Genomic DNA, 383,011 nt, shown 5'->3' on the forward strand with positions numbered 1-383,011 from the left:
CCCGGCCTGTGGAAAGGGGAAACTGTTTTCAGGTCAGTTTGACGTTTTGCCTGTCTGTGCAGAATGTTCATATGATCTAAAATCGTTAGACAGTGGAGATGTCTCCGCTGTCTTTATCGTTTTTATAACGTCCATAACTTTAATAGCTGCGTGTTTTTGGGTTCAGTTTGTGTTTTGGCCACCTGTATGGCTGCAGTTGATTATCTGGATCCCGATGTTGATTGCGTTGCCTGTTCTGCTCCTGAAACCCTTAAAGGGAGTTTTGCTGGCAATAGAATACAGCCGTAAACATACCGCAGAGGAAAAGACTTCAAAGTCATGAAAAACTTCAAGCCCGGGATAACTCCGACACTGATTACACTTCCATTGATCATCGTTTTGCTGGGGTTGAGTTTTTGGCAACTCAATAGATATCAGTGGAAAGTCGGATTGCTGGATAATATTCAGCAGCAACTTTCTGAAGACGCGACGGCGTTACCGTCGGTTAATATCGATCCTGAAAATTGGCAATATCGCCGCGTGTTTCTGACAGGGCGTTTTTTGCATGACAAGGAAATCCACCTGTTTGCCCATGCGGAAAAAGGGCAAAAGGGATTTCATATAATCACCCCTTTTGAACGAGCAGATGGAGCGGGGATCGTTCTTGTGAACCGTGGCTGGGTTCCGGAGCGTTTAAAAGACGCGGCAACTCGTCCCCAAGGAAATATTGAAGGGGATACGGAAATTTCAGGCATTGTCCGTAAAGCGTGGACGAAGAGTTATTCTTTTCTGCCCGATAGCGATCCTGAAAAAAATGTTTGGCTTTTTGGCGAGCTTGACCAAATGGCTGCACATTTAAATCTGGAGGTGGCTCCTGTTTTTGTTGAACTGGACGATTTGCCGGTGCCTGGTGGTTTTCCAAAAGGCGGACAAACCCGGGTTACTGTCCCGAACAACCACATAGAATATGCGATTACCTGGTTTGGATTATCAGGAGCATTGCTGGTAATATATTATCTTTATGGTCGCCGCAGGGCGATGAAAGATGTTCAGTGATGGCGGAAATTTTATCGGCATATAAACAGCTGGAAGAAAAGTTCCATAAAATTTCAACTCTTTCCGGAGCTGCCGCTATTTTAGGGTGGGACAACGCGGTCATGATGCCAGCTGGCGGCGCGGATGCGCGTGCGGAGCAGTTGGCAACTCTTGGCGTAATTAGTCATGAGATGTTGTGTGATTTGCAGGTGTCCGACCTTTTGGATGAAGCCGAAGATCAGCCGCAGAATTTATCCGCTTGGCAGTTGGCTAATTTGCGTGAAATGCGCCGGGATTGGAAACATGCTACCGCCGTGAGTTCCGATTTGGTGGAAGCGTTATCCAAAGCGACGTCAAAATGCGAGATGATCTGGCGGCAGGCAAGAGAAGATAATGATTTTGAAAGCCTTCGAAATAGCCTTGAAGAGGTTGTTCGCCTTACGAAAATACAGGCTGACGTGAAATCTGAGGCCTTTCAATTATCACCTTACGATGCGTTGCTTGACCAGTACGAGCCCGGCTGTTCTGAAGCGCAAATAGACATTCTGTTCGATGATCTGGAAGAGTTTCTGCCACCAATATTGCAACAGGTACTGGACCGTCAGGAGGGCGCTACAGCAGCAGTAGCCCCAAAGGGTCCATTTGATATAGAAAAGCAGAGGAAGCTGGGCTTGCATTTTATGGAAAAGCTTGGCTTTGATTTCAATCGTGGGCGTCTGGATATCAGTCATCATCCCTTAACGGAGGAATCCCCGATGATGTCAGATTGACCACCCGATATGACGAGGCTGATTTTACACAAAGTCTTATGGGCACTCTGCACGAAACCGGACATGCACTTTACGAGCAGAATTTACCTCTCAAGTGGCGGGGGCAGCCGGTTGGGTTGGCTCGCGGGATGGCGTTGCATGAGAGCCAGTCTCTATTGGTCGAAATGCAATTGTCCCGCAGTGAAGCCTTTCTTGAATACGCATATCCTTTGTTAGAGGATGTTTTTGGTGACAAATCTGAAGCGTGGTCATTTGAAAATATCAAAAAACTATATCATCGTGTTGAACGAGGATTGATCCGGGTCGATGCCGATGAAGTTACCTATCCACTTCATGTTATCCTGCGCTATCGACTTGAAAAACAGCTTTTAAGTGGTGATTTACCGGTAGCCCAATTACCGCAAGCCTGGAATGACGGGATGCAGCAGCTTTTGGGAGTTCGTCCCCAGACAGATAGTATGGGATGTCTGCAGGATATTCATTGGCCCAGTGGAGCAATCGGTTATTTTCCAACCTATACGTTGGGAGCATTATCCGCCGCGCAGTTTTTCACTGCTGCCAATGAGAAACTTCCCGAATTGACGCAGGATGTTAAAACTGGACGATTTGAGAAATTGACAAACTGGATGGCAGATAACATTCATCAAAGTGCCAGTTTCGAGACAACCGACGAAGTCTTGAAACGGGTAACAGGTCGCCCGCTGTCAACAGAAGCTTTTAAAAAGCATCTCATACAACGCTATTTGAAAGACTAGGGCTTATTAAATCAACAAAATAGGGTATAGAAGCAGTACGAAATATGATCGGGCGGTTAGAAAGCTTGAGCAAATTTGAAATCTGTTTCGCAAAGGAGAAATTAAGTGCGATACATCAGCACGCGTGGTGAAGCACCGGCATTGAATTTCGATGAAGTGGTTTTAACCGGACTTGCTCGCGATGGAGGGCTATATGTGCCCGAAACGTGGCCGCAATTTTCTGCATCGGAAATCAGATCACTGGCGGGTAAAAGCTACGCCGAAGTTGCTGCGCAGGTGTTGTATCCTTTTGTCGAAGGGTCCATTCCGCTGGAAACTTTTCAGGGTATGACTGAAAAGGCATATGGAACTTTCGCTCACAAAGCTGTCGTTCCCATATCGCAACTTGATGAAAATGCGTTCCTGATGGAATTGTACCATGGGCCAACATTGGCGTTTAAAGATGTGGCCTTGCAACTACTTGGATTGCTTTATGATTATCTGCTTGGGAAGCAGGGTAAACGGGTGACAATTGTCGGCGCGACATCAGGTGATACTGGTTCTGCGGCCATTGAAGCCTGCCGCGGCCGTGATGCTGTAGATATTTTTATTTTACATCCCAAGGGCCGTGTATCTGAAGTCCAGAGACGCCAAATGACAACCGTGCTGGACGATAATGTGCATAATCTGGCGATTGATGGAGATTTTGACGACTGCCAGGCTCTGGTAAAAGCCATGTTCAACGATCATGAATTTAGAGATACGTTGGGCGTATCTGCTGTAAATTCCATCAACTGGGCACGGGTGATGGCCCAGATTGTATATTACTTTACGACTGCAGTGTCTTTGGGCGGGCCAGACCGGGCGATTTCTTTTTCTGTGCCAAGTGGCAATTTCGGCGACGTTTATGCGGGGTATTGCGCTCACAAAATGGGGCTTCCCATTGAGCAGCTGATAGTCGCAACCAATCGCAATGATATTTTGTCGCGTTTCTTTAACGAGGGGCGCTATCGTAAAGAAGGTGTGAACCCCACGATTAGTCCCAGCATGGATATACAGGTATCCAGCAATTTCGAGCGCTTTTTGTTTGATCTATGTGCAAGAGATGCAGGTCAAATCCGTAACTTTATGGCACAGCTGGATGACGACGGTGGATTTGATGTGGACCCGCAGCAATTAAACTCTTCTATCTTCTCAGCAGGCTCGTGCAGTGAAGAGGAAACACTTGAAACAATTCGCCATACGCTTGCCACTAGTGCCAAGCTTGTTGATCCACATACTGCGGTGGGCTTGAAAGTTGCAGGCCAAAGACGCACATCAGTTACAGTACCTATGGTAACACTTTCAACAGCGCATCCAGCAAAATTTCCTGCTGCTGTTGAGAAAGCATGCGGACATTATCCACAGTTGCCAGAGCATATGAAGGATTTATTCGACGTGAAGAGCGGTTGGATGAACTTCCCAATGAACTGGTCACCATACAAAATTACATCCGGCAAAAATCCCGGATACTGAATTGATAGAGTAGAAAGTAAAATCTTGATGACACAGCAGATTACCACGCTGAGCAATGGTTTAAGGGTTGTCACTGACCCAATGCCACATCTTGAGACAGCCGCGGTAGGAGTTTGGGTTGATACAGGTGCCCGCCACGAAAGCAAGGATGTAAACGGGATTTCACATGTGCTCGAGCATATGGCCTTCAAAGGCACGAAAACGCGATCTGCGCTGGAAATCGCTGAAACAATTGAAGCAGTTGGCGGTCATTTAAATGCTTATACCAGCAGGGACCAAACTGCGTATTTCGCCCGTGTGTTGGAAAAAGATTTGGCGCTGGGTGTGGATATACTTGCAGATATTTTGCAAAACTCCACATTCGATGAGCAGGAATTGACTCGCGAAAAAGAGGTTATAGTTCAGGAAATTGGGCAGACTAATGATACGCCTGATGACATTATATTTGATCATCTGCAGGAAACTGCATTTCCCGAACAGGCGCTTGGCAGATCGATATTGGGGCCAGCGGAGAATGTAAGGTCTTTTAGCCGTGAGTTGATCTCCAACTATATGACGGAGCGCTACAAAGCTTCCAAAATGGTGTTGAGTGCTTCTGGCGCTGTCTCTCACGATGAATTGGTCGCTCTGGCGGAGGAAAAGTTTAGTAATCTGTCCAACGGAACAGAGCGGGAGTTTGAGCCTGGAAAATTCGTTGGCGGTGACTATCGTGAGCAACGGGAATTGGAGCAAGTGCATTTCACAATGAGTGTTCCTGGTGTTTCTTACGAGGATGAAGATTTTTACGCGAGCCAAATCCTGTCCGGGCTATTGGGCGGCGGTATGTCATCAAGGCTGTTTCAGGAGGTGAGGGAACGCCGGGGGCTGTGTTATTCCATTTTCTCCTTCGCGTCTTCTTTTTCCGATTGTGGTCTGTTCACTGTTTATGCAGGAACCGGAGAGGGACAGATATCCGAGTTAAGCACAGTCGTTGCCGATGAATTATTAAAGGTGAGCAAAACGGTTACCGAGGCGGAGCTTGAACGCGCAAAAGCCCAGCACAAAGCCGGTCTTTTGATGGGAATGGAAAGCCCAGCGTCACGGTGCGAAGCCCATGCACGTCAGATGTTGATATACGGGCGGGTTATTTCTCCTACGGAAATTGCTGGGCTGATCGACGAAATTTCGATTGAACGATTGCAGCGGTTGGCTGAACGATTGTTTGTCGGAGCCAAGCCTGCAGTTGCTTCTCTCGGACCGATTAAAAATCTTGAAACTTATGAGCGGTTTGCGGCAAGATTTAGCTGAGGGTTTGACTGAACTGACCCTTGTTGACGCAGGAATGAACAGGGATCATGCTACTCGAGAGTATTTGGAACAGAGACCGGAAGGATCAAATCGCCAGCGAGCGAATTTATCTGCGATCTCCTGTTTTGGAAGACTGGGAACAATGGTCAAGCTTAAGAAGTATCAGTCGTCAGCATTTAATTCCATGGGAGCCAAAATGGACTGCGGACAGTTTGACCAAGCGCAGTTTTAAAAACCGTTTGAGGCGTTATGCTGCGGATGCACGTGCAGATTCCGGTTATGCTTTTTTCATTTTCCGCAATCAGGACCACCAGCTGATCGGTAGCATTACTCTTAGCAATATCCGCCGCGGAGTAGCGCAGACAGGCACGATAGGATACTGGACTGGCCTTCCCTTCGCCCGAAAAGGGTATATGCATGAAGGGCTGACTGCGCTGATACCCGTCTTATTTGACCATTATTCCTTGCGCCGGCTGGAGGCTGCTTGTCTTCCGGAGAACATTCCAAGCGCTACTTTGCTTGAAAAGGTTGGGTTCACAAAGGAAGGATATGCAAGGGAGTATCTTTGCATAAACGGAAAATGGCACGACCATTTGCTTTTTGCGATGATTAAAGGTGATGCGGTTTTGAAGCGGATACAACCGAGTAATAACAGCTGATTGCTTCAGGCGTGACCGATATCCCCTGACAATGCCCCTGGGTCAACTCCAAGCTTTCTGATGGCTGTTTGCCACTTGATACTGCTGCGATTACCAAAAACCAGATCACTGTCAGCATCGACAACCAGCCAGCCATTTTCCTGAATTTCTTTTTCCAACTGCCCGGGCCCCCAACCAGCGTAGCCAAGTGCTAGCAACGTGTTTTCAGGGCCGCTACCGCTAGCCAATGATTTGAGCATGTCGACAGTTGCGGTCAGGGCAATTTCCTTATCGATCAGGATTGACGTTTCATGAATGATGTCGGTTGAGTGTAATAAAAAACCTCTTTCTGACTCAACAGGCCCACCAAAATGTATTTTTTTATCAGTAAAGTCGGCGGTTAAAGGTATCTCAAGCTGTGCAAACAGGTCTTCAAAGGATATAGCGTCCAGATCCTTGTTCAGCACAATTCCCATGGCACCATCCTCACCATGGGCACAGAGCAAAATTATAGCTTTTTGAAAGCGAGGATCTGGCATGGTTGGCATGGCAATAAGGATTTGTCCTTCCAGATACCCGTTATTCACATCGTTATTATTGTTCCCCATGATATAACTCATCGCTTAACAGATTAACTCGACTTAACTCAATTGTGATCAAAGTTCCTCATAGAAGAGGTTATACTTCCACAAAGCGGAGCTCATTGACATTATCTGGTGAGAATTATTCAAAAATGAAGTCAAAGATCTTATTTTTTTCGATCGCAAAGGTAATTTGCTCAGTCTTTCTGACCGTTTGGGGGCATATTGCCCTCGCCAACACCGGAAGTGGCTGGGTTGAAACAGATGTCAGCAGATCGCGCCTCGTCTTTGCTGGACCTGAAAAAGCCGGCAGTGAAAAATTACTGATTGGTTTGCAGGTGCAGTTGAAAGAGGGGTGGAAGACCTATTGGAGAAACCCCGGCGATTCTGGTATACCGCCCAAATTCAATTGGCAGGGGTCCGAAAATATTGCACGGGTGAAGGTAAACTGGCCCATACCGGAAAACTTTGAGAGTTTTGGATTTCGGACATGGGGATACGATAGGGAAGTAATATTTCCTGTAATTATTACACCCAAAAAACCGTCAGAAGCTGTCAATGTCCAACTTCAGTTTGCTTTTGGCGTTTGTGCCGATGTTTGCATTCCCTTTGAACAGACGTTTTCATTGGCAATACCTCATCAGGCAAAAGCAAACAATGATGACAGAGACCAAGTGTTAAACTACCTGAAAATCAGTCCAACTCCTTTGAAAAACTCAAACAAAGTTGATGCGATTACGGCACGTGCAATCGATAGCGAACAGTTCGAGCTAAAGCTTCAGAGCAGCACAACATTGTCTGATCCGATCGTCATACTGGAGGGGGAGGATGGTGATGTTTTCACCGTGAGGGAGGTGAGCATAGGAGCCAGTCATCAGCAGGCACGCTTTATCATTGCTGCGGATACTGATCGAAAGTCACCTAGCCTTTCCGGCAGAGTATTGTTCGCAACTGTTTTTGATAAAGACTGGGCAGTTGAGACAGTTGTCAGCATTGATTAAACTTATATGTATCGTAACTTGATTTTACCGTTTGCATGATCAAGTATGGATTATTCAAACTCCTCCAAATACTGAAACAGGGAATATAAAATGACTATCTCAATCGGCGACCAAATTCCAGCAGTGGACTTGATGGAAATGACAGAGAGCGGCCCTGCAAAGGTGTCAACGTCCGACATTTTTTCCGGAAAGAAAGTTGCCATGTTTGCTGTGCCAGGAGCTTATACACCAACATGTTCAGCCAAGCATTTGCCTGGCTTCGTTGAAAATCTGGATGCTTTGAAGGCAAAAGGTGTCGATGAAGTCATCTGCCTATCTGTCAACGATCCGTTCGTTATGGCTGCTTGGGGTAAAGCACAGGATGCATCTGGTGTTCGTATGATGGCTGATCCGGATGCTGCACTGACTAAAGCGATGAACGTTGAATTTGACGCGTCAGGCGCTGGTTTGGGCGTTCGCTCTCGCCGTTACTCCATGCTTGTTGAAGATGGTAAAGTTACTCAACTTAATCTTGAAGAAACTGGTGGTTTTGAAGTTTCGGATGCGCAGACCTTGCTGGGTCAACTTTAAAAAAACTGATGAAGGAGGGGGATATCCTCCTCCTTCACTTGTATTTTTCCATACCCTGATTGGCAAGTTCATCTGCCTTTTCATTACCGGGATTGCCGGCGTGACCTTTCACCCAATGCCAGCGAACATCGTGACGTCGGATTGCTGCGTCCAGCTCCATCCATAAATCCTGATTTTTAACCGGTTTTTTGGCAGCAGTTTTCCAGCCGTTTTTTTTCCAATTTACCATCCATTTGGTAATGCCATCGCGTACATAAGTACTGTCTGTATGTAAATCGACGCTACTTTTGCGTTGAAGGGCGTTTAAAGCATTTATCGCGGCACTTAATTCCATTCGATTATTTGTAGTTTCGGCGGCTCCGCCATAAATCTCTTTTTGCTTGCCTTTATACTCCAGAAGGGCACCCCAACCGCCCGGCCCCGGATTCCCTGAACATGCGCCGTCTGTATAAATTGTTACCGCTGTATCGGTCAAAATCTCACCTGAATCGTGTGCTTACATTCAATGTTGAAACGCAGCATAGCTATCCTTGCAAAACAGTCAGTAAAATATTTGCATTTTAACTGAATTTTAGGTGCTTGCAGGCAGGATGAGAAATCTGTGATGTATTAAGGATACCAGGAGCGCGCGTTTTATCATGTCAAAAAAGATGTTTTCTGCTGAGATCAAGCAACTCAAAAACGGGATTTCTGGTAATTCGGATGGTGAAAATCAGGGCGGGGGTATAAGTCAGGAGCAATATGAAGAATTGCTGGAGGCCATTAACTCTGTAAAAGCCGATATCGCGGAAAATGCTTCGAAGGTTGAAGAAACACCTCAGTCCATGAGCGAAAAAATGCTCGAGGACTTCAAAAAAGAATTTGCAGACTCACTAGAGCTTAAGTCGGAACTTGAAGAATTGTCTCGAGTTATCATGGATACGCGCCGGGAGATAACTTCAATCAATTCTAATGATAAAGGCGCGAAAATTCACGCGATGACAGATCAGCTTGATGCTGTTGTTGCCGATACAGAGACAGCAACTAATGAGATTCTTGCCGCTGTAGAGACGATTGAGGATAAGAATGAAAGTCTTGAGTTGAATGCAACGGACCCCGATGAGCTGGAAATTACAGAGACGATCAGCAAGGCCGTGATGAAAATATATGAAGCTTGTAACTTTCAGGACATTACAGGACAGAGAATTTCCAAAGTTGTAGGAACGCTTAAATTTGTCGAAGATCGTATTCAGGCCATGATTGAAATTCTTGGCGGCGAAGATCAGCTCAGTGCACTTGAAGGTATCGAGCAGGAAATTCAGAAAGATGGCGACATTGAACTGAGCGGTCCGCGTGCGGAAGGTCAGGAAATTTCACAGGATGAAATTGACGCATTGTTTGACTAAGATGTTAAACCGTAAGCGCTAACAGATGTTACGTCCTGATGGAATCTGATTTTTTTAAGATATTCTGACGGATCTTTCGGTTTAACCAAGGCGCCATCAACCTGATTCAGCCAATCAAATAATCTGGTGAGGTAAAATCTCATGGCAGCCCCTCTGCAAAGGAGTGGCAAGGCACCTAATTCCTGAACAGAGATTTCCCTTCTTTTTTGGTAAGCGTTTAATAACTTGCGCGCTTTTGTAATATTGAAGCTGCTATCTGTTTCGAAACACCAGGCATTCATACAGATCGCCAAGTCATATGCCAGAAAATCGGTGCAGGCGAAATAGTAGTCAATTACACCGCTTACTGCGTTATTGAGGAAAAAGATGTTGTCCGGAAATAGATCAGCATGAATAACTCCGGTGGGCAAATCCTGAGGCCAGTGCAATTCCAAAAACTCCAGCTCAGATTCAATTTCTTTTAGTTCAGCTGTTGAAAACTGGCCCTCGGCATTTGACGCTTTGCATCTATTGAACAGATTGCGCCAACTTGTGACATCAAGAGCATTATTACGTGTCAGCTTGAAATCTTGTGCCGCAAGGTGAAGGTCTGCAAGTGTATCGCCCAAAAGCGCACAATGGTCAGGCGTGATCCGGCGAATGGAACGCCCTTCCAGAAATTGAATAATGGCAGCAGGACGCCCTGCCACTCTCGTAAGTGACTGTCCTGATTTGGTCGCAATTGGTGTGGGGGAGACAAAGTTTTTTGCCGCCAGATGTTCCATCAAGCCCAGAAAAAACGGTAAATCATTTTCTTCCACACGTTTTTCGTAAAGCGTTAAAATGTAGAAACCAGCTTCCATGTGAAGTAAAAAATTTGAGTTTTCTACACCTTCGGCAATGCCCTTGCAGGACAGAACTTCGCCCAGATCATACTGAAGCAATAAGTCGTCGAGCTCTTCGTCCGAAATATCGGTATATACCGCCATGTTGCTGCCTGCTGGTGTTTAATTAGTTTTCTAGGACGCGAGGGAGCTTGAACGTGACATGTTCTTCGCTGGTGACGACTTCCTCGACCGAAACAGTGTAATGCGCTGAAAAGGCATCCACAACTTCTTCAACAAGAGTTTCCGGAGCAGAAGCGCCGGCTGTAATGCCGATGTTCTTACAGTTTTGCAACTTCTCCCAAGGTATGTCTGATGCGCGCTGAACAAGGCTTACATTTTGGCATCCACTCTTTTTCGCCACTTCAACCAAACGCATGGAGTTGGAAGAATTGGGGGCGCCTATAACAAGCATACCGTCACAGTGGCTTGCAAGCTGTTTCACAGCAGCCTGCCGATTTGTCGTAGCGTAGCAGATATCTTCTTTTTTGGGGGAGGCAATATCAGGGAAACGGGATCGCAATGTTTCCACGATATCGCGCGTTTCATCGACGGATAAAGTTGTCTGCGTAAGGTAAGCGAGTTTGGCCGTGGGGTTTTGGGGCTGAAATTCTTTTGCGTCTTCCACCGTCTCGACCAAAGAAATCCGTCCATCTTCAAGCTGCCCCATTGTCCCAATGACTTCAGGATGCCCGCGGTGCCCAATCAAGACAATTTCCATGCCATCCTTTTCATGCCTTTCGGCTTCGCGGTGGACCTTGCTGACAAGAGGGCAGGTTGCATCAATGTAAAACATATTCCGCCGTTCAGCTTCTTGCGGAACGGCTTTTGCAACGCCGTGGGCAGAAAATATCACGGGGACGTCTTTGGGAACATCGGAGAGTTCGTCGACGAAAACGGCTCCCTTTTTCTCAAGATTTTCAACTACGTAGCGGTTATGAACGATTTCATGGCGCACATAGACAGGAGCACCATATTTTTCCAGCGTTCTTTCAACTATTTGAATCGCTCGGTCGACGCCGGCACAAAACCCGCGAGGGGCTGCCAGTAACAGTTTTAAGTCCGGTGCGCTCATTACATGAAACCTATTTTCAATTTTGCCTAAATATCGCAGTTGCTTGCTAAATTTGTTAAAGCAAAAGCCTTGGGTTGCTAAAAAAAACTGGGCATCCTAAATTCGGCGGATTAGTACATCAAAATTCTACTGATTACCAGTGCAGACGCAATAGATGCTTGGATCCTGCATTGAAAAGAAATGGAAAATCGTAATGAAGTCGGTCTTAAAATTGATTGCTGCACTTTCGATACCGCTGCTTGCTGGCGCCTGCAGTACGGATTTTGGTACAGATATTTTCAGCATGGAAGAGCGGGTGCTGCCCTGTCCGACAGTTTCAATTTTACCTGGAGCCGAGACTATAACGGTTTTCAGGGAAGGGCCAGGCCGTGATCTTGTCGATGTGACCTTTGAAGGTTCAATTGAACCACTGAAAGGCGAATGCCTTTATGAAGATGATGATAGCCTGATTGTGGCTGAGCTATTTCTGCAGCTCAATGTGGTGAAAGGACCTGCGTCCAATTCCAACAGCGTAAAATTGCCCTTTTTTATTTCAATTGTTGATCGCGATAAGAAGATTCTTAGCAAGCGAGTCTTTGATAGTCCGATTGAAATTCCAGAAGGTAAACGTCGCGGTGCTGCACTTGAGGAAATGATTCATAGAATTCCTGTGTTAAGCGGACGTGACGGGCGTGACTATACGATTGTTCTGGGTTTCCAGCTAACTGCGGAGCAGCTTGAATATAATCGCCAGAACAACTAGAGAAAGCCTGCTGTGAAGCGGGCTTTCTCCAATTAGAGACTTTTATACGACTTTTCTGACTTCCTCGAGGAAATGCCCAACATTGGTCTCCAGTGCGCTGGATTTTTCCTGAAGCTGGTTTGCCTGTTCAAGTAAGTCGTTGCTGGTTCCGGATGTACTGGCAGAAGTGGTTTCCACAGATGAGATATTTTCAGACACTGTCTGGGTGTTTTGCGACGCGCTTTGAACACTTTGTGAAATTTTATGCGTAGCTGAACCTTGTTCTTCGACAGCGCTTGCGATCATTGCAACGGCATTGCTGATGTCTTCGATAGAACTGTTAATAGTGTCCATTGAATTTACGGCATCACCGGTCGCCTGCTGAATATCGATAATCTGCTTGCTGATATCCTCTGTGGCTTTTGCTGTTTGGTTCGCCAGATTTTTAACTTCATTGGCAACAACTGCAAAACCTTTACCTGCATCACCAGCTCGTGCAGCCTCAATGGTCGCATTGAGCGCCAGAAGATTGGTCTGCCCTGCAATATCTTCGATCAGCTTTACGACTTCACCAATTGATTGTGCTGCTTCTGCCAAGCCTTTAATCCGTTCGTTTCCGCTATTGGCCGTTTCTTTAGCGGTAGCGGTATTGGAAAGAGAGCTTTTGATCTGGCGACTGATTTCCTGAATGGACACTGACATTTCTTCAGCAGCGCTAGCGACGGTTTGAACACTTTGTGATGCATTCTGCGCTGCGGTGCTGACGGTTTTTGCCTGGGTGGCAGTGCCAGCAGCGCTGGTAGATAATGTATTGGCTGAATTCTGCAGGCTTTGAGATGCGCTTGCAATGCCACTTGAGACGTCACCGATCTGTGCTTCGAACTCCTTAATGATGTCGCTGAACATTTGAGTTCGGGTTTCAAAAGCTTGGGTGCAGGCGTTTATTGACTGAGCCGTTTGCTGGAATGAACCTGACATATCCGTATCGATAATTCTGCGATGATATTTCTGGTCCGCGACATGTTGCATGGAAGCTGCGGCTTCGCGAAGGAACGCATCCACTCGATCAGCAAGCTCGTTTATAGATAACTGCAGTGGTGCGAGTGGGCTTGCATCATCAATGTGAAGCACACGTTTATCAAAATCCCCTTCAGAGAGTTTTTTGCATATAAATGCAGTTCCCTGAATTTCTTCCATGAGTTCAGAGGACAGGCTGCTTCCTTCAGCACCTGCGAATTCTGCAGCACGTGATTCCAGCATTAACCGAATATTGTCTCGCTCCTGACTGGCTTTTTTGCCTTTTGTGTAAAGGGCTACAACTAATATTGCAGCAAACCCAATACCTGTCGCGAATAGCGCCAGAGAATACGTCAAGTCGTCATTGGTGTAACTGAAACCCATGTATATGGCTGCCGTTATCACAACAGCGACAATAGTGGGAAGTAGGTTTTTAAAGAGAGAAAATCCAGCGCCCATAGTCGCCTCCTTCGTCTGTTATGAATTTTGTAAGCATATCCATACTCGCGTTAAGTCCGTCTTTGGGCGAGCTGGCAGCTTTTTCCGCATTGCGGAGTTTTTGGTAAAGTGGGGTGATGACATCCTGAATGATTTGCTTGTTTGGAGCGCGGCGGTTGGAGTGATAGCCGCTTATGCTTCCAGTGCTGTCAAAGGATGGTGTCACATGGGCCAGTACCCAATAATGATCTCCGTTTTTACAGAAATTAATAACATAAGCGAAAATTTCGTTCCCGGACCCGATCTGGTCCCACATGAATTGAAAAACAGCTCGTGGCATGTCGGGGTGACGAATCACGTTATGCTGTTTGCCTAAAACTTCTGCTTCTTCGTAATCAGATATATCAAGAAATTTTCTGTTCGTGTAAGTGAGCTTTCCGCTGAGGTCGGTTTTACTGACAATAATTTCTTTTTCATTGAGAAAGCGCTCAACGCCTGTTGGGGGGGATGCGTTTTTCATTAACTTGTTACCATTATATGTGAAATGCGGAATGCGCATACGATGCTTCCATTCATTTTGTTATGGCCCTGAATGGTTAACACAGGGTAACCAAATCCATTTTATTGATCGGAAATTCGTTAATTTCCCACCATAAACTTCAATTAGCGGGCCTTGGTGTTTGACAGAACAAAATGCTTGGCTATGATCGGCCCCTCATACAGAAGATCCCTGCGGGAGAGTCAGTTCATTCTGACGCCGAAGGAGCAACCACCCCGGAAACTCTCAGGCACCCGGACCGCAGGAGGATGAAGCTCTGGAAAGAAAATCGAGTAATCGATTTCACCGAAGGGGTAAGCAAAGACAGCTTATATCTGTTTTTGTCAAATCTCTCAGGTCCATAAGACAGAGGGGGTGTCTCCTGAAACAGTTCGGGAGGCTGAACCGTATTGTGGATTGAGAGACATATGAACGAATCCTCACAGACAAAGCGCACGGCGCTTTACGATTTGCATTTGGAATTGGGCGGGAAAATTGTGCCCTTTGCGGGCTATGATATGCCGGTTCAATATCCGGACGGTATCATGAAAGAGCATTTACATACTCGCGAAAATGCGGGTTTGTTTGATGTATCCCACATGGGGCAGGTGGTTATTAGTGGCGCCAACCCAGCAACCTCTATCGAAAAGCTCGTTCCGGGTGACATTCAGTCCTTAAAAGCTGGCGAAATGCGCTACAGTTTCCTCACAAACGAAGCTGGCGGGATCCTTGACGATTTAATTATCACGCAACGAGGCAATGATCTGTTTGTTGTGGTTAATGCAGGTTGTAAAGATCAGGATATTGCACTGTTTAAGGAAAAGCTGGCTGGAGAAGCGGAAGTCATCGTTCTCGATGACAGAGCGCTAGTGGCTATTCAAGGACCAAAGGCGGCGTCGGTTCTGGCAAGATATAATCCAGATGTGGCGACGATGCCATTTATGACTTACAGAGAGCTGGAAATAGCAGGTGTGCCCTGCTTTGTAACACGTTCAGGCTATACTGGAGAGGATGGGTATGAAATATCGATCCCCAATGATCAGGCAGTGTCGCTGTGCAAGCAGTTGTTGGCTGGGAGTGAGGTTGCTCCGATTGGCCTGGGTGCGAGAGACTCTCTTCGCCTGGAGGCTGGCTTATGTTTGTACGGATATGACTTGAACGAGAACACAACTCCTGTATCCGCTGGCCTCCTGTGGGCAATTAGTAAGCGTCGCAGGGAGGAGGGGGGATTTCCGGGGGAGAAAGTCATTCTCGAGGAGATTGCCAACAAACCAAAAATGAAGCGCGTCGGTATTTTGCCCGAAGGGCGTGCGCCAGCTCGCGAACATACAGAAATTGCGGATATGGATGGTAATATTGTCGGTGAAGTGACCTCTGGTGGTTTCGCGCCAACATTGCAGGCCCCTGTCGCAATGGGTTATGTGCCGCTTGAGCTGTCAAAACCAGATACACCACTTCAGCTGATGGTTCGCGGAAAAGCGCGTGCCGCCAAAGTGGTGAAAATGCCATTTGTTGAACAACGCTATTACCGGGGCTGAAAGCCCCTTTTATGATTGGGAAAATTGTTATGAGCATCAAATATACGAAAGATCATGAATGGGTCACTGTTGAAGATGACATTGCGACTGTCGGCGTTAGCGTTTATGCGCAGGAGCAATTGGGAGATGTGGTTTTTGTCGAAGTTCCGGAAGTGGGCCGCACATTGGACAAAGGCGATGAGCTGGCTGTTGTCGAAAGTGTGAAAGCCGCTTCAGAAGTATATGCGCCGATTGGCGGCGAAGTGTTGGAAGTCAATAATGATCTGGAAGACAATCCATCACAGGTCAATGAAGATGCACAAGGTTCTGGCTGGTTCGCAAAAGTTAAAATATCCGATGCGTCCGAACTTGACGATTTGATGGATGAAGCTGCTTATAAAGAATATACAGAAGGTCTTGCCTAATGAGATACATGCCGCATACCGCCGAAGAGCGTGCGGAAATGCTGAAAAAAATAGGGGTTTCTTCTGTAGACGAGCTGTTTGTTGACATCCCTGAAGAAGCCCGTCTGAACGACCTGTTGGATCTGCCGACACATGCGCCAGAAATGGTTGTTGAGAAAAAAATGCAGGCTTATGGGCTTAAGAACCTGTCGCCTGCCGAGGTTCCCTCATTCTTGGGAGCAGGGGCTTACCGTCACCATGTCCCAACAGTCGTGGATCATCTGGTTCAGCGTTCCGAATTTTTGACAGCTTATACACCCTATCAGCCTGAAATCAGTCAGGGAACCTTGCAGGCCCTGTTTGAATTCCAAACACAGGTTGCCATGATTACCGGGATGGATGTGGCAAATGCGTCCATGTATGACGGTGCAACAGCCTGCGCTGAAGCGGTATTGATGTCGTGCCGGGCTACCCGACGTAAAAAGGCCATTTTATCAGGAAACCTGCATCCGCATTACCGCGAAGTCACAGAAACGACTGTGCAGTACACCGAGTTCAAGGTGAACTCCAAGTCTCCTGTTGTTGAGGGTCCTGAAGATTTTAGTGAAGAGCTGGATCAGGAAATAGCCTGTGTCGTTGTCCAAAATCCAGACTTTTTTGGCCGATTGCAGGATCTGGCTGAGCTGGCAGAAAAATGCCATGAAGTAGGTGCATTGCTTGTCGTTGTCGTGACTGAAGTTGTCTCACTTGGGGCAATTAAATCACCTGGCGAAATGGGCGCCGATATCGTCGTCGGTGAGGGGCAATCAATTGGTGTGCCTCTGTCATATGGCGGACCGTATGTTGGTCTGTTCGCGACAAAGCAGAAATATGTTCGGCAAATGCCCGGCCGGCTTTGCGGTGAAACAGTAGATCAGGAAGGCAAACGTGGGTATGTCCTCACCTTGTCAACTCGGGAACAGCATATTCGCCGGGAAAAAGCCACGAGCAACATCTGCACAAATGCCGGTTTATGTTCTCTTGCCTTTAGTATTCACATGAGCCTCTTGGGGGAGACCGGCTTTAAAAAGCTGGCCATGCTCAATCATGGGGAAGCTGTGGCGGCTTCTGAGAAAATTGACGCGATTGAAGGTGTTCGGGTTGTGAACGAGACCTTCTTCAATGAGTTCACCGTGGAGTTGCCGGTTAAGGCCGAACAGGCTGTTGAAAGACTGGCGGAGCGGAATATTTTGGGCGGCATCCCGGTTTCAAGGTTGCTTCCTGAGCATGCAGAATTTGATAATTTACTTCTTGTGACCGTGACGGAAACAAATACGGAAGAAGAAGTAGATCAGCTCGTTGACGCCTTAAAGGAGATTGCCAATGCTTAATAATGTTGGACGTCCTACCCGACCAGATGCGGCAAATCATGATGACCTGTTGATGGAAGAAACATTTACGGGGAATAAGGCTCTCAATCTTGAAACACCGCTGATTTTTGAACAGGGTGTTAAAGGGCGAATTGGCGTTGATATGGCTGAGCCGCGGGCAATTAAAAACCGCCTGGGTGGCTTGGAGAAAAGTGAAGATATAGGCTTGCCTGACTTATCCGAACCACAAGTGCTACGCCACTATGTGCGTTTGAGCCGCCAGAATTACTCAATTGATGCAGGTTTTTATCCTCTTGGTTCCTGTACCATGAAGCACAATCCGCGCATTAATGAGAAATCGGCACGGATGAAAGGTCTTGGTGATATTCACCCTTTGCAACCCGTTAGTACGGTTCAGGGTGCGCTGGAACTTATTGATGATCTGGCCCATTGGCTAAAAACCATAACCGGAATGCCCGCCGTGGCTATGTCACCGGCTGCAGGTGCGCATGGTGAGCTTTGCGGCGTAATGGCTATTAAAGCCGCTCATGATGCCAAGGGAGAGAATAGAAGCATTATTCTGGTGCCTGAATCAGCTCATGGTACCAACCCCGCCACTGCGGCTCTTTGTGGGTATAAGGTTCAATCCGTTCCTGCACGAAAAGATGGACGCATGGATATTGAGGCGTTTGAAGCTGCACTAAGCCCTGAAGTGGCTGGCGTTATGCTGACAAATCCGAATACCTGCGGTCTTTTTGAAAATGAAATTAAAAAAATCGCAGAGCTCATTCATAGGGTTGGTGGATACTTCTATTGTGATGGTGCAAATCTGAACGCAATTCTGGGTCGTACCCGTCCGGGTGATCTGGGTGTGGATGCGATGCATATCAATCTGCACAAGACATTTTCCACGCCGCATGGGGGAGGTGGCCCCGGATCAGGGCCGGTCGTGCTCTCCGAAGCTTTAGCGCCATTTGCGCCTGTTCCATACGTTGTGAAAAGCGATGAGGGATATAGCTTGCAGGAAAATGTTACCGGATCTGCAGGCAAAAGCTTTGGCCGTATGAAAACCTTCCATGGTCAGATGGGAATGTTCATCCGGGCAATGGCTTACATGTTAAGCCACGGCTCTGACGGGCTTCGCCAAATTGCCGAAGATGCGGTCCTTAATGCAAATTATGTAAGGGTCGGGTTGAACGATTTGCTTCACTCTCCATTTGATGGAATTTGTATGCATGAAGCTCTGTTTGACGATAGCACATTGAAGAATACCGGTGTGACCACGCTGGATATTGCTAAAGCAATGATCGACGAGGGTTATCATCCAATGACCATGTATTTCCCGCTCGTGGTTCACGGAGCCATGTTGATTGAGCCGACAGAGAGTGAGACAAAGGAAACACTGGATCTGTTTATTGGCAGTATGCGTCACCTGATTGAGAAGGCGCAAAAAGGTAATGATCCAGACTTCTTCACTCAGGCTCCTAAATATTCCCCTAGACGTCGTCTGGATGAAACTGCAGCGGCACGCAAGCCGGTGCTGCGTTGGAGTAAAGAAAATGCGGCCTGATTAACTCACCGCCTGAAAACACCTGAAATGAGCCCCGCATATGTGCGGGGCTTTTTTTATGAGGAGCGGAATAGTTTTCACGAGTGACATGACAAGGCATAAAAAAACCCCGCTAGGTTTCATACCTCAGCGGGGTTGATTTTTTGACGGGAACACCGAATTTAGTTCAATTGGGAACCCAGATCCTTGATAGATTGGTCAATGAGCGCACCAGCTTCTTTTGCCTTGAGGTTATCTTTCATCAGCTTTTCAGCAGCTGCGATTGAAACCTCTACGGCGATGCTCTGAACTTCTGCCAGAGCTTTCTCTTCAGCTTGGCGGATTTTAGCTTCGGCCAGTTCCTGACGGCGTTTCAGGGTAGCCTGAAGCTCCGCTTCACTTTCCTTGCGGATGATCTCAGCATCTTCCTTTGCCTTGGCGACGATTTCTTCGGCGGTTGCCAAAGCATCTCGTTGACGGCGCTGGTAATCAGCAAACATAGCCTGCGCATCTTCGCGCAGTTTTTGTGCTTCATCCAGTTCGCTCTTGATGCGATCTGCCCGTTCATCCAGCATTTTCGCCAGCATGGCCGGTACTTTGAAGTAAAGGACAACAGCGATGAAAGCGATGAATGCGACTGCTACCCAAAATGTTGCGTCAAATTGCATCACGCCCGTCCTTTCGCTGCGGCTTCAACAGCGGCTTCAACCTCTTTATCCGCCACATCGGCAGAAATCAGTTTGGCTACTGTTGCTTGGCAGCATCGCCAGCAATAGAGCGTACATTTGCCAGTGCTGCTTCTTTAGCTGAGGCAATACTGGCTTCTGCTGCTTTTGCTTTTTCGGCAAGTTTGGCTTCAAGATCGGCCTGGCTGGCAGCCTGCTCTTTGGCGAGTTCTGATTTAAGTTCAGTCACCATACCATGAGCTTTTGAGCGAGCTTCTTCCAGTGCAGCTTCATATTCCGCTTTTGCCTTGTCGGATTCTTCACTCAAGCGTTTGGCTTCATCCAAATCCCGGGCAATTCGGTCTTGTCGGCTTTCCAGAACCTCAGAGATGCGTGGCACAGCAACCTTAGCCATCATGATATAAAGTATCACGAAGCTGATCGCGAGCCACACAAGCTGTGGCGGAAAGTCTGCAATATTTAATTGCGGCATAACCGTTCCTAAATCCTAGTGTTCAAGTCGTCTTTAACTTTAAGGAGTTAAAGAGATTAAACGAAGAGGATGATCAGAGCGATAACCAGTGCGAACAGAGCCACAGCTTCAGTCAGAGCAAAGCCAAGCAGAACGTTACCAAATACTTTTGGTGCTGCAGCTGGATTGCGAAGTGAGCCTGAGATGTAAGAACCGAAAATGTTACCAAGACCAAGGCCAACACCAGCAAGGGCGATAGTTGCAAGGCCGGCACCAATCATTCTAGCGGCTTCTAATTCCATGATATTCTTCCTTCTTTAAACAAGAACAACGTAATCGTTTGAAAAATTAGTGATGCAGATGAATTGCATCGTTCAGGTAAAGGCAAGACAGGATTGCGAATACATAGGCCTGCAGGAATGCAACCAGGAATTCGAGGCCTGTCAGGCCTACGATAAAGGTGAGTGGCAACCAGCCGCCCAACCAACCAAGTCCAACCACGAACGCGCCAAACACTTTCAGTAGCGCATGGCCGGCAAGCATATTTGCAAACAGACGAACTGAAAGGCTGATGGGGCGGACAAAGTAGGAAATCACTTCAATTGGAACCAGTATCGGCATCAGAAATACCGGTACTCCGCTGGGTGCGAACAATGTAAGGAACTTAACACCGTGGCGCAGGATACCAACAATTGTGACGAGAATGAATACAGTTAGCGCCAACGCAAAAGTAACCACGATATGGCTGGTGACTGTAAAGCTGTAGGGAATCATCCCGATCAGGTTCGCAAACAGAACGAACATGAAAACGGAAAAAATGAAAGGGAAGAACTTGCGTCCCTCAGACCCGACATTTTCCTTAAGCATGTTGGCAATAAATTCGTAGGAAAGTTCAGCAATCGACTGCATGCGACCCGGTACCATGGCACGGCCACGCATACTGAATGTCAAAAAGAGTGTAATTGCTGCGATTACGATGAGCATAAACAGCGAGGAGTTGGTGAAGGAAACATCGACTCCGCCAATATTCATTTCAACCAAACGCTTGATTTGGAATTGCCCCATCGGTCGATTACGAGTCCCTGACCTTCTGCCACGATACTTAATCCCGCTTGACTAGTTTCACACAAAAGGAAGCGTATACGCTTCCTTCAATCTTCAAAATCTTCTGGGTTCATTGCCCTGGCCACTTTATAAACGTTGTATACGCCAACGATCATGCCCAAAACAGCAAACACCAACAAAAATATCGGTTTTGTGTCCAAAAAACCATCCAGCCACCAACCGAAACCACCACATACCAGAAAAGCTGCTATTATCTCAACAGACAATCGCCAGGCTCTTCCTGCTGCGCCAGCTTTCTCGACCTTAAGGCGTCCATCCCATGAAGAATCGTCATGTTTCTGGCGTGCCTTTTCAAGCCGAGCTTTAAATTCTTTCTTTGAGTCCGGGTCGGAATTAGTCATTTTCGTTCCGTTCACGGAAAATTAAGAACATCCAATTCCCCCTACTCAAAGCGCGGGAAACATACGGTCTGCCTACAGCAGTGTCAAGTTACAAACGACAGCTTTTGCTGCTCATTTCCAGAATAGCTGAATCAGTGTCAAAATCTTACTTCTGAGGTCATTAAACCGTCTCGTCAGTCATGAGCTGCGCACGTGTTAAATCAACGGATACAAGCTGCGAGATTCCGCGCTCCGCCATTGTGACGCCAAACAGACGATCCATACGTGCCATTGTTATCGGGTGATGGGTAACAACCAGAAAACGGGTGTCAGAATCTTTTGAAAGCCGGTCAAGAAGATTACATAGACGTTCAACATTTACGTCATCTAGCGGTGCATCAACCTCATCCAGCACACAAATCGGAGCTGGATTCGTTAAAAACACAGCAAACAGAAGGGCAACTGCCGTGAGAGCCTGTTCTCCACCTGATAAAAGTGACATGAGCTGTAAACGTTTGCCCGGTGGGCTCGCCATAATTTCAAGTCCGGCGGCTAACGGATCTTCTGACTCCGTAAGCTTGAGATGTGCGTACCCGCCACCAAATACTTGTTTGAACAATTCCTGGAAATGACTGTCCACTTTTTTAAACGCCTCGAGCAAGCGCTCTCGCCCTTCTTTGTTCAGGCTCGCAATGCCTTGTCTTAAGCGTGCAATGGCGGCTTCCAGATCGGCTCTTTCTTCCAAAAGTGTGCTGAGTTGTTCATCAACTTCCTGCGCTTCTATTTCAGCGCGTAAATTAACAGGGCCCATGCCGTCCCGTTCTTTTTTTAATCTTTCAACTTTTCTTTCACTGACATCAATGGGCGGAATTTCCTCTGTCTCTTCAATTCCGCCAGCCACTTTGATGTTTTCCGGCTGACATTCAAGTTTTTCGAATATCTGGCCGGCGAGTGATTTTAGAACATCAGCGGTATGTTCTACATCTGCTTGATGGCGGACGCGTTCTTCACGGCATGTTGCCAGGGCTTCTTGCGCTTGCCGTAATGCTGCATCACATTGCGCAAGAACTGATTCTGCTTCGCTGACCTGATCACGAATGGATTTTCTGGCGGATTCCGCTCGGGCGATTTCGTCCATCAGCTCCCCGCGCAGGCGTTGCAGTTCGCTGGGCTTGTTTTCAAGTTCTTTCAGCTCTTCTTCGGTTGTAGAGAATCGGATTTCCAATTGAGCGAAGTGATCTGCCATTCCGCTACTGCGTCTGATCCAGTTTTCTCTCTCTTGTGTTGCCGATTTAATTCGATCGTTCCGAATTGCCGAAGTCCGTATGATTTGATCATGCTCTGCGCGCTTCGCTGCCAAATCTTCACGCCGATGACGCAATTCACTTCGCAATTTTTCGATATCCGCCTGTTCCGAGCCAAGATCGCTCAGGCTTGTTCGCTTTTGCTTCAATTCTTCGAGCTTTGCGCAAGTGCTGTTAATGTCATCTTTAAGAGATGCAGCTTGTTCTTCGAGAACCTGAAGGCGGGATGTTTTAGCGGCGTTTTCTCTTTGCTGCTCTGCTTGTTTTGCACGGAGTCTGGTTAATTCTGTCTCTTGTGCACGTCGTTTAAGGCGCAAGTCCTTTTCTTCATTTCGAAGTTTTTGAATTAATTTTTCGCACTCTGCCAAAGCCAGCTTGCGCACATTCGCGGCAATTTCAAGTTCGCTTAATTTTGTTTCGAGCTCGGACAGTTTGTTTTTTTGCTCCAGCCTTACGGTCGCAGCAGATTTTATGTCTGCTTTTTGACAGTATCCATCCCATCGAAACAGCGCTCCCTCTTTGGTTACGGCTCTTTGGCCCTGCTTTAGCTGTTTTATGATGTTTTCAGCATCTGAGGCGTCGATAATAGCGACTTGTGAAAGACGGAGTTCCAGTGCTTTCACACCTGAAACAAACTGGTTTAATGTTTCGGTTGTGCCTTCAAATGCGGACGCACCCTGTTCGGTTGTTATATTACTCCAATATGTGGGGGCATCAGGATCGCAGGGAGCGTTTAATTCATCACCAAGTGCAGCTCCTAACGCGGCTTCATATCCCTTTTGAACCTTCAGTTCCTCGATCACATTGGTCCATTCTCCAACCTCATCATTTTGTAGAATGGCTCTAATCGCGCGAATCTCGGCGTTAAGAGTCGTTACCTCTTTCTCGACGGACTGCAATTGAACTCTGGCGTCTCGTTCAGCTAATTCAGCATTATTTTTCTGTTGTTCAACACGCTCAAGTTCATCCGTCACTGCCTGATGCTCGGCTAACGCTGTTTGTAACTCATTGGCTACCGAATCCTGTTTCGTCAACTGATCCAGACTGTTCTGAACGACCAGTAATTCTTTGCGGTTCCCTTCTTCCTTGCTACGTAGCCTTTGTAAATCCTGCTCTGTGGAGGCCAATTGCTGCGCAAGGCTGCCATGTTCTGCACGGCTGGCCGCCAGCTCTTCTGTTTTTGTGTCAAGCTGACCTTGTAACTCGCGAATGGCTGTTTGCTTTTCCTCAATATCCTTGGAAAGGATGGCCAGTTTTGGGGCGTCATCCTCTGCGCTGATTGTTAATTTCTCTATTTCCGCGCCTAATTGTTCGATGGCCTCAGCAGCTTCCTGCTCGAGGCTTTTTTCACGTTTCATATCACTGGAAATCTGATTTTTTCGATCTTCCAGCTGTTTCTGTGCCCTAGCAAGTCGATCCTCTTCAGCGCTGAGCTGTTCTTTTTGCAAGACAAGTTTGTTCAGTTTGGCTGCAGCAGCGGCATCTGCATCGCGAAGAGGCGTTAAAGCTTCTGAAGCCTTGAGGCTGGCGTTTTGCGCAAGTGCGACCTGGCGCGTGAGTTCCGCAACAGCATCCGATGCTTCTTTTAGTTTGTCTTTGGCAGCCTGTTCATTGGCTGCCGCGACTTCATATTTGCGGTATAAAAGCATCGCTTCAGCTTTTCGAATATGGCTGGATATATTTCGGTACCGTGTTGCCTGCCGTGCTTGGCGTTTAAGACTGGCGAGTTGTACTTCAAGCTGGCCAGATACATCATCTACTCTTTCCAGATTGGTTTCAGCAGCTTTAAGGCGGAGTTCCGCTTCATGGCGCCTAGAGTGCAAGCCAGATATACCAGCTGCCTCTTCTAGTAAATGCCGACGATCTTTTGGTTTTGCATTGATAAGTGAGCCAACGCGCCCTTGACTGACAATTGCTGTTGAATGAGCGCCGGTTGCCATATCGGCAAAAAGTAATTGGACATCGCGGGCCCGCATGACCTTACCATTGATGCGGTAGTCCGAGCCGGCTTCACGTCGTATGCGACGGGTAATATCCAGCTCGGTGCTATCATTATAGGCAGGTGGAGCAGCTCGGTCACTATTGTCCAGTCCGAGGGTGACTTCCGCCATATTTCGCGGTGGTCGGCTTGTGGTGCCCGCGAAGATGACGTCATCCATTGCACCGCCGCGCATGTTTTTAGCCGATGTTTCACCCATAACCCAACGGAGTGCTTCCACCAGATTGGATTTACCACACCCGTTGGGGCCAACGATGCCTGTGAGGCCGTCTTTAATCAATAATTCTGTCGGCTCAACAAATGATTTGAAACCAGACAGGCGTAATTGAGAAAATTTCACGGCCCCTCCATCGTCATTACATCAGGCCTTTGAGATATTCGTCGAACGCTTCATAGGACGCGCTGTCACCGTCGAAGCGTTCTCCATTTATGAAGATTGTCGGTGTTGCTGTGACGTCATATTCGTTGGCCGCAACCATACGGTCCATCAATATCCGCTCCCCAAGTTTCTCATCCTGAAGTGCAGCTTCAAACTTCGCAGCAGGAACACCAACAAGTTTGGCGATGTCTTTAAGCGCCGCAATCACATCCGGAGCAGAGGCCCATTGATTGAGGCGTGAATACAGAATTTTTAGCGTTGGGAAAAATCGTTTTTCGCCAGCAGTATGGGCCAAAACAGCCGCATGATAGGCGTTCTGATCCCACGGAAAATCACGATAGACAAGGTATGCTTTGCCAGTATCGATATAGTTTTCCTGTAACTGAGGCATCACTTCATTATGAAAATTAGCGCAATGCGGACAGGTCAATGAAGCGTATTCGATGATTGCAATAGGAGCGTTTCTATCGCCAAGAACATTGTCATCTTCGCGGATAGCCATGACATCAGCGCGCGCAGATTTGGCTGCAAACAATGAGGATGTCGCGAAGGCAAGTGGTGAGAGACCTGCTGCAGATACAAAATGTCGACGAGATATGTTCAATTTTCTGTCTTTCATACTAGATGTTGTGTGATTATATAATTTCATTTGTGATTCCTCAAATATTTCTGATCAATCAAATTGTGTTGACCTAATATATTGATTTTTCATGATTTTAAGCGCTGGCTATGGCTTGCACGAGTAATGATTTTACTGCCCAGAGCAAATAATTTTTCCTTCAGCTCTTCGTCGGTTACGTCATTCAAAGTCTCTTTCAGCCATGCTTCCTGCTCTGAACTTAGAGGCAGATTTAAAGGTTTTCTGCTGTTTTCTGCGGTTTTGACAGGTGCCTGTATCAATTGCAGACGGGCGACCGCTCGATATCCGAAGAAACTATTGATTCGCTCAATAATCAAAGGTTCAAATTGTTGGAACTCGGGCGCAAACCCAGGGGATACGCGCACTTTTAAAGTTGCTTCGTGGTTTTTGCTACGCCCGTAGTTAAGTCTCTCAGGGCTGGAAACATTTGCAAGAGTTGGGCCTACAATATTTTTCCACTTTGACAATATATCAGCTTGGGCAAAACCACGCTTTATAAGCGCTGCCTTAGTGGATTTGGCGACAAACTTGCCAATTGCCTGCGGTCCGGTTTTTTTTGCAAATTTCCTCAAGGTTCAAGATTTCTCTTTAATAGATTGATTGATCCATGTGATATAAAAACAGCAATCTTCAAAAGCATGTTCTATTTACGGTTAGATGACCAGTCACAATTTCGAGTATTCACGTTTTCCTGAACAGATTCTTCAGTGGTATGATCAGAACGGTCGAGAGCTCCCGTGGCGCCAAAAAGGCGGGCAATATGCCGATCCTTACCATGTTTGGCTAAGCGAAATCATGCTCCAACAGACAACTGTTGCAACTGTGACATCCTACTTTGAAAAGTTCCTCCATAATTGGCCAACCGTGAGAGATCTTGCGTTGGCCCCGTTAGATGATGTTCTGACAGCTTGGGCTGGGTTGGGGTATTATGCCCGTGCCCGCAATCTTCATAAATGTGCTGGGGTAGTTTGGCATAAATATGGCGGCGAATTTCCAAATACAGAAGAAGCATTGCTTGATTTGCCAGGAATAGGCCCCTACACCGCTGCCGCGATCGCCGCGATCGCTTTTGATAAACCTTGCGTTGTGATTGATGGAAATATCGAACGGATTATTTGCAGGGTTTTTCAGTTGGAAGAGACGCTGCCCGCTGGTCGACCTGCTATCAAAAACCATGCGGCCAAAGTTACCCCCATAGAGCGATCCGGAGATTATGCGCAGGCCCTGATGGATATCGGATCTTCGATCTGCCGACCAAAGCGTCCTGATTGCGCGAGTTGCCCGGTCGGAGATCTTTGTTCCGTAAAAGACAGCGGATTGGCGGAACATTACCCAAAGAAAGCCCCCAAAAAAGCCAAGCCAACAAAGGGCGCTGTTGTTGTCTGGATAGAAGATGCTGATGGTCGCGTCCTTATGCGTAGAAGGGAGGAAAAAGGATTGTTGGGAGGCATGATGGAGTTCCCTTCAACCGAATGGACTGAAAAAGCACATGCAAGCCCCGCCGAATTAGGTGATTTGCTAAATTCCCTGGGGGGCGAGGATCAATTGAATGATTGCGGTTCAGCCCCGGAAGTCAAACACACATTCACGCATTTTCATCTAAAGCTATTGCCTCGTATTTATCGTTTATACGAGCGAGATAGCATTCAATCTAACCATCTAAGCTGGATTGAGAAAGACAAGCTTGATCAATTTGCTCTTCCAACATTAATGAAAAAAGTTGCCCGCTCAGTGCTAAGCGGGCAAAACGAATTGAAGTTGTAGGTCCTTAGAGGCCAGGGGCGACAAATTCCTTTTGGGATACAAATCCATCCTTGTTCACGTCCAGTTGGTTAAAACGTTTCTCACCAACTGTGAAGAACTCTTCAGGCGTTAATTTTGTATCCCCATTTTTGTCTGCTTCAGCATATTCATCTGTTACTTTGACTTTCGCACCGGGATTTGCCACTGCGCTGCGAAGGTTTTTTGCCTGAACATACTCTTCAAATTCCACCAGGCCATCGCTGTTGCCATCGAGCGAATAGAAATAGCGCTGGCGATAATCATGAGCTTCTTCACGGGACACCATATTGTCGGCGTTGCGATCGATGCCGATAAATTGCGAGGGCATAAAACCCCAAGCAGCGCTGGTAGCACTCACCGACAAAATCGTCGCAACAGCAATAGAATATATTTTCATTGGAACCCCCTTTGATCTTGTGGAAAGGGGTGTTCCCTTTCCTAGTTCATTTCAGATCTGACTTGTTGGCGAAGAACATCAATTGAAACTGATTGTCCTTCGGCGTCAAAATGCCAGAATGTCCATCCGTTACATGTACTTGAACCTTGAAGCTGCGCGCCAACCTTGTGGATTGAACCTGTGATATCGGAAGCTACGAGGCTGCCATCAGCACGAACCCTCGCCTTATAACGTTTGCGACTGTCATGCAAAACCTGACCTGCTGATAGCAATCCGCGTTCGACAACCGAACCAAATGGTACACGCGGTTCCTGTCTTTTTCCCTTTGTGTACTCCAGATCTTCTTTGGCCAGCTTTTGAACCTTGCTGATCCGTTTGGTTGCAACTTCGATATATTTACTTTCGCGTTCGATACCTATGTAGTTACGACCAAGTCGTTTTGCAACCGCACCAGTTGTACCAGAACCAAAAAAAGGATCTAAAATCACATCACCGGGCTTGGAGGCAGCCGTTAGGACTCGATAAAGAAGTGCTTCGGGTTTTTGCGTCGTGTGTGCTTTTTCACCATCAATTTTTAGGCGTTCTCCACCGCTGCAGATCGGAAGATGCCAATCCGAGCGCATTTGCACATCATCGTTCATGACTTTGAGGGCGTCATAATTAAAGGTAATGTTTTTCGCGTTCTGATCTTTTGAGCACCAGATCAGTGTTTCGTGCGCGTTTGTGAAACGTGTCCCGCGAAAGTTGGGCATTGGATTTGATTTGCGCCAAATTACGTCATTCAACACCCAATATCCCAAATCCTGCAATGTTGTTCCTACGCGAAAAATATTGTGATAGGAGCCAATAACCCAGATTGTTCCGTTGTCTTTAAGCACACGCTTTGCCGCTTTCAGCCAATCATGCGTAAAACGGTCATATGCGCGGAAGCTTTCAAACTGATCCCAGTCATCATCCACTGCGTCAACGCGGCTATCGTCGGGCCGGCGAAGTTCGCCAGATAGCTGCATGTTGTACGGAGGATCAGCGAAGATCATATCAACAGAGTTTTCAGGAAGACTGTTCATTAACTCTACGCAGTCGCCTTGAAGAATTTTGTTCAGTGGCAGTTTTTTCATGTCAATCAATGCAATTGTTATATCGGTTGCTTTGGGGACAATTTTGATTCTGCCGATTCCCTGCGTCAATAATTTTGTGGAATCAGTGAGTTATGGCGTACTGTTAATTTTGAGACTCATGAACTTTCCAGCATTTTACGAATGGGCGCGAAGCTTCGCCTATGTAGTGGTGTGACACCGTGTTCTAACAAGCCCTTGCGATGTTCGGCAGTGCCGTAACCGGAATTTCGCTCCCAACCGTAGTGCGGATAGCGTTCTGCATAGACTGACATTTTCCGATCGCGTGTCACTTTTGCAACAATGGATGCTGCTGAAATCGAGAAAGACTTTGAGTCTCCCTTAACTATAAGTTGTGTTGAGGAGTGAATTTGGGGATCTCTGTTGCCATCTATGAGTAAATGATCTGGTTTTTTGGGCAAGTTTTCGACAGCTCTTTGCATAGCCAGAAAAGTTGCCTGCAGGATGTTAAGTTCATCAATTTCAGCGGGGCTTGCCTCTCCAAGCCCCACCTGAGCTGTGTTCCTGATCTGGTCAAATAGGCTTTCCCGCTTCTTTTTTGACAGCGTTTTACTGTCAGCAAGGCCTTCTGGAATGTTATCCCGGTCAAGTATAACTGCAGCTGCGATGACGGGGCCCGCAAATGGTCCCCGTCCAACTTCATCTACGCCAGCAACTGTTCCTATCAGATTTTCTTCATAGGTAAAGTCGGGCGTCATTTTCATCGAGGGGCTCGTCCCATGCTGAAGAATTCATCGTTGGGGCGCATGGAGGTGAGGTTTGCCATTCTGTTGCTAAGACCAAAAAAAGCAGTAATTGCGCCGATATCCCAAATGTCTTCGTCGTTAAAGCCATGGGCATACATCATTTCAAAGTCGTCTTCATTAATGGTATGAGCTGCATTTGAGACGAGTAGTGCGAAGTCAAGCATGGCTTTCTGTCGATCAGTTATATCTGCCTTATGATAATTACCTGCAATCTGATCCGCGATTAATGGCTCTTTCGCATAAATACGCAGCAATGCTCCATGCGCGACAACGCAGTACAGGCAATTATTATCAGCGGAAGTTGCGACAATAATCATCTCCTTCTCAGCCTTTGTCAGGTTTGAGCCGTCACGCATCATAATTGCATCATGATAATTGAAGAACGCTCTCAGCTCTTCGGGGCGATGAGCCAAGGTGAGAAACACATTGGGAATGAAGCCTGCTTTTTCTTGAACACCCAAGATCATTTCTTTGAGGTCTTCTGGGAGGTCAAGAACGTCTGGAATTGGATAGCGGCTTATTTTTTTATCTGTCATCTGTTTTTCCTCAGGCATTTACGTTTACGATAACGCGCCCTTTAACGGACCCGTCCAATAAGGATTTGGCTGTTGCGATTGCGTCGCCTAAGGGGATTTCAGAGGCCATCATTTCAAGATGCGAAATGTCCAAATCCTTGGCCAGTCTATTCCAGGCTTCGATACGTTTTTCACGTGGGCACATTACGCTATCGACACCGTTCAATATGACGCCACGTAAAATAAACGGCATAACTGTGGCTGGAAGATCAAATCCTTGCGCCAAACCGCAAGCTGCAACCGTACCACCGTATTTGGTGCTTGCGCATACATTGGCGAGGGTGTGGCTTCCGACTGTATCAATTGCGCCTGCCCAACGTTCTTTTCCTAAGGGGCGTCCTTTTTCAGAAAGTTCTGAGCGGTCGATGATTTCTTTCGCGCCAAGTGATTTGAGATACTCGGCCTCTTCGCGGCGGCCTGTGGACGCAATTACTGAGTATCCCAGCTTTGCCAGCAATGAAACGGCAACGCTACCTACACCACCGACCGCACCGGTTACCAGTATGTCGCCATCATTGGGGGTAACTCCTTGGTTTTCTAATGCCATCACGCAAAGCATTGAAGTATAGCCGGCTGTTCCGATTGCCATTGCTTGGCGACTGTCAAAACGATCTGGCAAGGGGACAAGCCAATCACCTTTAAGCCGCGCCTTTTGGGCAAGCCCACCCCAATGGACTTCGCCCACACCCCAGCCATTGAGGACGACTTTGTCTCCCGGTTTGTAATCTGGATGAGCACTTTGCTCTACGGTGCCTGCAAAATCGACACCTGGCACCATTGGGAATTTACGAACAACCGGTGATTTGCCAGTTATGGCTAAACCATCCTTGTAGTTTAATGTGGAATAATCGATGGATACTGTTACGTCACCTTCAGGCAATTGGTCTTCTGCGACTTCTGTCAACTGGGCATTATAGGTATCGTTATCATTGGTGATCAGTATTGCTTTCATTTGACCTTTCCTTTGTCAGTGATTTTTATTTTGAGTTATTTGCGAGAAAAAGACTTCTCTGAAAAGAAGTAGTGGGGCACGTGATTTAACAAGTTTTGATCTTAGGATCGCGCCTTCCCAGCCAATCCAGAAAAAGGCAGCCATTTGCTCTGATTGTATGTCTGGAGATAATTGATTCTGCTCTTTTGCTTGTTCCAGACAAGTTGCTATTCGCGCCTGCCAGGACTGAAAAATATTTTCCAGTCTCTCGCAAAAATCCTTATTCAGGCCAGATGCCTCCTGACCCAAATTTCCAACAAGACAACCACGGGTAAATCGGTGCTTTTCGATCCAATCAGTTGCCCCTTTTATAAAATTGTCAATTCTGGCGAGGGGCAACTCTGCCTCGTCAGTTAAATATTTATCCAGCAGATTTTCGAAATATTGGCCATATCTTTTAAGAACCTCATGGCCGAATTCTTCCTTGCTCTCAAAATAATGATAGAAAGAGCCTTTTGGGATACCCGTATCTGAAAGTAACTCGGTCAAACCAGTGCTAATAAACCCTTTTTCTGTCAAAAGGGACATACCCGATCTTATCAGCCGTTCACGTGTCTCCAGCCTGTTTTCGGCGAGCTTTGGTGGGCGGCCTCTTTTCCGCTTAATGGTTTGATTTGTTGTCATGACTGTATTTATAGACCGATCGTCTAAAAAATAACAAGTGACAATTGCTTTATGTTTGTAACTTCAACTTACTGCAACGAGACGGAACTATTTTTATGAAGGGTGATTGCCAAACAGAGCCAATTGATTTGCATCACCTTCAGGTGGGACAAACAGGTCAGTTGCCAGTTCATATTTACGGCCTTTAAATCCTAAATTTTTAGATGTTTTGTTAAATCTGGCTCGGGCGATTTCTGCGTATGGGCCTTTCGCACTCATTCGACTATGAAAGTTTGGATCATTTGCTTTGCCATCTCTCATTTCGCGAACAAACTTCATGATCTTGTTTGCTCGGTCAGGAAAGTGCACACCGACCCATTCTTCAAATAATCCAGCAACTTCATATGGCAGGCGAAGGGGAAGCATTGTCGCCTGACTGGCTCCGTGCTCTTTCGCTGCATGCAACAGATCTTCAATTTCCTGATCATTGATTGCGGGAATGATGGGGGCCAGTTGGACAATGACCCTTACCCCCGCGTTTGATAGTTTTTTGATAGCATTCAGGCGTTTATGGGGAGCGCTTGCTCTAGGTTCCATAATTCGGGACAGGCGGTTGTCTAAACTTGTCAGAGATATGCTTACACAATTTAGATTTCTGCCAGCCAAGGGTTGCAGAATGTCCAGATCTCTTAACACCAGATCTGATTTGGTTGTAATTGTAAAGGGATGATTGCAATCTGCCAACAGCTCAATAACCTGCCGTGTAATCTTATGGTGTCTTTCAATTGGTTGATAAGGGTCGGTGTTGGTTCCCAGCGCTATGGGTCTGCAAACATAATTTCTCTGTCTGAGTTCCTTGCGAAGTAGGTTGGCAGCATTTGGTTTGGCAAATAGCTGACTTTCAAAATCGACGCCTGCTGAAAGATCCATATAGGCGTGTGTCGGCCTCGCAAAACAGTAAATGCAACCGTGTTCACAGCCGCGATAGGGTTGATGGATCGGTCAAAGGGAAGATCAGGTGAGTGATTGCGAGTAATTATCGATTTTGGGTGTTCGATTGTGACGTGAGTTTTAAGTTTACTCTCTTCTGAAATTTCAGTCTGCCACCCATCGTAAAATACTTCACGTTCCTCTTGTAAAAAACGCGCCGAAGGATTTTGCGTAGTACCGCGACCTTTTACACGCCGGGTGTTAGCTTTATCTGCCAGAAAAAACGCCATATCCATATTATAGCGTAAAAAAAGAACAAATGAAGAACAAATTTAGGCGTTGCTGGATAAAATAGACAGACGATGAATGCTGGCTGCTTCAAGGAAACTAAACGCCGCTTCATCCAGTTCTTTGAAAGAAAAGGCAACCTGATTTTTGCCAAGAATTATCCGTGTTACCGTAGCTTTGCAGTTAACTGCTTGTCGGTGGCTAGGGTCATAGGATAGCTCTGTTACTTTTAGGACTTCTCCAACAGGGGGGCGACCAGTAAAGTCGCGAACTCTAAATCCTCCCAGGCTCCAGTCGTAGGTCTGAAAGGACTTGCCAGCCATCACAAGCGATAACCTTGGAAGTTCAAATCTACGGTCTTTACGATTATGTGACCGGTATTTACCCACAGTGAAAAATTTGACCATTGCCGTGCGAAAGTGTCCCCCAATAGATGATAGGGGCATTTTAGCCGTATATTTATTAACATTCCGTGATCAGCTTGATGAAAATTATCTAAACTTTCTCATACGGAAAATACGCTGACGGGCTTTGACTTTCAGTTAGCTTTTGCTTCTTTTTTGATGTTCGTTGAGGCGATCAAACAATTCAACGAAATTGCAGGGCAGGAAACGGTAGTCAAGTTGATGGACAAGGATATCATCCCAAGCATCTTTCACTGCTCCGGTGGAGCCGGGAAGCGCAAATAGATATGTACCATCCGTAACACCGGCCGTTGCGCGGGATTGAATTGTTGAAGTGCCGATTTTTTGGTAGCTCAGCATTCGAAATAATTCGCCAAATCCTGGGATATGTTTTTCATAAAGGGCTTCAAAGGCCTCAGGTGTAACATCCCTGCCAGTAACACCCGTGCCGCCTGTGGAAATAACAACATCAACAGCGTCGGATGCAATCCAGTCCTTTAGGCAGGATTGGATTTCCAAAATCTCATCCTTGATGATCTTTCGATCTGCAAGAAGGTGTCCTGCCTTTTCAATCCTGTCAACCAAGGTTTGACCTGAGCGATCTTCTTGTAAACCGCGAGTGTCGGACACAGTTAATACGGCAATTTTTACAGGAATAAAGGGACGGCTTTCATCAATTCCCGGCATTGTCAGCTACCTTTTCATCTAAAATGTCCAGTGGATGATATTCAGGCCAGTGCCCTTGTGCAATATCATCAAGAGCTGGAAGTTCTTGTCCAAGGCGATGCCTGTAAATCCAGAAGTTGGTCAGGACACGTTTGATAAACCCACGTGTTTCACGGCTTTGCATGGCTTCGATAAAGAATAATGGATCTTCGCTACCTTTTGCGCGCTTCTTCCATTTTATCAAATTTCCAGGTCCACCGTTATATGCAATAGCGAGGTAAAAAGATTATTTTCTACCGTATTGTCGCGCATCAAATACAAAAGATATTGCTGCCCGAGCTCTAGATTGTAGGAAGGATCAAATAATCGATTGTTTTTTCTGTTTCGCAAAGACTTGTCGCCCGCGATATAGCTGGCTGTTCTTGGCATGAGTTGCATCAGGCCTTTGGCGCCAGCAGGGCTTTGTGCTCTGCTGTAGAAACCAGATTCTTGCCGCATGAAAGCATAGAGAAGCGCACGATCAACTTTAAACCTATTTTTTGGTGCCCATTGTGGCAGTGGGTAAATTGCTGCATCCCATGGCTGATCTTTCCATTCCCACAAATATAATCCCATTCTCATAGCAACTGACGGAACTCCAATTCGCTCCGCAAACGAGAGAAGCATGGCAGCGTTATCAGTTCCAGTTGAGGCAAATTCGGTTCTAATTTCACGTTCAGAAAGATGATACTGCCCAGCCTCGCTAAGTGCCAGTGATCGGCGGATAGCCGGGCGCTTCAGGAGTTTACGAAGCGTTGCTTCCTTAAGCGGAGGTAATTCCCAGTTAAATGGTTTTTTGACCCCAAGCTGCCGCAGGGCTAACAAACCATAAAAAGTTCGTGGGTATTTGGCTGCTTTCAACAGATGAGCGTGTGTTTTTACAGGGTCTCCCAATTTAAGGAATGCACGCGATGCCCACCAGTTGGCGCGGGATGCGGTCCAATCAGTTTTCCGTTTGGTATTCGCCAGTGCGACAAAATGCTTAGCTGCTTTTGTGATCTGGTTCTGACGCCAGGCGGCAAGTCCGGCGGTCCAGTTTGCATGTGGCGTGAAGGAGGGCGCCTTTTTAAGGGCTCGATCAGCATACTCTATTGCCAGCTTGTCCTTGCCATAAAGAAAGAAGCTTTGCGCGATTTTTTCCTCAAGTTGAGCTGTTTCGACCCCATCCAGCAATTTCAGGATTTTTTTCTGATTTAGATATTCCGAAGCTGGGGTTGGTTGGCCGCGATACAGATATCGTCTGACAACACGTTTGGCATGAGCAACTTCGTTATTGGTCTGAGCTGAACGTTTCCGTTTGCTTTTATAGGCGCGAGAGACGAAAAAAGGTTGCCCCGGACCGGTACCACCAAGGTAGCCTTTGCGTTTGGGGCGTGGTGTTGGTTTCCAATCGGATAGATGACGGCTCACGGCAAGACGATAAAGATCGTCTGCAAATGGATGATCAGCATAGGATTTCATCCACATATGTAGCTCAGGATAGCTGGAGCGATATTTGGTTGGGTGCATGTAGCGTTGATATTGGACGTGACCAAGCAGGATTTTGTCGTCCAGTTTTTTGATAAGCCTGTCAGCTTTTTTCCAATCGCCGTTTGTTTGAAGATTGAAAATTTCTGCATAAAGAGCCGCGTCGGATTCGCTCAATATGCGTGGAAGTTCCTGAGCCTGACTTTGAGAAATTACTACCGTTAACGCAAACAGTGTGGCTAATATTCTTGCTGAGTTTTTCAAAGATGAGAGCAGCAAGGGAAATCTACAGGTTAAATAGTTAAACAAAACAACACCAACTTAAGACAGGTTCAGATGGCTCACTAGCTATCATGATGGCTCCAAAAGTGCAGCTTTTAGTTTGAGAAAATCCGCCCAAGCATGTTTTTTTGCAGCGGGATGTTCGATCAGGAAGGCAGGATGGAAAAGTGATAGCGTGCGGTAATCCTTTCCATTTATATGTGCCATTTCCCACTTTCCCCGTAATTTATTAATGCCTTCTTTTTTATCCAGCGTGAGTGCTGCCGCCTCCCCAAAGAGAAGAATGAATTTGGGTGCTTTTAGCTCGATATGGCGTTCAAGAAATGGACGGCATATGGTAATTTCTTCGCGTGTAGGCATCCGCCCCCCCGGTGGGCGCCAAGGAAGGCAGGCCATTAAATACTGTTCTTCAATATTAAGACCAATGGCCCCAAGCATTTTTGTCAGCAATTCCCCTGCAGCTCCAGAAAAAGGCTCGCCGCTACGGTCTTCATCCGCTGATGGTGGGCGGTCGATAATCATTAATTCAGACTGCGCATTTCCTTTTGAAAACACAGAACTGGTTGCCAGTGCCTTTAAGGAGCAACCTTCAAAAGATTTGATGGCTTGTCTTAATTCTTCCAGGCTGGATGCTTCCATCGCTGCTTTTTTCGCGCTCTCAATTGCGGCCGTGAAATTAATTGTCGGAGCAGGTTTAGGCCGGTTTTGTAGCGTGGATTGCAGCTTGGCACTGATGCTGATGGAAGGTTTGGGGGCTTTCGCGGGGGATTGAACAGGGCGAGTGGTGGAGCGTTCAAACCAGTTCACAGGTTCGTCCGTGATGGTTTCATCCACACCTGCTGAAAGGTAGAAGTCCAGTATTTCTTTAACGCTCAGTTCTGATTTCATGATCATAGCATAGCAGCCCTTTTCAAAAAACAGAACTGGCACAGGATGAATTTTCTGACTATTGGACGTAAATTACTAGAAATTTCAGCCGTATCTTGTCTTTCCGTTCCAAGTCACAGTTGCATTTTGCTCAATTCCCCAACGGAAGGGCAGAAAACTGCCGATATATTTGTAAAACGGGATTGACGCACCGCAAAAAAAATATAGTGTCGGTGAAAAAAAACATACTCAGGTGCGCATGGGAAAATTGTAATCTTCGAAAAACAGTGCCTGAATATTGAGTCCAATGTAGATGCTAGAAGAGGCTGGTTATGGAACGGGAATCTATGGAATTTGATGTTGTAATTGTCGGTGGCGGTCCAGCAGGATTGTCAGCAGCGATTAAATTACGACAGTTAAGCGCAGAAGCCGGGCTTGATCTAAGTGTCTGCGTTTTGGAAAAAGGCTCTGAAATCGGCGCTCATATTCTTTCTGGCAACGTGTTCGAAACGCGCGCGCTGGATGAACTGATTCCTGACTGGAAAGAAAAGGGTGCGCCGCTTAATACCCCGGTAAAAGCAGAGAAATTTTATTTCATGACGGAACATAGTGAAATGCGGTTCCCGAATATGCTGTTGCCAAAAGACCTGCACAATAAAGGCAATTATATCATCAGCCTCGGAAACCTGTGCCGTTGGCTTGCAGAGCAGGCTGAAGAAATGGGGGTAGAGGTCTATCCTGGATTCGCGGCTGCCGAAGTTCTCTATCATGAAGATGGTAGCGTAAAAGGTGTGGCAACCGGTGATATGGGTGTCGGTCGTGACGGGGAGAAGAAACCTACCTATGAGCCCGGCATGGAACTGCATGCAAAATATACCCTGTTTGCAGAAGGGGTGCGTGGCTCCCTGACCAAGGTGCTTTTTGATAAGTTTGATCTGCGGAAAGATTGTGATCCACAGGCATTTGGCATTGGTATTAAGGAAATTTGGGACCTCGATCCTGAAAAGCATCAGGAAGGCACTATTTTCCACACCTTTGGTTGGCCTCTCAAGTCAGATACCTATGGTGGTTCCTTCGTATATCATCTGGAAAACAATCAGGCGTATGTCGGATTTGTGGTGGCGCTTGATTACAGCAATCCATATCTGTCGCCATATGATGAGTTTCAGCGTTTCAAGACCCATCCAATGATGAAAGAGATGCTCGCGGGTGGCAAGCGAGTGGCCTACGGCGCGCGAGCAATTAACGAAGGTGGTTTCCAGTCTGTTCCGGAACTGGTGTTTCCGGGCGGTGCCGTCATCGGATGTTCAGCTGGTTTCCTGAATGTGCCCAAAATCAAAGGCACACATACAGCAATGAAAAGTGGCATGATGGCAGCCGAGGCTGCATTCAATGCGCTGAAAGAGGGCGGTGACAACCCTGTTAAGACATTGGAGGAATATCCGGAACTTTACAAACAGTCCTGGGTTTACAAAGAGCTATATAAGGTCCGTAACGCGAAACCTGCATTCCGTTGGGGGCTGCTGGCGGGTACACTGTATACCGGTATCTCTCTTAAATTGTTCCAGGGTAAAGAGCCATGGACTTTCGAAGTTCATGATGATCATTCGCAACTTAAAAAGGCCAGCGAATGTGAAAAAATTGAATATCCGAAATATGATGGTGTTTATAGTTTCGACAAACCATCTTCAGTATTCCTTTCCGCGACAAATCACGAAGAAGATCAGCCAATTCATTTGACGCTGAAGGATGACAGTGTCCCGGTTAATGTGAATTACAAGGAATATGCAGGCCCTGAACAGCGGTTCTGCCCTGCAGGTGTTTATGAGTTCCTGACTGACGACGATGGATCAAATCCAAGGTTGCAGATCAATGCTCAGAACTGTGTTCACTGTAAAACATGCGACATCAAGGATCCGACACAGAATATTAACTGGGTTGTTCCTGAAGGTGCAGGTGGCCCAAATTATCCAAACATGTAGGATAAAACCGGTTGTTTATGACTGGTTATCACTGAAAATGTAATTATCTCTGTTATCAAGCGGTGGGATATACTTTAATGTCTATTGCATGAAGTTGAAGATCGTCTTGATAACAGGGGCAGTTGATAAATGTCGCAGCAAATTGGCCGCAAACTAATCAGATTGGCAGCAGGAGTTGGGCTGTTAATTGGCGGAGGATGTTCGGCTGTCGGGCCCGGCACCGGGCGTGATTATGCTCCTGAAGTCTTTATGGATGAAGGTGGCGTCTCCAAGGACATTCCCGAAACTCTGGCGGGACAATATCTTGCCGGACGGCACGCTCTTCGTGAGGAAGATACCGAGCAGGCTTATCGGTTTTTCTACAAAGCCTATTCGGGAAATGATCAGGATGCACTCCTTCGTGATTACACATTCCGATCCGCTCTCGCCAACGGAAATATGCAAACTGCTTTGACGTTGGCTCAGAAAATCCTTCAGGAAGATAATCGGGATAATGAAATGGCGCGCTTGGTCGTGATCCTGAACGCGATCAAGGAAGGGCGAACTGAAGAAGCATATGGTGAGCTGCAAAAAGTCGATCCACGTGGCATTAATATCCTTTTGAAACCCGTTTTGAGTGCTTGGGTCTTGCTAGCAAGTTCCGAGCAGGCTGCGGCGATCGAAAGTCTGGATCAACTTGATCGATATGATGGTTTCAAGTTGCTTAAATCCTATCATCTGGCGTTGTTGGCGCATCAGGCCGGGATGGTTGATCTGGCCGCAGAGCAGTATGAGGCCGCTTTGAAAGGGCCGTCCGGCCAATCGGTCAGACTGGTGCAATCTTATGGCACGTTTTTGATTGAAACAGGCCGCGCTGATGACGCCAGAAAACTGTTCGAAGACTACAAAAAACGCTTTCCACAAAGCCCCACAATCAACAAGCTGTTGGAACTGGTGGGGGATGGCAAAAGCATTAATCCGCTGATTTCCAACCCACTAGAGGGAGCGGCAGAGGCGCTTTATAGTTCTGCTGCGATAATCGGGCAGGAGCAGGCAAGCTCGACTGCAATTACAATGGCGTATTTTGCTTGATGTTGCGGCCGGACCTGACGGTTGCGAATGTGTTGTTGGCGGAGTTGTTTGAAGATCGCGATCAGGATGAAAAAGCGCTGGAGTATTATGAGCGGGTTCCAGAAAAATCCCCCTATTTTCTGAATGCACAGATTCGTGTCGCCTGGTTGAAATACAAACTTGGCCAGGAAGATAACGCGCTCGCCAGTGTAAAGAAGCTCGCAAAAGAAAACCCTGCTGAAATTGAGCCATTAATTGTCCTCGCCGATATGAGTCGTGACCGTAAAGATTGGGGCGGCGCTGCGCGTGCTTACAGCAAGGCAATTGATAATATTGGCGATGCTAAAGGGCGGTTATGGTCTCTTCTATATGCGCGCGGTATTGCCTATGAGCGGATGAAGGTCTGGGAGAAGGCAGAGGCAGATTTATTGGCCGCGCTGGAGTTACGCCCGGATCATCCGCAAATATTGAATTATCTGGGGTACTCTTGGGCGGACCGCGGTGAGAAGCTTGATGAGGCAAAAAAACTCTTGATCAAAGCTGTCTCTCTTCGGCCGCAAGATGGGTATATTGTTGACAGTCTCGGCTGGCTTTACTATCGCGTGGAAGATTTCAGAAACGCGACTTTGCAACTGGAAAAGGCCGTATCGCTACAACCCGAAGATCCGACAATTAATGACCATTTGGGCGACGCTTACTGGCGTGTCGGGCGAAAAGATGAGGCACGTTACCAATGGCAACGGGCTTTGTGGCTGGAGCCCGAACCAGATCAGATCCCTTTAATTCAAAACAAGTTAAAAAACGGGCTGCCACCGATTGATCAGAAAACCAAATGACCCATTCGGTAACAGCACGGGCGAAAATCAACCTGACCCTTGAAGTGACAGGGCGCCGGGTGGACGGGTACCATACCCTGCAGAGCGTAGTTGTTTTCACCCAATACGGTGACCAACTGTCAGTCTCAAAAAGCGATCACTTGGAGCTTGAATGCAGAGGACCCTTCTCCGAAGGGCTGGGTACTGGTGCAGATAACCTTGTTTTGCGCGCTGCAAAAGCAGTTCAGGACTATGCTGGCGTTGGGCTGGGCGCGAAAATTACCCTGACTAAAAATTTGCCTGTCGCTTCCGGGATTGGAGGTGGGTCTGCTGATGCCGCTAGCACTCTACTTCTTCTAAATCGGTTGTGGGATCTGAACATTTCACAGGGTGAGTTATTGAAACTGGCTGCTACTCTTGGGGCGGACGTGCCGGCTTGTGTCACGGGGAAGCCTCTGTTGATGGAGGGTATTGGCGATAAAATAACGCCCCTTCAACAATTTCCAGGTCTGCCAATTCTGTTGGTTAACCCCGCTCATGCGGTCGAAACACCAACTGTATTCAGGCAGTTGAATTTTCTGGAAAAGAAGGCGAGACCGGTTCCATCGTTATCGCTAAGTTCGGTAACTTTGGATGACATTATCTGTGGGCGAAATGATCTGCAGGCTCCGGCGATTGAATTGTTACCCGTGATTGAGGATGTTTTGGCCGTCCTAAGTCAGCAAAGCGGTGTACTCCTTACGAGAATGAGTGGAAGCGGGGCAACCTGCTTTGCCCTGTTTGACAGCGCAGATGATTGTATCAAGGCAGGGGATCAAATTCGGAAACTTCAACCTGCGTGGTGGGTGCAGGATACATTTATCGAAGGTGGGTAGGAATTTATGAGGCGATTGGGGGGGATATACTGCAATCTGATTCTGATTGCCCTGTCGCTGATTGCCTGCAGTACCCCTTCACGCAATTTTCAGCCACCGGTCCGTTTCAACAGCCCGGTAATCTCAGATGAAGCGTTGGTTTGGCAGGGGGGACGTATTGCTGTTCCGGTGCGGGGATCTGCAGGATCCCTGATTACAACCAATCCCTCAGGCCCCGATTTGCATGAGCTTGCGGGCGCAAAACCAAATACACGCTGGCCCGTCATTTTAATTCTGGAAGCTTGTTCTGAAGACAGTCCACCCCGGCTCTTGCATGCGCTCGCAGAGCAGGGGTTTGTTGCCATTTCGCTTTCCAGTCATCAACGCAGGCATGTGCTGTCCCCCTGTCAAAGGGGCACACAAACAGACGAGGCGGATGCTGAGTTTCAAAGATTAAAGCAGGCCGAGTTGGTCTATGCAATGCGGCTGCTGAAAACGGCGTCTTGGGTGGATGAAAACAATATTTTTTTGCTCGGACAAAAAGAAAGCGCCAATTTGGTCGCGCGCATCAATGATAGCAGTCTTCGGGGCCGTATACTGGTAAACTGGCCCTGTATTGAGGATAACACCGGGGCCTCGATAGTTTCTGGGGACAGCCCGGTATTCACGGTTTTCACCGCCGCAAAGCCTGAGCAGACGGGTGCTATCAAACATTGCGAAGGGTTGCTGTCTGTAAATACAAACAATCAGTCTGTAACGCTGCATCAGTCCTACGCGCTGAATGTTTTACTGGAACCAATTGCCTTTACACAACTGCTGCAATTCATGGACCGACAGCTTTTTCGATAAAAATCCGAATAAAGTCATTTTAAGGCTTGAGCTTGCCGAACAGTTTATATAGAAAGAGGGCCGCATTGGGGTGTCGCCAAGTGGTAAGGCAACGGGTTTTGATCCCGTCATGCGCAGGTTCGAATCCTGCCACCCCAGCCACTCCTTCTTCATATCCTTGTAATACCTGAATAAGAGCGCTTTTCGTAACGCTTGAGCTATGGGTAATTACGGTATGAAGGTCACACAAAGGTACCACAAAGGTACCACAAAGCGCCCCCCTCACTTGTACCAGAAAGGTGCACTGTACTATTACAGGAGAAGACTTCCTTCCTTTCTTGGTCGTAGTGAAATTCGATTATCACTGAAGACCAGAGATTTCTATGAAGCTGCGTTTCTTTGTAGGATGTTGGAAGGTAAGTTCGTCGAGTTTCTGAGTGCGAATAGCAAGAGTGCCGATCTGAAAATGAGTAATGATGAATTTGAGAGAGTTGACCTCAAGCCAATTCTCAAAAAGTGCCTAGAAGAGTTCCTTGAAGTTGATGCAGATCATCATCGTGAAGCGCCCCCAAGAAAGCCCCTGTACGGCGGAAGGCGCCATAACATCGATCAGACGGTTCAAGACGTAGACATCGAAACACTCTCCCTTCTGCGAGGTGATTATAGAGATGCTTTACGTGACCGAAACACGAGGCTCGTTGAAAAACAAGCTCTCGCGCTTATGGAACGCCACAACATCCCAATTGAACAGCAGACTGAATTTTCACTTGGATTACTGAAAGTGCTTCTCGAATATAGTTCAATCGCCGTGCAAAGGGTTGAGAGTTTTGGAGATGTCCCATGGTTACCCAAAAACTCCCTTGAAATGGAAACAGGTGGAGAACCAGAAAGTAGCGAGGGAAATGGCCCTCTACTGTCAACACTGTTACCGGACTACTTCGACCACCAGTTGACGGAAACTGGCTGGAGTCAGCAAACTTTGAAACAGAATACGGCTACGATTGAGCGGTTCATTGAATTGGTAGGCGACAAACCCATTCAGTCTTATCAGCGTGAGCATCTTGGTGAATTCTATACCGTCGCCCTGAAAGTTCCCGCAAAATGGGGACAGGTTCCTGCATGGAGAGAGATGAAATGGAAAGACTTAGTCGAAGCGACAAAGGGTGATGACACCATTCCACGGCTCACAAAGAGGACGTTGGAGCGACATTTTCATGCTTTAGGAGGGCTGTTCAAGCACTTCAAACAACTTGGAAAGTACGTGGGAGAGAACCCAGCGAGTGGCTTTACTTTTCCTAGTGGAAAGAACAAATCAGTGACATTGGGGTTTGATCGGCAAGAGTGGAAAGGTGAAAAGATCGTGAAACTTTTTGGTTCTCCTCTTTGGCAGGGCTGCAAAACTGAAAATAAGCGATACTTGAAGGGGGAACTGGTCATCAAGGACGAGAAATTCTGGTTGCCTCTGCTTGGTCTGTACCATGGCAACCGATTGGAAGAGTTTGCTCAGCTGACCCGAAATGATCTAAAGCTGGAGAATGATATCCCTTATTTTGATATTCAGGATGTACTGGAGGGCAACCACTTGAAGAACAAGCAATCTGCAAGGCGAGTTCCAGTGCACCCGACTTTGATCGATTGGGGGATTATTCAATATATCGAAAACGTCGCCCCTAACCCTGCTGATCGGATTTTTCCTAATCTTAGACGCGCAGGACCTGACCAAAAGTTTGGAGTAAACTTTTCAAAATGGTTCACGCGGTATCGGCAGAAGATCGGAGCCTATGAAAGAGGTGTTGATTATCAGTCATTCCGTCATGGCGTAGTAACGAAACTTCATGATGCTGGAGTGGCATCAGTGGTGGTGAACCAACTTGTTGGTCATGAAGGGCAGGGAACAGGCGAAAAGGTTTATCTGAAAGGGCTTTCCATTGAGAAGCTCCATGAAGGTATTTCACGGGTGAGTTGGCCTGAGGTTGAGAAGCTGTTTGTAAAGGTTCAAAAGTGCTAGGAGTCGTTTGTTGCTATTTCCTAATCAGTAGACAGTTTTACCGCGCGTTAAAAACCCATTGAAGTTGTTTTGATTGGATGCTAGGCAATTAAGGGTAATTTCTGACTCCCTAAAAGTGCGAGGCTCCACATGACAGGTAGGAAGCCAAAACCACCTTCGATCTGGTCATTTTCAGAGTTCGTCAAATCTATTAAGCTACATCGAGAAGAACTGAAGCGAGATAGGGTTGACGGACATAAAGCTAAAGTGCTGCGACTATCTCGAGAAATTAAAGAATATGAAAATCCGGAGCTCAAGGTCGCACGTGAAAAGGAAGAAGCCAGACGTTACGGTCTTGAATATAGAAAGTACGGAATTTCTCCAGGGCTTCATATGTTCATGATCGAACTATGGAAGCATTTCATAATCCCAAGTGTTATTGTTTTGGTTCTCGGTGGTATACCAATGCTCTTCGTTGCGTGGCTAATTCAGTAGGTAGACAGGATCATCGGGATTGCCTCGAAGGCCTATGAGTTGAGCAGCCCGACTTCATTTGCACGTCACTAATCACTACTATGCTAAGAAGGTCTCTTCCGTCCTTTTCTACGTTGGCTAGCTTTGCCGAAATCTTCTTTCCAAGCTGGTAGACTATACAGCGTTTCTAGGAGATGTGTTATGATTTTTAGTGCGTTGCGTAGTTCAGATTTGTCTGGAAGGCCCACGACAGTAAATGAAAGTACTTTTTACCCTGATTTTATTTTTGAGAGATTGCTCAATGATATCATTCATCTTATAATTGCAGAAACGAGAATGCACTGCTACACTCCTTCAATCAATTTTAAGCAATTCAAACGCGACTGCAGATCCATCACGCCATGAAGAATTTCCTAATACGAGTTATGATTCCTCTCATTTTGCTCGGTACCCTTGCGTACAAGTTTTCCCCGGTATCGGAACGAGTTTCTTATATGGTGGGAGCCCCGCAATATGTCCTGTCAGGTACCCTAGAACGAAAAGGCTTGAACACATTTGACATTGACGGAAAGCGCATACTTATAGTCGGGGTGGGGTTCCCTAGAGCCGACCAAACATGCATTCAAGACACGGAACATCCCATGTTCTCCTGCTTAGAACGCTCTACAGAAATGACAACGGAGTATTTACCAGAGACACCAGTGCGTTGCGACGTTCTGTTTGAGCTTGGCAGCGACAAAGTTGGAATTGCCAATTGCTTTGATGGTGACATCAACATAGGCGCTGAACTCATCAAAAGAGGTATCGCATATGCTGAACGTAGATTTGCAGGGGGGATATACCTCCCAGAAGAATATTTGGCAAGAGTCAAAGAGGTTGGCCTGTGGTCGAACTACCATATGCACCCTGAGGACCATCGAGTACAAAGACAAGAAGCAGAAATGCGATACCGAGCAACCAGACACCTTGGATCAAATGGCCCAAAAATCATTGAACACTTTAGAAAAAAATATGAAACAGACGGAGGGCTAATCAAGCCTCAAGATGAATAAGAGTGGCATCAAATGAAAGATGAAGGGGGAAGGTAATGGGTAAAGACATTAGCGTTCTTTTTGATGGCTTCAAGGGGTTCAAAGATCTTTCAGAGTGGATCAAAGTAGATGATAGCTTCAAGTGTGCCAACGTCGAAACATAGGTAGCCATAAAACGAAAATGGAAGCTGACCATGGATTTGAAAGAAGCGGAAGCGATCAAAATAATTTCTGATGAGCACTGCTGAATACAAGTATAGAAAGAAAAAGGAAAATAAGGCATATGAAATTTTTAGCTATATTTGGAATTGCGAGTTTGTTGATAGGTTGCGCATCAACGAATACTGGATCATCAGTAAACTCTCTTACAGAGTCATTGGTAAACTCGTATTTGACCGAAACAAACGGAAGATTTCCAAGAGTGGAAAGGGCCCTCGTATTTGTTAAAGCCACACAAGAGGACAAAGAACTGATCACCCACGTACTTCACGCTGTCCCCGGAAAATCAAAAGAAATGCGAATGCCTCAAAACGAGTACACTGATAAATTGCGTGAGGAGTACCTTTGGACATGCACGAACAAAAATTTTTACGCTCTAATCAATTCAGGTTACAGCTTCCACCTGAAGATCATTGACTACAGAGGCAGCACTTCAGCTCTAAGTCATTCAGAACTCAGTACAATCGACATCACGCAGCAATTTTGTGATTTTACGCATATGAAGCATCAAACAAAACGTAGTTGAGCAGCTATTCTGGTAAAAAAATCTGAGGGGGTAATAATCTCCTTCTCGCCAGCAATCTCCCCCGTAGCCCCCTAAAGCTCTCCTATAGGCCTCTAATTGGGTGCCCCCGGTTACACATAAAAGCTTGCCCCTTTGGCTAGCTCAAGCCGTCACCTTTTGAAGGTTTGGCTTCAACAAGTACCAAGCGAAAGTCACCATACATCCTTCCCAGCAGAAACTTGATGGCAACGATGGATGTCTATATTCCTATCGCCGCTCCAATTGCTTCATATACTTATTCGTTTGCAGGATGCCTAAGTCCAAGAGCCCCCACCACAAAGCCGATTACAAAAGTGACCGCCGCTCTAAGCGCACCGCCAACTATCATTGCAACCAGATTACGCCACACGATGGCCCACCATACACGCGCTACTCTTCGCCAATTAATTTCAACTTCTTTGTAATCCCCCGAAATTGAAGCTCAACCAACCTTAACAATCAGAAGGTGTTTTTTCAACAACCCAGAACTCCCTCAGGTGTGTTACTCTTAACCAAGATCATACGGAACACTCTCAGACACTCAAAAAATCGTTACAATAAGATTGCTCTTGATTTTTGTAACAATAAACGTTACGTATCCTTAGATTCAAGCGTAACACAATTCCATAACCTGAAGGGTGACACATGAAGATCGGATATGCACGAACAAGCACCTTGGACCAACTTGCTGGGTTCGAAGCACAGGTGAAAGAATTGGAAGCCTTAGGGATCGACAAGGTATTCAAGGAACAAGTCAGCGCTACAAGTAAACGTCCTGAATTAGAACGTGCACTGGATTATCTGCGTGATGGGGACACCTTGGTTGTCACTAAATTAGATCGGCTTGCCCGAAGTGTGAAACATCTCGGGGAAATCGTAGAACTCATTGAAAGCAAGGAAGCTCACCTTCGCATTCTCAATCTTGGCATCGACACTAGCGAACCTACGGGAAAACTCGTGCTGAACCTGCTTGGCTCTGTTGCTCAGTTTGAACGGGAGATGATGCTAGAGCGCCAACGAGAGGGTATCGCCAAGGCGCAAGCAGAGGGAAAATACAAGGGACGTCCTGCCAAGATCGACAAGGAAATGATCATCCAGCGCCATGCAAACGGTGAAAGTCCAACTGCGATTGCAAAGGAGATGGGGGTGAGTCGAACGGCAGTCTACAGGGCACTTGGTCGGGTCACAGATAAGCGCCCCGAGAGAAATCTGAAAGCCATACAGGGAGCTGAAACAGGCTCCTGAAGCCGGTGGATCCGTCACTGAGAAGGGCAACCCATGGTACCCTGCCAGTTTCTCAAAAATGCTAGATCGACTTTAAAATCAAATTAGTTTGCCTAAACTTCATTTAATTCATCCGGTCCTTGCTGAATTGACCAAGTGGATACAAAGTCTGGGTCCACAACGATCTCATCACTGTCCTTCATTTGATACTCTCCCGGCTCCGCTGGATGGATGGCTTCTTCATCGAAAGGAATGGAGAACTCTTCTCCATTATCTTCTCTCATAAACCACACAGTCTCTTCACCCACAGCAGTAATTTTGCCGTGCAGTTGGAGCCTTTCTGTGATTTCCCCTTCTCGGTCAAAATACGTAAGCCCTACCAAAAGATGCTTTCCAATGAGCTCTTTTTTCATATTCATCCCCGAAGTCTTTCACCAATAACAATACGCTACCTTTGAGTGCGTAAATAAGCAGTTAACACACCAAATTTTCCATTCTTTAATAAGTATCCCCCTTAGGGGAGGACACTTAATGCCCTGCTTCTCCCACCTTGTCTCGCCACCATTGTTTCCAGTCTTTTCTCATCATTCCGAATAAACCCCCACCTTAGTAGAACCGCTTACCACTCCCGAAAAGATTCTCGTTCTACGTAAAGACATTCACAACTCAAACCTACACTAGGAGAACCCATGAAACCTCCTCAAAGGGCATTCAATCCATGGCGAAGAGCCAAATCTGAGAGCGCCAAGACCCTCGTGCAACTGATCACTAAAACCATAGAAGAACACGAGAAAGCTCAAAAACTCAGAACCCGAAAGCGAAGAGCAGCAGATCAATTGACATTTGAGAATATCGTAGAGGCCATCATCATGGACATTACTCACTGTCACTTGATCGGCATCCATCAAGGGATCCACATGAGCTTCTCCAACAGTCGCCTTGGGGTGAAAAGCAGGTATCGTCCTGAGGTTCTGTCGCAAACTCTCCCAACAGTCGTCCAGCGCCTCTCGATGCCTGAACTCAATTACGTCATCTTTCAAGTTGGTGAGAACGGCAAAGGAAAAAGCCGTCAACAGACCTCCGTTAGTATCGGGCCTCAACTGAAGCATCTGATCCATGAGATGGGTCTCACGTTGCAGGATATCGATGAGAGCCTTGATCGAGAAAGCATCGAGTTGAGAGAACCTAAAGACCGATCAGCCTCTTCCCGAGGGCAACCCATCGAGTACACCGACAGTGAAATGACAGAAGCATTGCGAGAGGAAATGCGTTCTATCAATGAGTGGCTTCAAGAAGCGGACTTGCAACTTACCTCCAACTCATGCAGTCAATCAGCAAACAACTGGATCAATGACGAAGAAAGGTTCCTTAAGCGTATCTTCACACATGGTTCATTTGAATCTGGAGGGCGTCTTTATGGGGGATTTTGGCAACAACTTAGAAAGACAGAAAGATTTGAGGGCTTGACGATACAGGGAGAAAGGATTGCTGAAGTCGACTATGGACAAGTTGGTTTACGGATCGCGTACAGTTTCGCAGATCATCATCCCCCTTCAGATGACTTGTACGAAATACCCGGGCTTGAGAATTACCGACAGGGAATAAAGAAATTGTTGAATGCCATGCTATTCAATTACGGGCCTCTAAGAAGGAAACCTTACGGGACCAAGAAGATGTTACCTGTCAATCAGTCCGTTTCCTCTTTGCAGGAAGCCATTATCCAAAAACATCAGCCCATTGAAGACCTCTTTGGAACGGGCATCGGTCATCATATTCAACGGATTGAAAGTGACATCTTGGTAAAGGTCCTTTTGAAGCTCAGAGAGGAAGGCATCGTATCTCTACCCATTCATGATGCTGTGCTGGTGCCTCGTTCAACTGTAGACATCACTTCAAGGATTATGCTTGAAGAATTTAAGGGCCTGACAGGCATCCAAGGTTCGGTATCTGTCAGTGTAGGGGATGATTGAGAGGGATAAAAAGGAATACCCTTCCGTCTTATGGTTTTCCATTGGATTAATTGTCTGACGACAATGAATTCATAAGTTACTTCAGCAAAGTGTACATGGCCTTTAAAAGACTCTTAAAAGACATCCTTTATATATTTCTGTAAGAGCATAAAGAGGGATACTCCTCCTTATGATATTATTATAATAATAATAATAAATTTCAGGGTCCCTTCAAGACACCCTATATAAATCTATAGGGCACCCCTCATTAGGGGGAGTGGTAAGAATTGGCAGCTATCTCTCTCGATCATTTTACCTAGAAAAAACAGATGAATCCTAAAACCGCCCCAGAGACTCCGTGAGTCCATCTGGCAGCTCTGAGCACCCCCTACCTCGAAATCACCTCAATGCCCCCTCAGCGACTCTCTCTGGGACTCTGAGGGCGTGTCCATGTCTCTTGCATACGGAAAACCTTCAACTAACTTCAAGAAAGTCCCAACTGGAAGAAGAAGGGCTGGAAGAACTCCAGTGGTGACCCCGTCAAGAACCAAGACCTGTGGCAACGGCTGGAGGCAGCGAAGGAGAACTATCAGGTGTCCTTCAGGTGGGTAAAGGGGCACTCGGGGGTGCCCGGAAATGAGAGAGCTGATGCATTGGCTGCGTCAGGATGTTCGACTGACAGCAGCAAGTTTACTCTCTAACTCTTCGACCATTTGCTCAACTTGAGTGATTACATTCTCAGGGGAAATGAATTCTCGCGGGGGTTCAAACCACAAGCCATTATCTGCCGTGAAAGGATAGTTTCCCCTAAAAGCTCTCGCTAATATATCGCTGCAGAATTCTAAAATATGGCTGCCGGAATAACCTATTGATCCCACTTCTGGACGCAATCCAAATCTTATCCTATTTTCTTTCGAAATGTCCCAATAAGCAGAATGACAATTATCTAGCCGATCATGAAGTTCTCTCATTCGCATAGCGAAAATGTCGTTTTTTGCACTAGATTCGAGGCCTTTCAGAGAACTAAGTTGTATGTTTGTTAAGTTTGCTGCTTCAAGAGCACCACTCTGAAAACCAGACTCAGATAGCAATATGCCTCGGTCCGCACCCAAATCTGAAACAATGGTTCGCAATCCAAGTACATGAAGTTTGGAAATTGGTGCGCTCCATAACTTGCATTCCACGATCCAAGTAACTTCAAAACCTAAATGCTCCGATCTGACAAGCACATCAACGTCGTGCTTTGTCCTAGCGCCCTTCATTGTAACATCGGTGGCTGCTTCCAAACCAAGCGACTGAAAGAACCCTGCAGTGTCTTCTTGATACTGCTTCCATTCAGGTGATGGCATTCATCCACTCACTTGCATATCGTAATAAGGGAACCCAATGCGAATAAGAAAGAAACGATTTCATTTCTCTACAATCATAGTTTCTGCAATATTTATCATTTCTTCAGCATAATTAATCGCTAGGCTTGCCACTGAAATTGGATCATTTTGATATAGCTCTGTATCTAAATGAGAAGTTGGTACCGGAAATCTTTTTTTTGAACGTTGGCAAGTCACATCCACAAGGTAGATTCCTGGAGCGTGAATCCTAAAAAGCTCTTCACCAGCTTTAGCATTCGCGGGAGCTATCACTTCTAATCGATTGTCTTTATGGCCTGACCTGACTACTTTGGCACCTTTTCCTACCGCTTCAATTCTGAATCCGGTCTTATCAGTTGTACCGATCAACGTATGCTCTTCGGAGTTACGTGCTTGTTGAACATATGAGAGAAGTGGATCAGTTCTCCTTTCATGTTTGATCTTGTCATACCAAGCCTTACTTTTGCTATCTGCTTTGGCGCCTTGCTCTAGTTTTGAAAAAATAGTGTTCAATAAATTTAGAAAATCTTCCCAAGAAGCTTCAAATTCTTCGAAAGAGAATGAGCGATCTTTAATCATTTGCTCAAGTTTTTCTTTGGAACGGTTCAAGCGCCCCTTTGCATCCTTCACTGCTTTTGCTTCCATTCTCTAATTGTACACTAATTAGGAGATATGCGAAAAGCTTAAATCACTGTTTCCGATTTCGTTTGCTGACGCTATGATTTTTTCTGGATAAGACAATTCAGCGTTGAATTTATTGACAACGATCAAAAATTGGTCACACAATGGTACCACATCTGGCGCTCAATGGTGTTGCCATTGGACTTGAACAGGTAAGTTTTTCTGAGGTTTTAGGCCGCTTCGCGTTTTTTACTGCGGATCCTGCCACCCCAGCCAACCTTCCAAATCGCACTATTCAGCCATTCAAGGTCTCTCGATAACCAAGTTTTAGGCTTGTTCACTGCCAATTGCGGGAACATTGTGGGAGCATGTCAAACTCAAGATGGCCCTAAAGTTTCTCCTGATTAGAGGGATCATCTTCTGACGCTGTCAATTTGAAGCCAAAATCACCAAGAACTAACGTGACTGAAATTGAGGTGTAAACAGCATAGAAGAAGAATGAGATAGTTTGTCTAACTGGTTGGAAATAAAAATAGACTGTGTCATATCCAATTTTGCTTGTTAAGTTAAATGCACGAGCGAGTTCCACAGCTCCAATGGCAAACAAAAATTCAATACTAACCAGCATAACTAAGCCAACGAATATCGCTACGAAAGTCATCAAGAACGGGATTGGAAGTGTTTCATTCAAGCCAATTGATTTGGGGAGATTGCTAGGCTTCACATTCTTAATGACGAATATCAATGAAGTGAGCGTCACGGTAATCGGAATGGTATGCAAGTGACCTTGGTTGCTCAATAGATTGAGGTAGTAGGTGAGGTCATCACGAACGGGTAAATTTGAAAAGATACTTTTATATGCTAGGCAGAACGCTACAGAGATCGCAACAATTAGAGGTATTAAAGTAAGCGAAAATAAGGGGTATTGAGTGCGAAGGCCATGTTTTGCCGCTAAGTTTTGCTTCAATAAAAAAAGGCACCACACTAACAAACTGAAAGAAAATGCAATTGCATGACCATAGATGACAAAGCTTATTTGTCCAAACAAGCCGAGTATCTTGTGGTCTGGATATATCGAGTTTAGTGAAATACTGCTTATTATCGTAAAGGGTAGCCACGTGAGTAAGCACATCCACGCATTTTGGTTTACGATGCGAATAGATGGTTTTATTGAAGCAAGTAATTTGTCTTTGTAAGGATGGTTAGACATCGTTGCCTTTAAGCATAAGAGCAAACTCCCCTTTTCCAATAAAGAGAAATTATAGGGTAGCTAAGGGTTAACGTTGTCGTGCACAGTAGTCACGAAATACAGGTGATAACCTTCCATCCTTTTCGTTGGGGTCTCGAGTTACAGTTCTGGTGTAGAAGTTAATGCCCTCTTTAAGCAATGCTAGATACATTGGGTTCAGGCATATCTTGCGGAGTTCGTAAGTGTAGAAAACCCTATCACTGGCAATCGCAGACTTATAGTTGTCGTACACAAAAGTTGTGACGATATCATTACCCACCAAGTCAACGCTTTGAATAGTCAGAACATCAACAGTTTTTGGAAGGTTGCTGTTTGCATCCTTGAGATACTTTGCCACAAGCGGACTCAAACGTTCATTTGTTTCAGCTGTTGCCGTTTTAGAAACTGCATGAGATTTATGGGTACCATTCGTGTCGCTCGAAGTAGTACAGCTTGTCAACAATAACAGCATGACGAAGGGATAAAGCAGCTTCAATGTAATTCTCCAACTCAAAAGGGGCAGTACGAAGAGGTCATAAAATCAACTTCTCTTGTTAACTACAGTAATTTTTCCAAGCTTGTCATATCGAGTAGGTGTTGTGCAATTAAGAATTGAGTATTCTGTATACTGATGCTCTTCCAATTCTAAGTTCTTTGGCTATCTTCGTTGCCCTTTGAGGTCTCTACAATGTCTCCTGAGTACCTAATAGAGCGTACTAGGTGGTCTAATTGGTTCGCGACTTTGGTATACTAGCGCCAACTAAGAGGTAATTTTATGCTTGAGGCAGTTCCTGCCACTGTTCTTAACTATTAGTTATAGGTAAGCTTCCATTCAGAGTTCGCTCCTGTAGTAAATTCAAAGCGCAATGTACTGTAATTGCCTTCTCCGCAATGGAATGTGTTCGGCCTTTTCATCTGGGGGGCAAGGCGTTAGACTGCGGGACTTTTCTACTTATTGATATTGTGAGGGCGGGTTGTGTTGACGTTTTTTATTGTCGCGGGTGTTGTTCTGGGGCTGGTATATGGCTGGTATGCAACGATTATTTCGCGTCGCAACAAGGCTCTTGAGGCGTTGTCAGGGATTGATGTGCAATTGCAGAAGCGATCCGATTTGATCCCAAGTATCCTGAAAATTGCCAAGAAATTCATGGAGCATGAAAAAGAGCTGATCACAGAGGTGACAGAGCTTCGTACCCGAATGGAGGCTGGATATGACGCGCGCGACCCAAACGCGGTCGGGGAGCATTTGCAGGCCGCTGAAAAATTGGGCGGTGCTATGGGGAAGCTGATGGTCGCTGTGGAAGCTTACCCGGATTTGAAATCCAGTGACAACATGGTGCAGGCGCAGCGGACCTATAATGAGGTTGAGGCGCAAATTTCGGCCGCACGTCGGTTTTATAACGCGTCTGTCTCTCAGCTAAATACATCAATTCAAATATTTCCGGGCACGTTTATCGCGCAGATGGCGGGTGTTGAGCCAATGCCATTCTACGAGGCGGATGATGGGGCAAAAGCGCCTGTAGATGCGAGCGATTATCTGTAATCCATGGGGCATTTTAATAATATTCTGAGCCTGTTGACGGGGAAATATCGCACGTTCAGCGGTTTGCCAGTCGACTTCACCGAAGCCAGGGATTATGAGGCGGGTTTTGCCGCTCATTATGACGCCTATGTACGGCCTCATGTGGATCAGTATGAAGCCAACCGTCTAAAGGCGTTAAAGGCAGCAACGACCCGTTGCCGGGCAAGTGTCATGCTGTTTCTGACAGTCATTCCGCTGTTGCTTGTGTTTGTTGCGCCCCACATGTCGGACCCGGAAGATCTTATTCTGTTTATTGTGGTGCCGATGGGGTTTGCTGCCGTTGTCGTATATTATCCAATCCGTTGCTATAAGAGAAATGTCAAGACTGGCGTGTTTCCGGACATCATCTCATTTTTAGGGGATTTTTCTTATTCACCCAGTTGCCCTGGCCGAGTAAAGGGTCTAGAGGCAACCGGCCTTGTTCCCAGCCATGATCGGGAGACGAGCGAAGATGAAATTCGTGGAGTTTACAAAGGGGTCGCGATTGATTTTTTCGAAACGCTCTTAAAGAGACGCACTCAGGATAGTAAAGGGCGAACAAAATATACGACGGTTTTCGACGGCATTTTTATTTCCCTGTCCTTTCAAAAACCTTTCCGGGGGCGAACACTTGTTCAAAAAGACAAGGGGCGTGTTGGAAACTGGTTTAAGAATACTTTTGGCTCACTGGAGCGGGTCGCGCTGGAGGACCCTCATTTTGAAAAAATTTTTGAGGTTTACAGTGATGACCAGATTGAAGCCCGGTATTTATTGACCCCTTCCTTTATGGAGCGGCTGAAAGCGCTTAGTGAGAATTTTGGCGGGCGCGATTTGGAATGTTGTTTTTACCGCGAGCAATTGGTGATCAAACTCTCCATGAGGGAAGATTTGTTTGAGCCCGGATCCATTTTTATGCCTGAGGATTTTATGGATGACGCGAGGCGGATACTGGCTGACATGCAGCATATTTTCGCTGTCGTTGATGTTTTGCAACTGGACGAAAATACCGGTCTGTAAGAATTCTTTTTATGACAGTTTGGAGTGAGTGCCGTCGCAATAAGGGGGCGTTTTCGTTTGTTTGCAAAGGCACAGGGCTACTGGTTTTTCACGCTTGCAAGTGAACTCAACAGGTTCGAAAGGAGTGTCTTTGTGGGATCCATCGCAAAAAGGTTGTTTTGCTGATTTCCCGCACTGGCACCACCAGTATGTTTTCCCCATATCCAGTTTGAGAATTTTAGGTTTCCTGTCCGCGATCTGAGGTTTTGTCATATGTTTGCTGCCCGTTTGTTCAATTGGGTTGATCATACGGCACTATAACAGATTTTTCTTAAATTGTGTTTCGAATTAGCCAAGAAAAAAGCGGGCATTTCTACCCGCTTTTTTGTGGAAAGTTATGCGCTAATTGGCATCCCTGAGTTCCCGGCGCAGAATTTTACCAACCGCTGATTTGGGAATCTCGTTCGTAAACACGATATGCTTAGGAACTTTGTAGGCGGTAAGGTTTTTGCGGCAGTAGTCTTCAATTGCTTCCGCGGTTACTTCTGTTCCCGGTTTTTTAACAACAAAAAGTTTGACCGCTTCACCGGTGCGTTCATCCGGAACGCCAATGCAGGCGCATTCAGCGATCTCTTCAATTTCGGCGGCTACCGCTTCAATCTCATTTGGGAAAACATTGAAGCCTGATACCAAGATCATGTCTTTCTTGCGATCAACAATGTGGAAATACCCATCTTCCGACATATAGGCGACATCACCGGTCTTAAAGAAGCCATCTTCTGTCATAACCTCTGCTGTCGCATCATCACGCTTCCAATACCCCTTCATGACCTGAGGTCCGCGCGCGCAGATTTCGCCCGTTTCACCCTGAGGGACATCATTTCCCTGATCGTCGCGTATGGCGATGTCTGTCATGGGCAGAGGGATGCCGATCGAGCTTCTGAATTCAGTGGCGTTCGGCGGATTGAAAGTCAAAATGGGCGAAGTCTCCGAAAGGCCGTAACCTTCGCGAATATGAGAGCCGGTCAAGGCTTTCCAGCGATCAGAAATTGCTTTTTGAACAGCCGTCCCACCGCCAGCAGCGTTGCGCAGGTTAGAAAAGTCACATTCTTCTATGCCAGGGGTCATCAACAATCCCGCGTACAGCGTGTTCACGCCAGTAAAGACACTGAACTTGTGCTTCTTAAGTTCTTCAACAAACGCCGGCATATCCCGTGGGTTGGTGATAAGCACGTTTTTCGCACCCGCAAGGAAGTAAGTGATGAAATTCACCATTAAAGCAAATATGTGATAGAGGGGTAGGGCGGTGATAACGATTTCGTTGCCTTCCTGCACGAGACTCCCTGCAAAAGATCGATATTGCATGACATTGGCGACCAGATTGCCGTGGGTAAGCATGGCGCCCTTTGAAAGGCCAGTAGTCCCGCCAGTATATTGCAAAAATATCAGGTCATCCTGATTAATGTCGACTGGGTTAAAGGGTAGGTTTTCACCTTCATTCAGAGCCTTTTGAAAGTCGATTGCATTTGTAATGCGCGCGTCAACAGGGGGGCTTGGCAGGTTCGGATTGCAAAGATCGCCGAGCGCGACAGTAATTATGTTTTTAACAGGTGTTTCCTCTAATATTTCCGCCAGGACAGGTGTGGAGCCGCTGAAGATAATGATGGTTTCAACATCTGCATCGATCAGCTGATGTCTAAGTTCTCTGGGTGTATAGAGCGGATTAACATTGACCTGAACCAGACCCGCACGCAAAATTCCCAGCATTGATGTGGGAAAGCCCATGATGTTCGGCATCATAACGGCTACACGGTCACCTTTTTTGTGACCGAGCGCAGATTGCAGATACGCGGCTATTTTACGGGAAGCGACATCAAGGTCAGAATAGGTGAGGTCAAATCCGAAATTTTGGAATGCGATTTGCGGTCCGAATTTCGCGATCGCCTCATCAAACATTGCGACTACATTCGGATAGGCTTTGACGTCAACCTCTTTGGGAATTTCAGATCCGTAATGCTGATACCATACTTTTTCTGACATGATGTTGTTTCTTCCTTAGATGTTTATTTGTTATTTGGGTGTGTCGCCCTCTCCCTGTTGAGGGTATCTATTTATAAAACCTGTCTCTCACAGGCTCAATTAATATTCGCAATTCTTGCGTATTTGTGATCGGAACTAGTGTTGAGCGCAGTATTTGGACAGCTCGGATTTGAAAATTTCCATTAGAATCTCAATGTTCGACAATCCTACAAAATTCGGCCTTGTAATGAAGGCGAGAGTTCTGTGGGGACCCGGATCTTTTAAATGCAGGGCGCGCAGTTCCGAGTTTTCATGCAGCAACTGGTCCAACGCCATCTGCGGAACTAATGTTGTTCCCATATGTCCTGCGACCATTTGCACAAGTGTATTGAGGCTGGTTCCTGCCAGCGAGTTGTCAACATCTGTTGGGGGAAGCTTGCACGCAGATAGCGCATGATCTTTCAGGCAATGACCATCTTTGAGAAGAAGGAGTTCTGACGCTTTGATTTCCGATCCGGATATTTCACTCTGTCCGGGTTTCGTGTCGTCTTCATGGGCAATGATATAAAAATCTTCTTGCCAGAATTCAAAAGCATGTAGCCCTAAATGTGCATATGGCAGAGCTAGTATTGCAGTGTCGATTTCGCCATTTCGAACTTTTTCAACCAGAATATGTGATTGTTCTTCGATAATGGAAAGTTTGAAGGAAGGGTATTGCCGTCGCAACTCAGGCAGGACTTTTGGTAACAGATAAGGGCCGATGGTTGGGATCGTTCCAATGGTCATTGGGTAGCTCAGAGGAGCTTTCTCGGATTTGGCAAGTAAATATAGATCATCAACTTCCAGCTTTATGCTGCGGGCTTTCTCCAGCACTTTCGCACCCAACGGTGTGATGAGGACTTTTTTGTTATCCCGCTCAAAAATCTGAATGCCTAATTGGCCTTCCAATTCTGTAAGGGCGGTGCTGAGTGCTGACTGTGAAACACCACACTCGATCGCGGCCTGTTTGAAATGGCGAGTTTTTGCGATTGCGAGCGCATAAGTCAATTGTTTGAGTGTGATCATTTTACATTCTAAAAAATTGATCAATGTTATCAATATTATTCAATTTACTTTATCGATGCAACTTCTTAAATTCCTCCCCGACACCAATGGTGGTGTCACGAAATTTAGCTTTAACGTTCATCACAGGATTTAGAAAATGGCTATTATTAACAAGACTATTCCAGAATTCACAACTGACGCTTTCCATAACGGTGAGCTTAAAACAATCTCCTCAGAAGATGTGAAAGGTAAATGGTCAATCTTCCTGTTCTATCCTGCAGACTTTACATTTGTTTGCCCAACTGAGCTTGAAGATATGGCCAACCACTATGAGGAACTGCAAAAGCTTGGTGTTGAAGTATATTCAGTGTCTACTGACACACATTTTGCACACGCTGCATGGCACGGATCATCAGAAGCAATTGGCAAGATCAAATTCCCAATGCTCGGCGATCCAACAGGTAAAATTTCACGTGGATTTGACGTCATGATTGAAGAAGCTGGGCAGGCTCTGCGTGGTACATTCCTGGCTGACCCAGACGGTGTTATCAAAGTTGCTGAAATTCATGATCTGGGCATTGGCCGTTCAGCGAAAGACATGGTTCGTAAAGTCAAGGCTGCACAGTATGTTGCTGCTAACGACGGTGAGGTATGTCCGGCTGCATGGGAAGAAGGTCAGAAAACACTGACACCAAGCCTTGATCTTGTTGGTAAAATCTAAAACAGCCTTATGGCGCTGGCAGCGGACATGTTCCGCTGCCTCTTATACCCCCATATACCCCCACAATTTGTAGAGTAGAAAGCTGAAATCATGTTAACACCAGATATTTTGAATGCCCTGAAAGGCTACACCGCAAATATGTCGAACTCTGTGACATTGGTCGTTCAAACCGGTGAGCATGAGAAAAGGGCAGAACTCCTATCGTTTCTAAATGATTTTGCGTCTGTTTCCGAGAGCATTTCTGTCGAAGAGCGTGACACAATGGGCAAGCTTCGCAGCCCGGTTAGCTTTATGCTTGAAGTAGATGGCAATCCAAATGGGATCATTTTCTCAGGCATTCCAGGTGGTCACGAGTTTAACTCTTTGGTGCTCGCTGTACTGCAGTCATCAGGCACGCCCCTGAAACTTGATAGTGGAATTCAGAATATTATCAAGGGTGTTGCGACCGAGTTGAAATTTGAGGTTTTCGTGAGTTTGAGTTGCCACAACTGCCCTGATGTGGTGCAGGCTCTAAATCAGTTTGCTGTTTTGAACGAGAATATTTCGACAGAAACAATTGATGGCGGGCTATACAAGGACTTGATTGAAGAGAGAAACATTCAAGGAGTACCTACAGTTTTTCTTAATGGTGAAGTCTTTGCAAATGGCAAGATTGACACCGCGCAACTTCTTGAAAAGCTAATGGATAAATATCCATCCATAACCGAGAACATGACTGCAGAGGCAGAAAAGCTTCCCTTGCAAGATGTTACGGTCATTGGAGGCGGTCCAGCGGGTATTTCTGCTGCCATCTACTCAGCACGTAAGGGCTTGAACGTAACTGTCGTTGCCGATCGTGTTGGAGGGCAGGTTAAAGATACTATGGGCATTGAGAATTTGATTTCTGTTCCCAAAACAACAGGGCCCGAGCTCACCAATGCGCTTCTTACTCATTTGAATGATTATGAGGTGACGTTAAAAGAACATCTTCGAGTTGATAGAATTGAAGATGGAGATACCAAGAAAATTTACCTGTCATCTGGCGAGGTCATCGAAACCAAAACAGTGATTTTGGCGACGGGTGCGAAATGGCGTGAGCTTGGTATTCCTGGAGAGAAAGAAAATATTGGAAATGGTGTTGCCTATTGTCCGCACTGTGATGGACCGTTCTTTAAAGGTAGGGACGTTGCGGTTGTCGGTGGCGGAAACTCCGGGATCGAAGCAGCACTGGATCTGGCGGGAATTGTCAAATCCGTGACAGTGCTTGAATTCCTGCCACAGTTAAAAGCTGACAAAGTCTTGGTTGATCAGGCCGAAAAGAGGGACAATATTCAAATTCTGAGAAATGTCGCGAGCCGTGAGGTCATGGCTGCAAACGGCAAAGTACAAGGCTTGGAATATATGGACCGTGAAACTGAAGAGGTTAAGGTTCTCGATGTTGACGGAATTTTTGTTCAGATCGGCTTGCTGCCAAACAGTCAATTCGTAAAAGGGCTTGTAGAGTTATCTGCTTACGGCGAGATTATCGTCAATGAGAAGTGCGAAACGAATGTTGAAGGAATTTTTGCCTGCGGTGACGTGACGACCGTTCCCTATAAACAGATTGTGATTTCAATGGGCGAAGGATCGAAGGCAGCTTTGACTGCATTTGAATATTTGCTCAAAAAGTAATTGCCGTAAATTACGTATAAGCAGGAGCCGGCAGGTTTGTCGGCTCCTGTATTATTAGAAAAAAATGATTCTTTTGATGGTGACTTGTTAACCATTTCGATCACCTCATTAACCATAATTGTTAACAAAAATAAGAAAAAAATGCCGTGTTCTTGGCTGAAAATGCAGAATTACCGTAGTATTCACTAACAATGATTGACTTTGTACGGATCTAATTTTAAACAAATAGTTAACAAATTCTTAATTATTGTAGCCTGTACCCCCGCGACCGAACAATCACATGCAGGTTGTCTGGTTTGACTGAACGCTATATAGAAGGAACGCAACAATGGCTGTTAAAAATTGGCTTGCAGCAGTAGCAATGTCAGCCTGCGTATTTGGTGCATCATCAGCATCCGCAGCAATCGTAACAAATGGTGGATTTGAAGACCCTGTTCGTGCAAGTGGAACATGGGAGGTTTATGACAGCATTCCAGGATGGACAAAGTTTGATGATACCGCTGGTATTGAAATTCAAACTGGCAATGTTGGTGGTTCTACTGCCTATGAAGGGCAAAACAAGGTGGAACTAGACAGCCACGGTGGTACTGACACGAATTCCGGTATGTACCAACAGTTAGTTTTGGGTGTCGGTTCTCACGAGTTTTCATTCCAGTATCTTGGTCGTACGAATAACAGTGGTACGAATGGAATTCATTATGCGCTTGAGGATGGTGGTGTAACTAACGGTACAACCTATACCTCCGGATTATTTGTTGATGATGTGACAGGTGTAAAATCAGATGGTTGGCAAACTGTGACAGTTCTTTTCAATGTCCTTACTGCAGGTACTTATACGCTTGAATTCTGGGCTGGCGGCGCTGACGACACGTTGGGCGGTTACATTGATGATGTCCAGATTTCCGCTGTACCTCTGCCACCTGCTGTGCTTCTGTTCGGAGCAGCGATGTTAGGACTAGGTTGGGTAAGCCGGCGCCGCAAAGCGTAATTAGTTCTTCATTGATGTTTTAGAAGCGGCGCTTTTGGCGCCGCTTTTTTATGCGTCTTCAAAATTTTCCACTGATTCGCTTTTTTGAAATAAAAAAAATTACAAATATTGATATAATTTAAATATTATTGTTACATAAACAACAATAATATTCACTTAAGTAATGAACAGATTGGACTGAAATATAACTATCATTGTTAATATCTGTTTGTTCTCGTTAAAGTATTAAATTTTATTTTTACTTGAATAACCTCGCGATTAACCTGATACTCCACTCATTGATCGGGAGCACACACGGTCAGCAGAATATCATCCCCCCCTCGATATTCGAACTTAGTACCAAGTAGTAGCATGTATCTTGTGTGTAACTGTACCATGTACCCTAGTACCCCGCTGATAGGGTTACCCTTATCAGTAGATGTTATGATCCCGGCACATACCCCTCGTGCCGGGTCATTTCGTTTGGGCGTTTTTTATGGATTTAATTTTTTGCGCAACGTGTGCAGGTATCGATCCTGAACCTGAATGTCATCCAGGTGCTCGATCGTGTTTTCAAAGTAATCCCGGCAACTTCCCAGATAACCATTGCCTTGATTGATGCGTTTTACGGTTTCTTCGATAGAGAGATTGGGGATATACCGACTATGCTGGCGATTAACGACAAAAGCGAGCCCTTTAACGCGTTTGCCATTTTCAAATTGAAGACTTCCCCAATGGGGAAGGTATGCTCCGGACAGCATTTCTCTCATCCAAAGGATTCTGGTTTCGCTTTCAATTTTGTCTGGCTCTATTAATAATGCTCTGCCATTGCAGGAGCCGCCGTTATTCAAGGCCAGCATTACGCCGGGTTTATCTGGGCTCCCCCGGCCCATAGTGAGATGGAGGCAAAAGTGGCGGCGATATCCAAATAGTTTTGCTTTCTTAGAGGCTACATAATCAAACGCTGGATTCCAGAGAAGTGACCCATACCCAAACACCCATAAACCTTCATCTGCAGTCGTAATATTTGACAAAAAGTCTCGCCGACTTCGTTCGCGCTCTTCATGGGTGAGGGCTTCAAACGGGCCATGTTTGCGTGCCTCTGCGATCAACATTTCAATTCGTTCTTCGGTGAAATCCTCACGCTTAAGCATTGGTGTTCCTATGTACTGGAGGGGACGAGTTTCTTTTTTCTCAGAAGCTCGTAAATTGGCTGCAGTTCACCTGCAAGCTGTTCCTGTTCTCGCGTAAGAATTACGGATTTCTTTTCATAGGTTTGGAAGCCAGTGGAGTTTTCCACTGCGCTATACCAGTGGGAGCCCCAAACGCCATCTTCTTTGCGAGGCCCTTTTTCCCATGCCAGCATGGATGGATCAAAATCAATTCCTATAGTTGTACACAGGTGAGATAACATTGTTTCGGGTGCCTTGAGTATATCTTCACCTTCGATCACAACCGGGGAGTATTTACCATGCTCGCTAAAATACTCAAATAATTCCATTTGTTGAGGAAAGCCTGTTGTTGATGCTTCTATCTGATCCCATTTCTGTGCAAATGACGCAATCACAAGCCTAGGATCGCGAATTAAAAAACAATTTACATGTTCTAGAAAGCAGTCTTTGTTGATCGGGGGTAACATATGCTGCGCCATATGCTTGATGTAAAGAAGGCTTTTGTTGCCTTCTACCGGGCCATTTAACGCCTCCGCGACAGTTTCCCAATCGTTTGGCTGGCTTTGTATGACTTCTTCCCGCATGGGGTGTGCAAGGCCAGTTTCATTCAGGTAGTAGGCATAAAAAGGCTCGTCGATGGCTTGGCAATCGTTGCGATTTCCAAAGGATCGCATGAGGGCAGTTGATATATTACGTGGGCCGGACCACATGGAAAGGCGTATGGGAGAGATGGGAGTCACCGGCATATTCCTCCTAAAAATTCGGAGAGGCGTTGTCGGCCTCTCCTACACTTTAATTACAGACCCAAAATCAGCTTTGCCATAATATTGCGCTGGATTTCATTTGAGCCGCCATAAATCGATACTTTGCGGGCATTAAAGTATCTGGCGCCGCGCCATTTGCATAATCAGGTCCAACGCCATCATTTTGACCATGTGCAAGTGGAATAAAGGGAATGCCATACGTTCCAACTGCTTCGAGTGCCAGCTCTACCACTTCTTGGTAAAGATCTGTCCCGCGGCATTTCATGAGAGAGCTTTCCGGCCCCATATTCTGACCCGAAGCAAGCTTACTTAAGATCCTCAATTCAGTCATTTCGAGCGCCTGAATTGCTACTTCCAGCTTCGCGAGTTTAGCGCGGAAAGAAGGGTCGTTAATGACGGGCTCGCCATTTGCAATTTCCGCACTTGCGATAGTTCTAATTTTCTGTGCACCGCGTTTTAGTCTACCAGCGTAGGCGTTCCCTCTTTCAAATTCGAGAAGGTATTTGGCGCATGTCCAGCCTTTGTTGATTTCACCAACCAGATTTTCCTTTGGAACTACAACATCTTCAAAAAAGACTTCGTTGATTTCCTGAGCACCTTCAGCAGGCAGATCCAAGGTTTGAATAGGTTTTACGGTGATGCCAGGGGATTTCATATCGATCAGCAGGAAAGAGATGCCTTCCTGTTTCTTACCTTCGTTGCTCGTGCGTACTAGGCAGAAAATCCAATCCGCATATTGGGCGAGAGTGGTCCAGATTTTTGATCCGTTACACAGAAAATGATCGCCTTTGTCTTCAGCCTTCATTTTAAGGGACGCCAGATCGGAGCCTGAACCAGGCTCTGAATAGCCTTGGCACCACCAGTCCTCGTTAGAAAGCATCCGCGGAAGGAAACGCTTCTTTTGCTCTTCGGTGCCGAATTTCATGATTACAGGAGCACACATACGAACACCAAACGGCATTACACCGGGTGCATTATGATTGGCCATTTCTGTATCGAAAATGTATTTCTGGGTCGTTGTCCAACCGGGGCCACCGTATTCAGTTGGCCAGTCCGGCACCAGCCAGCCTTTGTCGTTCAGCGCCTTTTGCCAACGAACATGATCTTCTTTAGGTAGATAGCTATTCCTGTTTTCAGCCATCTTTTGTTTTAGATCATCCGTTAAATTATTTTTTATGAAGTCAACAACTTCTTCACGAAATGCGTTGTCTTGGGGTGTGAACGAGAGATCCATGCTTTCCTCTTATTTTTATTACTTATCTTCCAACTGGCGCTGTCCTAGCGTAAATTGTAGCATAATGATAATTTGTCATTAATGGGATGACGAAGCATACAACCAGTTTCACGGAGAAGAAATGAAAAAAACAGTAAAAGAAATGGTTGCAGAGGCGAATAGCAAAATTACAACGCTTACTATTGAACAGGCGCTTGAGCTTTATGGTCAGGAAAATGTCAGGTTCGTCGATATACGTGACGTAAGGGAACTCTACAAGGAAGGAGCTATTCCCGGAGCAATGCATGCACCTAGGGGGATGCTGGAATTTTGGGTGGATCCGGAAAGTCCCTATCATCGAGCCGAGTTTTCCGAAGAAAAAAAGTTTGTGTTTTTTTGTGCAGCCGGATGGCGATCCGCACTTGCGACCGCCACAGTTCAGTCCATGGGGCTCGAAAATGTGTGTCATATCGACGGGGGATTCGGCGCCTGGCGCGAAGCGGGGGGAAAAGTTGAAGAAAAGAAACCCAAATAGACTATTTTAATAACTACTGGAGAGTGGCATGAAATACGGGATCATCAGTGTTGTATTGTTAGCGATTTGTTGGACCGGATTTTCTTCGGCGGAAGAATTGCCACTCGTAGATACTCATATCCACTACAGTCATGACGCTTGGGAAATGTTGCCGCCCGAGAAAGCCGTTGGACTGCTCCGTAAAGCGGGATTGAAATATGCATTTGTCTCAAGTTCCAGTGACGACGGAACACAGATGCTTTATGACGCGGCACCTAATCTTGTTATTCCCGTATTGCGCCCCTATCGAAAAAGAGGGGAATTAAGCAGCTGGTTATATGACGAGAGTGTTCCGCAAATGCTAGAGAGACGGCTGGAAAAGTATAAGTACGCTGGCATTGGGGAGTTTCATGTCTTTGGTGACGATACGAATTTGCCAGTTATGCGCAAAGTAATCCAGTTGGCTCATGACTATGGTATTTTTCTGCACGCTCATTCGGATTCTAAAGCGGTGGAAAATATTTTTAAAATTCAGCCCCAAGCGCGCGTTTTATGGGCTCATTCCGGATTTGAACAGCCAACGGAAATTCGGAGAATGTTGTCAACATACGAGAATTTAATGGCTGATCTTGCTTTTCGTAATGAGCATGCCGTTAATGGAGAGATTGACCCGCAGTGGCAGGCTCTGTTTATGGAGTTTCCAGATCGAATTACTGTGGGTACCGATACATACACCCCAGAAAGATGGTTTTACGTTGAAGACCATGCCAACTGGAGCCGTGAATGGTTAATGACTTTGCCCGATCAAGTGCGTGAAAATATCGCGTATAGAAATGCAGAAAGATTAAAGGACTGGGGGCTGTCTAAATGAATGGTTGGTCTGCCCTGATCTTACTTTTGGCTTTTCTGATGGTTCCGGTGCCATATGTGGCGGCCTGTCCGATACAAAAGCAGGCGGCGACTATATCAGCTCATAATGACATTTACACAGTTACCCTCTCCACAGAGCCAGAAAAGGTTCAAGTCGCCAAACCGTTTTCGGCGAAAATAGTTGTGTGTAGAAAGGATAACGAAAAATTTGATGGACGGTTGAGGCTGGATGCGAAGATGCCAGAACATGGCCATGGAATGAATTACCTGCCAGTTGTTAGAAAGTTGGAAGATGCCATTTATCATGCCGTGGGGCTGATCTTTCATATGCCAGGAAAATGGCAATTTATTATAGAACTGGAAGAGCGAGACAATTTTGAAAAACTGAAATTGGATTATGTGCTCAAATGAAATTTGTGCGCCAATGCTTGTTGTTTTTTCTAGTCATGGTTTGCGGTGCTCAGGATGTATCTGCAGACGTTACATTTAATAAAGCTGAAAAAATAGTGATCAGTCGTTTTGGCCCTTGGCCTCCTGTAAGCCAGGCAGATGTCAGCAACAAAGCCTCGGGAAATCCTGAAGCGATAGAGCTTGGCGAGCAACTTTTTGGGGATCGACGTTTTTCCAAGGGTAACAAACTCTCTTGCAAAGATTGTCACCAGCCTGAATTTAGCTTTGCAGACAGTGTTTCTTTGAATAGAGGGTTTGCACCATTAAAGCGAAACACGCTTAGCCTTTATAATTTACGTTGGAGCAATTGGTTCGGTTGGTCGGGGGCATCGGATAGTTTATGGATGCAAAGCCTTCGCCCTATAATTTCGCCGGATGAAATGAATATGACGGTGGCGAAGGTTGGGGAAATTATTAAAAATGATCGTAGTTTAAATGAGGAATTTGAACGTATTTTTGGAGATGCAGGCAACTTAAATGGTGAACTTCTGTATGTACAATTTGGAAAAATTTTAGCTGCCTATCAGGAAACTCTTATTTCGCCCAGATCGCGCTTTGATCAGTTCAGGGATGCATTGCTTGCTGGAGATAAGCGAGCAATCGACCTGTATCCCGAGGACGCCAAGCGTGGCTTGAAGATTTTCTTGGGTAAGGGGAGGTGCCATTTCTGTCATTTCGGGCCCTTATTTACCACTGGCGAGTTTGCGGATATTGGCATGAGTCAGTTTAATGCAGACGGATCGGTGGACAAAGGGCGGTATACCGGAATTCAGACACTTCTTGCCAGTCCCTATAATCTTCTTGGAAAATATAACGATGACCTGACAGGAACGGTGGGAGTCCGAACACGCCATATTCGGTTGCTTCATCGTAACTTTGGGGAATTTAAAATACCTTCTTTGAGAAATGTATCAAACACATCACCCTATATGCATAATGGATCTTTAAAGACACTTGAGGACGTTGTCGCTCATTATTCGGAACTGGATATAGAAAGAATACATCAGGATACAGAAGCTTTATTGAGGCCGTTGGGGCTTAGTGATGAAGAAAAGCAGGATTTAGTTAGTTTCCTCAAAACTCTATAAAAAAACGCCAGTGTTACCACTGGCGTTTTTGAAGCAAAGATAATGAGTAACTTAGTTTTTCTTGCCCCCCAACATGCCGCCAAGGCCTTTGAGACCTCCTTCAAGGCCTTCTTTAAGTCCGCCTTTCAGGTTTTCTTGAAGCTTTTCCTTTCCTGCCTCTTCAATCTTTTCCTTCAGGGCATTTGGGTCGGCAACATTTGAGATTACGCCTGCTAGATCCGGTGCAAATTTGGGGTCATTCCAAGTGCCAGTAATTTTTAACGGAACAACAATACCCGCAGCTTCAGAACCTCCTTGTCCTTGTGCAGAAGCCGTCAGTTTTGGCTCCAACCGATAATTTTGTGTTTTAGGAGGTATGTTGACCTGACCACTCCCTGATACCTGAATGAACGGGTTGAGAAGTTTTAGGTCTTTGTTTTCAAGAAGGCCGTTTTTAATTGTATATGTTCCTGAAAGTTCAGCGAAATCTGTCTTCTGGACTTCGCCACTTCCAGTGAAAGCGCTAGTAACATTTCTAGCCATTGCGGCAAGGTTAATCCCGTTGATTGCGCCATCTGAAAAGAGAATGGAGCCGTTTCCATTCAGGGCCCCCACAAATGTTTTCTGCGAAATGCCTGTTGTGGATATATCCAGTTCGAAGTTGCCTGTTCCTTCGAGTTTATCAAAATCTGCAGCGTCAGTCAGAAAAGGCTGCAGTTGAAGCCCTGTCAGAGAAAATACTTTCGTGATGCGGGCCTGTTCACGTCTGGCGTCAACAGATACCGTGCCCTTGCCTTTACCATCGTAAAGCGCAAGTTCGCTGAGATTCAGTGTAAGAAGACCGTCATTCAGTTGTGCAAGTAAACTGGTTTTGCCGATTTTCATTTTCTGAACAAGGAATTCCCCAACGGACAGCCTAAAGTCTAGATTTGCAAGTTTAAGCCCGCTAAAATCGATGGGAGTGTCATCCCAGCCTTGGTCAGTTGAGGTTGAGGCAGTTTCTTTGGATGATTGCGTCCCGTCTGCCTGTTCGGTAGGTAAGGCTTTATATTCAAGACGGGTACATCCAGATCTCCTTTGAGAGAAGGAATGGCGCCGCCGATATCTACGACAAAGTTTCCGTTAGCCGAAATTTTGTCAAATGTGAGTTCTGCTTCTGTAAAAGAAAATGTGTTACCTTTGGCGCCTACCTTGCCTTTAATATTCACATTTTCCATTGTTCCGTCGGCAGCTTCCAAGGGATCGCCGATCCAGCTAACAAGGTTTTTAAGTGACGGAACGTCGAGTTCAGTCTTTCCGCTAACATTCAGCGGGGTCAGAGTTGTCACATTTCCGTTGAACTGAAGTGCTGCCTTGGGAGCTTGAACAGACAGATCCGCTGTCGTTGCTTTGTTTTCAAGAATGGCTCGAAGTGCACCAACCTCTGTGTTAAGCTCAATCTTGTCCCCTTTCCAAAGGGCGGATCCGCTGGTTTTAAATGGTTCATCCAACCCAAGCAGTTCTAATGATACATTGGCTTCGGTAATCTCATGAGTGACGCCGGCTTTCTCATCCCGATATGTAATGGAGCCGTTTTTAATTTGGACGTCACCTAAATTCAGATCCCGTATTCCCAGGTCGGACGCACCTGATGTCTCGCTAGGTTTCGTATCTTTTTCGGGTGCAGTATCCGTTGTTGCAGTTTCAAATTCCCAATTTTTTTTACCGTTTTTGTCTACCTCCAAAACGATAACCGGTTTATCAAGAATGAACTTATCGACAGAAACATTCCCTGAAAGCAGCGGAATTAAGTTAAGTTCAACAGTCAGATTCTCAATTGTTGCCATATTGGCAATTTTGCTTGTTGGCGCATTGGAAAAAGATACTTTACTGGCGTTCAAACCCAAAACAGGAAAAACACTGACGCCAAAATCTCCGTCGATGCTAAGCGTGCGTCCAGTCGCATCATTCGCGGCGATCATCAGTTCGGTTTTTATACGTTCCGCTGGAATTAAAAAGGGAACTGCAATAACTGCGACTATGAGAATTAATACGATAGCGCCTATCGCATAGGCCAGTTTTTTCATCATGCGCCTCTCGGAAATTGGTTAATTCTGTTTCTTACTTACCAAGTATAACCCTGCAAATATCAAAACTATGCTTGGTATCATGTACCATTTAATGCTTTCGCCGAATAATAAAACACCAAATATTAATGTGGTAATTGTAATGAAGTAGGATATCTGGCTGAAATATACAGGGGCTGCAATCCTCTGTAACTCGAAATAAAAGATAAAGCCGACATAGGATATTACAATATTACCAAGGAATACGGTGATCGCTATATTGTTGTTAAAATCGGGCCAAACTTGGGCATCGCTAAATAAAAGTACTGGCAGAAGTAATAAACTTGTAGCGATTAGCATTCCAGATGCCAAAGGGATCGGTTTGGTGCCCGTGGGCCAATCCATACTTCTGTAGATGTTCCCAAGACCTAGAAAAATCGGCACTAGAAACGCAAGGCCCAGCCAAATGGCTGAAATGTTTTGGGTGCCATCACTTGTGCTATCAAGGGCGGGAGGCAGCACAATCAAAAATGCACCGACGAGACCAGATATCATTCCTGTAATTTTGAGGGGGCTGGCCTTGTCAATTCCGATCAACAGGGAAAAGGCAAAGGTAAAAACCGGAGACAACGGATAAACAAGTCCGGTTAGTGCAGCGCCTATATTCACGGATGCCATGAAAGCAAGGGTGGTTGGTACGGCATTTCCCAGCAAACCGGCGATCAGATAGTAGCGGGTATGTCGAATGTCCGTTCGCACCGGTTGTGAGAGTACTTTGGCTGTAAGCCATAACAAAATGCCACCGATCAACATTTGCCAGAACACTAGAGTTAGCGGATCAAGGCCGTTGAGCGCTCCCAATTTCGCGAAGCTGATGGTGGCACCGAACAGAGAGCCAAACACCATAACATAGAGGGGAGCCTTGTTTTTAAACATTGATTTCAGTTGAAGTTTGAATTGCGGCAATAAAATTCAGAAGATGTTTATTTTTAACACCTTAGTTAAGCTCACCAGCAATGCAAAACAGAAAATCATATTTTTCTCAAACTTCAACATGGTTTTGAAAGTTGATTTAGGGTAAATGTAGAGAAACACGGAATGCCATTGGCAAAGTACCGAAAACAGAACGTTCGGACAAACGGGCGCAAAATCAACAAAACAGAGGAGAGAAACGAATGCGTTTATTGACAGCAGCAGCAACTGCTATTGGTTTAATGCTTGGAGCAACTGCAGCCCAAGCCGATGCTATCAAGATCAAATTTGCCCATGTGGTGGCTGAAAATACCCCAAAAGGGCAAATGGCTCTTAAATTTAAGGAACTAGCTGAATCTCGCTTGCCTGGTAAGGTTGAAGTAGAAGTTTACCCAAACTCTCAGCTTTTTAACGACAACAACGTTCTGGAAGCCATGTTGCTGGGGGATGTGCACTTGGCTGCACCATCTTTGTCGAAATTCAACAAATATACCAAAAAGCTTCAGGTTTTTGATCTGCCGTTTTTGTTCAAAGACATGAACGCTGTGGCTAAGTTCCAGGATGGACCCGCAGGCCAAAAACTTCTGAATTCCATGAATAGCAAGGGGTTGCTTGGTCTTGGGTATTTGCACAATGGCCTGAAACAGTTGTCAGCAACTCGCGAGTTGCGCAATCCTGAAGATGCAAACGGCCTGAAATTCCGTATTCAGTCTTCAGACGTGATTGCAGCGCAATTTGAGGCTGTTGGTGCGACACCTTTGAAAAAGCCCTTCTCTGAAGTGTTTCTACTGCTGCAAACAAAAGCAATTGATGGACAGGAAAATACCTGGTCCAACATCTATTCCAAAAAGTTCTTTGAAGTTCAGGAACATATTACTGCCTCCAACCACGGTCTTATTGACTATTTGGTCGTGACTTCAGCAGAGTTTTGGAATGGTCTTCCTGACGATATTCGTCCGGTTCTTGATGCATCTATGAAAGAAGCAATCGCGCACGGCAATAAAATTGCAGAAGACAAGGCAACAAGCGATCGTAAACGTATTGCTGAATCTGGTCGGTCAACCATTCTGGAATTATCAGATGGAGAGCGTGCCAAATGGGTAAAAGCAATGAAGCCGGTTTGGGATAAGTTTGCTGGTGAAATCGGACAGGATCTGATTGACGCAGCTGTTGCTTCAAACAACTAATTTCAATCCCGAAAATTCGGGTGACGACATAGGAGATTAACTGTGCGTCATATTATTGGAAAGCTGGAGGAGGGAGTAATTTCCCTCCTTCTCGTTATCATGACCGGGCTCGTGTTTGTAGAAGTCGTGATGCGGTTTGGGTTTAGTTCCGGTGTGTTGTGGATACAGGAACTGACATTGTTGGTTTCGGCCTGGTTTGTGCTGATAGGAGCATCATATGGGGTCCGAGTAGGGGCGCATATCGGTGTAGATGCCTTTGTAAAGCTGTTTCCTGACAACATCCGACGATCCATTTCAATCGTCGCGGTGTTGCTATGCCTGTTTTACTGCGGATTATTGTTTGTAGGATCCTGGGAATATCTTGAGAAGATGCATAAAATCGGTCTTGAGATGCAGGATATGACTATCAAAAAATGGATGGCCCATTCAATCCTGGTTATCGGTTTTGGGTTATTGTTTTTTCGTTTTCTTCAGCTTCTTTGGAAGATGGTCAAGGGCGAAGAGATCGGCTTTCATCTGGCTGATGAAGCCGAAGAAGTACTAAAAGACTTGGGGGCTGATATAAAGTCTGATGGTAAGGGGGATGCCAGATGACCGCTGCAGCACTATTTATTATATTGTTCCTGTGCATGTTTATGGGGATGCCCATTGCAATCGCTTTGGGATTTTCAAGTGTGGTTACAATTTATTTTTTCTCCGGAGACAGCATTGCCTCCATGGGGCTTAAATTTATTGATAATTTGACTGAGCACTACACGCTTTTAGCGATCCCATTTTTTGTACTTTCAAGTTCATTTTTATCGACTGGCGGTGTAGCCAAGAGGTTAATCCGATTTGCGGTTGCCTGCGTGGGGCATATTCGTGGCGGTCTTGCTATGGCTTCGGTTTTGGCATGTATGCTCTTCGCAGCTGTTTCAGGATCCTCGCCTGCGACAGTTGCAGCGATCGGATCCATCGTAATTATTGGAATGGTTAAAACCGGGTATCCTGAAAAATTTGCAGCGGGCGTGATCTCCAATGCAGGTACTTTGGGTATTTTGATTCCTCCCTCAATTGTGATGCTGGTATATGCATCCGCAACTGAGGTTTCCGCTGCGCGAATGTTTATGGCCGGTTTTATACCCGGTATCATGATGGGCCTTCTGTTGATGCTGGCGATTTATGTTTATGCGCGCATTAAAGGCTTGCCAGCGCAGGAACGTGCAACGCTGAAGGAGTTTTTATCTTCTGGTTTTAGTGCATCTGGGGGCATATTGCTGATTGTGATAATTCTTGGTGCCATCTATGGCGGTATCGCAAGTCCAACTGAGGCAGCAGCAGTGTCTGCAGTCTATGCTTTCTTAATAGCGGTTGTTGGATACAGGGATATGGGGCCATTAAAAGGGGTTCCGTGGAAAATTGCTGGTGAGAGTGTTGTTGGGAGTATTGCTCGGAATTTGCGAATTTCCATAATATCCATACCCAAAGCAGTATTTTCGAGTGATGTTCAGAAGGTCGTACTCGATGGTGCAAAGGTCAGTTTTGTGCTGCTTTTCATTATCGCCAATGCGATGTTGTTTGCCCATGTGCTGACCACCGAACGTATTCCTCATATGTTGAGTGAAGCGATTACAGGCATGGGGCTGCCAGCGTGGGGATTCTTGATTGTCATGAATTTGCTGTTGTTGGCGGCTGGTAACTTTATGGAACCTTCGGCCATTTTGTTAATCATGGCACCTATTCTGTTCCCCATCGCCATGCAATATGGAATTGATCCCATTCACCTTGGGATTATCATGGTTGTAAACATGGAAATTGGTATGATCACGCCACCTGTTGGGCTGAATTTATTTGTCACAGCCGGGATAACGGGGCGCGACATATTATGGGTTGTTAGGGCAGCCGTTCCCTGGCTCGGCATATTGCTGTTCTTCCTAATATTAATCACCTATATTCCGCAAATATCCTTGTTCCTGCCGGAATATATAGATCATCTAAGAGGATATCGATAACCATGGAGGGGCGCTCTGGAGCGCCCCTTTTTTTAGCCTAACTTCGGTCACTTTCGACACTATAATCATCCCTTGGATTTTGGATGTGAAGGTCTTTGGATGAAAGTTTTATGGGCTATATGTTGTATACTAACTCCATTGATATTGAGTTTGCGTCCGGCGCTTGCAAGTAATGCGACCATAGATTTGCAGCTTGTATTGGCAGTCGATGTGTCTTCAAGTGTGAATTATGATGAATTTGACCTGCAGATGCGCGGTTATGTTTCAGCCTTCAGAAGTCGTGAAGTGAAAGAGGCGATATCATCTGGGTTATTCGGTCATATCAGAGTGTGCTTGATTCAATGGGCGGGTAGTCAACAACAGGAAGTTAGCATTGGGTGGACAGATATAAAATCCGCATCTGACGCTGATGAATTTGCAAAGAAAATAGAGTATCTGCCAAGGGCTTTCGATTATGGGGGCACTGCCATTGCACCAGCACTTCGCTTGGCATTGAAACAACTTCAGTCTGATCCCGTACTAGCGACCCGTCAAGTCATCGATATTTCCGGGGATGGCCGTGTTTCAATGGGAGCGGAACCTTCTCAGGTCAGAGGAGATATATTGGATTTTGGTATTATTATAAATGGCCTCCCCATATCGAATGAAGAGCCGGATCTGAGCGTTTATTACAAGAATTTCGTAATTGGAGGAATAGGTTCTTTTACCGAGGAGGCGCGAGATTATTCAGATTTTTCCCGCGCTATCCAAAAGAAGCTAGCACGGGAAATTCGTGGTGAGTTTATCGGAATGTAGGGTTACTTGTGGATTTTGTCCTGTGCTTCCTGATCAGGGCGAGCCAAGCTGAATACGTCTTTGACAGCGGTATAGTCACGGTATCCCAGTCTTGCCAGCGGATGATATTTTTTCATGTCAATCATTCCGTCTTTTATGATGTCGTCGCTAATGTGAATGCCGACGACCTGACCCACAACCATTGTATTGGGATGTTCGGGGTTATTGGATGGAAGGTTTATAATATCGATGAGCGTGCACTCCAAATTAACGGGGCTTTCAGCAACCCGGGGGGCTGAAACGACGTTACTTTTGGCTGCGGTCAGTTTTGCGAGTTCAAATTCATTAACAGCCCTTTCCACCATTTCTGATGTCGCATTCATCGCATCCCGAATTTCATAAGTAACCATGTTGACTACATATTCACCAGTTTCACGGATGTTTTCGAGAGTATCTTTATAACCGCCTTCGCTATGGCTTCCGTTCACACCCATGACTACCGTTGGCGGTCCATCTGACATGGCATTAAAAAAACTGAATGGCGCCAGATTTAGTTCACCAGCCTTGTTTTGGCTGCTGACCCAACCTATTGGACGCGGTGCAATTAGTGCCTTAAAAGGGTTGTGTTTCAGTCCGTGGTGATCTGATGTGTTGTAATACAAAATCGGCCTCTTTGGGTTACTTTTGGTGCGCGCCCTGCGTTAGGTTGAAAATACAGTTCAATCCGCGCAAGTGGCAAGTAGCTTTTTAAATTGCTTTATTTCATGGAACGAGTGTGATAGATCAATTCCTATGACACAGGTATTGATTATACGACGACGACGATAAAGACAGCGCATTAATGCGCTGGTGTTTCCGCCTGCCTGTTCTTTTTCCATAAAAATTTTGCTGACCGGTTGGTGGGTGTTTCCCTATTTTGTCAGGATGTCGTTATGTATGAGATTACCCCAGAACAGCCGCAAGACCATGCGGCTATTGAAAAATTGCTGGATAAAAGTTTCGGTGAAGACCGGTTTAAGAAAACAGCTTATGCCCTTCGGCAAAATTCAAATTCTATTCCTGAACTGTGTCTGGTTGCGCGAGAGGCGGGAAATCTATTGGCGTCAATTCAATATTGGCACTTAAAGATTGCAGGTGAAGTGCCAGCGCTGCTTCTCGGACCTATTGCCGTACAACCAGAGCGTCAGGGAGAGGGAATTGGTGTTGGTCTCATTCGAGATACATTGCAGCTTGCAAAATCTTTAGGGCACAAGATCGTCATTCTAGTTGGTGATCCCGCCTATTACGGGCGTTTCGGGTTTAGCTCAGCGTTTGAAAAAGGGCTTGAGTTACCGGGGCCAGTAGAAGCTCATCGCTTTTTGGTATGTGAACTTGAAGATGGTGCACTTGATAATGTGAAAGGTTTAGTGACTGGGCATAAGGCCCTTTCAGATTTGGCTCTGAACTAATTCGCGTTACCGGGATTCTCGCCACCACATAAGTGACAACAGTCCAAGCAGGATAACAATCGCAAGAAGTTCTGGGAGCAAAGTACGTTTGGAATAACCAGTTATTTCATAACGTTTGTTGGCAACCAGCCCCCACCACAAATCTGTTGATTGATTGCCAGTGAAGGTTGTTCGTTTGAAATCAGGCAAGGGCGCCTGATTTATCCAGTGAATTCCGCCTCCGCTACGTTCAGCAACAGGTCTGATTTTCTCTTCAGTAGCTCTTACGTCACGCTCTTCCAGAGGGTTGAGCTCCCCAACTGCAACGACACTGGATACTCCGGTGGTGCGTAGCCTGTATAGTCCCTTTCCATTTAGTGGGATTGAGGCTGTGTAACGGCCATCCTCTGTAGGTGAAAGCGTGGTGTTTACGATTTGACCGTCAGGCATTGTTATCTCTAGGTTGTCATCAGGAAGGTCAACCGTTTGCCGAGTTATTTCCAGTGTACCAGCCTTAACCGTTGCGATCAGATTTTCTTCTTCCAACTCAGGTTCTTTCATTAACCAGTGAGCAGTACGCCGAAACAGTTCACTTTGCGGCCCACCACCATCAAAACCTCTCCCCCAAAGCCAGGCATGATCCGACATGAGTTGCGCGACACGGCCTTTACCTTGCCTGTGAAGCACCAATAGTGGCTTATTTACCGGTCCAGTCATAAGAATATTTCCTTGGACCACGTGCGTGTCAATTAGCCGAAACCAACGCCCCCAATTTTTACCGGGTCCGTTTTGAGCCAAGCTTGCAGTTACGGGATGCTTGTTCCCAAGCTCGCTAACGGCAGGAATATAAGGCTCCTCGTAAATTTCGCCTGTTGGTTTGCCCGGTAACACAACAGAGAGTGGTGTCCGATACAAGCTCAATGGTGTTGCGAAGGAGGGGCCTGCGGCTTCGAGCAATGCTCCCCCGTTTTCAACATATTTGACGATATTGGCAAGGTAATGCGAAGATAGGACGCCACGGCGTCTATATCGGTCAAAAATAATCAGATCAAACTCTTCAAGCTTCTGTTCAAACAGCTCCACAATAGGAAAAGGGATCAATGAAAGCTCTTTTAAAGGGGTACCATCCTGTTTCTCAGGAGGACGCAAGATCGTAAAATGAACCAGTTCAACTGAAGGGTCAGACTTTAATATATTGCGCCAGCTTCGCTCTCCCATATGTGGTTCACCTGACACCAGCAACACTTTAAGTCTGTCGCGAACACCGTTCACAGAGAAGATGGCAACATTATTTTTCAGACTTAACTCATTTTGAAGTGCTTCCACTTCAAGAACAATGTGGTTTAACCCGCCATGAGGAATATCCAGAACTGCCGTCTGTGTCTTTCCTATTCGAGCTGCTTGACGTTTAACAATTTCACCGTCCATTTCTATGGATACAACCACAGTCTTGTTTTCGTTCGGTACACCATAGTCTGACACCTTGTATTTAAAACTGACGCTTTTTCCGACAATTCCATATCCCGGTGTTTTCTCGATGGTTAAAACTCTGTCAGTTTCATGTTTCGCACCGGATAGCAACGTATGAACGGGGGAGCTATTCTCGAAACGGGACATGTCAGAGGGAATGTCATGAACTTGACCATCTGTAATCAAGATTGTTGCTGCCAGCCGATTTACTGGAAATGTGGATAGAAATTCGTCGCGGACCCTAAATAGCTGGGTACCCTGGCTTTGCTCACCCAGCTGATTATTTTCACCGCCAACTTTCAGCACATGAACTTCCACATTCTCAAAATGTGCAAGCTTTTGCTGAATTTTTTCACTTGTCGCGAGGGTCTGTTTCAAGCGATCGTTTGTGTTTTGACTGTCTGAGACGTCTTCAAGTATTAATACGGTGTCTTTGAGATAGTTACGCTGCTCTTCAACAAGTTGCGGGTTTAACAGGAGAAGCAGAACGAACGCGAAAAAAGCGCCCCTGAAATATATCGGTCTAACCTCTTGCCAAACTGCAAAACCAAGCGAGGCAATCGTCAGTGCAGCAATTACAAAAATCCATTCTCCTGCGATGAGGGGAGAAAAGGTAATATCCGCGTAATATTGCGACGCGGTCATTGGCTTAACCTGTTCAAAATGGTTGGTATATGCACCTGATCCGCTTTGTAACTTCCTGTAAGTGTGTACATCGCCAGATTGACGCCAAATCGGCGTGCTTGTTCGCGCTGTCTTTCGTTCCCGGGAATGACGCTGACCATCGCTCGTCCCTGTTCATCAATTGCCCAAGCGGCGGCCCAATCGTTTGATCCGATAATTACTGAAGAAACGCCATCATTTCCATCGCCTTCACTTGTGAGAGAAACCCATACATTGCCAGACTCATATCTGCCGGGAAAGCTCTGCATAAGGTAAAATGAACGAGTTAGCACATGGTCAACCGGTACTATTTGCAGCAAAGGTATTTGCAATTTTGAAACTATCTTTTGTAGTCGGATATTCTCAGGACTGTTTGAGATATTTCCGCCATAGCGGCCAACTTTATGCTGATTGCGTGTGTCGAAGACAATCGTGCCACCTTCTTTTAGATAGCGATTAATTCGCGAAATGGCACGAGAGCTCAATTCCGGAAAATCGGCAGTCACTGGCCAGTAGACGAAGGGGTAAAACAGCAGTTCGTGCTTTTCTGGGTCAACCTGCATCGGAGGCGCTGTCTCCACGGATGTTCGCCGTAACAGTGTCTGACTTAGACCTGCAAGACCTGCCGCTGTTATTTTGTCCACCTCCGGATCACCTGTGAGAACAAACGCCAGTCTTGTATCCAGCGTTGCATCCAACAGGCGTTCCACGTTTTCTTCTGCCAAGCTTGCTGAAGTGAAGAAAAACAGGAATATAGAAATTACCAAAAAGCTTGCTGACAAGCTAGTATTTGGACGTCTGAACGGCTCGAAAACACCTTTAAAATAGAGAAGCACACATAGGTCAAATACTGCAAGCAAGAGAATAATTAAAAGTAAGTTGCGCCTCAGGTCGATTTCCTTGCCAACAGTAATACTGCTAACGGTGGCGTTTACAGAATCCAGATTGATGACTTCATAGGGAAAAGCTGAGTCCCCTATATTCAGCGCTACATGTAAAGTTGCGTCACCATAGTAACCTGCCGGTGTGTTTTGCGACACTGCGGTTGATGTGGCCGCAGGTTCTATCGGAGAAGCCTCTGACATCGCGGAATTGAAATATCCGAAACCATCCATCAGTTGGTAGGGAGGAAGCATGCGGGTATTCATGGTTTCCGCGTTTTTAGCGTAGTGCCCCAATTGACCGATTTCTCGCAACATTTCTACGAAAAGACCGGAAATAGCCAAGTTTGACCAACTCGGAGTGGCAGTTGTATGAAAAAGAACGATATGCCCATCAGTAAAACGTTTTCCTGTAACAAGCGGTGTTCCATCTGATAGGGAGGCCCATGTGCTGTTGGCCAAATCAGGTGATGGTATTGCCAATATTTGTTTGTTTACAGTTATCTCAGATGTGGGTGCGAGCCCTGAGAAAGGGCTTTCTTTGCTAAAATCACCAAGTTTTGCAGGTGTGGTCCATGAAATGCTGCCATCAAGATTGCGGCTGCCTTGTCTTAATGGAACTGGTGTTAAACTCGTTTTTGCGTTGGCTAGCTTCACTCCCGCGAATCTGACAAGGACACCACCGCTCTCAACCCATTGGAAAATTTTTAGTTCGGTTTCTTCCAGAAGGTTTCCGGTATCACCCATAAAAATAAGAGCCGTATCCTTGGTCAGTAAATCGTCAATTTCGCCGGTTTTTACGTTATAAAAAGGCGCAAGCGCTTTAGATAGATAATGCTGTTCTGATAGCAGGGCCTGTGTCGGGTCGAACTGATCCGAGGACACCAGCCCCACATTTTTACGCTGATTTCGGGTGTCCATTAGGTAAAGGGACCCCGCGGAGTTTTTACCTGCAATTTGAAGGCTTTTTATTTTGTTCAGTACACTGCCTGGCAGTTTCAGGGAGACTTGAGTTTCTCTCTCGCCCGCTGAAAAGAAAGGTTCCTGTTGCGTAAGGATATGCCCTTCTATTGACTTGATCAGTAAACTCTCACTCTGGGCCTGATCTGCGTTCACCCTTGTAAGGGGGATTAGCAATCCACCATTTTCATATCGCGGCGGGCCTATAAGCGGAATATTTTCAATCGTTTCCGGTTTGTAAACTGAGAGGCTCCCCCTCAACTCGACATCATGAAGGAATTTTCTGAACCGTTCAGGATCAATACCAGTTAAAGTTCCGTCTGTTAGCAAATGGAAACTTCCATTTCTGTTATCCGAAATATTTTGAAAAATATCTTCAAGTCTGGTTTCGGACAGGTTCCAGGCAACTGGTTGGATCAAACCCAGACTTTCAAGCAATTCCTTTGGAGGTTCCGGGTTAGATTTTGCAGGCTTTTTAGTCGGCCATCCAGCAAGTGGTATCAGGTTTACCAGTCTACCATCAGCGTCTGCTTTGGTAACAATTTCTTTCGTTTTTTGCTCAATGGCGGTCCAGTGAGGAGCGCTCGCCCAGTCATTGTCCAAAAGGATGGTAATGGGGCCACTTCCATCCAAGGGCGTGTTGGGATAAAGGCGTGGTTGCGCTATTGCAAGGATAACGAGCCCAGCAATCAAAAGACGCAGAATTAACAGCCACCATGGCGTGCTGATGGTGGTTTCTTGTCGATCAGATAACCCAAGTAAAAATTGAACTGCAGAAAAAGTAATGATTTTTGGTTTGGGTGGTGTAACTCGGATCAACCAATAGAAAAGTGGCAATGTTATTAGCAGGAAAAGAACCCAGGGATAAGCGAAGGTCAAAGAGGAAAGCGCAGAAATCATCTAGCGGCCCTCATGAATTAAATTGTAGAGTTCTATAACTGTTTCAGCGATTTTTCGATCAGTCCGCACGAATACATATTGCCAGCCAAACCTGACAGCCAGGTTCTTCAGGTTGTTTTGATGCTTTGAGTATGCTGAGTGGTAATCATTCCTGATATTCTCTACCTGCTTAAACTCTGCGGCAGGCCTGCCTTGCATATCCTGAAAATACACTCTGCCCGAATAGGGTAGATCAACTTCTGCAGGGTCAGCGAGATGTATGATAATACCGTCAGATTTTTCGCTTGAGATTGCACTGATTTCTTTTTGAAGCTTTGCTATATCCAAAAGAAAATCGCTGATTAGTAAGAATTTCGATTTTGCTTTCGCATGGGTGCTTTCACCTGCTTGTGATGGGGCTTTATCTCTTGCAGATGGAAGGGTGTGGGCCACTTTTTCCAAATGCGATAAGCCATGCCCAGCGGTCTCCATCTCTCCCAATATACCGAAATTTTCATCCGCTCTATTGAGCAAGATACAAAGAACGAGAGTTAGCAGATTGGCGTATTCAATTTTGTTGTACGCAGCTAATGAAGATTGAAAATGCATGGTGTCGTCCTGATTGATCCAGAACCATGCCGTTTCAGAGCTTTCCTGTTCCTTTTGCCGGATAAAGATTTCACCACGTTTTGCTGATTGCCTCCAATCGATTTCAGAGGTTTCATCACCCGTTGAATAAGGTTTGAATTGCCAGAAATCTTCACCTGTACCAGCCCGTTTTCGGCCATGCTGCCCCACATCAATAGTTGCCGCAATCTGTTCAGCCTTTATCAGTAGTGCTGGGAAACTGCCCGCTAGTTCTTCGGCATTTGCGCGAAGCTTGATTTTTGAAAATAGCGAGCTGTCAGATAATGACATTTTATTTAAGTTCTTCGAGCAATGAGTTAATAATTGTTGTTACTGTTACACCCTCCGCTCTGGCCGAGTAGCTTACAGACATTCTATGCTGCAGAACAGCGGGGGCCAATGCAATGACATCGTCAACGGATGGGCTGAAACGCCCTTGTAAAAAGGCTCGAGCGCGTGCCGCCAGTATAAGCGCCTGACTGGCGCGTGGCCCAGGGCCCCATGCAACGTGAGATCTAACAAGGTTATTGTCTGTGCTTTCCGGACGCGCCTGCCGAACAAGGCTTAAAATTGCATCAATTGTCTGGTCTGTTACCGGAATATCGCGCACCAGTTTTTGAACTTCGATTAATTCTTGCGGGCTTAAAACAGTCTCAACCTTATGTGAACGATTGTCAGTGGTTTCTAACAGAATTCTGCGCTCAGTTGCTTCGTCGGGGTAGTCTACATTGATTTGGAGCAGAAACCGGTCTAGCTGAGCCTCTGGAAGGGGGTAAGTCCCTTCCTGTTCAATCGGGTTTTGAGTGGCTAGGACGTGAAATGGCTCTGGCAGTTCATAAGTGGCACCAGCAATTGTCACACGCTTTTCCTGCATGGCTTGTAACAGTGCAGATTGAGTTCTCGGGCTGGCTCGATTGATTTCATCCGCCATAAGAAGTTGGCTAAAAACCGGGCCTTTCAAAAATTGAAAATGCTGCTGTCCAGATGCGTCTTTTTCCAGAATTTCAGATCCGAGGATATCCGCAGGCATCAGATCAGGTGTAAATTGAACCCGTTTTTCATCAAGTCCGAAGACGCCGCCCAATGTCTCTGCCAGTTTTGTCTTCGCAAGTCCGGGTACGCCAATCAAGAGCGCATGCCCACCAGCCATAAGAGTTATAATCGATAGCTCGATCACTTGTTGCTGACCAAAAATCTGTCTGCTTATTTCCTCTGTAAGAGATGCGAATTTCTTCGAGAGGTTTTTGATTTCTTCGCGTATATTTTCATCTGTTGCTTCTAGATTTTCCATCAGATCTCCAACTTATTTTTTGAAATTCAGTGACGCGAGTGTACATAATGATCCATAATACAGAATAAGCTAGGATAAGGCTAAAATATGACAAGTACTGTGTCGAGCGATGCGCTTAATGACATTATTAAGCAAATAAAAGATAAAAAGCATCCACCAGTGCATATGTGGAATCCGGATTATTGTGGTGAATTGGATATTCGGATTGCGCGTGATGGAACGTGGTATTATCTAGGTTCGCCCATTGGTCGTAAGGCGTTGGTGAAACTCTTCTCTAGTGTCTTGAGATATGATGAAGATGGCAAATACTATCTTGTGACGCCAGTAGAGAAAATTGGAATTACTGTTGATGATGTGCCATTTGTCGCGGTTCAGATGTATGTAGAGGGCCAAGGGCGTAATCAGGTCATAAGTTTTCGCACTCATGTAGATGAATATGTGATTGTAGATAAAGAACACCCATTGCGAATGGATTTTGAAGAGCAAACGAGAGAGCCTTCTCCGTATGTGCTTGTAAGAAGTAATCTGGAAGCGTTGGTCGTACGGTCTGTATTTTATGATCTGGTGGAACTGGCAGTAGAGGAGACCATTGAAGGGGAGCCTCGTTTCGGTGTCTGGAGTAGCGGTGAATTTTATGAGTTTGGGTCAGTAGATGAACTTTTTGGTGAACAATAGAAAAATCTTGAGAGAGAGTTTTGGGGCTTTTTTAGACCCCGCGCCAACGAGTGAAGCTCATGAAGAAGTCCTTCGGCGCAGCTTCAAGGGTGACCATGATCTTAACCCTGCGAGTTTTCCGGGTAAAATTGGGACCTTTAAACCTGCTGCCGTTTTGGTACCTATCGTTGTACGGGATGACGAGTTATCAGTTATTTTGACGCGAAGGTCTTCTCATATGAAGAAACACGCGGGGCAAATCAGTTTTCCGGGTGGTCGCGCAGAAGACGAGGATGACACACCAGTATGCACAGCCCTTCGTGAAAGCAGGGAGGAAATTGGCCTCGACCCTGATTTGGTGGAAGTGATCGGAAGTTTGAGTCCCTATGTTACCGTTACTCAATATTCGGTAATCCCCGTGGTAGGCTTAGTTGAGCCGGCTTTTGATCTGGTGCCAGAAGAAAGCGAGGTTGCCGAAATTTTTGAAGTGCCACTTGATTTTCTGATGGATGAGAGAAATCACCAAAAACACAGTGGCTTTCATAACGGGATTGAGAGGTTCTGGTACGCCATGCCTTACAACGATTATTATATCTGGGGGGCAACTGCCGGAATGCTCAAGGATTTGTCTGAAAGGGCCAAGACCATATGTTGAGAGGGTTTTTATTTCATCTGATCCCATTGTTAATTCCTTTCGTCGTTTATGGGATTTATCTGTATTTTCTGAAGCGCGCAGGCGGGGAGGGAACCTGGAAAGGTAAATCTACGGCAATTGTGACAATCATCGGCCTGACATTAATGGCTGCAAGCTTTGTTGTGTTATGGGCGGTTCAGGATCCTCCAAAAGATGGAAAATACATTCCACCACGCTTTGAAAACGGTCGCTTGATTGATCCCCAAATAATACCCGACGAGAAGGACTGAGACGCCATTTGCACAAGCAACTTCTGAGCACGTATCTAAATACGACGCCCGCATGGTTGGTTGATGAGAGAAGCCAGCGTATTCTGAGCCTTATCAGAAAAGCGGGTGGAGAAGCGCGTTTCGTGGGAGGGTGCGTGCGGGACGCCTTGCTTGGGGCAACAAGTGAAGATCTTGATATCTGCACGGAAGTAAAACCGGCAACAGTTATCAAGCTACTCGAAAACAGGGGCATTAAGGTTATTCCGACCGGGCTTGCACATGGAACTGTGACGGCGGTGATTGATGGACAGCATTTTGAAATTACGACGCTTCGAGAGGATGTCAAAACTGATGGCCGTCACGCAACGGTGCGTTACACAGATGACTGGCAAAAAGACGCGGCGCGCCGGGATTTTACATTTAATGCACTTTCGGTCGATGCATCCGGGTATCTTTACGATTATTTTACAGGGATTGAAGATCTAAAATCCGGCTTGGTTCGCTTTATAGGAGAGCCGGAAAGCCGGATTAAGGAAGATTACTTACGAATTCTGAGATACTTTAGATTCCTGGCGCGATATTCCAGTTCAGACCTTCATCAAGCTTCTCTACAGGCTTGCGGAGCTCTTAAAACTGGGCTTGAAAGCCTCTCAAGAGAGAGAGTTACAAAAGAGATTATTGGGTTGTTGTGTGCAGAAAGCCCGATGTTAGCATTGAGGTTGATGAATGAAACACAGGTTTGGGAGTTTCTATTTGATAAACCGCCTGCTTTGTCAAACTTGCAACGATTATTGGAACTGCAGCTTGAAAAACCGGATCCGATTTTGAGGCTGGGCTGCCTGATTGCTGATGAGCAAAGGTCCCCACAAGAAGTCCTCTCTACCTTGAGGTTGTCAAAGGCACAAATAAATAGGCTGGCAGATCTGTGGGATTTTAAAAAGCTTAGTTCCGCTCAACGCGAAACAACGGAGTTGATCTATCGGTTGGGCAGGGGGCGCTATCTGGATCAGGTTACGTTATTGCTGGCTTCTCAGGAAGAGCCGGATGTGAAACTACTGTCCAGTATAGAATTCGCTCAAAACTGGGAAATCCCTGAATTTCCTGTAACAGGGCAGGATCTACTGGATAAAGAAATGGTTGCAGGACCGGAAATACGAATAAAACTGCAGGAGCTTGAACAGTATTGGATTGATGAAGGGTTTAGACCAACCAAGGAAATGCTGCTTCAGAGACACTAATATTATTGCTGAATATTATGTGGACCTTGAAAATGACAAAATCCGCGAGCATCCTTATTAAAGTGTTTATACGGGGAGTAACTAGATGCGAAGAACCTTGTTTGCGGCAATTGCTGGGGCATTTTTTTTGATGCAGCAGCCTCTGGATGCCTCAGCTGATGAAAAATCTGTTGATGAGTTAGCTATAGAAGGGATCAGCAAACTTATGGATGCACTTAGTCTGTTCGTGAGTACTATCCCTCAATACTCGGCGCCGGAAATACTCGAAAATGGTGATATTATTATTCGCCGTAAAAATAAGTCAGATTCTGAAGGTGATGAACCTGATCAGAATAAACCTGAAGAAACAGCGGCCTGAGCTCATCCGAATTACGTGTCGGAAACCGGATGGATTGTACTGTAAAATTTCGATAGTAACATTCCTGTAGATGCAAGGGGATGTTTGAATGTTGACGCAAATTGAAATGCTGGATGCTGTTCGGGACCGAAATGGAAGTTTTGACGGTGAGTTTGTCTATGCCGTTCGCACGACAGGAATTTACTGCCAACCCTCCTGTTCTTCCCGGCAGGCTAATGTAGAAAATATCCTGTTCTTTCAAACCTCAGAAGAAGCAAAATTGAAGGGGTTTCGAGCATGCAAAAGATGTCGACCCGACGAACTGGGCCCCTCGGATCCCAAAGCTGAATTGGCAAGACGGATTTGTTTAATCCTGAAAAATTATTTAGCCGCGCCAGAGAAAGGTAAGCCGACACTGAAGATGTTGGCAAAAGAGTTGAAGCTCAGCGAGGATCACTTGTCGCGCAGTTTTCGTAAAGTGATGGGTATGGGCCCTCTTGATTACTTTGATGAGCTTAGAAGCCAAAACTTCAAGAAACAGCTAAAGGAAAGCCGGACCATCACGGAGGCAGCTTATGGAGCTGGCTATGGTTCATCCAGTCGGGTTTATGAACGCGCTATTAAACATTTGGGGATGTCGCCAGCGTCATATGCAAAAGGAGGCAGGGGGGCAGAAATCGCCTACACAATCGTCAACTGTTTTTTGGGGCGAATGTTGGTTGGTGGTACACGACAAGGCGTTTGTGCTGTTTATTTTGGCAATAATGACGGGGAACTGGTTCGCGAGCTTGAGCAGGAATTTCCCAAGGCTGAAATAGGTGTGGAGTTGGGCGAACTAAACCATTGGGCTCAGGTAATTGCGACATATCTTGAAAAGGAAGGCAAGGTCACACTGGATATCCCGCTTGATATGTACGGGACCGCATTTCAGCGACTGGTCTGGCAGGAGCTTTTAAAAATCGCACCGGGGGATGTAAAGACATATCAGCAGATCGCCCGTCAATTGGGACGTGAAAAATCTTCCCGCGCGGTTGGTCGGGCCTGTGCCACAAATCCTGTCTCACTAGTTGTTCCCTGTCACAGGGTAATGGGAAGCGATGGAAAGTTGCATGGTTATCGGTGGGGACTCGAACGCAAAGCAGCTCTCATGAAGTGGGAAGAAAAAATATCGGCTAACTCTCCTTCAACTGTTTGAAGAAGCCGGTTGGCTCACAATCCGCTCGCGTTTTTGCGCTTCCATTTTGAGACGGATGGCTTCGCGTCTTTTGCGATATTCTTCGCGTGCTTTGGCCATGCGGGCATTTGTATCTTTTCGACGCTCTTTTTGCCAAAGGGCTAGAACTTTCTTTCGATAAGGGACGTAGTATTTTTTTGTCTGGGAGTGATAGTAGGCGACCGCCAACGTCCAGGAACGAGTGCTATTGCGTAGCTTTTTCAACAGGCTCGCTGCGTAAGCTGCATTCGTGACGGGATCAAAGGCTTCCTCAAGTGTGTCAAATGCGTTTGGATGCCAATACAAATTTACCTGCATACATCCAACGTCTATGTTTTTAACTCCTTTGGCCTGAAGTGCTTTTACTTCGGCGATTGCGGCCTCTTTCGTCGGCAAATATCTTCCTCGCCCCTCGGAATAAACTGTCCACGGCCAGGCAATTATTTCCTTTCTTTTGGAGTGCCAACGACCAGTCTCAGCTAATGATATTGCGTTTAAAAGGCGCTTAGGTAAGCGGTAGGATTTTTCGTTACTTTCTGTCGCTTTTTTACATGTTTTCAAATGCTTGGTGTCATTTGCCGGAAAGGTCGCTGCAGCGGCATTTGTTGCTGCTAACCATAATGTTGCTAAACATAAAGATAATATAAATCTGGGCATTTGGGTTCTCCTGCTACCGCTTCTGGTATAGGATATGCAAACGCTGTGCCGAAACTGGGCCTCAAAACGTAGAGGTGAAATAAACTTCAAGCCGCATTAACAGTTTTCGTATTCTAGACATCAGTTCAGTATGTCCATCATGTAATCGCAGAGGGTCGGATTCCATATACAGGTCTCTGTTCAACTCAATCTGCAATGTATGGGTTTTAAGAGACGGATCTGCATAGTTTTGAGTTATATACCCTCCGGCATATGGCGCATTGAAACTGATGGTGTAGCCTGTCTGGTCCAAAATTCCCGCAATAAATTCAGAAAATTCCGAGGGGCAGGTTCGGCCAAAGCGATTGCCCAAGACAATATCAGCAAGTTCTAGGTCGGACGATTGAGCTTCAGAATTACCGGGCATTGAGTGACAATCAATTACAAATGCTCGTCCAAATTTTTTTCGGCATAGTGCGATCAGACGCTGCAGAGCAGTATGATAGGGATAGTAACAACTATTCAGGCGGTATTCTGCCTCACTATAGGGAAGTAAACGATCATAAATAGGAGTGTCTGCGGACACTAGTTTTGGAATAGTGCCCAGCCCTGCAAGGACGCGAGGCGAGGAGTGGCAGGATTGGTCAGTTGGAGCTGATACAAACATTTCCAGATCAATTTCATTGGCTGCACGATTGACATCACAATAAGCGCGAGGGAAATTTGCATGGATAAGAGGAGCACCGAATGCTGGCACATCTTTGAAGAGATAGTGGACGTTAAAATCTTCTGAAAGGCGTAGTTGTTCTGGATTAAGGCAGGTCTGGTGGAGGAACTTTTCTGAATAGTGATTCCCACTATGCGGAGACGAAAAAATCAGAGGTAACGTCCATTGATCCGGTAGTTGGATACAATAAGGGCTCTGTTCAGGGTTTTTCACTGAATTCTCCGTCGTGACACCGGATGCAGGTGGTGTTTGTCACAAATATAAGATTTTTGTGGTTGGGCTTTTGCCTTAACCAGCACAATAGTATAGGCTAGGGTAAAGATTACAATGCTTGATAAAGATTGGCGTAAAATTTTGACATGGCCCGTATACTGCTCGCAGAAGATGATAATTCGGTAAGGCATTTTTTGGCACGCAGTCTTGAGCTTGCTGGTCATGAGGTGTTGGCTTTCGCTGATGGTGAAGACGCCCTTCCTGCTTTGAAGGCGGGACCGTTTGATATTCTGGTGACTGATATCGTCATGCCACGCATGGGCGGGTTGGAACTTGCCATGAAAGCACAGGAAGCAAATCCTGGTGTTCCTATCATTTACATCACCGGTTTTTCAGCCGTGTCAGTTGAGGAGCCTGAAGCACAAAGTGGTATCAGTCAGTTGCTCTCAAAGCCATTTCATCTGAGTTCTCTGGTGGAAGCTGTTCATAAAGCACTTAAAGCCAAGGAAGCGTCCTGAATTTCATGCTGCCTAAAAAAGAGGGTTGCCAAGTTTCTACTCGCAGATTATAAGACGCGCACTTCACGTGCTTGCACGATGTGGGTGTATAGCTCAGTTGGTTAGAGCGTTGCCTTGACATGGCAGAGGTCACAAGTTCGAATCTTGTTACACCCACCATTCCCTATTCAATTAAGTTTACTGATTTTTTCGCTTTACAGCGTTATTTTTGCTCGCTAACATCCGCGGCATGAAACACGCACGTACACATAACACTATTGTGGCCGTCATTCTTGGACATAGAATGGCGGAGTTTTAAGAAGATTAAGATGTCCGCCCTTGAGGGGTCGGATCGTCGTGCAAGTTTTCTTCCCCTCGGGGCACCGAGAGGAGAAGAAAATGACTTTAAGATCAACAAAACCAAAATTGCATTTTTTCTGCGGTAAGCTTGCGTCCGGAAAAACCACTCTTGCGCGTCAACTGGCCGAAAAGGAAGAGGCTATACTGATCAGTGAGGACCTTTGGTTGTCACGCCTGTTTCCAGAGGAAATTCAAACTTTCGAGCAATATTTGACCATGTCTTCGCGCTTGAAAAGGATCTTGCAGGATCATGTCAAGGATCTGCTTAAATCCGGTGCAAATGTCGTCATGGATTTTCCAGGTAACACACGAGCTCAGCGGGCGTGGTTTAAAAACCTACTAAAAGAAGTAGGGGCAGAGCATGAGTTGCATTTTATTGATCGAACTAATGCCGACTGTCTAGTGCAGCTAAAAAAACGTAACCGTGAAAAGCCTGAAGGGTCAAAGTTCACGACACCTGAGGAATTTATGATGGTAACCGGATATTTCGAAGCCCCTCGTGAGGATGAGGGGTTCCGAATGGTCCGCCATTAAGTTGACGTCCCGTCAGCACCCGCGCCAGATCCCATATGAACAGACGGGGCTTTGCCGGGTGCTGGCATCGCAATGGCCAAGCCTGAAGGGGTGAGAAGTTCGACACCGGTCTTGTCCAAGAGCTGTTGAATTTTGTGGTTGATATCATATCGAACTTGAAAATATTTTTGACCCGGTACCCATGACCTTAGACCAATTACATAACCACCATACGTAAAATCATGTATGCCTACTTGAGGTTCTGGTTCATTGGGGATATCGGGATGATCCGCAAGAATCTCAAGAATGCCTTGTATTAAGGCCTGAGTATCTGTCTCTGCTGAGACACTAAAACTCGTCTCAAGAATTCGAGTGTCATGTGAATTGACAATGACTTGTCCCACAATTTCTTTGTTGGGAATTGATATTTCCTCCCCATCCTCGCCGGTTAGAAAGGTAATGCCGAGCGTAATTTTGTTTACAACCCCGCTGACACCTAGAACAGTGATCACATTGCCGACAACAAAAGGCCGGGTCAGTATGATTGCGACTCCAGCACCGAAGTTGGAGATCGGACCTTGCAGGGCAAGGGTTGCTCCCAGAGAAACGGCACCTGCGAGCGCGATTAATGGCGCAATGCTGATGCCGAAATTACCTAGCGTAATGATGATAAGTAGGATTAGAAGAACAAATTTGATGGTGCTGCCAATGAACTGTGACAGGGTTTGGTCTATACCGCGGGCGATTGCCAATTTGGTCAGTCGCGTTCCAATCCAGTTGGAAACCATCATGCCGACCAGTAAAAACGCTAACGCACCAAGAATTTGAAAGCCGTATTTGATAGCAAACTCAACCAATAGGTCGAGCCACTTGTTTACGGTTTCCAAATTTTCTTCTAATCCATCCATCATTAGGCCCGCCGTATCTTACTTAAATAAACCTTTGACAGTTCCTGCAGCTCCTTCAAGCGCTTTTCCTGCCCCTTCAGCGGCCCCACTTTCAGTAATGCTTTTGGTAACAGAACCTGCTGCATTGCCAAGCACACCAGAAAGCGATTCAAGTGTTTTCCCAACCCCCAGATTGGTCACTACACCCATGGCGCTATTGGCGATAGTATCAACAACTTTTGCCGCTACCTCACCCGGACTGGCGCCGCCTTCATCCTTGCCAATATCCTTTAGGTGAAGTTTTGGCAGGCTGCCTTCAATGCGCTTGTTCATGGTAATCGGAGCCTTTACAACGACTTGCCCGTTTTGAATAATGATTGAATCAATGATGAGTTTAGGGCCATCACCACTTTCCTCATTGGAGGAAGAGTCGCTTGCGCCTCCATTCGCTGCGATAAACTCATCTACATTCTTCTTAATTGTGTCCAGATTGTTGGTAACATTATTTAACTCATAAGTTACCTTGGGAGCATCTACTATGATGGATGTAATGTGGATAACATCTCCAGTGGTTTTTTCAACATTGAGTGCAAGGGAAATTTGACCAAGCTCAAAAGCCGATGGCTCTTCAAACCCAGCCGGATTACCGACTTTCAGGCCTTTCAACCCTCCTTTCCCCGAAGTCATGTCAATATCGACTTCAGCAAGTGTAACTTCTGATTTCGTTACATCAGAGCCATAACCTTCAACAGCAGCGATGATGATTTTATCGAGATTGAAATAAACCACTCCGACAAAAACTGCTACGACGATCACTAGTACGGCAATTGCGCCACCAATAATTTTACCCATCTGGACCCCTCTAGAATAAAGTAATTGCGTTTTGGATACTGCCCGCGACCTGCATTTTAAGCAATTGTAAAATCGACTGAATATCCATACGAATTTATAGAAATGTTTCTACTGCGTACAGTTTTCAATTGGTGACAGGCGTTAGAGGAGTGTTTAGACTGCAGGAGTTTAAAACTCCTCATCAGAAAGGAAAAATAAAAATGGGACCACTGGCGGGAATAAAAATTGTAGAAATGGGTGGCATAGGGCCGGGCCCGATGTGTGCGCTACTCCTTGCAGATATGGGGGCGGAGATTATTCGCATCGACCGATTGCAGGAAACAGGGCTGGGCGTTCACACAGATCCAAAGTTCAATTTGTTAATGCGGGGACGCCGTTCAATCGCAGTAGACAGTAAATCTGAAGCCGGTCGAGAGGTTATCTTAAAATTGATTGAGCAGGCGGATGCACTCATAGAGGGCTTTCGACCCGGCGTGATGGAACGATTGGGGCTGGGGCCTGATGTCGTTTTTGAACGCAATGAAAGAATTGCGTATGGCCGTATGACCGGTTGGGGACAAGATGGTCCTTTGGCGAGGGCTGCAGGGCATGACCTGAACTATATTGCACTTTCCGGTGCGTTGCATGCCATTGGCCGTAAAGATGGCCCGCCTACACCACCGCTTAATCTGGTCGGCGATTTTGGTGGCGGTGCACTTTATTTGGCGATGGGACTGTTGGCGGCTATCTTAGAAGCCAAAACGTCAGGTAAGGGGCAGGTGGTTGATGCTTCCATGGTTGAAGGTGCGGCCAATTTGATGACAACTTTCTTTGGGTTGAAAGCCGCCGGACGTTGGACTGACGAGAGGGGAACAAATATCCTCGATAGCGGGGCCCATTTTTATGATGTCTACGAAACAGCAGATGGCAAATATGTGTCTATCGGTTCAATTGAGGGTAAGTTTTACAAACTGCTTCTTGAAAAGACATGTCTGGATAAAGAAGAGTTGCCAGATCAAATGGATGTGAGCCAATGGCCACTGCTAAAGGAAAAACTGGCGAAGGTAATCAAACAGAAAACGCGGGATCAGTGGTGCGATATCATGGAAGGAAGTGATGTCTGTTTTGCACCCGTGCTGTCTATTACCGAAGTTGCCGATCACCCCCACAACAAGGCGAGAGGAAGCTTTGTTGAGGTTGATGGAGTTCTGCAGCCGGGACCTGCACCCAAATTCTCCAGAACGCCAAGTGAAATTCAGCGACCTCCTTGTGCGCCAGGTCAACATACTGATGAGGCACTTGCCGATTGGGGATTTGAAGTTGCAGAAATCGCCAGTCTAAAAGATAAATCTGTCATCAGATAGGGTGTCTTAATCGGTCAGGCTCCAATCTGTGCCTGACCGATAAAACTACACTATTTCAAAAACTTGACGTTTGGTCGGATTTGCGAGACCCTTAACCATGGTTGTAAAGGGGACAGGCAATGCTGCTTAAACATCCAAATGCAGATGACAGGGAAGAAGCTCCACTGGTTCTGGGGGGGCACGAACAGGTAAAAGCGGTAAGGAAGTCGGGGCTCGCCTCCAAATTATTCTTTGGTCTTCTTTTTCTGGTTTCAATTCTTTGGCTTGCAAGCGTAGCTGTTTATGCCGACCGGCATATAGGCTACACCAATATTCTGCATATGCTACCCCATGAAATTGGTGCATTTTTTGCCGGTGCATTTGCGCCTTTGGCATTTTTGTGGTTGTTGGGCGCATTTTTGCGGCGTGGGATAGATAATCGTCTTCAAGCAGGTGCACTTGACGCGTTAATGCGCGAGCTCTCCTACCCAAGTCCCGAGGCAGAAGCGAGGGTTGCCAGTCTTACTTCGACGTTACGCAGGCATGCACGCGAAGTCCAAAGTGAAACGGAAAACGCTGCGACACGATTGCAGGCAGTCAATGCAGAATTAGATAGCCAGCAACTGGTCGCGAGCGAAGCTGTGGGCAAATTAATAGCGAACGCTGATGATTTGCAAGAGCAGATGCAAGTGCGCCTGGATAAGATCTCTCAACTTCTTCAAGATGCACAGAGGCAACGTGATGAACTTGACACTGTCGCATTTGAACAGGAAGAGCGGTTAAAAGAAGCATATGGATTTGCCGAGAGGAAAAGTGCCGAGATTAGTGAGCGGCTTAAAGATCAGATAGAAAATTTACAAAAAGCAGTTAAAGCGGCTGAAGAAAAAGCCTCTGTTATGGTCGAGTTGTTGGACAATACAAGTCACTCCATTGAAAGTATCGCCAACCAGACACTTGAGAAAGCAAACAGCAGTAGTGAGGCTTTGAGCAGTCAAATTAGAAGTCTCGATAATGCTGCGGACAATGCGAGAGAAAAGCTGGATCGTGGTAGTGATCAATTCAAAGTTCGAATTGAAGAAATTGAGGCTGCAGCAGGTCAATCGAAGTCGGCCCTCACTCTTGCCAGCGATGAAGTGGCGGACAAGGTGTCCGAACTCTCACAGCGCAGTTCGGTAACATTGGAGCGTTTGTCAGATCTGCGCAATCAATTTGGTGAAGGCATAGGACAACTTGATCGTGCTATTGAAAGTTTGCAGCAAAAGCAGGTTGAATTCCGCTCCACCGCCCATGAGATAGGTCAGGATGTTAGCCATTCCAGCGAAGTGCTGGGTACTGACGCTGCCCGCCTTGCAACGTTATCTGGTGAGCTCTCTGAAGACATAATTCTGGCATCTGAGAAACTCAGGACAGAAGTGAATGAACTTCAAAAATCTTTTAAAGTGGCTGAAGCTGATCTTGATCAGGTGGAGGATATCTTGATGCGGGGACAGGAGTTGCTTGCTAAAGCAGGTGAAACGTCCTTGGAGAATGCTGAGACCCTGAAAACGCGTTTGGACGATTACACGAGCGAACTTGATTCAAGTAGTGAACGTACTGCAAACAGAACAGCACAGATACAAGAGAAGTTTCGCAAACAGCTCAATGCTCTACAAAATGCTGCGGAACGAATTGATGAAATGTCGCAGGATATTTCGTCGAGACTTGATGAGAATATTGATAACCTTTCTGCGGCCAGTCTGGAAGCCAACAACCAATTAACGCGCATTGGAAACGGGTTTCAGCGTCAGGCAGAAGCATTGAATACAGCGACTACACGTATGTCTGAAGAAATTCGGGATGCTGGTGAAGGGTTAAAGCGAGAAACGCAGGATATTGAGCAATCTGGTGCCCGCACCAGTCGTTCCATTAAAGATGCTGTATCTGAATTGGAACAGAAGCAAAAAGATCTGGCCGCCAGTGCGGATATATCGGGGTCGAAACTATCAATGGCTGTCGAAGAAGCTGTCCGTCAGCATCAGGATCTAATGGCCAGTGCGGAGCGAGCGACGTTGCAGGCCCGTCAATCAGGTGAAAGCGCGCATTCGCAAAGTGCAGAGCTTGCTAGAATAGCGGAAAAAGCTTCCGCTGAGTTAAGGGCGATGGGTGATCAAGCCCGCGAATATGTGGACCAGTTAACATCTGCCGCTGAAAAAGCGAACCGCGAAGGTGAGCATCTTTCCAAGAATGCCAAGGAAAATGTGGAGCAGCTAGGCGAGGCAAGTCAGTCTGCAAGAGATCAGTTTAAGGAGTTGGCTTCTTTGTCGGAACAGGCACGCACAAACGCCGAAACTATGGAAAAAATGTTGAAAGAAGAAACGGCGGCCCTTACCGACGTGGCACGTGAACTGGCTGATAAATCGGAATATATCGAAAATTCGTTGAGCGAGCGTGCAAGGTTACTGCAAAAAACAACAGGCTTATCCAACGTTGCTGGTGACGCCTATCGACGTAAAACACTTGAACTTGCCAAGGCAAGCGAATTGATGTTGAGCGGCTTGCAGTCTGCAGATGAAGCCCTGAACAGGCATCGCAAGCAAATTGATAACACACGGGCGCGTTTCCAAGTGGACCTGGATAGTTTGACCCGACAGATGGCGGAAGCCGGCGAACATGCGAATGCGCGAACGGATCAGGTCACAAGATCTTTCCGGGAAAAAGCAAAAGAGTTGATACAATTTGTTGAACAGGCTCAAGCGGGATCGCAAGAGTTAATCAAGCAGTTTGAAGAACAGAAAAAACGCCTGGAAGTGACATCAAAGCAGGTTGAGAACTCTTTGACTGAAACATCAGGTATATTGAGTGAGGAGAGCAAGAATTTAAGAAATGCTTCCAACAGTGCTGCAGAAGAAGCACTTGTAGCCAGCTTGAAATTCCAGCAGCAGGCCGATCGCCTAAAAGAGGCATCAGCGAGGGTAAAACGGCAGACTGAGGAAATAGAAGAACGCCAAAAGGCTTACAGTGGTGAAGCATTCCGCAAAGCATCTGCGCTGATCATTGACGGTTTGCATTCAATTTCCATTGATTTGGCAAGGTCTTTGGATAATACACTGCCCGAAGAATTGTGGAATCGTTATCGTCGGGGTGAAAAGAGCATATTCACTAAAAAATTACTCAAAAATAAGGATCAGGAGCTCATTCGCAAACTCTACAGGGAGAGTGGTGATTTTAGGCGTTATGTGGATCAATACAGATCATCATTCAACCAACTGCTTGATGAGACAGAACATTCTGAATTTTCTCAGTTGTTATTTGATACCTATTCAAGTTCGGATATTGGTAAGGTATATTTAATGCTGACAGACGCTCTAGGTACAGATTAGGCGTTTGCCAGTAGCACTTAATTATAGGGGCGGACATAGCATGAGCGAAGAGCCGAGCAATGAGATAGTAGAAGCAGCGCAGAATAAAAGCGCAGGGAAGATGACACAGATTGTGTATTTTCTTTATTTGGCAGCAATAGTGATACCGTTTGCAAGTGTTGTCGGTGTAATCATGGCTTATGTTAGCAAAGGGGACGGGCCGGAATGGATGCAGAGCCATTACCAGTTTCAAATCCGTACCTTTTGGATATCCCTCCTGCTTGGCTTCATAGGAGCAGCGCTTACGGCTGTTGTGATCGGCTTTATCGTTCTGCTTGCACTTTTGGTCTGGTACATACTGCGCTGTGTAAAAGGATTAAAATATCTTGACCAGCAGGTTCCTGTTCCTGATCCTAAAACATGGACATGGTGATCTATATATAATTAAAAAACCCGCCATTTGGCGGGTTTTGAATTTAAACTTCCAGTCGGGCGACAACTTGCCCTTCATTGACCGGATCGCCTTCCTTTACCAGAATCTCAATCAGCGTACCATCTTCTGGTGCATCGACCGGTATTTCCATTTTCATGCTTTCCAGAATCAGAATGCTATCATCCTCCTCAAGCTTTTGACCAATTTCAGTCTCGATCTTCCAGACTTTGCCCGCAATTTCACTTTCAATATCGATGACTGCCATGTTGACCTCTTTTTCTGATTGTTATTGGCTGACATAATGTTTTCATATGTCAGCCAATTTTCCAAACAGAAATTCGTCACTTAGTTTAGGAAGCTTCAGCGGCGCGAGAGGCTTTTTTTCTTTCATGCGGGTCGAGGTAGCGTTTGCGCAATCGAATGTGATTGGGCGTGACTTCAACCAGTTCGTCATCATCAATATAAGCAATTGCTTGTTCCAATGACATCTTGCGTGGCGTGGTCAGACGAACGGCTTCATCCGATCCTGCGGCACGAATGTTGGTAAGCTGCTTGGCTTTTAGCGGATTTACCTCAAGATCGTTGGGTCTGTTATGCTCACCAAGGATCATACCTTCATATACATCCACACCGCTACCGATGAAGAAGGCGCCTCGGGCTTCGAGGTTCCAGATTGCGTAGGCAACAGCTTTACCTGTAGCGTTTGAAATAAGTACACCATTTCTGCGACCGGGTATCTCACCTTTGTGAGGTGCGTAGGAGTGAAAGAGTCGGTTCATGATGCCGGTGCCACGAGTATCTGTCAGAAACTCCCCGTGATAGCCAATTAACCCGCGTGTAGGACAAAGGAACGTCACTCTGGTTTTGCCTCCGCCGGAGGGACGCATGTCCGTCATGGTTCCTTTGCGAAGTGCAATTTTTTCAACAACGACACCAGAAAATTCGTCATCTACGTCTACGACAACTTCCTCAATAGGTTCAAGTGTTGCGCCACTTTCCTCGTCTTTTCTAAAAAGCACTCGTGGGCGACTGATGGAGAGCTCAAAGCCCTCTCTGCGCATGGTTTCAATCAAAACACCAAGCTGCAGTTCTCCGCGACCAGAAACAATATAACTATCGGCCTCTGGACTGTCTTCCACACGGATGGACACGTTGCCTTCTATTTCCTTCATGAGGCGATCACGAATAACCCGGCTTTGCACCTTATCGCCGTCTCTTCCTGCCAGCGGTGAAGAATTTATGGCAAATGTCATAGATATGGTCGGCGGGTCAATTGGCTGAGCGTCGAGGGGCTCTGTTCCTTCCGGTGTTAGAATAGTATCAGCCACCGTAGTTTTCATTAATCCTGCAACGGATACAATGTCACCAGCTCGAGCTTCCTCAATTGCTTCTCGTTCCAATCCCCGAAACGCCATAATCTTCGACGCACGTGCGTCTTCGACCTTCTTGCCGCCTCGGTTTAAGCCCTTGATCGGATCGTTGGTTTTAAGCACGCCTGATTCTACCCGGCCTGTGAGCAAACGGCCCAGATAAGGGTTGCTTTCAATCGTTGTAACGAGCATTCGAAATGGCGCGTTCTCGTCGACTTTCGGCGCGGGAACATGCTCAACGATCAAATCAAACAACGGGTTGAGGTTTGCTTTCTCTTCGCTGAGATCAGTGACTGCCCAGCCTTCTTTTGCAGAAGCATACAAAACCGGAAAATCCAGCTGGTCTTCCGTTGCATCCAGTGCAACCAGCAAATCAAAGCACTCGTCCAGAACTTCTTCGGGGCGCCCGTCGGGCCGATCAGCCTTGTTTATAACAACAATTGGGCGAAGTCCCAATCCCAGTGCTTTTTGGGTTACAAACTTGGTTTGTGGCATGGGGCCTTCAGCAGCGTCCACGAGAACCACAACACCATCCACCATACTCAGGATCCGCTCAACTTCGCCGCCGAAATCAGCATGGCCCGGTGTATCAACAATGTTAAGGCGATAATTATTCCACTCAACAGAAGTACATTTTGCCAGAATGGTAATGCCGCGCTCTCGCTCCAGATCATTCGAATCCATTGCCCGCTCAGCAACCTGCTGGTTTTCTCTAAATGTTCCACTCTGTTTTAAAAGGCCGTCAACAAGAGTGGTTTTCCCATGGTCAACATGGGCGATGATGGCAACGTTACGAATTTCCATGATATTTAACGCAATCACTAATTTAAAAATGCGCGCGCAGTATAGCGGCGAAGCTATATATAGCAAGCTCTGATGAAAGAATGATGAACCTGAACGCTTTTTAGTGCTTTAAAGGGTCAAAAGATTTCTGCGCTGGTCTTGAATGTTGTGTCGTCAATGGACTTGATCAGGTCAGACCATGGTTTAATTCGCGGCATTTCGTATCTGTAAAAATACTGACAGGCCACCAACTTCCCATGATAAAAATCAGGATTTTTAGCATCATTGTCAGATAACTTTTCAGTCGCGACAATTGCCATTCTCAACCAATGCCACCCAATTACCATATGGCCAAACATATCTAGGTATAGAGTTGCATTCGCAAGCGCCAGATTGACGTGGCCCTTTTCTAGTTCCTTGCCGACTTTCAGTGTGGTTTCGATAATGGTGTCGAGGCTGTTTTTCAGGGTCGCTGCAAATTCTGATAACTTGTCGTATTTGTTAGCCTGTTCAATTGTTTCAGTGATTTTTTGGGCGACCAGTTTAAGGCCTGCTCCGTTATTCATCATGACTTTACGACCCAACAGATCAAGTCCCTGTATCCCGTGAGTACCTTCATGAATAGTTCAATCGATTGTCTCTGTAATACTGCTCAACAGGGTAATCGCGCGTATATCCATATCCACCAAGGATTTGAATGGCGTGTTTGTTAGCTTCAAGACAAAACTCACTTGGCCAAGACTTTACCACTGGCGTTAATGTATCCAGTAACAGGGACGCTTCTGCGCGATCCTTTTCGTTGGGTGACGTGTTTTCATCATCCACAAGATCTGCTGCATAGAGACAAAGAGCCAACCCACCCTCTACTGCAGCTTTCTGAGCTAACAGAAGGCGTTTTATATCGGCATGTTCGATCAGCATCAGTTGATCTGAGGTCGGGTCTTTTCCATCAGGGTGTCGCCCTTGAGGTCGATTCTTTGCGTACTCAAGACTGTAGAGATAGCCAGCGTAACCAAGGCTTACCGCACCGAGGCCAACTCCGATACGGGCTTCGTTCATCATATGGAACATATAGAATAACCCTTTATGTTCCTCACCAATCAGATATCCGACGGCCCCCTCATTTTCTCCGAAATTTAGAAGTGTATTAGTGGTTCCACGATACCCCATTTTATGATTGAGGCCAGCAAGGCTGACATCATTCCGCTCTCCAATGCTTCCATCATCATTGACAAGAAATTTGGGGACAATGAAAAGGGATATCCCTTTTACTCCGGCTGGGCCACCGGGGACTTTCGCCAAGACCAAATGGATAATGTTTTCAGACAGCTCATGTTCACCTGCTGATATCCACATTTTATTTCCTGTGATGCGGTATGTCCCATCATCCTGTGGAACCGCCTGTGTTTTGATATCCGACAAAGAGGATCCAGCCTGTGGTTCAGATAGGCACATGGTTCCAAAGAAGCGACCTTCAATCATAGGTTCCATGAAGCGGTGTTTTTGTTCATCACTTCCGTAGGTTCGCAAGACATTCGATGCGCCGATGGTCAAAAATGGATAGCCTGCGGTTCCAACATTTGCACTATTGAAAATGGCGCTACAGCTCATCGCTACTGAAGCCGGTAACTGCATTCCACCAACATCATAATCATGCTGAATACCCATAAAACCAGCATCAATATAAGCTGCCAATGCATCCTTAACTTCGGGAATTATGTGAACTTTTTCCCCGTCAAATGTTGGTTCATTTTGGTCAGCTTTCTGATTATGGGGGGCAAACAAGTCCCCTGCGATCTGTTCAGCAGTTTTTAAAACCGCGTCAAAAACGGCCTCATCATGTTCCGAGAAACGGTCCCGAGAGCAAAGTCGTTTGACATCGAGCATTTCTGTTAAATGAAAGGAAATATCTTCAAGGCTGATTGTTTCCAGAGGCATCGGTCATACTCTTTTTTATTGATTAGTGATACTCGCTGATTTTGTTTAGCATAGTTTTGCGCCCCCTGTTCAACGCTTTTATTGCAAATTTGATGTGAAGCCTCTTGTTCGGTGAACAGCACTTGCAATCAATTCTAATTCTGCCTAACAATGTGACATGCGTCACATTGTGATCGCGGTCACAAAGAAGGTATTAATGCTGACCGGTCATGCTGAGACGATTTTTGGGAGGTAGAGTATGATCGTCATTCCATCAGCACCAATGCGGAATAATTCGGTTGCGTCCATCTATGTGAATAAGGTGTTCACAGAAGAAGAATGTAACCAGATTCTAGCATCGCTGGATGAAGATAAATGGGAAGAAGCAATGGTGGGCGGTGTCGTGGAACGCGGCGTTTTCACTGTTGAGAAAGATTATCGCAGTAATTATCAGCAAAAAATACCGGTGAATGAGGACGGTTTTCCGTTAAATCGCATTGCGCAGGAGATCAGTCATGCAAACTCCCAACTATGGCGATTTGATCTTGGGGGATTTGCTGAAGATGATTTGCCTTGGGTAATGAACTATTTTCGGCAAGGGGATCATAACAACTGGCATGTTGATTTGGGGCAGCGAGAAACAGCGTCGAGAAAGCTGGGCTTTTCACTGCAATTGACGGAAGGTACCGAATATGAAGGTGGCGATTTTGGGTTTCACCGTATCGAAAAGAGCGAGAGCAATTGACAGGCAAGGGAACCTTGATCGTGTTTCCCGCATTTTGGCTTCACCGTATCGCTCCTATGACGAAGGGGGCGAGAAAAGTGGTCGTCGGTTGGATCCATGGTCCCAGCTTCAGGTAGAAAATAATGAACAAGATATCAATGTTACCGCTTCGTAATTCCAATGTTTCCCTGTCAATGCACTGGCAGGTTTTAGCTCCCAAGGAATGTGCGCAGATTGTGGCACAGGCCAACATGTCTGCATGGAATTGCAAATTGCCTTTAGGGCCGGGAAACGTGCCGGTTTTCCCTGATACTAAAGAGGTCAAAGCGATTGAACGGCAACGTCTACCTTTGGGAAAAAATGGTTACCCGCTGGATCAGATTAATTTCGGAGTTTGCCAGGTGAACTCGGATGCGTGGCGTTTTGAACTGACGGGCGTTCCAGCAGATGATATGCCGTGGCTTTCGCGGCAAAAAAAAGGCAACTATTCTGAGGACGACTGGCAAGTTGATATTGGCCCCGGTTTCACTTCCTCGCGAAAGCTAAGCTTTATTTTACAGCTCTCCGACCCATCCAGTTATGACGGAGGGGATGTAATTTTGCATAACATGAACACGGATACGCAAGGATTTCGCCAGCAGGGAACTCTGATCGTTTTCCCTTCTTACTGGCTGCACCGCATTACTCCTGTAACCAGAGGAACCCGCCATTTCATATCAGGTTGGTTGCACGGTCATAGTTTTCGCTAAGGATATCAACCCCATAATTGGGGTTTACTGGGGTGCATAACGCTCTCGTCAAATTCAATTCCGTTGTTTCGGTCTTTATCCAGCAGTAGCGGACCATCGAGATCCACGAAACGCGCGAAATTACCAAGCAGCATAGCTGGTGCCATCGCTAGGCTGGTTCCAAGCATGCAACCCACCATAATTCCTAGGCCAAACTCGCGGGCAGCCTCAGCCATTTGTAGGGCTTCAGTCAATCCGCCGGTTTTGTCGAGTTTGATATTTACAAAGTCATAGTTACTGGCCACCCTGTCAAGGGTAGCTGTGTCGTGGCAACTTTCATCTGCACAAATCGGAACAGCGCGTGCAACTTCAGAAAGATTTTCATCATCTGATGAGGGGAGGGGTTGCTCTATTAACTCCACGCCCAGATCCGCCATGGCCTGAATATAATCTTCAAGCATATCGTGCGACCAAGCTTCATTGGCATCGACTATCAGGCGACTCTTGGGAGCGGCTTTTCTCACTGCCGTAACCCGATCAATATCACCTTCACCACCCAGTTTTAATTTCATCAGCGGTCGGTGAGCATTTACCTGTGCCGCACTCGCCATTTTCTCCGGTGTGTCAAGTGATAGTGTATAGGCAGTAATCAAGGGCCCCGGTTTTGCTATTCCCGCAAGTTCTGCAACAGTTTGGCCTGATTGTTTGGCTTCCAAATCCCAAAGTGCGCAATCAATGGCATTTCTCGCAGCACCACTTGGGAGCAGGCTGAGTAAATCAATGCGGCCCGCTCCATGATTAATAGCATCACGTACAGTGGAAATTTGATCGAGAACGGTTGAAAGGCTCTCTCCATAACGGGCATAGGGAACGCACTCTCCCATACCCTTATGTTTGCCATCTGAAATTTCCACCACGACAACTTCTGCCGTTGTTTTAGCGCCGCGGCTGATCCTGAAGCTGCCTCTAATCGGCCAACTTTCCTGATATGCAACAAGTGATCTTGTGGGCATTACAGATTGTCTACAATGGGAGCAACGCCTGTCCTGAAGGCATCCACGGTTGGCAGGCCATATTCATCTTCTATTTTTTTGAGCAGAGCATCCCCTTCTTCGATAGAGAGGCCAGATGTATTTATGCTAATGCCGACAAATTTTGCATTTTTATTTGTCAGTTGCGCCGCCTGCAAATTCATGTCCATGCATTCTTTGAAACCGGGTAATGGTTGATGGGGTAAGCCTCTCATATGCGTGCGGGTTGGTTCATGGCACAAGACTAGCGCATCAGCCTGTGCTCCATGTAGCAGGCCCATGCTCACACCCGCAAAAGAAGGGTGAAATAATGACCCTTGCCCTTCAATAATGTCCCAGTGATCTTCTTCATTTTCAGGAGAGAGAATTTCAACGGCACCTGAAATAAAGTCAGCTACAACAGCATCAATGGAAATACCGCTCCCGGCAATGAAAATGCCCGTCTGACCTGTTGCTCTGAAGTCCGCCTTCATGCCGCGTTTCAGCATTTCTTTCTCAATGGCGAGAGTTGTATACATTTTGCCTACGGAGCAGTCCGTTCCGACGGCAAGAAGACGCTTTCCTGAACGCGGAGTTCCTTTACCAGTTGGCAAGTCTTGAGTTGGATGTCGAACATCAAAAAGGCTGCGCCCGTATTTTTCTGCGGCTTCTTTTACTTCGGGAATGGAAGAGAGCCGAATATGTAAACCGCTGGCGACATCAAGGCCTGATTTCATAGCTTCAATGATATCTGCAATCCAGTGTTTGGGCAGGAAACCGCCTGAGTTAACAATACCAATAACCATCGTTTTGGCACCTTTTTGTGCAGCCTCTGCAATGGTAATGTTGTCTATTCCAAGATCTGCCTTGCAACCCTCGAGTTTAAGCTGCCCCAGACACCATTCAGGGCGCCAGTCAACAATACCTTTCGCCGTCTTTGCGCCGAGCTGATCAGGGACATCTCCTAAATACATCAAATATGGTTGTTGCATCTAATACCTCAATTGGCCATCTAACTGGCGTTTTCTTCTGACTGTTGAATTTTGGAAAATTCCTCGTGCAGGGTTTCCAGCTCGCTGTTCATGGCTTGCAGGCATTCTTCACTGGCCCATTCCCGATGCGAACCCTTACCATAAGCAAGTGCATTGCGATAGTACATAAAGGCATTCATTCTGCACTTCACGTAATTATTCTGAGTTCGGACTACCTTGCCTGGCGTGCCCATAACAATTGAATTATCAGGTATAACAGTGCCTTCTTTCAGAAAGCTGTGACCAGCAATGATGCAGTTATTCCCGATGACGCAGCCGTCCATAATTGTCGAGTTAATGCCGATCAGGCAGTGGTCTCCAATTGTGCAGCCATGAATAGTGCAGTGGTGAGTGATCGAGCAGTGTGACCCAATATGTGTGCCAGTAGTATCGCCAATATGGATCATTACAAAATCCTGAATATTGGTGAACTCACCGATCGTGACGTCACGGGTTTCAGCACGAATGACTGAATAGGGCCAAAGTGATGCGCCTTTAGCTATTTTCACTTTGCCATAAACAAGTGCCGTTGGATGGATAAAGGCTGCATTATCAATCGTGACGTCTGGCCCCATATTTGTCATGGTAATCCTTCTCGTTAATCTGGCGGAATTACTTAAATGTTGATACGCAGTTTAACAGGTGACTTCATCGCGTCAAACAGATGTTACACGTTAAGAAATGACTGGTGAGTGGGGCTAATTTCTATTTATCTGGAGGTGGACCAGGGAGAGTCCAAAAGCCAGTTTTCGAAAGTTTCTTTCTCAATAGGACGGCTCATGTAATAGCCTTGGGCCACATGGCATCCCAATCCCGCGAGCATGTACCAGGTTTCTCGATCCTCGACACCTTCAGCAACCACTGACAGGTCAAGGTTTCTGGCAAGTTCAAGCAGCGTCCTGACGATAACAGCGTCGTCAGAAACGGTGTTCATATTTAGAACAAAACTCTTATCGATTTTGATTTCATCTACGGGCAATTTACGGATATAGGCGAGAGACGTATAGCCGGTGCCAAAATCATCAATGGCAACTTTTACCCCTAAATCATGTAATCTGGTTACAACATCTGTCGCCCGAACAACATCCGAAATAATCGCGCTCTCTGTTATTTCCAGTTTTAATAGTTCAGCTGGAAACGCAAACTGTTCAAGTAAGCGATTAACGATATCAGGGAAAATTGGATTATGCAGGATCAGCGCAGAGATGTTCACTGACACCGTCAGTTTTCGCCCAGATTTTAGCCATTCTGCGCCCTGACGGATTGAAGCGTCCAGCACCCATCTTGTGAGTGCTTCGATTGAACCTGAGCCTTCCGCCAGATGAATGAAGCTGTCAGGGAACAGAAGGCCCTTGCTGGGATGTTGCCAGCGAACCAGAGCTTCCACACCAACAACCGTGCTGTCATGCATTCTTATCATGGGTTGATAGTGAAGGCGCAGCTGATTTTTCTCAATCGCATCAGGTAGTTCCTGCGCAAGTTTTAGTTGCTGCCGGCGTTCTGCATCCTCCTGCTTCGTGTACACCATAAACCGGTTTTTATCGCGTTTCGCCGTGTATAGGGCGGATAATGCCTTATGGAGCAAGCTGTCAGGAGTGTCTTCTCTGTCCAGTTTTGCAATGCCCATCGTCGCGCTGAGGCTTGTTGTCTGCCCGTCAATAAAATAGGGCTGACGAAGCTCGTGCGATAGACGGGCTGCTATTGTTGTATCCGAAATTTTGGACAGGCCTTCGTGATTTAACAGCATTGCAAATTCATCATCACCAATACGCCCCAGAACAGAGCCGGTGGGCGCGAATTGACGGAGCCTTTCTGCGACAGTACTCAAAATCAAATCGCCAAATTCATGACCTTTACTCTCGTTCACGCCCTTGAAACTGTCGATATCAAGAACGATGAGAGAAAGCTCTTCATTTTTTTCGAGCGCAGTTTTGGACAGCGAAACAAGCTGGTTTTTAAAGTCAGATCGGCTTATCAACGAAGTAAGCTTATCTATCTCCTTGTGGCCTTCACCAGTAATCGACGGGTCAGGTAAAAGAGAGACAAGCTTTTGAAATCGCCCTGCATGTCCTAGTGCAACTTCAAGCCTCTCTCTGCTCAATTCTTCAAAAGCAATGCAATCTGTTGCACCCTGATTCAATAGTTTGGCCGGACCATCTACAATAATTGTCGAGATATGAGGGAGGTTGCAAACATACCGATCTAAAAATTCTTGGATGTCTTCAAGCCCGATCTGGTAGTCAATGAGTGCAAATTGAGTTTTGCCCTCTGACAAAAAGAGATCCACGCCGCTTTGCAGTGAATTTGTAACCATGCCGGGCAGTATGTTGAGTGTCTTAAGCTTTTCCGACAAACGTTCTGAATTTTCAAGCACAATGGGAAAGAAGTTTGAAAGGTCAGGTAACACAGGTGTGTTACTACCTTCAAACAAACTGGCATCCATTCGAGACCCAATTTTCGAAACCAGAGATGATGTTTGCAGAGATACCAAAATGAAGCTCAACTAGCAAAATTACTGACAAGAGATTAAACGAGTACTGATCAGCTAAAAATAAACCGGAGTGTGTAAACAACGTCTTAATCAGCCAGACAATTATCAAAATAATAGCAAAAATGTCATAGAGATACATTTGTATCTAATTTTACAATTATGATTCATTTGTTGCTTTTGTGCATGGATCCATTTACGGTGATCCGCGAGACAGTCAAATCTGAGCAGCGGTATGGCGATGAACGATGTGCTTGACTTGGTAGAGCGTAATTACAATGAGCTAAGCCCCCAGCTTCAGCTTGCCGCTCGTTACATGTTAAGTAGCCCTGATGAAGTGGCTTTATATTCGATGCGCCATGTTGCAGAAAGAGCGTCGGTCAAACCGGCAACCATGCTCCGCCTTGCAAATCGCCTTGGATTTGAAACTTACAATGATTTTCGTCAGGGGTTTCGGGAAAGAATAAGCGAGCCGTCTTCTGGCTATGCGGCGCGTGCCCGAAAATTGCAGATGCGACAGTCGGATGCTTCTCGCTCTTCTTTGGTGAAGGAGTTGGCGGACGCTGAGCTCGATAATGTGCAAAGAACATTTAGCGAGATTTCTGATGCAGACATTTTTTCCTCTGCCGACAGTTTTATAAGGGCTAACAATGTCCATGTCATCGGACTTAGAAAATGTGCGTCTGTCGCTGGCTTTTTTAAGTATGCAACGCGGGTGTTTTTCCCGCAGGCTCAGTTAATTTCTGGTAATGCGGGTCTGTTTTCTGAAGAAATTCACCGCATAAATTCTGGCGATATTCTGTTGGCCATTGCTTTCGATCCTTACACCAGTGAAACTGTAGCTGCGGCAAGACATGCATCCAAGGTCGGAGCAACGCTTGTTGTTATTACCGATAGCAGTGTCTCCCCATTAAATGTGGCGGCAGATCATTTATTTGTGGTCGCAAACAGAAGTCCCTCTTTTTATCGCTCATTGTTAGGGGCTATGGCAATTGCTCAGGCATTAGTAGCCGCAATCGTAACTCATCTGGGTGATGAGGGGGTTGCTGCTCTTGAAAAATCCGATCAAACCCTTCGAAATACTCAAACTTACTGGCAAGGCTAAACCCAATGACACATGTCTTTCATCGATCTCTTAACGCCAGTTATCCAACGGCCATTAAAGGTGACGGTGTTTATGTCGTGGATACTGATGGAAAGCGGTATCTGGACGCAAGCGGTGGTGCAGCAGTATCCTGTTTGGGCCATAGTAACACGGTGGTCAACGACGCAATTCGCGAACAATTGGATAAGATCGCATTCGCCCATTCCGGCTTTTTCACCAATGATGCAATGGAAAAACTTGCGGATTTTCTGATTGAACGTGCTCCAGGAAATCTTCAAAAAGTGTATTTTGTCTCTGGCGGGTCCGAAGCCGTTGAAGCGGCCTTGAAGCTTGCACGTCAGTATTTTCTTGAGAAAGGTGAAAGCACGCGAAAACAGTTTATTTCGCGCCGTCAGAGTTATCATGGCAATACGTTGGGTGCGCTTGCTGCTGGGGGCAATGAGTGGCGCCGCGAACCCTACTCACCAATGCTAATGCCTGTCGATCTTATTAGCCCTTGCTATCAGTATCGTGAAAAAAGAGACGAAGAAAGTGAAGCAGAATTTGGTCAACGTGTAGCGGGTGAGCTCGAGGAAGCCCTATTAAAAGCGGGGCCAGAAAATGTCTGTGCTTTCATATGTGAGCCGGTTGTTGGAGCGACCCTTGGTGCAGTGCCCGCAGTGGATGGATATTTTAAGCGAATTCGGGAAATCTGCGATCAATATGGAATATTATTGATTTTGGATGAAGTGATGTGCGGAATGGGACGCACTGGATCCTTGTTTGCAGTTGATCAGGAAGGGGTTTCCCCAGATATTCTGGTCACGGCCAAAGGGCTGGGGGCAGGATATCAGCCAATCGGTGCGATGCTTGTATCTCGTGAGATTTGCGAAGTGATCGCGTCCGGTAGTGGCTTTTTTCAGCATGGACATACATATATGGGGCACCCCATCGCATGTGCGGCTTCTTTGGCGGTCCAGCAGTATATCGAGCGAAATAAGCTACTTGAAAATGTGAAGTCACGAGGGCAGGAACTGAACGAAGCATTGAGTGCGGAGTTTGCTCAGCATCCACATATTGGTGATATTCGAGGTCGAGGCCTGTTTTTAGGCTTGGAAATTGTGGAGGATCGCGTCTCAAAAGAGCCTTTCGCACCAGAATTAAAACTGAATGCACGTATTAAATCAAAAGCGATGGAGCTTGGCCTCATGTGCTATCCAATGGGGGGAACAATTGATGGTCGTCGAGGAGATCATGTGTTGTTCGCTCCTCCGTTTATAATTGAGTCCAATCATGTGTCTGAAATTGTGGAAAAATTCAGCAAAGCCTTTTCCTCCTGCTTGTCCGAGGTGGGGTAATGATAACACCAATGCTTGATCCACTTTCTATTATGGTGGCTCCCAATGGTGCGCGAAAGATGAAGAAAGATCATCCGGCGCTACCGATGACGCCAGATGAACTTGCGAACGAGGCCTATAATTGTATGCAAGCCGGAGCGAGCGCAATTCATTTACATGTTCGTGATGCCGAAGGAAAACATTCTCTGGATGTAGGTCTTTATCAGGATGCTATTGCAGCGGTTCAGGAGAAGTGCGGCGCTGGCATGTTAGTGCAAGCGACGTCGGAGGCGGTTGGTATTTATTCAGCTAATGAGCAAATGGATATGGTGCTCAAATTAAAGCCTCCGTCTGTTTCTTTAGCAATCCGGGAGCTTGTTCCAATCGGCGGTGAAAGTGCAGCTGCTGAATTTTTCACTCAGTTGCACTCATTGTCGGTAATTCCGCAGTTTATCCTCTATGATTCAGAGGATGTGAAGAGATTCAACCGCTTAAGAGAAGAAGGGGTGCTTCCTGATCAAGCTGCTTTTCTACTTTTTGTGTTGGGTCGGTATGCAGAAGGTCAGGTTTCCAAACCTGCGGATCTGCTGCCGTTTCTGGCCGTACGGGACCCTAGGGACCATTGGTCAGTATGTGCTTTTGGCCCTTTGGAGAATGTTGCTGCAAGCGCAGCTATTGCATTGGGTGGGCACGTCAGAGTAGGCTTTGAAAATAATCTGCTTCTTAAAGGTGGTGAGGTCGCGTCATCGAATGCTGATCTTGTCCAGCAGGTATCGGAAGTCTCAAGAGTTATCGGGCGTCCACTAGCGACTGCCGAGCAACTCGAAAATTTAGTATCAGGTAACATGTAACAGTGAAGCATCGTGTATTTTGCGATGTCAATCTTGCATTAGCATCGCTTGGGTTTGATAAGATATAGTCAATCCATGATGTGAGCTTATTTATTGAAGAAATTGACAGGTTGAGGAGTTTAATATGAGACGTATTTTTTCTGTAGCGGCGACAGCCGTGATTGCCTATGCGGGGGTTCTCGCATCAACAGCACCAGTTCAGGCTGAAAAGTTTATTACAATCGGAACAGGTGGACAAACAGGTGTGTACTATCAGGTTGGCGGTGCGATCTGTAAACTCGTTAATCGGGGCGCAAAAGACCACAATATCAAATGCACGCACACCACTGGCGGGTCTACGAAAAATATTAACGGTATTCGCGCAGGTGATCTGGATTTGGGTGTAGCTCAGTCTGACTGGCAGTATCACGCCTATCATGGGACTGCGCCAAAGCAATTCCCAGATGGTGCGTTTAAGGAATTACGGGCTGTCTTTTCCGTACATCCTGAACCCTTTACCGTTGTTGCCCGTGCGGACGCAGGAATTGAAAAATTCGAAGACCTTAAAGGCAAGCGTGTGAATGTTGGAAATCCTGGCTCAGGTCAGCGCGGCACAATGGAAGTCGTGATGGAAAAAATGGGTTGGACAATGGATGATTTTGCGCTCGCATCCGAGCTGAAATCCTCAGAGCATTCTGCCGCCCTTTGTGACAATAAAATTGACGCTTTCGTCTTCACCGTGGGTCATCCAACAGGTAATATCAAGGAAGCAGCTACAACTTGTGATGTGAAACTTGTACCGGTAACCGGTCCTGCGATTGATAAACTGGTTGAAGAAAACGCCTATTATGCAAAAGCAGATGTTAAAGGCGGCACATACAAAGGCAATGATGCTGATGTTCCTGTCTTTGGTGTGGGTGCAACCTTTGTGTCCTCTACCAAAACAGATGAAGAAACTGTCTACCAGATTGTAAAAGCGGTATTCGAAAATTTTGATCGCTTCAGAAAAATGCATCCTGCATTCGCCAACCTGGATAAAAAGGCAATGATTTCAAATAATCTGTCTGCACCATTGCACCCAGGCGCAGTGCGTTACTATAAAGAAGCAGGCTTGATGTAAGCCAGTTTAATAGGGTGAGCAGAAATGCTCACCCTTTATTATTTGGCGAAACAATATCGCCAACTGCAGAAATTTCCGAAAATTCGATGCTGGGGGGATTATGACGGATACTTCATCAAATACAGGCGGGCTAAGCGAAAGCGAGCTTGAGGACCTGGTTGCTTCCACAGATACTGGCGGGCGGTCACCAGATAATCGCTCCATCGCATTTTTTATGGCGGCAGTAGCGCTGGTTTGGTCTGTATGGCAAATCTGGATTGCATCACCGCTACCTTACCTGATTGAAACAGGTGTTTTCTCGGGACGTGAAGCCCGTCCTATTCATTTGGGATTTGCAATCTTTCTGGCCTTTTTGGCCTATCCTGCATTTAAAAATTCTCCCCGGCACCGAATCCCTGTTGCTGATTGGGTTCTTGCAATAGTTGGTTCCCTTTGCGCGCTGTATATTTTCATTGCGGACAGTGCCCTTGTTGATGGGTTGTTGGGTACGCGGTTAAGTGATCGTCCGGGTAACCCAAACAATTTTGATATCGTCGTGGCCAGTGTCGGTATCGTCATGCTGCTCGAAGCCACTCGTCGGGCGTTGGGGCCGCCTTTGATGGTCGTTGCGATTGTGTTTTTGGGATATACATTCCTTGGACCTTACGCGCCGGGCTTTTTGGCCTGGAAAGGGGCGAGCTTTGGGGCGGTTGCTGATCACCAATGGCTTTCGTCAGAAGGTGTGTTTGGCATTGCACTCGGGGTTTCAACGGGTCTTGTCTTTTTGTTTGTTCTGTTCGGTGCGTTGCTCGATAAGGCAGGTGCCGGGAACTATTTCATTAAAGTCGCCTTTTCTCTTATGGGGCATATGCGCGGCGGACCAGCCAAAGCTGCTGTTGTCGCCTCAGGTATGACCGGCCTTATTTCGGGCTCATCCATTGCCAATGTGGTTACTACTGGAACCTTTACGATCCCCATGATGAAGCGGGTTGGTTTCTCATCTGAAAAAAGTGGCGCTGTCGAGGTTGCTTCTTCCGTGAACGGACAGATTATGCCTCCAGTTATGGGCGCTGCTGCCTTCTTGATGGTGGAATATGTGGACATCAGCTATTTCGAAGTTGTGAAACACGCATTTATTCCCGCCATTATTTCCTATATTGCGCTGGTGTATATTGTTCACTTGGAAGCCTTGAAGAAGAATATGCAAGGTTTACCGCGCGCGGTTGAGGCAAAACCAGCCAAACTCGCTTTGCTCTCCATGGGGATTACGCTGTCATCAATTCTTATTCTGGGCGGCGGTGTTTATTATCTCTTTGAATTGTTCAAGGCTCTCGAAACCAACTTTATGCAGCTGCTTGCAGTGCTTGTTTTGATTGCTCTTGAACTGGGTTTGTATTTTGGTGTTAAAAGAAACATTACCGACGAGCAAAGACTGTTAGGTATCATATCCACGGGCGCGATAGTTTTGTGTAACGCGGTAATCGTCGCCTTTGGAGTGTTCTTCTTGATTGGGTTTATTACCCAAATGGCAGGTCCAACTTTGGCGCCATGGATTATTGGTGCGTTAATCATTACAACCTACGTAGTTTTGGTTTCAATCTGCGCAAAAGTTCCAGATCTGGTAATGGATGATCCTAATGCTCCGATCGAGGCATTACCTGAACCCAAACCAACGATTTTGGCGGGGCTGCATTTCCTTCTGCCAGTTGCTGTTTTGATCTGGTGTTTGATGATTGAACGATTGTCACCGGAGTTGTCAGCGTTCTGGGCTGTAGCACTTATGATATTCATCTTGCTGACGCAAAGACCGTTATTTGCATTTTTCCGGCAGGAAAGCCAACAGGGCCGCATTAGGCAGGGGGCACTTGAACTGATTGAAGGGTTGATTGCCGGCGCTCGAAACATGATCGGTATCGGCATTGCAACAGCCGCTGCGGGCATCATTGTAGGGACGGTTTCACAAACTGGTGTTGGACTGGTTCTTGCGGAGCTGGTTGAGTTCCTTAGTCAGGGGCAAATCCTTCTGATGCTCATTTTCACAGCTATCCTGAGTTTGATTTTGGGGATGGGGTTGCCCACTACGGCCAATTATATCGTTGTATCCTCACTATTGGCGCCGGTGATTGTCAGTTTGGGGCAGCAAAATGGCCTGATTGTTCCATTAATTGCGGTACATCTGTTTGTCTTTTATTTCGGCATTATGGCTGATGTAACTCCGCCGGTTGGACTTGCATCTTTCGCAGCGGCGGCCGTATCGGGTGGCGACCCCATTCGAACAGGTTTTGTGGCGTTTTTCTATTCACTGCGAACCGCCATCCTGCCTTTCCTGTTTATTTTCAATACGGAACTCTTGTTAATTGACGTTACACCGCTGGAGGGTGTTCTTGTCTTCATTGTCGCGACCGCAGCGATGCTGCTCTTTACGGCGGGAACGCAAGGTTTCTTTGTATCCAAATCGAAAGTTTGGGAATCTGTTTTGCTTATTCTGATCGCTTTCACTCTGTTCCGTCCCGGTTTCTGGATGGACATGCTGGTGCCGCCTTACGAAATTAAGGAACCGGCACAGTTTGAAGAGGCGCTGGGCAACGTAAAAACCGGATCTGAAATTCGTCTGATCGTGTTGGGTGAAGATGATATTGGGGATCCGATTTCGATCACAGCCATACTACCTGTTGAAAGTGATGGAACCGGTGCAGAGAGACTGGAAGCTTTGGGGCTGGAACTGTTGGTTGATGGAGATGAGGTCATAATTGACAACGCAGCTTTTGACAGCGTGTCTCAAAATGCGGGTCTCGATTTTGATCAGAAGATCAAGCAGGTTCTGATACCAGCTGATCAACCGGCCAAAGAGTTGCTTTATATACCGGCTCTGCTGCTACTTGGTTTTGTTATTGTTATGCAGCGCCGGCGAAACGGAGCAGCTTTGTCTCAAGTGATGGCATCCTAACACAGATCGGAGATGTAAAGATGTTTAGTCATATTCTTGTAGCTATCGATCTTGATCACAAAGAGACATGGCAAAAAATGTTCACCGAAGCAATTGCTTACGCATCACAGGAAGGCTCTGTCCTTCATGTGATGACGGTTGTACCTGATTTTGGAACCTCACTGGTCGGATCGTTTTTTCCAAAAGATCATAAGGAAAAAATGATTTCGCAAACCAATGAGAAACTTCACAAAATAGTAAGCGACAATATTCCTTCGGGCATTAAGGTTCAGCATATTGTTGGCTACGGAAATGCTTATGAAGAAATTCTGCGGATGCAGAAAAAGCTGAGCTGTGATTTGATTATTATTGGTTCACACAGGCCTCATATGAAAGACTATCTTCTGGGGCCAAACGCCGCACGTGTTGTGCGGCATGCAAACTGTTCTGTATTGGTTATTCGGGATTAAAAAAGGCGGCTCTCGGAGCCGCCTTTTTTTGATTATTTCAGAGTTTCAAGATAAGCAATTACGTTCTGCCTATCCTTTTCTTTTTTCAGGCCCGGAAAGCTCATCTTTGTTTTTTTCATGAACGCTTTTGGCTTTTTCAGGAAAGCGTCTAAAGTTTCGGCATCCCAAGTGATGCCAGAATTTGCCATGGCTTTGGAATATTTATAGCCTTCTTTCTGGCCAGCAGCGGCACCGACAATATTATGAAGGTTAGGGCCGATTTTGTTTTTACCGCCTTCTTCGACTGTATGGCACGCTTTGCACTTCTTGAATACCTTCTCGCCTTTCGCAGCATCACCTGCGGCGCTGGCAATAGAAGCCGAAGTACTTAGCGCGATGGCGGCGCATAGCGTAATCCAGTGGTTGGTTTTCATAAATACTCTCCATCCCGATGTTCTAGCTCGAATTCCTGAACAGGATATAAGGAGTTGGCGGTTAATTTTAAGTTATTTACTGGTTGTGAGGCAATATGTCGCAATGATCGTGAATAAGGCTTTCAAGTGCTTTAGCGGTTAACAGTATCTTAATATAAATGATTTTAGATGATGGCAGGATAAATCTAGTTGTATGGAGCCAATGTGTCTGAAAACGGTTCTCTAAGTCCAGCCGATGTTGAGCGTTTGCTCACGGATCGTTCAGCGGTAGCGCGAGCGGAAACGGTTGAAAAAATAGCAGGCGGCCTTACAGGTCATTCATTCACCGATAAAGAACGCCAGGAAGCAGAACAGATTTTCAGGTTATTGGTGTCAGACGCAGAAGTGCTGGTTCGTCAGACACTTGCGGAAACACTGAAGTCCTTACCTGAACTTCCTCATGACATCGCATATTCATTGGCGAATGACATTTCAGATGTTGCAACGCCTATGTTGAGCTTTTCTGAAGCGTTGAGTGACGATGATCTTGCTGAAATTATTAGCTCGAAGTCATCAGAGCATCAGGCGGCCATTGCCGGACGAGCAAATGTTTCAGAAGCCATATCTGATAAGCTGGCTGACACTGGTAACGAGGATGTCGTTGCTACGCTTATGCAGAATGATACTGCGAAAATTTCAGAGAAAACCTTTGAAAAAGTGCTCGACAAATTCGGTGAGAGCGAAAAAGTCAACGCTCCCATGGCGCAGCGCAGTTCTCTACCAATTACAGTGACAGAGCGTCTGGTCAGTCTGGTCTCAGACAAACTGCGTGAACATCTTGTCAGCCATCATGACATGTCGCCAGAAACAGCGACTGATCTCATTCTTGCAAGTCGCGAGAAAACCATGATTGGTTTGCTCAAAGAGGGAACTAGCGAAGGCGAATTGGTTCGTTTGATAGACCAGCTATATGAAAATGGCCGATTAACCCCAACCATTATTCTTCGCGCGTTATGTGTGGGAGATATTGATTTCTTTGAACATGCATTGTCCAAGGGCGCTGATATTTCAGTTTCAAACGTTCATATGCTGGTTCATGATGCGGGCGGTGAGGGGCTGAAACAACTTTGCAAAAAGCTCAAAATACCGGCTGGGCTGGTGGAAATGATCCGTGTTGCCATTGATGTGGTGAGCGAGCTTGAGTACGACGGAGACCCCGGAGACCGTAAGCGCTTCCGTGATCACGTAATCCAGAGAATTCTGACTCATTTTGAGGATCGATTTGATGCTGAAAATGTGGATTATCTGATATCTAAAATCAGTAGCAGTGATTCCGGCAAAACAGAAGCCGCTTAGCCATAGCTACGAGTTTTTAAGATGCCGGCATTCTGCCGGCATTTTTTGTGCTTGAGCCAGATATGATTGACAGCGTCAGCAAAATCTGTGCGGCAATATATGTGATCCAGATCAGCGACCCAGCCATTTGAAAAGGGATAAGGAACTTGTTAATGGCAATGGTCGCATCCGAAATCAGAAAACTGATAGCGCCTAAACTGACCATTACAGTTGGAAAAGCGGATAGCACGGCCATTATGGCCATGGCCGAAATGACAATGATATATAGGAAGACTGGAGCTTTTAAAGGACCCAGTTCTGGCCACAGCAGAACCATCATTAATCCAGCAAATAGGACCACCATTGCACAGATAATGGACAGAGCTGGCTTTCGTGGCCTGTCGCTAAGCTGCCGCGCAAAAATGGAAATATAGACCAGATGGGCAATCAAAAAAGCGCCCAGTCCATGTGTAAAATAGTCATCGTGACGTATTGCAAGGAAAATATCTCCTAATGCGGACAGAAGCAAAGCCAGCGTCAGCCGCTTTTTTACGTGCGTATCCTCTAAGGTTCGAAAAGCAAGCAATGCAAGTAGGATAGAAGCACTGGCTTTTTGTACGATGTTACCGATACTTCCTTCAGCTAACGGAAATAACAAATAGGACACTGCTAACAATACAGAGCTGCCAAGTAGGAGCATGTCAGACCTGGCGAAGTGAAGTTGCATTGCAGTTTTATTTCCGTCTGATACCAATTTGAGAGCCTAATTTTTCCGGGCGCGGCAGATGTGCCTGCTCCGCCTTTAATGTTTCGAGATTTTGTCGAATATGATCTGGCATTGGATGAGCTTTCGGCCCGGATGCGTCAATATGAAAAATCATTTGCTCTGAAGTCGCAGCCAGAAAGCCTTCATCCGCATGATGCATTTCCAAATACAGATGTATGCGCTTTTCATCGCAATCAATCACTCGGCAAGAGATATTTACACGATCTCCTTCTTTGACCTCCTGCAAATAGCAGACATGTGTTTCCAGCACATAAACCGTATTGCCGGAGCGAGCTCGGTAGTCACGTGTTAGTTCTACATTGTCCAGAAGAACATCAAGAGATTGGTCAAAGACGAGCACATAATAGGCCACATTCATGTGACCGTTATGGTCAATCCAGTCTGGTAATATCGTGAAAGATTTTAGAACATTATTATTTTTTTTCATCATGCATATACAGTAACGAAAAAAAGAACGCTGTAAATGCTTTAGATATACATCAACCCGATCTATAAAGAGACCTTAGGGAAAAAATAAATTTTGGTCAGTGGTCGCAGGATGTGAGGGTCTGATGTCGGTGTCACAAGAAATATTGAATATTGCAGAAAATGAACTCAAAGCTTTTCTTGGGGAGAGATGTTCAACAGCTCAGGCCGTGCGGGATCAGCATGGTAAGGATGAGAGCTGGCACGAAACCTGTTCTCCTGACATGGTGTGTTTTGCAAAAAGTACCGAAGAAGTCTCCCAGATTATAAAGATCTGCGCTCGACATAAAATCCCAGTGGTTCCATTTGGTGCTGGCACGTCACTTGAGGGTCATATTAACGCGGTCGAAGGCGGTGTTTCTATCGATTTGGGACAGATGAACGAAATTCTTTCCGTTCATGAAGAGGATCTGGATTGTGTTGTGCAACCGGGGGTAAGACGCAAACAGCTCAACGAATTTTTGCGCGATACTGGCCTGTTTTTTCCTATTGATCCGGGTGCCGATGCAACAATTGGCGGCATGGCATCAACAAGGGCATCTGGAACCAATGCAGTTCGCTACGGAACTATGAAGGATAACATTCTTAACCTGACAGTTGTGCTGCCTGATGGGCGAATTATTAAAACCGGAGGCCGGGCTAAAAAAAGTTCTGCTGGCTATGATTTGACTCGCCTGTATATCGGATCAGAAGGAACTCTCGGTGTTATTACCGAGATTACGCTACGCCTTTATGGAATACCGGAAGCAATATCTGCTGCCACAGTCTCTTTTCCAGATATAGAAAGCGCAGTGCAGTCAGTAATTTTGACCATCCAAAGCGGGATTCCGATAGCGCGCATAGAGTTGCTGGATGAAGTGCAGGTAGATGCCATTAACAAATATTCCGGTTTGGATCTTCCTGTGCAAGCCTCTTTATTTTTGGAGTTTCATGGTACGGAACAGGGCGTAAAAGAACAGTCACAAACTGTAGGTGAAATCTGCAAAGAGTTTGGCGCAGATGATTTTAAATGGACAACGAAGCCTGAAGACCGCTCAAAATTATGGGAAGCACGTCATAACGCAGCTTATTCAGCACGGGCGTTGCGGCCTAACGCATCTATTTGGGCGACAGATGTGTGCGTTCCAATATCAAAGCTGGCAGATTGTATCATGCAAACCAAAGCGGATTTGGATAAGAGTGATTTGGTCGCACCGATTGTCGGTCATGTCGGGGATGGGAATTTTCATCTGTCGTTCGTACTGGATATGGATAACCCTGACGAACTTAAAGAAGCAGAAGAGCTAAACGCTAAATTGATAGCACGGGCACTGTCGATGGATGGGACTTGTACCGGCGAGCATGGCGTCGGACTTGGCAAAAAGAAATACCTTCAAAGTGAACTGGGAGAGGGAGCGTTATCAGTGATGGCAGCCCTCAAATCCGCATTGGACCCAGACAACATCATGAATCCGGGTAAAATTCTTTAGTCAATTATTCCGCGCATTCAGGAACTTTTAGCTTGCGGGGAAGGCGTGTTTTCGAATTCCCGCAGGCACCGGTGAGTTGTTCGGCGTCAAGTCCATTGGCCTGTGATAAATCAGCACCTGACAGGTTTGCATTCCAGAAAGTTGCATTGTCAAGATTGGCGTCTTCAAATGTGGTATTGGTAAGGTCTGCGCGGTAAAAATTTGCAAAAGTCAGATTGGCGTCTTCGAAATTTGTCCCCGTCAGATCGGCTCGGGTCAGGCGGACGTTCTTCATGATCGCATTTTTAAAGTTGGCTTTGCGAACAATTGAGCGTTTCAGGTTTGCTTCTGTTAGTTGAGCATCTTCGAAATTTCCGTGAATAAAACTACCTCTTTTCAGATTGGCCTTGCGAAGATCTGCGTCTTTGAAGCTGGCTTTATTGGCGACGGCGTTTTCAAGATCTGCATCCCTTAAGTCCGCTTTTTCAAAATTGGCATCGTTAAGTATCGATTTTTCAAGGTCCGTATCGCGCAAAATTGCTGCCCTTAAGTCAGCTCCTCGTAAAGACGCCTTTTCCAGGTCAGTTCTACGCAAGTCAACTTGTTCAAGATTTGCGTTGTCCAGTTTGGTGTTTTTAAACAGACTGTCTCGAAGATTGGATTTGGACAAATTGGCGTTTGTCATGTCCGCACCCTGCATTTTGCTGTTGCGTAAATCACAATCTATACAGGTGTTTGTTCGTTTGAATTTATCCATATCATCGGAAGCTGCTGCTAATGAAATAGCGCAAGCATTTGAAAGCACAAGAATGGATAGGATTAGCTTGTTCATGTTCTTTTCCCGCCTTTATCCAACTTTTCCAAATCTACAGATAAGAACTAAAACCCTAACAGTCTAGGTTTGACATCTTTTTTTCATACTGCCACTATCAGTCGAAATAATGAAGAATAAAGGCAATTGTCGGGTTACTATCCGGATAATCTAAAAAAGGTGTGTAATGATTTCTGCTGTTTTGTGGGATTTCGGTGGCGTATTAACGACCAGTCCGTTTGAAAATTTTTTGCGGTACGAAGAAAAAAACGGTCTTCCTAAAAACTTTCTGCGCTCCGTTAATGCAACTAATCCTGATCAGAATGCATGGGCATTGTTTGAGCGGAGTGAAATTGATGCCAATGAATTTAATGACCGATTTCTTGCAGAAAGTACGGCATTAGGACACCCGGTTCCCGGGGAAGATGTCATTAAATTGCTGTCCGGCGATCTGCGTCCCAAGATGGTAAGCGCCCTAAAAAGAATATCACAGGACTATCAGTGTGTTTGCCTCACTAATAATGTATCTGCCGGCAAAGGACCGGGCATGAGCCGCTCAGAAGAGCAGCAACGAGCAGTGAAAGAGGTCATGTCTTTGTTTGAGCAAGTAATTGAATCAAGCAAAATTGGAATGCGTAAGCCAGATCCGCGAATTTATACTTACACTTGTGAACAAATGAAGGTTCAGCCTCAGGAAATTTTGTACCTTGATGATCTGGGTATCAACCTTAAACCGGCCGCAGCCATGGGAATGACAACTGTAAAAGTTGTGTCTGAGGATCAGGCCCTTGATGACCTTGGGCGTCATCTGAACCAAGATTTCAAATAAGCATTCAAAACTGGAAAGAAATATGAACCGATTTCTTGCGCATACTGGAGCAAAGTATCCGATTGTTCAGGCACCTATGGTTGGATCGCACGCTCTCAACTGGCCTCGGCGGTCTGTAATGCCGGTGGGTTTGGTATCATTGAAACGTCCTCTGGGGAGACAGAAAATTGTATCGCCGAGATCAATAAAATGAAAGAGCTGACGGATGCACCTTTTGGGATAAATCTGCCGTTACTTTTCCTGAGGGACGAAAATATGATCAGGTTTGTCGCGGAATCCGGCGTCAAGTTCGTAACAACTTCAGCAGGAAATCCACAAAAGCTGATCCATATTTTGAAAGAACATGACATAATCGTATACCATGCAGTTCCCACAGTGAAGGCTGCCTTAAAAGCGGTTGAGGCCGGCGTCGATGGTCTTGTTGTGGAAGGCGGTGAAGGTGGTGGGTTTAAAAATCCCGAAGAAGTATCGCTGCTTGTCTTACTGCAAGCCATACGGGAAAAGGTCGATGTACCAATGATTGCAGCGGGTGGCATTGTTGATGGACGTGGTATGGCTGCCGCTTTTGCTGCTGGGGCGGAAGCGGTTCAGATGGGAACCCGATTTGTATCTTCCAAGGAGAGTCCCGTGCACGATAATTACAAGAATGCAATTATCGGGGCTGAAGATGTGGGAACAGTTGTGCTCAATAAAAAATCCACGCCTTGTATTCGGGCACTCAAAACGAACAAGACTTTGGAAATTTTTGAAGAAGGTGTCATGCCCAAAGACATGTTTGCAAAAATTAGGGACCTCTATTTCGGGGGTGATATGGAAGCGAGCGCGGGTCTTGCGGGGCAATCTGCTGCGTTAATTCACGGGCAAAAATCAGTCGCGGAAATTATTGAAGAAACAGTGACGGGTTTTCATAATATTTGCGATCGTATGGGAAGGTTTGCGAAGGAAAAAGGCTTTTAGGTACAAGCTTATTTGTGCCTGCGGTTTTTGATTTTATCAAGTTTCCGCTCTTCCCAGTCGCTGGAGAAATGTCTATCGCCATACAGTTTAAAAGCGCTGATCACCAGTGGAATTGTCATGCCAGCAGCAGGCCAAAGAGACCACAGATAGGACGGTGATGTGACAAGGTTGAGGACTAGAAGAAACAGGAATATGGCTCCAAAAGTCATGCATCGCTTGTAAAATTTTGCCTGCTCCTTGACTTGACGTCGAATGAACGCTTCGTCTGCTGACATTTCATCAGAGTTGATCTCGGATTTATGGGTGTTCAAATCGGTAGTTTGGATCGGTGACGTGCTTAGCGTGTAAACAGAAACAGGTTCTTTGATATTTTTAACCTGCTTATTACCTATAAAGTTGAAATCGAAAGAGAGTTTTCCTTTCACGTGATCATACACGGTGCCCGAAATGCAAATTCCACCGGGTGACGCTAATCCTTCCAGGCGTGCTGCGATATTGACGCCATCGCCAAAAATGTCTTTGCCATCAACCATGACGTCGCCAAGGTTCAGTCCAATGCGAAAGGACAGGGGAACCTCTAACATCCCACTTTTTACAACTTCAGACAGGTTTTCCTGTACGTTGATTGCACAAGTTGTTGCGTTCACCACGCTTGAGAATTCAGCTATGATGGCGTCGCCCGCCATGTTTATAAGCCGCCCACCATGGTCCTCTATATGTGATTTGAAAATCTCCCGCGCCTTTTTAAGGCTTTCAAATGTAGCGACCTCATCCTCTTCCATCAGACGGCTGTAACCTGCTACATCTGCACAAAGTACTGTAGTCAGTTTTCTTTCCATTGTTGCAGATGTTTTCTGTTCCGTCATTTAGTGGTCCGATACACTCATGAATTTATCCTCGAGGCCGGTTGAGTGGGCAAGCCCAATTGCTGTGATAATGATTTCTTGTGGGTAAGTATCCCGAACGAGCCCTTTGCGTGCCAAAGCCACCCACACGGAGGGATTTTCTAGGCCGCTGGCATCTTTGCTATGAACCACAAATTCCCCAACGTGCATATGATTTCCATGGGCGTGAGGCATTTTTGTGATACGAATATCGTCACTATCTGGTACCGGCATCGAACTGTCAGGATCCTTCGCAAGAACCTGCAGTAAAGCAAGTGTTTTACTTTGAAGTGGATTGAGTTTGACTTTAGGTTTTTTGGCCATGACTTGCTTTCAGGAAACAGAGTTTAAAAAGCTATCTATAGCTTGCCCGATTTCAGTTGGGGAGTCCTCCTGAATAAAATGTAATCCTTTGACGGAAATTTCTTGCTGGTTTGGCCAGGTTCGGCAGAATTCACGTTGCTCACCGATTAAAATGGAGCCCGGTTCAGCGTTTATGAACAATTTTGGCAAATTGCAGCTGCTAAGCCAGTTAGCATAGGCTTGAACAATGTCGACAACTTCTTTTGGTTCGCCTGCAATTGGTATCTGCCTTGGCCAGGTCAACGTCGGTCGCCGGTCCTCGCCAGCGTGACGAAATGGCCGGATATATTCTCTAAGTTCTTCTTCTTCAAGTTCACGGATGATGGATGACGGCAGCACCCGTTCAACGAAGATGTTTTTCTCCAATACCAGTTCTTCGCCTGCTTCACTACGAAAGGCTTGGAAAATATTCCTCGCGTTCTCAGGCCATGCATCCCAATTTGGTATTGGCTGGACGATCCCTTCCATATAGGCAATAGCTTTAACAGCATCGCGGTTATTATTTGCCCAATCAAAGCCAAGGGCGGACCCCCAATCGTGGAGTACCAGCGTGACGTTTTTCTTCACATTTAGGTAATCAAGGAGGTCGGCCAAAAAACTCTTATGTTCTGCAAATGTGTAGCTGCCAGGGCCGCTTTGGGGTAACTTTTCGGAATCACCCATCCCGATTAAGTCGGGCGCGATCAGGCGGCCTTTACCTTCCAAATGTGGCATAATATTTCGCCACAAATAACTGCTCGTTGGGTTTCCGTGAAGGAAGACAATTGGATCACCTTCACCCTCTTCAATATACGACATTTTCAAACCACGAATTGTGGCGAACTCTTTTTTGTATTTTTGTTGAGCTGTCATTGCTGCCTCTGGGCTGTGGTGTCGATAAAATCAAAGGTGAGTATAAGCGCTGATGGCCCGGATGCAAAATTTCTTGTCGTGGAGATTGGTCTCTAATTGATTGAGACAGGCTGTTGCTCTTGTTTCTCTCTGTATTGGGCAACGATTGTGCGCAGCTCGTCCACACTTACCCCATCCCGGTCAAGCAATAGCAGCAAAACCGGATCTGCCAATAGATCTTCGATGTCGGGTTCAGTTGTTTCTACTTTAACTTCTTGCATTGTTTACTCCTTGGTTCTTGAAATTACGCAATGGAGATAAATTTCAATTGCTGCAGAAGTATGACGCAACTGTTGTATTTCAATGGCATCAATTGGTTAGCTGTTACCGTTGTTACAAAATTAGTAAATAACGGTTAGGTCTCCGTTGGGCTTTCATCCAGTTTTTTGCCATCAAGTTCCTTAATAGCATTAGAATTCTGTTTTGACTCTGTTACTTTTTCGGCTTTGCTTCGGCCGTATTTGACTCTGTTTTCAGATGCCTGTTTCTCTTTGGCATCCTTCTTTTTCGCTTTGCGAAATTTGTTCAAATTGACCACATTGCTCATGATTTCAAGCCTCCTCGGTCAAAATTAATTGTAGAGAATTTGGTAAATACTACGGCCAAATTCAAGGTGATGGACGTAATTTTCCAGTAAGAACTTCTTCGAGTACAAACAGCCGAATAGCGCTGGAGAGGTTTCCTTGCCGGCGCTCATCAATATCAGAGATCAAAGCATTTATACTGACATTACGTTCTTTGGCCGCTGTGCAAAACAGATCCCAAAATGGTTTTTCCAAGGATATGCTTGTGCGGTGCCCCGAAATGCTAACTGAATGTTTGATAATTTCAGTCGTCATGCCGGGGCAACAATATTATTTACGGGCGAAGAAATCGTTGCCTTTGTCGTCAGTGACAATAAAGGCGGGGAAGTCTTCAATTTCAATTCGCCAGATAGCTTCCATTCCGAGCTCTTCAAATTCCTGAACTTCAATTTTCTTGATGTTGTTCTGAGCGAGAATTGCTGCAGGACCACCGATAGAGCCAAGATAGAAGCCACCGTGTTTTTTACAGGCGTCTACAACTGCCTTGCTTCTGTTCCCTTTGGCCAACATGATCATGCTGCCGCCCTTCGCCATAAATTCATCGACATATCCATCCATGCGCCCGGCAGTTGTTGGACCAAAAGATCCGGAAGCATAGCCCTCGGGTGTTTTTGCGGGGCCAGCATAATAGATTATATGATCTTTGAAATATTGCGGTAGATCCTCTCCGGCATCCAAGCGTTCACGCAATTTACGATGCGCAAGATCACGGGCGACGATAATGGTGCCAGTCAAGCTTAACCTTGTGCGGATCGGGTATTGGCTAAGTGTCGCCAGAATTTCTTTCATTGGCCTGTTGAGGTCCACTTTGACCACATTGTCATCCAAGTGTTCTTCTGTTACCTCAGGCAAATATTTTGCCGGGTCTCTTTCCAGTTGCTCTAGGAAAACACCGTCTTTGGTAATTTTTCCTTTGATCTGGCGATCCGCAGAGCAGGAAACCCCGATACCAATCGGGACACTTGCGCCATGTCGTGGCATTCTGATGACCCTGACATCATGGCAGAAATATTTGCCGCCAAACTGGGCACCAATTCCGATGCTCTGGCTCAGTTTCAGGACTTCTTTTTCCATCTCCATATCACGGAACGCGCGGCCATATTCGTTTCCGGTTGTTGGTAGATTGTCATAATATTTTGTGGATGCCAGCTTAACTGTTTTCATTGTGTCTTCAGCAGACGTGCCACCTATGACGATTGCCAGATGATAGGGGGGGCAGGCTGCGGTTCCCAGTTCCGCTATTTTTTCCTCAATGAAGGGAAGAAGACGATCTGGTGACAAGACGCTTGGAACAGCTTGATGCAAGAAAGATTTATTGGCAGACCCACCGCCTTTGGCGATGAAGAGGAATTCATAAGCGTTGCCATCCGTTGCATAGAGATCAATTTGCGCCGGCAAGTTTGTTCCCGTGTTTTTCTCATCGAACATGCTGAGCGGCGCCAGTTGGGAGTATCTGAGGTTGGTTTCGGTGTATGTTTTAAATACACCTTTGGACAGAGCAGCCTTATCCTGTCCGTCTGTCCAGACATACTGACCTTTTTTGCCCATGATGATCGCCGTTCCAGTATCCTGACAGCCAGGCAGTACCATCCCGGCAGCGATATTGGCATTTTTGAGAAGCTCTGTAGCAACGAACTTGTCATTCTCTGACGCTTCATCATCTTTGAGAATGTTAGCAAGTTGCTGCAGGTGAGCCGGGCGTAACAGATGGGCGACATCGCGCATTGCTTCTGCTGATAGTAATTCGAGCGCTTCAGGCTCGATTTTCAATATTTCTTTTCCGTCTACCTCAATTGTTGAGACATGGTTGTCCGTAACCTTCCGGTAAGGAGTATCGTCTTCACCGATTGAAATAATATCCTGATAATGAAATTCCGGCATTTGAAGTGCTCTTTCAGACCTAGAGTAATGCAAGAGAACACATCACTTCCACGCTCCCCGCCAGTTTCAGGAAATGATGGCCTCGAACCTATTTTAAGAGTTGGGAGCCGTTTTGTCAGTTTTTGCGAAAGGCGTCCAGCGTAATGACTTCGCCAGCTTTATTCTCTGATGGTTTTTCTTCGTCTGACTTCGCATCTGAAGAGCTTTCAGAGGCAGTTGCCGATTTGGCATTGCCGCCAGCCGTCAGATTGAACTGAAGTCCGAATTGTACAGACGGGTCTGCAAATGCAGTTACAGCGTCAAACGGAATTTCAAGGGTTTCCCGCTGATGGTTAAAACTCAGGCCGAGGCTGAACTTTGTCTCGTCGACTACCAAGTCCCAGAACTGGTGCTGCAGGACGATCGTCATTTCTTCCTTGTAGCGTTCTTTGAGGTGAGCAGGAATATCTACGCCGTCAAAGTGAGTCTTAAAGGTAATATAAAAATGTTGTTGTCCGCTGAGGCCATGTTCCGCTGCGTGACGAAGCGAATCCCTTACTACATTAATCAGGGCACGCTCTACGAGTAAATTGTAATTTATTTCGCCAGACATGTTTCTAATATCACTCCCGCATGATGTCGGTTTAGATCGTGCCGCTAAGCGGTCGCAAAATCCTGTGGTCGAAGAGCCTGTTCTCTTCATCGAAAGTGAAGGGGCTTCTGTTGCCAGGTGCCCCTCCGAACCCCGTGTAGTGCAATTAAGCAGCTACGGCAAATGCTTCGTTATCGTTTGCATTTGTAAAGTTTGAACCGATAACGGTGGTATCTCACCGAGCGAAAATTACGTCTTTACTGCGCGCGTCGAACCTATTTCGCCCCCATATGAAATTATGGTGGAGGCGCCGGGTACCGCCCCCGGGTCCGCAACGTTTATTCCACGAAACGTTTATCGCCATAGTTGGTTGCCCAACAGTATTAATATAAACATTCGTTGGTCATTTTGAAAGGCCCCAATTGTAAAGATATTTTAAGGGGCGCTATTTCGCTCCAGTATTCTGAATGTATGGGGGTAATCGTTTCTTTCCGACGCTGTATGTGCCTCTTCAAATATTACTTTCCACGCCTCGCCCGGTAGAGGGTCAAAATACGTATCTCCAACCATTTCTGTATGAACGAAGGTTATGTAGTATCGTTCGATATCACCGCAAAATAATTTATAAATTTCACCGCCTCCGATGATCATAATTTCTTCGGCAGATCTTTGTGCGGCATCTTCTCGCGCCAGTTTGAGTGCACTTTCTTTACTGTCCGCCACTAGCGCTCCGCTCGCGGTAAAAGAAGCGTCCCGGCTCAGAATAATGCTGGTTCTGCTTCAAAGTGCCGGGAAGCGATGCGAAAGTCTTGCGCCCCATTATCATCGGTTTATTGAGTGTGTGTTTCTTGAACCATTGCAGATCATTGGATAAACGCCAGGGTAGCGAGTTGTCGGACCCTATGACCCCATTCTCAGACACAGCCAAAATCGCGCTTACTTTCATTTTTGCCACCTTTACACAGCAACTGGTGCAGCAATATGCGGATCGGCCACATAATCGAGAAGTTTGAAATCCTCATATTTGAAAGCGAACAGATCTTTTATGTCTGGGTTTATTTGCATTGTTGGTAAGGAACCGGGAGTGCGTGTCAGTTGCAGGTCGGCTTGCTCAATGTGATTGGCATACAAATGGGTGTCACCAAAACTGTGAACAAAGTCACCGGGTTCCAGATCGCAAACCTGAGCGATCATCATGGTAAGTAACGCGTAGGAGGCAATATTGAAAGGGACGCCCAGAAATACATCTGCGCTGCGCTGGTATAACTGGCAGGAGAGTTTGCCGTCAGCGACATAAAACTGAAAAAGGCAATGACAGGGAGGGAGCGCCATGTTGTCGACGTCAGCCGGGTTCCAAGCTGTGACAATATGGCGGCGAGAATCAGGGTTGTCTTTGATTTGGTCTATGAGCTTCTTGATCTGATCGATTTTGTCGCCATTTGGTGCGGGCCAAGATCGCCACTGATATCCGTAAACAGGACCAAGGTCACCATTTTCGTCCGCCCATTCATCCCAAATTCGTACACCATTTTCCTGCAGGTATTTGATATTCGTATCACCTGCGAGAAACCATAAAAGTTCATGAATAATGGACTTAAGATGCAGTTTCTTGGTTGTCAGAACTGGAAAACCCTGAGACAGATCAAACCGCATCTGGTGGCCAAAAATACTATAGGTGCCAGTGCCAGTTCGATCAGATTTATAAGCGCCTTCCTGCCTGATCTTTTTTAAAAGGTCCAGATACTGCTGCATAAAGTGATACTCTTTTCAATGAAACTATTATTTGGGTTTCGTTCCGGGGCAGCATAAAGTGTTTGAACAGGAATTGCCACGATCCGCTTTGCAATTTTTAAGAAAATTAACGGGTCTGGCAAGAAGGAGTTTAACTGTGCAATCGAAGCTTAATGAAATATCAAAAGCGACACTCGCGTTAATCCCCCGTGCAGTAAAAACCGCTGCTCTGGTAGGGCAAAATGCTGCGCAGATCGGGATGGAGTATTCCCACCTTTCACCTAATTGCCAGCAAACAAGATTTCCAAACACTCGCCGGTTCTTGCAGTTTACTGAGGATAAAACAAAAACAAGCTGGGATGCGATCATTGTGACTGGCCAGATTGCGCAATTCACCGAAACTTCCCAACTGCTTGCGAAATTCATTAAGGTCCTTGATACGGCCGGAGTACTCATATTTGAATGTCGAAATCCTTATCATTTCAAACAATTGGAGCAAAAGCTGAACCTGTCTTCAAATCCCGACCCGAACTTGATACAGGCAATACTCGCCAAAGCGGAGAATTACTCGAAGAAAATAACCGCAGCTTTCAAGGCTAGCGGATATGAAATTGATCGTCTGGTTCGCGTCAAGGATAACCGTTCACAGGAATGGATTAATTCCTCAGGATTAAGGGAGGCTTTGCCAGATAAAATCTACCAACGGCTAACAAAGGTCTGTAGTTCATTGGCCTTCCTGTTTCGATTGACACCGATCAAACATCCTCAGTTCAGGATACAGGCTAAAATTCTCCAGCCGGTTGGAGGGGTCAATGACGTTCGAGTAAATTTTCCTCTCGCTGCGTTACAAACAATTCCGGGCGTGCAAATTCATATTTCGCAAAACCAGTCAATAAAAGCTGTTAAACAGCAGGGAATTGAGAAGGTATTTTTGTGGCAGCGGCCAGTAATGACCTTTGAACATTCTGTGCCAGTTATTCAACAGCTAAGGGCTGCGGGATATCTGATCATTGTTGAATTTGACGATCACACATCTCCCTGGCCAGCCATAGAAGAGAATAATTATCTTACTTTCGCTGGCGCCCATGCAGTGCAAACCACCAATCAGTCAATGGCAAATTTCATCAGAAACCACAATCCGGAAGTTGGTATTTTCCCAAATCAGCTACACCACTTTCCAAGCAGAGATTTGACCGTACCAGCAGAGGCCGCAGGGATATTTTTTGGAGCACTGAACAGGAAGGAAGATTATAAGACGTTACTCCCTTGTATAAATGGTGCGCTTAACGAGCTTAAAGAACGGTTTCATTTCCATGTCGTCGGAGATGAGTATTTCTTTGAAAATCTGAGAACAGATCACAAAAGTTTTCATCCCAGAGGGAGCTATCAGGAATATCTCAATGTCCTTATTAAGGCAGATATTGCTCTTATGCCTTTGGCTGATACTGAATTCAATAGGTTGAAATCTGATTTGAAAATGGTTGAAGCCGCTGGCTGCGGTGCCGTACCTATTGCAAGTGCTGTGGTTTATGAACAAACAGACCTGCAAAGAGATTTTAGCGAAATTTGTTCTGAAGATAACGAATTTGTATCAGCGCTTATAAAATTGGTTAATAATCCGGATATCAGATTGGAAAAGCAGAAAAAGGGGAGGGAGTATGTCCAAAGTAACCGCATGCTTAGTGACCACTGCCAATCCAGGTATCAATGGCTAAGCAATCTAATCACCCGGCGCAATGAGTTGGATCAGGCTTTGGCCAGCCGTCTGCAAAAGATATTGCCAAATGACTGCATCAATCGATAACTTCATCCTGCAGTAGGTGTCGTCCTTCAGGATCTTCAATTTCCAAAACCCATAGATCACTATCAAATTTTATCTGCTTTTCGATGTAGCTGTCTGCAAGCTCCTCAGACACCCACTCTGGACCCGTTCCTTTGAGCCATTGTCTTTTGCCCGTTTGAAAATCAGTGGTTGGCGTTAATACCATACAATTATCATTTAACCGGTTAATTTTTATCAATACTATTCCGGCGGTGTTGTCTCCTCGGCGGACAACAAAGGCGGGGATATTCATAAAATTACAGGTACGTAAATGGGCCTTGACCCAGATTTCTGCTTTTAATCTGGTTGTCATGGTCGGTGTTATTGCTCCTGTTGCAGTTCATTTCCGAATTCCATGAGGATCGTATCTCGGATGCGTAAAAATCTGTTTCGTTGGTGAAGTTTGCCCTGCGTTTCACATATGCCGGCGTCGCATTCAAGTTTACGGATTACGTCAGCGCCATATTTTTCCATATAATACCTGGCCATGAATAGGCTATCTGTGTGCATCAACTCGGATCCTGCATATTTTTCACCTGATCGTGCCGAAAACAGCCAATCGGGTGGTCATTTACCATGCCGACAGCCTGCATAAAAGCATAGACGATTGTCGGTCCAACAAATTTAAATCCACGCGATTTAAGATCTTTTGAAATTTGTTTGCTAATTTCTGTTTCCGCCGGTACCTGCTCGAGAGATTTCCAATTGTTCTGTATGGGGTGGCCTCCTAGATAATTCCATAAAAATTGAGAGAAACCACTTTCTTTGTTTTCAATCTCCAGATACAAGCGGGCGTTTATAACGGTTCCCTCAATTTTAGCCCTGTTTCGGACAATCCCTTTGTCATTCATAAGGGCATCAATTTTATCAGGTCCGTATTCTGCAATAACTTCTGGCTCAAATCCGTCAAATGCAGCGATGAAATTCTCTCTTTTCTTGAGGATTGTGATCCAGGAAAGACCTGCTTGAAATCCGTCCAGAATCAATTTTTCGAAAAGGGCTCGACTATCATAAATGGGAACCCCCCATTCAGTATCATGATAGTTTTGATACTGTGTGTCATGCCCGCACCAAGCGCATCTTGTTTTTCCATCCTCCCCGATAATCAACCCGTTAGACATAAAAATTTCCGTTCCTATTTTGTTCTGGGTAGGCTAGCGGGATGCTGTGAGAGTTGCAAGAAAGATTCTCAGTCTACAGTTTCGGGAAGTGTTACGTATTCGGGTTTGAACAGTTGAATACCTGAGGGTTCAAGATCGGTAGATGCGATGCCCAGCTCTTTCCATTCAGCCAAACGGGTTAAGGCCAGTCCGTGCGGTTTCGCAAAAGACGTAACGGTAGCAATTTCTTTGCCGTTGAGCGTAATCGAGCTGCCAGGATTTATCTCTCCGTCAAAAGTGAAGGCAAACAATTTCTTTTTGATTTTGGCGCGGAATTTAGTTCTCGCCGTTAGCTCCTGTCCAACGTAACACCCCTTGGAAAAGCTGACGCCATTCAATTCTTCAAAATTGACTTCCAGAAGGAAATTTTTTTCAGGTAGGATATCAATACCGCCTTCAGGGACCCCTAAAGCCATGCGCCAATGGACATATTCATCCAGAGAAGGCAGTCTCAGCTTTTATCGGAGGGGTCTGGTTGCTTGCGCAAATTGATCGAGCGCCTAACCCGAAAAGTCTTGGATCCCGATAGGTAACAGAAGTTTCAGTGGTTTTTGCCTCCCCGTTGGATTGGGGGAGTTTATCACTCACTCCATCAAATAGGGCGAAAACAGAATACTCAGCACTAATGTCTTCTATCGATACATTTGCGCGTAGCTTGTACATAGTCAGTCGACGTAGCAGGTCAGGCATTCTGTCGCTCAGGCAGTCCAGAATGACAGCGTCATTCCATTTCACGACAAAAAAATCATGCAGAAATTTACCTTGTGGTGTAAGCAGCGCCGAATAAATGACCTTGTTTGATGACAGATCTTCTAAATCGTTGCTAACAAGGTTTTGTAAAAAATCCTGTGTATCGGCACCGGTAAGCTTTAACAGAGAACGGTTCGTCAGTTGCGCTGATTTCATTTGGTTGCTTCTGAAACGGAAAAATAAAAAAGACTAACTTGGTCGAGTATCCTAACAGGTATGTTTAGTCTTTCAAGTGGTCAAGTCTTGGCAAGACGCTAAATGAAGTCTAGAAAGACCCCATCTAACAAGGAGCCAAAATATGCAAGCAGACCTTATTGTTCGAAACGGCACGGTTGTCTCTCACAGGGGTATTGATACGTTTGATATTGCTATCAAAGATGAAAAAATAGTGGCTCTTGGGTCTCTATCAAATATTGCGGCGGCTGAAGAAATTGATGCAACGGGTCTGCATGTATTGCCGGGTGTAATTGACAGCCAGGTTCATTTTCGTGAGCCGGGGCTTGAACATAAAGAAGATCTGGCTACAGGTACCGCCGCGGCAGCACTCGGAGGTGTTACAGCTATCTTCGAAATGCCAAATACGAATCCACTTACCTTGACCGCCGCCGACATGGCCGACAAGGTGCGTCGAGGACGTGAAAAAGCATGGACCGATTTCGCATTTTTCATTGGTGCCGCCGCGGAAAACGTTGATCAGCTACCGATGCTGGAACGTCAGGAAGGGGTTAGCGGAGTGAAGCTCTTTATGGGTTCCTCGACTGGCAGCCTGCTTGTTGACAATGATGAAGATATTCGGCGGGTGTTAAAGTCCGGTTTCCGTCGGGTAGCCATTCACGCTGAAGATGAACCTCGTTTGTTGGAACGGCGGCATCTGGCGGTAGATAGTGTCCATAATCATCCAGTGTGGCGTGACGAAGTTGTCGCATATAAAGCGACAGAGCGTGTTCTGAAAATCGCCAGAGAGACTGGAAGGCGGATCCATGTGCTGCATATCACGACCAAAGATGAAATGGCTCTTCTCGCACAGTACAAGGATATTGCGACCGTTGAGACGACCCCTCAGCATTTAACGCTTTCCGCTCCGGAATGTTACGATGAACTGGGGTCTTATGCGCAGATGAACCCTCCCATTCGGACGGAAGATCATCGTCTCGGAATATGGCAAGGTGTACGAGATGGGGTTGTCGATGTAATCGGGTCTGATCACGCGCCACACACGAAAGAGGAAAAAGCAAATCCGTATCCGGCCAGTCCATCCGGAATGCCGGGTGTGCAAACGTTGCTTCCATTACTCTTAGATCATCACAGCAAAGGGGCGTTGTCACTAACCCATCTTATGGATCTGACATCAGCTGGACCTGCACGTATCTACAATGTGGCGGGCAAAGGTCGAATTGCACTCGGTTTTGATGGTGATTTGACGCTCGTCGATCTGGGGCGCAGGCAGGAAATTACAAGTGATTGGTTAGCGTCAAAATGTGGTTGGTCTCCCTTTGAAGGGAAAGTCGTACAAGGATGGCCCGTTGGTACTATAATTCGGGGCCGACAGGTTATGCGCGATGGTGAACTGATTGGCACATCGGCCGGACAACCTGTCAAGTTTCAGGAGTGCTTTAAGTAACGTTAAAGGTTGGGGAATGTCTCAGACATTCCCTTTTGCAACAAAATACGGATTGTCGTGTCCGTCCTTGCCATAGCCGAGGGGTGTTCCGTCAAGTGTTTCAACGCGGCCACCTGCAGCTTCCAAAATAGCTTGCCCGGCACCAATGTCCCATTCCATTGTGCGTCCTAGACGAGGGTATAAATCAGCTTTGCCTTCAGCAACCAGGCATAGCTTTAAGGATGAGCCCGCGGAGATCAGGTCCGCGACATCAAATTTTGAAATATAATCGTCTGTTTCAGGTGTTCTGTGAGAGCGGCTGGCGACAACCGTCAAGCCACTTTCAGGGGCTTCACGAACTGATATCCTGATTTTATTGCCACCTTGTTCAACCTTATAGGCCTGTCCCTTTGAATAGGCAAAATAGGTTTCATCCTTCGCAGGAACATGAATAACACCCATTGTAGGTCTGTTATTTTCCACTAAAGCAATATTGACTGTAAATTCACCACGTTTGTGAATGAACTCTTTTGTTCCATCAAGGGGATCAACCAGCCAGAAAGTACCGCCTGACAGATCAGGGATCCTGCCTGCATCTACGCTTTCTTCAGCCAATACTGGAATGTCCGGTGTGAGTTCCTTAAGTCGGTCAAGAATTACTTTTTCAGCAGCAACATCTGCCGCAGTTACTGGTGAGTCATCACCTTTCGAGTTGACGTCGAAATCCTGATTGTAGATTTCAAGTATAACCTTACCTGCGTCAATCGCGGTTAGCGTAATCTGTTCGCACAGGGCTTCTCTGTTCTCAATCATGCTGCATCCTTGTGGACTGTATAATTTGTCGCAACAATACCCAAATTGCTGAACCTGTCACCCATTTAATTCCGTCTCTTTACAAGTGGAATATGTGAGAGGATAGTGAAGAGATGAAAGATTTTACCGTCACTCCAAATACTCAAGACACAAGACTTTTTGAGAATATTCAGGGCATTGACCAGCATGGACGTCCTGTTGACACACCGGTGATTGAGGAGAAACCGCTCACGCTTTATCTAAATTCCAGGGAGATCGTTACGATGATGACAATCTGCGATTATCCGGAGTATCTAGCGATCGGGTATCTGTTAAACCAGAACATGCTATCTGCATCGGACGAGGTCAGCTCGGTTGAATATGATGAAGATTTGGGTGTTGTGGTGGTCCGGACGCCAAATGCCACTGATTTCGAAGATAAGCTTCGAAAAAAAATCCAGACTTCGGGATGTGCTCAAGGTACAGTATTTGGCGATGTGATGGAAAAGTTCGAAAAGATAATTCTGGATCGCGAGGCAGTGTTGCGAACCTCATGGATTTATGAACTCTCCCGTAAGATAAACCAGCAACCTTCTTTGTATCTGAAAGTCGGCGCGATACACGGATGCGTTCTATGTGAGGAGGATCGACCGCTCATTTACATGGAGGATGTCGGCCGTCACAACGCAATCGACAAGATTGCGGGCTATATGCATGCCCACAATGTCTCGCCTAAGGGCAAAATATTTTATACGACTGGCCGGCTGACGTCTGAGATGGTCATTAAAACTGTACAGATGGAAATTCCCGTACTGATTTCGCGGAGTGGTTTCACGGCATGGGGGGTGCAACTCGCCCGTGATGCGAACCTGACCCTGATTGGCAGGGCGAAGGGGAAGCGTTTCTTATGTCTGGCGGGAGAGGAAAGACTTGAATTTGACGCGGATCTTTCAACTATTCGCGACGAAGATGCAAAATATCAGCGAAAAGGCAGTCATGAGTAATCACGCAAAACCACCTTGTGTTATTTTAGCAGGCGGTCTGTCACGTCGAATGGGGGGCGAGCACAAGTTTCTAAAGCCTCTTGGCCGAAAGTCCCTCTTGGAGCACGTGATTGATGCGGTGAAACCGCAGGTGAGTGATATTCTCATCAATAGCAATACGAATATTGACGAAACTCGATATCCTGTAAGAGCGGATAGTTTTGCTGGCAACTTAGGGCCGCTATGCGGAATATTAACAGGCTTGGAATATTTTTCTGAAATTGGGACAGAAGCTACTCACATGCTATGTGTCCCGTCAGATGCCCCATTTATACCACTGGATCTAGTTGATCGCCTGAGCGATGTACTTAGTGGCAGTAGCTATTCGATTGCGATGGCTTATTCAAATCATCGAATTCACCCGGTGGTTTCACTTTGGCCTTTTTCATTGCTTGATGATCTGAGAAATGCGCTTGAACAAGAAGATTTGAGGAAGATCCTAGTGTTTGCGGAACGCTACAGTTTGCGCAGCGCAGAATGGGAGGCAGGCGATCTGGACCCGTTTTTTAACATTAATAGGCCAGAGGATCTGGTCGCGGCGGATGCTTTGCAAAGGTCGGAGAAAAAATAAAAGAACGCTGATAAAATAAATACAATTCAATTAAAGATTGATATTTGTTCGCGTATTTAGTATAATCTAATTTATCAGCTATGTTTGGGGGGCGTCATGGCGAAGAATATCATCATATGCTTTGACGGAACCCGTAATGATCCCGAAGATGCCGATCAGGAAATTTTGGATGAAGGTGGCGTTGAAGATGACGGCATTAGCAACGTCCTGAAATTGTATTTTCTGCTTGGTGGCCGTATTGAAAATCTGAATCAGATTAAATCAGATGCGGATGATCCCCTTTTGCAAAGTGCCTTTGACGGCCAGCCCGTTTTCTATTTTCAGGGTGTGGGTACCTATGGCGGGCCAGTCGGTAAATTACTCAACGCGGCACTCGCGCCAAGGCTTCTTGATGTAAGTAAAATAATTCGCAGTGGTATTGAGGTTCTGCGGAACCATTATGCGGCTGGGGATAAAATATTTGTTTTTGGGTTTAGTCGCGGTGCAGCCATAGCGCGGCGGTTTTCCAAAGTGATCACGGATTCGGAACATGATCTGGAATTGGATGAAAAACCAGTTCATTTTTTAGGTGTCTTTGACACGGTGGCTTCATTTGGTCTTCCAAATCTCAAAGACAGTGAGCTTCCCGAAAAGACAGTTATTTTTAAAGACAAAAACAGAGTCGCTGACAATGTGAGGGAAGCGCTGCATCTGGTTTCACTGGATGATCGGCGAAACGCTTTTCGTCCAACTTTGATGGCAGATGAGGCTCGTGTGACGGAAATCTGGTTTCCCGGCGTGCATTCAGATGTCGGTGGCGGTTATTATTATGATGGGCTTTCCAATATTGCCTTGAAACATATGATTGATGAGGTGAAGAGCCGATTTGCTGAAATACAGTTCAGAACGCCGCAGGAAGTAGCAAATGCGGAGTTTAGCGAGCGGGAATTCGGATTGGATTTTAACGATATCAAAATTCATCCTGATCATCTGGCGACTATCCATTGGCACACGCGACTTGGTGATATTTTTCTCAGCGATCGGGACCCGCGTATCTGCGCAAGTAAGAATAACGCAGCAGTAAATCCTGTTCCGCTGGTTCACGAATCTGTATTTGATCGAATTGCCGATGATCGAAGTTATCGCACCGCGGCGCTATTTGATGGTATCGTGCATCGCTCTATCGACGGGACCTTTCTATCTCTTCTGAGCAAGAGTTTAATGTAGAAGACTATCAACAGAACTGGCCAAGAGATCTTTGCACGTTGGATATAGGGGCGGCTATTACTGTTCAGTCGCATGCAACCCAAAAGCATTGTCCAACGCGTATTTCAGTTGTCGCGGGACAGAAATACAAATTTCAGGTTCAGGATACTGTTCAATGGGTGGATAAGACCATCAAATGTGGTGCAAGCGGTTGGAAAGCTGCGGATGTCATCAGCTTTTTCAAGCGCCCGTTTTTTGCAATGAAAGAAGGAGACAGGAGACATCCAGAGGCCAACTGGTTTGAGCTACTTGGAAATATAGACAGGAATGATGCAACAATTTTTAGAGTTTGTGATTGTATAGACGAGCCGTTTATGGTTTCGCAGAGCGGGGAGTTGTTTTTGTTCCCCAACGATTTAGCCGACTATTACGACAATAATAGAGGTTTTTTGGAGGTGACGGTCACGCGCATTGCCTAAGATTTAACGAATACCGGTTTCAAATTCTTCGGAAGAAAAACCAAGTTCAGCTAGTCCTTCTTCCAGATAATCACCAAGCTGAGACATATTCACCAGATAATCAGCAATATGCTCTGGATCCAGATTTTCCGTCTCCTCCAACGCGTCGGTCCATTCATCAGCAGAAAAAGTTCCGCGGCCAACCCACGCCAGAGCAACAAGATGTTGGCGTTCTTCAATATTGAATTTGTTGATGACGCGTTTCAGTTCTTCGAAACGACCATCACTCGCAGAATTGTATTCCAGATCCTCATCAATATCAGGAAGCTCAGAAAAATCATCACCACCTTCTTCCAGACTGGCATTCAGTGCCAGGGAATTTATGATCACATCACAGACTTTTTCGACCGCTATTTCCAACATCTGATAATTCCTGAACCGATTTTAAATTTAATTCAGAAAAATCTAAAATAAAAGGTTAAAGAAATACTAAATATGATCCCAATCAGTTATTTTATCCCGAGCAGTTCATTTTTGCGCGCGGCAACCCGTTCGGTGAGGAATTGGCTGACCGCTTTTATCCGAGCCAGATCGTGAATTTCCTCAGGGGTATTCAGCCAGTATTCCCGGTCAACACGAATGTCTTCAGGCAGTATTTGCACAAGCTCTTCATACTGATCGGCGACAAAACAATGCATAATGTTGAGACCGGCCCCGGCCAAAGCAGCCTGAAACTGAAACACAATGCTGGAACTTTTCAAGGTCACGTTGGGGTTACTGACAAACTCGCTTAGATAAAGCATTTGCGGGTCGGGGACGAGTTCATCGATGTAGGAGACAAAATTATGGTCTTTCAAATCTGCAACGGAATGAATGGGTGGATGCTTGTCGATATAACTGCGGCTGGCATAGAGGCGCAGGGTATAGTCCGTTAGTTTTTTTGAAACTAGCCGGCCGGAACGAGGACGCTCCAACGTAATGGAAAGGTCCGCTTCTCTTTTGGAAAGGCTTACAAAGCGATCGTTGGCAACAAATTCAAGCTCAATTTCCGGATGTAGCTCCTGAAATAACGGCATGTCTCGAGATAAAAACTGACTACCGAACCCTTCGGGTACCCCCAAGCGCACGACCCCGGTAAGGTTTCTGTTTTCTCCGCCAATCATATCTTGCATCGTCGCAGAGGCACTCTCCATGACTTCGGCTTGTGTCAGCAGGCGTTCTCCAGCTTGGGTCAATACATAGCCCCGAGTGGTGTTTTCAAACAATTTTGCATCCAGATTTTTCTCAAGAGTAGAAATCCGGCGGCTTACCGTTGTGTGGTCAACTTTTAGCGCTTTTGCTACTTCCGTTAGCCGACCTTTACGGCTAAGCTCAAGAAAAAAGCGGATATCGTTCCAATCAAACATTCTCTGTAATTTCTGTGTATTTTTGCACAATGTATCTGCAATCTTACCTGATTACTTTGCATTTATACCCATGTAAAGTGTCTGGCATCAAATGACTATATTGGGAGAGACACAAATGACGACCCAGATTAAGCACTTTATTGGTGGTAAACACGTAGAAGGTAAATCAGGGCGCTTCAGTCCTGTTTTCAACCCAAGCACAGGTGAGCAGACAAAAGACTGCCCATTGGCGACAGAAGCTGAAGTGGGTGACGCAATTGCCAACTCCCTTGCAGCATTCCCTGAATGGGCAAACACATCGCCAATTACACGTGCCCGTGTCATGTTCAAGTTCAAGCAACTTGTTGAAGAAAATATCGAAGAACTGGCTGCGCTATTGTCGAGCGAACATGGCAAGGTTCATTCCGATGCCAAGGGTTCCATTATCCGTGGCCTGGAAGTCGTAGAGTTCGCCTGTGGCATTCCACATCTTCTTAAAGGTGAATTTTCAGACAATGTGTCATCCGGCATTGACATGTACAGCATGCGCAAGCCCTTGGGTGTGGTTGCTGGTATTACGCCTTTCAATTTCCCAGCCATGGTTCCAATGTGGATGTTTGCGGTTGCCATTGCATGCGGCAATACCTTTGTCCTGAAACCTTCTGAAAAAGATCCATCCTACCGGTTCGTCTGGGTGAGTTGATGCTTGAGGCTGGTGCCCCTGCAGGTGTACTGAATGTGGTCCATGGTGACAAAGTGGCCGTGGATACATTGCTTGATGATGAGCGCGTTAAAGCCATTAGTTTTGTCGGCTCCACCCCAATTGCAAAATACGTTTACGCTCGTGCTGCAGCAGCAGGTAAACGTGTCCAGGCCATGGGCGGCGCTAAAAACCATATGGTAATTATGCCAGATGCAGATATGGATAAGGCTGCAGATGCGTTGATCGGTGCCGGTTATGGCTCAGCTGGTGAGCGCTGCATGGCTATTTCTGTTGCAGTCGCCGTAGGGGACGCTGGCGATAAGTTGGTGGAACGTTTGGCGCCACGTGTTCAGGAGTTGAAAGTTGGTCCATCTGCTGATGATGGAGACATGGGACCACTGGTAACCAAAGAGCATTTGGAGAAGGTGAAGGGATATGTCGATCTTGGTGTGAAAGAAGGTGCGGACCTTGTTGTAGATGGTCGTAATTTCTCGCTTCAGGGTTACGAGGATGGCTTCTATATGGGAGGTTGCCTGTTTGACAACGTGAAAACAGACATGCGCATCTACAAAGAAGAAATTTTTGGCCCCGTACTTTCTGTAGTTCGGGCACCAGATTTCAACGAAGCCATCGAAATGGTTGATAAGCATGAATTTGGTAATGGTACGTCTATCTTCACTCGTAATGGTGATGTCGCTCGTGCTTTCTCAAACAATGTTGAAGTTGGTATGGTTGGTGTGAACGTTCCGATCCCTGTGCCGCTTGCATTCCACAGCTTCGGTGGCTGGAAAGCATCTGCATTTGGTGACCATAACCAACATGGCCCAGAAGGCGTTCGCTTCTACACTAAAGTTAAAACAGTGACTTCACGTTGGCCTGACTCAATTAAGGCAGGTGCTGAATTTGTGATGCCAACACATAAATAAAATAAGGAAAAGCGTCTTCAAGTTGTTGAGGACGCTTTTTTACAGGAGGAAGAAATGGCAAAAATCGGATTTATCGGTGTTGGGAATATGGGTGGGCCAATGGCGCTCAACCTTCTTAAAGCCGGACATAATGTAAAGGTTTTTGATCTGTCCGAAGCTGCTGTCAAGATCTGTGTGGACGCTGGCGGTGAGGCTGCAAAAAGTGCCAGCGATGCTGCCAAGGGCGTTAATATCGTTGTTAGCATGCTTCCTAAAGGTGATCACGTTCGTGGTGTTTATCTGGGGGACGAGGGCGCGATAGCTGCTGCTGATGAAGGTACGCTTTTCATTGACTGTTCGACAATTGATGTAGATACAGCGCGCGAAGTTGCGGCTGCCGCAGCTAGCAAGGGTATGATGATGGTTGATGCCCCAGTTAGTGGCGGCGTTGGCGGTGCAGCCGCAGGTACACTGACCTTTATGGTTGGCGGTCCAGCAGGTGCATTTGAAGCGGCAAAACCAATACTGGAAGTCATGGGACAAAACATTGTTCATACCGGCGGGTCAGGCAACGGTCAGGCTGCCAAAATATGCAATAACATGATTTTGGGCATTTCCATGATAGCGGTGTCTGAGGCATTCGTATTGGGTGAAAAGCTTGGATTGGATCATCAGACTTTGTTTGATATTGCGTCTACTGCGTCAGGTCAGTGCTGGTCATTGACAACTTATTGTCCAGTACCTGGTCCGGTTCCAACGTCACCGGCCAATAATGATTACAAACCGGGTTTCACAGGGCAGAATATGCTTAAAGACCTGAACCTTGCGCAGGAAGCTGCGAATAGCATCAATGCTGATACCGCGCTTGGTAAGGCTGCGAAGGAGCTATATGAAAAATATGCTTCAGGAGACGGTGCGCAGATGGATTTCTCTGGCATCATAAATATGATTAGAAACAGTTAATCAACACAGGCCATGATGAAAATCATGGCCTTTTTTTGAGGTGAGCTGAATGGTGAAACATATTTCTTCCGGATCAATATTCGAAGAACAGATCGGTTATTCCCGGGCTGTTGTAGATGATCATTATGTGCATGTGGCCGGTACGACCGGATATGATTATTCTACCATGCAATTAGCGAAATCTGCTTATGATCAGGCTGTACAATGTTTGAAGAATATTGAACACGCTTTGCAGGAAGCGGGCTCGTCGCTCGATAAGGTGGTGCGAGCAACGTATATCCTGCCTGATGGCAAGGATTTTGAGTCTTGCTGGCCTGCGCTTAAAGCTGCCTTTGCGAAGGCAAAACCCGCAGCAACAATGATTCAGGTGCAATTGATGAACCCAGAAATGAAAATCGAAATTGAGGTAACTGCACTTAAGTAGTTAGCTGTTTAACCAGCGCAGGAATTTCTTGCAGAGAAGTAAGCTCATAAAAACGTTCGTGAGATTGAGGTTTTTCAGCTGCTTCCAATGCCCATTCGACTTCGGATGGTATATAGACACCTGTCGCGCCAGCGTTGATGGCAGGTGTGACATCTGATTTGAGTGAATTACCCACCATCATGCTGCGTGATGGTCCGTCGCCAAACTGGTCAAAAATTCGCCTATATGTGTGCTCTGTTTTTTCTGACACAATTTCAATTGCATCAAAATAATCTCCCAGCCCAGACTGCGCGAGTTTACGCTCCTGATCGAACAGGTCACCCTTTGTAATCAGAACGATGCGATAATCTTCGGAAAGTGATGCCAGAACATCCTGCGCACCCTCGAAAGGTTCAGCAGGGTGATCATGCATTGCCCGGCCTGCATTCAGGATTTCCTGTATTTCAAATGCTGGAATGCTGCCGCCGGTTATCTTGATGGCGGTTTCCACCATGGATAAGGTGAAGCCTTTGATCCCGTAGCCGTAATATGAAAGGTTTTTTCGTTCTGTTTCAAGAAGATGGTCGTATAGCTCGTCTTTATCACAATAGGGAGAGAGCAGGGACCTGAAGCGTTCTTCTGTTAGTTTGAAGATTTTCTCGTTTTCCCAGAGCGTGTCATCTGCATCAAAGGCAATTGTGGAAAGGGGCATGTGTTGCACTCCGGCTTTTTGATGCGGTTATTCATATATTGCATGGCTGACCGTCGCAAATTTTATTTGCGTGCCGATGAGTTTTACTTCTTAGTAAATTTATGAAAACAAAACTATCTGACAATATGCAAGGGGCCATTTTGATGGCGGCCTGTATGGCTTCGTTCGCTATCAATGATGCATTGATAAAGTCCTCATCTGCTTTTTTTCCTCTGTTTCAGGCAATCTTTTTGCGGTCCCTGTTCACGACCGGTTTTTTGGGTCTAATGGCGCTCCGTAAAAAAGTACGATTGCAGGGAATATCCAAAGCTGACTGGAAATTGATCCTGTTGCGAAGTGCAGGTGAAATTATAGGTGCGTTTTTCTTTTTATATGCCGTATTTAATATGCCGCTTGCCAACGCTACAGCAATCCTTCAGTCGATGCCACTTGCAGTCACCGTGGGCGCTGCCATATTCCTGAAAGAGCCTGTCGGATGGCGGCGCTATATCGCGGTTATAATCGGCTTTATTGGGGTAATGATCATTGTTCGGCCTGGAACTGAAGGGTTTACCCATTATTCCTTTTATGCCCTGGCAGCCGTTGTATTTATTGTGACGCGGGATCTCGCGACACGCCGAATATCGAAAGCCGTCCCGTCATTTCTGGTATCTTTTATAACTTCAGTAGGGATTACGATCAGCTCGGCTGTCATGTTATTGTTTGTGGATTGGCAGCCAGTCACATTGGAAAATATTTCAATTCTTTTTGCTGCCTCAATTTTTGTAATTGCAGGTTATGTGCTGAGTGTCAGCTCCATGCGTGTGGGCGAAATCGGGTTTGTCTCTCCCTTCAGATACACGATCCTGATCTGGTCTATGTTGCTTGGCGTTATTGTGTTTGGTGACATTCCGGATGTCTGGATGTTGGTTGGTAGCGCCATTGTCGTTTCAATGGGAATTTACACTTTCTATCGTGAACGTAAGGTTATGGCTAAATTGCAGAATTCAGGAAAAATGACTTAAGCCTGTTTATGACCAGTGCATGGGAGTTTTGTGTTTCCAAAGAGCTGAGCGCGACATCTGCAACAGGCTCGGGGATCGCATCACCCTTTCGAAGCTTTAGAAGGTTTCTGGTGAAGCCGATTGTATGTTCGGGGTGGGGTTGCAATGATATGCAGTTATTTGAGTAACGCAGACCCGCATATTTACAGAAGTCGGATCTAAGTGTGACTTCTGTGCCGGGGGGCGGCGTTACAATCTGATCCTGATGAAAGGCGAGTAATCTGTTCGTCTCCCCAGTTTCCAAGTTTAGATATTCATGGATGCCGACACCCCAGCCTTTGTCGGATTTTTCGACTTTCCCGCCTAAAGCCTGTGCCATAATCTGATGCCCGAAACAGATACCAAGGGTAGGCTTGCCTGATTTAACGAGACGTCTAATGAAGTTTTCCAAGGGTGTAATCCAGCTATGATCTTCATATACACCATGTTTGGAGCCCGTAATAATCCAACCATCGCACTCATCGGCGGATTCAGGAAGCACATTTTCTGTCACTGAATACACTGTGTAGGAGAAATCATCGGTACCTAGCATGTTCATAAACATTTGAGGGTATTCGCCAAAGCTCGCCGCAAGGTCACCTCCGATAATGCCGGTCTGTAGAATGCCAATTTTTCTCAATTCATAGGTTCCTATATACCGATCAGGTCGTACTCAGTTGCGGGTTCGACAGCTTTACCGCACAAAATTTAACTTCTGCAATTTTACCAAATGGATCAAGCGCATCATTGGTCAAGAGGTTGGCGGCAGCTTCGGCGTAACAAAATGGGATGAAAACCATTCCTTGTTGAACTGCTGCATCTGACCGGGCCTTGAGCCTTAGGTGCCCACGCCGGGATGAAACGTCAACATAATCACCAGACGACAGTTGCAGCTCTTCCATCATTGCCGGCGGCATCTGTACAGTAGGCTCCGGTTCAACAGCATCAAGAACTGTTGCGCGTCTTGTCATCGACCTGTATGCCAGTGTTCCAGCAATCTGCCCGTAGTCAGAACGATTGGATATTCCCTGTCCGGAATCTCATCAGGTGCAATAAGATCGGCCGGCACAAATTTGCCGCGCCCTGATGACGTTGGGAAACCGTTTTGGAAAATAAGGGGCTGGCCGGGATCATTTCTATCGGTGCATGGGTAAGTTACAGAGTCCTCAGCTTGTAAGCGCTCCCAACTCAGACCTTTTATGCTGTCCATAACTTCAGTCATTTCACCAAATACGTCCGCAGGATGATTGTAATTCCATTTCAAGCCCATGCGTTTCGCGATTTCCTGAATGATCCATAGGTCCTGTTTAGCATCGCCGGGGGGTGTAATGGCCGCCCTTCCCATTTGAACCTGCCGATTGGTGTTGGTTACAGTCCCATCTTTTTCCGGCCAGGCAGAGGCGGGGAGAATAACATCCGCATAGGCTGCTGTTTCTGTAAGGAAAAGGTCTTGAACCACAAGCATGTCGAGCAGGGTAAGCGCTTCTCTGGCATGGGTGACATTCGGGTCTGACATGGCCGGATTTTCACCCATGATATACATTCCGCGAATTTGATCGTTGTGGATTGCTTCCGTGATTTCCACCACGGTCAATCCTTTTTCTGGATCCAGTTCAGCATTCCAGAAGGTTTCAAATTTTGAACGAACTGCTGGATCTTCTACCGATTGATAATCGGGTAAAAACATGGGGATCAAAGCGACATCGGATGCCCCTTGAACATTGTTTTGTCCGCGCAAGGGATGAAGCCCTGTTCCCGGCCTGCCAATCTGACCGGTCATCAACGCAAGAGAAATCAGACAGCGGGAGTTGTCGGTTCCATGGACATGCTGGCTGATGCCCATCCCCCAAAAAATTATTCCGGCTTTTGCTTCGCAAATAATTGGGCAACGGCGCGGATGTCTTTTGGGGCCACGCCAGTGTGAGTTTCCATCTTTTCAGGTGTGTAGTCGGCAAGGTGAGCTTTCAGGGTTTCAAAGTCTTCAGTATGATTTGAAATGTAATCCTGATCTGCAAGCCCTTCTTCGACGATAACATTCATTATTGCATTAAGGAGCGCTACATCGGAGCCCGGCTTTTCCTGCAGATGATATGCAGCGTATCGGCTAAGTGCCTGTTTCCTCGGGTCAATAATGATAAGTTTAGCCCCGTTTTTAGCAGCATTTTTAAAAAATGTTGCAGCGACAGGGTGATTGATCGCGGGGTTGGCCCCGATGATGATCATAACATCTGAATTTTCGGCTTCGTTGAATGGTGCGGATACGGCGCCGGATCCTACCGTCTCGAGCAGGGCTGCTACAGAGGAAGCGTGACATAGTCGGGTGCAGTGATCCACATTGTTACTTCCAAATCCGGTACGGACCAGTTTTTGAAACAGGTAGGCTTCTTCGTTTGATCCTTTGGCGGAACCAAAGCCAGCAAGCCCCCTTGGACCTTTTTCTTCTTTAACTTTCAAGAGCCCTTTGGCTGCAGTATCAAGAGCCTCTTCCCAGCTTGCCTCCCGAAAGTGGGTATAGGGATTGGCTGGGTCGAGAGTTTCAATATCTGATTTGGAAATACCTTCTTTTCTGATCAACGGCTTCGTCAGGCGCTCCGGGTTGTGAACGTAATCAAATCCAAACCGGCCTTTGACACACAAGCGTTCTTCGTTGGCTGGGCCGTTGCGGCCATCAACCGAGACAATTTTTTCGTTGGAAATATTATAGGTTAGCTGACAGCCAACACCACAAAACGGGCAAACGCTGTTGACTTGGCGGTCAATCTTGGACGGGGCAACCCAGGATTTTTCCAGCAATGCTCCGGTTGGGCATGCTTGAACACATTCACCGCAGGCAACGCAGGTGCTATCGCCCATCAGATCATCAAAATCGAAGACGATTTTGGCATTTGCACCTCGTGACGCCATTCCAATGACGTCATTGGATTGAACTTCCCGGCAGGCGCGGACGCAAAGGTCGCAATTGATGCAAGCCTCCAGATTTACTGTCATTGCAGGATGTGATGCATCCTTAGCATGGTGACGCTCCTCGGGGGGAAGCCGGCTATCTTTGATATTTAGCTGATCTGCAATAGTCCAAAAGTGACTTTCCGGATCTGGACTGTCGTCTCTTGGTGGCTGATCGCTAACCAGCATTTCCAGTACCATTGTCTGCGCTTTTGTCGCCCTCTCGGATTTTGTGTGGACGACCATGCCTTCGCTTGGTTTGCGCATACAGCTAGGGGCTAGAACCCGCTCCCCTTCAATTTCCACCATGCAGGCGCGGCAATTCCCATCGGCCCTGAAACCGGGACGGTCGGCATAGCAAAGATGCGGAATAGTCTCTCCTTCGTCTTTGGCAATTTGCCAAATGGATTTCTGACCATCAGTTTCGATTTTGGCTCCGTTAAGTGTGAAGGAAAAAGTCTCGCTCATGACAGCTCCTCCGGGAAAAATTTCATCAGACTGACCAAAACATTTGGGGCAGCTTGCCCCAAGCCACAAATAGATGCATCACGCATTACATCACTCAAATCCGTCAGCAAGTCCTGGTCCCAGTGTTCTGCTTGCATCAGTTTGAGTGCTTTGGTCGTTCCCATTCGGCATGGAGTACATTGGCCACAGCTTTCATCTTCGAAGAAATGCATGATATTTCGGCACACATCTTTCAGGTTATCCTGATCGGACAGAACGATGACAGCGGCTGAGCCGATAAAACATCCATATTTCTCAAGTGTCCCAAAATCCAGAGGTATATCAGCCATATGCGCCGGTAGCATTCCGCCTGAGGCTCCGCCGGGCAGATATGCTTTAAACTGATGTCCCTCCAGCATTCCGCCGCCATATTTGTCGATGAGTTCCTGTGCAGTTATTCCGGCAGGTACCCGATAAACACCTGGCTTCTTCACTTGCCCCGAAAGAGAGAAAGTTCTCATGCCTTGGCTGTCGCTTCTACCCCCCTCCCTATACCAATCGGCACCTTTTTCAAGGATCTGAGGAAGCCAGTACAGGGTTTCAACATTATTGATGAGAGTAGGTCGATTAAATAGTCCAACATGAGCAGGGAAGGGGGGTTTTTGCCGGGGGTAGGCGCGTTTGCCTTCAATACTTTCCAGCATGGCGCTTTCTTCTCCGCAGATATAAGCGCCTGCACCACGCCTCAAATGTACACGCCTGCCATTATTGAGGCCAGCTATCTCTGCATCTGAAAGCGCGGATTTCAGAATTTGGGCTGTATCTGGATATTCATCTCGAAGAAAGATGTAAATCTCCTCAGCTTCCACCAATTCAGCACCAATGAACATTCCCTCAAGAAATTGATGAGGGTTCGTATTCATATAGTATCTGTCCTTGAAGGTTCCCGGCTCACTTTCATCGGCGTTGACTGCCATCAGCCGGGGGCCGTCGATTGACAGAACTGAATTAATTTTCATCGCGTGGGGAAAGCCTGCTCCTCCAAGCCCGCGATGACCACTTTCCTTCAACTCTTCAATAATCTTGGCCGGTGTTGTTCGTCTCGCATACAGGTCTTTTAATATGCGGTAGCCGCCTTTTTCCAGATAGTCGGTTAAGGACAAACTGTCATGCTCGGGACCTGTATGTTCGTGGCCAGACAAGCGTTTTTTTATGGCATTCGCCGAAGCATCGATGGTGGCTTGCGAAATATACTGATTTTCAATTCGAACAATTGGAGCAAGATTGCATCGGCCCATGCAAGCGCCATGCGTGACTTTAACCTGTCCGTCGAATGCATTTGAAAGCTCGTGTTGCAATTGTGCTGAACCACGGAGAGCACAGCTTAGACTATCACAGACCTTTACCGTAAGCCTTGGAGCTTCCTGTGTAGATTCATGGACCGTGAAATTGTGGTAAAAAGTGGCGACTTCGTAAATTTCAGAAAGTGGGAGACGCATAAGCTCAGCAAGCGCAGCCAAATGATCGGTATCAAGATATCCAAACTCATCCTGTAAAATATGAAGGTTTTCGATCAGCAGGTCCCGCTGCAAAGATTTGCCTTCAAAAAGCTGATTGATTTCAGCAGTGGCCCGAGTGCTCGCCTGCCTGCCACGAGGTTTGTAGCGACTTTTTCGTTTGTGTTTCGCTTTACCGGGCGCAACGGTTGTTTTCTCGAACACTGATGAATTGCTCACTTGCTCATACCCTTACCTGTTTGCCGATGGCTTGATAGTGTGGAGTAAACCTGCATTTTCCCCTTGATCAAGATCGACTTTCTCTAGCTTTTTTGCGGCCTCTTTCTTGAAAGGCCTGAATATTTTATCAGTTGTTTTTGCCCCTGGAGAGCTCCTGAGCCTGTTCAGCGCTCAGGCTTTCCAATTCAACTATACTCGCAATAATCATCTGTTTTCCAGCATGCTGGAAATTTACCGTAACGCGATCAGCGACCGAGGACTGCACCTGACCGATACCCCAATCGGGGCGATCCGGATGCCTCACATACTGTCCTGGAGAAAAAAATGCCATCATATTGAATCACTTGGTTGATTGTTGGGGTCAGAGTGTAGCAAACTGTTCGTCGGGGGCCAAAGCTTCCTTGTGTATAACTTGTATTAAAGGCTGAGGAAATGATAGATCTCAAACTGACTGCGTTAATGAGTTCCAAATTGTGTCACGACGTGATCGGTCCGGTTGGCGCGGTTAATAACGGGATTGAGCTTCTTCAGGATGAAAACAACGCTGATATGCGTGAGCAGGCGGTTGCTCTTGTCAGTCAGAGTGCTGGCGAAGCAGCGGCCAGACTGCAGTTCTATCGGTTGGCCTTTGGACTTGCCAGTGGAATGGGACAAGAAGTTTCGATCCGCGATGCACGTGATTTATGTCGAGCCTATATGGCGTACAGCAAAGTCGAACTCGACTGGCCGGATGCTGCGGGCGGTGCTGAAAATCTGTCAAAAGATGCAATCAAGGTCCTTTGTAACCTTGCCTCAATTGCAGCAGGTGCGTTGACTCGCGGAGGGAAGCTGGTTGTTTCAGGGAATATCGAAAATGGAAGCTGGCAGTTCGAATTTACAGCTAGTGGTCCAAGGGCAGGTCTACGAGAGGATGTAACCAAGGCGCTGATTGAGGGTTACAACGAAGAAGAGCTAACAGCACAGAATGTGGGCGCCCAGTATATGATGGCGATCGCCAGCAATAACGGATACAATATTACCATTTCCAAAATGGAAGAGGATATAGTTGTTTTGAGCGCCTCCAATTCCTGAAACTTTTTACTAATGCAAATTAACAAACCGGAGTGATTTATCTGGCGCTCCGGTGAAATAATATTATTTTTAAAGCCTGATTTTTCGTTATATGCGTTTTCTTGCATAAAATTTTCCAAAACTTTTCAATTTTCTTCCCACAAGCTTGTTAACCGTAACTGCTTGTTAACCTCTTTCGCTCATTCTGGCGCAAGTTAGGTGGCATGAGTTCATAATTAGTGAGCCTGCAAAGTGCGGGGAGAAAACGACACCATGGATGATCTGTTAAGCGAATTTTTGACCGAAACCAACGAGAATATTGGTATTGTAGATGCGGCTTTGGTAGCGCTTGAGCAAAATCCGGACGATGGAAGCCAAATTGATAATATCTTCCGTCTTGTTCATACGATCAAAGGGACATGCGGCTTTTTGGGACTACCCCGGCTGGAGGCAGTCGCCCATGCCGGTGAGAATGTTCTAGGTAAAATACGCGACAAAGAGCTTAGCGTGAATCCGGATGTGGTGACCATCATTCTGGAAGCTATGGATGTAATCAAGGACCTGCTGGAAACTTTGGAGCAGACCGAAGAAGAGCCAGAAGGAAATGACGCGGATCTGATAGCCCGCTTGAATGCTGTGGCTTATGGCGGAGGAGCCGCCCCCGCAGATGCTCCTGCTGCTCCAGCGCCTGCTGCTGAACCATCCAATGTCATCGAACTTTCTGAGGAAGTTAGTGAAGCTGAGCTTGAAGCGGCATTCCAGGCTGCAGAAGGGCCAGACGATGCCGCACCTGAGCCGGAAGCCAGTTCCGACGAAGGGTTAAAGCCTGGCGAAGTATCGCTGGATGAGCTTGAAGCGGCATTCCAGGCTGCACCGGTCCGGAAGAAACGGAAACTCCTGAAGCAGAGCCTGAACTCGTCGCGGAACCAGTCGCACCAAGCGATGAAGTCTTACCTGCTAAAGCAGATAAGAAAGCGCCTAAAGAAGGTGCCCAAAAAGAAACTACACTCGCAAACCAGAGTATTCGGGTAAATGTCGAACTGCTCGAAGATTTGATGACGATGGTCAGTGAGCTTGTTCTGACACGTAATCAGCTATTGCAGATGGTTCGCGGCATGGACGATAACGAATTTACCGTTCCCTTGCAGCGCTTGAGCCATGTAACAACTGAACTGCAAGAAGGTCTGATGAAGACCCGAATGCAGCCAATTGGTAATGCTTGGTCCAAACTGCCACGTATTATTCGCGACCTCAGCCATGATCTTGGTAAGAAAATTGATCTGGTCATGCATGGTGCTGAGACTGAACTGGATCGTCAGGTTCTTGAAATGATCAAGGATCCGCTCACTCACATGGTTCGCAACTCTGCGGATCATGGATTGGAAACTCCTGATGAGCGGCTAAAAGCGGGCAAGAAGGAAACCGGTCGGGTTGTACTCGACGCTTATCACGAAGGTGGACATATCATCATCACTATTTCAGATGACGGTCGTGGTCTGAATAGTGACAAGATCAAGAAAAAAGTTATTGAAAATGGTCTGGCGACTGAGTCCGAGCTTGAGGGTATGAGTACTCAGCAGATCCAGAGCTTTATCATGCGACCTGGCTTCTCTACCGCTGAGAAAGTAACGAACGTTTCTGGCCGTGGCGTTGGCATGGATGTTGTTCGGTCCAATATTGAAAAAATCGGTGGTACTATTGAGCTTAAGTCTGAAGAAGGAAAAGGGTCCGTCTTCACTATTAAAATCCCGCTGACACTGGCGATTGTTTCTGCGCTTATTGTTGAATGCGCTGGTGAACGATTTGCTGTCCCGCAGATCAGTGTGGTGGAACTGGTGCGTGCCTCTACCGATAAACGCAGCGATAACACTATTGAAATGATTAATGAAGCGCCAGTCTTGCGCTTGCGCGATCGCTTGCTACCTCTTGTTCACCTCAATGATATTCTACGACTGGAAACAGCCGCGGATGAGGTTGCAGAACAGAGCGATGTTAAAGGGGAAGAAGAATTTATCATCGTCACGCAAGTTGGTGCCTATACCTTTGGTATTGTGGTCGACCGCGTTTTTGACACCGAAGAGATCGTGGTGAAACCCGTCGCTCCGATCCTGCGCCATCTGGCGATCTTCTCAGGAAATACCATTCTTGGTGACGGTAGCGTTATCATGATCCTTGATCCGAATGGTATCGCTTCGCAAACAGGTGAAAATGTGATCGGTGATCATACTCATGAAGAGGAAGCAACTCGGAACGCAGCTGAAACGGATAAGGTTGCCATGTTGATTTGCCGTGCAGGCGGTGAAGAACCTAAAGCCGTTCCGCTTTCACTGGTTGCCCGTCTGGAAGAAATTGAAGTTGATACCATCGAACATACCAATGGGCAGATGGTGGTTCAGTACCGTGGCAAGATCATGCCTCTGGTGACAATGAGCGAAGACTCGAAAATTGTCGAAACCGGACGCCAGCCAATACTGGTGTTCTCTGATAACGAACGTACCATGGGGCTTGTCGTTGAAGAAATCGTCGACATTGTCGAAGACACGCTCAACGTAGAAATGGCTTCCAATGTCGAAGGTATGATCGGCAGCGCTGTTATTCGCGGTAAAGCAACCGATATTATCGATGTTGGATACTATCTGCAAAAATGTTTCGGTGACTGGTTCGGTAGCAGTGAGTCAACTGCATACGGGTCCTCTCACAGTTCGCAGCGTATTTTGTTGGTGGATGACAGCCCATTTTTCAGAAATATGCTGGTACCATTGCTCTCAGTCGCTGGCTACGATGTCAGTACTGCAGAAAACCCGATGGAAGCTCTTGCAATGAGAGATGCAGGCCGTGAGTTTGATATCATTGTGAGTGATATTGAAATGCCTGAGATGGATGGTTTCCAATTTGCCGAAGAAGTTTTGAATGATGATCGTTGGGCAGATACGCCGATCATCGCTTTATCCTCACACACGACACCGCAGGACTTTGATCGGGGTCGCCAAGTGGGATTCTCGGACTATGTTGCGAAATTTGATCGCGACGCCTTAATGAATACTTTGTCTCAAACTTTGCGTGCAGGTGGAGGTGCTAGATGAGTAACAGCGACGTACAGGAATACGTAACCGTTACAATTGCTGGGCAATTATTTGGAATACCGGTTCTTCAGGTTCATGATGTATTGGGAAGCATCCAGTTGACGAACATTCCATTGGCACCCAATGAAGTTGCCGGAGCTCTAAATCTCAGGGGGCGGATCGTGACTTGTATTGATGTCCGCAAACGTCTTGGACTTCCCTCTTCAGAGGAAGAAAGTCAACGTATGAGCGTTGTCGTTGAACATCACGGTGAACCTTATGCGTTACTCATTGATAATGTGGGCGAAGTTTTAAGCCTTAAGACCGACCAGTTGGAAATGAATCCAGCAACGCTCGACCATCGCTGGCGCGAAGTTTCATCAGGTATCTACCGGATGGAAGGAAAGTTGCTGGTTATTTTGCAAATAGATCGTCTACTGGATTTTGCCGGTAGTTCGGTTGCTGCATAATTTATAAGAGGTAAAAATAACATGACCTCGTGTTTAATAGTTGATGACTCCAAAGTTGTGAGAATGGTGGCACGCCGTATTTTGCAAGATTTGAACTTTTCATGCCGTGAGGCTGAAGATGGGCAGGTTGCGCTGGATACATGCCTTGAAGAAATGCCCGATGTGGTTCTGCTCGACTGGAATATGCCGGTAATGAGTGGAATTGATTTTCTTAGGGAACTTCGAAAAACAGCTGGTGGCGAAAAGCCGGTAGTTGTGTTTTGTACCACCGAAAATGATATGGCCCACATTCGCGAAGCTATCTCAGCTGGTGCGAATGAATACATCATGAAGCCTTTTGATAGGGCAATTATTGAAGCCAAATTTTCTCAGGTAGGAGTGCTTTAGTGGCACTCGCTGGCGCGTCACAAGTTAAGGAAGACAGATCTAGTATGCAAAGTCCATATCGGGTAATGGTTGTTGATGACTCTGCCGTAATTCGCGGGTTTCTGACCAGATGGCTGAAAGAAGAAGATGACATTGAAGTCGTAGCCTCCGCGGGCAATGGAGCGATTGCGCTTAAGGAGTTTGAAAAGCACCATCCGGAAATTGTGGTGCTGGACATTGAAATGCCGGAAATGGACGGCATGACTGCTTTACCGAAATTGATAGAACTTGATCGGAATGTAAAAGTAATTATGGCGTCTACATTGACGCTGAGAAACGCAGATATCAGTATGCGGGCTCTTGCAAAAGGAGCCGCTGACTATGTTCCAAAACCGGAAAGTACACGTGAGGCTGGAGAGAAGGAAGTCTTTCACCGTGACTTGATTGCAAAGGTTCGCGCGCTTGGCGCGACTCGGCGTCGTAAACTGGGGGAAGACCTCCCTTCCGTAGGCGGCGGAGCAGCTGTTGTGCCTTCACTAGCAGCACAAGCTTCAAGCGCTCCGACAATATACAAGGGCGCAGAAATCAAACTGCGCTCTCACAATGCGGGGCTGTTTCCCAAAGTTCTTGCAATAGGCTCCTCCACTGGTGGCCCGCAAGCATTGTTCTCAGTATTTGAGAAACTAAAAGGAAAACTATCCCTGCCTGTTTTCATTACTCAGCATATGCCAGCGACTTTTACAGCAATCCTGGCTGAACATTTAACAAAGATAGCCGGAATGAAATGTGCAGAAGCAGTTGACGGTGAAAAAATTGAGGGTGGACGGATTTATCTGGCACCAGGTGATTGGCATATGACAGTTGTTAAAGGGGCTGATGGTGAAAAGATCAGCCTCAATCAAAATCCGCCAGAGAATTTTTGTCGTCCGGCAGTTGACCCAATGCTTCGCAGTTTAGTCGAAGTTTATGGCAGTCGAATTTTAACCGTCATCCTTACGGGTATGGGGCAAGATGGAAAACTTGGTTGTGAGCAACTTGCGAATTTAGGGGGATACGTGATTGCTCAAGATGAAGAAACTAGTGTTGTATGGGGGATGCCAGGTGCAGTCGCAACTGCGGGGTTATCCAACGCAGTTGTTTCACTTAATGACATTCCAGCAGCAGTAGAAAATGCATTATCAGGGAGGCCTTCATGAATAGTCAGGACTTCCAGCTTTTTAGCACTTTAGTACGCGATCGGTCCGGTTTGATATTAACCGAAGACAAGGTTTATCTTCTGGAAAGCCGTTTGGTCCCCTTGGCTCGCCAGCGAGGATTAAATACGCTTGAAGATCTCGCCAATGAACTTCGCAGAACTAATGATGAAAAGCTGAAAGAAGATATCACTGAAGCAATGACGACTAATGAGACGTTTTTCTTCAGAGACAATAAGCCTTTCGATATTTTCAAAGATACCATTTTGCCGCATTTGCTGGAAACAAGGGCAACTCAGAAATCCTTGCGTATCTGGAATGCCGCCTGCTCAACCGGACAGGAGCCGTATTCTGTTGCGATGCTCTTGAAAGAGGAGGCTGCCAAAATGGCTGGTTGGCGTGTTGAAATACTCGCAACCGACATTTCCAATGAAGTACTGGAGAAAGCAAAGTCTGGGCTTTATTCCCAGTTTGAAGTTCAGCGTGGCTTGCCAATTCAATTGTTGATTAAATATTTCCAACAGATGGGTGAAATGTGGCAGATCGACAGTTCTATTCGGGCGATGGTTAAGTTCCAAAAAGTCAATTTGCTTGAAAATTTCACGACACTTGGTGGATTTGATGTCATTTTCTGTCGCAATGTCTTGATCTATTTTGATCATGAAACAAAAGCGAAAGTGTTGAAACAAATGCACAACATTATGGCTAAGGATGGTGCTCTGTTCCTTGGCGGTGCGGAGACTGTTTTAGGGATTTGCGATGATTTGAACCCGATTTCCGGCTTGAAAGGTGTCTATACACCTGCCACAGGTGGTGTGCTGGCAGCGGCAGGCTAGTCATTTAGTCCTTAAGTTTAACAAAAAAAGCCGCCCAAACCCGGGCGGCTTTTTTATTGAGTTGAGAAAATTCGTATTAGCTGGCTTTCGCGCGTTTTGCTTCGTCAGGATCACGCAGCACATATCCACGCCCCCAAACTGTTTCGATGTAATTGTCACCGTTGGTTGCCGACGCCAGTTTTTTGCGCAGTTTGCAGACAAAAACATCAATGATTTTCAGTTCAGGTTCATCCATGCCACCATACAGATGGTTGAGGAACATTTCTTTGGTCAGAGTTGTTCCCTTGCGCAGGCTGAGAAGTTCCAGCATGCCATATTCCTTACCAGTCAGGTGCAGGCGTTGGCCATCTACTTCAACTGATTTTGAATCCAGATTAACTGTCAATTTGCCTGTTGTGATAGTTGACTGTGCATGCCCTTTGGACCGGCGAACTATCGCGTGAATACGTGCAATAAGCTCATCTTTGTTGAAGGGCTTTGTCAGATAGTCATCAGCACCAAACCCAAGGCCTTTCACCTTGTCATCTGGTTCAGACATGCCGGACAGGATCAGTATGGGTGTGGAAACCTTGGCTGTCCGAAGTTTTTTGAGAACATCATATCCTGACATGTCAGGTAGACCCAGATCCAGGATGATGATGTCATAATCATAAAGTTTTCCAAGATCCACGCCTTCTTCGCCTAAATCGGTTGTATAAACATTTAGACCTTCAGCGTTCAGCATCAATTCGATGCCACGTGCCATTGAACTATCGTCTTCGATTAATAATACCCGCATTGAGTCAACCTCCTAATTAGGCGATATTGTTAATATTCTACCCTAACAAATGGTTAACACCAAAGATAAAAAGTTAACTAATTTTGATATAGTTGATGTACCAGCCCCATTTTTTGCTCTTTTTCCGTAAATTTCTCGAGAATAATGCTCGCGCAGCCTCGGATGCCGTTAACGAAGCTTAACGTGCGCAGGTATCATTGAATCGTTAAACCTGTCCCTGCATTTTTATTTTTTATTAACTGTAGTTCTTTCTTTTACGAAACTTTAAAGTCTCTCGGTCAAATTGGTATCAGGTACCAATACTCAATAATCTTCAGTCGAACGCGGAGCGTCCAATTGTTAAGTGTAATTTCTGAAATTGGCAGGGTTAACTCCCAACAGTTTTATGGCCGTGTTGCTGCTATTCAGGGCTTGCTGGTTGAGGTTGGCGGTATCCAACGCCATTTGAGTATCGGCAGTCGCGTAGATTTGCTTGCCCGTGGTGATCGTAAAGTTGCCTGTGAAGTTGTTGGATTTCGAAATGAACGTGCTTTGTTAATGCCGTTTGGTTCGCTGGAAGGGGTTGGTATGGGGTGCAAAGCCCTGATTGCCGAGCCTGATCCCGTTGTATTTCCGGACAAGAGTTGGCTTGGTCGGGTTGTCAATGCAATGGGTGAACCGATTGATGGCGGGCCACCGCTCGTAACAGGGAATATCGCTGTTCCTCTTAAAAACATGGCGCCGCCGGCGCATTCTCGCCAACGGGTCGGCGGTAAAATCGATTTGGGGTTCGTGCACTCAATTCTTTTGCAACCTGTTGTCGTGGGCAGCGGATGGGCATCTTCGCGGGTTCTGGCGTTGGTAAATCCGTGCTCCTCTCCATGTTGGCTCGCTACACAGAAGCTGATGTAAATATCATTGGTCTGATCGGCGAGCGAGGCAGGGAGGTTCAGGAATTTCTTGAGGATGATTTGGGGCCTGAGGGACTGGCACGTAGTATTGTCGTGGTGGCAACATCAGATGAACCGGCTTTAATGCGCCGGCAAGCGGCATATTTAACGTTAGCACTCGCAGAATATTTCAGAGATCTTGAAAAAGACGTCTTGTGCCTGATGGATAGCGTAACGCGTTTTGCAATGGCCCAGCGTGATGTTGGTCTCTCCGGTGGGGAGCCCCCAACGAGTAAGGGGTACACGCCGACAGTCTTTAGTGAATTACCCAAATTGCTTGAGAGGGCGGGACCGGGGCCTGGGAAAGGCACCATTACCGGCCTGTTTACTGTTCTGGTCGAAGGTGACGATCATAATGAGCCGGTAGCAGATGCTGTTCGAGGGATTCTGGACGGGCATATCGTGATGGAGCGCAAGATTGCTGAACGCGGTCGATATCCAGCGATTAATGTTCTTAAGTCTGTTTCACGAACCATGCCAGGCTGTAATTCAGATGAAGAAAATCAGATTATTTCTGTCGCCAAACAACTGCTCTCAACCTATGAGGATATGTCAGAGCTGATCCGCCTTGGAGCCTATCGCAAAGGGACAGATCAAAATGTGGATGCGGCAATTTATTATTATCCTTTGTTGGAGCAGTTCATGAGCCAACAGAAGGAAGAATGCACCAGTCTTGACGAATGTTACGCACAGCTTGCGCAAATTCTGAACGCCGGGGCCGACGCATCGGACCAGACTGAGCAGCCTGTTGAGTAATCGTAAGTTAGAGGGGTTATAACATATGGCAGGGATGCAAAATCTCATACGTGTCCATAAATGGAAACTGGATGAAAAGCGCCGGGAAGTAACGGATTTGGAAAATCTGCTTGAAAACTTCAATGCGCAACTTACGAAGCTCAATCAGGAACAGGTGAAAGAACAGGAACTTGCCAGCAATGATCCCGAGGCAGCTTTGCTTTATGCCAATTATGCAAAGGCTGCGACCCTCAGGCGAGAAAATCTGATGAATAGTATTCAGGATATGGAAGCAAAAATTGAAGTTGCCCGATCTGAAATGGCTGAGGCGTTTCAGGAGCTGAAGAAATATGAAATCTCTGAAGAAAATCGGATACGTCTGCTCAAAGAACAGCAAATGAAAAAACAGCAGGCAGAAATGGACGCGTTTTCAATCGAGGCTTATCGTCGTAAAAGCAGATAACGGTCAGGCATCTTCTCGGCGGTGCTGATGCGTTTCCCACTCTTCGGTGGGGTGGATCGGAAAGGGTGTCATCTTGCGAAATGAAAGCCCGCCTTTGAGGCCCGTAATTTCCAGATTTTGTGTGAAAATGTGACCGATGTTGGTGCGAAGTTCGTCGGATAGATCCAATTGATGGCGAAGAACCAGGTCAAAATGTTTGGGCCTGAATAGTCCGTCGAGCTGCACAGGACCACTACGGCTTAACTCTAATTCAATAACAAAGCGCGTTTCATCTTCTTCCCCGTTTTCAGTATTTCTGCCGTGTTTGCGATAGAACATGCGCAGCTGATGTAATCTGTCTTCAGCGAAAAAGGGGAATATGAGGGCTTTCCAGTCATTGCCTCCTGGATCCGAATGCAAGCGCGCCAATGTGTTGAAATCATCGGTAAGCGCACGGAGTAGGTCAGCGTTTCCGCTCCGTTCAAGTGCTTGGTTAAAATCAGTTCCAAACCATTTCGCAAGGCCGCCTCCATTTAAGGCTGATAGGAAAAAAAGCAGGCTTGCGCCAAGCGCTGAGTTGGCCGAAGGAATTCGGCTAACCAATAAAGAATTAGCCAGTTCCGGCTCTTGCGAGGCAATAATATTGAGCGCCAGCCGCAAATTTTCCCAATCGGAAAGCAGAGGTATGTGTGGTGTTTTAAAGGCACCGCTTTCAGGGATAAAGGGGAGCAAGGGAAACGGCTGTAATTTGTCCGTGAAGAAGAGACTAACCTGTGACCCGATAGGGGGTGGATTTGTTGTACTGTAGCGGATCGAGCCAAGTTCCGGTGATTGCAGGTGGACTTGCGTAACTCTGCCAGCACCAGCGGCTCCTTTTTGGCCCGAATGGCTGATAACAGTTCCTGTTGCAATATGCTGTGTCAAGTCACTCGAAAGTGTGGCGGGAGATTGAGCTGTAGAGATCACTGCGGAAAGTCGGGACCCGGCGTTCAGCCGACTTATACCGGCCTCACTGATCAGTCGTTGGTTGAGGGAGGGGGTGTCAATAGTAAGGCGCGCCAATTCATTGCTTGTTGGGTTTGACAAACCTGGTTGACTGGAAGTTGGGGTGGTTGGTGCCAAAGGAGCTGTGCTGGGTTTAGGCCCGGGATGAGCCGTGTGTGAATAAGCTGCAGCGGATGATGAAGCTGCACGTGCACCGGTGCGATGTTCTCCCGCGCTCAGTGACGCTGTAAGCAGTGAGTTATTGGTCGCGGAAGCATTCGCATGTGCAGGTGATTGATGAACAGTATTCGCTGAAGAGGGTGACGTTGGAGAGGTAGTCACCTGTTGCGGTGTAGTTGGACTTTGTGAGGTTGGCGACTTAGCCGAAGGCCCAAGTGCTGCGGTGACGTTTTGAGCTGGAACTTCGGTTCGCTCTGGGCGGGCATGTTTAGCTGCCAATGCATAAAGATCGGGTTTGCTGGAGTTTGCCTGCACCACTGGCAATAATGTAACAGCAGGCGGAGATGCCAGCTTTTCACCGTTGATAGCAAGCACCCGCGCAGTGATCAAATCGTCAACCGCTTCAACCTCGAGTACCACATGGCTGCCCACTGGAATAGGGGAGCGTGATGTCATTCGAAAATTGCCAACTTCTGTATGTAAAATCGTATCACCGCCGGTTGCTCGTGCGGTTACAACTGCAGCCAGCATGGAGCCTTCATTGAGTGAGGATACACTACTGGCATGAGGTACGGGCGGATTAGATTGACCGCCTGTCGGGTTTGAGGGTGATACCGGAGTGACTTGAGGAGTTGACGAAGTCGCCCCACGACCGGAATCAACCGGGATTGGGGGCGTTGAGCCGGATGTGGACTTTATTCCGCTCATCCATTATTTCTGCTACCTTTAAGCAGACCCTCTGATCAAATAGCGGGCCAATGCTTCGATTTCTGATGCGGCTTCACTGGCAGGGTATTTGCTCAGTAAGGCTGCTTGTGAACGGATCGCATAAGCCACTCTGTCATCTTGCGGAATGATACCTGCGAGTGGGGGCTCAAGCTGGAGAAAATTCCGGCAGGCGGTCACAAGTTTTTCATAAACCTTCTGACCGTCATTACGTGACTTTACCATATTTACCAGAATTCTGGTATCAGCATTTTCCTGCGCCTGAGTTACCACTTTGATAAAGGCATATGCATCGGTCAAAGATGTGGGCTCACCGTTGGTGACAACAAGCTTGGGGCCCTTAGCAGAGGCAAGTGTGCGAACAGCATCATCAATACCCGCTCCCAAGTCGAGAATGATGAAATCATATTCTTTGCCCAGCTCGATCAATTCCTCATGAACGGCCCTTAAGTGAGTAGAATCCAGTGTTCCAAGTGATCCAGAACCAGAGCGTCCCGCAATAATATGGTACCCGCCTGTTTCGTATTCAAAGGCCACGTCTTTGAGCTTTCTTTCGCCGGAAATAACTGTAGCCAGATCATGCTCGGGCAGGATACCCAATTGAATATCTACGTTTGCCAATCCAACATCACCGTCAAACAAGAGGACTTTCTTTCCCTCGTTTGCAAGCGCATGTGCCAGTGTTGTTGCCAAAATGGTCTTGCCAACGCCCCCTTTGCCAGAGGCGATGGTAATCAGGTTCCGGCCAGCATCGGGGGTTGCTGGATGTGCACTTGGCCTGTCTGTTAAAGGGCTGTGTGTGTCTGTCATTTTTGAACCTTGTCGAATTCGTTGCTTACACCCTGAAGGGTAGGGTCTCTTAATATTAGCCGAGCGAGATTAACAGGAGTTAAAACATGCAGGCCATTGGCCACTGCAGGTGAAACACTTGCATATGAAAAACTGAGGTTAGCCTTGTCAGCGGCTGTCAATACACCACCATAGCGCCTCGTTGTGTCCAAACGTGTAACCAGCATGCGTTTGGCCCCGATGGCGGCAAATTTTTCTGCGGTGTCACTCATTTCAGATGGGTCATTACCCGCGGGAAGTACCACCATGGTTTCTGCGGAACCAGCTATGATCAATTCCGCCAGGTTTTCAAGCTCATTGGTCTCGTAACAGTTGATTCCACCTGTATCGATAAGAACGTGAGCGCCATCAGAGAGTTCTTTTTCATTCAGGATATGGGGTAAATCGTCAGCCCCGTTGGAAACCCATAATTTGAGTTTGAGGATGTCGGTAAAGGCTTTCAACTGATCAACAGCACCTGCACGACTTTTGTCCGTAGTGATCACGTGTACCTTACGGTCTGACATTGTCGCTGAAGCCGCCATTTTAGCAATTGTCATGGTTTTTCCCACACCCGGTGGTCCAACCAGCATCAAAGGTTTATGTCTGTTATTGAACTTGGGAGAGAAAGAAAAATGCATATCGAGGGCAGCTGCCAATGCAAGCGTCGTATCTTCGGTTTGTGCAGCTAGTGCTGACCTGCAAATTCGTTCTGCAAGTAACGTCGGAATTCCATGATACGCCATTGCCTGTACCAGAACTTGAACCTGTGGGGTCACTTTAATTGGTTTTTCGGGCTCTGAATTTGCAGTTGATGAATCAACTGACGTGGCTTGGGCTGTTTTGGGTTCTTTCTTGGGTACCTGATCTTCGTCAGGGATTGGCGCGTTCAATGCCGCTTTCAGCTTTTCTGTAGGTTTCTGGGCTGCTTTGGAGTTGTTTTTTTTCTTGTTTCTGAGCTGCTTTTTTTCATGTGGTTGTTCTGCTTCCAATCGCCAGTCGGTGTCCCAGTCCAGTGCCCATTTGCGGTTTTTTCCGTTTGCCTGAGAAGATGTTATCGGGCTTGGATCCGGGTCACTCCTTTCAATAGCGGCCGTAATCTGAACGTCGCCTTCAGAGGTTTGCTGCGTAGATAATATTATCGCATCGTCGCCCAGCTCTTGACGCACTTTATTCATCGCATCAGCCATATTTTGTCCGTTAAAGGATTTTATCCGCATCTAGCCAAGCCCTATATCTGCGCCAAAGTCTTTAACTTCGCTTTTGGGTGAATTTCGTTTTGAGACATGACCACAGTGCTTGGTCTGAAACGTTCAACTATTGACCTAACATACGGGCGGATTGCGGGACTGGTTAAAAGTACCGGATTATGTCCTTGTTGTGCCAGTCGGTCAAAATTGTCCCGAATGAGTGATATGAACTCCTGTAGAAGCTAGGGGCCATGGAAAGTTGTTTTTCTTCACCTTGTCCAATAATTGCGTCCGCGAAATTCTGTTCCCATTGAGGAGAGAGCGTCACCAGCGGAATAAAACCATCGGGTGCTGTATTGGTCGCTGAGATTTGCCGCGCTAGGCGTGCTCGCACGTGTTCGGTTATCATGCTGATGTTATGAGTGTAACCAGTCGCTTCGGAAATTCCTTCCAAAATGGACGCCAAATCACGGATTGAAATTCGCTCCGTCAGCAGGTTTTGCAAAACTCTTTGAATGCCACTTACGGTGATCTGGTTAGGGATCACATCAGCAACCAGTTTTTGATGGGCTGCAGGTAATTCATCAAGCAGTTTTTGCGTTTCAGCGTAAGACAACAGATCCGCCATATGATCTTTCAGGATTTCTGTCAGATGTGTTGTCACAACGGTAGCAGGATCTACGACAGTATATCCTCTAAAGGAAGCTTCTTCACGCTGACCTTCATCTACCCACACAGCAGGCAGACCAAATGTCGGCTCGGTTGTCTCTTCACCCGGCAGGTCGATAGGTAATCCTTGAGGGTCCATCACCAACAGTTGATTGGGGCGGACATCTCCTTCACCAGCTTCCAATTCTTTCACGCGCACGACATAATTGTTGGCAGGTAATTGCATGTTGTCGAGGATTCGAACGCTGGGCATTACAAAGCCCATGTCTCCCGCTATCTGGCGACGCAATGCCTTAATCTGATCTGTGAGGCGATACCCTTCATTGTCATTGATTAATGTCAGAAGGCCATACCCAAGCTCGAGGCGCAAATCGTCAATTGCCAATGCGGTTGATATGGGCTCTTCAGCAGGAATTGCTTCTTTTTGTTCTTCTACAATTTGTTGCTGCGCTACCAGTTTCGCCTGCCGCTGCTGACGATTGAGATAAAATGCTGCATATCCGGTACCTGCCGCAAGGATCAGGAACGGGATCATGGGAATTCCCGGAAGTAGCGATAGGGAGAGCAATAGAAACGAACTTACTGCAAGCGCCCGTGGATAACCACCTAACTGGGCGATCAGGGCTTTGTCAGTAGTACCGGTAACACCACCACGTGATACAAGCATACCCGCCGCCACGGATACGATCAGGCAGGGATCTGGCTCACCAGTCCATCGCCAACTGTCAGAATAGTGTAGCTTTCAGCAGCTTGTGAAAAGGTCAGATCATTTTGGGCGACGCCAACAATAATACCTCCAATGATATTGATGAATGTTATGAGCAGCCCGGCTATAGCATCGCCGCGTACAAACTTGGACGCACCATCCATTGAGCCAAAGAAGCTGCTTTCATCCTCCAGCTCCTTACGTCGTGTGCGAGCTGTTTCCTCATCAATCATGCCTGCAGATAAATCGGCATCAATTGCCATTTGCTTTCCTGGCATTGCATCCAGTGAAAATCGTGCGGCCACTTCGGCGATACGTCCGGAACCTTTGGTAATCACGACGAAATTCACGATCACCAGTATGGCAAATACGATAATTCCGATCACGAAATTACCGCCCATTACAAAATTTCCAAATGCTTCAATTACGCTGCCAGCGGCATTCGGGCCCGTATGACCTTCTGAGAGAATAAGCCTTGTAGATGCCAGATTAAGTGATAATCGCAGCATCGTTGCGATTAGCAAGACCGTCGGAAAAGAACTGAAATCCAAGGGTTTCGCTATGAACAGGCAGGTCATCAGAATGATAACCGAGAACGTGATGGAAAGAGCCAGGCTAAAATCCAGCAACCAGCTTGGCATTGGCAAGACCAAGACCACCAGTATACAAACAACGCCTAGTGCCAGCCCGATGTCGCCTTGTGCAATCGCTTTGGCTATATTTCCAAACTGGAACCCCTGTGGGACGGCAGCCTGTTGTTGTTCTTGGCTATCACTCATAATTCGTGACTATTTCCCTTTAAATATACCGATCAGATCGCTGGTCTGCTTGTGCCCGCTGAGGGTATTTCCACACCTTCACCTGAATATTGCTTAAGCTTGTTGCGCAATGTTCGAATTGAAATACCTAAAATGTTGGCCGCATGGGTTCGATTGCCTAGGCAATGTTCCAACGTATTGAGAATGAGATCTTTCTCAACATCTGCCACTGTACGTCCGACCATTACTGCGCTGTCACCCTGAACCTCCGCTGCGGCGCCGGCTGTTTGCATTTGCTGGGGCGGAGCAGACTGTGTTTGCGGCGTATCTGGAACGGCACTACCATCCGGCATTAGTATTGCTTCAGGGCCAATATCGTCTCCCTGTGCGAGCAATACTGCGCGGTGCATTGTGTTTTCAAGTTCACGTACGTTTCCTTGCCACACATTTCGCTTTAGTTTTTCCATTGCTGCGTCGCTGATCTGACGCAACGGTATAGCGTTCATTTCAGAGTATTTTTTGGCAAAATGATGTGAAAGGGTGACAATATCCGAAGGCCGTTCCCGAAGCGGTGGAATTTTAAGGGTCACTACATTGAGACGAAACAGCAAGTCTTCGCGGAACGTTTTTTCGCGGACAGCTTCTGCCAGATCCCGGTTGGACGTCGCGAGAATACGAATATCCACAGGAACCGGTTTAGTGCCGCCAACCCGGTCAATGACCCGTTCCTGAATGGCGCGTAACAGCTTGGCTTGCAGTGTAATGTCCATTTCACTGATTTCGTCCAGCAATAAAGTGCCGCCATTTGCTTCTTCGAACTTTCCGATCCGACGGGCGATGGCGCCTGTAAAGGCTCCTTTTTCATGACCAAAAAGCTCTGACTCCAGAAGATTTTCAGGAATTGCCGCACAGTTGACACATACAAAAGGCTTGTCGGATCGGTTGCTTTTCTTGTGGAGGTAACTCGCCATCACCTCTTTACCGGTACCAGTTTCGCCGTTGATCAGCACTGATGCAGATGATGGCGCAATTTGGTCCGCTAATTTGACTACTTCCTGCATAGCAGGGTCACTGAAAATCAGTTGAGTGTTTTCTTCTGCGACTGCTTCCAAAACAGCGGCAATAAGTTCAGGATCCGGTGGTAATGGCAAAAATTCCTTTGCACCTGCCCGTATGGCATTTGCAGCTGCGGTTGCATCCGTGTTTACACCACAGGCAATAATGGGAAGATTAATTCGCTCGTTGGCGAGGCTCTCAACCAGTTGGCTGATAGGCTGACCAACGTCAATCATCGCCATATCGGCACCTCGGCCTGAGCGCAGGGAAATCAACGCTGCTTCGATATCATCAACCTGACTGACTTTTGCTCCACGCGACATGGCAATCTGGCTTGCTGCACCAATTTGTCCGTCCAAAGCTCCAATTATAAGCAAACGCATCTGCTTATCTCCTACGACTAATTATAAAACTGCACGCGCTCTGTGGGCGGCAACAAGGTATTGAGAACCATCTCAAGGCGACGTGGATTTTCCTGTCGGCCAATTGATGTAGCACTCGCGATGTATATTCTGTTGATCAGCACTTCTTCCGCTGAATTACGCTCAAGCTTGGTCGCAAGCGGACTGAAGAACATATTGGCTAGGACTGCACCATAAAAGGTTGTCAGTAGTGCGACAGCCATTGCAGGACCAATTGTAGACGGGTCGTTGAGGTTGCTGAGCATCTGTACAAGCCCAACAAGCGTACCAATCAGGCCCATTGCGGGGGCAACTTCTGCTGCCCGGTGAAGGATGCCCGCCGATGACGAGTGACGCGAAGCCATGGCTTTTAACTCGTTGGACAGGATCCGATTGACATCGTCCGCGGGCAATCCATCTACCACCATCTGCAGGGCTTTGTTCTGGAAACTGTCCGGGTTGCTGTTACCAATATAGTCCTGTAGTTTCAGGATACCTTTCCCGCGGCATCTTTCAGCAAGTTCAATCATGTCAAAGGCGATATCTACAGGGCGGTCGCGATTGACGAACAGAGTCCTCATTATCAATTTTTGTGAACGTAATACTTCCCAAAGGGAATAGCTCATACTTGTGACCAGGAAAGTGCCCCCCAGCACAATAAGAACCGACGGCAGATTATAGAATGCAGTAACCGAGCCACCCACCAAAACAGCGGCGGTGATTACTGCAAAACTGCCAAACAGCCCTATTATTGTCGCAAAATCCAGCTTCATTTTTTACGGGTTCCGTTATCTGCGGTCTGATTTGATAATCTCTGTCATGGTGACACCTAAGCGATCCTCAACCACCACTACCTCACCGCGCGCGACAAGTCGGTTGTTGACATATATATCGATGGCTTCGCCAACTTTACGATCCAGTTCAACGACGGCACCACGCCCTAATTTCAAAAGCTGGCTTACTTGCATACGTGACTTGCCAAGTACGGCTGATACATGCACAGGGATGTCAAATACGGCTTCCAGATCAGCAGCAGTACGTGCGATGTCGGAGTCATCTTCCATCTGCATGCTGGAGCTATCATTGTTTTCAGACGTATCCTCAGCACCTTCAGCAGCTCCACCTTCGGCCTCTTCGGCTGGAGGATTGCTCAGATCATCGAGCTCTAAATCTTCATTTTCTGCCACTTTAACTCTCCATTATTGTCCGCATCAGCAGGACTGTGTCCAAAGGTTAATCTGCTGAACCGGTGCTGATAAATCGATTGACGATTTCTTCCAGTTTCTGTTCGGTGTCGGTAAGTTCTCGCTCCACGCCACCATCTGCCCATTCAATGCGGCAGTTGCTTTGTGTTTTGGTGTCATCAGAGAGCAGAATAACTTTTCCCTGAAAACCACTTGCCTGCGTTAGTTCGTTTATTTTGTCGGCCAATGCGTCACATACAGGCTCACTTGCCCTTAAAACAATTCTTGGCTCGTCATGTAGATCCTCAAGGCAGCTTTCCACCATTTTCAGGACTTCTTCCTCGGGTTGACGAGAGATCAACGCATTCGCCAGTTTTTTTGCAACTGCAAACGCGAGGCTCGCGGCCTCACATCTGATATTTTCAATTTGACTGCTATGGTGTTGTCCCAAAACCTGCAACTGACTAGCCATGGAATTCAGGACATCTGCGGTAGAGGCTTCAATGTCTTGCAATGCCTCCGCTTTTCCGGCGGTCGCACCTGATTGATAGGCTTCCTCACACAGTCGGTTTTTATCCTCTTCCGTGTAGATGGCTGGCGGCGCTTCCGGCTCCTGCTCAGCTTTTTTACGGATATTGGACTGGCTGCCAAATTCTGTATCAAACAGGAATTTTGAACTTACACTCATTACACGCTACCCTAATAAACCAACTCGTCATCGCCGCCACTATCGGCCAGCATAATTTCACCCTTATCCGCAAGATCCTTTGCGATATTCACGATTTCCATCTGAGCTTCGTCAACATCACGGAGGCGAACTGGTCCGAGGGCCTCCATATCTTCGCGAAGAATTTTGGCAGCCCGTTCAGACATATTGCTGAAAAACAGATCGCGCACCGCATCGGAAGCGCCCTTCATACAAATTCCCAACCGGTCTTTATCGACACTGCGAAGGAGGGTTTGAACGCCTGCAGGATCCAGTTTGAGAAGATCCTCGAAGGTAAACATCAGGGCTTTGATTTTTTCAGCGCTATCACGGTTGCGTTCTTCAAGGGCGGCGATAAACCGGCTTTCGGTATTGCGATCGAAATTGTTGAAGATCTCTGCCATCATTTCGTGGCTGTCACGTTTGTTTGTTTTGGCAAGGTTGCTCATAAATTCGCTGCGCAACGTGTCTTCAATTTTGTCGAGAACTTCTTTTTGCACGCTTTCCATTTGAAGCATCCTGTTGACCACCTCGAGGGAGAAATCTTCGGGCAGAGTTCCCAATACCTTTGCAGCGTGGTCCGGATTGATTTTACTCATCACCACAGCTACCGTTTGCGGATATTCGTTTTTCAGATAGTTGGCGAGCACAGCTTCGTTCACATTGGCCAGTTTGTCCCACATGGTGCGACCGGCAGGGCCGCGGATCTCTTCCATGATTCCATCGACCTTGTCCGATGGCAGTGCACGTAAAAGAAGCCGTTCAGTGGCCTCATAGGTTCCGATCAGGTTACCGGTTGAGGAAATGCTGCCAGCAAATTCTACGAACAATGCTTCCATAACATCCGCCGCCACGGTACCCAGATTGGACATGGCTTGCGAAATTTCCTTGATTTCTTCTTCATCAAGGCGTGTCCATAAAGGTGCTGCATGTTCCTCGCCCAGTGCGAGCATCATGATGGCAGCTTTATCGGTTCCGGAAAGTTGTTTGATATCTGTTATTGACATTTTTCAGCCCCGATTATTTTTCGTGATAGAGCCAGTTGCGCAAGATGGCAACCGCTTCATCAGGGTGTTTTTCAACGATTTCACCAACTTTGGCGAGGGCGGATGTTTTAACCTGGCCGTCTACTTTGGCGATATCGATCATCTCATCAAGTTCAGTGAGAGTTTCTGATTGCAGTGCCAATGCTTCAGGGCTGCCCTCTGGCGGAGCACCATCTTCACCCGACGCGCCTGGAAGCGCAGCTGTGGTGCCGCCGCCGGCATAACCTGGACCTGCACCTGCGATTGCGCCAATGGCACCGCCGCCTGCACCAGCTAAAGCATTTCCGGTTTCATCTGCACTCAGTGCCCGGGTGAGCAGAGGGCGTACGACCAACAGAAGTGCGAGGACTGCGACGATAGCAAGGACCGCCATTTCACCCATTTTGAACAGATCCTGCTTGTTAAAGCCGAGGAAAATGTCCATCTCGTTGGGATCTTCCTCAAACTCAACAGGGGCAATTTCAACAAATGGCATGTTGACAACCTCGACTATATCGCCTCGATCCTCATTAAAACCAATGGCGGATTTGACTAGTCTGGCAACCTGTTCAAGGGCTGTGTCATCAAGTGGCTCGTAGTTTCGATTTCCATCAGCATCTGTCGTTGCTCGCCCATTTACCAAAACCGCTACGGTCAGGCGTTGCACCAGTCCGGCTTCCTGAATTTCTGTTGTGACTGTTTTGGAGATTTCGTAGTTGACGGTTTCTTCAATGCGATTGGATTCATTTTGTGACCCGGCACCGCCCGCATTTGCGGCTTGCGCTTCGGGCAGGTTATTGGCAACCGTTACACCTTCTGCATCCCCGCTGCTTTCGCTTGCTGAGCTGTTTTCTTCAACAACTTGTGTGGAGCGAACAACTTGCCCGTCAGGATCATATGTTTCAGATTTAACAGTGCGTTGGTCGAAATTCATTTCGGCGCTGACTTGCGCACGTACATTTCCTTTTCCAAGGGATTGTTCAAGCAAAGTCTCAATCTGTTCGCGCAAACGGTTTTCGTGTGTTGCGCGCATGAATTCAGTCTGGCTGCCATAGCCTTTTCCGTGGTTTTCTTTACCATCTCCGCGGGCCAGCAGATTGCCGCGACTATCGACAATTGATATCCGGTTAATGGCGAGCGTGGGGACTGCAGCCGCAACCATATGCTGGATTGAGGCGATTTGATCTTCCTGAAGCTGACCTTTGAGTTTCAGGACAATAGAGGCTGAGGCGTCGCGTTTTTCACGGCTGAAAACCTGGCGCTTAGGAAGAACAATATGCACACGGGCGGAGCTAACATTGTTTAATGCCCGAATGGTGCGGGCAAGCTCTCCCTCCAGTGCTCTGACGAGATTAACATTCTGAACGAATGCAGTTGTGCCAAATGCGTCGGAGCTGTCAAAAATTTCATAGCCGACGGATCCTCCGTTTGGAAGGCCCTCCTGTGCCATGCTCAGGCGAAGCTTCGCAACCTGATCTTTCGGAACCATAATGTCGCGGCCATTATTCGCGATCTTGAATGGAATATTCTGGGCTTCGAGTTTGCTGACCACTGAACCTGAATCTTCAGGTTCCATATTTCCGTATAGCAAGGCGTAATCAGCAGAACCCAATCTGGTTGCCATAAACATTATTAACGCCAACAAACCAACGGCCACCGAACCAAGAATGGCTAGTCGGACAGTTCCGAGGTTTTGAAGAAGCTGACTGAGACCGTTCACAACAGGCACCTTTTAAGCAAAAAATACATTAGACCAACGTCCTTTGAGACGTAATCTACCGACTTGTTATAAACAGAAGGTTAACGCTGGGCAATATTTGCCGACTTATACGGAAAAAATTGCCTATTTGTCGTAAGTTGCTGAATTAGAAAAACAAAATAAAAAGCAATTCTGCCGATTGGAGCAAAATTGCTTTTGAATTTGAATCAGATTTTTCAGAAAAAAATGTTAGTTACTTATATCCGTTGGAGGCGGTGGGCGGTATTGTTGGAGCCGCGTTGTTCGCAGACCAGCAAGCCCGTGTTTGTCAATTGCCTTTTGCCAGGAAAGAAACTCTTCAACAGATAGTTTATACATGTTGCAAGCGTCGTCGAGGCTAATAAGCCCTCCACGCACTGCTGCCACAACCTCAGCTTTGCGGCGGATAACCCACCGTTTCGTATCTTTGGGCGGCAGATCGTCAATTGTCATCGGCTTTCCGTCAAGCCCGATGATTTGACTGATTTTATGTTCAGATAAGGACTGCATCTATACGATACCTTGCTCTAACTAATTCCTTGCTATGAGGAGGATCGTATCCGCGGGAATTTAACAAACCGCTAAAGATGATGGTTAATTTTCTATTTCACGGTCAAAAGCAGCATTTTGACCGTGAAATTAGGAGTAATATCAAATGCTTGGATTATCGTTTGATCCGAATTAATTCTTCCAGCATCTCATCTGCAGTGGTGATGATCTTACTCGCTGCAGAGTAGGTTCTTTGAGTAACAATCATTTTTGTGAACTCATTTGCTATATCTACGGTGGATGCTTCAGTTGCGGAAGAAATAACCCGACCAGCTCCACCTATTGTGGCTTCACGTAACGTGAATGTACCGGATTCCGGTGTTTCATCATAAGCGTTACCATCCTTGTTTGCCATTTCATTTGGATTGGGGAAGGTGGCAACTGGGATCTTGTAGATATATCTCGAGGTTCCGTTGTCGAATTTGGCAATTACGTTGCCTTCTTCGTCAATGAACACTGAGTTGAATGCGCCGAACAATGCGCCATTGATGTCGGAGGAGACCAATTCGGAATTACCGGCAAAATGGGTGAAGCCATCTGACTGGTCATCTGTACCAAAATCAAGGGTCACAACTTGCGGAGTATCAATTCCCAATGTTGCCGCCCATGGAATAGTGATTGTGTTGGTCTGTGTTGTGGCACCAGAAGACAGATCAATTGTACCATCGGAATTAAAGGCCACAACCTCAGTGGAAAGTACATCTTCTGTGCCGTCATCATCAAGGTCGGCTGTGATTTCAAGCGTCCATTCGTTAGGTGTGACACCTGTACCGGTCTTCAGAAAGTTGAAGGTTACGGAATGCGCGGCACCGACACTGTCATAAATCTGGAAAGATCTGACAAAATGGGGTGTTGTCGTGCCGTTTGCCATATTACCTGCAACATAACCCGCACCAAAAGTGGCTTGAGATTTAGCCAGGTTTGCTTTTAGCTCAATGGTTGTTGTTGGTTCTGCGTTACCAGTCAGACCGGATACGTTGACCGGTTGCAGAGCAGAAAGATCGGATTGGTTTGTCGGGATGGCGCCATTTGCGTCAATTTGCCAACCTTGCAAGTAATAGCCTTGCGCGTTACGAAGTCGACCTTCGCTATCTGGCTCAAATGTTCCCGCCCTTGTAAATAGGTAGTTTCCACCAGATGCGGTAGGGTCGCTCAGTGTATGAACAACAAAGAAACCCTGGCCAGCGATGGCCATATGTGTATCTGTCGTTGAAGCTGTGATCAATCCTTGTTTGTCAACCTGTTGGGTTGGATGAACAATAACACCGCCTGGTGAATAACTCGTATTCGTTGTCGTTTCGGTTACGAGAGTTGAGAATACTGCTCTGGTATCCTTGTAACCCACTGTACTGCTGTTTGAAATGTTGTCCGAGATCATGCCCATAGACATGGATTGGGCCGCCAGACCCGATACCCCTGAAAACATTGCTGCTGTAAGACTCATGATAATACTCCTTTAATAATGCCATCACATGAGCGGCGACGGCGAATTCTTTAACTGGCGTTACACGCCTTCAGTTTCTGATCCTGTTACCTGTACGGTTGTAATATTCGCAAGCCCAAGTGGGACGCCATCAACCATAAGAACTGGCTGACCATTTACTGTTTCAACTTTCGAGGCATATCCTTCGAAATAGTAGTCAACATTTACTTCGCTGCCGCCATCAGTGGTTGCGTTGGCGACAAGATAATAGTTGCCTTCAGGTGCCTGACCACCATTTGCGATGGAGCCGTCCCAGTTATAAACATGCTCGCCTTTGGAGGTGACAGTAGATACAGTTTCAGAGTGAACTTTGGTGCCGTTGGAATCGTATATATCGTACGTCACTTCATCTGCGTTTGAGGCAAAGTCCAAATTCCAGCTTGCACCGGTCCCGTCCAGTTTTGAAATGTTCAGGTTGGAGCCAACGGTTTTGCCCAGATACCCAATCAATACAGTTGCCTCATTGTTTTGCTGACTTATGGATTGAAGTTGAATGAGGGCTTCCAGATTCTGATTTGTTGAAATGGATTGTTCAACTTCAGTGAAGGAAACAAGTTGGTTTGTAAATTCGTTGGAATCTGTCGGGTTGAGCGGATCCTGATTTTGCAATTGTGTCGTTAGCATGGTCAGGAAGTCATCAAAGTTGTCTGCCAGATTAACCGCTGACTGGGCAGCTTTTGAATCTGCTTTGTAATAAGTCGCATTTGCTTCATCGATATTCATCTTGCGATCTCCTCAACCTTAAACCTGAATGTCCAGACCGGACGTGTCTGTATTAAGGTCAGACAAAAATGCCGGGTCAGTTATCATGTTGTCTTCCATTTCCTCAGGGCTACCCGAAGCGTTTTGAGAGTGCTCGTTATTTTGACCTTCTTGTTCCTGGCCTTGGTTCAGGCTAAAGCTGAGGCTGTCTGATCCAGTGTCGAAACCGGCATCCTGTAGCGCTTTTTCAAGCTGTTTGGAGTCCTGTTGCAGTAGATCGAGGCTGTCCGCATTGTCAGCTGAAATAACTGCCAGTATGCGCCCATCATGGCCTAGCTCCAGTTTGATATCCACCCGACCAAGTTCAGCGGGGTTTAGCTGAACCTTGATTTGATCCACGCCATCTTTGACGGCGGTAGTGATTTGTGTCGCAACCTGTTCTGCGGGGCTGCCAGCTTGTGCCATTGCACGACTTGCCATGCTAGCCTGACTGATGGAGTTGGTTGATGTCTGCTCAATACCAGTGATTGCACCCCCGGCAACTGGTGTTGTAGTTACTGAAGGATCAGCGGGTTGTTGCGGCATTATTAGGGAGCCGCCTAAATCGCCATTGGGAATGATGATCGGCATTTCTGCTTGTTGTGCAGATTGGGTTACCATTGCAATTGCCGTGTCCGCTTTAGGGGTCATCTCCGGCGTTGCAGTCTGTCCCGCAGCGATCATGGCGTTGGCATTACTCACAAGACTGCCTTGATTTGCATTCGCGGTTTTGTTTGCTGCAACCGTTGAGATTTTCCCTTTGCCTTTTGCCAGAAGTTCTGAAATTTGAGAGGAAAGGGCATCTTTCTCGGACATTTTAGCTATTTCATCACTGCGCATCTTTTCAATTGCGCTGAAACCGTTTTCAGTTTTTACCTGAGCCGCCTGATCGTGCGAACTTTGAGATGCGATCGTTGAAGATCCCGTGTTCAGGTTACCTTGCCGTTCAGTTGATGCTTTTGCGCCTGCTGCTGTTTTATTAGTTGAAGCGCTGGCATTCGCTGCTTGATTGGCTGAAGCCGCAGATGCGATGGCAGCGGGATTAACTGAAGCTTTTTGGGCTGCAGTTTTTGGATCGTTCGAACTTAACGCCTGTTTTTCAGCATTTTGAGATACAGCAGCGATTGCGTTCGGGTTGGCATTTTGTTGCAACTGGCTTTGTGCTCTTTCAAGGCCAGTAATTTTTGAGCCGTCATTTACAATCTCAGACGCTGTTGGATTTACCTTAGATGCATCCGCAGTGTTTCCGGTTTTCGTACCAGCGACAGTTTGCGATGAGGATGCTTCTGTATTGGCGTTGCCACTTGATTTGGATGAAGTTGCTGAAACTAATTGCGCGTTGGCGGGATTATTGGTCGCCGCAACCGCAGAAGTATCTTTTTGGCTATCGGCTGTCCGCTCTTCATAAAGGCCAGTGTCTTCTTCAACCTGTTCTTTGCGATCGTCAGGTCTGTCTATGTCGTCCCGCTCTTTGGGTCTGACTTTTTCTTTGGGTTCATAATGTTCCACTTCTTTTTCAGACTTGAGGTGACGGGCAAAATCGTCGCCTTTCTCGCCAGAATATGTGGGCCCCCAACTAAAAGGGCTTTCTGTGTCATGTTTGACCTGTGATACATCCATTGAACTTCTCACTTTTCATATTTTAGCACCCGAAGGTGATCACTCGCCAATCAATAAGCAAAAGTCGGGCCAGTTTTTTGTGGTAAGAAAAATTCTTTTATTTCAATGTGTTGTGGAATTATTGGTTTCGTAAATAGGGAGGTGTCTTTTTCCGCTGAGGCAATAAATACCGGAAGTAAGGAGGAAATTTCCGCCTTTCCTAATTCGACTGTGGGCAACTGAATAGGAAGCTGAGAATTGGCGATATACTTTATAATAGGAAGTGGGATTTCGCATTTGGCATTGTAATTGCATATTCAAGGTCGAGTTTAGTTTTGGTTTTAAAGAATAGTCCTAGTCAAATGGGTCTTTTGGCGGATAAAAATTAATTAATTCAAATGCTTACGATCATATGGGTGAGCTTGCGATTAGGGTAATTTTTACCAGGAACCAAACAGGAAACGCACCGAACCCGGTCAAAACTTCCTACAGGATCAGACCGGTTATGTGGAGATAGAAGATGAGTTTAAATGCGATAATGAATTCCGGAGTTACCGGTATGCTCGCCCATCAACAGGCGTTGAACGTTACATCGAGCAATATCGCAAATGTGCAGACTGAAGGGTATGCTCGAAAGGTTGTCGATTATAGTACAATTGTTCTTGGTGGGCAGGGCGCCGGCGTCGATGTTGAAGATGTCCGACGAGTAACGGATGAGTTTATTCTGCGCGAGCTGCGCCTCTCCACAGCCAGCTCAGAACAGTATGCCGCCATGTCCGACATATACGGTAAGCTGCAGGCTTTGTTGGGTGATCCCGCAGCAAACACCTCGTTGACGGGTAAGATGGACAGTATCCACACATCACTTGCGTCACTGTCTGTTGACCCAACACTTTCTGTAGCGCGCTCCACAGCTTTGACAGAAATCCAGAATTTCGGGATTGAAGCCGACCGCTTGCAAACTCAAATTCAGGCGCTGCGCAAAGAGGCTGACAATCACATTGCCAGTGAAATCGAAACAGTAAATTCTGCAATTTTGCGTATTCATGAGCTGAACAAGGAGATTTCCTCTGCAACCATCAGCGGCAAACCTACAGGCGAGCTTGAAGATAAGCGTGATCAGGCAATGGCTGAGATCTCCGAGATTATGGATATCAAAACCTATCCGCAGGGAAATAATTCAGTTGCAGTAATTACGAATGCGGGGCAGCAGCTTCTTGACTTTACACCGCGGCAGCTTGTGTACACACCAGCCGCGTCTGTGACCTCGGAAACGATTTTTGATCAGATTTCCATCAACGTATATGATGAGGTAACACAAACAACAGCAACAACTGGTTTGCCACTGGATCCGGAACTGACTGGTGGATCGCTTCGCGGTTGGTTGGATATGAGGAATGTTGAACTTCCCGGTCTTGCAAGTCAGATTGGAGCGCTCGCTGGTGCAACCGCGGAACATCTGAATGCCGTTCATAATGCCAACATTGCAGTGCCGCCACCTTCGAGCCTTTCCGGGCACAACACTGGCGTCGTAGCGGGTGATGATCACGGGTTTACGGGAGAGGCAACCTTTTACAGCTTTGATGCCAATAATGATATCGTCGCTTCTTATACTGTAGATTTTGATGCTGTTGGTACGGTTTCAATGACCGATGTTATTAATGAGGTAAATGGCGCTCTTGGTGCCGGTACCTTGCGCTTGCAAACGGGGCGCTTACGATGACAGCGCAAGGCGGTGCAAGCGGTGTGGGGATAGAGCAATCCTCAACTGATCCGGCTTTACGGGCGGGTAAAGGGTTCTCTCATTTTTTTGGGATGAATGACCTTGTTGAGGCGTCTGTTCAGACAAACTTTGATACTGGTCTTGCTCCCGCAGATAACCACAGCTTCACAGGTACCGTTCAGATACAGAATAGAGGACCGGACGGTGAAATCCAGTCTGATTTTACAATCGATTTTGGTGTGATTGGTGGCACTGTTCAGGATATCGTGGATGAACTCAATGCCAATCTTGGGGCTACCGCAACAGCGAGTATCACAAGTAACGGTGCAATCGAAATATCCAATGCGGCCGGCTATGAAAATTACAATCTGAACGTATCGTCTGACACCAGTGATCGTGGCGGTACGGGGCTAACATTTTCCTCAATGTTCGGAATGGGGCTTCGCTATCCGATTGATCAGAGTGCGGATTTCACAGTTCGTGAGGATATTCTTGCATCCCCGATGACTATGGCCCTTGCGCAGGTAAATGCAGCAGGTAGTCCCGCGCTTAATCTTTCTGATAACCGCGGTGCGCTGGATTTTCAGGATCTGGCAAGTGCGACTAATTCTTTTGGTACTCTTGGGGGGCTTCCTGGATCAAATGTGACTTTGACAGAGTATGCTTCACAAATTCTGGCCAAGTCTGGATTGGATGCGGCCCGCTCTGAAAGTTTGCAGGCGGATCGATCCGCTCTTGCCGGGGTTCTCAAGGATAAGTTGTTGGAAAGTTCCGGTGTGAATATGGATGAGGAACTGGCCAATTTGATTGTATATCAAAACGCATATAACGCCGCTGCACGCGTAATTACAACCGCGCGGGACATGTATGATGTTCTGCTGAATATCGCCTAGAGCAAAAGATTAGGAGATAGATTATGACACGGGTTTCAACATTCCAGCAAAGTCAGACGCTTCTGATGGAAATGCTCAATAGCCAGGCCAAGGTTGAAAAAGCACAGAAGCAGGTTACGACCGGCCACGTGGCTGAGTTTTATAAGGATATTTATCAGGATACCGCTGGTTTGACCGGGGCCAAATCCTTGCTGTCCCGGCTGGAGCAGCACAAGGAAAATGACGCCATTGTTCAAGCGGAACTCTCTGCCTATGATCAGGCGCTCGCGGGAATGGAAAGTGCTGCAACAGATTTGAAAGAAGCGGTGATGGGAGCCATAAACGCATCGTCTGCTTTGGGCTTTGAGGCCGCAGTGGAAGGTGTGTTTGAGGCTGTTCTCGGGTTTATGAATAGTCAGAACACCGAAGGATACCTGTTTGCAGGCAGCAAAAAAGATACCGCGCCCATTAACATCACGCAGTTTTCTGATCTGCTGACCGCGCTGGAGCCACCGACAGATATCTATACAAATGATACCCTCAAACGATCTGTCAAAATCGACGAGAACAGGACGATTGAAACGGGTATGCTGGCGGATGAGCTGTCATTTGACATTATGACCGCTTTGCAGCGGATTGCGCTTTGGCAAAATGGTACTATCCCGACTACGGCTCCGGTTCCTGCAGGGCCTGCCGGGCCTATCACAACGCCGCTTCGCACAGAGGATCAGGATTTTCTCATCGCGGAAATCAGCAATCTGGAAACCCTGGTTCGCGATTTGAATGAAGCGCGCGGTCAAAATGGTCTTAATCAGCGCCTTGTCACCCAAACGGTAGAGTCTATTGATGTGCAGATAACCCAGACCAAGATCTATATCAGCAATATTGAAGACGTCGACAGTGCAGAAGCCATCGTGAATCTCAATCAGGCAAATTTTGCACTCGAAGCCTCCTACAACGTATTAAGCCAGATCAACCGGACATCTTTGCTCAATTTTCTGGGTTAGAGCTGTAAAAATGTGATTGCATGCGCATTTGGGGCACTAAAGCTTGCATCCCGTAAAAACAGGCCTATATTGCGCACCATGAATTCATTAGGTTTTGATACTGCACCCGAAGATACCCGTGTTGTCGTTGCCATGTCAGGTGGCGTGGACAGTTCGGTGACGGCTGCGCTTTTAAAAGATCAGGGCTATGACGTGGTCGGGATCACGTTGCAGCTTTATGATCATGGTGTTGCCGTGCAGCGCAAAGGTGCCTGCTGCGCCGGGCAGGATATTCACGACGCCCGCCGCGTGGCGGATGCGATTGGAATTCCGCATTATGTGCTGGACTATGAAAGCCGTTTTCAGGATAGCGTCATGGAAGAATTTGCTGACAGCTACCTGCGCGGGGAAACACCGGTGCCATGCGTGCGCTGTAATCAGACCGTAAAATTTCGCGATCTTTTGGAAACGTCGCAAGACCTTGGCGCTGTTGCCCTTGCCACAGGGCATTATATCCGCCGCGAAGGAGGCGTGAGCGGCGCGCGGCTGTATCGCGGCGCCAACGCCATCAAGGATCAAAGTTACTTCCTGTTTGCCACTACACAGGAACAGGCTGATTATCTGCGTTTTCCGCTCGGTGGTCTGACAAAGGATGAAACCCGCGCACTGGCAGATAAATATAATCTGGCGGTTGCGGCGAAGCCAGAAAGTCAGGATATCTGTTTCGTGCCCAACGGCAACTATGCCAGCGTTATCGAACGTATTCGGCCCGGTGCAGGGCGCAAAGGGGATATCGTTGATCTGTCAGGTAAAGTGCTGGGCGAGCATAATGGCATTATCAATTATACAATTGGCCAACGCCGCGGCTTGGGGATCGCGGTTGGGGATCCGCTCTATGTTGTTCGTCTTGATCCGGAAGGAAACCGGGTTGTCGTAGGTCCGCGCGAAGCGTTGCTTGTCTCAAAGCTTTCATTAAGGGAAATGAACTGGATTGGCGATAGTCCCCTTGATGACGCAGGAACAGATGTGATGATCAAGGTTCGCTCGACCCAGGATCCGTTCCCGGCCACGGTATATGGAGCTGCAAATGGCTGGGCAGAGGTGCACCTGCCAGAGCCGGAGGCGGGCGTGTCGGCCGGTCAGGCTTGTGTTATGTATGATGGGGACAGGTTGCTCGGTGGTGGCTGGATTGCCGGCACCGAGGCTCCTCTCACCCTTTAAATCGGATCAGATGTCAGAGCGGCAAGTTGTCGTTTCATCCCGGTGGCAGCAAAGGCAAAGCCTCCGTCGCCACCATCGACAAAATGCACATGCGCTCCCTCTGCCATGTTAAAGACCAGACATGTCATGAGAGCATTATCGGAAGACTGCAGCCCATAGGCGATTTTTTTCTGTTCATGGAACGCGTTCAGGCATTCTTCAATGGCGGTAATCTGGTCGGGGCGACAGTCAAGGACAAGCCGGATCATATCATCAAAGCGTTGAAAGTCGGTATTTGCAATCAGCTCATCGCGGTAAATGGCTCCATCATAGCTGCCCGCTTTCTTGCCTGACTTTTCAAGATACATCTGTACAGCCGTCTGCCAGCCAATCCGGTACAGCGCGCCCAACAAACCGCGTCCGGCGGCTGTCAGTTTCGCTTCGATCCAGGCGGCTCTCGGTGGCCAGCGTAGTCGCAGATTTTGCCGGCTGGTGGGGCGGTAATCCTCAGCTTTTGATCCTAAAATTGTGGTCAGCTTTTTCAGGACCTCATCATAAATTTGTGTCTTTTCATCCTTACTGCCAAATGGCGCGGTAACCAGCAGACTGATGATCTTACCATTTCGACTGCTTAAAGGCTCCCAGCGGCAGGACAATCCCTCCAGATCGGGTTGACCCTCCAGTTTCGCATCCATGGGGATGAGATAATCGCCTCCCTCGGTCTCCGATTTGAGCAATCGATCCGCTTCCGACAGGCCGCCCCCGGAAAACATGGCAAGGGACAGCCCGGCGCTCATCCGGTATTTCAGCAACGTAACATCCAGTCCGCGGGCTCGTAAATCCTTCACGGGAATTAACCCGATCCGCAGGTCGAGCGACATCTGCTCTCGGGCCACATGGCGCACCTTGATCAGTGCCGCCCGCGCGGCATCGGCCAGTTGTGGCGGAATGGCAAGTGTCGCGCCGTCCCCGCCAAATACGTAAGGCACATCAATTTCATCCGCGATATTCAATATCCCCATGATGCAGGCAGCGCCCACCATATTGACGGTTTTGTAGCGGCCCTGTTCAATTGCACGGGTGGATCCCTGGATATCGCTCAGCACCAGCAGCCAGTCATCGGGCAGGGGGGTGTAAAGTGAACTGTCGGTCACTTTGGTAAAATCACGAACCGAGCAAGGGCCGTAAAAAAATCTGTGCTGCTGTCGGTCATGGCAGGCTCGAGAGTTTGGCGCAAGGGCATTTGAAGCATGGTGATCGAACATTTCAAAAAAGACAATTAATAAGCTTATACGCAAGAATTTCGCGATTGGATGAACGCAGACCTTTTTTTCTCAATAACCTGCTTGACAGTCTCTTCAAAAGCTCCTAAATAGCGACCTCCAGACGGCCTGATCCACGGCCGTTTTTCGTGTGGCGGAGTAGCTCAGCTGGTTAGAGCAGCGGAATCATAATCCGCGTGTCGGGGGTTCAAGTCCCTCCTCCGCTACCAACTATCTTCTTGATATAATCATGTGTTTTTACGTGGCAAACGCGCAACACCTATTAAGATTTGTTGTGCCCATCTATCTGAGTTTTTCAGTTGCAGATTTCCGTGAGCTTTGTTGCGGTTTTTTTCGGAATACTGGTCTATCAACAAATCTGTATATACATGCTTTTTCCTGCTGCCAATACATAAACTACAGTTAAATTATGTAAATCTTAATTGTGGTTGATTTTCATTTTTATTTCGATTAATGTTCAATTAATACAAAATGAAAATCTAAATTATAATAATAATGTGCGTATACTGGGGTAGGGGAAATAAAATGAAAAAAATCCTAACTTTGCTTAATGTTGCTGCGATCTCTGCGGTGTTGACCTTGAACGGGACTGGGCAAGTTTCATTCGCGAAAGACTTGTTGGAAAAGGGCCTGTTGGATCCCACTACAACAGAGATGACCAAGGCTGGTGCTCATAAAAAATCTGGACCTTGGACCATTGGGATGTCATTTCCCGGTCTTGGAAATACATGGATTGTGCAAATGGTGCATGAAACTAAATACACAGCAGCACTAAATCCCAAAATAAAGGATTTTATTTTCACTGAGGCTGGTTGGCAGCCAGCAAAGCAAGTGGCTGATATTGAAGATTTGATCGCTCGGAAAGTCGATGCGCTCATCGTAACGCCTATGGCACCGCCTACCGTGAAAAAACAGGTTGAGGCAGCCGTCGCTGCAGGCATTCCTGTAATTACCTATGGTTCAACTGACGGACTACTTCCGTCCACAGTAGAAATTAATCTCGGTGGTAAGAAGTTTGGCAAAGCCGGAGGGTTGTGGCTGAAAGAAAAGCTGAATGGCAAAGGGACTATATGGGTGTTTCGTGGTATTGCGGGCGTAACTGAAGAAACGCTTCGTTATGAAGGGCTGCTCGAAGGGTTGGAAGGCTCAGATATTGTTATCGGTGCTGAAGTTTTTGGTGATTGGAATTATACTAAAGGAAAACAGCTTTGTGAAAACCTGGTGCTTTCGGGGCAACCTGTGGACGCAATCTGGTTCTCCGGTGCTGACATGACTAGGGCTTGTATCGATGTTTTTAACGATACTGGTAAACCGCTCGTGCCTATGACAGGAGAAGGAAATAACGGGTTCTTGCGGATCTGGACTGAAAACCAGTTGGACAGTGTTGCACCAATTTATACACCTGGAATCGGTCCTGCTCTGGTTCGGGCAACGGTTGCTTTGCTGGAAGGGGAGCAGCTTTATAAATCCTACTATTCTGACCCAGCTGCTATTTCCAACGCGACACGCGACAAATTCTACCGCAAAGATCTGAATGATGCCTTTTGGGTAACCTCCACGCTTCCGGAAGACGAAATCCAAAAAATGTTCAAGAAATAAGATCAACTGGAGAATTCATATGTTGGTCTTGGAAACGGGAGCCGATCCTTCAATGGAAGGGCCGGTTCCTGCCGTTGAATTTGTGGAAATTACGAAGCGATTTGGCTCCACAATGGCTCTTGATACTGTTTCGATCAAAGGCTGGGCCGGTAGCGTTCACGCCATAACAGGAGAGAACGGAGCGGGAAAGTCGACTTTGATGAACCTGCTCGCAGGAGTGCATCAGCCAGATGCGGGATGCATTTCGATAAACGGTACCCCGTTGAAACTGGAAAATCCGAAAGCTGCAAGAATAGCTGGCATATCCACTATTTTTCAGGAGCTGACCTTGCTGCCCAACCTCACAGTTGCAGAGAATATGTTTCTGGGACGAGAGCCGCTGAAAACGGCTGTCGTTGACCGGGTAAAAATGCGAGAACTCGCTGAAGAAGCTCTAGCGCGTCTGGGCAGTCAAATATCGGTTGATGCTTTTTGTGGTGATCTCTCCGTAGGAGAGCAGCAAATGGTAGAAATCGCTAAAGGAATTACAGCCGATGCGCAGATTTTCATCTTGGATGAGCCCACTGCGGCTCTTAATACGCCTGAAGTGGAAAAGCTGGCTGAACTTATCTCAAGAATGAAGTCCGAGGGTAAACTAATTTTTTATATTAGTCATCGCCTCGATGAAATCTTTAGGTTCTGCGACGAAGTTTCCGTATTGAAAGATGGCAAGTATGTCGCGACTTCACGAGTGTCTGAAATTGATCGCGATCAGCTTGTCTCGCTAATGGTAGGACGCGAACTGGGAGAGCTCTTCCCTGTTCGATCCACATCTCGGGATCAAGCCAAGGCTTTGCTGAATATTTCTGCTATAGCTATTTCCGATAACACACCTGAAGTTTCTTTTAGTCTTTCCAGAGGTGAAATTCTGGGGCTTGGTGGGCTTGAAGGACAAGGCCAGCGATCAATAATTCGTTCCATTGCCGGTATTGAGGCCTTTTCAAAAGGTGAGATAAGGAAAACAAGCCGCGAGACAGATATTGCTGTCCCTATAACTCCAACGATAGTTGAGGTTGCTAAGGCAGGCATCGGTTTCGTACCAGAGGATAGAAAAACCGAGGGGCTGTATCTAACGCTTAGTATTGCCAAGAATATGGCGTTGGGCATGTTGCGGGAGCTTTCCGTTTGGCGACGTGCACGTGTTCGGTCTGATCATATTGAAACCCTTCTCCATAAGATGAGGGTTGTTGCTGCCAGTGCAAACCAGGAAGTAGGGGCGCTGTCGGGTGGTAATCAGCAAAAAATAATGATTGGGCGCTGGCTGGCGTCAAATGTAGATGTTTTACTTATTGAAGAACCGACGCGCGGCGTTGATGTGGGTGCAAAAGTAGAAATTTATAATCTATTGAGAGAATTTGCAGATGCTGGTGGCGCTGTACTGATTACCTCAAGTGAGTTGACCGAGCTTCTGGGTCTTTGTGACCGTATTCTTGTGGTTAGGGGCGGGGCCTTAGTCGCTGAATTTGAGGGTACAGAAGCCACCGAGGAAGAAATTTTGCATGCTGCTCTGTCCAGCACAGCAGAAAACTATAATAAAAAAGAGGAAGTGGCGTGAGTTCGATTGGTTTATTACATAGTCCCGGGCGAAGTGGATTAAGTCTAGTAGCCCTGGGGCTTCCTGTTTTGCTGTTTGTGATTATTAGTCTGATCTCACCTTCTTTTCTGAGCGTTCAGAACCTTTCCAATGTTAACGCGCAGATCACGGCATTATTGATTATTGCTTTGGGACAGATGATTGTCGCTATCTCTGGCGGTATAGATCTATCCGTCGGATCTGTACTTAGTCTGACAAGCACACTTCTGGTCTCTGTGGATCCCACACTGTCAATACCGACCGTATTACTGGTTGGCGTTTGCGTTGGTCTTGTGAATGGGGTTGGTGTTGCGATATTTACAGTCCATCCGCTGGTTATGACCCTCGCCAGTATGACGTTCTTGCAGGGGCTTGCGCTCCTTATTCTTCCTGTTCCCGGAGGATCTATCCCCGGTTTTCTTGAGGCCCTTGTAGATTTTTCTTTTCTGGGGCTTCCCGCCGCCTTCTATTGGTGCTTGACGTTTGTTCTGCTAGCGGCATTTTTGTTACGGGCAACGAAGTTTGGAATGCGGCTTTTTGCTGTTGGTGCAAATGCACAAAACGCGGCCCGAAATGGTGTTAATGTTACCTTTTACAAGATCTTAAGCTATGTTTTGTGTTCTACGTCGGCGGTAATGGCAGGTATGTATCTCTCGGCCCGGGTGGCTTCTGCGGATGCGACAATGGGGGCTTCTTTTGCCCTTGAATCTGTTACGGCAGTGGCTTTGGGGGGCGTACAACTGGCAGGGGGAGTTGGCAGCGTTCCCGGAGTTATCGCAGGAACCATAACGTTGGGTTTGATGACAAATGGAATGAACCTGATTGGTGTCTCTCCTTTCGTTCGAGCATCGGCAACGGGTGTGCTATTACTGATTGCAATCAGTCTACAGCCTAGAAAGGCGATTGGAGCATGAGCCTTTCCCTTTCCCAGAAAAAAGGTCTAAGCCTTCCAAAGCCAAGAGATCTCGCACGGTATATATTTAGTTTGCCGTTTGCCTATGTGGGAACAGTGCTCCTGCTTCTTTTTGCATATTACACCCGGCCGGCTTTGCTCTCTCCTTTGCTACTTCTTCTGATCATTCGACAGGCAGCGCCTCTCGGTATTGTCGTGTTGGGACAGTCCCTTTGTATGCGTGTCTTGTCGCTTGACCTTTCTATTGGAGGAGTGATCGTTGCCGTTAGCTATATTCTGACAAGTGGTGTCCTGCCCTTCTCGGAACCTGTTCTAGTACTTATTTGCGTTGGCTTTGGATTGATGATTGGATCGATCAATGCACTTTTGATAACGCGGCTCAGGGCATCTTCAGTGATTGTGACCCTCGCGATGGCGATGATTTTATCCGGTATTGTGATTTCGCTTAGCCAATATCATGCGCCAAGTGATGCGCCAGAGATCCTTCGATATATCGGGCAAAAACGTATTGGGGTCTTCCCCATTGCGCTTTTCGTTTGGCTGGCAGTACTCATTCCATCAGTAATTTTCCTCCGGATCTCGGTGTTTGGTCGATATGTCGACGCTATTGGGGCTAATCCAAACGCAGCGTGGACTTCTGGCATTCCCTATATCTGGGTTGTTACGATCGTTCATATCATGTCTAGCCTGTTTGCAGTGTTTAGCGGTCTTCTGTTGGTTGGGTTTGTCGGGGTTGGCAGTATTGATATTGGACAGGATCTGGCCTTGAACTCTTTGGCAGCAGTCATTTTGGGGGGAGTGACTTTTGGTTCTGGTAAAGGTGGTGTGATTGGGCCTACAGTTGCTGCTTTTATGCTAACATTCAGTTTTAATTTGTTGACGAGTCTTGGGCTGGGGGAACCTGGAAAGCTGATGATACAAGGAGGTATCATTGCAGTTGCTGCAATTGTGTACGCCACACGTCAGGCGAAATAAGGGTATGAAAGTTTTTAACTTGATTTGAGAAGGTGACTTAATGACAAAAATAATGCCGGGCGCAGAACCGTTTCGATTTGAGGGTAAGGATTGCAATATTCTGGTTATCCACGGTTTTACAGGTTCCACTCAAAGCATGCGGTACTTGGGTGAGGAGTTGAACAATCAGTTTGGCTTTGGAACTCTTGGGCCGTGCCTTGCAGGGCACGGTACATCACCGGACGACATGGAAACAACAGGGTATTTGGACTGGCTATCTTCGGCTGAAACGGCCTTGCAGGAATTGGCCTCATTAGGAAAGCCAGTTTTCGTAACCGGTCTTTCGATGGGCGGCATGTTAACTCTCCACCTTGCGCAGAAATATCCAGATATTATTAGTGGTATCGCACCTATCAATGCTGTCGCTGGAGAGCATGATGGGTCGCTGGCAGAATTGATTGTTGACGTTGATGCTCCTTCTCGAATTCCTGGAATAGGATCAGACATTAAGGCTCCGGATGTGACTGAATTGGCTTATCCAGAAGTGCCCGTCAAATGCCTGCGGGATGTGTATCTGGCGCAGGCTGCGATCGGTGACCTGCTTCATAAAATTACGTGTCCTGTGTTAGTAATTCAGTCGAGGGATGACCATGTAGTTCATCCAACTAATGCACAACGTATCGTTCGCAAGGTGTCGTCATCTGATGTGCGATTGCTGTGGCTCGACAATTCTTACCATGTGGCAACCCTGGATAATGATAAAGATCTAATTGTCGAAAGCATCGGGAAATTTTTCTCTGAGCAGCTTGCGACATAAAAGATCCCGGCTCATAGTTGAAGTGCGAAGGGAGTAAATGGGATATGTGCCAATTATACATGCGCCTTGAGTTTACCGGTTAACAGAACGCCCCAACCTTTACGCTCTTTGATCCCACCGTCACGAAAAGAAAATCAAATACCGAAGAGTTCGATGACCTCGTTCTCTTCGTTATCATTAAAGCGGTTCTTAAGGTACTTTAAGTAAAGAAATTTTTCTGGAGCTGGAGTGAAACTTTGCTGTTCCGCCACGCAGCTAATAAGATCCAGTAATCCGCGTGTCGGGGGTTCAAGTTAGCTCTTCACCCAGTATAAAAACTCCTTGAGTGCTGACCTGCATTTAACTCATTTCCACATTTCTTTTGATATTTGCCAGGGCGATTTTTGCTTCTTCGTCCATGGCAGCGATCATTTTATCTGTGGCGGCTTTGGGGCGGGATGGGTTGATAACGGTGCGCGTAAATCGGGTTTGTCCGTCTGTGTCTGTCACGTCATAGCGGACAATGATGGTTCCCAGAAAATCTGTATAGGTCTCCCCAATCCAGTATTTGCCGGGCTCGCAATCCGTGACTGACCAGTTCAGGATCGCCTCTCCGGTTTTTGTGTGCCATTTTTCAACAAAGTGATCCCCTTTGCGCAGGGGGCGATCTTCGCTGTCAATATGGTGGGAGGCCGCCAACCATTCTGGCCATGAGTTGGGGTTGCACACATAGTCCAGTACCGCTGATGGTGTTGCGTTAATCAGAATGTCATGGCTACGCTCAAAGTGGATGGGGGTGTTTGTATCGTTCATGGGTTGTCTCCGATCCTCCGGCAGGTTGTTCGTTATTGTTTGGGCCGGAAAAGATCGCTTTATTATTAGGAAAATCTGTCATACCGGTCAAGCAGCGGAGTCGGCTGGGCTTTGTTTTTCCATATGCTGAAAATATTCGAAGGTAAGGCGGTGCACCTGCCGTCCTTGCAGCTAAAAAGAGAATTTATTTGTCAATGAATGCTATATATTGTATTTTTATAATATTGATTTTGTCGTGGAACTTGTGCGCTCACATACTTCCTTCGATGCGCCGGAAAGGGGGTTGTCGGGTATCCCATAATATGACTTCCGGGCGTGCAGGAGGAGGCGACATGAAACGCATCGTAATTTTTTCAGATGGAACGTGGAATTCACCAGAGCAGGGGGGCTCCACAAATGTTCTAATGCTGGCAAGAGGGGTAAAGCCCATTGCCGGTGATGGCCATGAGCAGGTCGCATTTTATGACTGGGGCGTGGGCACTGACCGTAAAAAACTGATGGGCGGTGTTACGGGCGAAGGCATCGACAAGAATATACAGGATTGCTATCGCTTTTTGGTGCATAATTACAATCCCGGTGACAGGTTGTTCCTGTTTGGGTTTAGTCGCGGGGCTTATACGGTTCGCTCACTGACCGGTTTTATTCGCAACTGCGGTCTTCTCAAACGGCAGTTTTCCGAAAAAATACCCGAAGCCTATGCGCTCTATCGAAAGCGGACCAAAGACAGTCATCCTGATGAAGCGCGTGCAAAAAACTTCAGGCAGCAATATGCTGTGGCAGATAAAATTCCGGTAGAATTTGTAGGTGCCTGGGATACGGTTGGTGCACTTGGTGTGCCGGTTCCGTTCTGGGGCACACTGGGAAAGAAAGAGTTTCTGTTTCACGACACGTCCCCAAGTGGGATCATCAAACATCTGCGGCATGCAATTTCCATTGATGAGGACCGTGAGGACTTTCAAGTGACACCCTTCAAGCTGAAAAGCGGCTCAACGGTGGATTTGAAAGAGGTCTGGTTTCCCGGTGTGCATTCCGATGTTGGTGGCAGTTATGACGTCCATGGGCTCAGCGATGCGGCCTGCAAGTGGATGATGGATGAGGCGCAGGGTTTCGGTTTGGAGTTTGAGCCCCATGTTCAGACCTGGCTGTCTCCTGATTTTGCCTCAAAAATGCATGAAGAGCGCAAAGGCATCTACCGGGTTCGTGACAAGGTTGCCAGAAAGATCACCGGGGCCGTTCATCGCTCAGCCAAGGAAAGATGGGACGCTGATATCAGCGGGTATAAAAAACGCAGCGCTGCCTTGAATGAACTGCTGGCAGCTCACGGCAATAATTGGGACGCCATTGAAATCGCCCATTAGGGGCGGAAGAGTTTGAGCTTGTACTAAGTGGCTCTTAAACCATCGATGCGTCCTGATTACATCAGGGCATCACATTTTGTTCTGTCGAGGGAGGCTGTGGGTTGGGTGTATTTTTCAATTAGGGCTTCGAGGCAGTTTTTCGCGTGAAGACGGTTGATGGTTTCCTCAAGTTCTTTGGCAAAAGCAGTCTGGCGTTTATCCACTGCCAGGAACAGGGCGAGTTGGGTGCTAATGATGTCGGTTTTGAATACCGTGTCCGTAGCACCTTGCTTGAAGATCAGATAGTCCATCACAAGCTCACTCGCGACAAGCATGTCGCATCTGCCCAGGTTGAGCATTTGCAGCATTGTACTTTCAGATTGCGAGTCAATTCGTTGAATGGATTGTGGTTCCCAGCGACCATTTAGTCCGCGATAAATATATCCACTATGGGTGCATAAGGAAATATTGCCAAGCTCAGATATGTCGCTTGCCTGTGTTTTATATCTGCTATAGATGCGATTGGTTTGATTGATTTGCAAAGGCACGAAGTGCAGGGTTTCACCGACCTTAGTCCAGGCAGGATGGAGGATTGAAACATGTAACTGACCTTGAGTGAATAAACTGTCCACACGTTTTCTGGGTATCGCGACATATTTGACAAACTTGTAATTTGGCATTTGCGCAATGATGTCGGGGATGACACCTGTCAGTTGTCCTTCACTTCTGATGAATAGAGGAGGGAATTCCACTTCATGCGAATTAATCAGTATTGGAAATTCTTCGCTTAATCCATAGGAGCTATTTGCTTGCGCAGAGGAAGGAGTGCAAATCGCAATTAGCAAAACCCAGATATAAAGCTGCAAAAAGCACTTAAATTTATTGCAGGTTGGCATCATGAAGTGTTCGCAACTTTTGTTAGTTTAACTGGAATTAACGTAATCAGTTCACTATTAAAGCCAAGTTAGTGCTGTCAGCCCATATGTCAACTATAGCACTGTTTTAGCAGTCTTGTAATTTCATTCGTAATTTCTGAACGCATTGCTTATGATGTGCGCCGAACAACAGGTTCAATAATAAAAAGGAAGAACGAATGTTTAGTCATATAATGCTTGGGGCAGATGACATTGAAAAATCAAAGAAATTCTACGATGCGATTTTGGGAGCGTTAGGCCACAAGCCAGGCGTCATTGACCCCAAAGGGCGCGTCTTTTATTTCACGAAAGAAGGTATCTTTTCGATCACTAAACCAATTAATGGTGAGCCTGCCAGTCATGGTAATGGAAGCACAATAGGCTTTGCGGCAGCGTCGCCAGCCGAGGCGGATGCCTGGCATGCAGCCGGTCTTGAGAATGGCGGCACAACCTGTGAGGATCCTCCAGGGGTGCGTGAAGGTGGTAACGGCGATCTGTATCTGGCGTATCTTCGCGATCCGTCCGGAAACAAAATCTGTGCACTTCACCGCATGGGTTAATTCTTAACAATCACCTCCGGCGAGGGGAGCCTTGTCGGAGGATGATCGTGTTTGAAGGCGAATTCGAAGCATTTCGAAGATAAAACGCGCTTTAACGAAAATTTCATTCCTTTATCGCGTTAACATCCCCTATGATGTCCTCACCAGATAACAAAAATATAATTTGGGAGGAAAACATGAAGAAGCTTTTAGCGGGAATAATTGTGGGTTCGCTTGTAAGTAGTGTGTCGATGGCTGCCGATAACAGAATAGACAATATACGCCCTGATGCACCTGAGCTAGCAAAGCCCGGTGATGTTACCATCGGTGTGCGGACACTCAAACTTGTGGATGAAGGTCGAATTGACGTTGTTAATGTCAAGGCCGGAGAACCACACCCCACTTACGACCGTCCTTTTGTGCTGGAAGTGTGGTACCCATCTGGCGAAGATCGACGCGGCGGCAGCTATGAGAATGTCTTCATTCGTGATGGGCATACGAAAGTAACCCTGCATGGACAGGCGGTTAGAGATGCAAAGCCCGCACAGCTTGTAACACCAGCACCACTGGTAATTATCTCCCACGGCTATCCAGGTAATCGGTTCCTGATGAGCCACTTGGGTGAAAATCTTGCGTCCAAAGGTTATGTAGTCGTATCGATTGACCATAAAGACAGTACTTATGATGATAAGGCCATGTTCGGCAGCACACTTGCAAACAGGGCTCTGGATCAGAATTTTGTTCTGAACGCTATTGATCGTCTGAGCAAAACGGACGGACATTTTCTGAATGGTCTTGTTGATGCTTCCAACACCGGACTGGTTGGATATTCCATGGGCGGTTATGGAGCTGTTATCACAGCCGGCGGCGGTGTTACCGAAGCCAGCACCAATTATAGCTGGGGCGCACCGGATGGCACATTGAAGCCAATGCTTGCGGGCTCCGATACACATGAAGCGTTGATGGATGACCGTTTTAAAGCGGTTGTTGCGGTCGCACCGTGGGGAATGAATACAGGTTTTTGGGATGCAAAAGGTCTGGCCGGAGTGCGCCTTCCCATGTTTTTTATCTCAGGCAGTGACGATGATGTGTCGGGTTATGAAAATGGAACAAAGGCCATTTTCGAAAAGACCGTCAATGTGGATCGCTATCTGCTGACTTATAAATATGCCAACCATAATGCCGCTGCGCCAATTCCAGCACCTGCAGAGGCTTGGAAGCCAAGTGAGCATCTGGACTTCGTGCCGTTTGCGCATTACGCCGATGCGGTTTGGGACAATGTGCGTATGAATAATATCATGCAACATTTCGTGACAGCCTATTTTGGCAAGCATCTACAGAAAAATGCTGAAATGAATGCCTATCTGGATCTGGTGCCTGACTCAGCCGATGCTGTTTACGCTGTTGAAAAAGATGGAACCCGGAAGCCCGAGCATAATTACTGGAAAGGATTTCAGAAAAACTCCGCTAAGGGGCTAAAGCTGGAATTCCTGGCAAAGCAGTAAGAGGACCTAATGTTTCCCGGCAGTTCATACCTTTTGGTACTGCCGGGGAGTGACGCCAGTGGCTTTTTTAAAGCTGGTTGTAAAGTGAGCCTGCGAAGAATAACCGCAGCTCAATGCAATGTCGGCAAGCGAGAGTTTGCCGGCTTTTATCATGTCTTTTGCCTTTTGAATTCGGAGCCTGCCGAGATACTGATGAGGGGGCAGCGCGAAGCTTTCCTTGAACATTCGGGCAAAATGAAAGCTGCTATATCCGGCGATATTTGCAAGCTCTTCAATGGTGATACCTTCTGCAAAGTGCGTGTTCATATAGTCCTCTACACGCTTGCAAATATAAGGTGGTAAACCGCCTTTGACCGCGGGCAGGTTGTGAGGAGATTGACTGTATTTTTGCAGAACATGGATCAAAAACAGATCCGCCGCACTGGACAGTGCGAGTTTGTTGGACTTCCTTGACCAATCGAGCGGTAATATAATGGATTTGAGTAGATTTTCTGCGTAAGGATCGGCTTCAAAGGTCAGATCTTTGAGCTCAATCTGGCGGGGGTCCCGATCCAATACTTCAAGCGCCATCAACTTCAGTTTAGATGAGCTGAAATACAGGTGAAACATTTCAAGATGTTTTGGAATTTTCCAGCGAGAGCGATGATCTTCGGGTAGCAGACATATTTTGCCCGGTGCGCCACCGAGACGGACGCCAGATTGGCTAACACGCTGAACAGCTTCACCACCGTTTAGATAAATACTGAAGGTGTGATGGCCTGGCTGGTCATATTCGGCTTCACCATATTCGTTATACCATTGTGCCATGACAACGCCCTCTGCAATCGTCGAAGATCGCAGGCTATGGGCGCCTGTATTATTCAGGACATCAAATACATGGGCTTGTGAAGCGGAATAACTCATCTGATATTACGTATAATGTTGTTACCGATCGAAAATACTGCGGGAGATAGTCAGGTGCAATTCGATTGTAGGCGGCGGTTGTCACAATATAGCAAGAATTTATAAAAGACGCAGCCTCCTGAAAGAAATGTTCATGGCTTCGGGCTAGAAAACATTTTTAAGGAGAAGCCGCATGTCGCTCTTTTTGTATATTTTGACAGTTCTGATCTGGGGGACAACCTGGTATGCCATTTCGCTTCAGCTAGGGAGCGTGCCTGTTGAACAATCCATTGCTTATCGCTTCTTTCTGGCATCGGTTACATTATTTTTGGTCTTAATTATTCTTCGCAAGGATCTGAGGCTTTCTAGGAAAGTTCATGCAAGACTAGCAGGGCAGGGCATATGTCTGTTTTCGCTCAATTTTATCTTTTTCTATTACGCGACCAACTACATTCCCAGTGGTTTGGTGTCTGTAGTGTTTTCTTTGGCGACGATTTTGAATGTCATAAATAATCGTCTGTTTTTTTCAGAGGCGATTTCACTCAAAGCTATTTTGGGTGGAATGTTGGGGCTTTTTGGGCTTGCCCTTCTTATTGTACCGACGCTGGAGGGCGATCAGGATATTCAGAAAATACTGTTCGGCCTGATACTCGCTTTTTGCGGTACATACTGCTTTTCACTTGGGAATATGATCGGAAAGTGGAATGCAGGGAACAAGACGGATGTTGCGACGGGAAATGCATACGCCATGCTGTATGGCACACTGATACTGATCTCTTTTTCTTTGTTCATGCAACGACCATTCAGCATTGAAATGACGCCCACATATTTGGGCGCTTTGGTCTATCTGGCAATTCCGGGATCTGTTATTGGTTTTACCGCTTATTTGTCTCTGGTGGGGCGTATAGGGCCTGAAAAAGCGGCCTATTCTACAGTTTTGTTTCCCGTCATTGCACTGCTGCTTTCAGCTCTTTTTGAAGGATATGACTGGAATATTGCAGCCAGTACAGGCCTTGTGATCGTGTTGATTGGCAACGTGATTGTTTTCACGCCATTGCACCGGATCAAAACGGTCTTTTTGCAAAAACACCAGCCTTCTTAATCGTCTATCGAGTTCTTAAACGAAAAAGACCCGACCAATCTGGCCGGGTCTTAAAACTGAGTTGTTAAGTCAACCTATCCTGTTTTGACACTCTGCAAAAATTCAGAAACCTGATTTCTAAGCTCATCAGATTGTCTGGTCAGGTCTTGCGCTGCGTTTAAAACGTTTTCAGCCGATCCGCCAGTGTCACTGGCAGATTGTTTAACCGTGTCAATATTTCGTGTCACTTCTTCGCTCGAGCGGGACGCTTCCTGCGCATTTCTGCTAATCTCAGAGGTGGCAGAGCCTTGTTCCTCAACGGCCGAAGCAATTGTGGTGCTGATTTCGTTGATCTCACTGATCGTTTCAAAAATCTCACTAATGGACGCCAGCATTGAATTGGTTTCACTTTGCAGTGAGCTTATTTGTCCGGAAATCTCTTCGGTGGCTTTCGCCGTCTGATTGGCAAGTGACTTCACTTCAGATGCCACAACTGCGAAGCCTTTCCCGGCGTCACCGGCTCGCGCGGCTTCAATTGTGGCATTCAGTGCAAGGAGGTTGGTTTGTTCGGCAATATCGTTGATCAGGCTCACGACTTCTGAAATTTTTCCTGTGGAATCCTGTAATGATTGCATCACGCTATTGGTGCCATCAGCCTGACTGACGGCTTTGCTGGCGATACTTGAGGAGCGGTTTACCTGATTGGAAATTTCAGAAATGGAGGCTGATAATTCTTCAGTCGCAGCGGCAACAGCTTGCACGCTTCCAAACGCACCTTGGGCCGCACTGGCAACCACGTTCGAGCGCGAGCTGGCATTCCCGGCACTTTTGGTCATTTCCTCTGCGGTGGATTTCATTTGGCTTGAAGAGGAAGCGACAGAGTCAACGATGCCCTGAACACTGCTTTCGAACCTTTGTGCCAGATCGAGAAGAGCTTGCTTGCGTTTTTCTTCAGCCTGCCTTTCGGCTTCTTTCTGCTGTTCCAATTCCCGAAGCTTGGTTTCCTCTCGCTCCTGTATTGCTTTTTGCTCTTCTTCAAGTTGGCGTTTGCGCATTTCCTCCTGCTCTGCTGCCATGGCATCCATTCGAATGGCGCTTTCGCGGAAATTGGCAATTGCGTTAGATAGGAGTCCTAATTCGTCTTTTCGGTCTGTATCGCTTGGTTCAAAATCCTTGTCACCAGACGTCAATTTTTTGACATTGGCAGTCATCCGATGAACAGGCCCGGCAATATTCCGGGAGATCATCAGGGAAATACCAATGATAAAGACCACAACTACAGCAGCGGTAATCACCATGCGCATCGCATAACTGTTTCTGCTGGCGACCAGATCGTCAATATAAACACCACTGCCAATTATCCAGCCCCAAGGAGCAAACCCCTGCACATATGAGAGCTTTTCGACAGGATTTTCTGAACCTGGTTTTGGCCAGAGATATTCAACAAATCCGCTGCCACTGGCTTTCACTTTTGCGATCATTTCCTGAAACAGAAATTTGCCATTTTTGTCTTTGAGATCAATCACGGATGTGTTGACCAGTTTTTTGGCAACGGGATGCATGACCATAATACCCTGCATGTCGTTGATCCACATATAATCTGTTTCATTATAGCGGACTGCTTCGATGGCGGTGAGGGCGAGTTTCTTGGCTTCGTCTTCTGTCAGATTACCATCCTGAGCTTGCTGGTGGTAATAGGCGGCGATATTGATATTGCTTTCGATCAGATTGCGAAGTGTGTCCTTTCGATCGTTGGTCAAAACCGTGTCGATTGAAAGTACGCCAACTATTCCGGTAACCAGAATTGCAATCAGAGCAGCGCCAACCAACCCTGCCAGTTTTGCTGAAATACTTACCTTGCTCAATAGACCTAACATGAAGAGCTCCCTAAATTTGCATATAAATTCAGATAACCCTAATTAAGTATATAATAAGTTAACTGTGATTAAGTTTATTTATAATTTTAAAGAAAAACGGCCTTCAAATTGAAGGCCGTTTCAAACAGACTACCACTACTTGTAATACTACAGGTTACTTACTCAAAAAATCGACTACATCCACCGCGAAATTGATGTCATCCTGAAACAGAAATCCGTGACCGGCATTGGGATAAATTTTAAGTTCGCTGCCCGGCAATGCTTTTGCTGCAACGCGCGAGTCTTCTGCGGGGATCATTACATCATCTTCACCATTTGCGATCAAAAAGGGTGTTTTGACAGAATTCAGCGTTGGATAGGCACCGGTTTGTGTACGCCAAACGATGACGGCCTTTGCCTGCGTCATAAAGGTTTCCGCGCTAACCGGTGGTGACGTGGGCTCGCTCCGCTTATTCAAGCGTGTCAAATGGGTAAGTCCCAGTTTACGTCCCTCCTCGGTATCGGGGAAAAACAGGTACAGAAAATCATCTGTGTCATTGACGGGTTTTCTTACGATTGTTCCAACCTTTTCCGACATAGGCGATGATGTCGCAATCAAACCCGGTGTTGAACCTGCGCTAATCGCTTTTCTCACCAGATTTTCGTGTTGCATTGCCAAAGCATATGTGACCATGCCGCCCATTGACCAGCCAAGTACGTCAACCTTTGAAAGATCAAGGGCGCGAATAATTTGGGCTGCGTCATTGGCCATGCCTTGAATTGTGTCAGATGAATTTCCTTCAGAACGCCCCACACCAAAATTGTCAAACAGAACAACAGAGCGTGTCTGAGCTATATAATCCAGAAAATTTGGATCCCAATCATCCATTGTTGCCCGGAAACGAGGGAGTAGCACTAACGGAATACCAGCCCCCTCATTCAAAATGCGATACGCAATTTTGGTATCACTGACTTCAATGTAGCGGGTTGGGGCTGTGTTGGCTGTTACCGTTTTCTCGCCAGCTTGCGCTGTTGCTTCTGAAATGGGGGACATTGTTTTCACCATATCGTTAAATTAATCATCCATTCCTCTCTTGAGGTGATGTTTATATTATGATCGTAATTTTAAATTACAAGTATAATTTTATATTATGGTCATTCACTCTTGGTGAAGTCGAAAATCCGTGGCACAATCAGGTTCCGTAAAAACGAGGTGTTTTGAGAGATGAGATACGACAAGGGTCACAAGGATCAGACACGAGAGCATATTCTGAAAATCTCGACTGAACAGTTTCTGGAGCAAGGTTATAACGCTGTTGGAATTGCAAAGCTGATGGCGAGTGCGGGTCTGACAAACGGGGCTTTTTACAATCATTTTAAATCCAAAGAGGATTTGTTCGAGTGGTGTGTCGTCCGCTCGCTTCAAAATATTCGTAAATTAATGGAAAAAAATGCGACCAAGGAAGGTGGAGGCCTGAGAGCGATAATTCTGGATTATCTGGGAGATGGTCATTTTTCAAATCCGGCTCGCGGATGTGCAGCGGCAACCCTTACGCCTGAAATCAGCCGCCTTGGAATTTCAGTGAAGACAGCTTTTACGCGCGAACAGGATGCGATCGTGGAGGTACTTGTTTCGCAGTTGCCTCATACGTTTTCGGGCGCAAAAAGGCGTGAGGTTGCACAAGCCTTGTTTGCTATGATGACAGGGACTTTACAGCTCGCACGGGCAATGCCGACTAAAGAAGCCGCTAATGCTGTTTTAGTCAGTGGTCAAAAATCGGCGTTTGATTTATGTCAGATCAAGTATGATCCATAATATCCGGTTGTTGCGGATTGTTTATTCACTCTGAAAACGTTCTTTGGGTATGTGAATGGTAATTGTTGTACCGCGACCTTTCTGACTGTCGACAATAAGCTCACCATCATGAATTTCGATTAGATGTCTGGATAACGGCAGACCAAGACCTGTTCCTTCATGGGAAATCTGGAAGCCATCAATCACCTGGCCAAAAGGGGCCATTGACTTGATAATGTCGTCTTCGCTCATCCCGATGCCGGCATCCGAAATTATAAGCCTGTATGACCCATCCTGAGTAACCTGATCTGACAAGGTTGTTGTGCTGAATTCAGGAGAGAATTTAACCGCGTTACTGAGAAGATTAATCAAAACCTGCTTTAATCGTCTGGAATCAACATACAATTGAGAGTGAACACGCTTCAGTTCACATTTGATCGTTACGGATTTTTTATGGGCGCGACCTTTAACAAGATCAATGCTCGCCTTGATCAAATCATCAATTTCACACCAAGTTTCAGAAATTTCCAGCTTCTCTGCTTCAATTGCAGATACATCGAGGATGTCATTAACTATCTGCAGCAGATGTTGCCCTGCATTTTCAATATCCTCAATATACTCGAGATATTTCTGATTTCCCACGGGCCCAAAGATCTGCTGTTTGACCGAGCTGGAAAAACCGATAATGGCATTTAAGGGGGTGCGCAATTCATGGCTCATATTCGCCATGAAGTCGGTTTTTACACGGTTGCTGCGCTTTAGTTCTGCATTGAGATGTCTAATGGTTCTGTGCTGTCTCAGGATAAGGTTATTGATAGCGTTTTGCATGCTGGAGGCGACGCTCATTTCCCAGTCGCTCCAAAATACGGAATGCCGACGTTTGATTTCGGTCCAACGGTCGAAAGACAAGCGGGGTAATACTGGTTGCCCGTCTTCGTGTTCTTTCAGATGCGCCGGGTTTCCTCCCCAATCCGTTTTTTGAATGACTTCTGGCCTGAACCAGATCATGAAGTTGTCTTTTTTTTCTCCAACGGCACATATCAAGGCGCCGCTGGCAATTTTCGCGTGGCAGCGGAACCCGGTTAAAATGTCTGACAGGCAATCTGATGCATATAAGGTGTTCCCTTTATCAATCTGAGATTCCTGAAACCATTTCGCCAGATCCAATATGGTTTTTTCTGGTGGTGCGTTGCCGATGCTGATTGATTCAAGGCTTTTATCTTCTGATGGAAAAACGATCGCTGCACTTTCACAATCATCAAAAAGATCCCGTAAGGTGATTTCACCGGCAAAAATTGATTCCAGCATATTATCGGCTCCCGATAACTGCTCCAGCAGGAGGGCATGCCTGTGAATGTGATCCAGCTGCTTTTCATACTCTTTCACATGCAGTTCACGTATATAGCGCGTAAAATAGACCTCCGTCAGATTTACAGCGAGAGACAGAGACAATGCTGATAAGTGATGACTGCTTTTCTTGTGGCCCACAATCAGCCCCCACAGCCGTTTTCCATCCATTATGGAAATAGAAAGCGCCCCATCAACGCCGAGGTTCTTCTGATAAGCCAAATGAATGGGAGACTGGCTTCTGGCCCAGGCAAGCCCAATATCGAAGGGAGCGTTTGTCGCTTCGTCAATAGCGGGATAGAGCGGGGCAGGGTCATATTCTCTGTTTGGGTGATAGCGCAGGACACTTTTTTGGTACAGTGCGCGGGCTTGCGCAGGGATATCAGATTCCGGGAAAAAGAAACCCTTGAAAGACTGCTCCCATTTTTCAGACACATTCTCAGCTATAACCTGTCCGTGACCGTCTTTGTCGAATTTATAAATGAGGACACGATCATAACCAGTCAGCGTTCTTAACTCCTCCGCCGCAAGTTGCGGTATATTGATGAAATCATCAAGTAGCGAAAGTCGCCGTGTTGCCTGCGTAAAATTATTTAGCTGTGTCGATGTTTGCAGGATTTCCGATTTTTTGCCAGGTTTGCTTTGTGGAAAAAGTTCCACTAACAGGTTAAAATCCTGCCGGTGGAGTACGACGTCATGCAGTTGGTTCTTCAGTCGTAATATGCCAATTGTGTAGGAAGAGAATTCATTGACCTTTAATGTCTCAAATATTTCCTGAATCTCGGGAAATATTTCCGTAACCGGCTTGCCGATGATTTTTTCACTGAAATTATAGTCTTTCAGAAGGTTTTGACTACAAGCTCTAATTTCGTGATTGTTTGGATTTACAATAACAAGATATACGTCAGGGTGAATGCCTGCCGCCTGATGGATGGGTTCTTCCTCACAAGCGGATCTGGGTGATTTCAAGATATCTTCCAGATTTAGTTCATTCATAAAATGTAATGTTGGTGTAAGATGTCAGGAAAGTCAAAATAAACCAGCGAAATAGAAACTAAGAGTTTAACCATGTTAGAGGCATCAAAATTGCTACGAGAAAAAACTCGTGTGCTGCATGAGAAAGCCGAGCAACTGACGCTTTTGAAACAGCTCGCAGAGGGGCGAATTACTCTGGCCGAATATTGTCGGGCTGTTGAACTTTTTTTCGGGTTCTGGCTATTAATGGAGGAAAAACTAAAATTCTACCCTAAACCAACGGAAGCCAGTTTGGGGCTGGAGAAATTGAGGTTGGATCTGTCGCATCTTGGGTACAGTCCAAAGCAGATCCTGCAATTACCTGTTTGCGAGGATGACTTTAAAGTTGAAACAGCAGCTAATGGATTGGGAGTTCTTTACGTTGCTTTAGGTTCACAACTTGGCAGGTCAATTATTTACAAAAACCTCCAGTCGCGCTTAGATCTCCCCGAAAATTCCACGTCTTATTTTAAACCAAACGATCAGTTGTGGGCGAATTGGCGAAATTTTCAAATGTTTTTGAACGCTTCTATTCAGAATGTATCGCAGATGGAAGAAACCTTGTGGGCAGCGAAAATGACTTTTCAAAGTTTTATCAGGTGGTTTCATATTAATGAGAAAAACGGCCCCGTATTAACGGAGCCGTTTCTTGGTACATTATGATTTTTGCAGATATTCCTCTTTTTTCTTGGGCGTCATATTTTCAACCGCGAAATTGGGAACTTTGAAATAGTAATCGTTGTTTGATACCTGCAAATAGTGCTGATCCTGTCCTTTTACCTTTTTCAAATGGTAGGTGAGTTCGCTACCGTCGGTCTTTACGATAGTGAACGTCTGTGAACTGTTTTCAAACTCTTCTGCTACTTCCTTTGCTACTTCATTGTAACGGGGCTGTAGCAGACGGTTCGCCAACCGCTCCGTTTCGTTTAGATCCACCTGAGCAGCCTCGTCTATCTGATCGAGCAGCCATTTGCCGTCTTTCCGGATCAGTGTGAAGCCCTCGAAACGGATCTCGGTGACATTTTCTGCAGCGATATTAAGTGCATCCTTGTCAGCCCAATCCTGAGGGTCTTCATCCAGTTGATAGGTGTTGAATGTCAGGTCATGAACAGCATTTTGACCATCAACCCGGCCGAATACCCGCTTATAGCCGGGTGAAGTGCCAAGGGTAAGTTTTGCGACAATCTGATCACCGTTATAGAGCGTAGCCCGCTTTTCAAAGCTGTCATCCAGTGTCTTGAAGCGTTTGGCTGTATTCTCATCACGGGCTACGATCCAGCTACTTTCCAGCTTTTCGAGATCTTCGATCAAGCTGGAAACTTTTTCGCTGTCAGCCTGGAAACCACCAAGTTCTGGCAGTTTCCAGTCACTGTCCTGTTTAATCAATTCAACAATTTTTTCTCCGCTTTCAGCTTCAATTACAAGTCTGTCAACAGACTCTCCGCTGAATGACAACAGCTGCTGTGGTGTTTGTTTTGCAGAAAGAGGATCATTGTCAATTAACAGAACACCCACCAGAACAAGCTGTGCAACCAGAACCAGAGAGAGGGTTTTAATATATTTTACCATCGATCCCTCCTTAAGCTTCAAGAAATTGACGATAGCGGGCTATCTGTCTGCCTTTAACCACCCTGCGAATTCCATACAGAATTGTCAGAGCGATCACCGCCAGTAGATAGTTTCCATATTCCCAGACAAGCTGATTTTCTGGGGCGATAGGTGCCAATGTTCGTGAAAACTGACCCCGCGAGCGAATTTCCATCAAGGTACGGTCACCCAAGGAGTAATCCACGACATTTTCCACCAGCTCTATCGGTTTAAAATAACCGCTGCGCAATGAATTACCCATCAATTCCAGTACTTCGTCACTCAGGAAACTGTCCGAACCAATCAGGAAAATTCGGGCAGCGTCAGTTGAACGCTCTATGATGGTGCTATCGACAAAATTGGTTTCATCGGTAGACTTACTGTCGTCGTCCGCAGCCGGTTTTTCCTGTTCTTTTTCAGAAAAAACCAATGGGTGTTCCTTTCCTGCAAAGAAAGAAGTGAATTCACCCTCGACCAATATTCCCAAATCATGAACAGAAGCCTCGCCGATCTGTTCGAAGCCAAAGTCATCATGTAGATTATAATCGGGTTGAACTTTGGGATCCTCCATCAGCCAAGCCTGATCAGAACTTCGCAGGAGAGTTTTAAAAGAGCGTTCGCTGTTTTTGTCGGTATCGACGGAAACCGGTGACGCCCAACTCAATGTGACTTGAGACAGTCCGGAAGTGATCAAGCTGTCCTTGTTCAGGCCTTCCGCCCGAACGTCAACGAAGGGGGGATAAGCTACCAGGTTGATTTGTTGGACTGGGATGCCACCAAGGCTCCGTTCAACAGGCACCGGGAAGGGAGAGCTGCGACTATCGACGATCATTCCTTTGTCTAAAGAAAGACCATGATGTTCTAACCAGTCCTCAAGCCCGGTATTTACCTCATCGACGCTCAACGCTCCTTTAGTATTGACTTCATATGGCGAGGCGGCGATTGCAACACTTCCGCCTTTCATCAGGAACTGGTCGATGGCAAATAGCTCTTTGTCTGTCAGATCCTTAGGTGATGCAATCAATAGAAAGTCCGCATCATCGGGAACCTTTCCAGATGAAAGATTTGCATCTATGACCTTTACATTTTCATCCAGACCAGCGCGCAAGCTATAGAAAGTCTGGCCGCCCATACCATATCGCGCCATTTGCGGATTAACTTTAGGCGCATGCAAGGCGACAGTTTTCAGGTACCCACTGGCGTAACGCTGCAGCCCCGTTTTGATGGCAGATTCAAGTCCTTCCTTGTCCAGTGACTGAGGTAGCGGAACCCGATACAGCATGTCATCAGTGCCTCTCAGCACCAATGTGAACCAGAAACTGTTATCGTCAAACAATCCAGCCTGCAATGGACGTAAACCCAATTCCTCACGAAGACGCTTGGCGAGTTTGCCTTCATTCGCGTCAGGGTCCTGTCTGTTGAACAGGAAAAGCCCTTCAGATGCAGTTTTGAACTCGGCACTAACTTCTTCGACAACAGAAACGAACTCGGCCAATGAAGTTGGAAGTTTGGAGTTGTCTGAAATATAGGCTTGCAGTGTTACCGGCCTATCCAGTTTTGCAAGTACATCTCCACCACCTTCATACTGTTGTATGACCTTTTTAATGGCTTGAGTGATGTCAAATTCTGGATTTCTAAGATCAACAGTCAGATCTGTTTCCGAGCGTGCTTTGACATCAATCAGGTCTCGAAAACCAAGCGTTTCATGTTGGTCACCATATTGTATGACTATGTTGAAGTATGAATTTACAACTGATGCTTCATACTTGTTTGATGACTGAAAGGTAACAGGTTTGATGTCAAACTTGTTGGATGCCTCGGCTTCAAGCTTAGGATCTTCAAGCGGGTCGATGAATTCAACACGAACGTTATCAGAAGCCGCAATTTCATATTCTCTTAAGAGGTCGCGCAGTCTGGGAACCAATGGTGATAGTAGAGGATGGGTCTGAGCTGTAAAATACCCTCGGATCAACAACGGTTGCCGCGCTTGATCCAGAACAGTTTTGGACGCATCAGATAGAGAATAGATATTGCCTTCGGTCATATCCACGCGAAGACTTGTGACCTGGTGAAGCCAGATATTGCCAACAAATAGATTGGCTACAAGTAGAGCTGTACCTCCTTTCCAGATCAGATGGTGTCGTTTTTTGGCGCCTTGATCCCAGCGAAGTTTTTCGAGCACAAACAGGTTTAGTAACAGGAACAGGCCCATTATACTTACGTAATAATAGATATCCCGGATATCCAGAACACCGCGCGTGATTGAGTCAAAGCGGGAGCCGGATCCAATCAAACGCAGAAATTCACCTGTATAATTCCCAAATAGGGACGTAAGTGCTGGTGACCCCAGAACATAGAAAAATCCGCAAACCAAGGCGGTTGTAATAAGACTGACAACCTGATTATCTGTTCTTGAGCTCATAAAAAGGCCGATGGCTACGTATGCCCCACTTAGAAAGAGCGAAGCGATATAAGCGCCGACAACTGGCCCCCAATCCAAATCTCCCAGAAAGGACACTGTAATGGGAAGTGGCAGGGTGCACAAAAGTGCGAGGCTCACTAATCCCATCGCACCGATAAATTTTCCCGCCACAATTTGCCAGGTTGCAGTAGGAGCAGTCATAAGGAACTCCAGTGTGCCCATACGCCGCTCTTCGCTCCAGCTTTTCATTGTTAATGCGGAGACCAGAAATACCAGCAATAGAGGCATCCATTCAAACAATGGACGGACATCCGCGATGTTGCGTGAAAAGAATGTTTCCACCCAGAAGAAAACAAACAAGGATACGGCCATAAAAACACCGATAAAAATATAGGCCGCGGGTGACGCAAAGAAACTACTGAATTCTTTGCGGGCGAAATTGGAAATTGCGCTAAACATCAGGCTGCCTCCTCTGATTTAAGAGAATTCAACGACTGGTCTGCTTCAGTGTTGGCAATTTGTTCAAAAATGCCTTCTATGGTTTGTACCTGTGGTTGAATGCTGTAGAGGTTCCAGCCGGCTTCAACACAGGTTCGTGATATTTTAGGGAGGGTTTCCGTCATTTTACCCTGCGCTACAGTCAGGCGGAATTGGCGTTGACCATCCTTTAGTCCAACCTCTTCGATCTGGGAAATATCCGCTTGACCCCAAAGCTTTTCTTTCAGTTTTTTGAGGCCTGTATCAACGGTCACCAGGATACTGTCGGACATTTCCAGCTCGCTCAGACGGCGATCCAGCGCCAGTTTGCCTTGCCTGATAATCAATACTCGATCACAAACGGCTTGCACCTCCTGCAGAATATGTGTGGAGAGAATAACCGTTGCTGATTTCGCCAGTTCACGAATGAGGTTGCGCATCTGCTGAACCTGAGTTGGGTCAAGCCCATTGGTTGGTTCATCAAGAATAATGATGGACGGATCATTTATTAATGCCTGCGCAACGCCAACGCGTTGTTTATACCCGCGTGAAAGGCTTGAAATAGGGTCCAGCGCCTTGCTGTCAGGTCCGTTCGTTTAATGACTGACTTGATCTGAGAAAGTCGCTTGGCTTTTTCCACACCTTTTAGTTCAGCCACGAACTCCAGATATTCCGCAACTGACATTTCAGGGTATGTTGGACTGTTTTCAGGTAAGTAACCGATGCGTTTGCGCACAAAATCCAGATTTTCTTCCAGACTGACATCCAGTATCTCGATTGAACCTTTACTTGGCTCAAGATACCCTGTCAGCATTTTCATAATTGTAGTTTTACCTGCCCCATTGTGACCCAGCAGGCCGACAACTTCCCCTTTATTAATTTGAAAAGACACGTTATCGACAGCTTTAAAATCACCATAATGCCGAGACAGGTTTTTGACTGTAATCATCATAACCTCCTCTTTCACTGCCGAGCGGGCCACCTGATTTCCCATTTCATCGAAGGGCGACTTGTCGGCAAGTACTGTCAAAAAAGGCGGGGCGGAAACCCGCACCCGCCCGTTAAGGCCTTTAATATCCCATTGCGCCCATGTCAGGCATAGCTGGGGATTTTGATGGTGGTTCAGGAATTTCAGCCACCATGGCTTCTGTTGTGATCAGCAGGCCAGAAACAGAGGCCGCATCTTCCAAAGCGGTACGGACCACTTTTGTCGGATCGATCACGCCGGCTTTTACCAGATCTTCATATTCACCAGTCTGGGCGTTGAAGCCAAAGTTGGTGTTATCCTGATCAAGCAGTTTGCCAGCCACGACGGCTCCGTCATAACCCGCATTCTCAGCAATCTGGCGAACCGGTGATTGCAGAGCGCGCTTAATGATTTCCATACCAACTTTCTGGTCATTATTTTCACTGTTGATGCCATCGAGAACGCGTGAGGCATACAGCAAGGCAACGCCACCGCCGGGAACAACGCCTTCTTCAACCGCTGCACGGGTCGCGTGAAGAGCGTCATCAACACGATCTTTTTTCTCTTTCACTTCTACTTCAGTTGCACCGCCAACATGGATTACGGCGACACCACCAGCAAGTTTTGCCAACCGTTCCTGTAATTTTTCACGGTCATAGTCTGAAGTGGTTGTTTCAATCTGGGATTTGATCTGGGCAACACGGGCTTCAATGTCCGCTTTGTCTCCAGCACCGTCGACAATTGTTGTTTCTTCTTTCGAGATAACAACTTTTTTGGCGGTGCCCAGAACTTCCATACCGGCTTTTTCGAGGCTGAGCCCAAGTTCTTCAGAGATGACCTGAGCTTTTGTCAGGATGGAAATGTCTTCAAGCATTGCTTTACGACGATCACCAAATCCAGGAGCCTTGACAGCAGCCACTTTCAGACCTGCGCGGATTTTGTTGACCACCAATGTCGCCAAAGCTTCGCCTTCAATGTCTTCTGCAATTATCAACAGAGGTTTGTTTGCCTGAACAACTTTCTCCAGCAGTGGCAGCATTGGTTGCAGGCTGGTCAGTTTTTTCTCGTGAACCAGAATGAGCGGATCTTCGAGTTCGCAGACCATTTTTTCTGAATCTGTGACGAAATATGGTGAAACATATCCGCGGTCAAACTGCATTCCTTCAACAACAGTTAGTTCTGTATGCAGTCCTTTTGCTTCTTCAACAGTGATGACACCTTCGTTGCCAACTTTTTCCATTGCTTCTGCAATGATCGCACCAATTTCTTTGTCGCCATTTGCAGAGATTGTTGCGATTTGAGCGATTTCTTCGTTTTCACTGATTTTTTTAGAACGTGACTGGACATCTTCAACTACCTTTCCGACAGCTACATCAATACCCCGTTTAAGGTCCATCGGGTTCATGCCAGCAGCAACTGAGCGGGCACCTTCACGGACGATTGACTGAGCCAGAACAGTTGCTGTTGTTGTTCCGTCACCCGAACGGTCATTCTGTTTGGATGCCACTTCCTTGATCATCTGGGCACCCATATTTTCAAACTTGTCGCTGAGTTCAATTTCTTTGGCAACGCTTACGCCGTCTTTGGTCACGCGAGGTGCGCCAAAAGATTTATCAAGCACTACGTTGCGGCCTTTTGGGCCCAATGTAACTTTGACGGCATTAGACAGAACGTCTACACCTTTGAGCATGCGTTCACGGGCATCGCCATTAAAGACAATTTCTTTAGCAGTCATTTTGTAATTCGCTCCTTTCTAGGCAGCAAAAAGTTTAAGACTCTAGATAAATTTTAAAGTGGTGTTAGGCAGCTTTAGCTTTGGCTTCCGTTTTTTCAAGAATGCCGAGAATATCGCTTTCTTTCATGATCAGCAGTTCTTCTCCGTCGATCTTGACTTCGTTGCCGGACCATTTGCCAAACAGGATATGGTCGCCTTCTTTAACTGTGAGCTCAATCAGGTCACCCTTGTCGTTGCGAGCGCCAGTGCCTACGGCAACAACTTCTCCCTGCATTGGTTTTTCCTTGGCAGAATCTGGAATGATAATTCCTCCAGAAGTTTTTTCGTCAACTTCGATGCGACGAACCAATACGCGATCATGCAATGGTCGAAACATAATTTTTCCTCCTAATATTCGACAAACGATGCACTTTACTAAAGCAGAGGTTCCTTGGTTTTTTGGATCTCTGCGCTTAACTCGACAGACCCTGTCGGCGTCGAATTAATTCTTTAAATTCCTAAGTTTTTTCGTGTTAATTTGCTGGATACCGGCGCATATTCCGTCGCCGGTATCCAAGTGTTGTTTTACGCAGCTTTCGATTTTGACCCTTCAATCATTTTCTTTGCCTTGCTCAGCAATTTCTGAGGTTCTCCCGGGTTAATTTCAATTGTGCGTGGTCTCATTTCTTCCGGGATTTCACGAACCAGATCAATTACGAGCAGGCCATCTTTCAGATGAGCCCCTTTTACATGTACGTAGTCATCGAGCTGGAACTTGCGTTCGAAATTCCTGTTTCCAATGCCATGATGCAGGAATTGGCGAGTTTCTTTTGGTTTTGGTACGGTGCCTGTTACGGTCAGCATGTTTTCATGCAACTCAATATTGAGCATGTCCAGTGTAAATCCGGCAACCGCCATGGTAATTCGGTAATGGTCTTCTTCGAGAGTTTCGATATCGTAGGGTGGGTACGTACTCATTGATTCACCCGGATCCGGCATCTGATCCAGCAAACGGGCAAGTCGGTCAAATCCAACTGTGGACCGAAACAATGGAGACAAATCGTATCTAGTCATAACAACATCCTCCTAACAAGCAATGCAATCACAACCAAAATTCCAAAATATAGAGAGATGTCGGTGCATTAGTGCCCCCGACGTGCAAAATATGTGAACGGTTTTCTTTCATTCAAGAGCTGCGAGAAATTTTTTTTGCATTTTTTTAAAAATCGGCTCGCATTTTTTTTGGCGACCCCAAAGTTATTTCTGTAGGTGCAGTGTCAAACAAAAATGAGTGCTGAATGGTCAGAGTAACTTGACTGATGATCGGTGAGCGGTTGATAGTCACAAAATCCAGTCTTTTATATTCATTTTTGAGAATTAAATCTAACCTTTTAAAGTATATGACAGTTTTCGGATCGAAGAGAGAAGCATGAAGCAATTGAAAGCTCATCTTTGGAGTAGCGCGGGCGGATCAGAAGAAGGACCCTTGATAGTTTTTATCCATGGTCTTGGGGCAAATGCGACCGTCTGGAACAGGGTGCTGCCTATCCTTGAAAGCGACTGGCGAGGAGGCTGGATGACCATCGATCTGGCGGGGCATGGCAGATCATCCCATCAAGAGCATTATTCTATCGGAGATTACGCGTCGGGTATCGCAGCTATATTACCGCATGAGCGAGAAATCATAGTAATTGGTCATTCACTTGGAGGGGTAGTCGCCCTTGCACTAAATAGCGGTCTATATGGTTTAAATGTAAAAGACTGTTTTGCTGTTGGTATTAAAACGGAGTGGCGTGAAGAAGATTACGAGCGAGGCAAGCAATTCGCGAGCTCTCCGGTCAAGTGGTTTGCCAACCGATCTGCCGCGATAGAGCGGTATCTGAAAGTTTCAGGATTGATCGGTTTAATAGATCTGGGTTCTAGTGAAGCCGCCGTCGGTATTCTTCAGGAGGGCGGCTCGTTTCGGTTGGCATCTGATCCAAAGGTTAATGATATCAATCCAATTAACTTTGAAGCGCTGGCTAAAATGGGAGATGCTCCGATACATTTATCCTGTGGGGATCAGGATCCGGTAGCATCCCCAAAAGGTATGGAGACTCTTGGCGGACCTGTTCACGTCTTGAAACGGCGGGGACATTATCCGTTTGTTGAAGACCCAAGAGGCTTTTGGGATTACGTGCGCGTTGCCGTTCAGTAACCTCAGTTAAGAAAATTCAAGTTCGATACGGCTAGTTGATGAACTTCGAATAGATTATCAAGCTGCTTTCATTTGCTCCTGATATAGAGAAAGTTCAATTTCCATAGCTTGCTGTACTGATGGGCGAGCTTTAGCGCGCTTATAATAATCCTTTATGTTTTGTGACAGTTCAAAACCGCTTAATTTCAGCAAATATATCGCCCAGATTAGATAACAGTCCGCGACACTGAAATCAGCACCCAGTATCCAGTCGCGGTCATTTAGCATCCCATCCAGTTGATCAAGTATGCGGGGTGCTTTTAAACGGACATGAGCTTTCGTTTGTTCTGGTGTGTCCTGCTGGAAGAGAGGGTATAGTATACCTTTATGTAACTCGCTGCCCACAAAGCTGAGTGCTTCTTGCAAGCGATAGCGCAATTCAGAATCTGGTGCGGGTGCCAAATTCCTTTGCAGCGATGCATCCGCTAGATACTGCAATATGGCTGCATTTTCAGTTAGCAATACCCCATTTTCAAGTTGTAGTGTCGCGACTTTTCCTTTGTCGGATATTTCTAGAAAAGATTGATCCGAATTGGCAAGCTTTGTGCCAAACAGTTCAACTTCAACAAAATCCAGATCCAGTTTTCCTTCGATAGCCGCAATTCTGCAAGCGAGAGAGCATGCGAGTGGACGAAAAAATAATTTCATAACAAACCTCCTCAGTTTATTTTTATACCAAATAGTACAATATTGGAGGTGAGGCAAATAAAATTTTACTGTTCAGTAAAAAAATGATAAAATTGAGCTGTCAATTAGTTGAAAGAAATAGGTTTTTAGGGAATTGGAAAATCAGTCTCGAAAAATGTCAGCCAGGGGGAGGCCCCGAAAATTTGATGAAGAGGCAGCGCTTGCCTCTTTGCTGGAGGTGTTTCGTCTGAAAGGATTTCACGGCGCTTCGTTGGATGACCTGACCCACGCTACCAACATGAACCGACCGAGTTTATATGGAGCTTTTGGTAATAAGCAGGACCTTTTTGTTGCATCAGTGGAGTATTATTGGGCTGATGCGGGCAAGAGATTTCGTGATGCGCTTTTTGGTATGAAGGGGCTTGATGCGGATTTGCACAACTTGTTTGAGACGCAGATTGACATCATCACGAAAAGTGAGGTTGGAGGATGTATCGTCGCGTGCTCTCTTCCCGAGGCAGTGGATGAAAGCCCAGCGTTCAAGACCCTGTATGATCGAATATTTACCGAGTCCGACAAGGTGGTGGCCTCTCGCCTCTTTAAGGCCATTGAGGGAGGTGAGATTGCCAAAGGCACGGATGTTCGGCGTCTAAGTGGACTTATCGTAAATGAAGTGTTCGGAATTAGTCTGCGTGCGCGTGCCGGGTTCAGTAAACAGGAGCTGACCCGGCAAGCGTTTTACGTGGTTGACTTGATCACCAAAGAATTTGCTACAAAATCTTTCTCATGATCCGCCGGGATTGGCGCGTTGCCAGGCTCCGAGCAACAGGGCTAATGCGGGAATTATTCCAAACAGGCACAGGCTTCCTGATACAAAATATAAGAGCTCTGTGTATCCCAGCTCGTAGGTGGATATAATGTATCCGCCTATGCCCACGGCCACAAAAAGCCGGACGAGGCTTGCACACATTGGCCAGAAAACCGCGTGTGCTCCCTGGGAGGCGAAGTATAGGGATAAGCCAAGTCCGAAGAAAATGTAGGCGGGACCTACATATACCAGATATTCTGTCGCAGCGAAGGTAACGTCGGGGTGGTCTGTGAAAATACCTACCCACAGGCTGGGAAAAAGCGCAATGATAATGCCGATTAACCCGCAAACACCTGCCGCTACAAAGGCACCTGTCCAGCCGATCGTGACAGCGCGGCTGACTTTGCCCGCGCCAATATTGGTGCCGACCATCGAAATCAACGCTGCACCAAGGCCGAATACAATTGGGATCATTATGAATTCCAGCCGCGCACCGATGCCATAACCCGCTATCGCATCCTGCCCAAAACGGCTGACCAGTGTTGTCAGGAGCACGACCGATGATACGGAAATGAACGGGTTAATTGCGGCAGTACCGCCAACGCGGATCAGATTACCAAGGAGTACTGCATCAAAGGTTAGATCGCTTGTGGAAAATCGGATGCCGTTATTTCCTGATGCCAGTTTCGCAAAGGTGAGAACGCACCCAACCAACATGGACAGAACCAGTCCCCAACCAATACCGGCAATCCCAAGTGCAGGAAGTCCAAACCAGCCCAGAGATAGTGCGCCACTGATGAATATTTGTAAAATTGCAGAAAACACCATTGCAATGGCAGGCGTTTTCATATCACCAGTCCCTCGTAAGAGGCTGCTGAAAATATTAAGGAACCATACTGACGCCATACCGCCAAAGGCTACACTTGAGTAGGAGAGGGCTTCGGTCAAGCTGTCGCCTTCAGCGCCGATGAAGCTAGCAATTTCAGCGCCCCAAATATGTTCGATAACGCCGAAAAGAATGGTGAACAACAGAGCGATAGCCATGGAATGCCAGACAATTCGATTGGCAAGTCGAGTATCACCCGCACCCAGCGCACGCGCGGTTGCGGCTGCGATTACACCGCCAATAGAGCCAGCACTTAACATCGTCATGAGCATGACTAAGGGAAATACCACAGCAAATCCGGCGAGTGCGGCAGTTCCCAATTGACCCACATACCACATTTCGGCGATGGCAACCGCGGACATAACGATGAAGGCGACCACATTTGGGGCAGCCAGTTTCAAAAGCGTGGGAAGAATTGGGCCGTTTATGAAATTTGCAAAAGGGGAGGCCTCAGCGGGTTTGGCCGCTGCCGAGGAGGAGGGCGATTGATCCAGAGCTGTCATTATTATTCTTTCAGGTTCATATTTTGAACTTAAAAATAAGGTTCATTTTTTGAACTTGTCAATATATAATTATGAGATAACTGTAATATCCGTCACGGGTGACATTATGAAATGGCAACAACTGAACGCAGAACCTTGCTCGATCGCACGAACGCTTGCTGTCATTGGAGAACGTTGGACTGTCCTCATTCTGCGGGAATGTTTTCGGGATGTGTCCAGATTTGACCAATTTGAAAAACGTCTGGGTATTCCTCGGGCAGTATTGTCTGATCGACTAAAGCAGTTGGTTGAAGAGGGGATTCTGGAAAAGCGATCCGATCCGGAACATGCGCGACGTTTTGATTATATCCTAACAGCGAAAGGGTATGATCTGCGGCCGGTTTTGCTGACGATGCTGGAGTGGGGTGATAAGTATAAACAGGATGGATTGCCCCCCAAATATATTTACCACCATAAATGCGCACATGAGGTCAGTCCTAAAATTACCTGTTCTCATTGTGATGAGGAACTTCGTCGCGGTGAGTATGAAATTCGAACTCGCATCTAACTGATGCAGGACTCCAATTGCTTTGTTGTTTACATTTAAAAGTAGAATTTATGTAATTGTTATGCTATAATATGATATTATTACACTAAAATTGTTCCGATACTCATAGCGTTCTGTGTGCCTATAAAGGGAGCCCTCAATGACCGACTGTGACGTATTGGAAAAACCTCCGCCAACTTTTGCGCCAGCTATCATACAATCCGATGATACAAATTTGCGCACCTTATTGGTGACGCCGCGGGGCGATGCCCGTCTTTATAAGGGTAAAGTGCATTTGACCCTTTCGTTTGCAGAAGCCGCATCACAGGCGGAAGCAGGTGATCGCATCAAATTATTACCCGGTAAGTATTACAGGGCGGTCGAGTTTGTAAATAAGAGAGGAAGTGCTGATAAACCCATTGTTATCGAGGGATCGTTGGGTGCTGAGGGAGAAAAGCTTACGCATATATGCGGAACGAATGCAGCGGGCTCCATTTATCCGCAATTACCGGACTGGAGCGACTATGCGTTTATTAAGCTCAAGAATTGCGCCCATATATGTGTCTCTCATGTGAAAGTGGAGAGTTGTTGGCCTTCGTTTCTTTATGCTGAAAACAGCTCTCACGTCTCGATGAAGGAAGTGTCGGGACAGGATGGGTCATATCTGATGTTTATTCGAGGGCCCGATGCATCTGATATTTTGGTTGAAGGTTGCCATTGGGTTCAGGATCCGACCGCCACATTATGGTCTGCCATCGATTGGGAGGAAAGTCACCATGGCCGCTATGCCTATTATAATGGGGCACTTGTCGGCGGAGTAGATGTTCGCGGTAATTTACTGGTGCACGGTAATGTCATCCGCAATGCCTATAATGGCATTCGCTTTTCCACCAGCTCCAAAGAGAAAAGCAAGGTTTACGGGCGCTTTAACGTAAATGCACGTATCTACAACAATCAGTTTGAAAATATTCGAGATAACGCGGTTGAGCCCGAAACAACCCTCTTGAATTGGCACATACATGACAATGTGATCAAGAATGCCCATGCGGCTTTTTCCATCCACGATTTCTATGGAGGGTATTTGTATATTTATGGAAATCGATTGTGGTTTGATGAGCGTGGAGGTGCAGACTATCAGGATAATCGGGGTGGCAAAATTTACAAACTGCGCCGCAAAGGGCCAATGCCGGATTTACCAGTTCATATCTTTCACAACAGCATTTATTCCAGAACTTATCTGATAAAACGCGCCCGATCTAAAAACCTGTATCATCGGGGAAACGCTGTCCAGTTTTGTAGTCCATCTGATCATGAGCGGTGTACATGCCGACCGGGGCGAGAGTTTTTACGGGCATTTCCAGTGGATGCAGATGAAAATCCACTTCCGTGGGATGAAACAGTGCTTTTTGATGGCGATGCAAGCAATAAGGACTTTGGAGAAATTCTTAGTGCTGCCGGGCAGGAGCAAAATGGAAAGGTGTTAGGTGATTTAGGTTTTGAAAAGCCGGTTGCGGGGGATTTGAGCCTTTGTAATGAAAGTAAGCTTCGAAATCAGGTGCCTGTTTTTACTCTGGTCAAAAAAACTGACTTACCACCGGGGCAGGAGAGTTGGAAAAGCTGGCAGTTCGAAGGGGCTGCGCACATTGGGGCGTATCAGGAACAGGGGCGTGCCATCGCGCTTCCATTTTATCAGATGACGGAAGAAGAGGTGTTGGAAGTCGTTGATGTCGATTAACATACGGGAGGGGGCGTTATGAAAGTTACAACTTGGAATGCTGAATGGCTGGAAATTTATTGGGGGGTTGTATCCGGTAAATATACTTCAGGACAGAATGTAGGACTAAAAAAGGCCCCTTCGCTCGCCGTTGGTAAAAAACGCCTTGATGCAGCCAAGCTGCTGGTTACCAAAATGAACCCCGATATCCTGTTTCTCTGTGAGGGGCCAAAGGGCAATTTGCATATGCAAAAGCTCGTTGATCAGCATTTTCCTAGCTATGAACTGATCAGGCATGATGCAGATCATCAATATGCAGTAAACGGAATTCAGTGGTTGTGGTTTCTGGTTAAGAAGAACCTAGCAGATAAGATCTCCCCTCGATTGTTGAGCGTTAATGTTTGGCAGAATTTTGCTGCGCGGTCTTCTGAGACTATCAAAGATGATGGTCGGTGGAATATTTCCATTCCCAGGTTAAAGGATTTTGGGGACGTAAAAGATGTTCCGGTTTCCACACGTGATGAGCATTCCTATTACCGGCACCCTCAAACTCTTGTTTTCGAAGTAGCAGGGGCGCGGCATGAAATTATTGGTGCGCATCTTAAGAGTAAGTTTACTGGCTCCAGTCCCAGAAAGCGTAAAGCAGAAGAAGATTTCGAAGACTATTCGAAGGTTAAATCTGTGCAGAAATATTTAGCGAAAGCGCATGCTGCGAGAGTGAAGCTAAGTTCTGAGGCGAGCAATATTCGTGCATATATTGACCAGAGGTTTCAGCAGGAAAGTGACCCTTCCATAATTGTTCTGGGGGATTTAAATGATGGGCCGGGAAAAGAGTTGCTGGAGCGAGAATATCTACTTCATGATTTGATTTCCAATTTGCAAGGGGATGTGTTTCTTGCTCGCCAATTTCTAAATCATGCGCTTTTTGATTATCCGCAGCATTTACGGTGGACCTGTGTTTTTGAGGATAAGATTGATCCGGCGAGAAGTCCTCATATTCTGTTGGATCACATCCTTTTTACGCAGGCATTTACACACGGTGGTACAGGATCACTTGCAGCAAAATCCGGAGCAGGCAAAGTTGAACATTTAGCCTTCGAAGAAGTGGAAAGTGCATTCGGCAAGGGAGCCGCAGGAGATCACAGGCCTGTTTCGTTGAATTTATCGCCGCGTGATCATTTTTAAGAGCTAAACAGGCTGGGTGATTTTTCAGTCTACAGGAATTTTGGATTGAAAGTTATTATTGCCCTTGCTTGACAAAGCAGTCACAAGGCCAACGATCACGACAATCAGGCCACTGACGAAGCTAAGCGTTACCGGTTCCGCCAAAAAGGCAGCGCCAAGGATTGCAGCGGTCACGGGGCCTAGACACAGAAACATTGTTACAGTCGTTGCGGAAATATGTTTGAGGCTCCATAACCAAGTGAAATACCCAATCGCACTTGAAATACCCACTGCAATTATTGCGAGCCAAATATCGTCGGAATAATTGGCAATTTGCCAGAATACATCGCTTGGGAGCGTATAGAAAAACAGAAACACGACGGAAGCAAACATCGCAAATGTGCTGACTGAGGTCGTCGGGTAACGATTAACATATGGTTTGTAATAAATGCTGCACAAAGCCCCGCATAATGCGCTCGAGGCGGCAAGTAAAACTCCGATCCAATGGTCCTGCCCTGCCAAGCTGCCGGTCAGGTTGGGCCATTCTGCAATGGTTAAGCCCATAAATGTCATGCCTATGCCGATTATCTTCTGAGGACGAAGTCTTTCTTTGCCGAGTAAAAAGGCAATGATCATGGTTTGAAGGGGCAAGGTTGAAAAAATTAATGCAGCGCGTGCGGCACTAATGAAATTGAGGGAGTGATTTAACAGCAGGATAAGGATAGCGAACTGAAAGGTTCCAAGAATAGCGATGGGCAGGATATCTTTAAGCTGAAAGCGCATCCTGTATGAGAAAATTGCAATGGGCAACATGCAGAGGACACCGATAGCATATCTTAAAAGTGCCAGTGTCTCTGGAGTTCCTTCAGTTAGGATAAAACGGGAAAGTACGACTGCAATGCCTACAATTATACCTGAAGTCATAGCAGAAAGGACTGCGAGGATCTGAAGGAGGGAGGTCACAGGGGACGGCTCCAATGCTGACCAACTAAATCCTTACCAAAACTGTGGTGTTTTTCCTCTGACTGAAGTTTAAATCCAAGTTTTTTGTATATGGCAATCGCGGCGTGAAGATTACTGTTTGTCCAAAGGCTCATTTGCGAATAGCCAGCTTGGCGCGCAAAATTCAGGCATTGTTCTACAAGATTTTTACCGACCCCTCTTCCGCGAGCGATGGGGTCTAAAATGACCAAACGTAGTTTCGCTGTTTGTGCGTTTTCTTCGACAACCATTGCGGAGCCAATACGTTGTCCAGCCAGTTCAGCAATCCAACAGATTTCACGCTCTGGATTAAAATTTTTAAGGAAGTCGGCTGCTATTTGCGCGACGAGCTGTTCAAATTCCAAAGACCAACCGTATTCTTTTGAATAAATTTCACCGTGAGCCTGGATAATCCAGCCCATATCACCGGCGCCATGCGGTCTGAGGATGACAGGGGCAGTCGATTGTCCTGACTGGTTAAGCAGCTTTTCGATTTCCTCCATCGCGCTAACCAATCGTTGCTGATTAGTTTCTGACAGATCACTTAAGATGTTTTGGAAAAGAGCAGACGATTTGCGGTCCAGCTTTGCAAATTCTTTCAACCCTTGATCCGTTAGGCTGAGTGTGTGTTTTCGCCGATCTTCTTCACTTATGGTCTTGAGGATCAGTCCTTTTTTCTGAAATTTGTTCAGGCAGCGACTTATGTAGCCTGGATCAAGATTAAGTTCAGAGCACAATTCTTGTGCTGTGGTTGTGTTTCGTTGGGCAAGTTCGTAGATCAGACGCGCCTCTGTCAGATTATATGGACTGCCGAGTAACGCTTCATCCAAAACTCCTGCTTTTTGAGTATAGAAGCGGGTGAATTGGCGCATATATGCGCTGCGCTGAATAAGCTGTTCCTCAAGCATGGTACCCTCTTCTATTTAGTTGCTTTATTTTATTTAATTGATTGCCAAAAGCAATTAAATAAAAAAAGTGGGGGAGCGCAGGAGAAAAAGTCGATATACTTGAATGGTCTAACTGCACCGCCTTGAGTGAGATTGTCTCACTTCTAGAGGTACAGGCGGAGGTTAATGCTCGGTCACGCATTGCTCGTGATCTGCAAGAGTTTCGATAACTGCGCATTCTGAGATACTGTCTGCATTACATTTAGTAATGCGAAGAAGCTCCTTTTTTAGTTTACGTAATTTTCGTTCCCTTTCGCGCACTTCTTCGAGATGTCGGGTGGCGATCGCATGGGCATCTGCACACGGATATTCGGGATGCTGGCTTAATTCCAGCAGCTCTTTTATATCTTCGATTGAAAAGCCCAGCTCGCGGGAGTGGCGAATGAAAGAGAGTTGTTTTAAGCCATCTTCTGAGTATCTTCTCTGATTACCTTGAGAGCGGATCGGTTGTTCAAGAAGGCCCATATCCTCGTAATATCGAATTGTAGGGATTTTAACTCCCGTCCGTTTTGAAAGTTCACCGATTGAATACATAAAATTTTCCTTGAACCTCTAGTTACTAGAGGAACTATATAAGAGACAGTCGAGATTTTTAAAGCTTAAACCAGAAAGCCGGTAATATGACGATTGTAACAAAAGGGCAGAATGCCGATCACGGATGCGGGTGCGCGGGGAACCCGAAATTTGATGGTATGAATGCTTCCTACAAACGAATTTTGTGGATAGTAATTGTGATAAATGCCGGCATGTTTGGCATTGAAATGCTGGCGGGAAAACTAGCCGGCTCTCAGGCTTTGCAAGCGGACGCGCTTGATTTTCTGGGGGATGCCTGCACCTATGGCCTCAGTCTTGCTGTTATTGGGATGAGTTTGAAAGCGCGATCAGTGGCAGCTCTTGTGAAGGGTGCTAGCCTTTTTGTGATGGGAGTTTGGGTTCTTGCTTCAACTCTGTATCAGGTGTTTGTCTTGGGTGTTCCGCAAGCAGAAATTATGGGGGGAATTGGGCTTCTTGCGTTGTTGGCCAACTTAACCAGTGTATTGTTGCTGGTGCGGTATAAAGATGGTGATGCAAATGTTCGCTCTGTCTGGTTGTGTTCACGCAATGATGCCATTGGAAATGTAGCAGTAATGGTGGCGAGCGGACTGGTTTGGTTGACCGCTTCGGCTTGGCCTGATTTGATCGTTGCTGGAATTATGGCTGCGCTATTTTTAAGGTCATCGCAGCTTATACTTGTTCAAGCCGTCAGGGAATATAGATCGGAAACTGCTGCAATAAGTTAATGTCGCAGGGCGAGCTAAGTATAGATTTAAAGTTAGAGACTTCTAATTCATATTGCGATTTGGATTACATTCAGTTTAGGATAGTCGAAATAAATGTCTGGCTTGAGCTGTGAATAATAGACGGTTTATTGCTGGCAAATAAATATGTGACAGACACTTGAGTGGGTTAAAAGTGGACCAGCCAGTACATGAAAGTTACTTGAAAGCGAAGTCCCTGCTTGAAACTGTTACCCAGTGGCAATTGAAAGGACTGCTTGAATACTGGTTAGAAATTCATCCTAAAACGCATTTGCCCGCCCGCAATGATCTGGACCCCATTCATATTCCAAAGCTTTTACCCTATGTGACAATGACTGATGTGGAACGCAACCCATTTCGCTTGCGCATGCGATTGGTGGGAACTGCAGTAAATAGCGCTTTTGGGAAAGATTTTACACGCAAATATTTTGATGAAGTCTTTCCCAATTACGAGACGGCGCAAGGATACAAGCAACGGCGGGAGGTGGCTGATACAGGGCTCCCTGCCCATTATTTTGGACAAGGCGCACTTCGGTATAATCTGGATTTCAAGTCGGTGGAATGGGTGTTGCTACCCTTCGCCAGTGACGGTGAAACAGTCGATATAATTATCAGTACAATATCCTATGGGCGGGAATAGGGCTTCCTGAATTAGGAAGCCCTTGACCGGTTAGTATGCAACAGTAAAGAAACGTTTATTATGGCGCTTTTGTTCTGCTTCATCCACAAGGGCCACCGCGAAATCTTCCATACTGATTTGAGAAATACCGTCCTTGTCAGTAACCAGTGTATCACTGCCCAAGCGATATTCTCCTGTGCGCGTACCTCTTAGCAACATGGCTGGGGGACACAAATAGGACCATGCCATGTCATCATAATCTTCAAATAGTAATGATTGCTGCTGGCACGCTGTGGCGATGGGTACGACATCCGATGGTAAAAATCCGGGTTCGGTCAAGACTGTTGTCGTCTTGCCGGGAATTTTCAGGATTGCGGCCCCTCCAACCACAACAATAGGGGTGTTGGCCAGTCTTGCAGAACTCAGGATTTTACGAGTAAGCGGTACAAGCATTGGTTCGGATCCGCGTGGTGGTCGTAATGCGCTTATAACCGTATCTGCTTGTTCCATCACAGGGACAAGATCCGCATCATCAGATACTTCGGTCACTATGGCTGTCACATTTTCGGGCAGCTTGCTGATTTGATCTTTGTTCCGGATGACAGCGTGAACTGAGTGGTTGCGGCTAAGGGCTTCGTTTACAACTCGACTGCCGACATCGCCGTTCGCGCCAAAGACAAGAATATTCATTTTTAGTTTCCTATTTAAGGGGGGTTAAAGAAAAGGGTTTTAGTTTCAAGGATTGCAGACGTGGTGCCTGCTGGCTTAGCAAGATGCTGAATAGCACCAGAAAGATTGCGAATAGCTGCATTAAGCTTAGGGTTTCGTCGAGGGCAGCCCATCCCAGAACCACAGCGGTGGTCGGGCTCAGAAAACCAAGAGTAGAGATTAGTGTTGGGTCAATTTTTGCGATCCCGCGAAACCAGAGAATATAAGTGAAAGCGGCTCCGATTAGGCCAAGATAGACAAGACCCAGCAGGTTGGTTCCATCAAGGGTCGGGAATTCGGGCTCTAACAAGAGCGTGAGCGGAATAAGCAGGATGCCACCCGCTGTCAGTTGCCAGGAGGTAAATGTCAACAAAGATACCGGCGGGCTCCATTTACGGCTCAGAACTGTACCTGCTGCCATGGAGAGTGCGCCCGCAATGCCGGCTAATACGCTACATAATCCAGGCTCGCATCAGGTGAAAGGATGAGCGTGGCCACGCCCGCCAATCCGATCAACGCGCCGAGAACGGAGAAAAACAGAACAGGCGTGCCGATGACGAGCCGAGATAGAAAAATGACAATCAATGGTTGAACGGCACCAACTGTTGCAGCAACACCGCCCGGCAACTTGTAGGCAGCAAGAAATAAGAATGACCAAAATAATGTGAAGTTGAGGGCCCCCAATATAAATACCCTGTGCCACCAGATCCCCGCTGGCAATTTACGGACAATCAGCAAGAGCAAAAGGCCGGCAGGTAGTGCCCTCAGCAAAGATACCGTGATCGGATATCCGTCTGGAAGAAATTCTGTAGTCACATAGTAGGTGCTTCCCCAGATCGCAGGGGCAAGAGCGGTTAGCAGTACGTCAGAAACGCGGTTCATTGGTGATCTCTTCTAATATCTTGACATCAAGATAAATATATAAATCTTGACGTCAAGATAATTTCTAGCTAAATTTTGTGACATGGATCACGTAGACAAGATTGCTAAGCAGTGGAATACAGAACGACCTGACCTTGATGTTGGGGCGATGGAGATCGTTGGTCGTTTTGGCCGGATCACTAATCATTTGCGTGATGCGATGGGAAAGACATTTGCTGATTATGGCCTTAATGGCGCCAGCTTTGATGTTTTGGCCACATTGCGTCGTTCAGGTCAGCCTTATGCTCTTTCTCCGGGTGAATTGATAAAAGCCACCATGGTCACATCCGGCACGATGACCAACAGAATTGATCAACTGGTAAAAGCGGGCCTTGTCGCCAGAGTCAAAAACAGAGAGGACGCCCGCAGCTTTGTCATTTCGCTGACCGATAAGGGGTTTGATCTTATTGAAAGAGTGGTTGGTGAGCACGTGAAAACTCAACAAAAGCTTGTTGAAGGGCTTACGCCCGATGAGGCGTTGCAGCTGAATGAGTTGTTGAAAAAATTTCTCGCGCATTTTGAGGCTGAATGAACTGTCATCTTTTTGGCACAGGTGTCTGGTCTTATTTGTTGTATCTAACGTAAAAGCCGCTTCCCTTTTGTGATAACAATCTGTAGAGGGAGCTTTTCGCAAATAAGATGACGCGGATCAGAAACAGGGGATCGGTTATGGCACAAAAATATCAGTCTATTATGGTCGGATGGGATGAGTGGGTTTCCTTGCCTGAATTGGGTCTGGTCGCGATTTTGGCGAAAGTAGACACCGGTGCGCAAACGTCCGCTCTTCACGCTGTCAATATTCGGGCATATGAAAAAGATGGTGTTGAGCGCGTTAAGTATGTCGTGCATCCGTTGCCTGATCGCCCAGAGGTGGAAATAGAATGCGATTCTCAGGTGGTGGGAAAACGTAATATTGTTAGCAGTAATGGTGATGCGGAGGAGCGTTACATTGTGCGCACACCTATCCGGTTAGCTGGTCAGGAATGGCCAATTGAGCTGTCATTGACCAACCGCGAAGATATGCAGTATCGGATGTTGATGGGGCGTTCAACAATGTCGGGCCGCATCGTGGTTGATCCAGACAGGTCTATGTTATGCGGCGAACTTTCCACCACCCTCTATGATGAAATTGATAAAGAGGATGGTCAGAGCCGAAAACTGAAAATCGCGGTTCTTAGCCGGGAGCCAGAAAATTATTCTACTTCCCGACTTGTCGACGCTGCTGTCAGCCGCGGGCATTCTGTCGATGTAATTAATACGACCCGCTGCTACATGAATATCACGTCGAAAAAGCCGGACATTCATTATCAGGGCGTCTCCTTGCCGGAATATGACGCGATAATCCCGCGTGTAGGGGCGTCCATCACTTTTTATGGTATGGCGATTGTTCGCCAGTTTGAAATGATGGGGGCGTATACATTGAACTCGGCGGAGGCAATTGGTGCCTCGCGAGATAAATTGTTTGCTCATCAGATTTTGGCGCGAGAAGGTATTGGCATGCCGGTGACCGGGTTTGCCCACTCCCCTTCCGACGTTCGGGACATGTTGAAATCAGTTGGAAAAGCACCGCTGGTGCTAAAACTTCTGGAAGGAACGCAGGGCAGGGGTGTTGTTCTGGCTGAAACCCAGAAGGCGGCGGAGTCAGTTATTCAGGCGTTCCGGGGATTGAAAGCCAATATATTGGTTCAGGAATTTATTGCTGAGAGCAAAGGAGCAGATGTACGCTGCGTTGTAATTGGTAACAAAGTGGTCGCTGCCATGAAACGGCAGGCCGAAGAGGGCGAATTCCGATCCAATTTGCATCAGGGTGGTTCAGCATCCGCCGTTAAAATTACAGCACAGGAACGAGCAGCAGCTGTGAAGGCAGCGAAGTCCTTGGGTCTTCGTTTTGCTGGCGTTGATTTGCTTCGATCAAATGATGGACCAAAGGTTCTGGAGGTAAATTCGTCACCAGGCTTGGAGGGCGTAGAGACCGTCACCGGTATCAACATTGCCGGACAGGTTATTGAGTATGTGGAGCGGGCAATTCATCGCCGTCGAAGCGGATCGGTTGCGCGCAGAAAATATTAGCATCACGTGCCGTTGTTGCTTGCTGAATTTAGGTGATAGGTTTCAACCGCTTCGAGCAGGTATCCTTCCAGTTTCTTGACAGCGGGGCCGAGGGTTTCCGCTTCTGGATAGGTGAGGTAGAGGGTGGTGCGGCGGCCGCTTTCCGGTTGAAGCTGCAGTGGTACTATCAGGCCTTTATTTAGTTCTTCTTCAATTAAGGGAATAGGGGACCAGGAAAACCCATAACCGTTTATGAGTGCAGATTTTGCTGTTGCAAAACTGCTGAATGTCCATCTTTGTTCAGCTTTTTGCCAACCGCCCACTCCTTTTCGCTGTGCACCAGTGTCCCTGATTATAATTTGTCGGTGCTGCCCCAGCTGGGAGAAAGTGACGGGTTCTTGCTGGCATGCCAACGGATGGGTAGGCGAGGCGACAAGTGCAAATTCCACATCCAGCAGCGGCATGCCGTTTGTGCCAGGTGTTAGCTGGCTGCAGATCGCCATGTCCACTGCTTTTTGATCGACCAATTCGCTTGTGCCGGACATCACACTTTCAATGATTTCCACTCGTGTGTGAGGAGCATCTTTTGCGAGTTTCTCCAATGCTTGCATCAGCAATTCAGGGGGAAAAAGAATTTCCATGGCAATGGAAATTTCAGGCTCCCATCCACTGTTTAAAGCATGTGCAGCAGCCTCCAGACATTCCGCTTCGCTTAGCAAGGTTTTTGAGCGACGCAGGAGGAGCTGACCAGCCTCTGTAAGTTCAGCTTTTCTGCCATTTAGAGTCAGAATTTCCATGCCGAGCTGTTCTTGCATCCGGGCAATGGCGTAGCTGATCGAACTCTGGCTTTTATTTAGTTTTTTTGCGGCTTGGGCAAAGCCACCTTCGGAGATAATTGTGTGCAGGATGCGCCATTGTTCAAGGCTGACTTTCGGGGATCCCATTGCAATTCCTATCGAAAAAGTTGATCAATATGATCAAATAATATCGTTTTAAAATCTAAAAGTCAGATATTATTTCAATTGTCAGACGCACAACTCAATTGATGAGGTATCTGACATGACACAGATTTTACAAATTACATCCAGTATTCTTGGTGATGGAAGTCAATCAACCGCGATCAGTAAACGTGTGGTTGATCAACTGCTTAGTAATCACAGCGACGCTAAGCTGGTAACAAGAGATCTTGAAAGAAATCCCGTGCCGCATTTGGATAGCGAGAGACTTGCGAGCTTTAACCTTGGCGCGGAGGAGCTTAACGATGTGCAGCGTGAGGCATTAAATCTGTCAAATAGCTTGATTGCAGATGTGCAAGACGCCGACATAATTGTTCTTGGAATTCCGATGTATAATTTTGCGATCCCGTCGCAATTGAAAAGCTGGTTTGATTATATAGCGCGGGCCGGTATTACCTTTCGATATACAGAATCCGGTCCGGAGGGGCTTTTGAAGGGAAAAAAAGTTTACGCCATTGTGACGAGCGGGGGCTTTTACAAGGGCACCGCGCAAGATGGAATTACTCCTTATCTGGACACCATTCTTGGATTTCTGGGGCTTGATGATGTTGAATATATACATGCTGAGGGGCTGAATATTGACGATGCAAGTCGCGATCGCGCGGCAAAACAGATTGAGGATCGGCTGCAAATTCTGGCCGCTGCCTAAGTGAAAAATCGAATTCGGGGTGATTTTTACAGAAATTACCCCGAATTATTTTAGAAATTCTTGATTTATTAATAAAACGTCAAACCTTTAAACCATAAACTCTTTTCTATCGGCGTGAGTTTTTCTTGAGAAGCGCTTCAAGGAGGTATGTTTATGGGACAGCAAAACCCAACTAAAAGCAAAAGTCAGTCCAGCGGGGCACCGCATCTTGGACATAACCGCCCCCATTTACCAGCAGAAGAGCTGGCTGCGGAGCTTGCTGTCCTGCAAGAGGCGGAACGTAAAACGTCATTAGAGAAACTTAAACAGCCAGAACTCGTTGATTATGTTTATGAAGTTCGGTTTTACCCGGGTGCGAGCCTTATTTCAGGTGAGCTTAAAGCCTATGATATGAGGCATGCCCGCCGAGTTTTGAATGTGATATTGGGTGTAACCCGCTTACCGGTTGATACCAAGATTATTGAAAAGGCAGTCGTTGAGCGGGAATGGAAAGAAATCTCAGCAGTTCGAAATCGCAAAATACTTAAGATTTTGACAGTGCATCATCATTGGTTGCAGGGGATGCCGGATGGAAAACGAGCTGACATGTCTGGTGAGGATCTGGAAGGTGCCAATTTGGCTGGACGTAACCTGAGTATGGTTAGTTTGGCAAATGCCAACCTTTCAGGTGCGAGTTTACGCGGTGCTGTGCTAGTAGGCGCGGACATGTCGGGCGCGGATCTAAGCAATGCCGATCTGTCCGGTGCTGATCTGACAAATGCTTCGTTAGCCGAAGCCAATTTAATTGGCGCGGACTTGTCAAAAGTGCAATTGAAATCGACAGATTTTTGGCGCGCTAACCTATCACGCGCCAAAATATCACCGGAAACCCTGCATCAGGCACTCGGCTGTCAGCAATAACTAGGCTGCCTTTCGATTTCTGATCACGATAAAGGCAAATATCAAGGCTGAGACGAGGATCAGGATCGATCCGATCTTAGCCGGCAGGGGTGATCCTCCTTGCAAGACCATGGCGATACCAGGTGTTAGTACGAGGATACTTGCAGTGGCTGTTAAGAAATGAACTTTCGCCAGCAGGCTCTTGGCGGCTGCGCTTACCAAGTGATAGTAGAAGCCGTAGAGCATCATGCTCACCCAGCCAATCAGATTGAGATGGCCATGTGCCGGTGCAAGAGTATGATCTTCGCTTGCAGACATTTGAATGCCCCAGACCATGCCAAGTATGGCATAGATTGATGCTGTAACAATAAACCAATAAGAAATACCGTGCATGTGTTCCCCTCACTAACCCATTATCTGTGATATTTGATAAAGTGAAAAAAAGATGACGTGAATTTGGCGTCTGGCGAAGCTTTTATTTACGATATTGGATATTCGATTTTCCAATTGGGGCTTTCCGTCTCCAGTTTAATGGAGATCAGATGGAGTAACCTTCTGTCGTGATTTCATGAAAACAATAATCCCACCAATTAAAAAACTACCGAAAATAACCCCGTTCATCAGTTCGGAATTTAAAAACAGCAAGGGGTTTTTAGACTCTCCAAATCTTAGGGAATAGGTTAATTCACAAAGGCCCACCAGTCCTATTGCAGCCGTTGCAATGGCGAGGGTTTTGATCATGGCCAGTCTTTTAGAATGAGATTTGTTATTTTTGCTAAGCGTTTTGAAGAGTTGGTGAGAAATACCTGCAATCCCTTCAGGGGAAAAGAGAACGACACATAAAAAAACGATGCCAATATACAGTCCCCAAAGTTCTGTATATGCACTGAGGTTCGAAAACAGGAGGGTTAGTAAAATGGCTCCAAGCGGAGGCCCCCAGAAATATCCGATTCCACCAATGAAAACCATCTGAAGAATGATCCAGGATTGTCGAAGGCTGATGATTTCTGGTGTGACAAATTCGTAAGCCAGTGCAAAGAGGCTACCAGCTATGCCCGCCAGAAAGCCTGAGAAAATAAAAGCCTGAAATTTAAGGCGATGATCTGAATATCCAAGAAACGAAGCCCGCTCGGGATTTTGACCGGCTGCATAAATCATTTGGCCCAGCGGGCTGTCATTAAACAGCCGCGCGGCAATCAAGGCAATTCCGACCCAGAACAGTATTATAAAAAAGATGACGAGGTCTGACTGCAGGCTGGTAAAGGGAAAAGGAGGAATGAGCGTTCGATCAATGCTGCCGCCATAATAGCGTCCAAACACGGTGGAGGAAGCAAGGACAAGTTCAGCGATAGCAAAGCTTAACATCGCAAACATGATGCCGCCTTTTCGTGTAGTGAAACTACCGAGCAAAACCGCCATGATCATTCCGGCCAAGCCCCCTAAAAAGGGAATAAGGATTGCTGGAATGTAGAGCACACTGCTACTTATACTGTTGATAAGATGTACCGAGAAAAATCCTCCAAAGCCAAAATACACTGCATGGCCTAGCGATAACAAACCTGCTTTGCCCAATAGTTGATTGTAAGAGATGGCAAAAATGACTGCGATGCCCATTTGAATGAGTGTCAAATGGGCGTAGCCGTTCTGAAATAAAAACGGGCAGAGCGCAAATATAATCAGAAACAGAAGAATGTAGGCGAGGTCTGATTTCGGCACAGGTCTTTGATTGTCGTTTGTTTTCCCTTAGAGCCAGTCTAGCGGATAAAATGCCTGATCCGCAACTTCTGTCTGACAGATCACGCTTTACACCTGCTCGAACAACAAATTAGTCTTGTTCAACCAGTTTGGCGAATTCACGCTCTTCATCATCAAGGGGTTCGAATATGGTTTCGCAAAATTCAAATATCTCTTTGGGCACTTCAAACTGGTAGGTGTCACTCTCGCCTAAATTCCGTTTTTCAACCCGCATCCATCGAATATCTTTTGGGACATCCAGATAATGAATTTGCGCATGGTAATCTCGGCCGCGAAACCAATTGAGTACGCGCATGCGGTGGTCCTTGGCAAAAAAGCCTGATCCAAAATCACGGGAATGTTCAATCTTAGAAGCTTTTCTGTTTCAATCAAAACTTGGCTTTCGATACGCTGTGTTCTTTCAAGCGCCCATTCAAAGCTTGGGATTTCAGGGCTATCGGCTTGAAACAGATTTTTCATCCATTCATCAACGGCGAAAACTATGCCATCAATTTCTTCGGCAAGTTTGTTGGCATAGGTGGATTTGCCGGCGCCAACATTGCCGGTAATAATGTAAACAGGTGCGCTCATAATGATCTCTGTTCCGGAGAGGAGATGTCGAGCGATGCTATCGCCTAATTAGAAAAGCACCAACTAAAACCTGAAAAATCTTAAGTATTTCATTTTTGTCAGCGCCGTTTTGAATAAGCAGGGCCGCCCGGTCAAAAGCGGCCGCGAGAATAGGGCTTAGAAGATCAGCCGAAATGCATCGGGTTGGCTCATCCCTTCTGCTGCCGTAAGACCCTCTTTTAGACTTTTCGCGCTAAATTCCGCATCGATTTGCTGCATGACTTCATACCCTAAAACGGAAGGTCCATCGAGCAATAGAAGGCGGCAGCGTCCCGGCCTCTGCATGGCATCAAAATACGCAGAAGCACCTTCCATGAGCATGTCAATACCATCGGATGATGTATTGGCTGCATCCTCGATTTCTTTGGCGACGGCTTCGTTTTCCTGCCGAATAACCGCAAGAAACAGATCTTTTTTATCTGCAAAGTGATGGTAAAGCGCACCGCGAGTGACGTCTGCCGCTTTGACAATATCTGGCGTGCTTGTTTGGGCGTATCCGTCGCTGACAAAAAGCGCGCGTGCCGTATCAACAAGTTTCTGTCGCATTTGAGCTGAACGTTCAGCGTTGGATTTTCTTCTAGATGTAATTTCAGTCATAATTTCTATTTACATACATTCTGAATGTATGTTAAGTAAAATATTACATACAAACTGTATGTATGTTATGGAGGATGCGATGAAAGCAAATAGTTATTATCCCGTCATCATGACCGACAAGGTGGCTGAGACGACTGAGTTTTACTGTAAATATTTTAAGTTCAAAAAGGTGTTTGAAAGCGATTGGTACGTTCACTTGACCTCTTCAGAAAGTGAGGGTGTCAATCTGGCAATTCTTGATGGAAGACACGAAACAATTCCGCAGCAGGTTCGCGGGGCAGTATCTGGGGTGATTTTAAATTTCGAAATTGATGATGTGGACAGCGAATATGAACGTCTGTCAGCGGAAGGGTTGGAAATACTCCTTCCTTTACGTGATGAAGCGTTCGGTCAACGTCATTTCATTACCGTGGACCCCAATGGAGTGTTGATTGATATTATTAAGATTATACCCCCAACCGGAGAGTTTGCAGATCAGTATTTGAGCGAAGATGTGATGGCTTAGCGTTGATTTAGCAGGGGCATCGCGCGAGTGATTGCCCCTGACTAATTCGTTTTCGGAAATTCACCGGAAATTGCCTTGGATCGATAGCGAAGATATGTTTCATGCATTCCAGAGGGCATGCGATCCAGTCGAAGTTGGATAAATTCTGGTCGGCTACGTAACTGAATAATAGCTTTTGAGAGATCCTTCATATAGCCCTTGTTCCACTCTCCTTTGGAGCATCCTGCATAGAGAAGCGAGAATTTTGCCTCACCCTGAATAGGGAGGTACAGAAGTTTATCCTGCATGTTTAATGTCTTGGCTGCTTCAAAAACCTCTCCTGGGCGCCCGATCATGGCGTCAAATCTGTGGTGAAGTATCTGCTTTACCAATAGATCCCAATCAGGCATGCCGGTATTGATAAAAAGAGGGCCATCCTTTATTTTCCGGTAGGGCTCAATTATCTCATTGATGGTTTCCGAATAAGAACGATCTTTGTGATCAATTAGAGAAACCTGACCACTTTCAAGTATGGCGGCCAAATCCATTTCCCCATCAATGTTGATATGGGCCGCAAGTTTCTCCTTTACCTCGGCTGTTGTGAGAAGACCATTGGGGAAGGTCATCATCGTCGCTTCGGAAAAATCAATGAAAGCCTCGCGCGCTTTGGTTCTGGTAAGTGCCTGAAAGCAAATTTTTCGGCCGTCTTTCATCTCCTCCATCAGTCTTGATATGCTGACAGGTATCCGACTTTGCCGATAATCGGGCAGGCTATCCAGAATTTGATCCAGTTGCAGGTTGAGCAAGCCTTTTCCCGTTTTAGGTCCTTTTAAGTAAGAAATCGGTGGGATATGCATTTCCCCCCATAAAATGACTTGTTCAGAAGCATGTGAGGAAAATGACGTAGTCTGAAAAAATAATGCAGCTGCCAGAGGCAGGCCTTTAGACAGAAATTTTCGAAGAAAATAAAAGTAACTATTCATACAAAATACACAACCTGACGAAACATACTGTGCGTGTTGTTTAACCAAAATAAAATATAAGTACAACATAAAACTAAAAATACCGGTTAATTGCCATTTCGGGCGCTTATCCGAGCGGTTATCACAATTGTGAAAATGAACCGCAATAAAAGTGAAACAACAGACGCTTAGCTTCCTGCCAAATTCCAGCAGGGCAATCCGCCCTGCTTCGTTGTTTGGATCGGTAAATTGAAGAACATTAAGTTTAATCAGGTAAGCAAGCGTTGGCAGGAAAGCGTTGCTGTTGAGGATATAAGTTTCGATATTCCAAAAGGCAGTTTTACTGTTTTGTTGGGACCTTCGGGCTGCGGCAAATCGACTACTTTACGTTTGCTGGCAGGGCTTGAGAGTTGTAGTGGTGGTCAAATTTTGATCGATGATGAGGATGTCACCCAACGAACACCGTCCGAGCGCAACCTATCCTTGGTGTTTCAATCCTACGCCCTGTTCCCACATCTCACTGTTGCCGAGAATATTCTCTTTGGCTTGAAGATCCGCAAGGTAAACAAAACAGAACAAGCGGCTCGATTGAAACGGGTAAGCGAGTTGTTGAATTTGCATCCATATCTGGATCGAAAACCCGCGCAGTTATCAGGTGGACAACAACAGCGAGTCGCACTCGGACGGGCGATCATTTCGGAACGACCCATTTGTTTGATGGACGAACCATTGTCCAACCTTGATGCAAAACTTCGACACGAAATGCGCGTGGAGATCAGGGCTTTGCAACAAAAGCTTGGCATCACAATGGTTTATGTCACACACGATCAGGTTGAAGCCATTAGCATGGCAGATCAGATCGTGCTTTTAAATAATGGCAGGATTGAGCAGATCGGATCACCTTCGGAAATCTACAGTCAACCACAAACTACTTTCGTGGCACGTTTCATCGGAACACCACCCATGAATATTATCCCTTTGCAGCAAAAAGGGAAATCACTTGCCATCGCGGGAAGTAAACAGCAGGTTCATGAATTAAGCGGCAGCATGGATATTCCGCTGTTCTTAGGCATAAGACCTGAGGATATTTCAATCGGAAAATTTGGCCTAAAAGCGCAGGTTTTAGCGTTTGAGTTTCTTGGCTCTGATGTGCTGGTTGACTGCCAGATTGGCACGGAAAAAATCACCATACGAACCGATAATCAATCCAGCTTCGCGACTGGAGAGACCGTTTTTCTGAGCTGGAAAGACAGGGCCTGCCATTATTTCGAGCAAAATTCAGGGCGGCGAATTGATCTAATGCCAGGCGTTGCCTCGCAATTATTGAGTTCAGCTTATGAATAAGAATTCCCAACACAGAAACCTTGGAGAGAACATGTTAAAGCATTTTAAAAAAGCAGGATTGGGTATGGCAACCGCAGCGGTCGCCGTGATGACTTCGACAGCCGCGTTGGCAGTTGATCTGCAATTTTATTTCCCTGTAGCAGTTGGCGGTAAAGCCGCCAAAACAATTGAAAGCTTAACGGCTGAATATGTCGCTCAAAATCCAGATGTGACAATCGATGCGGTCTACGCGGGATCATACAGTGATACGATCACAAAGGCGCTTACAGCAGTTCGCGGAGGAAAGGCACCTCAACTATCCGTAATTCTATCAGTGGATATGTTCACGCTGATTGATGAGGATGCCATTGTTGCTTTCGATGAACTGGTGACGACTGAAGAAGAAAAACAGTGGCTAAATTCATTCTATCCAGCATTCATGGAAAATAGCCAGACTGGTGGAAAAACATATGGGATTCCCTTTCAACGGTCCACACCGGTTCTGTATTGGAATAAGGAAGCTTTTAAGGCAGCCGGCCTCGACCCGGAAAAAGCACCAGCCAATTGGAATGAAATGGTGGAAATGGGTAAAAAACTCACAAAAACCGACGCTTCTGGAAACGTGACACAGTGGGGCGTTCGCATTCCTTCTTCAGGTTTTCCTTACTGGCTGTTTCAGGGATTAACCACTCAAAATGATGTCATTCTTGCCAATTCAGACGGTAACAAAACCAATTTTGATGATCCAAAAGTTGTTGAAGCCCTTCAGTATGTTGTGGATTTAAGTGTTAAGCACAAAGTTATGGCGCCAGGTATTCTCGAATGGGGGACCACACCAAAAGCTTTCTTTGAAGCCAAACAGCCATGATGTGGACTTCAACCGGTAATCTTACAAACGTAAGAGACAATGCCCCTTTTGAGTTTGGTGTTGCCATGTTACCGGCCAATAAACGACGCGGTGCACCAACTGGCGGTGGAAATTTTTACATTTTCAAAGATTCCACTGATGAGCAGAAAAAGGCTTCGTTGGAATTTGTGAAATGGATTACTGCGCCGGAACAAGCAGCGAAATGGAGCATTGCAACGGGATATGTTGCACCGATACCGCAAGCGTGGAATACACCTGCCATGAAAGCTTATGTGAAAGATTTTCCACCTGCGTTGGTCGCTCGCGACCAGCTGGAATATGCGGTAGCCGAACTTTCAACATACGAAAATCAGCGTATAACCAAAATTTTCAATGAAGCTTTGGAAGCTGCAATTACGGGGCAGTCTGATCCGGAAACGGCGCTCAAAACTGCGCAGGAAAAAGCTGAAAAAATCCTGAAAAACTATCGCTGACGGCATATTGGTGCGGCGAGCTATTACTCGCCGCACCAGATTATTGGGGAACCTATGTTACAAAACCGGATGTGGCTTTATGGCTGGTTGTTAGTCAGCCCGGCACTTATTCTGCTCTTCGCCTTCACACATTATCCAACAATTGCAACCCTCTGGAGCAGTTTTTTTACGACGCCAAAAGGGTGCCGCGAAGCCAGTTTCGTCGGTTTGGAAAATTATCAGCGTTTGCTTGAGGACGATGTGTTCTGGCAAGTGCTCGGGAACAATTCCATCTATGCCATTGGAACGATCCCATTATCCATTCTACTCGCGCTGTCCATGGCTCTTTGGGTAAACGGAAAAATACAGGGGCGGGCATTTTTACGAATGGCGTATTTTACGCCCACTGTGCTGCCGTTGATTGCAGTCGCCAATATCTGGATGTTTTTTTATACACCTGGGTTCGGTCTGATAGATTCCATTCAGGGTGCATTTGGTTTGCCTTCGCAAAATTGGCTGGGGAGCCCGGACACTGTCCTTTATGCAGTTATGGCAGTGGCAATCTGGAAAGAGGCCGGTTTTTTCATGATTTTTTATTTAGCCGCTCTGCAAGCACTCCCTCCCTCCTTACATGAAGCAGGAAGAATAGAAGGGGCCGGGCGTTGGTACATGTTTTGGAAAATTACCTTCCCGTTACTAATGCCAACAACGCTATTCGTGTCCATAAACGCTGTGATTAACTCCTTTCGATTGATTGATCACATATTTGTAATGACGAATGGCGGGCCAGACAATGCCAGCTCACTGTTGCTATTTTATATTTATGAGACGGCGTTTCGGTTCTGGGATACAGCATATGGGGCAACTTTGACGGCCGTTTTATTGGTTATTTTGGGTGCCGTGGCGATCGGGCAGTTTTATTTTATGGATAGAAAGGTACATTACCAATGAGCAGCCCAACTTCGACTGCTCTGGCTGAAATCAAGCTAGACCCTGATAGATGGCTTAATATTCTAGGGGCCTGGTTGCTCGCGCTGATGTGGATATTACCGCTCATATATGCGATATGGACGGCCATTCACCCAACAGAATATTCGGCAACCTTTGATTTATCGGCACCATTGACGTTTGAAAATTTCGAACGCGCTTGGGCCGCGGCACCATTTGCGAGATATTTTCTAAACACCGTGCTACTGGTTAGTAGTATTCTCGCGGCACAATTGGTCTTATGTACCTTGGCAGCATTCGCTTTTGCTCGTTTTGAATTCCCCGGAAAGAATTTCCTTTTCGTGCTGGTTTTAATGCAACTTCTCGTGATGCCCGATATCCTGATAGTTGAGAATTACCGGTCTATGGCAAAGTTGGGATTGATTGATACAATCACCGCTATTGGATTGCCATATATGGCTTCAGGCTTCGGAATTTTTTTACTTCGACAGACTTTTAAAACGGTTCCAATCGAACTTGAAGAAGCCGCCCGGGTTGAGGGTGCCAACCTGCTGCAAATTCTGTGGAAAGTGTATGTGCCGTTAGCTGTTCCAGTTTATTTGGCTTACGGTCTGGTATCTGTAAGCCATCACTGGAACAATTATCTTTGGCCGCTAATCATTACCAATTCAGAAGAAACACGTCCGCTAACCGTGGGCTTAAGTATCTTCGCTTCGGTAGATCAGGGCGTGGACTGGTCACTGATAAATGCGGCTACTCTGATGACATCAGCGCCTTTATTAGTCGCTTTTTTGCTGTTCCAACGACAGTTTGTTCAGAGTTTTATGCGGTCAGGAATTAAATAACCCTTCGTGTTGCGGGAGTTTCATAATTGTGAAAAATATCTGTCATGTCGCTGATGAATACTCCCGCCTGAAAAATAAGCTTTGAGCTAGGAGGCATCAATGACAGATCAGAACGAGTTGAGCTTTGATGAGTTTGACGAATTACAAAACCCCCGCGAGGAAGTTACCGATTTTGAAACAATTACTGATCAGGCGTTGAAACGCAGATCTTTTTTTAAGGGAGGACTCGCGTTAGGTCTATCTTCGCTGGTCATGGGAGCAGGCGTGGGCTCTTTCATGCCGCGCGCTATGGCGAGTAGCGACTTGCTTTTGATCCTATCCCGACCAGTACGGAAGATACAATTAAGGTACCAGCAGGCTTTGAATGGCAAATTGTCCTTCGCTGGGGGGATCCTCTTTGGTCAGATGGGGAAGAGTTCAATCATCAGACAAGGGGGACAGGGGCCAGTCAGGAACTGTCCTTTGGCGATAATAATGATGGTATGTCGTTATTTCAGCATAATGGCAAACATCTACTTGTTGTTAACAATGAATATACCAACCGGAAAATCATCTATGCAGGTAGCGAGGGCAAACCTGCGAACGCTGATGATATTCGAAAGGGAAAAGCTGCGCATGGTGTCTCCGTGGTTGAGGTCATGGAACGGAATGGTCAATGGGAAGTTGTTAAGGATAGTGCATACAATCGTCGAATAACTGCCGATAGTCCTATGGAGATTACAGGACCTGCGCGTGGCCATGACTTTCTGAAGACGAAAGCGGATCCTAAAGGGACAGAAAGTCTTGGCACCTGGAACAATTGCGGCAATGGCCGTACACCTTGGGGAACCTATCTGGCCTGTGAGGAAAATTTTAATGGCTACTTTTCAAGTAGCGATGAAAATTATGAATTGAGCAATGAGCAGAAACGCTACGGTATTGGTCATAAGGATTGGGGCTATGGATGGGCCGCAGAGGATGACCGCTTCGATATTTCAAAAAATCCGAATGAGCCAAACAGAGCGGGTTACATTGTGGAAATTGATCCGACAGATCCTTCCTCAACTCCGAAAAAACGAACAGCTTTAGGACGCTTTAAACACGAAAATGCTGAACTTGTATTAGCTGACAACGGACACGTGGTTGTTTATTTGGGCGATGATGAGCGCGGTGAGTTTTTGTACCGATTTGTGTCGTCTAAAAAATATGTGGCTGGTGGTGATAATCGAGACCTGCTTGAAGATGGTACGCTATATACGGCCAAATTTCGTGAAAATCAGCGAGGTGAATGGATTGCTTTAACACCAGAAACAACAGGCATGAAATCAAAAGCGGAAATTGCAATTTACACTCGATTAGCTGCGTCAGCAGTTGGTGCGACGACTATGGATCGCCCGGAGTGGGTCGCGGCTCATCCTGCAAAAGCGGAAGTATATTGCGCTTTGACGAACAATAAAAATCGCGGAGTAAAACCAAACAAGGGAGGGGATGCGACACCGGTTGGTGGGCCAAATCCTCGTGAGAAGAATTTGTTTGGTCAGATTGTTCGTTGGCGTCCAACAGGGGGGGATCATACATCCGCTGAATTTGCATGGGATTTGTTCGCTATGGCAGGAAATCCGGCATTATATGATGACATGCGCAAAGGGTCGGACAACATCACCACAGAAAATATGTTTAATTCACCCGACGGTTTGGCATTTAGTCCAAACGGGTTGCTTTGGATTCAAACTGATGGAAATTATTCAAATGCGAATGATTTTGAAGGACAGGGCAATAACCAGATGCTTTGCGCAGATCCAGAAACGGGTGAAATCAAGCGATTTCTGGTTGGGCCAAAAGAGTGTGAGGTTACCGGAATTACCTGGAGTGCAGATCGAAAGACCATGTTTGTAGGTATTCAGCATCCCGGTGAACGCGGCGGGAGCCATTTCCCTGAAGGAGGAGATGCAGCGCCACGCTCCTGCGTAATCGCAATCAAAAAATCTGATGGGGGCGAACTCGTTTAGAGGTTATGGAATATTGAGAATGGGAAAGGCTTCGGCCTTTCCTGTTCACTCATTCAAGTTCAAAAAATCCGGAAACTGATAGTTTTTGGGCAGTGCCAATTGCGCAATAAGTTTTTTGGCTAGATTTGGGCTGTTGTCATGAAATATTCGAGGGGCGATTGCTTCATCTGAAAAATAGACTGCATACATACGTGTCAGGCCATGAGCAAGGTCGGAATTGACCAGCATTGCAGTTCTGATGGGGCCATTTGTTGGCCAATTGCTTTCCATAAATTTGGCCAGTTGTTTTAAGTCTTCTGTATCTAGATTGAAGTCACATCCTCGTATATCTGTCAGGATGTTAAAGTGGTTTTTGTAATCAGGGCTTTGCCGCGCGGTAATCATATTTTTCTTTGCGGTTTCCCGATCAAGAATGCCAAAATATTGGGTGAATAAACAACCCACTTCAGGATCAATATGCCAATTAAATACTGGGTCTTTCATCTTGATGTGGGCCTGATGGCCAAATTGTGCATGTGCGCTTTCCTCTTTTACTTTGCATCCAGAAATTCAGGTAATTGATAATCTGTCGGAAAGCCAAAATAGCTGCAGATCTCCTTATAAAGATCAGGTTTCTCACGGTGAAAAAACGCGGGCCGGTTCACACGATGGTGAGTGTATGCATCATACATACGGGCCATCCCGTGGGCAAATTGACCTTGCAGTAGTATCGCACCTTTGATTTTACCTTGGGTCGGCCAGTTTTTATTCATGAAGTCCGCAAATGCCCGGAGGTCATTGCCCTCCATTTTTAGCTCACAGAAGGAAATATCAGTGAGGACGTCAAAATCATTTTCATAGCGCGGGTCCAAGCGGGCGCGCCGCGCATATTCCTTTGCTTGAGGCAAGTCGAGCAGTCCAGTTATCTGTATGAACAGACATCTGACATTCGCATCAAGAAAATGCTGCATACCAGAATTTTTCATTTAACAAGTGTAGGTTAGTTAGCTTTGCCTCTCAATAAATATTTACTATGTCGGTTATTCACCCAAGAAAAAAGCCGCCAGACTGAGAGACTGGCGCCTTTGTTTTGGTTGGTGTTTTCTAATCAGGTGCCCGGCAGTGCAGCGTTCTTTTTGTTGACAATCATGACAATTGCAACAGCCGGAATAAGCATGATCAGCGCAAGTGCACCGAGTTCATAGTTGGTAATCGGGATTAGACCACCCCCTGGTGTCGCAAGTGCCAGACCTGCGGCCACGACAAGGCCACGGATAATCCACTTACCTTGCGGATGTATGTCAAGCTTACCTACTTTTGCCAGGTACCCCTGCAGTCCACTGGCAATCAGCCAGACACCGATGAGGGCGGTAATGACAACCTTGACGATGGAATACCAGTCCCCTTGCAAAATAAGGGCAGGGTTGAGCACGAAGAAGAAGGGAATAAAGTAGATGATGCTTCCCAACTTCATTGCTTGAAAGCCTGTCTCCATCGGTTTTGATCCTGCAACAGTGGCGGCTGCAAATGCGCCCAATGCCACAGGTGGAGTGATGAAGCTAAGCATACCCCAGTACAGGATGAACAGATGCACAGCCATCGGATCGAGGCCGGCACTGATCACGGCAGGTGCCAGTGAGATTGCAAGGAAAATATAGGCTGCAGTAACTGTCATGCCGATGCCCAGTATGAAACTGGTCAGCGCCCCCATTACAAGCAGAACAAGAGCGTTGCCACCCGCAAGGAAGATGAGATCATTGGCAATAGTGCCCGACATTCCGGTAACAGCGAGTGCACCAACAATCAAACCAACACCACAAAGGATGCCTGCCAATTCTGCAAATAATGCGGCTGTACCCATGATGAACTTTTTCACATCTTCCCAACCCCAACGGCTGTAAGGAAGATTTGGTTGATAATGATCAGCATGGCTGTTGCATAAAATGGTGCAACAGATTCCTGCTTCAGGAAGACCAGAAGCCAGACGAGAATGACGAAAACTGCGATAAAGTGCCAACCTTCTTTAAGCGTCTGCTTCAATGAAGGAAGTTCTTCGCGGGGCAGGCCCTTGAGGTCATTTTTGGCTGCATAGGCGTCAATCTGAATAAACAGACCAAAGAAATAAAGGATCGAAGGGATAATTGCGGCAATCGCAATATCGATATAAGGAATTTCCAGAAAAGTCGCCATAATGAACGCTGTCGCACCCATAATTGGCGGCATCAGAACACCACCAGTTGAAGCGCAGGTCTCTACACCACCCGCATATGAGCGAGAGAAACCAACGCGGCGCATTGCTGGAATGGACAGAACGCCTGTTGTCAAAACATTTGTGATAACGCTACCGCTCATGGAGCCCATCAGGCCACTTGAGAAGATGGCTACCTTTGCAGGGCCGCCGCGGACGTGACCAAGCAGTGCAAAGGCAAAGTTGATGAAGAATTTGCCGCCACCGGTATATTGCAAGGCGACACCAAAGACCAAAAAGCCAATGACTAGATTGGTAAAGGCGCGCAACGGGATACCCAGCACACTTTCAGAGCTCATAGTGTGGAATATGGCAGTGTCAGGTAAAGTTGCGGCCGCACCAGCGATAGGGCCGGGCATGACATCCGCAAAGGTTGGGTAAAATGAGATGACAACCACAATTGCAAAAATTGCGATACCGCCTGCGCGGCGCGTGCATTCAAAAATCATCGCCCAGAACAGATAACTCATATAAACAGCATGTTCCGGTGCCAGATACTCCCAGCCTTCATCCAGAATTTTTTCACTACTGTAGGCAAAGTAGAAGCAAATACCCATCATGATCGCCGCCAGAATTCCATCATACAACGGAACTGACGTTTTTGATGAGCGGCTTGTCATCGGCCACATAAGGAATATGAGTGGCAACAAAAAGCCGGCAATTATGTATGCATATTGATTGGATAGAAAGGTGTATCCAACAAAAAAGCCAAAGTTAAATAACTGGTTGATAGACAGCAGCAAAACTGCAATTGCGGAAATATAAGGCACAAGTGCCCATAGGCCGGTAAGAGTACGACGCCTTGTTGGCTCGTCGACGACTTCCGGTGTGTTTGGAGTATTTGTCATGACTGTTTACACGCCCTGGAGAAGGTGCTTGAAAAAGGAGTACGTAAAGAAAGTGAGCACAAGGCTGCCTGTTTGCCGGTAAGCATAGCTAGAATATCCGGTTGAAAAGCACCCATGTGTTTATGCCTCCCCATTTATAGTTTTTCGTTATTATTGGCCTGATTTTTCAGGCAAGCTGTTTTCTGGTATGAAAACTTTTGTGGATATTTCCGTTTGTACGTAAATACCAAAGTCTGGCGATGGAATTAACACCGCCAGACTATTCATTCAACCTATGTCAGCAAGATTACTTCTTAAGACCAACAGGCATGCCCGCGGCTTGTAGAGCTTTCATACGGGCTTCTACCCAGCCATCTTTAAACTCATCTTCTGAAGGGTTGGTTGCCTTGTAATCAGCATATGCTTTGATCAAAACGTCCTGACGTTTGATAAGACCCTGATTGTGGGCTTCAGCTGCATCTGACCACTTGCCAGCTTCTTTGAAATATTTGACCGCACCTTCATGGTAAGGAATAATCCATTCGAAACTCTGGTTAGCGATGTTCCAGCCTTTGGCTCCTGGCGCATTGTCTTTATATGCGTCATGTTTTTCAACCATGGCTTTAGTCAGTGTGTAGACTTCGTCCACTGAACGGTCAGAATTTGTGACCAGAATTGGGTAAGGATATCCGGCGCCAACCCAAGGTTTGTCCTTGCTGATTTCTGCACCTACAACTGCAGTATTTGGTGAGAAGTAAGGAGCAACCTTGTTCACCATTTCCCAACCTTTTGCATTGTCAGCAGGCATTGGTGCCCATGTAATTCCACGAGGGCTGGCTGCCAGACGTTTTACATGCGGTGATACAGTTGAAGAGAAAGCTGCGTCGATCTGGCCATTGATAACCCCATCGATTGAATCTTTAAAACCAGGAAATTCAACTTTTTCGACATCATCCCAGCCAAGACCTGCATAAGCAAGCATAGCTTCTGTGCCAATATTCAGAGCGTCTGAACCGCGAACCCACGCGATTTTTTTGCCTTTGTAATCAGCAGGTGATTTGATACCGGCGTCCGCAGCTGTTGCAAGTCCAAGACCAAACGAGCCTTTGGATGTCATGATGACACGCAATGGCTGAGGGCCCCATGCCGCTGTAGCAAACTGTCCAACACCTTCCTGTCCGAAATAGCTGGCAATACCGCAGGCACAATAGTCTGCTTTACCAACTTTCAGCGGAGTCATGCGGGAAATATCGTTTTTGCCCGGCAGGACACGAATAGAGGTGCCAAATTCGTTTTTCAGCATGTTGCCGATGGCAACGGACTGAGCATAGCCACTTGATGTGGTGCCATAAGCTGTCCAGATCATTGACTTGGGCAGTTCGGCGGCGACAGCCGAAGTTGCAATTCCTGCCGTCAGTGCGACAGCAAGGGCAACTTTTTTAGTGAGGCTGCCAGTGAGTGAAGAGTGCATTTTATTCCTCCCGTTATTATTTTTGCCGGAACTCTTTGATTTTCGTTGCTTGTCCCGAGGTGCCCCCATTGTGAATATCAGGAGCGGTTTCTGCAAGTGCATTTTGGGTAAATCTTCCATCTGATCAACTGATTTTCAACAAAAACGCTCTAAAATGACGTAAGGGCATCAAATATTTGTCCGGGTTTCAACTATTGGTGAAATCGGGCGTGCAGCAAAACAAGCTCGTGTGGGCAAAAGCTAAGAATCCAAACTAAACAGTGAACAGATCGCAACATTACAAAAGAAAACCGTGATAAAGCACACAATGTTCCTTTTTTGTTCTTTTTTGACGATAGTTTTAGGGATATTAAAACTGAGCCTAAAAAAACGGGAGACAGGCGATGAGCATCGAGAATGTGGACAAATCGATAAATTATATAGAATTCCCTTTAACGGACCCTGGTGCGACCCAGCATTTCTACCATGTGCTATTTGGGTGGGAATTTACCAACTGGGGGCCTGATTATATCAGTTTTACCGGAGCTGGTGTGGAAGGTGGCTTTAATAGGCAAAGCGGTGTTACGGCGACAAAGCCGGGTGTGCTTGTAGTGCTGTATTCAACACAATTGGAAGATATTTGTGAACGGATTAAGGAAATCGGTGGTCAGATTCTCCAGCCCATTTACGAATTCCCCGGTGGGCGTCGATTTCATTTCGCTGATCCAAATGGAAATGAGCTGGCAATCTGGTCAGATAAATAGTCTGAGGGATTAACTTCCGGGGATTTGAAATATCCCCGGAAGACATTATTCAAGCGGGTGAGCTTTATTTTGCTGGTTCGAGGATGCTGCAATAATTTGCAACTCCTGACCCACCCATATTAAAGACGCAGCCAAGCGCGGCGCCCTCTTTTTGTAGGTCACCTGCAGTATTGGTGAGTTGCATCGCGGACATGACATGCATGGATACACCCGTAGCACCAACGGGGTGGCCTTTTGCTTTCAGTCCACCTGAAATATTAACCGGGGTTTTGCCATCCTTCAGAACGATGCCCTCCTCAATGGCGCGCGCACCGTCACCCGCTTTGGTTATACCCATTGCTTCGTAAATCAAAAGTTCCGCTATTGTGAAGCAGTCATGAACTTCTGCGAAATCCAGATCATCAACTGAAATGCCTGCAGCATCAAATGCCCGTGAGAAGGCGGTTTTAGGGCCTTCAAATTTAAGTGGATCACGTTTGGACATGGGAAGGAAGTCATTTACATGTACGGCGGAACGAAACGCAATGCTGTGCTTGAAATCCTGTTCCATATCCTGAGAGACCATGATCATCGCGGCAGCGCCGTCACTGATGGGAGAGCAGTCGGTCAGGCGAAGAGGAGGCGCAATCAGCGGGTTTTTGTTTGTAACAGTGTTGAAGAAGTCAAAATCAAACTCTCGGCGCATGTGCGCCAAAGGATTGGCAAGTGCATTACCATGATTTTTTTGCGCGATACGGGCTAGAGCCTCTGACTTGTCGCCATATTCATCAAAATAGGCTTTGGCGAACATACCAAAAATTGCCGGGAAGGATAAATCAGCTTCTTCTTTTTGATAGGAGGCTCCAGCGAGCGCTTTGGTGACACCAGCTGTATCCAACTCGGTCATTTTTTCGGCTCCGATGACCAGTGTTATTTTTGAATCACCACAGCGAATACTGTCGCGAGCCGCATATACGGCGGCGGAGCCAGATGCACAGGCATTTTCTAGTCGAGTTGCCGGTTTGAAACGCAGACCTTCATCCAGATTAAGCACAAGAGAGGAGGCGAAACCATCTGGAACCATTCCCGAGTTGAAGTTCCCGAGCCAAATGCTATCAATCTGTGCCGGTTCAATGCCGGCGTGATCGATTGCTTCTCTCGCAGCATCAATGATCAGATCTTCGATTGTTTTATCTTCGTGACGTCCAAAAGGGGTATGCCCCCAACCTACAATCCGCGCGTCCATCTGATTGTTCTCCTTGCGGTTTATTGAAATGGATTTCGACTTTGCAGCTATCTAGCATAATCAGTTCTTTTTTGGAACTTGAAACTGGCAAGCATGTGACCCAATTCTCAAAACAGGTTTGGGTTGGCAGCTGATATGGCGCATTTGAAACAGTTTCAGGCCAGAAATGATTATTTTCATCCTGTATTTCGTATTACTCTAATGTACTGGCGAGGTTGAAAGTGATGACTTATTGTTTCAACTGGTCACAAGAAAAAAGAGGGGGATCAAATGACAGAGCAGAATGACGCTCATTTAAATGAGATCGATACGGACCATGAAATCGGCGAGGATAATATCACGCCATTTGGGCTTGATATCCATAATCCGGTTTTTGTGGTTTCAAGTATCTCGATCATTGTGTTTGTGTTGGCAACTTTGATGTTTCAGCAGGCTGCAACCGAATTTTTTGGATGGCTTCGTCCTTTTTTGACCTCCACCTTTGACTGGTTTTTTCTCAGTGCAGCTAATGTTTTCGTTCTTTTTTGTCTGGTTCTGATGATTAGTCCGCTTGGACGAATTCGACTTGGCGGGGCCGAAGCCGAAGCGATTACAGTTACTTTGGATGGTTTGCCATGTTGTTTGCGGCGGGCATGGGGATCGGTTTGATGTTTTTTGGCGTCTCAGAGCCAATGTCCCACTATGCTTCCTCAATCGGTGGGACAAGTGTCGAAGGGGGCGTAAGGACAGATTGGGCACCCCTTGGGGCTGCAGCGGGAAACAGTGAAGCAGCGGTCCAATTGGGCATGGCTGCGACCATTTTTCATTGGGCCATACATCCGTGGGCAATTTATGCGGTTGTCGCCCTGTCTCTTGCTTTTTTCTCTTTTAATAGCGGGCTGCCATTAACACTGCGCTCGGCTTTTTATCCATTACTAGGTGAACGTGTCTGGCGCTGGCCAGGGCATGTTATCGATACGCTGGCTGTTTTCGCCACCTTGTTTGGCTTGGCAACGTCACTTGGCTTTGGAACTGAACAGGCGCTCGCCGGCTTCAACTATCTTTTTGGGTGGAGTACGGGCAACGGCGCAAAGGTTCTGTTGATTGCCTTTATTACTGTGCTGGCCATCATATCTGTGATGAGAGGATTGGACGGTGGTGTTAAAATCCTATCGGAAGTGAATATTGCGCTTGCGGCTTTGTTGCTCATTTTTGTGCTGCTGGTTGGTCCAACTGCATCAATCTTTGAATCCATGCTCGCGGGTGGCCTGGCTTATGCAAAGGAAATCGTACCTTTATCAACACCTTTTGGCAGAGAAGACGCCAATTTCACTCAAGGCTGGACTTCGTTTTATTGGGCGTGGTGGATTTCCTGGTCACCTTTTGTTGGTATGTTCATTGCTCGCGTCTCTCGCGGAAGAACGGTGCGGGAATTTGTGTTCTGTGTCATTATCATTCCAACATTGGTAACTGTTATCTGGATGAGTGTTTTTGGCGGAACAGCCATTTCACAGGTTCTGGCGGACGCTGCAGCTCCTGTGAAGGATGCAGCGCTTGAGCTCAAGTTATTTGTGATGCTGGAGCCGCTTCCACTAGCAACCATTACATCGTTGATCGGGATTATTCTCGTGCTGGTCTTTTTTGTGACCTCTTCAGATTCTGGCTCACTCGTGATTGATACAATTACTGCTGGCGGCAAAGTGGATGCCCCAGTTTCTCAACGGGTTTTCTGGTGTTCGTTTGAAGGGATCGTCGCCGCGACATTGCTGTTAGTTGGCGGTGCAGGTGCACTAAACGCTTTGCAGGCAATGGCGGTGTCCACTGGTTTTCCATTTGCCATCGTTTTATTGCTGATGTGCGTCAGTTTGTTTCTGGGGCTCTGGCAGGTTCATCGACAATCCCGAAAACGCTGATTTTCTCGAAATGCCCGCGAAAGAAGCGGGCATTTTTTTTGCGCCTCTTTACTCACTGGGACTGAGCCGACATACTGCAATCAAAAAAAGATGGATGAGTAGTATGAATATTGAAGATGCGATAAAAAGCCGCAAGTCAGTACGGGCTTTCACCGATCAGCCTGTTGATCAGGAAACAATCCATAAAATTCTTGAATTGGCGCAACGGGCGCCAAGTGGGACGAACACCCAGCCTTGGCATACCTACGTATGTACTGGTGAAGTCAAAGACGCCATTGTTAAAGACGTTTGCGAGTTATTTGATCAGGGCAAGGCGAGCCGTTATGAAGATTTCGACTATTATCCGCCGGTTTGGGAACCTGTTCACAGGGATCGTAGGCGACAGTTAGGGTGGGAACTCTATGGTCTGCTTGGAATAGAGAAGGGCGACCGCGTAAGAACGGCTGCTCAATCCAAGCGGAATTTCAAGTTTTTCGATGCGCCGGTTGGTTTGTTTTTTACAACAGATGCTTATTTGGGGAGAGGGAGCTGGTTTGATGCTGGCCTCTATATGCAAACAGTGATGTTGGCGGCTAGAGCATTCGGTTTGCATACCTGTCCACAGGCTGCTTGGATTTCTTTCCAGGATCCCATTTATAAACATTTGAATATTCCCGCGGATCAGGTTTTGTTGTCTGGTATGGCGCTTGGATACGAAGATACAGACGCCATTGAAAATACGTTGGTGAGCAAGCGGGAAGACATTGAAAATGTTGTGACATACGCCGGGTTTTAAACATGATCAATGATGTGTGGTTAGTGTTTAAAAAATGTGTTTATGTCATTTAAGTGCATCTGATTGAGGTTATTTTTCAACAATCAGTTCAATTTCTGTTGGAAAAATGCTAATATTAGGATTGTCAGAATAAGAGCTTGGGCTTTTATTTGGACATTGCGATTCAGCTTGGGCGTTTCCGCAGGTACGCAACCAGTGGTGTTTAAGTTAATTCAGTAGTAGCGAGTAGTGGTCTGATGTATTGGGGAGCAAAAATTACAATATGGATGGTTGTTGTACTCGGTCTTGCTTCGCCTGCCGCGGCCAATGCTCATTGCGCAAACCTCAAGATTGCATATTCGGCAAATTGGGTACCCGTAAGCTACGACCTCAAATCCAAAAAGCGACTTGGGATTGCGCTTGATATTCAAGCTGAAGCGTTCAGTCGGCTGCGACAAAAGATCAGTTTCCATAGCGGATTGCCATGGAGCCGACAGCTGCGAATGTTAAGGGCTGGGGAGCTTGATGTTATTTCAGCCATGCACTCGAGCAAGGCGCGTTTGACAGATTTTATGTTTTCAGAGCCGTTTTATGAAAGCGTTGTTCGAATTTTTGTAAAAAAGGGGCGCGGTCTTGAAGTTTCAAAAAAGGAAGATCTTGTCGGAAAACATGGGCTGATACCATGGGCGGCAAGTTTTGGTCAGGAATTTGACGCGTTTGCCAAGGATCATCTGCAGCTTACTGAGTTCAGAGAGCCGGAGAGGTTCTTTCAGTTGCTTGCCGCAGAACGTTTCGACTATCTCGTGATCCCGGAAAAAATGGGTCGCTTTTTTAGCCGAAAACTGCAAATGGAAGATATGGTCGTTCCTGTCGGGCCAGCGATTACAGTACAAAAAATACATCTGGTAATGTCAAGAAAGTCTGACTGCAAAAACATGTTGGCTCCGTTCAACAGAATGTTGAAAGAAATGAAAGCAGACGGAACCATCAAGCGGATGATTGCACGAAACCTTGAGCTGGCCTATGGAAAGTAGGAATTAGGCACCGTTTAAGCGCGAAGCAATGGCGCCTAGAATTCGGGATTTTCTGAGCAGATAAGTCCAGATCTGTTCAATCCAGTGAAACACAGGTGTGGCAATGGCAAAGGGCAGTACAAGCATTGTAATTGCGCCACCACCAACGATTACGTCACTTAACCAGTGTGCGCCGCTGAACAGGCGCGGTAGATTGTTCAGCAGGGCAAAAATAACGGCGAGTGCTGTGACTGTTCTGTTTCTGATTAATAGGATAACCAGCAGAGAATATATGAATGTCGTAACTCCGTGATCCCCCGGAAAAGAATGGTGGGATTTCACTTTGGTTTTGATGCCGATTTCAAGTGTGTTCAAGTCATAAAATGGACTGAGGACGAGTGAGGGGCTCAAGCGTTCCATTTCCTGAAAACCGGTTTTTGAAACTGCTATACCCAGTAGAACAAAAATCGTGATCACTGTGAAAGCTGCCAGCTTTTTCGCAAGCGCATCCGTGCGATCCATGGCCACATACCATAACAGCAAAACAACCATGAATATTCCAGCAATCACATTTGCTAAATGAATATTCATGTAGGCCCAAAAATATGACCAGGCACACGCATCTTCAAGGCTGCCGTTTAATGCGAAAAAAACGGCAGAGTCGATCTGTCTCCAGACAGTTGCTGCGGGTTGCCATAACAGACTTGCCGCCAACAGGGCGACCGTGGAAAAGCAGTAAATGAAAAACAGAATTCTGTTCTTGGTACCGTGTATCAAGATTTTGGCCTTTTATGATATATCAACGCGCTACTGTTTATTATACTTGCGGGATGAGAGAAACCAGAAATCGCACAGCTTTGAGCGCAGGCTGAAAAAAAATTAGTTAATAATGCTTCAAAAAATTAAATTACTTTCTAAAAACTGTATCGCATTAAGAAAATAGACTTGCGCAAGATCTGTTGAAGATGCAAGTTGACCATATATATTTTGAGTAAGCTGGAAATTTCTCAAACTGTAAACTGGTTAGCAGTGTCATCAGGATCCCAAATCGTCACTTATATGCTCTGCCTTGCCGAAACTAAAGAAAACAAACGGGAGTAACATCGTGTTAGACAAACGTAATTTCTACATCAATGGTAAATGGGTTGCACCCTCCAGCCCCAATGATTTTGATGTAATCAATCCTTCAACAGAAGAAGTCTGTGCAGTCATTTCATTGGGTGGTCAGGCGGATACAGATGCAGCGGTTGCAGCAGCAAAAGCAGCATTTATCCCATGGTCAGAAAAACCACAGGAAGAACGTACAGCGCTGATCGAAAAATTCGCAGATATTTATGATGCGCGCTCTGCAGAAATGGGAGAGGCTATTTCAACGGAAATGGGTGCACCAATTTCTATGGCGAAGTCAGCGCAGGCGGGTTCCGGTTCTTTTCATATTCGCAACTTCATCAGAGCTCTGAAAAAATTTGAGTTTGATCGTCCTCTGGGCTCTCACGCTCCCAATGATCGAATTTTATATGAACCAATTGGCGTCTGTGGGTTGATTACGCCGTGGAACTGGCCAATGAACCAGGTGACTTTGAAAGTAATTCCTGCCATCGCGACAGGAAACACTGTGGTTCTCAAGCCTTCTGAAATAGCTCCTTTGTCATCTCTGTTGTTTGCTGAAATGATGGACGAAGCAGGATTCCCGGCAGGTGTGTTTAACCTTGTGAACGGTGATGGTGCTGGTGTTGGTACACAGCTTTCAGGTCATCCCGATGTGGACATGATTTCTTTTACCGGATCCACCCGCGCTGGAATAGCAATTTCCAAGAATGCTGCAGATACCGTGAAACGGGTAGCATTGGAACTGGGTGGTAAAGGTGCAAATGTGGTTTTCGCGGATGCCGATGAAAAAGCGGTTAAACGCGGCGTTATGCATTGTTTTGCAAATACAGGTCAGTCCTGTAATGCGCCAACCAGAATGCTGGTGGAGCGTTCTATCTATGATGAAGCCGTGGAAACCGCAAAGGCAGCGGCAGAGGCCGTGACTGTTGATTTATCAGATAAGGAAGGTCGTCATATCGGCCCTGTCGTGTCTGAAGCCCAGTTCAACAAAATTCAAGGTCTCATCAATAAGGGTATCGAAGAAGGGGCCAAACTGGTTGCTGGTGGGCCGGGACGTCCTGAAGGGTTGGATAAAGGGTATTTTGTGCGCCCAACTGTGTTCGCTGATGTGACAAACGAAATGACGATCGCCCGCGAAGAAATTTTTGGTCCTGTGCTTTCGATCATTCCATTTGATACAGAGGAAGAGGCCGTCAAAATTGCTAATGATACCGTATACGGCCTTACAAACTATGTTCAGACGCAGGATCCGGAAAAAGCCAAACGGATGGCTCGCCGGTTACGTTCTGGTATGGTTGAAATGAACGGAACTTCACGCGGAGCCGGCGCACCATTCGGAGGATATAAACAGTCTGGTAATGGTCGTGAAGGCGGTGTATGGGGCTTGGAAGATTTTCTTGAAGTCAAGTCTGTGAGCGGTTGGGCTGACGCATCCTAACTCACTTTACACCTGATTGATTTTGGGGTCACAATGCTTGTGCGTTGTGACCCTTTCTTCTTTGTTTGACGCTACTGGAAGCATGCCAAATATTCTGCCGAAGAATTGCATGAAATCCGCAGATTATGCTTAAGGTGGGGGATAATTCCCGCTGGAAGTTGAGTGTGTTTTTCAGTAATGTCCGGCACTTGGAAAACTTTTATTATTGAAGTGGTAGTCTCGAAAACATGACTGTGGCATCTGACAAAACCCACATTTGGGTAAGAACTGAACATAAGGCACATGAAAAGCGAGTGGCATTGGTCCCAGCCGACGCGAAAAAACTACTGGATGCCGGATATCGTATAAGCGTTGAAAGAAATCCTCTTAGGTCTATCGCAACCGAAGATTATTTGGCTGTGGGGTGCGACATCGTGGATGAGGGAAGCTGGCCGGATGCGCCAGAAGATGCTTTCATTCTGGGGGTTAAAGAGTTGCCAGAGGGTGAAAGCGACCTTACTCATAGACACATCTATTTTGGTCATGTCTATAAGGATCAACCAGGATGGCAGCACACTCTTGGTCGTTTTGTGTCTGGTAAGGGAACTCTTTACGATCTGGAATGTCTTGTTGATGAAACCGGACGACGTGTAGCCGCATTTGGTTACTGGGCCGGGTTTGCGGGTGCTGCTGCGGCAGTAAAAGTTTGGTGCGGTCAAAAGGCAGGGAATAAACCTGCACTGGATAAACTGGGCGATTATCCAAATGTAGATGCGCTGTTAAGCGAATTGAATTCAGAATTGTCGGCCTTTGAAGAAAAACCAAACATGATTGTAATCGGAGCTCTTGGTCGTTCTGGCAGTGGCGCCGTCGATCTGGGGGAGCGGTTAAAGTTGGACGTGACCCGTTGGGATATGAATGAAACGAAATCTGGTGGGCCATTTCCGGAAATCCAACAACATTCGATTTTTGTAAACTGTATTTTGGCCAATAAAAACTGCCCACGCTTTGTGACACATGACGATATTACGATAAACAATCGGAAATTGTCGGTAATTTCGGATGTGAGCTGTGATCCAGAAAGCGTCTATAATCCCATTCCTGTCTATAACAAGAGTACCACTTTTGATAATCCCATAGTGTCTGTCATCGACGGGAATAATCCGCTTGATGTGACGGCGATTGATCATTTGCCGTCCATGCTACCAAGGGAAGCAAGTGAAGATTATTCTTCGCAACTGGTGAAAGCATTACTGGAACTGGATCAGCCCGAAAAAGGCATCTGGGGCCGCGCGCTTGATGAATTTAATAAAAATATTGCACGTCTTTAAGTGTTTGATTGGAGAAAATAAATGCCGACTATTCATTGGCTGGGAGCAGGGTTGTCTTCGGTCCCGGGTATCCGCCGTTTGATTGAAAATGGTCACAAACTGGTTGTTTGGAACAGAACGATTGCTAAGGCGGAAGAAGCAACACAGGGACTTTCAGGTGATTTTTCCGTCCGGTCTTTTTCAATGGAAGCGTTGGAAGCAGAGATAAAAGAAGGTGACGTTGCAGTTTCCATGTTGCCGGGTGATTTTCATCCGTTAATCGCCAAAATCTGCCTTTCGGCAAATGCCAATTTTGTATCCAGTTCGTATATTGCGCCAGCGATGCGTGACCTGGACGCTGTTGCTAAAGAAAAAGGGTTGGTTCTACTGAATGAGATCGGGCTTGATCCGGGAATTGACCATTTAATGGCACATCTATTGATGGCTGACTACAAGGCATCCGGCGCTTATGATCCGAAAAACGAGCATTTTTTCCGCTCCTATTGTGGCGGCTTGTCGGAAGTTAAAAATGATTTTTGCTACAAGTTTAGCTGGTCACCGCTGGGTGTTTTGAAAGCTTTGCGTTCTCCATCGAAAAGTTTGAAAGACGGCAAAGATTATGATGTCTCCAGACCTTGGGATGCGGTAGAAAGTTATACGCTGGACCTTGAAAACGGTCCTGAAACTTTTGAGGTGTACCCCAATCGTGACAGCCTTCCCTATATTGAAGAATATGGATTTGACGGCCTGAATATGAACCAGTTTGTTCGCGGCACCTTGCGTTATGGGGGATGGTCTTCGGCGTGGGATCATATTTTTAAAGAAGTAGAAATTTTGTCCGGACCCGAAGGAGATGCACGTCTTGAAGAAATCGCTGCTGAACTTTGGTCTAAATATGCGGTTGAAGAAGGCGAAGCGGATCGCGTCGTTCTAAGCGTTGATATTACGGCAAAAAAAGACGGTAAAATTGTCTACGACAAGTCTTTTGTCATGGATGCCTATGGAGATGCACATCATACTGCGATGGCACGATTGGTTTCAACGCCAGTCAGCTATGGCGTTGAAGCAGTTCTCGCTGGTGAGATAGCACCGGGTGTTCATGCGGCACCAAGTGATCCGACAATCGCCGGAAAGTGGATAGACAATCTGCGCGGCGCAGGTGAGAAAATGGAAATTATTGACCACCTTAGCTAACTTTACCGGCAAATATCTGTATCATTGTGATGTTGTCAATGAGGTTTAATAGTGACACGAATTTTTATTGATGCAGATGCATGCCCTGTGAAGGATGAGACGTACCGCGTTGCTGGCAGGCATAAGCTTGTGACTTATGTTGTCAGCAACAGTTGGATGCGCTTGCCAAATAGCCCGTTGATAGAGCAGGTGACGGTGAGTGACGGATTTGATGCTGCGGATGATTGGATTGCAGAAAATTGTGGCGCAAAAGACATCGTGATCACCAATGACATCCCGCTTGCAGATCGTTGCCTGAAGTCAGGTAGTCTGGTGTTGCGGCCAGATGGCAAAAATTTTTCCAATGCCTCGATCGGAATGAAACTGGCGATGCGGGATCTCAACTCTTACCTTCGGGATATAGGGGAAATCAGCGGGCATAACGCTGCCTTTGGCAAAAAGGATAGATCCCGGTTTTTGAACGCTCTTGAAAACGCGGTGCAAAAGATGAAGAAAATTTAGGTTTCTGAAATCAGAAAAATATGAAATGCTACTAACGGGAGGCGTTTTGACAGTCGCTGTCAAAACTATAATCGCGGGTAGCGGAATGAGAAAAATACAAGAAGAAGCACCCGAGCGCTTGACCGCTCAAGGTGCCGTGCATGATGTGATTATCATCGGTGCAGGCTTTTCGGGCATTTGCGCCGGATATCATCTTTTAAAGCGTGGCTGCTCAAATTTTGTCATTCTTGAGCAGGAGGATGGCGTCGGTGGGACTTGGTTTAAAAACAGGTATCCAGGCGCTGCTTGCGACGTCCCAAGCCATTTCTATTGTTTTTCATTCTCCCCAAATCCTGATTGGTCGCATGTATATTCACCTCAACCGGAAATACAGGCATATTTGGAAAAATGTGTTCAAGATTTTAATCTCGCTACTCATATTCGGTTGAATACAACAGTCAGTAGCCTGACGTTTGACGAAGATACAGGGTTATGGACTGTTCAGGCGGAAGAGGGACAACATTCTACCTTGAGAGCGAAACATGTTGTGGTGGGTTCAGGCGGATTGAATACGCCATCGGTTCCAGTTTTTCCCGGGTTGGATGAGTTTCAGGGCGAGGCATTTCACACAGCAAATTGGCAATCTGATATACCACTGGCTGACAAGAATACTGTGGTGATCGGTAGTGCTGCGAGCGCTGTTCAGGCTGTTCCTGAGCTTGCAAAGGTTGCTCGTAAGCTGACAATGTTTCAGCGAACGCCCAACTATATTATACCACGCGATGACAGGGCTTATCTGGATAAGGAGAGGGAAAAGTTTCGGCACTCTCCTCTAAAGTTGAGAATGCAGCGGTTCAAATTCTATCTGCGTTTTGAATATGTTCTCTCACCGCTATTTAAAAAGAATTCCTGGATTCGAAATCGTATCGAAAAGAAGGTTAAACGATACATCCGTCAGTCTATCAATGATCCTGAACTGGCTCAGAAGCTGGTTCCAACTTACGAACTGGGATGTAAGCGTATTCTCATTTCTGATGATTTTTTTCCGGCACTTAACCGCGAAAATGTCGAGGTGAACACAGATGGAATTGACCGAATAGAAAAGGATGCGGTCATTGACGGTTGTGGTCGTCGCATTGAAGCAGATGTGATTGTGCTTGCAACCGGATTCGATTTGCATAAACAGATGATTTCCATAGAAATGATTGGCCGAAATGGCGTGTCTTTGAATGCTCGTTGGGAAAAGGAAGCCAGCGCTTACAAGGGGTGCATGGTGGACGGGTTTCCAAATGTATATTTTGTGACCGGTCCCAATACGGGGGTTGGTTCCACCTCAGTCGTTCACATGATTGAAGCGCAAATGCATTTTATCATGCAGTGTATTGATTTGGCGGCAGACCAGAAATTGATCGAGCCGACTAATGCTGCTGTACAAGCCGATAATCAGAAGACCCAAAAAGATTTGGAAAATACGGTTTGGGCTGGCTCCTGCCATAGCTGGTACAAAGATGAAAACGGCCGCATTCATACGTTATACCCTCATGCCGCACGACGTTTTCGAAAAGAACGAAGACGTTTGCGCCGTCAGGATTTTTTGATAACCCAACGAAAAAAGAACCGGGAGACGGCTGATGTTACTTAAATTACCTTATTTCCTTTATAAAAGGCGGATGCTCATCAGCGCTGGTGATCGATATTGGCAGCGAAAAATGTCGGGAAAAGGACTTGAACTGGATGGACGCCGTTTAAATCCCCGTGCGCAAGGTCTGTTTGAATTGATGGCGTTGTTCGCTGTTCCTGCAAAATACTGGACGCCCGCAAATATGAGGGCAGGCTATCGCAAATCTGTTCAACTGTTTGATGGCCCAAAACCTGGTGTGAAAGATGTTCACGATATTATGATCAATTTGCCCGGGCGCGATATAAAGGCCAGGCTATATGACAACATACCGGGTTCGGATCCAAAACCTTGCTTGTTGTATTTTCATGGGGGTGGCTTTGTCATTGGTGATCTTGAAACTCATGATGGTTTATGCCGGCGTCTGGCGCGCGAAACAGGGCACAGGGTATTGGCGATTGATTATCGTTTAGGGCCGGAACACCGTTTTCCTGCAGCAATGGACGATGCCGTTGATAGTTGGGTCTGGCTTCAACAAAATGCGGCCAGATTAAATATTGATCCTGAACGGATCAGTGTCTCGGGCGATAGCGCGGGCGCGGTGCTGGCTTTGCTTGTGTCTGCAAAGGCGTCACATGGGCAGATGGGAAATATCCCTTTGTCTACTGAGTTAATATACCCCGCTGATTTGACAGTGAAATCAACCGCATCTCGTGAATTGCTTGGTGGTGAGGACATACTCCTAACCAAGGAGCTTATGGATTGGTTTAATGGCCAGTTTACATCTGATGAGATGTCCATAGCTCATCCTCACTTAAATGCGCTCGATAACGCGGTTTCAGGGAATATGCCTCCAACCTGGATTTTAACCTGTGGATTTGATCCGCTTCGTGATGACGGAAAACTTATTGCCGAAAAACTGAAGTCAAAAGGGGCTCAAGTCGCATTTACCGAATATTCGGATCTTTACCATGGATTTATTGGGGCGGGGGCTCTGTTTTCTGAAGTTGATGACATGGTTCTAGGGATGGGTGATTTTATTCGCCAACATCTAAATAATAAAAAAGAAGCGGATTAAAAGCTGCAAAAAGAGGAGGGGGAAATGAGATTTTCGGGGCAGATTGCGGCCATAACCGGGGCTGGCTCTGGTATTGGGCGCGCGTTGGCTGTGGCTCTGGCCAAGGAAGGGTGTCATTTGGCGCTGGCAGATCTGGATGAGGCCGGTTTGCAGGGTACAGTCGATATTGTAAAGGGGCACAACATTAGCTGTCGGCATGTTTTGTTGGATGTGAGTGATGAGGCCGCCGTACAAAAATGGTCTGATGATACTGTGGAAGAGTTTGGGCGTGTGGATTATATATTCAACAATGCCGGTGTTGCTCTTTTCGATAGCGCCGAAAGTGAAGACTATGAAAGCTTTCGCTGGGTAATGGATATAAATTTTTGGGGCATGGTATATGGCACCAAAGCGTTCCTGAAGCATTTCCGAAAATCCGGCTCCGGTCATGTGATTAATGTATCCAGTTTGTTTGGGTTGATCGGTTTTCCCGGTCAAAGTGCCTATAATGCCAGTAAATTTGCCATTCGCGGATATACCGAGGCTCTCGCTCTTGAACTTCAGGGAAGCAATATCGGGGTGACATCAGTCCATCCGGGTGGAATTCGCACGGACATCGCCAGAAATGCGCGGTTTAAAAGAGCAGGTGAAAGCAGCAACAGCCAGTTAGAAACCATAAAACGCTTCGATGCGCTGGCAAAAACCTCACCTGCACAAGCGGCGGAGACAATTCTCAACGGTGTGGTTTCCAATAAACGAAGAGTCCTGATTGGAAATGACGCCCGAATTCTGGATTTTGTTCAGCGATTGATGCCAACCCGATATGGCTCTTTTTTAAACCGTGTTTTGAGTTAAGCGGATAAGCTGGACAGTTCGTCATCGCTTCATTAGGTTGCAAAAAATCGGTTTTTAAAGGTGCCAGAATATGTCCTCGTTTGTGTTCCGCTTTACACATGCAATTACCCGCAAACCTTCGCGTTCCATTGCAAATGGTTTGCGGGCGGAGGATTGTGGAAATCCTGATCCCAATCTTTTTATGGAGCATCATGAAGAATATGTTCGTGCGCTTACTACTGCAGGAGCACAGGTTATCACGCTTGATCCATTGGAAGAGTTTCCCGATAGCGTTTTTGTGGAAGATACGGCCCTGTGCTTACCCGAAGGCGCAATTGTTATGAGACCCGGCGCACCTTCGCGACTTGGCGAAGCTGCAGCGATCAAACCCACATTACTAAGCCAGTTTTCCACTGTTATGGAAATAGAAAACGGGTTTATCGAAGGAGGGGATATTCTTGTAACCGGCGAAGAGATACTGGTTGGAACGTCGGATCGCACAAATGAGGAAGGTATAGCGGAGCTTGCAGGACTTGTGAAACAGTGGGGCTATAAGGTGCGGCGAGTACAAACACCGCCAGAAGTTCTGCACTTTAAGACTGACTGCGGTTTACTGGATGCCAAAACTATTCTCGCGACTGAGAGGCTGGCAAGTAGTGGCTGCTTTAACGACTATAAAGTTATTCTAACCGCCAAGGGAGAGGAGGCGGCAGCAAATGCAGTTCGATTTAACGATGTCGTTCTGCTGCCCGCCGGATTTTCGCAAACTGCATCGCGGCTTAAACAAGAGGGATATACGGTTGTGGAACTTCCCAATAGCGAAGCCGCAAAGGTTGATGGTGGAATGTCCTGCCTGTCACTCCGTTATTGCGCGACCTTATAGACCCATTGCATCCAGATACATTCTTTCATATTCCTGCTGTGTTGGTTGTACTGGATTTGAAAAATGGCATGCATCTGTCAGGCAGTGTTTTGCAAGGTCTGGCACCATATCTTTGGTTACACCCATTTCAGCCAGATTTGCTGGGAGCTCCAGTTGTTTATTAAATTCTTCGATCCATGAGGCAATATCTGCATCCATTGGCAGTCCCATAGCCTGTCTAAGCTTGTCGAATTTATTGCCAACATGAGGTGCATTGAATCTTAGGACAGTGGGAAGTAGAACAGCATTTAATGTTCCATGATGTGCTTTGAGCTCTTCATTAGCGCCAACCGCATGGCTCATGGAATGGACCGCTCCTAACCCTTTGGCAAAAGCCATCGCCCCCTCACTTGCTGCCATCATCATATTCCATCTGGCTTCTTTGTCATGACCATCATCCACTGCCCGCTTTAGATATGTCACTACCCGCTCGAGGCCGTCCAGACCAATAGCTGCGGCAACCGGATTGACTGTATTTGTCAAATAAGCCTCGATGCAATGGGCCATCGCATCCATTCCCGTTGCTGCAGTTAGGTGTTTTGGTAAATCATATGTGAGCTCTGGATCGCAAATTGCAATTTTGGGGAGCAGGTTTGGGCTGGAAATAACAATTTTCTGCCCTTCTTCGGTGATGATGACAGCCCCCCCACCGACTTCACTTCCTGTGCCCGCTGTTGTAGGAATGGCAATTATCGGTGCTGTATCGCCAATTCCATCACGGCCAACTTTCATGACACCCCAGTCTTTTACAGTCCCGGAATGAGTGCTCATTAGCGATACACCCTTGCCAAGGTCGATGGAGGAGCCACCGCCAAGAGCTACCACGCCATCGCACTCATTTTCTCTGAATAATTTCAGAGCGTCATTTACGGCGGTCTCTGTAGGGTTGCCCGGTGTTTCATCATAGAGAGTAGCGTCTATATCATTTGGCAGCGCACGTCTCAGGCGGTCATAAATACCGGATTGCATTATTCCCTTGTCCGTGCAGATTAAAGGCTTTGTTATGCCGAACCGTTTTAACGACGCGGCGATATTATTGATTGCGCCAAAATCAATTTCCATTTCGTTGTGATATTTTATTAGTGCCATCTAACCCCCCTTTTTGGTCAGGAGTAAAGAAACTCCTTTATTATTTTTCTATTACGTTATCTGAACCTGATCGAACTGTCAGCAGCCAAATGCAGTTTTTGCACGTACCGGCTGTATTGTTATTCTCTATATTTACAAGTTACAGTAAAAACTTGTATTTCTAATATTCGACTATTTCGGAGAATAGCAGTTTGCCCGAACGTCAGAATGATCAGACCGCTGATGACAATGGCCATGCGTTAGAACACCGGTATGTGGAGGTGATGAACAACTTTGCCGTTGATCTGATCAATATTGGCGATGAACAGCAACTGGCTTGGTATGTGGCAAAAAATGTTGTTCAAAAGTTGGGTTTTGCTGACTGTGTTGTTTATTTTTATTCAGAAGAGACAAATCTGCTCACTCAGATAGCCGCGATTGGTGAAAAGAACCCGACCGGCAGAGTGATAATCAATCATTTGCAAATTCCGATTGGGCAAGGGGTGACAGGAAAGGTTGCGCAAAGCGGGCAACCAATGCTCATCAATGATTTAACCAATTGTGATTTTTATATACCTGATGTGGATCCCGCCTGCTCCGAGTTATGTGTCCCAATCATTAGTGAAGGCAAAACACTTGGTGTCATTGATAGCGAGCATCCGGACAAGGGTTTTTTCAATAACACTCATCTGCGTACCCTTACTTTGGTAGCAACATTAATGGCTGCCCGTCTTAAACTTCTGATCAAGGAGCGGGACCTTGTCGAAAGCGACTTGCGCAATCGTCTGATTTTTAACGCGTCACTGGACGGGATTGTAACTGTTAATGAAAAAGGAAAAATTGTCGAAAGTAATCAGGCTGCTCGGGATATGTTGGGATATCAGCAGAGTGAGCTTAAAGGACGGCGAGCGATCAGTCTGCTTGTCCCCGCCGGCCTTCAGCGTAGATATCGAAAACAAATGAAAGACATCCTGCAAAGAGGGCGGGGCCGGCTTCTGAATACGCGTTTTGAGACTTGGGCGAAACGCAAAAATGGAGAAGAGTTTCCAATCGAAATAGCGATCGCAAATTATCGTGTTGCCGAGCAGCGTTTTTTCACCGGATTTTTGCGTGATATAACAGCTCAGAAACAGGCGGAAATAGCACGTAGGCGAGCTCTTCACGATGCAGAAAAAGCAAATCGTACCAAATCTGTATTTCTCGCAACTATGAGCCACGAACTTCGGACCCCCTTAAATGCGATAATTGGGTTTTCAGAAGTTCTGCGTGGGGAAATGTTCGGCCCGCTCGGAAGTGGGCGATACAAAGAATATGTCGAAGACATTACTATCAGCGGTAGGCATCTTCTCACATTGGTGAATGATATACTGGATTTGTCAGCAATTGAGGCGAATGAATTGACCATGCATAAGCAGGACATGCATTTTCGAAATATCATGCATGACTGTTCCACAATCATTGGAGAATTGGCGAAGAAAAAGCATATTACATATCACGAAATACTGGCTGAAGATTTATCACTTCTTCACGCGGATCCTCGTGCAGTCTCCCAAATATTGATCAATTTGCTTTCAAATGCGGTGAAATTTACCCCAGATAGCGGCGAAGTGACGGTGAAAATCTATGAAGAAGATAATCAGCACGTCATTTGTGTTTCTGACACAGGTCCCGGCATGGATACCGAACAAATTGAAGCTCTTACCAAACCTTTTGTCCGCGGACAAAGTCATGCTCATACCGCGATGGAAGGTTCTGGCCTTGGGCTTGCAATCGTAAATTCACTTGTTGGATTGCATGACGGTGATCTTCAGTTTGAGAGCGTTAAGGGCGGCGGTACGTCTGTCTTTGTAAGATTGCCAAGCCGGGCGGAAGGCTAATAGCAATTAGGGCATCAGCTAGTTCTGAGTGCGATACGGCTTGCTGTTATTGCCATCAATGTCAGAGCGACACATGCGTAGAACACACTGTCAATAGAAATACCCAGGTCAAACGCGAGCCCCATGAAAACGGGTCCTAATGCGGATCCAAATACCATAACCACATTCGCGACACTTCTGATGGCTCCCAGATGCTGTGTTCCATATAACTCCGCCCACATGGATGATTGTGCAGGAGTATTGTATCCTGCACCAATCCCAAGCAATGCCATAATCAGTGCCGCGAAAATCGGATCATTTAGATGGGCAAACATTAACAGTGCTACGCTCATAAACAGAAGCGAATAAGGGGCAATGCGACGGGCGCTAAACCGGTCGACCAGCCAACCTGCGCCCAAACCACCAGCAAGGCTGAAGGCTGCAAATATGGAGAAACAGATGCTCCACCACTCAATACTCCATCCTTTTACTTCAACTAAATAAACTTGATGAAAGAACAAACCTGTTATGACACCAGACTGAGTTATGGAAATTCCAATCAACAAATAAAACCGGTAATCGCGGAGCAGCGCAGCGCGGTCATAGTGTTTCATATCATCAGATGTTTGAGCGAGTGCCCCCGGGCCATCCTGAGCTGCGGTATGTTCGATTAGTCGCTTGATGAATGGCAATAAAGTAATCGCACAAAGAAAGGACATAACAGGCCAAATCAGTCGCCAGTCCATTAATCCAAGCGCAATGACAATGACCGGCGGGAACAGGGATTCACCAAGGATGAAGCCCAAACCTGCATATGAGATGGCTCTGCCCCTCTCAGCGCTGTAACGGCGTGCCATGGCGGTAAGGGCAATATGATTTAACATGCCTTGCCCCATGAACCGGACGAACAAGATGCCAATAAGAAGGGTGATAGGACCCTGTATGGCAGCAAAAGTAGCAATGCTGACACTCATCAAGACCACCATTGTTACCGCAAATTTTGCAAGCGGCAGGCGATCGATGAGCGGGCCTGTCTTCCAGAGCAGAACTGCGCTGATTAATGTCGCGATCGTGTAGAGGGTGCCAAACTCACCGTGGCTGAGGTTAAAATCATTACGAAGATGAGCACCAAACAGGCTGATCAGAAAAGTTTGTCCCGGGCTGGACCAAAAGGTCAATAGCAAACCAAATAGCAGAAAACGCCACTCTTGTTTAATGAAATGCCGGCTGCTGGAAATCATGAGGCTTGCTTTAGAAAAGGTGGTCTATAAAAAAAAAGCCCTCAAATTTGAGGGCTTTTCGTAAACGGGCGTAAACTTAAGCCGCGTTGTTATATAAACGATCGTGGAACAGGGGGCTGTCTTTCATCTGGTGTAAGGCTTTTGCACCAGCCAGAACGCCCAGATCCACCAATGGTTCAAAGACAATAACGATCATATAAGCTGCACCAAATGATCCTATCGAAGCCATATTTTCTGCACCGAAGCCTTGTCCGTAAAGAGCCCAGAAGGCTACCCATGCAACGATACCGCCTTGATAGGCTGTTGAAAGTGCCAGTGCCTGTTTGTAGGTAACATCCTTATATGCAGTATTTGCCGGGATGATTTTTTTGGCGATAATTGAAACCAGCATCAATGGTGCCAACAAAGTTGTGATATTTACAAAATACATTGGCAAATCAGTTGGGGCAAAGAACATGCCTTGCAGAAGCAGGCCCGCTGTCAAACCAACACCAGCTGCAGCCGGACCAAACAGAAGAAATAGGGTGGAACCAAGTATGAAATGGACTTCCGATACGCCAATCGGGTGTTTTGGAAGAACTTCAAAGAAGCAGAAAACCAGAACGGCAGAAATTAGACTTCTCAGAATTAAGGAAATGAGCCCTTGAGACTTTATTGCAGTCCAGCTTGACTTCAACAATACGCCAAAGGATGCGCCAGCAGTTGCTAGGCTAAGTCCCATTTTTGCGCCAGAAACGACTCCAGGTTCGATATGCATATTTTCTCCTTTTCTGCACCCACCGTGCTGTTAAATACCTGTTAATCGGGCTGTTGTTTAAAGGGCAGGTCTCCTGACTCACGCTAAATTCTCTGTCCCCTTCCCGGTAACTCCAGTGGGCTTTTGACAGAACCGAAACGCCTACAGTTGCGGGGGCAGTCACGGAATTGGCATTGCCGCACCGTGTTCCCTATTAATTTCCACGCAGACAGCGCAGAAATACCCTTAACCTGCAGGAGTATCTTTGAAGTTGATCGAGTGTGCAAGATTTAACATGCATATCGGGCGTATTATTATTCGCTGATTGCGTTAATCCATTTGTCTGCCCGTTCTTTATTGACCCCAAAGTCCTTTCGCCCATAGATCGCTCGGGCAAATAAGGCGAACGTGGATTTACCATCTTCAACTTCAATGAATTCAATGGATACCACATCGGGCCAGCGCATAAAGGGAGTGCGGATTACAACATCAAGGCTCCGCTCGTCTTCATGCCTGATCTCAAGATTTTCTTCCGCTTTGACGGCTTGTTTGAGGCGGGCGGCCAACTCATCACGGCTCATGTCAAAGACAGGAGCAATTTTGAAGCGTGTTGCGTTCTGGCATAAATTTTCCGGGCAAATCAAAACCCAGTTCGGTGTTTCAGGTGTCGTCAGGTTACTAAAATCTGTCGGCTGAAAATCACCGGCTTTCAGTAAGCGGTCCCATAATGGTGTGAGTCTGAGGACAGTCAATACAGCCAGCAGAATTATGAGACCTATGGTGAAAAGGGTCAAAATTTTGGAAATCATTTTACGATTGGTTCCGAATGCCAGTTAAAATCAAATTTACAGAAGGAAACCATACACATAATCGTAAAAGGCTGTAACAAAAAACAAATATGTGCCAATAAACACCCTGTGATGAGTGCCGTTCAGGTTGGTTTTGATATATTGGTAAGCATTGAATGACAGATTTTTTTGGCGGTATTTTTGCGGCTTTTGAGCTGGTTTTTTCATTGGATGAGGATCTGGTGGAAATTTCGCTGCGCTCCATGCAGGTCACACTTAGTGCAGTCGTGATTTCAGCTTTTATCGGATTACCATTGGGCGCTTATCTGGCGCTTTCCCGGTTCAGGTATCGTCGATTTGCAATTGCACTCTTAAATGCAATGATGGGTTTGCCGCCCGTTGTTGTGGGATTGGTCGTGTATTTGTTGCTCTCACGAAGTGGTCCTTTTGGGGTGCTTGATTTGCTTTTTACGCCCACAGCAATGATCATTGCACAAACAATAATAGTCACCCCCATTATCGCGTCGCTATCCCATCAGGCGCTAAGGGAATTATGGCACCAGTATCATGATCTCTTGATATCGCTTCACACGGGGAAATTTCAGCGAATGAAGACTTTGATCTGGGATGGTCGCAGACCTTTGCTGACAGCTACCCTGACGGGATTCGGTCGGGCAATAGGTGAGGTGGGCGCAATCATGATCGTTGGTGGTAATATCGATCATTTAACACGTGTTCTCACAACGGCGATTGCACTGGAGGTTGGAAAGGGCGATTTTCAATTGGCACTAAGTCTGGGCATAGTGCTTATTCTATTGGCGGTTCTTGTCAATTTGAGTGTACATATGCTGTCAAAAACTGAACGGGCAGGGACATGGTAAGTACTCTGTTACCGGCTGAGTGTGTTGGCGTCACAGTTAAACGTCAGGGACGGACAATTCTGGGTCCCATTGACTGGACCCTTGAGGATGAATGTTTCACGATTGTACTTGGGCCCAATGGGGCTGGAAAGACAACCTTTCTGCGGCTGCTGCATGGTTTGCAACAGCCAAGGTCAGGTAAAGTGGTTTGGCAAAAACGTGGGGCTGATTTGTATTGTGCGCAGTCCTTTGTGTTTCAAACACCTATTGTGATGCGCCGTTCTGTCTTGGAAAATATTCGCTATCCGTTAAGCGTACGCAAAGTCGATCGCGAAGAATCTTATAAACAGACGAGGTATTGGTTGGAACGGGTGGGATTGGCCGATAAATCTGAACTTGATGCTGCGTCACTTTCAGGTGGAGAGAGACAAAAGATGGCGCTTGCGCGCGCGCTAATTACCCGACCGGACATAGTGTTTCTTGATGAACCAACAACAAATCTGGATGGGGCATCAACCGCTTCACTTGAAGCCATTTTGAAATCTGCCCAACAGGATGGCTGTAAAATTGTAATGGCGACGCATGACCTCAGTCAGGCCCGTCGGTTGGCTGATGACGTTGTCTTTTTGCACAAGGGAAAATTGGTCGAGCACAGTTCGTCCCAATTATTTTTCGACCGCCCACAATCGGACTTGGCCAGTGCTTTCACGAGGGGAGAGTTACTAACGTGATTTATTGTATCAAATACCTGGTATTTTCATTGTTTGTGCTCTTTGCTTTGCCATTAAAAGCAGATGAGATGCGAGTGGCTGTCACAACTTCTTTTCATAACTCGGGTCTGTCGGATGTACTTTTGCCGGAAATTGAAAAAGATATTGGCCTGAGAGTTCATTTATTGGTTGTGGGAACTGGACAAGCACTAAAACTTGGTCGTCAGGGGGATGTGGATGCTATTCTTGTTCATTCAAAAATAGCGGAAGAAAAGTTGTTCAGAACGGATACGCTTCGCTTCGGCGTGAAGTGATGTATAACGATTTCGTAATCGTCGGACCTGCTTCGGATCCATCGCGGATCAGGGATGAAGCAACAGCGGCATCGGTTTTTGCAAAAATTAAAGAAAATAAAAGCATATTCATCAGTCGTGGAGATGACAGCGGTACCCATCGAAAGGAAATTTCGATCTGGAAAACGGCAAATCTGTTACCTAAGAATTTTTCCAGCAAATGGTATAAATCAGCGGGCTCAGGCATGGGCGCGGCGCTTAATATGGCAAGTGCAATGGAAGGGTACGTGCTAACAGATAGGGCCAGTTGGCTGAAATTTAAAAACAAACGCGAGCAAGAGCTGCTCTTTGCTGGTGATCCGGTACTCTACAATCAATATGCATACCTTCCCATTAGCGTTAAAAAACATCCTCATGTGAAGCGTGACCTTGCCCAAAAGCTTGAAACATGGCTTGCTGGTGAAAAGGGGCAAGGGCTGATCCGCGATTACAAGGTTGCGGGACAGGCTTTGTTCATTCCAAACGCCAGGTGAAAGAAGTTAGCTCTACGGTGGACCTATGGAATTACTCGAAATTATCAGAATTATCGATCTGACGGGTGTAGCTGTTTTTGCGGCAACAGGAAGTCTGGTCGCCAGTCGCAAGCAGCTTGATGTTATTGGCTTTGCCTGATCGCAACCATAACCGGTATCGGCGGAGGAACTTTGCGGGACTTGCTGCTGGATCGTCCAGTGTTCTGGATACAGGATCAAAGCTATCTGTATGTGTGTTTCGCTATTGCCGTTTTTGTCTTTTTCTTTGCGCACCGACTACAACGCAGGTATGTGGCTCTTGTTTGGGGTGATGCTGTGGGGCTTGTCGTGTTTGCTGTGATGGGTGCGCATATTGCACTTAAAAGTGATGCGACACCATTTCTTGCAGTGTTATTTGGTGTGATGACAGCTACCTTTGGCGGGTTGATCCGTGACGTTGTGGCGGGGGAAGTCCCTCTCGCGTTGAAACCCGAAATTTACGTAAGTGCCGCATTGGTTTCTTCAGGGGCTTTCGTACTCCTCAGATATTTCGAGCTGCATATTTACGCTGCTGTTGCAATTTCACTGGTATTGGGGTTTCTGGTGCGTGCAGGAGCAATTCAAAGAGGTTGGGTTCTGCCACGCTATAAAAATCGGGCTGGTCGAGATTATTCCTGATCCTGTAAAATAATTTGGAATAAAATATTCAGGTGGCGCGTTACTCCTTCAACGAATGAAAAACAGGAGGAGGGAGACGCTATGTCTGACAAAGCGAATATTGACCATAAGGGCTTGCGGGAACTTTATGCCAAAGATCCGATTGAGGCTGATCGTATTTTTTTGGGAAGAGAGTCGCACAAAGATCGCAGGGGATTTTTAAAAGGTGCGGGTCTGGCGACCCTGGGGGCAATGTTGGGCGCTTCCATCCCTTTTCACAGAAACTATCCAGCGGGTCTCATTCCAGTGGCTCTCGCCGATGAGAACGTGCTGGAGGGAAAAGATGGGTTGACCTTGCTCAATGATCGTCCCGTAAATGCCGAAACACCCCCCCATTTACTTGACGATTCCATCACACCAACCAATCGTCATTTTATTCGAAACAATGGCATTGCGCCAGATGATGTTAGCGCAGATGACTGGAAACTGACGATCGATGGGCTTGTTGATAATCCCATGACGCTGAGTATCGCTGATCTGAAGTCACGTTTTGAAGTTGTGAAAATGGCATTGACCATCGAATGTGGGGGCAACGGCCGCGCTTTTTTCAATCCACCTGCAAAAGGAAATCAGTGGACATATGGCGCAGTTGCCTGTTCTGAATGGACAGGTGTGCGTTTGCGTGATGTGCTGAATGCGGCTGGCGTTCAGAAAACCGCAATTTACACGGCTCATGAAGGCGCAGACATGCATCTTTCAGGCAAGGAAGGTAAGTTGCCGCTATCACGTGGAGTGCCAATTGAAAAAGCGATGACGGACAATATTCTCATCGCTTTCGAACAAAACGGTGCTCCGCTGCATTTGCATAATGGTGCACCATTGCGTTTGGTGGTTCCCGGTTGGCCTGGTTCCTGCTCGCAAAAATGGCTGACACGTATTTATCTGCGTGACATCGTACATGATGGCCCCAAAATGACTGGTAAAGCTTATCGCACACCTAACCGGCCGGTGGAGCCGGGCGAAAAGGTGGAAACAAAGGATTTCAAGATCATTGAGCGTATGCCGGTTAAATCGCTAATCACGGCACCCGCAACCAATTCCACGGTTAATGGCTCGACAGTGGAAGTGAGAGGGCATGCGTGGTCCGGTGACAGGACAATTCGAAAAGTTGATATTTCAATTGATTTTGGCGCAACCTGGCAAAGCGCGGAGTTAAAAAGTCCGGCAAATGATGGAGCATGGCAGGATTTTAGCGCCACCGTCGAATTGCCATTGAAAGGTTACTATGAAATATGGGCTCGTGCAGAAGACGATGCGGGAGAGATGCAGCCTCATGCCATTAACTGGAATCCCAAAGGGTATCTGAATAACACGATGCATCGTGTCGCTGTTCGCTATTCATAAAAATTTGGCTTGTTCAGGGGTAGCGACAGCTACCCCACTTTCTTTTTAGTGTGGAGTATTAACGTGCTGAAACGTGGAATTGCTTTTCTTTTTCTGTTTCTGGCTTTTGGCTCGCCAGCCGCTGTTGGCGAAGAGTCTGAATATGGGGTATTGGTCGACAAACCTGGTGCGGAGGAGACTTATATCTACTGTGCGGCTTGTCATTCCGAAAAAATTGTGGCCCAACAAGGGCTAACCCGAAAGGATTGGGAAGAAGTCCTCGTGTGGATGGTCGAAGAACAGGAGATGGAGCCAATCGAGGAGCCAGATTACAGCATAATTCTGGATTATCTGGCAAAACATTACAATGTGGATCGCCCAAATTTTCCCAATAAATAATCTGCTTTAATCAAACGCAAGGGTGGGCTTGTTCATATGCATCCCGCATTGCAATTTGCAGTTTATCATCTTTATCGATCTGCTCGCGTTGCAGGTCAGCATGTATGTATCGTGCAATTGACTTGAACCGGTCTTTATCCATAGCACTTGCCAATAACGCAAATTCTGTCTGCCCCCTGAACCACTTGGCGACAAGTAGTCTTTCCGGGTTTTCCAAATCATATTCTATGGAGCTATTGTCGTTTGTTACACCGTTTTGAGTACCAATTAGTGTTAGGCGACAGCCACGCTGCCCCCTGTAATGAGCAGAAAAAACACCCCTGTCGCCAATTTGTCTAAAGCTGGTGTCAGCCAGTTGCAGATTTGTCGCTCGCAGATCAGGCACATGAAATTCACCAATTGAAGTGCTTGAAACATGCAGTCTGGGGGTTTCAGATTTAAGAATGTATGTCTGAGCGGCAAATTGTGTGTGAATTAGTTCTGGGTTCAGATATTTACGTTCTGAGTAATATTGCCAACCCCAGGCTCCGATCCCAATGGCCACTATTATGGAAGCGGCAATTGCATGTTTGTACCATGGAATAACGTGAGAGCTTGATCGTGGCTCGGTATGTTCAGGTTGTGGCTGCAGATTTTGTAACGCTCTCTTGAGCGCAAGTATCTTGTCCAACTCGCGTCTCAGATCGGCATTTTCGGACAGTCGCCTCTCAAGTTCAGCGGAACTGGTGTCTGATAATTCACCATCAGCATACGCATTGAGCTGTTCCCAATCTGACTCACTGATTGCCATTTCGTTTTACCTTAACTTTAAAACTCTTTACGTTCGTGGTTTCAATTTTGCCAAGCAGTGCTGAACGGGCCCTGCTGACGCGGCTCATGATTGTTCCTTCCGCCACACCCAGAACAATTGCCGCTTCTGCATATTTAAATCCCAAAACATCAATTAAATACAGGATCTCTCTGTCCCGTGCAGTCAGATTTTCCAACGCTTGTCGAACCAGAATTTCCTCAAGAACTTTGGGATGCTCAACGGGAGATCCGCTATATAAACGGCTGACATCGTCAAAATATTCCGCTGCATTTGCCTCGCGTCGTTTCACATCAATATAGGTATTCCGAATAATGCGAAAGAGCCAGGGTTTCAGTTCGTCTTTGCTTTTTGGAATCCGCTTTGCTGATAATGCTTTTTTGACGGCCTCCTGAACCAGATCGTTCGCCTCATCCTCATTACGACATAGCGCGAGTGAATAAGCCTTCAGATCGGGCAGATGTGAGGTGAGTTTACGGCGAACAAACATGTCGCCAGTATATCTGTATTTGACGGGGGAATATAGGGAAAGTCACCGTCGATAAGTATATTTTCGCACGCTGCTGACAATTTTAATTCAGCGTTCGTCTTTTATTTTCTTTTCGGGTCGCGAGCCACACTCTGAGCCGTAACATGATTTCCTTGTAGTTTAGGAAAATTGGAATGTTGGATGTCGGCAAGGGTTGCTGTGGCTCAAGCGATAATCCAACCAATGGCGTGTTTTCGGGTAACATTTCGCGAACAATCAGCTCGATAGGGCCCAGATGAATTCTATCTCCGCGGCCCATAGAGCTACCAAGTTGCTCGCTTAAATATTCAGCAACAGTCATAGACTGAAAATCGACCGGCACATCAAAGTCATAAATCTCACCAAGACTGACAAGGTGAGTGTCTGCATTGATCTCAAACTCTCCAAAATAATCCAGATCTTCTTCGCTAAGGACAATTTCCCGAGCGAACAATTTGTCAAGCAATGGGACATAGCGAGGTAGGCAAAAATATAAACATAATCGTTTGCTGCCAGTCGACCAGCTTCATGAAATGTAAGGGAGCGATCTTCGCGCAAAATAATCGAAGGGCGGGCCCATTTGGGAATCCTCTCGCCTCTGGCGACCGGGCTGTCTTCAGCAATATGATAGACAACCAGCTCGTGATGAGCATTGGAGGGCAATTCCAGCTCAACCTTGTCTACAACTCCTTGCTGTGGAGGCATGATGAGGCCAAGCTTTCGCGCAAGCGGTCTGATTGTCCACCCCTGACAAAGGAGGGATGTCAGAACAATTACAAATGCGGCGTTGAATAGGGTCTGTCCATTTTCCATCCCATGAAGTATGGGTAAAATCCCCAATAACACTGAAACGGCACCGCGTAATCCAACCCACGACATGAAGGCGGTTTCATTTTGGCTGAATTTGAAAGGCAATAATGAAAGCCAGGTGGCTACAGGGCGTGCAATAAACATCAGGATGAGGCCCACCAGTGTTGCCTGCAGGAAAATTGCCGGAAACTCAGATGGCGTTGCAAGTAGTCCTAGCATCAAAAACATAGTGATTTGTGCCAGCCAGGTCATACCATCTTGGAAGCGCCGAATACCGAGTGCTCCTTGCAGTTTCATATTTCCCATCAATAATCCTGCTACATACACGGCCAGAAACCCGCTACCGCCTATAACGGTTGTCGAACCAAAAATGCACAAAGCCAGAGACAGAATGATGATGGGAAAAAGGGAAGCTTCAAGATTTACGCGGTTCATAATCTGGATAATTGCAAATGCGAAGGTAAGCCCGCAAATCAATCCAAGCCCCATTTGCTGGACAAAAATGTAAAACATTTCAAAGAATTGAAGGGTTGCGGTCGTTTCTGTCGCAGCGGCAAGTTCGACGAGTGTAATTGTCAAAAAAACGGCCATGGGATCGTTCGATCCGGATTCCACTTCCAACGTCGCTTGAATGCGTTCTCTGAGTTCGATATTTCCAACCCTGAGCAGGAAAAATACCGCAGCAGCATCCGTTGAGCCAACGATAGCCCCCAGCAAAAGAGACTCTGTCCAGCTAAGCTTTAGAAAGTAATGAGCCGGAACCGCTGTGATCAGTGCAGTTAATACGACGCCGACCGTTGCCAGCATGACCGCAGGTGCAGCGGCTACCCTAAGCTTTCTGAATTTAGTATTAAACCCACTATCGAAGAGAATTATGGCAAGCGCGATACTGCCGACAAAGTAAGCCAGCCGGGTATCTTCGAATTCGATACCGCCAATGCCGTCTTCGCCAGCAAGCAGTCCGACAAGCAGGAAAAGAAGGAGCAATGGAGCTCCCACCCGAAACGAAATAAGACTTGTAAAGATGGAAATGACGATCAGGCCGGCACCAATTAGCGTCGTCAGGGCGATCGTTTCAATCATTTAACTCATGCTTTCCTGTCTAACAGACCGTTAGTGAAGTGGATGGGAGCCTTTCAATGATCAGTAGGTTAGTTCCAAAAAATGTCAAGAATTTGGATTTGTTTCAATCCGCAAAGCTTCCGTGTCGACCTGCCCCATCAGCAAATCTTTTTGCTCCGACCTGGGCCTCCTTTGCCTGTGCTTCCTGTGCGGCGTCCCACTCAATTTTAAGGGCTTTTGCTTCTTCCAGTCCGGCTTGGCTTATAAGGGCGTGACGATCTGACAACATGGCAAGCTCGGGAAAAGACGCAATCTGATGCGCTAGTTGTTGCGCTTCCTCAAGCGCCTGCCCCTCATCAGTCAGACGGGTCACAAGACCGAGTTCGAGTGCACGGGTGGCATTAATCGGCTCTCCGCTCAACATCATATCCATTGCGGGACCTTCGCCAATTATCCGTGGCAGTCGTGTCGGTGTGCCGTCACTCATGGGGACCCCCCACCTTCTGCAAAAGACACCAAAAACAGCACTTTTTGATGCGATGCGAATGTCACAATATAAAGCGACACCTAGGCCACCAGCAACCGCATGCCCTTCAATAGCAGCAATAATTGGCTTGTCCAGTCGCTTGTGAAGTGGTCCCTCTGGATGGCCTGCCCACGCTTTGTAATCTGCACGTTTTGCAGTTTCCTTTAGGTCTGCGCCGGCACAAAAACTGCCCCCTTCGCCTGTTAGGACCGCCACCTTTTGCGTTTCATCAGCTGCAAAATTTTTTAAATGTTGCGCAAGCTCGGCGCTGGCTTCCTGATCGAGCGCATTTCTGACTTCCGGGCGGTTAATGATTATGGTTGAAACAGGGCCGTTAATCTCAGTTATTATTTTTCTTTTTGGCATATGGGTGCCCCCTTTTAAGATGAATGGAGGCTGAAATATCAGCCTCCGATGATATTTTTTATACGTTACTCAAGATGTGGATGGCTTTATCTGCAACCAGATCTTTGGATTTTTTTCCATAATCTTTCATATGATCGGACACAGCATGAGCCATTAAAGCCTCTTTACTTTCCCATTTTTCCAAAACGGCAAAAGAATCTTCACCAAGTTTAGCCTGAAATGATCCCATTCCTTCTGTGTCGATAGCTGCGCCATATTCAATGCAACCATCTTCTGCCCGCACAGCTGGAACATTTGCATTGAAAAGAGAGAGAAGTTCGTCACGCTTGCCGGGTTTGGCGGTAATGATTGCTACAACATTTATCATCGTTTTATCCTTATTAGTTGATTGTTTGTCGCATTCGATAAAACAATATCAAATGTAGCGCTAAGCACCACTTTAATATTTTTTGCAGGCGGCCACGTATTTACTTGAATGTGTTTTCGTCATTGAATTTGTCGATGGCGATATTGACGGTTTCAATAATTTTACCGTTCACTTCGGAATTCCATATACAGCGAACAGATGTTGCCTTCGTCGTTTGAAACGCTTGGAGATCTTACTCTTTCTTGCTTTCAAAGAGAGACGTAAGAACGCCGCAGGCGGCCATTAGTTCGTCTGGAGTGGGCGGGGCTAATGCAAGCCTCACGAAGTTTGGCGCGTGCCCCCGTGTGACCGCAAATGCGGAACCTGGCGTAATCGCGATACCCAAATCTTTTGCGGCTTGGGCATAGCTTTCGGCCCTCCAATGTGCAGGTAAGTGTATTACCAGATGATACGCAAGAGGGTTCGCTGTAATTCTCAACCTTTTCAACTTCGCCTGAACGAGGGATTGTCGGTTTTGCGCATCAGCACGCTTTTCGGCTATTAGGACTTGCGCGCTGCCATTCAAAAGACATCTCACACCAAACTCAAGGGAGAAGCGTTGTGGTGCCCAAGCGCCTGACTTCAAGGCAGTAGCCATCGGTTCAATTAAATGCTTTGGGACGCTTGCAAATCCGAACGAAAGGCCAGGGGAAATAATCTTTGAAAGACTATTCACGACAATAACTTTGTCGGGTGCAAATGCCGCTAGCGGAGGGGGTGCGTTTTCATCCAGAAACGCATAAATTCTATCTTCCACTGCAACAGGAGCGCCGGGTTGGTTAAGAATTTTAGCGATTTCGGATCTGCGTTGTGCGCTCATAGTGTGGCCTAGTGGGTTCTGTAATGTAGGTTGCAGATAGACCGCATGCAGAGGTGTACCACGATGTATTTGTTCAAGCCGATCCGGACGCATGCCTTCGTTGTCACATGCCACGGGCACCGCTTTTACCCCCAGTCTCGCGGCGATAGCGACTGCAACTGGATAGCTTGTTTCCTCAAACCCAATTCTACCACCTATGGGGGCAAGCGCAGAAAATGCTCCTGCGATCGACTGGCGCCCATTGCCAGAGAATAGAAATGAGTCCGGCTCAGGGTTCCAATCCTGACTGGACGATGCCGTCGCAACGGCACCCTTGGCGTGCTCATCACCCAACACTGTCGCTGCCTGCATCGCGGTGTGTAATACATCATCCCGCGAAGCCAATGTTGCTAGAATTGGTGCGAGCAATTGGTGCTGATCTGGCAGTATTGGATAGTTAGATTCCATATTAATGCTAATCTGTCTTGGTTCAGCCAGCGTGGGTTCATAGCGCGGCGATGTTGCTCGGACGAAAGTGCCACGGCCAACTTCACCGTCGATTAGACCAAGACGTTTGAGTTCAGCATATACCCGCCCCGCTGTAGATGGAGCTATTCCCTTTTCATAAGCGAAAATCCGTTGAGGCGGCAGACGATCTCCAGGAAGGAGGTGGCCTGCAGCGATGTTTGCCGCAACTTCTTTCGCAATCTTTCGATAGTCAGTCATTAAATTGCACCGAGTACATTGTAATTATTGCACCGATATTCAGCATGTGACGTTATCGGTGTTTAGTAAAGTTTGGAATTAAGGAATTTACACCAATGCAGATAGCAATACTCACATTCGATGGCTTCAATGAACTGGACTCTTTTATTGCATCAGGGATTCTCAACAGAATGAGGCCAAAAGGATGGAAAGCATTTATTACCAGCCCATCGGAATCTGTGACCTCTATGAACGGGGTTACTGTTCAGGCAGAGCGACCCTTAGAGTTCGCATCGCGTGCGGATGCGGTTCTTATTGGTAGCGGTATGAAAACACGAGAGATTGTTCAAAATCGGGACCTGCTTGGCCGAATTCGACTTGACCCGGAAAGTCAAATCATCGGAGCGCAGTGTTCAGGAACACTAATCCTCTCCAAACTCGGACTTGTCGATGACTTGCCGGTTTGCACAGACCTCACGACGAAACCCTGGGTCGTCGAAGCTGGTGTTAGAGTGCTTGATCAACCATTCTACGCCAATGGTAATATCGGCACCGCTGGAGGATGCCTCGCGTCTCAATATCTTGCTGCTTGGGTGATAATGCACGGGGGTAGTAGAGAGGATGCGCGGGCAGCTCTTCATTATGTGGCTCCTGTGGGTCAAAAAGATGAGTATGTGACCCGAGCGATCGAAACAGTGAGCTCGTTTCTGCCCAAATGACCTCTTTAATTTGAAAGCGGCAAAGCATCTTTAAAGGTTCTAATTCGAACCTTCACGGATCTAATTTAACGGTAATAGGGATGGAATATTTAGATGTCCCAGTATTTTTTGCAGTGTGTCGTCGCCATTGAATTTGTCGATGGCGATGTTGACGGATTTAATAAATCTATCAGTTTCCTCAGAATTTCGGCACACGAGCCTTACGGGTGTGGCAGTAATCTCATAGGAAACAGAAAGATTGCCGGTGTTGATTGAATAATTTTTCATAGTGATGAAGATATCCGGTGTCCATGCGAGTATCGCATCTACTCTTCTGTTTTTGATGAGCCGGATTTTTGTGTCCTGATCAGGTACCAGCATAACTTTTGCACCTAATGAACGCAGCTTTTCTTCCATATGGGATCCATTCAACAGGGCAACGTTTTTGTTCTTCAGCTCAGAAAGGTCATTTAACTTTGGTTCGTCAATATGGGTGATGACGATATGAGAGCTGTTAAACACAGCGCTGGACTCTAAAAATCTTTCGTTGCTTTGCATAAGTTTGTTTAGCAATTGAGCATCCAGTGCCCAGACACAATCAATCTGGCGGGACTGAAATTCGCGGATTAGTCGGCGCAGGGGAAGGACTTTAAAAGTAAAGTGGTTTTCTTTGCCAGACATAAGTGCATTTAGAATATCAGGGTATATCCCCGTGTTATCCAATGTCTGAATTCCATCGCCAAGCTCTGGTGACGAAATCCTGATAACTTGTTCAGCCTCTTCATTAGAGTAGGCGGGGAAACACGTAAGAAAGATTATGGGTATCATCAATAGAAAACGCATCACCGCTCAATCCATCTTGATAGGTATGGGGGAGTAAGACATTATATTAGTTTTAATTGGAATAATTCAAGAATGAGAGGCTCAAATAAACTGGCCAAACTGAAAACGGGGTGACTTTGAAGTTCTCAAAAGTGAGTCATCGCAGGGCAGAATTTGAAATTCCGGCCGGTTAAATATTTTTCAGATTATTGAAATGTTTAACATTTATTCACTCTCTCGCATTAATAGGACTATATTGTAGTTGTGGGTGAGGGGTGTCGGGGTCCTTCCTGTTTAAATTGGGTCCATCCTTGGCAAGTGGGATATCAGGAAGTCTGATGGTTATAGGGGAAATTATACTTTTTTTATGCATCGCGTTTTGCTTTGTCTTTTTTGCGCTGCGTATGAAACGCTACAGGCGTATTCACAAAGGGGTTAGCTTTATTACAGTTGGGCTTGCACTCGTTGCGCTAGGTGCATTGATCGATGCACTCTTCATGGGGCCAAATATTTTGTATGCCCCTATGGAAATCAGCAAACGTGTATCTGAACTGTATGTGGTGTTCGCCTATTTGCCAGGCACACTTTCGGTTGCGATTGGCGTTGCCGTGTTCTTTCCCGCTGTGTCCCGTCTGACCGAAGAAATTGATAGAAGTGATCAGATTACACGCAGGCTGAAATCACAAGCTGAGGATCTGCAGGCTGCAAAGCGTAGAGCAGAGGCAGCCGAGGATGTTCTTTTTGAAGCACTTGAATCCATCTCGGAAGCCTTCATCATTTTTGATGAGGAAGATCGTGTTGTCGCTTTTAACTCAAGATATCGTGACCTTTTCGAAGATGTCGGCGATGCATTGCAACCGGGCGTGACTTTTGAAGAATTGATCCGCCATCAGGCTGCAGTCCAAAATAGTTTTGACGATCCAGCAGAGCTTGAAGAGTGGATTGAAAAACGCCTAAATGAACACAGAAACCCCGTTGGCTCCCGTGAGCAGGTTTTTGGTAATGGCGATGTTTACCGATTGACTGAGGTTAAAACACCATCTGGTGGGACTGTGGCTGTTCGTACAAACATTACTGATTTGCGAACTCGTGAAAAAGCCTTGAGGGTTATTAACGAACGTCTGCAAGAAGCTCAGTTGGTCGCTCATATTGGGCATTGGTCCTATGATATTAAAAATGACCGCCATGACTGGTCCGATGAAATTTCCCGTATCATGGGCTATGACCCCGATACGCTCGAAGTGAAAACCTCTGCCTATTTAGCGCGGGTACATCCCGAAGATCTTGAGCATATGCGTTCCGTTGTGAGGCAAGCACAGCAAAGTGAACAGGATTACGAACTGGATTATCGGATGGTTCGCCCCAACGGGGAAATTGTCCATGTCCGTGAGATTGGCAGGGTGCAAAAAGACGAAAACGGAGAGACCGAGTTTTACAGAGGAACAATTCAGGACATTAGTGCGCAATATGAGGCTCAGATGGAGCTTCTTGATGCGAAAATGAAAGCTGAAGAAGGGACTAAGGCAAAATCCCTGTTCCTTGCAAATATGAGCCATGAATTGCGAACTCCGCTCAATGCCATTATTGGTTTTGCTGAAGTCATTACAAAAGAAATTTTTGGACCGATCAATAATGACAAATATCGGGAATATTCGGGTAACATTCTGGCATCAGGTCAACATCTGTTGTCTTTGATAAACGATATTCTTGATTTTTCCCGTTTGGAAGCCGGGAAATACGAACTTGAAGAAGAAGACGTCGATGTCCAATCAGTTGTCAAATGGACGGAGCTTTTATTGGCATCCAAGGCGCTGGAGAAGGATATTCGTCTTACCTATGATGTCCCTGATGATTTGATATTTATTGGTGATGAGCGAAAATTCAAACAGGTATTGATCAACCTGACGAATAACGCCATCAAATTCACGCCTAACTCTGGTGAGATCCATATTTTTACTGAAACTCGTCATCCCGCATATTTCAGCCTTTTTGTGAGGGATAACGGAATCGGTATTGAAGAACATGAGCTTGAGATGGTGATGAAACCGTTTGTGCGTACCTTGAACTCTCAAACACGCTCAATTGAAGGTACGGGGCTTGGCCTTCCGCTTTCCAAGTCGATCATAGAGCTACACGGCGGAGAACTGCTGATTGAGAGCCAGATTGATCACGGGACCTGCGTAGAAATCAGGATACCAAAAACACTTTGTAAAAAACTTGCAAAAAGTGCTTGATTTATCTTCCGATTTATCGCAAATGCAGTTTTGACAATTTGATGGACTTAGCCGCTCTACATTTCTACGTGAAATGGGACCTAACATACGGCGACTGATCAGGTTGTTATTTTCGAACAATTTGATATGTCCACCTGTATGCGAGTAGGAAAATCCGTTATGCAGTATGTTAGGCCCTCCCTGAAAGCCGAAGTGTGCAACCAAGGGGTATTTAAAGGACTGAACGTCTATTCTTCAGCAGGTGAAGCAGTGCTTGCGGAGAATTGCAACGACGCTGTCCATATTATATTCCCTGAAAAACTGGCAGAAAAAGCCAGTATCTTCCTGAATAAATTTCCAGGCGACTGTCTGTTCGCCATGAAATCCAACCCCCATCCCGTCGTTCTTGAAACCTTGTGGGATTGCGGTTTGCGCCGGTTCGAAGTCGCGTCATTGCGCGAAATTGAATATGTGACTTCCCATTTTCCGGGCGCTGAAATCTATTTCATGCATCCTATCAAAAGCCGTAAAGCAATCCGTTTCGCTTATGATATGGGTGTGCGCAATTTTGCCTTCGACTGCCTTGAAGAATTGGTCAAGATTGAAGAGGAAACTTTACATGCACCTGATCTGAACCTGTTTTTGCGGGTTCGTGTCGATCAGACAAATGCGGCACATCCTTTGAGCAATAAATTTGGCGCAAGCCTGATGGAAGCTCCTTTGCTGTTGCAACGTGCTGATGCCAATGCTGCAAAAATTGGGGTTACCTTCCATGTGGGTTCGCAGTGCATGGAGCCGGACTCATATGTTCATGCTATCGAGCAGGTTGCCCTCATGCTTGAGCAAAGCGGTGTTGAGATCGATGCTTTGGATGTGGGGGGTGGTTATCCTGTATTCTATCCGGGAATGGAGACCGCTCCGCTCGAAGATTATTTTGCTGCAATCGAAAAGGCGCTAAATGATAACGGTTTCGCGGACCTTCAGATCCTGTGCGAACCCGGCCGGGCACTTGTTGCCGAAAGCGGCGCGGTTGCAGCGCGTGTAGAAATGCGCAAAGATGCGCAGCTATACCTTAATGATGGTACGTACGGATCCCTTTTTGACGCAGGCACACCGGCCTGGTCCTATCCGCTCGAACTGGTGAGTACAGCCGGGGAGGGCGATCCCTCAAAGGGGGTAGTTGCCTTTAAACTGTTCGGTCCAACATGCGATAGCCTTGACGTTATGCATGGTCCCTTTATGCTGCCCGACAGTATCGAAGAGGGCGACTGGATCGTTTTCCACCATCTGGGTGCATATGGCTTTGCCATGCAAACCCAGTTCAATGGCTTTTATTCGGAAACCGCTGTAGCGGTATTGTGAACAGCTTAATCTGCCAACCGTTGGCGTAATTTTAGACAGATTTCCCGGAGCTTGTGATGACAGATACATCAAAGTCAGCCAAGAAGGCTGAACTCCTTTCAAAAACCGTCGAGCATATCGACATTACATCTTTTGACGCCCGCCCGATCGTGAACGCGATGGACAAAATGTCTTTCACTTCACGCGATGTGGCGAGGGCAACCAAGATCCTGAACATGGCGCTCGAAGATAAAGAGTGTTCGCTGATATTGACACTGGCAGGTTCTACATCTGCCGGTGGGTGCATGCATGTCTATCGGGATATGGTTGCCAATGGCATGGTGGACGCCATTGTCGCAACTGGTGCATCTATCGTTGATATGGACTTTTTTGAGGCCCTTGGCTTCAAGCATTATCAGGGTAGTTCAACGGAAGATGATGGGCATTTGCGCGACCTCTATATTGACCGCATCTACGACACTTATATCGACGAGGAAGAACTGCAAAAATGTGATGAAATCACAAAGCAGATCGCTGATGGGCTGGAACGTCGGCCTTACTCATCTCGTGAATATATCTGGGAAATGGGCAAGTGGTTGAAAGACAACGCGGTTAAAAAAGGGTCTCTCATCGAAACCTGCTATGATCACAATGTCCCGATTTTTGTACCCGCTTTTTCTGACTGTTCCGCCGGTTTTGGTCTGGTAAAGCATCAGGTGGAAAACCCCGGAAATTATATGTCGATTGACAGCGTTGCCGATTTCCGTGAACTGACAGATATCAAGATCAAAGCAGGTCGAACCGGTCTGTTTATGATCGGTGGCGGGGTGCCGAAAAACTTTGTGCAGGATACTGTTGTCTGCGCTGAAATTCTGGGGATCGAGGCTGAAATGCATAAATATGCGGTTCAGATCACGGTCGCTGATGTGCGCGATGGTGCCTGCTCTTCGTCAACACTGAAAGAAGCTTCCAGCTGGGGCAAAGTGGAGACAGCTTGGGAGCAGATGGTTTACGCCGAAGCAACAACTGTTGTTCCTCTGATCGCTTCCTCTCTGTACCATGACGGAAAATGGAAAGGCCGTGCAAAACGTGAATTTGCAAAGCTGTTTGAGAAATAATACGCCATGACCGCCAGCTTGAAACTCATGCCCTCAGAGCAGGGCTTTCTGGGATTGGAAGATGCGGACGCCTTCTCTTTTGAGGAGGCGAAAGCCGTGATTGTCCCATTTGGTCTTGAAGCGAGTGTCAGCTATGGCGGTGGCACTGCTTCAGGTCCAGCAGCGATGATCGAGGCAAGTCACCAGGTTGAACTGTTTGATGAGGAGTTTTGGCGTGAGACTTACCGTGATTATGGTGTTGTAACGCTTGAAAATAACCCTGTCGATGGCTCTGACATCCCAGCAGCCCTTTCAACACTGGAAGGGCTGACCCGATCTGTCTTGGATGCTGGTAAATTTCCACTTGTTTTTGGTGGGGAACATAGCATTACACCCGGGGCCATTAGACCATTTTTGGATCGGTACCCGGATCTGATTGTGCTGCATTTCGACGCCCATGCAGATCTTCGTGATGGATATGAAGGGGAGCATTACTCCCACGCTGCTGCTATTCGGCGTGTGTTAGATCACGAAGACTTGCCCATTGTCTCTGTCGGAATTCGCAATATCTCGGCAGAGGAAATTCCGTTCCTTGAAGCCAACCGGCACCGGATTACAATTCATTGGGGTAAGGATCGTCAAAGTTGGAATGTGGATGAAATTGTTGCGCCTTTAAAAGGCCGGCCAATTTATTTGACCTTTGACCTTGATGGTTTTGACAGCTCGCTGATGCCGGCAACCGGCACGCCGGAGCCGGGCGGCGTTTTTTGGGATGATGCAATGAATATCATTCGGGCCGCATCAAAACTTGGAACTATCGTTGGGGCGGATATTAACGAACTTGCACCGATGAGTGGGTTTCACGCTCCCGATTTTCTGGCAGCAAAACTAGCTTATAAAATTCTGAGCTTTTCACTCTGTAAAAGCTGATTTGCTAATTAATCCAGGCGAATATGTATCCTGCACATAGGGATCCAATGAGTGCTAGTGAAATATAAAGCGCAAACGGTTTTAGTTTGAGTACTGGGGCGATGGCAAGTGCGCCCCAGATACTGACAACACCTCCCGAAACAAGAAATGCAAGCGCAGCACCGGAGGACATACCATTTTCAATCAATCCTCGGGTGAACGGAAGAGCTGCGTATCCATCAATATAGGCGGGCGCCCCGATAAATACTGCCGCTGGTATCGACCACCACTGATCTTCCCCCAGATAATCTGCCACTGCGCCGGGAGAGAGCAGTGAGTTGAGTGCATATTCTGCCGCAAATGCTGGGATCAGGCAGGTCAGGATAAGTCTGGAGGTTGAGATGAACTGCCGAATAAATGCCTGTTGTCTATCCACATCCCTCCAAATATTTGCTTTAAAGGCTTATCGCTTCCACAACGGGATGCAGCAAGCTGATGTGCCAGCCGATTATCGCGCAATGCGTTCAATGCCCACTCCCGTTTGGAGAAAAAGGAAGTCACCACACCGCCTAAAATTCCCAGTCCAAATGCAGCGGTCGTTTTGCCAATCGCAAAAACTGGGCCAAGGGTCGCTGCGGTTGTCATCAACATTGCCGGATCAGTAATAGGTGAGGACAGCCAAAATGCCATTACCGGCGCCAAAGGGACGCCCGCTGTCAAAAGTCCTGCCATCAAGGGGAGCACTGTGATGCCACACACAGGCGTAATTGCTCCTATCATTGAAGCTGCAATTACAGTCTGAACAGTTCTTCCTTCAAATACTGCGGCGACTTGGGCGTCTGCGCCGCTTGCGATTATCCAAGCTGCAATCACAATTCCCGGTATGACAAGTGGTGCTATATCAAGCAACCCAATAGCCACAAACTGCAAAGTATTTAACGCTTGTTCAGGAAAGGCCAGCACGCCATAAATGACAGCCAATACACCGACTGCCCAAAGGGTAGTTTTGGGTAGCGACCATTTTCGAATTGCAACTGGTTCCGACATCTCAAGGCTCCTTTTGCCTTGCAAACTACGGCAGACTGTTTCATTTATAAAATGAATAGTTTGAATTTCAGATATTGGAAAAATTAATGGATCGACTGGAAAGCGACTTGCTTCGAACCTTTGTCGAGGTTGCGAAGGCAGGCAGTATTACCGAAGGCGCTGAGCGGATTGGGCGTTCACAGTCCGCGACAAGTCTGCAAATCAAGCGCCTGGAAGAGATATTGGGCTCACCCGTCTTCTACCGTCATGGCCGAGGGATTGTTTTAAGCGAAACAGGACGCCTTCTGCTGCCAGTAGCAAATGATGTGACAGATCGCCTGGAGAGAACCGTTCGTGATTTAACCTCCAGAAAAATAGAAGGGAAATTGAGGCTCGGCATACCGGATGATCATGGGCGTGCGCGGCTGGTTCGTATCCTTGCTGCGTTTAGCGAGCGGCATCCATTGGTCGAGCTGGAGGTTACTTGCGCTCTTAGTGCGGATTTCCCTGATGCACTGAAAAAGGGTCGGCTCGACCTTGCGATCTATGAAGTCAGTGCCCCCTCCGAACATGAAGAGCTTTTGTTTGAAGATCCAACTGAATGGGTAACTTTGGCTGGCCGGGATTTTGCAAAAATTGAAATTTTGCCGATCGCCTTGTTTGATCATGCCTGCTGGTGGCGAGAGGCCGCTTTGAAATCGCTGGACCAGTCGGGCAGGCCTTATCGAATTGTATATTCCAGCCAGAGTGTATCAGGTATCACCGCGGCCGTAGAGGCTGGCATTGCAATTGGTTTGCTCGGGTGTTCTTCCCTTAACCGGGGGCTCGCGCGTCTTGACCGAAATATCGGGCTTGGTCCAACACCGACTTCAAAGCTGGTTATGGCAGAGAATACCTCAGCCCCTCAGGATCCGCTGATTACACTCAAAAGCGCTATACGGGAGGCATTTTCCGCCATAGACACATGAGTGCGCTCATCGAAGAGTATATTGTGCTCATTACCAATGGTGTGATTGCACAGATTTTGCCTTTAATAGGGGCCGGGGGTACATTCGCATACTGACATTTTTCCCCAGACGGTTGTCCACCACTCGCCATTCCAACTGGCATTGTATTTCTTGCAGGTGGGCGGACATTTTTTTGGAGCATCGACTGCGTTGTTCCAGATGGGGCCTGCTTTCGCTACAAATCTATTCTGGATATCAAACACGGCTATTTCAGCTGTAGGCTCCGATGCTTCAACACCTTTACCCGTTGGATCCGAATATCCGCTAGTCCCGCAATAGTAGGAAGGCAGGTACTTACCATATTCACGCGTCCCTACAGCGTTTGATCCAATGACAAACGCAGTGGAAAGGAAGCTTGCCGCCTGTTCAGCAAAGCCTGTCGCGTTAAAACCATTCTTACCGCATTCCTCCATCGTACCCGCTGTTACGCCCCACGGGACAATGACAAATTCAGGTTCCAGCTTTTTTAATGCTTTTATTGCCGTTCCGGGATTGTATTCGCTGGGCACATAGGCGTCAGCACAGACCATTAGCGATGTTTTTCCAAATGGTGTTTGCACGGTTTTGACATCTGATATCGGTCCGGGCATGTAACTGCATTGATCTTCATTCAGTATTTTCCTGCAATCTTCCGGATTGAATGCATTTTTCAGGACATTGAATTTACGGTGGTGAATAACAATCTCACCCTGCGGGCTAACCAATATCCCTGAGTCATAGGCGTAATACGCATCTGGCAGAGAACCTTCACCTGCTTTGGGCCCCTTTTCAGCGAGGCCAGCAGCTACCCAGATTCCGATAGTTTTTGCAATGTCCACAAATTGGTCGCTATGTCCTCCCGGAATGGGCTCGGCTTTGGTAAAAATCTCAGGATTAAGCCAACCGAATACCGAACTTTCCGGGAATACCACTAACTGGGCGCCTTCTTCTTTCGCTTTCATCGCGAGCATCTTCATTTTTTGAAAATTACCCGCATCAGCAGATTGTAGCTGTATCGCAGCAACTTTGACTGATATAGGCAAGGTTTTAGAATGGAGTGTGCCAGTTGAAAGGAAAATGATTGCAAGAAAGGATAGAAAAATTTTCATGTTACTCTCCTTTATCTGAGTTGATATCTGACTGAGGGAAAGCAACAGAAGCGTTAATCGTCATGGACGCAGAAACAGACCTGCAAGATTGGATAGCAATCTGATTGAAACCTATGTGGGTAATTTAATAATATCAATTCAATTATGGTACCGGTATACAACAACGCGTAGAATTTTAAAATACAAATATCTAATATTTGTGCGGGTGGGGCCTGTTCGCCGCAATTTCACCCCAATATTGCCCTTCATTCGGTATAGAACAGCCGTAATTGAATTCGATACTGCAATCCTCAACAGATGGGGATGATGCAGATGAAAACTTCGATTGAAGCAGGGGAACGACGAGCGGTGTCCGGGTGGCTGATAGCGGCAGATAATCCGATAGTCAAAGGCTGGAACAAATTTTTACAATTACTTCTCTGTCTGAACCTTTTGGGAATTACGGCACTTTGGGCATGTAGTGCCTTCGCAGATTCCCGATCAGGAAGCGAGCTTGTCTTTCGCACTGTGGCGAGTGAGACGATGAGCGAACAGGTTATCCCGTCGATGGCACTAGCGACAAAAATATCATCTGTAGTCACAGGTCACATCATCCGTACAACGGTAACACAGGAATTTCAGAACCCTACCCGTCATTGGGTGGAAGGGGTTTATTATTTTCCTCTTCCTGATGACGCGGCCGTTGATTCAATGACCCTCAAGATCGGAGAAAGGGTTATCAAATCAGAAATTCAGGAGAAAGAAGAAGCCCGTAAAACCTTCGCCAAAGCTGCGGCATCGGGAAAAGTAGCGGCCTTATTGGATCAATATCGGCCCAATACGTTTTCTACCAAGGTTGCCAATGTTGAACCGGGCGGATCTGTAACTGTTGAAATTTCCTTTCAATCTCTAGCGAAACAGGACGGACCGCTGTTTCGGTATGTTATGCCGCAAACTATCACGCCCCGCTATAATCCCGGTCGCGGTGACGATCGATCGATACCGGAAACAGTCAACGGTGATTTCACTCCGCAAAATGAATTTTCAATTATCGTAAAAAATGGTGCTCAATTGGCTGATCTCTCAAGCAGCAGTCATATGGTGATCCATAAAAAAATGCCTAACGGAGACATTCGTCTTTTCCTTGAGGGCGGTACTATACCGACCAGTAAGGATTTTGTTCTTGAGTGGCGTTACGCTGAAGAAGCGACAACGAAGGCAATTCTTTTCAAAGAAGAAGCGGATGGTGCACATTATTTGCTGGGAATTATCCCGCCGCCATCTCCCGCGCAGGATCAATCTGTAAAGCGAAGAGATATCACATTTATACTGGATGTGTCTGGGTCCATGCAGGGTGATGGGCTCGAACAGGGGAGGGAGGCACTTCTGCAGGCATTAGATCTGCTGAAGCCTGTAGATCGTTTTCAGATTGTAATTTTTAACGACAATTATCAGACATTCTTTCAAAACTCTGTTCCAGCTTCTTCTGTGAATTTAGGAATAGCCCGTGAGCGTATAGCAGGATTGACAGCGGAACGAGGAACGGAAATGTATCCTGCTCTGCAGGCAGCGCTAAGCCAGCCGTGGGATAGGAATTTTGATCGCCAGATTGTTTTTTTAACAGATGGTGCCGTCACTAACGAAGAAGAGTTGTTCGCGTTGGTCAACGAACAATTGGGGGATGCACGTCTGTTCACTGTGGGATTGGGGGCAGCGCCAAATAGTTGGTTCATGCGAAAATCTGCCGAGTTTGGCCGGGGGTTAAATGTTCAGATTGTTGATATTGCACAGGCGGCATCTATTTTGACTGATTTGTTCGAAGATATTTCGAGCCCTAGCCTTCGTAATATTCAACTGGAGTTGGGGCAGGGAGCCGATAGTTATCCGAAAATTTCCCCTGATCTATATGGTGATCGGCCCACTATTTTTTTGAGCCGCATTCCACACGAAAATTTGAAACCGTCTCAAAAATTTCAGCTACTCGCGGAAACTGCCAATAAAGACAAATTGTCAATTGATATGAATTCGGTTCCCTTGCAGGAACAAGCTGGTATCGCAAAGCTTTGGGCCAGGTACAAAGTTGAAGGATTGATCGATGCAAAAGCTCGCGGGATGGATGCTGACATTGTGCGCGAAGGAATTCTAGACGTAGCCTTACGGCACCAGATCATGAGCCCTTATACAAGTTTTGTCGCTGTCGATAAAACGCCTAGACGTGTTCAGGACGATTTCCTGAAAAAAGCAGGTTTGGATGCTTCGGCACCTGCGGATCTGGTTGCGAGTGCAACCCATGTTCAAACCTTAGCAACTGCAACGCCGATGAAAAAATATGCTGTTTTTGGGATTATCGCCATCATATCGGCAATATTACTGCATATCTTCCTGATGAAAGGAGGTGTTCGCAGATGATCCGTGTCCTTCTTGTCGCTGGAATGGTGGTTTTGGCGGCTCTTGGTGTTTGGCAATTGGGTAAGGCGGGATTACTCGCAGCAAAGGCATGGGCTGCCCCGGTTCTTATCGAAAAGGCCTTTAACCGATTTGATCAAAATGGAGAACCCGCGCTTCCCTGGCCGTGGGCTGATAGCTACCCGGTAGCTACATTGGAATTTCCAAAGCAGAGGATAAAGCGCTTCATTCTGTCAGAGAGAAATATGCGCAATCTGGCATTTGCGCCTTCTTTGCAGGAAATAGCCGGCCATAATGTGATCTTTGCTCATCGTGATACTCATTTTGCTTTTTTACGCGATATCGAACTCGATGATGTAATGAGTTTTCGTAAAGCAGGTGATGCAAGCCAATTATGGCAGGTCAACAGGGTTCAGATTGTTAGAAAAGACGAATTATATATTCCCGATAACCTGCAAGATGAGCTTATTCTGCTCGTAACCTGCTATCCTTTTGAAGGTTTTGACGCAGGTGGGGACTTGCGGTATGTGGCGTGGCTGTCCAAATCCGCAACTTAGTTCAAACCTGCTTTCAGTATTTTTGGTTGGCTTATTCAATCATAGTGAATAAACCACTCCTGAACTCTTTGTTAAGTCTTTAAATTTAAACAATAGGGTGATGCCGAAGCGACATTTGTCACGGTTTTGACACTGTTGGCGTTTAGGCATGGTTAGGCCATTGGGGGCTTGGGGTCAGGATTAGGGAAAAGTCGTGTCATTCTTACACATACTGGTATTGGCAGCGGTTCAGGGGATTACAGAATTTCTTCCTATTTCCTCCAGTGGTCATCTGTTACTCGTCCCTTTACTCACTGACTGGCAGGATCAAGGAATTGAACTTGATATTGCAACGCATGTGGGATCCTTGCTTGCTGTTATTCTCTATTTTCGTGCTGATATCTTTCGAATGGGAAAAGCTTTGGCAGGTGTTGGTTCAGCTGATGATGTCATAGGGGGGCGTCAGCTGTTTTTTCACACTGTTGTCGGCTCAATACCAGTTGTAATTGCCGGCGCAATCTTGCTGTTTATTGTGAAAATTGACTTACGATCACTGCTATTGATTGCAATGACAACACTCTTTTTCGGCCTGGCACTCGGTGTCGCTGATTATTTTTTCAAGGGCAGGCGAAGTCTGCGTGAGATGAATAGCTGGGACGCTCTTTTTATCGGAATTTTTCAGATATTTGCGCTTTTTCCCGGAACAAGCCGTTCGGGTGTCACCATGACGGCTGCGCTCATTCGCGGGCTGGACCGAACAACTGCCGCTCATTTTTCCATGCTGCTCTCTATTCCTGTAATATTTGCCGCTGGCATCGCCGCCACGTACAAGAGTCTCATAGGGGGCGATTTTTCTTTTGGACTGGCGGCGCTATTGGCAGCCGTTGTATCCTTTGTAATTGCTTATCTCGTGATCAGGACACTCATGGTGTGGATCAATAAAATTGGCTTTATGCCGTTTGTAATTTACCGGATTATTCTGGGTGGGGCACTGCTTGCAATTTACGCTACAGCTTAAGTTTAGATAATTTATTTTACCAGTATCCCTTGTAAATACATTCGGGCATTCTTATGTATTGTCGAGCCTGCTTGCAAGGGGATTGAAATTGTCAGCATTAAAACGGCTTTCCAAAACTATTGTTACAGTAACGCTCGCGTGCTCTGCATCGGTGACGTTGATGGTGCACGCCATCGCAGCGCAACCCTTGAAGTTACGTCACACGGTATATCTGGGTGGCTTGTATCTGGGCAGCGTGACAACTGATATTGAGCAGTCTGACAACAATTATCTCATTCGCACTGATGTTGTGTCGAGTGAGGGGATGAGCTGGCTGTTCAAATGGACTGCCAAAGGGGTTTCGCAAGGGGCTTTTGATCAAGATAAACTGACACCTGTCTTGCATTCTCATCTCAGTCAATGGAAAGACAAGAAGCGGGGGGCGGATTTATCTTTTAACGAAACCGGTGATGTTTCGGCATCGCTTGTTGGAAAGAAATACACTGACCTGAAAAAATATACGCCAGTCGATCCCGCATCCCTAAAGGGCAGTATGGATCCACTGTCAATGATACTTGCTGCATTGTCACGATATGAAGAAACGGGAAGTTGTAGTGGGTTTTATCCGGTTTATGATGGTCGGCGGCGCTATGACGTGTTGCTAAGTGATGGTGGTGTCCGTCAGTTTAATTCCTCCTCCTATTCTGTTTTTGCAGGAGAGGCTTACGGATGTCGGTTTGATGTTGTTGAAAAAGGCGGGTTCCGAAGGGAGAAATCTTATGAAATTGAAGATCCCTCTGATCTTGTCGTGTGGGTAGCGGCACCTGCAGCGAACGCCCGCCCTGTTCCTGTGCGTATGGAAGTGAAAACGTCGTTTGGTATGTTGGAGCTGCACTTGGATAAGTATGATTTTGGTGACTTGCAGCTCGCCAGTAAGAATTCCAGATAATCCTGTTTTCTAAAATATGGAGGGGCGCCGTGCTGCTAAGCCCGCATTTCTCGCTCGCGGAATTATGCCGGAGCAAAACCGCTGATCTGTGCAATATTCAAAACCGGCCAGAGGAGATACAAATTCGTGCACTTGCTCTGTTGGCAAAACATATTCTCGAGCCGGTTCGATCCGCATTTCGCATTCCCTTTACACCAACAAGTGCTTATCGTTCGTCCGCGTTAAACCGTATGTTGGGATCTTCCGATCACTCTCAGCACGTAAAAGGGGAAGCGGCGGATATTAAGCTTGCTGGCGTTAGCACTTTCGATCTGGCGCGCTGGATCCGCGATAACCTGGTGTTCGATCAGCTTATACTGGAATGTGTTACGCCGGGACGAGAGCAAAGTGGCTGGGTCCACTGCTCCTTCAGTGCAAAGCAGGCCCGCGGTGATGTACTGACCTATGCTCGCGGTGAATATATCAGGGGGTTAGTTTTAACCGGTTAGACGACTTGATATCCTTAAGAACGATATTGGACCTGACATGTGCGATGCCCGGTAAGCGAAACAGAAATTCATCCAGAAACTGATTAAAGGCATTGATATCTTTAACCGCCACCCGCAGGTGATAATCTGCATCGCCTGTCGTTGCAAAACATTCAAGTATTTCCGGCCGGTCAGAAATCGCATTCGTAAATGTTGTTACAGTATGCTCTTCCTGCCTCGATAGGCTGACATGCACAATGGCGGAAAAACCAAGTCCTGCGATGTTTCTATCCAGTACAGCGTGATATCCGGTAATCAGGCCGATTTCCTCAAGGCTTTTTATACGTCGCCAGCAAGAGGACGCTGACAGTCCCAGATCCGCGGCCAATTGCGCGTTGCTCAGGCGGCAGTCATCCTGAAGACGTTCCAGAATTTGTTTGTCTATATCATCAAGCATTCTTTTAATTTACAGGATTTTGAATGATTTTGTCAAAATACTAGCATTGTAAGAACCAATAATTCGAAAATCGCAAAAAATACGCATCAAGTTGAAAAGAGTTTTCACTGTCCTACTGTTAAAATAGCAGCAGGTTCGATGATTGGCTGGAGGGTGCCTGTGTTAAAACAATCCGATACAAATTCCGCAGTTGATAAGAGTTATCGGCTGAGCGATCGCTATGATCTGCAAACGGGCCGGGTTTTTATGACCGGAACACAGGCCCTCGCCCGTATTCCTCTGATGCAGAAGGCCCGTGATGAGGCCGCTGGCCTGAATACTGCCGGATTTATTGCAGGGTACCGTGGCTCGCCGCTCGGCATGGTGGATAAGGAGCTGTGGTCTATCAAGGATAGGCTTGCTGCAGCAAATATCGAATTTGTGCCGGCCGTCAACGAAGAATTGGCTGCAACCGCTGTATTAGGATCTCAGCAGGTGGAGATAGATCCCCACAAAACAGTCGATGGGGTATTCGGACTTTGGTACGGTAAAGGGCCGGGAGTAGATAGGGCGGGTGATGCGCTCAAACATGGTAATGCCTACGGGTCATCCCCGCATGGTGGTGTGCTGGTTGTAGCGGGTGATGATCATGGGAGCGTCTCCTCCTCCATGCCGCACCAGTCCGATGCGGCCTTTATCACTTTTTTCATGCCCATTTTGAACCCATCCAGTGTAGCTGAATATCTGTCCTTTGGTGAATATGGGTACGCGTTGTCCCGCTACAGTGGCATGTGGGTCGGCTTCAAAGCAGCAACAGAAACTGTTGAAAGTGCGATGAGCTTTGATTTGCCAGAACCACGTGTTTTTAAAGAACCTGACTTTGAAATGCCACAAGACGGCCTGCATTATCGTTGGCCGGATTTACCGGGCCCGCAGATTGAAGAACGGCTGGAAGCCAAAAAACACGCTGTTTTTGCCTTTTGCGAAGCTAATCCCATTGACCGGCATATTTACGAAGTGCCGGAAGCCAGATATGGAATTGTTACCACCGGCAAAGCACATCTGGATTTGATGGAAGCTTTGCGATTGCTGGGTATCGGAGAGGCCGAGGCCCGTTCGATCGGTATTGATATATATAAAATCGGTTTGGTCTGGCCACTTGCCAAACAGTCATCGCTTGATTTCGTTCGCGGTAAGACAGAAGTCCTTGTGATAGAGGAAAAGCGGGGAATTATTGAAAGCCAGTTTAAGGAATATTTCTATGATTATCCGGGGGATAAACCCCTTCGGATGGTTGGCAAAAATGACGAAAACGGGAACCGGTTAATCCCCTGGACAGGAGAATTGTCACCACTTCAGCTGGCAGGAATTGTCGCGAAAAGGCTGGACGGTGTTTTCCCCGAACTGAATTTGAGTGAACGAGCGATGGCTCTGCTGGCTCAGGAGGCTGTGTGCCTCAATACTCCCGGTGCGACACGGACCCCTTATTTTTGTTCCGGTTGTCCGCATAATCGATCAACGAAAGTACCAGAAGGATCGCAGGCTCTTGCCGGTATTGGGTGCCATTTCATGGCGAGTTGGATGAAACGCGACACCAATTACCTCATCCAGATGGGCGGTGAAGGAGTGAATTGGATGGCTAATTCCCGCTTTAACGGCGGACGCCATGTTTTTCAGAATTTAGGGGATGGAACCTATTATCACTCTGGACTGCTGGCTATTCGTCAGGCAATTGCCGCCGGTACAAATATTACCTATAAGATTTTATACAACGACGTTACAGCAATGACGGGCGGGCAGCCTGCGGATGGGCCAATCAGTGTGCCTTCGATTGCACATAGTCTGCGCGCGGAAGGGATTGATCGCATCGCTGTTCTTTCGAATAATATTGATCGTTTCAACCCGAGAGATTTCCCGGATCGGGTTACGTTTGATGACAGATCAGAGCTGGATTGGATACAGCGTGAATTACGGCAAATAAAGGGGGTGACGGCACTTATTTACGATCAACCCTGCGCAACTGAAAAGCGGCGCAAGATTAAGCGGGGACTTGTCGCGGAAACTCACAAACATGTCTATATCAATAAAGCTGTTTGTGAAGGGTGTGGTGACTGTTCTGTTGCGTCAAACTGCTTGTCAGTTGAGCCGGTGGAAACAGAATTTGGCCGAAAAAGGCAGATCAATCAAAATGCCTGCAATAAGGATTTTTCCTGTCTGGATGGTTTTTGTCCCAGTTTTGTAACGATTGAAGGGGGCAGGCGGCGCAGACCGGATGCTACTGCTGGAAATTCTGCTTTGCATGCCCATCTAGCAACATTGCCCAAAGAAGAACCTCCGGTTTTACAAAAACCATTTGATCTGATTGTCACAGGTGTCGGTGGTACAGGTGTTGTAACCGTTGGGCAGTTAATCACGATGGCAGCACATCTTGAGGGAAAAGGGGCATCCGTTCTGGATTTCATGGGATTTGCACAAAAATTTGGGCCTGTGATCAGTTATGTGCGCCTAGCATCCTCACCAGAAGACATCAATCAGGTACGGATTGATACCGGTCGGGCGGATGCGTTAATTGGCTGTGATCTGGTTGTTAGTACTTCACCAAAAGCATCTGCTGCTTATCGGCGTGGAAATACAAAGGGTGTCGTCAATATGGCAGCAATGCCAACAGGCGACTTTACTCTTAATCCGGATGCCGATTTACAGATGCAGACGCGTTACGACACACTGCGCGAGGTGTTGGCAGAAAACAGTTTGGCCAGGATTGATGCCAACCAAGCTGCTGTTCAGCTTTTGGGTGATAGTGTGTTTGCCAATATTCTGCTTCTGGCTTCGCCTGGCAGCAAGGCCTCGTCCCTGTAAGCCGCGAGGCATTAATGAGGGCGATTGAGTTAAATGGTGTCGCGGTTGATGCAAATAAAGCGGCTTTTGACTGGGGGCGCGTGTTGCATGAGAAGCCCGAGCTATTGACGCAAAAGACGGCTGTTAACCCTGAGATGGACCTGAAATCGATGCAGGATCGTCATCGGGATTTCCTGACGCAGTATCAGGACGAAAAATGGGCAGATAGATATGATGACTATTTGCACAATCTAAGTCAGCGACAGGTGAGTGATGAGTTTCTGAAAGCCGTATCAAAGTCGCTATTTAAGCTGATGACCTACAAAGATGAATATGAGGTGGCCCGCCTGCATAGTGACGCGTCATTTCAAGCGGAAATTGCCGCAGAGTTTGAAGGGGAGTATAAGGTCATTCATCACCTCGCACCGCCGTTTTTAGTCTCTGATTTGGATGAGAGGGGGCGGCCCAAAAAGAAATGTTTTGGCCCTTGGATACGTAAAGTCTTTCCAATGCTTGCCAAATTGAAATTTTTGCGGGGAACGGCTTTCGATCCTTTTGGATATCATAATGAACGTAAACTGGAACGCGAACTGATCGACTGGTACAAGGCACTGATAAGTGAAGTCGCGGACGGTTACACACCTGCGACTGCTCAAACCGCACTGAAAATTGCGAGTGCCCCCTTGCAGATTAAGGGTTATGGCGCAGTGAAACTTGCCAATATATCAAAAGTAAAGGCGCAGATCAGAGCCCTTCAGAAGGAAAGCAATGTATAGGTGGGCGCGGAAAAGTTTATGAGCTTGCCGGAATAAGGCGGAAAGTCAGTTCGTTCCCATCCTGATCATATCCAGAACCTTTTGACCCTTTTTGAGGTCCCAAAGCTTGGATAACGCCGACAGCGTTGGTGCCGTCTGTGCATTGCATTTTCCATTCGCCGCGATTGCCATTAGAAAATTTGAAGGACGCATCACATGTTTTTCCGGCAATTAATGAAATTGATTTCGCAGTTCCAACACTACCAACCTGCGTAACAGATATGGAAAATTCTTCGAGCGAGGAAAGAGTTTTTTCCCATTCCAAGAACAGGTCATAAGGTTGTGTGTTGGCTGAGTTTTGACTTTTGCTTACCGTGGCTTTTGGTTTTTGTTTTGTATTTTGACCGTTTTTCAGTTGTGCGTAGGCCAATCGGAAATCAGCTGGAACTTTCAAGACATTTACATCATCATGGTCAACGGTTTGACAGGTGCAGTTAAGACTTTTTTGCCGTTTTGCGTTCTCGCAACCGTTAGTCGCTGACAATTCGGCGTAGTTCCAATCTCTGTGGCTGCCAAAGGAGGCCCATTTGTGTCTCACGGTTACTGCATCTGTATCCCATATGAGGCAAGCTGAGATTGCTTTGTGGGCCTTGTGCATTCCATCGCGGTAAGGAATGGTTTGTCCTTTTCGGAATTGGGAGCCCGCATGTGTGTGCGTAACCTGACTTGAGAGAAAACGGTTCATAAGCTGGTCATAAAAAATCTGGGAAACGATATCCTGTGTATTGCCAGCTTGCCTGCCACTTTCTTGCTGTTGTGTAACACAAGATGTCAAAACCAATACCAGAGTGGTTGCCAGTAACCGCATTTAATCCCCCCAAAGATAGTAATTATTTTTATTTATAATCATAATAAGGGCAAAATTTGTAAGTGTATATATGGTATTTGAAATGTTGGGTGGCGCGGGGGTAAAAAAGCGTGGAGTTTGCAGGGTGTGCCCCCTATATATTGGGGGACCCGAACTGTAGGGTGCGATGACAAGTTGAGGGGGAGCATGGTTGCCATGTCCATGTCTACTGCTAGCGCTGAAGAGCGAAAAAAGCCTGCCTATATCGTTGATGAAAATCTGATAGACAACAAATATCTGAAAGACGCACTGATCCGCAATAAGCGCGAAGGGTTGGAGATGGCCGTTAAGGCTCGTTTCTTTGCGTTGATTGTTGTGGCGTTGCTTGCCATCTTTCTCGTTCAGGACTGGTCGGTTTTATATTATTTGTTCCTGATCGCCCTGTTTATGCTTAATGGTTGGGCGCAGTTAAAAATCGGGCGTGTGGGGCGATCGCGAAAAGAGCTGTTATTGTTGTTTGTGGACATAACACTGATGGGCATAACAGTGGGTGTTCCCAACCCGTTTCAGGATGAACTGTGGTCGTTTGCCATGCAGTATAAATATGCAAACTTCCCGTATTTTTATATTGTTTTAGCGGGTGCGACCCTGATTTATTCGTGGCGTACGATGTTTGCCGTTGCATGGTACACTTTGTTCATTTGGGTAGGGGTATATGTTTGGGCGTTTTTCGAAGCACCAATTTTGCCAGAGATTTCAGCCCAAATGGGTTTGCTGCTCGCTGATTACCCGCATATTTGGGAAATGGTTGATCCCAACAGCGTCAATCTGCATCAGAGAGTTCAGGAAATTGTCGTTTTCATCATCATTACAGGTATCCTTGGGTTAAATAGCTGGCGATCAAACCGGTTGCTAGAGCGTCAGGCAGAGGCCGCCCGAGAGAGGGCTAATCTAGCGCGATATTTTGCGCCCAGCCTTGTGGAGCATCTGGCGGAGAGGGATGATCCATTGGGTGAAGTCAGATCGCAATCAGTTGTCGTGATGTTTGTGGATATAGTCGGCTTCACCAAGATGGCAGAGCATGATGAGCCAGGCAGGGTGGTGCAGTTTCTAAGAGAATTTCATGGCCGCATGGAAACAGCCGTATTCGATCACAAAGGAACGCTGGATAAGTTCTTGGGCGATGGCTTGATGATCACTTTTGGAACACCAACAACCACGCCAGATGATGCGAAAAATGCCCTTCAGTGTGCGATTGCCATGCAGAGAACCATGGATGAGTGGAATGCTGTCCGATCCGAAATGGGACTTGCACAAGTCAAGCTTTCCATCGGAATTCACTGCGGTGACGTTGTTTTGGGTGATATTGGGTCCGAGCGGCGTATGGAATTTGCGGTTCTGGGTGATGTTGTCAATGTCTCAAGCCGGCTTGAAAGTCTGACAAGGGAGATCGGCGCAAGCATCATCGCCAGCCAGCATGTTGTTGAGGCGGCGGGAGAGACACTTGCAGTAGATGCTGGCTATCAACTGATTGGATCGAAGGAAATTCGCGGTCGCGATGAGCCTGTTACCATCTGGGCAGTTCAGCGCGATACTTAACCAAAATTCATATCGGCAACAAACGGATTGGATTGCCGTTCCTGGCCGAAGGTAGACATGTTCCCATGCCCGGGGACAAAGGCGATGTCATCGCCCAGTGGCCATAACTTGTTGCGAATTGAGTTAATCAGGTCTTCATGGTTGCCTTGGGGGAAATCTGTCCTGCCGATGGAGCCTTGAAACAGGACATCCCCAACAATTGCGACACGGTCGTTCTTGCTGATGAAAACTACGTGGCCCGGTGTATGGCCGGGACAATGAACAACATCAAGCTCTACCTTCCCGACAGTTACAGTGTCTCCATCATTGAGCCAGCGATCCGGTGTAAAGGCGTAAGAAGGCGGAAAGCCGTAGCGAGCACATTGTTCGGGTAGCTGGTCAATCCAGAATTTATCCGCCTTGTGCGGCCCTTCAACGGGTACATCCAGCTTTTCGCGCAGTTCCTGCGTGCCGCCAGCATGATCCAGGTGGCCGTGGGTGATTAGAATTTTTTCAATTTCCACCTTTTGCTCTTCTGCAGCACCAAGAATATGCTCAAGGTCGCCGCCCGGGTCAATGACAGCAGCTTTCATGGTTTCCTCACACCAGATGAGCGAGCAATTTTGCGCAAAGGGAGTTACAGGTATTATTAATGCTTTCATGAAAAACCTCGGCACACCGTAATAGTGTCACTGCTATTGTTGTTGTTCTGTATGTGGGGGTTATAGCAAGAATTGCCAGTCTTGACCACCGCTAGCGAAGGCTGGATTTCACACCTTCAGAGAGTATCCATTCGCGAACCGCGCAAAGGCTCTTGTTCGTTAGTCTGTTGGTTGGGGTGACAACCTGAAAAGGAAAGCGCGATAGGCGGGAGGAGCCGAATAATTTAACAAGCCGCCCCTTTTTGACGTCTTCGTCAATCAGGACATCAATACCCATAGCAACTCCGATACCCTCCATCGCGGCATGAAGGGCGATGTCAGCGCTTTCAAAATTGAGCCCTGCATTGCCGTCAATATCCGTAATTCCAGCGTGTTTAAGCCATCTGGGCCAATCGGTTGGGCGCGGGCTTTCATGTAGCAGGGTAACGTTGGCAAGATCGGACGGGGATTGGATCTTCTTGGCAAGCTCCGGACTGCAGACAGGAAAGGTTGCGACATCCATCAGTTTGTCGATTTGAAACCCTTTGCGGGTATCGCCTTCGCGAATGACCTGAATGGATATATCAAAACTTTCCTCTTCGAAATCTGCAGGGTTGAGTGAGGTTGTGAGCTGAATATCCAGATCCGGAAACACTTCATGCAGGGCTGCCCATCTGGGAATAAGCCAGCGAATGGCAAATGTCGGGTAGACGCAAATGGAAATTTTGTTGCGTCTGGGCTCCGCTTTCAATCGTTGGGAGGCAGCGGAAATTTTCTGCAACGAGGGAGCAATTTCGGAAAGGTACTGACGACCGACTGCGGTCAGGGTGACCCGCTTGTGAGCGCGATGAAAAAGAGGGCGTCCCAGATAGTCTTCAAGGGCCTGTATCTGCCGGCTGACCGCGCCCGGGGTTACGTTGAGTTCCTCGGCGGCCTGATTAAAGCTGAGATGTCTGGCTGCTGCTTCGAAAGAGCGAAGTCCGGCAGCGGAAGGCAGATATAACATTGCATGGCTCTTGATTGAGAAAAAATCAATTATAATCCGATGATTTATCGTTTGTCCATTGTTCTTACAACCGTCACAATGCGTGAAAAATAATCAAGAATAAAAATTCACCTAAATTAAGGAAACAGCAATGACTTTTTATCAAAGCAGCGCGGAATTTAAACCACAGTCACTATCAGACTGGGTGGCACCGGATTGCCACGGCTTGAATTTCTTTGAGATTGACACGTCCTTGCAAGGATTGCTCAAATGCTATCTTGATGAAGATATGCGCAATCATATGTCGCCGCATTTTGCGAAACTGGGTGAAATTGCCGGCAATGAATTGGATGACTGGTCTCGTCAGTCAGACAAACACCAGCCAAAACTGCATCAACGTGATGCGCGTGGTCGCGATGAAGACTGGATCGAATTTCATCCACCTATCGGAATATGGAAAAAGTGGCCTTTGAACAGTTTGGCCTGCATGCGATGACAAACCGCGCCGGTGTTCTGGGACTGGATAAAAAAGCCCCTCAGATTGTGAAGTATATTTTCCAGTATCTGTTCGGTCAGTCCGAGTTTGGACAGCTTTGTCCCATTTCAGCAACAGAAACAACAGCAATGCTGATTAACCGGTATGCCGATGAGGAGACACGGGCCAAGCTGTTTGATCGGATGGTTCTGCAAGATACAGAAAATATGCTTAAAGGCGCTCAGTTCATGACCGAAAAAACCGGCGGATCTGATGTGTCAAACATTGCTCTGCAGGCTCGTAACGAAAATGGAACATGGAAGCTTTACGGTGAGAAATGGTTCTGTTCCTGCGCGGATGCGGATGTTGTTCTGCTCCTCGCGCGGCCAGAGGGTGCACCGGATGGAAATGCCGGTTTGGGCCTGTTCGCCCTGCCAAGGCGGCTTGAAGATGGCACACGCAACTCATATCGGATTGTGCGTTTGAAAGATAAGCTGGGTTCCAAGTCCATGGCATCTGGTGAGATCATTTTTGACGGTGCGACAGTTTATCCACTGGGCGAAGTGGGACCACATGCCAACCGTGGCTTGAAGATGATGATGGATCAGGTGAATATGTCTCGCCTCAGCCATGGTGTTCGGGCCTCGTCCATGATGCGTCGTTGTCTGAATGAGGCATTGGCCGTTGCCGGTTATCGCCGTGCGTTTGGCAGCAAGCTGATTGAAAAACCATTGCTGCGCCGTCAATTGATGAAGTTGATGGTTCCAACAGAACAATCCCTGTCCATGTACATGTATACTGCGGTTATGCTGGAAAAAGCGGAAGCAGGTGATGAAGAAGCTGCCAAGGTTACCCGGATACTGACACCGTTATTGAAATACCGGACAGCGCGGGACAATGTGAAAGTTGCAACCGGTGCAATGGAAGTGCGCGGTGGTAACGGATATATTGAAGACTGGGTCAATGCGAAGATGGTTCGCGATTCCCATCTGGGCGTTTTGTGGGAGGGAACTTCCAACATTAACTCGCTGGATGTGATTAATCGTGCTGTTGCCAAAGTTGGCGCTCACGAAGCGCTGGGCGAGGCGATGAATGATCTGCTGGAGCAGGATAACAACTTGCCTGGGCAGTATGCCGGTCAGCTCAAATCAGTGGTGTCAAAAGCAGTTGATTTCGCAGGCAAAGTAGCGCGCGAAGGTAAGGAAACTCTGGCTCGACGCGCTTCAAGTGCACTTTATCACACCGTTACAGCGAGCCTGATGGCGACAGAAGGTGCCAAATTGGGTGCCGAGGGCGGAGATGCCCGGCGTTTGCTGCTGTCGCGGATGGTTCTGGATCGCAGGCTGGGTACAGATGATCCGTTCTCAATGGAAAATGGTGACTTTGATCGCCTCGCTACTGATGCACTGCTGTCCGGCGAGCCTGTCAGTCTGGATCGTGCAATGGAAATTCTTTCCAAGTAGTTGGGTGCAAGGTGGGTGAGTGAGATATGTTTTTTGCCAAGACACTAAAAGATCGCGCAGATCGTGAACTGGAAGATTGGGTAGCACCGGATTGTCACGGGCTGAACTTCTTCGATATTGATCATAGTCTGCAAAGTGTGATGGAGTTATATCTTCCTGACGATTTGAGGGAGCATATGACACCGGTTCTTAGAGAATTGGGGGAGGTTGCTGGCAACCGTCTCGATGAGCTGGCAAGAATATGTGATCGCCACCCACCGGTGCTCCACCCACGTGATGCACGGGGCCGGGATGAGGAGTGGATTGAATTCCATCCCGCTTACAAAGAAATGGAAAAAATCGCCTATGGGGATTTTGGTATCCATTGTATGTCCCATAAAGCAGGGGTACATGGCTGGCCTGAGAAAATACCGCCGATGGCCAAGTATATTTTTACCTATTTGTTTGTGCAGGCGGAATTTGGCCTGATGTGTCCGATCTCTGTGACGGATACGTCTTACGGGCTGCTTGCCAAGCATGGTCCGAAGGAGGCGATGGACAAATTCGGCTGGCAGATGCTGAGTCAGAATATGGATGAGATCCATATGGGGGCCCAGTTCATGACAGAAAAAGTTGGGGGATCCGAGGTTGCCAATTTTGAAGTGACCGCCCGTTTTGAAGATGGTCATTGGCGATTGTACGGGGATAAATGGTTCTGCTCCTGCGCGGGGGCGGAAGTGGCATTGGTGCTTGCCCGCCCGGAAGGTGCGCCGAAGGATAATTCCGGCCTGGCGATTTTTGCAGTGCCACGACATCTTGAAGATGGCAGCCGCAACAAGTATCGCTTCGTCAGGCTCAAAGATAAAATGGGCACTAAGTCCATGGCATCGGGAGAAGCAAAATTTGAAGGCGCAATTGGATATGCGTTTGGTGATGTAGGTGCGAAGAAGAACCCGGGCCTTCGCCAGATGATGGATCAGGTTGTGATGTCACGCTTAAGTCACGGCGTGCGGGCAGCGGGCATGATGCGTAGATGCTTGAACGAGGCTTTGGTTACAGCGCAGAACCGAGAAGTATTTGGTGAGCCGATTATTGAAAAGCCACTATTGCGCCGTCAGTTGATGAAAATGATGCTCCCGACGGAGCAGTCATTATCCATGTTCCTGCATGTGGCAAATCAGCTGCATAAGGCGGATGCGGGTGACAAACAGGCAGAGCGGCTGAACCGGATATTAACCCCGCTTTTGAAATTCAGAACCTGTCGCGACAATGTGGATGTTGCTGGAGGCGCGTTGGAAATCCGCGGCGGCAATGGTTTTATCGAAGATTGGGTAAATCCGCGGCTTGTTCGAGACGCTTACACAGGTTTGCTGTGGGAGGGAACTTCCAATATTAACGCGCTTGATATTACCACCCGGGCAATAGCCAAAACCCACGCACATGAAGATCTTGCAAACGATCTGATAGAACGCTTGGATGAGGCCGAAGGGTTGCCCGGTCAGTTTGCGGGTGAACTTAAAGGTTTGGTTGGCCGTGCAAAATCCTTCGCCGAAAAAATAGCGATGTCAGGAAATGAGATATTAGCGCGTCAGGCGTCCAATGCGCTTTATCATGCAACGACGGCAACGCTGTTTGCAGAAGAAGGCGCAAAGCTGGGCCGAGCTGGTAAAGATGCCCGTCGTTTGCTGTTGTCCCGCTTTGTACAGGACACAAAACTGAAACCCAGTGACCCTCTAGCTGTTGGAGAAACACGTTTTGAGGTTGAGGCGGGTAATCGGCTTCTTGATACGAAGCCTGTGTCGTTGGAAGAAGCAACGGACCTATTGCAGCTTTAAGTCCTGAATTCTTAAAAATCTATTTTGCAAGCCTGCTTTGATATCTGTGACAATATGTCGCCACAGATATCAAGGTAGGCTTATTTCTATTTAAGTTGCTGAAAAATATAGATTTTTTTTGTTTGCTTCCGACCGATAGTCAGTTGCGACAGCACCTGCGACATCCCGACACATTGCTGATTGCCAAGCTTAAGGCGCATGGTTGATGCGTGGAAAATTGGGGAAAGGATGGATGTCATGGTTTACCAGGCAGTTGCACCAGATACACATGCAGATCGTAAAATTCGCAGCAGATCATTTACATTTGATGCGGGGAATTCCCTTCAGCCAAAAACCAACTACTGCGCTTCTTGTGCCGCCCACAAACAGGCAATTTGCGCCAGATTGCAAGGGCGGGAGCTGGAAGCATTTTCAGCAAGCAGTACTCATCATGTCTTCAAACCTGGTCAGATGATTTTTAGTGAATTTGACGATGCGCTGACTGTTTATACCGTTGTGTCAGGGGATGTCAGGTTGTCGCGTATGCTGGATGACGGACGTCGCCAGATAACCAGTTTCAAATCCAAAGGGGATTTTATCGGCTTAAGTACCAGCGGGCATTACACTAGTGATGCCGAAGCAATCAATGACGTGGTTGTCTGTCAGTTTACTGCACATGCGCTGAAAAACTCACTGGAAGAGTTTAATGCGCTGCAAAGCCGGCTTATGGAAATGATGCAGGAAGAAATGATGACGTTGCAGGATCATATGGTCGTGCTGGGCCGGAAAACACCGGTGGAAAAAATCGCCAGTTTTCTTATGGAACGTGTCAGGAGAGTCATTGATACAGACTTGGAAGAGATCACCGGTGAGGTTGCCATAACCCTTCCCATGACGCGAGCTGACATTGCAGACTTTCTGGGACTGACGATTGAAACTGTCAGCCGGACATTTACCAAGCTTCGTAAACAGGGCCTCATCGAGCTTAAAAGCGCCCATGATATTTCCATTACAGACCTTTACGGGCTCGAATTGCTCGCAAGTTCTGCGCATTGAGGGGAAGTGAAATGATTACGGCACTCGCAGAAAAATATAATGCGCCTGTTCCTCGTTACACCAGTTACCCAACGGCACCGCATTTTCGTCCGGTCGAAGACGCTGATTTTTATTCGGATTGGTTGCGACGGCTGGACCCGTCAGAGCCTCTCTCCCTTTATCTGCATGTGCCGTTTTGCAAAGAAATGTGTTGGTACTGTGGTTGCAACACCAAGGTCACGCGCAAATATGATCCTGTTGCGGATTATGCGGCAGCTTTACGCAGAGAGATCGCCTTGATCGCAGAGCAGTTGCCGGATCGTTTTACAGTGTCACATATTCACTGGGGAGGAGGAACCCCGTCCATCCTGTCGGCAGAAGATTTTGAAGCGACAATGGGCTTGCTTGGTGATCTATTTGACTACACCCCAAATGCTGAGAGGGCAATTGAAATTGATCCGCGCACAGCAGACCCTGAAAAGATCGCTGTGCTGGCACGTTCGGGTATCAATAGGGCAAGTCTTGGCATTCAGGATTTCAGTCACAAAGTTCAGGCGGCGATAAATCGGGTACAATCGTTTGGATTGACGTATCAGGTAGTGAAAGCCTTACGTGCTAATGGCATTGAGCAACTTAATTTTGATCTGATGTACGGTTTGCCTCATCAGGATGTCGCGGCATTGCGAAAAACGATCGAGCTGTCACACGAGCTGCGCCCAAATCGAATTGCTCTTTTTGGATATGCTCACGTTCCCTGGATGAAATCGCATATGAAAATGATCAACGAAGCAGACTTACCCAGTGGATCAGAGCGGGCCGAACAGGCTCTTGTTGCGGCTGATTGCTTGAAAGAGCTGGGATATGTTCAGATTGGCTTGGATCATTTTGCGAGGCCTGATGATCCTATGGCTATTGCACTTGGAATGAATAATCTGAAGCGTAATTTTCAGGGTTATACGACGGATAGTGCACAAAATCTCATTGGTCTGGGTGCATCTTCAATTGGGATGTTGCCGCAAGGATATGTTCAGAATGTCACCAGTGTACATGAGTACAAAAGGGCTGTTGCAAATAAGGGGTTACCCATTGCAAAAGCGGTGGCGGTTACCGAGGACGACCGTATTCGGCGGTATATTATTGAACGCTTGATGTGTGATTTGTCCGTTGATTTTGCTGAGGTGGAGACGCGCAATAATCTGCCAAGTGGCAGTTTTCAAACTGAGCTGGAAGCTCTTTCGATACTGGCAGAAGACGGATTGTTGTCCTTGAAGGGGGCAAAGATTGAAATCACGGAAACGGGCCGATTTCTTGTTCGAACCATCTGTGCTGTTTTCGACACGTATCTTGGCAAAGGGGCCGGGCAGCATTCGAGAACAATTTAGTAAAATATAATATATATATGTACTTTGGCTGTTGTAGCTTTAATCGGAAAAATTTGGGAAATCAGCGAAGGAATTGACTGAAGTCAATGTGTAAATCCCGCGGTGCTGGCAATCTCGGCTCAGGGAGTGGATGGCCGTCCTAATCATGGGGCGTGTTTCCCCAATTTGATCAATATATCTAACGACGGATGACTGGTATGAACCTGTTATGGATAGCCTTTTCGATCATCGGAGCCATTGTTGGTCTTCTGCTTTCAGCGAAAGCAGTTGATCAGGGAATGATGATCCATGGCATGACGTTTGCGATTGCATCGGTGATTGCAGCTTATGCGCTGATTTCTCAACATTACAATTCCCGACCTGCGGTGGTGGATCAGTCAGGTGGACCTGATTACAACTTGGCGATTGTCAAATATGGAGTGATCGCTTCCATGTTTTGGGGCGTGGTTGGATTTCTTGTGGGCGTTGTGATCGCGTTTCAGCTATCATTTCCGGTGCTCAATCTTGATTTACCCTGGACTACTTTTGGTCGTTTGCGGCCATTGCATACCTCCGCTGTTATATTCGCTTTCGGTGGGAACGTGCTTTTGGCGACCTCTTTTCATGTGGTGCAACGGACTTGCCGGACGCGACTGGCGGGAACATTTTCGCCGTGGTTTGTGTTTTGGGGGTACCAGCTATTTATTGTTCTGGCAGCGAGCGGATACGTTCTTGGTATCACACAGGGTAAAGAATATGCGGAACCGGAATGGTATGTTGATATCTGGCTGACATTGGTCTGGGTAGTTTATCTGATGGTTTTTCTGGCAACCCTGTGGAAGCGTCAGGAAAAGCATATCTACGTGGCAAACTGGTTCTATCTGGCCTTCATCATCACGGTTGCAATGCTGCATGTGGTGAATGCGTTGGCTATCCCGGTTAGCCTGACAGGCGTTAAAAGCTACTCGTTATTTGCGGGCGTTCAAAGTGCCTTGACCCAGTGGTGGTACGGCCACAACGCCGTTGGATTTTTCCTGACGGCAGGGTTTTTGGGAATTATGTATTATTTCATTCCCAAGCGGGTAAACCGTCCGGTTTATTCCTATCGGCTGTCCATCATTCACTTCTGGGCATTGATCTTTCTATACATTTGGGCGGGGCCGCATCATTTGCATTACACCGCCCTTCCAGACTGGTCACAAACCCTTGGAATGACTTTTTCCATCATGCTGTGGATGCCATCCTGGGGCGGTATGATTAACGGCTTGATGACCCTATCGGGGGCCTGGGATAAATTGCGAACCGATCCCGTTGTGCGCTTCCTTGTAACCTCTGTTGCTTTTTATGGCATGAGCACATTTGAAGGCCCGCTTATGTCCATTAAGGAAGTAAACGCGCTTAGCCATTATACAGATTGGACAATCGGTCATGTGCATTCAGGTGCTCTTGGTTGGGTTGCCTATATCAGCTTCGGTGCCCTGTATTTTCTGGCGCCAGTCGTATGGAAGCGCAAATCACTTTATTCTGACAAGCTGGTGTCCTGGCATTTCTGGATTTCCACCATTGGTATCCTTCTTTACATCACGGCGATGTGGGTATCCGGTATCATGCAGGGCCTGATGTGGCGTGCATATGATGCCTTTGGTTTCCTTGAATATTCTTTCAGCGAAACAGTGGAGGCCATGCATCCCTTCTATGTCATTCGAGCTCTTGGCGGTGTCCTGTTCCTGATCGGATCACTGATCATGGTCTACAACCTGTGGCGAACAGCCAAAGGGGATGTCCGTAGCGAAGAGAAAGATGAGCTTATTCTCAATCCAGAAGTAGCGGTTGCGAGGTAAGGGATATGTTTAGTCACAAAATTATTGAGAAAAATTCGATCCTTATGCTCGTACTGACATTAATTGTCGTATCCATCGGCGGGTTGATTGAAATCGTACCACTGTTTTATCTGGAAAGTACGATTGAAAAGGTAAAAGGCGTGCGACCCTACAGCCCACTGGAGCTGGCGGGTCGGAACATCTACATCCGAGAAGGGTGTTACAATTGTCATAGCCAGATGATCCGCCCTTTGAGGGACGAAGCTGAACGCTATGGTCATTATTCGCTTGCGGCAGAGAGCATGTATGATCATCCGTTTCAGTGGGGATCAAAACGCACCGGGCCTGATCTGGCACGAGTGGGCGGGCGTTATTCAGATGAATGGCATGTGACACATATGCGGAACCCGCAAAGTGTTGTGCCTGAAAGCGTAATGCCAGCTTATTCATTTCTGGAAAAAACTGAACTTCGCGTTCCCGATATTACGGCTGATCTTGTGGCTCATCGGATGATGGGTGTGCCTTACAGTGATGAAATGATTGAGAATGCCAAAGCTGACTTAAAGGCTCAGGTTGATCCAGATGCTGATAACGTGGATGGTTTGCTGGCCCGTTATCCAAAGGCACAGGTTCGGGATTTTGACGGTAATCCAAAATTACTGTCCGAACTGGATGCATTGATTGCGTATCTGCAGATGCTTGGCACGCTGGTTGATTTTACCAGCTATGAGCCAGAGCAAAATAATCGATAGGAGGATCAAATGGATATTACATTTCAGGATGCTTCCTACTTTGCCCAGACATGGGGACTTTTATACCTGTTTGGCCTGTTCATGATTGTTCTGGTTTATGCCTTGTGGCCCCGAAATAAAAAGAAATTTGATGCGGCAGCTCAAATTCCGCTTGAGGAGAAAGACTGATGTCCAAAGTGGAAAAAGATGAACTATCCGGCGTTGATACCACTGGACATGATTGGGATGGTATCAAGGAACTTGATAACCCAATGCCGCGGTGGTGGCTGTGGACTTTTTATGCGACGATCATTTGGTCGATTGGTTACTGGGTTGTATACCCGGCTTGGCCATTGGTCAGTGATTATACCAAAGGTGTTTTTGGGTATTCCTCACGGGCAGAGCTACATGAAGAGCTTGCAAGTGTAGAAGAGGGGCGAGCATCCATCACTACAGAGCTTGTGAACGCGGATCTTGCTGATGTGAAAAATAATCCTCAATTGTATCAATTTGCGCTTTCTGGTGGTCGATCCAATTACGCGGTTAATTGTTCACAATGTCACGGGTCTGGCGCACAGGGTGCACCTGGATTCCCAAATTTGAATGATGATGATTGGCTTTGGGGTGGCTCAGTAGATGCGATTTACCAAACCATCAAATATGGCATCAGGTCGGATCATGACGAGACACGCACCGGTGAGATGCCAGCCTTTTTGCGGGATGAAATTCTGGAGAAAGATCAGGTATCTGACGTGGCAGAATATGTTCTGTCCCTGTCACAAGAAGGACGTGATCCAGAGGCAGTTACTCGTGGCGCCGAAGTTTACGCCAACGAGTGTGCATCCTGCCATGGAGAGAACGCACGCGGGAATCCGGAGTTTGGTGCCCCAAATCTGACTGACGCAATCTGGTTTTATGGCGGAGATAAGCAAACGATTGTCAACACGATTGCCAATGGGCGCGCAAATGTAATGCCCGCTTGGGACGATCGTCTTGACGAGAGTGTGATCCGTCAGATCAGTCTGTATGTTCATTCACTGGGAGGCGGCAAGTAGCCGCCCTCCGATCTCTCTTTCCTCCAGCAGGAGATTGTTAAGTGGATAGTAGTTCCGTTGAGAAAATTGATGTAACGGCGGTCAATAAAAAGGAAAACCGCTCACTTTATGTCAAACGTGAAAAAATACATCCGAAGAAGGCGACGGGAAGTTTCCGCCGTCTGAAGTGGATTATTATGGGGATTACACTTGCAATCTATTACATCACGCCTTGGATCCGGTGGGACCGAGGAGTGGGTGCACCAGATCAGGCCGTACTGGTTGATATTGAGCATAACCGTTTTTACTTCTTTTTTATCGAGCTGTGGCCACAGGAAGTATATTACATAACCGGTATTCTGATCGTAGCCGCCTTGTCCCTTTTTCTGGTGACAGCTTTGTTCGGGCGAGCTTGGTGCGGATATTCCTGCCCGCAAACCGTATGGACGGATCTTTTTATTTTCGTTGAGCGTGCTATTGAAGGAGATCGAAATGCCCGATTGAAGCTTGATCGGGCGCCGATGAGTTTCGATAAGTTTCAAAAACGCTTTCTCAAACATACCATCTGGGTCGCGATTGGAGTTGTGACAGGCGGAGCGTGGGTCTTTTACTTTGCGGATGCACCCACACTGTTTCGGGATCTGCTAACGTTTGAAGCCGGGAGTGTTGCCTATATTACGGTCGCAATCCTGACGGCGACTACTTATGTGTTTGGCGGACTGATGCGAGAGCAGGTGTGTACATATATGTGTCCGTGGCCGCGCATTCAGGGTGCTATGATTGACGAGGAAAGCCTTAGTGTAACCTATCATGCGCTGAGAGGTGAACCACGTGGGCCGCACAAAAAAGGGGATAGCTGGGAAGGACGGGGTCATTGTATTGACTGCAACCAGTGCGTTGCTGTCTGCCCAATGGGGATCGATATCCGCGATGGCTCCCAGCTTGAATGCATAACATGTGCGCTCTGTATTGATGCCTGCGATGGGGTTATGGAAAAGATTGGGCTCCCCAAAGGTTTGATCAGTTATGATACATATGCAGGGCAAAATACTGCTGAGCCGATCAAGAAACAGCAGGTCCGTTTTATCCGGCCAAGAACACTTATTTACGGCTTTCTTTTGCTGCTCGTTGGCTCGATTATGCTGGTTACGCTTTTGAACCGGTCAGAGCTTGATGTCAATGTTATCAGGGACCGCAATCCGCTATATGTGACACTGTCTGATGGAACGTTACGAAATGGCTATACGGTAAAAATTCTGAACAAAACACATGATCTGCGGCGATTTGAGATATCCGTAGAGGGAATTGAGATTACTTCCAGATGGTTGCAAACGGAAGGGCATAATGAGCAAGATCTGATCGTTGTTGTGCCAGGGGATGCCGTTTCAAGCGTTAAATTGTTTGTGGCCGCAAATGCGGAACAGCTTGCGGGTAAGAGCAGCAGGGATATTGCGATCGTTGTTAAAGATCTTGCAAATGGAAATGCGGAGCGAACCGAAACAACATTCAAAGGACCAAGATAATGGCATTTTCAGCTACGCGCCCGATTACCGGGAAACATGTTCTGGCTATGTTGGTGGGTTTTTTCCTGTTCATGCTGATTGCAAACGGATTTTTTCTGTATTTTGCGCTTACCAGCTTCTCTGGCTTGTCGACAGAAGATCCATACAAGAAAGGCCTAAATTATAATCAGGCACTGCTGGCGAAAGAGCAACAAATTGCCAGAGGTTGGAAACCTGATCTGAACATCAGGCATGGGACCAATGGTGAAGTGATGGTAACCTTAAATGTGCTTGATGCAACGGATCAACCGGTTCGTTTCACGGATGTAAAAGCGGTGTTCTGGAGACCGGCTGTGCAAGGTGAGGATGTTGATCTGGTGTTTAGCGAAAATGGCAATGAACTTACGGCAGCTGCGACCCTTGATAAATTGGGAAATTGGGAGCTGCGTATAGAGCTGTATGATGCCGCGCACGAGTCGCCTTATCGGCTGGAGAAACGGATATGGATCAAGTAGCACTTGAAAAACAATCCGCTGTATCGTCCTTTTCAAGTACGGGAGGCGCCTATTGCTGTTCGGGTGGAGCAACTACTCTGGCTGGGGAGTTTCGACCTGAAACTCAATTTAAGGATTTTGTTTCTGCTGATCCTGCAGCATTTGTCAGTCATGACCAATCCGGTCAGGCGCTTTTGCATTTGCTGGTGGAGGGAATGCATTGCGCAAATTGTATTCAGGCTATTGAAAAGAGCCTGAGGGCGCATCCCGCAGTTATAGAGGCAAGGGTGAACTTTTCCACCCGCAGGCTCCTTGTTCGCTGGACAGAACAGGAGGCGGAGGCTGCGGAGTTGGTCAAGCCAGTTATTGATCTGGGCTATGGGCTCACGCCTTATGATCCTCAACTGATAAAATCCGCAGCAGAGGAAGAAGACAAGAAGCTTTTGCGGGCAATGGGAGTGGCCGGGTTCGCGGCAGCCAATGTGATGCTGTTGTCGGTCTCCGTTTGGGCAGGTTTGTTTTCTGCGGATATGGGCCCGGCGATGCGCGATTTCATGCATTGGGTGTCGGCTCTGATTGCGATGCCAGCGGTCGCCTATTCGGGGCAGGTTTTTTTTAAATCTGCAATCTCTGCCCTGCAGGCAGGTCGCTTGAACATGGATGTTCCCATTTCACTTGCGGTGATTTTGGCTGTGGGGATGAGCCTTTCCGAGACAATTCAAAGTGGCGAATATGCATATTTCGATGCGGCTGTGACATTGCTGTTTTTCTTGTTGATCGGGCGGTATCTGGATAGCAGAGCCCGCAGCCGGGCAAGGTCTGCGGCGGAACGATTGCTTATGCTAAAGGCAGTGGCAGCCACCGTCATTGAGAAAGATGGCAGTCACAGATCAGTTCCAGTGGAAAATGTGGTTCCGGGCACGCAGGTTTTCGTCGCTGCGGGTGATCGTTTTCCGGTCGATGGTACAATTCTGGAAGGTGAGACCAGTATTGATAACTCACTGGTAACAGGTGAAAGCCTGCCGGTGGAGGCGAGCGCCGGATCGGATGTGTTTGCAGGGACGCTCAATCTGGGGGCACCGGTTCGTTTACGGGCAAGCAAAACCGGAGAGGATACCTTGCTGGGTGACATTGTTCGGCTCATGGAAAATGCGGAGCAGGGCCGGGCGAGCTATATTCGCATGGCGGATCGCATTGCTGAATATTATGCGCCCGCTGTTCATATTCTCGCCGCGCTGACATTTGCCGGATGGTGGTTACTTGGCCATGATTGGCAATTATCCCTCATACAGGCGATTGCCGTTTTGATTGTAACCTGCCCCTGCGCGCTTGGTCTGGCTGTGCCGGTTGTTCAAGTGGTTGCCAGTGGGCGGTTATTGCAGAGGGGTATTCTGGTAAAATCTGCTGATGGTCTTGAAAGGCTGGCGCAGATTGATCGGATCGTTTTTGATAAAACGGGCACTTTGACTGAAGGGCGACTTCATTTGGTTAATGCTGAGAATATTGATCCTGCAGATTTGAAGTTGGCCGCTGGACTTGCAGCTAACAGCAGGCATCCGTTAGCGCAAGCCGTGACAAGGTCGGTTTCAGACTTCAGAGCTATCGATGCTGTGCAGGAATATCCTGGCAAAGGCCTGGCCGCTGTTGTCGATGGTCGGAATGTGCGTTTGGGAAGCCGGAAATGGTGTGTCGAAAATGGGGTTGAATTACAGGCCTCTGTCGATCCGCTACCGGAAATGTGGCTGTGTGTTGAGGGACGCGACCCTGTTCAACTTCAGTTTCAGGATCGGCTGAGGTCAGATGTGAAAGAGGTTATAAGAACACTCATTCGAAGCGGCATTACGATTGAGCTACTGTCCGGTGATCGCGAAGAAGTTGTTTCTGCCGTGGCAGAAGTGGCGGGAATTGAACGGTGGAGCTCGCAACTGTTGCCCGGTGACAAAGTGGCCCGATTGCAAGAGCTACAGATGCAAGGGTGCAAGGTGCTGATGGTCGGAGATGGTTTGAATGATGCACCGGCATTAACTGCGGCCCATGTCTCCATGTCTCCAGCAGATGCAGCCGATATTAGTCAGACCGCAGCTGACTTTGTATTCCAAGGGAAAAAACTGGGGGCTGTTATGGAGGTGTTCGGGTCGCACGCACCTCAAGGCTGTTGGTCACACAGAATTTCGGATTGGCCTTCGCTTACAACGCGATCGCTGTCCCGCTTGCTATTGCTGGATTTGTAACCCCGCTTTTTGCGGCTATAGCGATGTCGGCATCATCGCTTATCGTATGTATTAATTCCATGCGGCTCGCCAGAGCTAGAGGGGAAATCAGTTGAGCGTTCTCGTCTATCTTATCCCGATCGCTTTATTCCTAGGCGGCCTTGGGCTCGCTGCGTTCCTCTGGAGTCTCAAATCAGGGCAGTATGAAGATCTTGAAGGCGCAGCAAACCGTATCCTGATAGATGATGAGGATGACAGGGCTTAAGCGATTTTGGTCTGGACCAGAACTTCATCTTCAGGAAATTGCGGGCCCTTGACTGTTTCGTTACCGGCTTCAGGATGACGGGGAATATTGAGCGAAGCCAATAGTGAAAAAGCAGCCATAGCGGCCCCGGCCAGAAATACGCTGGCGGGTGAAGTGAGCCACAAAATGCCGAACAGGACAGGAATTACAACCGCTGCAATATGATTGATGGTAAAGCTGACGCTGGCCGTTGCTGCCATGTCCTTGGGGTTGGCAATTTTCTGGAAATAGCTTTTGATACCGATGGCAAAGGCAAAAAACAGATGGTCGATAATATACAATGCACCGGCCAATGTAGCATCATTGACAAACGCATATGCCACAAACACGCAGACCAGACCTGAATATTCAAAGACCAATGCCTTGCGTTCACCCCAATGCGAAATTAACCGACCGATTTTAGGGGCCAGAAAAATATTGATAGCGTGATTGAGCAAATACAGGGCCGTAATAGTGGAGACATCATATCCAAATTTCTCCACCATCATAAATCCAGCAAATACCATGAAAATCTGGCGTCTGGCACCAGCTAGGAACGTCAGTGCATAATATAGCCAGTAGCGTTTACGAAGGACGATCTTTTTGGTCTGGGCGACTTCGACATGAAATTGCGGAAAAGCTCCCCAGCAGAAAAGGGCCGCAAAAACTGAGACGGCACCACCAAGAGCGTACATCGTTGCAAATTCAACCCCTGCAAATTTTGTGGCGAGAAAAATAAGACCATAAACGGCGAGGGAGGCAAAGGCCTGAGCGGAGAGTTGGCGACCCATAACCAGTGGTGCCCGCTCTTTTGATACGAGCTGAAGGGTGAGCGACTGGCGGAGCGTTTCGTGATAATGAAAGCCCACTGACATGAGGATGGTGGTTAGGTAGAAACCATATTCGGAAGGAAAATAGCCTGTAAGTGCAACGCCGATACCAAAAACGAGCAAAGAGAGCATCAATAGGCGTTGTTCAGCAATGATCAGCAGAACAAAAATTACGGTAAAGGCAAGCAGTCCTGGAATTTCACGCAAAGATTGCAGAATGCCGATTTCCCGGCCGGTGAAATTTACAACATCAACAGCAAAATTGTTCAGCAACGCCATCCAAACAGCAAAACCGGCACCCCAGGCTGCTGCTGTGATCATAAGAAGGACTTCGGGTGTTTGCCATTTTCGTGTCTGCATGAAAAAGTCTTTTCTTTTTGTTGTGATAAGCTGCGGACGGTTGCCAGCGATTTTCAGAACGACATAATTTAAACAAAAAGTCAATTTATCCGAAAGCAGCAAGCGGGCAATGCGGTGTTATTCGAACAAAATGTGCCTGTGTCACAAGTTAGCAGGCTGTTCGTTGGTGTTAGGTGGCTGTATAGTTTGTGAGGCTGTATTGGGAAAGGCAATTGAATGGCAATCTGGGGGAAATTAATGGGCGGCGCGGCGGGTTTACTGCTGGGCGGGCCAATTGGTGCGTTGCTGGGTGCTGTTGCTGGACATGTCGTTGATAAATATCGAGATAATGATGAAAGCGCGGATCCGGAGAAAGTTGATACCGGGCTTAAACAGGTTGCCTTTACGGTTGCGGTTGTAGCGCTTGGGGCCAAGCTTGCAAAAGCGGATGGCGTCGTTACGCGTGATGAGGTCGATGCTTTCAAAAGGGTTTTTCGTATTCCCAAAGAGGAAGAGGCAAATTTTGGAAAGTTTTTTGACAAGGCGCGAGAACACACCGCTGGCTATGAAGCCTATGCCAAGCAGGTGGCGCGGATGTTTAAAAACAGTCCGCAAATTAAGGAAGATCTGCTGAACAGTCTTTTTGCAATTGCCATGGCTGATGGTGTCCTGCATCCGGATGAGGATACCTATCTGAAAACAATTGCAGATATTTTTGGAATGGATGCGCAAACCTATGACCGTATCAGAAGTTATCATTCTGGTGAGGAGGCGCGAGATCCTTATCGAATATTGGGGGTGAGTTCGAGTATTTCCGATGAAGAGCTTAAGAAGACATACCGTAAGCTTATTCGGGAAAATCACCCTGATAAAGTTATGTCAGAAGGCCTTCCACAGGAATTTATTGATTTGGCAAACGATAAACTGGCGAAAATTAACGCCGCCTATGACGAGATATCGAAGCTTCGAGGATTATAATGTCAGCACAGAAAATCGTGCAAAACCTATCTCCTAATCATAGTGAACGTAAGGGGGAGGGCAAGATCAGCATGCTTGTCCTTCATTATACTGGAATGAAAACGGGTAAGGCTGCGTTGGAACGCCTTTGCGATCCCGCAGCTGAAGTGAGTGCCCATTATCTGGTGGAAGAAGATGGTAGTATTTTGCAGCTTGTTGAAGAGGACAGGCGTGCCTGGCATGCAGGTGTTGGTTTTTGGAATGGGGAAACAGATATAAATTCCTGCTCCATCGGGATTGAAATTGTAAACCCAGGCCATGAGTTCGGTTATGTCTCCTTTCCCAAAAGTCAGATCCTGTCCACATTGGAGCTATGTCAGCAGATTGTCGAAAAATACGAAATAAGCCCCCTGAATGTTGTCGGGCATTCTGATGTGGCACCGCAGCGCAAGCAGGACCCGGGGGAACAGTTTCCCTGGCAATGGTTTGCGAAAAAGGGTGTCGGTTACTGGCCAGACAAGATAGTGGTTCCAAATATGTCAAACTTTGATATGGCGAAGGCGCTCAGTAAAATCGGCTATGATGTATCTAATCTGGAAAAATCCATCGAAGCATTCCAGAGACACTGGCGTCCACAAGCCATTACTGGCAAAGCCGATGCGGAGACTTGCCGGCTGGTGGCATCCGTGGCGGTGGCAAGGCAAGGCTTGACCTGAGCGTAGGAGAGGTTTAAGCACTGACATACCAGATGGCTGGATGATCGCTTTGCGTTTTCGGATGCAAAGAGGAAAGTCCGGGCTCCACGGAAATACGGTGCCGGTTAACGACCGGCGAGGGTGACCTTAGGGAAAGTGCCACAGAAAGCAAACCGCCTGAGATCAGGTAAGGGTGAAAGGGTGCGGTAAGAGCGCACCGCGCCGTTGGCAACAGGGGCGGCATGGTAAACCCCACCGGGAGCAAAACCAAATAGGAACGGTCGATGCAGGGCATTGCTGCTGCATGAGCAGGTTTTCCGGGCTACCGTTCGGTTGGTTGCTTGAGGTGTCTGGTAACAGGCACCCTAGATGAATGATCATCCATCGAGAAATCGAGGACAAAACCCGGCTTACAGGCCATCTGGTTATTATTTATGCCGTTGTTTATGATTAAATCCGAATTATAAATTGATTGTCACTTGGTCAGCAGGTAATGCTAGGTTCTGGGTAACCTGTTCAAAAGACTGGATGGTATGGGGTTTCAATCGGGCAAAATTTTGTTTCTCAGTTCGCTGAAGCGGTTTTTCACTGCTGTCTTTTTAGCCTGCATCGCGCCTATTAATTCTGCTCATGCCGCGGGTGGGGCCCTGCCACCACTTATTTATGATATCGGGATTTGTCTCTTTGCTGCGACGTTGGTTGGTGTAGTTGCAATACGTTGTCGCCTGCCGAGTATTGCAGCATTTTTGATTGCCGGGATTTTGGTCGGGCCTATTGGGTTTCAGTTAATTACCAATCCAAAGAATATTGAAACGATTTCCGAATTTGGCTTCATTCTGCTGCTTTTTATTATCGGTCTGGAAATAGATATTCGGAAAATTGCCAGTAGCGGAAAGATGATTGTCATTTCCGGTATATTGCAATATCCGCTTACAGTTTTGCTGGGAATGCTGGTTGTAAATGGTGCAATTCTTGTTGGATTGGAACATTTGTTTACGGGGCAATATGATGCCTTGTATTTTGGTATATTCCTCGCTGGCTCTTCTACTTTGCTGGTGATCAAGCTGTTTCAGGAACGTTATGAGCTTGGTACAGGTTCAGGTCGGCTTGCGCTGGGTATATTGGTGTTTCAGGACATTTGGGCCATTGTCGTTCTGGTTCTGCAACCGACATTCCATTCACCCAAGCTGGTGCCTGCTCTCGTTTCCTTCATTGGCATGTTTGTTCTAGTCGGCATATCTTATGTCCTGGCACGTTTTGTTGTGGCTCGAGCTTTTCAGTGGCTCGCAAAAGATCCGCAGATGGTGTTTGTGGGGGCTATTGGCTGGTGTTTTACAATCGTTTTCATCGGAGGGCAGTTGGATGCAGCCGTTGAGCTGCTATTTGAAATGCCAACTTCTCTTGCGGTGGGGTCAGGTATGAGTTCTCTGATCGCGGGCATGACAATTGCGACGCTACCCTATGCCCATGACATCAGTGCGAAAGTCGGCATTGTCCGTGACTTTTTTATTGTCCTGTTTTTTGTGGGGCTAGGGATGGGGATCCCTGAAATCAAGGATTTTGATGTTTTGATCCTAGCGGCGATGATTGTGGTTTTTGCGTTGTTGTCCCGTCAGTTGATTTTTATGACACTGTTTTATGTGACCGGTGGAGATAGGCGACTGGCGCAAATTTCGGCAGTCCGATTGGCGCAAGTATCAGAGTTCGCACTTGTGATAGCTTATCTTGGGGGGCAAGCTGGACATATTTCAGAAACTTTTTCCAGTGCCGTCATATTTGCCTTTGTTGTCACAGCCCTGCTCACTCCTTTATTGTTTGAGCACGCATATCGGGTTTACGCAATTTTCGCACCTGTAATGGATTGGCTTGGATTTAAAGAGCCGTCCGATGACGAAGAAGACGAGAGTCACTCAGCAGATATAGTGTTATTGGGCTTTCACCGGGTAGCTTCTTCGTTACTGCACGAAATACATGCGCATCGACCTGAGTTGATGAAGCGTATTATGGTGATCGATTTTAACGTTCAGATCCACCCAGCGATCCGAAAAATGGGGGCTGCCGTTCGGTATGGTGATCTGGCAAGTGAACAGACATTGCGTCACGCGGGTCTGGACAGTGCCAACGTGATTATCGCGACAGTACCTGATGAAATTTTAAAAGGTACGACAAATCGGACGCTCGTGAAAATGCTGCGACAGATCAATCGTGAAGCCATTATTATTTCCAATGCAGAAGCGCCGCTTGCTGCGAAGGAGCTGTATGATCTGGGTGCAGATTATGTGTATATGTCCCGTGTGGATACGGCCCACGCGCTGGATGCTCTCATAGCCAGGGCACTGGAAGGATCATTACACGAATATCGTGAAGAGCAGGAACATAGTCATGGAAAAGTGCATGAACGAAACGAAGTCTTGCACTAACCGTAGTAATTTTGTGCAGAAGTGTTTTTCTTAGCCGCAAATGCACCAAGCTAATTTGACCTGTTTGGCTTAGTTTAGTTATCTCGGATACTTTTCCATATCACCCCAGAATTGCTGAAAAATGGCTGAAGTGAAAATTTTTTTCACAAAGCTTTTTCGCGAGCGTCATGGGTTGAATCAGGGTTGCATTGAAATTGAGTTTACATGTCGGAACAAAGAAAAAACATTTAATTTCACAAGAGAACAAAATAGAAACATTAACCATCTAAGTAATTGCTGAATAGAGGACTTCAACATTCGATGAAGATGAAAAGTTAACAAAAGTAATTTGCTCAAATTAGGCCTGAAAACCCAGCGATTTCAGGCCTAATTCCATTGACTCCCATAATATTCCATGTTATCCCATAATATCCCATATTTGCTCCATTTTTCTCCGAATGGGGCGTGGGTCGGAGAGATAATTCAGGAAAATTGCGGGGTTTACAGGGCATGTCCCTATTTCTGTCCACTCATAGAAACAAGATCGACAAGAAGGGTCGGGTGTCAGTGCCTGCTCGGTTTCGATCTAATCTATTGGGGCGTGGATATGAGACGGTCGTGCTGTTTCCGAGTTTTGAGGGGAATTGCATTAACGCCTGTGACATGGGTGTGATGGAGGGGTTGCTGGAGAAGATAGGCGGCTTTGATCCATTTTCAGAAGATCGCGAGTCAGATGCGGATGTACTTATGGCGGAAGCTGTGGAGCTAAGTATCGATGGCGATGGCCGTATTTTAATCCCCGCTGAAATGATTGAGGAGGCCGGCCTTGCTGGCGAATGTGTGTTCGCGGGGCGCGGTGACAGTTTTCAGATTTGGAGGCCGGACGCTTTTGAGGCGCGCATGAAGGAAGTTAAGGAGAGAGCGCGACTAAAGCGTCAACGAGGTAAGTCACTCGAGCGAGGTGAGTGATGAGCGATCGGGCGCCACATGTTTCGGTCTTGTTGAATGAGGTTCTGGAGGTGCTTTCCCCCAAGCCCAACGAAATTGTTGTCGATGGTACATTTGGGGCAGCGGGATATAGCCGTGCGATTTTAGCGGCGGCTGATTGCAAGCTGTATGGCATCGATCGTGATCCGCGGGCTATTCGAATTGGACGGGATCTGGAGCGCGAAATGGGTGACCGTTTCACCATGCTGTCTGGTGTTTATGGTGATATGCAAGAGTTGCTCGCGCAAAATGGGGTGCATCAAGTAGATGGAATAGCGCTGGATATCGGCGTTTCTTCAATGCAAATTGATGAAGCGGAGCGTGGATTTTCCTTCATGCAGGACGGGCCGCTGGATATGCGGATGTCTGCTGAGGGACAGACAGCAGCTGATGTCGTGAACGAGATGGACGAGGAGCAACTTGTCAAAATCATCTATAGATATGGAGAGGAGCGTCGCGCACGTGCGGTGGCGCGGGCAATTGTAGAGCGACGGTCCAAAAAAGCTATCACGCGGACAATCGAGCTTGCAGAGTTGATTGCAACAGTTGTACGTCCTAGCGGTAAGGGAATTCATCCGGCAACCCGGACATTTCAAGCGCTTCGCATTCATGTGAATGATGAGTTGGGGCAGCTGCGTGAAGGGTTGGAGGCTGCGGAACGATTGCTTGCGCCGGGTGGTCGTCTCGCTGTGGTTTCCTTCCACAGTCTGGAAGACAGGCTGGTGAAAAATTTCCTGGCAGAACGTGCGAATGCAAAAGGTAATCCATCGCGCCATGTGCCTCTTGATGATAAGGCGCCAAGTCCATCTTTTGAATTGATAAAGCGTGGGGCAATCAAAGCAACCAAGGAAGAAATCACTCTGAACCCGAGATCACGTTCTGCAAGGCTTCGCGGAGCTATCCGTACAGATGCGCCTGTCTGGGGAGGTGTTTGATGCGGTGGAATCTGACGGTGATTATTGGTGTTCTGGTGGTCGTTGTATCCTATGGCCTGTATCAGCTCTCCTATGAGGTGCAGCAGCTCAATAGTGATCTGCGGTCAATTCGGTCTGAAATAAAAGAGAATAAGCAGGCAGTTCAAATTCTGAAGGCTGAATGGGCTTATAGAAATCGTCCAGATTATTTGAAGGATTTGACGGCTAAATATTTACCGCTTCTGTTGGTTGCGCCTTATCAGGTTGCGAGTTTGCAAGAGTTGCCTGAACGCGAGATCGACCCGAGCATCAAGAGTTTGGTCGGTGTCCCTTTGCCACGGCGAAAACCGCGTCTGCAGATCCCGTCACCTGTTACGCTGCCAAGTTCTGGCTTGCAGCTTGCGACCTACAGGGCGGGTGATGGAGGAAGTGAGCGATGACAGATCTTTACGTATCTCATCAATCGCCCACAAGAATGTCAGTCGGTTCACGTCAGGCAGGATCTGCTACCACGTCTAAAATCAGGTTAGAAGGCAGCGCCAAGGAAACTTTGGAGCAGGGCCGAAATCGTTTGGTAGTGGCTGGCGTTCTGTTCGCGTTTTGCTTTGTTGTGTTGGCGGGCCGGTTAATCGGTTTAGCGCTCACCGGAGTAGGAAGTGAAGTAGAGGACGTTGCTGAAGATGTGGCACCAAAGGCTGCACCAATAATTCATAACGTGCGGGCACCTATATACGACCGGGCGGGAAATATATTGGCTGTTACTCTGGATACTGTATCCCTTCATGCGAACCCGAAGAAGGTTATTGATCCGGTTGAGGCTGCACAAAAATTATCAACAGTATTGAAGGACCTGGATGTTAAGGCCGTAGAACGTAAATTGCGGTTAAAGCGAAATTTCGTCTGGATAGAACGGCATCTGACGCCCTCACAGCAAAAAGCCATAAATAATCTGGGTATACCCGGGGTGTATTTCAGAAAAGAAGAAAGGCGGGTGTATCCGATGGGCGTCCTTGCTGCGCACCTTGTAGGATATACAGATATAGATAACCGCGGTATTGCTGGAGCCGAAAAATATTTTAATGAGCAGCTGGCAGGTGGCTCAGATCGGCATGCTGAAGCGCTGCATCTTTCTGTGGATTTACGCGTTCAATATGCTTTGCGAGATGAGCTGAGCCGGTATATGTCAATATTTCAGGCAATCGGTGCGTCCGGAATGGTGATGGACGTTCGCAGCGGTGAAATTCTGGGAATGGTGTCGCTACCTGATTTCGATCCCAATCGGCCCAGTGATTTTCCAAATGATAGTAAGTTTAATAAAGCGACCCTTGGCGTTTATGAGATGGGGTCGACCTTTAAAACTTTTACGACTGCAATGGCGCTTGAACTTAAAACCGTTTCGCTTCGCAACGGTTATGACGCGACCAAACCTATCCGAATAGCCGGTTTTAGAATTCGTGATGATCACCCTAAGAAACGGTGGTTGTCCGTGCCGGAAATTTACATGTATTCATCCAATATCGGAACGGCGAAAATGGCGGATGATGTTGGCCCAAAACGGCATCGGGCATTTCTCGAGCGATTAGGTTTGCTGCGTCGTCCAAATATTGAACTGCCTGAAGTCGGTGCCCCAATCCTGCCACCCCGCTGGAATACACTGGAAACCATGACAATATCATTCGGACATGGTTTATCTGTTAGCCCGTTGCAATTGAGTGCTGCGACCAGTGCCATTGTAAATGGTGGCATATATCGCAATCCAACGATCCTAAAACGAGATGCGCCAGAAGAGGTGCAGGGGCGCCGTGTTATTAGTGAGGAGACGTCTTCTGTCATTCGCCGGTTAATGCGATTGGTTGTCGAGAAGGGAACCGGTAAACAGGCAGCGGCAAAAGGATATCTGGTTGGAGGCAAGACCGGCACAGCGGAAAAGGCGGTAAATGGTCGCTATAAGAGAGATGCGCTGGTTACCTCATTCGTAAGCGCATTCCCGATGGATGATCCAAAATATGTTGTGCTTGCAATGCTTGATGAACCCAAAGGCAATGCGTCAACTCACGGATTTAGGAGCGCGGGCTGGACTACGGCGCCAATTATTTCGCGGTTGATTTCGCGCATTGGCCCGATCCTGGGAGTGAAACCAGTTGATGAGGACAGCGACAAAGTCCGTAAGCGGATGTTTATTCCCACCTATTCAAGGGAGAAAAAGCTTGCGACTTTCTGAGCTGCTTAAAGGCGCGAAAATTGATCCACAAATGGATGCAGAGATCACAGGCATTACTGCTGACAGTCGCGAAGTGCAGCCCGGTTATTTATTTGCGGCTTTACCCGGTACGCAAGCAGATGGCTGGAATTTTACTCATAAGGCGATAAATGCTGGCGCTGTCGCAATCCTCGCATCTAGTGAACATAGGGGTGAGACAGTATCAGTTTTCAGTCATTTTGTTGAGGATCCTCGGCTCGAGTTGGCACTTTTGGCTGATCGGTTTGAAGGACGGAAGCCCGATACTATTGCTGCCGTAACCGGTACTAATGGCAAAACCTCAGTTGCGTATTTTACGAGGCAGTTGTGGAGCCGTTTAGGCATGAGCGCTGCCAGCATTGGAACACTTGGTGTTGTGCGTGATGATGGCGTTGAGGATTTACATTATACAACACCAGATCCGGTGTTGCTGCACAAGGTTTTGCGTGAGCTCAAGGATGATGGTGTTGAGCATGTTATCCTGGAGGCATCCAGTCATGGGCTGGACCAGCGTCGGTTGGATGCCGCAAATGTATCTATTGCAGCTTTCACAAATTTCACGCGAGATCATATGGATTATCACAGCAGTGCCGAGGATTACTTGGCCGCAAAGCTTGGGCTGATTTCGCGTGTCGTGTCGAAAACGGGTGTGGCGGTATTAAACGCTGATTCAGATGTTTTCAGCGCTTTTGAAGAAGCTGCCAGACGCCGCGACGTCACTGTTTTCTCCTATGGATATCAGGGACGGGATATTCGTTTGGTATCTGCAAAATCGCATCCTCAAGGACAACATCTGTGTATTGATGTGGAGGGGCAGATATACGAGCTGGACTTACCTTTGGTTGGGGAATTTCAGGTCATGAACGCATTGTGTGCAGCGGGTATTGTGCTTGCAAGTGGTGCTTCACTGAAGTCGGTATTACATGTTTTACCATCGTTGCAAAATGTTCCGGGACGGATGGAGTTTGTCGGTAAATCATTGAACGGTGCAGGTGTGTATGTAGATTATGCTCATACGCCCGATGCTTTGCAGACAGTCTTAAAGGCCGTTAGGCCGCATGTTGAAAACCGACTGATTACTGTGTTTGGGTGTGGTGGTGATCGAGATAAAGGCAAACGGCCTCAAATGGGCGCTATCGCGGCACGCTATTCTGATGTTTCGATCATTGCTGATGACAATCCGCGAAGTGAAGATCCTGCGGTAATCCGAGCAGAGATCAAAGCTGCCTGTCCGGAAGGGATTGATATTGGGGACAGGCGCAAAGCTATTTTAAAAGCTCTTGAAGTCGCTCAGCCGGGGGACGTCGTTATCATCGCTGGAAAAGGTCACGAAAGCGGACAAACATTCGCGGATCGGACGGTTCCTTTCGATGATCGCGAGGTCGTGCGTGACGTGTTGAGACAGGGAGGAGGGTGAGTGATGGCTGATCTTCCCCTATGGACAGCAGAAGAGGTCGCACAGGCGATCGGCGTGGATGTTCATGATCAGCAGTGGCAGGCAACAGGTGTCTCCATTGACAGTCGCACTGTAGAGAAGGGTGATCTGTTCATAGCAATTGTCGGCCCCGCCAATGACGGTCACGACTATGTTGCAAATGCTCTTGAGCGCGGCGCAGTTGCAGCGATTGTGAGTTCTAGTGTTTCAGATTGTCCCGAAGGGGCAAACCTTCTTTTTGTAGCAGATACACAGGTTGCGATGGAAAAACTGGGTGTCGCGGCAAGAACCAGAACGTCAGCTAAAGTGATTGCCGTGACGGGAAGTGTCGGTAAAACCGGGACAAAGGAAGCGTTAGCCCATTGTTTGAAAGAGCAGGGTAAAACTCATTACAGTGTTGGCAGCTTCAATAATCATTGGGGAGTTCCGCTGTCATTGGCGCGTATGCCAGCTAACACTGAATATGCCGTTTTCGAGCTTGGAATGAACCATGCTGGTGAACTGGGGCCACTCTCCAGATTTGTCAGGCCTGATGTCGCCATTATCACGACTATCGCAATTGCACATCTGGAATTTTTTAAAGACAAGTCTGAGATTGCTTTCGCTAAATCAGAAATTTTTGAGGGGCTTGCAAAAGAGGCTTATGCGATCATAAATGCTGACATAGAAGAGAGTGATCAACTGCAGCGTGCAGCGCTTCAACTTGGTGTTCGTCAGCTAATTACCTTTGGTGAAGTTGCCAGTGCTGATGCGAGGCTTGAAGCAATCAAGATTTTGCCTCATTCCAGTGAAATTTCCGCCAATATTTGTGGTCATAAACTGGACTATATCCTTTCAGTGCCAGGTGAACACTGGGCGATGAATAGTCTTGCTGTCTTGGCGGCTATCAAAGCTATTGGGGCTGATATTGACAAGGCATCAAATTCCCTTGCGAGCATGGCTGCGCCAGGTGGACGCGGTGCGGAGCTCAAGGTTCTGGTCGAAGGCGGCTCGTTTGTCATAATTGATGAAAGTTACAATGCGAGCCCCATTGCCATGCAAGCGGCATTTAAGGTCTTGGCCAGTCATGAGTTGAACGATGGCGGCCGAAAAATACTGGTGGTTGGGGATATGCGTGAACTGGGTGAAAAATCCCCGGAAATTCACGCTTCACTGGCAAATGATGTGTTGGCAAGCGGGGCAGATATGGTATACGCCTGCGGGTCGTACATGCAGCATCTTGTTGATGCCTTGCCAAAAGAGTTGATAGGTGGATATACCGCGCATTCAGATGAGCTGGCGCCTTTAGTTGCCCAGTCGGTCAAGGCGAATGATGTGGTTCTGATTAAAGGGTCGCTTGGAAGTAAAATGAAAGTCGTTCTTGATGCGTTGCTGGCATTGTCAGTGGATCAAAATCCTGCGGGTAAGGTGGGGAGTTAAATATGCTGTATAATCTTTTGTTTCCACTTGCCGAAGATTACCAGATTTTCAATCTGTTCAGGTACCTTACATTTCGAAGTGGCGGGGCTTTGCTCACGGCTTTGTTGATCAGTTTTATTTTTGGCCCTCATGTTATTAACTGGTTAAAAAGTCGGCAGCATCGTGGACAGCCCATTCGTGACGATGGACCACAATCACACATTATTGCAAAGCAGGGAACGCCGACGATGGGCGGATTTCTAATCCTTTTGGGGCTTGGCTTTGGAACAGTTTTATGGGCAGACCTGACGAACAGATATGTGTGGTCCGTTTTACTTGTGACACTTGGCTTCGGGGCAATCGGTTTCATTGACGACTACCTTAAGGTCAGCCGACACAATACAAGAGGTGTTCCTGGAAAGCTCAAATTATTATTTCAGATCTTAATTGCGCTCGCGGCCACGTACTGGATTGTTCAGACAACCAGTCCGGACCTGGCAACTGGTCTCACCATTCCATTCCTGAAAAATGTTCTGATCGATCTTGGATGGTTTTACATACCTTTTGGAGTATTGGTAATGGTGGGGGCCTCGAACGCGGTAAATCTGACGGATGGCCTTGATGGTCTTGCGATTGTACCGGTTATGATTGCGGCGACTTCTTTTGGCTTAATCGCCTATCTTGTTGGTAACGCGGTCTTCGCTAATTACCTGCAAATACAGTCAGTCCCGGGTTCGGGTGAATTGCTGGTGTTTTGCGCGGCGTTATTTGGTGCTGGGCTTGGCTTCCTTTGGTTTAACGCACCGCCTGCAATGGTATTTATGGGGGATACAGGATCGCTTGCAATGGGTGGTGCCCTTGGCGCGATCAGTGTCGTTACCCGGCACGAGATTGTACTGGCAATCATTGGTGGATTGTTTGTGCTTGAGACAGTGTCCGTGATTGTGCAGGTAGCCTCTTTTAAGCTTACCGGAAAACGTGTTTTCAGGATGGCACCGCTACACCATCATTATGAACAAAAAGGATGGCAGGAGCCGACCATTGTTATTCGGTTTTGGATTATAGCCGTTATTTTGGCGCTGATTGGTTTGGCGTCCCTGAAACTGAGATAGTGGGATGATGGAAAGCCGCGCTTATAAAAACAGAAATGTTGCTGTTCTTGGTCTTGGGAAAAGTGGACTTGCCACTGCCCGAAAACTGGCTGAGGGGAATGCGCGTGTATTGGTGTGGGACGATCAGGAGGCAGGCCGAAAGGCTGCCGAAACGAGCGGTTTACAAGTTGTGAGCTATTCAAGCGACGCTTGGGCAAATGTTGATACGATTATCCTTAGTCCAGGTATTCCGCTGACACACCCAAAACCCCATCCAGTTGTCGAGCACGCAAATGCAAACCGCAAGCAGGTAATCGGTGATATCGAGGTTTTTCTGAAAGAAAAAACATCGGGTAAAATTGTCGGGATAACCGGCACGAATGGAAAATCGACGACGACTGCGCTAATTCATCATATTTTGAAATCTGCAGGCAAGGAGGCTGCGCTGGGCGGTAATATTGGCACACCCGTGATGGAGTTGCCGCAGCTATCGGAGCAAGGCATTTATGTGTTGGAGCTTTCCTCCTATCAGTTGGATTTAACACCATCCTGGCATGCAGATGTGGCCATTTTGCTTAATATCACACCTGATCATCTGGACAGGCACGGAGACCTTGAAGGATATATAGCTGTCAAAAAGCGAATTTTTAATGAGCAGGTAAAGGGTGATACAGCGATCCTTAATCTTGATGATCCCGTTTGTCAGCAGATCGCAAAAGAAGTCATTAATGATAATCGGCTAGTAGGTATTTCTACAAAACAAAGGCTGGATGACGGCGTTTCAGTTCTGCAGGGACTGCTTCAGGTTCGTGACGCAGGAAAGCTTTTGCTGGAATTTGATCTTCGGGAGCATGCGGCGCTGCGAGGTGAGCATAACTGGCAAAATACCGCAGCAGCAGTGGCTGCATGTCTTGTTTGTGGAATGCAGGCTGACGAGGTCGAGAGAGGTGTATTGTCGTTTGGCGGGTTGGCTCATCGTATGGAGCCAGTAAAAACGATCGGAACCATATCATTTGTTAATGATAGCAAGGCAACAAACGCTGAAGCAGCTGCAAAATCTTTAAGTTCTTATGAGAATATCTATTGGATTTGCGGAGGTGTTGCAAAGGCTGGCGGAATTGAAGAACTTTCTCCTTATTTTGGCAGGGTTGCTCATGCTTTTCTAATCGGGGAGTGCGCTTGCGAGTTTTCCAAAACACTGGAAGGTAAGGTTCCTTACACTGATTGTGGGACACTCCCAGAAGCTGTGAAGTTGGCGAATAAAATGGCAGGGACATGTGCTTCACAGGCGGTTGTTTTATTGGCACCTGCTGCAGCGAGTTTTGATCAGTTCAAGAGTTTTGAGGCGCGTGGTAATCAGTTTAAGGAGATTGTCTTGAACGGGGGGCTTTCATGACAACTTTTACCCGTCTTGACAGATCCGTAGTTGGTCGATGGTGGTGGACGGTTGATCGTTGGACCTTGATGGCCGTTTCCCTGCTTATTGTGATGGGCGCTGTAATGGTGTTGGCTGCAAGTCCAGCAGTGGCAAATCGTCTTGATTTGGATAGTTTCCATTTCGTTCAAAGGCAGTTTTTCTATCTTCCACTCGCTTTTATGATCATTTTCGCCATTTCACTGATGTCTCCACTTTGGGTTCGTCGCTTGGCGGTCATATTATTTGGTGTTTGCCTTGTGCTAACGCTCGCAACTTTGTTAATCGGGCCAGAAGTAAAAGGTGCTCGCCGCTGGTTGCGGTTTGGAAGTTTTACCTTGCAACCAACTGAGTTTTTAAAGCCTGCTTTTGCAGTTGTTTCAGCATGGATGTTTGCTCAACAGAAGCGAAGCGAAGATATACCGGGTAATATGATCGCAATTGCTCTGTATCTGATTGTAGTAGTGCTTTTGCTCTCGCAACCCGATGTGGGAATGACTCTTGTCGTTTCTGCGGTCTGGTTTGCGCAGTTTTTCCTGGCAGGTCTACCGATCATGTGGGTTGCGCTATTCTTAGGTCTTGGCATTGCAGGTGCGGCAGGGGCTTATTATTTCTTCCCTCATGTTTCGAGCCGGGTTGATCGGTTCTTAAAACCTGATGGGGGCGAAAATTACCAGATAGAGCGCGCAATGGAAGCCTTCCAGACAGGTGGCTTTTTTGGTGTTGGACCGGGTGATGGATCGGTCAAACGGGTTCTGCCTGATGCTCATACAGATTTTATATTTGCGGTTGTTGGTGAAGAATTCGGTGTGCTGTTTTGCCTGCTGCTGGTTGGCCTGTTTATGTTTATCGTTCTTCGCGGGTTTAGCCGTCTGTTGGAAGAGAAAAATTTCTTTGTGGTCCTGGCTGCGGCGGGTCTGTTGACCCAGTTTGGGCTGCAGGCAGTGATTAATATGGGCGTTAATTTACGCTTGATGCCGACCAAGGGAATGACATTACCCTTCATTTCATATGGTGGGTCTTCCATGCTGGCTTTGGCCGTTTTAATGGGGATGCTGCTCGCCCTTAGTCGCCGCCGCGCCGGATCGGGGGACCTCTGATGGAGCAGACGCGCGGACATATTGTTCTGGCAAGTGGTGGTACTGGCGGCCATATCTTTCCTGCTAGGGCGCTTGCGGGGGAGTTACGTGAACGCGGTTATCAAGTAACCTTGATGACTGACGAGCGAGGCGAACGATATGAGGAGATGTTTCCTGGAGCCACGATCAAGCAGATAAAAGCGGGATCCCCGTCTCTTGGGGGGCTGCCTGGGAAGGTAACGTCCGTTTTCAAGTTAGGTGTAGGGCTGTTGCAGTCGATAATGTATTTGCGGCAAATAAAACCTGATGCGGTCGTGGGATTTGGCGGTTATCCTTCTCTTCCTCCTACATTTGCTGCTTCCTTGCTCAAAATCCCACTTCTTCTACACGAGCAAAATGCAATTCTGGGACGGGTTAACCGGTTACTTGCGAGACGAGCCAACTGCATTGCAACATCGTTTGCATATACCGATACTGATGAGAGAAATCTGCAAGCAAAAATGAGCTTTACAGGTAATCCTGTCCGGCGTGAAATTCAGGAGTTACACGGTACTCCCTATCGATGTGTCGGAAATGAAGAGCCAGTTAATCTGTTGATTACAGGTGGTAGTCAGGGAGCCAAGATATTATCGGACGTCGTGCCGGTAGCGGTGTCCCTACTCGATAAAGACCTTCAGGCCAGACTCCATATTACTCAGCAATGTCGAGCTGAAGACATTGATCAGGTTCGGAGTTTGTATGCGAACACCGCAAGTATAGTAGTTTTGGACACTTTTTTTAGTAACATGCCGGAGTTGCTCGCAAATTGTCATTTGGCCATCGGTCGTTCAGGTGCTTCTACAATGGCGGAACTTGCGGCGGCCGGACGGCCTGCGATCTTGGTTCCCTACAAGTTCGCGATGGATGATCATCAGACAAAGAACGCGCGTTGTTCAGTTGATTTGGGTGCGGCGGTCCTGATTGCACAGGATGATTTTACCCCAGAGCTGCTTAGTTCAAAATTGAAGACGCTTCTTGAATGTCCAGACAAGCTGAAAACAATGGCCTTAGCAACGGCCAACTCCGCTGAAATTGGCGCAGCGGCGAAACTTGCTGATCTGGTAGAACGATTTACAGGTAATCGAACGAGCCGTTCGATAAAGAGTGGAAAGGTTGTCGCATGAGAGCGCTGCCCCTAGATATTGGATTGGTCCATTTCGTTGGCATTGGTGGCATTGGAATGAGCGGTATCGCTGAAGTAATGCACACGTTGGGGTATCAGGTCCAAGGATCAGATCTGTCGCAGAATGCCAACGTGGACCGTTTAAAGTCACTAGGGATACCTGTCCATATTGGTCACGATGCCAAAAATTTGGGGGATGCCCATGTGGTCGTCATTTCCTCTGCAGTGAAACCTGACAACCCAGAGGTAAAGGAGGCCCGGGCGAACCTGATCCCGGTGGTCCGCCGGGCGGAAATGCTGGCAGAGTTGATGCGCCTGAAATGGGCTATTGCAATTGGTGGGACGCATGGAAAGACAACCACAACCTCTCTCCTCGCCAGTTTGCTTGATGCGGCGAATGCCGGACCTACTGTAATCAATGGTGGTATCATTAATGCCTATGGTACAAATGCCCGCCTCGGAGATGGGGACTGGATGGTTGTTGAAGCTGACGAGTCCGATGGAAGTTTTACCAAGCTTCCTGCAACTGTCGCCGTGGTTACAAATATCGATCCAGAGCATCTTGATTTTTATGGTGATTTCGATGGTGTGCGGGATGCGTTTTTAACATTTGTGGAAAATATCCCTTTTTACGGTTTCGCAGCGCTGTGTATTGATCATCCAGAAGTTCAGGCTTTAATCGGTCGAATTTCGGATCGTCGATTGATTACGTATGGGCTTTCCCCACAAGCCGACTATCGCGCGGTCGATGTTCGCTTTGAAGCGGGCGGCGCCCGTTTTAATGTTGCAATAAGTGAGCGTGTAGGCGGTGAGCGACACATGATGAAAGGGTTTGAGTTGCCTATGCCGGGTGCGCACAACGTTCAAAATGCTATGGCAGCAGTTGCGGTGGGCGCCGAAATGGGATTTGACGAAGTCACCCTCAAGAAAGGACTTCGTGAATTTGGTGGTGTGAAACGTCGGTTTACGAGGGTAGGTGTAGCGAATGGTATCACTGTAATCGATGACTATGGACATCATCCTGTTGAAATATCCTCTGTAATGTCTGCGGCACGTCAGGCGTATCAGAATAAAATAATAGCCGTTGTTCAGCCGCACCGTTATTCACGCCTCAAGGATCTTTTCGAAGGCTTTTGCACCTGTTTCAATGACGCTGATGTTGTGATTGTCGCTGATATATATGCGGCAGGAGAGCAGCCAATCGATGGCATTACACAGGAATCCTATGTGGAGGGGCTTAAGACGCGTGGGCACCGAAATGTGGTGGCTTTGAAAGGGCCTGAATATCTTGCGGAGCAGGTTGCAGAAGTGGCAGAGCCAGGTGACGTTGTGGTTTGTTTGGGAGCAGGGTCGATTTCTCTTTGGGCTAACAGATTACCATCAGAGCTTGCCGCACTGGAAGATACAGGAGGTTCTGAATGAACCAACCTTCAATCCGTAGCATATCCATCTGTGAACGCCTGCCAGAGGTGAGAGGGCGAATTCGGGAAAATGCTCGGCTGGATAAGGTAACTTGGTTTCAAGTGGGTGGACCCGCAGATGTTTTGTTCAAGCCTGATGATGAAGATGACTTAAGCCAATTTTTGAGAGAAACCCCTGCCGATATTCCAGTGTTTACTCTTGGGGTTGGATCCAATTTGCTGGTTCGCGACGGTGGATACAGAGGTGTTGTGATCCGCTTGGGACGGAATTTTACGAATGTGGAACTGTTGGAAAATCACAGGGTGCGTGCAGGTGCAGGTGCGCTGGATTTATTTGTTGCCCGTTTTGCAGCCGAAAATTGTCTGACAGGCGCCGAGTTTTTAAGTGGCATACCAGGTAGTATCGGTGGTGCCCTTCGGATGAATGCTGGTGCTTACGGCACGGAGTTGCAAGACATACTTGTGAGCGCAGTGGCGTTTGATCGAGACGGCAGGCGACATGAATTGAGCTGCGAAAATATGGGTTTTTCCTATCGCCATTGTTCAATTCCAGATGATTGGATTTTCACTGAGGCAACATTGCAGTTGCGCGAAGGTGATGCCGCCGAAATCCGCGGACAAATGGAACAGATTGCGAAAAGTAGAGAAGATAGTCAACCCATAAAAAGCAGAACGGGAGGATCTACTTTTGCAAATCCGCAAGGAGCAAAAGCATGGGAGCTTATCGACGCGGTGGGCGCGCGAGGCCTTCGAGTTGGCAACGCGCAGATATCGGAAATGCATTGTAATTTTTTGATCAACACAGGTGGGGCAACAGCGGCAGATATTGAAGCGGTTGGGGAAGAAGCCCGCAGGCGTGTTTTTGAGAAATTTGACCGGTTGTTGCGTTGGGAAATAGTTCGTATCGGCGAGCACTTGAAAGATAACGAGAAGGCGGAATAGTCATGACGCATGTTGCCGTACTAATGGGTGGATGGTCCGCAGAGAGAGAAGTTTCCCTTGATAGTGGGGAGGCCTGTGCGAAAGCTTGAAGCGTTGCGGCTATCAGGTCACAGCTATTGATGTCACAAGAGACATCGCGAGTGAGTTGGTAAAACTTTCGCCTGATGTCTGTTTTAACGCGCTGCATGGACGTTTTGGTGAAGATGGAACTGTGCAGGGAATGTTGGAAATTTTGGGTATCCCATATACTCACTCCGGTGTGCTGGCGTCTGCACTTGCCATGGATAAGCCCGCAGCAAAAACCGTCTTTGAGGCGGCAGGGCTTAGGTGCGCTGATGGGCGGGTGATGAGCCGACAAGAAATTTTGGGCGGAGCTGATTTTCCAGCGCCGCTTGTGATCAAGCCGCTGAATGAGGGTTCGAGTGTCGGAGTTACCATTCTGTTGGAAAATGAAAACCGAACACTGAAAGATGTGCCTTGGACTTTTGGAAATGAAGTCCTTGTCGAAAGCTATATTCCCGGCCGGGAAATTCAGGTTGCAGTGATGGGAAATGAAGCGTTGGGGGCCGTTGAGATCCGGCCGCTCGGTCGATTTTATGATTATGAGGCAAAATATACTTCCGGCAAAGCAGAGCACCTGATGCCCGCTCCCATTGATAAGGATCGATACGATGAAGTCCTGAAAATGGCCGTTCGCGCTCATGAAGCGTTGGGGTGCCGTGGTGTCAGCAGATCGGATTTTCGTTTTGATGATACGGACGGGGGCTCAGCGCATTTTTATTTGCTGGAGACAAATACACAGCCAGGAATGACTGAGTTAAGCCTGGTACCGGAGATAGCGGGGTATGCTGGAATTTCTTTTGAGGATCTGGTTCGCTGGATGGTGGAGGATGCCTCATGCGACAGATAAAAGTCACCGCACATGATCGCCCCTTGGGACCAACACCTGACGCAAATCGCAAATCTTCAGCTAAGAAGAAGACACGCGCGAAAAAATCGACTGCCCAAAAGCTTTCTATTGTTGAGTTCCTTGGGCAGACCAGTGCAGCGGTTAAGAATAGGGTATCGAATAGCTTTGCATTTTTGTCCAAGTTGAAGCTGAAAAAAAAGTCAAGGTCAGCACAAAGCTCATCACGGCGCAAGTCGGGGCAGGCGTGGGGTAAGATTGCGGCCTTTGGGGGAGTAGTTACTTCTGTTTCCTTGATGGTTGGGTATCTGGGATATCTTGTTGTTACTCACAATGTTATTGATCGATCTGTTGACTGGGTTGAAGAAAAACGTTTGCAAGCGCTGGGAGGTGTTGGACTTGTCGTTCAGGAGGTCAGTGTCGTTGGTCGTGAGCGAACTCCTGTTGATCAACTGATGGCAGCTTTGAATGTAAGCCGCGGGACAAGCATTTTGGATTTTGACCCGGATGCTGCACGTCATCGAATTGAGAAGCTGGGCTGGATTGAAGAAGCTTCGGTTATGCGCCGTTATCCAGACGAAATTTTTATTCGAATTATTGAGCGCCGTCCTTTTGCACGTTGGCAAACAAATGGAAGAACCGTCGTCATTGATCGCAAAGGCGAGGTTGTTGCCAAACGGGATTACAACGAATTCAAACACCTGCCCAAAGTGGTTGGATTTGGTGCGAATGAAAAAGCTGCTGAACTCTTTGATATGTTGGCAAAATCACCGGCCTTATTTACCCGTCTGCAGAACGCGGTACGAATTCGCGACAGAAGGTGGGATCTGGAATTTAGCAATGGCGTAAAAGTTTTATTGCCTGAAGAGGGCACGGCTCATGCTTGGGCGCGGCTGGAACAGCTGCAAGAAAGCCGAAAAATTCTCAATAAAGGAGTTATGGCAATTGACCTGAGAAATGGCGATCGCATGTTCGTAAAATTACGGCCAGGTGACGCGGAATACAGGCGCGAGAGCTTTACCAAATCGGAGACACAAAGTTAGGGTGACGAATTGATTGCCTGTTTTAAAGGGGAATAAAAACAAGATGGCAGTGGGAAGAAGCGGACCCATTACAGCATTGGATATCGGCACTACGAAAGTGTGCTGTTTTGTTGCCGTTGAGGAAACCGGAGGCCTTAGGGTTAAAGGTATTGGCCATCAGGTCGCAAAGGGTATGCGTGCCGGCTCCATCACCAATATGGAAATGGCGGAAGAAAGCATTCGTTCCGCTGTTGATGCGGCAGAGAGAATGGCCGGGGAGACGATCCGTGATGTGTATTTGAGCGTTACAGCGGGTCAACCTGCCTCACAGACAGTTGATGTTGAAATGTCTATCGGTGGACAGGAAATCGGCGAAAAAGATCTACTGCGGACTTTGAAAGAAGCCAAGGCCAGTTACAACCCAGAGAACCGAACCGTTATTCATGCTCTTCCAGTGGGATATAATGTGGATGGAAATCGGGGTATTCGTGATCCGAGAGGGATGTTTGGCGACAATTTCGGGATCAGCATGCATATGGTCTCGGTACTTAATAACCATGTTCGCAACATTACCAATTGTGTAGAAAGATGCCATTTGGGCATCTCCAAGCTTGTGTCTGCGCCATACGCATCAGGGCTAGCGTCTTTGGTGGAAGATGAAATGGATCTTGGGGTCACGGTTATAGACATGGGAGGTGGATCGACATCCTTCGCAGTTTTTTATGATGGAGAGATGGTTTACAACGAAGTGCTACCCGTCGGAGGTGGTCACGTTAGCAATGATATTGCACGTGGATTGTCAACCAGTCTAGCCAATGCGGAGCGGATGAAGACTCTCTATGGTAGTGCTCTTGCAAGCCCGTCAGATGAAAAAGAAATCATTGATGTGCCGTTGATTGGCGAGTCAGAAAGCGAAGTGGCAAATCACGTTCCTCGCTCAATGCTCGTGGGGATCATCAAGCCCAGAATTGAGGAAATACTTGAAATTGTTCGCGATCGTCTGGCCGCGTCGGGATTTGCGAAAGTTGCAGGTCGCCGTGCAGTCCTAGTTGGTGGTGCATCACAATTGGCTGGTGTTCAGGAATTGTCCGCCCGAATTTTGGACAAGCAAGTCCGCATGGGTAAACCTATACGTGTCAAATCACTTGCCGATGCCACAGGTGGACCGGCCTTTGCCACTGCTGCTGGACTCCTGTCTTATGCGGTGCGCAAAAATTTCTATGATCAACTGGGTATGAGTGCGGAAGAGAAAACCCCGCAAAACCGCCTTTTGCGGATCGGAAATTGGTTTAAAGAAAATTTCTAGACCAAAAAAATGAGGATTTTTGATCAATATGTAAGAAGTAGGGTTCCATTAACTACAATATTTGGTATTAATTAGAGAGCTTGCGTTAAAAAGGAGGGTAGTGCTGTGGGGATAAATTTATCAGTACCAGACCAAACTGAACTAAAACCTAAAATTCTTGTACTCGGAGTGGGTGGTGCTGGCGGAAATGCCGTCAACAACATGATCCGGTCTGAATTGCAGGGCGTTGAATTTGTTGTTGCCAATACCGATGCGCAGGCGTTAAAGCAAAATTTGGCGGATACCCGTATTCAACTGGGGGCTGAGCTTACCGAAGGGCTGGGGGCTGGATCGAAGCCTCAGATCGGCGCAGATGCTGCCGAAGAAGCGCTTGAAGAAATCAGCTCTCACCTTAAAGGTGTTCATATGTGTTTCATCACTGCCGGCATGGGCGGTGGAACTGGCACAGGTGCTGCGCCCGTTGTCGCACGCGCAGCGAAGGAACAAGGAATTCTGACGGTTGGTGTTGTAACCAAACCGTTTCAGTTTGAAGGCAATCATCGGATGCGGATTGCCGAAGCAGGTATTGAAGAACTCCAAAAGCACGTTGATACTCTGATCATTATCCCTAATCAGAACCTCTTCCGTATCGCAAATGAGAAAACCACCTTTGCCGACGCATTTAACATGGCTGATGATGTTCTCCATTCCGGTGTTCGGGGTGTTACAGACCTGATGATCATGCCAGGGCTGATCAATCTGGACTTTGCTGACGTCAATACTGTCATGAGCGAAATGGGCAAAGCCATGATGGGAACCGGTGAAGCAAGCGGTGAAAATCGTGCAATCGAGGCGGCAGAAGCCGCGATTTCCAACCCGCTTTTGGATGATGTTTCCATGAAAGGGGCGAGAGGCGTTCTGATCAATATTACTGGCGGAATGGACCTGACGCTGTATGAATTGGATGAAGCCGCCAATCGCATCCGCAGTGAAGTGGACCCAGAGGCGAATATTATCGTTGGTTCTACATTTAATGCAGAGATGGAAGGTACAATGCGTGTGTCTGTTGTTGCAACAGGCATTGATGCAGGAGAAGCGTTGCAACCAGTTGCTCCGAACGTTACTTCACTGTTGAAGGTAACGGGGGGTATTGCTGCCGGAAATTCTGGTCGAGCACGCACAACTGGCGACACCCCTGATATGAGCGGTGTAATCGCGAGCGGATTTGGCGCTTCCGTTCCTGAGCCCTCAGGTTCACAGCCAATGATGTCTGGTGATCACACTGAAACTAGTGGTGAAGAATATACCGTTGGTCAAACGAGTGCTCATGATCAAAACACCAATTTGGCCCGCGATATAGAACCTGATTTGCTTTCAGAAATTGAAGATGTGATGGAAGAAAGTGAAGAAGTTGGTGAGGTTGATGCCTCCCTTGGCAATGCACCATTCAAGGCGCCACCTGCAATTAAAGTTGAGAAACGCCCTGAAGAACTCATTAATCCGGTGGCTCGTGAAAGCGCAGAAGCAGCCGCGCAACCGAAGCGCAAACGCAAGGGGCCAAGCCTGTTTGAGCGTATGACTGGGGTCGGTCGGATGAGCCGTAAGGCAGAAGCTGAGCGCAAGCAGGCAGAAGCGGCGAAAAAAGCAGCAGAGAGGCGTGAGCCTGTTGCACGGCAGCAAAAAGCGCCTCAAGCAGACCCTCAAGCGACACCGACACAAAAGGAAGAAGCCTTAACATCCTCAGTTCGGGTGGAGCCGAAAACCGAGGATGAGGATTTGCTGGATATACCGGCATTTCTTCGCCGGCAAGCAAATTGATAGTTTGAATTAAAGCAAAAAAGGGCTGCTGTTTAGTAGCCCTTTTTTTGTGTTCCGAGTGACGTAATGTGGTTTGTTGCAAAGCAGAAACAAACGGTAACAAAGAGTGATTTGAGTTTCCAGAGGGGGCTCTGTAGAACTATTCTAGGTAATTAGAATATGGAAATACAAGAACCCATGATCACATTTCAAAAAACGCTGAGAAACAGCATTAGCTGTACTGGTGTCGGAGTTCACAGCGGTGATGTTGTTAATATGACGCTGAAGCCAGCGCCTGCTGGAACGGGTATTGTATTTCGTAGAGTTGATGTTGATCCAACCGTCGCTGACATACCGGCTCGTTATGATGCCACAACTGACTTGGTAATGTGTACAACAATTGCCAATGATGCTGGTGTAAAGGTTGGCACTGTTGAACATTTAATGGCGGCCTTCTCTGGCAGTGGTGTAGATAACGCGATCGTTGAGTTGGATGGACCGGAAGTACCCGTTATGGATGGGTCCTCCGCACCCTTTATTTTTCTGATTGAATGTGCGGATATTGTCGAGCAGTCAACACCACGTCAGTTTATCAAGGTGTTGAAAGAAGTTTCTGTTCGCAATGGCGACGCGGTGGCGACATTATCGCCTGGCGATAATATGTCAGTTTCTTTTGAAATTGCATTCGATAACAAACGCATCGGTCAACAGAATTGCAGCTTTAACTTGCGGAATGGCATTTTTAAAAATGAGATAGCGCGGGCTCGCACATTTGGTTTTCTGGGCGAGTTGGAACAATTGAAGGCTATGGGGCTTGCCAAGGGCGGTTCCTTGGATAATGCGATTGTTCTCAGTGGTGATGAAGTATTGAATGAAGAAGGGCTTCGTTATCAGGATGAGTTCGTTCGGCACAAGGCGCTTGATGCTATCGGTGATCTGTATTTAGCAGGTGCACCTATTATTGGGCAGTTCCACGGAGTTCGTTCCGGGCATGCGTTGAACAACAAGTTATTGAACACCTTTTTGAAAGATGAAAGCGCTTGGTGCTATACGACGGAAGCACCGGTTCGCAGTTCAAATGTTGGCGGTGCCTATTGGCCAGAGCAGAAGGCGGCGGCACCAATTACGGCTTGATTTCTAGCGTGTTAAAGTGAAAGAAAAAGGCGCGACATTAAATTCGCGCCTTTTCCATTTTTTTGAAAAAGTGGTTACGCGGATTTACGCTTCCGCTCTCTTCCAGCGAGGCTTTTAATCAGGCCGCTGACTGCAGACCTGACTGAAGGCTCATCAATCTCACTGTAATTGCGAACAAGTTCAATTGTGGAGCGATTCTTGCCGCCATGTTCAAGCGGTGAGCTTGATGTAAGTGGTTCAAGCTGGTCAAAGAAATAGGAGACATCGACTTCGAGTCGCTGTGCAATTTCGTACAACCGGCCAGCGCTAACACGGTTTGCGCCTGTTTCGTATTTTTGAACTTGTTGGTAGGAAATTTCCAAAGCCTGTGCGAGATGTTCCTGGGTCAATCCCATCATAGTGCGCCTCTCCCGAATGCGCTCTCCTACATGGTCGTCAACCCGTTTAGCGAGTTTACTCATTAGCTGGTACCTTTCTTAAACTTGGGCCTTTGGGGAGCCCATACACAATTCCCGCCTTATACCTCTGGCGGGGGATAGGTATCCCGAAACGGGATCTGTCGGACTCTTCTTAAAAGAAGAAGATCACCGCTGTTAGTCTACCTTCGCTATTAATCTAGCACACTGATCACAAAAAAGAAATGCCGTATAATACAACCTCTGATAAAGTCTTTTATAATAATAGGTTAGGGTGAAAAATGCCGGAAAATAATCCTAAAATACGGAACTATTGTGAAAAATATTCATGAAAAATAAATCCTTCCTAGCTGCTTCCCAATTGCACTGCTATTGGATAATATGATCCCCGAAAATAACTCCTGCATGGATGATGTTAATGGCAATTTTGCACCTGAAAAAACACTTTAGTCTGACGTTAGGCGTACTGCTGGTCACGGTCCTTGCAAGTGGTTGCAGTAGTGATGACGCAGCGGACAGCTATCAGGAGCGGCCTGTCCAGGAGCTTTATAACACTGCGTTGGCTGATCTGAACGCGGAAAATTATCTTGAAGCGGCCCGCGGGTTCGACGAAGTCGAGCGGCAACATCCTTATTCGGTTTGGTCAACAAAGGCGCAGGTCATGTCGGCGTTCGCTTACTATCAAAGCAATAAATATGATCAAGCAATTCTGGCTGCCGACAGGTTTATTGAGTTACATCCAGGAAACAAGGATGTTCCTTACGCTTATTACCTTAAAGCGATTTCTTATTATGAGCAGATTACAGGTGTTGGTCGCGATCAGAAAGTAACCCGTCAGGCATTGGATGCGCTTGAAATCGTTGTGCGCCGTTTTCCAAATTCAGAATATGCCCGGGATGCGAAACTGAAAATTGATCTCACGCGGGATCATCTGGCTGGCAAGGAAATGGAGATTGGTCGTTACTACCAACGCTCAGATCAATTTGTTGCAGCCATCAACCGGTTCCGGCAGGTCATTGAACAATACCAGACAACATCTCATGTACCCGAGGCACTTCATCGACTGACGGAGAGTTATCTGGCGCTTGGCATCGAAGATGAAGCTAAAAATGCGGCTGCAGTCCTAGGATATAACTTTCCGGGTAGTGAATGGTATCAGGACAGTTACGCGCTACTAGATGAGAACTATCTTCGTCCCGAAGTCAAAGAAGATAGTTGGATTACAAAAACCTGGAAAAAGATTTTTTAGATTACGCATTCAATGCTGGCCTCTTTGTCCATTCGAAATATTGTCCTGATCGACAGACTGGATCTCAATTTTGAGGCGGGCTTGTGCGTGCTCACCGGTGAGACAGGTGCGGGTAAGTCAATTTTGCTGGACAGTCTTGCTTTGGCATTGGGGGCCCGTGCTGATCTGGGTCTCATAAGAGCTGGAGAAGATAAGGGAAGTGTCACAGCAACATTTAGTTTGCCTAACAGTCATCCTGCATTCGAACTGCTTCAGGATATTGAGCGTGAGGAGGGTGAGCCGCTGATCCTGCGGCGTATAATAAGTTCGGATGGCCGCAATCGGGCGAGTATCAATGATCAGTCAGTGAGCACCGGCCTGTTAAGATCAGTTGGTGAGACTTTGGTTGAAATTCACGGTCAAAATGCGGAAAGAGGATTACTCGATGCGAGAGGGCATCGTGCTCTGCTTGATCTATATGGCCGGCTTGAAAAACAGACCGCAGACGTATCTAAAAAGTTTCTTACATTTGAAGTGTTGTCCGAGCAATTGACCGAAGCGGAAGAAGCACTTGAAAAGGCGCGGGTGGATGAAGAGTATCTTCGGCACGTTGTAGATGAATTGGAGGCGCTAAATCCCTGCGAAGGTGAAGAGGAGGAACTTTCCGCCAGTAGAGCGGCATTTATGCATGCAGAAAAAATAGCTGAAGCTTTAAAAGATGCTCAAAAGGCATTGAACGATCACGGAGGCGTAGACGGAAAAATCCGAAACGCAACCCGTGCAGTTGAGCGTGTCGTGGAAAAGGCATCAGGAAAGCTTGATCCGGTGCTCGATAGTCTTGAGCGAGCAGCCATTGAACTGAGTGAAGCTTCTATGACAATAGAAGCTGTTACGCATGATCTCAATTTGGATCAATCTGGTGTTGAGCAAGTCGAAGAGCGCCTATTTTCGCTTCGAGCGGCGGCACGTAAGCATAAGTGTGAGGTTTCCGCATTACCAAATGTTTTGGAGCAATTCAGGGAACGACTGGCCACTGTAGAGCATGGGGATGCGGAGGTGAAACGCTTGCAGCTAGAGGTTGCTGCTGCGCGTAAAGAGTATGAACTGGCTGCCGGTCATTTACGCGATAAGCGGATTAAGTCTGCGTCAAAATTGGATGCTGCTGTTATGGCTGAACTTGGCCCCTTGCGGTTGGGAGCGGCCAGATTTATGACGGCAGTGACAGAACTGGCGCCGGACCAGTGGTCCGCCAGTGGAATGGACAGAGTGGAATTTCAGATTGCGACTAATCCAGGAAGCAATCCTGGCCCGTTAATAAAAATTGCATCCGGCGGTGAACTTTCACGGTTTATGCTGGCGTTAAAAGTGGTTCTGGCGCAATCCGGATCAGCACCAACATTGATATTTGACGAAGTCGATCGTGGAGTTGGTGGGGCCACTGCTGACGCTGTTGGGGAGCGATTGTCGAGATTGGCTGAAAAGCTCCAGTTGCTCGTTATAACTCATTCACCACAAGTTGCTGCTGCAGGGCAGAGCCATTGGAACATACAAAAAATGTCTCAATCCGGGTCAACAAGGACTACAGTTGAGCGGCTGGAAGACGATGAAAGAAGAGAGGAAATCGCCCGTATGCTGTCTGGTGCGAGCATAACAAATGAGGCGAGAGCGGCAGCTGTCAGCCTGATGGAAGGATAAGCAAAGATGCAGGACCCCCAGTTATTGTCCGTTGAAGAAGCGGCAATTCTGCATAAGCAATTGACGGCTGAAATAGAAACTCATAACGCCGCCTATTATCAGAATGATGCACCGTTGATCACAGACGCGCAATATGATGAATTGTTGCAAACCTTAAAGGCGTTGGAAAAAGCTCACCCTGAACTGGTTTCAGAACAAAGCCCGTCACAAAGGGTAGGAGCAGCGCCAGCGCGAGGGTTTGGAAAAGTTCAGCATAAAGTCCCTATGCTGTCGCTTGACAATGCGTTCAACAGTGAAGATTTACGCGAATTTGAGGGACGTGTCCGAAGGTTTCTTGGCTTGGCTCCGACTGAGGATGTTGCTTTTTTCGCGGAACCAAAAATTGACGGTTTGTCGGCCGCCCTCAGGTATGAAAAGGGTGAATTTGTTTTGGGGGCGACACGCGGTGATGGCCGTGAAGGTGAAGATATTACAGAAAACTTGCGCACCCTGAAGGATCTGCCAACCACTCTCAATCCTGAAGGTGGGTCTATACCAGATGTTTTTGAAGTCAGGGGTGAAGTGTATATGCCCATTTCTGACTTTCAAAAATTGAACGAGGCACAGTCACTTGCAGGAGGCAAGGTTTTTGCAAATCCTAGAAATGCCGCCGCTGGTTCGCTCAGACAACTTGACGTTAGCATAACTGCAACACGCAATCTTCGCTTGTTCGCCTACGCTTGGGGAGATGTGAGCGAAGTTCCCGGTTTGACACAGGCTGAAGTATTGCAGCGTTTTGAAGCTTGGGGGTTTTCTGTAAACCCATTATCCAAAGTTTGTTCAAACATGGAAGAAGCAATAGATGCCTATCGTAAAATTGAAGAGCTGAGGGCGTCTCTTGATTATGATATTGATGGAGTAGTCTTTAAAGTTAATCGTCTTGATTGGCAGGAAAGGCTTGGTTTTGTGAGCCGCAGCCCACGCTGGGCAATTGCGCATAAGTTTCCCGCGGAAAAAGCGACTACGCAAGTGAAGGCGATAGAAATACAGGTTGGTCGAACCGGCGCTTTGACGCCAGTTGCGCGGCTTAATCCAGTTACGGTCGGCGGCGTGGTTGTATCCAATGCAACGTTGCATAATGAAGAAGAGATTGAACGCAAGGATGTCCGCGTTGGGGATACTGTTGTGGTTCAACGCGCTGGAGATGTAATTCCGCAAGTGGTGGAGGTTGTTCTGGATAAACGGCCTGCGAAAAGTACACCGTTTGAATTTCCAAAATTCTGTCCGGTATGTGGTAGCCACGCGGTGAGGGAGAAAAACCCAACGACTGGAAAGGATGATGTGGTGCGTCGATGCACGGGTGGACTGGTTTGCTCTGCTCAGGTAGTTGAGCGTCTCAAGCATTTTGTGTCCCGCAATGCGTTTGACATAGACGGGTTGGGGGCGAAACAGATTGAGTTGTTTTTCAATCGTGATCTTATCCGAACACCCGCTGATATATTTCGTCTTGAAGAAAACGACAAAAATTCTTTGACGAGAATTCGTAACTTTGAAGGATTTGGAGATAAAGCGGTCCGAAACCTGTTTGACGCGATAAATGATCGAAGAACTATTGAACTTGATCGTTTTATTTACGCGTTGGGCATCAGGCATATTGGGCAAGGCAATGCGAGATTATTGGCGCGGAATTATTTAACCCTGCAGGCTTTGCTGGATGCTTTTGAGCCCGGTAATCCGGATGTAGGTAAAGTCTATGTGGATTTGCTCAACATAGATGGCATAGGTGCCGCCGTTGCGGACGCGGTCAAAGAGTTTTTTAGCGAAGAGCAAAACCGTCAATTGCTGAACGAACTTATCAGAGAAATAGAAATCCTGCCATTTGATGTGCCGGATGATGACAGCCCTGTCAGCGGTAAGACGGTCGTTTTTACCGGCACCCTTGAACTCATGACTAGATCGGAAGCTAAGGCCAAGGCAGAAAATCTGGGAGCGAAGGTGAGTGGGTCCGTTTCTGCGAAAACGGATTATCTGGTCGCAGGTGCAAAGGCCGGATCCAAACTAAAAAAAGCCACAGAGTTAGGGGTCACAACGTTGACGGAACAAGAGTGGCTTGACCTGATTGGGGGATAACTCCCCCCATTGTTCAGATCGGTGCTGTTGCATCTCTTAGCCAGTCTTTTACTGGGCCTTCAAGATGTGGCGAAATTTTTAGCCACACTTCCGCATGGTAATCGTTAAGCCATGCAACCTCCTCTGGGCTTAAAAGAGATTTCTCAATGGCGTTGACGTCGATAGGGGCAAAGGTCAGAGTTTCAAAGCCCAATAGTTCCCTTTCGGCCCCTTTGGGGGCGGAAATTTCCTGAACGGTGACAAGATTTTCGATCCGAATTCCATATTCACCGGTTTTGTAGTAGCCAGGTTCATTGGAAAGGATCATTCCTTTTTGCAGTGCAACTGAATTTGGCATTTTCGAAATGCGTTGTGGTCCTTCATGAACGGACAGATAGCTGCCAACGCCATGTCCAGTGCCATGATCATAATCAAGGCCAAGCTGCCACAAAGGTGCTCTGGCCAGCGTATCAAGCTGTGATCCAGTAGTTCCCTTTGGAAATACGACCTGAGCAAGTGCAATATGCCCTTTGAGAACGTAGGTGAAGCGCTCTTTCATTTCGGTGCTTGGCTCACCAATGGCAATGGTTCGTGTAATATCGGTGGTGCCATCCAGATATTGCCCACCGCTATCCACAAGATAAAAACTGTTCTGGTCAAGTACCCGGTTTGTTGCTTCTGTAGATCTATAATGCACTATGGCGCCATTTCGGCCAGAACCTGAGATTGTTGAAAAGCTGGTGTCTTTAAAGTATTCGCCTTCGCTCCTGAACTGATACAGCTTCCGTTCCGCTGAAAGTTCATCAACCGAACCGCTGGTTCCATTTTCACTGATCCAATGAAGGAATTTGGCCACGGCAACACCATCGCGAATATGTGCAGTTCGAGTGCCCTGAATTTCCACTTCATTTTTGGCCGCTTTTGGTAGCATGCAAGGATCTTCGGAACGAACAACTGTCGCGCTCGCTGAATTGAGTTGATCTATGATCCATTGACTGGTTGTCGCTGGATCAATTTGGACCTGCTTACCCCTCAAGCCTGATAAATGGCTTTCAAATTCATCGGGTTCGTGCAATCGGACGCCATTCCCCAGATGTGCGCGGAGATCGCTGGAGATTTTCTGTTCCGAAATAAACAGATCAACGGTTTCATCCTGGTGTAACATGGCAAAACCAAGTGCGAATGGTGTACTTGGTAAGTCAGCGCCGCGGATGTTGAGCAGCCAAGCTGTGGTATCGGGGAGGGTATGGATTACTGTATCAATCCCTTTTTTGGACAGTGATTGGGCAATCTGACTTCTTTTCTCACGACTGGACTGACCGCTGAATTTTTCCTGATGCGGAACAACAAGTGCCAAGGGAGGCGCAGGTCGATCCGACCAAATGTTATCTATGGGGTTAGGGCTTATGGATACAAGGGTTATGTGGGGGTCGGCGAGCGCCTGTTGCAGGTTCCGAATGTTGTTTTCCGTGTGCAGCCAAGGATCGATAGCAAGTTTACTGTCCTTGTCGAGGGCCTCTTTAAGCCACTCGGTCATGGGCTCATCGCTAACATGACGAGCTGTAAACAATTCAGTGTCTACCTCGTTTTGTACCTGGATCGTGTAACGTCCATCCACAAATATGGCGGCCTTGTCAGCGGTTACTGCTGCAACACCGGCTGAACCAGTGAAGCCTGTCAGCCATTTCAAACGCTCTGAAGAGGCAGGTGCTGCCTCGCCATGAAATTCATCATTCAGTGGAATGATAAAGCCATCTACTTTTAATCGAGCTAGTTCCTTTCTTAGTAAGGAAAGTCGCTCCCGAGATTTTTCCGGCGCCAGTATGGTGGATTTTATCTGGTCGGCGAAAGCTCGACGTAATTTTTTAAACAGTTTATCTATCGCTGCGGAGCGATTCCGCAGAATATTGTCAAATATTTCGTCACTGTCACTGCGGATTGGGGCCGCCGCAGCCGCTTTAAGCAGATTTATAATGTGATCGCCGTCAATTTCTGGTGTTTCTGTGCTTAAGAGATTACGTAGTGTGTTGATATCGGCCTGAATTGTGTCTGACAAAGGATTTCCCCGTATTTCCAACTATTTGCAATGGAATATGGCCCATATTGAAATGTATTTCAATCTGAGCTATGCGTTTTTTGCAATGCACCATTTCCGACTTAGCGGGCAATTTTCGGCACTAAGCCATTGTTTTTTATTGTGTGCAGTGCAATATGTACTTCATCAGGAACACAGCATATGGAGTTCGAGATGTTCAGTAGAAACGAAAAATACGGCAAAGCCCTGCATCTAGCGTATGGCTTCGAAGCAAACAAGCCATCCCCAGTTCAGCGCAAGCGTCCAGGCTTCTTTAAGTCCTTGCGTTCGTTTTTTACGTCATCCGACACCACGGTTCAGGGAACTCATTCGGCAGATCAACTTGAACTGGATCTGGATAAAGCCTTTATCAGTCAGGCTGTCCAGAAAGAACTTAGAAATACTGACGCGGCTGCCAACGAAAACGGCCAAGCCCTCGGAAGAAAAGATATAGCGTAACAACCCAGGCCCGGACCGAGCGGCCCAGGGGTTAGGAGAGAGAAGATGATTAGCTTTACTGAAAAAGATTTGGATGACCTTGCAATGTTTGCCCCCGCAGTTTCAAAAGCAGGCACACCGAAACTGATTGCAAATAACAATGGTATCAACATGGATCGTATCATTGCTGATGCTCACCGTGCTCGTAGCGAACAGGCTCATAGAATGGTTGCTGATATTGTCTCGTCCTTGAAAGCTAGGATTGCAGAATATCGGAAAACTCAAACGGCGATTGCTCAATTACAGGCAATGAGTGATCGGGAGCTTTCTGATTTGCGTGTCACACGCAGTAATATTGTACACGCTGTTAAAGGCGATAAAGCCGCCAAAACATCCAAAATCAAACCTGTCCTTGCGTGGATTGGTCGTATGGGTGAAAAAGTGGCTGAATGGCGGATGCGCCGTGAAGGGTACCATCAGTTGATGGCAATGGATGCACGTCAGCTCAGTGATATTGGTCTGACACGTGGCGATATCGCAAACGTAATGAGTGGCAAATCTGCACTTGCAAACGACAATGTTCGCGCTGCTAACACTAACAAAGATGTGAAAGCAAGCTAACTGTTAGTCATCGTAAGACATAAAAAGCCCGGCTAAATGCCGGGCTTTTTGTTTAATGTCCAAGAACCAATGTGTTCCATGTTCCATAGACATATCGGCGTTTCAGACTTAGTCCCTGAAGCCGATAGGCATTGCGAACCATAATTTCCTGTTTGCTGAGAAGTCCCGACAGGAGCAAAACGCCATTTTTTGATAAAGCGCGAGTTATATCCGGAGCTAATTCTACAAGAGGCCACGCCAAAATATTGGCTATGAGTAAGTCGAAGGGAGCGGACACTTTTAATTCCCGACTATTTAGGCCTGTTGCGTGAATTGACCGCACATACGGTTTCAGCCGGTTTTTCGCTGCATTTTCTATTGTTACATCGACGGCATCCCGATCAATGTCGCTTGCAATCACTGAGCGTCCCCAGGCCTTGGCTGCGGCGAGAGCAAGGACACCAGAGCCGCATCCCAAATCCAGTATTCGTTTGGGGTTATGATACTTGTGAATGTCGTGAAGGGCAGTGAGGCAGCCGAAGGTGGTTTCATGTAATCCGGTCCCAAAGGCCCGGCCTGCATCAATAGTTAAATCGTGCATGGATGGTAACTTGTGAGCAGGATCATGAGATCCATGAACATAAAACCGTCCAGTTGCCACGGGTGGTAGTTGCTTTTGGCTTTCACTGACCCAGTCACGTTGTTCAAGTGACGCCAGTGAATAGGCTGGTTCTGAGGGGAGCCGATCAAGAAGCCAGCTTTCCGGTTCTCCGTCGAAGAGCAGCTCGAGCCGCCATAAACTTCCATCGGGAACAGCTTCGATTAATGAAGACGTTAAGCAGAAGTCTTCAAATAATGCTCCAACGCCATGCCTTGTTCAAGTGGTAGAGTGATTGAGAGTTGCCATAAGTTGGCTTCATCAGGCTTGTTCGACAAAATTTTCCATCACTTTCTTTGTACCCGCCTTGTCAAAAGCGACCATTAATTTATTGGCATCCTGGCTAAGAACACGCCCATATCCGAATTTCTGGTGGAAGACTCTGTCACCCACCGATATTCCGGTATTTCCAGTATTAACCGGCTTGGAGCTGTTATCTGTCATTTTGCTGTTTTGATGGGCTCGTCTTTGCAGAATTTGAGACAGGTGATTGGCTGTTGAAATGTTGGTTCCACCACCAAAGCCATTGTCTTCCACAGCAGTTCGAGAATAGATGCCACTTTCCCCAACTTCCGCAATATTTTGTTCGGGAAGTTCACTCACAAACCTGCTGGGTAACGAGGATTGCCATTGTCCATGGATTCGTCGGTTGCTGGCATGGCTGATGAAGCATTTTTTGCGCGCCCGTGTGATCCCCACATATGCAAGACGCCGTTCTTCTTCAAGCGCTTTGAAACCGTTTTCGTCAAGTGCCCGTTGATGAGGAAACAATCCTTCTTCCCAACCAGGAAGGAATACCACGTCATATTCGAGCCCTTTTGCCGCATGCAAAGTCATCAGGCTGACCATATCCTGACCTTGATTTTCGGCATTTTCCATGACCAATGCCACATGTTCAAGGAATTCACCCAAATTGTCATACTCTGTTAGTGCCTGGGAGAGTTCTTTCAGGTTTTCGACCTTTCCTTCTGCTTCGGTGGATTTATCATCCTTCCACATTTGCAGGTAACCGCTGGTCTCCAGAACGTCTTCAACCAGTTCGGCAGGGCTGATAAAGTCTTTTTGTTCCCGCCAATTGGCGAAGTTTTCCGTTACTTCTTTTAGTGATGCGAGGGATTTGCCTTTAAAAAGACTGTGTTCCACAGCGTAATCCGCGGCGCGTGCCAAAGATAATCCCAAATCACGGCCGATGACGCGAAGCGTATCAAGTGCTTTTGGGCCTAACCCGCGCTTTGGAAGGTTATAAATGCGTTCAAATGCGAGATCATCGTCTTGCTGATTAATGACACGGAGGTAGGCGAGTACATCTCTGATTTCTCGGCGTTCATAGAAGCGTAAACCGCCAATAACTCGATAGCGTATGCCGGTAGAAAGAAAGCATTCTTCAAAATCACGAGTCTGGAAACTGGCTCGCACAAGAATTGCCATTTCCTGAAGGCTGGTTCCCTTACGCTCCAGATTTTCAATTTCTTCAGCGATCCAGCGAGCTTCGGCCTGACCGTCCCAACTCCCTCTTAAGGTAACTTTTTCGCCTTTATTGTCTTCAGTCCAGAGGGTTTTACCGAGGCGACCTTCATTTTTGGCAATTAAGCCGGAAGCGGCACCCAATATATGCTCCGTTGAGCGATAGTTTCTCTCGAGCCTGACAACCTTTGCACCGGAAAAATCATCTTCAAACCGTAAAATGTTACCAACTTCAGCGCCCCTCCAGCCGTATATCGACTGATCATCATCCCCAACACAGCAGATATTGCGGTGTTTTTGTGCCAACAAGCGGAGCAGCAGGTATTGCGCCACATTGGTATCCTGATATTCATCGACCATAATGTACCGGAATTGGTTTTGGTACTTCGCGAGTATATCTGGATGGTTTTGAAACAGGTTAAGAGGGTGAAGAAGCAGGTCTCCGAAATCGCATGCATTTAAGGCGACAAGGCGTTGCTGGTATATTTCGTATAGTGCCGCGGCTCTACCATGTGCAAAGCCGTCTCCATCGGTTGCAGAGACTTGATCTGGACGCAGGCCCTTATCTTTCCAACGGTCGATGACTGCTGCAAGTCCTCTGGGGGGCCATTTTTTAATATCAACACCTTCTTCTGTCAGTATCTGCTTTAGCAAACGCAATTGATCGTCGGTGTCCAGTATCGTGTAATTTGGCTGCAGGCCCACAAGTTCAGCGTGACGGCGCAGTAGCCAGACACCGATTGAATGAAACGTACCAAGCTTTATGTCGATAGCTGCGGGCCCGACAAGGGCTGCTGTCCGTTCCTTCATTTCCTGAGCGGCTTTATTTGTAAAGGTAACCGCTAAAATCTGCCAGGGAGCAATATCACGCGTGTTTAATATATGAGCAAGCCGTGTAATCAGAACCCTTGTTTTTCCCGTTCCCGCGCCGGCTAGTACCAGCACAGGTCCGTCTATTGCCTCAACAGCGGCGCGCTGACCCTCATTTAGCCCGTCGAGGTAGCTAAAATCCGGCGCTTGCGAGGAGGGAGTGGGGTCAAAATTTGCAATATCGAATGAATCTTCCATGGCCAACATATACTCCATGGTCGCGTTTTGTTCCAGTCATCAAATCGGGAAATTGACGAAAGTTACAGGCTGCCTTCTGATGCTTTTTTTCCTTGCTCGATATTCTGCATATGCAAGAGCGCTTCGTTATATTCCCGAAGCAGGTCAGAATAGTGCAATAACCCTACCAGTCTGGTTTTTGTAGCGCTATCAATAACCGGTAGGCATTCCAAATGAGTTTTGGTCATAAGGGAAAGTGTCTGTTTGAGGCTGCTATCTGGATAAACAACGGGACTGTTTCTGATCGCGAGTTCACCGGCTGTTGCGGGGTCGTGGGTAATATCTCCAAACATATGCGGTTTTAGATCCGCGAATTCGATACGCCCAATAAAGGAATGGTCGTCAGGATTGAAGACGACGACTTTATCATGACCTGTATTGCTTATAATTTCTCGCAGCTCTAGCATTGAAGTCTGGGATGGGACTTCCGTAAATTCTCTGTCCATTATGCCGCGAACCTGACGGAATTTGAGATAGCGTAAAGCTGTGTTTTCGCTCAAATCTACATTTCGCATGGCGAGTTGGACCTGAAAAATACTCCGATTAATGAGCTGTTTTGTAATCAGTGTTGTTATGCCAACCGTTACCATCACGGCGATTGAAATTTTGTAGTCCCCTGTGAGTTCGAACACGATCAGAATTGTCGAGATCGGGGCGCCAAGGACTGACGCTGATACTGCTGTCATTCCTAATATGGCATAGAGCCCGTGGCTTGCGGAAATTTCCGGGAAAACGCTTGCCGCAATAATACCGAATGCACCGCCGGTCATTGCACCAACAAAAAGGGATGGTGAGAAAAACCCACCTCCGATACGGCTCCCGGCTGTTATTCCGGTTGCAATGGTTTTTACAACGATAAGTGATAAAAGCAGTGTCAGGTCATATTCTTCCTTCAGTGCACTGTCCGTCGCTTCGTAACCAACCCCAATAATTTGCGGAAATACAAGTGCAATCAGTCCGAGGGCCAACCCGCCGGATGCTGGTCGCAATATTTCAGGAATTTTGAACCTGTCGATTGTGCGTTCAGCAAAGCCCATGCTCCAAATGAAAAGCAGGGCGACGACCGCAGATGTAATTCCCAAAAGCGCAAAAGCAGGTAATTCCCACCAACTGACAATGTTATAATTGGGAATAATAAACGCTGGAAAATCGCCAATATGGATACGGCTGACGACGGTGCCGATAACGGATGCCAGCACAATTGGAGCCACGGCTTGAGTTGCAAATGACCCAATTACCACTTCAAGGGCAAAGAACATTCCGGCTATGGGGGCATTAAAGGAAGCGGCAACACCGGATGCCACCCCACAGCCAATTAGGGTTGTGTAATATTTTGACGGTAAGCGAAGACGTTGTCCAATCTGACTTCCCAGCATCGCGCCGAAATGTACAACAGGTCCTTCACGGCCGCCTGATGCCCCAGTACCCAAAGACGTTGCGCTGACTAAAAAGGAGCCAATACCATCTCGAAGCTTCATCTTGCCGCGATTGATGAGAACGGCTTCGATAACATCTGCAACACCATGCGCCCTGCGCCTGTGTACAACGAACTTTAAAAATACACCAATTATAAGGCCGCCGATTACTGGGGTAATCAGAATTTGCCACCAAGGTAGTGAAACGGTTTCGGTGACAACCAATTCGCTTCGAAAGCCATAGAAAAAATTCTGAACCTCAGCGATTAAAAGTCTAAAAGCCAGTGCACCGTAACCTGCCAGCAGTCCCACAATTAAAGAACACAGCATTAGCCGTAGTGGCATGTTGCTGCGTAAAGACTTGAGTGTCTCTAGAATTCTGTGAGGTGAAAACTGACTAAAATTTGGCTGCATTGACTTAAAACAACAGGAACCGCTTTGCTTGTAAATTATTTTGGTACCTATGAAGCTGTATACCTTTTACAGCGCAAGTTCAATGTTACCCTTGGTTTTTCTTCAAATATGGCCGCGCCCAGTCAAGATGGGTGCCCTGATCGGTAGACGGTTTATATTCACATCCGATGACGCCGCCGTAATTTTTATCAAGAAATTCAAATATAGGTTTGTAATTAAGTTCACCTAGCGAAGGTTCCGTTCGGTGGGGCGGGTTAGCTATTTGGATATGACCGATCAGAGGTAAATAGTCTTCCAGATGGACGAGGATGTCACCCATGATACGCTGACAATGATAGATATCGAATTGTAATTTGAGGTTGGGCTCATTCACCTCATTGATGACATTACGGGCGAGATCAAAACTGTCCAAGAAGTAGTGAGGCATGTCTTTACTGTTGATCGGTTCGATCAGCAGGGTGACATCCGCCTTTGAAGCAAGCTGGCAGGCATTCCTTAAATTGTTGATGTAACACTCAAGCTGTGCCTGCCGCGCACTTTCGTATTGCCGTATGCCCGACATGACATGAAGTTTTTTACAATCGAGAACCTTAGCAAATTCGAGAGCGAGGAGGACAGATTCTGTAAATTCATTCTGTCGGTGCGGAAGTGACGCTAGTCCTCTATCTCCGTTTTCCCAGTTTCCCGGGGGCAAATTAAAAAGTGCTTGTGTCAGTTGGTTTTCGGTGAGCGCAGCCTTGATGTCCTGTGCCCGGCAGTCGTATGGAAACAGGTATTCGACATATCGAAATCCATCGTTGGCCGCCAACTTAAAACGATCGAGAAACGGAACGTTCTGATATAGAAAACTAAGGTTGGCAGCCAGGTTAATCATCAATTTATCGGAAGCTTATGATTTCTTTTTTTCTTTAACGATGGGCTCAGCAAACGAGGGGGCCTGATCCCATGGGAAAAGGATCCAGGTATCCTGACTAACCTCGGTTATATAAGTGTCCACTCTTGGTCGACCTTTTGGTTTGGCATAAATAGTTGCAAAATGGGCTTCCGGGATCATATCGCGGACATATTTTGCCGTAATGCCACTATCAACAAGGTCATCAACAATCAGCCATCCCTTGCCATTGTTGGGGATATCAAGCCCTTTGATGATGTTGACTTCACCAACAGATTTGTCATCGCGATAAGCCGCAATACAGACCGTCTCAATATTGCGAATATCCAACTCGCGAGCAACAATTGCAGCCGGGACAAGCCCACCGCGTGTGACCGCAACTATACCTTCAAACGGGGCCAGATCCATTAATCGCCACGCCAGCGCCCTACCATTTCGATGAAGTTCTTCCCAAGATACGGGAAAGTATTTTGTGTAACCTGCAGCTTCGCCCATTGAACCAATTCCTTGCATAACAGCGGTAAATCAAGTTCAGCTTTGTTTAGACTGAACTTTCCTTTTTGAAAAGCCCTAGATGAAGTCAAAAGCGATAGTTGTCAATTAACCGGTTATCGTTGTATTAATTGAACATGGTGATGAAAAACCCCTCGCAGGCACAGCTTAACTATTTGCGGCTTGGTCTCAATCAGGCTGGTGGAAAGTTGCCGTTGTTCGACAGGGAAGGCCAGCAAATTAACCCCAAGACAATTCGCAGTTGCATAAAAAGTGGCTGGGCAGTCCCTTGGTTTAATAATCCAATCAAAAAAGACTGGCTGGTTTGCAGATTGACGGATGAGGGCAGGGAGATTCTGAACGCAAAATCGCTTGAGAAATCTGAAGTCACGTGATGGCTGTCGCTTTTAGGCATGTTTTCAAGGGACAAGACTGTTCAGGATCGAGGGACTTTTGTTAGACTGCCGCGCAGGTTTGAATTAGGGGGCGATTTCATGACAGGAAGTCTTTGGGCATTGGTGACCGCAACAGCAGTTTTTCTTGCAATCCACATCATTCCATCGAGCTTTATGCGATCGGCTTTGGTTGCGCGAGTTGGCACTGGCGCCTATTTGGGAGGGTTTAGCCTTTTGTCGGCAGGGGCGATGATATGGATGATTTTTGCCTATCTTGATGCACCTGATGGGCCGATATTTTGGCAGTTTGAGAATTCTGCCCGCTATACAGCGATCGGACTTATGATTGTTGCCAGCGTGTTATTTGTCAGCGCTTATACAAGCCGTAATCCAACTGCGATTGGAAATGAAAAGAAAGTGACTGATCCTGCTGCGCGAGGGGGAATTGTCGCGATAACAAGACATCCGCTAATGTGGTCGTTTGTTTTATGGGCGATTGCGCATTTGCTTAACAATGGGGACTTACGGTCAATAATCTTTTTTGGTGGTTTTGGACTTCTCGCGTTTTTAGGGACGATTATGATCGATAAAAAACGTGCTGCTGATTTAGGCGAGAAATGGACCGAGTTTAAAAACTCTACTTCAAACATACCATTTTTAGCGGTATTTCAGGGGCGTGCGAAGTTATCCATCAGCCAATTATGGTGGCGCGTGATTGCTGGTTTTGTCCTGTTTATGGCGTTTTTCCACTTGCATGCATGGTGATCGGTGTGCCGCCCTATCCGTTATAAGGCGGCACGAAATCACGTTTACAATATAATGCAGGTGGTATTGCCGTGCGCTAACAACTTTCCGTTTTCATCAACCAGAGTTGCGTTAGCCGTAGCTGTTTTCCGCCCTTTATGAACGATTTCACCGACACAGGTGACAGGGCCCATACCCGGCATCATCGCACGAATATATTTGACGTTAAGGTCAACAGTTGTATATCGCTCACCTGCTTCCAGTGTGGAGTGGACCGCACATCCAAGCGCGCTGTCTAGTAAGGTGGCTGCGTACCCACCATGAATAGTCCCAATCGGGTTCATGTGCTTTTCAGAAGGGTTGCCTCTGAATGTGACTTTTCCTTTTTCAACATCAATTAAGTCAAACTCCAGTGTGGTACCAATTGATGGTTTGAACTGTTTTGATTCCAGTCCCATCTTCAACTGGTCATATCCGGTAAGAGACATAAGGTCATTGGCCGGATTTTTCTTGCTTTCTTGTTGGCTCATTTTTTGGCTCCCTTGAAAAAACTTGTAATGATCATACAGGTGAATTCTGGAAGGGGAACAGTTGAAATCGCCAAATTGAGCCATTCGTGATAGGGGCCACAGGTGACAAATCGCTGAAAATAGCGAGGGAGGCAGATAGCAAATAGCCAGAGCTGCCGATTTCCCTACGCAAATGATGAGATGATAAAAAATATTCCTGCAGCCAGCAGTGCTGCACAGGGAACAGTGATGACCCAAGCCGCTGCAATTGTGAACACATGCGAACGCCTGACCAGTTTTTTGCGCTGGAAGTTGGCCTCCGGTTGCAGTTCAGTTGCTGGCAGATTGCTGTCGGGATGGATTTTGGCTCTGCGGTTTTCCGCACGTGTTTGCCGAGCGCGACGCTCAGTGATCCACTCGCGGAAGAAGCCCACACCAAACACTGCGCCAACAGCAATATGCGTGGAGCTAACCGGTAGACCCAATGCCGAGGCAATCAGGACCGTGATTCCGGCAGACAAGGCGACACAGAAGGCCCGCATTGGGTTCATTTTGGTGATTTGTTCGCCAACCGTACGGATTAATTTGGGGCCAAACAGGAATAGACCAGCACTTATACCTGTTGCGCCAATAACCATTACCCAAAGTGGGATGCCAACTTTTCCTTCAATTGACCCAGATGAGGTAACGCTTACAATGGCGGCGAGTGGGCCAACCGCATTTGCTACGTCATTGGCACCATGAGCAAAGCTTAAAAGCGCTGCGGAAAAAATGAGTGGTATTGTGAAAAGAGAGCGAACAGATTTATTTCTGTTTTCCATTCCTTCACTAGCACGTGCGACAATCGGTTTAACGATGAAATAAGCAGCAAAAGAAATGGCAACCGCGATAGCGCCAAGTGTAAGAGTGTCCGGCTTCCAGACTTTTTTCAGTCCCTTCATAATCAAATAGGCTGAAAAAACACCAGACATAACTGCGACAAGGATGGGGACCCACTTGCGGGCAGCCGTCAGTTTGTCTTCCTTGTAAATTATGTTGAACTTGATTATGGCGAGGAAGAATGCTGCGATTATACCGCCTAAAACAGGGGAAATTACCCAACTGGCGGCGATTTTGTACATTGTTGGCCAGCTTACAATTCCAAATCCGGCAGCGGCGATACCCGCGCCCATGACGCCGCCAACAACAGCATGTGTTGTACTGACAGGGGCGCCAACCCAGGTCGCAATATTAACCCAAGCAGCCGCAGCAAAAAGTGCGCTCAACATGGCCCATATAAAAGTTTGGCTATCTGACATCCCAGCCGGATCAATAATGCCCTTCTTGATTGTCGATACGACTTCACCGCCCGCAATAATGGCACCTGCAGCCTCAAAAATAGCGGCGATGATCAAGGCCCCGAACATGGTCAATGCTTTTGAGCCAACGGCAGGGCCAACGTTATTGGCAACGTCATTAGCCCCAATATTAAGAGCCATGTACCCGCCAACAATCGCGGCAACAATCACAATGGTTGAATGTTCATTTGCTCCGATTGCGCTTGCGGCGAATATCCAAACGGCCAACAAGAAAAGAAGTGCGAGAGCAAGGGATTTAAAAGTCTGAGCCGCCTTTAGAGTTTGCGACTCGATCTGGGTAATTCGTTCCAGATCCTTATCAAGGGTCTTTTTTACCACGAAATCGTCCTGTCGTTACACGATACAGTCACGGAACTGTCTTTAAATGGTAACAGTTTCAACGCGAGAGTCTTAGAAAGAATGCTGGTGAAAGGCAATCATTGTTTCATAATTTTTGCTTATAAGAATAAATTTTTATATTTTGACTTATTTTTAGTATATTATGCTGAAAATAATCTTATAGATAATAAAATTTATTGAAGCGGGAAGTGGTATGGATGAGTTAGATAGACGCATTCTCAACAGATTACAGTCAGATGGGCGTTGTTCTTATGCCGATTTGGGTCGACTGGTTGGTTTGTCGGTTACTGCAGTCAAAGAACGGCTGGATAAACTTCAAAGAAATGATGTGCTTCGAAGGTATTCGATAATTGTTGACGAGAAAAAAGTCGGCTATGGAGTTTTAGCTTTTGTTTTCATAGGGATAGATGACCCTGAAGACTGTGCCGCCTTTGAGAGGCAAATGCTGGAAATACCGCAGGTTCAGGAGTGTCATCATGTGACCGGTGGCTTTAATTACCTGCTCAAAGTGATTGCAAATGACATGTCCAGACTGGAAGATTTGTTGTTGCAACGAATCAAGTTGCCAGGGGTAGTCAGTCGCTCTGAGACTACAATCGTGTTTTCCAGTCCTAAAAATTCTCCTTTTGTCGATTGTGTTGCAAATGGTGCGTGATTGTGGATTTACAATTATTGATTAAAGGGTTTTTGATTGGTATCGCAGTTGCTGCACCGGTGGGGCCTGTAGGTGCTTTATGTATCCGAAGGGCAATCAGTGACGGGCGTGTTGCCGCGATAGGGACCGGCATGGGGGCGGCGGTCGCAGATGCTATTTATGGCGCTGTTGCCGCATTTGGATTAACCGCAGTTTCTGATCTGCTGCTGTCTTATCAAAAGCCTGCCTTGATAATAGGTGGGATATTTCTGTTGTATCTGGCGGCGAGGTCTCTGTATCCAAGTAACTCTTCAAGGGAGCACAAGGGAGGCGCTTACCGCTTTTCCGTCAGCGCTGCTTTTCTTTCAACTTTTTTACTCACGCTTACCAATCCTGCGACTATTCTGAGCTTTGCCGCCATTTTCTCCGGTATTGGATTTCTGGCAATTGCAACAGATGGAGTGCTTGCAGCGACATTGGTGGGGGGAGTTTTCCTTGGATCTGCGGGATGGTGGGTATTTTTAGCATTTGCTGCCCATGCACTGAAAGTTAAGTTTGGTGACAGATTTGAAGCGTGGGTGAGGATCGGCTCAGCGACAATTATTGGGTTATTTGGTGTATTGGCCTTGACGAGCGTATGGATTTGATTGTTCCATACTGGCCTGAAATTCAAAAGTATATATCAGTGCTAACAGGGAGCATAAGATGAAAATTCTTCCAGAAATTGAAGCGATGCATGAAGAAATGACCAAATGGCGTCATACAATTCACATGCATCCAGAGACAGCATTTGAAGAATATAAAACCTCTGATTTTGTAGCTGAAAAACTGGAAAGTTTTGGACTTGAAGTGCATCGGGGCCTAGCCAAGACGGGGGTGGTTGGAACGCTGAAATCGGGCACCGGAAATCGCGCGATTGGTTTGCGGGCCGATATGGACGCGCTGGACTTACAGGAACTTAATGAATTTGAGCATCGTTCACGTATAGATGGTAAAATGCATGGCTGTGGCCATGATGGACATACAGTTATGTTGCTAGGCGCAGCGAAATATCTGTCGGAAACAAAGAATTTCGATGGCACCGTACAGTTTATCTTTCAGCCAGCAGAAGAGAATGTTGCCGGTGGCCGTGTAATGATTGCAGATGGATTGTTTGAAAAATTTCCTGTGGATAGTGTATATGGCATGCACAATATGCCGGGCTTTGAAGTTGGGGAATTTGCGGTTTGCAAGGGACCAATGATGGCGTCGGCTGATTTTTTCGAAGCACGTATTATTGGTAATGGTGGTCATGGCGCTTTCCCGCATCAGACAGTCGATCCAATTGTAATCGCTGCTGAGGTCATTAATGGCTGGCAGAAAATTGCCGCTCGCAATGTGGACCCGTTGAAGGCTGCGGTTGTAACAGTTGGCGAAATCCATGGTGGGCATACAACAAATGTAATTCCAGAAGATGTCGTAATGCGCGGAACGACTCGTGCGTTTGAACCGGAAGTACAGGATTTGATTGAGGCCAATATGCACCGTATTCTCAAAGGAATTTGTGAGGCACATGGCGCGAGTTGTGAATTCACTTATGACCGTCGGTATGCGCCAACGATCAATACATCTGATGAGACTGATGAAGCTATCGCAACGATGCAGGAACTGGTTGGTGAAGAAAAAGTCAACACTAATGTAACCCCAGTAATGGGTGCTGAGGATTTTTCCTGGATGCTACGGGAACGCCCGGGGTGTTATGTCATGATCGCTAATGGCGCTGGCGAGGGGAGTTGCCATATCCATAACCCAAACTATGACTTTAATGATCAAATTCTGCCTCTTGGCGCCACCTACTGGGCAAGACTGACTGAGCGAATACTGTCTGCAGAAGCAGCCTGAACGTAATAAAAAGCGAAAACAGGTTTTAAAACCCCGATTTGCGGCGTGACGGAGAACACATTTACGTGATTTAGCGTTTTGTAATTATCGTTTGTTGCGCCCAAATAAGGTATAAAGTGTATACGCAGTAACAAAGTACGGTAGGTGTGAATGAGTGTTCAGGTTAAATTCTGGGGTGTAAGAGGATCAATAGCGACGCTTCTGCTGACCATATGAAATATGGTGGCAACACCTCATGTGTTGAACTTGTACTCGGTGACCGAATAATCATTCTGGATGCAGGAACCGGTGTAAGGATGCTGGGAAATTGTCTGCTGAACCGAGAGATAAAAAATTATCTGTTCCTTCAGTCTCATACACATTGGGATCACATAAATGGTTTTCCATTTTTTGCACCTGTTTATTGCGAAGACGTGAATATTGAGATTCGTGCTGGACATTTAAGTACGTGTGGAGGGATTAAAAAGGTCCTCTCTTCGCAGATGTGCCAGCCAACTTTTCCTGTGCCGTTTGAGGAATTATCCGCAAATATCAATTTCCACGATTTTGTGGCCGGGGAGTGCTTTTCTTTAGGTGATGGGATCGAGGTTAAAACTGCGCCCTTGGTCCATCCGGACGGAGGAACAGGTTATCGGATTGAGTATGATGGGGTATCAGTTTGTTATGTTACGGATACCGAGCACACTCCTGGAACACTTGATCAGAATATTCTTGATCTCATCAAAGATGCAGATCTGGTTATTTATGACTGTACGTACACTGATGAAGAATATCCCAAATTTGTTGGTTGGGGCCATTCAACATGGCAGGAAGGAATTAGGCTTTGTCGGGCCGCCGGTGCTAAACGTCTCGCTATATTCCATCACGATCCGTCACATGATGATGTTTTCATGGATCAAATCGCGACAGAAGCTGCCCGTGAATGGAGTGGTGCCTTTGTTGCCCGAGAGGGGACGGGTATTGAGCTGAGCAATGAAGCTGCTCAACCTATGAGTAATTTGAAGGCGGCTGTCTGTTAGCCCATTGTTTCTGATATTCGTGGAAAATCTTCTATCATTTTAGTAATGAAACGCTTTGCCATCGTTTTTCGTTGAAAAGCGATATATGTTCTATGTTCAAATGGAAAATCCGAAATTTGAACGGATCTGAGTCTTGGATCTTTTTTTACCATCGATTGAGTTAAAAAACTGACAGCCTCAGCATGGGCTATCGCCTCAACGACAAACTCTTTGTCCCCACAATAAAATATGTGCCTATGATCATTACTTTTGAGCCAATTATTTAGATTTCCATTTGTGTATTGGTGTTCTGGCAGTAGGTATAGCTTCAAGTCCTTGAAGTCTGGAAGTATGACGCTCTCGTATTGAGAAAGTGGGTGTTCCTTGTTTATGGTCAGCGTGAATGGTTCCTGTTGCATCAACTGACAATCAATGGTTTCGTCATCCACTTTATTGCTGATAATTACCAAGTCATGCCTATAATCAATCAGTTCCCTTTCAAGTCTCTCGCTATGTCTTAAACATGTCTTTAGTTCAATTGCTGGAAATTTTTTTTTGAATACAGATGCTGATGCAAACAGCCAGGCCGCTTGATTTGCGGCCAGCCGGAAAACGCCTCTTTCGTTATTTAAGGTGGATTTGAGTAGAAATTCAGCTTCGCTCTCTATCTGAAAGTATCTGCCGGTTAGGTTGAATAAAGTATTGCCAGTTTCTGTTAATGAGATTGATTTTCCGCGTCGGTGAAACAGTAGTGTTTGTACGTGTTTTCAAGGGCTTTGACCTGTAATGTGATGGCTGGCTGTGTCATGCCCAGAGATTTAGCAGCAGTTGTAAATCCGCCAGTAACGGCTACAGCGTGAAAAGCTTTGAGCTGAGCATGGATCATTCAAAGTTCCATAAATAGTGAGATATATGAGGTGTATATGTTATAGTTAATAGTGTCTTATAGTTGCATTATTTTGTTTCGTAAATAATATTTTTCCGAATCTCCATCAGTGAACTGACTGAAAAACCTTTGGTTGCAAGCGCTTTGGATGTTAATTTAAGAAAAAACAAGGATAACAACATTTATGGTAGATTTATATTTTGTCCGTCATGGTGAGGCCAGTAGTTCCTGGGAAGCATCAACTGATCCGGGTCTTAGTGCACTGGGCCATAGGCAATCGAAATCGGTTTCCGAGGAAATAAGCGCGCTTGAACAGAGAATTAAACTGTATAGTAGTCCACTACTTCGAGCACAGGAGACTGCAGACCCACTAGTACGCAAATGGGGTGTTCCGCTAGAGATTGAACCAGCAATCGCAGAGATTCCTTCAGGTGGGATCTCCTTGGAAAATCGCAGGCAATGGCTCAGTACTTTGATGACCCAAAGTTGGTCTGAGCAACCGCAAAACCTGCTAGATTGGCGTGCAGGTATTTTGGGGGTCATGGAAAGGCAAACTAGCAGCGCGGTGTTTTTTACACATTTTATGGTTTTAAACGTAATTGTGGGTGCTTTAACGAAAACTGAAAAAATAGTCTCTTTCAGACCGGACAACTGTGCTATTACGATAGTAAGATTGACAAAAGAGGGACCAATCCTGCTGGAAAAAGGTCGAGAGGCGACAACGGTTGTTCGATAAATTATTGACTTTTAACGCTCTTTTGCCAATTGACATGACAAATATGAAATCTGGGAAGACCGGAGAAATCTGACATATGGAACAAGGTAGTAACATACATGCTTCGGATACGGATGTTTATCACGTGGAAGAGCAAATAGGTTTTGTGCTTCGCCGTGCGCATCAAAGGGCAAGTTCAATATTTCAGAGTTTTTTCTCAGATTTTCAAATCACTCCCACACAATTTTCTGCTATGTGCAAGCTGAAGGATGAAGGAGAGATTTCTCAAAATCATTTGGGTCGATTAACTGCAATGGATCCAGCTACAATTCAGGGCGTTACCCGGCGGTTGATAGAACGGGGGCTTGTGGAAACCCGTGCGGATGAGGTTGACAAACGGCGCATGCAATTGCGGCTAACCACAGAAGGAGAAGACCTGATCGATAAATTGATCGAGAAAGGGCGGGCCGTAACTAGTAAAACTCTCTCTCCTTTGAGTGATGTAGAGAGGGTGCAGCTATTAGGGCTGCTGGAAAAAATCTCGTGAACTGTTGGGGGACAGATGGCGGAGCTTGATTTATCAGGATTTACGATCCTGATTGTAGATGACAACAGTTATATGGTTCGGTTGCTTCGGCAAACACTGGCGGGTCTTGGGGTTGGCACTATAAAAACATATACCGACGCGAAGGAAGCCATTGAGTTTATGAAGTTGGTGAACGAGAACCCTGTGAAAGCAGGTGTTATGCAATTAGATTTCATCGTGTCTAACTGGCAAATGGCGCCTATTGATGGACTAATGTTCCTGCGCTGGGTGAGAACTCACAAGGAAAGCCCAAATCGATTTATACCATTTTTGATGGTGACCGGTTTTGGTGATAAAGCGAAGGTGGAGGAATCTCGGGACCTTGGGGTCAGTGAAGTATTGGCGAAACCATTTTCGGTGAATGCGGTGGCTGATAAAGTAATGCAGATTATTGGTACCCAAAGACAATTTGTGCAGACAGTGGATTATTTTGGCCCGGATCGGCGGCGGCAGAACCTACCTTTTAAGGGAGATGAAAAAAGAATTCTGACGGACAAGCACCCAGAAGTTAAAGTGATTTACGAATAGGAGCGGATTGTGAACAAGCCAAAAATTACCGTTCGGTATTATCGCATTCGTAATCGCCTGATGGAGAAGGCCGGTGGGATCGGTGCAAACGCAGCCACAAGTGTTTTCCCGCGTCATGTGCTGGAGGAAACCGAAGAATTATTTGAAGAAATGATTTCTGATTACCCTGATTGGGTTCAGGAAACATTGAATAAATTGACAGCCCTTGTTGAGGTTTGTGTTAATTTTGAAGATAAAAGAATTGTGACTTACAAGCAAATTCAGGAAATTGCCCATGAAATGAAGGGGCAGGGTGGAACATTTGGGTATCCACTTGTCTCTACTTTCGGTGACAGCTCTATGATTTTACCGGTCCAAATGCTGGCCTTACCGACAACCACGTTCAAATCATCAAAGCGCATGTTGATGCTATGAAAGCAACGATCAATGGGCGTATTCAAGGGGATGGCGGGCAGATTGGTCAGGAATTGAAAGCCATGTTGGCGGCCGCAATCAAGCAGTATACGTAGCCAAAATGCATCCCATTATTGAACGGATACTTGTTGGCTCTCCCTATAAAAATACGTTATCCAAACATGCTAAAGGTGTGGATAGGACGTTGGGAGTTGCAACGATAGCGGCCGCTGCCCTTCTGGGTCTAGGGATCAGTAGTCCATTGGCGTCATCTGAAGATCTATTTGGGCTAACTGGTTCATTTACTATACTCAGCGCGATCTTTGAACTCATGAAGCTCGGACAGGGCTCTTATGGTTTGGGTATTGCCGTCGTATTTGTTGGATTGCCCTTTTTGAATATCGCAACAGCCTTTGACTTCTGGTACAAGCATCCACTCGATAGCGATAAGTTTGACCGTTTTTACAGACGCGTGAACGCCTGCGCCCGGTTGTGGTTCGTGATTTTTATTGCTGCAGGTTTTTTTATTTACACTGTGAATAGCAGTTCGGGCGGTGGATTATATTTACCAATATATTATTTGCTCGCCAGTATCATTCTACAAAAGTTTGTTTTAACTCGGATGAGCAGAATGGCAGCTGTCGTGCAATTCATAGAAGATGATGGTGATTAGAAAAAAGCGCTGACTACCGGCTTAACTCTCGCATGGCGTCTTCCAGTCCACCGATTGTTAATGGATACATTCGATCTGTCATGAGTTGTTTGATCATCTGAACTGACGGTGTGTAATCCCAATATTTTTCGGGAACGGGGTTTAGCCATACTGCCTTACTGTAGATATCAAGAATTCTCTGCATCCAGGTTTGACCGGGCTCTTCATTCCAGTGTTCTACACTGCCGCCGGCATAGGCAATTTCGTAGGGTGACATAGTGGCATCACCAACAAATATCAATTTGTAGTCTGATCCATATGTATGCAGTACGTCCCAAGTCGCAATAAAATCAGCGTGACGGCGCTTATTGTCTTTCCACAATTTTTCATAAAGACAGTTATGGAAATAATAAAACTCAAGATGTTTGAACTCGGATCTTGCCGCGGAAAATAACTCTTCGCAGGCTTTAATATGATCATCCATTGAGCCGCCAATATCGAAGAGGATCAATACTTTTACGGTGTTGTGTCGCTCCGGCCGCATTTTGAGATCCAGATAGCCAGCATTACGGGCGGTAGAACGAATTGTATCGTCAAGATCCAGTTCTTCCGCAGCACCTTCTCGAGCAAACTGCCTTAAACGTTTCATGGCGACTTTAATATTTCGGGTTCCCAATTCAACGCTGTCGTCCAGGTTTTTGTATTCGCGCTTATCCCATACTTTTACCGCCTTGCGGTGCCGACTTTCCTTTTGCCCAATACGAACACCTTCTGGGTTGTACCCATAGGCCCCAAAAGGAGACCGGCCCGCGGTGCCAATCCATTTATTACCGCCCTGATGCCGTTTTTCCTGCTCTTTGAGACGTTCCTGCAACGTCTCCATCAATTTTTCCCATCCACCTAGGCTTCGATCTCGCTTTTTCTTCGTCTGTTAAAGAAAGTTCGGCCAATTTTCTGAGCCATTCTTCCGGTATTTCAACAGTTTGATCATCTGAGATAAATTCAATTCCATTGAAGCAGTGACCAAACACCTGATCAAACTTGTCCAGATTCTTTTCATCCTTAACCAGCGTAGTTCGCGCCAGGTAATAAAAATCATTTACGGAATACCCCGCGACCCCCTCTTTAAGAGCTTCAATCAGAGTCAGATATTCACGCAACGTTACGGGCAACTTTGCTTCGCGTAGGGTGAAGAAGAATTTGGTGAACATGGAGCAGGCCTTAACGTTGTTCGCGACGTGAAAGGAATGCTAGCCGTTCAAACAGGTGAACATCCTGTTCGTTTTTCAACAGAGCTCCATGCAACGGAGGTATGAGTTTTGACGGATCTTTTGACTTAAGGATGTCTTCCGGAAGATCTTCACTCATCAGCAATTTGAGCCAGTCCAGTAACTCGCTGGTGGATGGTTTTTTCTTCAACCCCGGTGTTTCCCGTACGCTAAAAAATACATTCAACGCATCACGCACCAATTCTGCTTTGGCATCCGGATGATGGACTTCGACAATTTTCTCCATCGTTTCCACATCGGGAAACGTAATGTAATGGAAGAAACAGCGTCTGAGGAAGGCGTCAGGCAGTTCTTTTTCGTTATTGGATGTTATAATCACCAATGGCCGCTGTTTCGCAATTATGGTTTCCTGAGTTTCATAAACAAAGAATTCCATACGATCGAGTTCCTGTAGAAGATCGTTTGGAAACTCGATATCGGCCTTGTCAATCTCATCAATGAGCAATACAGGGCTTTCATCTTGCGTAAAAGCCTCCCATAACTTGCCCGGACGAATGTAATTTTTGATGTCATGTACCTTGTCATCGCCTAGCTGCGAGTCTCTAAGGCGAGAGACGGCATCATATTCATACAAACCCTGTTGTGCCTTTGTTGTGGATTTAATGTTCCACTCGATAAATTTTTTACCAAGTGATTTCGCTACTTCCTGCGCAAGCACAGTCTTACCCGTACCCGGCTCACCTTTGATTAGCAAAGGACGCTGCAAAGTTATGGCTGCGTTTACCGCGATCATCAGATCTTCGGTGGCTACATATTGGTCAGTACCTTGGAATTTCATTCTGTAATCTCGATTTTAATGCATTCTTATTATTGCAGCTATTGGCCGCCAGTTTTCATTCTTGCTTCTAAAATATGCACTGCAGCAAGAATGATCAAGTCATTTGACAAATTGTCAAATGACTTGAAGGAAGGGGTCGGAAAATGGGGCAAATTATATAGTGAAAGCTAACTTATTAGAATTCATTGATTAGGAGAAATACTCAGCTTTTTTTGTAGTTGCTTTTTTTCCTCTAAAGCCATCCGGGATTGTCTTTTCATCAGTGCGCTGAAGATTTACCGTGCAACCTGGATTGAAATGAATACTCACATTCCGTCTGACAGGGTCGGCTTTCACTTTCACAAAATTTACTTCATTGTATTCAGGGTCGAAAATTAACTCACCATGTGATGGTAGTTTATCCTCTGCTCTTAGACCTTTTCCCCGATCCGAGCCAAAGTTATATTGATGTGAGAGTTGCATTTTGAAAGTGTTGTCACGAATAGATGCTCGTACTGTAACATCGGCGGGATTGGCCATAAAATATACGCAACCTGATCCAGCAAAACCTTTCCAATTGCCATTCAAAGGTGAAAAGTCTGTTTCTACAGGCTGAACGGTGTTCGTCATATCCTTCGACACATTGATGGCGGTATTCGACGCCCGTTTACCTTTGAAATTATCAGCAATAACTTGTTTGCCGGTTTTCCGTAGCTTTACCTCGCATTTGCCATCGAACAAGACACTCAAGCGATTGGTGGTGGTATCTGCATTTACGCTTATAACTTTTACCGTATTGTAATCTGGGTCAAAATCCAGTTTGCGAACCTCAGTAAATTTATCCATCCCGTAAAGACTTGTTCCGGGGTCGTTATTAAAAATATTTTTGTGGGTTATTGGCCAGTCTCAGGAGATTGCCTTTGACATGTGCGTTAATAGTTATGTCCACAGGCCAAGAGCCAAGATCGAAGCAACCTTCTCCTCTGTAACCTGTCCAAGTACCTTGAAATGCTTCGACATAGATAGTTTCTTCTACGGGATCTGAATTGGATAGTTTTTGATTTTGTGTGCTGTCGTCCTTCGGATCATCAGCCTCTAGTGGGTCTTTTTTAAGCAAGGTTGGGTTTAACGGGGTCAACAATACCGATATGTTTGTCGGATAATCAAATGCTGCTCCTGAAGCCGCATCTACTGCCAATCCGATGAGGCCTCCTATTAATGCATTACCAAGTGTCATGGGTTCAAAGCCTTGCGCGACAGACATTTCGCCATCGTGGTAATTTTCTTTCTCACAGGTAACCCTTAAATCTCCACCGCCTCTGTCAACATCCGCTATGCCTGGTGTGGAGTGGACGGTCCAACTGCCTTTTTCATTTTGCAAAGTGCATTTGGCTTCACGAACATCTCTTGTGTCTACATACACGTTTTGAGTAGTTCCTTTTGTAACCGAGGAACACGCTCCTAATCCAAGTAGCGCCACGCCTATAATGATTGATTTAAATATGGATAAATTACGCCGTAAAGCCAATGTTCATACCCCCTCAATTAATTCTTATTTCGCGTGTGTATCATTTTTTTATTTATTGTGTCCACCACAACCAGTTGTGGCGATTTATTTGAGTCAGAGACTTTTAAGCTTGTTTAACCGTAGGCAATTGCGTTGACAAAAAGTCATTTTGGGCAGATCGTAGGGGTAAAAGAAAGAATATATCCTTATGTCTGAGCCAGACAATTCCACGGTGATACATCGTAGAGCCTACTATATTTTTGTGATTAGCTCCGTTCTGTTTGGGTTGGGGCAATTTCATCGATTGTCAGGTGCGGTCACTATTCCGGCTATTGCAGCCGATCTTGAATTCGCAGTAGATAGCCTCGGTTTTATTGCAGCAGCCCTCTTTTTTACATCGGCTATTTTGCAAGTGCCAAACGGAATGCTGCTGGATAGATTTGGCCCCCGTCGACTTGTTCCCCTGTATGTAGGCGCGGCTGTGGGTGGTTGTCTGGTGCTGGCCTATGCAACTACATATGAAGCGGTAGTGTTGGGGCGTGTTCTATTGGGGGCCGGGTTTTCCATCACAATGATGTCGGCCTATGTTCTTTTTGCAAGATGGTTTCCGGCTGATCGTTTCGCTACAATAGCGTCTTGGTTAATGGCCGCTTCAGGTGTCGGCAGTATTCTGGCGTCTTACCCACTTTCTTTTTTCATTGATCTATTTGGATGGCGGCCGGCCTATCTTATTGTCGCGATCTTCACTTTAGTCGCGATAGTTGTGGGAATATGGGTGGTTCGCGACTTTCCGCCTGCTTATAAAGTTCATAAAGATCAACCGGCAAGCATCAAGGACAGCATAAAGGGCTATATGGGTGTCCTGAAATATCCAAGGTTTTTTTACATGCTTGCAATGGGTTTTGTCGCGTTCGGTCCTGCAACCACTATATTGGGCATGTGGGGTGGGCCATATTTGGAGAATGTGTATGGCCTTTCGGGGGTGGAGAGAGGCGAAATACTTTTTCTGATGGTTATTGCAGTTCCTTTTGGCGCCTTGTTCTTCGGCCCATTGGATCGTCGTTTCAAAAGCCGCAAAGCCATCATTATGGTGGCTGTATTTGCAGAAATCATTGTTTTCGCCATTCTCGGTCTCATACCAAACCTTCCTCTTTGGAGCGTCTGTAATTTATTTGTCATCATCGCTTTTTTGCAGCAGCATTATGTTGTGCTTGCCGCGCAATGCCGGGCTTCATTCCCTGATCATATGGTTGGACGCGCGAACTCCACTCTTAACCTTACCAGTATCATGGGGGTTGCTTTTATGCAGTCTCTCTTTGGTTGGGGGTTGTTATATTCGCCGATTGAAGGGTATCGAATATCCTTTGTTGGCATTGCATTGTTATTGTCGCTGGCATTGATTCTATATATTGGTTTTAGGGAAGGCACGCCTAAGAAGTCATAACTCGTGGGTACACCCATAAGCTGTTGTTACCTGCGGTTGAGTAACAAAAATTTTATCAGTCAATATATTAGAATTAATATAATAAGCTTGTAATTTAGCGTGTTTTGGTTAATAGTTTAGAAAATAATAATAAAAAACAAAAGCTCAGGGATGTGAACTAATTCTCTTTTTGAAAGGGAGTAAAAACGATGCCCACACGTGATGCGACAAGTACACTTAAAAGAAACAGAGCGTTTATATCTAATGCAATGACGGCTCCGATGCTCACACGTGAACGTGAATTCGAGATTGCTCGTCGTTGGCGCGAAGAAGGTGATGAAGAAGCATTACATGAATTGGTAACGGCATATGTGCGGCTTGTTGTGTCTATGGCTTCCAAATTTGGTAATTATGGTTTGCCACTCGGTGATTTGGTGCAAGAGGGGAATATAGGATTGATGCAAGCAGCATTTCGGTTCGAACCCGAGCGGGAAATTCGGTTTTCCACTTATGCGAGCTGGTGGATCAAGTCTGCGATGCAGGATTACATACTAAGAAATTGGTCTATTGTCAGATCAGGTACCAGCGCAGCTCAAAAATCCCTGTTTTTCAATTTACGCTGGTTGCGTGCGAAAATTCAGAATGAGGATGACGGGCCCGTAGCACCGGAGACGCTGGAAGAAATAGCAGACAGACTTCAGGTGGGCTTGAAAGATGTGCAGAATATGTCAAACCGCCTCTCTACCAGAGATCAATCTTTAAGCGCCCCCATCAGTGAAGATGGTGAGGATACACTGGAAGATTTTCTACCAGACCAACTTCCTGATCCTGAAGAAGTCACCATTAGAGTGTGTGATGGCGAAATCAGAGGCCGTTGGCTCAGAAACGCCATGCAGGAATTATCAGAAAGGGAACAATTGATTATTCGCGAGAGACGTTTGAGCGAAGATAAAGTAACTTTGGAAGCACTTGGCGATAGATTAGGGATCACCAAAGAGCGGGTTCGGCAAATTGAGCACAAGGCTTTTGAAAAGCTGAAAAGTTCTGTTGTGCGTATCAGCAAAGAACCCGTAGGCGACGACGAGCATTTATCTCATTGATTGGATTGGAGATCTTAAAACAGAGTACTGAACGGGTTTGTCCGGAATTGTAATTTCCGTTAGTAGGTCGCATTGTTTTCACGAACATTGCCGACTTTTTTGTGTACCGGATAGAATGTGAACCGCTCCTGCATGGAGATTGAAGGTATACTTTGTCTGTCAGTGCCAGATAACCACTCATCTATGTAATCAACTTTAACTGTGACAGGTTTGCGGCTGTGAATGGGGGCGACGTCCTCAGTTGCAGGTTCGGTAAGGATGGTGCAGCTTTCAATCTGTTCACCGTTTGGTGAAGTCCATTTTTCCCAAAGACCTGCAAAGACGAACAATGAAACGTCAGACGCTTGAAAGTAATAAGGCTGTTTTTCGCCATCTAGGTCTTTACGCCATTCGAAAAAGCCGTTTGCTGGGATTATACATCTGCGTGTAGAAAAAGCCTCCCGGAATGAGGGCTTTTGATCAACGGTTTCTGATCTTGCATTTATTAATTTTGCCGTGACAGATCCATCTTTTGCCCATTTGGGGATTAATCCCCAATGGGCCTGAAAAGCAGACAGAGCTACACCATCATCAATATTTATTCTAAGTGCCAATATGTAGTTTGTTGGGGCAATATTATAAGCCGGCGGCAGGTTAGGCCGTTCCTTGAAACCAAATATCTGACGTATGGCTTCTATCGGGCTGGTAAGGCTGAAACGTGCGCACATGATTTACAATTTCTTCCAATGGTTTAGTCCCGAATTCCAATCACAGAAAACTGAAGAACGCCTGCCAGAAATGTGATTGTGATTACAGTCCTTGTTATTCCACCGATCTTTGATTTCACAGCTACGTGAAAACCATTGAACTTATTGGAAATACCCTTAAGTCACGCGTCAAGACTGCACAAACTTTGTGTGAAATTATAAACCGCAAATTCAGGCAAATACAATGTTGGATAAACTAACTTCCACTTGGGCAATACTTCTGGTGTTAATTGGTGTTCTGTTGATCGCATCCTTCTTACCGCTAGGCTCCTCAGTTAATACGCCCGAGGCAGCACCAACAGAAAATACAACTCTCGATGCGGATGTATTGAACCAGAGCCTTTATCCGTCCGCTGCCCTGAACAACTTTACCAATTCAAGCCGCAACTAGCCTAAGTTGGCGAGTGCGGGGAACAGTTCCAAAAACCAGTATGCCAGTATTTGAAACTGGCCAGAAAAAATCAATAAACCGGTCGCTATAAGCACACTCCCTGTAATGATTTCCAAGGTTTTAAAGTGTTTGCGGAATCGGCGCATAAAAGACAGGAACGGGTTAATAGCGATAGCTGCCAGTAAAAATGGTATCCCAAGTCCAAGTGCATAAACAGCCAACAGACTGACCCCGTGTGCTAAGGAGCTGTCAGATGCAGCAAGCGCCAGAATTGTGCCTAGTATGGGGCCAATGCACGGTGTCCAGCCAAAACCAAAAGCAAGGCCAATTACATATGCGCCCAGCCAATTTTGCGGCTTATCGATAGAGTTGAATCTTGCCTCTCTGTAAAGCAGGGGGATACGGATCAGTCCAGTCATATGAATTCCAAATATGACGATTATTACTCCAGCGATTTGTGACAGAATTTCCATATGCTGTAGCAGCAGTCGGTTGATAAAGGTTGCGCCGGCTCCCAACAATATGAAGACTGTGGAAAAACCCATCACAAACAGGAGCGCCATCGCAACAACCTTGGTGTTTACAGAAGGGGTATCCTGTCTGCTTTGTTCGGCTTCCAATTGTTCAAGATTAGTGCCAGCAACAAGGCATAAATAGGCGGGTACAAGTGGTAGCACGCAGGGGCTTAGGAAGCTTGCAATTCCACCGCCAGCAGCGGCAAGATAGGTTAATTCAGATACAGCCATTATCTCACTTGTTTAAACCGAAAACGTCAGAAACAAACACATATAGCTTTAGCGTAAGACTTTCCAGTCACATAATTGTAGGATCAGAAAGGATTCGATTTTACAAAATAAAAAAGCATAGCAATTTCATGAATTCCCAGATCAGTTTTTATCGAGCCTTAGTTTGCAGCCACTTGAATGGTCCCGCTCAAATCGAGCTCAAAACATTGCAAGGCAGGGAACTTGCAGCAGGAGAAGTTCGGATATCTGTCAAAGCAGCAGCATTGAATTTTCCGGATCTCTTAATGACCTATGGCAAATATCAATTTCGACCTGAATTACCTTTTATTTTGGGGATGGAAGGAGCTGGCGTCATTTTGCAGACCGGCGAAGGCGTAACCGGCTTTCAGGTTGGTGAAGCGGTCACGTTTCGCGGTAAAACGGGTGCCATTGCCGAAGAAATTGTTGTGGGTATAGAGAATGTGAGCTCTATGGTGCCTACCTTGAGTTATGAAGAGGCTGCGGCTTTCGGTGTTACGTTCCAAACAGCTTACGTAGCGCTAGTTCCGCGTGCGAATCTAAAAGCTGGGCAAGTGGTGCTGATTCACGGGGCAGGGGGAGGCGTTGGTCAGGCTTCGGTTGCAGTGGCCAAAGCATTGGGAGGCACTGTAATCGCTACAGCCAGTACAGATGAAAAGTTGTCCATTGCGAAAACTTCTGGAGCTGATCATGTGATCAATTACCGCAAGCAGAATTTTGTGGAGGAGGTTCACAAATACACAAATGGGCGCGGTGTGGACGTTGTGCTCGATCCTGTTGGTGGCGACGCTTTGAGACAAAGTGTTTTTTGTTTGGCTTGGCAGGGGCGTATTCTAAGCGTTGGTTTCGCCAGCGGATCTTTTGGAGAGGTTGACTTACGCGAATTGCAACGCCGGGGAGGGGAACTTGTCGGTGTAAGAGCTGGCGAGTATGGACGCCGTAACCCTGCAGCAGGCCGACAGGTTCACTCAGAGCTTTTTGATCTTGCGATTAGGAAAAGCTTGAAGCCATATATTGGAAAAACATGGGAACTCCAAAACTGCCGTGACGCGTTAATCGCGATGGAACGGCGTGAAGTTGTGGGTAAGCAGGTAATAAGGATAAAATAAAAAAAGCTGGGCAACCTAATCGGTCGCCACAGCTTTCTTTTTATTGATGCTGTCTATGTCTAAATTGACTTAGGCAACGTCAGCAAGAGATTCATCTTCGCCCAGGAAAATATCATAGAGTACTTCCAGAACGTCAATTACACTCTCATCATCCAATGAGTAGTAAATTGTCTGCGCTTCGCGGCGTGTTTTTACAATTTCTTCCTTGCGAAGGCGAGCGAGATGCTGGGACAGCGCCGACTGGCTCAGGCCAACAATTCTTTCCAATTCACCAACTGATTTTTCTGAGTCAACTAGATTGCAAAGAATGAGCAACCGATGTTTGTTTGACATAGCTTTCAGGAAGCGACTTGCTTCCAGTGCCTTGCCCTGTAGTGCTGTAATATCCATAAACTTAACCAATTACTGAAATGTGAAACAAATTCAAGATAGCTGATATAACAAAAGCCTGTATTGATGCAAGCAAAACAATCACAAAATATTAAAAAAGATCATATATGCCTTATGAATCACATATTTGCCACAATATTAGCCAAAAATTTTCCATTAATATTAATTAAAATTTATATATATGAAAAATTAACTGAGGCCATATAATTAATACTAAAGTTATGTGTTTGGCGATCCACTTAAAATGTGTGACCAATTTTTAAATTTGGACTGGTATTGAACCTGAAGGCAAAGACTACATACACCTACCCTGATTGATAAATTTGCTGAGTAAAGCGGAGGACAGAATACTATAAATGCTGATTTTCCGCAAAACTGCCCGCATGTTATGCGATCTGCATCCAAAGCTGTCAATGATTCTCATGGAAAGTATGATCAATATCACAATTCATTAATAAAACGACCTATTCGTTAACTTTTGCAGAAGTGCTGTATATCTGTATTTTCTGAAAATATTTTATTAAGTGATTTTTCGTAAATAATTGTTTTTATTGGTGTTTAATTTTGTTTTTGCCCAAATTTAGCAATTTAGGGTTGTTTTGTTATGTTATGAAATTCACGCGAATGACTGCAAAATGGTTAACAAAACCGTTAAAAAAGTGCATTACCATCCCACATGTGGGTGATGAACCGGGTCAAACTGATCTGGTAGTATAGGTGAAACTGACTTCTTTAGGTTTTCATTTTAAGGAGCGAACACAGCATTTTTGCTGCAGCGCCCGTAATTAATGAGAAAATAGGTATGTTTATCAGAATTGCTTCAATATTCGCTGGCCAGAGGGCAGCTGTTGTTTTAGGTGCGATTGCCGTAACAGTTGCCATGGGCATTAGCATATCCCTTCTATTTAGTGTTGGTTCACGCCATTCCGAATGGCACGAAGCCTTCTTAACTTCACGTTATCAGGTATCAAGCATTCATGAGCTTGAAACCAAAATCGCCAGTTTGGGCGCCATTTCACCTCAAGGCCAGGCTATTTTGAAAAATCTTGATATGCCTGATCACGGTCGGACGGAAGCCACCTTGGCATCTGTTGACTTATTTGAGAGAGTATTCACGCGACAGGAGCTTTGTCTTGCTCAAGCGGTTTATTTTGAAGCCCGGGGCGAGCCGTTGATAGGACAGGTTGCGATTGCAGAGGTCGTACTTAATCGCGTTGTCAGCTCTCGGTATCCCGACACTGCCTGCGAGGTTGTTTTCCAGAACCAGCATCTCAAAAACAGATGCCAATTTTCATTTGCTTGTGACGGTAAATCCGATCGCCCAAAAGACATTCGTGCGTGGGAACAGTCTTTGAAGGTCGTTGCGTTGGTAATGGCAGGGGAACGCAGCGGGGTTGCCCGAAGCGCCACACACTATCATGCATCTTATGTTGCACCGCGCTGGCGGACAGCGCTTGACAAGGTTGGTGAAGTCGGTCGTCACATTTTTTACCGCAGAGGCGTCATCTAATTCGTTACTTCTAGAATCAGGTGGTGGACAAAGTGCCCGCTGGTTTCCTGCGGGCATTATATATTGTGTGGAGTACGAGTGTTAAAAGCACCAGTGTTCCCCCAATTAATGTCTCGTTTGACGGTACTTCCCCAATAACAAGCCATACCCAAACGGGTCCAAGGAATGTTTCCAGTAACATCAAGAGACTTACTTCGGCGGCGGGAATGAATCGCGGTCCGACTGTTATCAAGCCAAACGCAAGTGGCAGTACAAAGACACCAAGTAACACAAGATACAGAAAATCTGACTGAGATACCTGCAGTGAATCTGATAGCAACAAGCCTATTGCTGCAATCATAAGCCCACTAATTCCCAGTGTGGGGACCATATCCATATGCTTGGCAACGCGGACGGTTGTTATATGAGCCGCTATTGAAACAGCGGCGCCGACTGCGAAAATATCTCCCCACAAGTGCTCGCTGTTCAAGCTTCCTTTAAAGATGAACGCGATCCCTCCACTACTCACAAATATTGCAATCCAGGTAGAGAGGCTGACTTTTTCCTTTAAAAAAATGAGTGAAATTACAGCCGACACCAACGGTGCCATGGCGATTATAACAAGGGTATTCGCGACACTTGTGCCATGAAGGGCCAAGACGAAACACACGGTGCTCAATGTAAAAAAGAAAGCCGCCTGGAGGCCACGTAAGCCTGTACCGATGGTCTTTGCAATGACCTGACGCCCATGCAGGATTGCATAAAAGCCGAAGATACCTGTTGCGAAAAACACACCGCGCCAGAACAGAAGCGTCCAGGTATCAGCGTGAATTAGACGTACCAATAATCCGTCGGGTGTTAGGACAAGTACACCTAAAGCTGTGAGAAGTGTGCCTTGAATATGTCGGGAGGATATGGCCATTGATTACCTTTAAAGATGGACTTCAAACAATCTAGGCCATATCGCAGTTTAGCAGGCAGAGCAAGCCGTCTGAAACGAAAATCTATTTTATGGGTAGATAGATTTCGGTTAGGAGTTCAGCGGCTGGGGTGTCGCTGGGGCTATTGAGGTAAATTTCTATGCAAGGTGCATCCGCGGCTTCCTCGCCGGACGAGACAAGCCACTTTCCGTATAGCCAGTCATAGGCTTTTTGCATCTCCGCATAAGGTCCTTGATGCCTTAAAATAGCGTACCTTCCGCCACGAACCGTGCTTTTTTGCAAGGGTGGTTCAGCCGAAAATCCGTCTTCAACTGTTATCGCAACAAAAGACCTTAGATCTTTTTCTGGTACGGAGTTTGGATCATCAAAATATAGTGCCAGTAGTTGTTTATTGGTCCAGTCGAGCTCTGTATCGCCAATGGCACCAAACATTTTGTCAAATGTAGCGCCTATATCCATGTAGCTGCCAGAATGGTTCATGCCAGCTATTTCCGTTTGGGGAAAATTTTCAATTCTAATCTGATACATAAGTGTTTCCTCCTCATTGGGGTTCAGTGAGTACCGCTGATGGGAGCCGTTTTTACGATATTCTGCAGGGGGAAGACCGTAAGCCTGCTTGAACAAGCGGGTAAAGGACTGGACATTTGTATAGCCCGCCCGAATGCCGATGTCGCGAACGGGTGCGTCTGACCCAGACAATTCCTTGGCAGCGCGAGCCAACCGCAGACGTCGGACCGTGGCAGTAATCGTTTCACCACAGACGGACTTATAAATACGGTGCCAGTGATAGGGTGACATACAGGCCACCTCTGCCAAATGCATCAGATCAATATCGTTATCAAGATGCTCGTAAATATAGGTAGTAACGCGTTGCAGGCGTTCTTCATAGCTGGCGTATTTATAGTTCGTCATGTCATTTTAGTCACCGTCAGGAATACTGGTCACTTTAAAGCACAACTGAATTTGACAAATCTTGCTAAATTGGAAAAAATGTAACTTTATTCGCTGTATGGTAATTCCGCTATACCTTCTAAAATAGGGCAATCTGGTCGCTCATCACCATGGCAATTTTCAGCTAACTTACCTAGCATATCTCGCATGGATTGAAGTTGGCTTATTTTTTTCTCAATGGCTTGTATTTTGCGAAGTGCCATTTCCTTTACTTCGCCGCTGGAGCGGTTTGTATCTCTATAGAGCGATAGCAGGGTTTTACACTCTTCGATAGAGAAACCAAGCTGTCTGGCATGGCCAATAAACCTGAGGCAATGGATATCATCCATATTATAGCGGCGATATCCGTTTTCTGACCTGTCAGGTACCAGCAGATCAATATCTTCGTAATATCGAATGGTTTTCGGGGGTAACCCTGATTTGGCGGAGGCGGCACCGATATTCATGTTTTTTCCTCAAGTGCGAATTATTGATCAAGCTTTAGTCTGCGGAGACGCAAAGCATTTGCGATGACGCTAACAGATGAGAGACTCATGGCTGTTGCTGCAATCATGGGCGACAATAGTGTTTCTGTGAACGGGTACAAAATTCCTGCCGCAACAGGAACACATATGCCGTTATATCCAAAGGCAAACACTAGATTTTGTTTAATATTTGCCATTGTGGCTCTGGACAAATTGATTGCGCGGTCCAGTGCACTCAGGTCACCTTTAAGCAGGGTAATGCCAGCGCTGTTAAGGCTAACGTCAGAGCCAGTCCCCATCGCGATCCCGATATCTGCTTGTGCGAGTGCGGGGGCATCATTTACACCGTCGCCAGCCATGGCAACTATTTTGCCGCGAGATTGCCAGGATTTAACTAGTTCATACTTATTCGCAGGCAATAAATTTGCATGCCAATCCCTGATGTTCAATTGGTCAGCGACCAATTTTGCTGTTCCCTCGTTGTCACCGGTGGCCATTACCAGTGTTATGTTTTTTTCCTGAAGAGATTGGATCAGCTTGGCTGCGTTCGCTTTGATTTTATCTGATATAAAGAATAGGGCGCATATTTCTTTGTTTTTAGCCAAATAGAGTACAGTGTGCCCCTCCTCGATTGCAGCATCGACGCTTTCGACCGTTGCTTGGAGGTCAATGTTTTTTTCTTCCATCAGTCGGTGGTTACCAAGCCATAATTGCTCATCCTTATACATGCCAGTGACGCCATGCCCGGTAACGCTGTCAAAGTCAGTTATTTCTGAAGGTGTATATCCTGCAGCAGTCGTTTTTTCGATTATGGCGCTTGCAAGGGGATGCTCGGAGCTCATTTCCAGTCCCGCAGCGAGACTAAGCGCGCTTTCTTCGCTCATGTTGTTGAACACCTGTATTTTGTTCAAAACAGGTTTTCCTTCAGTAAGGGTTCCTGTCTTGTCCATGATCACTACCTCAGCCTTCGATAGCTGTTCGAGTGCAGTGGCATCCTGAACCAAAACACCAGCAAGGGCTCCGCGACCTGTAGCAGTCATGATTGACATGGGTGTCGCAAGGCCTAGCGCACATGGACATGCAATAATTAATACTGACACTGTCGAAAGCAGCGCAAAAACGAACTGGGGAGCAGGGCCGAAAATGCTCCACGCGATGAACGCGAGTATCGCACATAAAATTACGGCAGGTACGAAATAGGAGCGATTTTGTCCGCCAACCCCTGAATCGGAGCGCGGGATCTTTGTGCATTGGCAACCAGCTCAATAATTTGTGAGAGCATGGTATCCGCGCCGACTTTCTGAGCTTCCATGATCAAGGAGCCTGATTTGTTGACTGTACCTGCTATAAGGCGATCACGCGGTCCCTTGTCGACAGGCATAGCTTCGCCGGAAAGCATACTTTCGTCTATAGCGGATTTCCCTTCAATAACGATGCCGTCAACTGGAATACTTTCACCTGGACGAACGCGGAGTTTGTCGTTGGGAAGGATGTTTGCTAACGGGACTTCTCGCTCTTTTCCGTTGGCGTTAATGCGCCGGGCCATTTTAGGGGAAAGGTCTATTAATGAACGGATAGCGGCACCTGTTTTCTCGCGAGCCTTTAGCTCAAGAATTTGGCCAAGAAATACTAACGAAACGATGACTACTGCAGACTCGAAGTAAACGGGTACGGCGCCTGACGCAGTTCTGAATTGAACTGGGAATATGTCTGGTAAGAGCGTCGCGATAACGCTGTAGATGTAAGCCGTGCCGACGCCAATGGCAATCAATGTCCACATATTGGGACTCTTGTTTACGATTGAACCCCAGCCACGCTTAAAGAAAGGAAGTGCGGCCCAAAGTACCACAGGCGTCGCACAGATAAGTTCTAGTGATTTTAAGACTTGGGCGGGAAGCCATGCTGATAGATTGATACCAATCATTGGAGCCATTGCGATAAAAACTACTGGTACGCTCAACAAGCCCGAAATCCAAAACCGTTTTGTGAAATCAACAAGTTCAGGGTTTGGTTCGTCATCTGGTATTCCCATTGGCTCAAGTGCCATGCCGCACAATGGGCAATCAGCTGGGTGATCTTCAATGATTTCCGGGTGCATTGGGCACGTGTATTGGGCTGCTTTGGGGGCAGTTTCCGCTCTGCGTTTGTGGCCGCCAGTTAAATAAAACTCGGGATCAGTTTCAAATTTGTTGGCGCATCCCTGAGAGCAGAAATGAAAATTCTTGTCGTCATGTTCGACAGATGGCTTGCCTGCATTCAGTTTAACAGACATACCACAAACGGGATCAGTTGTGACTTCGGGTGACTTGCTGCTTTGTGTATCGCCGAGGCTCATGATTTTATCTCATCTAGTAACAAATTCATTAGAGAGATAATCTTTCCAGCTACTGGAAGGTCAAGAGGAATTTCAATAAATTCTTTTTAGGGCTAAATGAAGTTGTTGAGCTAGTTCTGAAGTGCGAAACGGTTTGTTTAGCAACGGCCTGTCGGTATCCCAAATCTGTCCGTTGGTGTCGTTTACAGTAACTTCCGCTGGGTAACCTGACATGAAGATTATGGGAATGTCCTGAAACATATCTGAGTATTTTTCAAAAAACTCTGGGCCAGTTTGTCCGCCTGGCAAAATTACATCCGAAAGAATAGCATCAATTTTCTCTCCAGATTGCGCCACATTTAACACTTCCGTTGGGTTTTGTAGCGAAATAGTTTTGTAATTTAACGCGTGTAATAAATTGTCAGCTAGCTCAAGAACGCCTAGATCATCTTCTAGTATGAGTACCGTTTCTCCGTTGCCCAGGTATGAAGGGTTTAGATCTTCCTCCGAAGGGTTTGTGACAGGAGCGAGTTCACTTCGCGGAAAATACATTTTTACTGTTGTTCCCTTGCCAAGCGTGCTTTCAATATCTACTGCTCCACCGGATTGTTGTACAAACCCATAGACCATGGAAAGCCCCAGTCCAGAACCTTTGCCAACTTCTTTCGTTGTGAAAAAGGGTTCAAACGCATGTGCTTTGACTTCACCGCTCATTCCCACACCATTGTCGGAAACCATCAGGCATATATAGTCACCTGCGGACATTTGGCCTGATTTTATTAAGGGATCATTAGTAAGTGTCTCGTTATGTGCCTCGATAACAAGTGTCCCTCCGTTTGGCATAGCATGCCTAGCGTTGACTGCCAGATTCAGTAATGCGTTTTCAAGTTGCCCGGGATCAACCAGAGCCGGCCATAAATTTGCATCTGTTTGCAGTTTTATATTGATTGTTTCTCCTAATGATCTATCTAGCAATTCGGTCATACTGTTAACATGATCAGTAATGTCGGTAGCTTCAGGTCTTAAAGCCTGCTTTCGAGAAAAGGCCAATAGTCTGCTCGTAAGCTCGCTACCACGTTGACTGGAACGTAATATTGGTTTTACAAGTTTTTTGTCTCGATCATCAACATAATCCAAAAGTAATTCTGCGTTTCCCTGAATTATGGCTAGCAGATTATTGAAGTCGTGGGCGATGCCACCTGTTAGCTGTCCGATGACTTCCATTTTTTGTGCCTGAATTAACTTTTCTTCCAGCGCTTTTCTTTCCTGAACCTCTTGTTTGAGCAACCTATTTGCTCGCTTCAAATCTGTGGTGCGTTCTTCAACCCTGTCTTCAAGGTGGCGTGCCAGATTTTTGAGTGCTCGCCGTTCGTTCCAGATTATAATTGCAACCAAAAGGCTTGTAAGTAGCATGAGACTTATCAGAATCATGGTCCAATAATTAACGGTTGCGAATTGCTCATAAAGTTGAGCTGTTAGGTCTGTAGCGTAGTAAGTTGCTGAAGTTGATATTTTCTGTAATCTAGGGACGAGTTCCTGATACCGGTCCGCTAATTTTCTGGCTTTGGATGTATCACCTTTCTCGAGAAGAATTATGTCTTCTTCCGTGTCTCGTAAGGTCTGCCGTAGTATTGATAGAGTTTCACTTGCCCCTTCAAGACGTTCAAATACCCGTCCCATTGCTCCAGATGAGTTTGTGATTTCACGGCTCCAGAGAACATCAAACCGGTTTAGGAGTTGTTGTTTTGAGATTTCGCTGTCAGGGCGCTGGAACTCAACCAGACCATAAATTAACTGATGAAGCTCGTAATTTGTCTGTGATGCCAACCCGATCAAAGTGTCGCGTGGAGTGTTATCGACGCGCCTGGATTCTTCCAAAACACTATTCATCAACCAAAGCGCTGATCCGGCTAAAAGCAGAATCGCAATACTGAGAGCTGTATAAAGTTTTTTGGTCGTCAAGCGCATGGGGAAGGGGGTATCTGTTTACTCGACTATTAATCTGTTGAGCTGCCAAATCGATCGCGAGTGATGCACCTCTGTTTTTAACTCCGGATTTTGATTCCAAGGGTAAATGATCCAGAGCGGCCCCTTATCCCGGATACTCATTAGCTTCCCATCACGCATGAAAGCTATAATGACATCATAGCGCCTCAGGTCATCTATCGGAATGGTGACGCTATAGTCGTTAATGGCAAATGCTTTGAGTTGTGAGCCAGTTGCTTGTAAAGTATCAAGTAAATCACGAATTAAGACACCTTCAAAACGGATATTTCCATCTGTCCAAGGCGTACTGGTAACGATCGTCTTTTTATTAAATTGCTGAAGAAGAGGTAGGTCGAGTTCAACTTTGGTGTTGTTGGTATTGAACTGTGAAATTTTACCTGTGATGGAAAGAATTACTTGTTCGCGAGGAGCTTCGAGTGCATTGGCTGTCCCAAAATTAATTAAAGTAACGGCGAGATAAACCAACGATATAGCAAATGACCACTTGTACTTCATGATACTCACTCCCAACTACATGCTCCCCAGAATAAATCCCAATCTTAAAGCAAAAGTTAATAGAGTATCAGGGGTAAGTAATAAAGGAGTTTTGTATAACGCTACGTCAAGTTCCTTTTGGAAAATAAAAAAAGCCCCGTGTTGAAACGAGGCTTTTTTGAATTCTGGTGCCGCCACCAGGAGTCGAACCCGGGACCTGATGATTACAAATCAACTGCTCTACCAACTGAGCTATAGCGGCGTTGTGGGGCGCAAAATAGGGGCGAGTTTTCAATTGAGCAAGTAAAAAATTCGCATTTTTTTATTTTTTTTCAAAAAGCTTTAAAATGTCAGCCTTTAGCCGCCGTTTTCGCAATCTCGTAAAAGGCAATTGCTGCTGCGTTTGATACATTCAGGCTTTCAATTTTGGAACTGATGGGTAGCTTGCCAAGTAAATCACATTTTTCTTCGGTCAGTCGTCTAAGGCCTTTGCCTTCCGATCCCAAAACAAGCGCGATCCGATTGGCTCCAGTGATTGCTGTCTCAAGTTCCTGATCCGCTCTACCATCCATTCCGATTCGCCAAAACCCCATTTCAGCGAGCTTATCGAGCGCGCGTGCCAGATTATTAACCCGAATGAGAGGTACGCTTTCAATTGCACCTGATGCGGAACGAGCGAGGACGCCGGTAATTGAGGGAGAGCGCCTGTCTGGTAGAACTATCGCCCCAATACCAAACGCTGCAGCAGAACGCGTGATCGCCCCAACATTGTGCGGATCGGTGACCTGATCCAATACTGCGATCGCTTGGTGGGTTTTGCCTTCAAATAAATTGGGAATATCTTCTAGGCTGTAATCGGGCAGGGGAGTAGCTTTAAGAGCAATCCCTTGATGAATTGCCCCTTCAGGCAGCATATCATTCAATTCATCTGTGGAAACATATTCTAGGTTTGGTGTTGACGATACTGCTTTCAAGTCCTCTGCGGATAGCTGGGTTTCTTTTGATTTGGTAATCAATAGACGCTTTATTTTCCGGTTTGGATTTGTAAGGGCAGCCAATACTGCGTGGTCGCCATACAGCCAGCCGTCACCTGGCGCTGACTGCAGTGTATTTCGGGGAGTTCTCTGTCGGCGTTCGCCTGATTTGCGAGCGCTTGAGAAAAAATTTGATTTTTGGCCTTTTGGCGTCTTGCGTGTTGTCATAGCCTCGCTTATATTGCGCAACGCTTCGGACAACAAGGGGCCATTTCTGGTGGTCTTTGAAAAAAATGAATTTTTTAATTTTTTTCGGTTGACTTTGTTGTCGAAATTTCGATAGTGCCGCAACACCTTGCGGTGAATATCGGAAGGTAAATGTGGCGTCGGAGGGATGCCTGAGCGGTTAAAAGGGACGGACTGTAAATCCGTTGGCATTGCCTACGTTGGTTCAAATCCAACTCCCTCCACCACGCACCTGCAGTTTCTGTGGTGTGACGTTGGTTGCGACTTAAATATGCGGGTGTAGCTCAATGGTAGAGCAGAAGCCTTCCAAGCTTACGACGAGGGTTCGATTCCCTTCACCCGCTCCAAAGTGTTGATCGACACTCAAAATATGGATCATGAGATTTGTAGACGCTGAAGGGCTGCTTTCAGTGTCTTTGGGCTGTGTGAATTGATAAGTTCAGGACGACAGG

Annotated in this window: 359 protein-coding genes, 6 tRNA genes, 2 other RNA genes, 24 pseudogenes and 3 riboswitches (1 of these 394 only partly in view); of the genes and pseudogenes, 210 read left to right on the top strand and 181 right to left on the bottom strand. The window is 46.8% G+C overall.

What is annotated here, in order from left to right; all coding sequences use genetic code 11:
- The 7 genes and pseudogenes from JCM23214_RS26525 to JCM23214_RS06035 all read left to right on the top strand — a co-directional run.
- Window positions 1–322 carry the 3' portion of a DUF983 domain-containing protein gene (locus JCM23214_RS26525; RefSeq protein ID WP_369405888.1) on the top strand. Its footprint begins 20 nt before the window's first position, so 322 of the gene's 342 nt are visible here — the last part of the coding sequence; its start codon lies off the left edge, out of view; the stop codon is at window positions 320–322.
- Entirely contained in the window at window positions 319–1,035 is a 717-nt protein-coding gene (locus tag JCM23214_RS06015) for an SURF1 family protein (RefSeq protein ID WP_025898150.1), read from the top strand. The genes JCM23214_RS26525 and JCM23214_RS06015 overlap by 4 nt, the downstream gene beginning before the upstream one ends.
- A complete protein-coding gene (locus JCM23214_RS25880; RefSeq protein ID WP_199899348.1) occupies window positions 1,035–1,784 on the top strand; it encodes a gluzincin family metallopeptidase in 750 nt (249 codons plus the stop codon). The genes JCM23214_RS06015 and JCM23214_RS25880 overlap by 1 nt, the downstream gene beginning before the upstream one ends.
- Window positions 1,781–2,539, top strand: a complete 759-nt coding sequence (locus tag JCM23214_RS25885; RefSeq protein WP_199899349.1) for a gluzincin family metallopeptidase — start codon at window positions 1,781–1,783, stop codon at window positions 2,537–2,539. Before JCM23214_RS25880 ends, JCM23214_RS25885 begins: the two co-directional genes overlap by 4 nt.
- Before the next feature lie 105 nt (window positions 2,540–2,644).
- Window positions 2,645–4,038, top strand: a pseudogene (gene thrC, locus JCM23214_RS19385) (threonine synthase).
- A 22-nt stretch (window positions 4,039–4,060) separates the two neighbouring features.
- Window positions 4,061–5,320, top strand: a complete 1,260-nt coding sequence (locus tag JCM23214_RS06030) for a M16 family metallopeptidase (RefSeq protein ID WP_025898151.1) — start codon at window positions 4,061–4,063, stop codon at window positions 5,318–5,320.
- 47 nt (window positions 5,321–5,367) lie between these two features.
- Complete coding sequence (locus tag JCM23214_RS06035; RefSeq protein ID WP_025898152.1) at window positions 5,368–5,979, top strand: GNAT family N-acetyltransferase; 612 nt, start codon at window positions 5,368–5,370, stop codon at window positions 5,977–5,979.
- Between the two features lie 5 nt (window positions 5,980–5,984).
- Here the strand turns inward: JCM23214_RS06035 and JCM23214_RS06040 are convergent, their stop codons facing one another.
- Window positions 5,985–6,566: a YqgE/AlgH family protein gene (locus JCM23214_RS06040; protein WP_037492975.1), complete on the bottom strand. Its 582-nt coding sequence runs from the start codon at window positions 6,564–6,566 to the stop codon at window positions 5,985–5,987.
- 125 nt (window positions 6,567–6,691) lie between these two features.
- Between JCM23214_RS06040 and JCM23214_RS22190 the strand changes: the two genes are divergently transcribed.
- Window positions 6,692–7,540, top strand: a complete 849-nt coding sequence (locus tag JCM23214_RS22190) for a protein-disulfide reductase DsbD domain-containing protein (protein WP_025898156.1) — start codon at window positions 6,692–6,694, stop codon at window positions 7,538–7,540.
- 90 nt (window positions 7,541–7,630) lie between these two features.
- Window positions 7,631–8,110 carry a peroxiredoxin gene (locus JCM23214_RS06050; RefSeq protein ID WP_025898161.1) on the top strand — a complete coding sequence of 160 codons (480 nt, stop codon included), beginning with the start codon at window positions 7,631–7,633 and terminating at the stop codon, window positions 8,108–8,110.
- Between the two features lie 34 nt (window positions 8,111–8,144).
- Here the strand turns inward: JCM23214_RS06050 and rnhA are convergent, their stop codons facing one another.
- On the bottom strand, window positions 8,145–8,588 hold the full coding sequence (rnhA, locus tag JCM23214_RS06055; protein WP_439646374.1) for a ribonuclease HI: 444 nt from the start codon (window positions 8,586–8,588) through the stop codon (window positions 8,145–8,147).
- Window positions 8,589–8,748: 160 nt separating this feature from the next.
- Between rnhA and JCM23214_RS06060 the strand changes: the two genes are divergently transcribed.
- Window positions 8,749–9,495 (top strand): protein phosphatase CheZ, encoded by a 747-nt coding sequence (locus JCM23214_RS06060; RefSeq protein WP_025898165.1) that lies wholly within the window; start codon window positions 8,749–8,751, stop codon window positions 9,493–9,495.
- Here the strand turns inward: JCM23214_RS06060 and thrB are convergent.
- Window positions 9,492–10,463 carry a homoserine kinase gene (gene thrB, locus JCM23214_RS06065; protein ID WP_025898166.1) on the bottom strand — a complete coding sequence of 324 codons (972 nt, stop codon included), beginning with the start codon at window positions 10,461–10,463 and terminating at the stop codon, window positions 9,492–9,494. The genes JCM23214_RS06060 and thrB overlap by 4 nt on opposite strands.
- A gap of 22 nt (window positions 10,464–10,485) precedes the next feature.
- Complete coding sequence (ispH, locus tag JCM23214_RS06070) at window positions 10,486–11,433, bottom strand: 4-hydroxy-3-methylbut-2-enyl diphosphate reductase (protein ID WP_025898167.1); 948 nt, start codon at window positions 11,431–11,433, stop codon at window positions 10,486–10,488.
- 193 nt (window positions 11,434–11,626) lie between these two features.
- Here ispH and JCM23214_RS22195 point away from each other — a divergent pair, with 193 nt between their 5' ends.
- The gene (locus JCM23214_RS22195) at window positions 11,627–12,175 is read left to right on the top strand and encodes a hypothetical protein (protein ID WP_148301779.1); all 549 of its coding nucleotides are present in this window, start codon (window positions 11,627–11,629) and stop codon (window positions 12,173–12,175) included.
- A gap of 42 nt (window positions 12,176–12,217) precedes the next feature.
- Here the strand turns inward: JCM23214_RS22195 and JCM23214_RS06080 are convergent, their stop codons facing one another.
- A complete protein-coding gene (locus tag JCM23214_RS06080; protein WP_051548046.1) occupies window positions 12,218–13,630 on the bottom strand; it encodes a methyl-accepting chemotaxis protein in 1,413 nt (470 codons plus the stop codon).
- Window positions 13,605–14,129: a PAS domain-containing protein gene (locus tag JCM23214_RS06085; RefSeq protein WP_025898171.1), complete on the bottom strand. Its 525-nt coding sequence runs from the start codon at window positions 14,127–14,129 to the stop codon at window positions 13,605–13,607. Before JCM23214_RS06085 ends, JCM23214_RS06080 begins: the two co-directional genes overlap by 26 nt.
- A gap of 203 nt (window positions 14,130–14,332) precedes the next feature.
- Window positions 14,333–14,419: riboswitch (glycine riboswitch) on the top strand.
- 3 nt (window positions 14,420–14,422) lie between these two features.
- A riboswitch (glycine riboswitch) is annotated at window positions 14,423–14,519 on the top strand.
- 56 nt (window positions 14,520–14,575) lie between these two features.
- Here JCM23214_RS06085 and gcvT point away from each other — a divergent pair.
- Genes gcvT through gcvPB form a run of 4 tightly spaced genes read left to right on the top strand, consistent with a single transcriptional unit; the run spans window position 14,576 to window position 18,987 of the window.
- Window positions 14,576–15,685, top strand: coding sequence for a glycine cleavage system aminomethyltransferase GcvT (gene gcvT / locus JCM23214_RS06095; RefSeq protein WP_025898174.1), 1,110 nt, complete (start codon window positions 14,576–14,578; stop codon window positions 15,683–15,685).
- Between the two features lie 29 nt (window positions 15,686–15,714).
- Window positions 15,715–16,089, top strand: coding sequence for a glycine cleavage system protein GcvH (gcvH, locus tag JCM23214_RS06100; RefSeq protein WP_025898175.1), 375 nt, complete (start codon window positions 15,715–15,717; stop codon window positions 16,087–16,089).
- Window positions 16,089–17,438 carry an aminomethyl-transferring glycine dehydrogenase subunit GcvPA gene (gene gcvPA, locus JCM23214_RS06105; RefSeq protein ID WP_025898176.1) on the top strand — a complete coding sequence of 450 codons (1,350 nt, stop codon included), beginning with the start codon at window positions 16,089–16,091 and terminating at the stop codon, window positions 17,436–17,438. The genes gcvH and gcvPA overlap by 1 nt, the downstream gene beginning before the upstream one ends.
- Window positions 17,431–18,987, top strand: coding sequence for an aminomethyl-transferring glycine dehydrogenase subunit GcvPB (gcvPB, locus tag JCM23214_RS06110; protein ID WP_025898177.1), 1,557 nt, complete (start codon window positions 17,431–17,433; stop codon window positions 18,985–18,987). The genes gcvPA and gcvPB overlap by 8 nt, the downstream gene beginning before the upstream one ends.
- Window positions 18,988–19,148: 161 nt before the next feature.
- On the opposite strand, the gene JCM23214_RS06115 is transcribed toward gcvPB, so the two are convergent.
- The 8 genes from JCM23214_RS06115 to JCM23214_RS06150 all read right to left on the bottom strand — a co-directional run bounded on the left by JCM23214_RS06115 (window position 19,149) and on the right by JCM23214_RS06150 (window position 26,442).
- A complete protein-coding gene (locus tag JCM23214_RS06115; RefSeq protein ID WP_025898178.1) occupies window positions 19,149–19,634 on the bottom strand; it encodes a F0F1 ATP synthase subunit B family protein in 486 nt (161 codons plus the stop codon).
- A 76-nt stretch (window positions 19,635–19,710) separates the two neighbouring features.
- Window positions 19,711–20,124, bottom strand: a complete 414-nt coding sequence (locus JCM23214_RS19400) for a F0F1 ATP synthase subunit B family protein (protein ID WP_051548047.1) — start codon at window positions 20,122–20,124, stop codon at window positions 19,711–19,713.
- A gap of 56 nt (window positions 20,125–20,180) precedes the next feature.
- On the bottom strand, window positions 20,181–20,405 hold the full coding sequence (locus tag JCM23214_RS06125; protein WP_025898179.1) for a F0F1 ATP synthase subunit C: 225 nt from the start codon (window positions 20,403–20,405) through the stop codon (window positions 20,181–20,183).
- 46 nt (window positions 20,406–20,451) lie between these two features.
- The gene (locus tag JCM23214_RS06130; protein ID WP_025898180.1) at window positions 20,452–21,168 is read right to left on the bottom strand and encodes a F0F1 ATP synthase subunit A; all 717 of its coding nucleotides are present in this window, start codon (window positions 21,166–21,168) and stop codon (window positions 20,452–20,454) included.
- An 86-nt stretch (window positions 21,169–21,254) separates the two neighbouring features.
- The gene (locus tag JCM23214_RS06135; protein ID WP_025898181.1) at window positions 21,255–21,569 is read right to left on the bottom strand and encodes an AtpZ/AtpI family protein; all 315 of its coding nucleotides are present in this window, start codon (window positions 21,567–21,569) and stop codon (window positions 21,255–21,257) included.
- 160 nt (window positions 21,570–21,729) lie between these two features.
- Entirely contained in the window at window positions 21,730–25,191 is a 3,462-nt protein-coding gene (smc, locus tag JCM23214_RS06140) for a chromosome segregation protein SMC (protein WP_025898182.1), read from the bottom strand.
- Window positions 25,192–25,207: 16 nt separating this feature from the next.
- On the bottom strand, window positions 25,208–25,879 hold the full coding sequence (locus JCM23214_RS06145; protein ID WP_037492613.1) for a DsbA family protein: 672 nt from the start codon (window positions 25,877–25,879) through the stop codon (window positions 25,208–25,210).
- A gap of 59 nt (window positions 25,880–25,938) precedes the next feature.
- Window positions 25,939–26,442, bottom strand: coding sequence for a DUF721 domain-containing protein (locus tag JCM23214_RS06150; RefSeq protein ID WP_025898184.1), 504 nt, complete (start codon window positions 26,440–26,442; stop codon window positions 25,939–25,941).
- A gap of 85 nt (window positions 26,443–26,527) precedes the next feature.
- Between JCM23214_RS06150 and mutY the strand changes: the two genes are divergently transcribed.
- Window positions 26,528–27,634 carry an A/G-specific adenine glycosylase gene (gene mutY / locus JCM23214_RS06155; RefSeq protein ID WP_025898185.1) on the top strand — a complete coding sequence of 369 codons (1,107 nt, stop codon included), beginning with the start codon at window positions 26,528–26,530 and terminating at the stop codon, window positions 27,632–27,634.
- A 4-nt stretch (window positions 27,635–27,638) separates the two neighbouring features.
- Here the strand turns inward: mutY and JCM23214_RS06160 are convergent, their stop codons facing one another.
- The 12 genes and pseudogenes from JCM23214_RS06160 to JCM23214_RS06215 all read right to left on the bottom strand — a co-directional run bounded on the left by JCM23214_RS06160 (window position 27,639) and on the right by JCM23214_RS06215 (window position 37,070).
- Window positions 27,639–28,049 carry an EF-hand domain-containing protein gene (locus tag JCM23214_RS06160; RefSeq protein ID WP_025898186.1) on the bottom strand — a complete coding sequence of 137 codons (411 nt, stop codon included), beginning with the start codon at window positions 28,047–28,049 and terminating at the stop codon, window positions 27,639–27,641.
- Window positions 28,050–28,090: 41 nt separating this feature from the next.
- The gene (locus JCM23214_RS06165; RefSeq protein ID WP_025898187.1) at window positions 28,091–29,167 is read right to left on the bottom strand and encodes a site-specific DNA-methyltransferase; all 1,077 of its coding nucleotides are present in this window, start codon (window positions 29,165–29,167) and stop codon (window positions 28,091–28,093) included.
- Between the two features lie 116 nt (window positions 29,168–29,283).
- Window positions 29,284–29,889, bottom strand: a complete 606-nt coding sequence (gene rnhB / locus JCM23214_RS06170; RefSeq protein ID WP_037492615.1) for a ribonuclease HII — start codon at window positions 29,887–29,889, stop codon at window positions 29,284–29,286.
- Complete coding sequence (locus JCM23214_RS19405) at window positions 29,886–30,467, bottom strand: peroxidase-related enzyme (RefSeq protein WP_037492980.1); 582 nt, start codon at window positions 30,465–30,467, stop codon at window positions 29,886–29,888. Before JCM23214_RS19405 ends, rnhB begins: the two co-directional genes overlap by 4 nt.
- A gap of 10 nt (window positions 30,468–30,477) precedes the next feature.
- Complete coding sequence (acuI, locus tag JCM23214_RS06180) at window positions 30,478–31,458, bottom strand: acrylyl-CoA reductase (NADPH) (RefSeq protein WP_025898189.1); 981 nt, start codon at window positions 31,456–31,458, stop codon at window positions 30,478–30,480.
- Between the two features lie 15 nt (window positions 31,459–31,473).
- The gene (gene acuR / locus JCM23214_RS06185) at window positions 31,474–32,121 is read right to left on the bottom strand and encodes an acrylate utilization transcriptional regulator AcuR (RefSeq protein WP_025898190.1); all 648 of its coding nucleotides are present in this window, start codon (window positions 32,119–32,121) and stop codon (window positions 31,474–31,476) included.
- 93 nt (window positions 32,122–32,214) lie between these two features.
- A pseudogene (locus JCM23214_RS19410) lies at window positions 32,215–33,326 on the bottom strand (PA0069 family radical SAM protein).
- Between the two features lie 36 nt (window positions 33,327–33,362).
- A complete protein-coding gene (locus JCM23214_RS06195) occupies window positions 33,363–33,725 on the bottom strand; it encodes a PilZ domain-containing protein (protein WP_025898191.1) in 363 nt (120 codons plus the stop codon).
- Window positions 33,726–33,860: 135 nt separating this feature from the next.
- A complete protein-coding gene (moaB, locus tag JCM23214_RS06200; protein WP_025898192.1) occupies window positions 33,861–34,409 on the bottom strand; it encodes a molybdenum cofactor biosynthesis protein B in 549 nt (182 codons plus the stop codon).
- A complete protein-coding gene (locus tag JCM23214_RS06205) occupies window positions 34,396–34,632 on the bottom strand; it encodes a lysozyme family protein (protein WP_025898193.1) in 237 nt (78 codons plus the stop codon). The genes moaB and JCM23214_RS06205 overlap by 14 nt, the downstream gene beginning before the upstream one ends.
- A complete protein-coding gene (locus JCM23214_RS06210; protein WP_025898194.1) occupies window positions 34,629–36,071 on the bottom strand; it encodes a lytic transglycosylase domain-containing protein in 1,443 nt (480 codons plus the stop codon). Before JCM23214_RS06210 ends, JCM23214_RS06205 begins: the two co-directional genes overlap by 4 nt.
- 174 nt (window positions 36,072–36,245) lie before the next feature.
- On the bottom strand, window positions 36,246–37,070 hold the full coding sequence (locus JCM23214_RS06215; protein WP_025898195.1) for a uracil-DNA glycosylase: 825 nt from the start codon (window positions 37,068–37,070) through the stop codon (window positions 36,246–36,248).
- 305 nt (window positions 37,071–37,375) lie between these two features.
- On the opposite strand from JCM23214_RS06215, the gene JCM23214_RS06220 reads away from it, so the two are divergent.
- The 11 genes and pseudogenes from JCM23214_RS06220 (at window position 37,376) to JCM23214_RS06275 (ending at window position 48,072) form a co-directional block, all read left to right on the top strand.
- Complete coding sequence (locus JCM23214_RS06220; protein ID WP_025898196.1) at window positions 37,376–39,025, top strand: electron transfer flavoprotein-ubiquinone oxidoreductase; 1,650 nt, start codon at window positions 37,376–37,378, stop codon at window positions 39,023–39,025.
- Between the two features lie 129 nt (window positions 39,026–39,154).
- On the top strand, window positions 39,155–40,096 hold the full coding sequence (locus JCM23214_RS06225) for a tetratricopeptide repeat protein (protein WP_025898197.1): 942 nt from the start codon (window positions 39,155–39,157) through the stop codon (window positions 40,094–40,096).
- Window positions 40,096–40,911, top strand: coding sequence for a tetratricopeptide repeat protein (locus tag JCM23214_RS06230; RefSeq protein ID WP_025898198.1), 816 nt, complete (start codon window positions 40,096–40,098; stop codon window positions 40,909–40,911). Before JCM23214_RS06225 ends, JCM23214_RS06230 begins: the two co-directional genes overlap by 1 nt.
- Window positions 40,908–41,765, top strand: a complete 858-nt coding sequence (locus JCM23214_RS06235) for a 4-(cytidine 5'-diphospho)-2-C-methyl-D-erythritol kinase (protein ID WP_025898199.1) — start codon at window positions 40,908–40,910, stop codon at window positions 41,763–41,765. Before JCM23214_RS06230 ends, JCM23214_RS06235 begins: the two co-directional genes overlap by 4 nt.
- Before the next feature lie 6 nt (window positions 41,766–41,771).
- On the top strand, window positions 41,772–42,593 hold the full coding sequence (locus tag JCM23214_RS06240) for a dienelactone hydrolase family protein (RefSeq protein ID WP_025898200.1): 822 nt from the start codon (window positions 41,772–41,774) through the stop codon (window positions 42,591–42,593).
- A gap of 66 nt (window positions 42,594–42,659) precedes the next feature.
- Window positions 42,660–42,734: transfer RNA gene (locus tag JCM23214_RS06245), tRNA-Gln, on the top strand.
- 73 nt (window positions 42,735–42,807) lie between these two features.
- A pseudogene (locus JCM23214_RS26530) lies at window positions 42,808–42,990 on the top strand (DUF6538 domain-containing protein); the annotation flags it as partial.
- Window positions 42,991–43,038: 48 nt separating this feature from the next.
- Window positions 43,039–44,580 (top strand): site-specific integrase, encoded by a 1,542-nt coding sequence (locus tag JCM23214_RS22200; RefSeq protein ID WP_159104305.1) that lies wholly within the window; start codon window positions 43,039–43,041, stop codon window positions 44,578–44,580.
- 129 nt (window positions 44,581–44,709) lie between these two features.
- On the top strand, window positions 44,710–45,054 hold the full coding sequence (locus JCM23214_RS06255) for a hypothetical protein (protein ID WP_025898202.1): 345 nt from the start codon (window positions 44,710–44,712) through the stop codon (window positions 45,052–45,054).
- A 620-nt stretch (window positions 45,055–45,674) separates the two neighbouring features.
- Window positions 45,675–46,085, top strand: a complete 411-nt coding sequence (locus JCM23214_RS23305) for a thermonuclease family protein (RefSeq protein WP_148301780.1) — start codon at window positions 45,675–45,677, stop codon at window positions 46,083–46,085.
- Between the two features lie 1,387 nt (window positions 46,086–47,472).
- A complete protein-coding gene (locus tag JCM23214_RS06275) occupies window positions 47,473–48,072 on the top strand; it encodes a recombinase family protein (protein WP_025898205.1) in 600 nt (199 codons plus the stop codon).
- 92 nt (window positions 48,073–48,164) lie between these two features.
- Here JCM23214_RS06275 and JCM23214_RS06280 read toward each other — a convergent pair whose 3' ends face one another.
- Window positions 48,165–48,464, bottom strand: coding sequence for a hypothetical protein (locus JCM23214_RS06280; protein WP_025898206.1), 300 nt, complete (start codon window positions 48,462–48,464; stop codon window positions 48,165–48,167).
- A gap of 276 nt (window positions 48,465–48,740) precedes the next feature.
- On the opposite strand from JCM23214_RS06280, the gene JCM23214_RS06285 reads away from it, so the two are divergent.
- Both JCM23214_RS06285 and JCM23214_RS26535 read left to right on the top strand, forming a co-directional pair.
- Window positions 48,741–50,021, top strand: a complete 1,281-nt coding sequence (locus JCM23214_RS06285) for a hypothetical protein (protein ID WP_025898207.1) — start codon at window positions 48,741–48,743, stop codon at window positions 50,019–50,021.
- A gap of 473 nt (window positions 50,022–50,494) precedes the next feature.
- Window positions 50,495–50,701 (top strand): annotated as a pseudogene (locus JCM23214_RS26535) (RNase H family protein); the annotation flags it as partial.
- On the opposite strand, the gene JCM23214_RS06290 reads toward JCM23214_RS26535, so the two are convergent.
- A complete protein-coding gene (locus JCM23214_RS06290) occupies window positions 50,663–51,349 on the bottom strand; it encodes a restriction endonuclease (protein ID WP_025898208.1) in 687 nt (228 codons plus the stop codon). The pseudogene JCM23214_RS26535 and the gene JCM23214_RS06290 sit on opposite strands and share 39 nt — an antisense overlap.
- Window positions 51,350–51,409: 60 nt before the next feature.
- Entirely contained in the window at window positions 51,410–52,012 is a 603-nt protein-coding gene (locus JCM23214_RS06295) for a hypothetical protein (RefSeq protein WP_025898209.1), read from the bottom strand.
- Between the two features lie 140 nt (window positions 52,013–52,152).
- Between JCM23214_RS06295 and JCM23214_RS23435 the strand changes: the two genes are divergently transcribed.
- Window positions 52,153–52,308: a hypothetical protein gene (locus tag JCM23214_RS23435; RefSeq protein ID WP_159104306.1), complete on the top strand. Its 156-nt coding sequence runs from the start codon at window positions 52,153–52,155 to the stop codon at window positions 52,306–52,308.
- 68 nt (window positions 52,309–52,376) lie between these two features.
- Here the strand turns inward: JCM23214_RS23435 and JCM23214_RS06305 are convergent, their stop codons facing one another.
- The 3 genes and pseudogenes from JCM23214_RS06305 to JCM23214_RS26540 form a co-directional block, all read right to left on the bottom strand.
- A complete protein-coding gene (locus JCM23214_RS06305) occupies window positions 52,377–53,036 on the bottom strand; it encodes a hypothetical protein (RefSeq protein ID WP_159104307.1) in 660 nt (219 codons plus the stop codon).
- A 229-nt stretch (window positions 53,037–53,265) separates the two neighbouring features.
- A complete protein-coding gene (locus JCM23214_RS06310) occupies window positions 53,266–53,574 on the bottom strand; it encodes a hypothetical protein (RefSeq protein WP_159104308.1) in 309 nt (102 codons plus the stop codon).
- A gap of 247 nt (window positions 53,575–53,821) precedes the next feature.
- Window positions 53,822–53,887 (bottom strand): annotated as a pseudogene (locus tag JCM23214_RS26540) (helix-turn-helix domain-containing protein); the annotation flags it as partial.
- 308 nt (window positions 53,888–54,195) lie between these two features.
- On the opposite strand from JCM23214_RS26540, the gene JCM23214_RS06315 reads away from it, so the two are divergent.
- Together JCM23214_RS06315 and JCM23214_RS06320 are read left to right on the top strand one after the other, a co-directional pair.
- On the top strand, window positions 54,196–54,759 hold the full coding sequence (locus JCM23214_RS06315) for a LemA family protein (RefSeq protein WP_199899350.1): 564 nt from the start codon (window positions 54,196–54,198) through the stop codon (window positions 54,757–54,759).
- 3 nt (window positions 54,760–54,762) lie between these two features.
- On the top strand, window positions 54,763–55,794 hold the full coding sequence (locus JCM23214_RS06320) for a DUF3137 domain-containing protein (RefSeq protein ID WP_025898213.1): 1,032 nt from the start codon (window positions 54,763–54,765) through the stop codon (window positions 55,792–55,794).
- Window positions 55,795–55,803: 9 nt separating this feature from the next.
- Here JCM23214_RS06320 and JCM23214_RS23070 read toward each other — a convergent pair whose 3' ends face one another.
- The 3 genes from JCM23214_RS23070 to JCM23214_RS06330 all read right to left on the bottom strand — a co-directional run bounded on the left by JCM23214_RS23070 (window position 55,804) and on the right by JCM23214_RS06330 (window position 58,857).
- A complete protein-coding gene (locus JCM23214_RS23070) occupies window positions 55,804–56,046 on the bottom strand; it encodes a CDGSH iron-sulfur domain-containing protein (protein ID WP_084264666.1) in 243 nt (80 codons plus the stop codon).
- Window positions 56,047–56,175: 129 nt separating this feature from the next.
- On the bottom strand, window positions 56,176–57,813 hold the full coding sequence (locus tag JCM23214_RS06325) for an AMP-binding protein (protein WP_025898214.1): 1,638 nt from the start codon (window positions 57,811–57,813) through the stop codon (window positions 56,176–56,178).
- Window positions 57,814–57,948: 135 nt separating this feature from the next.
- Window positions 57,949–58,857, bottom strand: a complete 909-nt coding sequence (locus tag JCM23214_RS06330; protein ID WP_025898215.1) for a hydrogen peroxide-inducible genes activator — start codon at window positions 58,855–58,857, stop codon at window positions 57,949–57,951.
- A 136-nt stretch (window positions 58,858–58,993) separates the two neighbouring features.
- On the opposite strand from JCM23214_RS06330, the gene ahpC reads away from it, so the two are divergent.
- From ahpC to JCM23214_RS06345, 3 genes are all read left to right on the top strand, one after another.
- Window positions 58,994–59,557: an alkyl hydroperoxide reductase subunit C gene (gene ahpC / locus JCM23214_RS06335; protein WP_025898216.1), complete on the top strand. Its 564-nt coding sequence runs from the start codon at window positions 58,994–58,996 to the stop codon at window positions 59,555–59,557.
- 90 nt (window positions 59,558–59,647) lie between these two features.
- Complete coding sequence (gene ahpF, locus JCM23214_RS06340; RefSeq protein WP_025898217.1) at window positions 59,648–61,207, top strand: alkyl hydroperoxide reductase subunit F; 1,560 nt, start codon at window positions 59,648–59,650, stop codon at window positions 61,205–61,207.
- Between the two features lie 328 nt (window positions 61,208–61,535).
- A complete protein-coding gene (locus JCM23214_RS06345) occupies window positions 61,536–62,195 on the top strand; it encodes a VPLPA-CTERM sorting domain-containing protein (RefSeq protein WP_025898218.1) in 660 nt (219 codons plus the stop codon).
- Between the two features lie 473 nt (window positions 62,196–62,668).
- Here JCM23214_RS06345 and JCM23214_RS19430 read toward each other — a convergent pair whose 3' ends face one another.
- From JCM23214_RS19430 to JCM23214_RS19435, 3 genes and pseudogenes are all read right to left on the bottom strand, one after another.
- Window positions 62,669–63,328, bottom strand: coding sequence for a gamma-glutamylcyclotransferase (locus JCM23214_RS19430; RefSeq protein ID WP_025898219.1), 660 nt, complete (start codon window positions 63,326–63,328; stop codon window positions 62,669–62,671).
- An 8-nt stretch (window positions 63,329–63,336) separates the two neighbouring features.
- Complete coding sequence (locus JCM23214_RS06355; protein WP_051548049.1) at window positions 63,337–64,092, bottom strand: sulfotransferase-like domain-containing protein; 756 nt, start codon at window positions 64,090–64,092, stop codon at window positions 63,337–63,339.
- A 50-nt stretch (window positions 64,093–64,142) separates the two neighbouring features.
- Window positions 64,143–65,344 (bottom strand): annotated as a pseudogene (locus JCM23214_RS19435) (acyl-CoA dehydrogenase family protein).
- Between the two features lie 121 nt (window positions 65,345–65,465).
- On the opposite strand from JCM23214_RS19435, the gene JCM23214_RS06365 reads away from it, so the two are divergent.
- From JCM23214_RS06365 to JCM23214_RS06380, 4 genes are read left to right on the top strand one after another with little or no spacing between them, the layout of a single operon-like run.
- Entirely contained in the window at window positions 65,466–65,858 is a 393-nt protein-coding gene (locus JCM23214_RS06365; RefSeq protein WP_025898221.1) for a rhodanese-like domain-containing protein, read from the top strand.
- A 28-nt stretch (window positions 65,859–65,886) separates the two neighbouring features.
- The gene (locus JCM23214_RS06370; RefSeq protein ID WP_025898222.1) at window positions 65,887–66,708 is read left to right on the top strand and encodes an amidohydrolase family protein; all 822 of its coding nucleotides are present in this window, start codon (window positions 65,887–65,889) and stop codon (window positions 66,706–66,708) included.
- Window positions 66,705–67,118, top strand: a complete 414-nt coding sequence (locus JCM23214_RS06375; RefSeq protein WP_025898223.1) for a hypothetical protein — start codon at window positions 66,705–66,707, stop codon at window positions 67,116–67,118. Before JCM23214_RS06370 ends, JCM23214_RS06375 begins: the two co-directional genes overlap by 4 nt.
- Window positions 67,115–68,245 (top strand): cytochrome-c peroxidase, encoded by a 1,131-nt coding sequence (locus tag JCM23214_RS06380; RefSeq protein ID WP_025898224.1) that lies wholly within the window; start codon window positions 67,115–67,117, stop codon window positions 68,243–68,245. The genes JCM23214_RS06375 and JCM23214_RS06380 overlap by 4 nt, the downstream gene beginning before the upstream one ends.
- Before the next feature lie 51 nt (window positions 68,246–68,296).
- Here JCM23214_RS06380 and JCM23214_RS06385 read toward each other — a convergent pair whose 3' ends face one another.
- From JCM23214_RS06385 to JCM23214_RS06395, 3 genes are read right to left on the bottom strand one after another with little or no spacing between them, the layout of a single operon-like run.
- A complete protein-coding gene (locus JCM23214_RS06385) occupies window positions 68,297–69,181 on the bottom strand; it encodes an AsmA family protein (RefSeq protein WP_084264599.1) in 885 nt (294 codons plus the stop codon).
- A complete protein-coding gene (locus JCM23214_RS06390; RefSeq protein ID WP_025898226.1) occupies window positions 69,148–70,293 on the bottom strand; it encodes an AsmA family protein in 1,146 nt (381 codons plus the stop codon). The genes JCM23214_RS06385 and JCM23214_RS06390 overlap by 34 nt, the downstream gene beginning before the upstream one ends.
- 18 nt (window positions 70,294–70,311) lie before the next feature.
- Window positions 70,312–71,205: a DMT family transporter gene (locus JCM23214_RS06395; RefSeq protein WP_148301782.1), complete on the bottom strand. Its 894-nt coding sequence runs from the start codon at window positions 71,203–71,205 to the stop codon at window positions 70,312–70,314.
- A 239-nt stretch (window positions 71,206–71,444) separates the two neighbouring features.
- Between JCM23214_RS06395 and JCM23214_RS06400 the strand changes: the two genes are divergently transcribed.
- The 4 genes from JCM23214_RS06400 (at window position 71,445) to JCM23214_RS06415 (ending at window position 75,214) form a co-directional block, all read left to right on the top strand.
- A complete protein-coding gene (locus JCM23214_RS06400) occupies window positions 71,445–72,428 on the top strand; it encodes a TRAP transporter substrate-binding protein (protein WP_025898228.1) in 984 nt (327 codons plus the stop codon).
- A 42-nt stretch (window positions 72,429–72,470) separates the two neighbouring features.
- The gene (locus JCM23214_RS06405; RefSeq protein ID WP_025898229.1) at window positions 72,471–73,022 is read left to right on the top strand and encodes a TRAP transporter small permease; all 552 of its coding nucleotides are present in this window, start codon (window positions 72,471–72,473) and stop codon (window positions 73,020–73,022) included.
- On the top strand, window positions 73,019–74,419 hold the full coding sequence (locus JCM23214_RS06410; RefSeq protein ID WP_025898230.1) for a TRAP transporter large permease: 1,401 nt from the start codon (window positions 73,019–73,021) through the stop codon (window positions 74,417–74,419). Before JCM23214_RS06405 ends, JCM23214_RS06410 begins: the two co-directional genes overlap by 4 nt.
- A gap of 99 nt (window positions 74,420–74,518) precedes the next feature.
- Window positions 74,519–75,214 (top strand): DUF1194 domain-containing protein, encoded by a 696-nt coding sequence (locus JCM23214_RS06415; RefSeq protein ID WP_025898231.1) that lies wholly within the window; start codon window positions 74,519–74,521, stop codon window positions 75,212–75,214.
- A 2-nt stretch (window positions 75,215–75,216) separates the two neighbouring features.
- Here the strand turns inward: JCM23214_RS06415 and JCM23214_RS06420 are convergent, their stop codons facing one another.
- The gene (locus JCM23214_RS06420) at window positions 75,217–75,855 is read right to left on the bottom strand and encodes a flavin reductase family protein (protein ID WP_025898232.1); all 639 of its coding nucleotides are present in this window, start codon (window positions 75,853–75,855) and stop codon (window positions 75,217–75,219) included.
- A gap of 270 nt (window positions 75,856–76,125) precedes the next feature.
- Here JCM23214_RS06420 and JCM23214_RS06425 point away from each other — a divergent pair, with 270 nt between their 5' ends.
- The gene (locus tag JCM23214_RS06425; protein ID WP_025898233.1) at window positions 76,126–76,641 is read left to right on the top strand and encodes a GNAT family N-acetyltransferase; all 516 of its coding nucleotides are present in this window, start codon (window positions 76,126–76,128) and stop codon (window positions 76,639–76,641) included.
- A gap of 6 nt (window positions 76,642–76,647) precedes the next feature.
- On the opposite strand, the gene JCM23214_RS06430 is transcribed toward JCM23214_RS06425, so the two are convergent.
- Genes JCM23214_RS06430 through JCM23214_RS06445 form a run of 4 tightly spaced genes read right to left on the bottom strand, consistent with a single transcriptional unit; the run spans window position 76,648 to window position 83,391 of the window.
- Window positions 76,648–78,735 (bottom strand): hypothetical protein, encoded by a 2,088-nt coding sequence (locus tag JCM23214_RS06430; RefSeq protein ID WP_025898234.1) that lies wholly within the window; start codon window positions 78,733–78,735, stop codon window positions 76,648–76,650.
- Window positions 78,732–81,494: a DUF4159 domain-containing protein gene (locus JCM23214_RS06435; RefSeq protein ID WP_025898235.1), complete on the bottom strand. Its 2,763-nt coding sequence runs from the start codon at window positions 81,492–81,494 to the stop codon at window positions 78,732–78,734. The genes JCM23214_RS06430 and JCM23214_RS06435 overlap by 4 nt, the downstream gene beginning before the upstream one ends.
- Entirely contained in the window at window positions 81,495–82,391 is an 897-nt protein-coding gene (locus tag JCM23214_RS06440) for a DUF58 domain-containing protein (RefSeq protein ID WP_025898236.1), read from the bottom strand.
- Window position 82,392: 1 nt separating this feature from the next.
- Window positions 82,393–83,391, bottom strand: a complete 999-nt coding sequence (locus JCM23214_RS06445) for an AAA family ATPase (protein ID WP_025898237.1) — start codon at window positions 83,389–83,391, stop codon at window positions 82,393–82,395.
- Between the two features lie 87 nt (window positions 83,392–83,478).
- Here JCM23214_RS06445 and JCM23214_RS06450 point away from each other — a divergent pair, with 87 nt between their 5' ends.
- The 6 genes from JCM23214_RS06450 to JCM23214_RS19440 all read left to right on the top strand — a co-directional run bounded on the left by JCM23214_RS06450 (window position 83,479) and on the right by JCM23214_RS19440 (window position 87,718).
- Complete coding sequence (locus JCM23214_RS06450; protein WP_025898238.1) at window positions 83,479–84,066, top strand: DUF1285 domain-containing protein; 588 nt, start codon at window positions 83,479–83,481, stop codon at window positions 84,064–84,066.
- Window positions 84,056–84,700: a CoA pyrophosphatase gene (locus tag JCM23214_RS06455; protein WP_199899352.1), complete on the top strand. Its 645-nt coding sequence runs from the start codon at window positions 84,056–84,058 to the stop codon at window positions 84,698–84,700. Before JCM23214_RS06450 ends, JCM23214_RS06455 begins: the two co-directional genes overlap by 11 nt.
- On the top strand, window positions 84,694–84,969 hold the full coding sequence (locus JCM23214_RS06460) for a DUF6111 family protein (RefSeq protein ID WP_025898240.1): 276 nt from the start codon (window positions 84,694–84,696) through the stop codon (window positions 84,967–84,969). Before JCM23214_RS06455 ends, JCM23214_RS06460 begins: the two co-directional genes overlap by 7 nt.
- An 8-nt stretch (window positions 84,970–84,977) precedes the next feature.
- Window positions 84,978–86,186 carry a CCA tRNA nucleotidyltransferase gene (locus JCM23214_RS06465; RefSeq protein ID WP_084264601.1) on the top strand — a complete coding sequence of 403 codons (1,209 nt, stop codon included), beginning with the start codon at window positions 84,978–84,980 and terminating at the stop codon, window positions 86,184–86,186.
- An 85-nt stretch (window positions 86,187–86,271) separates the two neighbouring features.
- A complete protein-coding gene (locus tag JCM23214_RS06470; protein ID WP_025898242.1) occupies window positions 86,272–86,544 on the top strand; it encodes a hypothetical protein in 273 nt (90 codons plus the stop codon).
- An 88-nt stretch (window positions 86,545–86,632) separates the two neighbouring features.
- A complete protein-coding gene (locus JCM23214_RS19440) occupies window positions 86,633–87,718 on the top strand; it encodes a bifunctional transcriptional activator/DNA repair enzyme AdaA (protein ID WP_037492624.1) in 1,086 nt (361 codons plus the stop codon).
- On the opposite strand, the gene JCM23214_RS22205 is transcribed toward JCM23214_RS19440, so the two are convergent.
- Entirely contained in the window at window positions 87,707–88,393 is a 687-nt protein-coding gene (locus JCM23214_RS22205; protein WP_025898243.1) for a lysozyme family protein, read from the bottom strand. The two genes, JCM23214_RS19440 and JCM23214_RS22205, sit on opposite strands and share 12 nt — an antisense overlap.
- 61 nt (window positions 88,394–88,454) lie before the next feature.
- Window positions 88,455–89,312 carry an N-formylglutamate amidohydrolase gene (locus tag JCM23214_RS06485; protein WP_025898244.1) on the bottom strand — a complete coding sequence of 286 codons (858 nt, stop codon included), beginning with the start codon at window positions 89,310–89,312 and terminating at the stop codon, window positions 88,455–88,457.
- A gap of 146 nt (window positions 89,313–89,458) precedes the next feature.
- On the opposite strand from JCM23214_RS06485, the gene JCM23214_RS06490 reads away from it, so the two are divergent.
- The 3 genes from JCM23214_RS06490 to JCM23214_RS06500 all read left to right on the top strand — a co-directional run bounded on the left by JCM23214_RS06490 (window position 89,459) and on the right by JCM23214_RS06500 (window position 90,703).
- Complete coding sequence (locus JCM23214_RS06490) at window positions 89,459–89,830, top strand: response regulator (protein ID WP_025898245.1); 372 nt, start codon at window positions 89,459–89,461, stop codon at window positions 89,828–89,830.
- A gap of 82 nt (window positions 89,831–89,912) precedes the next feature.
- Window positions 89,913–89,989 (top strand) — tRNA-Val (locus tag JCM23214_RS06495).
- A 219-nt stretch (window positions 89,990–90,208) separates the two neighbouring features.
- The gene (locus JCM23214_RS06500; RefSeq protein ID WP_025898246.1) at window positions 90,209–90,703 is read left to right on the top strand and encodes a P-loop nucleotide/nucleoside kinase family protein; all 495 of its coding nucleotides are present in this window, start codon (window positions 90,209–90,211) and stop codon (window positions 90,701–90,703) included.
- On the opposite strand, the gene JCM23214_RS06505 is transcribed toward JCM23214_RS06500, so the two are convergent.
- Window positions 90,700–91,593 carry a mechanosensitive ion channel family protein gene (locus JCM23214_RS06505; protein WP_025898247.1) on the bottom strand — a complete coding sequence of 298 codons (894 nt, stop codon included), beginning with the start codon at window positions 91,591–91,593 and terminating at the stop codon, window positions 90,700–90,702. The two genes, JCM23214_RS06500 and JCM23214_RS06505, sit on opposite strands and share 4 nt — an antisense overlap.
- Before the next feature lie 15 nt (window positions 91,594–91,608).
- Window positions 91,609–92,421 carry a hypothetical protein gene (locus tag JCM23214_RS06510; protein ID WP_025898248.1) on the bottom strand — a complete coding sequence of 271 codons (813 nt, stop codon included), beginning with the start codon at window positions 92,419–92,421 and terminating at the stop codon, window positions 91,609–91,611.
- Between the two features lie 200 nt (window positions 92,422–92,621).
- Here JCM23214_RS06510 and JCM23214_RS06515 point away from each other — a divergent pair, with 200 nt between their 5' ends.
- The 3 genes from JCM23214_RS06515 to JCM23214_RS06525 all read left to right on the top strand — a co-directional run bounded on the left by JCM23214_RS06515 (window position 92,622) and on the right by JCM23214_RS06525 (window position 97,514).
- Window positions 92,622–93,764 carry a CaiB/BaiF CoA transferase family protein gene (locus tag JCM23214_RS06515; protein WP_037493009.1) on the top strand — a complete coding sequence of 381 codons (1,143 nt, stop codon included), beginning with the start codon at window positions 92,622–92,624 and terminating at the stop codon, window positions 93,762–93,764.
- A gap of 119 nt (window positions 93,765–93,883) precedes the next feature.
- On the top strand, window positions 93,884–97,102 hold the full coding sequence (locus tag JCM23214_RS06520) for a coiled-coil domain-containing protein (RefSeq protein WP_025898250.1): 3,219 nt from the start codon (window positions 93,884–93,886) through the stop codon (window positions 97,100–97,102).
- A gap of 40 nt (window positions 97,103–97,142) precedes the next feature.
- Window positions 97,143–97,514, top strand: coding sequence for a DUF4870 family protein (locus JCM23214_RS06525; protein WP_025898251.1), 372 nt, complete (start codon window positions 97,143–97,145; stop codon window positions 97,512–97,514).
- A gap of 43 nt (window positions 97,515–97,557) precedes the next feature.
- Here the strand turns inward: JCM23214_RS06525 and JCM23214_RS06530 are convergent, their stop codons facing one another.
- From JCM23214_RS06530 to JCM23214_RS19450, 3 genes and pseudogenes are all read right to left on the bottom strand, one after another.
- The gene (locus JCM23214_RS06530) at window positions 97,558–97,779 is read right to left on the bottom strand and encodes an acyl-CoA carboxylase biotin carboxyl carrier protein subunit (protein ID WP_025898252.1); all 222 of its coding nucleotides are present in this window, start codon (window positions 97,777–97,779) and stop codon (window positions 97,558–97,560) included.
- Window positions 97,780–97,864: 85 nt separating this feature from the next.
- Window positions 97,865–99,688, bottom strand: coding sequence for a translational GTPase TypA (typA, locus tag JCM23214_RS06535; protein WP_025898253.1), 1,824 nt, complete (start codon window positions 99,686–99,688; stop codon window positions 97,865–97,867).
- Between the two features lie 116 nt (window positions 99,689–99,804).
- Window positions 99,805–101,605 (bottom strand): annotated as a pseudogene (locus JCM23214_RS19450) (acyl-CoA dehydrogenase family protein).
- Between the two features lie 238 nt (window positions 101,606–101,843).
- Here JCM23214_RS19450 and JCM23214_RS06545 point away from each other — a divergent pair.
- On the top strand, window positions 101,844–102,329 hold the full coding sequence (locus JCM23214_RS06545) for a hypothetical protein (RefSeq protein ID WP_025898254.1): 486 nt from the start codon (window positions 101,844–101,846) through the stop codon (window positions 102,327–102,329).
- A 122-nt stretch (window positions 102,330–102,451) separates the two neighbouring features.
- On the top strand, window positions 102,452–103,057 hold the full coding sequence (locus tag JCM23214_RS22210; RefSeq protein ID WP_025898255.1) for a 2OG-Fe(II) oxygenase family protein: 606 nt from the start codon (window positions 102,452–102,454) through the stop codon (window positions 103,055–103,057).
- Between the two features lie 5 nt (window positions 103,058–103,062).
- Here JCM23214_RS22210 and dgcA read toward each other — a convergent pair whose 3' ends face one another.
- The 4 genes from dgcA to JCM23214_RS19460 form a co-directional block, all read right to left on the bottom strand.
- Window positions 103,063–104,049, bottom strand: a complete 987-nt coding sequence (gene dgcA, locus JCM23214_RS06555; RefSeq protein ID WP_025898256.1) for an N-acetyl-D-Glu racemase DgcA — start codon at window positions 104,047–104,049, stop codon at window positions 103,063–103,065.
- Window positions 104,049–105,038, bottom strand: coding sequence for an N-acetyltransferase DgcN (dgcN, locus tag JCM23214_RS06560; RefSeq protein ID WP_025898257.1), 990 nt, complete (start codon window positions 105,036–105,038; stop codon window positions 104,049–104,051). Before dgcN ends, dgcA begins: the two co-directional genes overlap by 1 nt.
- Before the next feature lie 20 nt (window positions 105,039–105,058).
- Window positions 105,059–105,661 (bottom strand): gamma carbonic anhydrase family protein, encoded by a 603-nt coding sequence (locus JCM23214_RS06565; RefSeq protein WP_025898258.1) that lies wholly within the window; start codon window positions 105,659–105,661, stop codon window positions 105,059–105,061.
- Between the two features lie 125 nt (window positions 105,662–105,786).
- Window positions 105,787–107,520 (bottom strand): putative bifunctional diguanylate cyclase/phosphodiesterase, encoded by a 1,734-nt coding sequence (locus JCM23214_RS19460; protein ID WP_025898259.1) that lies wholly within the window; start codon window positions 107,518–107,520, stop codon window positions 105,787–105,789.
- A 286-nt stretch (window positions 107,521–107,806) separates the two neighbouring features.
- Here JCM23214_RS19460 and JCM23214_RS06575 point away from each other — a divergent pair, with 286 nt between their 5' ends.
- The 6 genes from JCM23214_RS06575 to JCM23214_RS06600 all read left to right on the top strand — a co-directional run bounded on the left by JCM23214_RS06575 (window position 107,807) and on the right by JCM23214_RS06600 (window position 115,311).
- Window positions 107,807–108,670, top strand: a complete 864-nt coding sequence (locus JCM23214_RS06575; RefSeq protein WP_159104309.1) for a MurR/RpiR family transcriptional regulator — start codon at window positions 107,807–107,809, stop codon at window positions 108,668–108,670.
- A gap of 5 nt (window positions 108,671–108,675) precedes the next feature.
- Window positions 108,676–110,007, top strand: a complete 1,332-nt coding sequence (locus JCM23214_RS06580; protein WP_025898261.1) for an aspartate aminotransferase family protein — start codon at window positions 108,676–108,678, stop codon at window positions 110,005–110,007.
- Complete coding sequence (locus JCM23214_RS06585) at window positions 110,007–110,837, top strand: beta-keto acid cleavage family enzyme (RefSeq protein WP_037492626.1); 831 nt, start codon at window positions 110,007–110,009, stop codon at window positions 110,835–110,837. The genes JCM23214_RS06580 and JCM23214_RS06585 overlap by 1 nt, the downstream gene beginning before the upstream one ends.
- Before the next feature lie 124 nt (window positions 110,838–110,961).
- Entirely contained in the window at window positions 110,962–111,936 is a 975-nt protein-coding gene (locus JCM23214_RS06590) for a TAXI family TRAP transporter solute-binding subunit (RefSeq protein ID WP_025898263.1), read from the top strand.
- Window positions 111,937–112,036: 100 nt separating this feature from the next.
- Window positions 112,037–114,862, top strand: a complete 2,826-nt coding sequence (locus JCM23214_RS06595) for a TRAP transporter permease (protein WP_025898264.1) — start codon at window positions 112,037–112,039, stop codon at window positions 114,860–114,862.
- 20 nt (window positions 114,863–114,882) lie between these two features.
- A complete protein-coding gene (locus JCM23214_RS06600; RefSeq protein ID WP_025898265.1) occupies window positions 114,883–115,311 on the top strand; it encodes a universal stress protein in 429 nt (142 codons plus the stop codon).
- A 32-nt stretch (window positions 115,312–115,343) separates the two neighbouring features.
- Here the strand turns inward: JCM23214_RS06600 and JCM23214_RS06605 are convergent, their stop codons facing one another.
- The gene (locus JCM23214_RS06605; RefSeq protein ID WP_025898266.1) at window positions 115,344–115,724 is read right to left on the bottom strand and encodes a c-type cytochrome; all 381 of its coding nucleotides are present in this window, start codon (window positions 115,722–115,724) and stop codon (window positions 115,344–115,346) included.
- 204 nt (window positions 115,725–115,928) lie between these two features.
- On the opposite strand from JCM23214_RS06605, the gene spbR reads away from it, so the two are divergent.
- A complete protein-coding gene (gene spbR, locus JCM23214_RS06610) occupies window positions 115,929–117,059 on the top strand; it encodes a SpbR family protein (protein ID WP_025898267.1) in 1,131 nt (376 codons plus the stop codon).
- Window positions 117,060–117,075: 16 nt separating this feature from the next.
- Here spbR and JCM23214_RS19465 read toward each other — a convergent pair whose 3' ends face one another.
- Window positions 117,076–117,765 (bottom strand): lysoplasmalogenase, encoded by a 690-nt coding sequence (locus JCM23214_RS19465; RefSeq protein ID WP_025898268.1) that lies wholly within the window; start codon window positions 117,763–117,765, stop codon window positions 117,076–117,078.
- Between the two features lie 7 nt (window positions 117,766–117,772).
- Complete coding sequence (locus JCM23214_RS06620; protein WP_025898269.1) at window positions 117,773–118,255, bottom strand: thioesterase family protein; 483 nt, start codon at window positions 118,253–118,255, stop codon at window positions 117,773–117,775.
- A gap of 121 nt (window positions 118,256–118,376) precedes the next feature.
- Here JCM23214_RS06620 and JCM23214_RS06625 point away from each other — a divergent pair, with 121 nt between their 5' ends.
- The gene (locus tag JCM23214_RS06625; protein WP_025898270.1) at window positions 118,377–119,759 is read left to right on the top strand and encodes an FAD-binding oxidoreductase; all 1,383 of its coding nucleotides are present in this window, start codon (window positions 118,377–118,379) and stop codon (window positions 119,757–119,759) included.
- A 4-nt stretch (window positions 119,760–119,763) separates the two neighbouring features.
- On the opposite strand, the gene JCM23214_RS22215 is transcribed toward JCM23214_RS06625, so the two are convergent.
- Window positions 119,764–120,570, bottom strand: coding sequence for a pentapeptide repeat-containing protein (locus JCM23214_RS22215; protein ID WP_025898271.1), 807 nt, complete (start codon window positions 120,568–120,570; stop codon window positions 119,764–119,766).
- Window positions 120,571–120,736: 166 nt separating this feature from the next.
- Here JCM23214_RS22215 and JCM23214_RS06635 point away from each other — a divergent pair, with 166 nt between their 5' ends.
- Together JCM23214_RS06635 and JCM23214_RS19475 are read left to right on the top strand one after the other, a co-directional pair.
- The gene (locus JCM23214_RS06635) at window positions 120,737–121,378 is read left to right on the top strand and encodes an HAD-IA family hydrolase (RefSeq protein WP_025898272.1); all 642 of its coding nucleotides are present in this window, start codon (window positions 120,737–120,739) and stop codon (window positions 121,376–121,378) included.
- A 22-nt stretch (window positions 121,379–121,400) separates the two neighbouring features.
- Window positions 121,401–122,335, top strand: a pseudogene (locus JCM23214_RS19475) (NAD(P)H-dependent flavin oxidoreductase).
- Between the two features lie 8 nt (window positions 122,336–122,343).
- Here the strand turns inward: JCM23214_RS19475 and JCM23214_RS06645 are convergent.
- The 11 genes and pseudogenes from JCM23214_RS06645 to JCM23214_RS06690 form a co-directional block, all read right to left on the bottom strand.
- Window positions 122,344–123,201, bottom strand: a complete 858-nt coding sequence (locus tag JCM23214_RS06645; protein ID WP_025898273.1) for an adenylate/guanylate cyclase domain-containing protein — start codon at window positions 123,199–123,201, stop codon at window positions 122,344–122,346.
- Window positions 123,202–123,543 (bottom strand): hypothetical protein, encoded by a 342-nt coding sequence (locus tag JCM23214_RS06650; RefSeq protein ID WP_025898274.1) that lies wholly within the window; start codon window positions 123,541–123,543, stop codon window positions 123,202–123,204.
- 9 nt (window positions 123,544–123,552) lie between these two features.
- On the bottom strand, window positions 123,553–124,434 hold the full coding sequence (locus tag JCM23214_RS06655) for a haloalkane dehalogenase (protein ID WP_025898275.1): 882 nt from the start codon (window positions 124,432–124,434) through the stop codon (window positions 123,553–123,555).
- Between the two features lie 92 nt (window positions 124,435–124,526).
- The gene (locus tag JCM23214_RS23440; protein ID WP_159104310.1) at window positions 124,527–124,694 is read right to left on the bottom strand and encodes a hypothetical protein; all 168 of its coding nucleotides are present in this window, start codon (window positions 124,692–124,694) and stop codon (window positions 124,527–124,529) included.
- A 134-nt stretch (window positions 124,695–124,828) separates the two neighbouring features.
- Window positions 124,829–125,020, bottom strand: a complete 192-nt coding sequence (locus JCM23214_RS06665; protein WP_025898276.1) for a DUF4169 family protein — start codon at window positions 125,018–125,020, stop codon at window positions 124,829–124,831.
- 61 nt (window positions 125,021–125,081) lie between these two features.
- Window positions 125,082–125,312, bottom strand: coding sequence for a ribbon-helix-helix domain-containing protein (locus JCM23214_RS06670; protein WP_025898277.1), 231 nt, complete (start codon window positions 125,310–125,312; stop codon window positions 125,082–125,084).
- A 15-nt stretch (window positions 125,313–125,327) separates the two neighbouring features.
- Window positions 125,328–126,938 (bottom strand): fumarate hydratase, encoded by a 1,611-nt coding sequence (locus JCM23214_RS06675; RefSeq protein WP_025898278.1) that lies wholly within the window; start codon window positions 126,936–126,938, stop codon window positions 125,328–125,330.
- 115 nt (window positions 126,939–127,053) lie between these two features.
- Window positions 127,054–127,530: an SspB family protein gene (locus JCM23214_RS06680; protein WP_025898279.1), complete on the bottom strand. Its 477-nt coding sequence runs from the start codon at window positions 127,528–127,530 to the stop codon at window positions 127,054–127,056.
- 94 nt (window positions 127,531–127,624) lie between these two features.
- Window positions 127,625–127,927: a transfer-messenger RNA gene (gene ssrA, locus JCM23214_RS23075) on the bottom strand.
- A 17-nt stretch (window positions 127,928–127,944) separates the two neighbouring features.
- Window positions 127,945–128,455 (bottom strand): annotated as a pseudogene (locus JCM23214_RS26545) (dihydrofolate reductase).
- A gap of 11 nt (window positions 128,456–128,466) precedes the next feature.
- Entirely contained in the window at window positions 128,467–129,261 is a 795-nt protein-coding gene (locus JCM23214_RS06690; protein WP_025898280.1) for a thymidylate synthase, read from the bottom strand.
- Between the two features lie 136 nt (window positions 129,262–129,397).
- Between JCM23214_RS06690 and JCM23214_RS06695 the strand changes: the two genes are divergently transcribed.
- Window positions 129,398–131,044 carry a glycosyltransferase family protein gene (locus JCM23214_RS06695; RefSeq protein WP_148301783.1) on the top strand — a complete coding sequence of 549 codons (1,647 nt, stop codon included), beginning with the start codon at window positions 129,398–129,400 and terminating at the stop codon, window positions 131,042–131,044.
- On the opposite strand, the gene JCM23214_RS06700 is transcribed toward JCM23214_RS06695, so the two are convergent.
- From JCM23214_RS06700 to JCM23214_RS22235, 5 genes are all read right to left on the bottom strand, one after another.
- Entirely contained in the window at window positions 131,034–131,375 is a 342-nt protein-coding gene (locus JCM23214_RS06700) for a DUF1491 family protein (RefSeq protein WP_025898282.1), read from the bottom strand. The two genes, JCM23214_RS06695 and JCM23214_RS06700, sit on opposite strands and share 11 nt — an antisense overlap.
- Window positions 131,376–131,383: 8 nt before the next feature.
- On the bottom strand, window positions 131,384–131,551 hold the full coding sequence (locus JCM23214_RS06705) for a hypothetical protein (RefSeq protein ID WP_159104311.1): 168 nt from the start codon (window positions 131,549–131,551) through the stop codon (window positions 131,384–131,386).
- Between the two features lie 20 nt (window positions 131,552–131,571).
- Window positions 131,572–132,183: a DNA-3-methyladenine glycosylase I gene (locus JCM23214_RS06710; RefSeq protein ID WP_025898284.1), complete on the bottom strand. Its 612-nt coding sequence runs from the start codon at window positions 132,181–132,183 to the stop codon at window positions 131,572–131,574.
- A 68-nt stretch (window positions 132,184–132,251) separates the two neighbouring features.
- A complete protein-coding gene (ygfZ, locus tag JCM23214_RS22230; protein ID WP_051548054.1) occupies window positions 132,252–132,638 on the bottom strand; it encodes a CAF17-like 4Fe-4S cluster assembly/insertion protein YgfZ in 387 nt (128 codons plus the stop codon).
- A gap of 16 nt (window positions 132,639–132,654) precedes the next feature.
- Entirely contained in the window at window positions 132,655–133,128 is a 474-nt protein-coding gene (locus tag JCM23214_RS22235; protein ID WP_051548055.1) for a YgfZ/GcvT domain-containing protein, read from the bottom strand.
- A 142-nt stretch (window positions 133,129–133,270) separates the two neighbouring features.
- Here JCM23214_RS22235 and JCM23214_RS06720 point away from each other — a divergent pair, with 142 nt between their 5' ends.
- Window positions 133,271–134,593 carry a dihydroorotase gene (locus tag JCM23214_RS06720; protein WP_025898285.1) on the top strand — a complete coding sequence of 441 codons (1,323 nt, stop codon included), beginning with the start codon at window positions 133,271–133,273 and terminating at the stop codon, window positions 134,591–134,593.
- Window positions 134,594–134,614: 21 nt separating this feature from the next.
- Here JCM23214_RS06720 and cysQ read toward each other — a convergent pair whose 3' ends face one another.
- Entirely contained in the window at window positions 134,615–135,385 is a 771-nt protein-coding gene (cysQ, locus tag JCM23214_RS06725; RefSeq protein ID WP_025898286.1) for a 3'(2'),5'-bisphosphate nucleotidase CysQ, read from the bottom strand.
- Window positions 135,386–135,498: 113 nt separating this feature from the next.
- Between cysQ and JCM23214_RS06730 the strand changes: the two genes are divergently transcribed.
- The 4 genes from JCM23214_RS06730 to JCM23214_RS06745 all read left to right on the top strand — a co-directional run bounded on the left by JCM23214_RS06730 (window position 135,499) and on the right by JCM23214_RS06745 (window position 138,642).
- Window positions 135,499–136,368: a formate dehydrogenase accessory sulfurtransferase FdhD gene (locus JCM23214_RS06730; protein WP_025898287.1), complete on the top strand. Its 870-nt coding sequence runs from the start codon at window positions 135,499–135,501 to the stop codon at window positions 136,366–136,368.
- Window positions 136,361–136,978, top strand: coding sequence for a molybdenum cofactor guanylyltransferase MobA (gene mobA / locus JCM23214_RS06735; RefSeq protein WP_025898288.1), 618 nt, complete (start codon window positions 136,361–136,363; stop codon window positions 136,976–136,978). Before JCM23214_RS06730 ends, mobA begins: the two co-directional genes overlap by 8 nt.
- 96 nt (window positions 136,979–137,074) lie before the next feature.
- A complete protein-coding gene (locus JCM23214_RS06740) occupies window positions 137,075–138,184 on the top strand; it encodes a phospholipase effector Tle1 domain-containing protein (RefSeq protein WP_025898289.1) in 1,110 nt (369 codons plus the stop codon).
- 38 nt (window positions 138,185–138,222) lie between these two features.
- Window positions 138,223–138,642 (top strand): hypothetical protein, encoded by a 420-nt coding sequence (locus tag JCM23214_RS06745; RefSeq protein WP_025898290.1) that lies wholly within the window; start codon window positions 138,223–138,225, stop codon window positions 138,640–138,642.
- A 3-nt stretch (window positions 138,643–138,645) separates the two neighbouring features.
- On the opposite strand, the gene JCM23214_RS06750 is transcribed toward JCM23214_RS06745, so the two are convergent.
- Together JCM23214_RS06750 and JCM23214_RS06755 are read right to left on the bottom strand one after the other, a co-directional pair.
- Window positions 138,646–139,044: a DUF3775 domain-containing protein gene (locus JCM23214_RS06750; protein WP_025898291.1), complete on the bottom strand. Its 399-nt coding sequence runs from the start codon at window positions 139,042–139,044 to the stop codon at window positions 138,646–138,648.
- A gap of 86 nt (window positions 139,045–139,130) precedes the next feature.
- On the bottom strand, window positions 139,131–140,027 hold the full coding sequence (locus JCM23214_RS06755) for a LysR family transcriptional regulator (RefSeq protein ID WP_025898292.1): 897 nt from the start codon (window positions 140,025–140,027) through the stop codon (window positions 139,131–139,133).
- Between the two features lie 115 nt (window positions 140,028–140,142).
- On the opposite strand from JCM23214_RS06755, the pseudogene JCM23214_RS26550 reads away from it, so the two are divergent.
- From JCM23214_RS26550 to JCM23214_RS06770, 3 genes and pseudogenes are all read left to right on the top strand, one after another.
- Window positions 140,143–141,635 (top strand): annotated as a pseudogene (locus tag JCM23214_RS26550) (CoA-acylating methylmalonate-semialdehyde dehydrogenase).
- Between the two features lie 54 nt (window positions 141,636–141,689).
- Window positions 141,690–142,577, top strand: coding sequence for a 3-hydroxyisobutyrate dehydrogenase (gene mmsB / locus JCM23214_RS06765; protein WP_025898293.1), 888 nt, complete (start codon window positions 141,690–141,692; stop codon window positions 142,575–142,577).
- 49 nt (window positions 142,578–142,626) lie between these two features.
- Window positions 142,627–143,001 carry a RidA family protein gene (locus JCM23214_RS06770; protein WP_025898294.1) on the top strand — a complete coding sequence of 125 codons (375 nt, stop codon included), beginning with the start codon at window positions 142,627–142,629 and terminating at the stop codon, window positions 142,999–143,001.
- Here the strand turns inward: JCM23214_RS06770 and JCM23214_RS06775 are convergent.
- The gene (locus JCM23214_RS06775) at window positions 142,994–143,692 is read right to left on the bottom strand and encodes an HAD family hydrolase (protein ID WP_037492629.1); all 699 of its coding nucleotides are present in this window, start codon (window positions 143,690–143,692) and stop codon (window positions 142,994–142,996) included. The two genes, JCM23214_RS06770 and JCM23214_RS06775, sit on opposite strands and share 8 nt — an antisense overlap.
- A gap of 101 nt (window positions 143,693–143,793) precedes the next feature.
- Here JCM23214_RS06775 and JCM23214_RS06780 point away from each other — a divergent pair, with 101 nt between their 5' ends.
- Window positions 143,794–144,696, top strand: coding sequence for a DMT family transporter (locus JCM23214_RS06780; RefSeq protein ID WP_025898296.1), 903 nt, complete (start codon window positions 143,794–143,796; stop codon window positions 144,694–144,696).
- Here the strand turns inward: JCM23214_RS06780 and JCM23214_RS06785 are convergent.
- The 4 genes and pseudogenes from JCM23214_RS06785 to JCM23214_RS06800 all read right to left on the bottom strand — a co-directional run bounded on the left by JCM23214_RS06785 (window position 144,665) and on the right by JCM23214_RS06800 (window position 150,174).
- Window positions 144,665–145,354 carry a type 1 glutamine amidotransferase gene (locus JCM23214_RS06785; protein ID WP_025898297.1) on the bottom strand — a complete coding sequence of 230 codons (690 nt, stop codon included), beginning with the start codon at window positions 145,352–145,354 and terminating at the stop codon, window positions 144,665–144,667. The two genes, JCM23214_RS06780 and JCM23214_RS06785, sit on opposite strands and share 32 nt — an antisense overlap.
- Window positions 145,355–145,376: 22 nt before the next feature.
- Window positions 145,377–148,125: pseudogene (fdhF, locus tag JCM23214_RS26555) on the bottom strand (formate dehydrogenase subunit alpha).
- A complete protein-coding gene (locus JCM23214_RS06795) occupies window positions 148,122–149,840 on the bottom strand; it encodes an NAD(P)H-dependent oxidoreductase subunit E (RefSeq protein ID WP_025898298.1) in 1,719 nt (572 codons plus the stop codon). Before JCM23214_RS06795 ends, fdhF begins: the two are co-directional and overlap by 4 nt.
- Before the next feature lie 127 nt (window positions 149,841–149,967).
- Window positions 149,968–150,174 (bottom strand): DUF3553 domain-containing protein, encoded by a 207-nt coding sequence (locus tag JCM23214_RS06800; RefSeq protein WP_025898299.1) that lies wholly within the window; start codon window positions 150,172–150,174, stop codon window positions 149,968–149,970.
- Window positions 150,175–150,272: 98 nt separating this feature from the next.
- Between JCM23214_RS06800 and JCM23214_RS06805 the strand changes: the two genes are divergently transcribed.
- The 6 genes and pseudogenes from JCM23214_RS06805 (at window position 150,273) to JCM23214_RS06830 (ending at window position 156,817) form a co-directional block, all read left to right on the top strand.
- Window positions 150,273–150,911, top strand: a complete 639-nt coding sequence (locus JCM23214_RS06805) for a histidine phosphotransferase family protein (RefSeq protein WP_025898300.1) — start codon at window positions 150,273–150,275, stop codon at window positions 150,909–150,911.
- A gap of 252 nt (window positions 150,912–151,163) precedes the next feature.
- Window positions 151,164–153,973: pseudogene (locus tag JCM23214_RS19505) on the top strand (hybrid sensor histidine kinase/response regulator).
- Window positions 153,970–154,422 carry a chemotaxis protein CheW gene (locus JCM23214_RS06815; RefSeq protein ID WP_025898301.1) on the top strand — a complete coding sequence of 151 codons (453 nt, stop codon included), beginning with the start codon at window positions 153,970–153,972 and terminating at the stop codon, window positions 154,420–154,422. Before JCM23214_RS19505 ends, JCM23214_RS06815 begins: the two are co-directional and overlap by 4 nt.
- Before the next feature lie 21 nt (window positions 154,423–154,443).
- A complete protein-coding gene (locus tag JCM23214_RS06820; protein ID WP_025898302.1) occupies window positions 154,444–154,809 on the top strand; it encodes a response regulator in 366 nt (121 codons plus the stop codon).
- 44 nt (window positions 154,810–154,853) lie between these two features.
- Window positions 154,854–155,984, top strand: coding sequence for a protein-glutamate methylesterase/protein-glutamine glutaminase (locus JCM23214_RS06825; protein WP_051548056.1), 1,131 nt, complete (start codon window positions 154,854–154,856; stop codon window positions 155,982–155,984).
- Complete coding sequence (locus tag JCM23214_RS06830; protein ID WP_025898304.1) at window positions 155,981–156,817, top strand: CheR family methyltransferase; 837 nt, start codon at window positions 155,981–155,983, stop codon at window positions 156,815–156,817. Before JCM23214_RS06825 ends, JCM23214_RS06830 begins: the two co-directional genes overlap by 4 nt.
- A gap of 76 nt (window positions 156,818–156,893) precedes the next feature.
- On the opposite strand, the gene ctrA is transcribed toward JCM23214_RS06830, so the two are convergent.
- Window positions 156,894–157,595, bottom strand: a complete 702-nt coding sequence (gene ctrA / locus JCM23214_RS06835; protein ID WP_025898305.1) for a response regulator transcription factor CtrA — start codon at window positions 157,593–157,595, stop codon at window positions 156,894–156,896.
- Between the two features lie 336 nt (window positions 157,596–157,931).
- On the opposite strand from ctrA, the pseudogene fliI reads away from it, so the two are divergent.
- A pseudogene (gene fliI, locus JCM23214_RS26560) lies at window positions 157,932–159,280 on the top strand (flagellar protein export ATPase FliI).
- Between the two features lie 25 nt (window positions 159,281–159,305).
- Window positions 159,306–159,722 carry a flagellar export protein FliJ gene (locus JCM23214_RS06845; protein WP_025898306.1) on the top strand — a complete coding sequence of 139 codons (417 nt, stop codon included), beginning with the start codon at window positions 159,306–159,308 and terminating at the stop codon, window positions 159,720–159,722.
- A gap of 3 nt (window positions 159,723–159,725) precedes the next feature.
- Here the strand turns inward: JCM23214_RS06845 and JCM23214_RS06850 are convergent, their stop codons facing one another.
- The 14 genes and pseudogenes from JCM23214_RS06850 to JCM23214_RS06915 all read right to left on the bottom strand — a co-directional run bounded on the left by JCM23214_RS06850 (window position 159,726) and on the right by JCM23214_RS06915 (window position 176,245).
- A complete protein-coding gene (locus JCM23214_RS06850) occupies window positions 159,726–161,573 on the bottom strand; it encodes a hypothetical protein (protein ID WP_148301784.1) in 1,848 nt (615 codons plus the stop codon).
- An 18-nt stretch (window positions 161,574–161,591) separates the two neighbouring features.
- On the bottom strand, window positions 161,592–162,401 hold the full coding sequence (locus tag JCM23214_RS06855; RefSeq protein WP_025898308.1) for a MinD/ParA family protein: 810 nt from the start codon (window positions 162,399–162,401) through the stop codon (window positions 161,592–161,594).
- Entirely contained in the window at window positions 162,398–163,639 is a 1,242-nt protein-coding gene (flhF, locus tag JCM23214_RS19515) for a flagellar biosynthesis GTPase FlhF (protein WP_084264607.1), read from the bottom strand. The genes JCM23214_RS06855 and flhF overlap by 4 nt, the downstream gene beginning before the upstream one ends.
- A gap of 11 nt (window positions 163,640–163,650) precedes the next feature.
- Window positions 163,651–165,763 (bottom strand): annotated as a pseudogene (gene flhA / locus JCM23214_RS26565) (flagellar biosynthesis protein FlhA).
- Between the two features lie 32 nt (window positions 165,764–165,795).
- Window positions 165,796–167,181, bottom strand: coding sequence for a sigma-54-dependent transcriptional regulator FlbD (gene flbD, locus JCM23214_RS06870; RefSeq protein ID WP_025898310.1), 1,386 nt, complete (start codon window positions 167,179–167,181; stop codon window positions 165,796–165,798).
- Between the two features lie 17 nt (window positions 167,182–167,198).
- Window positions 167,199–167,972, bottom strand: a complete 774-nt coding sequence (locus JCM23214_RS06875; RefSeq protein WP_025898311.1) for a motility protein A — start codon at window positions 167,970–167,972, stop codon at window positions 167,199–167,201.
- A 15-nt stretch (window positions 167,973–167,987) separates the two neighbouring features.
- Window positions 167,988–168,263: a flagellar motor switch protein FliN gene (fliN, locus tag JCM23214_RS06880; protein WP_439646375.1), complete on the bottom strand. Its 276-nt coding sequence runs from the start codon at window positions 168,261–168,263 to the stop codon at window positions 167,988–167,990.
- Window positions 168,264–168,432: 169 nt separating this feature from the next.
- Entirely contained in the window at window positions 168,433–169,071 is a 639-nt protein-coding gene (locus tag JCM23214_RS06885) for a FliH/SctL family protein (protein ID WP_025898313.1), read from the bottom strand.
- Between the two features lie 11 nt (window positions 169,072–169,082).
- Entirely contained in the window at window positions 169,083–170,096 is a 1,014-nt protein-coding gene (gene fliG, locus JCM23214_RS06890) for a flagellar motor switch protein FliG (RefSeq protein WP_025898314.1), read from the bottom strand.
- 13 nt (window positions 170,097–170,109) lie between these two features.
- A complete protein-coding gene (fliF, locus tag JCM23214_RS06895) occupies window positions 170,110–171,834 on the bottom strand; it encodes a flagellar basal-body MS-ring/collar protein FliF (protein ID WP_025898315.1) in 1,725 nt (574 codons plus the stop codon).
- A gap of 228 nt (window positions 171,835–172,062) precedes the next feature.
- Window positions 172,063–172,362, bottom strand: a complete 300-nt coding sequence (gene sciP / locus JCM23214_RS06900; RefSeq protein ID WP_025898316.1) for a CtrA inhibitor SciP — start codon at window positions 172,360–172,362, stop codon at window positions 172,063–172,065.
- A gap of 154 nt (window positions 172,363–172,516) precedes the next feature.
- Window positions 172,517–173,845, bottom strand: a complete 1,329-nt coding sequence (gene flgE / locus JCM23214_RS06905) for a flagellar hook protein FlgE (protein ID WP_025898317.1) — start codon at window positions 173,843–173,845, stop codon at window positions 172,517–172,519.
- A gap of 60 nt (window positions 173,846–173,905) precedes the next feature.
- Window positions 173,906–174,607: a flagellar hook assembly protein FlgD gene (locus JCM23214_RS19525; protein WP_025898318.1), complete on the bottom strand. Its 702-nt coding sequence runs from the start codon at window positions 174,605–174,607 to the stop codon at window positions 173,906–173,908.
- Window positions 174,608–174,625: 18 nt separating this feature from the next.
- The gene (locus tag JCM23214_RS06915) at window positions 174,626–176,245 is read right to left on the bottom strand and encodes a flagellar hook-length control protein FliK (RefSeq protein ID WP_025898319.1); all 1,620 of its coding nucleotides are present in this window, start codon (window positions 176,243–176,245) and stop codon (window positions 174,626–174,628) included.
- A gap of 499 nt (window positions 176,246–176,744) precedes the next feature.
- Between JCM23214_RS06915 and flgK the strand changes: the two genes are divergently transcribed.
- The 4 genes from flgK to mnmA all read left to right on the top strand — a co-directional run bounded on the left by flgK (window position 176,745) and on the right by mnmA (window position 181,026).
- Window positions 176,745–177,947, top strand: coding sequence for a flagellar hook-associated protein FlgK (gene flgK, locus JCM23214_RS06920; protein WP_025898320.1), 1,203 nt, complete (start codon window positions 176,745–176,747; stop codon window positions 177,945–177,947).
- Window positions 177,944–178,840 (top strand): flagellar basal body rod C-terminal domain-containing protein, encoded by an 897-nt coding sequence (locus JCM23214_RS06925; protein ID WP_025898321.1) that lies wholly within the window; start codon window positions 177,944–177,946, stop codon window positions 178,838–178,840. Before flgK ends, JCM23214_RS06925 begins: the two co-directional genes overlap by 4 nt.
- A gap of 23 nt (window positions 178,841–178,863) precedes the next feature.
- The gene (locus JCM23214_RS06930) at window positions 178,864–179,826 is read left to right on the top strand and encodes a flagellin (RefSeq protein WP_025898322.1); all 963 of its coding nucleotides are present in this window, start codon (window positions 178,864–178,866) and stop codon (window positions 179,824–179,826) included.
- Between the two features lie 78 nt (window positions 179,827–179,904).
- Window positions 179,905–181,026 carry a tRNA 2-thiouridine(34) synthase MnmA gene (mnmA, locus tag JCM23214_RS06935; protein ID WP_025898323.1) on the top strand — a complete coding sequence of 374 codons (1,122 nt, stop codon included), beginning with the start codon at window positions 179,905–179,907 and terminating at the stop codon, window positions 181,024–181,026.
- On the opposite strand, the gene JCM23214_RS06940 is transcribed toward mnmA, so the two are convergent.
- Window positions 181,023–182,270 carry a DUF3095 domain-containing protein gene (locus JCM23214_RS06940; RefSeq protein WP_267879392.1) on the bottom strand — a complete coding sequence of 416 codons (1,248 nt, stop codon included), beginning with the start codon at window positions 182,268–182,270 and terminating at the stop codon, window positions 181,023–181,025. The two genes, mnmA and JCM23214_RS06940, sit on opposite strands and share 4 nt — an antisense overlap.
- A gap of 150 nt (window positions 182,271–182,420) precedes the next feature.
- On the opposite strand from JCM23214_RS06940, the gene JCM23214_RS06945 reads away from it, so the two are divergent.
- The 6 genes from JCM23214_RS06945 to JCM23214_RS06970 all read left to right on the top strand — a co-directional run bounded on the left by JCM23214_RS06945 (window position 182,421) and on the right by JCM23214_RS06970 (window position 188,183).
- A tRNA-Met gene (locus JCM23214_RS06945) sits at window positions 182,421–182,497 on the top strand.
- Between the two features lie 316 nt (window positions 182,498–182,813).
- On the top strand, window positions 182,814–183,887 hold the full coding sequence (locus tag JCM23214_RS06950) for an ABC transporter substrate-binding protein (RefSeq protein ID WP_025898325.1): 1,074 nt from the start codon (window positions 182,814–182,816) through the stop codon (window positions 183,885–183,887).
- A gap of 19 nt (window positions 183,888–183,906) precedes the next feature.
- On the top strand, window positions 183,907–185,481 hold the full coding sequence (locus JCM23214_RS06955; protein WP_199899364.1) for a sugar ABC transporter ATP-binding protein: 1,575 nt from the start codon (window positions 183,907–183,909) through the stop codon (window positions 185,479–185,481).
- The gene (locus tag JCM23214_RS06960; protein WP_025898327.1) at window positions 185,478–186,413 is read left to right on the top strand and encodes an ABC transporter permease; all 936 of its coding nucleotides are present in this window, start codon (window positions 185,478–185,480) and stop codon (window positions 186,411–186,413) included. The genes JCM23214_RS06955 and JCM23214_RS06960 overlap by 4 nt, the downstream gene beginning before the upstream one ends.
- A complete protein-coding gene (locus JCM23214_RS06965) occupies window positions 186,410–187,387 on the top strand; it encodes an ABC transporter permease (RefSeq protein WP_025898328.1) in 978 nt (325 codons plus the stop codon). Before JCM23214_RS06960 ends, JCM23214_RS06965 begins: the two co-directional genes overlap by 4 nt.
- A 40-nt stretch (window positions 187,388–187,427) precedes the next feature.
- Window positions 187,428–188,183, top strand: a complete 756-nt coding sequence (locus tag JCM23214_RS06970) for an alpha/beta hydrolase (protein ID WP_025898329.1) — start codon at window positions 187,428–187,430, stop codon at window positions 188,181–188,183.
- 339 nt (window positions 188,184–188,522) lie between these two features.
- Here JCM23214_RS06970 and JCM23214_RS06975 read toward each other — a convergent pair whose 3' ends face one another.
- Complete coding sequence (locus JCM23214_RS06975; protein ID WP_025898330.1) at window positions 188,523–188,975, bottom strand: SRPBCC family protein; 453 nt, start codon at window positions 188,973–188,975, stop codon at window positions 188,523–188,525.
- Window positions 188,976–189,307: 332 nt separating this feature from the next.
- Here JCM23214_RS06975 and JCM23214_RS06980 point away from each other — a divergent pair, with 332 nt between their 5' ends.
- A complete protein-coding gene (locus tag JCM23214_RS06980; protein WP_025898331.1) occupies window positions 189,308–190,333 on the top strand; it encodes a T6SS phospholipase effector Tle1-like catalytic domain-containing protein in 1,026 nt (341 codons plus the stop codon).
- A gap of 56 nt (window positions 190,334–190,389) precedes the next feature.
- On the opposite strand, the gene JCM23214_RS06985 is transcribed toward JCM23214_RS06980, so the two are convergent.
- Window positions 190,390–191,211, bottom strand: a complete 822-nt coding sequence (locus JCM23214_RS06985; protein ID WP_025898332.1) for a substrate-binding periplasmic protein — start codon at window positions 191,209–191,211, stop codon at window positions 190,390–190,392.
- Window positions 191,212–191,405: 194 nt separating this feature from the next.
- Here JCM23214_RS06985 and JCM23214_RS06990 point away from each other — a divergent pair, with 194 nt between their 5' ends.
- Window positions 191,406–191,786 (top strand): VOC family protein, encoded by a 381-nt coding sequence (locus tag JCM23214_RS06990; protein WP_025898333.1) that lies wholly within the window; start codon window positions 191,406–191,408, stop codon window positions 191,784–191,786.
- 176 nt (window positions 191,787–191,962) lie between these two features.
- Window positions 191,963–193,270, top strand: coding sequence for an alpha/beta hydrolase family protein (locus JCM23214_RS06995; RefSeq protein ID WP_025898334.1), 1,308 nt, complete (start codon window positions 191,963–191,965; stop codon window positions 193,268–193,270).
- A gap of 24 nt (window positions 193,271–193,294) precedes the next feature.
- Here the strand turns inward: JCM23214_RS06995 and JCM23214_RS07000 are convergent, their stop codons facing one another.
- Complete coding sequence (locus JCM23214_RS07000; RefSeq protein WP_051548058.1) at window positions 193,295–194,173, bottom strand: helix-turn-helix transcriptional regulator; 879 nt, start codon at window positions 194,171–194,173, stop codon at window positions 193,295–193,297.
- A gap of 172 nt (window positions 194,174–194,345) precedes the next feature.
- Between JCM23214_RS07000 and JCM23214_RS07005 the strand changes: the two genes are divergently transcribed.
- Window positions 194,346–195,254: a DMT family transporter gene (locus JCM23214_RS07005; RefSeq protein ID WP_025898336.1), complete on the top strand. Its 909-nt coding sequence runs from the start codon at window positions 194,346–194,348 to the stop codon at window positions 195,252–195,254.
- 74 nt (window positions 195,255–195,328) lie between these two features.
- Here the strand turns inward: JCM23214_RS07005 and JCM23214_RS07010 are convergent, their stop codons facing one another.
- Window positions 195,329–197,110 (bottom strand): cache domain-containing protein, encoded by a 1,782-nt coding sequence (locus JCM23214_RS07010; protein ID WP_037492635.1) that lies wholly within the window; start codon window positions 197,108–197,110, stop codon window positions 195,329–195,331.
- 154 nt (window positions 197,111–197,264) lie between these two features.
- Window positions 197,265–198,143, bottom strand: a complete 879-nt coding sequence (locus JCM23214_RS07015; RefSeq protein ID WP_051548088.1) for an alpha/beta fold hydrolase — start codon at window positions 198,141–198,143, stop codon at window positions 197,265–197,267.
- 171 nt (window positions 198,144–198,314) lie between these two features.
- Between JCM23214_RS07015 and JCM23214_RS07020 the strand changes: the two genes are divergently transcribed.
- Window positions 198,315–198,905 carry a TetR/AcrR family transcriptional regulator gene (locus JCM23214_RS07020; protein ID WP_025898339.1) on the top strand — a complete coding sequence of 197 codons (591 nt, stop codon included), beginning with the start codon at window positions 198,315–198,317 and terminating at the stop codon, window positions 198,903–198,905.
- A 21-nt stretch (window positions 198,906–198,926) separates the two neighbouring features.
- Here the strand turns inward: JCM23214_RS07020 and JCM23214_RS07025 are convergent, their stop codons facing one another.
- A complete protein-coding gene (locus tag JCM23214_RS07025) occupies window positions 198,927–201,227 on the bottom strand; it encodes a GAF domain-containing sensor histidine kinase (RefSeq protein WP_025898340.1) in 2,301 nt (766 codons plus the stop codon).
- Window positions 201,228–201,299: 72 nt separating this feature from the next.
- Here JCM23214_RS07025 and JCM23214_RS22240 point away from each other — a divergent pair, with 72 nt between their 5' ends.
- Entirely contained in the window at window positions 201,300–201,908 is a 609-nt protein-coding gene (locus JCM23214_RS22240; protein WP_025898341.1) for a biliverdin-producing heme oxygenase, read from the top strand.
- On the opposite strand, the gene JCM23214_RS07035 is transcribed toward JCM23214_RS22240, so the two are convergent.
- From JCM23214_RS07035 to JCM23214_RS07060, 7 genes and pseudogenes are all read right to left on the bottom strand, one after another.
- Window positions 201,903–202,814 carry a DUF4340 domain-containing protein gene (locus JCM23214_RS07035; RefSeq protein ID WP_025898342.1) on the bottom strand — a complete coding sequence of 304 codons (912 nt, stop codon included), beginning with the start codon at window positions 202,812–202,814 and terminating at the stop codon, window positions 201,903–201,905. The genes JCM23214_RS22240 and JCM23214_RS07035 overlap by 6 nt on opposite strands.
- Before the next feature lie 10 nt (window positions 202,815–202,824).
- Window positions 202,825–205,713, bottom strand: a complete 2,889-nt coding sequence (locus JCM23214_RS07040) for a Gldg family protein (RefSeq protein ID WP_025898343.1) — start codon at window positions 205,711–205,713, stop codon at window positions 202,825–202,827.
- The gene (locus JCM23214_RS26915; protein WP_234397650.1) at window positions 205,713–206,171 is read right to left on the bottom strand and encodes a gliding motility-associated ABC transporter ATP-binding protein; all 459 of its coding nucleotides are present in this window, start codon (window positions 206,169–206,171) and stop codon (window positions 205,713–205,715) included. Before JCM23214_RS26915 ends, JCM23214_RS07040 begins: the two co-directional genes overlap by 1 nt.
- Window positions 206,172–206,725: pseudogene (locus tag JCM23214_RS26920) on the bottom strand (ABC transporter ATP-binding protein); the annotation flags it as partial.
- Between the two features lie 76 nt (window positions 206,726–206,801).
- Entirely contained in the window at window positions 206,802–208,433 is a 1,632-nt protein-coding gene (gene groL, locus JCM23214_RS07050; RefSeq protein WP_025898344.1) for a chaperonin GroEL, read from the bottom strand.
- 64 nt (window positions 208,434–208,497) lie between these two features.
- Entirely contained in the window at window positions 208,498–208,812 is a 315-nt protein-coding gene (gene groES, locus JCM23214_RS07055) for a co-chaperone GroES (RefSeq protein WP_025898345.1), read from the bottom strand.
- Window positions 208,813–208,997: 185 nt separating this feature from the next.
- Window positions 208,998–209,486, bottom strand: coding sequence for an Hsp20 family protein (locus JCM23214_RS07060; protein ID WP_025898346.1), 489 nt, complete (start codon window positions 209,484–209,486; stop codon window positions 208,998–209,000).
- A gap of 355 nt (window positions 209,487–209,841) precedes the next feature.
- Between JCM23214_RS07060 and JCM23214_RS19540 the strand changes: the two genes are divergently transcribed.
- The gene (locus JCM23214_RS19540) at window positions 209,842–210,609 is read left to right on the top strand and encodes an alpha/beta fold hydrolase (protein ID WP_084264611.1); all 768 of its coding nucleotides are present in this window, start codon (window positions 209,842–209,844) and stop codon (window positions 210,607–210,609) included.
- Between the two features lie 57 nt (window positions 210,610–210,666).
- Here JCM23214_RS19540 and JCM23214_RS07075 read toward each other — a convergent pair whose 3' ends face one another.
- A complete protein-coding gene (locus JCM23214_RS07075) occupies window positions 210,667–211,296 on the bottom strand; it encodes a glutathione S-transferase family protein (RefSeq protein ID WP_025898349.1) in 630 nt (209 codons plus the stop codon).
- A 154-nt stretch (window positions 211,297–211,450) separates the two neighbouring features.
- On the opposite strand from JCM23214_RS07075, the gene JCM23214_RS07080 reads away from it, so the two are divergent.
- Window positions 211,451–212,065 (top strand): TetR/AcrR family transcriptional regulator, encoded by a 615-nt coding sequence (locus JCM23214_RS07080; protein WP_025898350.1) that lies wholly within the window; start codon window positions 211,451–211,453, stop codon window positions 212,063–212,065.
- Here JCM23214_RS07080 and JCM23214_RS07085 read toward each other — a convergent pair.
- Window positions 212,060–213,472, bottom strand: coding sequence for an MATE family efflux transporter (locus tag JCM23214_RS07085; RefSeq protein ID WP_025898351.1), 1,413 nt, complete (start codon window positions 213,470–213,472; stop codon window positions 212,060–212,062). The genes JCM23214_RS07080 and JCM23214_RS07085 overlap by 6 nt on opposite strands.
- A gap of 106 nt (window positions 213,473–213,578) precedes the next feature.
- Between JCM23214_RS07085 and JCM23214_RS07090 the strand changes: the two genes are divergently transcribed.
- From JCM23214_RS07090 to JCM23214_RS07100, 3 genes are all read left to right on the top strand, one after another.
- Complete coding sequence (locus JCM23214_RS07090) at window positions 213,579–214,019, top strand: winged helix-turn-helix transcriptional regulator (RefSeq protein ID WP_025898352.1); 441 nt, start codon at window positions 213,579–213,581, stop codon at window positions 214,017–214,019.
- Window positions 214,020–214,158: 139 nt separating this feature from the next.
- Complete coding sequence (locus tag JCM23214_RS07095) at window positions 214,159–215,733, top strand: right-handed parallel beta-helix repeat-containing protein (protein WP_025898353.1); 1,575 nt, start codon at window positions 214,159–214,161, stop codon at window positions 215,731–215,733.
- 18 nt (window positions 215,734–215,751) lie between these two features.
- A complete protein-coding gene (locus tag JCM23214_RS07100) occupies window positions 215,752–216,897 on the top strand; it encodes a hypothetical protein (protein WP_025898354.1) in 1,146 nt (381 codons plus the stop codon).
- A gap of 24 nt (window positions 216,898–216,921) precedes the next feature.
- Here the strand turns inward: JCM23214_RS07100 and JCM23214_RS07105 are convergent, their stop codons facing one another.
- The 3 genes from JCM23214_RS07105 to JCM23214_RS07115 form a co-directional block, all read right to left on the bottom strand.
- Window positions 216,922–217,839: a DMT family transporter gene (locus JCM23214_RS07105; RefSeq protein ID WP_025898355.1), complete on the bottom strand. Its 918-nt coding sequence runs from the start codon at window positions 217,837–217,839 to the stop codon at window positions 216,922–216,924.
- Window positions 217,836–218,765, bottom strand: a complete 930-nt coding sequence (locus JCM23214_RS07110) for a bifunctional helix-turn-helix transcriptional regulator/GNAT family N-acetyltransferase (protein ID WP_025898356.1) — start codon at window positions 218,763–218,765, stop codon at window positions 217,836–217,838. Before JCM23214_RS07110 ends, JCM23214_RS07105 begins: the two co-directional genes overlap by 4 nt.
- Window positions 218,766–218,927: 162 nt before the next feature.
- Window positions 218,928–219,338, bottom strand: a complete 411-nt coding sequence (locus JCM23214_RS07115) for a MerR family transcriptional regulator (protein WP_025898357.1) — start codon at window positions 219,336–219,338, stop codon at window positions 218,928–218,930.
- An 86-nt stretch (window positions 219,339–219,424) separates the two neighbouring features.
- Here JCM23214_RS07115 and JCM23214_RS07120 point away from each other — a divergent pair, with 86 nt between their 5' ends.
- Complete coding sequence (locus tag JCM23214_RS07120) at window positions 219,425–220,084, top strand: cation efflux transmembrane domain-containing protein (protein WP_025898358.1); 660 nt, start codon at window positions 219,425–219,427, stop codon at window positions 220,082–220,084.
- Between the two features lie 172 nt (window positions 220,085–220,256).
- Window positions 220,257–220,742, top strand: coding sequence for a PAS domain-containing protein (locus JCM23214_RS07130; RefSeq protein ID WP_025898359.1), 486 nt, complete (start codon window positions 220,257–220,259; stop codon window positions 220,740–220,742).
- 30 nt (window positions 220,743–220,772) lie between these two features.
- Here the strand turns inward: JCM23214_RS07130 and JCM23214_RS07135 are convergent, their stop codons facing one another.
- Together JCM23214_RS07135 and JCM23214_RS26575 are read right to left on the bottom strand one after the other, a co-directional pair.
- A complete protein-coding gene (locus JCM23214_RS07135; RefSeq protein ID WP_025898360.1) occupies window positions 220,773–221,411 on the bottom strand; it encodes an NAD(P)-dependent oxidoreductase in 639 nt (212 codons plus the stop codon).
- A 10-nt stretch (window positions 221,412–221,421) separates the two neighbouring features.
- Window positions 221,422–222,311 (bottom strand): annotated as a pseudogene (locus tag JCM23214_RS26575) (EamA family transporter).
- An 82-nt stretch (window positions 222,312–222,393) separates the two neighbouring features.
- On the opposite strand from JCM23214_RS26575, the gene JCM23214_RS07145 reads away from it, so the two are divergent.
- Together JCM23214_RS07145 and rimK are read left to right on the top strand one after the other, a co-directional pair.
- Entirely contained in the window at window positions 222,394–222,882 is a 489-nt protein-coding gene (locus tag JCM23214_RS07145; protein WP_025898361.1) for a MarR family winged helix-turn-helix transcriptional regulator, read from the top strand.
- A 137-nt stretch (window positions 222,883–223,019) separates the two neighbouring features.
- Window positions 223,020–224,420 (top strand): 30S ribosomal protein S6--L-glutamate ligase, encoded by a 1,401-nt coding sequence (gene rimK / locus JCM23214_RS07150; protein ID WP_025898362.1) that lies wholly within the window; start codon window positions 223,020–223,022, stop codon window positions 224,418–224,420.
- 2 nt (window positions 224,421–224,422) lie between these two features.
- Here rimK and JCM23214_RS07155 read toward each other — a convergent pair whose 3' ends face one another.
- Window positions 224,423–225,343: a LysR family transcriptional regulator gene (locus JCM23214_RS07155; RefSeq protein WP_025898363.1), complete on the bottom strand. Its 921-nt coding sequence runs from the start codon at window positions 225,341–225,343 to the stop codon at window positions 224,423–224,425.
- Window positions 225,344–225,458: 115 nt separating this feature from the next.
- Between JCM23214_RS07155 and JCM23214_RS07160 the strand changes: the two genes are divergently transcribed.
- Together JCM23214_RS07160 and JCM23214_RS22245 are read left to right on the top strand one after the other, a co-directional pair.
- Window positions 225,459–226,064 (top strand): FMN-dependent NADH-azoreductase, encoded by a 606-nt coding sequence (locus JCM23214_RS07160; RefSeq protein ID WP_025898364.1) that lies wholly within the window; start codon window positions 225,459–225,461, stop codon window positions 226,062–226,064.
- A gap of 153 nt (window positions 226,065–226,217) precedes the next feature.
- A complete protein-coding gene (locus JCM23214_RS22245; protein WP_025898365.1) occupies window positions 226,218–226,964 on the top strand; it encodes a pentapeptide repeat-containing protein in 747 nt (248 codons plus the stop codon).
- Here the strand turns inward: JCM23214_RS22245 and JCM23214_RS07170 are convergent, their stop codons facing one another.
- The 5 genes from JCM23214_RS07170 to JCM23214_RS19555 all read right to left on the bottom strand — a co-directional run bounded on the left by JCM23214_RS07170 (window position 226,965) and on the right by JCM23214_RS19555 (window position 229,904).
- A complete protein-coding gene (locus tag JCM23214_RS07170; protein ID WP_025898366.1) occupies window positions 226,965–227,336 on the bottom strand; it encodes a hypothetical protein in 372 nt (123 codons plus the stop codon). It lies immediately after the preceding gene.
- Window positions 227,337–227,471: 135 nt separating this feature from the next.
- Window positions 227,472–228,659, bottom strand: a complete 1,188-nt coding sequence (locus JCM23214_RS07175) for a branched-chain amino acid ABC transporter permease (protein ID WP_025898367.1) — start codon at window positions 228,657–228,659, stop codon at window positions 227,472–227,474.
- 109 nt (window positions 228,660–228,768) lie between these two features.
- Window positions 228,769–228,912: a hypothetical protein gene (locus JCM23214_RS23445; RefSeq protein WP_159104313.1), complete on the bottom strand. Its 144-nt coding sequence runs from the start codon at window positions 228,910–228,912 to the stop codon at window positions 228,769–228,771.
- The gene (locus tag JCM23214_RS07185) at window positions 228,888–229,268 is read right to left on the bottom strand and encodes a P-loop nucleotide/nucleoside kinase family protein (RefSeq protein WP_025898368.1); all 381 of its coding nucleotides are present in this window, start codon (window positions 229,266–229,268) and stop codon (window positions 228,888–228,890) included. Before JCM23214_RS07185 ends, JCM23214_RS23445 begins: the two co-directional genes overlap by 25 nt.
- Before the next feature lie 156 nt (window positions 229,269–229,424).
- The gene (locus JCM23214_RS19555) at window positions 229,425–229,904 is read right to left on the bottom strand and encodes a TetR/AcrR family transcriptional regulator (protein ID WP_199899366.1); all 480 of its coding nucleotides are present in this window, start codon (window positions 229,902–229,904) and stop codon (window positions 229,425–229,427) included.
- 79 nt (window positions 229,905–229,983) lie between these two features.
- On the opposite strand from JCM23214_RS19555, the gene JCM23214_RS07195 reads away from it, so the two are divergent.
- Window positions 229,984–230,409 carry a VOC family protein gene (locus JCM23214_RS07195; RefSeq protein ID WP_025898369.1) on the top strand — a complete coding sequence of 142 codons (426 nt, stop codon included), beginning with the start codon at window positions 229,984–229,986 and terminating at the stop codon, window positions 230,407–230,409.
- A gap of 41 nt (window positions 230,410–230,450) precedes the next feature.
- Here the strand turns inward: JCM23214_RS07195 and JCM23214_RS07200 are convergent, their stop codons facing one another.
- Entirely contained in the window at window positions 230,451–231,245 is a 795-nt protein-coding gene (locus JCM23214_RS07200; protein ID WP_148301785.1) for a hypothetical protein, read from the bottom strand.
- Between the two features lie 354 nt (window positions 231,246–231,599).
- Here JCM23214_RS07200 and JCM23214_RS07205 point away from each other — a divergent pair, with 354 nt between their 5' ends.
- The 5 genes and pseudogenes from JCM23214_RS07205 (at window position 231,600) to JCM23214_RS19565 (ending at window position 237,774) form a co-directional block, all read left to right on the top strand.
- On the top strand, window positions 231,600–232,694 hold the full coding sequence (locus tag JCM23214_RS07205; protein WP_025898371.1) for an ABC transporter ATP-binding protein: 1,095 nt from the start codon (window positions 231,600–231,602) through the stop codon (window positions 232,692–232,694).
- 31 nt (window positions 232,695–232,725) lie between these two features.
- Window positions 232,726–234,014: pseudogene (locus JCM23214_RS26580) on the top strand (ABC transporter substrate-binding protein).
- 54 nt (window positions 234,015–234,068) lie between these two features.
- Entirely contained in the window at window positions 234,069–234,944 is an 876-nt protein-coding gene (locus JCM23214_RS07215) for a carbohydrate ABC transporter permease (protein ID WP_025898372.1), read from the top strand.
- On the top strand, window positions 234,941–235,786 hold the full coding sequence (locus JCM23214_RS07220) for a carbohydrate ABC transporter permease (protein WP_025898373.1): 846 nt from the start codon (window positions 234,941–234,943) through the stop codon (window positions 235,784–235,786). The genes JCM23214_RS07215 and JCM23214_RS07220 overlap by 4 nt, the downstream gene beginning before the upstream one ends.
- A gap of 99 nt (window positions 235,787–235,885) precedes the next feature.
- Window positions 235,886–237,774, top strand: a pseudogene (locus JCM23214_RS19565) (PhoX family protein).
- A 45-nt stretch (window positions 237,775–237,819) separates the two neighbouring features.
- On the opposite strand, the gene JCM23214_RS07230 reads toward JCM23214_RS19565, so the two are convergent.
- From JCM23214_RS07230 to JCM23214_RS07245, 4 genes and pseudogenes are all read right to left on the bottom strand, one after another.
- Complete coding sequence (locus JCM23214_RS07230; RefSeq protein ID WP_025898374.1) at window positions 237,820–238,257, bottom strand: hypothetical protein; 438 nt, start codon at window positions 238,255–238,257, stop codon at window positions 237,820–237,822.
- Between the two features lie 47 nt (window positions 238,258–238,304).
- Window positions 238,305–238,724, bottom strand: a complete 420-nt coding sequence (locus JCM23214_RS07235) for a hypothetical protein (protein WP_148301786.1) — start codon at window positions 238,722–238,724, stop codon at window positions 238,305–238,307.
- Window positions 238,725–238,861: 137 nt separating this feature from the next.
- Window positions 238,862–240,849, bottom strand: a pseudogene (locus JCM23214_RS26925) (TRAP transporter permease).
- 286 nt (window positions 240,850–241,135) lie between these two features.
- Window positions 241,136–242,299, bottom strand: coding sequence for a TAXI family TRAP transporter solute-binding subunit (locus JCM23214_RS07245; RefSeq protein ID WP_025898376.1), 1,164 nt, complete (start codon window positions 242,297–242,299; stop codon window positions 241,136–241,138).
- 383 nt (window positions 242,300–242,682) lie between these two features.
- On the opposite strand from JCM23214_RS07245, the gene JCM23214_RS07250 reads away from it, so the two are divergent.
- The gene (locus JCM23214_RS07250; RefSeq protein ID WP_199899371.1) at window positions 242,683–243,042 is read left to right on the top strand and encodes a VOC family protein; all 360 of its coding nucleotides are present in this window, start codon (window positions 242,683–242,685) and stop codon (window positions 243,040–243,042) included.
- Between the two features lie 64 nt (window positions 243,043–243,106).
- Here JCM23214_RS07250 and JCM23214_RS07255 read toward each other — a convergent pair whose 3' ends face one another.
- On the bottom strand, window positions 243,107–244,267 hold the full coding sequence (locus JCM23214_RS07255) for an acetyl-CoA acetyltransferase (protein ID WP_025898378.1): 1,161 nt from the start codon (window positions 244,265–244,267) through the stop codon (window positions 243,107–243,109).
- A 270-nt stretch (window positions 244,268–244,537) separates the two neighbouring features.
- Between JCM23214_RS07255 and JCM23214_RS19575 the strand changes: the two are divergent.
- The 3 genes and pseudogenes from JCM23214_RS19575 to JCM23214_RS07270 all read left to right on the top strand — a co-directional run bounded on the left by JCM23214_RS19575 (window position 244,538) and on the right by JCM23214_RS07270 (window position 247,947).
- Window positions 244,538–246,159: pseudogene (locus JCM23214_RS19575) on the top strand (BCCT family transporter).
- Between the two features lie 103 nt (window positions 246,160–246,262).
- A complete protein-coding gene (locus JCM23214_RS07265; RefSeq protein ID WP_199899374.1) occupies window positions 246,263–246,934 on the top strand; it encodes a nitroreductase in 672 nt (223 codons plus the stop codon).
- A gap of 236 nt (window positions 246,935–247,170) precedes the next feature.
- On the top strand, window positions 247,171–247,947 hold the full coding sequence (locus JCM23214_RS07270) for a substrate-binding periplasmic protein (protein ID WP_084264616.1): 777 nt from the start codon (window positions 247,171–247,173) through the stop codon (window positions 247,945–247,947).
- Window positions 247,948–247,950: 3 nt separating this feature from the next.
- Here the strand turns inward: JCM23214_RS07270 and JCM23214_RS22250 are convergent, their stop codons facing one another.
- Complete coding sequence (locus JCM23214_RS22250; RefSeq protein WP_025898381.1) at window positions 247,951–248,703, bottom strand: phosphatase PAP2 family protein; 753 nt, start codon at window positions 248,701–248,703, stop codon at window positions 247,951–247,953.
- Window positions 248,704–249,031: 328 nt separating this feature from the next.
- Between JCM23214_RS22250 and JCM23214_RS07280 the strand changes: the two genes are divergently transcribed.
- The 8 genes from JCM23214_RS07280 to JCM23214_RS07315 all read left to right on the top strand — a co-directional run bounded on the left by JCM23214_RS07280 (window position 249,032) and on the right by JCM23214_RS07315 (window position 257,829).
- Window positions 249,032–250,474, top strand: coding sequence for an aldehyde dehydrogenase family protein (locus tag JCM23214_RS07280; protein ID WP_025898382.1), 1,443 nt, complete (start codon window positions 249,032–249,034; stop codon window positions 250,472–250,474).
- A gap of 227 nt (window positions 250,475–250,701) precedes the next feature.
- Window positions 250,702–251,784, top strand: coding sequence for a saccharopine dehydrogenase (locus JCM23214_RS07285; RefSeq protein WP_025898383.1), 1,083 nt, complete (start codon window positions 250,702–250,704; stop codon window positions 251,782–251,784).
- 21 nt (window positions 251,785–251,805) lie between these two features.
- The gene (locus tag JCM23214_RS07290) at window positions 251,806–252,957 is read left to right on the top strand and encodes a saccharopine dehydrogenase family protein (RefSeq protein ID WP_025898384.1); all 1,152 of its coding nucleotides are present in this window, start codon (window positions 251,806–251,808) and stop codon (window positions 252,955–252,957) included.
- A gap of 48 nt (window positions 252,958–253,005) precedes the next feature.
- A complete protein-coding gene (locus JCM23214_RS07295) occupies window positions 253,006–253,458 on the top strand; it encodes a YaiI/YqxD family protein (RefSeq protein WP_025898385.1) in 453 nt (150 codons plus the stop codon).
- A gap of 85 nt (window positions 253,459–253,543) precedes the next feature.
- Entirely contained in the window at window positions 253,544–255,079 is a 1,536-nt protein-coding gene (locus JCM23214_RS07300; RefSeq protein WP_159104314.1) for a flavin-containing monooxygenase, read from the top strand.
- Window positions 255,069–256,133, top strand: coding sequence for an alpha/beta hydrolase (locus tag JCM23214_RS22255; protein ID WP_025898387.1), 1,065 nt, complete (start codon window positions 255,069–255,071; stop codon window positions 256,131–256,133). Before JCM23214_RS07300 ends, JCM23214_RS22255 begins: the two co-directional genes overlap by 11 nt.
- 24 nt (window positions 256,134–256,157) lie before the next feature.
- Complete coding sequence (locus JCM23214_RS07310; RefSeq protein ID WP_025898388.1) at window positions 256,158–256,967, top strand: SDR family NAD(P)-dependent oxidoreductase; 810 nt, start codon at window positions 256,158–256,160, stop codon at window positions 256,965–256,967.
- Between the two features lie 70 nt (window positions 256,968–257,037).
- On the top strand, window positions 257,038–257,829 hold the full coding sequence (locus JCM23214_RS07315; protein ID WP_025898389.1) for a dimethylarginine dimethylaminohydrolase family protein: 792 nt from the start codon (window positions 257,038–257,040) through the stop codon (window positions 257,827–257,829).
- Here the strand turns inward: JCM23214_RS07315 and JCM23214_RS07320 are convergent.
- Entirely contained in the window at window positions 257,824–258,957 is a 1,134-nt protein-coding gene (locus JCM23214_RS07320; RefSeq protein WP_025898390.1) for an iron-containing alcohol dehydrogenase, read from the bottom strand. The genes JCM23214_RS07315 and JCM23214_RS07320 overlap by 6 nt on opposite strands.
- A gap of 191 nt (window positions 258,958–259,148) precedes the next feature.
- On the opposite strand from JCM23214_RS07320, the gene JCM23214_RS07325 reads away from it, so the two are divergent.
- Window positions 259,149–260,813: an ATP-binding protein gene (locus JCM23214_RS07325; protein WP_025898391.1), complete on the top strand. Its 1,665-nt coding sequence runs from the start codon at window positions 259,149–259,151 to the stop codon at window positions 260,811–260,813.
- A 14-nt stretch (window positions 260,814–260,827) separates the two neighbouring features.
- Here JCM23214_RS07325 and JCM23214_RS07330 read toward each other — a convergent pair whose 3' ends face one another.
- The 3 genes from JCM23214_RS07330 to JCM23214_RS07340 form a co-directional block, all read right to left on the bottom strand.
- On the bottom strand, window positions 260,828–262,033 hold the full coding sequence (locus tag JCM23214_RS07330) for an MFS transporter (RefSeq protein ID WP_025898392.1): 1,206 nt from the start codon (window positions 262,031–262,033) through the stop codon (window positions 260,828–260,830).
- Between the two features lie 76 nt (window positions 262,034–262,109).
- On the bottom strand, window positions 262,110–262,790 hold the full coding sequence (locus JCM23214_RS07335) for an energy-coupling factor ABC transporter permease (protein WP_025898393.1): 681 nt from the start codon (window positions 262,788–262,790) through the stop codon (window positions 262,110–262,112).
- Between the two features lie 46 nt (window positions 262,791–262,836).
- A riboswitch (cobalamin riboswitch) is annotated at window positions 262,837–263,032 on the bottom strand.
- Window positions 263,033–263,083: 51 nt separating this feature from the next.
- Window positions 263,084–263,578 carry a DUF1499 domain-containing protein gene (locus JCM23214_RS07340; protein ID WP_025898394.1) on the bottom strand — a complete coding sequence of 165 codons (495 nt, stop codon included), beginning with the start codon at window positions 263,576–263,578 and terminating at the stop codon, window positions 263,084–263,086.
- A gap of 155 nt (window positions 263,579–263,733) precedes the next feature.
- Here JCM23214_RS07340 and JCM23214_RS07345 point away from each other — a divergent pair, with 155 nt between their 5' ends.
- From JCM23214_RS07345 to JCM23214_RS07370, 8 genes and pseudogenes are all read left to right on the top strand, one after another.
- Window positions 263,734–264,438 (top strand): ABC transporter permease, encoded by a 705-nt coding sequence (locus JCM23214_RS07345; protein ID WP_025898395.1) that lies wholly within the window; start codon window positions 263,734–263,736, stop codon window positions 264,436–264,438.
- Window positions 264,432–265,148 carry an energy-coupling factor ABC transporter ATP-binding protein gene (locus JCM23214_RS07350; RefSeq protein WP_025898396.1) on the top strand — a complete coding sequence of 239 codons (717 nt, stop codon included), beginning with the start codon at window positions 264,432–264,434 and terminating at the stop codon, window positions 265,146–265,148. The genes JCM23214_RS07345 and JCM23214_RS07350 overlap by 7 nt, the downstream gene beginning before the upstream one ends.
- Window positions 265,145–265,441: a substrate-binding domain-containing protein gene (locus JCM23214_RS26930; RefSeq protein ID WP_199899377.1), complete on the top strand. Its 297-nt coding sequence runs from the start codon at window positions 265,145–265,147 to the stop codon at window positions 265,439–265,441. The genes JCM23214_RS07350 and JCM23214_RS26930 overlap by 4 nt, the downstream gene beginning before the upstream one ends.
- A complete protein-coding gene (locus tag JCM23214_RS24175; RefSeq protein WP_199899378.1) occupies window positions 265,441–265,953 on the top strand; it encodes an ABC transporter substrate-binding protein in 513 nt (170 codons plus the stop codon). Before JCM23214_RS26930 ends, JCM23214_RS24175 begins: the two co-directional genes overlap by 1 nt.
- A gap of 25 nt (window positions 265,954–265,978) precedes the next feature.
- Window positions 265,979–266,163: pseudogene (locus JCM23214_RS25335) on the top strand (trimeric intracellular cation channel family protein); the annotation flags it as partial.
- Between the two features lie 129 nt (window positions 266,164–266,292).
- Complete coding sequence (locus tag JCM23214_RS19595; protein WP_234397678.1) at window positions 266,293–266,610, top strand: trimeric intracellular cation channel family protein; 318 nt, start codon at window positions 266,293–266,295, stop codon at window positions 266,608–266,610.
- Between the two features lie 81 nt (window positions 266,611–266,691).
- Window positions 266,692–267,993 (top strand): sulfite oxidase, encoded by a 1,302-nt coding sequence (locus tag JCM23214_RS07365; protein ID WP_025898397.1) that lies wholly within the window; start codon window positions 266,692–266,694, stop codon window positions 267,991–267,993.
- Window positions 267,994–268,056: 63 nt separating this feature from the next.
- Entirely contained in the window at window positions 268,057–268,371 is a 315-nt protein-coding gene (locus tag JCM23214_RS07370) for a hypothetical protein (protein WP_025898398.1), read from the top strand.
- A gap of 10 nt (window positions 268,372–268,381) precedes the next feature.
- Here the strand turns inward: JCM23214_RS07370 and JCM23214_RS07375 are convergent, their stop codons facing one another.
- The 7 genes from JCM23214_RS07375 to JCM23214_RS07400 form a co-directional block, all read right to left on the bottom strand.
- Window positions 268,382–269,161 (bottom strand): anti-sigma factor family protein, encoded by a 780-nt coding sequence (locus tag JCM23214_RS07375; RefSeq protein WP_025898399.1) that lies wholly within the window; start codon window positions 269,159–269,161, stop codon window positions 268,382–268,384.
- Entirely contained in the window at window positions 269,148–269,669 is a 522-nt protein-coding gene (locus JCM23214_RS07380; protein WP_025898400.1) for an RNA polymerase sigma factor, read from the bottom strand. The genes JCM23214_RS07375 and JCM23214_RS07380 overlap by 14 nt, the downstream gene beginning before the upstream one ends.
- A gap of 82 nt (window positions 269,670–269,751) precedes the next feature.
- The gene (locus JCM23214_RS24185; RefSeq protein WP_234397679.1) at window positions 269,752–270,105 is read right to left on the bottom strand and encodes an HlyC/CorC family transporter associated domain-containing protein; all 354 of its coding nucleotides are present in this window, start codon (window positions 270,103–270,105) and stop codon (window positions 269,752–269,754) included.
- Window positions 270,006–271,580 (bottom strand): potassium/proton antiporter, encoded by a 1,575-nt coding sequence (locus tag JCM23214_RS19600; protein WP_199899381.1) that lies wholly within the window; start codon window positions 271,578–271,580, stop codon window positions 270,006–270,008. The genes JCM23214_RS24185 and JCM23214_RS19600 overlap by 100 nt, the downstream gene beginning before the upstream one ends.
- A 103-nt stretch (window positions 271,581–271,683) precedes the next feature.
- On the bottom strand, window positions 271,684–272,451 hold the full coding sequence (locus JCM23214_RS07390; RefSeq protein ID WP_025898401.1) for a crotonase/enoyl-CoA hydratase family protein: 768 nt from the start codon (window positions 272,449–272,451) through the stop codon (window positions 271,684–271,686).
- Between the two features lie 58 nt (window positions 272,452–272,509).
- The gene (locus JCM23214_RS07395) at window positions 272,510–272,818 is read right to left on the bottom strand and encodes a putative quinol monooxygenase (protein ID WP_025898402.1); all 309 of its coding nucleotides are present in this window, start codon (window positions 272,816–272,818) and stop codon (window positions 272,510–272,512) included.
- Window positions 272,819–273,050: 232 nt separating this feature from the next.
- Window positions 273,051–274,382, bottom strand: coding sequence for an aminotransferase-like domain-containing protein (locus JCM23214_RS07400; protein WP_025898403.1), 1,332 nt, complete (start codon window positions 274,380–274,382; stop codon window positions 273,051–273,053).
- A gap of 95 nt (window positions 274,383–274,477) precedes the next feature.
- Here JCM23214_RS07400 and JCM23214_RS07405 point away from each other — a divergent pair, with 95 nt between their 5' ends.
- Entirely contained in the window at window positions 274,478–275,080 is a 603-nt protein-coding gene (locus JCM23214_RS07405) for a DJ-1/PfpI family protein (RefSeq protein ID WP_025898404.1), read from the top strand.
- Window positions 275,081–275,140: 60 nt separating this feature from the next.
- Here JCM23214_RS07405 and JCM23214_RS07410 read toward each other — a convergent pair whose 3' ends face one another.
- Window positions 275,141–275,905 carry a substrate-binding periplasmic protein gene (locus JCM23214_RS07410; RefSeq protein ID WP_148301787.1) on the bottom strand — a complete coding sequence of 255 codons (765 nt, stop codon included), beginning with the start codon at window positions 275,903–275,905 and terminating at the stop codon, window positions 275,141–275,143.
- Between the two features lie 380 nt (window positions 275,906–276,285).
- Between JCM23214_RS07410 and JCM23214_RS22260 the strand changes: the two genes are divergently transcribed.
- The 4 genes from JCM23214_RS22260 (at window position 276,286) to speB (ending at window position 281,462) form a co-directional block, all read left to right on the top strand.
- Entirely contained in the window at window positions 276,286–278,115 is a 1,830-nt protein-coding gene (locus tag JCM23214_RS22260; protein ID WP_159104315.1) for an ATP-binding protein, read from the top strand.
- 159 nt (window positions 278,116–278,274) lie between these two features.
- Window positions 278,275–279,456 carry a type III PLP-dependent enzyme gene (locus JCM23214_RS07420; protein WP_051548062.1) on the top strand — a complete coding sequence of 394 codons (1,182 nt, stop codon included), beginning with the start codon at window positions 278,275–278,277 and terminating at the stop codon, window positions 279,454–279,456.
- Window positions 279,457–279,512: 56 nt separating this feature from the next.
- Window positions 279,513–280,553 carry a 1,9-bis(guanidino)-5-aza-nonane synthase gene (locus JCM23214_RS07425; RefSeq protein ID WP_025898408.1) on the top strand — a complete coding sequence of 347 codons (1,041 nt, stop codon included), beginning with the start codon at window positions 279,513–279,515 and terminating at the stop codon, window positions 280,551–280,553.
- Between the two features lie 18 nt (window positions 280,554–280,571).
- Entirely contained in the window at window positions 280,572–281,462 is an 891-nt protein-coding gene (gene speB / locus JCM23214_RS07430; protein WP_025898409.1) for an agmatinase, read from the top strand.
- Between the two features lie 4 nt (window positions 281,463–281,466).
- Here the strand turns inward: speB and JCM23214_RS25910 are convergent, their stop codons facing one another.
- Window positions 281,467–281,877: a permease gene (locus JCM23214_RS25910; protein ID WP_199899383.1), complete on the bottom strand. Its 411-nt coding sequence runs from the start codon at window positions 281,875–281,877 to the stop codon at window positions 281,467–281,469.
- The gene (locus JCM23214_RS19610) at window positions 281,820–282,488 is read right to left on the bottom strand and encodes a permease (RefSeq protein ID WP_199899384.1); all 669 of its coding nucleotides are present in this window, start codon (window positions 282,486–282,488) and stop codon (window positions 281,820–281,822) included. Before JCM23214_RS19610 ends, JCM23214_RS25910 begins: the two co-directional genes overlap by 58 nt.
- A gap of 86 nt (window positions 282,489–282,574) precedes the next feature.
- Here JCM23214_RS19610 and JCM23214_RS07440 point away from each other — a divergent pair, with 86 nt between their 5' ends.
- Entirely contained in the window at window positions 282,575–283,435 is an 861-nt protein-coding gene (locus JCM23214_RS07440; RefSeq protein ID WP_025898410.1) for a LysR family transcriptional regulator, read from the top strand.
- Between the two features lie 62 nt (window positions 283,436–283,497).
- Here the strand turns inward: JCM23214_RS07440 and JCM23214_RS07445 are convergent, their stop codons facing one another.
- Complete coding sequence (locus JCM23214_RS07445; protein WP_025898411.1) at window positions 283,498–284,562, bottom strand: nitrilase-related carbon-nitrogen hydrolase; 1,065 nt, start codon at window positions 284,560–284,562, stop codon at window positions 283,498–283,500.
- A 312-nt stretch (window positions 284,563–284,874) separates the two neighbouring features.
- Here JCM23214_RS07445 and JCM23214_RS07450 point away from each other — a divergent pair, with 312 nt between their 5' ends.
- From JCM23214_RS07450 to JCM23214_RS07470, 5 genes are all read left to right on the top strand, one after another.
- Window positions 284,875–286,950, top strand: a complete 2,076-nt coding sequence (locus tag JCM23214_RS07450; RefSeq protein ID WP_025898412.1) for a VIT domain-containing protein — start codon at window positions 284,875–284,877, stop codon at window positions 286,948–286,950.
- Window positions 286,947–287,504: a sortase domain-containing protein gene (locus JCM23214_RS22265; RefSeq protein WP_025898413.1), complete on the top strand. Its 558-nt coding sequence runs from the start codon at window positions 286,947–286,949 to the stop codon at window positions 287,502–287,504. Before JCM23214_RS07450 ends, JCM23214_RS22265 begins: the two co-directional genes overlap by 4 nt.
- A gap of 193 nt (window positions 287,505–287,697) precedes the next feature.
- Window positions 287,698–288,501 (top strand): undecaprenyl-diphosphate phosphatase, encoded by an 804-nt coding sequence (locus JCM23214_RS07460; protein ID WP_025898414.1) that lies wholly within the window; start codon window positions 287,698–287,700, stop codon window positions 288,499–288,501.
- Between the two features lie 88 nt (window positions 288,502–288,589).
- Entirely contained in the window at window positions 288,590–289,429 is an 840-nt protein-coding gene (locus tag JCM23214_RS07465; protein WP_025898415.1) for a DUF3108 domain-containing protein, read from the top strand.
- Between the two features lie 29 nt (window positions 289,430–289,458).
- Window positions 289,459–289,917 carry a D-Ala-D-Ala carboxypeptidase family metallohydrolase gene (locus JCM23214_RS07470; protein WP_025898416.1) on the top strand — a complete coding sequence of 153 codons (459 nt, stop codon included), beginning with the start codon at window positions 289,459–289,461 and terminating at the stop codon, window positions 289,915–289,917.
- On the opposite strand, the gene JCM23214_RS07475 is transcribed toward JCM23214_RS07470, so the two are convergent.
- Entirely contained in the window at window positions 289,892–290,353 is a 462-nt protein-coding gene (locus JCM23214_RS07475; RefSeq protein WP_025898417.1) for an Lrp/AsnC family transcriptional regulator, read from the bottom strand. The genes JCM23214_RS07470 and JCM23214_RS07475 overlap by 26 nt on opposite strands.
- 138 nt (window positions 290,354–290,491) lie before the next feature.
- Here JCM23214_RS07475 and JCM23214_RS19620 point away from each other — a divergent pair.
- A pseudogene (locus JCM23214_RS19620) lies at window positions 290,492–293,946 on the top strand (indolepyruvate ferredoxin oxidoreductase family protein).
- A gap of 16 nt (window positions 293,947–293,962) precedes the next feature.
- On the opposite strand, the gene JCM23214_RS07485 reads toward JCM23214_RS19620, so the two are convergent.
- Window positions 293,963–294,793, bottom strand: a complete 831-nt coding sequence (locus JCM23214_RS07485; protein WP_025898418.1) for a hypothetical protein — start codon at window positions 294,791–294,793, stop codon at window positions 293,963–293,965.
- Between the two features lie 126 nt (window positions 294,794–294,919).
- Here JCM23214_RS07485 and JCM23214_RS07490 point away from each other — a divergent pair, with 126 nt between their 5' ends.
- The gene (locus JCM23214_RS07490) at window positions 294,920–296,371 is read left to right on the top strand and encodes an adenylate/guanylate cyclase domain-containing protein (RefSeq protein WP_148301788.1); all 1,452 of its coding nucleotides are present in this window, start codon (window positions 294,920–294,922) and stop codon (window positions 296,369–296,371) included.
- On the opposite strand, the gene JCM23214_RS07495 is transcribed toward JCM23214_RS07490, so the two are convergent.
- A complete protein-coding gene (locus JCM23214_RS07495) occupies window positions 296,368–297,012 on the bottom strand; it encodes an MBL fold metallo-hydrolase (protein WP_025898420.1) in 645 nt (214 codons plus the stop codon). The two genes, JCM23214_RS07490 and JCM23214_RS07495, sit on opposite strands and share 4 nt — an antisense overlap.
- A gap of 91 nt (window positions 297,013–297,103) precedes the next feature.
- Window positions 297,104–297,997, bottom strand: coding sequence for a transcriptional regulator GcvA (gene gcvA, locus JCM23214_RS07500; protein WP_025898421.1), 894 nt, complete (start codon window positions 297,995–297,997; stop codon window positions 297,104–297,106).
- Window positions 297,998–298,127: 130 nt separating this feature from the next.
- On the opposite strand from gcvA, the gene JCM23214_RS24200 reads away from it, so the two are divergent.
- The 13 genes from JCM23214_RS24200 (at window position 298,128) to ccoS (ending at window position 312,159) form a co-directional block, all read left to right on the top strand.
- Window positions 298,128–298,472: a hypothetical protein gene (locus tag JCM23214_RS24200; RefSeq protein ID WP_199899387.1), complete on the top strand. Its 345-nt coding sequence runs from the start codon at window positions 298,128–298,130 to the stop codon at window positions 298,470–298,472.
- Complete coding sequence (locus tag JCM23214_RS19625; RefSeq protein WP_199899388.1) at window positions 298,439–299,914, top strand: acyl-CoA dehydrogenase family protein; 1,476 nt, start codon at window positions 298,439–298,441, stop codon at window positions 299,912–299,914. Before JCM23214_RS24200 ends, JCM23214_RS19625 begins: the two co-directional genes overlap by 34 nt.
- Window positions 299,915–299,940: 26 nt before the next feature.
- Window positions 299,941–301,728 (top strand): acyl-CoA dehydrogenase family protein, encoded by a 1,788-nt coding sequence (locus JCM23214_RS07510; RefSeq protein ID WP_025898422.1) that lies wholly within the window; start codon window positions 299,941–299,943, stop codon window positions 301,726–301,728.
- Window positions 301,729–301,965: 237 nt separating this feature from the next.
- Complete coding sequence (locus tag JCM23214_RS07515) at window positions 301,966–302,763, top strand: helix-turn-helix domain-containing protein (protein WP_159104316.1); 798 nt, start codon at window positions 301,966–301,968, stop codon at window positions 302,761–302,763.
- An 11-nt stretch (window positions 302,764–302,774) separates the two neighbouring features.
- Window positions 302,775–304,124, top strand: a complete 1,350-nt coding sequence (gene hemN / locus JCM23214_RS07520) for an oxygen-independent coproporphyrinogen III oxidase (RefSeq protein WP_025898424.1) — start codon at window positions 302,775–302,777, stop codon at window positions 304,122–304,124.
- Between the two features lie 197 nt (window positions 304,125–304,321).
- Window positions 304,322–305,944: a cytochrome-c oxidase, cbb3-type subunit I gene (gene ccoN / locus JCM23214_RS07525; protein ID WP_025898425.1), complete on the top strand. Its 1,623-nt coding sequence runs from the start codon at window positions 304,322–304,324 to the stop codon at window positions 305,942–305,944.
- 5 nt (window positions 305,945–305,949) lie between these two features.
- On the top strand, window positions 305,950–306,675 hold the full coding sequence (ccoO, locus tag JCM23214_RS07530) for a cytochrome-c oxidase, cbb3-type subunit II (RefSeq protein ID WP_025898426.1): 726 nt from the start codon (window positions 305,950–305,952) through the stop codon (window positions 306,673–306,675).
- Window positions 306,676–306,684: 9 nt separating this feature from the next.
- Complete coding sequence (locus JCM23214_RS07535; protein ID WP_037492643.1) at window positions 306,685–306,843, top strand: cbb3-type cytochrome oxidase subunit 3; 159 nt, start codon at window positions 306,685–306,687, stop codon at window positions 306,841–306,843.
- Window positions 306,843–307,709: a cytochrome-c oxidase, cbb3-type subunit III gene (gene ccoP, locus JCM23214_RS07540; RefSeq protein WP_025898428.1), complete on the top strand. Its 867-nt coding sequence runs from the start codon at window positions 306,843–306,845 to the stop codon at window positions 307,707–307,709. Before JCM23214_RS07535 ends, ccoP begins: the two co-directional genes overlap by 1 nt.
- Window positions 307,710–307,750: 41 nt before the next feature.
- Window positions 307,751–309,211: a cytochrome c oxidase accessory protein CcoG gene (gene ccoG / locus JCM23214_RS07545; RefSeq protein ID WP_025898429.1), complete on the top strand. Its 1,461-nt coding sequence runs from the start codon at window positions 307,751–307,753 to the stop codon at window positions 309,209–309,211.
- On the top strand, window positions 309,211–309,705 hold the full coding sequence (locus JCM23214_RS07550) for a FixH family protein (RefSeq protein WP_025898430.1): 495 nt from the start codon (window positions 309,211–309,213) through the stop codon (window positions 309,703–309,705). Before ccoG ends, JCM23214_RS07550 begins: the two co-directional genes overlap by 1 nt.
- Complete coding sequence (locus JCM23214_RS19630) at window positions 309,693–311,915, top strand: heavy metal translocating P-type ATPase (protein ID WP_199899389.1); 2,223 nt, start codon at window positions 309,693–309,695, stop codon at window positions 311,913–311,915. Before JCM23214_RS07550 ends, JCM23214_RS19630 begins: the two co-directional genes overlap by 13 nt.
- 91 nt (window positions 311,916–312,006) lie before the next feature.
- Window positions 312,007–312,159, top strand: a complete 153-nt coding sequence (ccoS, locus tag JCM23214_RS23080) for a cbb3-type cytochrome oxidase assembly protein CcoS (protein ID WP_084264624.1) — start codon at window positions 312,007–312,009, stop codon at window positions 312,157–312,159.
- On the opposite strand, the gene JCM23214_RS07565 is transcribed toward ccoS, so the two are convergent.
- Entirely contained in the window at window positions 312,156–313,367 is a 1,212-nt protein-coding gene (locus tag JCM23214_RS07565) for an MFS transporter (protein ID WP_025898431.1), read from the bottom strand. The two genes, ccoS and JCM23214_RS07565, sit on opposite strands and share 4 nt — an antisense overlap.
- Before the next feature lie 216 nt (window positions 313,368–313,583).
- Here JCM23214_RS07565 and JCM23214_RS07570 point away from each other — a divergent pair, with 216 nt between their 5' ends.
- From JCM23214_RS07570 to lpxC, 21 genes and pseudogenes are all read left to right on the top strand, one after another.
- Window positions 313,584–314,324: a TerB family tellurite resistance protein gene (locus JCM23214_RS07570; protein ID WP_025898432.1), complete on the top strand. Its 741-nt coding sequence runs from the start codon at window positions 313,584–313,586 to the stop codon at window positions 314,322–314,324.
- The gene (locus tag JCM23214_RS07575; protein ID WP_025898433.1) at window positions 314,324–315,019 is read left to right on the top strand and encodes an N-acetylmuramoyl-L-alanine amidase; all 696 of its coding nucleotides are present in this window, start codon (window positions 314,324–314,326) and stop codon (window positions 315,017–315,019) included. The genes JCM23214_RS07570 and JCM23214_RS07575 overlap by 1 nt, the downstream gene beginning before the upstream one ends.
- Window positions 315,020–315,047: 28 nt before the next feature.
- Window positions 315,048–315,427, top strand: an RNA gene (gene rnpB, locus JCM23214_RS22290) — RNase P RNA component class A.
- Between the two features lie 104 nt (window positions 315,428–315,531).
- Complete coding sequence (locus tag JCM23214_RS07585) at window positions 315,532–317,418, top strand: cation:proton antiporter domain-containing protein (RefSeq protein WP_025898434.1); 1,887 nt, start codon at window positions 315,532–315,534, stop codon at window positions 317,416–317,418.
- 489 nt (window positions 317,419–317,907) lie between these two features.
- Complete coding sequence (locus JCM23214_RS07595; RefSeq protein WP_025898435.1) at window positions 317,908–318,366, top strand: division/cell wall cluster transcriptional repressor MraZ; 459 nt, start codon at window positions 317,908–317,910, stop codon at window positions 318,364–318,366.
- Window positions 318,366–319,319, top strand: a complete 954-nt coding sequence (gene rsmH, locus JCM23214_RS07600; RefSeq protein WP_025898436.1) for a 16S rRNA (cytosine(1402)-N(4))-methyltransferase RsmH — start codon at window positions 318,366–318,368, stop codon at window positions 319,317–319,319. The genes JCM23214_RS07595 and rsmH overlap by 1 nt, the downstream gene beginning before the upstream one ends.
- Complete coding sequence (gene ftsL, locus JCM23214_RS22270) at window positions 319,319–319,738, top strand: cell division protein FtsL (RefSeq protein ID WP_025898437.1); 420 nt, start codon at window positions 319,319–319,321, stop codon at window positions 319,736–319,738. Before rsmH ends, ftsL begins: the two co-directional genes overlap by 1 nt.
- On the top strand, window positions 319,735–321,519 hold the full coding sequence (locus JCM23214_RS07610; RefSeq protein ID WP_025898438.1) for a peptidoglycan D,D-transpeptidase FtsI family protein: 1,785 nt from the start codon (window positions 319,735–319,737) through the stop codon (window positions 321,517–321,519). Before ftsL ends, JCM23214_RS07610 begins: the two co-directional genes overlap by 4 nt.
- Window positions 321,506–322,954, top strand: a complete 1,449-nt coding sequence (locus JCM23214_RS07615; RefSeq protein WP_025898439.1) for a UDP-N-acetylmuramoyl-L-alanyl-D-glutamate--2,6-diaminopimelate ligase — start codon at window positions 321,506–321,508, stop codon at window positions 322,952–322,954. The genes JCM23214_RS07610 and JCM23214_RS07615 overlap by 14 nt, the downstream gene beginning before the upstream one ends.
- Before the next feature lie 3 nt (window positions 322,955–322,957).
- A complete protein-coding gene (locus JCM23214_RS07620) occupies window positions 322,958–324,391 on the top strand; it encodes a UDP-N-acetylmuramoyl-tripeptide--D-alanyl-D-alanine ligase (protein ID WP_025898440.1) in 1,434 nt (477 codons plus the stop codon).
- Window positions 324,392–324,393: 2 nt separating this feature from the next.
- Window positions 324,394–325,482 (top strand): phospho-N-acetylmuramoyl-pentapeptide-transferase, encoded by a 1,089-nt coding sequence (gene mraY / locus JCM23214_RS07625; protein ID WP_025898441.1) that lies wholly within the window; start codon window positions 324,394–324,396, stop codon window positions 325,480–325,482.
- Window positions 325,483–325,486: 4 nt separating this feature from the next.
- Window positions 325,487–326,857 carry a UDP-N-acetylmuramoyl-L-alanine--D-glutamate ligase gene (murD, locus tag JCM23214_RS07630; RefSeq protein ID WP_025898442.1) on the top strand — a complete coding sequence of 457 codons (1,371 nt, stop codon included), beginning with the start codon at window positions 325,487–325,489 and terminating at the stop codon, window positions 326,855–326,857.
- Window positions 326,854–327,975, top strand: coding sequence for a putative lipid II flippase FtsW (gene ftsW, locus JCM23214_RS07635; protein WP_025898443.1), 1,122 nt, complete (start codon window positions 326,854–326,856; stop codon window positions 327,973–327,975). The genes murD and ftsW overlap by 4 nt, the downstream gene beginning before the upstream one ends.
- Window positions 327,975–329,117 (top strand): undecaprenyldiphospho-muramoylpentapeptide beta-N-acetylglucosaminyltransferase, encoded by a 1,143-nt coding sequence (gene murG / locus JCM23214_RS07640; protein ID WP_025898444.1) that lies wholly within the window; start codon window positions 327,975–327,977, stop codon window positions 329,115–329,117. The genes ftsW and murG overlap by 1 nt, the downstream gene beginning before the upstream one ends.
- Window positions 329,114–330,538, top strand: a complete 1,425-nt coding sequence (murC, locus tag JCM23214_RS07645; protein ID WP_025898445.1) for a UDP-N-acetylmuramate--L-alanine ligase — start codon at window positions 329,114–329,116, stop codon at window positions 330,536–330,538. The genes murG and murC overlap by 4 nt, the downstream gene beginning before the upstream one ends.
- The gene (gene murB / locus JCM23214_RS07650; RefSeq protein WP_025898446.1) at window positions 330,535–331,479 is read left to right on the top strand and encodes a UDP-N-acetylmuramate dehydrogenase; all 945 of its coding nucleotides are present in this window, start codon (window positions 330,535–330,537) and stop codon (window positions 331,477–331,479) included. Before murC ends, murB begins: the two co-directional genes overlap by 4 nt.
- 2 nt (window positions 331,480–331,481) lie before the next feature.
- A pseudogene (locus JCM23214_RS19640) lies at window positions 331,482–332,389 on the top strand (D-alanine--D-alanine ligase).
- Window positions 332,377–333,429 carry a cell division protein FtsQ/DivIB gene (locus tag JCM23214_RS22275; RefSeq protein ID WP_025898447.1) on the top strand — a complete coding sequence of 351 codons (1,053 nt, stop codon included), beginning with the start codon at window positions 332,377–332,379 and terminating at the stop codon, window positions 333,427–333,429. Before JCM23214_RS19640 ends, JCM23214_RS22275 begins: the two are co-directional and overlap by 13 nt.
- 43 nt (window positions 333,430–333,472) lie before the next feature.
- Window positions 333,473–334,714, top strand: a complete 1,242-nt coding sequence (ftsA, locus tag JCM23214_RS07665) for a cell division protein FtsA (protein ID WP_025898448.1) — start codon at window positions 333,473–333,475, stop codon at window positions 334,712–334,714.
- A 105-nt stretch (window positions 334,715–334,819) separates the two neighbouring features.
- Window positions 334,820–336,511, top strand: coding sequence for a cell division protein FtsZ (gene ftsZ / locus JCM23214_RS07670; protein ID WP_025898449.1), 1,692 nt, complete (start codon window positions 334,820–334,822; stop codon window positions 336,509–336,511).
- Between the two features lie 180 nt (window positions 336,512–336,691).
- Window positions 336,692–337,624: a UDP-3-O-acyl-N-acetylglucosamine deacetylase gene (gene lpxC, locus JCM23214_RS07675; RefSeq protein WP_439646376.1), complete on the top strand. Its 933-nt coding sequence runs from the start codon at window positions 336,692–336,694 to the stop codon at window positions 337,622–337,624.
- A gap of 74 nt (window positions 337,625–337,698) precedes the next feature.
- On the opposite strand, the gene JCM23214_RS19650 is transcribed toward lpxC, so the two are convergent.
- Window positions 337,699–338,085: a helix-turn-helix domain-containing protein gene (locus JCM23214_RS19650; protein ID WP_037492645.1), complete on the bottom strand. Its 387-nt coding sequence runs from the start codon at window positions 338,083–338,085 to the stop codon at window positions 337,699–337,701.
- Between the two features lie 373 nt (window positions 338,086–338,458).
- Here JCM23214_RS19650 and JCM23214_RS07685 point away from each other — a divergent pair, with 373 nt between their 5' ends.
- The 3 genes from JCM23214_RS07685 to ligA are packed head-to-tail and all read left to right on the top strand — an operon-like array spanning window position 338,459 to window position 343,072.
- Complete coding sequence (locus JCM23214_RS07685; RefSeq protein ID WP_037492646.1) at window positions 338,459–339,289, top strand: outer membrane protein assembly factor BamD; 831 nt, start codon at window positions 338,459–338,461, stop codon at window positions 339,287–339,289.
- Window positions 339,290–339,301: 12 nt separating this feature from the next.
- A complete protein-coding gene (recN, locus tag JCM23214_RS07690) occupies window positions 339,302–340,963 on the top strand; it encodes a DNA repair protein RecN (RefSeq protein ID WP_025898452.1) in 1,662 nt (553 codons plus the stop codon).
- A 6-nt stretch (window positions 340,964–340,969) separates the two neighbouring features.
- The gene (gene ligA / locus JCM23214_RS19655; RefSeq protein ID WP_037492647.1) at window positions 340,970–343,072 is read left to right on the top strand and encodes an NAD-dependent DNA ligase LigA; all 2,103 of its coding nucleotides are present in this window, start codon (window positions 340,970–340,972) and stop codon (window positions 343,070–343,072) included.
- A gap of 13 nt (window positions 343,073–343,085) precedes the next feature.
- Here the strand turns inward: ligA and JCM23214_RS07705 are convergent, their stop codons facing one another.
- The gene (locus JCM23214_RS07705; protein ID WP_025898453.1) at window positions 343,086–345,107 is read right to left on the bottom strand and encodes an aminopeptidase P family protein; all 2,022 of its coding nucleotides are present in this window, start codon (window positions 345,105–345,107) and stop codon (window positions 343,086–343,088) included.
- 192 nt (window positions 345,108–345,299) lie between these two features.
- Here JCM23214_RS07705 and JCM23214_RS07710 point away from each other — a divergent pair, with 192 nt between their 5' ends.
- Both JCM23214_RS07710 and JCM23214_RS07715 read left to right on the top strand, forming a co-directional pair.
- Window positions 345,300–345,584 carry a hypothetical protein gene (locus JCM23214_RS07710; protein WP_148301789.1) on the top strand — a complete coding sequence of 95 codons (285 nt, stop codon included), beginning with the start codon at window positions 345,300–345,302 and terminating at the stop codon, window positions 345,582–345,584.
- Window positions 345,585–345,629: 45 nt separating this feature from the next.
- The gene (locus JCM23214_RS07715; protein ID WP_025898455.1) at window positions 345,630–346,184 is read left to right on the top strand and encodes a YjiS-like domain-containing protein; all 555 of its coding nucleotides are present in this window, start codon (window positions 345,630–345,632) and stop codon (window positions 346,182–346,184) included.
- A gap of 52 nt (window positions 346,185–346,236) precedes the next feature.
- Here the strand turns inward: JCM23214_RS07715 and JCM23214_RS07720 are convergent, their stop codons facing one another.
- The 5 genes from JCM23214_RS07720 to gpt all read right to left on the bottom strand — a co-directional run bounded on the left by JCM23214_RS07720 (window position 346,237) and on the right by gpt (window position 352,608).
- Complete coding sequence (locus JCM23214_RS07720) at window positions 346,237–346,986, bottom strand: 50S ribosomal protein L11 methyltransferase (protein ID WP_084264628.1); 750 nt, start codon at window positions 346,984–346,986, stop codon at window positions 346,237–346,239.
- A gap of 96 nt (window positions 346,987–347,082) precedes the next feature.
- Window positions 347,083–349,353 carry an ATP-dependent helicase gene (locus JCM23214_RS07725; RefSeq protein WP_025898457.1) on the bottom strand — a complete coding sequence of 757 codons (2,271 nt, stop codon included), beginning with the start codon at window positions 349,351–349,353 and terminating at the stop codon, window positions 347,083–347,085.
- A 62-nt stretch (window positions 349,354–349,415) separates the two neighbouring features.
- Complete coding sequence (locus JCM23214_RS07730; RefSeq protein ID WP_084264631.1) at window positions 349,416–351,221, bottom strand: chloride channel protein; 1,806 nt, start codon at window positions 351,219–351,221, stop codon at window positions 349,416–349,418.
- Window positions 351,222–351,306: 85 nt separating this feature from the next.
- Window positions 351,307–352,095: a 2-oxo-tetronate isomerase gene (gene otnI, locus JCM23214_RS07735; protein ID WP_025898459.1), complete on the bottom strand. Its 789-nt coding sequence runs from the start codon at window positions 352,093–352,095 to the stop codon at window positions 351,307–351,309.
- 15 nt (window positions 352,096–352,110) lie between these two features.
- Window positions 352,111–352,608: a xanthine phosphoribosyltransferase gene (gene gpt, locus JCM23214_RS07740; RefSeq protein WP_025898460.1), complete on the bottom strand. Its 498-nt coding sequence runs from the start codon at window positions 352,606–352,608 to the stop codon at window positions 352,111–352,113.
- 140 nt (window positions 352,609–352,748) lie between these two features.
- Between gpt and JCM23214_RS07745 the strand changes: the two genes are divergently transcribed.
- Together JCM23214_RS07745 and JCM23214_RS07750 are read left to right on the top strand one after the other, a co-directional pair.
- Window positions 352,749–353,000, top strand: a complete 252-nt coding sequence (locus JCM23214_RS07745) for a hypothetical protein (protein ID WP_148301790.1) — start codon at window positions 352,749–352,751, stop codon at window positions 352,998–353,000.
- Between the two features lie 99 nt (window positions 353,001–353,099).
- Window positions 353,100–353,765: an NnrU family protein gene (locus JCM23214_RS07750; protein ID WP_037493110.1), complete on the top strand. Its 666-nt coding sequence runs from the start codon at window positions 353,100–353,102 to the stop codon at window positions 353,763–353,765.
- Window positions 353,766–353,809: 44 nt separating this feature from the next.
- Here JCM23214_RS07750 and JCM23214_RS07755 read toward each other — a convergent pair whose 3' ends face one another.
- Window positions 353,810–354,274: a PaaI family thioesterase gene (locus JCM23214_RS07755; RefSeq protein WP_037493112.1), complete on the bottom strand. Its 465-nt coding sequence runs from the start codon at window positions 354,272–354,274 to the stop codon at window positions 353,810–353,812.
- Between the two features lie 164 nt (window positions 354,275–354,438).
- The gene (locus tag JCM23214_RS07760; RefSeq protein ID WP_025898464.1) at window positions 354,439–355,929 is read right to left on the bottom strand and encodes an inorganic phosphate transporter; all 1,491 of its coding nucleotides are present in this window, start codon (window positions 355,927–355,929) and stop codon (window positions 354,439–354,441) included.
- 214 nt (window positions 355,930–356,143) lie between these two features.
- On the opposite strand from JCM23214_RS07760, the gene JCM23214_RS07765 reads away from it, so the two are divergent.
- From JCM23214_RS07765 to JCM23214_RS19660, 4 genes are all read left to right on the top strand, one after another.
- Window positions 356,144–356,605 carry an Lrp/AsnC family transcriptional regulator gene (locus JCM23214_RS07765; RefSeq protein WP_025898465.1) on the top strand — a complete coding sequence of 154 codons (462 nt, stop codon included), beginning with the start codon at window positions 356,144–356,146 and terminating at the stop codon, window positions 356,603–356,605.
- A 2-nt stretch (window positions 356,606–356,607) separates the two neighbouring features.
- Complete coding sequence (locus JCM23214_RS07770) at window positions 356,608–357,231, top strand: LysE family translocator (RefSeq protein ID WP_025898466.1); 624 nt, start codon at window positions 356,608–356,610, stop codon at window positions 357,229–357,231.
- Window positions 357,232–357,289: 58 nt separating this feature from the next.
- Complete coding sequence (locus JCM23214_RS07775; protein WP_025898467.1) at window positions 357,290–358,465, top strand: M20 aminoacylase family protein; 1,176 nt, start codon at window positions 357,290–357,292, stop codon at window positions 358,463–358,465.
- 212 nt (window positions 358,466–358,677) lie between these two features.
- On the top strand, window positions 358,678–359,484 hold the full coding sequence (locus JCM23214_RS19660; protein ID WP_199899391.1) for an MBL fold metallo-hydrolase: 807 nt from the start codon (window positions 358,678–358,680) through the stop codon (window positions 359,482–359,484).
- On the opposite strand, the gene JCM23214_RS23085 is transcribed toward JCM23214_RS19660, so the two are convergent.
- Window positions 359,481–360,212, bottom strand: a complete 732-nt coding sequence (locus JCM23214_RS23085; RefSeq protein WP_084264635.1) for a substrate-binding domain-containing protein — start codon at window positions 360,210–360,212, stop codon at window positions 359,481–359,483. The two genes, JCM23214_RS19660 and JCM23214_RS23085, sit on opposite strands and share 4 nt — an antisense overlap.
- Window positions 360,179–360,349: a LysR family transcriptional regulator gene (locus JCM23214_RS23090; RefSeq protein ID WP_084264637.1), complete on the bottom strand. Its 171-nt coding sequence runs from the start codon at window positions 360,347–360,349 to the stop codon at window positions 360,179–360,181. The genes JCM23214_RS23085 and JCM23214_RS23090 overlap by 34 nt, the downstream gene beginning before the upstream one ends.
- Before the next feature lie 184 nt (window positions 360,350–360,533).
- Here JCM23214_RS23090 and JCM23214_RS07800 point away from each other — a divergent pair, with 184 nt between their 5' ends.
- From JCM23214_RS07800 to JCM23214_RS07825, 5 genes are all read left to right on the top strand, one after another.
- Window positions 360,534–361,085, top strand: coding sequence for a histidine phosphatase family protein (locus JCM23214_RS07800; protein ID WP_025898469.1), 552 nt, complete (start codon window positions 360,534–360,536; stop codon window positions 361,083–361,085).
- Window positions 361,086–361,161: 76 nt separating this feature from the next.
- Entirely contained in the window at window positions 361,162–361,611 is a 450-nt protein-coding gene (locus tag JCM23214_RS07805) for a MarR family winged helix-turn-helix transcriptional regulator (protein WP_025898470.1), read from the top strand.
- Between the two features lie 15 nt (window positions 361,612–361,626).
- Window positions 361,627–362,178 carry a response regulator gene (locus tag JCM23214_RS07810; RefSeq protein ID WP_025898471.1) on the top strand — a complete coding sequence of 184 codons (552 nt, stop codon included), beginning with the start codon at window positions 361,627–361,629 and terminating at the stop codon, window positions 362,176–362,178.
- A gap of 9 nt (window positions 362,179–362,187) precedes the next feature.
- The gene (locus JCM23214_RS07815) at window positions 362,188–362,592 is read left to right on the top strand and encodes a hypothetical protein (protein ID WP_025898472.1); all 405 of its coding nucleotides are present in this window, start codon (window positions 362,188–362,190) and stop codon (window positions 362,590–362,592) included.
- A gap of 100 nt (window positions 362,593–362,692) precedes the next feature.
- On the top strand, window positions 362,693–363,244 hold the full coding sequence (locus tag JCM23214_RS07825; RefSeq protein ID WP_025898473.1) for a hypothetical protein: 552 nt from the start codon (window positions 362,693–362,695) through the stop codon (window positions 363,242–363,244).
- A 13-nt stretch (window positions 363,245–363,257) separates the two neighbouring features.
- On the opposite strand, the pseudogene JCM23214_RS19665 reads toward JCM23214_RS07825, so the two are convergent.
- The 4 genes and pseudogenes from JCM23214_RS19665 to JCM23214_RS22280 all read right to left on the bottom strand — a co-directional run bounded on the left by JCM23214_RS19665 (window position 363,258) and on the right by JCM23214_RS22280 (window position 366,692).
- A pseudogene (locus tag JCM23214_RS19665) lies at window positions 363,258–364,434 on the bottom strand (vWA domain-containing protein).
- Between the two features lie 10 nt (window positions 364,435–364,444).
- Window positions 364,445–365,290: an AAA family ATPase gene (locus JCM23214_RS07835; protein WP_025898474.1), complete on the bottom strand. Its 846-nt coding sequence runs from the start codon at window positions 365,288–365,290 to the stop codon at window positions 364,445–364,447.
- 189 nt (window positions 365,291–365,479) lie between these two features.
- A complete protein-coding gene (locus JCM23214_RS07840; RefSeq protein WP_025898475.1) occupies window positions 365,480–366,115 on the bottom strand; it encodes a hypothetical protein in 636 nt (211 codons plus the stop codon).
- Window positions 366,116–366,143: 28 nt separating this feature from the next.
- A complete protein-coding gene (locus tag JCM23214_RS22280) occupies window positions 366,144–366,692 on the bottom strand; it encodes a hypothetical protein (RefSeq protein ID WP_051548066.1) in 549 nt (182 codons plus the stop codon).
- Between the two features lie 292 nt (window positions 366,693–366,984).
- On the opposite strand from JCM23214_RS22280, the gene JCM23214_RS07850 reads away from it, so the two are divergent.
- Both JCM23214_RS07850 and JCM23214_RS07855 read left to right on the top strand, forming a co-directional pair.
- A complete protein-coding gene (locus tag JCM23214_RS07850) occupies window positions 366,985–368,220 on the top strand; it encodes an MFS transporter (RefSeq protein ID WP_025898477.1) in 1,236 nt (411 codons plus the stop codon).
- 188 nt (window positions 368,221–368,408) lie between these two features.
- Window positions 368,409–369,299, top strand: coding sequence for an RNA polymerase factor sigma-32 (locus tag JCM23214_RS07855; RefSeq protein ID WP_025898478.1), 891 nt, complete (start codon window positions 368,409–368,411; stop codon window positions 369,297–369,299).
- Window positions 369,300–369,358: 59 nt separating this feature from the next.
- Here JCM23214_RS07855 and JCM23214_RS07860 read toward each other — a convergent pair whose 3' ends face one another.
- The gene (locus tag JCM23214_RS07860) at window positions 369,359–370,006 is read right to left on the bottom strand and encodes an SOS response-associated peptidase (RefSeq protein WP_025898479.1); all 648 of its coding nucleotides are present in this window, start codon (window positions 370,004–370,006) and stop codon (window positions 369,359–369,361) included.
- 223 nt (window positions 370,007–370,229) lie between these two features.
- Here JCM23214_RS07860 and JCM23214_RS07865 point away from each other — a divergent pair, with 223 nt between their 5' ends.
- Window positions 370,230–370,436 (top strand): hypothetical protein, encoded by a 207-nt coding sequence (locus JCM23214_RS07865; protein WP_025898480.1) that lies wholly within the window; start codon window positions 370,230–370,232, stop codon window positions 370,434–370,436.
- On the opposite strand, the gene JCM23214_RS07870 is transcribed toward JCM23214_RS07865, so the two are convergent.
- Window positions 370,433–371,182 carry a cytochrome c biogenesis CcdA family protein gene (locus JCM23214_RS07870; protein ID WP_025898481.1) on the bottom strand — a complete coding sequence of 250 codons (750 nt, stop codon included), beginning with the start codon at window positions 371,180–371,182 and terminating at the stop codon, window positions 370,433–370,435. The two genes, JCM23214_RS07865 and JCM23214_RS07870, sit on opposite strands and share 4 nt — an antisense overlap.
- Before the next feature lie 128 nt (window positions 371,183–371,310).
- On the opposite strand from JCM23214_RS07870, the gene JCM23214_RS07875 reads away from it, so the two are divergent.
- The gene (locus tag JCM23214_RS07875) at window positions 371,311–372,309 is read left to right on the top strand and encodes an NADPH:quinone oxidoreductase family protein (RefSeq protein WP_025898482.1); all 999 of its coding nucleotides are present in this window, start codon (window positions 371,311–371,313) and stop codon (window positions 372,307–372,309) included.
- Between the two features lie 69 nt (window positions 372,310–372,378).
- Here the strand turns inward: JCM23214_RS07875 and JCM23214_RS07880 are convergent, their stop codons facing one another.
- Window positions 372,379–372,699, bottom strand: a complete 321-nt coding sequence (locus JCM23214_RS07880) for an ArsR/SmtB family transcription factor (RefSeq protein ID WP_025898483.1) — start codon at window positions 372,697–372,699, stop codon at window positions 372,379–372,381.
- Window positions 372,700–373,501: 802 nt separating this feature from the next.
- On the opposite strand from JCM23214_RS07880, the gene JCM23214_RS22285 reads away from it, so the two are divergent.
- Window positions 373,502–374,209 (top strand): cell wall hydrolase, encoded by a 708-nt coding sequence (locus tag JCM23214_RS22285; RefSeq protein WP_025898484.1) that lies wholly within the window; start codon window positions 373,502–373,504, stop codon window positions 374,207–374,209.
- 16 nt (window positions 374,210–374,225) lie between these two features.
- On the opposite strand, the gene JCM23214_RS07900 is transcribed toward JCM23214_RS22285, so the two are convergent.
- From JCM23214_RS07900 to rlmB, 9 genes are all read right to left on the bottom strand, one after another.
- The gene (locus JCM23214_RS07900; protein WP_025898485.1) at window positions 374,226–375,110 is read right to left on the bottom strand and encodes a DMT family transporter; all 885 of its coding nucleotides are present in this window, start codon (window positions 375,108–375,110) and stop codon (window positions 374,226–374,228) included.
- Between the two features lie 82 nt (window positions 375,111–375,192).
- Window positions 375,193–376,041: an AraC family transcriptional regulator gene (locus JCM23214_RS07905; RefSeq protein ID WP_025898486.1), complete on the bottom strand. Its 849-nt coding sequence runs from the start codon at window positions 376,039–376,041 to the stop codon at window positions 375,193–375,195.
- Window positions 376,042–376,127: 86 nt separating this feature from the next.
- Window positions 376,128–376,526 carry a Cu(I)-responsive transcriptional regulator gene (cueR, locus tag JCM23214_RS07910; RefSeq protein WP_025898487.1) on the bottom strand — a complete coding sequence of 133 codons (399 nt, stop codon included), beginning with the start codon at window positions 376,524–376,526 and terminating at the stop codon, window positions 376,128–376,130.
- 20 nt (window positions 376,527–376,546) lie between these two features.
- Window positions 376,547–377,785 carry a heavy metal translocating P-type ATPase gene (locus tag JCM23214_RS26985; RefSeq protein WP_369405892.1) on the bottom strand — a complete coding sequence of 413 codons (1,239 nt, stop codon included), beginning with the start codon at window positions 377,783–377,785 and terminating at the stop codon, window positions 376,547–376,549.
- Window positions 377,725–378,879 (bottom strand): P-type ATPase actuator domain-containing protein, encoded by a 1,155-nt coding sequence (locus JCM23214_RS26990; protein WP_369405876.1) that lies wholly within the window; start codon window positions 378,877–378,879, stop codon window positions 377,725–377,727. Before JCM23214_RS26990 ends, JCM23214_RS26985 begins: the two co-directional genes overlap by 61 nt.
- 72 nt (window positions 378,880–378,951) lie before the next feature.
- Window positions 378,952–380,748 (bottom strand): ATP-binding protein, encoded by a 1,797-nt coding sequence (locus JCM23214_RS19685; protein WP_159104317.1) that lies wholly within the window; start codon window positions 380,746–380,748, stop codon window positions 378,952–378,954.
- Between the two features lie 96 nt (window positions 380,749–380,844).
- Window positions 380,845–381,360, bottom strand: a complete 516-nt coding sequence (locus JCM23214_RS07925) for a putative pterin-binding protein (RefSeq protein WP_037493124.1) — start codon at window positions 381,358–381,360, stop codon at window positions 380,845–380,847.
- A 165-nt stretch (window positions 381,361–381,525) separates the two neighbouring features.
- A tRNA-Thr gene (locus JCM23214_RS07935) sits at window positions 381,526–381,601 on the bottom strand.
- An 88-nt stretch (window positions 381,602–381,689) separates the two neighbouring features.
- Window positions 381,690–382,541 carry a 23S rRNA (guanosine(2251)-2'-O)-methyltransferase RlmB gene (gene rlmB / locus JCM23214_RS19690; RefSeq protein ID WP_084264668.1) on the bottom strand — a complete coding sequence of 284 codons (852 nt, stop codon included), beginning with the start codon at window positions 382,539–382,541 and terminating at the stop codon, window positions 381,690–381,692.
- Window positions 382,542–382,701: 160 nt separating this feature from the next.
- Here rlmB and JCM23214_RS07945 point away from each other — a divergent pair.
- Window positions 382,702–382,786, top strand: a tRNA-Tyr gene (locus tag JCM23214_RS07945).
- A gap of 46 nt (window positions 382,787–382,832) precedes the next feature.
- Window positions 382,833–382,906 (top strand) — tRNA-Gly (locus tag JCM23214_RS07950).
- The last annotated feature ends 105 nt before the right edge of the window (window positions 382,907–383,011 follow it).

The sequence above is a fragment of the Sneathiella glossodoripedis JCM 23214 genome, assembly GCF_000616095.1.
GTDB lineage: Bacteria > Pseudomonadota > Alphaproteobacteria > Sneathiellales > Sneathiellaceae > Sneathiella > Sneathiella glossodoripedis.

Coding starts and splice junctions, on each gene's coding strand:
- JCM23214_RS07195 (WP_025898369.1), top strand. CDS start 229,984: ATGAAAGCAAATAGTTATTATCCCGTCATCATGACCGACAAGGTGGCT.
- JCM23214_RS19465 (WP_025898268.1), bottom strand. CDS start 117,765: ATGCAACTTCACTTCGCCAGGTCTGACATGCTCCTACTTGGCAGCTCT.
- JCM23214_RS06295 (WP_025898209.1), bottom strand. CDS start 52,012: ATGGAAGCAAAAGCAGTGAAGGATGCAAAGGGGCGCTTGAACCGTTCC.
- JCM23214_RS06510 (WP_025898248.1), bottom strand. CDS start 92,421: ATGGGTAAAATTATTGGTGGCGCAATTGCCGTACTAGTGATCGTCGTA.
- typA (WP_025898253.1), bottom strand. CDS start 99,688: ATGGAAATTCGTAACGTTGCCATCATCGCCCATGTTGACCATGGGAAA.
- JCM23214_RS06930 (WP_025898322.1), top strand. CDS start 178,864: ATGACACGGGTTTCAACATTCCAGCAAAGTCAGACGCTTCTGATGGAA.
- acuR (WP_025898190.1), bottom strand. CDS start 32,121: ATGACAACAAATCAAACCATTAAGCGGAAAAGAGGCCGCCCACCAAAG.
- JCM23214_RS07250 (WP_199899371.1), top strand. CDS start 242,683: ATGAGCATCGAGAATGTGGACAAATCGATAAATTATATAGAATTCCCT.
- ctrA (WP_025898305.1), bottom strand. CDS start 157,595: ATGCGGGTATTATTAATCGAAGACGATAGTTCAATGGCACGTGGCATC.
- JCM23214_RS06400 (WP_025898228.1), top strand. CDS start 71,445: ATGCGTTTATTGACAGCAGCAGCAACTGCTATTGGTTTAATGCTTGGA.
- JCM23214_RS07265 (WP_199899374.1), top strand. CDS start 246,263: ATGAATATTGAAGATGCGATAAAAAGCCGCAAGTCAGTACGGGCTTTC.
- JCM23214_RS06395 (WP_148301782.1), bottom strand. CDS start 71,205: ATGTTTAAAAACAAGGCTCCCCTCTATGTTATGGTGTTTGGCTCTCTG.
- flgE (WP_025898317.1), bottom strand. CDS start 173,845: ATGAGTCTTACAGCAGCAATGTTTTCAGGGGTATCGGGTCTGGCGGCC.
- mmsB (WP_025898293.1), top strand. CDS start 141,690: ATGGCAAAAATCGGATTTATCGGTGTTGGGAATATGGGTGGGCCAATG.
- gpt (WP_025898460.1), bottom strand. CDS start 352,608: ATGGGCGAAGCTGCAGGTTACACAAAATACTTTCCCGTATCTTGGGAA.
- murD (WP_025898442.1), top strand. CDS start 325,487: ATGATGGAAAGCCGCGCTTATAAAAACAGAAATGTTGCTGTTCTTGGT.
- JCM23214_RS06985 (WP_025898332.1), bottom strand. CDS start 191,211: ATGATGCCAACCTGCAATAAATTTAAGTGCTTTTTGCAGCTTTATATC.
- JCM23214_RS19685 (WP_159104317.1), bottom strand. CDS start 380,748: ATGAATAGTGTTTTGGAAGAATCCAGGCGCGTCGATAACACTCCACGC.
- JCM23214_RS26990 (WP_369405876.1), bottom strand. CDS start 378,879: ATGAGCCTCGGCGATACACAAAGCAGCAAGTCACCCGAAGTCACAACT.
- JCM23214_RS07340 (WP_025898394.1), bottom strand. CDS start 263,578: ATGATTTCCAAAATTTTGACCCTTTTCACCATAGGTCTCATAATTCTG.
- mraY (WP_025898441.1), top strand. CDS start 324,394: ATGCTGTATAATCTTTTGTTTCCACTTGCCGAAGATTACCAGATTTTC.
- JCM23214_RS07335 (WP_025898393.1), bottom strand. CDS start 262,790: ATGCATATCGAACCTGGAGTCGTTTCTGGCGCAAAAATGGGACTTAGC.
- JCM23214_RS07610 (WP_025898438.1), top strand. CDS start 319,735: ATGACAGATCTTTACGTATCTCATCAATCGCCCACAAGAATGTCAGTC.
- JCM23214_RS06050 (WP_025898161.1), top strand. CDS start 7,631: ATGACTATCTCAATCGGCGACCAAATTCCAGCAGTGGACTTGATGGAA.
- JCM23214_RS07200 (WP_148301785.1), bottom strand. CDS start 231,245: ATGCATATCCCACCGATTTCTTACTTAAAAGGACCTAAAACGGGAAAA.
- JCM23214_RS06955 (WP_199899364.1), top strand. CDS start 183,907: ATGTTGGTCTTGGAAACGGGAGCCGATCCTTCAATGGAAGGGCCGGTT.
- JCM23214_RS06815 (WP_025898301.1), top strand. CDS start 153,970: ATGAGTAACAGCGACGTACAGGAATACGTAACCGTTACAATTGCTGGG.
- JCM23214_RS06925 (WP_025898321.1), top strand. CDS start 177,944: ATGACAGCGCAAGGCGGTGCAAGCGGTGTGGGGATAGAGCAATCCTCA.
- JCM23214_RS06875 (WP_025898311.1), bottom strand. CDS start 167,972: ATGAAGCTGGATTTTGCGACAATAATAGGGCTGTTTGGCAGTTTTGCA.
- JCM23214_RS06990 (WP_025898333.1), top strand. CDS start 191,406: ATGTTTAGTCATATAATGCTTGGGGCAGATGACATTGAAAAATCAAAG.
- JCM23214_RS06225 (WP_025898197.1), top strand. CDS start 39,155: ATGTCGCAGCAAATTGGCCGCAAACTAATCAGATTGGCAGCAGGAGTT.
- JCM23214_RS07475 (WP_025898417.1), bottom strand. CDS start 290,353: ATGCTTGATGATATAGACAAACAAATTCTGGAACGTCTTCAGGATGAC.
- JCM23214_RS07255 (WP_025898378.1), bottom strand. CDS start 244,267: ATGGACGCGCGGATTGTAGGTTGGGGGCATACCCCTTTTGGACGTCAC.
- JCM23214_RS07865 (WP_025898480.1), top strand. CDS start 370,230: ATGTTGGATAAACTAACTTCCACTTGGGCAATACTTCTGGTGTTAATT.
- thrB (WP_025898166.1), bottom strand. CDS start 10,463: ATGGCGGTATATACCGATATTTCGGACGAAGAGCTCGACGACTTATTG.
- JCM23214_RS23070 (WP_084264666.1), bottom strand. CDS start 56,046: ATGACAAAACCTCAGATCGCGGACAGGAAACCTAAAATTCTCAAACTG.
- JCM23214_RS07320 (WP_025898390.1), bottom strand. CDS start 258,957: ATGGCACTAATAAAATATCACAACGAAATGGAAATTGATTTTGGCGCA.
- JCM23214_RS06780 (WP_025898296.1), top strand. CDS start 143,794: ATGAAAACAAAACTATCTGACAATATGCAAGGGGCCATTTTGATGGCG.
- JCM23214_RS07400 (WP_025898403.1), bottom strand. CDS start 274,382: ATGACTGACTATCGAAAGATTGCGAAAGAAGTTGCGGCAAACATCGCT.
- JCM23214_RS07880 (WP_025898483.1), bottom strand. CDS start 372,699: ATGGATATTACAGCACTACAGGGCAAGGCACTGGAAGCAAGTCGCTTC.
- JCM23214_RS06035 (WP_025898152.1), top strand. CDS start 5,368: ATGCTACTCGAGAGTATTTGGAACAGAGACCGGAAGGATCAAATCGCC.
- JCM23214_RS06600 (WP_025898265.1), top strand. CDS start 114,883: ATGTTTAGTCATATTCTTGTAGCTATCGATCTTGATCACAAAGAGACA.
- fliG (WP_025898314.1), bottom strand. CDS start 170,096: ATGTCAATAACAGATATCAAACAACTTTCCGGAACCGATAAAGCTGCC.
- JCM23214_RS06440 (WP_025898236.1), bottom strand. CDS start 82,391: ATGTCATTATCTGACAGCTCGCTATTTTCAAAAATCAAGCTTCGCGCA.
- JCM23214_RS07840 (WP_025898475.1), bottom strand. CDS start 366,115: ATGGATAAATTTACTGAGGTTCGCAAACTGGATTTTGACCCAGATTAC.
- JCM23214_RS07575 (WP_025898433.1), top strand. CDS start 314,324: ATGTCAGCACAGAAAATCGTGCAAAACCTATCTCCTAATCATAGTGAA.
- JCM23214_RS06995 (WP_025898334.1), top strand. CDS start 191,963: ATGAAGAAGCTTTTAGCGGGAATAATTGTGGGTTCGCTTGTAAGTAGT.
- JCM23214_RS07185 (WP_025898368.1), bottom strand. CDS start 229,268: ATGAGCGCACCTGTTTACATTATTACCGGCAATGTTGGCGCCGGCAAA.
- gcvT (WP_025898174.1), top strand. CDS start 14,576: ATGAACGAATCCTCACAGACAAAGCGCACGGCGCTTTACGATTTGCAT.
- murC (WP_025898445.1), top strand. CDS start 329,114: ATGAGAGCGCTGCCCCTAGATATTGGATTGGTCCATTTCGTTGGCATT.
- JCM23214_RS07230 (WP_025898374.1), bottom strand. CDS start 238,257: ATGAAAGACCCAGTATTTAATTGGCATATTGATCCTGAAGTGGGTTGT.
- JCM23214_RS19440 (WP_037492624.1), top strand. CDS start 86,633: ATGTTGACGCAAATTGAAATGCTGGATGCTGTTCGGGACCGAAATGGA.
- JCM23214_RS06130 (WP_025898180.1), bottom strand. CDS start 21,168: ATGGGGCAATTCCAAATCAAGCGTTTGGTTGAAATGAATATTGGCGGA.
- JCM23214_RS06040 (WP_037492975.1), bottom strand. CDS start 6,566: ATGGGGAACAATAATAACGATGTGAATAACGGGTATCTGGAAGGACAA.
- gcvA (WP_025898421.1), bottom strand. CDS start 297,997: ATGTTATATCTGCCTTCCGCTGCCGGACTTCGCTCTTTCGAAGCAGCA.
- JCM23214_RS19430 (WP_025898219.1), bottom strand. CDS start 63,328: ATGCTTAAGCGTGAGGATTTCACCGAAGAACGAATTGAAATGTTGATC.
- JCM23214_RS07440 (WP_025898410.1), top strand. CDS start 282,575: ATGGATCGACTGGAAAGCGACTTGCTTCGAACCTTTGTCGAGGTTGCG.
- JCM23214_RS07085 (WP_025898351.1), bottom strand. CDS start 213,472: ATGACAGCTCTGGATCAATCGCCCTCCTCCTCGGCAGCGGCCAAACCC.
- JCM23214_RS07215 (WP_025898372.1), top strand. CDS start 234,069: ATGTTACAAAACCGGATGTGGCTTTATGGCTGGTTGTTAGTCAGCCCG.
- JCM23214_RS07110 (WP_025898356.1), bottom strand. CDS start 218,765: ATGCTTGAGGAACAGCTTATTCAGCGCAGCGCATATATGCGCCAATTC.
- JCM23214_RS07060 (WP_025898346.1), bottom strand. CDS start 209,486: ATGACTAGATACGATTTGTCTCCATTGTTTCGGTCCACAGTTGGATTT.
- JCM23214_RS07765 (WP_025898465.1), top strand. CDS start 356,144: ATGGATGAGTTAGATAGACGCATTCTCAACAGATTACAGTCAGATGGG.
- JCM23214_RS07090 (WP_025898352.1), top strand. CDS start 213,579: ATGAAATGGCAACAACTGAACGCAGAACCTTGCTCGATCGCACGAACG.
- JCM23214_RS06915 (WP_025898319.1), bottom strand. CDS start 176,245: ATGGATGTATCACAGGTCAAACATGACACAGAAAGCCCTTTTAGTTGG.
- rlmB (WP_084264668.1), bottom strand. CDS start 382,541: ATGACAACACGCAAGACGCCAAAAGGCCAAAAATCAAATTTTTTCTCA.
- JCM23214_RS07485 (WP_025898418.1), bottom strand. CDS start 294,793: ATGCGGTTACTGGCAACCACTCTGGTATTGGTTTTGACATCTTGTGTT.
- ccoN (WP_025898425.1), top strand. CDS start 304,322: ATGAACCTGTTATGGATAGCCTTTTCGATCATCGGAGCCATTGTTGGT.
- JCM23214_RS19405 (WP_037492980.1), bottom strand. CDS start 30,467: ATGACAGATAAAAAAATAAGCCGCTATCCAATTCCAGACGTTCTTGAC.
- JCM23214_RS06655 (WP_025898275.1), bottom strand. CDS start 124,434: ATGACAGCTCAACAAAAATACAAAAAAGAGTTCGCCACAATTCGTGGT.
- JCM23214_RS22245 (WP_025898365.1), top strand. CDS start 226,218: ATGGGACAGCAAAACCCAACTAAAAGCAAAAGTCAGTCCAGCGGGGCA.
- JCM23214_RS07585 (WP_025898434.1), top strand. CDS start 315,532: ATGGGGTTTCAATCGGGCAAAATTTTGTTTCTCAGTTCGCTGAAGCGG.
- JCM23214_RS07800 (WP_025898469.1), top strand. CDS start 360,534: ATGGTAGATTTATATTTTGTCCGTCATGGTGAGGCCAGTAGTTCCTGG.
- JCM23214_RS06275 (WP_025898205.1), top strand. CDS start 47,473: ATGAAGATCGGATATGCACGAACAAGCACCTTGGACCAACTTGCTGGG.
- JCM23214_RS06845 (WP_025898306.1), top strand. CDS start 159,306: ATGGCAGGGATGCAAAATCTCATACGTGTCCATAAATGGAAACTGGAT.
- JCM23214_RS06585 (WP_037492626.1), top strand. CDS start 110,007: ATGATAACACCAATGCTTGATCCACTTTCTATTATGGTGGCTCCCAAT.
- groL (WP_025898344.1), bottom strand. CDS start 208,433: ATGACTGCTAAAGAAATTGTCTTTAATGGCGATGCCCGTGAACGCATG.
- JCM23214_RS22215 (WP_025898271.1), bottom strand. CDS start 120,570: ATGAACAAGCTAATCCTATCCATTCTTGTGCTTTCAAATGCTTGCGCT.
- JCM23214_RS07020 (WP_025898339.1), top strand. CDS start 198,315: ATGAGATACGACAAGGGTCACAAGGATCAGACACGAGAGCATATTCTG.
- JCM23214_RS22275 (WP_025898447.1), top strand. CDS start 332,377: ATGCGACAGATAAAAGTCACCGCACATGATCGCCCCTTGGGACCAACA.
- JCM23214_RS22285 (WP_025898484.1), top strand. CDS start 373,502: ATGTTTATCAGAATTGCTTCAATATTCGCTGGCCAGAGGGCAGCTGTT.
- sciP (WP_025898316.1), bottom strand. CDS start 172,362: ATGCAGTCCTTATCTGAACATAAAATCAGTCAAATCATCGGGCTTGAC.
- gcvH (WP_025898175.1), top strand. CDS start 15,715: ATGAGCATCAAATATACGAAAGATCATGAATGGGTCACTGTTGAAGAT.
- JCM23214_RS07300 (WP_159104314.1), top strand. CDS start 253,544: ATGAGAAAAATACAAGAAGAAGCACCCGAGCGCTTGACCGCTCAAGGT.
- JCM23214_RS06980 (WP_025898331.1), top strand. CDS start 189,308: ATGAAACGCATCGTAATTTTTTCAGATGGAACGTGGAATTCACCAGAG.
- acuI (WP_025898189.1), bottom strand. CDS start 31,458: ATGAAAGCAATACTGATCACCAATGATAACGATACCTATAATGCCCAG.
- cueR (WP_025898487.1), bottom strand. CDS start 376,526: ATGAATATCGGTGCCGCCTCCGCCAAATCAGGGTTACCCCCGAAAACC.
- JCM23214_RS06825 (WP_051548056.1), top strand. CDS start 154,854: ATGCAAAGTCCATATCGGGTAATGGTTGTTGATGACTCTGCCGTAATT.
- JCM23214_RS07395 (WP_025898402.1), bottom strand. CDS start 272,818: ATGATAAATGTTGTAGCAATCATTACCGCCAAACCCGGCAAGCGTGAC.
- JCM23214_RS06525 (WP_025898251.1), top strand. CDS start 97,143: ATGAGCGAAGAGCCGAGCAATGAGATAGTAGAAGCAGCGCAGAATAAA.
- JCM23214_RS06470 (WP_025898242.1), top strand. CDS start 86,272: ATGCGAAGAACCTTGTTTGCGGCAATTGCTGGGGCATTTTTTTTGATG.
- JCM23214_RS07405 (WP_025898404.1), top strand. CDS start 274,478: ATGCAGATAGCAATACTCACATTCGATGGCTTCAATGAACTGGACTCT.
- JCM23214_RS06975 (WP_025898330.1), bottom strand. CDS start 188,975: ATGAACGATACAAACACCCCCATCCACTTTGAGCGTAGCCATGACATT.
- JCM23214_RS06085 (WP_025898171.1), bottom strand. CDS start 14,129: ATGAAAAACGCATCCCCCCCAACAGGCGTTGAGCGCTTTCTCAATGAA.
- JCM23214_RS22265 (WP_025898413.1), top strand. CDS start 286,947: ATGATCCGTGTCCTTCTTGTCGCTGGAATGGTGGTTTTGGCGGCTCTT.
- JCM23214_RS07155 (WP_025898363.1), bottom strand. CDS start 225,343: ATGGGATCCCCGAAAGTCAGCCTTGAACAATGGCGCATCCTGCACACA.
- JCM23214_RS07855 (WP_025898478.1), top strand. CDS start 368,409: ATGCCCACACGTGATGCGACAAGTACACTTAAAAGAAACAGAGCGTTT.
- JCM23214_RS22255 (WP_025898387.1), top strand. CDS start 255,069: ATGTTACTTAAATTACCTTATTTCCTTTATAAAAGGCGGATGCTCATC.
- JCM23214_RS06505 (WP_025898247.1), bottom strand. CDS start 91,593: ATGATGGATGGATTAGAAGAAAATTTGGAAACCGTAAACAAGTGGCTC.
- JCM23214_RS06740 (WP_025898289.1), top strand. CDS start 137,075: ATGGCGAAGAATATCATCATATGCTTTGACGGAACCCGTAATGATCCC.
- JCM23214_RS07315 (WP_025898389.1), top strand. CDS start 257,038: ATGTCCTCGTTTGTGTTCCGCTTTACACATGCAATTACCCGCAAACCT.
- JCM23214_RS07875 (WP_025898482.1), top strand. CDS start 371,311: ATGAATTCCCAGATCAGTTTTTATCGAGCCTTAGTTTGCAGCCACTTG.
- mobA (WP_025898288.1), top strand. CDS start 136,361: ATGAGTAATCACGCAAAACCACCTTGTGTTATTTTAGCAGGCGGTCTG.
- JCM23214_RS07805 (WP_025898470.1), top strand. CDS start 361,162: ATGGAACAAGGTAGTAACATACATGCTTCGGATACGGATGTTTATCAC.
- JCM23214_RS07685 (WP_037492646.1), top strand. CDS start 338,459: ATGGCAATTTTGCACCTGAAAAAACACTTTAGTCTGACGTTAGGCGTA.
- JCM23214_RS06500 (WP_025898246.1), top strand. CDS start 90,209: ATGACTTTAAGATCAACAAAACCAAAATTGCATTTTTTCTGCGGTAAG.
- JCM23214_RS07310 (WP_025898388.1), top strand. CDS start 256,158: ATGAGATTTTCGGGGCAGATTGCGGCCATAACCGGGGCTGGCTCTGGT.
- ahpC (WP_025898216.1), top strand. CDS start 58,994: ATGGCTATTATTAACAAGACTATTCCAGAATTCACAACTGACGCTTTC.
- JCM23214_RS19525 (WP_025898318.1), bottom strand. CDS start 174,607: ATGAATATCGATGAAGCAAATGCGACTTATTACAAAGCAGATTCAAAA.
- flhF (WP_084264607.1), bottom strand. CDS start 163,639: ATGCGGATAAAATCCTTTAACGGACAAAATATGGCTGATGCGATGAAT.
- JCM23214_RS06230 (WP_025898198.1), top strand. CDS start 40,096: ATGTTGCGGCCGGACCTGACGGTTGCGAATGTGTTGTTGGCGGAGTTG.
- JCM23214_RS06620 (WP_025898269.1), bottom strand. CDS start 118,255: ATGATGAAAAAAAATAATAATGTTCTAAAATCTTTCACGATATTACCA.
- JCM23214_RS06580 (WP_025898261.1), top strand. CDS start 108,676: ATGACACATGTCTTTCATCGATCTCTTAACGCCAGTTATCCAACGGCC.
- JCM23214_RS07750 (WP_037493110.1), top strand. CDS start 353,100: ATGACAGGAAGTCTTTGGGCATTGGTGACCGCAACAGCAGTTTTTCTT.
- JCM23214_RS06195 (WP_025898191.1), bottom strand. CDS start 33,725: ATGGTCAAATTTTTCACTGTGGGTAAATACCGGTCACATAATCGTAAA.
- JCM23214_RS06220 (WP_025898196.1), top strand. CDS start 37,376: ATGGAACGGGAATCTATGGAATTTGATGTTGTAATTGTCGGTGGCGGT.
- JCM23214_RS07905 (WP_025898486.1), bottom strand. CDS start 376,041: ATGACGAACTATAAATACGCCAGCTATGAAGAACGCCTGCAACGCGTT.
- flbD (WP_025898310.1), bottom strand. CDS start 167,181: ATGCGTTTGCTTATAATTGGAGCTTTGGACGGACAAATTGGTGCAGCA.
- JCM23214_RS23445 (WP_159104313.1), bottom strand. CDS start 228,912: ATGCGGGTTGAAAAACGGAATTTAGGCGAGAGTGACACCTACCAGTTT.
- ftsL (WP_025898437.1), top strand. CDS start 319,319: ATGCGGTGGAATCTGACGGTGATTATTGGTGTTCTGGTGGTCGTTGTA.
- JCM23214_RS06730 (WP_025898287.1), top strand. CDS start 135,499: ATGAAAGATTTTACCGTCACTCCAAATACTCAAGACACAAGACTTTTT.
- JCM23214_RS06135 (WP_025898181.1), bottom strand. CDS start 21,569: ATGACTAATTCCGACCCGGACTCAAAGAAAGAATTTAAAGCTCGGCTT.
- JCM23214_RS19660 (WP_199899391.1), top strand. CDS start 358,678: ATGAAATATGGTGGCAACACCTCATGTGTTGAACTTGTACTCGGTGAC.
- JCM23214_RS06940 (WP_267879392.1), bottom strand. CDS start 182,270: ATGTTCGATCACCATGCTTCAAATGCCCTTGCGCCAAACTCTCGAGCC.
- JCM23214_RS07495 (WP_025898420.1), bottom strand. CDS start 297,012: ATGAAAGCATTAATAATACCTGTAACTCCCTTTGCGCAAAATTGCTCG.
- JCM23214_RS06635 (WP_025898272.1), top strand. CDS start 120,737: ATGATTTCTGCTGTTTTGTGGGATTTCGGTGGCGTATTAACGACCAGT.
- JCM23214_RS06355 (WP_051548049.1), bottom strand. CDS start 64,092: ATGCCGGTGACTCCCATCTCTCCCATACGCCTTTCCATGTGGTCCGGC.
- JCM23214_RS06970 (WP_025898329.1), top strand. CDS start 187,428: ATGACAAAAATAATGCCGGGCGCAGAACCGTTTCGATTTGAGGGTAAG.
- JCM23214_RS22210 (WP_025898255.1), top strand. CDS start 102,452: ATGAACAAGATATCAATGTTACCGCTTCGTAATTCCAATGTTTCCCTG.
- JCM23214_RS06775 (WP_037492629.1), bottom strand. CDS start 143,692: ATGCCCCTTTCCACAATTGCCTTTGATGCAGATGACACGCTCTGGGAA.
- otnI (WP_025898459.1), bottom strand. CDS start 352,095: ATGATTAACCTGGCTGCCAACCTTAGTTTTCTATATCAGAACGTTCCG.
- JCM23214_RS07450 (WP_025898412.1), top strand. CDS start 284,875: ATGAAAACTTCGATTGAAGCAGGGGAACGACGAGCGGTGTCCGGGTGG.
- JCM23214_RS26915 (WP_234397650.1), bottom strand. CDS start 206,171: ATGCGCAACCTCATTCGTGAACTGGCGAAATCAGCAACGGTTATTCTC.
- JCM23214_RS06240 (WP_025898200.1), top strand. CDS start 41,772: ATGAGGCGATTGGGGGGGATATACTGCAATCTGATTCTGATTGCCCTG.
- JCM23214_RS06700 (WP_025898282.1), bottom strand. CDS start 131,375: ATGACAACCAGATTAAAAGCAGAAATCTGGGTCAAGGCCCATTTACGT.
- JCM23214_RS07620 (WP_025898440.1), top strand. CDS start 322,958: ATGGCTGATCTTCCCCTATGGACAGCAGAAGAGGTCGCACAGGCGATC.
- JCM23214_RS07825 (WP_025898473.1), top strand. CDS start 362,693: ATGCATCCCATTATTGAACGGATACTTGTTGGCTCTCCCTATAAAAAT.
- JCM23214_RS07330 (WP_025898392.1), bottom strand. CDS start 262,033: ATGATTTCCAGCAGCCGGCATTTCATTAAACAAGAGTGGCGTTTTCTG.
- JCM23214_RS07025 (WP_025898340.1), bottom strand. CDS start 201,227: ATGAATGAACTAAATCTGGAAGATATCTTGAAATCACCCAGATCCGCT.
- JCM23214_RS07035 (WP_025898342.1), bottom strand. CDS start 202,814: ATGGTAAAATATATTAAAACCCTCTCTCTGGTTCTGGTTGCACAGCTT.
- JCM23214_RS07925 (WP_037493124.1), bottom strand. CDS start 381,360: ATGAAGTACAAGTGGTCATTTGCTATATCGTTGGTTTATCTCGCCGTT.
- JCM23214_RS07120 (WP_025898358.1), top strand. CDS start 219,425: ATGACGATTGTAACAAAAGGGCAGAATGCCGATCACGGATGCGGGTGC.
- JCM23214_RS06670 (WP_025898277.1), bottom strand. CDS start 125,312: ATGACGACTGAAATTATCAAACATTCAGTTAGCATTTCGGGGCACCGC.
- JCM23214_RS06595 (WP_025898264.1), top strand. CDS start 112,037: ATGACGGATACTTCATCAAATACAGGCGGGCTAAGCGAAAGCGAGCTT.
- recN (WP_025898452.1), top strand. CDS start 339,302: ATGCTGGCCTCTTTGTCCATTCGAAATATTGTCCTGATCGACAGACTG.
- JCM23214_RS06450 (WP_025898238.1), top strand. CDS start 83,479: ATGACAAGTACTGTGTCGAGCGATGCGCTTAATGACATTATTAAGCAA.
- JCM23214_RS07510 (WP_025898422.1), top strand. CDS start 299,941: ATGTTTTTTGCCAAGACACTAAAAGATCGCGCAGATCGTGAACTGGAA.
- JCM23214_RS06625 (WP_025898270.1), top strand. CDS start 118,377: ATGTCGGTGTCACAAGAAATATTGAATATTGCAGAAAATGAACTCAAA.
- JCM23214_RS07380 (WP_025898400.1), bottom strand. CDS start 269,669: ATGTTTGTTCGCCGTAAACTCACCTCACATCTGCCCGATCTGAAGGCT.
- JCM23214_RS07710 (WP_148301789.1), top strand. CDS start 345,300: ATGTTCAGTAGAAACGAAAAATACGGCAAAGCCCTGCATCTAGCGTAT.
- JCM23214_RS06855 (WP_025898308.1), bottom strand. CDS start 162,401: ATGACAGACACACACAGCCCTTTAACAGACAGGCCAAGTGCACATCCA.
- JCM23214_RS06415 (WP_025898231.1), top strand. CDS start 74,519: ATGAAAGTTTTATGGGCTATATGTTGTATACTAACTCCATTGATATTG.
- JCM23214_RS07145 (WP_025898361.1), top strand. CDS start 222,394: ATGGATCACGTAGACAAGATTGCTAAGCAGTGGAATACAGAACGACCT.
- JCM23214_RS06430 (WP_025898234.1), bottom strand. CDS start 78,735: ATGACCGCGTCGCAATATTACGCGGATATTACCTTTTCTCCCCTCATC.
- JCM23214_RS19600 (WP_199899381.1), bottom strand. CDS start 271,580: ATGATTGAAACGATCGCCCTGACGACGCTAATTGGTGCCGGCCTGATC.
- JCM23214_RS07075 (WP_025898349.1), bottom strand. CDS start 211,296: ATGAAATTATTTTTTCGTCCACTCGCATGCTCTCTCGCTTGCAGAATT.
- dgcA (WP_025898256.1), bottom strand. CDS start 104,049: ATGCCCACAAGATCACTTGTTGCATATCAGGAAAGTTGGCCGATTAGA.
- JCM23214_RS07040 (WP_025898343.1), bottom strand. CDS start 205,713: ATGTTTAGCGCAATTTCCAATTTCGCCCGCAAAGAATTCAGTAGTTTC.
- JCM23214_RS07270 (WP_084264616.1), top strand. CDS start 247,171: ATGTATTGGGGAGCAAAAATTACAATATGGATGGTTGTTGTACTCGGT.
- JCM23214_RS06590 (WP_025898263.1), top strand. CDS start 110,962: ATGAGACGTATTTTTTCTGTAGCGGCGACAGCCGTGATTGCCTATGCG.
- ftsA (WP_025898448.1), top strand. CDS start 333,473: ATGGCAGTGGGAAGAAGCGGACCCATTACAGCATTGGATATCGGCACT.
- hemN (WP_025898424.1), top strand. CDS start 302,775: ATGATTACGGCACTCGCAGAAAAATATAATGCGCCTGTTCCTCGTTAC.
- JCM23214_RS07365 (WP_025898397.1), top strand. CDS start 266,692: ATGTCTGACAAAGCGAATATTGACCATAAGGGCTTGCGGGAACTTTAT.
- JCM23214_RS07745 (WP_148301790.1), top strand. CDS start 352,749: ATGAAAAACCCCTCGCAGGCACAGCTTAACTATTTGCGGCTTGGTCTC.
- JCM23214_RS19610 (WP_199899384.1), bottom strand. CDS start 282,488: ATGTCGGAACCAGTTGCAATTCGAAAATGGTCGCTACCCAAAACTACC.
- dgcN (WP_025898257.1), bottom strand. CDS start 105,038: ATGCAACAACCATATTTGATGTATTTAGGAGATGTCCCTGATCAGCTC.
- JCM23214_RS06255 (WP_025898202.1), top strand. CDS start 44,710: ATGACAGGTAGGAAGCCAAAACCACCTTCGATCTGGTCATTTTCAGAG.
- JCM23214_RS06080 (WP_051548046.1), bottom strand. CDS start 13,630: ATGGGCGCTGGATTTTCTCTCTTTAAAAACCTACTTCCCACTATTGTC.
- JCM23214_RS06285 (WP_025898207.1), top strand. CDS start 48,741: ATGAAACCTCCTCAAAGGGCATTCAATCCATGGCGAAGAGCCAAATCT.
- JCM23214_RS07005 (WP_025898336.1), top strand. CDS start 194,346: ATGTCGCTCTTTTTGTATATTTTGACAGTTCTGATCTGGGGGACAACC.
- JCM23214_RS06365 (WP_025898221.1), top strand. CDS start 65,466: ATGAAAAAAACAGTAAAAGAAATGGTTGCAGAGGCGAATAGCAAAATT.
- JCM23214_RS06605 (WP_025898266.1), bottom strand. CDS start 115,724: ATGAAAACCAACCACTGGATTACGCTATGCGCCGCCATCGCGCTAAGT.
- JCM23214_RS07775 (WP_025898467.1), top strand. CDS start 357,290: ATGAAAATTCTTCCAGAAATTGAAGCGATGCATGAAGAAATGACCAAA.
- JCM23214_RS07285 (WP_025898383.1), top strand. CDS start 250,702: ATGACTGTGGCATCTGACAAAACCCACATTTGGGTAAGAACTGAACAT.
- JCM23214_RS07095 (WP_025898353.1), top strand. CDS start 214,159: ATGACCGACTGTGACGTATTGGAAAAACCTCCGCCAACTTTTGCGCCA.
- JCM23214_RS06460 (WP_025898240.1), top strand. CDS start 84,694: ATGTTGAGAGGGTTTTTATTTCATCTGATCCCATTGTTAATTCCTTTC.
- JCM23214_RS07730 (WP_084264631.1), bottom strand. CDS start 351,221: ATGCAGCCAAATTTTAGTCAGTTTTCACCTCACAGAATTCTAGAGACA.
- JCM23214_RS19630 (WP_199899389.1), top strand. CDS start 309,693: ATGGATCAAGTAGCACTTGAAAAACAATCCGCTGTATCGTCCTTTTCA.
- JCM23214_RS06710 (WP_025898284.1), bottom strand. CDS start 132,183: ATGTCTAACGGGTTGATTATCGGGGAGGATGGAAAAACAAGATGCGCT.
- murG (WP_025898444.1), top strand. CDS start 327,975: ATGGAGCAGACGCGCGGACATATTGTTCTGGCAAGTGGTGGTACTGGC.
- JCM23214_RS19555 (WP_199899366.1), bottom strand. CDS start 229,904: ATGACTGAAATTACATCTAGAAGAAAATCCAACGCTGAACGTTCAGCT.
- JCM23214_RS06380 (WP_025898224.1), top strand. CDS start 67,115: ATGAAATTTGTGCGCCAATGCTTGTTGTTTTTTCTAGTCATGGTTTGC.
- JCM23214_RS07080 (WP_025898350.1), top strand. CDS start 211,451: ATGTCAGCCAGGGGGAGGCCCCGAAAATTTGATGAAGAGGCAGCGCTT.
- ccoO (WP_025898426.1), top strand. CDS start 305,950: ATGTTTAGTCACAAAATTATTGAGAAAAATTCGATCCTTATGCTCGTA.
- fliN (WP_439646375.1), bottom strand. CDS start 168,263: ATGGAAGATGACTCCGACATCGCACGTACTGCTGCTGATCTGGAAGCC.
- JCM23214_RS22260 (WP_159104315.1), top strand. CDS start 276,286: ATGAAACGCTACAGGCGTATTCACAAAGGGGTTAGCTTTATTACAGTT.
- JCM23214_RS07010 (WP_037492635.1), bottom strand. CDS start 197,110: ATGTTAGGTCTATTGAGCAAGGTAAGTATTTCAGCAAAACTGGCAGGG.
- JCM23214_RS06280 (WP_025898206.1), bottom strand. CDS start 48,464: ATGAAAAAAGAGCTCATTGGAAAGCATCTTTTGGTAGGGCTTACGTAT.
- JCM23214_RS07345 (WP_025898395.1), top strand. CDS start 263,734: ATGACAGATTTTTTTGGCGGTATTTTTGCGGCTTTTGAGCTGGTTTTT.
- JCM23214_RS06145 (WP_037492613.1), bottom strand. CDS start 25,879: ATGAAATTATATAATCACACAACATCTAGTATGAAAGACAGAAAATTG.
- JCM23214_RS07015 (WP_051548088.1), bottom strand. CDS start 198,143: ATGTCCCCCATTTCAGAAGCAACAGCGCAAGCTGGCGAGAAAACGGTA.
- JCM23214_RS24200 (WP_199899387.1), top strand. CDS start 298,128: ATGACTTTTTATCAAAGCAGCGCGGAATTTAAACCACAGTCACTATCA.
- JCM23214_RS07135 (WP_025898360.1), bottom strand. CDS start 221,411: ATGAATATTCTTGTCTTTGGCGCGAACGGCGATGTCGGCAGTCGAGTT.
- moaB (WP_025898192.1), bottom strand. CDS start 34,409: ATGCCGGGAATTGATGAAAGCCGTCCCTTTATTCCTGTAAAAATTGCC.
- JCM23214_RS06435 (WP_025898235.1), bottom strand. CDS start 81,494: ATGATTTCTGCGCTTTCCTCTTTGACCTTCGCTTATCCCTGGGTTCTT.
- JCM23214_RS06690 (WP_025898280.1), bottom strand. CDS start 129,261: ATGCAGCAGTATCTGGACCTTTTAAAAAAGATCAGGCAGGAAGGCGCT.
- JCM23214_RS06325 (WP_025898214.1), bottom strand. CDS start 57,813: ATGTCAGAAAAAGTATGGTATCAGCATTACGGATCTGAAATTCCCAAA.
- JCM23214_RS07170 (WP_025898366.1), bottom strand. CDS start 227,336: ATGCACGGTATTTCTTATTGGTTTATTGTTACAGCATCAATCTATGCC.
- JCM23214_RS06215 (WP_025898195.1), bottom strand. CDS start 37,070: ATGATCATGAAATCAGAACTGAGCGTTAAAGAAATACTGGACTTCTAC.
- JCM23214_RS07350 (WP_025898396.1), top strand. CDS start 264,432: ATGGTAAGTACTCTGTTACCGGCTGAGTGTGTTGGCGTCACAGTTAAA.
- JCM23214_RS24175 (WP_199899378.1), top strand. CDS start 265,441: ATGTATAACGATTTCGTAATCGTCGGACCTGCTTCGGATCCATCGCGG.
- ftsW (WP_025898443.1), top strand. CDS start 326,854: ATGACAACTTTTACCCGTCTTGACAGATCCGTAGTTGGTCGATGGTGG.
- JCM23214_RS06965 (WP_025898328.1), top strand. CDS start 186,410: ATGAGCCTTTCCCTTTCCCAGAAAAAAGGTCTAAGCCTTCCAAAGCCA.
- JCM23214_RS06575 (WP_159104309.1), top strand. CDS start 107,807: ATGAACGATGTGCTTGACTTGGTAGAGCGTAATTACAATGAGCTAAGC.
- JCM23214_RS06490 (WP_025898245.1), top strand. CDS start 89,459: ATGGCCCGTATACTGCTCGCAGAAGATGATAATTCGGTAAGGCATTTT.
- mutY (WP_025898185.1), top strand. CDS start 26,528: ATGACCAGTCACAATTTCGAGTATTCACGTTTTCCTGAACAGATTCTT.
- JCM23214_RS07445 (WP_025898411.1), bottom strand. CDS start 284,562: ATGAAAATTTTTCTATCCTTTCTTGCAATCATTTTCCTTTCAACTGGC.
- rnhB (WP_037492615.1), bottom strand. CDS start 29,889: ATGAAAATGACGCCCGACTTTACCTATGAAGAAAATCTGATAGGAACA.
- JCM23214_RS06445 (WP_025898237.1), bottom strand. CDS start 83,391: ATGGAAAATCTAGAAGCAACAGATGAAAATATACGCGAAGAAATCAAA.
- JCM23214_RS07810 (WP_025898471.1), top strand. CDS start 361,627: ATGGCGGAGCTTGATTTATCAGGATTTACGATCCTGATTGTAGATGAC.
- JCM23214_RS06805 (WP_025898300.1), top strand. CDS start 150,273: ATGATAGATCTCAAACTGACTGCGTTAATGAGTTCCAAATTGTGTCAC.
- JCM23214_RS06425 (WP_025898233.1), top strand. CDS start 76,126: ATGTATGAGATTACCCCAGAACAGCCGCAAGACCATGCGGCTATTGAA.
- JCM23214_RS06545 (WP_025898254.1), top strand. CDS start 101,844: ATGATCGTCATTCCATCAGCACCAATGCGGAATAATTCGGTTGCGTCC.
- JCM23214_RS06650 (WP_025898274.1), bottom strand. CDS start 123,543: ATGGCCAAAAAACCTAAAGTCAAACTCAATCCACTTCAAAGTAAAACA.
- JCM23214_RS23090 (WP_084264637.1), bottom strand. CDS start 360,349: ATGATCCATGCTCAGCTCAAAGCTTTTCACGCTGTAGCCGTTACTGGC.
- JCM23214_RS06565 (WP_025898258.1), bottom strand. CDS start 105,661: ATGACAAATATGGGGCCAGACGTCACGATTGATAATGCAGCCTTTATC.
- JCM23214_RS06015 (WP_025898150.1), top strand. CDS start 319: ATGAAAAACTTCAAGCCCGGGATAACTCCGACACTGATTACACTTCCA.
- JCM23214_RS06160 (WP_025898186.1), bottom strand. CDS start 28,049: ATGAAAATATATTCTATTGCTGTTGCGACGATTTTGTCGGTGAGTGCT.
- JCM23214_RS22190 (WP_025898156.1), top strand. CDS start 6,692: ATGAAGTCAAAGATCTTATTTTTTTCGATCGCAAAGGTAATTTGCTCA.
- JCM23214_RS22200 (WP_159104305.1), top strand. CDS start 43,039: ATGAGTAATGATGAATTTGAGAGAGTTGACCTCAAGCCAATTCTCAAA.
- JCM23214_RS07235 (WP_148301786.1), bottom strand. CDS start 238,724: ATGCAGCATTTTCTTGATGCGAATGTCAGATGTCTGTTCATACAGATA.
- JCM23214_RS07220 (WP_025898373.1), top strand. CDS start 234,941: ATGAGCAGCCCAACTTCGACTGCTCTGGCTGAAATCAAGCTAGACCCT.
- JCM23214_RS07290 (WP_025898384.1), top strand. CDS start 251,806: ATGCCGACTATTCATTGGCTGGGAGCAGGGTTGTCTTCGGTCCCGGGT.
- JCM23214_RS07595 (WP_025898435.1), top strand. CDS start 317,908: ATGTCCCTATTTCTGTCCACTCATAGAAACAAGATCGACAAGAAGGGT.
- JCM23214_RS06165 (WP_025898187.1), bottom strand. CDS start 29,167: ATGAAAAAACTGCCACTGAACAAAATTCTTCAAGGCGACTGCGTAGAG.
- JCM23214_RS22195 (WP_148301779.1), top strand. CDS start 11,627: ATGAAGTCGGTCTTAAAATTGATTGCTGCACTTTCGATACCGCTGCTT.
- JCM23214_RS19540 (WP_084264611.1), top strand. CDS start 209,842: ATGAAGCAATTGAAAGCTCATCTTTGGAGTAGCGCGGGCGGATCAGAA.
- gcvPB (WP_025898177.1), top strand. CDS start 17,431: ATGCTTAATAATGTTGGACGTCCTACCCGACCAGATGCGGCAAATCAT.
- JCM23214_RS07375 (WP_025898399.1), bottom strand. CDS start 269,161: ATGGCAATCAGTGAGTCAGATTGGGAACAGCTCAATGCGTATGCTGAT.
- JCM23214_RS07000 (WP_051548058.1), bottom strand. CDS start 194,173: ATGAGTTATTCCGCTTCACAAGCCCATGTATTTGATGTCCTGAATAAT.
- JCM23214_RS07390 (WP_025898401.1), bottom strand. CDS start 272,451: ATGCCAAAAAGAAAAATAATAACTGAGATTAACGGCCCTGTTTCAACC.
- JCM23214_RS06520 (WP_025898250.1), top strand. CDS start 93,884: ATGCTGCTTAAACATCCAAATGCAGATGACAGGGAAGAAGCTCCACTG.
- JCM23214_RS06125 (WP_025898179.1), bottom strand. CDS start 20,405: ATGGAATTAGAAGCCGCTAGAATGATTGGTGCCGGCCTTGCAACTATC.
- JCM23214_RS19595 (WP_234397678.1), top strand. CDS start 266,293: ATGGGTGCGCATATTGCACTTAAAAGTGATGCGACACCATTTCTTGCA.
- JCM23214_RS06675 (WP_025898278.1), bottom strand. CDS start 126,938: ATGCCGGAATTTCATTATCAGGATATTATTTCAATCGGTGAAGACGAT.
- ahpF (WP_025898217.1), top strand. CDS start 59,648: ATGTTAACACCAGATATTTTGAATGCCCTGAAAGGCTACACCGCAAAT.
- JCM23214_RS06755 (WP_025898292.1), bottom strand. CDS start 140,027: ATGTTTGATTGGAACGATATCCGCTTTTTTCTTGAGCTTAGCCGTAAA.
- JCM23214_RS06665 (WP_025898276.1), bottom strand. CDS start 125,020: ATGAGCAATGTGGTCAATTTGAACAAATTTCGCAAAGCGAAAAAGAAG.
- flgK (WP_025898320.1), top strand. CDS start 176,745: ATGAGTTTAAATGCGATAATGAATTCCGGAGTTACCGGTATGCTCGCC.
- JCM23214_RS07870 (WP_025898481.1), bottom strand. CDS start 371,182: ATGGCTGTATCTGAATTAACCTATCTTGCCGCTGCTGGCGGTGGAATT.
- JCM23214_RS06705 (WP_159104311.1), bottom strand. CDS start 131,551: ATGGCCAGGTATTATATGGAAAAATATGGCGCTGACGTAATCCGTAAA.
- JCM23214_RS22240 (WP_025898341.1), top strand. CDS start 201,300: ATGTTAGAGGCATCAAAATTGCTACGAGAAAAAACTCGTGTGCTGCAT.
- JCM23214_RS06750 (WP_025898291.1), bottom strand. CDS start 139,044: ATGTTGGAAATAGCGGTCGAAAAAGTCTGTGATGTGATCATAAATTCC.
- JCM23214_RS06290 (WP_025898208.1), bottom strand. CDS start 51,349: ATGCCATCACCTGAATGGAAGCAGTATCAAGAAGACACTGCAGGGTTC.
- JCM23214_RS07425 (WP_025898408.1), top strand. CDS start 279,513: ATGACAGATACATCAAAGTCAGCCAAGAAGGCTGAACTCCTTTCAAAA.
- ygfZ (WP_051548054.1), bottom strand. CDS start 132,638: ATGGCTTTAGGGGTCCCTGAAGGCGGTATTGATATCCTACCTGAAAAA.
- JCM23214_RS22235 (WP_051548055.1), bottom strand. CDS start 133,128: ATGAAATCAGCGCAACTGACGAACCGTTCTCTGTTAAAGCTTACCGGT.
- JCM23214_RS07725 (WP_025898457.1), bottom strand. CDS start 349,353: ATGGAAGATTCATTCGATATTGCAAATTTTGACCCCACTCCCTCCTCG.
- JCM23214_RS07565 (WP_025898431.1), bottom strand. CDS start 313,367: ATGCAGACACGAAAATGGCAAACACCCGAAGTCCTTCTTATGATCACA.
- JCM23214_RS22205 (WP_025898243.1), bottom strand. CDS start 88,393: ATGCCCAGATTTATATTATCTTTATGTTTAGCAACATTATGGTTAGCA.
- JCM23214_RS06370 (WP_025898222.1), top strand. CDS start 65,887: ATGAAATACGGGATCATCAGTGTTGTATTGTTAGCGATTTGTTGGACC.
- JCM23214_RS07900 (WP_025898485.1), bottom strand. CDS start 375,110: ATGGCCATATCCTCCCGACATATTCAAGGCACACTTCTCACAGCTTTA.
- JCM23214_RS07245 (WP_025898376.1), bottom strand. CDS start 242,299: ATGCACTCTTCACTCACTGGCAGCCTCACTAAAAAAGTTGCCCTTGCT.
- JCM23214_RS06060 (WP_025898165.1), top strand. CDS start 8,749: ATGTCAAAAAAGATGTTTTCTGCTGAGATCAAGCAACTCAAAAACGGG.
- JCM23214_RS06235 (WP_025898199.1), top strand. CDS start 40,908: ATGACCCATTCGGTAACAGCACGGGCGAAAATCAACCTGACCCTTGAA.
- JCM23214_RS07570 (WP_025898432.1), top strand. CDS start 313,584: ATGGCAATCTGGGGGAAATTAATGGGCGGCGCGGCGGGTTTACTGCTG.
- JCM23214_RS07515 (WP_159104316.1), top strand. CDS start 301,966: ATGGTTTACCAGGCAGTTGCACCAGATACACATGCAGATCGTAAAATT.
- JCM23214_RS06410 (WP_025898230.1), top strand. CDS start 73,019: ATGACCGCTGCAGCACTATTTATTATATTGTTCCTGTGCATGTTTATG.
- JCM23214_RS06030 (WP_025898151.1), top strand. CDS start 4,061: ATGACACAGCAGATTACCACGCTGAGCAATGGTTTAAGGGTTGTCACT.
- JCM23214_RS07420 (WP_051548062.1), top strand. CDS start 278,275: ATGCAGTATGTTAGGCCCTCCCTGAAAGCCGAAGTGTGCAACCAAGGG.
- JCM23214_RS06530 (WP_025898252.1), bottom strand. CDS start 97,779: ATGGCAGTCATCGATATTGAAAGTGAAATTGCGGGCAAAGTCTGGAAG.
- JCM23214_RS06320 (WP_025898213.1), top strand. CDS start 54,763: ATGGGGCATTTTAATAATATTCTGAGCCTGTTGACGGGGAAATATCGC.
- mnmA (WP_025898323.1), top strand. CDS start 179,905: ATGAATTCATTAGGTTTTGATACTGCACCCGAAGATACCCGTGTTGTC.
- JCM23214_RS06345 (WP_025898218.1), top strand. CDS start 61,536: ATGGCTGTTAAAAATTGGCTTGCAGCAGTAGCAATGTCAGCCTGCGTA.
- JCM23214_RS25880 (WP_199899348.1), top strand. CDS start 1,035: ATGGCGGAAATTTTATCGGCATATAAACAGCTGGAAGAAAAGTTCCAT.
- JCM23214_RS06330 (WP_025898215.1), bottom strand. CDS start 58,857: ATGATCACACTCAAACAATTGACTTATGCGCTCGCAATCGCAAAAACT.
- JCM23214_RS07535 (WP_037492643.1), top strand. CDS start 306,685: ATGGATATTACATTTCAGGATGCTTCCTACTTTGCCCAGACATGGGGA.
- JCM23214_RS07550 (WP_025898430.1), top strand. CDS start 309,211: ATGGCATTTTCAGCTACGCGCCCGATTACCGGGAAACATGTTCTGGCT.
- JCM23214_RS07835 (WP_025898474.1), bottom strand. CDS start 365,290: ATGAAATTCCAAGGTACTGACCAATATGTAGCCACCGAAGATCTGATG.
- JCM23214_RS07160 (WP_025898364.1), top strand. CDS start 225,459: ATGACACAGATTTTACAAATTACATCCAGTATTCTTGGTGATGGAAGT.
- cysQ (WP_025898286.1), bottom strand. CDS start 135,385: ATGATTGAGAACAGAGAAGCCCTGTGCGAACAGATTACGCTAACCGCG.
- JCM23214_RS07850 (WP_025898477.1), top strand. CDS start 366,985: ATGTCTGAGCCAGACAATTCCACGGTGATACATCGTAGAGCCTACTAT.
- JCM23214_RS06770 (WP_025898294.1), top strand. CDS start 142,627: ATGGTGAAACATATTTCTTCCGGATCAATATTCGAAGAACAGATCGGT.
- JCM23214_RS06850 (WP_148301784.1), bottom strand. CDS start 161,573: ATGAGCGGAATAAAGTCCACATCCGGCTCAACGCCCCCAATCCCGGTT.
- JCM23214_RS07755 (WP_037493112.1), bottom strand. CDS start 354,274: ATGAGCCAACAAGAAAGCAAGAAAAATCCGGCCAATGACCTTATGTCT.
- JCM23214_RS06390 (WP_025898226.1), bottom strand. CDS start 70,293: ATGATGAAAAAACTGGCCTATGCGATAGGCGCTATCGTATTAATTCTC.
- rimK (WP_025898362.1), top strand. CDS start 223,020: ATGGCACAAAAATATCAGTCTATTATGGTCGGATGGGATGAGTGGGTT.
- JCM23214_RS06800 (WP_025898299.1), bottom strand. CDS start 150,174: ATGATGGCATTTTTTTCTCCAGGACAGTATGTGAGGCATCCGGATCGC.
- JCM23214_RS23305 (WP_148301780.1), top strand. CDS start 45,675: ATGTTCTCCTGCTTAGAACGCTCTACAGAAATGACAACGGAGTATTTA.
- ispH (WP_025898167.1), bottom strand. CDS start 11,433: ATGAGCGCACCGGACTTAAAACTGTTACTGGCAGCCCCTCGCGGGTTT.
- JCM23214_RS07860 (WP_025898479.1), bottom strand. CDS start 370,006: ATGTGCGCACGTTTCAGCCTTACCAGCCCGATAGAAGCCATACGTCAG.
- JCM23214_RS06720 (WP_025898285.1), top strand. CDS start 133,271: ATGCAAGCAGACCTTATTGTTCGAAACGGCACGGTTGTCTCTCACAGG.
- JCM23214_RS19650 (WP_037492645.1), bottom strand. CDS start 338,085: ATGAGTAAACTCGCTAAACGGGTTGACGACCATGTAGGAGAGCGCATT.
- ligA (WP_037492647.1), top strand. CDS start 340,970: ATGCAGGACCCCCAGTTATTGTCCGTTGAAGAAGCGGCAATTCTGCAT.
- ccoP (WP_025898428.1), top strand. CDS start 306,843: ATGTCCAAAGTGGAAAAAGATGAACTATCCGGCGTTGATACCACTGGA.
- JCM23214_RS06680 (WP_025898279.1), bottom strand. CDS start 127,530: ATGTCTGGCGAAATAAATTACAATTTACTCGTAGAGCGTGCCCTGATT.
- JCM23214_RS06950 (WP_025898325.1), top strand. CDS start 182,814: ATGAAAAAAATCCTAACTTTGCTTAATGTTGCTGCGATCTCTGCGGTG.
- JCM23214_RS07115 (WP_025898357.1), bottom strand. CDS start 219,338: ATGTATTCAATCGGTGAACTTTCAAAACGGACGGGAGTTAAAATCCCT.
- JCM23214_RS06515 (WP_037493009.1), top strand. CDS start 92,622: ATGGGACCACTGGCGGGAATAAAAATTGTAGAAATGGGTGGCATAGGG.
- JCM23214_RS06375 (WP_025898223.1), top strand. CDS start 66,705: ATGAATGGTTGGTCTGCCCTGATCTTACTTTTGGCTTTTCTGATGGTT.
- JCM23214_RS06820 (WP_025898302.1), top strand. CDS start 154,444: ATGACCTCGTGTTTAATAGTTGATGACTCCAAAGTTGTGAGAATGGTG.
- JCM23214_RS06645 (WP_025898273.1), bottom strand. CDS start 123,201: ATGACGGAACAGAAAACATCTGCAACAATGGAAAGAAAACTGACTACA.
- JCM23214_RS23440 (WP_159104310.1), bottom strand. CDS start 124,694: ATGCAAGAAGTTAAAGTAGAAACAACTGAACCCGACATCGAAGATCTA.
- JCM23214_RS07100 (WP_025898354.1), top strand. CDS start 215,752: ATGAAAGTTACAACTTGGAATGCTGAATGGCTGGAAATTTATTGGGGG.
- murB (WP_025898446.1), top strand. CDS start 330,535: ATGAACCAACCTTCAATCCGTAGCATATCCATCTGTGAACGCCTGCCA.
- JCM23214_RS23435 (WP_159104306.1), top strand. CDS start 52,153: ATGGTACCACATCTGGCGCTCAATGGTGTTGCCATTGGACTTGAACAG.
- JCM23214_RS19400 (WP_051548047.1), bottom strand. CDS start 20,124: ATGCCGCAATTAAATATTGCAGACTTTCCGCCACAGCTTGTGTGGCTC.
- JCM23214_RS07715 (WP_025898455.1), top strand. CDS start 345,630: ATGATTAGCTTTACTGAAAAAGATTTGGATGACCTTGCAATGTTTGCC.
- JCM23214_RS19460 (WP_025898259.1), bottom strand. CDS start 107,520: ATGGATGCCAGTTTGTTTGAAGGTAGTAACACACCTGTGTTACCTGAC.
- rsmH (WP_025898436.1), top strand. CDS start 318,366: ATGAGCGATCGGGCGCCACATGTTTCGGTCTTGTTGAATGAGGTTCTG.
- JCM23214_RS06885 (WP_025898313.1), bottom strand. CDS start 169,071: ATGAGTGTAAGTTCAAAATTCCTGTTTGATACAGAATTTGGCAGCCAG.
- gcvPA (WP_025898176.1), top strand. CDS start 16,089: ATGAGATACATGCCGCATACCGCCGAAGAGCGTGCGGAAATGCTGAAA.
- JCM23214_RS06830 (WP_025898304.1), top strand. CDS start 155,981: ATGAATAGTCAGGACTTCCAGCTTTTTAGCACTTTAGTACGCGATCGG.
- JCM23214_RS06115 (WP_025898178.1), bottom strand. CDS start 19,634: ATGCAATTTGACGCAACATTTTGGGTAGCAGTCGCATTCATCGCTTTC.